Here is a 455,972-nt window from a genome sequence, read left to right as displayed (position 1 = left end):
CGTCGGTTATTTTGCCGCTCATGCCGCCATCGTCCTTTCAACCGCTGTCTCGCCATCCCGAAGAAGTTCGAGAAGACCCGACAGCGCCGCCTTGTGATCCGTCGCCGTCAACACGGACGCCTTTCGATGCCCGGGGGCATCGGGCGCGAACCGGTCGATATACCAGCCGAGATGTTTTCGCGCATGTCGAACACCCGTCTCCATGCCGTAGAAGGCGAGCATCATCTCGTAATGTTCTGAAATGACATCAAGACGCGCCTGCCCTTCCGGCGCGGCGCAGGCACCGGCGAGAACGCCCGCATGCCATGGCCGCCCCTGGCATGCCCGTCCGGTCATGACCGCGTCGGCGCCCGAGCGCTTCAGAATTTCGGTCGCATCGTCGAGCGTCGTAACGTCGCCATTGGCAACCAGCGGCAGGGACACCGCATCGCGCACGGCTCGGATCGCATCCCAGTCTGCCTGCCCTTTGTAGAATTGCATGCGCGTGCGCCCGTGGATCGTCACCATGCGGATGCCGGCCGCCTCGGCGCGACGGGCGATCTCGGGTGCGTTCATCGTCGTCTCGTCCCAGCCGAGTCGCATCTTCAACGTCACGGGAATATCGACGGCGCGGACCGTCGCCTCGATCAGCGACAGCGCATGGTCCGGATCGCGCATCAGCGCCGAACCGGAATAGCCGCCGGTGACCTTCTTTGCAGGGCATCCCATATTGATGTCGATAACATCGGCACCATTCCCGGCCGCGATCTTGGCAGCTTCCGCCATCCAGTGCGCCTCGCGTCCGGCCAGCTGCACCATATGCGGCGTGATGCCTGTATTTTTCAGCCGCGCCCAGCTCTCGCCCGCATTGCAAGCCAGCTCGCGGCTTGCTACCATTTCGGTCACGACGAGGCCTGCGCCATAGCGCCATGCCAGCTGACGGAACGGCAAATCGGTCACGCCCGACATGGGCGCAAGCACCACGCGGTTTCGAAACGACATCCCTTCGATCGCGAAGGGCGATGACAATGTCGGAAGATGCAAGTGATTATCTTTCAGGCACATGAATTTTCTGCACTATTTTTAGACATAGATATCGCCATTGCCAAGCGCTTTCACGCGACATCCGTAAATTTCCTCATTCGCCTGCCAGCTTCGCTGGCAAAGCCCATCGGCGCGGGTTAAACGCGCTCACACGGACCGCGCGGCACCCTCTCGCCGAACGGCAGTTCAGGGCAGGCAGGGAGGCGTCTTACAGCAGATGCAAAGAGAACGCGAACTTTCATGCGGTGTCGTCATCGTCGCAGCGGGACGCGGCGAGCGGGCCGGTGCCTCGACCGAAGGTCCGAAGCAGTATCGCCGGATCGGCGGACGCCCTGTTATCGCCTGGACCATCGATGCCGTCTCGGACTGGGGCAAGGCCGGCCCCGTCGTTGTCGTGATCCATCCCGATGACGTAACCCTCCTCGATTCCGCGCTCGCGGCCTGCCGCCTTCGACCCGACATCACCATCGTCCATGGTGGCTCGACGCGGCAGGCTTCGGTGCTTGCGGGTCTGAGAGCCCTCGCCGATCTCGGGGCTGCCTATGCCCTTATTCAGGATGGCGTGCGGCCTTTCATTGATCCCGACCTGCTCAACCGGTGCCTCGACAAACTTGCCGCCGGCTTCAATGCCGTGCTTCCGGCGATCCCGGTCACCGACACGCTCAAGCGCGCCTATGCCTCCGGCGACGTGTTGGAAACCGTATCGCGCGATCGGCTGTTCGCCGCACAGACCCCGCAATGCTTTGCCCTTCCCGATATTCTGAAAGCCCACGAAGCGGCGGCCATTTCCGGACGCTCAGACTTTACCGATGACGCCTCGATCGCCGAATGGGCCGGGTTGCCGGTTGCCCTCGTCGAGGGTTCGGCGGACAATGTGAAACTGACGACCCGACAGGACCTTGCAATGGCGGACAAGAAACTGAACGGACGCACGATCGATGTGCGAACCGGCAATGGCTACGATGTGCACCAGCTGGTGCCCGGCGATGGCGTCACGCTCTGCGGCATCTTCCTGCCCCACGACCAATCGCTGCTCGGCCATTCCGATGCCGACGTCGCGCTGCATGCGCTGACGGATGCTCTGCTCGCTACCTGCGGCGCCGGCGATATCGGCGATCACTTCCCGCCCTCCGACAACAGGTGGAAGGGCGCGGCGTCTCGGATCTTCCTCGAACACGCAGCAGGCATCGTGCGGCAGCATGGCGGCGTCGTCATGAATGCGGATATTTCGCTCATCGCCGAAGCGCCGAAGATCGGTCCGCATCGCGAAGCCATGCGACACGCGCTGTCCGACATGCTCGGAATTTCGCTCGACCGCTGTTCGGTCAAGGCGACCACCAATGAGAAAATCGGCTTCGTCGGTCGGCGCGAAGGGATCGCAGCGATCGCCACGGCGACGGTCAGCTTCCCTGGAGGTTTCCAATGAGCCTCTGGCCCGACGACATCCGGCAGTCTGCCGAAAACCTGCTCGAAAGCTTCGTTGCGAGAGGATGGCTGGTGGCGACCGCCGAGTCCTGTACCGGCGGAATGATCGCCGGCGCGCTCACGGAAATTCCGGGCTCGTCCCGTGTGGTCGATCGCGGTTTCGTCACCTATTCGAACGCGGCAAAGATAGACATGCTCGGCGTCAGCCCGGCCACGCTCAACCAGTTCGGCGCCGTCTCGCGGGAAACAGCGCTGGAGATGGTCCGAGGCGCCCTGATGCAATCGAAAGCGGAAGCAGCCGTAGCTGTGACCGGCGTTGCCGGACCGGGCGGCGGCTCGGCGGAAAAGCCCGTCGGCCTCGTGCACATCGTCGCCGCCACACGCCGTGGCGTCATCCTGCACCGCGCCATGCAATATGGAGAGATCGGCCGCGAAGAGGTGCGGCTTGCGACCGTCAGGACATCGCTCGACATGCTTCAGGCGCTTGCCGATCAGGCCGTAGCGCCGGCATAGACCGTGTCGGCGCGCTTCTCGAAGGCTTCGGCAAAAAGCCGGAAGGCCCGGTCAAACATCGAGCCCATCAGCGCGCCGAGAATGCGGTTCTTGAATTCGTAGTCGATGTAGAAATGGACCGAGCAGCCGCCGTCCGGCGCCGGCTCGAACGTCCATCGATTGTCGAGATAGCGGAAGGGGCCGTCGATATACTTGACCTCGATCTTATGCTCCGCCTGGTTCAGAAGCACCTGCGTCGTGAAGGTCTCGCGGATCGCCTTGTAGCCGACAGTCATGTCGGCCAGAAGCAGCTCCTTGCCATCACGCTCCTTGCGTGTCCGCACAGTCAGCGCTTCGCAGAGCGGCAGGAATTTTGGGTAGGACTCGACGTCGGCAACAAGGTCGAACATCTGGTCGGGGGAGTGCTTCACCAAGCGTCTGGTTTCGAACTTCGGCATGAGACGCAGTTAGTCGGCGGCGGAGACAAGATCAAGAAGGCGGGCAACGTCGCGGCGTGTTTTCAGCGTGAAAATCGCCACATGCGGCCCGTGTAACGCGATCTCGCGCTCGATCAGCGGAACGACGTTTCGCTCGAACCTCCAGATATAGGTGAGGAATTCGCTGTCCGGGAACTGCTCCGGGCAGCCCGGTGCCATATCCGGGCGAACGCGGCCGAAGCTCGTCATCACCCGGCGAAAGACGCTGAGCAGGCAGAGCCAACGCGGCAGGCGCAACCAGAGCACGACCTCGGTGCGAGGCATGCGTAGGTGAAAGGTCGACGGCCCCGTGCCGTCCATGATCCAGCGTTCGGCCGCCACGGCCTCCAAAATGAGGGCACGTTCCTCGGCCTTGTCGCGTTTCTTCCAGCCCGGAAGCCAGAAGAAGGCCTTGTCCATCGAGATATGGGGCAGATCGAGCCGCTGGCCGAGAGCCCTCGCGAGCGTCGTCTTGCCGCCGCCCGAGCAGCCGATGACGGAGATGCGGTTTGCGCGGGAGACGGCGGCGGCGGCCTCCGCAACGGTCTTGAGGGCATGCGGCATTTCCTGTCTCCCGGCCCTGTCTCCCGCAACGTGACGGGTGTCAGTTGCCGGGCGGCCTCTCCCGGGCCTTGACGGCACCGACAGGCCGCCAGATCAGCCGCTGAAGCTTCAGCTTAACCAGCCAGTCCTCGAAATACCAGGAGATGACCTCTTTGCGACCGCTGACATAGGGGAGCTTTGCGCTGTCGAGGCCGATGAAGGGCAGGAAGGGATTGGGTCGCTGCGAGGCATAGAGTTCGACGCGAATGGAACGGCGTGCGGAATGGCCGCGTGCGTGGAAGCCAAAGGTATCGCCCACCACCAGCGTATTGGCAGGCACCGCAAAACGCGTCGGCTGCGGCAGACGGAGCAGCTTCAGGGCAGCGAGGGGAATGCGGAACGCCCCACCTCCCCGCCGCTCCGCCGCCAGCACGCTCTGTCGCTTGTGCCACGCGAGACGACGCGGCGTCAGCTTGTGCGAGCCGGCGACATAGGTGAAAGGCCCCTCGTCTTCCGGCACGTCGTATAGAAAGTACCAGGCCTTGGCCGTCGAGTGGAACGTGTCCATGTGAAGGTCGGTCTGCGGATCCTTGCCGCTCTTGGAGACGGAGGGTTCGCCGAAGATCGTCTGGATGCTGAGAACGGGCTCGACGTCGAAACCGCCGACATAGCGAATGGGCCCGGTCCAGCGTTCGTCCTTGAGAAAGGCGGCAAGGGTGGGCGCGTGCTCGAGAACGTCGGGCGTCAGGGGAATGCGCCGCGTTATCGCGCCGCCTTCTCGCATCTCGCGCGCGGGTGCCTGCAAGGCCTCGACCTCCGCCACGAGGGTCCGGAACTGGCTGTCATCCAGCAGATTGCGGCGCTCTATGTAGCCGTTCTCCGCGAAGAAATCCCGCTCCACCGGCGTCACGAGGTGTGCCAGCCGCTTACGCCGCCATTCCGTTACCCGCGCCGCGGCCTTTACCCGCCAGACATGCAAGCCTTTGCGGTTCAGTCGTTCGCTGCCGAGGACGTCATTCTTGAAGTCCTTGCGACCGGTGACGATCTGAAGTGTGTGGAGCGGCGCCAGTGCCATACGGCCCAGGCGCTGGCCAAGACCTCGCATTCGGCCGGTTCCCGGCTTTCCCTTAACCGACATGTCCATCTGACCGACTCCGTGCCTCAAACGCTTATAGCGTAAGTCTACACGAACAGTGTCAGCAGGGAAATGGACGAATGAGAGCTCATGCCAAACGGCTTCGATGGCCTAACCGACAGCTTCCGCACACGGTCACGGCTTTCCAGCCCGTCACGGCATCGCTGCGGACGCGACCTTTACTCCGCGGCGAGCAGGACCTTCTTTTCGCGTGCGGCCCGCAGGCGGGCGAAATCGTCACCCGCGTGGTGCGAGGAGCGGGTCAGCGGGCTTGAGGCCACCATGAGGAAGCCCTTGGTATAGGCGACGGTCTCGTAGGACTTGAACTCCTCTGGCGTGACGAAGGCTTCGACCTTGTGATGCTTGCGGGTCGGTTGCAGGTACTGGCCGATGGTCAGGAAGTCGACATCCGCCGTGCGCAGGTCGTCCATCAACTGCAGCACTTCGTTCCGCTCTTCGCCGAGGCCGACCATGATGCCGGACTTGGTGAACATGGTGGGGTCCAGCTCCTTCACGCGCTGCAACAGACGGACGGAGTGGAAGTAACGGGCGCCCGGGCGGACGGTGAGGTAATTGCCCGGCACGGTTTCCATGTTGTGGTTGAAAACATCGGGCTTGGCCGCAACGACACGCTCCAGCGCGCCGGGCTTCTTCAGGAAGTCCGGCGTCAGGATCTCGATGGTCGTTTCCGGCGAAGCCGCACGGATCGCCCAGATGACCTTCTCGAAATGCTCGGCGCCGCCATCCGGCAGATCGTCGCGGTCGACCGAGGTGATGACCACATGCGACAGGCCCATCTGCCGGACCGCCTTGGCGACGTTTTCCGGCTCGGCCATGTCGAGCGCATTCGGCTTGCCTGTGGCGACGTTGCAGAAGGCACAGGCGCGGGTACAGATCTCGCCCATGATCATGAAGGTCGCGTGCTTCTTTTCCCAGCACTCGCCGATATTCGGGCAGCCCGCCTCTTCGCAGACCGTTACCAGCTTATGCGAGCGCACGAGATCGCGCGTCTCGTGATAGCCCTTCGAGGTCGGGGCTTTCACGCGAATCCATTCCGGCTTGCGCAGCATCTCCGTATCGGGCTTGTGGGCCTTTTCGGGATGGCGCACGCGCGGCGCTTCATTCGCGTTCTGGGTCCGGTCGAGAATGGTGACCATAGGTCCGATCTTTCTTCCCGCTTCCGCCCGTCCGTGGGGCCGGACAAGCCATCAGCTTCTCGTGCTCGTCTTCCCGTCCACAAGCTTTCCGCCTGCCCGCAAAGACGTTCGAGCCGGCGACACCGCCCGCTCCTGCTGTCTGCCGGTCCGCCAAAAGCGGACCGATCCACGCGTCTAACCTCAGATGCGACCGCGCGCATCCGACGTCAAGTCACGATCAGGCATTGAGGGCCCGACCATAGGCGTCGAGCACGCTTTCCTTCATCGTTTCCGAAATGGTCGGATGCGGGAAGATGGTGTGCATCAGGTCTTCCTCGGTCGTCTCGAGGTTCATGGCGACGACGAAGCCCTGGATGAGCTCCGTCACTTCCGCGCCGACCAAGTGGGCACCGATCAGCTCGCCGGTCTTCTTGTCGAAGATGGTCTTGACCATGCCCTGGTCTTCGCCGAGCGCGATCGCCTTGCCGTTGGCGACGAAGGGGAAGCGGCCGACGCGGATCTCGCGGCCTTCCGCCTTGGCCTTGGCTTCCGTCAGGCCGACGGAGGCGACCTGCGGGTTGCAATAGGTGCAGCCGGGGATCTTCAGCTTGTCCATCGGGTGGACATTCGGCAGGCCGGCGATCTTCTCGATGCAGATGACCGCTTCATGCTCGGCCTTGTGCGCAAGCATCGGCGGACCGGCAACGTCGCCGATCGCATAGAGCCCGGGTACGTTGGTCTTGCCGTAGCCGTCGATGACGATGCAGCCGCGGTCGGTCTTCACGCCCAGCGCTTCGAGGCCGAGGTTCTCGATGTTGCCGACGACGCCGACGGCCGAGATCATGCGGTCGGCCGTGATCTTCTCGATCGTGCCATCCTTCTTCTCGACATGCGCGGTGATGCTGTCGGCGCCCTTCTCGACCTTGGAAACCTTGGCTTCCAGAAGGATCTTCATGCCCTGCTTGTCGAACTGCTTCTTGGCAAAAGCCGAAATTTCGGCATCCTCGACCGGCATGACCTGGCCGAGAACTTCGACGACCGTCACATCGACGCCCATCGTGCGGTAGAAGGAGGCGAATTCGATACCGATGGCGCCAGAGCCCATGACCAGCAGCGACTTCGGCATCTGCTCGGGCTTCATCGCCTCGAAATAGGTCCAGATCAACTTGCCGTCCGGCTCGATGCCGGGCAGTGCGCGGGGACGGGCACCGGTGGCGACGATGATGTGCTTGGCGGTATAGGTGCCCTCGCCCAGCGTGTTCTTCGGGATGGGGCCCTGCGGCTGGACAATCGGCTTGGTGATCGGGCCGACGACGATCTCGCCGGGCTTCGTCAGCTTTGCCTCGCCCCAGATAATATCGACCTTGTTCTTCTTGAACAGGAAGCCGACACCGCCATTCATGCGCTCGGCGATGCCGCGCGAGCGGGCGACGATGGCCTTGAGGTCCGGCGAGATCGTGCCTTCGAGCTTCAAGCCGTAATTCGCCGCATGCTGGGCACTGTGGAGCACGTCGGCGGAACGCAGAAGCGCCTTAGTGGGGATGCAGCCCCAGTTGGAGCAGATGCCGGCCAGATGCTCGCGCTCGACGACGGCCACCTTCATGCCCAGCTGCGCCGCGCGGATCGCCGCGATATAGCCACCCGGGCCGGAGCCGATGATGATGACGTCGTAGTTCTGAGCCATGCCTTGCGTTTCCTGTTTTCGCGGCGCGCTTGAGCGCTGCCGTTCTGTATCTTTGTTACGACCGCATTGTCCCGCGGCGAAGCAAGGAAGCTTCGCCTGGACATGCTTTAGAGGCCGAGCATCACACGGACGATCGGCTCGAGGCCGCGTCCGATCGCTCTTGTATTCTCCGCATCGAGATGGATGCCGTCGATGGGTGTGGTCTTCGCCACAGATCCCGCATCGAAAAATCCGCAGCCCGTTTCGTCGGCAAGATCTGCATAAAGCGAGGCGAGCATGGCCGACTGTTCGCGCGCACCGGCAAACATTGCCGCAAACGCCGCATTTGCCGTTTCGCAAGCCGCGGGCGGTGCGACGATCAGGATTTCCGGCGCCTCGGCGTCGAAGGACCATGCGTGGTGCCGGACGAGTTCGATCAGCCGTTCCACGCCCTGTACCGCGCCGAAGGCCGTGCCGTGCACGACGGGCTTCATGTCATTGGTGCCGAGCAGGATGATCACGAGATCGATCGGATCATGGCTGTGCAGCACGGTCGGCAGGATGCGTGCACCATTGCGATCTGCATCCGCCAGATGATCGTCATAGGCCGTCGTCCGTCCGTTCAACCCTTCGGCAATGACATGAACGCCCTCGCGCAGCGCATTGCCGAGCACCGTCGGCCAGCGATCCGCAAGCGCATGCCGCCCGGGCGCGGCCGCATCGTAACCCCAGGTGAGGCTGTCGCCGTAGCAGAGGACTGTTCTGGTGTTACTCATCGTCCGTCATTCCTGCGCCGCCAGATGGCCTGTCGAGCCTGAGCGGCAGATATGCCCGCCGCGGCTCCCTATTGGCCGTTTGTCAGTTTCTCGACCTTGCGTTCCAGCTCGAAAATCCGTTCCTCGAAATCCCCCGTCACGAATTTCGACATCATCGTATCCGCGGTCAAAGCCTGCCGAATGGTTTTCTGGCCACTCTCCAGCTTGTCCAGACGCTGTCGCACCTCTAAAAATTCCACCCGCATCTCTGCGAATTGTTTCTGAATTTCGCCGTGCATCTCACGCAGCAGAGGTATGATCATGCCTTCCGGTTCATTCGCCATCGACGATCTCCTTCACACCCATCCATTGTACCAGCATGCTCTGATATGGCGAGGCCATAGCCAAATGTCACGGGGATGCACGACGAAACAGGTGAGAAGGTCCTCCCCGTGAAGGGAGGACCAGACGTGTGGGTTACACCAGCATGCCCATCGGGTTCTCGATGTAGCGCTTGAAGGCGCCCAGCAGTTCGGCACCCAGCGCTCCGTCCACCGCGCGGTGGTCGGTCGAGAGGGTGACCGTCATGACGGTGGCGATCTTCATTTCGCCCTTCTTCGCGACGACCCGCTCCTCGCCTGCACCGATCGCAAGGATCGTGGCATGCGGCGGGTTGACGACGGCGGCGAAGTTCTTGACGCCCATCATGCCCATATTGGAGACGGCGGTGGTGCCGCCCTGATATTCCTCGGGCTTCAGCTTGCGGCCCTTGGCGCGGGCACCCAGGTCTTTCATCTCGTTGGAGATGGCCGACAGGCTCTTCAACTCGGCAGAGCGGACGATGGGGGTAATGAGACCGCCCGGGATCGACACAGCAACGCCGACATCGGCATGCTTGTGCTTGACCATGTTGGTCTCGGTCCAGGAGACGTTCGCGTCCGGAACATCGCGCAGTGCCAGCGCGAGCGCCTTGATGACCATGTCGTTGACCGACAGCTTGTAGGCCGGCTTGCCATCCTTTTCGGGAGAAGCGGCGTTCAGCTGCGCGCGCAGCGAGAGGAGGGCATCCAGCTCGCAATCCACGGAGACGTAGAAATGCGGGATGGTCTGCTTGGATTCCTGCAGGCGCTTGGCAATCGTCTTGCGCATGCCGTCATGCGGCACGAGGTCGTAGGAACCCTCGGCGAAGTTCTTCAGAACCTGCTCGTCGGACAGGCCCTTCGGTGCCGCAGCCGGAGCAGCCGCCGTCGCTGGTGCTGCGGACGGCGCGGGAGCCGCCTTGCCGGTGCCGCCGGCAACAGCCTTTTCGACGTCGCTCTTGATGACGCGGCCCTTCGGCCCCGTGCCGGTGACGGCGGAGAGGTCCAGGCCGGCTTCCTTGGCAAGGCGACGGGCGAGCGGCGAGGAGAAGACGCGCTTGTCGCCGTCCGTCTTCGAAGCCGCCGGGGCCTGTGCCTGGGGTGCGGATGCCGTCTTCTCGGCGGCAGGCGCTTCCGCCTTTGCCGGCTCGGCATCGACCTTGGCAGGCTGAGCCTCGGCCTTCGGCGCGGACGCACCGCCACCCGAAGCAGCAGCGCCGACATCCTCGCCATCGACGGCGAGGATCGCGATCAGGGCGTTGACCTTGACGCCTTCGGTGCCGGCGGGAACGACGAGCTTGGCAACGACGCCTTCATCGACGGCCTCGACTTCCATCGTCGCCTTGTCGGTTTCGATCTCGGCAATGACGTCGCCGGACTTGACGGTGTCGCCTTCTTTTACGAGCCATTTGGCAAGGTTGCCTTCCTCCATGGTCGGAGAAAGCGCGGGCATGGTGATGTTGATCGGCATGATCCCGCTTCCCTTACTTGTAGCAGACGGTCTTCACCGCCTCGATGACTTCACCGACATTCGGCAGAGCCAGCTTTTCGAGGTTTGCCGCGTAGGGCATCGGAACGTCCTTGCCGGCAATCGTCAGGATCGGCGCGTCGAGATAATCGAAGGCCTGCTGCATGACGCGGGTGGCAATCTCGGTGCCGACGGAGGACTGCGGATAGCCTTCCTCGACGGTGACGAGACGGCCGGTCTTCTTGACCGATTCGATGATCGTCGGCAGGTCCATCGGGCGGATCGTGCGCAGGTCGATCAGTTCGACATCGATGCCATCCTTCTCGAGTTCGGCGATCGCCTTTAGCGAGTAGGTCATGCCGATGCCGAACGACACGATGGTGACATCCTTGCCGGTCTTGTGAATGCGGGCCTTGCCGATCGGCAGAACGAAATCATCCATCTTCGGCACGTCGAAGGACTGGCCGTAGAGAATTTCGTTTTCGAGGAAGATGATCGGGTTCGGATCGCGGATCGCGGCCTTCAGAAGACCCTTGGCATCGGCAGCGGAGTACGGCGCGATGACCTTGAGGCCCGGGATGTGGCTGTACCAGGCTGCGTAATCCTGGCTGTGCTGTGCGCCGACGCGGGCTGCTGCACCGTTCGGGCCGCGGAAGACGATCGGGGCACCCATCTGGCCGCCGGACATGTAGAGCGTCTTGGCAGCCGAGTTGATGATCTGGTCGATCGCCTGCATGGCGAAGTTGAAGGTCATGAACTCGACGATCGGCTTCAGGCCGGCCATGGCGGCACCGACGCCGACGCCGGCAAAGCCATGCTCGGTGATCGGCGTATCGACCACGCGACGCGCGCCGAATTCCTGCAACAACCCTTGCGTAATCTTGTAGGCGCCCTGATATTCGGCAACTTCCTCACCCATGATGAAGACGTCGCCATCGCGGCGCATTTCCTCGGCCATGGCATCACGCAGCGCTTCGCGCACCGTCGTGGAGACCATTTCCGTGCCGGCCGGGATGTCCGGATCGGCGGCGACATCGACCTTGGGTGCTGCCGGCACCTTGCTGTCGGCCTTCGACGTCGGCTCGTCGCTCGATTCGCGGGCCTTACCGCCGGCATCGTTCGACGTTGCGGTCGGCGTGTCGGCATCGGCCTTCGGTGCCGCCGGCTTGGCGTCGGCAGCCGAATCGGCGCTTTCGCCTTCCTGCAGCAGGATAGCGATGGCCGTGTTGACCTTGACGTTTTCGGTGCCGGCTTCGATCAGAATCTTGCCGATCGTACCTTCATCGACGGCTTCCACTTCCATGGTCGCCTTGTCGGTCTCGATTTCAGCGATCACGTCGCCGGAAGCGACGGTGTCGCCTTCCTTCTTCAACCATTTGGAGAGCGTGCCTTCTTCCATGGTCGGGGAAAGGGCGGGCATCAGAATTTCAATAGGCATGGATCAATCCCTCGTCCCGGATCACAGAAGAATGTCGGTGTAGAGCTCGGATACATCCGGCTCCGGATCGTTCTGGGCGAAATCGGCGCTGTCGGCGACGATGTCGCGGACGTCCTTGTCGATCGCCTTCAGCTCGTCCTCGGTGGCCCATCCCTTCTCCAGCAGGCGAACCTTCACCTGCTCGATCGGGTCGTGCTCGGACCGCATCTTCTGAACTTCGTCCTTGGAGCGATACTTCGCCGGGTCGGACATGGAGTGGCCGCGGTAGCGGTAGGTCTGCATTTCCAGGATCACCGGACCCTTGCCCTCGCGGCAATGGGCAACAGCTTCCTCACCGGCGGCCTTGACCGCACGAACGTCCATGCCGTCAACCTGATAGCCAGGGATGCCGATGGCGGCGCCGCGCTGGGAGAAATCGACGCCGGCGGATGCGCGGGCGACGGATGTGCCCATGGCGTAGCGGTTGTTCTCGATGATGTAGATGCAGGGCAGCTTCCAGAGGGCCGCCATGTTGAAGCTCTCATAGACCTGGCCCTGGTTGGCCGCGCCGTCGCCAAAATAGGCGAGAGAGACGTTGTCGTTGCCGCGATAGCTGTTGGCGAAGGCAAGGCCCGTGCCGAGCGAGACCTGTGCACCGACGATGCCGTGGCCGCCGTAGAAATTCTTCTCCTTGGAGAACATGTGCATGGAGCCGCCCTTGCCCCGGGAGTAGCCGCCCTGGCGCCCCGTGAGCTCGGCCATGACGCCGCGCGCGCTCATGCCCGTTGCGAGCATGTGGCCGTGGTCGCGGTAACCGGTGATGACCTGGTCACCCTGCTTCAGCGCCATCTGCATACCGACGACGACAGCTTCCTGACCGATGTAGAGATGACAGAAGCCGCCGATGAAGCCCATACCATAAAGCTGGCCGGCCTTTTCCTCGAAACGGCGAATGAGGAGCATTTCGCGATAGGCCTTCAGGTCCTGTTCGCGGTCGAATTCTACGATCGTGCCGTTGGCGAAATCCTTGCCTGCAGATTTACCGGCTGACTTGCCGCGGCTGGATACGGACGCGTTCTGACGCGGAGCCATGCGATCCTCCCTATGGTTTGCGTTTTGCGGCTACCATAGGGAAAGACTGTGACAACAGCAATGCTATATTTGCATGGCTTATATTCGGCACAAGCAACTGAAAAAACTGTATAAATTTTGATTAACGTCTTTTCGGTTAACTGATGGACTCAGTGGAAGATGACGATCTCGTCGGCGCGGGACATATTCAGTCCGAAACGCGCCTTTTCGTCCAGCATATCGCGCTCCATGGAGCCATCGCTGAGCAAAGCGACTTCCTTTTCAAGGATTTGACGCTTCTCCGTCAGCTCTTTCAACGTCGCCTGCCGCTCCACGCGCTGGCGGTCGAAGACCTCCGTTGCCCGCAGGCCGAAGTCACCGTGAATCGAGTGGTAGGAGAAATAGGAAAGGAAGGCGACAGTGATGAGCGGCATGGCAAACCGCCCGAGTTTCCGCTTCCGATGATGCTTGGTCCACATACGCTGACGCCCTGCTACGCTACTGGCCTTCAAGCTAGCAGGCATGTGTTAATCGAGCGTTGACCATAACGAACATTGGGAGGACGCCGCGCGGAAACGAAAAAAGCCCGTGCCTCCTTGCGGAAGCCCGGGCTTTGCGAATAGCCGCGCTTGAAAGATCAGCCGCGCAGGATGGAGCGCCCCATGTACTGCGCCTGGGGGCCGAGCTGCTCTTCGATGCGGATCAGCTGGTTGTACTTCGCGGTCCGGTCGGAGCGGGCCAGCGAGCCGGTCTTGATCTGGCCGCAGTTGGTGGCAACGGCGAGGTCCGAGATCGTGCTGTCTTCCGTTTCGCCCGAGCGGTGCGACATGACGGCGGCGTAGCCAGCCTTGTGGGCGGTTTCCACGGCGTCGAGCGTTTCCGACAGCGAGCCGATCTGGTTGACCTTGACGAGGATCGAGTTGGCGACACCCATCTTGATACCGTCGCGCAGGCGCTTGGAGTTGGTGACGAAGAGATCGTCGCCGACGAGCTGGACCTTCGAGCCGATCTTGTCGGTCAGGTACTTCCAGCCGTTCCAGTCGTCTTCGCCCATGCCGTCCTCGATCGAGAAGATCGGGTACTTGGCAGCGAGTTCCGCAAGGTAGTCTGCCATGGCTTCCGGCTCGAGCACGCGACCTTCGCCTTCTAGGTGGTACTTGCCGTCCTTGAAGAACTCGGTCGAGGCGCAATCGAGCGCGATGAACATGTCTTCGCCGGGCTTGTAGCCGGCCTTTTCGATCGAGCTCATGATGAAGTCGAGCGCTGCCGGTGCGGATGCGAGGCCCGGCGCGAAGCCGCCTTCATCGCCGACATTGGTGTTGTGGCCGTCGGCCGACAACTGCTTCTTCAGCGTGTGGAAGACTTCCGAGCCCATGCGCACGGCATCGCGGATCGAGTCGGCGCCGACGGGAACGATCATGAACTCCTGGAAGTCGATCGGGTTGTCGGCATGCGCGCCGCCGTTGATGATGTTCATCATCGGCACCGGCAGGTAATGGGCGTTCGGGCCGCCGATGTAGCGGTAAAGCGGCAGGCCGGCCGATTCGGCGGCAGCCTTGGCAACGGCGAGCGAGACGCCGAGTATGGCGTTGGCGCCGAGGCGCGACTTATTCTCGGTGCCGTCGAGTTCGATCATGACCTGGTCGATCTGGATCTGGTTCTCGGCATCGAGACCGCCGATGGCTTCGTAGATTTCGCCGTTGACGAATTCGACGGCGCGCTCGACGCCCTTGCCGAGGTAGCGCGAGCCACCATCGCGCAGTTCGACCGCCTCATGCGCACCCGTGGACGCGCCGGAGGGAACGGCCGCACGGCCGAAGCTTCCGTCTTCGAGATGCACGTCGACTTCGACCGTCGGATTGCCTCGGCTGTCCAGAATCTCGCGGCCGATGATGTCGATGATGGTTGTCATGGTCTCTTCCCTGTCCTTGGGTTTTGGGCGGATGGCCTGTCTTAATCGACGGCTATGAAATTACAATGGCAGTGGGCGCCGCCCGTCAGCGCTTCGCGATCGCGTCGAAGGCGAGCAGGGTTTCGAGCAGACGGGGCATGTCGTCGATAGCGACCATGTTCGGACCGTCCGACGGTGCATTGTCGGGATCCTCATGCGTCTCGATGAACACACCAGCGACACCGACCGCAACGGCGGCGCGTGCCAGCGTCTCGACGAATTCGCGCTGGCCTCCGGAAGACGTGCCCTGCCCGCCCGGCTGCTGGACCGAATGTGTCGCATCGAACACCACGGGCGCGCCGAGACCCGCCATGATTGGCAGCGAGCGCATGTCGGAGACAAGCGTGTTGTAGCCGAAGGAGGCACCGCGCTCGCAGAGCAGCACGTTCGGATTGCCACTCTCGGTAAACTTCGACAGCACGTTCTTCATGTCCCAGGGCGCAAGGAACTGGCCCTTCTTCACGTTGATCGTGCGGCCGGTCTTGGCAGCGGCGACGAGCAGGTCCGTCTGGCGGCAGAGGAAGGCTGGGATCTGCAGGATATCGACTGTGGGTGCGACGAGCGCGCAGTGCTCCTCAGTGTGGATGTCGGTGAGAACGGGAAAGCCGTATTCCGTCTTGAGATCGGCAAAGATCTCCATCGCCTTCTCGATACCGATGCCGCGCTTGCCGGACAGCGATGTGCGGTTGGCCTTGTCGAAGGACGACTTGTAGACGAGGCCGAGGCCGAGCTTGTCGCAGAGTTCCACCATGCGGCCGGCGATCATGAAGGCATGGTCGCGGCTCTCCATCTGGCAGGGGCCGGCGATGAGCGACAGCTTCGATCCTTGCGAGAAGGTCACAGCGCGCGCACCCTCGCCGACGACGACGGAATCATTGGTTTTCATGGTCATTCTCCAAATACGAAGATGGCGCCCTGTCCGGGTGCCGCAGTGACGATCAGGCGGCTGTCCCGTTTGACATGCTCGATGGCGTTGGCGGCCAGCATGGCTTCGGTGGCGGCGATGTTCCCGACCGTGAAGACGATCGCACGGGCCCGGAGGCCGCGCTCTGTCAGCGGCTCGTCGACACCGAGGAAACCCCGCATACCGGCCTCGTTCAGGACGGAGATGTGGGCATTGGCGGCGGGAATGTCCATGCCGAACGAATGCGCCTCCGTTTCACGCTCATCCACGACCTCCTGAAGGAAATACTGGAAGTCGGTCGGATTGGGCTCGGACAGGATCACCTGACGGATGCCGGTCACCCCGTTTGCATGTGTTTCGAGGGCGGTGCGATCGGCGGGGAGCGGCTGCACGCGCTGACAGGTGAAGCAGAGCAGATCCGGCGCGCGCAGGTCGCTGGCGAAGGCCAGTCGGAACTGCCCGATCGCTTCCTTTCCATCCGGACGTTTCATCGGCCTTGAGAATTCGAGGATGTCGCCGCCGGACAGGCCATGGTCTTGAAACCGGGCATGGTCGGCGACGGCGTCGTCCGTGGAAAAGACGAGTGCGGAGAAGCCATCCTGGCCGCGGCGAAAGCGATAGGCGAGATCTCGCGCAACGAAGGCATTGCCTTGCAAGGCGGCAGCTTCGCAGTCCTCGCGCTGGGCAACGGCAAGCGGCTCCAGATAGGTCTTGTCGGCGAGGAAGACGCAGGCATTTTCGGTGCCGAACGGATGCAGGGCATCGCCGGCGACGGTAAAGCCGAGGCGCGACAAGCGCTGGCGTGCCGTGGCAAGCGCCGCGACGGGCAGGACGAGATGATCGAGATGGCGGCGGACATGGCCCGCGATTGCCGGTCGGTCGTCTCTCATCGTCCGCTTCTCCTCGTCACGCCGGCAGGAACCGAGCGTTCACCGGTGCTTGGCATCTTCGGGCCGACAATTCAAGGCTGGAATTGGTGCGGCAGGACTGACCTGATGTTTCCGGCCTAGTCGCAGTTTCGCAACTGGCTGGCATAGGACGACGCGAGGGCGGCCGAACGCCGGGCTGTCGCCTGCAGGCCGGCATTGCCGCGCCAGGAGCCACGCGCATAGCCCGCATCGCCCGAGTAATAGGCGAGATAGAGATTGTAGGCATCGTTGAGGCCGATGCCGTTCTTGCGGTGGTTGCGGGCGTGATACCAGCCGACGAAGTGGATGGCGTCGGAGAAGTTCGACCGCTTGGCCATCCAGCGTCCCGTCGAGGCGCGGTACTCGTCCCACGTGCCGTCGAGCGCCTGGGAATAGCCGTAGGCGCTGGAGACGCGCTTCCACGGGATGAAGCCCAGAAGCTTCGTGCGCGGCGGCTTGGCATGCGGGCGAAAATTCGACTCGGTCTGGATCGTCGCCATCAGGATAGGCACGGGCACGCCATACTGCTTCTCGGCATGCCGCGCAGCACGCTGCCAATTGTTGAACAACCCATCGCGCTGCTCGAAGATCGCGCAGGCATTCCGGGTGTTCTTGGGCGCCGTTGCACAACCGGCAAGCGCCATCAGGGCGACGAAAATCAATACACGCATCGCTCTCGATCCAAGGTTCGAAAGAGATGAATGACAGGTAAATGTTAAAAGAAGGTTTTGATCGATTATCAGCCGGCAACGAGCGGGAACTTGCCCCTTACGAGGCGTTTCATCTCATCATAGGGATGCTCTCGCTACTGGCAGAGATTACGGGGATAAAACATGTCGACATCATCATTGAAGCAGTTTGAACAAGACCTACGCAACGTTATCGGCGGAGCGACAAAAGTGCGCCCTTTTGTCTGTTCCGGCTCTCCCTTCGAAGCATCCATTTTTCTTGTGGGCTACAACCCAGCTACAGAAATGGGCAAGGATTTCTGGTCATTCTGGAGTGAAACACGAGGTTTCGACAAGGAAGCATGGATTGAGGAATACATACGGGAACGTCAGACAAAACCCCTCAAGCCAGGCAAGTCATTTCGGCCGACAATTTCACCCACTCGCCGAAACATTGAGGGTTTCATCAAAGCAGCGTTTCCCGCCGCTGTTCTAGAGACGAACATATTTGCGGTCGCGTCTGAGACGAAGCCGGAACTGGCACTGACAAATCGCGATACGACACCCTTTCGGTATCTCGTCCGCACTATCCGTCCGAAAGTCATCGTGGCGCATGGGAAAGACGCTTGCGAGGTTGTCTCCCAGTTGGAGACCGGTGCGCATGTGATCGCGGTCAAGCATTTGTCCCGCGGCTGGTCGAAAGAAGCGATTGCCAGACTCGGGGTTGAAGCTTCCGCCGCATGGATGGCCTGAGCAATCTTGTCTCAAAGAAAGATCGCCATCCTGTTCAACAGGAGGCGATCTATACATGTGCAAAGCGGTTAAGCCGGATCTGAGACGATCTATGGATCGCTCTTATACTAGCCGCGTCTGCTCCACCGCAGCTTCGATGAAGCTGGCGAAGAGCGGATGGGGATCGAGCGGGCGGGACTTCAGTTCAGGATGGTACTGGACGCCGATGAACCACGGATGATCCGCATATTCGATCGTTTCCGGCAGCACGCCATCCGGCGACATGCCGGAGAAGACGAGGCCGCAATTTTCGAGGCGGTCCTTGTAGTCGATGTTCACCTCGTAGCGGTGACGATGGCGCTCGGAGATATCGGCGGAGCCGTAAATATCCGCGATCTTCGTGCCCTTCTTCAGCGACGCCTTGTAGGCGCCGAGGCGCATCGTTCCACCGAGGTCGCCGGAGGCCGTCCGCTTCTGAAGCTCGTTGCCCTTGATCCACTCGGTCATCAGGCCGACCACGGGCTCGGCCGTGGGGCCGAACTCGGTCGAAGACGCTTCCTCGATGCCGGCGAGGTTGCGCGCCGCTTCGACGACGGCCATCTGCATGCCGAAGCAGATGCCGAAATAGGGCACCTTGCGTTCGCGGGCGAAACGGGCCGCAAGAATCTTGCCTTCCGAACCACGCTCGCCGAAGCCGCCGGGCACGAGAATGCCGTTGACCTTTTCGAGGTAGGGCGCCGGATCTTCCTTTTCGAAGACTTCCGACTCGATCCATTCGAGCTTGACCTTCACCCGGTTGGCGATGCCACCATGGTAGAGGGCCTCGATCAAGGATTTGTAGGCGTCTTTGAGGCCGGTATATTTGCCGACGATGGCAATCGTGACCTCGCCTTCCGGCGTGCGGATCCGGTCGTAGACGTTTTCCCAGCTGTCGAGGCGCGGCTTCGGCGCGGGCTCGATGCCGAAGGCGGCGAGGACTTCCGAATCGAGGCCTTCCTTGTGGTAGGCGATCGGCACGTCGTAGATGCTCGCCACATCGAGCGCCTGGATGACGGCGGACGGACGGACGTTGCAGAACAACGAGAGCTTGCGGCGCTCGGCTTCCGGGATCTCGCGATCGGCGCGCACCAGCAGAATGTCCGGGTGGATGCCCAGCGCCTGCAGTTCCTTGACGGAATGCTGCGTCGGCTTGGTCTTCAGCTCGCCTGCGGCCGAAATATAGGGCATCAGCGTCAGGTGGACGTAGATGGCGGCCCCGCGCGGCAGGTCGTTCTTCAGCTGGCGGATCGCCTCCATGAACGGCATGGCCTCGATGTCGCCGACCGTGCCGCCGATCTCACAGATGACGAAATCATATTCCTCGTTGCCCTCGGTGACGAAATTCTTGATCTCGTTCGTCACGTGCGGGATCACCTGCACGGTCGCGCCGAGGTAGTCGCCGCGGCGTTCCTTGTCGATGATGTTCTTGTAGATGCGACCCGTGGTGATGTTGTCGGTCTTGGTGGCCGAGCGGCCAGTGAAGCGCTCGTAATGGCCAAGGTCGAGGTCGGTCTCCGCGCCGTCGTCGGTGACAAACACCTCGCCGTGCTGGGTCGGGCTCATGGTGCCCGGATCGACGTTCAGATAGGGGTCGAGTTTACGAAGCCGCACCCGATAACCACGGGCCTGCAGCAACGCGCCGAGAGCGGCTGCGGCAATCCCTTTTCCAAGGGACGAAACCACGCCGCCGGTGATGAATACATATCGCGCCATGGGCTTGACCGGATACCTTTTCGAGATCGATTCCGCCATCGAAAAATGCCGCACTCCCCAGATTTCGAGGCGCTGACATCGATGACGCACAAAAGAAAACCGGCGGAAAACAGGTTCCGCCGGTCGGATTTGGCTGCGCTCGGCTTACTGAGCGGTGGGTGCGCCCGTGCCAGTCGCTGCAGGCGGCGTGGCCGCAGGAGTTTCCGTCGCAGGTGCCGGTGCGGCAGGCGCCATCGTGTTGGCAGGCGCCATGGTATTGTTGGCGGGCGCCATCGTGTTCGACGGAGCCGGTGCTGCCGGCGTCGTTGCCGCAGGAGCGGGCGTCGCGGGTGCCGTGGCTGCCGGGGCCGTGCTGGCCGGAGCATCGCCACCGGTGGGAACGCCGTTGCCGGGAGCGGCTGGTGCCGGGGTCGCGGGTGTCGCAGGCGCCGTGGTGGTGCCACCGAGCGAATCGAGGACGCCGTTGCCGTTGTTGGTCGTTCCGGGGATACGGTCGAGGACGTCGGTCGCGTTCGGCTGGTAGCGAGCATAGATGCTCATGGCCAGAGCGAGGACGAAGAAGAGCGTGGCAAGGATCGCCGTCGTACGCGTCAGCGCGTTCGCCGTACCGCGAGCGGACATGAAGCCCGAGCCGCCGCCGACGCCGAGACCGCCGCCTTCCGAGCGCTGGATCAGCACGACGCCAATCAGCGCCAGCACGACCATGAGATAGATGACAAGCAATACTTCCTGCATTTCGTCCAGTCCTGGCTTGAAGCGCGCCGGACCCCGGCCGTGTCGCCGTTCGTCACCCGCACTTGACGTCTTTGTTGCCGCAAATCTTCACGAAAAGCCAGGCACGGCACGGCCGCGTGTTCCCGGCCGCGTCCTCGCAGCGAATTTCGGTTTCGCGGGCTCAATATACCAAGCAGCCCGCTATTCCAAGCCCCGATGATCAGCCGAGCAGTTGCTCGTATGCGCCGTAGATGGCGAGGAAGTCCTGCGCCTTCAAGCTTGCGCCGCCGATCAGTGCGCCGTCGACGTTCGCAATACCCATCAGTTCGACGGCATTGCCCGGCTTGACCGAGCCGCCATAGAGGATGCGCATGGCCGCGCCTTCGTCGCCGAACCGCGCCGTCAGTTCCTTGCGCATGAAAGCGTGAGCCTCCTCGATGTCGGTCACGGTCGGTGTCAGCCCTGTGCCGATCGCCCAGACGGGCTCATAAGCGATGACGGTGTTATCAGCCGTGATGCCATCCGGCAGCGAGCCATCGAGCTGGCACTTGAGAACATCCAGCGTCTGGCCTGCCTTGCGCTCGTCACCGGTTTCACCGATGCAGACGATGGCGGCGAGATCGGCGGCCAGAACAGCTTCCGTCTTCGCGCGCACGATCGCATCCGTCTCTGCGTGATCGGTGCGGCGCTCGGAATGGCCGACGATGACATAGGTGCCGAAGCAGTCGGCGATCATTTCGGCGGAGATATCGCCCGTATGCGCACCGGACACGGCGATGTGGCAATCCTGCGCGCCGATGGCGAGCGGGCTGTCGGTGCAGAGGGCCGTGGCAACGTAAAGAAGCGTTGCTGGCGGGCAGATGAGCGCCTCGACCTTTTCGGACAGCGGGCCCGTGACCCCCTCGGCCATCGCCTTGATCTGGTCGAGAGAGGCGCGCAGCCCGTTCATCTTCCAGTTCCCCGCAACAAGCGGACGCACATCAGGTGTCATTCGGCTTCTCTCCCGTTTTCCGACGATGGATCGGCCGTAGCAAATCCACCCGGTCGTGGAAAGCGTTGATCGCGCGTGGAACATCGGAATCAGAAACGCGGGCCGTTCCCCCGCCCGCGTCCCATGTTCGTCGTCTCGACTCAGCCCATCTGGCTGCCGACGAAATCCTTGACGATCCGAATGATGCCGCGGCCGAGGAGATCGTCGAGCGCATCGACGAACTGGTCTACATGGGCGCGTTCGCAGATCAGCGGCGGCTCCAGCCGGATGACGTTGCGGTTGTATTCGGTGAAGGCGACGAGTGTGTCGTAGTCCCGCAGCAGCAGCGCGCCGATGAAGCCGGAGAGCGAGCCCTTGAGCTTGTCGTCGAGCATGCCGATGACCGGGCGCAGCACCAGCGGCATCGTCTGGCTGAAGTCCTGGAACTCGAGCCCCACCATGAGCCCCTGCCCGCGAACCTCCTTGATGATCTTCGGGTACTTCTCGCGCAGCGCATCGAGGCGGGCGAGCAGGTAGGCGCCCTGCTCTGCCGCGTTATCGATCAAGCCGTCGTCATACATGATGTTCAGCGCCTCGATGGCGGTGACGCAGGCCTCGCCCATGCCGCCGAACGTCGCCATCGCGTGGATCATCGCCGTCTTCGGCGTGCCATAAGCCTTCATGTAGATCTCGCGCCGGGCGATCATGGCGCCCACGGCCGCCTTGCCGCCGCCGAGCGACTTGGCAAGCGCCGTGATGTCGGGCACCACATTCTCATGCTCGAAGGCGAAGAAGCGGCCCGAGCGGCCGTAACCGCACTGGACCTCGTCCGCGACCCAGACGACGCCGTAGCGGTCGCAAAGGGCGCGGAGCTCCTTCCAGAAGCCATCGGGTGCGCGGATGATACCGCCGCCGCCCTGGATGGTTTCCAGAACGATCGCCCCGATCTGCGGATCGGCCCGGAAGGCGTTCTCGATCGCCTGGATGTTGCCGAAGGGAACGCGGACGGTGTTTCCCGAGACCGCGAAATCAGCCCGGTAGAGAGCGCCGTCGGTGATGTTCAGCACGCCCTTCGTCTTGCCGTGGAAAGAATTCTCGGCATAGACGACCTTCGGCCGCTTCGGGCCCGCAGCGCGCTCGGCAAGCTTGACGGCGGCTTCCATGACCTCGGAGCCGGACGAGCCGAGGAACACCATGTCGAGGTCACCGGGCGAAATGGTCGCGAGATTCTTCGCGAAGGCTGCCGCATATTGCGACATGAAGGCGATGGCGATCTCGTGGCGGTTCTCGTCCTGAAAGCGCTTGCGGGCTTCGAGCAGACGCGGGTGGTTGTGGCCAAAGGCGAGCGAACCGAAACCGCCGAAGAAATCGAGGATCTTCCGGCCGTTCTGGTCGGTGTAGTACATCCCCTCGGCGCTCTCGATCTTCACCTTGTGGAAGCCGAGCAGCTTCATGAAGTGGAGCTGGCCGGGATTGACGTGATCCTTGAACAGGGTCGTCATTTCCGGAACGGTCAGGGCCTTGGCGTCCTCGACCGTGAGGAGGTCGGGCTTGGCAACCGCTTTGCGGACGGGCTGCGGGCCTTCGACGACTGTGGAGTCAACGAGGATACGGGCGGGCGTATCGAGCATCTTGTCGTTCCCTCTTATTCGGCCGGCAGGGCGGCGGGCGTGCCGACGGTGCCTTTGGATTTCTTCGCGCGGTATTCGTCGTAGGCGGCGATCAGCATGGCGCCGTCGTTGAACTGGGCCTTCCAGCCGAGCTCCTGCTTCAGCTTGCCGGTTTCGCGAACGCACATCTCGTCGGCGATCAGGTACTGTTCCGGGTCCATGATCGGCAGGTTGATCGCATCGAAGGCGGCCAGCGTCGCCTTGACGGCAAAACCCGGCGTGGGGATCAGGATGGATTTGGAACCGGCATGCTTGATCAGCCCGCCCAGAAGCTGGCGCACGGAGGGCGGATTGTCGGAACCGAGGTTATAGGCTTCGTTCGGCACACCGCCCTTCCAGGCGAGACGCGCGGCTTCGGCGCAATCGAACACGGAGATGAACTGGTAAGGCGCCTTGCCCGAGCCGATCATCGGCACCGGCAGGTTGGCGTCGATCAGCTTGAACAGCTTTTCTAGGATGCCGAGGCGGCCCGGGCCGATGATGAGGCGCGGACGGAAGATCGAGATCCGCATGCCCTTCTCGCGATAGGCATGGCAGAGCTGCTCCGTCGCCCATTTCGACTTGCCGTATTCGCCGAGCGGCTTGACCGGATGATCTTCCGCCTGCGGCGATTGCACCGTGTGGCCGTAGATCATGTCGGTCGTGAACTGGACGAGGCGATTGGCGCCCGAAGCCGCCGTCGCCTTCATGATGTTCTCGGCACCGTAATAGTTGACCGGCCAGAAGAATTTCCAGCGTTTGGCGCGGACCTGCAGCGGCGACAGCATCTTTGCCGCCATATTGTAGACCATGTCCTCGGGGCCGATATCGACCTTCATGACCTGGTCGAGATCCGTCACGTCGCAGTGTACGAAGCCGACGCGGCCATGGCCGTAATGCGGCAGGTCGGTCTTGACGATGTCGGCGATCAGAACCTGTTCGCCTTCGTTGACGAGGCGCTCGGCGAGGTGGCGACCGACGAAGCCGTCGCCTCCGAAAATGACGTGTTTCATGTCGGGCTCCCAATATGAATGGATTTTGCGGCCGGGGTTTCGATCGTCGCAGTTTCCGCAGGCGTCGAGCGGCCGGACTGGGCAATGAGGACGGTTCCCACGCAGATGAAGCCGATGCCAGCGATGCGCCAGGCGTTCAGGTCCTCGCGGAAGATGAAGTAGGCGAAGATGGCCACGGCGACATAGGCGAGGCTGAGGAAGGGATAGGCAAAGGAAAGCTCGACCTTCGACAGCACGTAGAGATGCGACACCATCGAGATGGCGAAGGTGGCAAGACCTGCAAAGACCCAGGGGTTGAACAGGATCTGAAAGAAGCGGGCGATCGCGGTATCGGACGAGAATGTCAGAGGACCGAGGCTCAGCATGCCCTGCTTCAGCATCAGCTGTGCCGCCGCATTGGTCAGCACGGTAAACAATATGAAAGCCAAATATTTCATGTCGTATTCCCTTTTCGGGCTCGTTCTCGCTTGGGACCCACCTTACGGCAGAGAGCCCACTATTCGGTGAAACTTGCTGATTTCTTTTATTAAAATTGATTCTATCTCGTCGTTCACAGTGCCATGGCGGTTCGCCGCCAGAAGTCCGACATCATTGCGGGATCCCGCATCGCCTCGAGCTTCCGCCATTCCGGGAAGGACGCGTCGAAAGTCTGGGGGCTCATCCGTGCATCCTTGTAGGGATTGACCGCACCGCCAGCAGACACGACGATCCGGTCGAGCGTATCGAGGAGCTTTAACGTGCCCTCGCCCTGGTTGGCGAAATCGAGGGTGAGCGTGAAGCCGGGGCGCGGGAAGGAAAACAGGCCGCGCGAACGGTGTTCGCCAAAGCGTTTCAGAACCGTCAGGAAGGAGCCATGTCCGGCGTCTCGGGCCGCTTCCATCAGCCGCGCGGTGATAGCAGGTGCGACGTCGACGGGATAAACGCTCTGGTGCTGATAGAGGCCCTTGCGCCCGTAGAGCCGGTTCCAGTTCCTGATCGCATCGAGGGGATAGAAATAGCCGGACCATTTCACCGTCTCGACCGTCTCGCCGGCTTTCGCCTTGCGGATATAGGCGGCGTTGAAGGCCTTCAGCGTCAGGCGGTTGAGAAGGCTGAACGGCGGCGTCGCGGGAATGCCAAGCGTGCGTCCGCGCGGCAGGTCGGGCAATTCGCAGGAGGCGTCGGCATGGTCGCCGGCCAGGAGTATGCCCCTGCCCGCCTTGCGGCCCGTGGCCAGCTGATCGATCCAGGCGACGGAATATTCATGTTCGGCATCGACGCGGTCGATCATGCCGAAATAGTCGTCCAGGCTGTCGAAGCGGATGGCGTGCTGCTGGATGTGCGCCGAGGGCACCTTCATCATCTGCAGATCGACATCGAGGATAAGGCCGGTCAGTCCCATGCCGCCGATCGTGGCGCTGAACATCTCCGGGTTCTCGGTTTCCGAGCATGTGAGAACTACGCCGTCGGAGCGCAGCAGTGTCAGGCGCCGGATATGGTTTCCGAAGGTTCCGCGGGCGTGGTGGTTCTTACCATGCACATCGTTGGCGATCGCGCCGCCGAGCGTGACATGGGCCGTGCCGGGGGTAACCGGCAGAAAGAAGCGATGCGGCACGGCGCGCGCGAGAATGGCCGACAGAGTGACGCCGGCTTCGGCGGAGAGAATGCCGGTACCCGTATCGAAGGCGTGGATGCGGCCGCGCTTGCGGTTGTCGATCAAGAGGCCCGGATCATTATGGCAGCTGTCGCCGTAGGAGCGGCCGTTGCCGAAGGGGAGATATCCGCCCGGTGCGGCCGTATGGATATCGTCCTCGAAGGCATCCGGGCTGATGGCATGGCGCGTGCGCGTGTCGAGACGGCCCCAGCTGTCGAAATTCGCGACCATCGGTGTTTTCGTCGCGCCCGTCATTGAATGCCGACCGCGCCGATCATCACCAGCACGCCGCCTGCGGCCATGGTAGCGATGCTGCGCCAGTCGCGCATGATGAAAACGACCGGATCCTCATGCAACGCGCCACGTCGGGCGAGCATCCAGATGCGCAGCAGCATGTAGAGGACCATGGGGCAGAGCGGCCAGAGCGCGGCCGGCATGCTGTACATCTGCTGCATCTCGACGCTGTGGATGTAGAGCGCGAGAACGAGCGCGGAGGCGAAAGCCGAGGAGACGCCGGCCTGGCCGACCATCTCGAAATCGACCTGCATATAGCCGCGCCCCGGAACCTGCGCACCGGCTTCGCCGCCATGCTCGTCCAGCTCGACATAGCGTTTCACCAGCGCAAGGCTGAGGAAGAAGAAGATCGAGAAGGCGAGAAGCCAGAAGGAAAGCTCCGTTCCGGTTGCCGTCGCGCCTGCGACGATGCGGATTGTGTAGAGGCCCGCCAGCGTGAAGACATCGACCAAAAGCTTCCGCTTGAGGAAAAATGTATAAGCCGTCGTGATTGCAAGGTAAATGCCAAGTGTCAGGATGAAATCGCGCGGCATTGTGAGCGTCAACGCGCCGGACGCGATGAGGAGGCTTGCGGCGAGTGCCAAGCCGGTCGGAACGGACATGCGCCCGCTCGCTAGCGGCCGGAACCGCTTCTTCGGATGGCGGCGGTCATTCGTCAGGTCCGAGATATCGTTGATGACGTAGACGGCAGAGGCGAGGAAGCTGAAGGCGAAGAAGGCAACGATCGTGTTGATCAGCGCCTCTTGCTGGAGGATGTCGTGGTCGAGCGCCATCGGCACGGCGATCAGGATGTTCTTCGCCCATTGGTGGACGCGGATGGATTTCAGCGTGTCCTTGATGCCGATCGTGCCGGTCTCGAGACGCTCGGCACCATGGCGACGGCGCCATGTTTCCGCTGCGCGATCCGGTGCGACGACGATGGCCGTGCGGGCGGCATCGAAAACGGCCACGTCATCCCGGCTGTTGCCCATGTAGTCGAACCCGGCCTCGCCATAGCGCGCGATCAGCTCCGCGCGCTTGCGATGGCTCGTGAGGTTGTGGGTGGGCGAGGAATGCAGTACGCCGGTGAAGATGCCGGCATGGGCTGCGACATCCAGCGCCACCCGTTCGGCGGCGCCGGTGACGAGGACGATATCGCGGCCGGTCGCCCGCTCCCGCTGCAGCCGCTCCATGACCTCGGGGCGATAGGGCCAGTCGCCACCCGTGCGTCCGGACCGGGCCGCCACCTCATGCTTCAGATGCGCTTTGCCCCGCAACGCCCAGAGGACGAGCGCGAACAGCATCAGCGGATTGCGGAACAGGACGACGGCGACGCCTTCCCACAGCGTATCGGCTGCGACAAGCGTACCATCCAAATCGACGCAAAGCGGAACAAGCCGTGTGTCGGTTCGCGCATCCATGATTGCACCCCGGTTTTTTCAATTGCCGGGAGACTGTCATGCCGTGCTTTCCGAAAGACAAACACGACCCGCAAAAGGGTTGGGACTTCAATCGGTGGTTAACGAACGGAAAATCGCTCAGGTTGCATCTAAATTAGCGCGAAAGGATCCAGTTGATGGCATCCCGCCAGTCGGTCATTCTCACCGGCGTTCCATGTGTGCCTGTCTGGAACAGGACGAAGCGGGTGGGATAGCCGCCCTTCCTCAGACGCCCGTAAAGTGCAGCCTGATCCTCCGCCTTGTAAGTGCCGTCCGCGCTCCCATGGCTGAAAAAGATGGGCAACTTGCTAGCGAAGGCCGCGCTCTTGCCGAAGTCCGGATCGGTTGCGCCGCCCATGATCATCATCCCCGAGAGCTGCTTGACCGCCGCCGCATTGCGCGTGACGCCCCAGCAGAGGAAGCTGCCCATCGACGCGCAGGACAGGATGATGGGGCGACCGGGAGAACGGCGCGCCAGCGCATCGATCAGCCCCGCAATATCCGCAGCGCCGTCCGTATCGAAGGAGCGGGCACTTGGCGCGTAATAGGCGCCGCCGTTGTCCACGGCGAGGTTCTTCAGGCGATTGAAGTTGCCGCCAAAGGAGTAGTCGTTTGCGCCCAGCCGCCGGTCGCCGCCGCGACCGTGGATGAAGATCACCGTGAAGGCGGCATTCTGCGGTGCGCCCACCCGGAACACATCGAGCCCGCGCCCGCCGATATCGACGGTCTCGTTCGCCTGCGCACGCTTGATTCCCAGCGAGACGTAGGGCCGCTTGACGCGTCGCTCCGGGATCTCGTCCCGGTCATTGATGTCACGCATCTCGTTGTAGTCTACCGTCAGCCAGTTTCCGTCGTCGCGTGATTCCAGAATGCGGCCGTAGCCGAAAAGATCGTCCTTGAACGGCTTCAACGTCGCAGCGCCGGCCCCGGTGAGGCCGATGGCAAGGCCGAAAACGAGGGCAAGAGCGCTCGAAGCGGCGATGCGTCTCAAAGAAAGTGTGGACCGGGCCATGTCTTGTTCCCTTTTTGATCTCTTTGGCACGCTTGGCTCTTTCGCCGGACGGCCGGCCCTTGTATGAAGAGGCGGGCAGACGACGGACAGGCGATGCCCGACCTACAGGATCAGCCGACACATCGAAAGACGTTTGACGCACCAGATGACGGACAGCAACGACCTTTTCGCGAACACACCGCCCGCTCCCCGGAAGCCCTCCGAGCCGAAGACGCTCGACCCGACGTCGTCTGCCGGCAAGGCAGCGGATGCCAAACCAGGCGCCCCGACGAAGGCAGAGGAACCGAAAGCGGCCACGCGTGCTCCGGGAACCCCCGCTTCTCAGCTGAAGGCCGACACGGGCGATTACAACGCGTCTGCGATCGAAGTTCTCGAAGGCCTCGAGCCGGTCCGCCGTCGCCCCGGCATGTATATCGGCGGCACGGACGAGAAGGCGCTGCACCATCTGTTTGCCGAAGTCATCGACAACTCGATGGACGAAGCCGTGGCCGGCCACGCCAATTTCATCGACGTCCATCTCGACGCAGAAGGGTGCCTCGCGGTGACCGATAACGGTCGCGGCATCCCGGTCGAGAACCATCCGAAATTTCCGGGCAAGTCGACGCTCGAAGTGATCATGACCGTGCTCCACGCCGGCGGCAAATTCGACAGCAAGGTCTACGAGACGTCTGGTGGTCTCCACGGCGTCGGTGTGTCCGTCGTCAACGCACTGTCCGACGTGCTGGAAGTGGAAGTCGCGCGCAACCGGCGCCTCTATCGCCAGCGTTTTTCCCGCGGCATCCCGCAGGGCGGCCTTGAGGAACTGGGCGATGTGCAGAACCGGCGCGGCACCCGCGTGCGTTTCCATCCGGACCCGGAGATCTTCGGCCCTCACGCCAAATTCGAGCCGGCACGCCTTTTCCGCATGGCCCGCTCCAAGGCCTATCTTTTCGGTGGCGTCGAAATCCGCTGGTCGTGCGATCCGGTGCTGGTCGAGGGTACGGACACGCCGGACAAGGCCGTGTTCCATTTCCCCGGCGGCTTGAAGGATTACCTCAAGGCGACGATGGGCTCCGAGTTCACGGTGACGCGTGAGATCTTTTCCGGCAAGACGGAGAAGACCGGCGGCCACGGCGCGCTCGAATGGGCCGTCACTTGGTACGGCGGCGATTCGATCGTTCATTCCTATTGCAACACCATTCCGACGCCCGAGGGCGGCACGCATGAAGCGGGCCTGCGCATTGCACTGACCAAGGGCCTGAAGGCCTATGCGGACCTGACGCAGAACAAGCGCGCGGCGATCGTCACCACGGACGACGTGATGATTTCCGCTGCCGGCATGCTGTCCGTGTTCATCCGCGAGCCGGAATTCGTCGGCCAGACCAAGGACAAGCTCGCCACCGTCGAAGCACAGCGCATCGTCGAAAACGCGATCCGCGATCCCTTCGATCATTTCCTCGCCGGCAATCCGCAGGAAGCGGCAAAGCTTCTGGAGTGGGTGATCGAGCGCGCAGACGAGCGCGTCCGTCGCCGCAAGGAGAAGGAAGTCACCCGCAAAAGCGCGGTGCGCAAGCTGCGCCTGCCGGGCAAGCTCGCCGACTGCTCACAGAACTCGGCGCTCGGTGCCGAACTCTTCATCGTCGAAGGCGATTCGGCCGGTGGCTCGGCCAAGCAGGCGCGCAACCGTTCCAACCAGGCGATCCTGCCGCTGCGGGGCAAGATCCTCAACGTCGCCAGCGCGGGCCGCGAAAAGCTGGGCGCAAACCAGCAGATCTCGGATCTCGTGCAGGCGCTCGGTTGCGGCACACGGTCGAAATATCGTCAGGAAGATCTCCGCTACGACCGCGTCATCGTCATGACAGATGCCGACGTGGACGGTGCGCATATCGCCTCGCTGCTGATCACCTTCTTCTACCAGGAAATGCCGGAACTGATTCGCGGCGGTCATCTCTATCTCGCGGTGCCCCCGCTCTACCGCATGACGCAGGGGACGAGGACGCTTTATGCGCGTGACGACATCCACCGAGTCGAGCTGATGGAGAAGGAATTCACCGGGCGCGGCAAGGTCGAGATCGGACGCTTCAAGGGCCTTGGCGAGATGATGCCGGCGCAGTTGAAGGAAACGACGATGGATCCGGCAAAGCGCACGCTCCTCAAGGTCTCCATCGATGATGTGGACTTCGAGGGCACACGCGACGCGGTGGACAATCTGATGGGCACCAAGCCGGAAGCCCGTTTCCGCTTCATTCAGGAACGGGCTGTCTTCGCCGAGAACCTCGACATCTGATCGGCAGCGCTGCGCCCGTCCCTATTGGTCAGGCGACGATCTTTTCCATGAAGAGGCTGAGCGGATCGGGCTTGTAGCTTCCGAACGGCTCGATGTCGCGGTAGCCCGCCTTGCGGTAGAGGCTGATGGCTTCTGGCTGATAGATCCCGGTTTCGAGCCGAACCGTCGTCAGTCCGGTGTCCCGCGCCGTCTGCTCGATGGCGTCGAGGAGAGACCGTCCTGCGCGCATGCCGCGCGCCTTCGGATCGACGAACATCCGCTTGATCTCGCCGCTGCCATCACCGGCCGCCACCAGCGCACAGCAGCCGATGATGGCGCCGTCATGCCGCGCAACGAAGAACGAGACTTCCGGCTTTTCCAGCGTCTCGAGATCGACCAGATGGTTGCTCTCCGCCGGATAGAGCGACTGGGCGTAGATGTCCGACTGGTTGAGGAGATCGATGACGTCAGGTTGGCGTGGGGTTTCTTTTCGAATGTCCAGAGTCACTTGGCTTAGGTTCCTGAGAAAGAGAAGCTGCAAGGTGAAGAGCCGCAAAAGCTGCTTTAGCCGGTTCTATACTGATTCTGGCAGTGATCCAGAGTGTGCGGTCACGGCTTGCAAATGCTGCGGCAAAGCCGAAGCGAAATCGATAACAGCTTGAATGTTCGCGCCATAATTCCGAGCTACGATTTGTTTACCATCGTCTTCGAAACAGGAGACAGGACAGATCATGGTGACTGCAGCACTCGTCGTAATGACGATTCTCGGATGTGACGACAGCGTCAGCCAGTGCCATTATGTCGATACGGTGAAGGGCTCATGGGAGACGGTGGCGGCCTGCGACGACCAATCCCAGCGAAAGCTCCCCGCCTATTCGAATGCCAGTTATCCCGTGATCGTCGCCATGTGCGAGAAGACGGTGGATGCATCAATCGCAACGGCAGCGGAGAGCAGCACTGTCACCCCTACCGCACCCCCGCTCGCCTCCACTCCCGCGCCGGCCTCCCCCACGACAGCGACGTCTACGAACGCACCACCCGCTTCACATCCGGCCGATGTCGCCTCTGGAGAGCGTCAGCCCCTCCCCCAGCGGGCTTATGCGATGATCCGCGGCGTGTTGCCGGACACGCAGAAGATCCGCCACGCAATATCCGTTCCCGTTCACTATCTGGGTGACGGCTATTCCTGGGTTGCAACGCGAATCGCCCGCTGACGTCCGACGAACGGCCCTCTCGACGTGCCTGCAGTCAAACGATCAAGCCGACCGCGATCAGGCTCGCGGCAGTTGCCGCGATGGTGTCGCGCTCCGGGCGGGTTGTCCAGCCGAGCAGGCGTCGTGCCTTCTCACTGTTCACGCGGTTGTCGCGTCCAAGCTCTTTCACGATCATGGCAAGGCCGGGATGCATGGAGGCTGCGGCCTTGGCCGTCCAGTTCGGAACGGTCATGCCGGGCAACTTGCCCGCTCTCTCCGGAACGACCTCGCGGAGAATGGCGACGATCTCCGCGATGCTCAGCGACTGCCCGGCGATGATGAACCGCTCGCCGATCGCGGCCTCCGTCTGGAGCGCCAAGACATGCGCCGTCGCGACATCTCGGACATCGACGACGGGCACGGAAAACTTGGGCATGGCGGGATAGCGGCCGTTCAGCAGATTGCGCACGATCCCGACCGAGGTCGCAGCAGTCTTTCCGATCATCGGACCGAGGATCATACCCGGGCAGAGCACCGTGAGGTCGAGACCCAGCGCTTCGGCCTCGGCCCAGGCGGCGCGCTCGGCAAGCGTCTTCGACGCGTAGTAGACGGTGGCGAACTTGCCGTCCGCGTCCGTCCAGTTCCCCTCGTCATAGGGGGCCACGCCATCGCCATACATGACGGCGGCAATCGATGAGGTCAGCACGACGCGTCGAATACCGGCGTCGGCCGCTGCCCGTAACACGCGCCGGGTGCCCTCGACAGCCGGCCGAATCACGTCCTGTGGATCGTCCGGCGTCTTTGCCGGAAAGGGCGAGGCCGTGTGGAACAGAGCATCGGCGCCCTTCAGCGCCGCCGACCAACCGTCATCGGATTCCAGATCCGCGAGGGCGATGGTGAGATTGTCGGTGGGCTGCCCGTGCATCTCTTCGAGAGCCATCTTCGCCTGTTTGCCACGAACGGCCGAGCGGAAGGTTCCGCAGACAGCATAGCCCCGCTGCAGAAGGGACAGCGTCAGATGGCGGCCGAGAAACCCACCCGCACCGGTGACGACGACGCTCCGATTCGTTTCGGACATGAGGTTCTCCTTGGCATGCGATGACCTTCGCCATTTCCGGCGTGCCTCATGCCTTACAGTATCCCGTCAGCAATCGGAATTCTTCGCCGGACAAAAGCCCTTCGACATGGGGTATGCTCAAGCCGATGGGATGAGCCCGCTTGTGTCAGGCCGCCTGTCGTGCAGCCAGTTGGGCGTAATCGCGGGCGAAGCGCCGCTGCTCGGCGATGGCGAGCTTTTCCACACATTCCGATAGGCCGGAGCTATCCGGCGTCTGGCGGAGGCGATGGACGAGGACCGCGGCGATGGACGCTGCGGGGAGATGGCTGCCCTGCCGTCGCTCTCTCCGCCAGATCAGGATGGCCTCCGCGAAGAGCGCGCCGATCTCGCGACCGAGACCGCCCGATTCGAACAGAGCCTGGAGCGCTTGCGTGCGCCCGTCGGAGAGAATGGAGCGCACCCGCTTTTCCCCAACATCGGTCAGGTCTACGATGGCGGCGGCGAAGAAGTCGATGCGGCCATGGCAGAGCGCGTTGACCAGCAAAGCGGGCGTCAGGCGTCCGGTAACGCGGAGTTCCGCGATCAAGGCCTTGATATCCACGTCCGCGACCTCGCCTGCCATGTCGATGGCGGCGGTTTCGCAGGCCTGTCGGGCCACGCGTTGCAGGCGTTCGGTGCCGACCACGGCTTGAAGGAAGGCCGTGCCGTTGAGCGCGGTACCGACATGCTCGACCAGAACCTGCCGCGCATCGGCCGGCAGATCCTCGCGCTCCAGAAGCATGTTGCGCACGGTGCAAACATCTCCATGACGGTCCGCGAGACGCTTCAGGGTTCGGCGCGACAGGTCGGCCGAGGAATTTTCGAGGAGGATCACGACCTCCGGCACGCCGCCGATCTCGCCGATGGCAGCCGCCACCGTGCGAGACACCGTTCTGCGGGAGGCGATGAAGGCGCGCAGCTCGGGCGTTCCGCGCGCCGCGAGATCGATCAGGTCGTCATCGGAGAGAACGGGGGAGCGGGTGGCGACGGCGAAGGCGATCTCCGGCTGGTCTTCGGCCAACGACAGAATGATCGGACGTGGGGCGTCCCTCGCCGACGCCAGCGCTTCGGCAAGGGCCAGACGCACCTTCGGCGAGGGATCGTCCAGAAGAAAGGTCATCGCCATATCGGCGGCATGCCGGTCGATCCGGTCGCCATCCTTCGCACAATAGGCGCGCGCCAGGGCGCTGGCGGCGCGAGCGCGGTCCGTTGCCTTGGCGGTTTCGACCCAGCGAAGAAATGCTTGTATGATCACCGACGCCCCACTACGCAAAACGAACAGATGCTGATGTCGTCACGTTAGATGCGAAACGTTTAAGATTGGTTCACCATGTCGATTAACGCCAGCGAAACCGGTCCGATCGTGCGACTGGCCCCGGGCGACACGCCACCGGAGGCAGCCTTCGCCGTCGTGATCGGGTTGGAGGACCCTGTTCCCACACCGCGCCCGCAGCGTCTGCTCCTTGAGGCCAGCCTCGATGCGCTCGAGCGAGACGATGCCACAGCCGTTTTCGAAACCCTCCGCCCGGATGGGATTTTGCTGCCAGACTGTCGGGGACGCGCCGATCTGCAGGCGGCAGACGTTGCGCTCGGGGTGATCGAGGCGGAAGCCGGACTTGCGGCCGGCAGTCTTTCGATCGTTGCCGTCTTCGGCACGTCGCCGGCGAGTTTCCTCGGTACAGAACACCTGTCCGGCGCGTCAGTTCGTCTGATCGCGCTGGTGCTGGACGAGGACGCACTTGCCGATGCCCTCGGCCTGCCGGCGAAGGCTGCTCGGTCCACATTCCCGGCTGTCATCATGGCGCGTGGCTACATGATCCTGCAGGCTGCGAGCGCCGGCGTACCCTGCTTTTGGTCTCTTCCCTCGGGCGAAATCGATGGGGATGCGCTGGAGCGCCTGCGCGATGCCGCGCTGGATTATGGGTTCCGGAACGTGCTCGTGCGGACGGCGGCGCAATGGATGGCGCTGGGGCAAGACGGCCGCCCGGACTGACGCTTCTAAGTAGGGCGTCCGACTATACAGCTCAGCGCTTCGGGCGAACCAGTTCGAAGACATCGCCGGCGTCGGCATAGTCCATGTAGCCGAGCCGGCCGACCGGACGCGCCTTCGCCATGTCGAAGCGACCGTCTCGCAGGGCTTCCTCGCGGATGTGGATACCGACCACCTGCCCGATGACCACATGGTTTTCGGCGGGCTCGCCCGACAAGGTCTTAGGCCGGAACATCTCCGTCATCCGGCATTCGAGCGCAGCATAGGCCTCGCCGACGAACGGTGCCTCGACGAGGTTTCCATCGACCGGCGTCAGACCGGCGGCGGCGAACTCGCTTTCCCCATGCGGCAACGGGGCCGACGAGCGGTTCATCGGGTCGATAAGGTCTCGGCTGACGAAGCTGGCGGTGAAGACACCGGTCTCCTCAATGTTGCGGACCGTGTCCTTCCACCCCGAAGACGAGAACATCACCATCTTCGGCACATCGCAGATGGCATTGAAGAAGGAATAGGGCGCGAGATTGAAGCTGCCGTCCTTTGCCCGCGTACCGATCCAGCCGATCGGTCGCGGCGAGACGATGGCCTTGAACGGATCGTGCGGCAGGCCGTGAGCGTTGGTGTCGGTCGGATAGAACATCACAGAGCCTTTACGAGTCGCTGCCGACCCAGGTGACGATATCGGAAAGCGCCGGACGCGGACGCTCCGTCGGCGGCACCTGCGGCGAGCCGATATGGATGAAGCCGGCGACCTTCTCATTGTCCCGAATGCCGAGAACCGGAAAGGCGCGCTGATCGAACGCGAACCACTCGCTCAGCCAGTTCGAGCAATAGCCGAGCGCATTGGCGGCCATCAGCAGGTTGAGGCAGACGGCACCGGCCGACATGATCTGCTCCCACTCCGGCACCTTGGCATGCGGCGCGGCCGTGCTGACGACGGCGACGACGACCGGCGCGCGGGTCAGCCGCGTGTTCTCGACCTTGATCATCTCCTCGGAGAGATCCGGCTTCGCTTCCAGCGCCAGGCGGGCAAGGTCCGCGCTGATACGGCCACGTTCTTCGCCGCGATAGACGATGAAGCGCCACGGCGCGAGCTTGCCGTGATCGGGAACGCGCGAGGCAAGCGTCAGCATCTCCTCGATCTCCGCCTGCCCGGGTCCGGGTTCGCACATCTGAAAGGCGGGGATGGAGCGGCGCGTTGCGAGGTAGTCCTTGAGGCCGGGAGCCGTCGTCATGTCGGTCACTTTCACGGAAGCGGTCCTGCGACGGAGGCCGTCGCATGCCGGAATGTCGTCTGCTGCCGACGTCATCCGCCGGCCGGAATGCCTTGGCACGAAGGCCCGAGCGTGGCGCCGCATACCGATATGCACAACGGAGATGCTTTAACCTTGCGCAACCCTGTACCGGTCCTGCACATTATGCAGTAGGTTGCCGCAGGTGAGGTCCATTGCCGGTAGCCACGAATTCGCCATACCGGCGTCTCAAGTGGAGCCACCTCGTCAGGAAGTCAACCGTATCATGCGTTACCCGGCTCTTCTTCGCTGCCTGCCCCCGGCCCCTCGCCCGGGCCTTGCCCTTGCTGCCCTGATTGCTTTCGGCGCAGCTGGCGGCACGGCTGGCAGCACATGGGCGCAGGACGTTCAGGACGATCCTTTCAAGAGCTTTCCGTCGATCTCCGCACCGACGAAGATGCCCAAGCTGAACAGTTTCAGCCCGGTCATCCCGAGCGAAGCCGCGCACGGACCGACCACCCGCGACGTGCGGCTGGAGGCACTTCTCAAGGACAAGGGCGGTGCCGTGGAGCAGGGCCTGACGTGGCGCGTGTTCAGCCCCATCCCCGGCTCCGACGGCAAACTGCCGCTGGTCGCGACGTCGCAGGGCGGTTCGGCCGCGTTTCAGCTGGTGCCGGGCGAATATTTCGTCAACGTCGCCTTCGGGCGTGCCGGCGCCACACGCAAGATCCGCGTTGCGGAAACCGGCAGCTTTGAACGGCAGGTACTGGTGCTCGACGCAGGCGGCGTCACGCTCAACGCCGTCTCGGGCGCGGATGTTCGTATCCCGCAGGGCGAGCTTTCCTTCTCGATCTTCTCTTCCGATGTGAAGGGAGACGGCGAGCGGGCGCTGGTGGTAGCGGATGTGAAGCCCAGCACCGTCGTGCGGCTGAACACCGGCACCTATCACGTCGTTTCGAATTACGGGTCCGTGAACGCGGTTATCCGTGCCGATATCCAGGTGGAAGCGGGCAAACTGACCGAAGCGACGATTCAGCACCGGGCCGCCAAACTGACCTTGAAACTGGTCGCGGAGCCCGGCGGCGAGGCGATCGCCGATACAGCCTGGTCGATCCTGACCGCATCCGGCGACGTGGTCAGCGAAAGCGTCGGCGCCTTTCCCACGCTTGTGCTGGCCGAAGGCGACTATAGCGCCGTCGCCCGCAACAACGAGAAGATCTACCAGCGCGACTTCACCGTGACGGCGGGCGTGAATGCCGATGTCGAGGTGCTGCTGTCGAACACGGCGGCACAACCGGGCGCCCAGTCCGCAGCCGTCGCGCCTGCCAGCGCTCAGGATTGAGCTGGCAACACGCACCTGGTGAAATGACAAAAAGCCGGACCCTGAGGCCCGGCTTTTTGCTTATTGTCCGTCGAGACGATCAGACCGCAGCGGCGGCAGCGCGTGCCTTCTTGGCCTCTGCCTTACGGCGAAGGTCTGGCGGTGTCGCCTCGTCCACCAGGCTTGTGATGGCGTCATCGAGCGTCATCGGCGTCTGGGCTTGGCTGCCGAGACGGCGGATGTTGACGGTGCGCTCTTCCGCTTCCCGCTTACCGCAGACGATGATGACCGGCACCTTGGTGACCGAGTGTTCGCGGACCTTGTAGTTGATCTTCTCATTGCGGAAGTCGGTCTCGACCGTAAGGCCAGCCTCGCGCAGGAGTTCGGCCACTTCCTCGCCATAGGCATCGGCCTCGGAGGTGATGGTGGCGACGACGATCTGCAGCGGCGAGACCCACAGCGGCATGTGACCGGCGAAGTTCTCGATGAGAATGCCGAGGAACCGCTCCATCGAACCACAGATGGCGCGGTGGATCATGACGGGCTTCGTCTTTTCCGAGTTGCTGTCGATGTAGAAGGCACCGAAGCGTTCCGGCAGGTTGAAGTCGACCTGCGTCGTGCCGCACTGCCACTCACGGCCGATGGCGTCCTTCAGCGTATATTCGAACTTCGGACCGTAGAAGGCGCCCTCGCCCGGCAGAATGCCGGTCTTGATGCGGCCTTCCGACTGCGCCTCGATGGTCTTCAGCACATCCGTCATCACGCTTTCGGCGCGATCCCAGAGTTCGTCGGAACCGACGCGCTTTTCCGGGCGCGTGGAGAGCTTGACCACAACCTCGTCGAAACCGAAATCCTCATAGACCGAGAGGATCAGGTCGTTGATGCGTAGGCATTCGGCGGCCATCTGCTCGTCAGTGCAGAAGACATGCGCATCGTCCTGCGTGAAGCCACGCACGCGCATCAGCCCGTGCAGCGCGCCCGAGGGTTCGTAGCGGTGGACGTTGCCGAATTCCGCAAGCCTGATGGGCAGTTCGCGGTAGGACTTCAGGCCATGCTTGAAGATCTGCACGTGGCCCGGGCAGTTCATCGGCTTGAGCGCGAAGACGCGATCGTCATCCGTATCGTCGCCAGCGACCGTCACCTTGAACATGTTGTCGCGGTACCAGCCCCAGTGGCCGGACGTTTCCCACAGCGACTTGTCCAGAACCTGCGGTGCGTTGACCTCCTGATAGGTGCCGGCGAGACGGCGACGCATATAGGCGACGAGGGTCTGGAAGATGCGCCAGCCCTTGCCGTGCCAGAAGACAACGCCCGGTCCCTCTTCCTGGAAATGGAACAGGTCCATTTCGCGGCCGAGCTTGCGGTGGTCGCGCTTCTCGGCTTCGGCGAGAACGTTCAGATAGTGGTCGAGGTCTTCCTGGCTGTGCCAGGCCGTGCCGTAGATGCGGGTCAGCATCGGATTGTTGCTGTCGCCGCGCCAGTAAGCGCCGGCCACCTTCATCAGCTTGAAGGCCGTACCGATCTGACCCGTGGATGCCATATGCGGCCCGCGGCAGAGGTCGAACCAGTCGCCCTGGTAGTAGATCTTCAGGTCCTGCCCTTCGGCGATCGCATCGACCAGTTCGACCTTGTAGGCCTCGCCCTTGTCGGCAAATACCTGACGGGCCTTGTCGCGTGGCCAGACTTCCTTGGTGAAAGGCTTGTTGCGCTGGATGATCTCCTTCATCCGTTTTTCGATCTTCGGCAGATCGTCGGGCGTGAAGGGCTCGGCCTTCGCGAAGTCATAATAGAAGCCGTTCTCGATGACCGGTCCGATCGTCACCTGCGTACCGGGCCAGAGCTCCTGCACGGCCTCCGCCATGACGTGGGCGGCATCGTGGCGGATCAGTTCCAGCGCGCGCGGGTCTTCGCGGGTGACGATTTCAAGGCGGCCGTTCTCGACCGGATCGGACAGGTCGCGCAGCTTGCCGTCGAGCGCGATGGCGACGGCCTTCTTGGCCAGCGACTTGGAAATCGACTCGGCGACCTCGCGGCCGGTCGTGCCGGGCGCGTATTCGCGAATGGAGCCATCGGGGAATGTGAGGGCAACGGACATGCTGTTTCTCCTATCCAGTCCCGCCAACGAATGCGGGTGGGGAATGCGATGAATGAGACCGGGGGCGGCCGGGGCGCGGGCGCAAACGGTCTTGTGTATGAACGCGCGCGGTATAAAGGCATTTTCGGCACGTGGAAAGAGGTGAGGATCGCGACCCGACCTTAGGAAGAGCGGCGCCAGGGCGCCAGCCAACGCAATCTACCGCCAAGGTGGGGCGGCACCGGATCGAGCCCACCCTTGCCGCCCGGGCCGCAACGGGCGATCCGGTAGAGCGTCATCCAGCCGCCGGGCCAGAGGCCATGGCGGGCGATCGCCTCATAGCCATATTCCGAGCATGTCGGGATATGACGGCAGCCATGACCGATGAAGCTCGATAGCGTGAGTTGATAAAGCCGGATCAGCGCCATGCCGGCAAGGCGTCCCGGCGTCCGTGGGAATGGCCCCCGCCAGTTGCGGCCGCGATACGGGCCGGGTTGCCTGGCCTCGTGTCGGCATTCGGCCTTGCCATCGCACATGGTCAGACGCTCGCCTTTTGCCGTTCCGACGTTGCCGACCGGGCCGCTTCGACCTGTCCGATCGCATCCACGACCGCATCGAAGGTCAGCATGGTCGAGGCGTGGCGGGCCTTGTAATCCTTGACCGGCCGCAGGATGCGCATGTCGGCGAACCGGCCGTCCGGTCCCTCGCCGTCAGCCTTCAGCATGGCGAGCATCGCCTCGCGTGCGGCCCGCACCTCTTCCACACTCGCGCCGACGATGTTGCGCGCCATGATCGAGGAGGAGGCCTGCCCCAGTGCACAGGCTTTGACGTCATGGGCGAAATCCGTGATGTGGCCGTCGGCCAAGCGGATGGTCACCTTGACCTTGGATCCGCAAAGCTTGGAATGCGCGGAGGCCTCGGCGTCCGCCGGATCGAGACGCCCGCTGCGGGGAATGTTTCCGGCGAATTCGAGAATGCGGCTGTTGTAGATGTCATCCATGATACGGCCATCCCGCTGGCAGGTCCGTCCGCAGGTCGAACGGGCAATCGATATGATTTCGCGTGGATATAAGAAGCAGGCGGAGGATTTTCTCCACCATAGCGGAAAAAAGAACCAGGGCGTCGCGTCGGGCTCTTTTACACACCTTGGCATATATTATATGGTAGCGACGGAAAAGGCGACAGGGCAGAGCCGCTGCTGTCGCCTGTTGTTTGGGGAACCGTGCCGAACGGGAGAGAGCCTTGACCTCTCTTTCCGCAAAGCCCCGGAGCCCGCCAACGGCAGCCGAAGCCTGACGACATGCACAGGCGACCGGTGAGTGGCGAGTTGTCCGTAAAGATCAACGTCAAGCTACGCGCCACGCAGCAGAGGCCATCATGGATGCCATCGTGAAGAATTTTCCGTCGCAAACGGACGTCGACGGTCGGCCGTCGCAGAAGGAAGCCGAGGACGCCGTTCGTGTTCTCCTGCGTTGGGCCGGCGACGATCCGCAGCGCGAAGGCCTGATCGATACGCCGAAGCGCGTGGTGAAAGCCTATAAGGAACTCTTCTCCGGCTACGATCTCGCTGCAGAGGACGTGCTGGGCCGCACCTTCGAGGAAGTCGCCGGTTTCGACGATATCGTGCTGGTAAAGGACATCCCCTTCCATTCGCATTGCGAGCATCACATGCTGCCGGTCGTCGGCCACGCGCATGTCGCGTACCTGCCGGAAGGCCGCGTTCTCGGCCTTTCCAAGATCGCCCGCGTCGTCGATATCTTCGGTCGCCGGCTGCAAACGCAGGAAACCATGACAGCGCAGATCGCCGGTGCGATCAACGAAACGCTGCGCCCGCGTGGCGTGGCCGTGATGATCGAGGCCGAGCATATGTGCATGGCCATGCGCGGCGTGCTGAAACAGGGTTCGACCACCCTGACCACGACGTTTACCGGGGCGTTCAAGACGGATGCGGCCGAGCAGGCACGCTTCCTGTCGATGGTGCGCGGGTTTCGCTGATACCTCATTGACGCGGAACGAAGACAGGGCTGGCCGCGCAACGCGGGCCGGCCCTCTTCATGTTTGGCCCCGTCTTCGTCGGGTGCCATTGTCGCGCTCGCTGGCAGGCTGTAAAATCTATGAATGACGCGTATCCACGGAGCGCGCGTGTTCGATTCAGCCGGAGTTCCTTTCATGTCTCTCGTTTTTGCCCAGCCATCGTCCGATCATACCAAGGTCGAAGAAGGGCTCGCTTTCACGCCCCGGTTCGATTCGCATGGGCTGGTGACGGCTGTCGTGACGGATGCGGAAGACGGGATGCTGCTGATGGTGGCGCACATGAACGCAGAGGCGCTGGCGCTCACCGTCGAAACCGGCATCGCGCATTACTATAGTCGCTCCCGCAAGGCGCTCTGGAAAAAGGGCGAAACGTCGGGCAATCTTCAAACGGTGGTCGAACTGCGGACGGACTGCGATCAGGATGCCGTGTGGCTGAGGGTCAAGGTCGCAGGCCACGATGCGACGTGCCACACGGGACGGCGCTCGTGCTTCTACCGCTCCGTGGACATAGCGGATGGTGCAGTGACGCTCACCGTCCGCGACGATATCAGGCACTTCGATCCCGATACGATCTACGACAAGAAATGAGCATCTGCTTTTATTTGAGACAGTTCTTGCGGCGTTAAACGAAGTTTCAACGCAGTTGGCGCTGTAATGAATCAGGATAGGCCAATGTCTTCGGTTAGGCTGGGCCGTTTTGGTGGACAGGTGCCCCATGCTGAACTGGACATTCTCTCGACATGGAACGGGTGCGGAAAATCCGGCACCGCATGACGGTATGGGCAGCGCGCCTGTCCGCCACAAGCAGGAAGGAACCGGCCAGACCTTGACCGTCGCTCCGGAAAAAACACGGATCGCGCTTGCGCTGGGCGGCGGCGCTGCCCGCGGGTGGGCGCATATCGGCGTGCTGCGCGCGCTGGACGAGGAAGGCATTCCCGTTGGGATGATCGCGGGCACCTCCATCGGTGCCCTCGTCGGCGGCTGCTATCTCGCGGGCAAGCTGGACGAACTGGAGGCCTTCGCCCGATCTCTGACGATGCGGCGCATTGCCGGACTGCTGGATCTCGCCATCGGCGGCGGCGGGCTCTTCGGCGGTCTGCGGCTGACCAAGCGCATGCAGGAACATCTCGACGATGTGCTGATCGAAAATCTCGGTCGCCCCTTCGTCGCCATCGCCACCGACATCAAGTCCGGGCATGAGGTCTGGCTTACGGAAGGGTCGCTGATCACGGCCTTGCGGGCATCCTACGCCCTGCCCGGCATCTTCGAGCCGATCCGCTGCAACGGCCGCATGCTGGTCGATGGCGCACTGGTCAACCCGGTTCCGGTGTCGGTGTGCCGCGCCTACGAGCAGCCGCTCGTGGTGGCCGTCAATCTGCAGTACGATCTCTATGGTCGTTCGGCCGTCATCAAGCTGCGGGCCGGCGATCCCGTCGCCCATCCCGAACCCCAGCAGACGGCGACGCCCGTCGCGCGCCTCGGGATGACCAGCGTCATGGTTCAGGCCTTCAACGTCATCCAGGACCGCATCTCCCGCGCAAAGCTCGCCGGCGATCCGCCGGATCTGTCGCTGCATCCAAAGCTCAGTGATATCGGCCTGTCGGAATTCCACCGTGCCGGCGAGGCGATCGATCGCGGCTATGTCGAAACCAAGAACCGCCTGACCGAACTCAAGCGCCTGCAGGAGACCGTGCTGCGCTGATCGCGTGCGACGGCCTCCCGTTCACGGAGTCAGCCGGCAATATAGGCCTTGATCTCGCGGGTCTCATGCTCGATCGCGCGGATATGGCTGCGTACCGCATCGCCGATCGAGACGATGCCGACGAGGCGGCCATTGCGGGCGACAGGCAGGTGACGGGCGCGGCGACTGTTCATAATTTCCATCACAGCCTCGATCTCCATCTCCTCTTCGCAGGTGTGGACATCCCGGCACATGACCTCTGCCACGGTTCGGTCGAGGCATTCGGCGCCATACCGCGCGACGGCGGCGACCACGTCGCGCTCTGCCAGCAGACCGGTAATCGCTTGCGCCTCATCGAGTACCACGATAGCCCCGATCCGGTTTTCGGCAAGAAGCGCGACGGCGTCCCGCACCGCCATGTCCGGTGCGATGGTCACGACCTTGCGGCCCTTCTCGTCCAGTATCCTCTTCACCGTCATTCGAAACCTCCCGTTTCCGATGCGCCTGAGACAGTTTGACGCAGGCGGAGAATACTCCATCCGTCGCGAAAACGGAAATGCAGGAGACCGAAATTTCAGGTCGGGCCTTCAGTCCTGCTGCACGCGCTCGTCATATCCGGTCGGTGGGTCGATCAGGCCGAAGAACAGGAAGCCGAAGAGGAAGCCACCGATATGCGCTTCCCAGGCGATGCCGGCACCACCATCCAGCGTGAACAGGCCGAGGCCGATGAGAAGGTTCGTGGCAAACCAGACGCCGGCAAAGAAGAGGACCGATCGATTGGACAGCGCCTCCCTTATGCTGAGGCGCGGGTTGCGATGGGCGAACTGGCGGCTGATGCGGCCGCTTGGCGAGAAGACGAACCGAGCGGCCGCCCCCATCAGGCCGGCGACGACGCCGGAAGCACCGATGACAACGGTCATGTCGCCCCAGTGAAGCGCGAGGTGCAGCCCGACAGCCGCGATGGCGGAAAGACACCAGAAGACTGCCAGTCTGCCGGCGCCAATCCGGCGAACGACCGGCGCGCCGAAAGCGAGCATCCAGAAGGCATTGAAGATGAGATGTTCCCAGGACCCGTGCAGGAAGGAATAGGTGACCGGCGTCCAGAGCCATGCGAGGCCCTGCTCCGAGAGCGCATGATCGTAGCGGGCGGGCAGGAAGGCGAAATTGAAGATCAGCTCGTCATCGATCTCGACCGAGAGGAGATACATGCGCACGGCATGGATGACGACAAGAACCGTCAGGATCCAGACGAGGCTCGATGGTAGGTTGAAGGCCGGCTCGCGAGCGGCTGTTTCAAGCGCGGGTGGCACCGGATCATATCCGGCTTCGCTCGGACGGTCCGTAGCCTGCCCGTCCGTATCGCTGGCACCTTGCAGGTTCGGCTGCGCCGTATCCCCTCCCGCGGTGGCGCGTCCGTCACTCGTGTGAACTCCGGAATGTCGCGGCGTGCCGGGCGGCGGCACGTTGTCTTGGTCGGTCATGGCAATATGCTTTCGATCGTCGGATGCGAGCGGCGGTTATCCCCTGCCCGACTGCAGCTGGCAAGCACTGCTCTCTCGCTTGGACAAGTCCGTACGGAAGGGGACGTATCGTTCACCATTGGCCCTTCTCTCCGTCCCCCAACCTCCCCATGATCGAAACGCTTCATTATCCTTAACATCCTCTGTGGCACGGGAATTGCGAGGCTATCCCTGCAAAGCGCCAATACGTCCCCCGTCGCTCCGATGCGGGACGCTTGTGCACCAAAGCGGGACGATCCACATGAAGACGCGCACATCCGCCGACATTTTCCGGTACTGGCAGAGCCTTCGCAGCAACGGCCGCATTCCGTGCCGCGATCAGCTGGATCCCGGCGCGATCCGTCACGCCCTGCCGGATGTCTTCATCCTCGAGGACGCCGAGGCAACGCATGGCCGCGTGGAGTCTCCCCGATTCCGCTTGGCGGGTACGCGCCTCTGCTCCCTGTTCGTGCGCGAACTGCGCGGCGCACGGCTCGACAGCCTCTGGTCTGCCTCCGACATGGAAGAGCTGTCCGCGGTCACGCGCCGGGTCATGCTCGCAGGTGAACCCGCCGTAATCACCGCATCCGGCACGACGGCGCAGGGCGAGCAACTGGATATGGAACTTGTCCTTCTGCCGCTCCGGTCACGCGATGGCCGGACCGACCGGATCTTCGGCTCGCTGACACCCCTCTCGCGACCAGTCTGGATCGGCGCTCGCCCTTTGCCCTTTCTCTCGCTCGATCACATCAACTATCCGGATCGGAACGCGCCCATGGCCGAGGTCGCGGCGCGTGCAACGGTCGCGCGCAGCTTCGCGTCACAGACGCGCGATTCGGCGCTTCGGCAGGTGATCGCCCGGGTCATGCACCTCTCGGTCATGGACGGCGGCAAGGGTCGATAAGGTTGCATTCGAAGACTCTATTAACCCGTGTCTAGTATTCGTGATGACGCAAGGTCCATGGGCGCGTCGCAATGTTCAATTTCAATCAATCTCAAGCCGCGACGTCGAAGCCGCATGATGAAGGCGCGTTTCAGCGCGTCACCGTGAACCTCAGTGGCCGCCTGATGCTGGCCAGTCATGACGAATATGATTGTGTTGCGACGGAAATGTCGCCCGGCGACGTTTTCCTCGCAACGACCGCGCGTCCGCGGATCGGCGAACGTGTGATTGCCTATGTCGATCACGTCGGCCGCATCGAAGGCCTGGTATCGCGGCTGGCCGACGGCTCCTTCACGGTCCGCATCAACGCGACCGAGCGCAAGCGCGACAAGCTTGCGGCCCAGCTGACCTGGATTGCCAACAAGCACGAGCTCGGCCTGCCGGAAGACCGACGCCACGACCGACTGGCGCCGCGCAAGACCCATACGGATATCACGCTGGAAGACGGTACGCGTTACGCCTGCCGCATCATCGACCTTTCGCTCTCCGGCGCCGCCGTCGATACGGAATTCCGTTTCGAACTCGGCACGCCCATGCTGCTCGGCAACATGCGCGGACGCATCGTGCGTCACTTCCAGGAAGGCGTCGCCATCGAGTTCCTGGGCGTCCAGTCCCGCGATACGCTGCGCGAATTTCTCTAAAACTCTCTCTCATCGACATCCGATGGATGTCGTCCGTCTTCGTATCGCGCGCGTTCGAACCACGCGCTCTGCGATCGTGCGCCGCCTGTCGACCGATAGGGATTCGACGCGCCGTTGCGGGTATCTCTCATCGCTGCGGATGATGTGCCCATGAAAAGACGGAAAATGGTCTTTCCAGTTTATCCTAACCAGATCATGAACAAAAATACGGCCTGTTTCCCGTTACTGGACGTGAGCTTTCTCTAGAAAGTACGCGCTTCCGCCGCATGGTCTCGAACGACCGGCGGACATAGGCCTATCGGCATTTACCATTTTCCCTCATCCGATCAGCAGCTTACTTAAATGCTGCCGGCTCCCGCTTACCTGGATGGCTCAAATTTTCAACAAAATTGCCTCAAACACCGCTCAAATACAAATCTAATTTTCTGCGTCTTTTATATTGAATTGATCCGTATTTGTACTTTGTTTTACTTCGCATTTTTGGCTGAGGTCAAAAGGTCCGTGTCATTCTGTGCCTGTAACGGGGACACGGACAATGACAAAAACAAAAAGCTTCAAGGCAGGCATCTTCGGCGCACTCGGCTTTCTCGCCCTGGCGACCTCCGCATTCGCATTCCCAGCCAACATGGAAACCGAGGGCCCGACCAACCCGCCTGTCGGCCACTATGAATTCTGCCGCACGGCACCGGACGAATGCCGCGCCAACCCGACCAAGGCCGCACCGCTGACGCTGACGCGCGAGACCTGGAAGACCATTCTCGAGGTCAATTACGACGTGAACGAACAGATCACGCCGATGACGGACAAGGAAATCTACGGTGTCGAAGAGCACTGGGCCTACCCGGATACGGTCGGCGACTGCGAGGATTACGTTCTCCTGAAGCGTCGCGAACTGATGCAGGCCGGCATCGCGCCGGGCAACCTCCTGATCACCGTCGTGCTCCAGCCGAATGGCGATGGCCATGCCGTGCTGACCGTGCGCACGGACCGTGGCGACTTCATTCTCGACAACATGCGCAGCAAGGTGCTGATCTGGTCGGATACGGAATACACCTACCTGAAGCGCCAGGCGGTGGACAATGCCGGCCGGTGGGTCAAGCTTCAGGACGGCCGCGCTGTGGCGGTCGGCAGCGTCCGGACCCAGTAGGCACAACGCAGCGACGACGCTTACTCTTTACGACCCTGAGTTTGGGTCTGCATGGTGATCCCCGTCACCGGCGGCCCTCTCGGCCGGCTCCGCTGTCCCCGGAGCCGGCCTTTTTCATGCCCGGTTCGCGGTACATGGGATTTACGTAAAATTAACCTTCTTGCCCCAGCCTGAGCCCGTATCGATTTGCGGTTCGTTCATCCGTGCCCATCGATCCTGTGTCGACACGACACAGGCGCGCGCCGCGCCGGGAGGGATGCTGGGACGATCGGATGACCACTTCATCAGAGCTCGCTGCACCATCCGGAGCATCCGGCCCTGCCCTCGGGCATCCGGGCTCGCGCCTTCTCCTGCGCGCCGGCCTGATGCTCGGACTGCTCGCCGGCCTGACGGTCGCGATCTGCGTCGGTGGTGAGCGCATAGGAACGACGCTTGCGCTTGGCGGCAACACCACCAGCACGGACGACAACAATATCGTGATCGGCACGGATCACCTGCGCCTGCCTTCCAACCACATCCGCTTTGCCGAGCAACGCCAGACGGGCGCTGCCGAGCGTGTCGACATCTATGCGACATGGCCGGAGATGCAGGGCTATAGCGACGAGACGCGGAACCGTTTCAACGATGTCACACGCACGGACGGCTTGCTCTTCCTGCAGATCTCCCAGAGCACCATGTCACGGGATATGTCGGGCCGGATCGGCCCGATCTACAGGCATCTGTTCGAAGGAAACCCGTCTGTAGGGCCTGCGGGGCTGACGGCGCACCGCATGAAGGCCGGATCCGGCTACGGCGCGGAAATCTTCTTTACCGGACCTTCCGGCACCGCAGGGACCGCTGGAGATTACGGCGTTCGCTGCATCCTGCCGGAACGTGCGGAGCTTGCGACCAGTGCGGACTGCCAGCGCGATGTTCACGCGGGCCAGGACCTTGTCGTGCTTTACCGGTTCTCCAGCCAATTGCTGCCACAATGGCGCGCCATCGACGAGGCTGTTCTCCGTTTCGTCGAGGCGAAGCTGGTTCGCTGACGATGATCAGCACGGCATCTGTGCCGATTTCGAAACCAATCCTTCATCATAAACCGATTGGTAACGCTGTGAGGATAAAGTCCGGAGAACGGTCGTCCGTAGGGGGGCGATGCCCGGACGACAATTTTTGATCTGAGAATGAAGAGAAGCGTAGTGTCCATGCCAACATTGAACGGTTCCACCGAGCGTCAGCCGACCCCATTCTTCAAAGCGGCTTCACGTATGATCGTTGCCTCCGTCGTGGCGGTCTGTGTTTTCGCAGCACCTGCCCTGGCAGCCAATTACGCCGGCATCGTCGTCGATGCGAAGACAGGCAAGGTGCTCTACAGCGAAGATGCCGATAGCCTGCGCTATCCCGCTTCGCTGACGAAGATGATGACCCTCTACCTCACCTTCGAAGCGCTGGAAGCCGGCAAGGTCCGCAAGGATACACCCGTTCCCTTCTCCAAGAAGGCCTCTGCCGAACCACCATCCAAGCTCGGCGTGCGCGCCGGCCAGACGATCACCGTCGAGCAGGCCATCCAGGCGCTCGTTACGCGCTCCGCCAACGACGCTGCAACGGCACTGGGCGAGCTTCTCGGCGGCTCGGAAGACCGCTTCGCCCGGATCATGACCAGCAAGGCCCGTGCACTCGGCATGACGCGCACCACCTATGGCAATGCCAACGGCCTGCCCAACGACCGGCAGATGACGACGGCCCGCGATCAGGCACGCCTCGGCATGGCACTCCGCCAGCATTTTCCGCAGTATTATAGCTATTTCTCGACCCGCAGCTTCCGCTTCGGCAAACAGGTCATCGGCAACCACAACCGGCTTCTCGGCAATGTCCGCGGCGTCGACGGCATCAAGACGGGCTATACCCGTGCAGCCGGCTTCAACCTCGTGACCTCGGCCCAGGCCGATGGCCGCAGCATCGTCGGTGTCGTGCTCGGCGGCAAGTCGGGCGGCGCCCGCGACGCCCAGATGCGGGCTCTCGTTGCCAAGTACATGCCGGCAGCCTCGCGCAGCGGCAGCGGCAATCTGGTTGCGGAAACGCAGGATGCGCCGACCCTTTCGGAAACCGAACAGCGCCCCGTCTCGACGGCAGCCGTCACCGGCGGCAGCTTCAACCTGCCCAATAGCGGTCCTCTGCCTGGCGCACGCTATAGCGAAGAAACGACCCGCAGCGTCGAAGTCGCCTACGCCGCCGAACCCAAGGTCAGCGCCAACCCGGTTCTCGCCGCCAAGCCCAACACGCTGGAAGCCCAGAGCCAGAAGCTCGCCTCCCTCGGCACCAACGCCACGATCGACCGTCAGGTTACCAATTCCGTTGCCAAGAAGGTCTCCGAGCCTGTTACCGAAGACGAGGTCGTTGCACCGTCTTCCGGCTGGATCATCCAGATCGGCGCAACGCCGGACAAGGGCCAGGCCATGACCCTTCTCGGCAATGCCAAGGAAAAGGGCGGCAAGGCACTGTCTGCCGCAAAGCCCTTCACCGTCGCCGTCTCCAGCGGCAGCAGCCAGCTTTACCGCGCCCGCTTCGGCGGCTTCTCCAGCCAGGACAAGGCCATCAATGCCTGCTCCGCCCTGAAGAAGAAGGGCTTCGCCTGCTGGGCTGCCGCTCAGTAAACGATCGCTTAAGGGCAGGCCGGCGTTGACGCCGACCTTCCCCGTCTTTCGAGCACCGGCACGTCCCAGTTTTGCCGGTCTCCTCCTCGGATTTGTTTTGCGTAAACGGGGTCAGTCATGTCGATGAATGAGAATGGCTCGGGAGCACCTCTGCTTCCCGACAACAAGGTCCGCCGCGCCCCGCGCCGGGGACTTCATCCGCTCCACGAGGCGGCCATGCGGATTGCAGAACTCGGGGCCAAGCCCCGATCGAAAACCAAGGATCTGGTGGGAATGCTTCTCACCCATGGCGCCCGGGCCTGGCGCTCGACGCAGCCGGATGTTTCGATCCACCTCCACGTCACGGCGCCCTCCTCGCGCCGCCCGGTACGACTTCGGATCAAGTAGCACAGGCTCAGAAGCCAACAAGAAACGCCCGCCGCGTGGTTTCCACCGGCGGGCGTTTCCGTTCAGGCGATGTTGTTCAGAGAAGGCCGAGTTCGGTCAGTTCGCGGCGCAGCTCGCTCGGCATGTCGGCCGTCTCGGAGGCGAGGTCGCGCGGTGCGTCGGCTTCGGTCAGGTACCGCCAGCCCTGGAAGGGGCGCCTTGGCTGGAAATCCGTATCGATGACCTCGGGCCCGAGGATGAGATTGCAGCGCCCGATGCCTTCGCCGTCCGTGAAGGTGGTGATGTCGAGCAGGCGCTGGCGGGCCTGCACCTGCCCCTTGATGACCCAGTAGAGAGAGCCGCCGTCCAGCAGTTCCTCCATCCGCTTCGGCACCATGCGGGTGGTGTGGAAGGAGTGGGGCGCGTGGCCGGCGGACATCGCGTTCAGCGCCCGTTGGGCGACCCAATCGCGCAGATCGTCGATCGAAGTTGCGCCGACGCAAAGCTTGAGAAGATGCAAGGCCATGATGGCGCGTTCAACACCGTTGCTGCAGCGCCGTCAAGAGGCGTGCTCTCTCAACACTCGACGACGTTGACCGCGAGACCGCCCGTCGAGGTCTCCTTGTACTTGTCATGCATATCGAAACCGGTCTGGCGCATGGTTTCGATGCAGGCATCCAGCGGCACGAAATGGCTGCCGTCACCCTTCAGGGCCAGCGACGCGGCCGTCACCGCCTTGACGGCACCGAGTGCGTTGCGCTCGATGCAGGGCACCTGCACCAGCCCTCCGACCGGATCGCAGGTCATTCCCAGATGATGCTCCAGCGCGATTTCGGCCGCGTTCTCGATCTGCTCCGGTGTCGCCCCCATGACGGCGGCGAGGCCGGCGGCAGCCATGGCCGAGGCGGAGCCTACCTCCCCCTGACAGCCCACTTCGGCACCCGAGATCGAGGCATTGAACTTGATGATGCCACCGATCGCGGCGGCGGTCAGGAGATAGTCGCGAATGCCATTGTCATCCGCATCCTCGTGAAAATGCAGGTAGTAGCGAATGGTCGCCGGTACGACGCCGGCCGCGCCGTTGGTGGGCGAGGTCACGACCCGGCCGCCGGCCGCATTCTCCTCGTTAACGGCCATGGCGTAGACGCTCAGCCAATCGTTCGCCAGCAGCGGATTGACCTTGTTGGAACGCCACTCCTGTTCCAGCTTGTCATGGATCATCCCGGCGCGACGGCGAACCTTCAGCCCGCCCGGCAAAATGCCTTCCTGTGCCAGACCACGGTCGATACAGCTTTTCATCGCGGCCCAGATCCTGTCGAGGCCGTCATCCAGATCCTCGCGCGACATGGAACATTCCTCGTTCGCGCGCTTCATCTGCGCGATCGAGAGACCCGACCGCGCCGCCATCTCCAGCATCTGCTTCGCATTGGCGAAGGGATAGAGCACCTTGACGCCGCCCGGCTTGGTCTTGGAAGCGCGCATGGCTTCGAGTTCCGTGTCCGTCACGACGAAGCCGCCGCCAATGGAATAATATATCCGCTTCAGCAGCAGGCGACCGTCCTTGTCGAAAGCGGAAAAGGACATGCCGTTGGCATGCCCGGGTAGCGGCACCTTCTTGTCGAAGACCAGATCGATCTTCGGCTGGAACCGGTATGTCGGATGACCCGGCGGCGTGATCTCTCCGGTCCGCTCGACGGCCTCGATGATCCCGTCCATGCGGTCGGGATCCACCCTGTCGGGGCGCTCGCCCATCAAACCCAGGACGACCGCCCTGCCCGAGCCGTGGCCGATACCGGTATAGGCGAGCGAGCCGTGAAGGCTTGCGGTGATGGAGGTCACAGCTGCACCAGCCGGACGTGGCCAATCCGGGGACGGGATCAGCTCGAGAAAGCGGTTGGCCGCCGACATCGGCCCCATGGTGTGGGAGCTCGACGGGCCGATGCCGATCTTGAAGACGTCGAAAACCGAAAGAAACATCGAAACCCCGATCTGCGCCGGATCTGCGCATTCCTCATGGCCGACCATAGGCCATTGCCGGCCTCGTCGGGCGGTGACCGACCGACATCCGGTGGGGTGCGCGCGACATGCAGATCCGCCCTGCTTTGCAGCATATTGCTTTTTCGGGCGAGCATGCCACAAGAGCCGCATGGTTCTGGTCGATTATATCGCACTTCTCGTGTTCGCGGCTCTATGGGGCGGCTATGTCTGGGTGACGGACCGACGCACCGTCTTCGGCCGGACGAGCCTGTCGCGGCTGATGATCGAGCGCCGGCGCCGCTGGATCCTCAATTCGCTCAATCGTGACCTGAAGATGATCGACACCCAGATCATCGCCGGCCTGCAGGCCGGCACCGCCTTCTTCGCATCCACCTGCATCTTCGCGCTCGGCGGCTGCTTTGCCCTGCTCGGCCGGGCGATGGAGGCGCAGGCGATCTTCAACGACCTTCCCTATGTCTTCCAGGGTGGCCGCACGGCCTTCGAGCTCAAGGTCGGTGGCCTCACCTGCATCTTCGGCTATGCCTTCTTCAAATTCGGTTGGTCCTACCGTCTGTTCAACTATTGCTCGATCCTGATCGGCGGCATTCCCATGCTGTCGGAAACAAGGGTGGACCGGGCCTCAGCGGAACGGGCAGCCGAGCGGGCGATCCGGATGAATGTCGTTGCCGCCAAGCACTTCAATGCGGGCCTGCGCAGCATCTTCCTGTCGATCGGTTATCTTGGCTGGTTTGTCAGCCCCTATATCCTTATGGGCGCCACCTGCGTCGTCATCGTCGTCCTCTTCCGCCGCCAGTTCTTCTCCGAAGCGCGGGATGCGCTGCTGGAGCCATGATTTCAGAGGCTGAAATCCATAAATCTTTCATCCTGCCGATCCTGCATGCTCCGGTTCGCTACCGGCTCCACCGTCCGCCGAGCATGTTTTAGGGGAATTTCCCATGTCGCGTACCGAACTGATGTCACAGTCGTTTTCCGAATCCTCGCCGTCGCCACCGACAGAGACGCGTCCCGCGCGCCGCCGCCTCGGCTGGCTGGACGTCGTTCGCGGAATCGCCATCCTCGCCATGGCGAGCTATCATTTCTCCTGGGATCTGGAATATTTCGGCTATCTCGCGCCGGGAACCGTCGGCACCGGGCTGTTCAAGTATTATGCGCGGGGTATCGCCAGCAGCTTCCTGCTGCTCGCCGGCTTCAGCCTCGTGCTCGGCCACTTCCCCCGCTTTCGGGGTGGCCCGTTCCTGATCCGCTTCGGAAAGATCGCCGCTGCCGCTGCCGTGATCAGCATCGCCACATGGTTCGCCTTTCCCTCGGGCTTCATCTTCTTCGGCATTCTCCATTCGATCGCGGCGGCAAGCCTGATCGGGCTCCTGTTCCTCCGCCTGCCGGTCGCGGTGACGCTCGTTGCGGCCGTCGCGGCCTTCGTCGCGCCGCTCTACCTCCGGTCGGCTTTCTTCGATACGCCGGCGCTTTGGTGGGTCGGGCTATCGGAAACGCTGCCACGGTCGAACGACTACGTCCCGCTCCTCCCCTGGCTTGCCCCGTTCCTGACCGGAATCGCACTCGGTCGCATCGCGCTCGGCTCGAAATGGCTCGACCGGGCCGCGCCGTCAGAAGGTCAGTCCACCAGACTCGCGCGCGGTCTTGCCTTCGCCGGCCGACACAGCCTGCCGATCTACCTCATCCATCAGCCCCTGCTGTTCTCGCTGGTCGCCCTCTTCGCCATGGTCTATCCGGCACCCCGGCCCGATCCGCGACCGGCCTTCCAGTCCAGCTGCATGGCAACCTGCACCGGCGACCAGACGCAGGCCTTCTGCACGCGCTTCTGCGGCTGCACGCTCGACAGGCTGGTGGAACAGAAGCTGCTCGACCCACTGGACCGGGGCCTAATCGATGGGCGCACGGATGCGCGGGTCGCCGACATTGCGGGGCAATGCACGATGAAGGCGCAGGAGTAACACCGCAAAAGAAAACGCCGCGACAGACGTCTGTCGCGGCGAAAATCATGTAACGATATTGGGCGGAATCAGGTGCCGACGCCGATTTCTGCCAGCCGTGTCAGGCAGGCTTCCTCGACATTGCTCATTTCTTCGAGCGTTTCCTCGATGTCGCGGCGCTTCTGGATGAGTTCCGTGCGCTTGTCCTCAAGCCGCTTCATCATCAGGCGGAGTTGCCCGGCCTCGCCCGGCGGCTCCTTGTAGATCTGTATGATTTCCCGGATCTCAGCAATACTGAAGCCGATCCGCCGTCCGCGCAGGATCTCCTTGATCAGATGCCGGTCCGTCGAGCGGAAGAAGCGCGTGCGACCGCGCCGCTCGGGATGGATCAGCCCTTCGTCCTCATAAAAACGAAGCGTGCGTGTCGAGACACCGAATTCCCGTGTCAGTTCTGTGATGGTATAATACTTGTCCAAACCGTGCCTCATCTGCAAGACGGAAATCCTGAGCGACATTTACGTAAAAGTCAATGCGCACGAACAGATCGACGGGTATCTGCGATGACGGCGCCGTTTTCCGCGCCTCGACGCCGTCACGCCTCAGTCTAGTGAATGCCGAACCACCATGAGGCGAGGCCGAGAAACGCGAAGAAGCCGGTGACGTCCGTCACGGTCGTCACGAAGACAGCCGAGGACACGGCAGGGTCCGCGCCGAACTTGTCGAGCAGCAGAGGAATGAAGATCCCGGCCAGTGCCGCGGCGATCATATTGATCAGCATGGCAGTTGCGATGATGCCGCCGATATCCGCGCTCTGGAACCACGTGCCGGCAGCAAGACCGATGAGCAGGCCGAACAGAGCGCCGTTGATGAGGCCCACGCCCGCCTCGCGCCGGATGACGCGGAAGGCGTTGTGGATGTCGAGATCGCGTGTTGCAAGCGCGCGCACCGTCACCGTCATCGTCTGCGAACCCGCATTGCCACCCATGCCGGCGACGATGGGCATGAGAACGGCGAGCGCGACGATGTGCTCGATCGCCTTGTCGAAGAGACCGATGACGGAGGCGGCCAGCATGGCCGTGAACAGGTTGACCATCAGCCAGACGACGCGGGAGCGCGACGTATCCAGGACCGTGTCGGACAGTTCTTCGTCGCCGACGCCGCCGAGGCGCATGATGTCCTCCTCGGCCTCCTCCTGGATGACGTCGACGACGTCGTCGATGGTCAGCACGCCGACGAGGCGCTGATTCTCGTCCACGACGGCGGCCGAAAGCAGGTTGTACTGCTCGAAAACCTGCGCGGCCTCTTCCTGGTCCATCTCGGCCGGCACCGGATGGTTGGTTTCGCGCATGATCGATTCGATCTTCACCGAGCGCTTGGTGCGCAGGATGCGGTCGAGATCGATGGTGCCGAGCAAGCGGAAGGTCGGGTCGATCACGAAGATCTGGGTGAAGCTTTCGGGAAGCTCCGTGTCCTCGCGCATGTAGTCGATCGTCTGGCCAACCGTCCAGAACGGCGGCACCGCGACGAACTCCGTCTGCATGCGCCGGCCGGCGGTCGATTCGGGATAATCGAGCGAGCGGCGCAGGCGCACGCGTTCCGTAAAGGGCAGCTTGGCGAGGATCGCTTCCTGATCCTCCTGGTCCATATCCTCGAGAATGTAGACGGCATCGTCCGAATCCATCTCGCCGAGCGCCGCGGCGATCTGTTCGTTCGGCAGGTGCTCGACGATGTCCATACGGATCGCCTCGTCCACCTCCGTCAGGGCCGAGAGATCGAAATCGTCGCCCAGCAGCGAGACCATCGCGCGGCGCTGCTCAGGGTTGATGGCTTCGAGAAGGTCGCCCATTTCGGACGCGTGCAGACGCGCCACGTGCTGGCGAAGATACAGCACATCCCGGTCGGCGATCGCGGCGCCGACATGCATCAGGTAATCGGAGCGAACCGATCCATCCTCGGCATAGATGTCGGCCCCATCATAGGCATCGTCCGCCTCAAGAACGCGCGTTTCCATGTCGTCGCCGGTGTTGCTCATCTGCCCGCCTCGCGATCGTTCAGCCGTTCCGGGCGCCGGAGCGATGCCCGGGGCTTGAGGGAAGGCTCTGCCAGTGTGTCGATGGTTACAGACCGGAAACCAGGGCCGGCCGCACTTCCTGCTAGACCATGGAAACGCGTGGGTCTACCGAAGATGACGCGCATGCGCGCCATATCGGGCAGATTTGTTCAACCTGTTGCAAGACCTCACAAATCACCTCCGAATTCGCCTTCGCGTCGTCACAGGGCGAGGATACCGATACGCACCGGGTACCCCGGTGATATAGGGGCGAGAGGAAGCCGGCACACGTGCCCTATCCTCACGACTCCGGAGCCTTCGCATGACAATCAGACCGATCATCCCCTACCCCGACACCCGACTGAAGACGCCGGCAGAGCCGGTCACCACATTCGACAGTGACCTCGCCGCGCTCGCCGCCGATCTGCTCGACACCATGCGCGCGGCGCCTGGTATCGGCATCACCGGCCCGCATATCGGCCTCCTCAAGGCGGTCACGGTCATCGAGACAGACGAGAAGACGGGTCCACGGATCTTCATCAATCCGGAGATCGCCAGCGCCTCCACGGAAACGACGCGCCACATGGAAGGCAGCGTCTCCATGCCGGGCTTCACCGATGAGGTGGAGCGGCCCGCAACCGTGACCGTCCGATACCAGATGCTCGACGGCATCTGGCGCGAGGAGGAAGCGCAAGGCCTGCTCTCCGTCTGCCTGCAGCACGAAATCGACCAGATCAACGGCATCTTCTGGCTGCAGCGCCTGTCGCGGCTGAAGCGGGAGCGGCTGGTGAAGCGCTATGAGAAGGCGCTGAAGACCGGATGATGAAGGTGCCAGCCAATGGCATCATTGGGTCTAACCCAATGGACAAGGCACAAAAAAACCGGCGTAAGCCGGTTTCTTTTGGTGCGCTCGAGAAGATCCTTGGATCGAATTTACAGCAATTAAAGCACATACTTATAGTCCCGCTGGGGATCAGATGTAGTGCATTTTGTCTCGCAAACACAGGCAGCTCTACAGAACTTCCTGATTCTAGAATAAAACGTTTGGTAGTTAATAGGCTACGCTTGGTTGAATCCAGCGAAGAGGCTATCAGTTAGTCTATCGGCGATCCGCATTCTCAGTTTCGCTAATGAACTCGGGATGGAACTGATGGCTAACGCTACACACATGAGGTGGGTGAAACAGGGGAGCGAAGCATGGAATGCTCGGCGGGAGGAACGGTACTTTGTGCCGAGCCTCAAGAACGCGGATCTTCGCGGTCTTGATTTAGCGTACATGAACCTTCGGGGAGCGCTTCTAACCGGCGCCAATCTCGAAGGAGCGGATTTAACACACTCAATCCTCATGGGCGCTCAAATGGTTGGTACCAAGCTTACTGACGCTGATATGAGTTTTGCAAAAGCTTCGACCGCAACCATGGCAAACTCAGATATGAAGGGAACAAATCTACACCACGCATCGCTTGACCAGTGCGACCTAAGAAAGTCTGACCTTCGAGGCGTAGATCTATCGAATGTATACTTAGTTGGTGCGAATTTATCAAAAGCACGATTAGCTGGTGCAAAGATCTCTTCCGAAAGGTACCATGACGTTACTGCTTTTGCTGACGGTCTGAATCAACGACAAATTAACGAGATGATTGGAGACACCGGGATTGTTTTACCAAACGGCCTTGAGTATCCGAGCCACTGGGCAATCGTAGAGGAACCATCCGAGAGCTTTGCAGAAGATGAGAAAAACCCTGCTATGGAGCAGGCTGCACCAAATATGCAGCATAGTGTCTTTATTTCTTACGCCCACCAAGATCTAGAAACTGCAAAACTCATTAAAGCAATTTTGCTGGATGAGGGCATTTCGGCGTGGTGGGATCAGGACATTGCGATTGGAGACAACTGGCGGGAGGCAATTGACAACAAAATCACTGAGACTAAAGTTGTTTTAACATTATGGACAGTTTTCAGTGTACAATCGGCTGCAGTCACTGAAGAAGCCTCTCGTGCGCAAGCAGAGAAAAAACTAATCCACGTTCGTCTAGACAATTCCAAGCTGCCTTATGGATTCATGGAGACTCAATACGCTGACTTGCGTAAATGGAACGGGCTTCGCAGTGACCCTGAACTTATAAAACTCCTTCAATCATTAAAAGACAAACTCTCTCCTCCCGATAATGACGAAGTTAAACGCCGAATCATTGCAGCCACTCCGATGGCTGCAGTTGTTGAAGACGGCATGATCACTGCGAAAGACAGCCCTCCTAGCGCGTCACCACCATTCCCTGATGAATTTGACTTGAATAGACGACTTGAAGCACAAGAGACACTCGCGAAGAAGTTGTTGGATGCTTTTCATTCGCTTCCGAACAACCTAGGTGCCGCGATCAGATTTGATCTATCACATTTCATCGACCAGGTTTCTGCAAGACCTGCTTCTTGGTATATCTTGTCAGATAGCATAGATGACATTCGCTCATACCTCGATATGGATGAAGACGTAAGCTGGCCTGGCAGTACCCGTAACGGATTGCACAAGCTGTGCACAAACCATGAGGCACTCAGGCCTCGACTTCAGCCGGCCCAACCAGCGCCTCTCGACGCACAAGCTCCCCTACCGGCACCGCTGCCTGACCCTGACAAGATGTCCGAAGCGGCAATTCAAGAAATTGCGGATGTAGCATCGAAAGCCTTTAGAAGTAGTGACGCCGAGAACGTGTTAACAGAACCTGCTGTCAGAACAGGCGAATACTTGGCAGTTGAACTAAACGAGGCGAGAGCAATCCAAGTCGTCTCAGCCAAATCAGGCGAGGTGAAGCGAAAGAAAACGACGAAAGGTCTCCTAGCATTGGCAGGCTTCGTCGGCAGCGCGATCACGTCAATAGGCTATGGCGTCAGCACTAATATTCTGACTTCTCCGGAGGCAGCCAGCCGTTTACGCCAGATACTTGAGAAACTATTTAACTTGATGTCTGAACTATTCTAGAAGGAGCATTGACTATTGTTTTTCTATATCCCGGTGATCGCCGAATCGATGTCGCACGCATTGCCGGGCGTGCTGCGTGTTCCTTGGAGTGATCTCCCCCTTGACTCCTCCGCCCAGTGAGAACATTTGCAGAACGAAAGCGCCCATCAACGCTTCCGGACACACAAACATCGGATCTCATTCGTCATGCTCCAGCACCCGACGCTGTCGCCGATTGCGCTCGATTACGTGCGCTCTGTCGTCAAGGTTTCCAGCCTCAGGGTGCCGGCCGGCTTTCCCTCGCCGCCCGCCGATGATCTGGAGGACGTGGTCGATCCGATTGCGTGGATCGTGCGGCACGAGCCCTCCACCTTCTGGTGGCGCGTCTCCGGCCACAGCCTCACGCGTGAGGGGATCTGCGACGGGGACATGATCGCGGTGGATCGCGCCGGCAAGATGCGGTTCGGCCGCGCATCACTAAATAGTATTTAACGCAATATTACCGCCACTTTTAGTAAGTCCGAACGATTTCCATACCTGCGAAGGGAGCGATGAATGCTGGCTCTCAATGCAGCGAATATAAAGAGAGAGTTTGTGTCGCCGTACAGGGTCTGGAAATCGGACTCCCAGCGACCGGCCGAATGACAAGGCACAAAAAAACCGGCATAAGCCGGTTTCTTTTGGTGCGGTCGAGAAGACTCGAACTTCCACGGGTTGCCCCACAGCGACCTCAACGCTGCGCGTCTACCAATTCCGCCACGACCGCATCGTGGTAGAGCCGAATTGCTCCGGCAGGGGTGCGTTTAGCAAAAGGATTTGGGGGGCACAAGGGCGTAATGCGGAAAAGTTGGCGGTGGTGAAAACTATTTCGGAGGTCTGTGGACAGAGCCCGGAAATCCGCCTTTAACCCTTGGTGAACACGCCCCATCTACAGGGCTGATCGGTTAGCCGGATCGCTTTTCGCAAGAGCCGTCGCTGATTTTTACTCCAATGAGCCTGCACGGCATGAGATCGCTTCGCGCCGACCGCAGCATATTCAGGACAGACCATGCAGCGCGACGCTCTCGACAGTCGTTTTTTTGCCGGGGACGACTGTCCTCCGGTTCGGTGGCGGATCGCGGAGGGCCTCGTGCCCTATGAGGCGGCCGTGGAGACCATGGAGCGCGAGGTGGCGGCCATTGCCGCCGGTGAAGCCGACGAACTCGTCTGGCTGGTCGAGCATCCGCCGCTCTATACCGCCGGCACGAGTGCCGATGCGGCCGATCTCGTGATGCCCGACCGCTTCCCGGTCTACGCGACAGGGCGCGGCGGCGAGTATACCTATCATGGGCCGGGGCAGCGCGTGGTCTATGTCATGCTCGACCTCAAGCGCCGGCGGCAGGACGTTCGTGCCTTCGTGGCAGCGCTCGAGGATCTCGTCATCCGCACGCTCTCCAGCATGAACGTCACCGGCGAGCGGCGCGAGGATCGCGTCGGCGTCTGGGTGCGCCGGCCGGAAAAGGCGCCGCTGCACGATGGCACGCCGGCGGAAGACAAGATCGCCGCGATCGGCATCCGGCTGCGCCGCTGGGTGAGCTTTCATGGGCTTTCACTGAATGTGGATCCCGACCTCGACCATTTCGGCGGCATCGTGCCTTGCGGCATTCGCGGGCATGGCGTCACCAGCCTCGTCGATCTCGGCCTGCCGGTGATGATGGAGGATGCCGATATGCGGCTTCGGGATGCGTTCGAGGCCGTCTTCGGGCCGACGGTGACAGACACGACCGTCAGTGCGCCGGCTGGCGACGCTCCCGCCAGATCATGAACAGGCCGGACCCGACGATGATGGCGACGCCGAGCCACTTGGAAGCCGTCGGGAACTCGCCGAAGACGAGATAGCCGAGCGCGGTTGCCGCGATGATCTCGAAATAATGCAGCGGCGCCAGCACCGAGGCGGGCGCGGCCCGGAACGCTTTCACCACCATGAGGTGCCCGTAGCCGGAGATCGTGCCGAGCGCGATGACGAGCACCCAGCCGAGCGGCGTATGCGGCAGCGATGGCACGAAATCGGCAGCGCCCATGCCATGGCCGATGCCAATCGTCGCTATCATGAACAATGTGCCGCCGACACCGGCGAAGGTCTGCATGGCGAGCGGGCTGTCGGCAGCGCCGGAGGCGCGGTTCATCAGGAGATAGCAGGCGAAGAGAAAGGCGCAGGCCACCGGCATCAGCGCGGTGAGGCCGAACACCTGAAAGCTCGGCTGGATGACGATCATCGCGCCGAAGAAGCCGATCCCGATCGCCACCCACCGCCGCCAGCCGACCTTCTCGCCGAGGATGAGGGCCGACAGGCAGGTGAGGATGAACGGCTCGACGAAATAGATCGCGAACACGTCGGCGAGCGGCATGTATTTGACCGACACGAAGAAGAACAGCGATGCCGCCGCGAGCAGAATGCCGCGCAGCATGTTGTACCACGGCCTCTGCGGCACGAGGGCCTTTTGGCCACCGAGCCGCAGCAGCATGGGCAGCGTCGCGACGAGCTGGAAGAAGAACCGGTAGAACGTCACCTGCGCCGGCGACATGCCGAGTTCGACGGCCATATATTTGGCGATGGCATCCATGCAGGGCAGGATCATCATGGCGGCGAGCAGCAGCAGGACTCCCTGCATGACCGTGGCCGGCAGGACCGTTGCGGGTGGAGCGGACGAAGATAGACGTGTCATGCGAATCAGGCTCCAGGTCCGGTGTCGGACGTGCTTATGGCAATGCCCTCGCACGGTTTTCCGCAAGGCGTGTCTCGACAGATAATTGACGCTGCAGGCTCTTTTCTTTCCCGGTCGCGACTGTAGGCTCAGGCATATGGAAGGCTCCGGGCATGTGCGTTCAGGAACGGGTTTCGACGTGGTGGTCAACGCGTCATTACAACGGATACGGAGCGGCACCGGAGCGCGATCAGGGAGAACGCCATGCGCGTATCGACGGAAGCCATGATGGCAATGCTGCGGCAGCCGCGCGACACGGATACGCCCGGTGGGCGGCTCTTCCGCGCTCGGGGCGCGCTCAACCTCAGCCTTGCGGATCTCGCGGAACGTCTTGCCATTTCGCCCGACATGGTTTCGGACTGGGAACGCGACCGGAGCGAGCCGGAGGGCGAAAAGCTGGCGCTGCTCGCCGACCTGCTGGGCGTGACGCCGAAATGGCTCAGTGCCGGCATCGCGGAACCCTCCGGCGTCATGCTTTCACCATCGGCCGTTCAGTCCCTGCTCGATGAGCTGGCCACCGCCAAGGCGTTGCATGCGCAGACCGGCAAGGCGATAGACGTGCTTGAGACCTCGCTTCGCCGCGTCCTAAAGGGTATCTGAAACGCAAGCCCCGAATCGGGGACTTTGGTCCGCGTGACGCCACGACCAACCAAGACCTTCAAATCCAGGAGACATTTCATGGACGTTCGCGCTGCTGTCGCCGTTCAGGCCGGCAAACCCCTCGAGATCATGACCGTACAACTGGAAGGCCCACGGGCCGGCGAGGTACTGGTCGAGGTCAAGGCCACCGGCATCTGCCATACGGACGAGTTCACCCTGTCGGGTGCCGATCCGGAAGGCCTGTTTCCCGCCATCCTCGGCCATGAGGGTGCCGGCATCGTGGTCGATGTCGGCCCGGGCGTGACATCGCTGAAGAAGGGCGACCACGTCATTCCGCTCTACACGCCGGAATGCCGCGAATGCTATTCGTGCCTGTCGCGCAAGACGAACCTCTGCACCTCCATCCGCGCAACGCAGGGCCAGGGCCTGATGCCGGACGGCACGTCGCGGTTCTCGATCGGCAAGGACAAAATCTTTCACTACATGGGCTGCTCCACCTTCGCGAACTTCACGGTCCTGCCGGAAATCGCGCTCGCCAAGGTCAACCCGGACGCGCCCTTCGACAAGATCTGCTACATCGGCTGCGGCGTGACGACCGGCATCGGCGCCGTGATCAACACGGCTAAGGTCGAGATCGGCTCGACCGCCATCGTCTTCGGCCTCGGCGGCATCGGCCTCAACGTGCTGCAGGGCCTGCGTCTTGCCGGCGCGGACATGATCATCGGCGTCGACATCAACAATGATCGCAAGGCCTGGGGCGAAAAGTTCGGCATGACGCATTTCGTCAATCCGAAGGAAGTCGGCGACGACATCGTGCCCTATCTGGTCAACCTGACGAAGCGCAACGGCGACACGATCGGCGGCGCAGACTACACCTTCGACTGCACCGGCAACACGAAGGTCATGCGCCAGGCGCTCGAATCGTCGCATCGCGGCTGGGGCAAGTCCATCATCATCGGCGTTGCCGGCGCGGGCCAGGAAATCTCCACCCGCCCCTTCCAGCTGGTCACCGGCCGCAACTGGATGGGCACCGCCTTCGGTGGCGCGCGCGGCCGCACGGACGTGCCGAAGATTGTCGAATGGTACATGGAGGGCAAGATCCAGATCGACCCGATGATCACCCACACGATGCCGCTCGAGGACATCAACAAGGGCTTCGACCTGATGCATTCGGGCGAAAGCATCCGCGGCGTCGTGGTCTACTGATGTCGTCAACCGCCTATAAGGTCGACCTGCGGACGATGGACGCCCTGTCCGCAGCCGACCTGTATGCGCTGTTGAAAATGCGGGTCGATGTGTTCGTGGTGGAGCAGACATGCCCCTACCCGGAACTCGACGGCAAGGATTCGGCCGCATTGCACCTGCGGCTGATCGAGGGCGATGCGCTCGTCGCGTCCGCCCGACTGATCGAACCGCAGCAGTCGGGCGACCCGGTCCGCATCGGCCGCGTCGTCGTTTCACCGGATCATCGTGGCAGACGGCTCGGAGACGCCCTGATGCGCGAGGCGGTCTCTGCCTGCGACACGACATTTCCGAGCGTACCGATCGCGCTTTCGGCGCAGAGCCATCTGCGCGCATTCTACACCGGTTTCGGCTTCGTCGTGACATCCGACGAGTATCTCGAAGACGGCATTCTGCATGTCGACATGCTGCGGCCCGCCTCACCCCGATCCACGGACATCTCATGATCTACGTCGATGCCGATGCCTGCCCCGTCAAGCCCGAGATTCTCAAGGTCGCCGAGCGGCACAATATGCCGGTGACGCTGGTTGCCAATTCCGGGCTTCGTCCGTCGCGCGATCCGATGGTCACCAATGTCATCGTGTCGGCCGGGTTCGACGCGGCGGACGACTGGATTGCGGAACGCGCGGGCCCGGGTGATGTCGTCATCACGGCCGACGTACCTCTGGCCGGGCGCTGCGTTGCCAAGGGCGCGCTGGTGACCGGGCCAACGGGCCGCGTCTTCGATGTCGCGAATATCGGCATGGCAACCGCCATGCGGGATCTCGGCGCGCATCTTCGCGAGACCGGCGAAAGCCGCGGCTTCAATGCTGCCTTCACGGCCCGCGACCGTTCGGCCTTTCTCGAAACGCTCGACCGGCTCTGCCGTCGGGCGAAGCAGGCCTGAGGCGATGGCCCGCGCGAGCAGCGGGCTGATCCCCCGGCGCCACCTGCCCTTTACGTTGGGTGCCGCCGTTGCTGCGCTGTCGCTGCCGATCGGCTTCATCGAAAGCGAGCGCTTCGCGATCGAACTTGCCGCCGTTCTCTTCTTCCTCGTCTACCTCGTGATGATCGCGATCCGTATTCCGAAGCTCAGCGGCGCCTATCTCAAGGAGAACGCTGCCGGTACGGACGAGCCGGAGATCGTCATCCTCGGCGTCACACTCGCCGCCGTCGTCATCTGCCTCGTCTCCCTGTTTCAGGCGTTGAACGAAAAAGACGGCGCACCGCCCGCCGACCAGATCCTCGCCTTCGCCTCCGTGGCGCTCGGCTGGCTGACGGTGCATACGATGGCGGCCATCCATTATGCGCACCGTTACTGGAGCCCGGAGCTTTCCGATATCAGTGCGGGAGAGAACGGCGATCGCCGCGGGCTGGACTTTCCGGGCACTGATATGCCGGGGATTTTCGATTTCCTCTATTTCTCCTTCGTCATCGGCATGACGGCGCAGACATCGGATGTCGCGATCAACACGACGGCGATGCGCAAGATCAACCTGCTGCACGCCATCATCTCCTACTTCTTCAACACCGTGCTCATCGCCGTGGCGGTCAATGCTGCGGTCGCCCTGCTTTAACGCATCGTCCGGTTTGCCCTAAGGGAGTCTCCCATGAAAGTCCTGTCCCAAAACGTCGCCTTCGGTGGCATGCAAGGCGTCTATTCGCATCGCTCGGAAGCCTGCGACTGCGATATGACCTTTGCCGTTTTCGTGCCGCCGCAGGCCGTCAGCCAGCCCTGCCCGGTCGTCTGGTACCTCTCAGGTCTGACCTGCAGCCACGCCAACGTGATGGATAAAGGCGAGTACCGCCGGCTTGCGGCCGAACTCGGCCTCATCATCGTTTGCCCGGATACCAGCCCGCGAGGCGACGACGTTGCCGACGAAGCGGCGAACTGGCAGATGGGCAAGGGTGCCGGCTTTTATCTCGATGCGACACAGGAACCCTGGGCGCGCCACTACCGCATGGAGACCTACATCACGCAGGAACTGCCGGCGCTGATCGCCTCGCAATTCCGCACGGACATGAACCGTCAGGGCATCTTCGGCCACTCCATGGGCGGACACGGCGCGATGACGATCGCCTTGAAGAACCCGGAGCGTTTCCGCAGCTGCTCGGCCTTCGCCCCCATCGTCCAGCCCTCGACGGCCGATTGGTCTATGGGCGCCTTCGAGAAATATCTCGGGGCGGACAAGGCCGCCTGGCGCGCTTATGATGCCTGCGCGCTGGTCGAAGACGGCGCGCGCTTCCCGGAATTCCTGATCGACCAGGGTACGGCCGACGGGTTCCTCGAAAGCGGCCTGCGCCCGTGGCTGTTCGAGGAGGCGATCAAAGGCACCGGCATCGCCCTGACGCTGCGCATGCAGGAGCGCTACGATCACTCCTATTATTTCATCTCGACCTTCATGGACGATCACCTGCGGTGGCATGCGGAGCGGCTGGCCTGATGCCGGACACGGCAGTCCTCTCTCCCGCGTCGGTCCATCAGCCCGGAAGATCCGGGCGATGCTGAACGTTCTCCTCGTCGCACTGGGCGGAGCGCTCGGCTCCGTCCTCCGTTATCTCTGCGGCATCGCCAGCGTCCGGCTGTTGGGTGCCGGCTTTCCCTGGGGCACGCTGTTCGTCAACGTCACCGGCTCGTTCCTCATCGGCGTGCTCTCCGAGGTCGTCGTTCGGCGGTTCGGGGCTTCGCCCGAGCTGCGCCTCTTCCTTGTCACCGGCATTCTCGGCGGCTACACCACCTTCTCGGCCTTCTCGCTCGATGCCGCGATGCTGGCCGAACAGGGGCAATTCGGCTCGGCGGCGCTCTATGTGGCCCTCAGTCTCGTGCTTTCCGGCCTCGGCGTCTTTGCAGGTCTGGCCCTGATGCGCGCAATCGTCTAAAGCGGGCGCTTGAAGACGATGATGGATGGCAGGCCTTTGGCCGCCGAGGACGAAAGACCACTGACATGGCGGGTATCGAGCACAAGACGGTGGAAGCCGACGAAAACGGCATGCGCCTCGATCGCTGGTTCAAGGTGCATTATCCCGGACTTGGATTCGGGCCGCTGCAGAAGCTGCTCCGATCCGGTCAGGTCCGCGTGAACGGTGGCCGCGTGAAATCCGACTTTCGGGTGGAAGCCGGCCAGATGATCCGTATTCCGCCGATGGATGTCGATGAAAACCGCAAGACGGGGCCGATCCCGAACCATGACCTGAAGCACTCGTCCGACCACGAGCTGCTGTCGCGCATGCTGCTGCACGAAGATGCCAAGGTGATCGTGCTGAACAAGCCGCCGGGCATCGCCGTGCAGGGCGGCTCCGGCCTCAACCGGCACATCGACCAGATGCTGGAGGCCTGGACCAGCCCGCGGGGCGAGAAGCCGCGGCTCGTTCACCGGCTCGATCGCGACACGTCCGGCGTGCTGGTCGTGGCGCGCACCCGCGGTGCTGCCCAGAAGCTGACGGCCGCGTTTCGCGAACGTGACACGAAGAAGACCTACTGGTCGCTGGTCAAGGGCGTTCCGCGCAAGCGCGAGGACAAGGTGTCCAGCTGGCTCGTCAAGGAACAGACGCCCGATGGCGACCGGATGCGCATCGCCCGTCATGGCGACGATGGCGCCGACCACGCGATTTCCTACTACCGGGTTCTGGAGCAGGCGGGCCAGAACTTTGCCTGGCTGGAGATGGAGCCTTACACCGGCAGAACCCACCAGTTGCGCGTCCACGCCCTCCATATCGGCAATCCCATTATTGGCGACCCCAAGTACTTCGACGACGCCCCCGGCTGGAATTTTCCCAGCGGCGTCCAGAACCGCCTTCACCTCCATGCGCGCAAGATCGACATTCCTCATCCGGATGGCGGACGTCTGACGATCACGGCGCCGATGCCCCAGCATATGGTCCAGACCTGGAACCTCTTCGGTTTCGACATGGCCAATGCCGGAGAGGAATGATGCGGCTTGTCCTGTTCGATTGCGACGGCACGCTGGTCGATAGCGCCGGCGTGATCCACGCGACGATGGCGCGTACATTCGAGGCCTTCGGCCTCACGCCGCCGGCGCTTGAGGACACGAAATCGATCATCGGCCTGACGCTCGACATCGCGATCGCCCGGCTGACCGGCGAACCGCATGTCAACGACCAGGCGCTGGCGATGACCGCGCATTACAAGGAAATCTATACTGACGTCCGCGCCGCCGGCATGTCCGAGCAGCCCTTTCCGGGCATCGCCGCCATGATGGAAACGCTCTCGCAACGCGACGATCTGGTGATCGGTGCCGTCACGGGAAAATCCCGGCGCGGATTGGACATGATCCGCACGTCGCACGGCTTCGACTTCGCGGTCTCGCGCACCGCGGACGACTGCCCGTCCAAACCGCATCCCGCCATGGTAGCCGAATGCTGTGCGGAAGCCGGTTTTGAGCCGAGCGATACGCTTGTCATCGGCGACGCGATTTACGATATGCAGATGGCAAAGAGTGCGGGCGCCAAGGCCATCGGCGTTTCCTGGGGCTATGCGCCCACAAGCGCCCTGCTTGCCGCCGGCGCCGACCATATCGTCCAGACGCCGGACGATATTCTTGCCTTGCTGGAGACTGCGCATGTCTGATATCCGCGACGAATTCACGAACACCTTCAGCGATCCGGATCCGGTTCGCCGTGCGCAAATCCAGATGCTGAAGCCATTGCCGAAGCGTTTCTACAAAGAGGTCTCGATCGGCCGCAGCGAGGGCGACAGCTTCGCGATTCTGCTCGACGGACGCCCGGTGAAGACGCCGGCCAAGCAGGTGCTGGCCGTGCCGACCGAGGAACTGGCCGAACTTCTGGCGGCGGAATGGGATGCACAGGTCGAAAACATCGATCCCGGTATCATGCCGGTCACGCGTCTGGTCAACAGCGCGCTGGACGGCGTGGCGAAGGACATTCGCGGCGTGTTCGAGGACATTTTAAACTTTGCCGGAACCGACATGCTCTGCTACCGCGCCGACCAGCCGGAAGGGCTCGTCGGCCGCCAGCAAGCGCAATGGGATCCCATCCTTGCCTGGATGTCGGAAACGTTCGGCGCTCGTTTCATCCTTGCAGAAGGCGTCATCCACCAGCGCCAGCCACAGGCGGCCATCTCGGCCTTTGCCGAGGCGTTGCGGGCCTACGCGACGCCGCTTGGGCTCTCCGCCATCCACGCCATGACCACCCTCACCGGCTCGGCCATCCTGCCGCTCGCCATTGCCGAGCGTCGCCTGAGCGTGGACGAGGCCTGGGCGTTCGCCCATCTCGACGAAGACTGGCAGATCGAGCATTGGGGTACGGACGACGAAGCCTTCCAGCGCCGCGAACTTCGCTGGCGCGACATGCAGGCAGCCAATGCCGTGCTTGATTCGCTGCGAACAGCCTGAGCCTCAGGCCGTCAGCTTCAGACCGGCGATACCCGCGACGATGAGGCCGATACAGCCGAGCCGAAGTGCCGTTGCGGGCTCTGCAAACAGCACGATACCGAGAATGACGGTTCCGACCGTGCCGATGCCGGTCCAGATCGCATAGGCCGTTCCGAGCGGCAGGGTGCGCAACGCCATACCGAGGAGCGCGATGCTCGCCACCATGGCGGCAATGGTCAGGATGGTGGGAAGCGGCTTCGAGAAGCCCTCGGTATATTTGAGGCCGATGGCCCAACCGATTTCGAACAGTCCGGCGAGAAAAAGCAGAAACCAAGACATGGAGATCACTCCCGTGAGGAGCGAGGCCGTCCCCGCATTGGTGTTAATTCGCGGTCGTCCGCTGCGCGCTTTATGCCATATCCGGCGACATTGCGCAATCTTCAGCGGTCGCCGCCCCGCTCCTTGCGCAGCTTGTCCCACCATTCCAACCGCTTGCGGATGTCGCGCTCGAAGCCGCGCTCGGGCGGATCGTAAAATTTCTGGCGACCCATCTTCTCCGGGAAATAATCCTGACCGGAGAACGCGTCGGGCTCGTCATGATCATAGCGGTAGCCATCCCCGTAGCCCTCGCCCTTCATGAGCTTGGTCGGAGCGTTGAGAATGTGCTTCGGTGGCAGCAGCGAGCCATTCTGCTTGGCCGCCCGCATCGCCGCCTTGTAGGCCATGTAGACGGCGTTCGATTTCGGCGCGGTCGCGAGATAGACGCAGGCCTGCGCCAGCGCCAGTTCCCCCTCGGGCGAGCCGAGATAGTCATAGGCATCCTTGGCGGCATTGCAGACCACGAGCGCCTGCGGATCGGCCAGCCCGATATCCTCGACAGCCATGCGCACCAGACGCCGACCGAGATAGAGCGGGTCCTCCCCGGCATCGAACATGCGGCAGAGATAGTAGAGCGCCGCATCCGGATCCGAGCCACGCACGGCCTTGTGGAGCGCCGAGATCAGATTGTAGTGCCCATCCTGCCCTTTGTCATAGACCGGCGCCCGGCGCTGGACCACGTCCTGCAGCCCGGCAACGTCGAAGGTTTCGCCCTTGCGCGCCGCCCGCCAGACTTCCTCAGCCAGCGTCAGTGCCGCACGCCCGTCGCCGTCCGCCATGCGCACGAGGCTCGCCCGCGCGTCCTCATCGAGCGGCAGCGGCTTGCCCTCGGTCGCCTCTGCGCGGCCCAGAAGTTCCCGCAGGCTCTCTTCGTCGTGGGAGCGGAAGGTGAGCACGCGCGCGCGGGACAGGAGAGCCGCGTTGAGCTCGAAGGACGGGTTTTCCGTGGTGGCACCGACGAGGATGATCGTCCCGTCTTCCATGACCGGCAGGAAGCTATCCTGCTGCGCACGATTGAACCGATGGATCTCGTCTACGAAGAGCAGGGTCTGGCGGCCGGACATGCGGCGTGTGCGTGCCGTCTCGAAGACCTTCTTCAGATCGGCCACGCCGGAGAAGATCGCCGAAATCTGCTCGAAAGCCAGTCCCGTTTCGCCGGAAAGAAGCCGCGCAACAGTCGTCTTCCCCGTGCCGGGCGGGCCCCAGAAGATCATCGAGCCGAGCGAACCCGAATCGATCATGCGCCGCAGCGCGCCGTCTTCCCCTGTCAGATGGGCTTGGCCCGTGACGTCGGCCAAAGTCTGTGGCCGTAGCCGGTCCGCCAGCGGCCGCTTCGCCTGCATTCCCTCCGGCTCGTGCGGCGCGAACAGATCGCTCATCGGAAGAACTGGCGGATCCGCTGCCCATCGCGCAGGATCTCGACACGCCAGAATGCCGGATCATCCGCCGTCGCCTTGACCAGCGTCTCGGTCTTGTCGATCGGAACGCCGTTGACGGCCAGGATGATGTCCTTCGGCGCAAAGCCGACGCGAGCGGCAGGCGAACCTCGGTTGATCGCCGTGATCACGACGCCTTCCGACGTCGCCGGCATGCGGAGCTCATCGGCAAGGCGCGGCGAGAGGTTTCCGACGACGGCGCCGGCAAACGGCGTACGACCCTCGATCAGCCTCTCATCGCGCGGTGCCGTCTCCGGCGCCCGCTCGAGCCGCAGCATGACATCGCGCACTTTGCCGTTATCGGCGACGCTCAGCCGCGCATCCTTGCCGATGCCAACGGTGGTCAGGCGATAGCCGAGCGCATCGGGATGTTCGACCGGAATGCCATTCACGGCAGTAACCACCTCGCCGGGGCGGATGCCGGCCTTCTCGGCAGGGCCGCCTTCAATGACGGAACTGACGAGAGCGCCGCGCGCGCGATCGAGACCAAGGGCGTCGGCGACTTCCGAGGTCACGGGCTCGAAGCTCGCGCCGATGAAGGGCCGTACGAAGCTCCCGGTTCCGCCCTTTGCCGATTCGATGAAAACCTTGACCAGATTGGCAGGAATGGCGAAGCCGACGCCATTCGATCCACCGCCGCGCGAGAAGATGGCGGTGTTGATGCCGATGAGTTCGCCCTTCATGTCGATCAGGCCACCTCCGGAGTTCCCCGGATTGATCGCTGCGTCCGTCTGGATGAAGAAGCCGAAGTCACTGCCCGGCGTCACTTGGTTGCGCGCAAGTGCCGACACGATGCCGCTCGTCACCGTCTGCCCGACGCCAAAGGGGTTACCGATCGCGAGCACGAGATCGCCCACCTCCACACTGTCCGAATCACCAAGCGGAATTGTCTCGAACGGTGCAGTTCCCTCGATCTTGAGGACGGCGAGATCCAGCCGGTCATCCTTCAGCACGACCTTCGATTCGAACTCGCGGCCATCGGCCAGCGCAACCTTGATGTCATCAGCGCCCTCGATGACGTGGTTGTTCGTCACCACGATGCCATCTGCCCCGACGATCACGCCGGACCCAAGCGAGGACTGCTTCTCGGAGCGGTTCGGCATGCGCTGGCCGAAGAACTGCTGCAGGAAGGGATCGTCGGCCAGTGGAGAGCGGCTCTCGACGAGCTTCTCGGCATAGACGTTCACCACAGCATTCGCCGTCTGCTTGACGAGAGGCGAGAACGACATCTGCATGTCCGCCCGGCTTTCGGGGACCGCCTTCGTCGTCCCGTCCGTTGCCGTGCTCGTGGCAGCTACCGGCGTCGTGACCGCACTGGTCTGCACCTGGTCCACCGTTGGATAGGAAACGCTGAGATCGGTCGGCGCCACGAAATGCGCAAGGAACATGATGATGACGAGGCCGGCGATACCGGACAGGACGAGCGACAATGGCGAGCGACGCATGGAGAACCCTTGGTGAAACGAGGACTGGCCGGAGCGATTCGGATGAACATGTGTCCACCCGAAAACTCCGGGTCGTTGTTCTATGGCATTGTCCGACGGCGAAACGAACGCGCTCCGCCCAGAAATGCTCTCGGGATGAGAAATAGGATGAAGCGCCCGGAAAGCAAAGACATCGTCCGCGGCAAAAACAAGACGCGCATCGTTGTGCCGGCCATCACCCGCAAGCAAATGCCCAAACGAAAACAGCCGGACTTTCGCCCGGCTGTTTTCAAACGCAAAGACCTGAATAAATCAGGCTGCTTCAGCAGCATCCGCTTCTGCAACAACGCGGGCCTTGTCGGCCGCGCCCTTGGCATCGACGTCGCGATCGACGAACTCGATGACGGCGATCGGTGCGTTGTCGCCCTGACGGTAGCCGGCCTTCATGATGCGAAGGTAGCCGCCATTGCGGGTGGCGTAGCGCGTTGCAATGGCATCGAACAGCTTGGCGACGACAGTGACGTCACGGATCTGCGAGATGGCCTGACGACGGGCGTGCAAGTCACCGCGCTTGCCGAGCGTGACGAGCTTTTCGACGATCGGACGGATTTCCTTGGCCTTCGGCAGGGTCGTGATGATCTGCTCGTGCAGGATCAGCGAAGCCGCCATGTTGGCGAACATCGCCTTCCGGTGGCTGGCGGTACGGTTCAGCTTGCGGCCGGCTTTCTTGTGGCGCATGGCTATTCTCCTTTATGCAGGTGTCGCTCTCTCTGGAGGACCTGCCGTTTCCTGGCACATACAGGCACCAAACCGTATCCGGCCGGGCCTGCTGTTTGACGGGGAAAGGCAGAGTTTGGACCTGCCTTGTCTATTGTTCAAATCGCGGAATGCGAGCGGAAAACCGCTTCACACGTTTCATCATCCCGCGATCAATACTGGTCTTCGTAGCGCTTCGCGAGATCTTCGATGTTCTCGGGCGGCCATGCGGGCACTTCCATGCCGAGGTGCAGGCCCATGGAAGCGAGAACTTCCTTGATTTCGTTCAGCGACTTGCGGCCGAAGTTCGGAGTCCGGAGCATTTCGGCTTCCGTCTTCTGAATGAGGTCGCCGATATAGACGATGTTGTCGTTCTTCAGGCAGTTTGCCGAACGGACCGACAGCTCGAGCTCGTCGACCTTCTTCAGCAGCGCCGGGTTGAACGCCAGTTCGGTAACGGCTTCTTCTTCGGCTTCCTTCTGCGGTTCGTCGAAGTTGACGAAGACGCCGAGCTGGTCCTGAAGGATACGCGCCGCGAAAGCGACGGCATCTTCGCCCGTTACCGAGCCATCGGTTTCGATCTGCATGGACAGCTTGTCGTAGTCGAGAACCTGGCCTTCACGGGTGTTTTCCACCTTGTAGGACACTTTCTTGACCGGCGAGTAGAGGCTGTCGACCGGGATGAGGCCGATCGGTGCATCTTCCGAACGGTTGCGATCCGCCGGAACATAGCCCTTGCCGTTGTTGACCGTGAACTCCATGCGGATCTCCGCGCCCTCGTCGAGCGTGCAGATGACATGGTTCGGGTTCAGGATCTCGATGTCGCCGACCGTCTGGATATCGCCAGCCGTGACCACACCCGGGCCCTGCTTGCGGACGACCATGCGCTTGGCATCGTCGCCGTCCATCTTGATGGCGATCTCCTTGATGTTCAGGACGATGTCGGTGACATCTTCGCGAACACCCGGGATCGATGAGAACTCATGCAGAACGCCGTCGATCTGCACGGCCGTGACGGCGGCGCCACGGAGCGACGAGAGAAGAACGCGGCGCAGCGCGTTGCCGAGGGTCAGACCGAAGCCACGTTCCAGCGGTTCCGCGACCAAGCTAACCTTGGTGCGACCGGAAGACGCGAACTCGACCTTGTTCGGCTTGATCAGTTCCTGCCAGTTTTTCTGAATCATATGTTTTGCCTTCCGTTCATTGCCACCATCCAGTCGTGGCAACGGAGCCCTGAAGCGCCGGCGAGAGCGATCTCCCGCCGGACCTGATGACGAGTGCGTATCAGACGCGGCGCTTCTTGCGCGGACGGCAACCATTGTGCGGGATCGGCGTCACGTCACGGATGGACGTGATCATGAAGCCGGCAGCCTGCAGAGCGCGCAGAGCCGACTCGCGGCCGGAACCCGGGCCGGTGACTTCGACTTCGAGCGTCTTCATGCCGTGTTCCTGCGCCTTCTTGGCAGCATCTTCAGCGGCGATCTGCGCTGCGAACGGGGTCGACTTGCGCGAGCCCTTGAAGCCCTTCGAGCCGGCCGACGACCATGCAATGGCATTGCCCTGCGCATCGGTGATGGTGATCATCGTGTTGTTGAACGACGAGTTCACGTGGGCGACGCCCGTCGAGATATTCTTGCGTTCGCGACGACGTACGCGTGTGGCTTCCTTGGCCATGTTTACCCTTTCACGGATCTCTGCACCGCCGTAATTCCAGCGGCTACACCGGGGAGCCGTGCTCCCCACTTTCATCAGCAATGCCGGAACCCTTCAGGGGCTCCCCGGCATCGCGGCGATATCAACGCTGCCGTATTTCCAGCAGCTCCACCGAACGATGGCCAAGCCATCCTCGACATACCAAAAAGAGGCCGGTGCTTCGCACCAGCCCCCTCACCCCCGTTTCCGGGAGATTATTTCTTCTTACCAGCAATCGCCTTTGCCGGGCCCTTGCGGGTGCGGGCATTGGTGTGCGTGCGCTGGCCGCGAACGGGCAGCGAGCGACGATGACGCAGGCCGCGGTAGCAGCCGAGGTCCATCAGACGCTTGATGTTCATCGACGTCTCGCGACGCAGGTCACCTTCGACCTGGTATTCGCGGTCGATGGCTTCGCGGATCTGAAGAACTTCAGCATCCGTGAGCTGATGCACGCGGCGTTCAGCCGGAATACCGACCTTTGCGACGATTTCCTGTGCGAATTTCGGTCCAATCCCGTGAATATAGGTCAGCGCGATAACAACGCGCTTTGCCGTCGGGATGTTGACGCCAGCGATACGAGCCACGTCTGTTCTCCTTGCTTCCAGTTGCCATCCGGCAATAGGTGCTTCTATGCAGCCTTGAATAGCCGTCAGTTTCAATTTTCGTTCGGAACACGGGACAAATGCCGAGCCCGGACTTCACTTGTGAAATCCGCGCCATTCCCCTGCATGTTGCGAGTTAGCGCGGTCTTTAGACGGAATCGGCCGGAAAAGTCAACTCCCGGCCAGTCCTTTTCTTGTCCAACAAGGCTTTGCGCCCGGTATCGTCAGGCTTCGGCCGCAGCCGAAGCAAGAATCTCGTTGATCTGTCGCGTGACCGTTTCCACAGGCGCCATACCATCAAGCGTTTTCAGCTCGCCGGTCTCTGCGTAATGCTGCGAAAGCGGTGCTGTCTTCTCGCGATATTCGACAAGACGCTTCTTAACCGATTCTGGATTGTCGTCCGAGCGAACTTTGCCGCCGGCTGCCAAAGTTTCCGCGACTCGATTCTCGATCCGGCGCAGAAGGGCTGCTTCATCGACCTTGAGCTCGATAACGGCATCCAACTTCAGCCCCTTGCCCTCAAGCATCTGCCCGAGGGCGACCGCCTGCGGAACCGTCCGCGGGTAGCCGTCAAGAATGAAGCCATTCGCACAGTCGGGGGCGTCGATGCGGTCCGAGACGATCTCGTTGACGATCTCGTCCGACACGAGCTGCCCCGCGTCCATGACCGCCTTCGCCCGCTTGCCGACGTCGCTCTCCTCCGCGACGGCGGCCCGCAGCATGTCACCGGTCGACAACTGGGGAATGCCGAAGCGTTCCGTCAGAAGCTTGGCCTGCGTCCCCTTGCCGGCCCCGGGCGGTCCTAAAAATATCAGTCTCATCGGCCCCTCTTCCCTCCACGCAACTTCGACTTCTTGATCAGCCCCTCATACTGCTGAGCGATCAGATGACCCTGGATCTGTGCTACAGTATCAAGCGTCACGCTGACAACAATCAAAAGCGATGTACCACCAAGGTAGAAGGGCACGCCCGTCTGCGCGATGACGAATTCCGGCAGGATGCAGACGAAGATCAGGTAGATCGCGCCAACGACGGTAATCCGCGTCAGGACGTAGTCGATGTATTCGGCCGTGCGTTCACCCGGACGGATACCGAGGATGAAGCCGCCGTGCTTTTTCAGGTTATCGGCCGTGTCCTTCGGATTGAACACGATCGCCGTGTAGAAGAAGGCGAAGAAGGCGATCATGGCGGCGTAGAGCACCATGTAGAGCGGCTGTCCGTGGGCAAGCGAGCCGACGATGGTGGTTGCCCAGCCCGGAAGCGTTGCGCTGTCTGCGAAGCCTGCAAGCGTTGCCGGAAGCAGAAGCAGCGACGAGGCGAAGATCGCAGGGATGACGCCGGCCGTGTTCAGCTTCAGCGGCAGGTGCGACGTGTCGCCCTGGAACATCCGGTTGCCGACCTGGCGCTTCGGATACTGGATCAGCAGGCGACGCTGCGCACGCTCGACGAAGACGATGAGCGCGATGACGCCGACGACCATGATGATGATGCCGAGAATCAGTGGCGTGGACAGAGCGCCCGTACGGCCCAGCTCGAGCGTACCGGCAAGGGCCGTCGGCAGGTGCGCGACGATGCCGGCGAAGATGATCAGCGAGATGCCATTGCCGATACCGCGCGAGGTGATCTGTTCGCCGAGCCACATCAGGAACATCGTGCCGCCGAGCAGCGAGATGACGGTGGAGATGCGGAAGAACCAGCCCGGATCGTTCACGAGACCGTTGCCGCTCTCAAGGCCGACGGCAATGCCGTATGCCTGCAGCAGGCCGAGCAGCACCGTGCCGTAGCGCGTGTACTGGTTGATGATCTTGCGGCCCTGCTCGCCTTCCTTCTTCAGCTGTTCCAGCGAGGGAACGACCGAGGTCATGAGCTGGACGATGATCGAAGCGGAGATATAGGGCATGATCCCGAGAGCGAAGATCGCCATGCGCGAGACCGCGCCGCCGGAAAACATGTTGAAAAGGCCGAGGATGCCGCCGCTCTGCCCCTGGAATGCCTGGGCGAACGCATCGGGATTGAGACCCGGAAGCGGGATATAGGTGCCGAGCCGGTAGACCAGCAGCGCGCCGAGCGTAAACCAGAGGCGCTTCTTGAGGTCCTCCGCCTTCGCGAACGTTCTGAAATTGAGATTGGAGGCGAGCTGTTCCGCTGCAGAAGCCATGCGATTCTCCGCGTAGCCAGTTCCGAACCCGCGGCGTCAGACCCGGCCGACTCCGGAAAAGCTTGAATTACGTTTCTGCACGACGTCTTAGAACCAAATCGATTGAAAGAGCAATCATGCGCTTGTCGATATCTCCAGGCATATCGTCACATCCGCCAAGGGAATGTCGTCCGGTCGCCTTTGGAGATCCGGCCCGGAGATGCTGGCCAACCGACCGACCTCCCCTGCCCTCTACGCCTCGCCCGCGCTTCTCGCGCGTCCTCCAGACGCAATAAACCGCCCGGTGTGTAACACCCCGGGCGGTCCGTCTTCAAGATTATTCGCTGGCAGCGACCGGCTTGGCAGACAGCAGCTTGATGGAGCCGCCGGCCTTTTCGATCTTCTCGACAGCGGACTGCGAGGCACCGGCCACTTCGATCGTGACCTTGCCCGTGAGTTCGCCGTCCGAGAGAACGCGAACGCCGTCGCGCGCGCGGCGAATGATGCCGGCAGCCTTCAGGGCAGCAGCATCGATCGTGGCGGTTGCGTCGAGCTTCTTGGCGTCGATTGCGGTCTGGATACGGCCGAGCGACACGACAACAAAGTCCGAACGGAAGATGTTGTTGAAGCCGCGCTTCGGCAGACGACGGTAGATGGGCATCTGACCGCCTTCAAAGCCGTTGATCGCGACGCCGGAACGGGCCTTCTGACCCTTGACACCGCGGCCGGCCGTCTTGCCGGAGCCGGAGCCGATACCACGACCCAGACGCTTGCGCGAATGGGTGGCACCTTCGTTGTCTCTGATTTCATTCAGCTTCATGATGGTATCTCCCTCACTTCTCGTCGATAACGCGGACGAGGTGCTGGACGGACCGGATCATGCCGCGAACGGAAGGCGTGTCTTCCAGCGTGCGCACCCGGTGCATCTTGTTGAGACCCAGGCCTATCAGCGTTGCACGCTGGCTGGCGGGGCGGCGGATGGGGCTGCCGATCTGCTCGACAGTAACCGTCTTACCGGTGGTTTCAGTGGCCATCGTACGGACTCCCTTATTCTTCCGACGTGACGCCAGCCGCTTCGCGACGGGCCTGCAGCGTGGCGAACTTGAGGCCGCGCTGAGCCGCGATATCCTTCGGGTGCATCTGGTTCTTCAGAGCATCGAAGGTGGCGCGGATCATGTTGTAGGGGTTGGACGAACCGGTCGACTTGGCAACGACGTCGTGCATGCCGAGCGTTTCGAAAACAGCGCGCATCGGGCCGCCGGCGATGATGCCGGTACCAGCCTTGGCCGAACGCAGCAGAACCTTGCCGGCGCCGTGGCGGCCGTGAACGTCATGATGCAGGGTACGGCCGGAGCGCAGCGGAACGAAGATCAGCTCGCGCTTGGCAGCTTCTGTCGCCTTGCGGATAGCTTCCGGCACTTCACGTGCCTTGCCATGACCGAAGCCGACGCGGCCCTTCTGGTCGCCGACGACGACGAGAGCAGCGAAGCCGAAACGACGGCCGCCCTTCACCACCTTGGCGACGCGGTTGATAGCAACGAGCTTGTCAACGAATTCGCTGTCGCGCTCTTCACGGTTCTGGCGGTCGTCGCGAGAACCTCTTCTTTCTTGTGCCATTGTCCTTTTCCTTTTTCTTTTCCGGGTGCAATCGGCAGATTGATCGGTGCCGCCCCTCGCGAGTTGCGAGAGTACGGCGAATTCCCAACATGGCTTCGGCCCGGATGTACCGGGCCGGCCCGTCGTGGAAATGGGAGCCTTACTTGTCTTCGTCAGATTCGGAAAGCCGGTTCTCGGCTTTCCTCATCAAACTTAGAAGTTGAGGCCACCTTCGCGGGCGGCTTCAGCCAGGGCCTTGATACGGCCATGATAGATGAAGGCGCCACGATCGAAGACGACGTCCTTGACGCCGGCTTCGGATGCACGCTCCGCAAGGAGCTTGCCGACGGCAGCTGCTGCTGCCGTGTCGGCGCCCGTCTTCAGAGACGTGCGCAGACCGGTGTCGAGCGTCGAAGCGGACGCCAGCGTCGTGCCAGCGACATCGTCGATGACCTGTGCGTAGATGTTCTTCGACGAGCGATGAACCGACAGGCGCGGACGGCCGTTGGCGACCGCCTTGATTTGACGACGAACGCGCGAAGCGCGACGTACAAGATTATCTTTCCTGCTAGCCATTTCGCGTGATCCTTACTTCTTCTTGCCTTCTTTGCGGATGATCCGCTCGCCCGCATACTTGACGCCCTTGCCCTTGTAGGGCTCGGGGCCGCGGTATTCGCGAATCTCTGCTGCCACCTGGCCGACCTGCTGCTTGTTGATACCCGTGACGACGATTTCCGTCGGCTTGGGAACAGCGATCGTGATGCCTTCCGGCGTCTGGTAGACGACGTCATGGCTGAAGCCGAGTGCCAGCTGCAGGTTCTTGCCCTGCAGAGCCGCGCGGTAACCAACGCCGTTGATTTCGAGCTTGCGCTCGAAGCCGTCCTTGACACCCTTCAGGATGTTCTCGACCATCGTGCGGGACATGCCCCACTTGGAACGAGCATCCTTGGACTGGCTGACCGGCTCAACGACAACGGCGTTGTCTTCCAGCTTTACAGTGACTTCGTCGTTCGCGACGAAGAACAGTTCGCCCTTCGGGCCCTTTGCCGTCACCTTCTGTCCATCGACAGTCGCGGTGACACCAGCGGGAACCTGAACGGGCTTCTTACCGATACGAGACATGTTTCAATCCTGTCTGTTCGTTCTGGAGATCCCTGGTCCGTATTAGAATACGGAGCAGAGAACCTCGCCGCCAACGTTCTGTTCACGAGCCTGGTGATCAGCCATCACACCCTTCGGAGTCGAAAGGATGGTGATGCCGAGACCGTTCGCGACCTGCGGAATGGACTTGACCGAGACATAGACCCGGCGGCCCGGCTTGGACACGCGGCCGATCTCACGGATCACCGACGCGCCTTCGTAGTACTTCAGCTCAATGTTGAGCTCGGACTTGCCGTTGTCGAAATCGACTTCGGAGTAGCCGCGGATGTAGCCTTCCGACTGCAGCACGTCGAGAACGCGGGCGCGCAGCTTGGAAGCCGGCGTCGTTACGTTCGTCTTGCGGCGTGCAGCGCCGTTACGGATACGGGTGAGCATATCGCCCAAGGGATCAGTCATTGTCATTTGCCCGTCTCCTTACCAGCTCGACTTCACGATACCCGGGATCTTGCCGAAATTGCCCAGTTCGCGCAGGGCGATACGGGACATTCCCAGCTTCCGGTAGTAGGCGCGCGGACGGCCGGTGACTTCGCAACGGTTGCGAACGCGGGTCTTCGACCCATCACGCGGCAGGCTTGCCAGTTTCAGAGTTGCCTTGAACCGCTCTTCGATCGGAAGAGACTGGTTCATGATGGTCGCCTTCAGCTCGGCCCGCTTGGAGGCCTGCTGGGTGACCAGCTTGCGGCGGCGCTTGTTCTTTTCAACTGCGCTCGTTTTCGCCATGAAACGTAATCCTTCTGCTTGTCGTTACGGCTTACTGGCGGAACGGGAAGTTGAACTCTGTGAGCAGAGCCCGCGCTTCGTCGTCCGTCGTGGCCGTCGTGCAAACGATGATGTCCATGCCCCACATCTGATCGACCTTGTCGTAGTTGATCTCAGGGAACACAATGTGTTCCTTCACGCCCATGGCGAAGTTGCCACGGCCGTCGAAGGATTTCGGGTTCAGTCCGCGGAAGTCGCGAACGCGCGGAAGCGCGATGTTGATCAGGCGGTCCAGAAATTCGTACATGCGTGCGCCGCGCAGGGTAACCTTTGCGCCGATCGGCATGTCTTCGCGCAGCTTGAAGCCGGCGATGGAGGTGCGAGCCTTGGTGACGACCGGCTTCTGGCCGGCGATCGCTGCAAGGTCGGCTGCCGCGATCGTAGGCTTCTTCGAGTCTGCCGTCGCTTCGCCCACGCCCATGTTGATGACGATCTTGTCGAGCTTCGGGATCATCATTTCGTTGGCGTAGGAGAACTTCTCCCGCAGTGCCGGACGAATGCGAGCGTTGTACTCGCTCTTGAGCCGCGGCTCATAGGTCTTGGTGTCAGCCATCAGATAACATCTCCCGAACGCTTGGCCACGCGAACCTTCTTGTCGCCATCGATGCGGAAACCGACGCGGGTGGCCTTGCCGTCCGTGTCAGCGATCGCGATGTTCGACAGGTGGATCGGGGCTTCCTTGTTGATGATGCCGGCTTCCTGGCTCTGGGTCTGGCGCTGGTGACGCTTCACCATGTTGACGCCACGCACGACAGCCTTGTCGTCCTTCGGCATGACCTGGATAACTTCGCCGGTCCGGCCCTTGTCCTTGCCGGCGAGTACGACGACCTTGTCGCCCTTACGAATCTTGTTCATCTCTAATCGCCCCTTACAGTACTTCTGGAGCCAGCGAGATGATCTTCATGTGGTTCTTGGCGCGAAGCTCGCGCGGAACCGGTCCGAAGATACGGGTGCCGATCGGCTCTTTCTTGTTGTCGATAAGAACGGCTGCGTTGTTATCGAAGCGGATGACGCTGCCGTCCGGACGACGAATGTCCTTGGCGGTGCGTACGACGACCGCCTTCATCACATCGCCCTTCTTGACGCGGCCGCGCGGGATGGCTTCCTTGATGGAAACGACGATGACGTCGCCCACGGAAGCATACTTGCGCTTGGAGCCGCCCAGCACCTTGATGCACATGACACGACGTGCGCCGGAATTATCCGCCACGTCGAGGTTTGTTTGCATCTGAATCATGTCAGGTCGCCTTCTTGTTGTGACCGAACCGGTTGGGATCTCCTCATCGTGAAAGAGAGCCCCCTGTTCCGGCTTATGAAAATTTGCATGCGGCGCGCTGCACCCTCTTGCGAAGGGCGGCACGCCACAATGCTTTCAATGGCATTCCCAGTCCCTCGCCTCTCGGGAGAAGCAGGCGGGACATGATGCGACAGCGCGGGATCGGTCTTGCCAGGGTGGTTTCCTGAAGACAGGACCTTCCGTGCGCTCAAAGCAAAAGAACGCTCGTAACCCCGAGCGTTCCGTGGCTGCTTCTTACAGAGATTCTCGCCGATTACAAGGGGCGACGTCCCAAACCCAAGCCGAATTGGCCAGAAGCAGGACGACCCTCGATCTTACGAAGACGCCGCGCTTCCGTGTCTTGCGACACTGCGCGGCGCCATCGGCGTGACGTCTGGTAGAATTAGGCCTGGGCGGAAATGACCGTCCAGGTCTTGTCCTTGGAGATCGGCGCGCATTCCTGAATGGAAACAAGGTCGCCGACCTTGAACTGGTTCTTCTCGTCGTGCGCCTTGTACTTCTTGGAGCGACGGACGGTCTTCTGAAGGATCGGATGCGCAAAGCGGCGCTCGACCCGTACGACGACGGTCTTCTCGTTCTTGTCGGAGACGACGGTGCCCTGCAGAATGCGTTTCGGCATTTTTCTTGGTCCTTAAGCCTTGGCTTCTGCCGCCTTCTGGCGGGCAATTGTTTTGATGCGCGCGATGTCCTTGCGGACCTCGTTGATGCGCGACGACTTTTCAAGCTGGCCGGTCGCCTTCTGGAAGCGCAGGTTGAACTGCTCCTTCTTCAGCTTGGCAAGCTCGTCGTTGAGCTGGTCGGCGCTGAGCGCCCGAACGTCATTGGTTTTCATGGGGCTTCTCCTTACTCCGCAATGCGCTGAACGAAGCGCGTCTTGACGGAGAGTTTCGCAGCACCAAGACGAAGGGCTTCGCGTGCGAGCTCCTCGTTGACGCCATCGATCTCGAACATCATACGACCAGGCTTGACCTTGCACGCCCAGTATTCGACGGAGCCCTTACCCTTACCCATGCGGACTTCGGTTGGCTTCGCGGTAACCGGAACGTCCGGGAATACACGGATCCAAACGCGGCCGGCACGCTTCATGTGACGCGTGATCGCGCGGCGGGCCGCTTCGATCTCGCGCGCATTGACGCGGTTCGGTTCCAAGGACTTCAAGCCGAATTCGCCGAAAGCAAGATCAGATCCGCCCTTGGCTACGCCCTTGATGCGGCCCTTGAATTGCTTGCGATACTTCGTACGCTTTGGCTGCAACATTTTTTTAATTCTCCGATATTGGCTGCCAAACGCGACTGTTACGCGTTTTCACGACGGCGATCACGATCGCGATCGCGATCACGTCCACCACTACCCTGACTGTCACTCTCGCTCGCGCGGCGCTCGGAGGCCATCGGATCGTGTTCAAGGATTTCGCCCTTGAAGATCCAGACCTTGATGCCGCAGATGCCGAATGCCGTCACAGCTTCGGCAACACCGTAGTCGATGTCGGCGCGCAGCGTGTGAAGCGGAACGCGACCTTCGCGATACCACTCGGTACGGGCGATTTCGGCGCCACCCAGGCGGCCGGCGCAGGTGATCTTGATGCCTTCGGCACCCAGACGCATGGCCGACTGAACCGAACGCTTCATCGCACGGCGGAAAGCCACGCGGCGCTCGAGCTGCTGAGCGATCGACTGAGCAACGAGCGTCGCGTCGACTTCCGGCTTGCGCACTTCAACGATGTTGAGGTGCGTTTCCGAGTTCGTCATTTCCGACAGCTTGCGACGCAGCTTTTCGATGTCTGCGCCCTTCTTGCCGATGATCAGACCCGGGCGAGCCGAGTGGATCGTGACGCGGCACTTCTTGTGCGGACGCTCGATGACGACCTTCGAGATGCCGGCCTGCTTCAGTTCGTCCATCAGATACTTGCGGATCTTCAGGTCTTCGTGCAGCAGCTTGCCGTATTCGGCATTGTCAGCGAACCAACGGCTATCCCAGGTCCGGTTGATGCCGAGACGGAAACCGATTGGATTAATTTTCTGGCCCATTATGCGGCCTCCCCTTTGGCTTCCACTTCACGAACAATGATCGTCAAGTGTGCAAACGGCTTTTCGATCCGCGATGCACGGCCGCGACCACGAGCGTGGAAGCGCTTCATCACCATCGACTTGCCAACAAAAGCTTCCGCAACGACGAGCGAGTCGACGTCGAGGTCGTGGTTGTTCTCGGCGTTTGCGATGGCCGATTCCAGGGTCTTCTTGACCGTGCCGGCGATACGCTTGCGGGAGAATTCAAGTTCGGCCAGAGCACGGTCGACCTTCTTGCCGCGGATCATCGCGGCAACGAGGTTGAGCTTCTGGGGGCTGACGCGGATCGTGCGCGCAACAGCCTGCGCTTCATTATCCGCCAGCCGACGTTCGGCTTTTGCCTTACCCATCGTTACTTCCTCTTTGCCTTCTTGTCCGCACCGTGACCGTAGTAGGTCCGGGTCGGAGAGAATTCACCGAACTTGTGACCGACCATGTCTTCATTGACATTGACGGGAACATGCTTGGAACCGTTGTAGACGCCAAAGGTCAGACCGACGAACTGCGGCAAGATGGTGGAGCGACGGCTCCACATCTTGATGACCTCATTGCGCCCGCCTTCGCGAACCTTCTCAGCCTTCTTGAGAAGATAGCCGTCGACGAACGGACCTTTCCATACTGAACGAGCCATTTGTGACTACCTCTTCTTACTTCTTGCGCTGATGGCGCGAACGCATGATGAACTTGTCGGTCGACTTGTTCGAACGCGTGCGCTTGCCCTTGGTCGGCTTGCCCCACGGTGAAACCGGGTGGCGGCCGCCCGAGGTGCGGCCTTCGCCGCCGCCGTGCGGGTGGTCGACCGGGTTCATGACGACACCGCGGTTATGCGGGGTCTTGCCGCGCCAGCGCGTACGACCGGCCTTGCCGTCGTTGATGTTGCCGTGATCCGGGTTGGACACGGCGCCGATCGATGCGAGGCAGCTCGCATGAACCAGGCGCTGTTCGCCGGAGTTGAGGCGCAGGATCGCCATGCCCTGGTCGCGACCGACAAGCTGCACGTAGGTGCCTGCCGAGCGCGCCATCTGGCCACCCTTGCCGGGCTTCATTTCCACGTTGTGGATGATGGAGCCGACCGGGATGAACTGCAGCGGCATGGTGTTGCCGGGCTTTACGTCGACAGCCTTCTCGGAGGCGATGACCTTGTCACCGACGGCGAGGCGCTGCGGCGCAATGATGTAGGCCTGCGTGCCGTCTTCGTACTTGATCAGCGCGATGAACGCCGTACGGTTCGGGTCGTACTCCAGACGCTCGACCGTGCCATCAACGTCGAACTTGCGACGCTTGAAGTCGATCAGACGGTAGGTCCGCTTGTGACCGCCGCCGATGAAGCGAGCCGTGATACGGCCGAGGTTGTTACGACCACCGCTCTTGGTGAGACCCTGTGTCAGCGACTTGACCGGCTTGCCCTTGTAGAGCGAAGAACGGTCGACGATGACCAGCTGACGCTGGCTTGGGGTCGTCGGATTGAAACTTTTCAATGCCATTTTCTTGTTCCCTTTTGGGTCTTTACCCGGGGGTTATGAAACCGCTCTGGGTTTAACCTTTAGAGTCCGGTGGAGACGTCGATGGACTGACCGTCAGCAAGTGTGACGATCGCCTTCTTGACATCCCGCTGCCGGCCAGCGAAGCCACGGAAGCGCTTGAGCTTGCCCTTGCGGAGAAGCGTGTTCACTGCCGTAACCTTGACGCCGAACAGAGCTTCGATCGCAGCCTTGATTTCCGGCTTCGATGCGTCCTTGGCGACGTTGAAGATGATCTGGTTCTGTTCAGAAACCAGCGTGGATTTTTCAGTGATCGACGGAGAGAGGATCACATCGTAATGGCGAAGATCCGTCACTTGAACCGCTCCTCCAGAGCCTCGATCGCATCCTTGGAAAGCACGAGCTTGCCGCGGCGCAGAATGTCGTAAACGTTGATGCCCTGGATCGGGAGAACGTCCACGTTCGGGATGTTCTTGGCAGCGAGCTTGAAGTTGTTATCGAGCTCGGCGCCGCCGATGAACAGTGCGTTGGTCAGGCCCAGCGATGCGAATGCACCGGTCAGGGACTTCGTCTTGGCTTCCGTCGCAACCAGGCTGTCGATGATGATCAGTTCATCGGCCTTCAGCTTGGCAGAAAGGGCGTGACGCAGGCCGAGCGCGCGAACCTTCTTGGGAAGGTCATGCTCGTGGCTGCGCGTGACCGGGCCGTGAGCCTTGCCACCGCCGCGGAACTGCGGAGCGCGTGCGGAATGGTGACGAGCGCGGCCCGTACCCTTCTGCTTGTACATCTTGGCGCCGGTGCGGGAAACTTCGCCGCGCGTCAGAGTCTTGTGCGTGCCCTGCTGCTTCTTGGCGAGCTGCCAGCGGATGACGCGGGCGATCAGGTCCTTGCGGACATCAAGGCCGAAGATGGCGTCGGACAGGGAAACCGTGCCTGCGTCCTTACCATCCAGTGTGGTGACGGTGAGATCCATTATTCGGCTCCCTCATGTGCTGCTGCGCGGACGCCGGCCGGACGCGGAGCGTTTTCCGGGATGCCGGCCTTGATGGCGTCGCGGACGACGATCCAGGAGCCCTTGGAGCCGGGTACGGCACCCTTGACGAGGATCAGACCGCGGTCTTCATCGGTGGATACGACTTCGAGGTTCTGGGTGGTGATACGCGTCTGGCCCATGTGACCAGCCATGCGCTTGCCCTTCCAGACGCGGCCCGGATCCTGGTTGGAACCGGTCGAACCATGCGAACGGTGCGAGACCGAAACGCCGTGCGTTGCACGCAGACCGCCGAAGTTGTGGCGCTTCATGGCGCCAGCAAAGCCCTTACCGATCGAGGTGCCCGTAACGTCAACCAGCTGGCCGGTTACGAAGTGGCTTGCCGTCAGCTCGGAGCCGACGTCGATCAGGTTTTCCGAGGTTACCCGGAACTCGACGAGCTTCGCCTTCGGCTCGACGTTTGCAGCGGCGAAGTGGCCGCGCATCGCCTTCGGCGTGTTCTTGACCTTGGCCTGGCCTGCGCCGAGCTGCACGGCGACGTAGCCGTTCTTTTCTTCCGTGCGCTGGCCTACCACCTGGCAGTTTTCCATCCGCAACACGGTCACTGGAATGTGCTCGCCGGCGTCGTTGTAGACCCGGGTCATTCCCACTTTCTGTGCAATCACACCTGAACGCATCGGTTCATTCCTCTTCAGAGTCCCTGTCGGGGAAAACCCCTTCAGCCTCTTTGTTCAAGGCTTCCATCCGGCATTCGCGCCATTGGTCACCCGTTTCTGGAAGTCGTTGGACGGAATGTCCACGTACCTTCCTTGTTATATCCACCCGGTCCGAAGCGTTCCGGGAGGGGCCTTTAGAGCTTGATCTCGACGTCGACGCCGGCGGCCAGATCGAGCTTCATCAGGGCGTCGACCGTCTGGGGGGTCGGATCGACGATATCGAGAAGACGCTTGTGCGTGCGCATCTCGAACTGTTCGCGGCTCTTCTTGTCGACGTGGGGCGACCGGTTGACCGTGAACTTTTCGATACGCGTGGGCAGCGGCACGGGACCACGGACACTTGCGCCCGTACGCTTGGCCGTCGACACGATTTCACGCGTGGAGGCATCGAGGATCCGGTGATCAAACGCCTTCAGGCGGATGCGGATATTCTGGCCGTTCATTCGACTAGTCCTTTTTTTCGTATGGGCAACTGGCCATACGCCAAATCTTCAATTGTTACGGTCGGCCGCGTCTTGTCAAAAAGCGCAGGAACCGGGTTGTTAGCGCCCGGTTCCTGCTAGGTCAACGGCCTAGCCGCTGATTACTCGACGATCGAAGCCACGATGCCGGCGCCGACGGTACGGCCGCCTTCGCGGATCGCGAAGCGCAGCTTTTCTTCCATCGCGATCGGAACGATCAGCTCGACGGCAACGGTGACGTTGTCGCCCGGCATGACCATTTCCGTGCCTTCCGGAAGCGTCACGATGCCCGTCACGTCCGTCGTGCGGAAGTAGAACTGCGGACGGTAGTTCGTGAAGAACGGCGTATGACGACCGCCTTCTTCCTTCGTCAGGATGTAGGCTTCAGCCATGAACTTCTTGTGCGGCTTGACAGAGCCCGGCTTGCACAGGATCTGGCCACGCTCGACGCCGTCACGGGTGACGCCGCGGACGAGAGCACCGATGTTGTCGCCGGCCTGGCCCTGATCGAGCAGCTTGCGGAACATTTCGACGCCGGTGACGGTGGTCTTCGACGTCGCACGGATGCCAACGATCTCGACTTCTTCACCGACCTTGACGATTCCGCGCTCGACGCGACCGGTCACGACCGTACCACGACCCGAGATCGAGAACACGTCTTCGATCGGCATCAGGAACGGCATGTTGATCGGACGCTCAGGCGTCGGGATGTACGCGTCGACAGCTGCCATCAGCTCGCGGATCGCGTCTTCGCCGATCTTCTTGTCCGAATCTTCCAGAGCGGCCAAAGCCGAGCCCTTGACGATCGGAATGTCGTCGCCGGGGAAGTCGTATGACGACAGGAGTTCGCGAACTTCCAGCTCGACGAGCTCGAGAAGTTCGGCGTCGTCAACCTGGTCGACCTTGTTGAGGAACACGACGATCGCGGGAACGCCGACCTGACGGGCGAGCAGGATGTGCTCGCGGGTCTGGGGCATCGGGCCGTCGGCTGCCGAGCAGACGAGGATCGCGCCGTCCATCTGGGCCGCACCGGTGATCATGTTCTTGACGTAGTCGGCGTGGCCGGGGCAGTCGACGTGCGCGTAGTGGCGAGCCGGCGTCTCATATTCGACGTGTGCCGTCGAAATGGTGATGCCGCGGGCCTTTTCTTCCGGAGCGGCGTCGATCTGGTCGTACGCCTTGTATTCACCGAAGTACTTCGTGATCGCTGCCGTCAGCGACGTCTTGCCATGGTCGACGTGACCGATCGTTCCGATGTTCACGTGCGGCTTGTTGCGTTCAAACTTGCTCTTTGCCATTTTCGGCTCTCCATCTGTGGCCCCTTGCGGGGTTCAATTCTGTTTTAACGGGCGTCGGTCAAGCTCCGGTCACTTCTGACCGGAGTACTTCGCCTGGATTTCGGTAGCGACGTTCGACGGAACCGGTGCGTAGTGATCGAAGACCATCGAGTACTGCGCGCGGCCCTGGCTCATGGAGCGCAGGTTGTCGACGTACTTGAACATGTTGGCCAGCGGTACGTTGGCAGCGATCACCACGGCGATACCGCGGCTTTCCTGGCCCTGGATCTGACCACGACGGGAGTTCAGGTCGCCGATGACGTCGCCGACGTAATCTTCCGGGGTAACGACTTCGACCTTCATCATCGGCTCGAGCAGCTGAGCGCCGGCCTTGCGCGATGCTTCACGGAAGCAGGCACGCGATGCGATTTCGAAGGCGAGGACCGAGGAGTCGACGTCGTGGAAGGCACCGTCGATGAGCGTCGCCTTGACGCCGAGCATCGGGAAGCCAGCCAGCGGGCCGGAAGACAGAACGCTTTCGATGCCCTTCTGAACGCCGGGGATGTATTCCTTCGGAATGGAACCACCAACGATCTTGGACTCGAACTTGAACTCGTCGCCATCCGGGTTGGGTTCGAAGACGATCTTGACGCGCGCGAACTGGCCGGTACCACCGGACTGCTTCTTGTGCGTGTAGTCTTCCTCGTGCTTCTTCGTGATGGTTTCACGATAAGCAACCTGCGGCGCACCGACGTTGGCTTCGACCTTGAACTCGCGACGCATGCGGTCAACGAGAATGTCGAGGTGAAGTTCGCCCATGCCTGCGATAATCGTCTGGCCGGACTCTTCATCCGTCTTGACGCGGAACGACGGGTCTTCGGCTGCCAGACGGTTGAGCGCGAGGCCCATCTTTTCCTGGTCGCCCTTGGACTTCGGCTCGATGGCGATCTGGATGACCGGCTCGGGGAATTCCATACGCTCAAGGATGACCTGCTTCAGGGGATCGCAGAGCGTGTCACCCGTCGTGGTTTCCTTGAGGCCTGCGAGAGCGACGATGTCGCCAGCAAAGGCTTCTTCGATGTCTTCACGCGAGTTGGAATGCATCTGAAGCATACGGCCGACGCGCTCGCGCTTTTCCTTGACCGTGTTCATGACCGACGTGCCCTTTTCGAGCTTGCCGGAATAGATGCGGGCGAAGGTGAGCGAACCGACGAAGGGGTCGTTCATGATCTTGAACGCGAGCATGGACAAAGGCTCTTCGTCCGTTGCATGACGCTCGATTTCGGCTTCCGTCTTGACGTCGATACCCTTGATGGCAGGGATGTCGGCCGGCGACGGCAGGTAGTCGCAGACGGCGTCGAGCAGGGGCTGAACGCCCTTGTTCTTGAAGGCCGTGCCACAGAACATCGGGTGGAACTTGACGTCGATGGTGCCGCGACGAACGAGCGCACGGATCTGATCGTTGTCGGGCATGACACCGTTCAGGTAGTTTTCCATGGCTTCTTCGTCGATATCGACAACCGTCTCGATCAGGAGCTCACGATATTCCTGAGCCTTGTCCTTCATATCGTCCGGGATTTCGACGACGTCCCACTGGGCGCCGAGCGATTCGTCGCGCCAGACGAGAGCGTTCATCTCGATCAGGTCGATGACGCCCTTGAATTCGGTTTCCGCACCGATCGGGAGCTGCATGACGACCGGGATCGCGCCGAGACGCGACTTGATCATGGACACCGAGCGATAGAAGTCGGCGCCCGTCTTGTCCATCTTGTTGCAGAAGATCATGCGCGGAACGTTGTACTTCTCAGCCTGGCGCCAGACGGTTTCTGTCTGCGGCTCTACGCCGGCGTTGGCGTCGAGAAGAGCAATCGCACCGTCGAGAACGCGCAGCGAACGCTCGACTTCAATGGTGAAGTCGACGTGGCCGGGGGTGTCGATGATGTTGAAGCGACGCATGATGCCGTCGCGACCCTTCCAGTAGGTCGTGGTCGCAGCGGACGTGATGGTGATGCCGCGTTCCTGCTCCTGCTCCATCCAGTCCATGGTGGCAGCGCCGTCGTGCACTTCGCCGATCTTGTGCGACTTGCCTGTGTAGTAAAGAATCCGCTCGGTGGTCGTGGTCTTGCCGGCGTCGATGTGCGCCATGATCCCAAAATTGCGGTAGTCTTCGATTTTATATTCGCGAGCCATGATGGACTGCCTTTCGAAAATGTACGTCGATTACCAGCGATAGTGCGAGAAAGCGCGGTTGGCGTCGGCCATCTTGTGCGTGTCTTCGCGCTTCTTCACTGCGCTACCGCGATTGTTCGCGGCGTCCATGAGTTCGCCGCAGAGGCGATCGATCATGGTCGTTTCATTGCGCTTGCGAGCTGCGGCGATGAGCCAGCGGATAGCGAGAGCCTGACGGCGCTCCGGACGAACATCGACCGGAACCTGGTACGTCGCACCACCAACGCGGCGCGAACGGACTTCTACGTGCGGAGCGATGTTGTCGAGAGCCGAATGGAACACGGCGACCGGCTCCTGCTTCAGCTTGCCCTGGACGGCATCGAAAGCACCGTAAACGATGTTTTCAGCAACCGACTTCTTCCCATGAAGCATGATGGCGTTCATGAACTTGGTGACAACGAGATCGCCGAACTTGGGGTCCGGATTGATCTCACGCTTTTCTGCACTATGGCGACGGGACATATGTTTCGTCTCTCAACTTTATCTTTGTTTACCCAGCGAAATGGCGCTGGTGATCGATTACTTCGGACGCTTTGCGCCGTACTTCGAACGACGCTGCTTACGGTTCTTGACACCCTGGGTATCGAGAACACCACGGATGATGTGGTAGCGAACGCCGGGCAAGTCCTTGACGCGGCCGCCGCGGATCATCACGACGGAGTGTTCCTGCAGGTTGTGGCCTTCACCCGGGATGTAGCCGATGACTTCGAAGCCATTGGTCAGACGGATCTTGGCAACCTTACGAAGTGCCGAGTTCGGCTTCTTCGGGGTCGTCGTGTAGACGCGTGTGCAGACGCCGCGCTTCTGCGGATTTTCCTGAAGCGCCGGTACCTTGTTGCGCTTGACCTGTGCCTGACGCGGCTTGCGGATCAGCTGGTTTACGGTAGGCATATAACCATCCCTTGCAAAATCTTCGTTACCCTTTCGGGCGGATCAACGCCGTCTCCGGCTTTTGCGTACGCGTGAAAATGCGCGAACAAGGGCCGATCCGCGTTTCAGCAGATGCCCCATGAAAAGCAGAGGACGCCGTTTCGGGCGTCTTGCGTGCAGCATTCTTGGTCTTCAGCGTGCGTTTGAACCTTGTTTGAGGCGAACTCCAGAACGTGTCGTTCCGAACCAGCCAGCCTCACATGGGCTCCGATGAGGCGGGGTGTACTGTTTTACCCCCCCTGCGTCAAGGGCAAATCCTAAAGATTCTCCCCTGCTTTGGTCCCGAAAGCCTGCAAATGCGGGGTTTCCGACGCTTCTCGATTGGCTGCCCGGCAGAGTCCCGAGCCGCAAACGGACGCCCATCATGAGAATCGGCAACAGCTTGCAGAAAGAATCGCTTCCGCTCAAAGATGCTGCGGGAACGAATTGTCGGGACTGCCGCTTTTGATATAGATCACTTCATCGGCGCTCAGTGCCGCATTTTCAAAGACCCGACAAGAGGAGTCTCCATGACGGTCCTGCCCGACAACGACAACAATTCCGACGATCCCATGGTCTTCATCATCATCGGCAAGGCCTTCGAAGAGGACGGCGGCGGCGAGGGTGTCGATATCCACGTCGTGCTCCGCGCCGCTGACGACGACTCCGCTGTCCGCGAAGCTCTGAACGCCCTGGCCGAGGAAGGCTTCCTTGAGGCGGACCTCGACCAGATCGGCATGCTCGAAGGCGTGCCGGAGGACGAGCCGCATGCGTCCGCTTACAAGGGTGCGCTGGAAGGCGAAGTGGCGATCATCCGGTTCAACTGACCGCGCCCAGAAGCTGAACCGCCCTCACCTTCTGAGACTTCTAAACGTCAAAAGCCGCCCGGATCGCTCCGGGCGGCTTTTTCATGTGGTCGCGTCTGCCGATTATTCGGCGGCCGCGTTCTCCGAAGCCATGTCGGCGAGCATCGGCGTTGCCGTGTCCGCGCCGGTCGACTTGCGGCGTTCCTCGAGGATCATCTCGTCGCGCGCCGTGGCGATGCGGCGGATCTGCGTCATGGTGCCACCGGTACCGGCCGGGATGAGACGGCCGACGATCACGTTTTCCTTCAGGCCCTGAAGACCGTCGGTCTTGCCGGCGATCGCAGCTTCCGTCAGCACCTTGGTCGTTTCCTGGAAGGACGCGGCCGAGATGAAGGACGGGGTCTGCAGCGACGCCTTGGTGATGCCGAGCAGGACAGGGTCGCCGTAAGCCGGCTTCTTGCCCTGTTCGATCAGCTGGTCGTTGACGTCTTCCAGTTCGATCCGGTCCACGCTGTCGCCGACGATGTAGGTGCTGTCCCCGGCGTCGGTGACTTCGACCTTCTGCAGCATCTGGCGAACGATCACCTCGATGTGCTTGTCGTTGATGACAACGCCCTGCAGGCGATAGACTTCCTGGATCTCGTTCACGAGGTAGGAAGCGAGTGCTTCCACGCCCTTGATCGCCAGAATGTCATGCGGCGCCGGGTTACCGTCGAGGATGTAGTCACCCTTTTCGATATAGTCGCCGTCCTGAAGATGGAAGGGCTTGCCCTTCGGGATCAGGTATTCGACCGGCTCGACACCGTCTTCCGCCGGCTCGATCAGCACGCGACGCTTGTTCTTGTAGTCGCGACCGAAACGGATCGTGCCGTCGATCTCAGCGATGATCGCGTGGTCCTTCGGACGACGCGCTTCGAAGAGTTCGGCAACACGCGGCAGACCACCGGTGATGTCCTTGGTCTTGGCGCTTTCCAGCGGCGAACGTGCGAGCACGTCACCCTGGGAAACCTTCGTACCAGGCTCTACCGACAGGATCGCATCGACCGAGAGAAGGAACCGGGCTTCGCCGCCACGCGACAGCTTGGCAACAACGCCGTTCTTGTCCTTGATGACGATCGCCGGCTTCAGGTCGATACCTCTTGGCGTCGAACGCCAGTCGATAACCTGACGCTTGGTGATGCCGGTCGCTTCGTCGGTCGCTTCGAGAACCGAGATACCGTCGACGATATCCTCGAAGTGAACCGTTCCTTCGACTTCCGTCATCATCGGACGCGTGTAGGGGTCCCACTCTGCGAAACGCTGACCGCGACGAACCTTATCGGCGTCGTCCACGAAGATCTTCGAACCGTAGGCGACACGCTGCGACGACCGTTCCACGCCGCGTTCGTCAAGGATCTGGATCGCCATGTTACGACCCATAGCAATGAGGATGCCATCGGAGTTGCGCAGCATGTTGCGGTTCTTGATCTGAATCGTACCTTCGTACGACGCTTCCAGGAACGACTGGTCGACCACGTTTGCCGTACCACCAAGGTGGAACGTACGCATGGTCAGCTGCGTGCCCGGCTCGCCGATCGACTGGGCCGCGATAACGCCGACCGCTTCACCCATGTTGACAGGGGTACCGCGGGCAAGGTCGCGACCGTAGCAGACGCCGCAGACGCCGGTCTGGATTTCGCAGGTCAGAGCCGAACGAATTCGGATCGACTGGATACCGGCCTTTTCGATTTCGACGACGTCGGCTTCCAGGATCATGCGGCCAGCATCGACGATGCGTTCACCCGTGACCGGATGATCGATGTTGTCGAGAGCCGTACGACCGAGAACGCGAACGCCGATGGAGGCAACGACCTGACCGGCATCGACGATGGCGGTCATGGTGAGGCCGTTTTCGGTACCGCAATCGACCGAGTTGACGATGCAATCCTGCGCAACGTCGACGAGACGACGCGTCAGGTAACCGGAGTTGGCCGTCTTCAGGGCCGTGTCTGCGAGACCCTTACGGGCACCGTGGGTCGAGTTGAAGTACTCGTTAACGGTCAGACCTTCCTTGAAGTTCGAGATGATCGGGGTCTCGATGATTTCGCCCGATGGCTTGGCCATCAGACCACGCATCCCGCCCAGCTGACGCATTTGGTTCGGAGAACCACGGGCGCCGGAGTGCGACATCATGTAAATCGCGTTCATCGGCTTCTGACGGCCGTTGTCGTCGAACTCGACAGCCTTAATGCGGGCCATCATGTCTTCGGCAACCTTTTCGGTGGCCTTGCCCCAGGCGTCTACGACCTTGTTGTACTTTTCGCCCTGAGTGATCAGGCCGTCATTGTACTGCTGTTCGTATTCCTTCACCAGCGACTCGGTGTCGCCGACGATCTTCGCCTTGGTTTCCGGAATGACCATGTCGTCCTTACCGAACGAAATGCCGGCGCGGCAGGCATGTGCGAAGCCGAGCTGCATGATCCGGTCGCAGAAGATGACCGTGTCCTTCTGTCCGCAGTGACGGTAGACCGTGTCGATCATCTTGGAGATGTTCTTCTTGGTCAGTTCCTGATTGCAGACATCGAACGGCACGTTGACGTTCTTCGGCAGGAGTTCGCCGATGAGCATGCGGCCGGGGGTCGTTTCGAAGATCTTGGAGACCGGCTTGCCGTTCTCATCGACCGACTTGAAGCGACCGCGGATCTTGGCATGCAGCGTGACCGACTTGTTGTCGAGCGCGTGATGCAGTTCCCCGATGTCGGAGAAGGCCATGCCTTCGCCCGGCTCGTTCTGGTTCATGATCGACAGGTAGTAGAGCCCGAGAACCATGTCCTGCGAGGGAACGATGATCGGTGCGCCGTTGGCCGGGTGCAGGATGTTGTTGGTCGACATCATCAGCACGCGGGCTTCAAGCTGGGCTTCCAGCGACAGCGGTACGTGAACAGCCATCTGGTCGCCGTCGAAGTCGGCGTTGAAGGCCGTGCAGACGAGCGGATGCAGCTGGATAGCCTTGCCTTCGACCAGCGTGGGTTCGAAGGCCTGGATGCCCAGGCGGTGCAGTGTCGGCGCGCGGTTCAGAAGAACCGGATGCTCGCGGATGACCTCGTCGAGGATATCCCAGACTTCCGGCTTTTCCTTCTCGACCAGCTTCTTGGCCTGCTTGACGGTGGACGAGAAGCCCTTGGCGTCGAGACGGGCGTAGATGAACGGCTTGAAGAGTTCGAGCGCCATCTTCTTCGGCAGGCCGCACTGATGCAGCTTCAATTCCGGACCGGTTACGATGACCGAACGGCCGGAATAGTCGACGCGCTTGCCGAGCAGGTTCTGACGGAAGCGGCCCTGCTTGCCCTTCAGCATGTCGGACAGCGACTTCAGCGGACGCTTGTTGGCACCCGTGATGACGCGACCGCGACGGCCGTTGTCAAACAGCGCATCGACGGATTCCTGCAGCATGCGCTTTTCGTTGCGGATGATGATGCCCGGCGCACGCAGTTCGATCAGCCGCTTCAGGCGGTTGTTACGGTTGATGACGCGGCGGTAGAGGTCGTTCAGGTCGGAGGTCGCGAAACGGCCACCATCCAGGGGAACGAGCGGACGCAGATCCGGCGGGATGACCGGAACGACCTTCATGATCATCCATTCCGGACGATTGCCGGATTCCATGAAGTTCTCGACGATCTTCAGGCGCTTCATCAGCTTCTTCTGCTTTAGCTCGGACGTGGTGTCAGCCATGTCCTGGCGCAGATCGCCGGCGATCTTCTCGAGGTTCATCGAGGCGAGCATCTCGTAGATGGCTTCAGCACCGATCATCGCCGTGAACTGATCTTCGCCGAACTCGTCGACGGCGATCATGTACTCTTCTTCCGAGAGAAGCTGGTTCTCTTTCAGAGAGGTCAGGCCCGGCTCGGTGACGATGTAGTTTTCGAAGTAGAGAACGCGTTCGATATCCTTCAGCGTCATGTCGAGCAGCGTCGAGATGCGGCTCGGCAGGGACTTCAGGAACCAGATGTGGGCGACAGGCGCAGCAAGCTCGATGTGGCCCATGCGCTCGCGGCGAACGCGCGAAAGCGTGACTTCCACGCCGCATTTTTCGCAGATGATGCCCTTGTACTTCATGCGCTTGTACTTGCCGCACAGGCACTCATAGTCCTTGATGGGCCCGAAGATGCGCGCGCAGAAAAGGCCGTCGCGTTCCGGCTTGAACGTACGGTAGTTGATGGTTTCCGGCTTCTTGATCTCGCCGAACGACCAGGAGAGAATCTTCTCCGGGGACGCGATCGAGATGCGGATCGAATCGAAGGTCTGTGCAGGCATCTGCGGATTGAAAAGGTTCATGACCTCTTGGTTCATGCCTATCTCCTTTGGGGCAAGGCCCCTTATCATGAGCGCGGTGGCCGGCATTTCCCGGGGCGCCGGCCCCTTTGCTCGTCAAACGGATAAAACCGCATCGGGTGCGGCTCAGCGCCCTGCCCGTCATCTTCTCTAGGAAAACGACCGGCAGGACCTGCGCGCGCCTGGTCGAGGCGCGCGCGTCAATCGCGTTTTATTCAGCGGCGTCCGGCAGCTGCGTCGGCTGGAGCTCTTCAAGCTTCGAGTTCTCGAGCTCGACGGACAGGCCGAGGGAGCGCATTTCCTTGACGAGAACGTTGAAGCTCTCCGGAATGCCCGCCTCGAACGTGTCGTCGCCGCGCACGATCGCCTCGTAGACCTTGGTACGCCCGGCCACGTCGTCCGACTTCACCGTCAGCATTTCCTGCAGGGTGTAGGCGGCGCCGTAGGCTTCCAGCGCCCAGACTTCCATTTCCCCGAAGCGCTGACCGCCGAACTGGGCCTTGCCGCCGAGCGGCTGCTGGGTGACCAGCGAGTAAGGACCGATCGAACGCGCGTGGATCTTGTCGTCCACAAGGTGGTTCAGCTTCAGCATGTAGATGTAGCCGACGGTCACCTGACGGTCGAACTGGTCGCCCGTGCGGCCATCGTACAGCGTGGACTGACCGGAAACGTTCAGGCCTGCCTGCTCCAGCATTTCGTTGACGTCGGCTTCCACCGCGCCGTCGAAGACCGGCGTTGCGATCGACACACCGCGGCGTGTCTGCTCGGCCAGACGAACGATGCTGTCGTCGTCGTAGTCCTTGATCGGCTCGCCCTTGGGACCGGAGCCGATGACGCTGTCGATGACATCGCGCAGCGGCTGGATTTCAGCCCCTGCCTTATAGGCATCGAGCATCGCGCCGATCTTGCGACCCATGCCGGCGCAAGCCCAGCCGAGGTGCGTCTCGAGGATCTGGCCGACGTTCATGCGCGACGGCACGCCCAGCGGGTTCAGAACCACGTCCACATGCGTACCGTCTTCCAGGAACGGCATGTCTTCGATCGGAACGATGCGCGACACGACACCCTTGTTGCCGTGACGGCCGGCCATCTTGTCGCCCGGCTGGATCTTGCGCTTCACAGCGACGAAGACCTTGACCATCTTCATGACGCCCGGAGGCATTTCGTCGCCGCGCTGGACCTTTTCGACCTTGTCCATGAAGCGATGCTCGAGCAGCGACTTCGACTCGTCGTACTGGCCCCGCAGAGCTTCGATCTCGCCCTGAGCCTTTTCGTCCTCGACGGCGAACATCCACCACTGCGAGCGGGGATATTCGGAGACGATCGCGTTGGTCAGCTCCGTGCCCTTCTTGAAGCTCTTCGGACCTGCAACGGCGGCGTGGCCGCGCAGCATGTCGATCAGGCGGGCATAGACGTTGCGGTCGAGAATCGCCTGCTCGTCGTCGCGGTCCTTTGCGAGACGTTCGATTTCCTCGCGCTCGATCGCCATCGCACGCTCGTCCTTCTCAACGCCGTGGCGGTTGAAAACGCGAACTTCAACGATGGTCCCGAACGTGCCCGGGGGCATGCGCATGGACGTGTCACGGACGTCGGAAGCCTTTTCGCCGAAGATGGCGCGCAGAAGCTTCTCTTCCGGCGTCATCGGGCTTTCACCCTTCGGCGTGATCTTGCCGACGAGGATATCGCCCGGCTGCACTTCCGCACCGATATAGACGATGCCGGCTTCGTCGAGGTTCTTCAGCGCTTCTTCCGAAACGTTCGGAATGTCGCGCGTGATTTCTTCCGGACCCAGCTTCGTGTCGCGCGCCATCACTTCGAATTCTTCGATGTGGATGGAGGTGAACACGTCGTCGCGCACGATGCGCTCGGACAGCAGGATCGAATCCTCGTAGTTGTAGCCGTTCCAGGGCATGAACGCGACGAGCGCGTTGCGGCCAAGTGCGAGATCGCCGAGGTCGGTCGAAGGACCGTCCGCGATAATGTCGCCCTTGTTCAGGATGTCACCGACGGTGACCAGCGGGCGCTGGTTGACGCAGGTGTTCTGGTTGGAGCGCTGGAACTTCTGCAGGCGATAGATATCGACGCCGGACTTGCCGGACTCGAGATCTTCCGTGGCGCGGATAACGATACGCGTCGCATCGACTTGGTCGACGACGCCGCTACGGCGAGCCGCGATGGCGGCGCCCGAGTCACGGGCCACGACGGGCTCCATGCCGGTGCCCACGAAAGGCGCTTCGGCGCGCAGCAGAGGCACGGCCTGACGCTGCATGTTCGAGCCCATGAGCGCGCGGTTCGCATCGTCGTTCTCAAGGAACGGGATGAGAGCGGCGGCAACGGACACGAGCTGCTTCGGCGAGACGTCCATCAGGTTGATCTGGTCGCGCGGCGTCAGCATGACTTCGCCCGAGTGACGGCAGACGACGAATTCTTCTTCGAATTCGTTCTCGGCGTTCAGCACGGAGTTCGCCTGTGCGACGTGGTACTTGGCCTCTTCCATGGCGGAGAGGTAGACCACTTCGCGTGTCACCTTGCCGTCCACGATCTTGCGGTACGGGCTTTCGATGAAGCCGTACTTGTTGACGCGGGCAAAGGTTGCAAGCGAGTTGATCAGACCGATGTTCGGGCCTTCCGGCGTCTCGATCGGGCAAATACGGCCATAGTGGGTCGGGTGAACGTCGCGGACTTCGAAGCCTGCGCGCTCACGGGTCAGACCGCCCGGTCCAAGAGCCGAAAGACGGCGCTTGTGGGTGATTTCCGAGAGCGGGTTCACCTGGTCCATGAACTGCGACAGCTGCGAGGAACCAAAGAACTCGCGCACGGCGGCAGCCGCCGGCTTGGCGTTGATCAGGTCCTGCGGCATGACGGTGTCGATCTCGATCGACGACATGCGCTCCTTGATGGCGCGCTCCATGCGGAGCAGGCCGAGACGATACTGATTTTCCATCAGTTCGCCAACGGACCGAACGCGGCGGTTGCCGAGGTTGTCGATGTCGTCGATTTCGCCCTTGCCGTCACGCAGATCGACCAGCATCCGGACCACGGCAAGGATGTCTTCCTTGCGCAGAACGCGGACCGTATCGGCAGCGTCGACGTCGAGACGCATGTTCATCTTCACGCGGCCGACGGCGGAGAGATCGTAACGCTCCGAATCGAAGAACAGCGTGTTGAACATGGCTTCGGCCGAATCCATGGTCGGCGGCTCGCCCGGGCGCATGACGCGGTAGATATCGAACAGAGCGTCCTGACGGTTCTCGTTCTTATCGACAGCGATCGTGTTGCGGATGTAGGCGCCGACATTGATGTGGTCGATGTCGAGAACGGGGATCTCATCGAAGCCTGCAGCGAGGATGACGCCGAGGGTCTTCTCGTCGATCTCGTCGCCGGCTTCCAGGAAGATTTCACCGGTTTCCGTATTGACGAGGTCTTCGGCAAGGTAGTTGCCGTAGAGATCGTCGTCGGACGCCTTAATGGCCTTCAGGCCCTTCTCGGTCAGCGAACGGAGCAGCCGCGGGGTCAGCTTCTTGCCGCTTTCCACGACGACTTCGCCGGTGTCGGCGTCGACCATCTCGGTGATAGCCTTCTGGCCCTTCAGGACCTCCGGCTGGAACGGAATCCGCCAGCCCTTGCCGTCACGCTTGTAGAAGGACTTGGTGTAGAATGTCTCGAGGATCTCCTCGCCGTCCATGCCGAGTGCCATCAGCAGGGAGGAGACGGGGATCTTGCGGCGACGGTCGATACGTGCGTGCACGATGTCCTTGGCGTCGAATTCGATATCGAGCCAGGAACCGCGATACGGAATGACGCGTGCAGCGAACAGCAGCTTGCCCGACGAGTGGCTCTTGCCCTTGTCGTGGTCGAAGAACACGCCCGGCGAACGGTGCATCTGCGAAACGATGACGCGCTCGGTGCCGTTGACGATGAACGTACCGTTGTTCGTCATGAGCGGCATGTCGCCCATGTAAACGTTCTGTTCCTTGATGTCCTTGACGGACTTCGCGCCCGTATCTTCATCGATATCGAACACGATGAGGCGCAGCGTCACCTTGAGCGGCGCTGCGTAGGTCAGGTCGCGCTGACGGCATTCGTCGACGTCGAACTTCGGGGGCTCGAACTCATAGGAGACGAACTCCAGCATGGAGGCGCCGGAAAAATCGCTGATCGGGAAGACGGACTTGAAAACCGACTGCAGCCCTTCGTCAGGACGGCCGCCGGCCGGCTCCTTGACCATCAGGAACTGGTCGTAGGACGCCTTCTGAACCTCGATGAGGTTCGGCATTTCTGCGACTTCGGGAATTTTGCCGAAAAACTTGCGTACGCGCCTGCGACCGTTAAACGTAAGGGTCTGAGCCATCGTCGCTCCTTCAATATGTGCATCCGGGCCTGCAACGGACGGGGACCGATGGCCAGTCGACCCCGTCTAAGATGGATTGCTCAATCTCGTCTCGCGGCCCAGGACACAAAGCGCGGAATGCCGTGTCGTCCAGGTACCGGGACCATCCTCTTGAAGAACCCATTACCAAAAAGCCGATTATGTGGGGGCTTTTGGGTAATACGTTCGAAAAACGGTCAAAGAGAGGCAGCCCTTTCGGGCCGCCTCTCTCTGTCATAAAGCCAGATTACTTGACGTCAACCTTGGCGCCAGCATCTTCGAGCTTCTTCTTGAGGTCAGCAGCTTCAGCCTTCGTGACGCCTTCCTTGACGGCCTTCGGAGCAGCTTCGACCAGGTCCTTGGCTTCCTTGAGGCCGAGGCCGGTGATCGCGCGGACTTCCTTGATGACGTTGATCTTGTTAGCGCCGGCTTCAGCCAGGATAACGTCGAACTCGGTCTTTTCTTCTTCGACGGGAGCAGCAGCGCCAGCGCCGCCGGCAGCAGCAACGGCTACCGGTGCAGCAGCGGAAACGCCCCACTTTTCTTCGAGAAGCTTCGACAGTTCTGCGGCTTCCAGAACGGTCAGCGAGGAGAGGTCTTCAACGATCTTAGAGAGATCAGCCATAGTCATAGTTCCTTTTGTTCAATTCGAACCGATGTTGATATAAACAGCGAAAAACCGCCTTATGCGGCTTCTTCGTCCTTCTTGGCGTAGGCCGCGAACACGCGGGCAAGCTGGCTTGCCGGTGCTGCAACAACGCTTGCGATCCGGGTAGCCGGCGTCTGGATCATGCCCAGCAGCCTTCCACGCAGTTCGTCCAGCGAAGGCAGGGTCGCAAGCGACTTGACGCCTTCCGCATTCAGCGTTGTGGTGCCCATGGAACCACCGAGAACAACGACCTTGTCGTTGGTCTTGGCGAAATCCACGACGACCTTGGGAGCCACGATCGGATCGACGCTGTATGCAATCAGCGTCTGACCCTTGAAGAGATCGATGATCCCTTCGGACTCCGTACCCTGAAGGGCAATCTTGGCCAGGCGGTTCTTCGCGACTTTGACGGTGCCGCCAGCTGCGCGCATCTTCGAACGAAAATCGTTCATTTGCGCAACGGTGACGCCGGCATAGTGGGCCACAACAACCGAACCGGAAGCCTTGAAGACTTCGTTCAGCTCCGTGACGAATTCGCGTTTTTCCGCTCTTTCCACTGCCTATCTCCAGTTGGCAGACCGCAATCCTGCAGGCCTGCCGGGTTTGCCTTTGCCGCGCGGGATACAAACGATCCCGTGCGACGCTCGAGGATCCTGTCCCCTGCGAAGCGCCGCGAAGCGCTCACAAGGCAAGCCGAGGTTCGAACCGATGTTTCCCTTGGCCGAGGCTTAAGGACAAATTCGGGTCTCACCCGTCTCATGCAGGCATCAGTGATTAAGGGATAACCACCTGCAATCTCGGACAGGAGTTCCGGGCGGAAGCCCGGAGATCCGGTCCCGAAGGACCGGAATTCGTGTTCGGCAGGGCTTTCACCCCGCCGACAAATCAGGCGACGCTGAGCGTCGACAGATCGATCTTGACGCCCGGACCCATGGTCGAGGAAATCGCGATGCGCTTGACGTAGTTGCCCTTGGCACCTGCCGGCTTCGCCTTGATGACCGCATCCGCGAAAGCACGGATGTTTTCTTCCAGAGCGCTAGGCTCGAACGAGGCCTTGCCGATGCCGGCGTGGATGATACCAGCCTTCTCGACGCGGAACTCGACAGCGCCACCCTTGGAAGCCTTGACGGCGCCGGTGACGTCCATGGTCACGGTGCCGACCTTCGGGTTCGGCATCATACCGCGGGGGCCGAGAACCTTGCCGAGGCGGCCGACGAGCGGCATCATGTCCGGGGTCGCGATGCAACGATCGAAGTCGATCTTGCCGCCCTGAACGATCTCGACGAGATCTTCGGCGCCAACGACGTCTGCGCCAGCAGCACGGGCTTCGTCAGCCTTGGCGCCACGCGCGAAAACGGCGACGCGAACGTCGCGGCCGGTGCCGTTCGGCAGGTTGACGACGCCGCGGACCATCTGGTCGGCGTGACGCGGGTCAACGCCGAGGTTCATGGCCACTTCGATGGTTTCGTCGAACTTGGCGATCGCCCGTTCCTTGACCATGCCGATAGCGTCCGACAGGCTGTAGATCTTGGTGGGATCGACGCCTTCGCGGGTCTTCTGTACGCGCTTTGCAAGCTTTGTCATCTTACGCCACCACTTCCAGACCCATGGCGCGGGCGGAGCCCTCGATCATGGTCATCGCGCCTTCGATATCGGCTGCATTGAGGTCCTTCATCTTGGCTTCAGCGATCGAACGGATCTGAGCCTTGGTGAGGGTTGCGGCAGCGCCGCCCTTGCCCGGGGTCTTGGAGCCCGAGGTGATCTTTGCTTCCTTCTTGAGGAAGTAGCTGACCGGCGGCTTCTTCATCATGAAGGTGAAGGACTTGTCCTGGAAGTAGGTGATGACGACCGGGATCGGCATGCCCTTTTCCATTTCCTGCGTGGCGGCATTGAACGCCTTGCAGAATTCCATGATGTTGATGCCGCGCTGACCAAGTGCAGGACCGATCGGCGGGGACGGATTGGCCGACCCTGCCTTCACCTGCAGCTTGAGGTGGCCCATAACTTTCTTAGCCATTACTCTCTGCCTTTTCTCTGTCCGACCCTCGGACACACCGTGAAGGCGCATCGTGGACCGGGCGTTCGACCGGTTTCCCGGTCACGGATGCCGTATCTCGATGAAATGCGGCGGCTGCGGTTGCGTGGTGCGGTTTCCGGGTCCGGCTAAGAGCCCTTCCCCTTCCACGCGGTAGCGGCGATATCGCCGCCTGAAGATCCACCCTTGGGCGGATCGTCATTACGTCGGCTCAGACCTTCTCGACCTGAGCGAATTCGAGATCGACCGGCGTTGCGCGACCAAAGATCGAAACTTCGACCTTGAGACGGGCCCGCTCTTCGTCGACATCCTGAACGATGCCGTTGAACGAGGCGAAGGGACCGTCCGAAACGCGGACCTGCTCGCCGACCTCGAACGAGATCGAAGGCTTCGGCCGGTCCACGCCGTCCTGAACCTGCCCGAGAATGCGCTCGGCTTCATGGTCCGGGATCGGAACGGGCTTATTGTCGGAGCCAAGGAACCCGGTGACCTTCGGTGTGTTCTTGATGAGATGATAGGCCTCATCCGTCAGGTTGGCGCGAACCATAACGTAACCCGGAAAGAACTTGCGCTCGGCATCGACCTTGCGGCCGCGACGGACTTCGACAACCTTTTCCGTCGGAACCAGGATCTTTTCAAACAGATGGCTCAAGCCCTTCTGCTTGGCCTTCTCTTCGATCGACTCGGCAACCTTCTTTTCGAAGTTCGAATAGGCGTGAACGATATACCAACGCGGAGCCATGTTCATTCCCACTCGATTAGATGCCGACATTGAGGACGAGGCCGATGAGCCAGCCCATCAATTGATCCGCAGCAAAGAAGAAAGCCGCAGAAATGATGACCATGATAAACACCATCAGCGTGGAGATCACGGTTTCCCGGCGGGAGGGCCATGTCACTTTTGCCGTCTCGGAGCGGACCTGCTTCAGAAACGTTACGGGATTAGTCTTCGCTGCCATTGAATGCTCACGCCTTGACGGCCCGTAAAGCTGAATGCTCAGCCCCACGCGCCGCGTGTCTGTTGAACCCTACATAAAGACCGATTCTGAAAATCACAAGGACTTTCCGATCTTTTAAGCGAATTATGCCGCCCACCACCGAAAGCGCCAAGCCGTCGTTCCAATATATAAAACGTCTTTGCTTCGACAGTTACGACGAGATGTGCCGCTATGGAATGACGCTATCACATATGAAAATGGCAGGGGCAGCCGGGCTTGAACCGACGACCTGCGGTTTTGGAGACCGCCGCTCTACCAACTGAGCTATACCCCTTCACGGCGCAGACGGAACAACTCCAGGGAGCGTATCGTCGTCGTGTCGACCGTGCGCTCCTTTAAGACGGGCGGGCCGGATTGGCAAGAGCCCTTTTCATCTTTTCGGCCGGGACCGTCCCCTCTTGCACGAATTGAACACGCAGCCCTACCAGTTGAAGGCGTAGGACAGGCTGAGGCTCGCCTGTCGATCATTCTTGAACGGCGCGGCAAGCGCCGCCGTCACATTCATCTTCCGCGTGACCTTCTGTTCGACGCGAACGACATTGGAGAAGTCGAGCGTTGCGGACGAGTAGTTCCCTTCCGCGACGAGCGCTGTTCCGGTTGCCACGGCCGACAAACGGGCCGACTGGCTGAGAACGACATTGTCACAGCGCTTGAGATGTGCGTTGCAGGAGACGTTGACGCTGCGGCCACGCTCCAGATCGAAACTTTCGGTCAGGATTCGCTTTCGATCCATGCCGACATCCAGATTGCCGTTCCCCGTCCGTGGGTCGAACACACCGTCAATGGTTCGGCTGGTGACCACGGCCGTGCTCGTGCCGCGGCGAACGGCGACGCGCGCCCAGACATCGACCGGCGTGTCCTCGACGCGGCCGGAGCGGCTGGCGGCCACCGCCACGTCGGCGCCTGCGCTCGCCTCTCCTTCCACCGGAAGCTTGATACCCATCCGCAGATGCATGCCATTTTCGCCCGACTTCGTCGGCTGCCAGATTAAGCGATCCTCTGCCTGTGCAGCATGAGGGAGACTGAAGGCTACGAGCGCATAGCAAGCGGCGGCAAGAGCCGTTCGGGACATCGTGATCATGTATGCGTTCCACCGTTCGGAGCTGCCTATCGATTTCCATCGACGGACACGCCCTGTCGAAAATCCATCACCTGGAACGCGGACCGCACAGGAGACGTTGATACCGCTCGCTTCGGATGTGCCGGCGGCAGACGCTTCGGGACGCAATCGTGCGTCAAAGCTTTCCTAGGATAGTCTCCGCATCTCCATTGCGAAACCCCAAAAACTTGGGGGTCATTCGCGGGATTGCGTGGCGCGACCGAACCGCGCCAAGCGATCGTTAAAGTGATGGCATCAGCCGGAGACCGGCACGTATTTCCGCCAGTCATGCTCCTGGCTGAAACCAAGGACATCCCGGATCTTCTGGTTCGACAAGAGGCTCTCATAGGTTCCGAGTTCACGCGATACCGGCACATTCGGGAAGAAATCTCGAAGAAGATCCGCCGTCGGCGTGTTGGCGGACGTTGTATCGTTGGCAGCGTTGAACACCTGGAAACCAAGCCCGTCTTTCTCGATGCCGAGCTTGCAGATCTGGCCGAGATCGCGGGCGTCGATATAGCTCCAGGCGATGCGTTTACGGATGGTCGGATCGGCAAACCACGTCGGGAACATCCCATATTCATGGGGCTCAATGACGTTGCCGATGCGGATCGCGTAGATATCGATGCCGAAGCGCTCGGCAAAGGCCCGTGCCGTCTTTTCGTTCAGCACCTTGGACAGGCCGTAGCTGTCCATGGGGCTGACATCATCGTCCTCCTCCAGCGGGAACTTGCTAACGTCGCGATGCCCCTCGGCAAAGCAGATGCCGTAGGTCGTTTCGCTGGAGGCGACGAGGATCTTGCGGACGCCGAATTTCGCGGCGGCTTCGATGACGTTGTAGCTGCCGATCGTGTTGATGCGAAAGGTTTCGTTGTCCGGCTTGATCAGGATGCGCGGAATGGCCGCGAAATGCACCACGGCATCGTAGGGCTGCATGCCCCTGCCCTTACCGATCGGCGCGCGATCGAGATCGGGAATGTCGGCGTGCATGGACAATGCGTTGAAGACCTGCCCGCTATCCGTGATGTCGACGATGAGATTGGTGACGCCGGGGTGGTCGAGCGGCACGAGGTCGAGATTGTGAACCTCGTAGCCGGCGTCCAGCAGATACGGCACGACATGCCGGCCGGCCTTGCCGGCGCCGCCGGTAAACAGAATGCGTTTCTTCACGATTTATCCTCCAGAATGGCAAGGCGGATCTAACGCATTGACGGCGAAGAGCAAGCAGGAGGAGACAGACGCGTTCGAACATCTGCGCTTCCCGCTCTGAAACGAGAAAAGCGCCACCCGAAGGCGGCGCTTTCCATAACATCATCCGTTGAACGACGGCGCGGCTTAGAAATGCCGCGCCGTCGTCGTTCAGGATTACTCGACGATCGAAGCCACGATTCCGGCGCCGACGGTACGGCCGCCTTCGCGGATCGCGAAGCGCAGCTTTTCTTCCATCGCGATCGGAACGATCAGCTCGACGGCAACGGTGACGTTGTCGCCCGGCATGACCATTTCCGTGCCTTCCGGAAGCGTCACGATGCCCGTCACGTCCGTCGTGCGGAAGTAGAACTGCGGACGGTAGTTCGTGAAGAACGGCGTATGACGGCCGCCTTCTTCCTTCGTCAGGATGTAGGCTTCGGCCATGAACTTCTTGTGCGGCTTGACAGAGCCCGGCTTGCACAGGATCTGACCACGCTCGACGCCGTCACGGGTGACGCCGCGGACGAGAGCACCGATATTGTCGCCGGCCTGGCCCTGATCGAGCAGCTTGCGGAACATTTCGACGCCGGTGACGGTGGTCTTCGACGTCGCACGGATGCCGACGATCTCGACTTCTTCACCGACCTTGACGATGCCGCGCTCGACGCGACCGGTCACGACCGTACCACGACCCGAGATCGAGAACACGTCTTCGATCGGCATCAGGAACGGCATGTTGATCGGACGCTCAGGCGTCGGGATGTACGCATCGACAGCGGCCATCAGTTCGCGGATCGCGTCTTCGCCGATCTTCTTGTCCGAATCTTCCAGAGCGGCCAGAGCCGAGCCCTTGACGATCGGAATGTCGTCGCCGGGGAAGTCGTAGGACGACAGCAGTTCGCGAACTTCCAGCTCGACGAGCTCGAGAAGTTCGGCGTCATCGACCTGGTCGACCTTGTTGAGGAACACGACGATCGCGGGAACGCCGACCTGACGGGCCAGCAGGATGTGCTCGCGGGTCTGGGGCATCGGGCCATCGGCTGCCGAGCAGACGAGGATCGCGCCGTCCATCTGGGCCGCACCGGTGATCATGTTCTTGACGTAGTCGGCGTGGCCGGGGCAGTCGACGTGCGCGTAGTGGCGAGCCGGCGTCTCATATTCGACGTGTGCCGTCGAGATGGTGATGCCGCGGGCCTTTTCTTCCGGAGCGGCGTCGATCTGGTCGTACGCCTTGTATTCACCGAAATACTTCGTGATCGCTGCCGTCAGCGACGTCTTGCCATGGTCGACGTGACCGATCGTTCCGATGTTCACGTGCGGCTTGTTGCGTTCAAACTTGCTCTTTGCCATGGGTATGTTTTCCTGTGATCAATGAGATACGGCCCGGCAGGCCAGTATGCCGCCGGCCGGTTTGGGGAGGCGTTTAAGGGTTTCGAAAGAATTGCGCAAGGCCTATTTGCGCCTATGGAAATGGCCGGAAGATCCCCCATCGGGAACCGCCAACCGTCAGTCCCGCATGTGGGATGTGCACCGGTCGAATACAATGGAGGGGAGCCGCGCGGGAGGGCGCGATATCGCGCGCGCGCGCAAGGAAAAATAATGGACTTATTGGAGCGGGTAGCGGGAATCGAACCCGCGTATTCAGCTTGGAAGGCTGCTGCTCTACCATTGAGCTATACCCGCGGGGGTCTTGATCCGTGCGACAGAATGGTGGAGGGAGTTGGATTTGAACCAACGTAGGCTGAGCCAACGGATTTACAGTCCGTCCCCTTTAACCACTCGGGCATCCCTCCAGTATTCCGTCGGGATCAAGCGACCAGTGCGATCTTCGGAAGCGGCTGTTTGTGCCGCCCCTTGATCTGCGCCGGGTATATGACCGCCTCGTTTCCTCCTGTCAACACGACGTCACCAGTTTTTTCAAAAGTTGGAAATCTTCCACAGCCGATACCCGAAGCGTGCTGCCGATAGGTCGGGTGAGCTGCGGGAAAATGGTTTCCCTGCCAGCCCTTGCCCGATATACATTCGGCATGAGCAAAGATCCTTCCGGCGACAAGAGCGCCAAAGACACCCATTATGCAACGCTGCGCCGGGCGCATCGCGATCAGAAGCGCGAGCGCGGAGAAATTCCGACGCCGCCCGAAGATCGCCGGGGAAAAGGCGGCAAGGGAGAGTGGCAGGCGCCACCGCTTGCGCCGGATCAGGTCCAGCTTTATGGTATCCATACCGTCAGGGCAGCGCTGGCCAATCCCGAACGCAAGATCGTCAGCCTCTCGGCGACCCTGAACGCGCTCGTGCGCCTGGAGATCAAGAATACCGAGTCCCTGCCCTTCCCGGTGGAAATCGTCTCGCCGCAGGATCTCGACAAGATCCTCGGCCCCGACGCCATCCACCAGGGCGTCATGCTAGAAACAAAGCCCCTGCCCGTGCGCCGGCTTTCCGCACTGAAGGACAGCCCGCTGATCCTCGTCCTCGATCAGATCACCGATCCGCACAATGTCGGCGCCGTGCTGCGGTCGGCCGTGGCGTTCGATGCAGGTGCCGTCATCACCACCATGCGCCACAGCCCGACCGAATCGGGCGTCATGGCAAAATCCGCCTCCGGCGCCATGGAGCTGATCCCCTACATCCAGATCACCAATCTTGCGGAGGCACTCGAAGAGCTACACGGTATCGGCTTCCACTCGATCGGTCTTGATTCGGAAGGTCCCGCGCCGCTGGAAAGCACCTTCGTCGGCGACCGCGTCGCGCTCGTTCTCGGCGCCGAAGGAAAAGGGTTGCGCCAGAAGACACGTGACACCGTCTCGGCCCTCGCCCGCCTCGACATGCCAGGCGCCATCAAATCCCTCAACGTCTCCAACGCCGCCGCCATCGCCCTCTACGCCGCGCGCGCCCACCTGAAACGGTAGGCAAGCACGGCACCAGCAAACATTTCCCACTTTACACGCCGGAGGAATCTGCTAATTCCTCCGCAGCTGCCCTTATAGCTCAGTTGGTAGAGCACCTGATTTGTAATCAGGGGGTCCCGGGTTCGAGTCCTGGTGGGGGCACCAAAATTTCAGCCATCAGTATATTTTCTTACCCTGGCAGCCATCTGAAAACACGAGCGCCAAATTGCGAACGACTTTCCTTGATGTCTAGGCGCTCCCTACCGCACTCGACAGGTCCGCGCGATACTAGCGCGGCTAGTGAGATACATTTTTCATGAATGTTTTTAGAGGTGACCTGCGCAAGGTACAGGATCTCGACGCACGGGTCATTGATGTTGTTCGGCGGCGCACTCCGGCGGCGCAGAATGTGACGGTCACACAAGTGCAGGAAAGTTTCTCGATGGCCTACTGTACACGGTCGATTTTCAAATAACGGCCGGGGACGATACACGTGGCTTCACCAACCGAGTTTACGTAACTAAAAACACGATTGAGGCCTATGGGCACGACGAATTTCTGTTCCAAATTGTAGGAGCGCGTCACTCCAACAAATTTTATGACGTATTTGCCAACAGCGATGTGGTGTCGGGAGTTATCGCAGTCATCGTAACGGTCTTCGTCGTAGGCACCCTAGCTATCTCCTACTTTAAGGAGTCTGTAGGAGTAGTGCCGGACTGGATTACCAGCGGTTGGCTTTTGATCCTCGGCTTTTACTTCGGCAAGGCGTCGGGCAAGTCAGACAACTGATCTAGATAGCTGATTCGTAATTCTTCATAGCCTCTGCTACTGGCGTGCTTCCATCGAACTTCGCTACTAGACGAAACCGAAAGACAAAATCTATCCGCCACACGAAATAGCACTTGGTCTATAGCGGAGCGGATGGGGCAAAGTATTTTCGACCGGCAGACGGCTCACGATCCCGAAATATCCGGTCGCTGATCCCGTTCATGATAGCGCATCTTCCAGTGGATGATGTCGCTGTTTTGATGCAGGACGACGAGAAACCATGAGATGGAGACCGCACCGACGGTGACGGAAATCACTGTGGCGGCGATGTCATTGAACTCCTTTACCAGGCACTTGGCGTCGGCCTCGTAGTCCACTCCGCCATCCACCTCATATGCGAAGAACGTATCGTCCGGCGTTGCAACACCGAGCAAGGCGCGGCTGAGCTGATCCGCCACGACGAGCCGGGTCGATCTTGTCTCGGACTGGCCGTAAGCCTGAACCTGCTGGAAGCTCCAGCCGTAGGTGTCGATCGCGCCGCCGGCCTTCGGGTCCTTTCGCGAATAGGTGCGAAGCGTGACGGATGCCGTTCCTTTCGCGATATCGCCGACCATGGCAACGGCTTTCGGCCAATCCACTGTGCGCAGGAACATGCCTTCTCCATCTTTCAGCGTGTGCCGCAGGAAACCTCGCGGCATGGATGTTCAAGGTAACGCACTCCCTGCAAAATCATAGATGCTCTCACTCGACCCGCCGTCATACCCACGTGCCTGCGCCTACACACAAGCTTCGCTTCAGCATGGACAGGTAAGGCTCTGCCGACAATGGGAGAGACCTGTGGCTTCAGACGATATCTGGCGGATGGCGTGGACCATCGTTGCCGAGCACATGACGCGGGGCGAGACGGACCCGACGAAGATGGTCGCCGATGGCATTCAGCGGGAACGCGACAGCTGGCATCGCGCCAGACAAAATACGGTCTCAATTTGCGGCGAGGAAGCACGGCATGAAGAATGCCTCGTTGATCGCCACCGCCTTAGTGGCAACCGCAGCAATTAGTTATGTCGTCTTTCGGTTCGCGTTGGCGCTGGCATAGTCTCGCTTTGAGGGACAGCAGCGTAGCGCTTGCCCGACGTGTCGTGCCTCACGTCGGCAGGTCACATTGCCTGGAACGTTGTGGGGATGTTCTCGTTAGCGTCGGAACGCTTAAAGGAGACACCCATGTCCGACGCCAGAAGACCGACGCCGCCTCATCCCGAACAGCAGCAGGCCCCTCCCGGGCTGACGCGACTGATGGATCCTTTGCCGGATCACGGGGAGAAGACCTACAAAGGCAATCATCTCCTCGAGGGCAAAGTGGCCCTGATCACCGGTGGTGATTCGGGCATCGGGCGGGCCGTGGCCATCGCCTATGCCCGGGAAGGTGCCGATATCGTCATTTCGTATCTGAACGAGGATGAGGATGCGGAGGAAACGGCAAAGTGGGTCCGTGAAGCCGGCCGCAAATGCGTCGTGGTGCGCGGCGACATCCAGTCGGAAGATCACTGCATCTCGCTGGTCGAGAAAACCGTTGGGGAACTGGGCCGCATCGATATCCTCGTGAACAACGCCGCCTTCCAGCGGACCTATGCGGATATCGCTGACATTACCGCGCAGGAATGGGACACCACCTTCCGGACCAATATCTACGCGTCGTTCTTCCTTTCGAAGGCCGCCGCACCGCACATGAAGCCGGGAAGCGCGATCGTCAATACGACGTCGATCCAGTCGAGGCAGCCTTCGCCGCAGCTTCTAGCCTATGCGTCCACCAAGGGCGCGATCTCCAATTTCACGGCGGGCCTCGCCGAGATGCTGGCAGAAAAGGGCATTCGTGTGAATGCCGTTGCGCCCGGGCCGATCTGGACGCCCCTCATTCCATCAACCATGCCGGCGGAGAAGGCGGCAGAGTTCGGCAAGCAGACGCTGCTCGGCCGCGCGGGACAGCCAGCCGAACTCGCGGGCGCTTATGTGTTGCTCGCATCGGATCTCGGCAGCTACATGACCGGTGCCGTGGTGCCGGTGACCGGCGGCGAGATCATGATATAAGCGGTCCCGTCACGCCCGGTTTCCCTGACGATGCGACCGGGTTCGTCGCATTGTCTTCGGACCCTCGCGTCAACACCGTACGCTCCGAAAGCGTGCGGTGTCTTTGTTTCTGCGCATGGGTGGAGACTGAAGCGGTCCGTAAGCTCCTTCCGAATCCCTTCCCATATGACGTCCTTTCTTTTCGCTATCCCTTTCATACTGTGGGATTTTATGCATGATGGCCCTCGGCCGGCGTCGGCCCCGGTCGCCCTTGGCGGCTTGTCCAGGCAATGGCAAGGCACATCATGCTCCGCACCTTCGAGACGATCGCCTTTGCTCCATCCCAGACGGAAGAAGCGCAGAAAGCGGCGGCTGAACTGACGGCCATCTACGGCAATGCCGATCCGGAAGCGGCCGACGTCATCGTCGCCCTTGGTGGTGACGGGTTCATGCTGCAGACGCTTCATAAGACGATGAACTCCGGCAAGCTGGTCTACGGTATGAACCGCGGCTCGGTGGGTTTCCTGATGAATCGCTACAGCACCGAGAACCTGCGCGAACGGCTGGAAAATGCCGTGGAGAACGCCTTCCGGCCACTGGAGATGCAGACGCGCGACAGCGAGGGGCAGACCTTCAGTGCGCTCGCGATCAACGAGGTCTACCTCTTCCGGCAGTCCTATCAGGCCGCCAAACTGAAGATCACGGTCGATGGGCGCGTGCGGCTGGAAGAGTTGATCTGCGACGGCATCCTCCTCTCCACACCCGCCGGATCGACCGCCTACAATCTGTCCGCCCACGGCCCGATCCTGCCGCTCGAAGCACCGCTTCTCGCCCTGACGCCGGTCAGTCCCTTTCGGCCTCGCCGATGGCGTGGCGCCCTGTTGCCTAACAAGGTCACGGTGGAAATCGAGATCCTTGAGACGGACAAGCGGCCGGTCAACGCGGTGGCCGATCATGTCGAAGTGAAATCCGTCGTCTCCGTGCGCATTGCCGAATCCGAGGAGATGACGGCGCGAATCCTGTCGGACCCGGATTATTCGTGGTCCGATCGCATCCTCGCGGAGCAATTTTCCAACTGATTCGATTTGAGATGAATTTTATGGCAGGCTTACGCAACCGAGTGGAATCGCCTGCGGGACGAGGTCGTCTGATGATGCGTATAGTTTGGATTGCCATGCTCGCCGGGACGGTGGCCTTCTGTCCGGTGGCCGTTCAGGCGGATGACGTGCTGCCCGCGAACGTCACCTTCGTGACAAGCTCCGGGTTCTGGGAGGACAGCGGCGATCCATCCGCCGTTCTCGATCCGCAGGGCAAGGCATCGACCACGCTCGCACCTGCAAGCACTGCGCAGAAGGGCTATTACAAGCTGATCGCCCTCCGCCAGCCCGACGGTACAGCCCATATCGTGCTGCAACAGATCGCGCTCGAACCGGCCGGACCGAAGATCGTGTCGTCGGCCGAACTGGACGAGTTTTCGAAAATGAAGGCGTTCGTGACCGACATCCGGCCGGAAACATCCGACGGCGTGACGCAGCAGCCGGGACTGTTTGCCACCGTCTATCTGCGCACGAACCCCGCGGCGAGCGATATCGAGACCTGGACGGTGCTGATCGATGAACTCGGCGACATCCGCATCGAGCGCGAATCGAACTAGTCCACAGCAAAGCAGACAGCGTGTCGCAGTCCGCCAAGAAAAGAGCGGCCGCGCTTTCACGCGGCCGCCGGTATCAGTTCAGATCGTCGACTGCCGCGTCGGCGCCGCCGTTCACGCGGTGTGCGAGCGCTGCTTCCATGAAGTCGTTCAGCTCGCCATCGAGCACGTCCGAGGGGGCCGTGCTTTCGACGCCGGTCCGAAGGTCCTTCACAAGCTGGTAGGGCTGAAGGACGTAGGAGCGGATCTGGTGGCCCCAGCCGATCTCCGTCTTGGACGCCGCTTCCGCATTAGCAGCCTCTTCACGCTTCTTCAGTTCCGACTCGTACAGACGGGCGCGCAGCATGTCCCAGGCCTTGGCCTTGTTCTTGTGCTGCGAGCGCTCCTGCTGGCACTGAACCACGATGCCCGAGGGCATGTGGGTGATGCGCACAGCCGAGTCGGTCGTGTTGACGTGCTGTCCACCGGCGCCGGACGACCGGTACGTGTCGATGCGGCAGTCGCTCTCGTTGATATCGATCTGGATCGAATCATCCACCACCGGGTAGACCCAGACGGAGGAGAACGAGGTGTGACGGCGGGCATTGCTGTCATAGGGCGAGATGCGCACGAGGCGGTGAACGCCCGATTCGGTCTTCATCCAGCCATAGGCGTTGTGACCCTTGACGAGAAGCGTTGCGGACTTGATGCCGGCTTCTTCCCCGTCATGGATTTCCATGAGTTCGACCTTGTAGCCCTGACGCTCCGCCCAGCGCGTGTACATGCGCAGAAGCATGTTCGCCCAGTCCTGGCTTTCGGTGCCACCGGCGCCGGAGTGGACTTCGAGATAGGTGTCGTTGCTGTCGGCCTCGCCGGACAGCATGGCCTCCACCTGACGGCGGGCCGCTTCGGTCCGCAGGCCTTTCAGCGTGTCCTCGGCATCGCGGATGATGTCGGCATCACCCTCTTCCTCGCCGAGTTCGATGAGTTCGATGCAGTCCTTCAGTTGCTGCTCGAAGGCGCGCACACTGTTGATGCCCTCGTCCAGGCCCTGGCGCTCGCGCATCAGCTTCTGTGCTTCCGCAGCATCGTTCCACAGGGTCGGATCTTCCGCCTTGTTGTTCAACCAGTCCAGTCGTCTTACCGCCTGATCCCAGTCAAAGATGCCTCCTCAGCAGGCTTACGGCCTGCTTGATCTCGTCGACGATATTCTCGATTTCGTTGCGCATTGTCTCTTTTTCTTGATCGTGCCGGATAACGTGCCCGTGAAATAGCGACGCCCGCCGCCGATGTAAAGGCAGCGGGCGCATCGCGATCCGGTGTTGGCTAGAACAGGCCGTTGGAGCCTGAGGTGACCGCCTGGTTGGCCTGCGGCGAGGTGCGCAGGATCTCTTCCGGCGGCACGTAGGCATCGGCGCCGCCGATGACCGAGAAGGTGGCCGCAGGGCCGGTGCCCGGCTTGAATGCCTCGATGATCGTATCCGGATCGCCTTCGGCTGCCGCCATGCCGGTCTTCCGGTTGACGGGCACCAGGCTCATGCCCTCGGGCGGGATGAACTTGGTGGGGCGGGTTCCGGCCAGGGCTGCCTGCATGAACTCGTTGAAGACCGGGGCCGCAAGGCTGCCGCCGGTGCCGCCGCGCCCGAGCGGGGCCGGATTGTCGAAGCCGAGATAGAGGCCGGCCACGAGATCCGGGGTATAGCCGACAAACCAGGCGTCCTTCTCGTCGTTGGTCGTGCCGGTCTTGCCGGCCACTGGACGATCGAGCGTGACCTTGCCGGCCGCGGTTCCCCGCTGAATGACGCCTTCCATCATGGATGTGATCTGATAGGCCGTCATCGGATCGAGTACCTGCTCGCGATTGTCGGTCAATGTCGGTTCGTCCTGCTCCTGCCAATCGGGGGCGTTGCAGGTTTCGCATGTCCGCTCTTCGTGGCGGAAAATGGTCTTGCCGTAGCGGTCCTGAATGCGGTCGATGAGAGACGGCTTGATCTGCTTGCCGCCATTGGCGAGGACCGAATAGGCCGAGACCATACGCATGACGGTGGTTTCACCGGAGCCGAGCGACATGGCGAGGACGGGGAGCATCTTGTCGTAGATGCCGAAGCGCTCGGCATATTCGGCAACGATCGGCATGCCGAGGTCGTTGGCAAGACGCACCGTCATCAGGTTGCGCGACTTTTCGATGCCGAGACGCAAGGTGGACGGGCCCGCCGAGCCGCCGCCATAGTTTTCGGGACGCCAGACCTGGCCGTTCTGGGCCAGTTCGAACGGAGCATCGAGAATGACGGATGCCGGCGTATAACCGGTGTCGAGCGCGGCCGCATAGACGAAGGGCTTGAAGGACGAACCCGGCTGGCGCATGGCCTGCGTCGCGCGGTTGAACTCGGATTGGCCATAGGAGAAGCCGCCGACCATGGCGAGCACGCGGCCGGTCTGCGGGTCCATGGCAACCAGGCCGCCCTGAACCTTCGGCGGCTGACGCAGGCGATATTCGCCATCCGTCTCCAGTGCCTCGACATAGACGACGTCGCCCGGGCCGACCACGCCTTCCGGCGAGCGCGCCGTGCGGCGATTGCCCTCGGACGAGCGATACGCCCACTGCATGTTCTTTGCCGAGATATGACCGGTGACGCGGTCGGGACCGACCTTGCCCGCGCCATCCTTGGAAGGCTGGATGCCGATCTCGGCACCCTTTTCATCGACCGCAAGCACGACGGCCAGCTTCCACTCGGGCACGTCGGAGAGCGCGTCGAGCTTGCCGAGGGCAACACCCCAATCGCCGCCGATCTCGATGCTCTTCAGCGGACCATGGAAACCCCGGCGCTCGTCATAGTTGACGAGACCGTCCTGCAGGGCCTTGCGGGCCTCCACCTGGATCTTCGGATCGAGCGAGGTGCGAACCGAGAGACCGCCTTCATACAGCGCATTGTCTCCATAGCGCTGGATGATCTGGCGACGGACTTCCTCGGCGAAATAGTCGGACGCAAAGAGGTGCGAGCCACCACGGCGCACGGAGACGCCAAGCGGCTGGGTCTTTGCCTCGTCGCCGTCCGCCCGCGTGACGTAACCGTTCTCGACCATCCGGTCGATGACCCAGTTGCGGCGCTCGAGCGCTGCGGCTTCATGACGGAAGGGATGGTAGTTCGACGGACCCTTCGGAAGGGCTGCGAGATAGGCCGTTTCGGCAATGGTCAGTTCGGTCACCGACTTGTCGAAATAGGTCAGAGCCGCGCCGGCGATGCCATAGGAGTTCAGGCCGAAAAAGATCTCGTTGAGGTACAGTTCGAGAATGCGGTCCTTCGAATAGGCCTGCTCGATGCGGAAAGAGAGGATCGCTTCCTTGATCTTGCGGTCAATCGTCTGGTCGGCGGAGAGAAGGAAGTTCTTGGCGACCTGTTGCGTGATGGTCGAGGCACCCACGGGGCGGCGGCCGGAGCCCATGTTCTGGACGTTGACGAGGATCGCACGGCCGAGACCCATGAGGTCGACGCCGGGATGTTGGTAGAAGTTCTTGTCTTCCGCCGAGATGAAGGCCGCTTTCACGCGGTCGGGGATGGCCTGGATCGGCAGGTAAAGGCGGCGCTCGCGGGCGTACTCGGCCATGAGCTCGCCATTGCCGGCGTGGACGCGTGTGGTGACAGGGGGCGCATAGCTGGCCAGCACCTCGTAGTCCGGCAGGTCCTTGTTGAGGTTGCCGAGATAGAGTGCCGCTGCCGCCGCTGCGATGAGGACGAGAAAGGCGCCGGCGCCGAAGAAGTATCCAATCAGTCTGATCATCGGTTGGCTACCGGTCCCTTCGTCGTCGCTATCAAATGAAAGGCAGCGATCCCGCCGCATCTTTCCGCATGTCGTCACCCGCAGCGTCGCGCCCTATGGGCTGCGATGTCGTCGCCGCAGAACTCAAGCTCGCCCCGCATCCCTGCGGACAAAAGGCAGCTGAACACCCAATCCGGATCGACATCGTGTCGATGCCGCCCGTTCCGGTCTATCGGCATCCGCCATTCGAGCAATTGATACCCGTCTGGCGATTCCCGGACCGTCGATTTCGGCTTGAGGGATAGCGACGGGAATGTGAGGAAAATAGGGCTCTTGATCCAGTTTAGCCCGTTCGGCGTGCGGATGCCACCGCGCCTGTGGCCCGGGCGACACGAAATAATGTAAGTCATCCTTAATTTTAAGGCCACTTCCGGTAGAGCATCCGCGTCCGGACGGCGGCGGCTGTCGTCAGCGATCAACCACCGTCGGCCATGGCACCGCCCCGGTAGCGTCGGACGGCGGCAGCGATGCGCTCGGAGACCTTCTTGCGCCAGGCCGGATCGACCAGCAGCTTCTCGTCGTCCGTGTTGGACATGAAGCCGAGTTCGAGCAGGATGGAAGGCACGTCCGCCGCCCGCAGCACCTGAAAGCCTGCGAAGCGATGCGGATTGTTGATCAGGTTGATCTGCCCTTCGAAGGACGTGATGATGGAGCGGGCCAGATTGACCGAGAAGGCCTGCGTCTCACGCCGCGTCAGGTCGATCAGGATGTCGGCAACCTCGGCCGGCTCATCGGCCAGCGGCACTCCGGCAAGCTGATCCGACAGGTTTTCGCGTTCCGCAAGGCTTGCCGCCAGATGGTCGGAGGCCTTGTCCGAGATCGTGTAGACGGTGGCACCCCGGATATCGTGCTGCTTCAGCGTGTCGGCATGCAGCGAGATGAACAGCTTCGCCTGCTTCTGCCGGGCGATGAGCACACGCTCGGAGAGTGACAGGAATTCGTCGTCGTCGCGCGTCAGCACGGCCTTGATTCCGGGCTCGCGGTTCAGCGTCTCCGCCAATTCCTTGGCGAAAGCCAGTGTGACGGCCTTTTCTTCCATCTTGGTATCAACGCCGATCGCGCCGGTATCGATGCCGCCATGGCCAGCATCGACCGCGATGACGAAGTCGCTGGAGGCGGGCGCCGGCTCATCGACCCGCGGCGCCTTGGTCAGCGCGACGCTGCCCGTCCAGGTCTGCTCGATCAGAAGTTCGGCAAAGCGTTTCTTCTCGACGCGCTCGGCATCCAGCACGAGGCGGAAGCTCTTGCCGCCATCGTCGGTCTTAACGTCGGCCACGGTGATTTCGACAGGCTTCGTCGCCGTGAGGACGATGCGAGCGCTGCTTGCGCCCATGGCGCCGAAGCGGATGTCCTTGAAGAGCCCCCTCGCCTGCGCGTCTTCCGGCTTCACGCCGAAGGAGGTCTCGGGCAGATCGACGATGACGCGAGGTGGATTATCGACATAGTGGACGAAGATGTCGGGCTTCCGGTCGAAATCGACGACGACGCGCGTGCGGGCATCGTCACCGGCGATGCGCATGCCGTAGGCCAGAAGCGGGCCCTGCCCGGTCACAGGTTCCGCCTGAAGAGCACCGGCCGTTCCCAACGCGATGACGACGCTTGCAAGAAGCGCCGCAAGCGAGGACGACAAGCGCGAACGAGGTTCGTGACCCGATGAGGCTCGCCCTGCCTTCGGCTGTCCGCTCGTTTCCCGCCCCGTCTTCCGCTGCAAAACGCTCTCCTCGCGAACACCTTGTCCAAGCCTGCCGGGTCCAACCCTTTTGGCCGGCACACGCCGTCCGACGCGCAGCCTTGCCACCCGTCCGATCCGCATCCTTGCCGCATCGAGGTTAATCAAGTCTTACCGAAGGGTTTCGGCCGGCTCGGCGTGCACCGACGAGCGCAACGCCACTGCGTCAAAACGAGACAAGCAATTCCATCAATATTAAGGCGCAAGGGCTTTTCTCTTGCCATTGTGACATGAAAACCATAAACGTAGCAGAGGTAAAAAGTGTTGACGGGATAGATTCCACGACCGGGCAGCCAAGGGGCAAAACCCTGGCGCCAGAGCATGATCGGGAAGCGGACTACGCGCTTCCGGCCGTCATGTCCTCGCAGCAAGCGTGTTTCATCCGCCGTCGCTTCACTTTTCATCGCATTCCGAATCGAGAACAATCCGGCGGTGGCCGGAAGATACGGTGTCTGACACCACGCCCTGCAAAGGGCACACTCATCGGGCCACAAGGCCTATGACTTTGGCATTCCTTGTTTGGTATCTCATGTTGACGCAGCAGGATCGGTCAGAAGCGGAAAGCACCGGAAACGGAACGCTTGCCTCTGCCGTCCGGCTGTTTGCCCATGACCGGTATCCTTCGGGAATTTATCTATCCGGCGAACGCCGTGACCTGCGTGGGGAACCGCCTCCGGGACGTCCTTTTCCTGCCCTGTCACGCTCACGCCGAGGAGCACAACCTACATGGCAGAGAAAATGCTTATCGACGCGTCTCACGCTGAGGAGACGCGCGTCGTTGTCGTACGTGGCAACCGCATAGAAGAATTCGACTTCGAGTCGGAACACAAGAAGCAGATCCGCGGCAACATCTACCTGGCGAAGGTAACGCGCGTCGAACCTTCGCTTCAGGCCGCGTTCGTCGATTACGGCGGCAACCGCCACGGCTTCCTGGCCTTCGCCGAAATCCACCCCGACTACTATCAGATCCCGCTGGCCGACCGTCAGGCACTGCTGCGCGCCGAAGCTGAAGACGCCCGTCGCGACGACGATATCGAGCATGTCGAGACCGGCACGGACCTCGACTCCGATGACGATGCTTCGGAAGACGAGGCAGCAGACGACGCCGAAGAGGTTTCGCCCGCTGCTGCCGTCGAGGCATCGCCTGCCGAAGCCGAAGCACAGGACGAAGTAGAAGCACCGGCTGAAACGGCCGCTTCCGACTTTGCCGTTTCCGATATTGCCGATGGCGCTGCTGCCGATGCCGTCGAAGGTGTCGTTGAGAGCGAAGCCCCGGCCGAAACGATCGCTGCCGAGCCGGCCGCCGTCGAAGAGGCGCCCAAGGCCAAGCCGAAGCGCGCTCGCCGCTCCAAGAAGGCCATCGCCGCTGAAGCCGCCGAGGCGGAAGCCGCTGCCGAAAGCGTTTCGACGGCCGACGGCCCAAATGCCGACAATGTGGATGCCGACGAGACCGACGAAGGCCGTGGCCCGAACGGCGAAATGGCCGCCATGGTCGATGCCGACACGATTTCCGAAGCGCCGAGCCGCCGTCGCGGCCACGACGATGATGATGACGATGGTCATCACGAGGAAAAGGAAGTCATCGAATCGGTTGGCGCCGAAGATGCGATGGAAGAAGTGCCGGACCGGAAGGAACGCCGCCCGCGCAAGCAGTACCGCATCCAGGAAGTCATCAAGCGTCGCCAGATCCTGCTCGTTCAGGTCGCCAAGGAAGAACGCGGCAACAAGGGCGCAGCGCTCACCACCTATCTGTCGCTTGCCGGCCGCTATTCGGTTCTGATGCCGAACACGGCGCGTGGCGGCGGGATCTCCCGCAAGATCACCAACCTGCCGGACCGCAAGCGCCTGAAGGAAATCGCCCGCGCGCTCGACGTTCCCCAGGGCATGGGCGTCATCCTGCGCACGGCCGGTGCCAACCGCACCAAGGTCGAGGTCAAGCGCGACTTCGAATATCTGATGCGTCTTTGGGAAAACGTTCGCACGCTGACGCTGGCGTCCACCGCTCCGTGCCTCGTCTATGAAGAGGGATCGCTGATCAAGCGCTCGATCCGCGACCTCTACAACAAGGATATCAGCGAGATCGTCGTGTCTGGCGAAGAGGGCTATCGCGAAGCGAAGGCCTTCATGAAGATGCTGATGCCGAGCCACGCCAAGGTGGTTCAGCCGTATCGCGACGTGCATCCGATCTTCTCGCGCTCCGGCATCGAGGCGCAGCTCGACCGCATGCTGCAGCCGCAGGTGACGCTGAAGTCCGGTGGCTACATCATCATCAACCAGACCGAAGCGCTGGTCGCCATCGACGTCAACTCGGGCCGCTCGACCCGCGAACACTCGATCGAAGACACAGCGCTTCAGACGAACCTGGAAGCCGCCGAAGAGGTCGCCCGCCAGCTTCGCCTGCGCGACCTTGCCGGTCTCGTCGTCGTCGACTTCATCGACATGGAAGAGAAGCGCAACAACCGTTCGGTGGAAAAGCGCCTCAAGGACCACCTGAAGAACGATCGCGCCCGCATTCAGGTCGGCCGCATCTCGCATTTCGGTCTTCTGGAAATGTCGCGCCAGCGCATCCGGGCCTCGGTTCTCGAATCGACGACGCAGGTCTGCGCACATTGCGCCGGTACCGGTGTCGTGCGGTCGCAGTCCTCCGTTGCCTTGCATGTCCTGCGCGGCGTCGAGGAATATCTCCTCAAGAACACGACGCATGACATCACCGTGCGTGCGACGCCGGAGATCGCGCTCTACCTGCTCAACTACAAGCGATCCACGATCACCGATTTCGAGGCCCGCTTTGGCGTTGCCATCGTCGTCGAGGCGGATGCGCATGTCGGCGCGCTGCACTTTGCGATCGATCGCGGCGAAGCCGTCGAGAACCCGGTCAAGATCGAGCAGATCCTCCAGTTCGAAGCCCCTGTCGAAGACGAGGACGACGATATCGTCATCGAAGACGAGATCGAGGACGATGAGGAACTGCTGGTCGAGGCAAAGCCCGAAAAGGCCGAGCGTGCGGACCGCACGGAGCGCGAGACTGGCGACGATCAGAACGGTCGCAAGCGCAAGCGCCGTCGTCGCCGTCGTGGTGGCCGTGATGGCGAAGCCGAGACGTCTGCCGACGCAGCGGGCTCAGACGTTGCTTCGGATGAAGACGCCGACGAGGGTGACGACGAGGACGAGGCAGATGATGCCGTGTCCGCGGATCAGGCCGATGGTGTCAGCAGCGAAGACCGCCAGAAGCGCAAGCGCCGTCGTCGCGGCAAGCGTGGTGGTCGCCGCAACAAGGATGGCGAGATCGAAGCCGGTTCGGACGAAGCAGCAACGGCGGATGCCGGTGACGCTGGCGCCAGCACCGACGCCCTGTCGCTTGCCGATGCCGTCGATGATGCGGGACACTCGGAAGAGGATGCCGTTGAGGATCAGGCGATTGCTGCGGAAGCAGACGGTCTGGCCGACGATGCGGTTGCCGAAACCGACGATCGCGGTGAAGCACCCGTTGCGCGCAAGCGGAGCCGCCGCCGTCGTTCGCCGCAGGATCTGGTAACGGATGTCGTTGCCCAGCCGGTGGCAGACACTGGCGAAGTTTCGACGGACGAAGCGGCTCAGGCTGCCGTCGAAGCCACACCGGACGCGGTTGCAAGCGAAACGGCACCGTCCTCCGAGGAGGCCCGCACCGAAGAGGCTTCGGCTTCTCTCGGCGAAAGCGACGAAGCCCATGTGGCGGTCGAGACGGCGGACGAAAGCCCTGCCGAAGCCTCGGACGACAAGCCGGCACGCAACAACCGCAACATCGAGACGATCGCCAGCGAACCGCTGGTCCGCTCCTCGGCAGCATCCACCGATGAAGCGACCGAAGAGACGAAGCCCAAGAAGGGCGGCTGGTGGCAGAAGCGCGGTTTCCTATAGGCGCTGATGTTTGCTGAATGAACACAAAGGCCAGCCGGAGCGATCCGGCTGGCCTTTTTCGTTCTGCACTCTATCGAGCAGGGCGGTCCCGGACGCCTGCCGCAAACCTCAGGTTCTGAATCAAGTGGCTCCCGATCTGATTCCGCCGGTCCGCCGAAACCTTTGACCTCATTAGGCTTTCAACCAACCCGCCATGCGCTCGATCGCGGTTTCGATATCCGCCGGCGCGCCCGCGTAGGAGAACCGCATGGCGCGATGGCCTTCGACCGGATCGAAGTCGCGGCCGGGTGTGGCCGCCACGTTGATTTCGGCGAGCATGCGATGGGCGAAGGCCATGCTGTCATTGGTGAAGCGGCTGGCATCGACATAGGCGTAGAATGCGCCGTCCATCGGTGAGGCGATGGTGAAGCCGAGCTCCGGCAGGCGCTTGAGAAGAAGCGCGCGGTTGACGGCGTAGCTTTCCTTGTAGACCTCAAGCTCGGCCGATGCGCCCAGCGCAGCCTCGGCGGCGATCTGCGACAGTTCGGGCGGCGAGATATAGAGGCTCTGCGCGATCCGCTCGAAGCCCCGCACCTTGTCTTCAGGCAGCACCATCCAGCCGATCCGCCATCCGGTCATGCAGTAGTATTTGGAGAAGGAATTGATGACCACGGCGGCATCCGTCACGGCCAGCGCCGTCGTCTCCTCGCCGACGAAGGTCAGGCCGTGATAGATCTCGTCGGAGATGAAGGTGATATCCTTGGCGGCACAGTATTCGGCGAGCGCCTGCAGTTGCGCCCGTCCTGTCACGGTTCCGGTCGGGTTCGCGGGACTTGCCAGCAGCACACCGCGGATCGGCCCACCCTCGCGCAGCTCGGCGTCCGCCAATCCTTCCGGCGTCAGCGTAAAACCGTTCGAGGCATCGGCATCGACCTCCACGACCTTCAGCCCCAGAGCGGCGAGGATGTTGCGATAGGCGGGATAGCCCGGCCGCGCGATCGCGACCCGGTCGCCCGGATCGAACAGCGCGAGAAAGGCGAGATTGAAACCCGCCGACGAGCCGGTCGTCACGGCGATGCGTCTGGGATCGACCGCGATGCCGTAATGCCGATGGTAATGATCCGATATCGCCGTGCGCAGCGAAAGCGTGCCGAGCGCATCGGTGTATCCGAGCCGCCCGTGTTCCAGCGCCGCGCGGGCCGCCTCAAGCGCTGCCTTCGGCGCGGGATGGCTCGGCTGCCCCACCGCCATGGAGATGACCGGGAAGCCGGCATCGCGCCGCCGTGTCGCCTCCGCCAGCACGTCCATGGCATGGAAGGGTTCCACGGCGCTGCGGTGGGAAAGCGTGGTCATGGCGGCATCCTCGTTTCGCTCAGTGGATCAGGATGTCGATGACATCCAGATCCCGGCAGATCGCCATGGATTGCCCCAAGCGCACGGGCTTCACAAGAGCAGCTTGTGACAAGGCGCCTGCTCTCGACGTTTTGTTGTCCCCGTGCGTTTGCATGTGCTATCGGACGGAGACCGTACGCTGGCGTTCTCTCCGCGTCGGCAGCGCCATCTCAGCGAGGACCGCATGACCTTCCCCGTACGCCGACTGATCGCCGCATCGCTCCTGCTCGTCTCCACCACCTGCGCATTCATCACCCCCGCACTGGCGCTGGATGACAAACAGAAAGCCGAGTTCGGCGCCTTCATCCGCGAATATCTGATCGCCAACCCGGAGGTCATGCTTGAGGTGCAGGAGGCGCTGAAGGCAAAGCAGGCGCTAGCGCAGCAGCAAGTCGCCGAATCGGCGATCAGCGCGAACAAGGACACGATCTTCAACTCGAAATACGACGTGTCGCTCGGAAATCCCAAAGGCGACGTGACCGTCGTGGAGTTCTACGACTACAATTGCGGCTATTGCAAACGTGCGCTTCCCGACATGGAAGCCATTCTCGAAGCCGACAAGAACGTTCGCTTCGTGCTGAAGGAGCTGCCGATTCTCGGACAGGAATCGCTCGACGCCCATCGCGTCAGTTCAGCCTTCCGGAAGCTCGCTCCCGAAAAATATGGCGATTTCCACCGGGCGCTTCTGGGTGGCGAAGACCGCGCGACGGAGGAAACGGCGATTGCCGTTGCGACACGTCTCGGCGTGAAGGAAGCGGATATCCGTGCCAAGATGGTCGATCCGAGCCATGACGACGAGGTTCGCGAATCCTACACGCTCGCCAATGCGCTTGGCGTTACCGGCACGCCGTCCTACATCATCGGCAACGAGGCTGTCTTCGGCGCCGTCGGTGCCGACGATCTGGCGGCAAAGATCGCCAACATGCGCACCTGCGGCAAGACAGCCTGCTGACCTCGAGGCGACATGCCTTGTGGACAAGGCCTTAGCGAGGCGCTCGCAGCCATACGGCGGGTCCAAAAGGCTTTTTTTCAACGGACCAACCGTCTATAGCTGACGGCACGACGATAGGATGCTCACGAAATGCCAACGATTTTCGTCCTGAACGGCCCCAACCTCAACATGCTGGGCAAGCGCGAGCCCGGCATCTATGGCGGCCAGACCCTTGCCGACATCGAGGCGATGTGCGTTGCGGAGGGCGAGAAGCTCGGCCTGACGATCGACTTCCGCCAGACCAACCACGAAGGTGTGCTGGTCGACTGGTTTCACGAAGCCAGCGACACCGCTGTCGGCATTGCCGTCAACGCCGGTGCCTATACCCACACATCGGTCGCCCTGCACGACGCGACGCGCGCCATCGGTATCCCGGTGGTCGAGCTTCATCTGTCGAACGTTCACGCGCGCGAGGAATTTCGCCACAAATCCATGCTTGCCCCAGCGGCGAAAGGCGTCATCTGCGGCTTCGGCGCGCAGAGTTACATTCTGGCGCTCAATGCGCTAAACACTCTCCTTCAAACACCGAAATAAAAAAAACAAGAGGCTCTCATGGCTGACAAGAAGACCGGCATCGATCAGGCACTGATCCGCGATCTCGCCAATATCCTGAACGAGACCGACCTGACCGAGATCGAGATCGAACAGGAAGACCTGCGTATCCGCGTCTCGCGCGCCGGCACGCCGCAATATGTCTCCGCACCGGTTCCGGTCGCAGCACCTGCAGCTGTCGCGGCTGCTGCCGCACCTGATGCCGCTGCCCGTATTTCCAAGAACGCGCTGACGGCGCCGATGGTCGGCACGGCGTATCTCTCACCCGCCCCGGGCTCGCGTCCCTTCATCGAAGTCGGCGCCACGGTGAAGGAAGGCCAGACCGTCCTCATCATCGAAGCCATGAAGACGATGAACCAGATCCCGGCGCCGCGCTCCGGCAAGGTCGTCGAGATCCTCGTGGAAGACGGCGCACCGGTCGAGTACGGCGAAGCGCTCGTGGTCATCGAGTAAGCCCATGCCCATCATCTCCAAGGTTCTCATCGCCAATCGCGGCGAAATCGCGCTCCGTGTCCTTCGCGCCTGTAAGGAACTCGGCATCGCAACCGTTGCCGTGCACTCCACGGCCGACGCCGACGCCATGCATGTGCGCCTGGCGGATGAAAGCGTCTGCATCGGCCCGCCGCCCTCCCGCGACAGCTACCTGAACATCCACCAGATCGTCGCAGCCTGCGAGATCACCGGCGCGGACGCGGTGCATCCCGGCTATGGCTTCCTGTCGGAGAATGCGAAGTTCGCGGATATTCTCGACGCGCATGGCATCACCTTCATCGGACCGACCGCCGACCATATCCGCATCATGGGCGACAAGATCACCGCCAAGGAAACGGCCAAGGCGCTCGGAATTCCCGTCGTGCCCGGTTCGGCCGGTGAAGTGCTACCCGAAAACGCCTTACAGATCGCCCGCGAGATCGGCTTCCCCGTGCTGATCAAGGCCACGGCCGGCGGCGGTGGTCGCGGCATGAAGGTTGCGCGCAACGAGGAGGAGGTCGAGGAAGCCGTTTCCACAGCCCGCTCCGAAGCTGCCGCCGCTTTCGGCAACGATGCCGTCTACATGGAAAAATACCTCGGCAAGCCACGCCATATCGAGATTCAGGTCGTCGGCGATGGCGAGGGCAATGCCATCCATCTCGGCGAGCGCGACTGCTCGCTACAGCGGCGCCACCAGAAGGTCTGGGAAGAGGCCAACTCTCCGGCTCTCAACGTCGAGCAGCGGATGAAGATCGGCGAAATCTGCGCCGATGCCATGCGCAAGCTGAAATATCGCGGCGCCGGCACGGTCGAGTTTCTCTACGAGAACGGTGAGTTCTACTTCATCGAGATGAACACGCGCCTGCAGGTGGAGCATCCGATCACCGAGGCGATCACCGGTATCGACCTCGTGCACGAGCAGATCCGCGTCGCTTCCGGCGCCGGCCTCTCCGTCACGCAGGATGAGATCGTCTTCCAGGGCCACGCCATCGAGTGCCGCATCAACGCCGAGGATCCGCGGACCTTCGTGCCCTCGCCCGGCACGATCACGCATTTCCACGCTCCGGGCGGTCTCGGCGTTCGCGTCGATTCGGGTGCCTATCAGGGCTACAAGATCCCCCCTTATTACGACAGCCTGATCGGCAAGCTGATCGTGCATGGGCGCACCCGGGTCGAATGCATGATGCGTCTGCGCCGGGTTCTCGACGAATTCGTCATCGACGGGATCAAGACGACGCTGCCGCTGTTCCAGGACCTGATCAACAATCAGGACATCGCGAATGGCGACTACGACATTCACTGGCTGGAAAACTATCTCGCCCAGCCCGCGGAATAAAACGTCGCCGGAGCGCTCCCTCACCCGTCTCGGGTGGTGGCGCTCCGGCTTCCCAAACGCGCTTGCCCGATCCCCCAGCCTTTGACAGGCACTGGCCTTGGGTGAGCAAACAGAGGCCCAGCATGAGAGGCAGCCGCCGCAAGCAACCGGACATCACTCCCGACCTGCTGGTGCGTGCCTATTCGATCGGTCTCTTCCCCATGGCCGATTCGGCCGATGACCCCGAGATCTTCTGGGTCGAGCCCGAGATGCGCGGCGTCATCCCCCTCCACGATTTCCACATCCCCCGCAGCCTTGCCAAGACGATCCGGCACTCGCCCTTCGTCATTCGGCGCAACACCGCCTTCGAAGCCGTCATGGATGGCTGTGCCGCGCCAGCGCCAGATCGGCCCACCACCTGGATCAACAGCACGATCCGAGGGCTCTACACGGCCCTGCACATGATGGGCCATGCGCACTCGGTCGAGGCTTGGGACGGCGACGAACTCGTCGGTGGGCTCTACGGCGTCTCGCTCGGTGCTGCCTTCTTCGGCGAGAGCATGTTTTCCCGCCGCACCGATGCCTCCAAGATGTGTCTCGTCCACCTTGTCGAACACCTCCGCGACCGCGGCTTCATTCTGCTGGATACGCAGTTCACCACGGATCACCTGAAGACGTTCGGCGCGATCGACGTGCCAAAGGCCGAATATGCCGGCATGCTCGCCGAAGCCATTGCCCAGCCGAACGCGCGGTTCTGACGCACGCCCGACGATGTCCAGTGATGTGAATGGGGTTCAGCGACAAACGCTGGTGAGATGTCAGGCGTTCGATGAACGAATCGGGATTGCATTGACACACCGCGACCAAGCGATGCGCTGTCCGCAGTCGAGGGTCGAGTGCGGCGTTACCCGTTACTGGCTGTTCGCGGCACTATCCGGGGGCGGAAGGTCGGACTTGCCTTTGCAGCTCTGGAGCCAGACGTCGTAGACGGGGTGCTCGACCGCGTTGAGCCCAGGGCTGTCGGCGAACATCCAGCCGGTGAAGATGCGGCGGATCTTGCGGTCGAGGGTGATTTCCTCGACTTCCACGAACGAGGTGGTCTTCTGGGCTTCCGTGTCGTCGCGGCTATAGCACACGCGGGGCGTGACCTGAAGCGCACCGAACTGGACGGTTTCGCCGATATAGACGTCGAAGGTCGTGATGCGGCCGGTGATCTTGTCGATGCCCGAGAAGACGGCGACGGGATTGGCCAGACGCGCGGCCTGCGTCGGAAGGGTGGTCATCGCAAAAGCGGCGGCTGCGGTGGAGAGCGACAGGACAATGCGGCCGACGGACCTGCGGCAGATCGCGACTTTGCGGTTTATCGACACGTTCCGGGTTTTCCTGTTCACTGCCATTTCAGTCCCTCGCCAACGTCGGCGTCCGGATATGGTCGCTACATCCCGACAAACCAGTGCAAGCCCGGTCAACATGCCCGGTCGTTCCGGCCTGCTTTGGAGATCGAATCCACAGCTACCGTACACCGCGCTCGGAGACGGTCCGGTCACATGGAAAAGACTCGGTGAGCCCGCGTATGAAGCCGTCTCACGACCGGATTTAGATGCCAATCATGGCCGCGAGATGATGGCTCCGGCACATCGGCCGGAAACCGACAATGCTTACGAGCGCGGTGTCCAGGCGTCGTAGTCGCCGGTGACGCGCGGGCGTTCGCCCGGCTTGGCGAGCGAGCCCGGCGGGCGGTAGGCTTGTGCCGTGCCGGTCATGTTGAGGCGGTGCGGTTTCTGCCATTCGCGGGCGGCATAGGTCTCGTCGGCCGGCGAAACATCCGTGCGGTGATGCATCCAGCCGTGCCAGCCCGGCGGGATCGCCGATGCCTCGGCATAGCCGTTATACATAACCCAGCGGCGCGTCCGGCCTTCGGAGTCCTTGCCACCTTCGTAATAGGTGTTGCCGAGCTCGTCCTGCCCGACCTTCTTGCCGAAGCGCCAGGTGTGGAACCGCGTCCCGATCGTCGAGCCGTTCCACCAGGTGAAAATCTGCAGAAAAGTCTTCATCGAACCGTCCTTGGACCGGCGCACGAAAGCCGCGCGCGGATGCCTTATGATTGCTTCTGCTTATGGCCTGCCGGACCGGTCTTGTCCAGCCTGCCGCGTTTCTCGCAGCGTGTTTGCACCGGCTTGGAGAGCGCTCTCAGCGGGCGTCGTCCAGAACCTTCTCCATCTCCACCGTCGGCATGCCCCAGGCTTCCGAGCCCGGACCGACCTCAGTGAAACCATGTGCCGCGTAGAACGCAATGGCGGGCGCGTTGTCGGTGACGACCTCTACCCGCATGTGTCCGGCATAAGGAAAGCAGGTTTCGAGTTCCGCGAAGAGATCGCGGGCAATCCCCTGCCGCTGGAACGCCGGAAGCACGTAGAGCTGGTGGAGGACGGCCGTCTCGTGCAGGGTCGGCGACATCGACGCATAAGCCATGCCGCCGATGCGCTTGCCGTCGTCGGCCACCACGAACTCGCTGCCCTTGCGCTGCAGGTTCGCTTTGAGCGCCGCCACAGAGTGCCACTTGGCCGTCATCTCCGCGACCTTGTCGGCACCATAAGTGGCGTCATAGGTCGCGTGCGCGGTCTCGCCCAGAAGGGCACTGATCGCGCCCAGATCACGTTCCGTCGCCGTGCGGACGAAGAACATCGGCCTAATCCTCGAGCCCGAGCTTCGCCTTGACAAGCGCCTGCACCGCCTGCGGGTTTGCCTTGCCGCCGGTGGACTTCATCACCTGCCCGACGAACCAACCGGCGAGCGAGGGCTTCGCCTTGACCTTCTCGACCTGATCCGGGTTGGCGGCGATGATCTCGTCCACGGCCTTTTCGATGGCGCCGGTGTCCGTCACCTGCTTCATGCCGCGGGCCTCGACGATCTCGGCCGGGTCGCCGCCCTCGTTGAAAACGATCTCGAACAGCTCCTTGGCCAGCTTGCCGGAGATGACCTCCGACTTGATGAGGTCAAGGATGCCGCCGAGCTGGGCCGGGGAAACCGGAGTCTCTTCAATGCCTTTGCCGGCTTTGTTCAAGGCGCCCAGTAGGTCGTTGATAACCCAGTTGGCGGCCGCCTTGCCGTCGCGGCCGGCAGAGACGACCTCGAAATAATCGGCGATCGCCTTTTCCGACACCAGCACGGAGGCGTCATAGATGGACAGGCCGAGGTCGCGCACGAAGCGCTCCTTCTTGTCATCAGGCAGTTCCGGCAGATCGACCCTCAGCGCCTCGACGAAGGCCTCGTCGAATTCGAGCGGCAGGAGGTCCGGATCCGGGAAGTAGCGATAGTCATGCGCATCTTCCTTGGAGCGCATGGAGCGCGTCTCGCCCTTATGCGGATCGAACAGGCGCGTTTCCTGATCGATTTTGCCACCGTCTTCCAGAATCGCGATCTGGCGACGGGCCTCGTATTCGATGGCCTGGCCGATGAAGCGGATCGAGTTGACGTTCTTGATCTCGCAACGTGTGCCGAACTCTGCGCCGGGGCGGCGCACGGAGACGTTGACGTCCGCGCGCATGGAGCCTTCGTCCATGTTGCCGTCGCAGGTGCCGAGGTAGCGCACGATGGAGCGCAGCTTCGTCATATAGGCCTTGGCCTCGTCGGAGGAGCGCATGTCGGGCTTCGACACGATCTCCATCAGGGCGACGCCCGAGCGGTTGAGATCGACATAGGACATGGTGGGATGCTGGTCATGCATCGACTTACCGGCGTCCTGCTCCAGATGCAGGCGCTCGATGCCGATTTCGATATCCTCGAAATGGCCCTGACGATCGGGTCCGAGCGAGATGACGATCGTGCCCTCGCCGACGATCGGATCCTTGAACTGCGAGATCTGGTAGCCCTGCGGCAGGTCGGGATAGAAATAGTTCTTCCGGTCGAAGATCGAACGATGGTTGATCTGCGCCTTGAGCCCGAGGCCGGTGCGCACGGCTTGGCGAACGCACTCCTCGTTGATGACGGGCAGCATGCCCGGCATGGCCGCATCGACCAGCGAGACGTTGGCGTTGGCGGCATTGCCGAAGGTCGTGGAGGCCCCGGAGAAGAGTTTCGAATGGCTCGTGACCTGCGCGTGCACCTCCAGGCCGACGATCACTTCCCAGTCGCCGGTGGCGCCGGGGATGAAGCGTTTCGGATCGGGCGTGCGAACGTCGACAAGGGTCATGGAAGGCTTTTCCTGCAGGCTTCTTTTGGGTAGGTCCGGGTTAGAACAAATGCTTGAGGGGTGCAAGACGCGCGAGAATGTCCGGCACCGGTTTCCGGCGGGTCAGGCGGTCGGCAGCGTCATATGTCCCCCACACTTTTGTCCACGACGCTTTCGACCTCGCGGAGCGTCCGGGCGAGACCAACCTGCTCGACATCCCGATCCAGACGGGCGAGGTAGGCGGTGGAAAACCAGGCGATCCGAAAGCCGTGATGGCGAAAGAAGGCAATGGCCGGCGCGTTGCCCGCATGTGTCCGGGCCGTCATTTCCGGCAGCCCGGTTCCCTCCATATCGCCGCGCAGTGCCTCGATCAACGCACTGCCCAGCCCCTGGCGCTGGTGCTCCGGCATGATCCAGAGGTCGCTGACTTCGACATCGTCGTTCTCCCGCGCCGCCCAGCCAACGCTCGCGCCGCCCGTCTCCACCACGAGGGTGCGCGGCCAGCTTTCGCGCAGGAACGAGCCGAAGGAGTATTCGGCCGTGGTGCGCATCTTGGTCACATCGGCAAAGCCGACCACCGCCTGCTCCCAGGCGGCAAGGCCGATCTTCACCAGCCGAGGCACTTCATCCTCGCGTGCACCGCGTACCAGAACCATACCGTGTCCAAGCCCCCACCGGTGCGACGATCGCGCAGCCTACCACCACTTGGGCGGCGTGAAGCGTCCAGCGGCCTGCTCGATGACATGGGCGGTCTTGAACAGGGTTTCCTCCTCGAACGGCTTGCCGATCAGCTGAAGGCCGAGCGGAAGACCCTTGGCGTCGAGGCCGGCGGGAACGGCGATGCCCGGCAGGCCGGCCATGTTCACCGTCACCGTGAAGATGTCGTTGAGGTACATCTTCACCGGATCGGCCGCGAGCTCCTGATCGGCGATGCCGAAGGCGGACGACGGTGTGGCAGGCGTCAGGATCGCATCGACGCCGGCATGGAAGGCCGTCTCGAAGTCGCGCTTGATGAGTGTGCGGACCTTCTGGGCGCGCAGATAATAAGCGTCGTAGTAGCCGGCGGACAGCACATAGGTGCCGATCATGATGCGGCGCTTGACCTCCTGGCCGAAGCCGGCGGCGCGCGTCTGCTCGTACATGTCGGCAATGTCCTTGCCATCCACACGCAGGCCATAGCGCACGCCGTCATAGCGCGCGAGGTTCGAGGACGCCTCGGCCGGCGCAACGATGTAGTAGGCCGGCAGGGCGTATTTCGTGTGCGGCAGGGAGATATCGACGATCTCGGCACCGGCGTCCTTCAGCCAGGCGATGCCCTGGCGCCAGAGCGCCTCGATCTCTTCCGGCATACCTTCGACGCGATATTCCGCGGGAATACCGATTTTCATGCCTTTCAGCGACTGCCCGATGGCCTTCTCGTAATCCGGCACCGGAAGATTGACGGAGGTCGTGTCCTTCGCATCGACGCTTGCCATCGACTTCAGCAGGATCGCAGCATCGCGAACGTCGCGGGCGATTGGTCCGGCCTGATCGAGCGAGGAGGCAAAGGCGACGATGCCCCAGCGCGAGCAGCGGCCATAGGTCGGCTTGATGCCGACCGTGCCCGTGAAGGCCGCGGGCTGGCGGATGGAGCCGCCCGTGTCGGTGGCTGTGGCGCCGGCGCACAGAAAGGCTGCGACGGCCGCCGCCGATCCGCCCGAGGAGCCGCCGGGCACGCGGTCGGCATCGGAGCCGGTGGCGCGCCAGGGGTTCTTCACGGGGCCATAGTACGAGCTCTCGTTGGAGGAGCCCATGGCGAACTCGTCCATGTTCAGCTTGCCGAGCATCACGGCACCGTCGTTCCACAGGTTCTGCGTCACGGTCGATTCGTAACGCGGCGCGAACCCATCGAGAATGTGGCTGCAGGCCTGCGTGTGCACGCCTTCGGTGCCGAACAGGTCCTTGATCCCGAGCGGAATGCCCTCCAGCGCGCCGGCCTTGCCGGCTGCGAGGCGCTCGTCGGAAGCCTTGGCCATCGCACGCGCCTTCTCCGGCGTCACGGTGACATAGGCGTTCAAGGCGCCGTTCGCCGCGTCGATGGCGGAGAGATAGGCGTCAGTCAGTTCAACGGCCGTAATGTCGCGGGCGGTCAGCCGGTCGCGGGCTTCGGCGATGGTGAGGTGGGTGAGTTCGGTCATGGCGAACGGGACTTTCGTAAACGGCAGGCGGGCGAAACGGTCTTCGGTACGGGTCGGCCGGTCTATTCGACGACCTTCGGCACGAGAAAGAAGTTCCGGTCAGAATTCGGCGCATTGGCAACGATATCGTCGGCCTTGCTACCATCCGTCACGATGTCCTCACGCTTCTTCATCGCCATCGGCGTGACCGATGTCATCGGCTCGACGCCGGTGACATCGACTTCGCCGAGTTGTTCGACGAAGCCAAGGATCGCATTCAGCTCGCCGGTCATGCGGTTGGCGTCGTCTTCGCTGACGGCTATGCGGGCGAGATGCGCGACGCGCTTGACGGTGGCGAGATCGACGGACATGGCGGACTCCGGGCCTGACGGGAAATGATCCCCCGCTATACTGACCACGACGGGAGCGCGCAACGGGGGATTAAGGCGAAGACCGCGTTCGCTAGGTGATCAGACCGTCACGACAGCGCCCACGGCGGGGACTTCGACCTTGGTGCTCGCCGGTTCCATGGCGGCGAGGAAGAGGTCGGGTGTCTGGTCCACGATCGGGAAGGAGCCGTAGTGGCAGGGCAGCACGGTGCCGAACTTGAAGTAGCGCTGGCAGGCGAGCGCGGCCACGGCACCGCCCATCGTGAAGCGATCGCCGATCGGAACGAGGCCGATATCGGGCTGGTGAAGTTCCTGGATCAGCGCCATGTCCGAGAAGATGTCGGTGTCGCCCATGTGGTAGAGCGTCGGCGCATCGTCGAAATGGAGGACGAGGCCGTTGGCACTGCCGAGCGAGTGCGAAACGCCATCCTCGGTGATCTGCGCGGAGGAATGCAGCGCGTTGACGAAGGTCGTGGAAAAGCCCTTGAGGTGGATCGTGCCGCCCGTATTGCCCATTTCGAGCGCGGAGACGCCCCGTGAACCGAGCCATGCCGCGAGATCGGCATTGGCGACGACGGTCGCGCCGGTTTCCTTGGCCAGCGCGATGGTGTCGCCGACATGGTCGCCATGACCGTGTGTGAGCAGGATATAGTCGAGGCCGGCGGCCGCGTCCTTGCGGGTCGATTCGTCGAAGGACGGATTGCCCGAGAAGAACGGATCGATCAGGATCTTCGCTTTGGTTGTCTCGATGTGGAAGGCGGAATGGCCGAGCCATTGGATCTTCATGACATATCTCCTGTCATCTGTAGCGGGCGCGCCCTAAACCCCAGCGGAAAAAGCACGCTGGTGAAATCGGTGCCCGCGGAGCATATGGAACATCGACAGGCAAAGACAAAGGCCGACGGAAAGGTTTAGCATGAGCGTGATGACTATCGAGGAGCTTGCGAGCGCACTGCTGCCGCGTCAGGCGGTTGCCGGGCTTGACTTGGGCACCAAGACGATCGGCCTCTCGGTATCCGATCTCGGCCGCGGGCTGGCGACGCCGCGAACGGTGATCAAGCGGACGAAGTTCACGGCCGATGCGCAGGCGCTGCTGGCCTTTGCGGAGAAGGAAAAGATCGCTGCCTTCCTGATCGGGCTGCCGGTGAACATGGATGGGTCGCATGGGCCGCGGGCGCAGGCGACACGGGCCTTCGTGCGCAACATGGAACAGAAAACCACCCTGCCCTTCGTCTACTGGGACGAGCGGCTATCGACGGTGGCGGCTGAGCGGACGCTGATCGAGATGGACGTGTCCCGCGCCAAGCGGGCGGAGCGCATCGATTCGGCCGCCGCGTCCTTCATTCTTCAGGGCGCGCTGGACAGGCTGACATCGCTTGCACGCGCTGTGGCATCCACCGACGACTGATCGTTCCGGCGACGGTACCAGGCAAGAATCGCCTTGCGCTTGCGTAGCGCGATGAGGCCGAAGACGATGAAGCTGTCGAAGATCATCGCGCGCGCGACGAGCAGCGGGATCGTCTTGGGGTCGATGCCAAGCACGTTGCCGTACATCTGGAACACGAGGTCGTTCGCCTCCCGCGACAGCATGAAGATGCCGAAGCTGATGTCGTTGTAGGAGAGCGTGTACCAGCTCGTCAGGAACAGGACCGGCCCGCCCCAGAGGATCAGAAGCCACTTCATGTCCGGTCTCCTCTCATGTTCGCCACGCCGCGGGCTCCCCAGACACCGACCGATGCCACCGCGCTGGTGGCAATGACGCAGACGAGAAGAACGAGCGCCGGCACCGCCACGTCCAGCGCGACGGCTGCGAAGATCGACATGGGAATGAATGTCAGGACTGCGCGCATCATGCGGGCTCCGTGCGGTTGCGATCCACCACACATGGAACGTTAACCTTGACGAGGCAACGTCAACCTTTTGTTAAGGTTAACAGGCGCGAGGCCGGCGCGAGCTTTGCGGGGGCGTCCTGACCATCTGGCAAGAGCCCCTGCCCAACGCGTTCATGACAGCGCTCAGCTGGAAGCGGGATAAAGGAGATCGACGATCATCGCGCTGTCGAAGCGCGAGTCGAGCATGCCGTAGGTCGAGCGCCAGCCGGCGGCGAGCCGCGATTCCATGAAGGCGTCGGCGATGCGTCCGGCACCGAGCCGGTAGAGTTCGGCAGCAGCAGCAGCGAGCGCAAGCTGCTCGACCAGCAGGCGGGCCGCCCCCTCGTCGCGCTCGCAGAGCGAAATGGCGGCACGCAGCACGTCGATGGTCTTCCGCGCGGCCGGGCCAAGGTCGCGGCCAATGATTTCGAACAGGGCCTCGAACAGTTCGCGGCCGCGCTTCAGCACGCGCAGCACGTCGAGCGCCATCACATTGCCGGAGCCTTCCCAGATCGCATTCACCGGCGCCTCGCGGTAGTGCCGGGCGATCGGTCGCTCCTCGACATAACCGTTCCCACCCAGGCACTCCATCGCCTCGGCGATGAGCGTGGGCGCCGTCTTGCAGACCCAGTATTTGACGACCGGCGTCATGATGCGGGCATAGGCCGCCTCCTCCGCGCTGTCGCGGGCGCGGTCGAAAGCATCGGCGAGTCGCAAGGAAAGTGCGCTCGCGGCGGCCACGTCCAGCGCCATATCGGCAAGCACACGCGTCATCATCGGCTGCGCGACCAGCGGGCGGCCGAGGACGGCGCGTCCGCGGGTGTAGTGCACGGCTTCGGCAAGGCTCGCACGCATCATGCCGGCCGACGACAGGGCGCAGTCGAGCCGCGTCAGCGTGACCATGTCGAGAATCGTGGTGATGCCGGCATCCGGCGCGCCGAGGATGAAGCCGAAGGTTTCGGAAAACTCGACTTCGGACGACGCGTTCGAGCGGTTGCCGAGCTTGTCCTTCAGCCGCTGGAACCGCAGGCCGTTTGCAGATCCGTCCTCCAGCAGACGGGGAACGAGGAAGCAGCCGAGCCCCTCGCGCGTCTGCGCCAGCATGACGAAGGCGTCGCTCATCGGCGCGGACATGAACCATTTGTGGCCGGAGAGGCGGTAGATGCCCTCGCCCACCCGCTCGGCGGTAGAGACGTTCGCGCGAACATCCGTGCCGCCCTGCTTCTCCGTCATACCCATGCCGATGGTGACGGCGGATTTCTGCATGAAGGGGCGGTTCGAGGCGTCGTATTTCCGCGACAGGACCTTCGGTGCCCATTCCTTCTGCACCATCGGCGTCGCAGCCATGGCGGCCAGCGAGGCGCTGGTCATCGTCAGCGGGCAGAGATGGCCGCTTTCGAGCTGCGCGGTGAGATAGAACCGTATGGCGCGGCTCTTATGGGCATGGCCGCGCTCGTCGGGCACGTTTTCCCAGACCGAAGAATGCAGGCCCGCCGTCATGGAGCGGCGCATCAGCGCATGCCAGGCGGGATGGAAATCGATCACATCGAGCCGCTCGCCGCGCGGCCCGTGCGTGCGTAGCTGCGGCACGCCCTGATTGGCCATGCGCGCGAGATCCTGCGCTTCCGGGGAGGTCACATAGCGACCGAGCCCGTCGAAATCGTCGCGCAACACCTTGGGCAGCCCGCTTGCGACGTCGGTCAGCAGGGGATCGGAACGATAGGCGTTGATGCCCGACCAGGGTTTCGGCTGGTTGAGGTCGTCAAGGGTCTGGTCGGGTCGAGTCACGGTCATGATCCGGTTCTAGCCGAAGTCCCGAACGTTAGGAACAGCACTGGCTGCGCCCTCCCGCAAAATCGATACGGCCATCGGCCAAGCCTCTGCGGCCCCGATGCGTCAGCGCCTGCGGGCTTTGTCCTCACCTGTTCTCACGCACTGCCTTGCCGCTCACCCACACAGGCTCTATAGAGCGCGCAACGCGACCATTTGAGGCGGGCTTCCCATGGATTTCTTTCCGCATCGCCATCTTCTCGGCATCAAGGGCCTGAACGAGCGCGATATCACCGGACTTCTCGATCTTGCCGACGAGGCGGTCAAAATTTCCCGTCAGCGCGAGAAGAAAACCTCGACGCTCCGGGGCCTCACCCAGATCAACCTCTTCTTCGAAGCCTCCACCCGGACGCAGTCGTCCTTCGAGCTTGCCGGAAAACGGCTCGGGGCCGACGTCATGAACATGTCGGTCGGCAATTCCTCGGTGAAGAAGGGCGAAACGCTCATCGACACCGCGATGACGCTGAACGCCATGCATCCCGACGTGCTGGTCGTGCGCCACTCATCGGCCGGTGCCGCCGCCCTCCTGGCGCAGAAGGTCTCCTGCTCGGTTATCAATGCCGGCGACGGGCAGCACGAGCACCCGACACAGGCACTTCTCGACGCGCTGACCATAAGGCGGGCCAAGGGCAAGCTGTCGCGCATCATCGTGGCGATCTGCGGCGATGTGCTGCACTCACGCGTGGCTCGCTCCAACATCCTGCTTCTCAACCAGATGGGCGCCCGTGTGCGCGTCGTCGCCCCTGCAACGCTACTGCCGTCCGGCATCGCCGAGATGGGCGCGGAGGTCTACCACTCGATGGAAGAGGGCCTGAAGGATGCGGATGTCGTGATGATGCTGCGGCTGCAGCGCGAGCGCATGGCCGGTGCCTTCGTACCATCGGTGCGCGAATACTTCCGCTATTACGGCCTCGACGCGGAGAAGCTGAAAGCCGCCAAGGAGGATGCGCTCGTGATGCATCCAGGCCCGATGAACCGTGGCGTCGAAATCGCCTCCGAGATTGCCGACGGACCACAGAGCGTCATCGAGCAGCAGGTCGAAATGGGCGTTGCCGTTCGTATGGCCGTGATGGAAGCGCTGCTCGTCTCACAACATCAGGGCGGCCTCAACAACCAGGGTTACGGCGCATGACCGATCTTGTTCTCACCAACCTGCGCATCATCGACCCGTCGCGCAACCTTGACGAAACGGGCACGATCCTCATTCGCGACGGCGTGATCCTCGCTGCCGGCAGCGATGCGGCGAACCAGGGCATTCCCGAAGGCGCGACCACAGAGGATTGCCGCGGCTTGATCGCCGTTCCCGGCCTCGTCGATGCCCGTGTGTTCGTCGGCGAACCCGGTGCCGAGCACCGCGAGACGATCGCGTCTGCGGCTCAGGCTGCCGCCGTCGGCGGTATCACGTCGTTCATCGCCATGCCGGATACCGATCCCGTCATCGACGACATCGCGCTCGTCGAGTTCGTCATGAAGACGGCGCGCGACAAGGCGGTCGTCAACGTCTATCCGGCCGCCGCGCTGACCAAGCGGCTGCATGGCACCGAGATGACCGAGTTCGGCCTTCTCAGCGAAGCCGGCGCCGTCTGCTTCACCAATGGGCGCGAGGCCCTGCATGATACGCTCGTGCTCCGCCGCGCAATGACCTATGCCCGTGAGTTCGGCATGGTGATCGCGCTGGAATCACGCGACAAGTATCTGGGCGCCGGTGGCGTCATGAACGAGGGGCTGCTCGCGAGCTGGCTGGGCTTGTCCGGCGTGCCGCGCGAGGCGGAGATCATTCCGCTGGAGCGCGACCTGCGCGTCGCCGGCCTCACCCACGCCGCCTACCACGCCGCCAAGATCTCGCTGCCGGAATCGGTCGATGCCATCGCTTTGGCGAAGTCGCGCGGCGTCAATGTGACCTCGGGCATCTCGATCAATCATCTGTCGCTGAACGAGAACGACATTGGCGAATACCGGACTTTCTTCAAGCTGACGCCGCCGCTGCGCGGCGAGGACGACCGCAGGGCCATGGTGCAGGCGCTGGCCGAGGGCCGGATCGACATCATCGTTTCCTCGCACGACCCGCAGGACGTCGACACCAAACGCCTGCCGTTCGCCGACGCCGCCGATGGCGCGATCGGTCTGGAGACGATGCTGGCCGCAGCGCTCCGGCTGCATCACAGCGGCGAAGTCTCGCTGATGCGCCTGATCGACGCGCTTTCCACCCGGCCGGCGCAGATCTTCGGGCTCAATGCCGGAACGCTGAAGCCCGGTGCGAAGGCGGATATCACGCTGATCGATCTCGACGAGCCATGGATCGTCTCCAAGGACGCCATCGTCTCGCGCTCGAAAAACACGCCGTTCGAAAATGCCCGCTTTACGGGCCGCGCCGTTCGCACCTATGTTGCGGGAAAGTGCGTGCACAGCCTGTAGGAGGCTGACGCGAGGGGGCATTCATGGACGTGTTCACGTGGCCGCTGCCGGCTCTGCCGACGCTCGGCTTCCTTCTATTGGGCTATCTGCTCGGCTCGATCCCGTTCGGCCTGATCCTGACGCGGGCGGCAGGGCTCGGCGATGTGCGCAATATCGGCTCCGGCAATATCGGCGCCACCAACGTGCTGCGCACCGGCAACAAGAAGCTGGCGGCCGCGACCCTGCTGCTGGACGCGCTGAAGGGCACGCTGGCCGCCGCCGTCGGTTATCATTTTCTCGGCCCGGAGGCCGGTATTGCCGCAGGTTTCGGCGCCTTTCTCGGGCATCTCTTTCCGGTCTGGCTCGGCTTCAAGGGCGGCAAGGGCATCGCGACCTATATCGGCGTGCTGCTCGGCCTCGCGCCGCTCGTCGTCCTCGTCTTCGCCGCCTGCTGGCTGATCGTCGCCAAGGTCACGCGCTATTCCTCGCTGGCAGCGCTCGTCGCTACCGTCGTGGTGCCGGTCGTGCTGCTGGTCGCCGGCTATGGGCGCATCGGCCTTCTCTTTGTGGTCTTGAGCGTCATCACCTGGATCAAACACCGCGCCAATATCGAGCGCTTGATCGCCGGGACCGAAAGCCGCATCGGCCAGAAGGGATAAGCTTAGATGAGCGACAGCGCGAAGAGCCAGGAAAGCAAGGGCATCGCGCTGACGGATCGTCAAAGAATAGCCTGGCTGCGCCTTATCCGCTCCGACAATGTCGGCCCCGTCACCTTCCGCGACCTCATCAACCATGTCGGATCGGCCGAGACGGCGCTGGAGATGCTGCCGGAACTCTCCCGCCGAGGCGGTTCCACGCGCGCGATCCGCATCGCCACGGTCGCGGAAGCCGAACGGGAATTGGCGATCGCCGCCCGTTGCGGCGCGCGATTCGTCGGTATCGGCGAACCGGACTATCCGGCAGCCCTTCGCCAGATCGACGGCGCGCCGCCGCTTCTCGCCGTCAAGGGACGTGCGTCCACCGGCACCGCGCCTGCGCTCGGCATCGTCGGCGCCCGCAACGCCTCCATCAGCGGCGCCAAGTTCGCCGCCATGATCGCCCGCGATGTCGGCAGGGCAGGTTATACGATCATCTCCGGGCTTGCCCGCGGCATCGACACGGCCGCCCATCGCGCGAGCCTCGACACCGGCACGATCGCCGTCCTCGCCGGCGGCATCGACAAGCCTTACCCGCCCGAGAACGTGCCGCTGCTCGACGAGATCACCGGGGGACAAGGCCTTGCCATCACCGAGATGCCCTTCGGATGGGAGCCGCGGGCGCGCGACTTCCCGCGCCGCAACCGGTTGATTGCCGGCGTGGCGCTGGGGCTTGCCGTCGTGGAGGCTGCAAGTCGCTCCGGATCGCTGATCACGGCGCGCTACGCCGCCGATTTCGGGCGTCTCGTCTTTGCCGTGCCGGGGTCGCCGCTCGATCCCCGGTGCCACGGCACCAATGGTCTCCTGAAGGACGGCGCCGTGGTGACGACGGAAGCGCGCGACATTCTGGAGGCGCTGGCGCCGCTCAGCCGCATCGACCTGTTCGACCAGCCTCAGGCGCGCGAAGCGGAGAACGACGTGGACATCGGCACCGAAAGGCGGCCCGCAGCTGCGCTACCCGGCGACCGGGAGCGCGAGGCGATCATCGATGCGCTCGGGCCGACGCCGGTCGAGACCGACGACATCATCCGCCATACGGGCTTTGCCGCCTCGGCGGTCTATCTCGTGCTGCTAGAGCTTGATCTTGCCGGCCGGCTTCACCGCCACCCCGGCGGCCTCGTTTCTCTTGAGCCCCTTGGCTGACAGGGCGCGGCGGCCGGAAATGAGGTCGCCCGCCTCGACATAGGCCATCTCCAGGAGGTAGCAGAGCATGTCGGCACCCTTTTCGTCCGCGACACCACGCAGCTCTGCGAGCATCTGACGAATATAGGCGAGGCTCTCGTCGTCAGGTGTCGCGGGAACAGCAGCGTCTTTGTGTACGGGCACCATGAATACGTCCTGTTGGGCTTGGCCTCGATCCCGAGCGGGCAGCCGACAGCACACGCGGCAACAACCTGTGCGGCCATCACCACTGCCTGTCCGTCGGTGCACTCTCTTCTCTTCCGCCGACGATAACGCAAATATTCCTAATTGCAATAATAACATTATCCCTCAAAGGTTGTGGCGCGTTGTATTCCGGGCTGGCGAGCCTTCGGGCGCGACACCTTGTCGAAAGATCGTCAAACGCCTGAAAATGAACAGGTTGCGGGTCTGTCGATCGTCTATGCAAACTGGCTAATTTCATGGTCGCCACTTGACCGCGACGAAATCCCCCTCCATGTCGGGGCTTCAAAAGTTCCCGGCGTGACGGCTGAGGGAAGTCCGTCACCCCTCTCTATGGTTGCTGAATCCTATGACCATGAATGTCGTCGTCGTTGAATCGCCGGCTAAAGCAAAGACCATCAACAAATATCTCGGCCCCGGCTACACGGTTCTGGCCTCGTTCGGTCACGTTCGCGACCTTCCGGCCAAGGACGGCTCGGTCAAGCCCGACGAAGACTTCGCCATGATCTGGGAGGTGGACAGCGCGTCCGCCAAGCGAATGAACGACATCGGCGCTGCCTTGAAGAACGCCGATGGCCTCATTCTCGCAACCGACCCGGATCGCGAAGGCGAAGCGATTTCCTGGCATGTGCTCGATCTGCTGCGCAAGAAGAAGCTGATCGGCGACAAGCCCGTCAGCCGAGTCGTCTTCAACGCCATCACCAAGAAGGCCGTGCTCGACGCGATGGCCAATCCGCGCGACATCGACGTTCCCTTGGTGGATGCCTATCTCGCACGCCGCGCGCTCGACTATCTCGTCGGCTTCAACCTGTCGCCGGTCCTGTGGCGCAAGCTGCCCGGTGCCCGTTCGGCCGGCCGCGTGCAGTCCGTCGCGCTGCGCCTCGTCTGCGACCGAGAGTCGGAGATCGAGCGGTTCGTCTCGGAAGAATACTGGAACCTCTCCGCCATCCTGAAGACGCCGCGCGGCGACGATTTCGAAGCCCGCCTCGTGGCCGCAGACGGCAAGCGCCTGCAGGCGCGCTCGGTCGGCAATGGCGAACAGGCAACCGACCTGAAGGCCCTGCTCGAAGGCGCCTCCTACGTCGTGGATACCGTCGAGGCGAAGCCCGTCAAGCGCAACCCCTCGCCGCCCTTCACCACCTCGACGCTGCAGCAGGCGGCATCCTCGAAGCTCGGCTTCTCCGCATCGCGCACCATGCAGGTCGCCCAGCGGCTTTATGAAGGTCTCGACCTCGGCGGCGAGACCGTCGGTCTCATCACCTATATGCGAACCGACGGCGTGCAGATGGCCGGCGAAGCGATCGATGCTGCCCGCAGCGCCATCGGCGACCAATTCGGCGCGCGCTACGTGCCTGAAAAGGCCCGAATCTATTCGACCAAGGCGAAGAATGCGCAGGAAGCCCACGAGGCGATCCGCCCGACAGACTTCACCCGCACGCCGGACCAGCTGCGCCGCTTTCTCGATACCGACCAGCTGCGCCTCTACGACCTGATCTGGAAGCGCGGTATCGCCAGCCAGATGGCGTCGGCCGAGATCGAGCGGACAACCGTCGAGATCCTCGCAGAAAACGGCGACCGCAAGGCCGGCCTGCGCGCCGTCGGCTCCGTCATCCGCTTCGACGGCTTCATCGCCGCCTATACAGACCAGAAGGAAGACGGCGAGCAGAGCGATGATGGCGAGGACGAAGGCCGTCTGCCGGAGATCCGCGCAAGCGAGACCGTCGCCAAGCAGAAGATCAATGCGAGCCAACATTTCACCGAGCCGCCGCCGCGCTACTCGGAAGCAAGCCTCATCAAGCGCATGGAAGAGCTCGGCATCGGCCGTCCCTCGACCTATGCTTCGACGCTCGCCACCCTGCGGGACCGCGAATACGTCGTCATCGACAAGCGCAAGCTGATCCCGGAAGCCAAGGGCCGCCTCGTCACGGCGTTCCTCGAAAGCTTCTTCCACCGCTATGTCGAGTACGACTTCACGGCATCGCTCGAAGAGAAGCTCGACCGGATTTCCGCTGGCGAGCTAAATTGGAAGGATGTGCTTCGCGACTTCTGGAAAGACTTTTTCGCGCAGATCGAAGACACCAAGGAGCTGCGGGTCACCAACGTCCTTGATGCGCTCAACGAGGAACTCGCACCGCTCGTCTTCCCCAAGCGCGAGGATGGCAGCGATCCCCGGATCTGTCAGGTCTGCGGCACCGGCAAGCTGTCGCTGAAGCTCGGCAAGTATGGCGCGTTCGTCGGCTGCTCGAACTATCCCGATTGCAATTTCACCCGCCAGCTGTCCTCGGATGGCGATGCGGAAGCGCAGGCGTCGAACGAGCCGCAGGCACTGGGCAAGGACCCGCACACGGACGAGGAGATCACGCTGCGCAACGGCCGGTTCGGCCCTTACGTCCAGCGCGGCGAAGGCAAGGAGGCCAAGCGCTCCAGCCTGCCCAAGGGCTGGACGCCGGCGAGCATCGACCATGAGAAGGCCCTGGCCCTCCTGTCGCTGCCGCGCGACATCGGCCAGCATCCGGAATCCGGCAAGATGATCTCGTCCGGCCTCGGCCGCTACGGGCCGTTTATCCTGCATGACGGGAAATATGCGAATGTCGAGACCATCGAGGACGTGTTCTCGATCGGCCTCAACCGCGCCGTCTCGGTGCTGGCGGACAAGGCATCCAAGGGCCCAGCCGGTCGCGGTGCGGCCGTGGCCGCTCTGAAGGATCTCGGTGAACATCCCGATGGCGGTGCGATTACCGTTCGCGATGGGCGTTATGGACCCTATGTCAACTGGGGCAAGGTGAACGCGACCCTGCCCAAGGGCAAGGATCCGACATCGGTGACGCTCGAAGAAGCACTGCCGCTTCTTGCAGAGCGTGCAGGCAAGGCGAAACCCGTGAAGGCCAAGGCCGTCAAGGCGAAGGCTGCAAAGCCTGCCAAGGCCAAAGCTGCAGCGGACGGCGACGAAAAGGTTGCCAAGCCGCGCGCCGCCGCCAAGGCCAAGCCTGCGGCGAAGACGACGACAAAGACGAAGGCTGCTGCAAAACCCAAGACTGCGGCCGCCGCCAAGGCACAGAAGGGATAGACCGTGAGCAAATCGCCCCGCATCGGCATGAGACGGACCGCAAAACCTTCGGTCCGGCTGGCCCGTGCGGGCACGGCCCTGCCGCCTGCCGATGACACACCGATCATCCATGGCGCCGTGCCACCGCGCGACGTGCTCATGCGTTTCATCGCGGAAAATCCGGACAAGGCCTCCAAGCGTGAAATCTCCCGAGCTTTCGGCCTCAAGGGCGAAGCGCGCATCGAGCTGAAGGCAGCATTGCGGGATCTCGAAGACGACGGTCTCGTGGAGAAGAAGCGCAACGCGCTCGTCCGTCCAGGCGCCCTGCCCCCGGTCACCGTTCTCGACATCACCACGCGCGACAAGGACGGCGAGCTCGTCGCCCGTCCGGCCGAATGGCCCGACGATGCTGGTGTCGCACCGGCTGTTCTCATCCGCCAGTCGAGCGTTGCCAAGGCCAAGGGCAAGATGCCCGTCGGCGGCATCGGCGACCGGGTGCTGGCCAAGATCTTCCCCTCCAAGGAGCCGACGGGCCCGGCCTATACGGCGCGCATCATCAAGGTGCTCGACCGTCGCCGCAGCGCCAATGCGGCCCTCGGCGTCTTCCGCGAAATGCCGGCGGGCACCGGCCGCATCATGCCCATCGACAAGCGCGGCGAGGAAATGGACGTCGAGGCGAGCGGCGTCGGCGAGGCCAAGGACGGGGATCTGGTCGAGGTCGAAATCGTCCGCTCCGGCCGGTTCGGGCTTGCCAGGGCCGAAGTGAAGTCGATCATCGGTTCGGTCTCCTCAGAAAAGGCGATCTCCATGATCGCCATTCACGCGCACGGCATTCCCTATATCTTCCCCGACAGCGTCACGCGCGAGGCGGAGGCTGCCGGCCCCGCCACCATGTCGCATCGGGAGGACTGGCGCTCCCTGCCGCTGATCACCATCGACCCCGCAGACGCCAAGGACCATGACGACGCGGTTCATGCGGAACCCGACACATCGCCGGAGAACGAGGGCGGCGTCATCGTCACCGTCGCAATCGCTGACGTCTCCTGGTATGTGCGGCCGAAATCCGCGCTCGACAATGAAGCGCTGAAGCGCGGCAACTCGGTCTACTTCCCGGACCGGGTCGTGCCCATGCTGCCGGAGCGCATTTCCAACGAACTGTGCTCGCTGAAGGAAACCGTGGACCGGCCGGCGCTTGCCGTGCGCATGCGCTTCACGAGCGAAGGCCGGAAGATCGGACACACCTTTCATCGCATCATGATGAAGAGCGCGGCCAAGCTCTCCTACAACCAAGCCCAGGCAGCGATCGACGGTGCGCCTGATGATAAGACCGGCCCTCTGCTGGAGCCCATCCTCAAGCCGCTCTGGGACGCCTATCGCATCCTCACCGTGGGGCGGAACCGGCGGCAGCCGCTCGAACTTAACATGCCCGAGCGCAAGATCCTCCTGAAGCCGGATGGCACGGTCGATCGCGTCTTCGTGCCGGACAGGCTCGATGCGCACAAGCTGATCGAGGAGATGATGATCCAGGCGAACGTGGCGGCAGCCGAGACGCTGGAGATCAAGCGCCAGCCGCTCGTTTACCGCGTCCACGATGCACCCTCGCTCGCCAAGCAGGAGACGCTACGCGAGTTTCTGGCGACGCTCGACCTGACGCTGGTCAAGGGCGACAACATGCGCGCCAACCATTTCAACGGCATTCTCGCGAAAGCCGAAGAGCAGCCCTACGAGACCATCGTCAACCAGATGGTGCTTCGCTCGCAGAGCCAGGCGGTCTACAGCCCAGAGAATATCGGCCATTTCGGCCTGAACTTGATGAAGTACGCTCACTTCACCTCGCCGATCCGGCGCTACGCCGATCTGATCGTGCATCGCGCGCTGGTCGGCTCGCTCGGGCTCGGCGAAGGCGCCATCACGCCGGCAGAAGAAGGTGCGCTGGAGGATATCGCCGCGGAGATCTCGACCTTCGAGCGGCGCGCGATGGCGGCCGAGCGCGACACGATCGACCGGCTGATCGCCCACCATCTGAGCGGTCGCGTCAACGAGGAGTTCGACGGTCGCGTGTCCGGCGTCACCAAGTCGGGCCTGTTCATTTCGCTTCCGCAGTACGGCGCCGACGGCTTCGTGCCAATCTCGACGCTTGGACGTGACTATTTCATCTTCGACGAAGCGCACATGGCGCTGGTCGGCGACAAGACCGGTCTCGGCTATCGCCTCGGCGACGAGGTGCGGGTGAAGCTGGTCGATGCCGTGCCGCTGGCCGGCGCCTTGCGCTTCGAGATGCTGGACGAGGGCCGCAAGATGCCGACGGCGACGCGCTCCTTCCACAAGGCGGGACGCCGGGACAAGGCCGGTGCTCGCAAAGCGCCCGGCACCCGTCCACCGCGTGGGCGGCGCTGACTCCGATGAATGGTGACGGCATGAGAAAGAGCGACGTAGGGCCGGGGGCAGAAACGCTGCACCTAGGTGATGCGCAGATCAACGACCGCCCAGTCGGGCGCTCGATCCGGCGCGGGCTTGTCAACCGGTGCCCCAACTGCGGCCAGGGGCGTATGTTCGGCCGGTTCCTCAAGGTCAACGATACCTGCTCCGTCTGTGGAGAAGCGCTGCATCATCATCGTGCCGACGATTTTCCGCCGTATATCGTCGTCACGATTGTCGGCCATCTGGTGCTCGGAGGCTTCATGATGACGGAAATGCTGGTGGCGCTGTCGAACTGGCAGCACCTTGCCATCTGGGTGCCAATCACGATTGCCGGCTCGATCGCGCTCATGCAGCCGGTCAAGGGCGGCGTCGTCGGCCTGCAATGGGCGTTGCGCATGCACGGCTTCGGTGGGCACGAGGATCGGCCGGAAGACGAATTGCCATCGCAGGACCGCACCTGATGCGCATCGATGATGCCGCGACCGGCGGCACATCCGATACGGCGACCACACCGGCAGGGGCTCTGCGCCCACGCCTCGCGGCCTCCATTCTCCTTCTCGACCGCAGCGACGGCGTCGTGCGCGTTCTGGTCGGCCGACGCAGCAAGCAACATGTGTTCATGCCGGACGTTCACGTCTTCCCCGGCGGACGACGGGATCCAGGCGATCACAGAATCGCCTTTGCGAGCGATCTCCCGGCACCGCTCATCGACCGCCTTGTCGGCATCTATCGCGGACGCCTCTCCGTTTCCGCCGTGCGCGCGCTCGCGCTTGCCGCCCTGCGGGAGCTGCATGAGGAGACGAGCCTTGCCGTGGGGCCGTCCTGTAGGCCGTCCTGTTCTGGCAGCCTTCCCTTCCGCCCCGAACTCGAGCGCCTGCGCTACGTCGCCCGCGCACTGACGCCGCCCGGCCATGTGCGGCGATTCGACACCCATTTCTTCGCCCTCTTCACCGACGAGGTCGAACTCGATCTCGACGGACTGCAGGACAGCCGGGAGCTGGAAGACCTGCGCTGGGTTCCCGTCGGCAATCCTTCCGCGGTTTCCATCCCGGATATCACCGCGCGTATTCTCGAAGCCTTGCACACGAGGCTTGACGCCGACCCTCTGCTCGGCTTTGACGGCACCGTGCCGTATTTCCACGTCCGGAATGGACGACCCATCCGCGATCTTCTGTGAGGACACCGAATGTCTCAGACGACCCCTGGCTCGTCTCGGCCGGTTGAGGATATCCATTGGCTGTCGCTGATCGCGGCCCTTGCTGCCGTCACCACGGTCGGCATCGCCATTGGCCTCGGCGTGCCTCTCCTCAGCTTCATCATGGAACGGCGCGGCGTCTCCTCGACGTTGATCGGCCTCAACTCCACCGTGGCGGGCCTTGCCTCCATGGTCGCCGCCTCCTTCACGACACGGCTGGCACACAAGTTCGGCGTGGCGCAGGTCATGGTGGCTGCCGTGGTGCTGGCCGCCGCGCCCGCGCTCGGCTTCTATTTCGTCGAGAATTTCTGGCTGTGGTTCCCGCTGCGAATCGTCTTCCAGAGCGGCATCACCATTCTCTTCGTCCTCTCGGAGTTCTGGATCAACGCCACGGCGCCCTCGCACCGTCGTGGGCTCGTGTTCGGCATCTACGGCACCGTTCTTTCGCTCGGGTTCGCCGCGGGGCCCCTGCTCTTCTCCCTGCTCGGCAGCGAGGGCATCCTGCCCTTCGCGGTCGGTGCCGGCATCATCCTGCTCGGCGCGATCCCGATCATCATCGCCCGGAATGAAAGTCCCGATATCGACGAGATGCCGGAGATGCATTTCCTGCGCTACGTTTACATGGTGCCAATGGCCACGGCCGCCGTCTTCGTGTTCGGCGCCGTAGAGTATGGGGGCCTCTCGCTCTTTCCGGTCTACGGCACGCGCGTCGGCTTCTCCGAATCGCAGGCGGCTCTCTTGCTCACCATCATGGGTGTGGGAAACCTCATCTTCCAGATCCCGCTCGGCCTCTTGTCGGACCGCATGAAGGACCGCCGCAAGCTGCTCGTGGCGCTGACCGTGATCGGCTTTGCCGGCGCACTCTGCCTGCCAGCCCTGTCGACCAACTGGTACGCCTTGGCGGCCATCCTGCTGCTCTGGGGTGGCATCATCTCTGGGCTCTATACGATCGGGCTCAGCCATCTCGGTTCGCGGCTGCATGGGCCGGAGCTGGCCGCCGCCAATGCCGCATTCGTGTTCTGCTATGCGCTGGGCACCGTGGCCGGGCCGCAGGTCATCGGCGCCTCGATGGATGTCTTCGGCAATCATGGCTTTGCGTGGTCGATCGCCGGATTCTTCGGCCTTTACATCGTGCTTTCCCTGGTTCGCCTGGTTTATAAACCGAAACAGGGTTGACTTTTTGGGCGCGATTTGTAGTTTCGCGCCAAGCTCGCCGGGACCTTTTTTACGAAGTCCGGCTTTGTTATTTCAGAAGGCAGGACGACCATGGCGAAAGCTGCAAAAATCAAGATCAAGCTGCTGTCGACGGCCGACACGGGTTTCTTCTACGTGACCTCGAAGAACAGCCGCACCAAGACAGACAAGTTCAGCATGACGAAGTACGACCCGGTCGTACGCAAGCATGTCGAATTCAAGGAAACCAAGATCAAGTAAGATCTGGTTTCTCCATTTGAAAAAGGGCGCCGACGGCTTCGTCAGGCGCCTTTTTTGCGTCTGCAGACTTTGCGGCAGGAAGACGCTCGTCCTGTGCAGCAGCCGACATCGACATACGCAAACGAAAAACGCCGCTTCTGAAACAGAAGCGGCGTTGAATGGATGCCGGCCGGCACGCAGAGCGGCACGAGGAACCGCTGATACGTACCGGCCGACGACCCCACGACCCAGGAGATGCGGCGGACCTGACATCATGGGGTAACTGATCGGCTTGGGAGCGTAAGACCTCCCCTGCATAAGAACATCGGCGAGATGCAGAAGAAAATCAATGAAATCTTAAAGCTTGGTTCGCTTTGATACAGTCATGGTTAACAAGATCCATGAAGTGCAGCCCGATTCGGGAGAAATTGCGGCGCTTTTCTGCCGTAAGTTGCCAGATATCGCTGCAGGATCGCACAAGCGCGTGATGACGTGCCGTAGCACTGTGACACGCCTTGATGTCAATTCCGCGACGGCCCACGTCCCCTATCTGCGATTCGCCGGCAAATGGACTCAGGCCGCGGCACCCACCACCTGGTTTCGCCCGTTGCGCTTGGCCTGGTAGAGCGCCGTATCCGCACGTTTGAGGAAGCTGTCGGCTGTTTCGCCGGCCGGGTCGAGCATCGCAATCCCCATGGACGCGGTAATCGTCAGCTCCTTGCTGCGATCCTGCAACAGGAAGGGCGTCGTCTCGATGCTCGCGCGAAGGCGCTCGGCAATGGTGCTTGCGGTGGCTGCATCCGTGTCCGGCATGACCAGCACGAACTCCTCGCCGCCGAATCGGCATGCGAGATCGGCGCCGCGGACGGTGCTGCGAAGACGTCGGGCAAATTCGCGCAGCACCTCGTCTCCCGCATCATGGCCATGCGTGTCGTTGACGATCTTGAAGCGGTCGATATCGGTGACGCAGATCGACAGGCTGCGGCCGCGCTTCATGGCGCGTTCGATCAGAAGCTTGAGGTGATTGTCGAGGTAGCGGCGGTTGTGAAGCCCCGTGAGGCCATCGGTGATGGCCAGTTCGATGGTCTGGTGGACGCTGAGGCGCAGGCGATCATTGCACTGCTTGCGGCGGATCTGCGTGAGCGAGCGCGCGATCAATTCGTTCGGATCGATCGGCCGCATGATGTAGTCGGTCACGCCGAGATCGAGCGCGCGCACCACGAGATCTTCGGCCCCCTGCTCGGCCACCAGAAGAATCGGGATATAGCGCGTCCGTTCCAGCGAGCGCAGCTGCGAGCAGAGCCGCAGCGGGTCGTAGTCGTCGAAATTCGCATTGACGATGACGAGGTCGAAGGGCTGCTCCGCCGCTTCGAACAGGGCTGCCTGCGGGTCGCTCATGATCGTCAGGCCGGCCACGGGCTTAAGGGCGCGGGCGATACGGTCCTGCGAGCTGGCACGCGCATCTACGAGCAGGATGTTGCCCGGCTCGTCGGGGCGTTCGGCGTTCGAAAGATCCTCGAAGCCGACGCTCTTTGCCGTTTCGGCGCGCAGGCGCAGTTCGTCGCTGACGTTCTTCAGGCGGACGAGGCTTTTGACCCGCGACATCAGCTGCAGATCGTTGACGGGCTTGGTCAGGAAATCGTCTGCGCCGGCCTTCAGGCCGCGCACCCGGTCGGAAGGCTGGTCGAGCGCGGTGACCATGACGACCGGAATATGCGCCGTCTTCGGGTTTGCCTTTAACCGCTCGCAGACCTCGAAGCCATCGATGCCGGGCATCATGATGTCGAGGAGGATGATATCGACCGGGCGGCTGTCGCAGATGGCAAGCGCCTGATAGCCATCGGAGGCCGTGAGGACGTCGAAATATTCCGCCACGAGCCTCGCCTCCAGCAGTTTGACGTTTGCCGGTATGTCGTCGACGACGAGAATGCGTGCGGTCATGCGGTCCGTCCTGTCCTATCGCCCTTCGCCCTGCTGGGCCCGAATCGCCCGGTGCGAGGGGTTACATGATCACTCGAGCGCACCATCATGGCGGCTGCGTCGCGGCAATCGCAAATGTCGGTCAACCATCGCCAAGATAGGTCTTGATGGTCTCGATGAATTTCGGCACGGAAATCGGCTTGGAGACATAGGCCTCGCAGCCACCCTGCCGGATCCGCTCTTCGTCGCCCTTCATGGCGAAGGCCGTGACGGCGATGACGGGGATGACGTGGAGTTCGTCGTCTTCCTTCAGCCATTTGGTCACCTCGAGGCCGGAGACCTCCGGCAGCTGGATGTCCATGAGGATCAGGTCGGGCCGGTGCTTGCGCGCAAGATCCAGTGCCTCCAGTCCGTTTCGGGTCTGGATGGTCGTGTAGCCCGATGCCTCGATCAGGTCGCGGAAGAGCTTCATGTTCAGCTCGTTGTCCTCGACGATCATTACCTGTTTCGGCATATCAGAACCTTCCCGCGTGTACGGCCGTGGCCGGGGGTCATTCCGCCAGCTGCAAGACGAGCATTCGCGCATGACTGGTGAAGAGTTAGGCCTATTTGGTTGAAAAAAAGGTAATCATAGGCCAGAAAAGCCGACGTGTTGCGGAATAGGGTGAAAACAGTGACGACAGCGGATGAGACCGCCATTGCCGTGCTCGGCTGGCTTGCGAGCGAGCCCGAGCTTCTCGGCCGCTTTCTGGCGCTGACGGGCACCGATCCGACCGGTCTGCGCGGCGCCGTCGGCGATCCGGGCTTCATGGCCGGGCTGCTCGATTTCGTCATGGATCACGAGCCGACGCTGATGCAGTTCTGCGAAGCCACGGGAACCAAGCCGGAAACGGTGGCGCGCGCGCATGCGGCCCTCTCCGGCTTTCGCGGCGATACGGGCAGCGCATGACCAGTAAGACCATCGATCCGCAGACCCCTCTCTGCTTCGACCACATAGAGCTGACCGACCGGCCGCTGATCGTCTGCGATATCGACGAGGTGGTCCTCGAATTCGTGACACCGTTTCAGAATTTTCTGAAATCCGGCGGACGGGAGCTTTTGCCCCGGTCGTTCCGCCTGCACGGCAACATCGTGCAGCTGGAGACCGGCGAACCCGTGCCGGACGCGATGGTGCCGACGTTGCTGGAGGACTTCTTCCTGACGCAGGATGTGTGGCAAACGCCCGCTTCGCAGGTGGCGGAGACGCTCGCCGATCTCTCGAGCGACGCCGACATCGTCTTCCTCACGGCCATGCCGCCCCGCCACACGGAGGTGCGCCGGCGGCTGCTCGACCGGCATGGGCTCTCGGCCTATCCGCTGCTGGCGACCGAGGCGCCCAAGGGTCCCGTCGTCAAGCAGCTTCATGACGCGCGCGATGTCCCCGTGGCCTTCATCGACGACATTCTGCGCAATCTGGAATCCGTGCGCGAGCACGCGCCGGATTGCCTGTTGATCCGGCTGATGGCCAATGCGGAATTTCTGGCGATGGCACCCGCACCGACCCAAGGTATCGAGAGCGCCGAGAACTGGGACGACGCCGCGCGGATCATCCGACAACATTTCCTACGCTGAGGGCATCGCGCGGCTGAAACAGCACTCCCTTTGCCTTCGGACGTTTTCCACAGGGTTCACGTTTTGGTGATCGGAATACCGGTTTCGATGTTTCATTCCGCACCAGCCGGCAAAGCTTCCTTAAATCTCTTTTCGTAGCCTTCACCCTGTTCGAATGATCCGGATGGTGTCGATGGTTTTGCGTTCTACTCTCGGACTCGGGCTTCTGTTGCTCGCTCTCGCCAGCACGACGGCGGTCGCCGCCGATGGAACCTCGCCGCTACAGATCGTGGTGTCCAAGGACAAACAGTCTCTGGTCGTCTATGATGGCGACACGGTGGTCGCCACCTCGAAGGTCTCCTCCGGCAAGCGCGGCCATGAGACGCCGACGGGTATCTTCTCCATTCTCGAAAAGCGCCGCTATCACGAATCGAATATCTATTCGAACGCACCCATGCCGTTCATGCAGCGGCTGACATGGTCCGGCATCGCGCTTCATGCCTCCAACAGCGTGCCCTCCTACCCCGCGTCCCATGGCTGCGTGCGGCTGCCGAATGCCTTTGCAAAGTCGCTCTACAAGATGACGGAGCGCGGATTGCACGTCGTGATTTCCGATCGCCAGATCGCGCCACAGCCGGTGTCGCACAGCTTTCTCTTCCAGCCTTCCGAGCCGGAACCGCAACTGCTCTCGGATGCGACGCTGCGTCCCGCCATGTCGCAGATCCCGAGCGGCAACGTGGAAGTGGCGATGAGCGAACCCGCCGTCACAACCCCAACGGCATCCGTCGCCCGCGCCGAAGACGATCGTGAGCCGATTCGCATCCTGATCACCCGCCGCGGTGCGCGCGAGCTCAACCTCGATGTGCAGGCGGCACTCAACGGTCTCGGCTACGATGCCGGCGTGCCGGATGGCGCGCTGGGCAGCCGATCCATCGCCGCCATCCGCGCATTCGAACTGGCAGAAGGCCGCGAGCCCAAGGGGCGGGTAACGCCGGAGCTGGTGGACGCGCTCTTCAAGAAAGCCAATCTGCCCCCACCTGCCAACGGGCAACTTCTGGTTCGCCGCGAATTTACGCCGCTCTTCGAAGCGCCGGTGACGATCACGGAGCCGGAGATCGCGCTCGGCGCCCATTTCTACCAGTTCCAGGATGTCGATGCGACGACGGGAAAGGGCAACTGGTTCTCGCTGTCTCTCGACAACGTCATCCCCAAATCCATGAAGACCCGGCTCGGGATTACCTTGGACGATGACGCGCTCGCCTATAACGCGGCGACGCGCGTGCTCGATCGCATCCAGATGACGGTGGAACTGCGCGAGCAGGTCGAGGACGTCCTTGCGCCCGGCTCATCCCTCACCGTCTCCGACATGGGCCTCGGCCCGGAAACCGGCCGCGGCACGGACTTCGTGACGATCACGCATCCCGCGAAGGGGTGAAGCGAACGTCCCTTCCCGATACCCGACACGGTGTAGAGGCAGGCCTGCTTCCCCGAGCGAACTCGTCGTCAGGTCGATAAGACCCTACGAGATCAGCTCGACATCGATCACCCCGGGGGCCGTCTTCAAGGCCGCCGCGATCTCGGCTGAGATGCGGTACTTATCGCCCAGTTCCACTTCGATCTCGCGCTGGCCATTGTCCTTGACGATGATGAAGGACACCTGCCCGTCACCCTTCGTGTTCAGATGCGTGGCGACGGAGCGCAAGGGGCCGCTGTCGCGGACATAGACGCGCAACGCCTTCTGCATCTGGAACGAGCGCTCCTCCAACGATTGCAGCGTCTGGATCCGCAAGCCGATCCCTTCCGGGCGCTCCTCCGCCTGCACGGTCAGCACCAGAGACTTTCCGGGCTCCAGCAGATCGCGATATTGCTGCAGCATTTCCGAGAACAGCACGGCTTCGAACTGGCCGGACGAATCGGAGAAGGTGACGATGCCCATCTTGTTGCCGGTGCGCGTCTTGCGCTCCTGCTTGGACGTGACGGTGCCGGCGAGACGTCCGGCGGTATTGCCCTTCTTCACCGACAGAGCGAAGTCGGCGAAGGTCTGGCACCGGATCTTCGCCAGCAGGTCGTTATAGGTGTCGAGCGGATGGGCCGAGAGGTAGAAGCCGAGCACCTGGAACTCGCGCTGCAGCTTCTCCGACGCCAGCCATGGCGTGAAATCCGGCAGGCCGATCTTTTCCGGACCCGTCGCGGCACCCGCGCCGAACATGTCGTGCTGCCCCTTGAGCCTGTTCTCGTTGGCGAACTGGGCAAACCCCAGGATCCGGTCCAGACCCGCGACCAGCGCGGCCCGGTCATAGCCGAAACCATCGAAGGCGCCGGCGCAGATCAGGCTCTCGAACACGCGGCGGTTCAATAGCTTCGGATCGATGCGCAGGCAGAAATCCTCGAGGCTCGCAAAGGGCGTGTCGCCCCGCACCGCCACGATATGCTCGACGGCCGCCTCGCCGACACCTTTCAGCGCCGAGAGCGAATAAAAGATACGATTGTCGCCCGTCTCGAAGCGGCGGAACGAGGTCTGCACCGAGGGGGGAACCACGGTGATGCCGAGCCGGCCGGCATCCTGGCGGAAATCGACCAGCTTCTCGGTATTCGCCATGTCGAGCGTCATGGAAGCTGCCAGGAACTCGACCGGATAATGCGCCTTCAGATAGGCCGTCTGGTAGGAGACGATGGCATAGGCCGCCGCATGGCTCTTGTTGAAGCCGTAATTGGCGAACTTGGCCAGCAGGTCGAAGATCATGTCGGCCTGCGGCTTCGACACGCCGTTCTTGACGGCGCCGTCCACGAAGCGCGCGCGCTGCATGTCCATCTCCGCCTTGATCTTCTTGCCCATGGCGCGGCGCAGAAGATCGGCCTCGCCGAGCGAGTAGCCGGAGAGGACCTGGGCGATCTGCATCACCTGTTCCTGGTAGACGATGACGCCCTGCGTTTCCTTCAGCAGGTAGTCGATGGTCGGATGGATCGATTCGATCTCCTCCTCGCCATGCTTTCGCGCATTGTAGACGGGGATGTTCTCCATCGGGCCCGGGCGATAGAGCGCGACGAGCGCGATGATGTCCTCGATGCAGTCGGGCCGCATGCCGATCAGCGCCTTGCGCATGCCGGCACTTTCCACCTGGAATACGCCGACCGTGTCGCCCTTGGAGAGCATCTCATAGGTCTTGGCGTCGTCGAGCGGCAGCGCTTCCAGCGCCACATGGATGTCGCGCTTGGCGATGAAGTCCACGGCCGTCTTCAGGACGGTGAGCGTCTTCAGGCCGAGAAAGTCGAACTTGACGAGGCCGGCCTGCTCGACCCATTTCATGTTGAACTGCGTCACCGGCATGTCGGAGCGTGGATCGCGATACATCGGCACCAGCTTCGACAGCGGTCGGTCCCCGATGACGATGCCGGCGGCATGGGTCGATGCGTGGCGGTAAAGCCCCTCGATCTTCTGGGCGATGTCGAGCAGGCGGCCGATCACCGGTTCCTTGTCGACCTCTTCCTGAAAGCGTGGCTCGTCCTCGATCGCCTTGGCGAGCGTCACCGGGTTGGCCGGGTTGTTCGGCACCATCTTGCAGATCTTGTCGACCTGACCGTAGGGCATTTCCAGCACGCGGCCGACGTCGCGAAGCGCGGCGCGTGCCTGCAGCGATCCGAAAGTGATGATCTGCGCCACCTGCTCGCGGCCGTACTTGGCCTGCACGTAGCGGATGACCTCTTCGCGACGGTCCTGGCAGAAGTCGATATCGAAGTCGGGCATCGACACGCGTTCCGGGTTGAGGAAGCGTTCGAACAGCAACGAGAAGCGCAGGGGATCGACGTCGGTGATCGTCAGCGCATAGGCGACGAGCGAGCCCGCGCCCGAACCGCGGCCGGGACCGACCGGGATGTCCTGCAGCTTCGCCCATTTAATGAAGTCGGCAACGATGAGGAAGTAGCCTGGGAACTTCATGCGCTCGATGACGCCGAGTTCGAAATCCAGCCGCTCGCGATAGTCCGTCTCGCTATAGCCGGGGGACAGGCCGAGCTTATGCATCCGCTCGTCCAGACCTTCGATGGCCTGACGGCGCAGTTCGAGCGATTCCGCCCGTTCTGCCTCCGCCGGATCGTCGGAGGCGCCGGTGAAACGCGGCAGGATCGGAGCACGCGTCTTCAGCACGAAGGTGCAGCGCCGCGCGACTTCGATCGTGTTGTCGAGCGCCTCCGGCAGATCGGCGAAAAGCTTCGCCATTTCCTGCCGGCTCTTGAGGTAATGGTCCGGAGTCAGGCGGAAGCGGGTATCGTCCGACACCATGGCATTGTGCGCCACCGCCATCAGGGCGTCATGCGCATCATAGTCGCCCGGCGTCGGGAAGAAGGGTTCGTTGGTCGCGACCAGCGGCAGTTCCAGCCGGTAGGCGAGATCGATCATCCGGTTCTCGTGCCGCTTGTCGTAGCGCCCGTGGCGCTGCAGTTCGACATAGAGCCGATCACCGAAAAGCTCCATCAGGCAACGCGCCCGGGCCTCGCCAAGCGCCATTTGACCCGAGCGGATCGCGATGTCGATCGGCCCACCGGATGCCCCCGTCAGAGCGATTAGGCCGTCGGTCCCGATTTCCTTCAGCCAGGACAGGCAGATGCGAACGCTCTGGTTAGCCTCCCCGCCGAGATAGGCGCGACTGACGAGATCGACGAGATTGACATAGCCCGCATCCGTCGCGGCGATTAGCACGATGGCGGGAAGCTTGGCGAGGTGCTGGGCATGCCCCCGCTTCTCGCCCTCGACCTCATCCTCCATGTCGAGCGACAGCTGGCAGCCGATCAGCGGCTGGATGCCGTCGTCCATGCATTTTAGAGAGAATTCCAGCGCCGCGAACAGATTGTTCGTGTCGGCGATGCCAATGGCAGGTTGGGCGTCGGACACGGCCTTGCCGATGATCTTCTTGATCGGCAGGGCGCCTTCGAGAAGCGAGAATGCCGAATGGGTTCTCAGATGGACGAACTGCGGCGCCGGCTTGTCGCCATTGCCTGTCCCGCCCGCAAAGCTTGCGCCCGCATCCGCCATAGCTCACTCCGACTCTCGCATGAGATGAAAGCATACGCTCTTCACGCTGGCGAAGCGACAACGGCGTCGCGTTTCTCCCCCGGAACTTGCCGAGAGAGACCCGAGCCGTCTCAGAGACCGAGAAGAAGAATAGAGAAGCTGGCAATGAACATGGCAATGGAGGTCAGTGCGGCGAGATCACGAAGGAAGTCGGACATGGCATGCTCCTTTTGGTTCTGTTCATTTTATGTTCTATTTTCGTTCCTGTTTCAAGCTCTGAATCTGATGGATGGTTAACAATTTTCGATGGGAGAGTTGGAACATCCGGGCACTGCCGCTGCGCGACACCTGCCCTGGATGATTGCATGGTGATGCGACGAAGGTTCCCGCGACGCGCCCAAGCAAGTCGCGCCGGGGCCGTACGCGCCAGTCGTTGAGGACGAGGATCAGAGGCGATGACCCCAGGCGTCAGGCGAGTTCGACGACCTTGCCGTCCTGGAGCGTGATGCGGCGGTCCATCTTGGACGCCAGATCGTAATTGTGCGTGGCGATCATCGCGGCAAGGCCGGATTGCTTGACCAGGGCCTTCAGCGCTTCGAAGACATAGCCGGCCGTCTCGGGGTCGAGATTGCCGGTGGGCTCGTCCGCCAGTAGCACGAAGGGCGCGTTCGCCACGGCGCGGGCAATGGCCACACGCTGCTGCTCGCCGCCCGACAGTTCGGATGGCCGGTGTTCGGCACGGTGGCCGATGCGCATGTAGTCGAGCAAAGCGGAGGCGCGTTCGCGCGCTTCCTTCTTGGAGAGGCCGGCGATCAGCTGCGGCATCATGATGTTCTCGACGGCCGTGAATTCCGGCAGTAGGTGATGGAACTGGTAGACGAAGCCGATCTCGTTGCGGCGGATAGCCGTGCGCTCCGGATCGCTCAGCGAGCCGCAGGCCCGGCCATTGATCGAGACCTCGCCGGCATCGGGCCGCTCCAGAAGGCCGGCCAGATGCAGCAGCGTCGATTTACCAGTGCCAGACGGCGCGACCAGCGCCACCGTCTGCCCACCGAGCAGCCGGAAGTCCGCACCCTTCAGGATCGAGAGCGCCTGTTCGCCCTGGCTGTAATGGCGCTCGACGCCGGAAAGCTCTAGTGCCACGCGAGGGGCCATCATATCGTTCCTGTCACTCGTAACGCAGCGCCTGGACGGGATCCAGTCGCGAGGCCCGCCAGGCGGGGAAGATGGTTGCCAGGAACGACAGTCCGATGGCCATGCCGACAACCGCGACGGTTTCGCCGAGGTTCATGTCGGCCGGTAGCTGGCTGAGGAAGTAGAGTTCCGGATTGAAGATCGTCGTGCCCGAGATCCAGGAGAAGAACTGGCGGATCGATTCGATATTGAGACACACGACGACGCCGAGCGCGACGCCGGCCAGCGTGCCGACGATGCCGATGGCCGCGCCCGTCATGAAGAAGATGCGCATGACGGCGCCGGACGAGGCCCCCATGGTGCGCAGGATGGCGATGTCGCTGCCCTTGTCCTTCACCAGCATGATCAGGCCGGACACGATATTGAGCGCCGCCACCAGCACGATCAGGGTGAGGATCATGAACATGACATTGCGCTCGACCTGAAGCGCGGAGAAGAAGGTCTTGTTGCGGTCGCGCCAGTCGCTGATCAGCACCTGCCTCTGGGCCGCGTCTTCCACCGGCTGGCGCAGGCTGTCGACGAGATCGGGATTCTCCACGAACAGTTCGATGGACTGGGCGATGCCTTCGGCGTTGAAGTAGAGCTGGGCTTCCTCGAGCGGCATAAAGATGATCGACGCGTCATATTCCGACATGCCGATCTCAAAGATGGCCGAAACGGTATAGGACTTCACGCGTGGATTGACGCCCATCGGCGTTACATCGCCTTCGGGTGCGACGAGCGTGATCGTGCTGCCGGCCTGCAGGCCGAGCTGGTCGGCCATGCGCGAGCCGATCGCCACGCCGCCGCCGGCCGCATAGCCGGTGAGGTCGCCGGATTTCAGATGATCGGAGACCGACTTCATCTTCAGGAGATCGTCGGCCCGCACGCCGCGCACCAGCGCGCCCGTGCCCGCCCCGCCGGGACCGGAAGCCAGCGTCTGACCCTCGATCATCGGGATTGCCATGGTGACGCCCTTGATACCGGAGAAGCGCGTGGCGAGATCGGCGTAGTTGTCGAGCGGGCCATCCAGCGGCTGCACGATCATGTGACCGTTGATGCCGAGAATGCGGGAGATGAGCTCCGTACGAAACCCGTTCATCACCGCCATGACGATGATGAGCGTGGCAACGCCGAGCATGATGCCGATGAAGGAGAAGCCGGCGATGACGGAGATGAAGGCTTCCTTGCGGCGCGAGCGCAGATAGCGCCAGGCGACCAGCCGCTCGAAGGTCGAGAACGGGCGGCTGGATGCGGATTTCGCCGACTTGTCGCCCGACGGCGTTTCCTTCGGCGGCGCGCCCTTCGAGGCTGTCTTCAGTCCGGCCTTGGGCGGCGTTGCCGATGCCTTTGCCGGTTTCGGGTCCGTGGAAGCGGCGCTCATGCCTGGTCCTTATTTCGCAGCGGTCAGCTTGTTGATCGCAGCTTCGATGGTCATGGTCTCGCGCGCACCGGTCTTGCGGTCCTTCAGCTCGACCTCGCCCGCCGCAACCGCCCGGGGTCCGGCGATGATCTGCGTGGGCACGCCGATGAGATCGGCGGTTGCGAACTTGGTGCCCGCGCGGTCGTCGGTGTCGTCGTACAGTGTGTCGATGCCGGCCTTGGAAAGGGCCGCGTAGATCCTCTCGCAGGCCGCGTCGCAGGCGGCATCGCCAGCCTTCATGTTGATGATGACGGCATCGAACGGCGCGACGGAAGCCGGCCAGATGATGCCGTTCTCGTCATGCGACGCCTCGATAATCGCCGGCACGAGGCGCGTCGGCCCGATGCCGTAAGAGCCCATATGGACCAGGTGTTCCTTGCCATCGGGACCCTGAACCTTGGCGCCCATGGGCTCGGAATATTTGGTGCCGAAATAGAAGATGTGGCCAACCTCGATGCCGCGGGCCGAAAGGCGCTCGCCTTCGGGAAGGGCATCGAAGGCTGCTTCGTCGTGCATCTCGGACGTTGCGGCATAGACCGACGTCCACTGGTCGAACACGGCCTGCAGGGCCGCGACATCATCGAAATCCGTCGTTTCCGCGGGGATATCGAAGTTCACGAAATCGCGGTGGCTGAACACTTCGGACTCGCCGGTGTCGGCCAGAATGATGAACTCATGGCTGAGGTCGCCGCCGATCGGGCCGGTATCGGCCCGCATCGGAATGGCGCGCAGGCCGAGCCGCGAGAAGGTCCGGAGGTAGGCGGTGAACATCTTGCGATAGGAATGCTCGGCGTCTTCCTTCGTCAGGTCGAAGGAGTAGGCGTCCTTCATAACGAATTCGCGCGAGCGCATGGTGCCGAAGCGCGGGCGGATCTCGTCGCGAAACTTCAGCTGGATGTGGTAGAGGTTCAGCGGCAGGTTCTTGTAGGACTTGACCGACGAGCGGAAGATGTCGGTGATCATCTCCTCGTTGGTCGGGCCGTAGAGCATCGGACGCTCCTGGCGGTCCTTGATGCGCAGCATCTCCTTGCCGTAATCGTCGTAGCGCCCGCTTTCCTGCCAGAGCTCCGCCGACTGAAGGGTCGGCATGGAGAGCTCGATGGCGCCAGCGCGGTTCTGTTCCTGGCGGATGATGCCGTTGACCTTGTCGAGCACGCGCTTGCCGAGCGGCAGCCAGGAATAGATGCCCTGGCTCTGCTGGCGGATCATGCCGGCGCGCAGCATCAGGCGATGCGAGACGATCTCCGCTTCCTTGGGGTTTTCCTTCAGGATCGGCATGAAATAGCGGGACAGACGCATGAACGGGTTCCGGAGTGGCGCCTTCCGTTTAAGCACGGATTCGGGCGAAATGAGGTTTGCTTACGGCCTGTGCCTTGTGCGGGGCCGTATGGACGAACGGCGGACGATGCGATCCGATCTTTCGAATCCCGCAACATCCACGCTGGAGGTCTTAAACGCTTCGCGGCGGGATGAAAACCCGTGTGGGGCCGAGTGGCGCGCAGAGCCTGTGGCATAGGCAACCTGCCCGCTTTCTGCGACAGATCGAAGCAGGAAAAGGGAGCGCGAGTAACGGCAAATGACCTCTTCGTGTCAATGAATATTTTTTGCTGGACTGTAGCATAAATGCAAAAAAACCTGATGACACCTGCGCTGTTTTGGGTTAGTTTCAGCACACAAAACAGGCAGGAAGATTAAATTCTTGTCGACGTCGCGGAAAAAGTCTTGGGAGGATCAGATCTTAGGCGCGGTCATACGCAGCCACCGGTAACGGTTACGGGTCACGCGATTGCTTAGAAAACAAGGCTTTTAGCCTTGTTTTTTTTTGGCTTTTGGACATGGGTTCCGGATAAGGATGGGCAACGAGCATCATCTTCCTGCCGATACAGGGGCCCTACCCTTGTGTTCGCCCGAGCATCTGCCAAACTATTGAGCAAATGCTTATCGACTAAAACTATAGTTTAACCTGCATAAGGTTACTCCGCCCTCATCCGTCGTCCGCGTCCTCAATAGAACTTCGGTGCGAATTGCGGGATGGCGTCGATCCCGTATCCGTAGCGAACGGAGAGGACATACCAGACGACATGGATCACGGCCGCGAGGATCGTCGTCAGTCCGAAGATGCGCAATGCCCGAAACCGGGCTGGGGCGCTTTCCACGCTTCCCGGCACCACATCGCTCTCCTCCGCCTGGGTGCGCAGACCGATCGGCAGAACGATGAAGAGCGTCATCCACCAGATGATGAAGTAGATGGCGAAGACGGAAAAGATCGGCATGGCAACATCCCGGTTGAGGAGCTGACCGCTCTTATACGCCGGGCCGGGCCGGGCCGGAAGCCGGACGCACATGAAAAGGCCTCCGGCGCGACAGCGACGGAGGCCTTTTCTCTTTGCTGAAAAAAGCGTGACGTCAGGACATGCGGTTGATGAAGACGGTGACGACCGGCTTCTTGCCCCAGACATCGTTGGCCGTGCCGCGAATGGCGCGACGCACGGCTTCCTGAACCATGGCGAGATCCTTGCGACGTGCGCGCGGAATGCTCTCGACCGCGCCGAGAACCGCGTCGTAGAGCGTGTCGTTCATGTCCTCGCCCTCGTCGTCAAACTCGGGCAGCCCGATCGGCACGACGATCGGGTCGGAGGCGAAATCGTAGCGCGCATCGAGCACGACATTCACAGAGACGTGGCCGGCAAAAGACAGCTTGCGGCGATCGCCGATACCCATCTCCTGGAAGTCGCCGATCAGCCCACCATCCTTGAAGATGCGGCCGTGCGGGGCTTCGCCGATGACCTGCGCCATGCCGGGCGCGAGCCGCAGGATATCGCCGTTACGGACACGCGGCACATTCGGGATGCCGGACTGGAGTGCCAGCTCCATCTGCCCGACGAGGTGTGCAGCTTCGCCATGGACCGGCACCAGCAGCTTCGGGCGGATCCACTGGTACATCTGCTTCAGCTCGTTGCGGCGGGGGTGGCCCGACACGTGCACGAGTGCATCGCTATCCGTGACGATCAGGATGCCCTGTTCGATCAGGCCGTTCTTGATCTCGTTGATGGCCTTCTCGTTGCCGGGAATGGCGCGCGAGGAGAACACGACGGTGTCGCCGGCGGTGAAGGCCACATTGCGCATCTCGTCGCGGGCGATCTTGGCCAGCGCGGCGCGGGGCTCGCCCTGGCTGCCGGTGAGGATGACCACGACCCGGTCGCGCGGGATGAAGCCGAATTCGTCTTCGCTGATGAACGGCGGAATGCCTTCCATCAGCCCGACGTCGCGGGCGACCTGCACCACGCGCTTCATGGACGAGCCCATAAGCAGAACTTCGCGCCCGGCGCCTGCTGCGGCCTTGGCAATCGAACGGATGCGACCGACATTCGACGAGAAGGTCGTGATGGCAACGCGGCCCTCCGCAGCGCGGATGACCTTTTCAAGGCTTACGGACACTTCCTCCTCGGAGGGCGAGACGCCATCGCGCAGCGCATTGGTCGAATCGCACATCAGGGCCAGCACGCCCTCGTCGCCGACGGCGGTGAACCGGTCGCCATCCGTCAAAGGTCCGAGCGAAGGCGCGTGGTCGATCTTCCAGTCACCCGTGTGGACCAGATTGCCGAGCGGGGTGCGGATGACGAGCGCCATCGGCTCGGGGATCGAGTGATTGACGCCGACGGCCTCGACCTCGAACGGGCCGATCTGCACGCGGTCGCCCTGCTTGAAGATGGTGATCGGCACCTCGTTGCGGCTGCGCTCGTACTGGCGCTTGGCCTCCAGCATGCCTGCCGTGAAGGGCGAGGCATAGACGGGAACGTTCAGGCCCGGCCAGAGGTCGGACAGCGCGCCGTAGTGATCCTCATGCGCATGCGTGATCACGATGCCCTTGAGGCTCTTGAGCTTGTCGGCAAGGAAGCGGATGTCGGGGAGGACGAGGTCCACACCCGGAAGGTCCGGCCCCGGGAAGGTCACGCCGCAATCGACCATGATCCACTCGCGGTTGGCCGCAGGGCCGTAACCATAGAGTGCGAGGTTCATGCCGATTTCGCCTACGCCGCCGAGCGGCAGGAAAACCAGTTCGTTTTTCTCAGTCATCAGAGAATTATGCCTTGTTTCATCCGAAAAAGACATCGCCGGCGGCTATGTGCCGGCGCATGCCATTTTCATCCGTGAGAATTAATTGGCCGGAGCCGTCGATGTCGTCAAAACGTCCATGGATGGACCGATCCGGAAGGTTGACCGTGATGGGGCGACCGATGCCCACGGCATGCTGCCGCCAGCGCGCGATGATGTCGCCGATCCCGAGACCGCCATTCCAGATGCCGAGCGTTTCGGCCATGGTCATGAAAAGATGTGCGAAGAGTTCCTCCGGTGACGCGGAAGACCCTTCGCTGCGCAGATGGGTCAGCGGATAAAGACCGTGGTCCGGCGCGCTGACGACGTTGATGCCGCAGCCGATTACCAGAGCATATCGCCCATCCGTGAGACGCTCGCCTTCGAGCAGAATGCCGCAGGTCTTCTGCCCGCCGATCAGGATGTCGTTCGGCCACTTGATCTCCGCAGCCCGTGCGCCCGCGGGCAGGACGGCCTGCATGGCGTCGCGAACCGCAAGGGCGACCGCAAGCGGCAGCGACTGGATCATCTCCAGCGGCGCGGGGTCGATCAGGAGCAGCGAGGAATAGAGATTGCCGGGTTCCGAACTCCAGGCACGACCACGCCGGCCGCGACCATCGGTCTGCCGGCCGGCTGTGATCCAGAGGTTCCCCGGATCGCCCGCACGCGCACGCGCAAGGCACTCGGTGTTGGTGGAGCCCACCTCGTCCAGGGCGACGTGGCGGAAGTCGTCAACGGACATGCGGGTGAGCCGGCTCTGGCCGCTCAAAAGAATGTCCGGGCAGCGGCCTCGGCCGCCGCACCGATGGGGCCGCCGACGATGACGTAGCCGACGATGAAGAGCCCGGAGAGGCCGTAGACCAGCTTCAGCGAACCGGACGGGCGGGCGAACTCGCCAGCCGGCTCATCGAACCACATCAGCTTGATGACGCGCAGGTAGTAGTAGGCACCGACGACGGAGGCGAGAACGCCGATGACAGCAAGCGCATAGAGCTTGGCCTCGATCGCCGCCATGAACACGAAATATTTGGCAAAGAAACCGGCCAGCGGTGGGATGCCGGCGAGCGAGAACATCAGGATCGTGAGAACGACCGCCATGAAGGGGTTCGTCTGCGACAGGCCAGCGAGATCGTCCACCTGCTCGACGTGATGGCCTTCCTTGCGGCGCATCGCGAGGATGCAGGCGAAGGTGCCAAGCGTCATGACCATGTAGATCAGCATATAAAGAACGACGCCGCGCACGCCGGCCATGGAACCGGCGGAAAGGCCGACCAGCGCATAGCCCATGTGACCAATGGAGGAATAAGCCATCAGGCGCTTCAGGTTCTTCTGGCCGATGGCGGCAAACGAGCCGAGCACCATGGAGGCGATCGAGATGAAGACGATGATCTGCTGCCAGTCGAGCTGGATCGGCTCGAAGGCGGTGATGACAACGCGGACCAGCATGGCGATGGCGGCGATCTTCGGGGCGCCGGCAAAGAAGGCGGTAACCGGGGTCGGCGCACCTTCATAAACGTCCGGCGTCCACATGTGGAACGGCACGGCCGAGATCTTGAAGGCGACACCGGCGAGGACGAAGACCAGACCGAAGACCAGCCCGAGCGAGCGACCGTCGGCGGTGAGTGCCGCTGCGATTTCCACGAAGCCGGTATGGCCAGTGAAGCCGTAGACCAGCGACATGCCGTAGAGCAGCATGCCGGAGGAGAGCGCGCCGAGGACGAAGTATTTCAGGCCGGCTTCGGTCGAACGCAGATCGTCCCGGTTCATGGCGGCGACGACATAGGCTGCGAGCGACTGCAGTTCCAGCGCCATGTAGAGAGACATCATGTCGTTGGCCGAGATCATCAACAGCATGCCGAGGGTCGCGAGAACCACGAGGACAGGATATTCGAACCGGTCAAGACCGAAGATCTTCGCCTGCCCTGCCGACAGGAAGAGCGCGACGATGGATGCAAACAGCGTCAGCATCTTCATGAAGCGGGCGAAGGGGTCGGCGACGAAGGCCCCGTTATACGCGACGCCGTCGCCGGTGTTCGCCAGCAGAACGCCCGCAACCACCAAGAGCGCAATCGCCAGCCAGGTGACGAGACCGGAGGACCGTTCGCCCGTGAAGACACCGATCATCAGGAGCGCGAGCGCACCGATGGCGAGCGTCACTTCGGGAAGCGACAGATGGAGACTAGCGACCAGAATATCAGCGTTCATGTTTCTCTCGCCCCGTCGTCAGTTTGCCGAGAGCGCAAGGGACTGCGCTGCCTGAACGGCGGTCGTGTAATTATTGATCAGCACATCGACGGAAGCCGCCGTGGCATCGAAGACCGGCGCCGGATAGACGCCGAAGAAGATGGTGAGCACCGCGAGCGGGTAGAGGATCACCTTTTCGCGCGGCGACAGGTCGAGCAGAGCCTTCAGCTTCTCCTTCTCCAGCGCACCGAACATCACGCGGCGATAGAGCCACAGCGCGTAGCAGGCCGAGAGGATGACGCCCGTCGTGGCGAAGAAGGCGACCCAGGTGTTCGCCTGGAAGGCGCCGAGCAGGGTCGTTATTTCCCCGACGAAGCCGGAGGTGCCGGGAAGTCCGACATTCGCCATGGTGAAAATCATGAAGATCACGGCGTATTTCGGCATGTTGTTGACAAGGCCACCATAGGCCGAGATCTCGCGGGTGTGCAGCCGATCATAGACCACGCCGACGCAGAGGAAGAGCGCCGAGGACACGATGCCGTGCGACAACATCTGGAAGATGGCCCCCTGCACGCCCTGCACGTTGGCGGCGAAGATGCCCATGGTCACGTAGCCCATATGGGCGACGGAGGAGTAGGCGATCAGCTTCTTGATGTCCTGCTGCATCATCGCGACCAGCGAGGTGTAGATGATGGCGACGACGGACAGCGTGAAGACAAGCGGCGCGAACTGCTCGGATGCAAGCGGGAACATGCCGAGCGAGATGCGGACCATGCCATAGCCGCCGAGCTTCAGCATGACGCCGGCAAGGATGACAGAACCGGCCGTCGGTGCCTGAACGTGCGCATCCGGCAGCCAGGTGTGGACGGGCCACATTGGCATCTTCACGGCGAAGGCCGCAAAGCAGGCGAGCCAGAGCCAGGTCTGCATGCTTGCGGGGAAGCCGGCCTTCAGGAGTTCAACCATATCGGTCGTGCCTGTCTGCCAGTACATCGCCATGATGGCGAGCATCATCAGGACCGAGCCGAACAGCGTGTAGAGGAAGAACTTGTAGCTGGCGTAGACGCGCTCCTTGCCACCCCAGACGCCGATGATGACGAACATCGGGATCAGGGTCGCTTCGAAGAACACGTAGAAGAGCACGATATCGAGCGAGACGAACACGCCCGTCATGACGACCTGCAGCAGCAGGAAGGCGATCATGTAGGACTTGATGCGCTTTTCGATCGAGTGCCAGCTCGCCAGCACGCAGAAAGGCATCAGGAACGTCGTGAGGATGACGAACAGCATCGAAATGCCATCGACGCCCAGATGATAGGAGATACCGGTGCCAAGCCAAGCATGACGCTCGACCATCTGGAAACCCGGGTTCGCATTGTCGAACCCGGCCCAGATGAACAGTGACAGCAGGAAGGTGACGACCGTCGTTGCGAGCGAGATGTTGAGCACGTTGCGGCGACCGGCGGCGCTGTCGTCGCGCATCAGAAGCAGGAGCACAACGCCGACCAGCGGCAGGAAGGTGACCGCCGAGAGAATGGGCCAATCGGTCATCAGAAGGAGCTCCCGAGCATCATCCAGGTAACGAGTGCGGCGACGCCGATCAGCATCACGAACGCATAGTGATAGAGGTAACCGGTCTGCAGGCGCACGACGCCGCGCGTGACGTCCATGACCCGGGCGGCGACGCCGTTCGGACCGAAGCCGTCGATGACGCGACCGTCACCCTCCTTCCACAGGAAGGTGCCAAGGCGTTTGGCGGGACGCACGAACAGGAAGTCGTAAAGCTCGTCGAAGTACCATTTGTTCAAAAGGAACTGGTAGAGGCCGCGATGCTGGCGGGCCAGCGCCTTCGGCGTTTCCGGCGACTTGATGTAGAAGTACCAGGCCGTGACAAAGCCGAGCACCATGGCGATGAACGGGCTGAGCGCAACCAGAGCCGGAACATGGTGGAATTCTTCCAGCAGTTCGTTTTCGGCCGAGGTGAACAGCGCACCCTGCCAGAACTCCGCATATTCGTGGCCGTAGAAGTAGCCTTCACCGAGGAAGCCGGCGACGATGGCGCCGAAACCGAGGATGAAGAGCGGAACGAGCATGACCATCGGGGATTCGTGCACGTGATGCATGACCTCATGGCTCGCGCGCGGCTTGCCGAAGAAGGTCAGGAACATCAGGCGCCACGAGTAGAAGCTCGTGAACAGAGCGGCGATGACCAGAAGCGTGAAGGCGAAGCCCGAGAGCGGCGAGTGCGAAGCGTACGTTGCCTCGATGATCACGTCCTTGGAGAAGAAGCCGGCAAAGCCGACCGGCGTGAAGGGAATGCCGACGCCGGTGATGGCGAGCGTTCCGATCAGCATCATTGCGAAGGTGATCTTGATGTGCGGACGCAGACCGCCCATGTGGCGCATGTCCTGCTCACCATCGACGGCATGGATGACCGAGCCGGCGCAGAGGAACAGAAGCGCCTTGAAGAAGGCGTGCGTGAAGAGGTGGAACACGGCGGCACCATAGGCGCCGACGCCCAGCGCCACGAACATATAGCCGAGCTGAGAACAGGTCGAATAGGCGATGACGCGCTTGATGTCGTTCTGCACGAGACCGACGGTGGCTGCGAAGAAGGCGGTGATAGCGCCGATCAGAGTCACAACGGTCAGGGCCGTCGGCGACAGCTCGAACACCGGCGACATGCGGGCGACGAGGAAGACGCCCGCGGTGACCATGGTCGCGGCATGAATGAGCGCCGAGACCGGAGTCGGGCCTTCCATCGCGTCCGGCAGCCAGGTGTGCAGGAGGAACTGCGCCGATTTACCCATGGCGCCCATGAAGAGCAGCAATGCGACGCCGGTGACGGCGTCGGCGCGATCGAGATGCATGCCGAACAGCGTGATGACCGTGTCCGTGGCGTTGGCCGCACCTTCGGCCGGCAGGTAGGTCGCAGCCGTCGCGAAGATCGTTTCGAACGAGATCGAGCCGAAGAGGACGAAGACACCGAAGATGCCGAGCGCGAAGCCGAAGTCGCCGACGCGGTTGACGATGAATGCCTTCATGGCCGCAGCACTCGCCGAAGGCTTCTTGTACCAGAAGCCGATGAGCAGGTAGGACGCGAGACCCACGCCTTCCCAGCCGAAGAACATCTGCAGCAGGTTGTCGGAGGTCACCAGCATCAGCATGGCGAAGGTGAAGAGCGAGAGATAGGCGAAGAACCGCGGGCGATGCGGATCGTGGTGCATGTAGCCGATGGAGTACAGGTGCACCAGGAACGACACGGTGTTGACGACCACGAACATGACGGCCGTCAGCGTATCGACGCGGAAGGCCCATTCGGTGTCGAAACTGCCGGTCTGGATCCAGCGCATGACGAAGACCTTGATCATCTCCGTCTCGCCGAGACCGACGTGGAAGAAGACGACCCAGGACAGGACGGCAACGACGGCCATGAGACCGGTGGTCACGTATTCCGAAGCCTTCGCGCCGATCTTCGAGCCGAACAGGCCCGCGATCAGGAAGCCGATGAGCGGCAGGAAGACGACCGCTTTGATGATGGTATCCATGGCCGATCAGCCCTTCATCATGTTGACGTCTTCGACCGCGATAGAGCCGCGGTTACGATAGAAGACGACGAGAATTGCAAGACCGATGGCGGCTTCCGCCGCGGCAACTGTCAGAATGAACAGCGCGAACACCTGGCCGGTGATGTCGTTGAGGAACGACGAGAAGGCGACCATGTTGATGTTCACCGCGAGCAGGATGAGCTCCACCGACATCAGGATGACGATGATGTTCTTGCGGTTGAGGAAGATGCCGAAGACGCCCAGCGTGAACAGGATGGCGCTGACGGTCAGATAGTGGGAAATACCGATTTCCATGATGTCTTGTCCTTGACCTTCAGTACCGGCTCAGAGCCCCTGCCCCGGCTTGACCTTCACCACCTCGACGGCGGTGGCGGGAACGCGGGCGACCTGCTGGGAAATGTTCTGGCGCTTGATGTTGGGGCGATGGCGCAGCGTGAGCACGATCGCGCCGATCATGGCGACGAACAGCACGAGGCCGGCAATCTGGAAGTAGTAGATGTAGTGGGTGTAGATGACGTCGCCGAGGGCGGCGGTGTTGGTGCGGTCGGTCACGGCCGGGATCGGCATCGACACGGTCTTGGCGATCTCCGGTGAGAAGGTGCTGCCAGCAACGACGATGATCAGCTCGGCCGCGAGGATCAAGCCGACAAGTGCACCCACCGGTGCGTAGTCGAGCACGCCCGAGCGCAGTTGGTTAAAGTCGATATCGAGCATCATCACGACGAAGAGGAAGAGAACCGCGACGGCGCCGATATAGACGACCAGCAGGATCATCGCGAGGAACTCGGCCCCCGTCAGCAGGAACAGGCCCGCCGAGTTGAAGAAGCACAGGATGAGGAACAGGACCGAATAGACCGGGTTCCTGGCCGAAATCACCATGAACGCCGATGCGACGGCGATGAAGGCGAAGAGATAGAAGAATAGAGTCTGCAGACCCATGACCGGTGCCTTTTTCGTCTTCCCCGGAGCGATCTGCCTTCGCGCAAACCGTTCCTGGCCGACCGGAGAGGTCCGGTCGACACCCAAATTTCCAGTGTATCGCCGCCCGGGCGGGCGGCGCTGCGCCGAGATGGCGCCGTCGTCTTAACGGTACGGCGAGTCGATGCCGATGTTGCGGGCGATTTCGCGCTCCCAACGGTCGCCGTTCGAAAGAAGGCGATCCTTGTCGTAGTACAGCTCTTCGCGCGTCTCGGTGGCGAATTCGAAATTCGGCCCTTCAACGATCGCGTCGACCGGGCAGGCTTCCTGGCAGAAGCCGCAATAGATGCACTTCACCATGTCGATGTCGTAGCGCACCGTGCGGCGGGTGCCGTCATTGCGGCGCGGGCCGGCTTCGATGGTGATAGCCTGGGCGGGACAGATCGCCTCGCACAGCTTGCAGGCGATGCAGCGCTCTTCGCCGTTCGGATAGCGACGCAACGCATGCTCCCCGCGGAAACGCGGGCTGATCGGACCTTTTTCGAACGGATAGTTCAGCGTCGCCTTCGGCGCGAAGAAATACCGCATTGACAGGAAGAACGCGCCGACGAACTCCTTGAGGAACAGCGATCTGACGGCTTGCGAAATAGCGGCCATCATTTACCTCCGAATGAGCTGGCCTGGGAGACGCCAGCGACTGTCGCGAAGCTGCGGACGGGCATCAGGCCCATCCACCGAGCTTCAGCGTGATTGCAACGATAAAGACCATGACGAGCGACAGGGGAAGGAACACCTTCCAGCCGAGACGCATCAACTGGTCGTAGCGGTAGCGCGGCACGAACGCCTTGACCATCGCGAACATGAAGAACACTAGCGAGGCCTTCAGCACGAACCAGATGATGCCGGGAACCCAGTTGAGGAACCAGACGTCCACCGGAGGCAGCCAGCCACCGAGGAAGAGGATCGTGGTGAGCGCGCACATCAGGCAGATGGCAGCGTACTCGCCGAGCATGAACATCATGTAGGGGGTGGAGCCGTATTCGACCATGAAGCCGGCGACGAGTTCGGACTCCGCTTCCACCAGATCGAAGGGCGGCCGGTTCGTCTCGGCCAGCGCCGAAATGAAGAACACGATGAACATCGGGAACAGCGGCAGCCAGTACCAGTCGAGGAAGGAGCCCGGCAGGCCCATCATCGTGCCCAGACCGTCGCGCTGCGAATTGACGATGTCCGTCAGGTTCAGCGAGCCGACGCAAAGCAGCACGGTGACGATGACGAAACCGATCGAGACTTCGTAGGACACCATCTGCGCTGCAGACCGAAGAGCCGACAGGAAAGGGTACTTGGAGTTCGACGCCCAGCCGCCCATGATGACGCCGTAGACTTCGAGCGACGAGATGGCGAGAACGTAGAGGATGCCGACATTGATGTTCGCCATCACCCAGTTGTCGTTCAAGGGAACGACGGCCCAAGCGGCGAGCGCCAGCGTCACCGATACCAGCGGCGCCAGCAGGAAGAGGACCTTGTTGGCACCAGCGGGAATCACCGGCTCCTTGACGACGAACTTCAAAAGATCGGCGAAGGACTGGAAAAGACCGAAGGGACCCACCACGTTGGGTCCACGGCGCAGCTGCACCGCTGCCCAGATCTTGCGGTCGGCCAACAGGATATAGGCGATGAAGATCAGGAGAGCGACCAGCAGCAGAAGCGACTGGCCGATCATGATGGCCGCCGGCCAGACGTAGGTCGAAAGAAAACCGTCCATGGTGCCTTATTCTCCCGCGCTCATTCCGCTGCCGCTTTGAAATTATTGCGAGCCAGCGCCGAACATTCGGCCATGACCGCGGAAGCGCGCGCTATCGGGTTCGTCAAATAGAAGTCTTTCACCGGAGACGCAAACGCGGATTTGGTCATCTCACCGGCTTTTTGTGCAAGTGCGGCAATTTCGCCGTCAACGGGCTCGGCGATCGTATCGACCTCGCCGAAATGCGGGAATTCCGCGACCAGTTTTCGACGCAGCTCGGTGAGCGAATCGAAGGGTAGCTTCTTGCCCAGCACGTCGGACAGAGCCCGCAGGATCGCCCAGTCTTCACGTGCCTCGCCCGGTGCGAAGCCGGCGCGATTGCCCATCTGGACGCGGCCTTCGGTGTTGACCCAGATGCCGGATTTCTCGGTATAGGTCGCACCGGGAAGGATGACGTCCGCGCCATGGGCACCGTTGTCGCCATGCGAGCCGATATAGACCGTGAAGCCGCTCTTGCGGGCGTCGAGATCGATCTCGTCGGCGCCGAGAAGGAAGAGCACGTCCGTGCCCGTCACCATCTCCTGCGCCTTCTTGCCGTTCGCGCCCGGTACGAAGCCGAGATCGAGACCGCCGACGCGGGCTGCCGCCGTGTGAAGCACAGCAAAGCCGTTCCAGCCTTCGGAGATCGCGCCGATCGCACCGGCAAACTTTGCAGCAGATGCCAGAACCGACGCGCCGCTGTCACCGATCAGTGCGCCCTGCCCGATGATGATCATCGGACGCTCGGCCTTCGTCAGCACCTCATAGAAGCTACCGCGGCCGGCGAGCAATTCGCTCAGCGTATCCGTACCGGCGCCAAGGTAATCATAGGTGTAGCGCAGTTCGGCGGCTTCACCGATGACGCCGATCGGGAACTTGCTCATCCGGAAGCGCTTGCGGATCCGAGCGTTCAACACCGATGCTTCGAAGCGAGGGTTGGCGCCGATGATCAGGAGGGCGTCAGCGTTTTCAATGCCCTGGATGGTGGGATTGAAGAGATAGCTTGAACGGCCGAGGGACGGATCGAGCGCTGCACCGTCCTGGCGGCAGTCGATACTCGTGGAGCCGAGCGCCGTCATCAGTCCCTTCAGGGCGTACATTTCCTCGACGGATGCAAGGTCGCCGGCAATCGCGCCGATGCGGTCGCCGCTGGTCTTGGCCACGGCGCCCTTGATGGCGGCGAAGGCTTCGCCCCAGCTTGCGGGCTGCAGACGACCGTCCTTCTTCACATAGGGACGATCCAGACGCTGCGTCTTCAGGCCATCCCAGATGAAGCGGGTCTTGTCGGAGATCCACTCTTCGTTGATCTCTTCATTGATGCGGGGCATGACACGCATGACTTCGCGGCCGCGCGTATCGACGCGGATGGCAGAGCCCACCGCGTCCATGACGTCGATCGATTCGGTCTTGCCGAGTTCCCACGGACGCGCGTTGAACGCATAGGGCTTCGAGGTCAGTGCGCCGACCGGGCAGAGATCGACCACGTTGCCCTGAAGCTCCGATGTCATCGCCTGCTCGAGATAGGTCGTGATCTCAGCATCTTCGCCACGGCCGATAAGGCCGAGTTCGGCGATACCGGCGACTTCGGTGGTGAAGCGGACGCAGCGCGTGCAGTGAATGCAGCGGTTCATGACCGTCTTCACCAGCGGGCCGATATACTTGTCTTCGACGGCGCGCTTGTTCTCGTTGTACCGCGTCGAGTCGACGCCGAAGGCCATCGCCTGGTCCTGCAGGTCGCACTCGCCGCCCTGGTCGCAGATCGGGCAGTCCAGTGGATGGTTGATCAGCAGGAATTCCATCACGCCTTCGCGGGCCTTCTTGACCATCGGCGTGGTCGTGAAGACTTCCGGCGTCTCGCCGTTTGGCCCCGGGCGCAGGTCGCGCACGCCCATGGCGCAGGAGGCCGCCGGCTTCGGCGGGCCACCCTTCACTTCGATCAGACACATGCGACAATTGCCGGCAACCGACAGCCGCTCGTGGAAACAGAAGCGCGGAACCTCGGCGCCGGCTTCCTCGCATGCCTGAAGCAGCGTGAAATGATCCGGGACTTCGATCTCTTTTCCGTCGACTTTCAGCTTTGCCATCTTCGCACTCAATCCTGTCCTCTTCCGCCGGTCTTCAAGCGACGGATCGATCGTCAAAGGGCCTTAGCGGCCCAATCTGTCCCGAGGCCATTGGCCTCGATCATCCCTGCGGGCCACGGCCCCGTAAGCTTTGGCAGCCTTAGCCGAAGCATATCGGTTCGGCGTCGGCTCTCAGCTCTTTGCGAGCACCTTGGCCTGTTCGACCCAGCGATCCTTCACGATGCGACCGCTGGCGCTGAGCTCCCGGTCGAACCGGGCAATATCGTTCTCGTCCCAAGCCGCAATTTCGCTGAACTGCGTGACCTCGAGGCTTTTCAGGACCTGCTCCAGCTTCGGGCCGATGCCGGAAATCTTCTTCAGGTCGTCTGCAGCCTTGCCGCGGCGGGCGCGCGCAGGCTTTGCAGCCGGGCTTGCCCCCTTCGCGGCCCGCGGCGAAGTCTTGGCAACGGCGGCAGAGGCTCGTGCGACCGCGGCAGCCGTTGCTTCCGCAGCGACGGCCACGAGATCGGCGATCGGCTTTTCTGCAGCTTCGGCATCCGCCTTCGGCGCACCGACCTTGGCCGCTTCATCGGCGCTGGCAGGTTCCGTCGCCTCGGTTGCAGCAGATGCTGCCCCCTGCCCTGCCTGACGCTCTGCTTCGGCCGTAGCGGCCGCCTTCTGTGCCGCCTCCATGAACCCCTGCATCGCACCGAGCATGAAACCGGCGAAGTGGCTTGCCATTCCGAAGCCGATCGCCGCTGCCGCCGCGACCGAAGCCGTGGGATGCTGCATCAGCGGCGGCAAGGGCGGCCCGCCCTCTTTCGTCCAGCCGGTAAAACCCGCGGGATCGCCCTTTGACGACGACGAAGAGCCCTGCGCGTCTGCGGGACCGGCCTGCTCATCGTCATACGGCGACGTTGTCATTCTGTTACTCCGCGGCTTGCAGAACAGCGCCATGCGAGGAGGCGTTGCGGGTGTATTCATCGATCCGCGCTTCCATCTCGGGACGGAAGTTGCGGATCAGGCCCTGGATCGGCCAGGCGGCGGCGTCGCCGAGCGCGCAGATCGTATGACCTTCGACCTGTTTCGTCACGTCGAACAGCATGTCGATCTCGCGCTTCTGCGCGCGGCCCTGAACCATGCGCTCCATGACGCGCATCATCCAGCCCGTGCCTTCACGGCATGGCGTGCACTGGCCGCAGCTTTCATGCTTGTAGAAGGCTGCCAGACGCCAGATGGCCTTGATGATGTCGGTGGAGCGATCCATCACGATGATGGCCGCGGTACCGAATGACGACTTGACGTCACGCATGCCGTCGAAATCCATCGGTGCATCGATGATATGTTCGGCTTTCACCACCGGACAGGACGAACCACCGGGAATAACCGCCAGAAGATTGTCCCAGCCGCCGCGAACGCCGCCGCAATGGCGCTCGATCATCTCGCGGAACGGCGTTCCCATCGCGTCTTCGAAGGTGCACGGCTTGTTGACATGGCCGGAGACCATGAACAGCTTCGTGCCGACATTGTTCGGACGGCCAATAGACGAGAACCAGCCGGCGCCGCGACGAAGGATCGTCGGTGCGACCGCGATCGACTCGACGTTGTTGACCGTCGTGGGGCAACCGTAGAGGCCCATGTTGGCCGGGAATGGCGGCTTCAGGCGCGGCTGGCCCTTCTTGCCTTCCAGGCTTTCGAGCAACGCGGTTTCCTCGCCGCAGATATAGGCGCCGGCGCCATGGTGGACGAAGATCTCCATGTCCCAGCCGAGCTTGTTGTTGGCGCCGAGAAGACCCGCATCGTAGCACTCGTCGATCGCGGCCTGCAGCGCTTCGCGTTCGCGCATATATTCGCCGCGCACATAGATGTAGGCGGCATGCGCGCCCATGGCGAAGCTGGCGATGACGCAGCCTTCGATCAGCGTGTGCGGATCGTGACGCATGATGTCACGGTCCTTGCAGGTGCCGGGCTCCGATTCGTCGGCGTTGACGACGAGGTAGTGCGGGCGTCCGTCGCTTTCCTTCGGCATGAAGGACCATTTGAGGCCTGTCGGGAAGCCAGCGCCGCCGCGGCCGCGCAGACCGGAGGCCTTCATCTCGTTGATGATCCAGTCGCGACCTTTTTCCAGGATCTGCTTGGTGCCGTCCCAGTGGCCGCGCGACATCGCGCCCTTCAGCGACTTGTCGTGAAGGCCGTAGAGATTGGTGAAGATGCGATCTTTATCGTCAAGCATGGCTCAGTCCGCCGATTCTTCGAGAATGTGGATCCGCCGTCAAAGCGGGTCAGTCCTTGCGTCCATTCGTCGGGCTGCCGTCGTCCGCCTCTTGGCACCGGTCGTCGGCGGCTGCCGATCCTTCCGGTGTACAAGGCTTCGCAGCCCGTGGCCAGAGCCACCGTGCGCCGAACCCGGCGCGACGGTGCCCCGCCGTTATATCATTTTGCCTCAGGCGCTGGTTTGCCGGCACCTGCCGTGAGGTCGGTCTTTTCGCCGCCCTCGGGCGTGTCCACGGATGCAGCATCCTTGGTCTCGCCGCCTTCCTTCTTGGCATTGGCGGCCGACTCGCTCTTCGCGGTGGCCGGCGTCTTCATCGTCGGGTTTGTTTCGGCATCCGTGCTCTTCGGGCGGCCGGCTTCCGACGGGGGAACCGAGGCTCCCTCCTGCGGCGCCGCCGGTGCCGGGGGCTCCGTGACCTGATTGCGCTGCGGCGTCGGCTCTTCGGTCAGCGTCGTCAGGCCGTCGATCGGTGCGGAGAAGATGCGGTCGATCTGCGGGCCCGGAACGATCTCTGCACCGCGTCCGGCCTCGAAAGTATCGATGATCTCTTCCAGGCGCTCGACCGTCAGGTCTTCATAGCTGTCCTTGAAAATCATCACCATCGGCGCATTGACGCAGGCGCCCTGACACTCGACCTCTTCCCACGACAGCGTGCCGCTCTCGTTCTGGGTCAGCGGCTGGCCATGAATCTTACGCTTGCAAAGCGCGATCAGCTCTTCCGAGCCGCGCAGCATGCAGGGCGTCGTGCCGCACACCTGGATATGCGCCCGGGTGCCGATCGGCTTCAGCTGGAACTGGGTGTAGAAGGTCGCGACTTCGAGAACGCGGATGTAGGGCATGTCGAGCATGTCGGCGATGCTCTCGATTGCGGCCTTGGTCACCCAGCCGTCCTGCTCCTGCGCCCGCATCAGAAGCGGGATGACAGCGGACTGCTGGCGGCCTTCCGGATACTTCCGGATGGTGGTCTGCGCCCACGCAGCATTCGAATCGCTGAATGCGAACTGCTGCGGCTGGACGGCTACATCGGCTAGTCGACGAACGGACATTGTTACCGCACCCTATTTCAGTTTCTCGATCCGGCGAACATGCTGTTGAACAGCGGCTCGGGTCCGGAGGAATTTTGTTCGCGGCGATCGGCCGCAGCGGAAGATTGCCCGTTCGTGGCCGACTGGGCCAGAAGACGGTCGAGCGTCTGGATGACGAAGCGGCGGGCGGCGACGGAGCGGTCCAGCATCAGCGATCGACCTCCCCGAACACGATATCCAGCGAGCCGAGAATGGCCGAAACGTCGGCAAGCTGGTGGCCACGACAGATATAGTCCATCGCCTGCAGGTGCGCGTAACCGGGAGCCCGGATCTTGCAGCGATACGGCTTGTTGGTGCCGTCCGACACGAGATAGACGCCGAACTCGCCCTTCGGCGCTTCGACCGAAGCGTAAACTTCGCCGGCCGGCACGTGATAGCCTTCGGTATAGAGCTTGAAGTGGTGGATCAGCGCTTCCATCGACCGCTTCATCTCGCCGCGCTTCGGCGGAACGACCTTGCCGTCGAGTGAGGAGACCGGGCCGACCTTCGCGTCGCCGAGCAGGCGATCCACGCACTGGCGCATGATCTTGGCCGACTCGCGCATCTCGATCATGCGGATGAGGTAGCGATCGTAACAGTCGCCGTTCTTGCCGATCGGAATGTCGAAATCCATGTCGGCATAGCACTCGTAGGGCTGCGACTTGCGCAGGTCCCAGGCAGCGCCCGAACCACGGACCATGACGCCCGAGAAACCCCAGGCCCAGCAGTCCTCAAGGCTGACGACGCCGATATCGACGTTGCGCTGCTTGAAGATGCGGTTTCCGGTCAGAAGCTCATCGATATCGTCGACGGTCTTCAGGAACGGATCGATCCACTTGCCGATATCCTCGACCAGCTCGTGCGGCAGGTCCTGATGCACGCCGCCCGGACGGATGTAGGCTGCATGCATGCGCGAGCCGGAGGCGCGCTCGTAGAACACCATCAGCTTTTCGCGCTCTTCGAAGCCCCAGAGCGGCGGCGTCAACGCGCCGACGTCCATGGCCTGCGTGGTCACGTTGAGGAGATGCGACAGGATGCGGCCGATTTCCGAATAGAGCACGCGGATCAGCTGCCCGCGGATTGGCACCTCTGTGCCGGTCAGCTTCTCCACGGCGAGCGAGAACCCGTGCTCCTGGTTCATCGGAGCAACGTAGTCGAGACGGTCGAAATACGGCAGAGCCTGAAGATAGGTCTTCGCCTCGATCAGCTTCTCGGTGCCACGGTGCAGCAGACCGATATGCGGATCGACCCGCTCAACGATTTCCCCGTCAAGCTCCAGCACTAAGCGCAAAACGCCATGCGCCGCCGGGTGCTGCGGCCCGAAGTTGATGTTGAAGTTGCGGATGTTGTGTTCGTTCATGTGCGTGCTCCGAAGCGGAAGCGAATAGCGAATAGCGAATAGTTTTCGAGGCGCGCGGGCTTATCCGTCTTCATCGTGAGGATCCTTGCAGACTCCTGATCAGAGCCCGTACCATTTTTCCAATGTCATTGCATCGTCCATCCAGAAGTTCGGCCTCACCAACCGGCAAGAGCCCAACGCGTCGAGCAATCAACAAATGCGTTTCCAGTTCCTTCAGAGAGCCTTGGGAAATCCGCAGGAACTGAATGAAGCTTCCTGCACTCTCTCGACCATGACCTTCCGCGATGTTCGCCGCAATCGATGTCGCCGAACGTCTTATCTGACCCGTGAGACCAAACAACTCCTGTTTGGGAAAACCTGATGTGCATTCATAGCAGTTTACGGCCAACTCGACCGCCTGCTGCCAGACTTTCAGGTCTTTGTAGGAGTCTATCGATCCCCTCCCCGTCTCTCGTTATTCGAAAAGCTATTCGCTACTCACTATTCGCTGATCACTTCGCCTTCTCATCCCCCGGCAACACATAATCCGTCCCCTCCCAGGGAGACAGAAAATCGAAATTGCGGAATTCCTGCTTGAGTTCGACCGGCTCGTAGACCACGCGCTTGGCTTCGTCGTTGTAGCGCACTTCGACATAGCCCGTCAGCGGGAAATCCTTGCGCAGCGGATAGCCCTCGAAACCGTAGTCGGTGAGGATGCGGCGGAGGTCCGGGTGGCCGGTGAAGAGGATGCCGTACATGTCGTAGGCTTCGCGCTCGAACCAGTCGGCGCCGGGGAAGACGCTGCAGATCGAGGGAACGGGCTCTTCTTCCGACGTTGCGACCTTGACGCGGATGCGCAGGTTCTGCTTCGGCGACAGGAAGTGGTAGACCACGTCGAAACGCTGCGCGCGCGCGGGGTAATCCACGCCGCAGACGTCGATGATGTTGATGAAGCCGCAACGGGCATCGTCGCGCAGGAAGGTCAGGAGTTCGACGATGTTCTCGCCGGTCGTCGTCAGCGTCAGGTCGCCGAAAGCGATCGTCGCTTCGGCGAACAGGGCGCCCTTGGTTTCCCGAAGGTAGGTCGCGAGGCTGTTCAGAGCTTCACTCATTGCGTGTCCTTATCCGGATGACCATCGGGCCCAGGCCGCATGCGGCAACGAACCCTTTGATCGAAGACCTCGAGGGCCTAGCGTTCGATCGTGCCCGTGCGGCGGATCTTCTTCTGCAGCAGGAGCACGCCGTAAAGCAGTGCTTCTGCCGTGGGAGGACAGCCCGGCACGTAGATATCGACAGGCACGACGCGATCGCATCCGCGCACCACCGAGTAGGAATAATGATAGTAGCCGCCGCCATTGGCGCAGGAGCCCATCGAGATGACGTAACGCGGCTCCGGCATCTGGTCATAGACCTTGCGAAGTGCCGGCGCCATCTTGTTGGTCAGCGTGCCCGCGACGATCATCACGTCGGACTGGCGCGGCGAGGCGCGCGGCGCAAAGCCGAAGCGCTCGGCGTCGTAGCGCGGCATCGACATCTGCATCATTTCGACGGCGCAACAGGCCAGGCCGAACGTCATCCACATCAGCGAACCGGTACGGGCCCAGTTGATCAACTCGTCGGTCGAGGTGACGAGAAAACCCTTGTCGGCGAGCTCATTGTTGATTTCGCCGAAAAATGGATCGTTCGCGCCGACCGGCTTGCCGGTCGAGGGATCGATAATGCCCTTGGGGGCCTCAGCCACCATGGTGTTCGTGGTTGCTACTCCCATTCGAGTGCTCCCTTCTTCCATTCATAGATGAAGCCGATGGTTAGCACGCCGAGGAAGGCCATCATGGACCAGAAACCGAACCAGCCCATACCCTTGAACGCGACGGCCCAGGGGAACAGGAAGGCGACTTCCAGGTCGAAGATGATGAACAGGATCGACACGAGATAGAAGCGAATGTCGAACTTCATGCGCGCATCGTCGAACGCATTGAAGCCGCACTCGTAGGCCGAAAGCTTTTCGTCGTCCGGCGCCTTGAAGGCGACCGCGAACGGCGCAGCAAGAAGCGCCAGGCCAATGACCAGCGAGATGCCGATGAAGATGGCGATCGGGATATAAGAGCCGAGAAGGTCTGTCATTGTTTTGTCCCTGCCCGCGGCCGCGCCGGTGAGGCGCGATTGGCGTCTGCCTGCAGGCCGAAAAATGTTGCAACGCCAAAGTCGTTAGCGCAGCCCGCGCCATGGCGCAAGCCTCGCATCTTGTTTTCATCCGCTCGTTCAAGCGAATGAAGAGTCTGCATATTCTGCGGTTCCAACCCAGCCGTACGGATCACATCCGAAGCAATACCAAGTTGGAACGTACATAGCCGTTTCAGCGGAAATTACCAGTCTTGGAGAACCCTCGAAGGGTGGAAGGGCAAAATGTCGCGGTCCTCTTTCGAGGACCGCTGATCGACATTTTCATTTTACTGTGAAAGTAAAATGGCGCGAGTGACGGGGCTCGAACCCGCGACCTCCGGCGTGACAGGCCGGCACTCTAACCAACTGAGCTACACCCGCGCATTGTTTGGAAAACCGTTCTTTTCAGTCCGTCTTCCGTGACCGTTCAGCGTTGCGCCGTTCGATGAGCGGCTGTTTACGGGGGGTTTCGGGGAGTGTCAAGCGCGTTCAAATACAAAATCATGACAAACTTGAATTTATTGTCGGCAGCCGTCCGGTGTCCGCTCGTCTTCCCCTTCCCAACCCCCTGCAAATCAGGGCTTGGCGGCGAAAAACCTCTCGTTTTCCGAGTCTTAGAAAAAGATGCGGCTTTTCCACAAGGTGGGTCTGTCTCCGTAAAGACCGGTAGAGAGACGCGAAAACCGGCGCTTCAACATGATGAAAACCCTCAGAATCCCTGAAAATAAAGGCATCGTGACCAAGCCGGCAAAAAAGTTCGAAAAACCGCACCTGCGGCCTTGCGGTTTCCAGCAGTTCCGAATACATCACGCCCACCAACACGGCGGGCGATTAGCTCAGTTGGTAGAGCGCCTCGTTTACACCGAGGATGTCGGCGGTTCGAGTCCGTCATCGCCCACCATTCTCTCTCCGCCTGGATTTTACCGCACCTAGTAGTATCGTCGTGTGCGCCGCATCGGTGCACGGCTCGCGAACGCGAGCATACGGCATATCCCCTCTTCTATGTGGTTCCCGTCAAGGGAAAGACCGACGCGCGTGTGCGCGCCGGTCTTCTCGCGTCACACCGCCGTATAGGCAGCGCTGAGCAGGGTTTGCGTATAGGCCTGTCGAGGCGCCGCGAACAACGTTTCCGTCTCCCCCTCCTCCACGATCTCTCCGTCCTTCATCACGATGACGTAGTCGGCCATGGCCTTGATGACGGCGAGGTCGTGGCTGATGAAGACGTAGGAAAGCCCATGGGCATCCTGAAGGCTCCGCAGGAGGTCGATGACCTGTCCCTGCACCGAGCGGTCGAGCGCCGAGGTCGGCTCGTCGAGGATGACGAGGCGAGGTTTGAGAATCATCGCCCGCGCGATGGCGATCCGCTGTCGCTGGCCGCCGGAGAACTCGTGCGGATAGCGGTTGCGCGCCTGGGGATCGAGACCGACCTCCTTCAGCGCTTCGATGGCGCGCTTGTCGCGATCGGCACGACTTAATTCCGGCTCGTGGACGTAGAGACCTTCTGTGATGATCTCTCCGACCGTCTGGCGCGGCGAGAGCGAGCCGAACGGGTCCTGGAACACCAGCTGCATCTCGCGCCGGAGCGGGCGCATCGCTCTCCGGTCGAAGCCGGAAATATCCTGCCCATCGAAGTGGATGACGCCGGAGGCGGGAACGAGCTGCAGCAGCGCCCGCCCGAGCGTCGACTTCCCCGAACCCGACTCGCCGACGACGCCGATGGTCTGCCCCTCCTGCAGGCGAATGCTGACCTTGTCCACCGCGCGGAACGTGCCGGAGCGTTTGGAGAAGAGGCCACCGCCGGTCGCGTAATCGACGGAGACGCGCTGTCCGTCGAGAAGGATGGGTGCAGAGGTCGGAACCGGCGGCTTCTCGCCACGCGGCTCGGCGTCCAGCAGCATCTTCGTGTAGTCGGCCTGCGGGCGTTCGAAGATATCCGTCGTCAGCCCCTGCTCCACCACCTCGCCCCGCCGCATCACGACGACCCGATCGGCGACATGGCGCACCACGCCGAGATCATGGGTGATGAGAACCACCGCCATACCGAATCGCGTCTGCAGCGACCGGAGGAGATCGAGAATCTGCGCCTGGATCGTCACATCGAGGGCGGTCGTCGGCTCGTCGGCAATCAGGATGTCGGGATCGTTGGCGAGCGCCATGGCGATCATGGCGCGCTGGCGCTGGCCGCCGGAGAGTTCGTGCGGGTAGCTGTCGATGCGCCGCCGCGGGTCGGGAATGCCGACGAGTTCGAGCAGTTCGAGAACGCGGGTCCGCGCCTGCCGGAAGCTGCCGCCGCGATGGTGGACGATCGGTTCGGAAATCTGGCGGCCGATGGTGTAGAGCGGATCGAGCGAACTCATCGGCTCCTGAAAGATCATGGTGATCTTCGCGCCGCGCACCGCGTTCAGCGCCTTTACCGGCAGGCCGATCAGGTCCTGCCCGCGATAGGCCGCCCTGCCCGTCACGCGGCCGTTTGCTGCCAGCAGCCCCATGATGCCCATCATCGTCTGGCTCTTGCCGGAGCCGCTCTCGCCGACGACGGCGAGCGTTTCGCCGGCGCGCACGTGGAGATCGATGCCCTTGACCGCCTCGACCGACCCGTCCGGCGTATCGAACGTCACCTTGAGATCGCGAACGTCGAGAATGATGTCTTTTGGTTCCGGCATGTCAGCGGTCCCTCGGATCGAGTGCGTCGCGCAGCCCATCGCCCACGAAGTTCAGCGAGAACAGCGTGAGGACGAAGAAGATGGCGGGGAAGATGAGCAGCCAGGGCGCCGACTGGATGTTGTTCGCCCCTTCCGAGATTAGCGCACCCCAGCTCGTCAGCGGTGCCTGCACACCAAGGCCGAGGAAGGAGAGGAAGCTTTCGAGCAGGATCACCTTGGGCACGACGACGGTAACGAAGACGACGACCGGGCCGATGGTGTTGGGCACCACGTGTCGGCGGATGATCTGCCAGTCGGTGAGCCCCAATGCCTGAGCGGCCGCCACGAACTCACGGCGCTTCAGCGCCAGCGTCTGGCCGCGCACGATTCGCGCCATATCCAGCCACTCCACCGCCCCGATGACGAGGAAGATGAGAATGAAGGAGCGACCGAAGAAAACCACGAGCACGACGACGAGAAACACGAAGGGCAACGAATAGAGAATCTCGACGAACCGCATCATGATGTTGTCGACCCGGCCGCCGAGATAACCCGAGGTCGCGCCGTATAGGACGCCGATGCCGAGCGAGACGAGGCTGGCGAGCAGGCCGACGGCAAGCGAGATCTGGCCGCCCAGCATGACGCGCGCGACAAGGTCGCGGCCGTTCGAATCGGTGCCGAACAGGAAATATTCGCGTGACACGCGGCCCTCGACCACGATCGTCCGGCCGTCATCGCGCGTTTCCGTCACCTTGGTGTCGTCGAACTCGTTGGCGCGGTCGATATAGCGGGTTGTGCGGGGATCGATGGTCGCGTCGGAGGTGAAGGTAGCCGTGAACGTCTGCCCCTCGACCTTGAAGGCCTGAAGCGTGACGCGCGCCCGCGTCGCTGCTGATGAGATCGCGCCCTGCAGGCTGTCGGCACCGGGCCGCGGTTCGAGGCTCGGCGGCACGGAGACGTAGGAGGGAAACACCTGATCGTAGCTGTGGCTGATGAACAGCGGCCCTAGGAACGAGAACAGCGCGACCAGTACCAGCACGACGCTGCCGGCCATGGCCGCACGGTTGCGCCGGAAGCGCATTGCGGCAAGCTGGAACAGGCTGCGGCTGGCCGCTTCCGGCAGAACCGCCGGCATTTGGGCAAGATCACTCATGACGAACCCTCGGATCGAGCAGGCCGTAGAGAATATCGACCACAAGGTTGAAGACGATGACGAAGACCGCGATCAGCACGACCGTGCCCATGACCAGCGTGTAATCGCGGTTGATGGCGCCAAGCACGAAGAAGCGGCCGACACCGGGAATGGTGAACAGCGTTTCGATGACGGCCGATCCGGTGAGAAGGGCTGCGGCGCAGGGCGCGAGGTAGGAGACGACCGGCAGCATGGCGGCCCGCATTGCATGCGTCACCACCACCGTTCGCGCCGGCAGGCCGTAGGCGCGTGCGGTGCGGATATGATCGGTGTGGAGCGCCTCGATCATCGCGCCGCGCGTCAGACGTGCGAACACGGCCAACTGCGGCAGAGCGAGCGCGATCATCGGCAGGATGAGAAACCGCAGCGAGCCATCGCCCCAGCCGCCGGCCGGCAGCCAGGACAGGGTGACGGCGAAGACCAGTGTCAGCACGGGGCCGACGACGAAGTTCGGCACCGTGACACCCACCGTTGACAGCGTCATGATGGCGACGTCAATAAAGCTATTCTGCCGCAGGGCCGCGAATGTGCCAGCGGCAATACCGCCCACCAGCGCCACGCCCAGCGCCCAGAGGCCGAGCTCGATCGAATAGGGCAGCCCCATGCCGATCAGCTGATCGACCGTGTTGTCGCGGTAGATATAGCTCGGGCCGAAATCGCCGCGCACGACGTTACCGAGATAGCGCAGATATTGCTGCCACAGCGGCAGATCCAGCCCATAGGCCTTGTTGAGATTGGCCATGGTCTGCGGCGAGAGCGGGCGTTCGAGATTGAACGGGCCGCCTGGGGCAAACCGCATAAGGAAGAACGAGATCGTGACGACGATGAAAAGGGTCGGCACGGCGCTCGCAAGGCGGCGAAAAACGAAGGATAACATGGCCTTCTCCGATGGGAGGCGGTGTTGTGATGGGTGGCGAACACGCGACGGGCCACCTCTAGTGAAGCTCTCCGCTGAGCCACACCCTCTCTGCCCTGCCGGGCATCTCCCCCACAAGGGGGGAGAAGATCCTGGGCTGAACTCCCTTTCCCTCAAGAGAAGTTCCATCGTGAAGAGGTGGGCGTACCACGAGTCTTCTCCCCCCTTGTGGGGGAGATGGCCGGCAGGCCAGAGAGGGTCTTTTCTTCCGGCCTGCCGCGCAATTACTCAGCAATGCTGAGGAAGCGGCTCGGGTGCTCGTTATTGGCGTTGTCGACCCAGCCCTTGACCTTCTTGGAGACGAGCCACAGCTCGTTCTGGTAGAGGAGCGGCGCCACGGGCTGCTCCTTCATGAGGATCGTCTCGGCTTCGTGCAGCAGCTTGGCGCGGGCTGCCGGATCCTTCTCGTCGTTGGACTTCGCCATCAGCGCGTCGTAGTCGGCATTGCTCCACTTGGCATAGTTGAAGGTGACGTTGCTCGTCGTGTTCATGGCAAGGAAGTTTTCCGGATCGCCGTAATCTGCCGTCCAGCCGGCACGGGCGACGGAGAACTTACCGCCTTCCTGCAGGTAGGCGTAGTGCGAGGAGACGTCGAGATTGACCATCGTCACCTTGGCATTGAAGGCCGTCTTCCACATGTCGGCGACGGCGGTCGCCACGCGCTCGTGGTTGGGGTTGGTGTTGTAGCGGATCTCGATGTCGAGCGGCTTGCCGCCCTCGCCGTAACCGGCCTCCTTCAGGAGCGCCAAGGCGTCATCCTCGCGGTCGAGCTGGCTTTTCGTGGCGAAGTCGGCAACCGACGGCGCACCATAATCCGGCAGACCCGGGGGAACGAAACCATAGGCCGGCTGCTGCGAGCCGCTGTAGATTTCCTTGGCGAGGAAGTCGCGATCGATGGCCATGGAGAGCGCGCGGCGCACGCGGACGTCGTCCATCGGCGCGGTGCGTGTGTCGAACACATAGTAATAGGTGGCGAGCGCCGGCGAGATATGCACCTCGTCGCCGACCAGGGTCTTCAGCCGCTCGATCTGATCGGCGGAGAAATTGTAGTTCACATGCAGTTCACCGGCCTCGTAGCGACGCACGGCAGCGGCCTGGTCCTCGAGCGGGTAGAAAACGACTTTGTCGAGTTTGATGTTGGCGGCGTCCCAGTGTTGCTCGTTCTTGGTCAGTGTCAGGTGGTCGTTGGCGACGTGCTCTGTCAGCTTGAAGCCGCCGTTCGACACCATGATCCCCGGCTTGACGAAGTCCGTGCCGTTCTTCTCGAAGCTTGCCTTGGAGACCGGCAGCGCCGTCTGGTGGGCGAGGAGCTCCAGGAAATAAGGCGTCGCGCGTTCGAGCGTGATCTCCAGCGTTTTCGCGTCGATGGCTTTCACGCCCAACTGGTCGAGCGCCAGGCCGCTCTTGTTGATCTTCTCGGCATTCTTGATCGGGTAGAGGATATTGGCATAGCCGGCCGCTGTCTTCGGATCCTCGATGCGCGACAGCGAGAAGACGAAGTCTTCCGCCGTCACCGGCGATCCGTCCGACCATTTGCCGTTCTCACGCAGCTTGAAGGTATAAACCGTCCCGTCGTCCGAAACCGTCCAGCTTTCGGCCGCACCCGGCACGATCTCGCCCTTGGCATCATGTGTCGTCAGGCCCTCGTAGAGGTCCTTGAGAATGAACGCCTCGATGTTGATCGACGTATGGGCCTGGTCGAGCGTCTGCGGTTCGCCGGCATTGCCACGGTTCAGCACAGCCTCGGCAAGCGCAGGGCTTGCGCCGAGCAGCAGCGAGCCGATCAGGGCAGCGCGTCGGAGGTGTCGTGTCACGGCAGTCAGGGGTGCGGTCATCGGTGATCTCCTTGCCCGTTTGCGCCATCAGGCTGGCGCCAAAGCGACAACAAAGGCGAAAAAATGCATAAAGGCAACCCTCTTCCGGCGCGCGATCCCCATGGACGAGGGAAGCGAAATCTGCGGGTTACAGTCCGAGCGGTTGCAGGATCGTCTTCATGAAAGATACCCTCATCGTCTCCATGCCCTGCGCGTAGAGCCGCACGAAGGCACGCTGCACCTTACGTCAAAGGCAATCTCTGACCTAGCACGTGATAAGACGAACGGATCTCGCTTCGTGCAAAGACAGAAATGCGACAGCTGGTGGTTACTGCCGCATTTCTTCTGGTCTTCCATCATCCTTGAAAGGTCGTGCTGAAGACGTTGTGGGCAAACGCCGTCCGACGATGCTCACACCGATAGCGGCGGTGCGTCGTTTTCATCGGGATTGGGATTCGGCGTTTCGTCGGGCAGCCGGTCCGGTTCCGGTTCGGTAATCGGCGGCGTAGGTGTAGGGATAGGCGGATTACCGGGGTTTGGCGTCGAGATGGGGTCGGGCACGTTGGACATGATGTCTCCTGTCAAAAACGGGTTTCACAGCCGGTTGGACTGGCTATCGGTGGATTTCGGCCTGCCGCATCGGCATGCTGTCGATTTCGGCGAAAAGTACATCGGGATCGACCACATCATCGAAGTGGCTTTTCACATGGCCGTCTTTACCGACCAGCACGACGGCAAAGGTGCCGGGCGCGCAGCCCAGTTCCTTGCGCAATGTGTGAGCCTGCGGCACGACGTCCGAGCCGAACTCGGGACGAACGTCGTTGCCATCCACCGTGAAGACCGCCAGATCGCGCTGGCGAAGCGCATCCTTGTCCCCCATTAGGCCATGAAGCTGACTGTCCGACTTCGTGCCGGCAGGGTCGGAGAAGATCACGAGCACGCGCTTTTCCCACTGCAGATCATGCAGATTGCCGGACGTCTCCTCTGGATGGGGGCCGACGCCGAAGATCTCGGTCATCAGGGATTTCAGCATGGTCGTCTCCTTTGCGTTCGCGTTTCAGTCGAAAGAAGCCCCGCGAGCGCCGAGCAGTTCGCGCGCCAGCTGACGGATCGCTTCCTCCGCAACGTCGCGGTGCCAGCCTGATGCCTCAGCTTGTTTAATCAGTTCCTGAAGTTCGCTCGGGATTTCAGCACCAGCGGCCGAACCCATGCTTACTTCGCCGCTCGTCGTCACCGCTTGGAAGGCATCGCCAAGTGTTGCCTTGCAAGCCTCGACGTCCCTGTTGCCCTCCATCGTTCCGTGCCCGAATGTCCTCGGTTCCACATTGCTGCTCATGACGTTCGTCCTCCCGCGCGCATGGGCGCACCTCGCGCGCCTGCGTTACGTAAGCAACACGCGGATCGACACGATTGTTCCGGATGGCACCCGGATGGCGCCAAGAGTTGTCACGACAGCATCTTGCCAGATGACGCCGGATTGCTATTTCGTCATACCAATGAGACGAGCGCCGGTGCCGCCGCCGTCTCACCGAAAGACGGACGGACAAACGGTGGTGGGAATGGCCGAGAACAATCGGGCCGAAGGGGCTGGGGCCATAAGCGCTGCAGACGCGTCACAAGACGCATTCGCCTTCCTGGGAAAAGGCGGTGAAATCCGGCAGTTGATCCGCAACTTCGACTGGAGTGCCACGCCGCTCGGACGCGTTGAAACGTGGCCCGGCAGTCTTCGCACCGCGACCGCCCTCCTTCTCCAGTCCCCGGTGCCGATCGTCATGCTCTGGGGCGAGCATGGCATCATGATCTATAACGATGCCTATTCCGGCTTTGCCGGCAAGCGCCACCCGCAGCTTCTGGGCTCCCGGGTTCGGGAAGGCTGGGCTGAGATCGCCGACTTCAACGACAATGTGATGAAGGTCGGGCTTTCAGGGGGGACGCTTGCCTATCGCGATCAGGAACTGACGCTGCATCGCCGGGGCGTGCCGGAACAGGTCTGGATGAACCTCGATTATTCCCCCGTACTCGACGAGACGGGCACGCCTGCGGGCGTCGTCGCCATCGTGGTGGAAACGACGCGGGAGGTTCTGGCGCGCCAGCGGATCGCCCGCGAGCACGAGCGGCTGCTCCAGCTCTTCGCCCAGGCGCCGACCTTCATGGCCATGCTGCGGGGCGAGAACCACGTGTTCGAGTTGGTCAACCCGAACTACCAGGCGCTGATCGGCAACCGGGACGTGATCGGCAAGCCGGTCAGCGAAGCGCTGCCGGAGCTTGCCGATCAGGGTTTTGGCGATCTCCTCGATGAGGCCTATCGCTCAGGCGAGCCTGTCAGTCGCTGGTCCGAGCGTCTCATTCTCGTCCGCTCACTGGCAACGGGACCGGAGGAGCGCTTCGTGGATTTCGTCTATCAACCCATCACGGCCGATAGCGGCGAGGTTACGCATATCTTCGTGCAGGGATCCGACGTGACCGAGCGGGTGATTGCCGAGCATCGGCAGCGTCTGCTGGTCAACGAACTCAACCACCGTGTGAAGAACACGCTCGCCTCGGTGCAGGCGATAACGTCGCAGACGCTTCGCGGCGCCATGTCGCTGAAGGAGGCGTCCGATTCGATCAATGGCCGCATTCTCGCGCTCTCGCGCGCCCACAACATGCTGACCGCGCAGAACTGGACCGGTGCCGATCTCAACGAGGTGCTGGAGACAGCGCTTTCGACCCATGACGATCCGGACCGTCCCCAGCTCGACGTAACCTCCCCACCCTTGCGGCTAGAGCCGCATGCAGCGCTTTCCCTGGCGCTGGCGCTCCACGAGCTCGCCATCAACGCGGCGAAGTTCGGCGCCCTATCCCGCACGGAGGGTCGCGTAGAGATCATTTGCGAGACGGTCGTGGTGGACGACCGGGACGTCTTTCGGATGACCTGGCGCGAGATCGGCGGACCGCCGGTGCACGCGCCGCAGCGGCGAGGTTTCGGATCCCATCTCCTCGAGCGCGCCCTGCCTGCAGAGCTTTCCGGACAGGTGCGCATCCACCATAGGCCGGATGGCCTCGTCTTCGAACTGGCCGCTCCGCTCTCCGCCATCCGCGAAGGCGTCGGCCTTGGATAAGCTTGCCGGAAAACGCGTGCTGATCGTGGAGGACGAGATGCTGGTCGCGCTCCTCATCGAGGACTTCATTCTCCAGCTTGGCTGCGAGATCGTGGGAATGGCCATGCGGCTGGAACCGGCCCTCGACCTTGCCCGCACGATCGATATCGATGTGGCCATCCTCGACATCAACCTTGCGGGAAAACCGTCCTTCCCCGTCGCCGAAATATTGCAAGCGCGCGGCATACCGTTCGTCTTTGCGAGCGGCTATGGCGCGGCAGGCCTTGATGGCTCCGGCATTTCGGCGCCGGTCCTGCAAAAACCGTTCGATGTCGGCGATGTCAGGCGTCTGCTGACGGCGGCACTCTGACGCCCTTCCTGCGGTACGCTCCCGGCGCACTTGCAATGTCACGAAACGGTCATTTCCGCGTCATCGCCGTCACGTAGTATCTTTCAGAACGCTTCGGAAAATTCATCGGCTCTATGATGATTGATAGGCCAGTTCTGGGAATCGCCAAGGACGATCTGTCCTGTACAATCGCATGCCAGTCAAACCCGTGGAGATCATCATGCCCACAAGGGATTTCGGTCTTGGTGCCGACAGACACCCGGACGCTCGGCATGCCCTTCGCGGCGGGCATGCGCTGGAGCGCGTCTTCGAGGACCATTGCACGGCCGGCGCCGAAACGGGTGACGTCGCGGCGGCGCGCAGAATTCACGTCTTCCAGTGCGGCATGATCAGCGAAGCCGCGCTGCAGGATCTCCTGCAGGATAGCGACCGCCGCAAACAGCAGCGATGAAATGACATGCGGCCCGACGATAGGCGCGGGCCGCGTGCTCCTCAGGTATCGACCTTTTCCTTTTCCCGCTTCGGCGCAGCGCGCTTCGGCTCTTCGGGAGCCGGCGGCGAATACGGCGTTTCGCCCTTCGGAGTCGGAGCCAGCAGGTTCTTCAGCGACGACAGGCGATCCTTCAGCAGCGGGCGGAACCGTGTTGCGCGATAGGGCATGTCGGCAGCGCCGTAGCCTTCCGGGCCGTCGTCATTGCCACGGTTGATTTCTTCCAGCTTCACGCCAATGAACTCGCCGTCGATGTAATGGCTATACGGGCCGACCCAGCGGATCGTGTAGATCTCGCCCTTGCGGATCAGCTGGTCGATCGAGACGTTCTTGAACTTGTCGTCGATACAGACGACCTTCTGGCCGACATGGAAATTGTTCATCGCTGCCTCCGGCCCGAATGGCCACTCGAATGAGAAAAGCCCGCCACGCAAGCGTGCTCCGGTTTCCCCTTTGCCGTCTCCGCCTCGTCGCCAATGCCGTGAGCGATAGCGTCGAAGCGGGACTATCGTCCACGGCAGCCATGGAGATGAATGCCGGCACGGTGCATCCCTATAGTGCCTGATGCCATCCGCCCGCAAGTCCGGCGCGGGACGTGACCGGCCGCCGGCGTCTGCATGTTCTCAAAGCCGGTGCAACACCACATCCGGGCAGGCCTTGCGGGCGATCTCGCAGAGGTGTTCGTGATGGGTCAGGTAGATGACCTGGCCGACACCCGCCATATCCGCCATCAGACGGAAGGCGTGGAAGGCGCGGGCGTCGTCGAAGGTCTCCATGATATCGTCGGCGATGAAGGGCAAGGCCTCGCGCTGGGCGCTGATCTCGTGGAAGCCGGCCATGCGCAGTGCAAGATAGAGCTGAAAGCGCGTGCCTTTCGACAGGTCCTTCGCAAGCTTCGTCGCGCCGGTGGCAGAGCGAACCAGGAGGAACTCCGCCCCCTTCTCCATCTCGGTCGAAAGGCCCTCATATTCCCCGCCGCTGATGGTGGCGAAGGCCGTGGAGGCCCGCTGCATCATCGCGCTGCGATGCCGCTCCCGGTAGAGGCGCAGCGCCATGTCGGCGGCGAGCAGGCCAGAGCGCAGCCGGAGATAGGCGAGCGCCTGTTCCTCGATATCGGCAAGCACCGTGCGCCGGCGCTCCTCGATATGGGCGGCCGCGTCGTCGCCTGCGGCCTTCTCAAGCCCGCGTTCGGCGTCGCGCAGTTCGGCGTGGCGATCCTGCACCATCCGGTCGGCCTCATCGTGGCGCGCGGCGAGTTCGGCAGCCTCTTGGCGAAGTCCATCCTCGTCCAGCGCGACGAGAACCATCTCGGCCTCCTCCGCTGTGCCGACGCGCAGGCGTGCGGCAAGGTCGGCCTCGGTTTCCGCGATGCGTTCGCGCAGCCGCGTCCGGGTCTTTGCCGTTTCCAGGTGGGCTGCGACATCGCCGAGTTCCGTGCAGCCGAAGAAGGCGAGCATATCGCGCTTGCCGGCCTCGTGCCGCTCTCCGGCCTCGGCCAGTACCTGCGCCTCGCGTTCGCGCTCCTCCAGCTCCTGCGACAGACGGTCGAACAACGTCTCCACATGTTCGGCGCTCGCGACCCGCTGTTGCAGGGCTGTGAAGATCGCCAGCGGATCGTCGCCCATTGTCAGATCCAGCTGCGCGCAGCAGCTGGCGATGACGGTTGCGAACGCGGTCTGATCGCGGCCCATAGCTTGGATACGGTGGTCGAAATCGCTGCGGCGCTGCACGAGACGATCGATCTCGGCAAGCACCGCCAGCGTCGGCATCACTTCGGCCGGGCCCGGCACTGCGCCGTCAGGCGCAAGCCAGAGGCCAGCGAGGCACTCCCTCCAACTGTCCGCCCATGCCGCCATCGCGGCATCGGCCGCATCCGCATCGACACGCCGCGATGCGAGCGCCGCTTCCATCCGCTTCAGGTTTTCCAGAAGCGTGCGCCCCTCGGCCGCCTCGGCCTGTGCTGCCGTCAACACGCGCTCGCCAAAGGCCAGCGCTGTCTCGAAATCGTGCGGCAGCGAGGTCCCATCCCCGAACGCTGTGGCCAGCCGGCTCATGGCACGCACCTCGTCGGCATCCGCCTGGGCGAGTTTCTGGCGCATAGCACGCAAGGCGGCGCGCGTTTCCAGCACCTTCAGCCGGCGTTGCAGCCAGTCCTCCAGCCGCGCCAGCGACAGGTCTGCCGGGAGATTGCAGGCCGCCGCCGCTGCGGCAATGGCGGCATCGAGCGTGCTGCGCTCCGCGAGCAGTTCCGCGCGTTGCTGGTCGTACGCCGTTTGTCGCGCGTTCAGGTCGGCGATCGTCACCGCCAGAGCGCGGCTGCGGGCGATGTGTTCGGTCTGGGTCAGCCGCAGGGCGCTCGCCTGGTCGTCCTTGTCGAGCGCGCTTGCGAAGTGGTCGGCCGTGTCCGGCGTCAGCGTATCCCGATGCGCTCGCCAGGCTGCATCGCGCGCAAGGCGCAGCGCCCCAACCCGCGCATCATCGGCAAACTCCGCCTGCACCAGCAGCGTATCGCGCTCGGCTTGCGCGGTGGCCATTTGCAGCGCGATCTCCCCGCGGCGCTCGTCGAGCCGGCGCAGGCGCTCGCTCGACGTCTCGGTCTTGAACGACCAGTCGGCCAGATCGCCCTCCACCGGGACAGGCGCGAGCGCGAGGCTCTCGGCATCGTGTCGACCCGGCAGAGCTGCAAGCTGGTCGGCCAGAAGGTCCTCCAGCCGCGCCAGCTCCTCGCGCGCCGCCTTCTGCCGCAGCGGAAAGTCCTCGCGCCGCAGAGCGCGCAGCAGGTCGGACAGCGCCTGCGGATCGCTCGTCGTCGGCATCGTGGGCGCCTGCCCTGCCGTCTTGTCGCCAAGCGTCTCGGCACGCTCCAGCGCCTCGCGATGGGCGACCTCGGTCGATGCGCGCTCCCGACGGGCCGCCTCCTGCCGCTCGGTCAGGCGTGCATGCGTCTCGGCGAGCGCTCGCAGCTTGCCGATGGTCGCTGCCGGAATGAGCAGCGCCGCGGGGTCCTCGTCTGTCGTCCGGCCGAGTTGCAGCAGCCGCGCGGCGAGATCGGCGGAAACCGCCGCCCTCTCCTGCGTGCGGGAGGGCATGTCCTGCGCTGCCGTGCGGTAGCGGGCTTCCAGCCCCGAGCTTTCCAGATGGTGCAGGTCGGCGCGCAGCGCAAGCACGGCCTCGTCGCGCGCGAGCAGGTCGCGCTCCTGCGTGCGGCGGGCGATGTCCGCCGCGATCTGCGTCAGACGCGTGCCGATCTCGGTTTCCGCCCGCATCAACTCGGGCAACATCTGGTGCCAGACAGAAGGCGGGTCCGGCAGGTCGCTCAGCGTCGCCAGCTCGCTGCGCAGCGCCCGCAGCCGCAGAAGGAGCGGCAGGCCGTCTAGCTTTGCCTTCGCCCCGTCCCACTGGACGCGCAGCCCGGCGCGGGCGGCAAGCGCCGCTGCGTGCCGCTCCGTCGCCAGATCCCGCGTCTTGCGCAGCGCCGTGTATTCGCGCTGGCTGACATCGATGGCAGCGCGCTCGTCCTTCAGCGCGTCCAGCTCGGCCTTCAACTCCGCCAGCCGGTGCTTGCGCGCCTGCGGACGATAGAAGGCATCCGTGCGGCCCTTGAGGTCGGCCATGACGCCGGTCAGGTCCGGCAGCCCCGAACTGGCGGAGAACAGCAGAGACCCAAGCTCGCCTTCGCTCCGGAGGATGCTCTCGCCGCCCTTTTCGATGCTAATGTCGTCGAGCGAAAACATCACTTGGTATGTAGCCCGATCAACGGTCCCGAAAGCCTGTGCGAAAAGCGTTTCGGATAGCGGCTGATCATGACTGTCGATAAGCGAGTTCTTTAGCCGCTTAACCCTGTTCAACGCGTATTCGCGCCCTCCAAGCTCAACCGTAGCTCCAATACGCATTGCCGGATAGGGATGCAAAAATCCGTATGGGCTCGTTGCTGGGATACCGAAGAACAGGTCGAGCACGGCAGAAAACAGCGTCGATTTTCCCGCTTCGTTCGGGCCGTAGACCAGATGCAGATCCGGCTTGCCCGGTCGGGCCTTGCCGAAATCGAGCTGCTTTCCGGTGAATTTGCCGTAGCGGACGAGATCGAGTGCGGAAAGACGCATCAGTGACCTCCCTCGCCGGCCCGCACATGCGCCAGCACCTCGTCGCTGCCGTCGCGGGCGATATCGGCCAGAAGCGCTGCAACGGTCGCCTCGTCCGTTCCGAAGGTTTCCCGCAACTCGCGCGGCAGCTGGCCCAGAAGCTCAGCCATGAGATCGGCCGCCTGCTGGCGGAACCCGTGCGAGGCGAGCACATCGCTATGGATCAGCGCCGAGAGTTCGGCTGCAGGGTCGAGACCGGGATCCGCCTCACCAACCATCTCCGGCGCATGGCAGTCGATCTCGATCTTCTCCACCCAGCAGCCCGGCAAGGCGTTGGCAAGGCCCGTCACCTCATCCATCAGAAAGGCCGGATCGCGCTTCAGGCGGAAGGCAAGCGGCGTGGCGCCTGTCAGGTGCAGCCGCAGGATCAGCTGTTCGGCACCGGCCGCTGCCACGCGGCGCGCGAGATCGTCGCTGATGCGGGCCAGAAGCTCGCGCCATTCCGTGATGCCTGTGAGGTCGATCGTCGCCCGCTCGAACACGGCGCCGCCGATCCGGCGCTCGGCATGGTGGATCTCCCCGGCGGCCTCGATGGTCACCAGCGTTACGCTCTTCGCGCCCGCTTCGTTGATATCCCTGCCCTGCGGCATGCCGGGCATGACGATCAGCGGCGCTTCGCTGTGCACGAGGCGATGATGGACATGGCCAAGCGCCCAGTAATCGAAGCCATGTGCGGCAAGCTCCGCGACGCTACAGGGCGCGTAGAGATCGTGCCCCGGCGCGCCGGCAAGGCTCGTATGCAGCATGCCGATATTGATGCTGTCTGCCTGCGGACCCGGGAAGGACGGCAGGAGACTGTCCGGCGCGTGCGGCTGGTCGAAGCCGATCCCGTGAATGTAGACGGCGCGGCCATCCGGTAGCGTCGCCGCCTTTACCGATTTCGTGCGGTTGGAGAACACATGCACGTTGTCCGGAAAGGTCAGCTCGCGGCGGATGGCGGACTGGTTGTCGTGATTGCCGCGAATGACGAAGACGCGCACCCCGGCGACCTCCAGCCGGCGCATCTCGCTCATCAGGAACAGCGCTGTGTTCATCGAGGTCTGCGACCCGTCATAGAGATCGCCCGCGATCAGAAGCGCATCGACCGCCTCCGCGATACAAAGATCGACGATGGCCGTCAGCGCCGCACGGGTCGCGCCGCGGACATGCTCGGCAAGTTCGCCGTTGCGAAGCGCCAGACTGCGGAGGGGAGAATCAAGGTGAAGGTCTGCGGTGTGAACGAAGCGGAAAGCCATGCCCGACCATGGGCCCGCCGATGCATCAACGTCAATCGTTTCGGCCTGAGCGGCCCCGTCTTTCCACGGCGTCGTGCAGCTGTGGCAAGATCAACGCGGAACTGACCAAGCGAGCCCCGTCCCAATGTCTGTGGCGCTTCCGACACCGCCGCCGGGTTTCGCGCGACCTGCCTTGACATCCCCGTGATGGGATTTGACATGGGCCCTCAGAACGTCCATCTCCAATCTATGAAAACGACCTTCGACGTCTCCGACAAGCTGTTCGAGCTCTATCACCGCGTTCATCGGCTCATCAACCAGTCGATGACGGAAGAAGGCGTGTCGCTGGCCCGCAGCAAATTCCTATTCTTCCTGAACAAGCTCGGCCCCTGCCGCTCGACGGATATCGCCTGTGCACTCAATTTCGCACCGCGCACCGTCACCGAGGCGATCGACGGGCTGGAGCGCGACAAGCTGGTGGCGCGTCAGCCGGACCCCGAGGATCGCCGTGCGAAGATAGTTTCGATCACCGATGTCGGGCGCATCGCGCTGGAGGCTGCCGAGCACCCGCGCAAGCAGCTGATCGAGGAAATCTTCTCGGCGCTCGATGACGAACAGCTCGACCAGTTGCATGAGATCGTCAGCAAGCTCGTCCGCCGCACCGACGAGATCCGCGAGCGGCGCGAGCAGGAAGAGGCCGTCAGGCCGGCAGCGGCCGCAGAAGCCTGAGGGCCGCACACTGACACCCTATAACATCGACCTTCGGATGTCGGACCTGCTGCACGCAGGCCCGACGTCGTAGACCCCGGCGTTACCGGGACGCTTCTCGTTACATCGCGTCGATCTTGCCGATGCTCCAGAACATCGTCTCGCCCGAGCTGTCGTCCACGCCGTCATTGTCGGTGACGACGAAGCCCGTGCCGGTTTCATCAACCGCGAAGCCCTCGACCTTGTCGAGAACATAGCCGTTCAGCGTCTTCAGGTCCGGAAGCAGATCGCGGAACTCTTCCTTGGCGACGACCGGCAGCGCGCCGCCGAGCTTGGCGGGCTTCAGCTCGGTCAGCGCCACGCGATAGATCTTCTTCAGCTTTGCCGCCTGGCCGACGAGGTTGTCGCGCTCGATGACATAGGCATAGTCGCCGTGAACGGTGATCTCGGAGAGGCCGACCCAGCCCTCACCCTTCTTTTCCAGCGGATAGCGCACGGCGCCCCATTCCTCGGACTTGGGCTTGTAGGAGACGAGCTTGACGAAGCCCTTCTCGTCGTCCTTCCATTCGCGCTGCACGGCCATCCACAGCGTCGTGTCGTCGCCCTTACCCGTCACCGTGATGCCTTCGAAGCCGAATCGGGTCTCGCCCGCGCGCAGAACTTCCGGCAGGGCGATCTCCTTCTTGATTTGGCCCTTGGCATTCACCTGATAAAGCGCGTGCGGCACCAGCTTGTCGGAATTGCCTTCGGAGGCGAGCCAGAAGCCATCGCCTGTCGCGACGATGCCCTCGATATCGAGCTTCTGCGCCGGGGCGCCATCGCGGGTGACTGTCAGGGCGTCGGTGATCTCGGCCGGGCTCTTGGTGGTGTCGATGGTGAAGATGCGCGGTTCGGCGCCATAGACCGAGTCGCTGACCGCATAGAGCTTGCCGGGCTGGCCTGGAACAACCGATAGGCCCGACAGGGCGCCGAAGCCGATCGGTACGCCGTCCTTCTCCACGGAGCGGATCTGCGGATAGGCCGGCTTGCCCTCTTTGCGCTCGTAGATCATCACATGCGAGCGCGCCGCACCGTCCTCGACCAGATCGGCCTCGTTAGCGGTCACCAGCAGATTGCGGCCGGGAATGGCGACGCCGCCTTCCGGCGAGATGCCCGAGGGCAGAAGCTGCAGCAGTTGCGGCTCGGCACCCGTATCCTTGTAGACGCCGACGAGCGAGGCGCGCTCGGCCAGCACGAAGAACAGCCGGTCTTGCCCGAACGTCGCAGCTTCCAGACCCTCCGGCTCGATGCCCTTGGCAGCAGAGCGCTTCTCGGGATAGTGCCCGATGGCGGCGGCGGCATGTTCGAAGCTTGCACCGGCCTCGTAGAGCACCTTGCCGCTGGTGTCGAAGATGGTGAAGCTGCGCGAACCGCCCTTCCAGTCGCCCTCGTTCGCCACGACCAGTCGCTCGTCATCCAGCCACTTCACGGCGTCCGGTTCCCGGGGCACGCCCTTCAGCGATCCGGTGAAGGAGAGCTTGCCGTCGCGCTTGGTGTCGACCTTGTCGAGATCCACCGTTCCGGCCGAGAAATGCGAGACGATTGCGCCCGAGCGGCCGTCGAGAATGACGATATGGTTGTTCTCCTGCAGGGTCAGCGCGATCTGATCCTTGCCGTTGAATGAGACGAATTCCGGCTCCGGATCGTCTCCCCCGACAGCAGCGAGACCCGTCAGCGAGACGTGGCGGATCGTGGCGCAGTCCGGCACGCCGTCGTTGAGCTTGACGATGACGAGGTCGCCGGCCGGCATCTGCGGCAGCGCTCCATCGTTCACCTTCTCGTCGCGCTCGTTCTCGATGGCGATGACTGCGAGCGTCCGGTCCTTGTTGACCGCGACCGAATCGGGCTGGCCGCCGAGTTCGCAGCTCGACGTGACCGTACGGCCCGCAATATCGACGGCGGCGAGCATGCCCGACGGGTTGGCGCGGTCGGGGCTCGTGTTGACGGCGACGAGCGCCTTGGTGCCGGCCACCGTGACCGATGTCGGCTCACCGTCGAAGGAAACGATGCCGCCGGCCTTGGGCGCCGCGGCATCCGTGATGTCGATGAAGCCGATCGCCTTCAGCGGGCTGTCGGAATAGATCAGCGTGTTGCCGTCCTCCGTCGCGGTGACGATCTCCGCCGAGGTTACGGTCTTGCGGTCGATGGCTGCCGGCAGATTGTCCGCGACGGCGAAGGACGAGATGCGGTTGAAGACGGGCTCGGCATAAGCACTGCCGGCGACAGAAGTCGCAAGCAGGGCCGCGAGTGCGGCGGTGACGGATACGGTTTTCATGAGACATCCCCTCGGCGTTCACACGGCGGTTCGAGCCGCGTGGCCGCTTGCATCGACGCGCGCGGCACAATCCCGGAGTTTGTGAAGCGCCCGCATGACAGAGGAATGACAGAGACGAAAAAGGCCCGGGAAAACCCGGGCCTGAAGGTGAGGAGCGCGGCGTGAGCCGTCCCCTCTTGCGCCGCAGCGCTTTATGGTGATCGAGCAGCCAGACGGCATCCCCAAAAGGGATGCGCGGCGCTCGGCTGTGACCATGGCAAGGCGAAGCGAGCCGCTTCGTCCAGATATGCCTTAGGAGTTCACAGCGTCCTTGAGGCCCTTGCCGGCCGCAAACTTCGGAACGTTGCGAGCAGGGATATCGACTTCCGCGCCGGTGGAGGGGTTGCGGCCCTTGGAGGCTTCGCGGCGGCTCACGGTGAAGTTGCCGAAGCCGACGAGGCGAACGTCGCCGCCGTTCTTCAGTTCACCTTGGATCACGTCGAACAATGCTTCGACAGACGTAGCTGCCTCTTTGTTCGTGATGCCGGCCTTTTCGGCAACAGCCGATACGAGCTCATTCTTGTTCATGTTTCCACCCTTTCAACTTGGTCCGAAACGACTTGTTTTCGGGCGGCCGCGCCATCGTCGCAGCGGTCGCCTTGGCAACCCAATCGCGCCGAATGCCCGGAAATGCAAGGCTTTGCGGTGCATTTTACGAAAAAAGACCGGCTCAAGGGCCGGTCTTCCACTGTTTAAGCGATGAACAACGGTGCGAAGACACCCTCATCAGGCCTGAGAATCAGTCCCGCCGCCTGTTGACGCGTCTCCGGGAAAGCGGTGTTACCGCCCTCCCGGAAGGCGTTATCAATGGGCGAAGCCCGTCGTCGTTTCATCCGTATCGGCCGCGACTTTCACCGGCGTAACGTTCTTTGACGGATCCCATTCGATGGCTTCCGGCATGCGGACCAGAGCGTGCTTCAGGACGTCACCGACCATCGACACCGGGATGATCTCCATGTTGTTCTTCACATTGTCCGGAATCTCCGCCAGATCCTTGGCGTTTTCTTCCGGAATAAGCACCTTCTTGATCCCGCCGCGAAGCGCCGCGAGCAGTTTTTCCTTCAGACCGCCGATGGGCAGAACCCGGCCGCGCAGGGTGATTTCACCCGTCATGGCCACATTCTTGTCGACCGGAATGCCCGTCATGATCGAGACGATGGCCGTTGCCATCGCCACGCCGGCCGACGGACCGTCCTTCGGGGTCGCCCCTTCGGGAACATGGACGTGGATGTCGCTCGTGTCGAAACGCGGCGGCTCGATGCCGAAGTCGATGGCGCGCGAGCGGACATAAGAGGCCGCCGCCGAAATCGATTCCTTCATCACGTCCTTCAGGTTGCCCGTCACCGTCATGCGGCCCTTGCCGGGCATCATCACGCCTTCGATCGTCAGCAGTTCACCGCCGACCTCGGTCCAGGCCAGACCCGTGACCACGCCCACCTGGTCGGTGCGCTCGGCTTCGCCATGGCGGAAGCGCGGAACGCCCAGATAGTCGTTGATGTTCTCGGCCGTCACCTGGATGCTGGTGGCCTTGCCCTTGAGGATTTCGGTGACCGCCTTTCGGGCGAGCTTCATCAGTTCGCGCTCAAAGGAGCGGACGCCTGCCTCACGGGTGTAGGTCTGGATCACCGCCATCAGCGCACCGTCCGTCACCGAGAATTCGGCGGGCTTCAGGGCGTGGTCGGCGATGGCCTTCGGCAGGAGGTGCCGCTTGGCAATTTCCAGCTTCTCCTCTTCCGTGTAGCCGGCAATACGAATGACTTCCATGCGGTCCATCAGGGGTGCCGGAATGTTCAGCGTGTTCGCCGTCGTGATGAACATCACGTTCGAGAGGTCGTATTCGACCTCCAGATAGTGGTCCATGAACGTTGCGTTCTGTTCCGGATCGAGCACCTCGAGCAGGGCCGACGACGGATCGCCACGGAAGTCCTGGCCCATCTTGTCGATTTCATCGAGCAGGAAGAGCGGGTTGGACTTCTTCGCCTTCTTCATCGACTGGATGACCTTGCCGGGCATCGAACCGATATAGGTGCGGCGGTGGCCGCGGATCTCGGCCTCGTCACGAACGCCGCCCAGTGCCATGCGGATGTATTCGCGGCCGGTTGCCTTGGCGATCGAGCGGGCGAGCGAGGTCTTGCCGACGCCCGGAGGACCGACGAGGCAAAGGATCGGACCCTTGATCTTCTGCGAACGCGCCTGCACGGCCAGATACTCGACGATGCGCTCCTTGACCTTGTCGAGACCGAAGTGATCGAGCTCAAGCACCTTCTCGGCGGCATTGAGATCGGTCTTGACCTTCGACTTCTTGTTCCACGGAATGCCCGTCAGCCAGTCCAGATAGTTGCGCACGACGGTGGCTTCCGCCGACATCGGGCTCATCTGGCGCAGCTTCTTCATCTCGGCGTCGGCTTTTTCCCGCGCTTCCTTGGAGAGCTTGGCCTTGTTGATCTTGTCTTCCAGTTCGGCCATCTCGTCGCGGCCTTCCTCGCCGTCGCCGAGCTCCTTCTGGATCGCCTTCATCTGTTCGTTCAGATAGTATTCGCGCTGGGTCTTCTCCATCTGGCGCTTGACGCGCGAGCGGATGCGCTTCTCGACCTGGAGAACCGAGATCTCGCCTTCCATGAAGCCGAGCGCCTTTTCCAGACGCCCCTTCACGCTCGTCGTTTCCAGCATTTCCTGCTTTTCGACGATCTTGATGGAGAGGTGCGACGCAACCGTATCGGCCAGCTTCGAGTAGTCCTCGATCTGGCTGGCGGCACCGACGACCTCGGGCGAAATCTTCTTGTTGAGCTTCACATAGCTCTCGAACTCGGAAACGACCGAACGCGACAGCGCCTCGATCTCGACCGGGTCCTCGGCAGGCTCCGCCAGCGGATGCGCCATCGCCTCGTAGAATTCCTCACGGCGCGTATAGCCGTCGATTTCCGCGCGCGAGCGGCCTTCGACCAGCACCTTTACAGTGCCGTCGGGCAGCTTCAGCAATTGCAGGACGTTGGCGATGGTGCCGATCTGGTAGATCGCAGAGGGCTCCGGATCGTCGTCGCCGGCGTTGATCTGGGTCGCAAGCATGATCTGCTTATCGGTACCCATGACCTCTTCCAGGGCACGGATCGACTTTTCGCGACCCACGAAGAGGGGCACGATCATATGGGGGAACACCACGATGTCACGCAGGGGAAGGACTGGGAAGGTCCCGCTCTCGGCTGCCGGAGACGTTTTGTTCGTCATGTCATTTCCTTTCCGTCCCGTTTCCGGGAGCGTTACCCGAAGCACGTCAAGGGTGCTTCCGGTCATCACTTTTTCCACTGTCAGAAGTGGAGGTTGCGAGACCCGTTTTCAACCCTTCGACGGCCTGACCCAACGGCAATCGAAGCGTATCGCACAGTAGAGGCTACGTGACTGTCGCGGACCTTGCCGCGCGACCTCAAGCCTCATGATTCGAACCACCGGCCCAAGACACGAAACCGTCATATCATCGCGCTGCCGGGGTGATTTAGCAATGGCGGAATGAGGGAGTGGACATGCTCAACGATTTCGACAGGTTGCCGGCCTGTTGCCAATGCCAGCAGTTGAGATGGGGCTTGAACGTCATCTTGCCCGCCGTAGCCGCAAGTCCCAGCCCATATCTCTCCACCCAACGAAAAAGGGCCCGCATCGCTGCGGGCCCCCTTCCTTCATTCTTCAAATCACATCAGGCCGAAACGTTGGCCTTCTCGTCCGTGCGCTCCGAGTAGATGTAGAGCGGGCGGGCTGAGCCTTTGACGACTTCGTCGGAGATGACGACTTCGCGGACGCCTTCGAGCGTCGGCAGTTCGAACATCGTGTCGAGCAGGATTTTCTCCATGATCGAGCGAAGCCCGCGGGCGCCGGTCTTGCGGATGATGGCGCGCTTGGCGATTTCGCGCAGCGCGTCCTCGTGGAAGGTCAGTTCCACGTCTTCCATTTCGAACAGGCGCTGATACTGCTTGATCAGGGCGTTCTTCGGCTCCGACAGGATCTGGATCAGCGCGTATTCGTCGAGATCCTCGAGCGTCGCCAGCACAGGCAGACGGCCGATGAATTCGGGGATGAGGCCGAACTTCACCAAGTCTTCCGGCTCCAACTCGCGCAGGACTTCGCCGACACGGCGGTCTTCGGGAGACTTGACCGACGCACCAAAGCCGATCGACGTCTTCTCGCCACGGGCGGAGATGATCTTGTCGAGGCCGGCGAAGGCGCCGCCGCAGATGAACAGGATGTTGGTCGTGTCCACCTGCAGGAATTCCTGCTGCGGATGCTTGCGTCCACCCTGCGGAGGAACGGAGGCGACCGTGCCTTCCATGATCTTCAGAAGCGCCTGCTGCACGCCTTCGCCCGAGACGTCCCTGGTGATCGAGGGGTTGTCGGACTTGCGCGAGATCTTGTCGACTTCGTCGATATAGACGATGCCGCGCTGGGCGCGCTCGACATTGTAGTCGGCCGACTGAAGCAGCTTCAGGATGATGTTTTCGACATCCTCGCCGACATAACCGGCTTCGGTCAACGTCGTCGCATCGGCCATGGTGAAGGGCACGTCGATGATGCGGGCCAGCGTCTGGGCGAGATAGGTCTTGCCGCAGCCGGTGGGGCCGACGAGCATGATGTTCGACTTGGCCAGCTCGATGTCGCTGCCCTTGGCCGAATGCGCCAGGCGCTTGTAATGGTTGTGGACGGCGACCGACAGAATGCGCTTGGCCTGCTGCTGGCCGATCACGTATTCGTCGAGAACCTTGATGATTTCCTGCGGCGTGGGAACGCCATCGCGGGATTTCACCATCGAGGTCTTGTTCTCCTCGCGGATGATATCCATGCACAGTTCGACGCATTCATCGCAGATGAAAACGGTCGGTCCGGCAATCAGCTTCCGGACTTCGTGCTGGCTCTTGCCGCAGAAGGAACAATAAAGGGTATTCTTGGAGTCACCGCCGCTGCTGCCGCTGACTTTGCTCATTTCACTTTCCTTCCAGCACGCCGCGCGTCCCCTGCGGGACGCAACGAACCACTCAAACCGCTCCGCAGACTGTCGCGCCGTTCGGCGTCAATGTGCTTTGCTTCCGGGAGTACGAACCGGCGGCGCTTTCGCGCGCACCGGCGGCAACTTATCTCCCACCGAAAAACCGGATGCTAGATTGCGAGAACTCAACATAGCATTAACGGTCGATAGTAACGGCTTTGGTCTCGGGATAAAGACCCTTGAAAGTTACAATTGTGTCACAAATGCATCATTTGCGACACAAAAGCCATGATCAACTTTCGACGGCTGCTTCCATCGCCTCGCGAGAGGTGATGACCTTGTCGATCACGCCCCAAGCGAGGGCCTCATCAGAGGTCATAAAGTGGTCACGATCAAGCGTCTGTTCAACCTCCTCATAGGTCCGTCCGCAATGCTTGACGTACACCTCGTTCAGGCGGCGCTTCATCTTCAGGATGTCGCGGGCATGACGCTCGATGTCGGAGGCCTGACCCTGGAACCCGCCGGAGGGCTGGTGCACCATGATACGGGCGTTCGGCGTGGAGAAGCGCATGTCCTTGTGGCCAGCGGCCAGAAGCAGCGAGCCCATGGACGCCGCCTGACCGACGCAGAGCGTCGATACGGCCGGCTTGATGAACTGCATCGTATCGTAGATGGCCATGCCGGCCGTCACCACGCCGCCCGGCGAGTTGATGTAGATCGCGATTTCCTTCTTCGGGTTTTCAGCCTCGAGGAAGAGAAGCTGGGCGCAGACCAGCGTTGCCATATGATCTTCCACAGGGCCGGTGAGGAAGATGATGCGCTCCTTCAGGAGGCGCGAAAAAATGTCGTAGGAGCGTTCGCCACGGTTGGTCTGCTCGACGACCATCGGCACGAGCGCCATAGCGGTATCAACGGGATTTGTCATGTCAGCCCTTCGTCTCATGAATGCGCGAACACTTCGCGTATCGGAATCATTCGAATATCTCTGCCCCTTTACATAGAGTGTCAGAGGTAGGCACTTCAAGTCGGCTGCCATCTATAACGTTAACGAGAGCCGCTTGCCCGAAAGTGGCGTCAGAGCTGGGATTCGATGGGAAGGTAGCCGATGATCGCGGCCGTCACCCGGCGCCAGAAACCGGCATCCGGCTCACGTTCCAGCATACGCGAGCAGTGTTGCGCCTCGTCGTTCCAGCAGAGCTTGCCCTTCTCGAGCGAAAGCCGGAAACTCGTGCCCGGATGGGTTTCGAGCGCGAAGATCGCATCGACGTCGGCCACCAGAGACGGGCACGTGAAGAGCACGCCCATCTCGGTGTTGAGTGAGGCCGAGCGCGGATCGAAATTCATGGAGCCGACGAAGGCACCCTTGCCGTCGATGGTGAAGGCCTTGGTATGGAGGCTCGCGCCGCGCGATCCGAAAAGCGAGATGCGCTGCGTTTCCGTCGCCTCCTGCACCGCCTTCAGCTCATAGAGCGTCACGCCGGCCGCCACGAGCTTGCGACGGTAGTTGGCGTAGGCACCGTGCACGGCGGCAACGTCGGTCGCGGCGAGTGAGTTGGTAAGGATCGCCACATCGACGCCCTTCGCCACCAGTCCGCACAGCTCCTTCACGCCATCGGCGCCGGGGATGAAATAGGGCGAGATGATCTTGACGCTTTGCCCGGCCGCCGTGATATGCGGCAGCAGTTCCTGCATGAGCCAGTTCTGGCGGCGCTCCAGATGCGCCTTTTCCGGCGGATCGGCCTTGATGGTGATATCGCCGGTGAACCTGAGCTCGCCGCTGCCGTGAAAGAGCCCGGACTCGGCTTCTGCCTGCTCCACATGGCCGAGATAGTGCCGGCCACCCTTGCCGCGCGCGAGCTTGGCGAGCTTGCGGCGCAAACGCGGCAGGTAGTGGCGATGCGGAGTGCGCAGCGAACCGATCGGCAGCACCATGGAGCTGTTCCAGTAGTCGTCGAAGACGCTGGCCGCCTCGTGAGCGATCGGTCCAAGCATCCACATGTCCAGATCGCGGAAATTCGCCTGCTCGGCCGCATCGAAATACGCGTCGCCGATATTGCGTCCGCCGGCGATGACGACGCGGCCGTCGGCAATCCAGGTCTTGTTGTGCATGCGCCGCGTCGCGCGCAGTGGCCGCAGCATCATTTCCAGCCCCCGGCGGAAGCGGTCGTTGCGCGCGCGGCTGGGGTTGAACAGCCGCACCTGAATGTTCTCATGCGCGTCCAGCGCCAGGCAGAAGCGGTCGTGCAGCCCGGCATTGATGTCGTCCAGCAGCAGGCGCACCTTCACGCCGCGATCGGCCGCGGCCAGCACCTCTCCGGCCAGGAGCCGCCCGGTGAGGTCGCGCCGCCAGTAGTAATATTGCAGATCGAGGCTGCGCCCTGCCCTGCGGGCCGAGATGGCGCGAACGGAAAATGCATCCAGGTTGTCGGATACGAGCGTGACAGCGCTCTGCCCGTCTTTCCCTGCGAGCAGTGGCACGCTCTCCCGGTCGATTTCCGTCTGCCCCTCCACGGGCTCGATCGCCTTTGCCGGCTGGCCATAGAGATGCCGGCCGAAGCGGCCATAGACGTAGATGGTGCCGAGCGCTGCCAGCACCGCCAGGATCGCAAGGGAGATGATCAGCCATTTCATGGAGCGGACGCGGGCCTCTGGGTGGGTCTGGCAGTCGGGATCGTCACGGGTGCCTATCGGGCCTGCAACGTCGTGTCCGTCGAAATCGTCTCGGTCTGGGGTGCGGCCCCCTCAGCGAGGTCCTTCCGGGTCGAAAGCGCCGCCTGCAGATCGATATGCGCCTTCAGCGGCAGATGGTCGGATGCGACGCGCGAGAGAGTCGAGTTGTGCACCTCCACATGCGTCACCAGCGTATGCGGGCTGCCCATCACCCGGTCAAGCGCCAGCAGCGGGTAGCGCGAGGGGAAGCTGGGGACGGCCGAAATCGAATGGTCGAAGATGGGGCTGAGCAGCGATAGCGCCGAGCGCTTGCCGATCCGCCATTCGTTGAGGTCACCGATCAGCAGCGTCGGACGCTCCTCGGCCTCCTCGATGGCCGCGAGAATGGCGCGCGCCTGCTGGCCACGGGAATGCCGCAACAGACCGAAATGGGCGGCGATGATGCGCAGCGGACCATGCTTCAGGTCGAGATCCACCACCAGCGCACCGCGCGGTTCGACGCCCGGCAGCTTCAGCTGGCTGACCTTGGCGACGGCCCCTTCGCGCACCAGCAGCAGGTTTCCGTGCCAGCCATGGCCCTTCGGCGAGAAAGCCGCAATCGGCACCGACAGGAGGTGGCAATCGCGATGCAGCCGCTCGAGATCGAGAAGCCCTGCCCGCTCGCCGAAGCGCTGGTCGGCCTCCTGCAGCGCGATGATATCAGCGTCGATTTCGCAGATCACATCCATGATCCGGCCGGGGTCGAAGCGCTTGTCGGTGCCGACGCATTTGTGAATGTTGTAGGAGGCGACCACCGTATCGCCCCGCGCTCCATCATCGCGCGCATTGGCTGAAGCCTCCCGGCCAAGCAGCGGCACACGCCGGGCCCGCAGGGCTGCAAGCAACCCACCGGCCGTCTTACCGGCTTTCAGGAATCGGGTGGGCTTGGCTGGCTTTTGCGACATGGCGGGGCTCACCTTGGCTCTTGGATGCTTCGGGTCGGGGTGGTCGTGTCCGTGCCTCTGGAGATAGCGAGGACGTGGCGCAAGACAAGGCGGCGGCCGTGCGCGGAGAGCAGCATTCCGAACGTCACCGACCGCCGACAGATGCACCCGCACGACAAAACCAGTGACGCAGCGGGCCGCCCAAAGTTGGGCAGGACCGTGCGGGCGGAAAGGCTGATCTTGACAAGCAAGCAATACGGACCGTCTTCTGTCGCACGACCAACATTCCGGGAGGTTTGGCGCGCGCAGGCTCGACGACGCATCCTTATCTCCCGATCGAGGTCTCCTCTACCGCATCCGACCGCAAACATTCCCGCGGTCCTCGCCCATACTGGACATGCCATGCCGACTGCCACGCTCTCCGCCCCGTCCCCCGCCATCATCGATGCCGCCACGCGGCGCGTGCGGCTCGATATCCGCGATCCCGCCTTCTACCGCGATCCGCTGCCGACCTATGCCGCACTGCACGCCGCCTGCCCCGCCTTCTACTGGGAAGAGCCCGGACAATGGTTCTTCACGGGCTACGACCAGGTGAATGCACTGTTGCGCGACCGCCGCTTCGGCCGCCAGATCCTGCATGTGGCGACGCGCGAGGAGCTGGGCCTCCCCGATCCGAAGCCGCATCTCGCCGATTTCGACCGGCTGGAGCATCATTCGCTGCTGGAGCTGGAGCCGCCGGCGCACACCCGTCTGCGCACGCTCGTCAACCGTGCCTTCATTTCACGGCATGTCGAAGCCCTGCGGCCGGAGATCGCTGCGCTCTGTCACCGCCTGATCGACGGTTTCGAGAGAGATGGGCGTGTCGAACTCCTGAAAACCTATGCCGAGATCGTGCCCGTCACGGTGATCGCGCGCATGCTCGGCGTGCCGCTCGACATGACGCCGAGCCTGCTCGACTGGTCGCACCGCATGGTGAAGATGTACGTGTTCAACCCCTCGGAGGAAACGGAACACGACGCCAACCGTGCGTCGGCCGAGTTCGACGCCTATCTCCGCGGCATCATCGCCTGGAAGCGCGACAATCCCGCCGACGACCTCCTGACCCACATGATCACATCCGAAAAGGACGGCGAGCGGCTGACGGACGACGAGCTGGTCTCGACCGCCGTTCTCCTGCTGAATGCCGGCCATGAGGCGACCGTGCACCAGCTTGGCAATGCCGTCGCGACCATCCTGCAGACAGGTGCCGACCCGGCCGCACTGTTCGCCGACGACACCGCCACGGAGCGGACGGTGGAGGAGTGCATGCGATACGCCGCCCCTCTCCACATCTTCCAGCGCCATGCTCTGTCCGATATCGAGCTCGAAGATGGCATCACCCTGAAGAAGGGCGACCGGATCGGCCTCATGCTGGCTGGCGCCAATGTCGATCCGCGCCGGTTCAGCGATCCCTCGACCTTTCGCCCGGACCGCAACGAAGGCCCCCACCTCTCCTTCGGCGCCGGCATCCATTTCTGCATCGGCGCGCCGCTCGCCCGGCTGGAACTCAAGCTGTCCCTGCCGATCCTCTTCGAACGCTTGCCAGCGCTGCGGCTTGCCGAGACGCCTGTTTTCAAGGACAGCTATCACTTCCACGGGCTGGAGCGACTGGATCTGGCGTGGGGGTGAAGCTCCGCCGCGCCGACGCCCATTAAACCCGGATCACGTAATCCTTGCGAGTCGTTTCAAGCACTTCCCAGGTTCCCTTGAAGCCGGGCCTGAGGATGAGGCTGTCGCCGGTCTTCAGGTCGAAGGTCTGGCCGTCGTCGCCGGTGACGATGGAGTGACCGGAGAGGATGTGGAAGTATTCCCACTCCTCATAGACGATCCGCCACTTGCCGGGCGTCGCTTCCCAGATGCCGGCGTAGAGACCGCCCGGGGCTTCCTCGATGTTCCATGTGCGGAATTCCGGGTCGCCGGAGATCAGGCGATCCTCCGCCGGAGCGCCGATATCCGGCTGGATGCCGGTGATGTCGAACGTGAGTGAAACAGCCATCGGCGTCAGACCTTTGCCAGCGATTGTTCGAGATCGGCGACGATATCCGCGGCATCCTCGATGCCGATCGACAGTCGGACGACCTCGGGCCCCGCACCGGCCGACACCAGCTGCTCGTCGTTGAGCTGGCTGTGCGTGGTGGAGGCGGGGTGGATGACGAGCGAGCGGGTGTCGCCGATATTGGCGAGATGCGAGAGCATCGAGACGCCTTCCACAAAGGCCTTGCCCGCGGCATAGCCGCCCTTCAGACCGAAAGTGAAAACAGCTCCTGCCCCGCGCGGTGCATAGCGCTGCTGTAGCGCATGGTTCGGGTCGCTCTCGAGGCCGGCATAATTAACCCAGGCCACCTTGTCGTGCCCGGCGAGATAGCGCGCGACGACGAGCGCATTGTCGCAGTGGCGCTGCATGCGCAGCGGCAGCGTCTCGATGCCGGTCAGCAGCATGAAGGCGTTGAAGGGGGAGATCGCGGGGCCGAGATCGCGCAGGCCGAGCACGCGGGCTGCGATCGCGAAGGCGATGTTGCCGAAGGTGGTGTGCAGCACCATGCCGTTATAGTCCGGCCGCGGATCCGACAGTGCCGGATATTTGCCAGACGCCGACCAGTCGAAGGTGCCGCCATCCACCAGAATGCCGCCCATGGAATTGCCATGGCCGCCCATGAATTTCGTCAGCGAATGCACGACGATATCGGCGCCGTGCTCGATCGGCCGCACGAGATACGGCGTCGCCATCGTGTTGTCGACGATCAGCGGCAGGCCATTGCGATGGGCGATCTCGGCAATGGCTTCGATATCGACGAAGGTGCCGCCGGGATTGGCCAGGCTCTCGATGAAGATCGCCTTCGTCCGCCCGTCGATTTCCGCCTCGAAGCTTTCGGGCGCCGCCGTATCGGCCCACCGCACCTGCCAGTCGAAGGATTTGAAGGCCTGTCCGAACTGGTTGATGGAACCGCCGTAAAGCCTGCGCGCAGCAATGAAATTGTCGCCCGGCGACATCAGCGTATGAAACGCGATCAGCTGCGCGGCGTGGCCCGACGCCACCGCAAGCGCCGCCATCCCACCCTCCAGCGCCGCGACGCGTTCCTCCAGTACGGCCTGTGTCGGGTTCGTGATGCGCGTATAGATGTTGCCGAAGGACTGGAGCCCGAACAGCGACGCGGCATGGTCGGCATCGTCGAAGACGAAGCTGGTCGTCTGGTAGATCGGCGTGGCGCGCGCGCCCGTCGTCGGATCGGGCTGCGCACCGGCGTGTACGGCCAGCGTGTTGAACCCCGGTGCGTTCGTCATCTCTCGTCCTCCCTGTGGCGAGCGCGCCGTGGCAGCGCCCGATGGTGCGTCGTGGCAGCGGGGTCGCGACCTATGTCTTGTTCCCCGGCCTCGACGTTTCTCGTTCGGCACACTATCCCAGACCGGACGTCGGACCGGAAGAGGCGAACGGCGTGTTCTTTCATCGGCGCGGCTGCGGCGGGCGACGTTTCATGTCACGGTCGGCGGGGTCAGGATGCGGTCCTACGCGGAGATTGGCGCCGCATTATCCAACCTTTGCAGCGAATGGTTGCGCCGACCGGCGGCTACAGAGCCGAGACCCGGTTGCGACCCGCTCGTTTCGATAGATACAACCCCTCGTCAGCGCGTCTGAGGATGTCGCTGGAAAAGCGATCCGGCCCATTGAACTCGCTGACGCCGCCGCTGATCGTCGCATCGCAGCGCAAATTCTCCCTGAGAACAATCGGAACATGCACGCGCAATCGCTCGGAAATTTCCAGCGCATCGCAACGATGCGTACCGGGCATGACAATCACGAATTCGTCGCCACCAAAACGGGCAATCACATCGCTCTGACGCAGATGCTGTCGGCATAGGCGGGCAATCTCGACCAAGGCGGCATCGCCTGCCTGATGTCCCATCTCGTCATTCAGCCGTTTGAAATTGTCGAGATCGAAAACGAGTACCGACGTTTGCGATTTTTCCCGTTTGAAGATCGCAAGGCGTTGATCCAGGGTCTCGATAAGCTTTCGCCGATTGTAGAGCCCTGTAAGGGCGTCCGTCTCGCTGAGTTGGCGCAGCTCTTGTTGAACCTCGTTCTTGTCCGTGATGTTGCTTGCCACCCAGACGACAGCAGCCTCGCCTTCCACCTGAAAATCGAGCGCCTGAACACGTCCTTCAAACCAGATGGAATGGCTAGGGCCGTCGCCGGCTCCGTTGACGTCGTTGCCGCTGAGTTCATATTCGACGATATGGAGTACGCCACTCTCCAATGCCTTTTCGATTTCGCCAGCAAACCACTGTGCCTTATCCTCTTTCAGCACATCAAAAATGCTGCGTCCGACAAGACCGCTGCCGTCATGATAATGCCGGAGATCCTTTCCCCCGAATATAGCTGCATACCTGCCGCTACGCGTCAGGATGAAGGCGGGGTCCGGAAGGGAGGAAAGAATGGACATCAGTTGCTGCTGCATAAACACGGAGTCACTTTCCACATTGGCCGACGAAACGACTCTGCTGAAAAAATACCCGTATGTACAAACGGCATGTATTTTATCTGCAGACCGGCCTTCCACTTCCTCCAGATTGCCACAACGGCATTTCATTTTTCTAAATGCAGCAACACGAGTTAACCTGGTGAAGGCCTTTCCGGCGGACAGATTGACGTCCCCTCATCGTTGACCGTCCGGTGTTCGAATCGATACCGATCGGGCCGTTCACCGCCCATGAAAGGCAGCCTGATCAGCCAACGAGCCGCGGATACTCCATCGCCGGGCAGCGGTCCATCACCACCTTGATACCGCGCGCCTCGGCCTTCGCAGCCGCCGCGTCGTCGCGAACGGAGAGTTGGCCCCACATGACCTTCGGCAGGGGATCGAGCGCAAGGATCTCGTCCACCAGTGCCGGCAGGGCGTCGGCGGCGCGGAAGATGTCGATCATGTCGATCGGCTCTTCGATCTCGGCCAGACGACCATAGACGGTGCGGCCCTGAAGCTGGCTGCCGGCGAGGCCCGGATTGACCGGGTGAACGATGTAGCCCTTGCGCAGCAGGAAGCCCATCACCCGGTAGCTCGGGCGCTCCGGATTGACCGAGGCGCCCACGAGCGCGATCGTCCGCGTCGAGCGCAGAATGTCCTTGATGTAGATGTCCGGGTACTGATCGTGATTCATGGTGCCTCCTGCCTCTCTTTCTGGCGCGCATTTTCCATCTTTCCAACGGAAAAGATGGGAGCGATCTGCGCTGTTCCCGGGAAAATATCTCTTTCCGTCGAAAAGACCCTTCCGGATCTGCCTAAAACGGCATCTCTGTCATAAAACTGTCGTGCTGGCACCTGGCGGTGCTTGCGGTCTCGCCCCGGCCTTGCCACAACGGAGGCGCGCTTCCGCCACCCTCCCCCTCCGGTGTCCCGTGCCGCTCGACGTCCTCCTCTTCGTTCTTTTCGGCGCCCTGCTGCATGCAGGGTGGAATGCGATGGTGAAGGCCGGGACGGACAAGTCGCTGGATGCGGCGATGATTGCGCTGGGTGCTGCCGTCATCGCCCTGCCGTTCCTGCCCTTCATACCGTTGCCGGATGCGCGGGCGGTGCCGTTTCTGCTCGCCTCCGCCGTGCTGCAGTTCGGCTATTTCCATCTCGTGGCCGCCGCCTACACCGCCGGCGATATCGGGCTCGTCTATCCGCTGATGCGCGGCGGCGCACCGCTGCTCATTGCCGCGACCAGCAGCATGATCGTCGGGGAAAAGCTGACCCAGGGCGCCTCCCTCGGCATCCTCGCCATTTCCGCCGGCATCTTCACGCTCGCCTTCGAGGCGCGCCGCAGCGGCACACGGGCCATCGTGCTCGCGCTCGTCAACGCGCTCTTCATTGCCGCCTATACCTATGTCGATGGCATCGGCGCGCGCATTTCCGGCAATGCCATTTCCTACACGCTGTGGATGGCGCTGCTGCCGCCCGTGCTGCTGTTCGGCTGGGCGATCTCGCGACGGGGTGCCGCACCCGTGCTGCGTCACATCCGGCACAACGGGTGGCGCGGCCTTGTTGGCGGCGCAGGCTCCATCGGCTCCTACGGCATCGCGCTCTGGGCGATGACCAAGGCGCCGGTCGCAACCGTTGCCGCCCTGCGCGAAACCTCGATCCTCTTTGCGATCGTGATCTCCGTCACCGTGCTGAAGGAGCGCATCAGCCCCTTCCGCATCGCAGCCGCCTGCCTTATCGCACTCGGCGCCCTACTCCTGAAGCTCGCCTGACGGGTGCTAGGAGCCGGGCCAGACAGGCGTACGGTTCGCCAGAAACGCCCCCGCTCCCTCGACAGCATCCGGCGTCAGCGCGCTTTCGGCTTCCGCGCTTGCGGCCTCGGCATAGGCCGCCTCGCGCGACATCGACGCCTGCCGGTCGAAGGCGGCCTTCACCCCACGCTGCGCATCCTGCGACTTCGAGGCGATGACGGCGGCGTATTTGTCCACCACCTGCCGCAGATATTGCTTCGGCACGATGCGGTTCACGAGGCCGAAATCCTTGGCCGTGGAGGCATCGATCGTCTCGCCCGTCAGCAGCATTTCCATCGCCTGCTTGCGGCTGGCCGCACGGGCCAGCGCCACGACCGCGCCCATCGGCGCGACGCCGATATTGACGCCCGGCGTGCAGAACGTCGCCGTATCCGTGCAGATGGCGAGATCGCACGCCGCCACCAATTCGCAGCCCGCCGCCGTTGCCAGCCCGTCGATCTCGGCGATGACAGGCTGCGGAAGCGCCGAGATCGTCGTCATCAGCCGCGCCGAAAGCGCAAAGGCCGCCGCGAACGCATCATGGCCGGCATCCTCGTCTGCCCGCCGCCGGGTCATCTCATCCAGATCGAGGCCCGCCGAGAACACCGCTCCGGTCGCCGCGAGAATGATGACGCGCAGCGAGGTGTCCGCAGCCGCTGCGTCGAGTTCCGCCAGTAGCGCTTCGATGACTGCCGTCGAAAGCACATTGAGCGGCGGATGGTTCAGCGTCAGGCGCAGCACGCTACCCTCGCGTTCCCGCAGCACGAGGTCGCGGGGCTCCTGCCGGTGCAGGGAAACGATATCGGCCATGTCGGCTCCTTCTAAAGGGGGCGGAATTCGATCTTCAGCTACGCCGCCGGGCTCATGCTTTCAAGTCGAACGGCACCGGATGCGCTTTGAAGACGGCTCCACGTAACCAGAATCGATGAAATTTCTTGTGGTATTATAAAACCACATATATAACCCATTGATTTTGCTCACCGCATCTTGCAGGCCTATCATCCCCACCTCTTGACGGGCAAAGCGGCCTGACCTTATAAGCCACCCTGTTCGGGGACGGTCACGTCCGCGTTCTCTTTGCGGGTCTTCCCTTCGGGTTTGCTACCGCAAATCAAGCAACAAAAAACGCCCGGCGGCAACGTATCGGGTCCCAAACGAAAGAGTTTCATCATGTCAACCTTCGTTCAGAAGCCTGCAGAGGTGGAGAAGAAGTGGATCCTCATCGACGCCGAAGGCCTCGTTGTGGGTCGCGTCGCGACCATCATCGCCAACATCCTGCGCGGCAAGCATAAGGTCACCTACACTCCGCATGTCGACGACGGCGACAACGTCATCGTCATCAATGCCGAGAAGGCCGTGCTTACTGGCAAGAAGTACACCGACAAGAAGTACTACTGGCACACCGGCTATCCCGGCGGCATCAAGGAGCGCACCGCGCGCCAGATCATCGAAGGCCGCTTCCCGGAGCGCGTTCTCGAGAAGGCTGTCGAGCGCATGGTTCCCCGCGGCCCCCTCGGCCGTCGCCAGATGAAGAACCTTCGCGTCTACGCAGGCACGAACCATCCGCATGAAGCGCAGCAGCCGACCGTCCTCGACGTCGCCAAGCTGAACACGAAGAACGTAAGGAGCGCCTGATCGTGGCCGACCTCTCCTCTCTGAAAGAACTTGGCACGGTCGTGGAAGCCAGCAACGCTGCTCCCGTTCATGTCAAGAAGATCGACGCCCAGGGCCGCTCCTACGCGACCGGCAAGCGCAAGAACGCCGTCGCCCGCGTCTGGATCAAGCCGGGCTCCGGCAAGATCACCATCAACGGCAAGGCTTATCCCGAGTATTTCGCGCGTCCGGTTCTGCAGATGATTCTGCGCCAGCCGATCTTCGCAGCTGCTCGTGACGGCCAGTTCGACATCGACGCCACGGTTGCCGGCGGCGGTCTGTCCGGCCAGGCCGGTGCTGTTCGTCATGGCATCTCCAAGGCCCTCACCTACTACGAGCCGGGCCTGCGTCCGGTCCTCAAGAAGGGTGGCTTCCTGACCCGCGACAGCCGCGTCGTCGAGCGTAAGAAGTACGGCAAGGCGAAGGCCCGTCGTTCGTTCCAGTTCTCCAAGCGTTAATCGCTTCGATTTCAGGACTGCGTCAAAGGCGGGGCTTCGGCTCCGCCTTTTTCGTTTGTTCATCCGGCGTTTGCAGCGGCTAGCGAGACGACCCTACCGGCCGCGAGCCCCGACATTTCAGGGAGGTCGAGCCTGCGCCCCCAACCTCAGAACGCCTGGTTGCCGGCGGCAACGAGCGTTAACTTTTCTGTCGGTCTGATAGCTGGTCGATGATCGCCCCGACCACGCGCTTGGCGCCCGTCGTGGTAAAGTGTCGGATATCGGCCAGGTAAGGCAATCCATCCGACACGAGCGCACAACCGCCACCCGATGAAACGTTGCAGAAGATGTCTTCCGGGAACACCTTCAGTGTTTTACGGCTGGCTGCCGCATCGAGCACTGAACGGCTGAGGGCGCTGCGACGTATAAAGTTGGCGTAGGGAATGATCACTTCCGGCTGAATCACCCCTCTCAGCATCTGCTGTACGACCATATCCATGAGGCTCGTGTCAGGTTGCGGATGGGGATAGACCAGTACGACGAGACGCCCGGAAGCTTCGATTGTCGCGATCGTGTCCTTGAGCCGCTGGGTGACCGCACGTTTATCCTCGTCCCGGAGAGGATCGATTGTTCCGTCGATCTCGTAACCGGGGTAGCCGAAAAACTTCATCCAGGAGGCTGCAAGCACCACCGTCTTGATATCGGGCGAAGCAAGGATCTGTTCGAGCACGCTCGAATTAAATGCGCTGCAATGTGCGCTCGGTTCGACGGACGGAACGGAGACACCGGGAAGCGGAGCGCAAAAACCGTGTGTAAATTGCTGAAGGGTAACGCCGCGTGAATCGAGTTCGCTCGCCAGCACGCCTGACAGCGACGACGAAATCGAATCTCCCCAGATCGCATAGGCCTCAGAATGCCCCGGATTATGAAGGCATTCGATCAGAGGAAATACGGGAAGGTCGGACTTCTCATCGAAAAGACAGGCCGTATTCCATTCGCTTTCGCGTAACATCGCGATAACCTGGGACGGCATTCGCCAAGGCAGACCCTTGGTTATCTGACCCGCAGCGCTCACGGTTACGATCAGAATGCCGGCAGCGGCGATAAACATCCGAAAAGGCTTCCAGCCTATCCGAAAAGGCCCGCTGTGCTTGCGGAACGGTTGCTCGATAAAACGCCAAGTGACAACGGAGACCACGAGCGCTGCAAGAGCAAGGCCGAGCATAACCGCAAGAGGTGGCTCAGCCGCACTGCGGATCCGGGCAAAGGCAAAGAACGGCTGGTGCCAGAGGTAGAAGCTGTAGCTGACGAGACCAAGGCCCACGAGCGGCCGCAGAGACAAGACACGCGCCGTGAATGTTCCCTGCACTCCGAACACGAGAAGGAGGCCTGCCCCGAGAACGGGGGCAAGCGTCAGAGCCGAGGGCCAAGCCTGTTGAACCGTTGGCAGCAGGAAGGAAACGAGGATCAGCGCAAGGCCGACAAGCGATGCCACCTCATTGACACGACGTGACCGGGAAGACGCCACGAAAGAAAAAAGGGCCCCGCCCAGAAGCTCCCATGCCCGGCTGGTGAGGAAGTAGAAATTTATCGTCGGGAATGAACGAACCCCAACAAGACAAAAGAGAAAACTGAGAGTGAAAATCCCGACCATCGCGGGCACAAGGACATTCCTCCTCGTTCTCGTTAGAAATACGACGAGGATCGGAAAGAGTAGATAGAACTGCTCCTCAACAGCCAGACTCCAGGTATGCAACAGGGGTGCCCGATCCATGTCAGGCGCGAAATAGCCGTCCTTCGTTGCAAAATGAATGTTCGAATAGGAGAACAGGCTCGACAGCAGAGACTGCGCGTACGCCTTGAAGTCTACTGGAATCATCCACATCCATGCGAACGGTATGGTGGCTGTCAGCATCACCAGAAGCGCAGGGAGAATACGTCTGACACGCCTGTCGTAAAATGCCGTCAGCGAGAACGTCCCGGACTGAAGCTCTCGGACGATGATGGCCGTGATCAGATATCCACTGATAACGAAAAAGATATCGACCCCCAGGAACCCTCCGGGGAGAAACGGCACGCCGGCGTGATGAAGGACGACAGCGGTCACGGCAGTGGCACGAAGACCATCAATTTCGCGTCTATAAAGCATTCCGTTCCATCGGGAGCATGTCACACATGAAGAGAATTCATTATATTAGGAATATACATATTGCAAGTTCGCCTGCTGGCGTCTGCCACCTCTAGATGTAGTGCCAACAGCCGTTAGACCGACCAACACCGGAAAAACGTCTCTTGCCAGAGATGCAGAATTCCCCCACTTTTGGCTCAACGTCCTTCGGAGTTTCCATGGCCGGCAAATCGATCGATCACGCCATCACAGCCGACTCGCTGCTGAGCGCTGCCAGCGACCCGACCCATGCCGGTATTCTGTCCTTCATGCGCCGCCGCTACAGCAAGACATTCACCGGCGTCGATGCCGTCGTGTGGGGCATTCCGTTCGATGCGGCGACGTCCAACAGGCCGGGTGCCCGCTTCGGGCCGCAGGCCATCCGGCGGGCGTCGGCTATCTTCGACAACGATCCGCAATATCCGTTCCAGCGCGACCTCTTTGCCGAGATGGCGGTGGTCGACGCCGGCGATTGCCTGCTCGACTACGGGTATCACGAGAAAACGCCGGCCACGATCGCGCAGGAGGCGGAGCGGATCATTGCGTCCGTGCCCTATCTGCTGACGCTCGGCGGCGACCACTTCATCACGCTGCCGCTTCTCAGGGCACACGCCGCCAAGCACGGGCCGCTCGCCCTTGTCCAGTTCGATGCGCATCAGGATACATGGCCTGACGCCGAAGGCCGGATCGATCACGGCTCCTTCGTCGGTCGCGCCGTTCGCGAGGGTCTCATCGATCCCGCGCGCTCGATCCAGGTCGGCATCCGGACGCATGCGCCGGAAGATTTCGGCATTCGCATTCTCTACGGCGATGCGGTGGAGGAAATGAGCGCGTCCGCTATCGCCGCCGAGATCCTCGCACAGACCAAAGGTGCTGCGGCCTATCTCACGGTCGATATCGATTGCCTCGATCCGGCCTTTGCGCCGGGCACGGGTACGCCGGTCTCGGGCGGGTTTTCAAGCGCGAAGCTCCTGTCGGTCATGCGGAAGCTCGCGCCTCTCGACATTCGCGGGTCCGACGTGGTCGAGGTGGCGCCGGCCTACGACCATGCCGATATCACCGCCATTGCCGCATCCACCGTCGCAATGTATATGCTCGGCCTGCGCGCGGAGCGGCTTGCGGCCAGCCGGTAACGTTTGCTGGCTACTGTTATCAAACTGAATCAAGAGCATGACAGACTGAGTCCGGCGCGACGCGCAACCTCTTGAACCGACGGGACAAAGACATGACGGCGAAGATCTTCATCGATGGCGAACATGGCACCACGGGGCTGCAGATCCGCGCCCGCATGGCCGACCGCAAGGATGTCGAGCTCCTGTCGATCCCCGCGGCAGAGCGGCGCAATGCGGCCTTGCGCGAAGACCTTCTGAACAGCGCCGACATCGCCATTCTCTGCCTTCCGGACGACGCCTCCAAAGAGGCCGTCGGCATGCTCGCCGGCAACAACAGCGTCCGCATCATCGATACATCGACTGCCTATCGCGTGGCGTCCGACTGGGCCTATGGCTTTGCGGAAATGGATGCCGCCCAGGCCGACAAGATCCGCGCCTCGCGCCTCGTCGCCAATCCCGGCTGCTATCCGACCGGCGCCATCGGCCTCGTGCGGCCGCTGCGGCAGGCGGGCATTCTGCCGGAAAGCTATCCGGTCAGCGTCAACGCGATCTCCGGCTATACCGGCGGCGGCAAGCAGATGATCGCCCAGATCGAAGACCCTGAAAACCCCGATCCCATCACCTCCCCCGGCTTCCTCTACGGCCTGCCGCTGAAGCACAAGCATGTGGCCGAGATGAAGACACATGGCATGCTGGCACGCACACCCTTGTTCTCGCCCTCCGTCGGCAAGTTCCCGCAGGGCATGATCGTGCAGGTTCCGCTGTTCCTCGAAGAGGTCGGCAACGGTGCGACGCTGGAGAGCATTCACGGCGCGCTCTTTGCGCATTATGCGGGCCAGTCGATCGTCGAGGTCGTGCCGCTGGAAACCAGCGCCACCCTGCCGCGCGTGGACGCCGTGGAACTCGCGGGCACCGACCGCATGAAGCTGTTCGTCTTCGGCACGCCGGGTGGCGAGCATGTCAACCTCGTGGCGCTGCTCGACAATCTCGGCAAGGGCGCCTCGGGTGCCGCCGTTCAGAACATGGACCTGATGCTGTCAGCCTGAGCGGCGGCCTCCGCTATTATCCGATCCTCGCCGCCTCGGTGCCTCTTGTACCGGGGCTATTTTTCTTGCGCGCAGATATTGCGAAGAGAGACTAGCCCCGCACCACCCGCGTCTCCGCCGGATATTCCCCGACGAAGCCTCGCCAGTGGGCGATGGCAAAGCCGAGGACGACGAGTGCACCCGCCTGGTGGGCGACGCCCCAGACGATCGGTACCTGCAGGATCAGCGTCATGATGCCGATCGACGCCTGCACCACGACCAGACAGGCGAGCACGACAGCACGGCGGGCGTGGGTGGAGCGCGGCGCGAGGCGCAGATTGGCAATCATGTGGATCATCACCAGCGCCAGAAGGACATAGGCGCCGCAGCGGTGCACGAACTGCACGGTCTTCGGGTTTTCGAAGAGATTGCGCCAGCCGGGGCTCTGGATGAAAAGGTCGCCGGGGATGAGCGCGCCATCCATCAGCGGCCATGTATTGTAGGTCAGGCCCGCGTCCAGACCGGCGACGAGAGCGCCGAGATAGATCTGGAACAGGGCCATCAACGCGATGCCGGCGGCGACCAGAATGGAATAACGGGTCGGCGGCGCGTCGCTGCGATGCGGCGAGAGGCCCCGCAGGATCCACAGACAGGCCGAAAAGATCAGACAGGCAATGATCAGGTGGGTCGCCAGCCGGTACTGGCTGACATCCGTGCGGTTGACGAGACCGGACGAGACCATCCACCAGCCGATGAAGCCCTGGAAGCCACCGAGCGCGAGGATGCCGAGAAGCGGCAGCTTCAGCCGCCGCTCGATGCGGCCGGTGAGCCAGAAGACGGCGAGCGGAAGGGCGAAGATCACGCCGATGGAGCGGGCCAGCGCCCGGTGCGCCCATTCCCACCAGAAGATGGTCTTGAACCCTTCGACCGTCATGTCGCTGTTCATCTGCGAATATTGCGGGATCTGCTTGTAGAGCGTGAACTCCTCCTCCCACTCCGCATCCGACAGCGGCGGGATGACGCCGTGGATAGGTTTCCATTCGGTGATGGAGAGACCCGATTCGGTGAGCCGCGTCGCGCCGCCGACGAGGACCAGCGCAAACAGCGCGAAGACGACGACGCCGAGCCAGATGCGGATCTGGCGACGGTTGCGCCGGGCGGTGTCGATCTCCCGCGTCAGCCGTTCTTCTCTCATGATGGGGTTGGCACTGGTCATCGCGCTGCTCCGTTCGCCTTGCTGGCGGTCGCCGGGGACGGAAAGAGGGTGTCGTCCGGTACAGCGTTGATTTGCATCAGTCCGGCAGGCATGACAAGGAGTGGCTTTGCGGCATGCCGTCGCGGCCCATACCCGTGCTCGTCATCGTGATCGTGTACAGGGCAGAACGAACGCTTCTGGAGGAGATTGAGACAATGCCGGTGCGCCTTCGCAAGCTGATCGGGACGATTCTCATCATCGTGCTCGTCATTTCCTACGCGCTCATCGCCACCACCTTCGCCGAACTGCTGCTTGGCGCATCGCCGTGGTGGGTGCATCTTCTCTACTTCTTCTTCACCGGCCTTCTCTGGGTGCTGCCGGCCATGCTCATCATCAAGTGGATGGAAAAGCCCGCCAAGCCACGTTCGTGAGGTTGCACACATGAAGATCGCCGTCATCGCAGATATCCACGGCAATGCCCCGGCGCTCGAAGCCGTGCTTGCCGACATCGACAGCCAGGGCATCCGCGAGATCGTCAATCTTGGCGATCATCTCAGCGGCCCCATCGACCCGGCCCGCACAGCCGATCTCCTGATGGCGCGCGATATCGTCTCGATCCGCGGCAATCACGACCGCGCGCTGCTGACGCTAGAACCCGAAGCCATGATCTCGATCGACCGCTTCGCGCGTCAAGCGCTGGACGAAGGCCACCTCTCCTGGCTGCGAGCCCTGCCCCCGACGCGTCACATGGACGAGCACGGGCTCTTCCTCTGCCACGGCACGCCGCAGGACGATCTCGTCTACTGGCTCGAGGACCTGACGCCGGAGGGCATCGTGCACCGTTCGGATGCGGCGCGCATCGAGCGCCTTGCGGCCGGCGTCGAAGCGCCTGTACTCCTCTGCGCACACACGCATATTCCCCGCCTCGTCACGCTGTCCGACGGACGGCTCGTGCTCAATCCCGGCAGCGTCGGCTGCCCGGCCTATGAGGACGATGAGCCCGTCGTCCACAAGGTGGAGACCGGAACCCCGCGCGCATCCTATGCCGTCATCGACAGGCGCGCTGACGGCAGCACCGAGGTCGCCTTCCGGCTGATCGCCTACGATCATGCCTCAGCTGCTCGTCTTGCGACGGAAAACGGGCACCCGGACTGGGCCCGCGTGCTGTCCACCGGCTGGGTGTAACGAAGCGGCACGCCTTAACTCTGCGATAACCCCGTCTTCGGATATCGCCGCGAAGCCGCGCGAATGCGCGCAGGCTTAAGCAAACGTCAGAGGCTTTCCGGGCTAGATGCCGCCAACGCGTTTCAGACGGAGGGCTCTTTCGTGATGAATGCCCATATCAGTGCTTTTTCGATCGACACTCCGCTCGCGGGCCTACGCAGCGAAGCCAATAACAACGTGTCCACCGGCATGCCTTCGGATCTCACCGTGTCGGTGCATGTTCTGATGTCCGCGCTGGAAGCGGATTGGCGTGCGCTAGAGGCCTCCAATACCGTTTCGCTGCACCAGAGCTTCGACTGGTGCGCAAGCTGGGTGGCGACGCATGTCGATCGGCCGCTTCTCTTGCGCGGCCGGCTTGGCGATCGCACCATCTTCATCCTGCCGCTCGAGCTAGTGCGCAACGGGCTGTTCCGCACGGCCCGCTTCATCGGCGCGCCGCACAGTAATATCAACACCGGAATCTTCGCCGAGGATCTGGGCGGCCTGTCACGCGAGACACTGGCTGAATGTATCCTTCAGGAACTCGTCAACAAGCTTGCCCATGTCGCCGACATCGTCACGCTGGAGAAGATTCCGCTCGAATGGCGGGGCCAGCCCCATACGCTCGCTTCCCTGCCCTCCATCCGCAACCAGAATGCCTCCTACCAGCTGCCGCTGCTGCCGGATTTCGCAGCCACGCTCGCGCAGCTCAACGCCAAGCGCCGGCGCAAGAAGTTCCGTGTGTCCGAGCGGCGCATGGAGACCTATGGCGGCTATGACTACATCATTGCCGAAAGCCTCGACGAGCGCCGTGCGATTCTCGACGTCTTCCTCGCCCAGAAGGCGGCACGGTTCGAAGCGCTGGAATTGCCGAACGTCTTCCGGGACGCGCCGACGCAGGCTTTCCTGCGCGCGGCGATTGCCCATGACGGAACGTCCGAAAGCCGCCCGCTGGCGCTGCACGCGCTGCGCCTTCGCAGCGAAGCCGATAGCCGCATCGTGGCCATTGCCGGCGTCTCGCGCAAGGGCGACCACATGATCTGCCAATTCGGGTCGATCGACGAGACGCTGGCCGCGGATGCGAGCCCAGGCGAGCTCCTGTTCCACAGGATCATAGAGCGGGCCTGCGGCGAAGGCGTCAGCCTGTTCGATTTCGGGATCGGCGACCAGCCCTACAAGCGCTCCTGGTGCACGGTCGAAACGATGCAATACGACATCGTCCTTCCCCTCACCCTTCGCGGCCGCGTCGCGGCCGGCGTCCACCGGCTGATCGTGCGCACTAAGCGTGCCATCAAGGCGAACCGCCAGATCTATTGCGCCGTCCAGCGGTTCCGTCAGAGGCAGCAGGGCAAGACGGCGCCGGTATCGGCGGACACCGACGGAGACTGAAAGCGCCTTACGCGGCGCGGCGGTCCGGCTCCGGTTGGTCGGCAAGCCGCGCATCCATGATGTGGATGTGGTCGTAGCCGGCTTCCGCAAATTCCGTGATGATCTCAACGATGTCCTCGGCCGAAACCTCGGGCACCGAGAAGATGATCTCGACATCATGGGCGCGCGCGAGGCGCGACACCGCTTCTGCATCCGCATCCGCACATTCGACCAGCACGAGGTCGTAGGCATCCGTCAGCGCTTCGATGATGATCTGGAGACGATCGATCGCCTGCATGGCGACCGCCGGGTCGGCATTGCCGCGCGGAACGACATGCGCGTCCGAGCCGCGATCCGCATGGAGCGCATCCGCAAAGGCAATCTCGTCGGCGAGCAGATTGGTGATCCCGGGCAGGTTTGCGGACATCACCATCAGCGCCGTCGGGCAGCCGGACGCGGTGAGATCGACCAGCACGACGCGCCGCCCCTCCTGCGAGACCATCCGCGCCAGCGCCACCGTTTGCGTGGAACCGGCGTCGCCTGTTGGGGATACGATGAAGGCGAGCGGTACGCGATCGACGATCAATGCGGCCGCCACGTTCTCCACGAAGAAGCCGTCGAGCGGCACATCGGCCGCCAGTTCCTGCTCCCTGACATCTGAGAAAGATGCGTTGGAGGAGGAGGCGACAGTGGCAACGTCGCGGCCGACAGTCGGCTGTACCGTCCCGCGCGGACTCTCGGCGGTCGCGGCATCCCGCCGAAAGCTCCAGCCGCGTTTCGTCCGCGGATCCGGCGTGTTCGGCGGCACCGGCGGCATGGGTTGCGCGGAGACCGCGGCCGGCACCGGAACAGGCCCGCCGACCGGGCGCAGGGCGCGGCCGCTGAAAAGCTCCTGCAGCATGATGACGACGCAGCTCAGGAGAAACGCCGCCATTGCCGCGACGATGGTGATCGGCAGGATCTTCGGGAAGCTTGCTTCCGTCGGTTCGACGGCGTTGGAGATCACGCGCGCATCGGCCGGTGCGGCGCTGGCGCCGGTGCGGGAGCTCGCCTCGCGGTAGCGCGACAGGTATGTTTCCAGAAGCTGGCGCTGGGCCGCGGCCTCGCGCTCCAGCGCGCGCAGGCCGACCTCGTCTTCGCCGGCCTTGGCGGAAGAGGCCTTCAGCGTGTTCATCTGCTGGGTTAGCTGGCGCTCGCGCAGTTCGCCGACCTTCGCCTCGTTTTCAAGGCTTGCCAGGATCTTCTGCGTCTCCTCGCGGATCTGCGCGCGGATGCCCGTCAGCTGCGATCGCAGGGCCTTGATACGGGGATGGCCGTCGAGCAGCGTGGTCGACAGGTCGGCCGTCTGGTTCTGGATCTGCGATTCGGACTCCTTCAGCCGCTGGATCATCGCGGAGCCCACGACCTCGTTCAGCGTCTCGGCGCCGCGACCGCTGGACAATGCAGCGCGCACGTTCTCCGCCCGCGCCTCGGCCGTCGCCCGGTCACCGCGCACGCGGGCGAGTTCCGTCGAGATATCGGTCAGCTCGCGCGTAGCAAATGTGCCACTGTCACTGGCAGGCAGCAGGTCGGAACTGGAGCGGTATTCGGCGATCTTCACTTCCGCCGCACGTACCTTTTCCCGCAAGTTCGCGATCTCCGGCTCCAGCCAGCGGCTGGCCTCCGTGTTGGAATCGAGCTTCGCACCGGCCTTCAGCGACAGGTAGATCTTCGCCATCTCGTTGGGAATGGCGGCGGCAAGCGCACGATCCTTCGAGGTGAACTGGATGCCGATGACGCGCGATTTCTCGACCTGGTAGACCTGCAGCTTTTCCTGAAACTCCTTCAGCACCCGTTCCTCAGGCGGCATGTCGAGCGGATTCCGCTTCAGGCCGAGCATGACGAGAATATCGGAGATGGCGGACGGGTCGGCCGTCGGGTCGAACTCCTTCAACTCGTGCAGCCGCATGTTGCGCGCAACCTGCTTGATCAGATCGACCGAGCGCAGCAACTGCACCTCGCTCGAGATACCCGGCTCGTCGAAGGAGGTGGCGCTGGCGGCGGAGGGTTGCAGGGTCATCGAGCTGAATTCCGGCTCGCGCGGCTCGATCAGCAGTCGCGCCTCGCTGTCGTAGCGGGGCGAGATCATGTGCGCTGCGGTGAAGGCGAGTGCGGCCACGGCCACGGTGGTCAGGAGTACCCGCGCCCGGCGACGCCAGATCGCACGGAACAGACCTCCGAGGTCGATATCCACGTCCTGTTGACTGCCGCTAAAGCCTGACATCCACGCACCTGCACACGAGCATTGTTGGCGCACAGGGTAAAGAAAGATGGTAACCCGAGCGTTAACGCGTGGGTGGCATAGCGTTCCCAGATACTATTTTAGCGATCTCCGATTCGCACCGACTCACAGGTTCCTTTACCGGCTGTTAACCCTAACAGATCGATAACAGCATCACATTCGTCCTTGAAACGCGAGAATCGCATGACCTTCGCACGATTGAAGTCAGGTCTGGCCTTGGGTATCGCCCTGCTGTCGATCACGATGGCGGGGTGCAGCAGCTACGAGCCCGCACCCCGAGCCTTCAGCGAAGCCACCATTCAGCCCTACCGGCTGGATAGCGGCGATCGTCTGCGCATCAGCGTCTTCGAACAGGCAGGCCTTACCGGTTCCTACACCGTCGATCAGGCCGGCTACGTCGCCTTCCCACTCATCGGCTCGGTCCCATCGCGCGGCCACACGCTGAGCGAGATGGAGACCATGATCGCGCAGAAGCTGCGCGCCGGCTATCTGCGCGATCCCGACGTGACGATCGAGGTCGATCGCTATCGCTCTGTCTTCATCATGGGCGAAGTCGGCCAGTCGGGCCAGTATTCCTACGTGCCCGGCATGACGGTTCAGAACGCCATCGCGGTGGCCGGCGGCTTCTCGCCGCGCGCCAACCAGCGGACGGTGGATGTGACCCGCAAGATCAATGGCCGCATCATCACCGGCCGCGTCTCGATTTCCGATCCGATCATGGCGGGCGACACCGTCTACGTTCGTGAGCGGCTGTTCTGAGCCCATGCCGTCAGTGACAAAGCCCATCGAGCCCCTATTGCAAGGAAGACCCCTTCGGATCATCCACTGCTTCCGCTCGCCGGTCGGCGGCATCTTCCGGCATGTGCGCGATCTCGCGGCGGCTCACGCAGCCGAGGGCCATCATGTCGGCATTCTCTGCGACAGTTCCACGGGTGGCGCGCACGAGGAACGCCTTTTCGAGGAGATCCGGCCCCACTTGGCTCTCGGACTCGTGCGTCTGCCGATTCGGCGCTCCATCGGCCCTTCGGATGCCATGGCGCTCTGGACGAGCTACAAGGAACTGCGCCAGCTCCGGCCCGACATCCTTCACGGCCATGGTGCCAAGGGCGGTGCCCTCGCCCGCATGATCGGCACCGTGTTGCGCATCAACGGGTCCTGCGTCGCGCGTCTCTACTCGCCCCATGGCGGCAGCCTGCACTACGATTGCAAGACCCTGAGGGGAAAGGGCATTCTCGCGCTCGAGCGCTTTCAGGAGCACGCGACGGACGCGCTCGTCTTCGTCTGCGACTTCGAGCGGCGCACCTACGAGGCAAAAGTCGGCCAGCCTCGCCCGCCGGCCGTGACGATCTACAACGGCGTCGAGGATGCCGAGTTCGTTCCGGTCGAACCGGGACCGGATGCCGTCGATTTCCTCTATATCGGCATGCTGCGCGACATGAAGGGTCCCGACATCTTCATCGACGCGCTGGGACGCACGGAGCGGCTCGCGGGCCGGCCCTTGAGCGCCATGATGATCGGCGACGGGCCGCAGCAGGAAGACTACCTGCGCATGAAACTCCATCGCGGGCTCGGACAGCGGATCGGCATGGCGCCTGCGATGCCGGCACGGGATGCCTTCGCCCGTGCGCGGTTCGTGGTGGTGCCCTCGCGAGCGGAGTCGATGCCCTATATCGTGCTCGAGGCCGTTGCGGCCGGCCGGCCCGTCATCGCCGCGCGTGTCGGGGGAATGCCGGAGATCCTCGGGGCCGACAGCGCAGCCCTGGCCGAACCCAACGACGCGCAGTCGCTGGCCGACATCATGCACCGCGCCCTGACGGAAGACGGCTGGGCCGAGCGCACCATGCCGGATCCGGAAGCCTTCAGGGCGACCTTCTCCTCGGCGACGATGGCTGCATCGATGATGCAGCTCTACCGGCGACTTGTGAACGACGCCGACGGCTGAGCCCGCACGTATGCCCGACCGTTCTCGAATTGCTGTTGACCGCGTCTCGCAAGTCCCGTCCCGGCACCTCCTTGAACAGACACGGTTATTTCCCTTAACCCATTTCAGAACGGGTTGTATTGCACGCCCTGCCGTAAACGTTTCTTAGGTCCTCCCTGCTAAGTCTGTCCGAGCCAACGGCAGGATGGGCAGCATCATGAACCATATCGAAAAGCCGGAAACCTTCGACCCGGAGGCTTTGCGACGGCAGATCTCCGAAATCCGGACGATCTCGCGCGACGAGGTGCGCCCGGTCGAGCCGCGCAAGGACCTGAACCCGCTGGCACGCCGGATCGCGGCGCAGTTCCGCACCGACACCTATTCGCCCACCATGGTGCTCGGCTGTCTGCGCCTCTTCGAATTCGCAGCTCTGTTCATCATCGGCTACATCATCAACAGCCTCTATGTGGCGCCGGAGTTCGGTCGCTGGGTCGAATATTGCGTCATGCTCGCCGCCAGTTCGGCGCTGACGGTCGTTTTCCTGCAGTTTTCGGACGGCTACCAGATCCCCATCCTGCGCTCCGTGGCGCGTGCCCTGCCGCGCCTGCTGGGCGCATGGACGCTCGGCTTCGGCGTCATCACCATCGTCATGTTCTTCCTGAAGACCGGCGACGCCTATTCCCGGCTGTCCTTCGGCATCTGGTTCCTCACCGGCACGACCTTCCTCCTGATAGAGCGGGCCATCATCGCCTTCTCCATCCGGCGCTGGGCGCGCAACGGCATGATGGAGCGCCGCGTCGTCATCGTCGGCGGCGGCCAGCCGGCCAAGGACCTTATCCGCGTCCTCGAGCAGCAGACCGACAACGACATCCGCATCTGCGGCATCTTCGACGACCGCGACGAGCGCCGCTCGCCCAACATCATCGCCGGATATCCCAAGCTCGGCACCTTTGCCGAACTCATCGATTTTGCCCGCCTCGCCCGCATCGACATGCTGATCATCGCGCTGCCGCTGTCGGCCGAACGCCGTATTCTCGATCTTTTGAAGAAGCTCTGGATCCTGCCCGTGGACATCCGGCTGGCCGCCCATGCCGCCAACCTCCGCTTCCGCCCGCGCAGCTACTCCCATGTCGGCCAGGTGCCGATGCTCGACATCTTCGACAAGCCGATCGCCGACTGGGACTCGGTTGCCAAGCGCATTTTCGACGTCGTCTTCAGCATCGTCGCGCTCGTGCTCCTCTGGCCGGTCTTCATCGGCGCAGCACTGGCCGTCAAGCTGAGCTCCCCCGGCCCGATCATCTTCAAGCAGATGCGCCACGGCTTCAACAACGAGCAGATCGAGGTCTACAAGTTCCGCTCCATGTACACCGATATGAGCGACCCCAGCGCCCGCAACGCCGTGACCAAGGGCGATCCGCGTGTCACACCCGTCGGCCGCTTCCTGCGCAAGTCCTCCATCGACGAGCTTCCGCAGATCTTCAATGTGCTGCGCGGACAGCTGTCGCTCGTCGGCCCCCGCCCCCATGCCGTCGCCGCGCAGACGGCCGACCGGAACTACAGCGATGTCGTCGAGGGCTACTTCGCCCGCCACCGCGTGAAGCCCGGCGTCACCGGCTGGGCTCAGATCAACGGCTGGCGCGGTGAGATCGACAATGACGAGAAGATCCGCTTCCGCACCGCCTTCGACCTGCACTACATCGAGAACTGGTCGCTCTGGTTCGATCTGAAAATCCTGGTCCTCACGCCCATCCGCCTTCTCAACACGGAAAACGCATATTGAGCACGATCGTCGCCCCTGCCGGCGTGTTCCGGCCGCAGCTGGCCGCGTTCGGGCTCATCGGCTCGGCGGCGGTCGCCTTCGGCGTGTTTCTCCAGGGCTTCGTCATTGTGGAGCCCGCGCCGCACGAACTCTTCGTCGCCGGCCTCATCGGGGTCTGGGCGTTCTGCGGCCTACGCATTTCGCGCTCCACGGCGCCGCTCTTCACGCTTCTGGTGCTCTTCATGACGGGCGGCCTGATGTCGCTGACGGTCATGGACGACCTCGACGTCGCACCGATGTACATGGCGATCTCGGGCTTCCTCGCGATCACCTCGATCTTCTACGCCGCCATCATCGAGGCTCGCCACGAGAGGCTGAAGCTGATGTTCCGGGCCTGGGTCGGCGCGGGCGTCGGCACGGCGACGCTCGGCATCCTCGGTTATTTCGGCGCTATCCCCGGCGGCGAGGCCTTCACCCGCTACGACCGCGCCATGGGCGCCTTTCAGGACCCGAACGTCTTCGGTCCCTTCCTCGTCGCCCCGTCGCTCTTCCTCATCCACGGGGTGCTGAAGGGTCGGCTGATCGACCTGCCGCTGCGTGCGGTCGGCATTCTCATTATGGCGTTCGGCCTGTTTCTGTCCTTCTCGCGCGCCGCCTGGGCGCTTTATCTCTTCTCCGCCTGCATGCTCGTCTTTATCATGCTGCTGAAGGAGCGGACCGGTGCCTTCCGCCTGAAGATCTTCGTCATCGCGCTCGGCGGCGTGATCCTCATGGTGACGTCGCTGGTGGTGGCGCTGCAGATCCCCCAGGTCGCCGACCTGTTTTCCAACCGCACGCAGCTCGTCCAGGATTATGATGGCGGCCATCTCGGTCGCTTCGAGCGCCACCGCATCGGCTTCCTGATGTCCATGGAAAAGCCGCTCGGCATCGGACCCATGATGTTCTCCAAAATCTTTCCGGAGGACGAGCACAATATCTGGCTGAAGACCCTGACCTCCTACGGCTGGCTCGGCTTCGTCTCCTATGTGACACTGATCGTCTGGACGCTCTCCATCGGTTTCCGCTTCATGCTGCTGGAACGGCCGTGGCAACCCTATATGATGATTGCCTGGATCGTGCTGCTCGGGCATGTCGGTATTGGAAATGTGATCGATACGGATCACTGGCGCCATTTCTTCCTGCTTCTCGGCATCATCTGGGGTTGCGGCGCGCTCGAATACCGCTACAGCAGACGGTCGCAGGCACAGGGCCTGCACAAGACGACTTCAGAAGGCGCAGCGGCCTGACACGCCACCGCGATCGAACCTCATGACCACCCCGACCTCGACGACGGAAACGAAGGCGACCGACATGCAGGCGACCGACAGGCCAGAGGGATCGGCGACGCCGGCAACCGGTCCTGCCGGACATCCGGAGACCGACGCGGATCGCGCCTCGCTGTCGATCCTGCAGGTGCTGGAGCCGTCCGGCGGCGGCTCTGGTCGCCACTTCCTCGATCTCTGCCACGGGCTGTCGCGGCGCGGGCACCGCGTCGAAGCCGTATTCTCCCCGCTTCGCGCCGAGGAAAGCTTCGTGCGCGAGCTGAAGTCTCTCGGCCTTCCCGCCATTCACAAGGTCGAGATGACGCGCTCGCCGGGTCGCGCCGATATCGCCTCGTGGAAAAAGCTCAATCGCATCATCTCCCGCGGCAGCTTCGATATCATCCATGGCCACAGCTCCAAGGCCGGGGCGCTCGCGCGCCTGCGCCTGCCCGGCCGGCACGTGCCGCGCATCTACACGCCGCATGCCTTCCGCACGATGGATCCGACGCTCGGCTCCAGCGGCCGCAAGCTGTTCGGCTCGGTCGAGACCTTTCTCGGCCGGTTCCTCACCGATCATCTCATCTGCGTCTCGGAGGACGAGTACCGCCATGCCGTCACGCTCGGCATTCCGGAGAACCGGATGTCGGTGATCGTCAACGGCGTTTCGCAGCCGGTAAAAGACATGGCGATGACGGTGCGGGCGAGCTTCGGCATTACGCCGGAAACCTTCGTCTTCGGTTTCGTCGGCCGGCTTTCACACCAGAAGGCGCCCGAGCGCCTGATCGAGGCCTTCCGTCACGCGGCGGCAAAGCTGCCGGAAGCCCATCTCATCATGATCGGCTTCGGCGAACAGGACGCGCCTGTGCGCGCCGCCATCGCCGCAAGCGGCCTGCAAAGCCGCATCCACCTCACCTCCGCCTTCTCAGGCCCGCAGGCCATCCCCGCCTTCGATTGCCTCGTCATGCCGAGCCGCTACGAGGCCATGTCCTATGTCATGCTCGAGGCCGCCGCTGCCGGCCGACCGATCATCTCCACCGCCGTGGGCGGTGCGACGACGGCGGTGGAGGAAGGTGCGACCGGCATCATCGTTCCCAATGACGGCGACTCCACAAAGCTCGCCAGCGCCATGATCACGCTCGCCGAGCCCGCCAAGTACCAGGCCTTCCGCGCTGCCGCCGACCACGCCCGCGCCCGCTTCGCGCTCGATGTCATGATCGACAAGACCGAAGCCGTCTACAAGATGCTCGGCACCCGCCGCTGACGGCTGCAGGAGGCCGAATGGGCCGCCCCTCCGGCTACACGCCGCCGACTTCTTGCCTCATAGAAACGCAAAACGCCTGCCGCACATGCGGCAGGCGTTTGCTTTTTTGTCGAATGGCTCGCTCTGGCTGCCTATCAGCCTTAATAGGGCGAGTTGCACAGACGGCGCGGGCCGTTATAGGGCTGGTAGCTATTGTCATAGGCGCGATACGACCGATAGCGTGCCTGGCACCATGCAACGTGCGAGTTGCCGCCATAGGCTCGCGTATAGCCGGGACGGACGTAGCGCGGCTGGGAATTGAGCGCACCGCCGATGATAGCGCCGGCAGCAAGGCCGCCCAGTGCGAGACCGACGCCACGATCCCGATAGTAACCGTCGCGATAGTAGCGGTCGCGGTACCGGCGATCATAGCGATAGCCGCGGTTGCCGCGCCAATCGCGGTGGCCGTTTAGCGTGCGAAACGCACGATCGCCCCGCCAATCGCCCCGGTTGCCCCGCCAATGGCCACGGTCACGGTTCCAGTTACCACGCCCGTTGTGGCGGCGGATAATGACCCTGTCGCGGACCTGCTGAACGTCCGTTCTCGTCTGGACGGGCTCGATTTTCGCCAAAGGCATGGCGCTGACGGGCCCGATGCCGGAAAACGCGGTGACGAGCGACACGAATGCAATGATGAGTTTCTTCATGGATGTCTCCTTCCGTAGGAAGGAAGTTAGAACGCGAAGGAAGCGATACAATATGTCGGTCGCCACCAAGACCATCACAATAGCGCGACTGGCCCCCTCTTACCCCTCCCCACCTCGTTAGCGGAGCCGGCATCCCCGCACTGCTGAGCCCCAATCCACCATTTTCTCAAGCCCAGCCCATTTTCCCCTTGCACCTGCCAGCCTGAGAATATAGGCCTTCCCTCGGAACGGAATGTAGCGCAGCCCGGTAGCGCACTTGACTGGGGGTCAAGGGGTCGTCGGTTCGAATCCGGCCATTCCGACCATCAAAACAAAGACTTAGCCCCCAGCTAAGCAGTTGGCTAAAAATTTTGTAGCCACATTGTAGCCAACTCCTTTAAAAGAGCTCGTTTAGTGGAGCCGGGATCATGGACCAGCTCCACTCACTTCTGGCCTCTCTGGTGTCCGGCACGCTGTTAGTAGCGATTGCTCGCCCCGTTCTCGCCTCGTTTATAAGGCACCTTGGATATGCGTTTGCTCCTACGGTGTTTCGTATACGGGTTTGCTCATTCTTTCTGGGTTTGACCTGGCTACCCCAGACACTCCGCGGGAGTTGCGAGCTTTCGTGGAGCGCTTCAAGCAGTTCCTTTCAGAGTGAGAACAAGACTAGCGCACATATTTGGCGAGGGTTTAGTTCAGTTGCAATTATCGCAGCTGGATATCGCGACGGCATTAAGGTGTCTGACTATATCTTCGCTGGCAAGCTCGTAGGCAGCACCGTCACCGGCATTTGGTACGATAAGAACGATCGGAAGCTAGGCTACCACGGAGCGTTCCAGTTTGTGCTGCACCCTACTCGGACATCCGGCGCGGGAAAATGGATAGGATACTCTTCAACTCAACATGGCGTGAAGCACGGCGAGCTAATTGTTGAGATGAATCCTCAGTCGCAATAGCCGCTGTCGTCACAGGTGAGGATACACACTTTGTGGCCTGGAGCCCCTGGCCAGATTCGAACTGGCGTCATCCTCTACGGCTGTCGGGTTAGAAGTCCCGCGCCGATACAGGGGCGAACTTCTATTCGCTCGGAGTCCCGGACTCTGCCAGCCGGCGATATCCGGAACGCTCTTCGCTGTTGCAACGAAACTCCGCAAGATCCCGGATCGCAGAAGTCAAAAGTGGAAGCTCAATAAACAGCATGCCCTCCTCGCGCCCGATCAGACGGGCCAAAAAGGCGAACTTTGCGGCGATGTCTTGGTGTGTCGTTGCGCTGGTGGTGACGACTTTGTCCTCGATGTCGCCCTGCGCGCGGGTGATTGAATCCATCACTTTGTCCATCACGCTATCTTCCGTGAAGGCAGGAGCGCTCGCTGCGACCTCAAGCTTTTCATGCAGCCCGATTGCGCCTTGGATCTCGGAGACACCTGTCGTGGTCATAGCCCCGCCTCCTTGAGCATCGTAAGAAGCTGAAAGACGCCTTCGGTCATCGCGGCCCGCTCGTGGTCGTCCTGCAGAGCCTTCGCGCCGAGGTAGAGGAGTTCGGCAAGTCCGGCGGCGGCGTTGAGGGCGTCTGGTGCGGCCGGCGTGACGACGCTGGCGTCGGACGCAGGTTCCACCTTGCCGAAAGCTGCGGCGTCGTTCTGCGCGAAAGCCGCGTAATACACGTCACGCGCTTCCAGAGCCGCTGTCTCTGCGGTCTCAAGCACGGAGCAAGCCGCCGTAATGCGGTGTTCTGAGAGCGAGCCAAGCCCCTTATTCTCCCGCAGGAGATTCCAGACGAACTCATTTGCGAGCACCGCATGATTCGCCGCGGCGCACAGCGGATCCTCAACGTCTGCGAATATTACCTTGTTGTTTACCATGTCATCAACTCCTCGTTGCAGGCTACCTATTTTCGATATAGATATCGATAAACGATAGCTTTACATGTGGCAAGCGAAAATCGCTAGCCCTATCTATTTTCTCTTAACCATGGTACCTGTTGCTCATGCTCACACCCTCACAATGCCGCGCAGCCAGAGCGCTATTAGACTGGTCACAACAACAGCTTGCCGATCAAGCCAGAATTGGCAACGCGACTATCCGGAACTTCGAAAGCGGGAAGTCTGCGCCCCAGCATGCAACGCTAGACGTTCTTCGCAGATGCTTTGAAACAGCCGGAATCATATTTATCGACGAGAATGGAGAAGGACCTGGATTGAGGTTGCGGAAGCACGTTTGACAAATTTGTAAAACAATACAACATCTTACGGTATATATTTCTTCGAACACTCGTTGCCCAGGTCGCCAATGTTGGCTATGCTAGCCTTATCGACCAGGAGAGGCATATGTTCAGACGGCGCGACGACAACGACCTAGCGGTTCTAGTTTCATTGAACCAAGCGGCTATCATGACGAGCATGTCCAGAACGATGGTCAATGCCTACCGCACATCGGGGCGCTTTCCTGCGGCCGTCGATCTTGGCGATCGACGGGTTGCCTTCGTGAAGAGCGAGGTGATGGACTGGATCCAGAAGAAGATTGAGGCGAGAATTGCGGAGCAGGTCCGCAAGCAGCGGTGAGCCTCGACTACGACATCCGGCTTTATGAGTTGCTCCCCGACGGCAAGCTGGAAGCCCTTGGTGGCGGCTCCCTTCAACACTTTGCAGGATCGTGCCCGAACGTCGGTGATGCGATCGCTCGCTACAATGTCTTGGAGGGGACTTTTAAGTTCTACAATGTGCAGCGGCGAATGTTCATCGACAGCGCTGATGGTGATGAAGGGTGGGCCATCGTCATCCGCCGGACAGATGCATCACCGCTGACGGCAGATGTCGCAGATGAGTGGCTCGACGAGACGAAGTTCTGGCGCGACGTTGACGAGCAAGAGCGGCGCGAAGAACAGGAACTCGCGGAGCGTACACCTGGCACCGCAGAGTGGTTAAAAAAACAGAGGGAAGAGCGCAATAAGTTTCGCCCTCGCCTCGGGCTTAACGGATCCGAGCGAGGCGTCTTGTATTACATGCTGCGCAACAGAACCCGGAAGACAATCGACCGTATTGTCGGCGCGGGTGAGAAGCGGATGAAAAAGCTCGCCGGTCTAGGACTTGTCGAACCCGGCGCCACCAACGCTCGTGGCGAGCTCGAATGGCGCGTTACGAAAGCGGGCAAGGCCGAGCTGAAGAGGCACGAAACCTTCAGGGACTGGAAGCAAGAGTAAGTAAACACTTGTTATCTAATTTTCTAAATTGAGACTTTAGAGAGGCCGATGCATTGTGACGCCGTGCGGCCCGGACAGCCTGCTGTAAAACTCGATTGCATACCGATCGGTCATGCCTGAGATAAAATCACATATTGTCCGTTTTTTTCCGAGGTGATCGCTGCTACTGTAGATTGCTCTAAAATCTTCTGGCATCAGACGCTCACCTTTGCTCTCGCTGAGGGCTTTAAAGATATTTTTTATGATATCTTTCCCTCTATATTCAACTACCTGTAGCATCGATGACCGGATAACGGCTTCGAATGTAATGTTTTTAAGCGTCTCGACAACAACAAATGTCTTAAAGTTAAGTCTGGCCTGATGTAATTGAGGATGATCGCTGTGTGGTAGAACCTCAACGCCGTTAAGAAAGAGCTGAACTAAATGAGATGTAAATCTTGTCCGATCGTAGCCATTCTGAGCATATAACGATGAAGACTTTTTGGCAGTCATTGAAGAATACATCTTGCGTCGCCCAAGATCTATTTTTTTGTTGAGCAGAAACTCTTTCTCCTCCGTTCCGACTGCAAATATATCTTTGAATTGCGTATACAATATATCTTTTACGTCAGCCACCGTTACGCGACTGCTAATATCCTTGTACTGCTTTTTTAACCTTTTGTTTATCGTAGCTACGACTGCCTCGTAAATTGACTCATCAAATGTAAATATGTCTAGAGGGCTATACATTCCGCTCTTGAAGACATCTTCCAAGTCATATGTGGAGTAGGCAATGTCGTCGGCGATGTCCATTATTGAACATTCGATGGTCTTAAACTCGGGGAGTTCGGCGTTACCGATTACGTGCCTTTTAATGTCCCTCACCAACCCCTCTTCGGATTTGTAGAAACCTTTCTGAGGCTCGCCTTTCTTGTCTTCAGGTCGCTCTTCCACTCCGATTGGTATGACCGTGTCATACTTCAAAATAGAAGCCAAACTTCGGTAGGTCAGGTTAAGGCCTAGCCTTAGATCTTTTGCACTACGCTCAGGAGGGAGAGACTCCGGAAGTATTGCCTTCTTCTCAAGCGTGGATAAAATACGCAGTGTTTGCGCGTTACCTTCAAATCCGCCATGGTCGCGCATACACTCATCGAGAGCTTCTTCTCCGTTATGTCCGAAGGGAGGGTGCCCGAGATCATGCGCGAGGCCCGCGAATTCGACGATGTCTAAGTTGAGCGGGCTTGATTGGAATAAAGTATTGGTGTCATTCAGTCGGATGGCGATCGATTTCGCTATCTGAGCAACTTCTAACGAGTGTGTAAGCCTATTCCGATAGAAGTCACCTTCATGGCCTGGAAATACCTGCGTTTTTCCTTGCAGCCGACGGAAACTGGCACTGTGAATAAGGCGCGCGTAGTCGCGCCTAGGTTCTTTGCGAAATGCTTCTGAGTTTCCTTGCTCTAAAGGCCGTTTGAAGTCATCATCACCGTACAACTCAGACATTTCATTCCTGCATTACTTCGCCTTTTCGGAGAGCGTATGCGTGCCTTTTTCCTCAGTCAAGCTCCACTTACCGGAAGACTGCTCAATGCTCATGCGTAACGTCTTCAGATCATGCACCGCGGCCCGATAAACCGGGTCGCGGTCTGTTTCAGACGTCTTTACAGATCTAGATGCTGCTGCCGCTGCGGAATGTGACATTGGAACCTTCCCTCCTTGGAACGGGTAATCGCGCGGGTACTAGCCCGCGTTAAACTATCGTCAGTCGACTTTGCCGTGGTTGCCGTCTCGTAGTAAACGAACGCTGTTGAAGCCGGTGAGTTCCCTAGCAGCCGAGCTTTCGAAACTGTCGTCTACGGGACTAGGGTATGTCACGAATGATTCTCGTGCAAGTCACGAGTTAGTAGCCGATGGTTAGCGGTTTCGACACTATTTTGTTGCATCGTAATTTGGTCGTTTCGGCGTAGCCGTCGTGCCATGATATCGAGGTAAGTACGGCTCCTTGCGGGTCCATCACCCTGCCGAACCCGCCACCCGCTCTGCACGCTCAGCATTTGCCGCACCAATCGCCGCAATCGCGTCCTTCTCCTCCACTGCCTGCATCCTCGACCCCACCGCCGACAGTTCGCAAAGCCCGCCGATCGGATAAGATTGGATGGTATCGGCATAGACCTCCGTCACAATCCCCCACCCGCCCACGAAGACGTGCTGCGCTGCCTGGGCTGCCATGAGGCCAGGGATGCCGGCCTTGAACTCTCCGGACGCCAACTGCCGCTGAGCATCGCGATCGACCATCGGCGAAATATGCGCCTGAGAGATTCCCTGCACCTTGCGATCAAGTTGGTACGACGAGACCCAGAACCCTGCAGGGCCGTTATCCGACCAGCCGACGACGTAGAGGTCGAGGTCATTCCGCATGGCGTGCGCTTCGGCCGGATCATCGTATTCGGCGGACAGGATCTTGTCGAAATTCTGGGCGATGAAGCTGATGGCGCCGGCATAGTTGACAGCATTCATCGAAATCATACGTTCGAATACACCAAGGGCCGCATGGTAGCCGCGGACGGAGATGGCGAGCTTCGCCCAGGGGAGCGTTCGCACTTTCGGGGCGTTCCATTGGATACCGCCCTGGGTGGTCGCTTTGGTGTCCGTGAGGAGGACTGCTGCGTGCGGCCAAATGATGATGTTAGCTGCGGACATGATCGAACTCCAGGTAGCCGCCGCCGGCCGATACTGCCGAGGCGATTGAGACAGCGGAAATGGACGTGCCAAGAATGCCGGCGGTGGAAAACCCGAGCGACACAAAAAGCGGCGTGAAGATCGGGTCATTCTCGAACGTGGCGTAGGCGTTCCCGCAATGCTCCAGCATGCTGGGAAGGGAGAACTGGCTGTTCATTCGCTTCCTCCCGCGGGCACGGCTTCGCCGTCCGGCGTGGTATCGGTTTGGGTCATTGTGGATCCTGAAGATTTCGGTGGAACGGAGCGCGTAAAGCCTATTCAATCGAAGGCTGGCTACTCGCTGAAAGTCAGCAGCGATTAGAGGAGAGCATGATATTGGACACACTTATGGCGATTTTCGCTCAAAGGGGGCCCGCACCATTCCTCGCCATCGCATATGGAATCTGGATGTACGGCGTGCCGTTGTACGAGCGCCGACCCATCACGGTAGAGTCGACTTGGGGTGTCCAGTTCCTGTCGGTAGCGATCACAACGACAGCTGTTCAACAGCAATACACTCAGGCTAGGATGCTGGCGGCGATCAACATTGCAGTATTTCTGACGATCTCGTTATGTCTACTGCTTGCTTGGATACAACGCATTCGAAGCGGCGACGAGGACAGACGCCTATTCAGATGGCGAACACATCTCAGTTCAGATGCAGCAATTTTGGTAGGGGTGTTGGCAATCCTTGCCTGTCAGCTAATCCCGCTCTTCATGCACGCCGACGGTACAATGATTGACGGCAGAGGAACCGGCACAGTCAAGCTGGCTTTCGGAAACGTTTACTTCGGGCTGGTTTTTGCAAGCACGCTTTTTATCAGCGGATGGCTTATGGTGTTGCCGGCCGCCTTTCGCGATCGTCTCGATTGAACCGCTAACGTCTCCGCCGCACCCGCGGATCGCCAAACCGTTCCAGCGCCCACGGTACACCTTGCTCGACATGCCGAGACGAGCGCCAGCGATCGAGCAATTCGTCCGCGTAGGCCAGCCATGCGGCGCGAGCGATATCGTCAGATGGTCGCTCGCCTTTCGGCGCAATGCCTGCGTCAGCAAGATCGTCGAAATAGTCCGTGCCGCACTCGAGGTACAATTCCCAGGTTTCCAAGCTGGCCGTCGCCATGCGCTTGGACTTTCGGCGTTTGACGGGCATCGCTACCTCCTGTTCGATCGCAAGGCGGGCGGACGAACGGTCTCCGGACCTGCAATATCAAGGTCCAATTCACGCAAAAGGCGCGCAAAACCGGTGCGAGAATCGCGCTCGATGGCGACTTCTGGCCTCGCGCGGGGCGTTCCGAAGCGGTCGTTGAACGTCAGGCCGTATGCTGCGATCGCCTCGCGGGCCTCGTCTCCGCGGTCCCAGGCCTCAGCAGCGCGCGTCAGAAGGCGGACGTGATGATCTTCAAGCGCGAAGTCGCGCAGAACGGCTGCGAACCACCGCCTGGTGGCCGGCCGGAGGTGGTCGGGTGGTTTCACTGGCTCTCCAGAAATCTTGATTCATCGGGGGCATGCGCGTTGCGTACGAATCAGGGCCGCCGGTAGTCGGTCGAGGCCGATCGGCGACTTTTTCGGAGCCCGTCTCGAAGGGGTGCCGCCTGCCGGGGCTCGGCAGACGGCGTGCTCTTGGCATGTGAAGGGATAGGGAGTGGCGGGCCTTCACACGCCTACGACCGAGCTGGCCGTCTCATCACCCCGCCGGATTCAGCTAGAACTGACCGGCGACCAGAGCCTCCGGACGATACACCGCAAGTGCCAGTCGTTCCTCAATACGGGCAGTCGCCATATTGAGCTCGAAGTCGTTCGAATTTTCCGTGGAAATTTCGAAGGTGACCTGCTGCCTGTCGAAGAGCTGAGCGGCAGTGGAGAATGCACCAATCAAGAAGGTGCCGGTCGGCATCGCGGTCGTTTCGGCGATAGGCAGACGCCATACCCGCGCGGTCTGTTCTCCGGCGGGGTTGCCGAGAATGTAGCGGCCCTCGTTGTCTTTGGTCAGCTCCAGCGCGGCTAGGTCATCTGGATGCATCATGATGCCATCCGCACGATACTCAGCCTTACGCACCTGTAGCGCTGCGAGCCTAAGCCGGTCGATCGCCGTGGCATCCTGGGGTACGAAGGCTGGCGAGAAGATGGATGCCTGGCCCATGAGGCCCAGCAGGTTCTGGCCTGTGCCGTCACCAAAGAGGATCTGGTTCTCTTCCTTGAGCTTGAGACCGGTCGTGCCGCGGAGGTCCAGATAGCTGATAAGGCCCTCGGCGTCCTGTAGCATCTGGATTGAGATCTTGAACAGATGAGCCAGCGTCCGAACCGGCGCGGTTTTCATATTGAAGGTGATGTCGGAGTAAGGCTTCTGGGTCGTTTCTGCGACCATGGCGGCATTGTTCGTGAAGCCTGTCTCCTGCACAAACTCAATAGAGCCTGCCGTGGTCTTGCCTGGGGCAATCAGATCTCGAACCGTTAGCGCCCGATCCGGCTGAGTGACGATACCCGCAATCCGCTGCGCCGGGACAAGCGAGGTAGAAGCAGAACGACCAGTACCAACGGTCGGATTGGCGCTTGTGATGGCAGCCATCTCGACCTGGGCACGACCACGATTCACGCCGCCGTTGAGCTGCTTAAAAGTGTCGGAGGCGACCAGCGAGGCGGCAAGTGAGTTGCCGGCGTCGAAGTTGTCGTTATCGTACTCGCGCTCACGGGCGGCCCGCTTCTCGAGTTCGCCGAGGCGGGTGCCGAGGTCTTCAGCTTTCGCGTTGAAGTTATTGCCAAGGTCGCGGATCATTGTTGCAAGTTCAGACATTTAGTTTTCCTTAAAATATTGGGGGTTCTCGGCACGAATGCGGGCGCGTCGAGCGCTGCTGTCGGTCAGCTCTTCGGAAAGGGCGCGTTCTGTTGCCGCTACAGCGGCCTGGAACTCAGGCGCCGACGCCGCGAGCCGTTCGTCGAGGAGCGCGCGCTCTGCGGATGACGCATAATGCTGATCCCACACGAACTGCCGCGCTGACGCTGCGTGTTTGACGACGGCGAGAAGATCACCGTTTGGTTGCGTTTTGCTGGCGACTGATTCGGCCCGCTCCAATAGTGTTTTGATGTCCGTCACGCGGATTTCCTTATATTCTGGATTGCTGCCAAGGCGTCCGCCGTGGCGGGGCTCTCACCGCGAAGCTCGGCCGCGATGGCGCTAAGCGCCTCGCCGGGGACCGTGCGTGCCGGTGAGGCGGTGGTGGCCGATGCGGGCTGCCCAAAGAGAATGTGCTGGCCTGCGGCGACAACGGAAACGCCAGGAGGCGATTGCCTTGCGAAAAGATGCCGGATTGCGAAGGGCGGGCCGAACAGGATTTCGGAGAGGAACGCGTCAAAACGTGTGCCGTCGGTGGCGGTGAGCGCGCCGAACGTTCGGACGGCATCAGGCCCGCTTGCGATCCCGCTCTCGGCGAGTAGCGCGACGAGCAGTGAGACGATTTCTGGCTCGGCCAGATCGTCAGGCGCCTTCTTGGCAAGACCAGAACCGGAGATGACGCCGGCCTCTTGCAACTTGCTGAGGATAGCTTGGGCGCGTCCGACCTTGAGGTTTAAGCGACGCGCCAGAATATGCACAATCTCGTACCGGCGCATTCGACGCCTCCATAATTTTGGGAATTAATAAAATTGGGCGAAAACCGAAGGCGGCGCCGATGGACTAGGACCATCAGACGCCGCCTGGATCGACCAGGGCCGCCCCTGGGATTTCGCTGCGCCGGTACATCCGCGGTCACAGGGAGAAAAGGCCTGCTACTGGGACTGCGATGTAGCAGGCAAAACGAAAGAGAGCGCCTGAAGCGCTCCCTATGCCGTATACTTTTCGAGATGCAAAAAGGGGACCGAACTAGGCCGCGAGAGCAGCGTCTAGCTCTTCGCACGCCGCAATAAGGGCGGCCTTGCCTTGTCGCTCAGCGGTCTTGCCCCCGTGACCAAGGGCCTCGCCAACCTCGCGGAAGTTAGCAGCCGTCAATGCGAAGTCGAGGATCCGAGCGGTTTCCGGACGGACAGATTCGCGGACCCTGACGGCTTCCTGTGCGTCCTCGACGGGATCACTGAATTCGAACCTGCCGGCGTTGCTGTTGGTGCTCAAGCCCACCGTCAACTCGGCGGCATTGTCGTTGTCCGCCCCCTTCGGACTGGTGAAGCGATCGCGCGGGCGGTACTTACCGACAAAGGTGACGCCGCCCAGCGGGATCCGAACACTGCCCCGCACGATATTGCCAACCGCGTCTCGCACGAGAGCTGCTTCTTCCTTCGCCCCGTTTGAAAACTTTACGGCGCCGAGGCGAGATATGCATTCCGGCTCCCGGCCGCGGCGCTTGGATCCTGTCCAGACCTTGGCACGCTCCATGTCGCCACCGACAGGAACGAGAGTCAGCTCACCACCGCTCCCAAGCTTGGCATGCCGACGCTCTTCAAATTCGACGTCCTTGATCGCCAGCATAGTTTCGGCCTCTGACGGGCGGATCTCGCTGTGACTGTCGAGCAGTTGCGGCTCCCCGGCTGGCCTATTGTCGTTCGCGGCTACGGCTGTCCAGTCGCAAGGGCTGGCAGCAGCGCGCCACTTGAGCAGGCCCTTGAGTTTGTCTGAGAGGGCAGAATGGCGGGGTGTAGCTGTCGTGGCTGCCTTACGCGGCAGGATGTCAGAGTCCTTGGCCTCCGCATTGTGCTGCCAGGCGGACAGGGCAACGCGATATCGAGAGGGAGTCCAAGTTGGATCAGTTATGAATGGCATGAGCAGTCCCCAAGGTTGAAGCTGGACTGGTCGCTTGCCGCGACTCTTGAATGAAGCCGCAATATTCCTGCGGCTATCATTGATAGGTTCATTTTACTTTTTTGTCAATAGTGTATTGACTTATTTTCGAAAGTATGAACCACGCGTCGCTTCGTGCCAAATTATCCAATGTTTTCTCGCGCGCGCGCTGCGCGTACGCGCGAGGCGAAAATCTGTGTTAGCGCTGATGCGAATGGGGGCCGGCGGTAGAGGCTTTGGGGAAGTCGAGACTTTGAATGGGTGCCGCCTTTGCACCCGACTTGAAAACTTGCGGCTTCACGCGTTCTTGCCCGACGCCGGTTCCCGGCGCCGACCGATCGTCGACTTTTTTATGACCCGTCTCTATCCAAAAACTTTTTTTATACAGGTTTAGCGACAGAAACCCCCGACGCCGATACCCGGCGGGCTGATGTCTGGACTTCCAGGGCAGCCGTCGGCTTCCTGGGTCTCGCCACGGGCCATTCTCCGGATTTCGAATTTTGCGGATGTAAGAAATTGCTTGGGCCGACGGTAGAAAGGGCGTCGATCGGGGACTTTTGAGGCGCCCGCCGTCTGGAACCATCCAGCTCCAGCCCTGTTGGCCCTGACACCAACAGGAGAGCACGACATGGTCGACAAACCCAAAGGCAAGCCACCCACGGCAAGTGACGACGCTCGCGCCAGTGATGGTAATGAAGCAGATAAGCGCCGCGACGAGGCCGTAAAAGCGGCAGACGAGCGGGTGGAAGTGCAGAAGGAGACGGCGAAGTAGCATTTGCCGGCATGATCGGCGTCATGGGAACCCGACGTATCGAATGCAAGACCCCGGATAGTATCGTCCACTGTCATTTTTCTAGAAATTAACCATTTTACTCGTCGGTACGTTGACTCGCGTGCGGTGGGACGTATAACACGGGATAAACCTGCGCCCTGATAAATTGGGCTTGCTTCCAAACATACATTCAGCAATAAAAAAGGCACGTTGATCGCTCAACGTGCCTTGTGTTTTTGCCGCGGCTGCCCGGCTTGCCGTGAGGCGAAACGTGCGTTGCTGCGGTAGTCCTAGCAGATCCAAAGTAGCGCCCAAGGCCCCTTTATTCAAGCTGGATTAAGGAGGCCGATATGGCCAAAAGTAGCAAGACGTTCCCGATCGGCAGAAATGCCACAACCGGTCGCCTGGAGTCCGTGAAGAAAGCTGAGTCTCATCCGACGAAAGCTGTAGTCGAGCGGATGCCGAAAAAAGGCCACGGCGATTCAAAGTAAGCGAGACAGCGGCGGGGGAAACCCCGCCGTTTCATATTCGAGGGAACATGATGAGCAATAATGACAGACCTAGAGTGTTCGTGGGCGACTCATTATCGACGCCGCACCTGACGAAAATGATAGGCGTCCCAGTCGATAAAGGGCTGACGACGCAACACCTCACTCAGCAACTTAAAGTACCAGTTGCGCCGGCGGAGGCACCGACGCAGCAACAGCAGTCTGCAAGTGAAGCAAAAAAGCCTTGAACTGGCTCGAAGTCGTTGGAACGCTAGCCAACGCCGCAACAATTAGCGGCGTTGGATTCGTTGTTTGGCAAATGAGGCGCGACAGATCGTATGCCTCTGCGTCAATCGTTCTTACGATTTGCTCGAATATCAGAAGTAGCATTGAAGAGGTCGGCCGATCGGCAAGTGCTGATATGCCGTCTCACAAAACGTGGGAACACAGCTTTCGCAACCTCCTCAATGAACTTGAACTGGCTTCCGCTATCGTTCTAGACAAAGCTGCATCGGGAAGGAGCGGCAAGATTGCGGAGCGCTTCCTCATCGACATTCTAAAACACATCAATGGTGATCTTGGAATGAAGTCGAAGGTTTCGGCTGCCATTCATCAGGAAACGACGTTCGTGAATTTGCGTGATTTTCTCCGGAAGCACCGAGCGGACTTGCAATGATCTTAGAGATTATCGCCGCCAGATCGTTGCGTTTGAACCTTCACCCGCTCTCCCCGCTCTTCCGCCGGTAAACACTCCGGCAGGCTAGCGGGAAGATTTCGCCGCCTTCCTCCTCTACGATGACGATGAACTTCAGGAATTCCGGGTCATCGACAATACCGATCACCCGAACAGGCTCATCGTCCTCGTCGAACGCATCAAACGGTGAGATTGCCACCATCTGCGGCGCGGGCTTGCGGTCCTCGAGAGCGTCGGTGAAGCCTTCGCGAACGGCTCGGTAAAGTTCTGCGGTATCCATTAGGCCGCCTTCCGATAAGAGATTGCGAGCTTGTTGTTGACGATGCACTGCACAGCTTTTCCAACCAGCTGGTTGGTGTCTGTGATTTCCTCGCCAATACATTCGCCAAGGATAGCAATGAAGTCCCTCCCCCGCTGCTGGATTTTTGGATCAGGGTGGACGTAGTAGAGCGTATGCTGAGCGTCCCAACCGGGCGCCCCCCATGACAGGTCGAGCACGACTTTCTGAGTTTGCGGACCTACTTCCTCAACGCGTGCATCCTCTATTGTCGCGTGGAACGTACCGAATGGGGTGAACGGGCCAACGTCCATCACCAACGGGCCTGGGGTGTTATCGTTCTCAAACACAGGCTCCGGCTTTGCTTTCGGCTTCGCATTAGCCTTTGACTTCGCGATCGCTGCACCTTTCGCGTCGTCATGGATGAGAGGTAGGTCTTCTAGCCATCGCTCTCCGGCAAGCCAGTTGGCAGGCTCAGGAATCCACTTCTTGTCTGTGCCGTGTTTCTCATAATGTCGAGCCCAGTCTCCAGCCACCTCAATTACAATGTCGACGTCGCTGAGTATCTTCTTCCATTCTGCCCGGGCTTTTTTGATGCCGTGTTTCCGCGGCCAAGCTTTCCAGAATTCATCAAATCCATCTCCCGAAGCCGGTCCCGCTACGGCGGCCGACAGGCCAGCCGTGGGCGGCGCCACCGGCGCGGCTTCGAATATATCTTCCACTACATGTCCCCGGGTCTTGTGACCGGGTCCAGTAGGTGGGTCTTCGTTCGGTGTTTTCTGAACGCTATCGGCCGTAGCGTTCGGAGTTTCCCGAACGCTTGTGTTCTGGTTTTCCCGAACGCTAGGCTCATCCTCTGCAGCGTTCGGAATTTTGCGAACACTACAGGCTTTTTCCCAGATCGGCACGTATCGGCTGGCCCGGCGGCCTTTGCCTAGCTCTTGGCTAAGATATCCCCAAGCAACCAAATCTGTGAGGGCGGCATGCACGTCACCGAGGTAAAGACCGACGCCCGCCGGATCTCGCTCTTTCAACGTGTCAGCAACGTGCCGGACGCTGGCCAGGGCGTCGCCATACTTGCTGTGAAACCAGTCAAGGATGAAGCCGTAGACGGCCAGATGCTTGCGCTTCATACGCTTATCGAGCGGCGCGAGCGTGAGCAGACGGAACTTGGCCTCGAGGCTCTCTGGCTTTGGGATCTTAGGCTCGCTCATGGGCAGCCACCTGATAGGCCTCAAGCGCCATCGCGGTAAGCCGCTCGGCCATCCGGTTGGCTAAAGGTGGAGGTGCGCCTGTGACCCGCCTGCGGGGCGCAGATGACGTGGTTGCCGTCGGGCTGGCGAATGAGGCGTAATCCGTAAAGGCGGATATGCTCGTTGAGCTCGACATCGACGAAGGCGACACAGGTGCGATCGCCTTTCTCCTTCGTAGGATGAGCGTAGAGAATCTTCATGTTATCTCCATGTTGGCGCACGACGGCGCGCCCGCCGGCATGGGCCGGCAGGGTGGTTGAGGGTTGAATGGGGGTAATTGTTGCCTGCTAAGCGGGCGGTGCGTCGAACCGCTTAGCAAGCGCGGCCGTTAGTACTTCACCGGTCAGATCAGGCCCGGCTGTAAATCCCTCGAGACGAAACCGCTGGCCGTCGTGACTTAGCTTCACGTGGCGAAATGCATTGCCGTCATTAAGCTCTACGTCGAAATCGGCATGCACAAAGTCGGGAGCCACAGCCAGCAAGATTGTGAAATGTCGGATCGCCCAAGGCTTCTTGCTCATGCGCTCACCTTCACGGTCGGACGGTTATCGTTCGCGGCGATTACGCGACGCTCTGCAACCCATGAGTCGAGATCAGCCGTGGAGTAGATCACGCTCGACCCAAGCTTTGCGAAAACGGGACCGCCGCCGTAGCACCTGGCTTTGTCCAGAAATGATTTCGACAGGCCCAGATATTCCGCCGCCTGCTGTACCCTTAGATTCTTTGTCATTCGCGCCCTCCGTGTTGGATGATGGTATATGCGCTTGGACGCCCGAAGAATCAGCCGCACGATGTTTGAACTTCGTTCGGTTACTCCTCTTCCTCGCGGTAAGCCGACGCCCTTCTCCATTCGGCGACACACCTTTGCACATGGCGATTGCTACATCCGAAGTGGGCGGCGGTCTTTGCCTCGGCCTCTGCATATGTGCGTCCCGCACCCTGCAGTTCACCGAACATTTGCGAGATATCCAGCCAGTCTTCCGGCAGTTCCGGATTGCCATTGCGCAGGCGTTTCTGCGCACCTGGCGGCAATCCGATGCGCTCGATCCAGTTGGCCGCGGCATGCCTCACGGCTCGGTCGTCCGGCTTTTGCCTGAGAGCGTGAATAAGCTTCTGCAGGGCCTCCTCTGCCCTACCCTCCCATATCGCGTTCTCGATCGCGTTTGCCGCTTGGCTGTACGGAAACGGAAGCGCCGCCATCACTTCACCCCCATGGCCGTTGAAATCTGAGAGGCGATAGCGTCTGCAGCGCGTCGGGACGAATCTGCGTCCAGATGCGCGTATCTCTGAGTCGTCTTCGCATCAGAATGGCCGAGCAACTTGCCGATGACGGGAAGCCCGAGACCGGACCAGGCACCTACCGAAGCGAACGAATGTCTCAAGTCATGTATCCGCAGCCCATCAAGACCGGCTCGCTTGGTAATGGCCGTCCACGGGCGCTTTAGATCCGCACGCGGCTTTTCGTCAGGCAGTCCAGCACTGTCTCCCGCGACGACATAGATACCGATCTTTGGCAGGCCGGCTAGAACCTCGACCGCTGCCGCCGAGAGAACGATCGTGCGGCGGCCAGTCTTGCTGTCGGGCAGAAAGAGCAGGCCGCGTTGAACATCAACTTCATCCCAGCGCAAATGCAGGACTTCGCGCAGGCGCATGCCTGTCAACATTAGCAACCGAATTGCGCCAGTCACTGATGGATGCATGACGCTGCGCTGGCCTTTCGGCGCGTGTTTTGCCTTTGACACAACGGCCTCGAACCCTACCGTCTCTGCCTCGCGCATCGCTTCACCCAAACGTGCCATTTCTGTTTCTGACAAGAACCGCTCGCGGCCCTGTTCCTTGTTCAAATCGACGCCTGAGGCTGGATTGAACCCCTCTTGCACATATCCGTGTTTCGCGCCCCATCCGTACGCAGCGGACAGCAGTTTCATCGCGCGGTTCGCCGATACCCTTGCCTCCTTCGACATCGCACTATGCGCGCGCTGGACGTCAACGCGGGTAACACCAACAGCCTTCATCGATCCGAGCCGCGGCTCGACATGCTTCTTGGCAATCGTGCGATAGAACTCGACCGATGACGCCTTGCGGTTGGTCGCGACAAACTCATCGATGTAGGTGTCAACGAGTGCCTTCACGCTTACGCTCGCACGATGGTCAGTCCGCTCCTTGGCCAAGTCCTTGCCAAGGCCAGCGTGCGCGACAGCCTTGCGAGCAGCCTCCCTGGCCTCGGCCGGCTTCAACGTCCCTACCCTACCCAACTTCACCCGCCGCTTCGTGCCACCTGCGACAGGCCTGTATTCCACGAAATACGTGCCAGTGCCGGCGGCCGTTCTATAGAAGCCAAACCCTGCTAGATCCTCGTCGAAGAAGAATGTCGTCGTCGCTGGTAGCGCGCTCCCCATGACCTCTGAAACGCTCGCTGCCGTGATCTTCAGTTTTCCCATGCCCAACCTTTTATAGCCACATTGTAGCCAGCATATTGGCAGGTAGCCCGTATCAGTCAAGGGGACATCGGTTGGATTACGTTGCAATTACAACAGATAAAGCTATGCGATCCAATGCTAGGAATGGCTATAAAAGAGGTTCTTTTAGACTGGGGGTCAAGGGGTCGTCGGTTCGAATCCGGCCATTCCGACCATTTAGATCAACCATTTGAGTGGTTGAATAGAGCTCCCCCAGGGCTCCTCGGGACAGCAAGGCTGTTGCTGATAGCGATTGCACCTCACCCCACGAAATTTTTGAGCTGATGTCTATCGAGCCGATTCGGCGTGTGCTCAGGAACGAGTGGAGCACGTTAAGCACGCGCGCCCAAACCTCCCGGTAAAGGTGTATTCCGCTTGCAATACGTAAGCGTGCAGTTATTCTTTTCCCCGTAAAGTATGGGGGAATTTTGTGAAAAACATCGTAATTGCAGCACTTTGCGCTGCCACGCTATCGGCTTGCCAAACGAATTATATGTACGTTCCGATTGTGCCCAACCCGCCGAATATGGAAATGGTGGAGGCTCAATGCCAAATGATGTCCTCAAGTACGCAGACGGGTTACATTGCGTACGGAAGCCAATCCTATGTTACGGGTGCCGCTATTGGCAACGCGCTTGGAAACGCTATTGCCGCAGATCAATTCGTCCGCCAATGCATGACGATGAATGGATGGCGACGGGTGCCGCGTCCAGCGCCGACCCAAGTCAAAGCCCAGAGACCACCAAAGTACGCAAACGCGACAGTGCGCGCTCATGAGGCAAAAGGAGCTTTCCCGTCCCGGCCGAAGCCGTTGCCGAGATAGGATGACGCCACTTGCCAGCCGGCACCGTTGTTTGCTGGCCTCGCGATAGGCAAGCTCTGCACCGTACTCACTTGTCATCGTTGGACGCAGGCGAATCCTCAACCCCGTCATTTCAGATCAAGTCCGGGATGACGGACGAGAGGTTCGCAACCGACGAAATATATGCAAACAGCAAAACGGGACGACGTGTGGAATGTTGATGCTCACTGTCGTGTGCTATGCAAGCACCTATTCACGCGCTGGCTTCAACGAACCTGATCCAACAGCCGCTTGCACTCCAACAAATCATACAGTGCCTCCTGCAGCAGAGCCCGGTCTTCCTTGTTAACGGAGGTCTTCCCGACGGAGACTTCGGGCATGTCGTCGGTGCCGTTGCCGAAGGAGAAGAAGCGACGGCTGGTGGGGAGTTTGGCGCGGCCGACGATCTGGTCGTCGTCGGGCATGCCGACCTTAGGCTGCTGCTGCGACGGCGCTTCGTCGTTGCTGGCTGCGGCCAGCGCCTCGACGGTGGCAAGGTCGCCGCTGGCGATCGCCGCCACGAACTTGTTGCCGTTCATCTTCAAAAGCTTCTGCACGCCCTTGATGGTGTAGCCATGGTCGTAAAGCAGGTGGCGGATGCCCTTCAGCAGGTCCACATCCTCGGGCCGGTAATAGCGTCTGCCCCCGCCCCGCTTCATCGGCTTGATCTGGATGAACCGCGTCTCCCAAAAGCGCAGCACGTGCTGCGGCAGGTCGAGATCGTCGGCGACTTCGCTGATCGTGCGAAACGCATCCGGGCTCTTGTCCATATCGTCCTCAATCACGCCAGGTGCGCCACGAGCCTTGAAAGCCGTGGCCGGGTGCCGCCATGTCCCGATTCGGGACGACGATCCGCTCTGTGGGGCATGATCGCACAATCGGGCCGTCTTTCAACGGCTTAGGCGAAGGTTTTCAACCGGAAAAAACAGATGCGTCCGTTCGGTGCCGCGAAACTCGCCGGCACGGTGCGCCCTCAAGGTGCCGGTGCGACCGGCTTCTGCTTGGCCTTGCGGGCCAGATGCGCCTTGAGCACGCGCTGCTTGAGCACATTGGAGGCCTTGAAGGTCATCACGCGGCGCGGCGAGATCGGCACTTCCTCGCCCGTCTTCGGGTTGCGGCCGATGCGCTCGTTCTTGTCGCGCACCTGGAATGTCGCGAACGAGGAGAGCTTGACGCTTTCCCCGCGAACGATGGCGTTGCAGATCTCGTCAATGACCGTCTCGACCAGTTCGGCGGATTCGGTGCGCGACAGGCCGACCTTGCGAAAAACAGCCTCTGCGAGGTCTGCTCTCGTTACCGTTTTACCGCTCATGATCCCCCACCGATGTTCTGGAATATCGATTGCAGAGAAGAGTATTGCCGTTGACCACGTGGGTCAAGGCCTTCATTCCCAACGCTTTTCATCTACCAGCGCCCGCTCGCTTTTCCTCTACCAGCGAATGAGGACGGAGCCCCAGGTGAAACCGCCGCCCATGGCTTCGAGCAGAACAAGGTCGCCCTGCTTGATGCGCCCGTCCGACGCGGCCTGGTTCAACGCCAGGGGAATGGAGGCGGCCGAGGTGTTACCATGGAGATCGACGGTGATGACGACCTTTTCCGGGGGAATGCCGAGCTTCTTTGCCGATCCGTCGATGATGCGGCGGTTGGCCTGGTGGGGCACCAGCCAGTCGATGTCGTCGGCCGTGGTGCCCGTGGCCTCGAAGGCCTGCTCGATCACGTCGGTGATCATGCCGACGGCATGCTTGAAGACCTCGCGGCCTTCCATGCGCAGGTGGCCGACCGTTCCGGTGGAGGACGGGCCGCCATCGACATAGAGCTTTTCGCGGTGGGCACCGTCGGAGCGCAAGTGAGCGGTCAGGATGCCGCGATCCGCGATCGTGCCGTCGCCCTCCCCGGCCTCCAGAACCACGGCGCCGGCACCGTCGCCGAAGAGCACGCAGGTGGTGCGATCGTTCCAGTCGATGATTCGGGAGAAGGTCTCCGCGCCGATGACGAGGATGCGGCGCGCAAGTCCGCCGCGGATATAGGCGTCGGCCGTGGCCATGGCATAGACGAAGCCGGAACACACCGCCTGTATGTCGAAGGCGGCACCGTGATGCATGCCGAGTCGCGCCTGGATATTGACGGCGCTGGCCGGGAACGTGTTGTCCGGCGTCGAGGTCGCGAGAATGATGACGTCGATGTCGGCCGGCGTCAGGCCCGCGCGGTCGAGGGCTGCGCGTGCGGCGGCTTCGCCGAGCGATGCCGTCGTCTCGCCTTCGCCGGCGATGTAGCGCTGACGGATGCCGGTTCGCTGCACGATCCACTCGTCGGTCGTGTCGACTCTCGCCTCCAGGTCACGATTGGTCACCACTTGTTTCGGAAGCGCTGCCCCGAACCCGCGAACCACAGAACGGATCATGTCTTTGTCAAACCTCACCACCGGCACCCGTCGGCGTCCCTTCGGGGGCCCGGGTCGCGCGGTATTTGTCCAAGTCGGTCTCGATCTTGGCTTTCAAACCATTTCGGACCATGTCGTAACCGACATCGATCGCTGCTGCAAAACCTTCGGCATCCGCGCCGCCATGGCTCTTGATCACCACGCCGTTGAGGCCGAGAAACACGCCGCCATTGACCTTGCGCGGATCCATCTTCTCGCGCAGGCGGTCGAAGGCGCCTTTCGCCAGTATATAGCCGATCTTGGCCAAAAGAGTACGGGACATGGCCGCGCGCAGATATTCCGCGATCTGGCGGGCGGTGCCCTCGGCGGCCTTCAGAGCGATATTGCCGGAGAAGCCCTCGGTGACCACGACATCTACCGTGCCGCGACCAATATCGTCGCCTTCCACGAAGCCGAAATAGTCGATTCCATCGAGATTGGCCTCGCGGATCAGCCGGCCGGCTTCCTTCACGTCCTCCTGGCCCTTCATCTCCTCGACGCCGACATTCAGGAGGCCAATGGTGGGACGCTCCATCTCGAACAGCGCCCGCGCCATCGCGCCGCCCATCAGGGCGAAATCCATCAGCTGCTGGGCGTCGGCGCCGATCGTCGCGCCGACATCGAGAACGATGCTCTCGCCCTTGAGCGTTGGCCAGATCGCCGCGATCGCCGGACGCTGGATGCCGGCCATGGTGCGCAGGCAGAAGACGGACATGGCCATCAGCGCGCCGGTATTGCCGGCGGAGACGACGACGTCGGCCTCATTGCGGTTGATCGCATCGATCGCCTGCCACATGGAAGCCTTGCCGCGGCCGCGGCGCAGCGCCTGGCTCGGCTTCTCGTCCATGGCGATGGCGATCTCGCAGGCATGGAACGTGCTTGCCGCCTTGACCTTCGGGTACTTCTCCAGGATCGGCAGGCACTCCGCCTCCAGACCATAGAGCACGAATCGGATGTCCGGATGCCGCTCGAGCGCCTTGGCGGCGCCGGGGATGATGACCTGCGGACCATGATCGCCGCCCATCAGATCGAGGGAAATTCTGACCACGTGTTTCCTATCCTGCTGTCCGTTTCGTGCCCGCCTGCCCGCCCGCGCCGGATCGCGCTGGCGATCGCGCATGGCGACACGAAGTGGTCCTTAACCGTTCACGCCGGGGAATGCGAGCCGATCCCGCGGTTCGGGCGGCCGGTTTTCCGCCAAAATGCCTGTTTTTCCATAAGTCATACCTGAAAAACCTATGAACAGGCGCAATTCGCTCTCGCTTTTAGTCTTTCTTCCAGTCCTTGAGGGCGGCAAACGGGTTCGGGCGCTTGTCGTCCTTCTCGGTGCTTTCGATGTGTCCCGGAAAGGCGGCACCCGCCTTTTTCGGATAGGGGTCGATCGCCATGGCCGCATGCTCGGCCACCGTCTGGCCGATATCGATCGTATCTCCGACGAAGATGTCGGGCGCATCCGGACCGTCGGGGTCCACCACCATCTCGGCAGTCTCGACGGTCAGCGCGCGGGCGAGCTTCGATCCGTCCGGCACGTAGGTCGCTTCCACCGGTTCGTCTATGTGGCTTTCCACCGGCTCCAGCGTCACCACGCATTCCTGCACCAGATCAGCCATCACCCGGCCCTTCACCCGCACTCCGTCCTTCTTCCAGCGGGCGATCTGTAGGTCGGCCTTGAGGCTGCGGACCTCCGTCACGTTCCACTGGCGCGCCAGCGCTTCCAGCGCCTGCGCGTCGGCCTCAAGACGCAGGTTCGTCAGGCTGGCAGAAAGGGTGCTGACCTTGACCGGATGGGAATAGGCGGAGATTTCATCGGGCTTCACAGGTCATTCCTTTGTCTAGCGTCGTCTGCAGTCAAGGTTTCCGGCATCGGCAGAGCCTCAGGCGCAGGGATCGCCAGCGCTCCCGTCTCGACCTGATCCTCGCCGGTTGCGGTCAGCGCGGCCTCAGCCGACATCATATAGGCGGCAAGGGCTGCCATCGAGGGTGCAGGCCCCTCGGCCTTGGGGTGAAAATTGCGCCGGAGCGCCGCCTCCAGCGCCGGCCGGTCGCCCTGGTCGAGCGCTGCGGAATAGCTCTCCAGCCGACCATAGAACATGGAGGCCAGCTTCTTCATGCGCTTGGGCACGCTGACATCGCCGACGCCGAGTTCGCGGATCGAGTGATCGACATCCTCGAAGAAGGCATCCACGATCTCCTGCGCGATCTCCTGCCCTGCCCGGGCGGAGGCCCGTGTGCGGCGAAAGTAGAGAATCAGCACGGCCGAGACCATTTCGAACCGTCCCATAACGGTATCGGGCACATCCATGCTTTCATAGAGCACAGGCTGGCGCGCTGCGGCCGTCAGGAGGTCGTACTGACGGGCGACGATGGCGGCATTGCCGTTTTTTTTGCCGAACAGCCCGAAAAACATCATTAAGCCCAACTTTCCCCGCTTCAAACACTCTGAAACACCGGGGGTACGCGCATCGTCTTGTTGCATGATCGCGGAAGCTGGTTTACCGAAGCAGGCACGAAAAGCAATGGCGCATCTGCCGGCGTATCTTCAAGGGAGATGTCGTTGACGAGACGTTTTTTCAAGTCCGACATGCAGTTTCTGAACCGGACGGGCCTCGCCGTCACGCTCTGCGCGGGCCTCCTGGCCGGCTGCCAGAGCTCGGGCGACCTGTTCACCGTGTCGCAGACCTATAACCAGGGATACGTGGTAGATCAGGAGACGCTGGCGCTCGTGCCCGTCGGCTCCAGCCGCGAGCAGGTGCTGCTGTCGCTCGGCACGCCCTCGACCACCGCGACCTTCGACAACGAGGTGTTCTACTACATCTCGCAGAAGCGCCGCCGCCCGGTCGCCTTCATGAAGCCGAAGCTGATCGACCAGAGCATTCTCGCCGTCTACTTCGACAAGGACGGCACCGTGTCCCAGCTCGCGCACTACACGCAGCAGGACGGCAAGGTTTTCGACATGATCTCCCGCACCACGCCGACAGGCGGCAAGGAACTCACCTTCCTCAGCCAGCTTCTGACCGGCAACGGCATCGGCAAGGGCATGGCGCGTTCTGTTCTCTCGGGAAGCGGCAACAGCGGCGGCCTCTGACGCTCATCTCGTTTCCCGTCGACAGACCGAGGGGACAACACGACAAAACCCGCAGCGCCGAGGGCGCTGCGGGTTTCTTTTGCCTTTACGCCGCTCATAGGGTTTCCGGTCTGATCGACCGGAAACCGTCTCAGGCGAGAACGGCCAACAGCAGCAGCGCCACGATGTTGGTGATCTTGATCGCCGGGTTCACGGCCGGGCCAGCAGTGTCCTTGTAGGGATCGCCCACCGTATCGCCGGTGACGGAGGCTTTGTGGGCGTCCGAGCCCTTCAGGTGGCGTTGCCCGTCCTTGTCGACGAAGCCGTCCTCGAAGCTCTTCTTGGCATTGTCCCAGGCGCCGCCGCCCGATGTCATGGAGATCGCGACGAAGAGCCCGTTGACGATGACGCCCAGCAGCGACGCGCCGAGGGCGGCAAAGGCCGAGGCCTTGGAGCCCGAGATGGCGAGCACGCCGAAATAGACGACGACGGGCGCGAGGACCGGCAGCAGAGACGGCACGATCATCTCGCGAATCGCCGCTTTGGTCAGCATATCCACCGCCCGGCCGTAGTCGGGCTTGTCCGTGCCGGCCATGATGCCCGGCTTTTCGCGAAACTGCCGGCGCACCTCCTCCACCACCGAGCCTGCCGCCCGGCCGACCGCCGTCATGGCAATGCCGCCGAAGAGATAGGGGATCATGCCGCCGAAGATCAGCCCGGCAACGACGTAGGGGTTGGAGAGATCGAAGGAGATCACGCCGACATCAGCGTAATAGGGATATTTGTCGCCGTTGGCGGCGAAGTATTTCAGGTCGTTGGCATAGGCTGCAAACAGCACCAGCGCGCCGAGCCCGGCCGAGCCGATGGCATAGCCCTTGGTCACCGCCTTGGTCGTATTGCCCACGGCATCCAGTGCATCGGTGGACTTGCGGACTTCCGGCGGCAGATGCGCCATCTCGGCGATGCCGCCGGCATTGTCAGTGACGGGACCGAAGGCATCGAGCGCCACGATCATGCCGGCGATGCCGAGCATGGCGGTCACGGCGATGCCGGTGCCGAAAAGACCCGCGAGCTGGTAGGTGGTGATGATGCCGCCGACGATGACGATGGCGGGCAGCGCCGTCGATTCGAGCGAGACGGCCAGCCCCTGGATGACATTCGTCCCATGGCCGCTGACGGAGGCCTGGGCGATGGAATTGACCGGGCGCTTGTTGGTGCCGGTGTAGTATTCGGTGATGACGACGATCAGCGCGGTCACCACGAGACCGAGGATGCCGCAGCCAAACAGGCTCGCCCCGGTGATCTCCTTGCCATCGACGGTGCCGATGACGCCCCAGCCGACGGTGACCGTCGTCGCCAGAGCGAGCCCGAAGATCGACAGGAGGCCGGTCACGATCAGGCCGCGATAGAGCGCGCCCATGATCGAGCCGTTGGAGCCGAGTTTGACGAAGAAGGTGCCGATGATCGAGGTGATGATGCAGGTGCCGCAGATGGCGAGCGGATAGACCATGGTGGTGGCCAGCGCCGCACTGCCGGCAAAGAAGATCGCCGCCAGCACCATGGTCGCGACGATCGAGACGGCATAGGTCTCGAACAGGTCGGCCGCCATGCCGGCGCAGTCGCCGACGTTATCGCCGACATTGTCGGCAATGGTGGCGGGATTGCGCGGATCGTCCTCGGGAATACCGGCCTCGACCTTGCCGACGAGATCGCCGCCGACATCCGCGCCCTTGGTGAAGATGCCGCCGCCGAGCCGGGCGAAGATCGAGATCAGCGACGCGCCGAAGCCGAGCGAAACGAGCGCATCGATCACCTCGCGGTCGCCGGGGGCATGGCCGAGCCCGGCGGTGAGGATGAGGTAGTAAAGGGAGACGCCGAGCAGCGCGAGACCCGCGACCAGCATGCCGGTGATGGCCCCGGACTTGAAGGCGATATCGAGGCCGGCCGAAAGGCTGACGGACGCCGCTTGCGCCGTGCGCACGTTTGCCCGCACGGAGACATGCATGCCGATGAAGCCGGCCGCGCCCGAGAGAACGGCACCGATCAGGAAGCCGATGGCGGCCGTGCCCGAGAGAAGCAGCCAGGCCGCGACGAAGACGATGGCGCCGACGATGGCGATGGTGAGATATTGCCGTGCGAGATAGGCCTGCGCGCCCTCGCGAATATAGCCTGCAATTTCCTGCATGCGGGCATTGCCCTGATCGGCAGCCAGCACGGACCGCGTTGCCCAGATGGCATAGGCCACCGAAACCAGTCCGCAAAGAATTACGCCCAGTAGAACAATCATGTCGTCTGTTTCCTCCTTTGGAGACCGCGCCGCACACTGCTCCGCCGATCCCGTCCCCTCCCTGCACCGCCTCCTCGCGCCGCCGGGCAGAGCTGAAGAGTGCGGCGGAGAATCGGCAAGGTCAAGCGGGGATCGCGGGCCAATGCTGGCTATGAAATCGGAACCGGTCGCGGAAAACCCGGAACATCTCCGGATGACGCAAGACTCTGTCTTTCGGCTCCCGGGACAACCCCGCCTTTGACAACCGAAGATCTCATGATAGGTAGTTGTACGGTACAACTAACTTGGAGATCATCATGCTATCGACAGGCTCCGACGAGATGATCCGCTCCATCCGCAATGCATCGCGTGGTCTCGTGCGGGAACTCGGCTTCCTCGAGCCGACGCTTGCCGGCACGGATCTGGCACCATCCGCTGTTCACGCCCTTATTGAGATCGAGGCACATCCGGCGATAACGGCCGGCATGCTCTGCACGTTGCTCAGCCTGGAAAAATCAAGCGTCAGCCGCCTTGTCCGCAAACTTGTCGATGCGGGCGAGGTCAAGGAGGAAAGCAGCAACGGCGACGGCCGCACGAAGTGCCTGAGCCTGACGGCGAAGGGACAGGGCACTGTTGCCGCCATTCATGCCTTTGCCACATCGCAGGTTGCCGCCGCCCTCTCCCGGCTGCAGGTTACGGACCGCGAAGCGGTGCTGGCTGGCCTTCGCACCTACACCAACGCGCTTCATGCCGGCAGGACCGATACTGGGCGGATCGATCGCCCGGCCGTCACGATCGAAAGCGGATATCGATCCGGCATGATCGGCAGATCGACCGAGATGCATGCAGCCTTCTATCGTCGCGTCGGCTTCGGCGCCTACTTCGAAGCCCAGGTTGCGGCGGGATTGGCCGCGTTCGTCCAAAGGCTGGACAAGCCGGTCAACGGGCTCTGGTCGGCTGTGGAAAGCGGGAGAATCGTCGGCAGCGTGGCGATCGATGGCGAGGATCTGGGCGCAGGCCTTGCCCATTTGCGCTGGTTCATCGTCGATGAAGGGCAACGCGGAGGCGGCACCGGCCGCCGCCTGCTCAGCGAAGCCCTGTCCTTCTGCGACCGCACGGGCTTTACCGAAACGCACCTCTGGACGTTCAAAGGGCTGGACGCGGCACGGCACCTCTACGAGGCCAATGGCTTTGCGTTGGTGGACGAACAGCCCGGCCGGCAATGGGGCGAAGAGGTCACCGAACAGCGCTTCGTCCGCAAGGCGGCCTAGCCCGTGTCCTAGTGAGGCCGCGCGACCTGTCAAACAGTCTGTCTTAAACCCTGGACGGGTGAGTCTTCAGTGTTCCGGCAGACTGTTGAAAAAACGATCTACTTCCGCACATCCGTCCTGAATTGCCGCGCGATGCGGTCGAGGACGGCGTTGACGAGCTTCGGCTCGTCTTCTTCGAAGAAGGCGCGGGCGATCTCGACATATTCGGTGACGATGACGGCCACGGGCACGTCCTTGCGCTCGGTCAGCTCGAAGGTGCCGGCGCGCAGGATGGCGCGCACGGTCGAATCGAGACGGGACAGCGCCCAGTCGTCCTGCAGCGCCGCGCCGATCAGCGGATCGAGCTTGCGCTGGTCGCGCACGACGCCGGAGACGATCGAGCGGAACCAGGAGGCATCGGCCTTCAGGTAGGTATCGCCGTCGATCTCCTGGCCGAGGCGATGCGTCTCGTATTCCGCGACGATCTCCAGCACGCCGGTGCCGCCGATATCCATCTGGTAGAGCGCCTGCACGGCGGCGAGACGCGCGGCACCGCGCTGGTTCGCCTGCTTGACGGGCGGCGTCTGTTCGTTCGGAGTGCTCACTGTTCGCCTCCGAGCTTGGCTTTCAGCGCAATCATCGTCAAGGCTGCACGCGCGGCAAAGCCGCCCTTGTCGCCTTCCGACTTGCGAGCGCGAACCCAGGCCTGCTCGTCGTTCTCGACCGTTAGGATGCCGTTGCCGATGGCAAGGCTTTCGCTCACGGTCAGGTCCATGAGCGCGCGGCAAGACTCGTTAGCGACGATATCGAAGTGGTAGGTCTCGCCACGGATGACCATGCCGAGCGCGACGAAGCCGTCATATTCAGTGGCGCCATTGTCGATGCCGTCGAGGGCCATGGCGATCGCGCCGGGGATTTCGAGTGCGCCGGGCACGGTCACGACGTCATAGGTCGCGCCGGCGTCCTTTAGCGCGGATGTAGCGCCGTCGAGCAGCGCATCTGCCATGTCGTCGTAGAAACGGGCCTCGACGATGAGGATATGGGGCTTGACGCTCTCGGCCATCGGTTCACCTGTCTGGAAATGGAGGCAGAATGGAATGTGGAAATAGCCGGTCGCTTTGCCGGCAGAGGCACGGGTAAAACCACGGCGAAGCCGGAATGGCAAGCCTTTTCCCGTTCCCGGCGCGCAGGGCAGCTTTGCGGTACGCGCGATTCGCGTTTAAGAAGGCGTTCATGCACACCGTTCCGACCCTTGAGACACAACGTCTCATCCTCCGCCCCTATCGCCGCGACGACTTCCCAGCCTATGCCAGCCTCTTTGCCGATGCGCAGGTCGTGCGCTTCATCGGCGGCGTGCCGTTCTCGCGGGAGCAGGCCTGGACGCGGTTTCTGCGGCAGGTCGGTATGTGGCATTATTTCGGCTTCGTGTTCTTCGCCTTGCAGGACAAGGAGAGCGGCGCCTTCATCGGCGAGGCCGGCTTCCACGATCTGCACCGCGTCATCCAGCCCTCGCTCGAAGGCACGATGGAGACCGGATGGGCGCTTTCGCCCGCGGCCCATGGCCGGGGCTATGCCACCGAGGCGGTGTCCGCCGCCCTGAAGTGGGGCGAGCGAACCTATCCCAAGGCCCGCCGCACCTGCCTTATCGATCTCGGCAACATCGCGTCGCTGCGCGTTGCCTCAAAGCTCGGCTTCCGCGAGACGGCCCGCACCGTCTATCACGGTGCGCAGGTCGTTCTCTGCGAGAGATAGTCATGTTGTACGAAGGCGTCAGACGCCCTCTGCCGGGAAGTCGGCCAGCCGCGCGGCGTAACGCGCCATCGTGTCCACCTCGAAGTTGACGCGGTCGCCGGCCTTCCGGTCGCCCCAGGTGGTAACCTCCAGCGAATGGCGGATCAGGAGCACGTCGAATTCCGTACCGTTGACGGCGTTGACCGTGAGCGACGTCCCGTCGAGCGCGACGGAGCCCTTGGGCGCGACGAAGCGGGCAAGATGCTCGGGCGCATTGAGACGGAACCGCGTCGCCTCGCCTTCCGCCTCCACCGACAGGATCTCGGCCGTGCCGTCGATATGGCCGGACACGATATGACCGCCCAGTTCGTCGCCGATCTTCAGCGCCCGCTCCAGGTTTATGCGCGCGCCGGACGTCCAGTCGGCGATCGTCGTCAGCCTTAGCGCCTCTTCCCAGGCTTCCACCTCGAACCAGCGGTCGTTGGCGCCTGCCTCCGGCAGTGCCGTCACGGTGAGGCAGACGCCGGAGTGGGAGATGGAGGCGCCGATGTCGATGGTGGCGGGGTCATAGGCCGTTGCGATTCGCAGCCGAACGCCCTCATCGAGTGGCGTCACGCTCTCGACCTTGCCGATATCCGTCACGATGCCAGTGAACATCACGGTGTCCTCTCGTAAATATCCAGGTGGTCGGGCCCAAAGGCCTCGCCAGACGTATGCATGAATGGCGCGGGTACAAGACCGGAGCGAACGGGCGATGCAATCCCTTGTGCGCCGATGGTTGGCGATCCGGTGAAAAGCAGCAGGCGATCGACCATGCCCGCATCGAGGAAGGAGGTCGCCGTGCGCGCGCCCCCTTCCACCAGCAGCGAGGACAGGCCGCGGCTGGCCAGCGCCGGCAGCAGCAGGTCGAGCCGGCGCGGATCCCATTCGAGCACTTCGACGCCGAGCGCCGACAGGGCATCCGCCCGGGCCTGCCGCCCGTGCGGATCCACATCTCCATCATCCGGCGACAGCACGCCAGCCACCGCTATAACAGGAACTCGGGCGGCCGTGCGGGCGAGCTTGCTGTCGGGTGAAAGCCGCAGGTTTCCATCGAGCACGATGCGCACCGGCGAGCGATCCTCGAGCCCCGGCAACCGCACGGTCAGTTCCGGATCGTCGGCGACAACAGTGCCGATGCCGACGAGGATGGCATCCGATCGGACGCGCAGATGCTGCACATGATCCCAGCTTTCCGGCCCGGTGATCGCGACCTGTCCCTGACCGACGGCAAGTGCGCGGGAGCCGATCATGCCATCGCGCGACAGAGCGAGCTTCAGCGTCACATGCGGACGGCCGAGGCGCTTGCGTGTGAGATACGCTTCGAGCGCACGCTCGCCTCTCGCTTCCAGCACGCCTGTTTCCACGGAAATGCCGGCCTCGCGCAGCATGGCGATGCCGCGGCCGGAGACGCGCGTGTCGGGATCCACCACCGAGATGACGACGCGGGCGATGCCGGCGCGGATCAGCGCCTCTGCGCAGGGCGCTGTGTGGCCGTGGTGGGAACAGGGTTCGAGCGTGACATAGGCGGTCGCGCCGCGGGCCGCCTCGCCGGCTTGCGCCAGCGCCTGCGTTTCCGCATGCGGCCGCCCGCCGGGGGCAGTGACGGCTGCGGCGATGATGCGCGGCCCCGCCCCGTCGTCACGCACGATCAGGCAGCCGACCGAGGGATTGCTGGCGGTGAGACCGAGATGGCCGGCCCCGACCGCGATCGCTTCCGCCATCAGCCGGGCATCCGCCTCCGCACCGCTAGCCAAGCCGGTTTCCACACCGCTTGAGCCTCTCGCATGGGCGGCGGCGGGGTCGGCATGTGTGTCGTCGGAAGGGGTCATGTCTGAGGCTCCGCTCAGGCGCCGGGGTCGCGGGCGATCTTGGCCGAAAGTTCCGCCATCACCTTCTCGAAATCCTCCGCATGGGAGAAATCGCGATAGACGGAGGCGTAGCGCACGAAGGCGACGTCATCGAGACCCTTCAGCGCTTCCAGCACCTGCAGGCCGATTTCCTCCGAGGCGATCTCGCTCTCGCCCGAGCTTTCCAGCCGCCGGACGATGCCGGAGACGGCACGCTCGATCCGCTCGCGTTCCACCGGCCGCTTGCGCAGCGCGATCTCGAACGAGCGCATCAGCTTTTCCCGGTCGAAAGGCGCCTTCCGACCGGTCTTCTTCAGCACCATGAGCTCGCGCAGTTGCACGCGCTCGAACGTCGTGAAACGCCCACCGCAATCCGGACAGATGCGGCGGCGGCGAATGGCCGCGCCGTCTTCCGCAGGTCTCGAGTCCTTGACCTGGCTGTCTTCCGATCCGCAAAAAGGGCAGCGCATGCCGTGCCAGCCTTACAAGTAGCCGTACATCGGGAAGCGGCCCGTCAGCGCGACGACCTTTTCGCGTACGCCGGCTTCCACGACCGCATTACCCTCGTCGGAATTGGCGACCTTCAGGCCATCGAGCGTCTCAACGATCAGGTTGCCGATCTCGCGGAACTCGGCTTCCTTGAAGCCGCGCGTCGTGCCGGCCGGTGTGCCGAGGCGCACGCCGGAGGTGACGAAGGGCTTTTCCGGATCGAAGGGAATGCCGTTCTTGTTGCAGGTGATGTAGGCGCGGCCGAGCGCGGCTTCCGCCCGCTTGCCCGTCGCGTTCTTCTTGCGAAGATCGACCAGCATCAGGTGGTTGTCGGTGCCGCCGGAGACGATGTCGAGACCGCCATCGACCAGCGTCTGCGAGAGCGCCTTGGCGTTCTTGACGATCTGCGCTGCGTAATCTTTGAACTCAGGCTTCAGCGCTTCGCCGAAGGCGACCGCCTTCGCCGCGATGACGTGCATCAGCGGACCGCCCTGAAGACCGGGGAAGACGGCCGAATTGAACTTCTTCGCCAGATCCTCGTCGTTCGTCAGGATCATCCCGCCGCGGGGCCCGCGCAGCGACTTGTGCGTCGTCGTGGTGGCGACGTGGCAATGCGGGAACGGCGACGGGTGCTGGCCACCGGCGACCAGACCGGCGATATGCGCCATATCGACCATCAGCCACGCGCCGACCTCGTCGGCGATCTCGCGGAAGCGCTTCCAGTCCCAGATGCGGGAATAGGCCGTGCCGCCAGCGATGATCAGCTTCGGCTTGTGCTTGCGCGCGCTTTCGGCGACCGCATCCATGTCGAGCAGGTGGTCTTCCTCGCGCACGCCGTAGGAAACGACGTTGAACCACTTGCCGGACATGTTGACCGGCGAACCGTGCGTCAGGTGTCCCCCGGAGTTCAGATCGAGACCCATGAAGGTGTCGCCCGGCTGCAACAGCGCCAGGAACACGGCCTGATTCATCTGCGAACCGGAATTGGGCTGAACGTTGGCAAAGTTGACGCCGAACAGCTGCTTGGCGCGGTCGATCGCGAGTTCCTCGGCGATATCGACGAACTGGCAGCCGCCGTAATAGCGCTTGCCCGGATAGCCCTCGGCATATTTGTTGGTCATGATCGAGCCCTGCGCTTCGAGCACGGCGCGCGAGACGATGTTTTCGGAGGCGATCAGCTCGATCTCGTGGCGCTGGCGACCCAGCTCCTTCTCGATCGCACCGAAAATATCCGGATCGCTATCGGCGAGAGACCGGTTGAAGAAGACGTCGTTGGCGGCTGCATCGCTCATGATCAGGCTCCTGTAGGGCGGTGGCACGGTGTTTATCTCCCTCGCATGCCAAGGGCAACCCGCGCCCCGCGTTTTGCGCCATTTGCCGCGGCGTCTGCGCTGTGGTGGGGAGGTCGTGCGATATCCGTGTCAGAACGCCTTTGGCAGGCCCGCCTGTTTCAACGTCTCGTTGGCCGTGTGACGGGATTTGACGCCGTGATCGACGGTGAAATAGCGCTTTGTGATTGGGCTGAACCAGATTTCATGATCGCCCTTTCCGGCACGGTGAAAGTGACAACCGGCGGCCGCCAGCATTGCCTTGAGATCCCGGAGATAGCCGCCCATCAGTAGAACGGGTTCGGTATCTTCGCGACATGCTCCGCCATGATATGCACCGGTATCTCCGGCAGCTCGGAGGGCGAGCCGTTGAGTTCGACCAAGTCGGCAACAGCACTCAGGACTTTAACTTCAAGCTCTTCGACCGAACCCGCCTCGACGACAAGGCCATCGATATCGCTGCTCGTGGCAACCCAGACAGATGCCTCATCGTCCCACAATGCCCGAACCAGGATCGACATCGCCTTCATCCGCGTTCTCCTTGATGTGCTTTCGCAAGTATGCATGAAGCGGCGACGGTTCAACAGCGCCGCCCAAAAACAAAAACGGCCGCGCTCCCAGGAAGCGCGGCCGTCGAAATTCATTCCACCATCAAACCCTACTGCGCGATGCCGCCGTCCAGGCCACCGGTGACCGGCTCGATGCCGGCGGTCGTCTGGAGCGCGAGTTCCTGTTCGCCATCCATCTGGTAGATGTCGTCGCGGAACTGGACGACACCGTCTTTAGCGGCCCAGGCGGTGATGTACTTGAAGTAGACGGGCACTTCGACCGCGAGCTTGATCGGGTTGTTCTGACCCGAACGGATGGTCGCCTCGATCTGCTGGCGGGTCCAGCCGGAAGTGTCACGCAGGAGCCAGGTCGTGAGGTCGCGCACGTTCTGCACGCGCACGCAGCCGGAGCTTTCGAAGCGGGCGAGCTTGTTGAACAGACCCTGCGACGGCGTGTCGTGCATGTATTCGTTGTTCGGGTTGTGGAAGTTGATCTTGGTCGACGCCATCGCGTTGATCTTGCCCGGGTCCTGGCGGAACGTCAGGTTCGGCGCCTTCTCGGCGTTCCAGTCGATCGTTTCCGGCGAGACCTCGTTGCCCTGCCCGTCGATGAGGCGAATGGCGTTCTTCTTGAGATATTCCGGGTCCTTGCGCATCAAGGGCACGATGTCCTTCTCGACGATCGAGCGCGGCGCGGTCCAGTACGGGTTGAGGATGACCTCGTAGATCTTCGAATTGATAATGTGCGTCGGGCGCGACAGGCGGCCGACGATGGCCGTGTGGCGCTGCACGACGCGGCCGTTCTCCACCGCCTCGATATAGGCCGCAGGAATATTGACCACGACGTGGCGCATGCCGAGATCGCCCGACATGGACTGCAGGCGCACAAGATTGGTGTTCAGCTGCTGCAGGCGCACATTGGCCGAGATGTTCAGAGCCTTCAGCGAGTATTCGCCGAGAACGCCATCCGGCGGCAGGCCGTGGCGGGCTTGGAAGCGCTTGACCGCGCCATCGACATAGCTGTCGAAGCTGTCGGACATGCCGGACGACTGATCGAGATCGCCGGCGGCGATCAGGTGCTGGCGCAGTGCCCGCACCGACGGGTCGGAAACGCCGAGTTCCAGACGCTGCGACGGATTGACCTCGGGCCAGCCGCCGGCCGATACGATCCGCTGATACTGGCCGATCGCCGTCTGCGTGTTGTAGATGGTCTCCATGCTGAAGATCGGATTGTTCGACGAGACAGCCAGCGCGGTGCGCGAAGCCTGTGCGTCGAACTGATCGTCCCACACGCCGCGGCGCGGCGCGTTGATGATGTCCACAAGCGCGTCCTGCGCGAACGCACCACCGGCCCAGGCTGCCGCGCCAAGCGTGGCGGCAGAGCGCAGGAAAGCGCGGCGGCTATGAGCATCGATTCCGTTTTTCTTCGACATGATCCCTACCATCAGATGCTGCGAGGCAAATTTCGCCTTCAGCGCTATCACGATTACGGTTAACAAAGGCAGACCTGCCCGGAACGGGAGTGGCGCCTCGGCGGACGAAGGGGCCTCGAAGACCCCGCGACTGCGGGCGCGCCAGCGCCGAAAACCGCTTGACCGAACCCCTATTCCGGGCCGGTTTTTCAGCATTTTACGTCCCATACCAATATGGCCAAACGGTGTCACACAACCAGTAGGAAAGCGCGCAGACGTACCGGGAGACAAGGCACTGCGTCCTTCCTGCAACAGCCTTGCCGGCCTTGATTTCCGGGGCGGATCAGCCCTTGTCGAGGCTTTGACAGGCGACATCCTCAAGTCCGGATCACGACCGTTGACAACATCGTGACGGTGCACGTTGCAGCTGCGATCTCCAGCTGTCGTTCCCGGAGGACATGCGAAAGGCCGGACGCCATCCCGCGCCCGGCCTTTTCAAAGAGGATCGTACCCCGCCAATCTTACATGCGGTAGGCGATCGAGTCGTTCCAGAAGCGGTCGAGGCGCTGGAGCAGCTTGTTCATCTGGCCGAATTCGTCCGTGCCGATCCCGCCGACCTTGTGGATCGAGCCGATGTGGCGCTCATAGAGCTTGGCGACCGTCTCGGCGATGCCCTGGCCGTCTTCCGTCAGGCTGATGCGGACCGAGCGACGGTCGATGCGCGAGCGCTGGTGGTTGATGAAGCCGAGGTCGACGAGCTTCTTGACGTTGTAGGAGACGTTGGAGCCGAGGTAGTAGCCCCGCGAGCGCAGTTCGCCAGCCGTCAGTTCCGAGTTGCCGATGTTGAAGAGGAGAAGCGCCTGAACGGCGTTGACGTCGCTGCGGCCCTGCCGGTCGAATTCGTCCTTGATCACGTCGAGCAGGCGACGGTGCAGGCGCTCGACGAGGTGGAGCGATTCCATGTACAGCGAGCGGATCGCATCTTCCTGCGGGTCTTTGTGAGCAACGGTGTTGGCGGGAGCCTGTGCCTTGAGCTTGGTGTTCATGATGACGGTCTCTCTCTGTTTTGGTGGCGGTGGTTATGTTTTCCCGCCTTGAGGGAGACACTATCGAATACGTATAAAATTCTACTTAAACCGCAGCCTTAACATGAGCTTACGATTCACGTGACCTGTGTCAGGGTGAATCAAATCTTGCGACACGCCCCTGGCGCATGCGCTGGTAGAGGATGACACCGCGGAAAGCGACGAAGATCAGAGCCGCCCCGCCATGCAGCACAAGGATCAGCGGCTTGGTGCCGAAGAGGTCGGGATAGAAGCCGAACATGACGATTTCGGTCGCCGCCGCCACGACCCAGATGACCGGTCCCCAGGACACCAGAAGCCACAAGCCCAGCGCCGCGACGGGATAGGCAACCGCCAGCGTCGCCGCCGCCACGCGCCATGGCACGGTCAAAAGATCGAACCGGCCGGACCCGTTGAAGGAATAGCCGATCAGCAGCGCCCAGTAGTTTAGGCCGAACCAGAAGCACGAAATCGCCACCAGCCGCAGGAAGACGCCGAACAGCGTCTCCGTCAGCGAGACCTTGGGGACATGGACAGAATCATGGGACATGGCGGCGACCATAAGGGTGGATGGTGACAACCGCTAGGCTGGGATGGGAGCCCGTGGCAACATGATCGATCATCAGGTCTGGCCAGGCATGGCGGCAGGATCGCGGGAACCATGCCGCACGGCATGAATGACGATCTCGGCCTCGGTGATCTCGTAGAAAATCAGGTAGGGATAAGGCAACGCGATCAAACGACGAATCGTGGGATCTTGCGTACGGGCGCCGGCGAAAGGCTGATCCTGAAGCTGCTCGATCAAGGTCTTGATACGCTGCATAACCCGACGCGCACCTTGCGGTGAATGCGCACCGATATACGCGGCAACGTTCTCAAGGTCGATCATCGCCGGTCTGGTGTAGCGAAGCCTCACAGACCGTGGGCAGCCCAGATAAGGCGCATGTCCTCGTCGGTTGCAAACTCGCCGCGGGCGGCTGCGCTCTTGGAAACGGCAATCGCTGCAAGCTCCCCCGCGCTCAATGGAACCGGCTCCGACTCCTCGCGGGCGAGGATCAGCATCGTGCGAGCGATCTCGTCCTGGACGACGGCAGGAAGAGCGCGGGTGGCCTCAACGGCTTTTTCTAGGAGCTCGGTCATGCCCCATTATGCAGGAAACACCGGCGCGGAAAAGCCGACTCTCTCGAAATTGCTGCACCGTGCCCCCTCGGTCGGACGCGCCAACACGCGCTCTATACGCAGAACCGGGACGAGACGCCGCACCTGGGATGTTTTGCCTCCCTGCCCCATCGTGATAAATGTTCCCCAACTGCTTCATGGCGCGCGCTCGCGCAATTTCCGAAAGACGCCCTTCATGACCGACAAGACCGACATCGTGGACCTCATCACCGGACATCGCCGGATGCGCCGCAATCGAAAGGCGGACTGGACACGGCGGATGGTGCGCGAGAACCAGCTGACGGTGGACGACCTGATCTGGCCGATCTTCCTCGTTCCCGGCACGAACGTGGTCGAGCCGATCGCCGCCATGCCCGGCGTGATGCGCCTCAGCGTCGACAAGGCGGTGGAAGCCGCGCGCGAGGCGGCCGATCTCGGCATTCCCGCGCTGGCCACCTTCCCGAACGTCGATCTGTCGCTGCGCGACGACACCGGCTCACACAGTCTCGATGCCGACAACCTGATCAACCAGGCGACGCGCGCCATCAAGAAGGCGGTGCCCGGCATCGGCGTCATCACCGACGTCGCGCTCGACCCCTTCACCAGCCACGGGCATGACGGCATCCTGCGCGATGGCGAAATCGTCAATGACGAGACCGTTTCCCAGATCGCCCGCGCCGCCATCGCGCAGGCCGATGCCGGCGCCGATATCATCGCACCCTCCGATATGATGGACGGCCGCATCGGCGTCATCCGTCAGGCGCTGGATGCGGCCGGCCACCAGAATGTCGGTATCATGGCCTATGCCACCAAGTTCGCCTCGGCCTTCTACGGCCCCTATCGCGAAGCCATCGGCACCAGCGGGCTGCTGAAGGGCGACAAGAAGACCTATTATATCGACCCCGCCAATGGCACCGAAGCCCTGCGGGACGCCGCCCTCGACGTGGAGGAAGGCGCCGACATGATGATGGTGAAGCCCGGCCTGCCCTATCTCGACATTTGCTGGCGCATGAAGGACGCCTTCGGCCTGCCCGTCTTCGCCTATCAGGTCTCCGGCGAATATTCGATGATCAAGGCCGCCGGCGCGCAAGGCTGGATCGACGAGGAACGCGTCATGATGGAAACTCTGCTGGCCTTCAAACGCGCCGGCTGCGACGGCATCCTCAGCTATTTCGCACTGGATGTGGCGCGGCTTCTGGCCCGGAAAGGATGATGACGAGGAGAAGCGGCCGCTTGAATCCGTCCCGCTTCATTCCAATATAAGTGATGACGATTGGAGACCCAGATGACTATCAGCCAGGATGACGTTCGCTTTCCCAGTACCGATTGGCGCGCCTATCGCGGCGTTCTCAGCCGTCGGGTCATTGCGTTCTGCGTCGATTATCTCTTCGTCGCGCTTCTATGGATTCCCGCGGCCGTTGTCGTGTTCTTCCTCGGCATCCTGACGCTCGGTTTCGGTTTCCTGCTCTATCCCGCACTCTTTGCCATCGTCGCGATGCTCTACTTCGGCGTCACGGTCGGCGGTCGTTCGCAGGCGTCGCCCGGCATGGCCATGATGGGGCTGGCGATCGCGCGGACCGACGGGCGGCCGATGGATTTTATGACGGCGGTCGTGCATCTCGTGATCTTCTGGATTGCGAATGCTTTCCTCACGCCGTTCATCGTGCTCATCGGCCTGTTCACGGATCGCGGCCGTCTGCTGCACGATTTTCTCATCGGCACGGTGACGGTGCGACGCGATAGCTACCCGCTGAGCGCGTAGCGCCTGCACGGACACACTGCCTCATCAATCCGACGTGTTTTCGACCGGTCGTGTTAACGGCCGGTTGACCTTTTTCATTCTTGAGCCATGCTACTGCATAACCCCTCAAATCGGAGTCGATTTCAGGATGATATTATGCACCAGGTATAAAAGTGCTACAGCGAACCTGAGTGCGTCATACATGATGCACAGCGCTGCAGTGTGATCGTATGGTCATGAAGTGTGATCGCCGCCCCAGATGAACATGAACACCCACACCGCCCCGTCTCCGCAGTTCTACCTCACGGCACCGGCGGCTTGCCCCTACCTGCCGCATGAGATGGAGCGGAAGGTGTTCACCCATATGGTGGGTGAGCGGGCGCCTGAGCTCAACGACCTCCTGACCCAGGGCGGCTTCCGCCGGTCGCAGAACATCGCCTACCGCCCTGCCTGCGAAAGCTGCCGGGCCTGCGTTTCCGTGCGGATCGTCGCCGGCGAATTCAAGCCGACGCGCTCGATGAAGCGGGTGCTCGCCGAAAACAGCGATGTGGTGTCCACCGAATACCCGGCCGAACCGTCGAGCGAGCAATATGCCCTCTTCCGCCGCTACCTCGACAACCGCCACCAGAAGGGCGGCATGTCCGATATGTCGGTGCTCGATTATGCGATGATGGTCGAGGATACGCATGTGAACACCAAGATCATCGAATACCGCCTGCGCATCGAAGGCGACGGCATTGCCGGCCGGGCCAACGGCCCGCTGATCGGCGCCGCGCTGACCGACAAAATGGGCGACGGCCTCTCGATGGTCTATTCCTATTTCGACCCCGCCTTTTCCGACCGCTCCCTCGGCACCTTCATGATCCTCGATCACATCCGCAAGGCGCAGGACCGCGGCCTGCCGCACGTCTATCTCGGCTATTGGGTCAAGGGCTCGCGCAAGATGGACTACAAGACGAAGTTCCTGCCGCAGGAGCACCTAATGGCTCGTGGCTGGGAGCGGTATGCCGGGCCTGCAGGCGAGGATGCGGCGGGCTGATCCCGTCTGTCGAACGGCTGACAAACCATCGCCTCGGGGTTCTTGTATGAGAACGCCCTTTTTGTTATAACGTCGGTTATAACAAGGAGAGCCACTATGAACGTCACCGTCCGTAAGATTGGAAATTCCGAAGGCGTCATCCTGCCGAAAGATGTTCTGGATCGCATGGGTGTGAAGGCGGGGGACACGCTGACAGTGCGCATGACGGATAACAAACTGGAACTCATTCCAGAAACGGCATCCTTTTCGGAGCAGTTGAAGGCTGCCCGGATCGGCATGGAGAAGTACAAGAATGCGCTGAGAGAACTGGCAAAGTGACAGGGTATACTTGGCTCTCGCGCGAGGGTATCGTGGCCATTCACGACGAGCAACTCGCGGAACACGGCGGGCTGCCCGGTTTGAAGGACGAGAACGCACTGGAAGCTGCGCTGGCGCGTCCGTTGCACAAGCATGCCTACGGCGAGGATGACGTTTTCGTCCTCGCTGCAGCCTACCTCTACGGGATCACGCGAAACCATCCCTTTTCGGACGGCAACAAGAGAACCGGCTTCCTGGCCGCCTTTACATTCCTGCTCATCAACGGATGGTTGCTGGACACCGAAGAAGCGATGGCCGTCGAGTTCGTCCTTGGCGTTGCTTCAGGCGACATCGCGGAAGGCGGGATCGCAAATTTCCTACAGGATTATTGCGAGCGCCTAACCGTCTGACACATCACCGGACGGAACTCCCGGACCCCTCACCCCCCGAACTTCCCGCTCCGCGGAAAGCCCTTGGGCACGACGCGGCCGGCAGTACCGCGGTCGGCGATCCATTCGGTGAGTTCGGCGGCGGTCTTGGTAAAGCTGCGGCCGGCGCTGTCGCTCCAGGTCAGGCCGTCGGCCAGCGTGAAGCAGCGGATGTCGGAGACGCCGCCGTCCTTGTAGCGCTGGAGGCGCACGCCCTTGCCGCGGGTCATTTCCGGGATCTGCGCCAGCGGGAAGACGAGGAGCTTGCGGTTTTCGCCGATGATGGCGACCTGATCGCCCTTGACGGTCACGACCATCTTGGCCTCGTCCGGCATGGCGACGTTCATGATCTGCTTGCCCTTGCGGGTGTTGGCCACCATCTCGCTTTCGGAAATCACGAAGCCGTTGCCGGCGGCGGACGCGATCAGCACCTTGCGGGCGGGATTATGCACGAAGGCGGTCAGCACGTCCTGGTCGTTCTCCATATCGACCATGATGCGCAGCGGCTCGCCGTGGCCGCGCCCGCCGGGCAGCTTGTCGCCGCCAAGCGTATAGACCTTGCCGCCGGTGGTGACGATCAGGATGCGATCGGTAGTGGACGCCGGGAAGGCAAACTTCAGCGCATCGCCTTCCTTGAACTGGAGCGTCGCCGTATCGGAGATGTGCCCCTTCAGCGCGCGGATCCAGCCCTTTTGAGAGAGGACGACGGTAATCGGCTCCTTCTCGATCATCGCCTGGTGGATCGCCGCGTCGTCCGTGTCCGGCGCGTCGGCAAACACCGTGCGGCGGCGGCCGAGTTCGGTCGCCTTGGCGAATTTTTTCTTCACCTCTCCGATTTCGGAGGCAACCGTGTCCCATTGCTTTTCGTCGGAGGCGAGCAGCGCGTCGATCTCGGCCTTCTCAGCTGTCAGACCGTTGAACTCGGTGCGGATCTCGAACTCCTCCAGCTTGCGCAGCGAGCGCAGGCGCATGTTGAGGATCGATTCGGCCTGAAGGTCGGTCAGCGTGAACCGCTTGATCAGAGACGGCTTCGGCTCGTCCTCCTCGCGGATGATGCGGATGACCTCGTCGAGGTTGAGATAGGCGATCAGATAGCCGCCAAGGATCTCCAGCCGGCGCTCGATGGCAGCCAGACGAAAGCGCGACCGGCGCTGCAGAACCTCGCGGCGATGCTGCAGCCACTCCGTCAGGATATCAAAGATCGACATGACGCGGGGCACGCGGCCCATCGACAGCACGTTCATGTTCAGCGGAAAGCGGTTTTCGAGGTCCGTCAGCCGAAACAGCGATTCCATCATGATGGTGGGATCGACGCTGCGGCTCTTGGGCACCAGCACGACACGCACGTCTTCGGCCGACTCGTCGCGCACATCCTCGAGAAGCGGCAGCTTGCGGGCGATCAGCAGTTCGGCGATCTTTTCGATCAGCCGCGATTTCTGCACCTGATAGGGAATTTCCGTGATGATGATCTGCCAGACACCGCGGCCAAGGTCTTCCACGACCCATTTCGCCCGCACGCGGAAACCGCCGCGCCCCGTCCGGTAGGCCTCGGTGATGCTGGCCTTGTTGTCGATGATGATGCCGCCGGTCGGAAAATCCGGACCGGGCACGAGTTCGACCAGTTCCTCGATCGTCGCATCCGGCTTGCGGATCAAGAGCAGCGCCGCGTCGCAAAGCTCGTGTGCATTGTGCGGCGGGATCGACGTCGCCATGCCCACCGCGATGCCGGATGAGCCATTGGCCAGCAGATTGGGGAACGCGCCCGGCATAACGACAGGCTCTTCGTCCTCCTCGTTATAGGTGGCGCGGAAATCGACGGCATCCTGGTCGATGCCTTCCAGAAGCAGCGCTGCGACCTCGGTCATGCGCGCTTCGGTGTACCGGTAGGCCGCGGCATTATCGCCGTCGATATTGCCGAAATTGCCCTGTCCATCGACCAGCGGATAGCGCTGGGAGAAATCCTGGGCGAGCCGCACCAAAGCGTCGTAGACCGACTGGTCGCCATGCGGGTGGAACTTACCGATGACGTCGCCGACGATGCGGGCGCATTTCTTGAAGGCCGTGTTGGGACGGATGCCCATCTCGCTCATCGCGTGGATGATGCGGCGATGCACCGGTTTCAGGCCGTCACGAACGTCCGGCAGCGCACGATGCATGATCGTGGAAAGCGCATAGGCAAGATAGCGCTCTTCCAGTGCCGCCTTGAGATCGACGGGCTCAATATGATCGTCTCCGCCCGACGGCGGCAAAAGGCTCTGTCCCATGGGTCGTAGCTACCTCAACAAACCGTGAACATCAAGTTGTCTCGCCGGCGCTATCCCCAGCAAACCGCCGCCCATGAAAGCCCTCGTCAAATAAAGCACGACGCTTACCTGACATTTCTCCACCAGCCGCATATATTTCCGCCCAAATCGCCTTGGAGACATCGACCCCGATATCACAGGCTTTGCAAGGACCAAATGATGATGCAGTTTCCAAGACTTCGCTTCCTGCTGGCAGGCGTCGCCTTCGCCGGCCTCGCCTCGCCCGCCTTCGCGCTCGATGGCGCCGACTTCGTTACCAAGCTGAACGCGGCCTATGCCACCAACGGTGCGACGCTCGCCTACGAGGCGGTCGATGTCAACGATGACAGCGTGGTCCTCAAGGGCGCCAGCGTGCGGAGCACGGTGAAGACGGCGGACGAGCTCAAGATCGGCGACCTCACCTTCGACGGCGTCGAGGAGCTTACGGACGGAGGCTACACCGTGGAGACGGTGGACTTCCCGGATATCGACCGGACGGCAGACGGCGCCCGCCTGACCGCCAAGGACATTGCGATCTCGGGCCTGCGCATTCCCGCCAAGACCGGGACCGGCAGCATCGACGACCTGCTCTACTACCAGTCGGCCGGAACCGGGCCGATCACCGTGGAGATTGGCGGCAAGACCGTGTTCGCCATCGACAAGTCGGAAAGCAACCTGACCCGCCAGGACGGCGACAAGGGCATCGATTTCGACGGCATCGTCAGTGGTGTGAAAGCCGACCTTTCTGACGTCAAGGACGCCAAGACCAAGATGGCGATCGACAAGCTCGGCCTTCAGAATCCGACCGGCGAGTTCACCGTGGAAGGCAGCTGGGACCTCGCCTCGGGCGTTTTCGCCGTTCGCGACAACTCTGTGAACGTCGACAATGTCGGCCGCCTGTCGGTCGGCTTCAACGTTTCGGGCTACACGCTCCAGCTCCTGAATTCGCTGCAGGAAGCCTTCAAGGCGGCCGAAGCCAACCCCAACAAGGAGGCCGCCAACCAGGCGCTCGGCCTGTCGGCGATGGGCCTCATCCAGCAGCTGAACTTCAACTCCGCCTCGATCCGCTTCGAGGATGCCTCGATCACCAAGCGCCTGCTCGATTACTTCGGTGCGGAACAGGGCGTGACGGGCGAACAGATGGCGCAGTCGATCAAGGGTCTCGCGCCGATCATGATCGCGCAGCTCAACCTTCCCGACCTACAAAACCAGCTGACCGCGGCCATCACCGCCTATCTGGATGCGCCGAAGAACCTGACGATCACGGCGGAGCCGGCCAAGCCCGTCCCCTTCCCGATGATCGTGGGCGCCGGCATGGGCGCGCCGAACACGCTGCCGAGCGTGCTGGGCGTCAAGGTGACCGCGAACGACTGACGCGGCCTTGACTATGTGAAACGACGAAGCCCGCCGGTCTCCTCAAACAGGAGGCCGGCGGGCTTTTTCGTATCTCAGTGCGAGGCCTGCGGCAGGGCCGGCGCATCCGGCTTGTCGTGCACGGCAAAGCGGTCGAGCATCGTCGCACTGGCCTCGTTGAGGCCGATGACCTCGATGGGAACACCGGACCGGCGGAACTTCAGCACCACCTTGTCGAGTGCGCCGACGGCCGTAATATCCCAAAAATGCGCGGCGGAGACGTCGATCGTCACGCTGGCGGCACTCTCGGTGAAGTCGAAGGCCGCGATGAAGGCGTCGGCCGAGGCGAAGAACACCTGGCCTTCCACGCGGTAGGTCCGGGCAACGGCATCGCCGAGCGATACCACGCGGAAGAGCTTCGCCACCTTGCCCGCGAAGAACACGCCCGAGAGCAGCACGCCGACGATGACGCCCTTGGCAAGGTCGTGCGTCGCGACGACGGTGACGACGGTTGCGAGCATGACGACGGAGGATGGCAACGGGTTGGTGCGCAGGTCGAGGATCGACCGCCAGGAGAAAGTGCCGATCGACACCATGATCATGACCGCGACGAGAGCGGCCATCGGGATGATGCGCACGATATCGTCGAGAACAAGGATCAGGAACAGCAGGAAGGCACCGGCAACGAAGGTGGAAAGCCGCCCGCGGCCGCCGGAGGAGACGTTGATGACCGACTGGCCGATCATGGCGCAACCGCCCATGCCGCCGATCAGCGCCGAGGCGATGTTGCCTGCCCCCTGACCCACACATTCTTGGCTCTTGTTGCTCGGCGTATCCGTCATGTCATCGACGATCTGCGCCGTCAGCAGCGATTCGAGCAGGCCGACGGCTGCAAGCGTCACGGAATAGGGGAAGATGATCCGCAGCGTTTCCCAGGTCAGCGGCACGTCCGGCAGGCCGAAGACCGGCAGGCTTGAGGGCAACTCGCCGAGGTCGCCGACGGTGCGCAGATCGAAGCCCCCGAAGACCGCAACGGCCGTCAACACCGCGATGGCCACCAGCGGCGACGGGATGGCCTTCGTCACATAGGGGAAGAGGTAGATGATGCCGAGGCCGATGGCGATCATCACATAGGTCAGCGCGGGAACGCCGATCAGCTCCGGCAGCTGCGCCATGAAGATCAGGATCGCCAGTGCGTTGACGAAGCCGGTGATGACCGAGCGCGAGACGAAGCGCATGAGCCGCCCGAGCTTCAGGAAGCCGCCCGCGATCTGCAAAAGCCCCATGAGGATGGTGGCGGCGAAGAGATATTGCAGGCCATGGTCGCGCACGAGGCTGACCATGACGACGGCCGTGGCTGCCGTAGCAGCCGAAATCATACCGGGCCGGCCGCCGGTAAAGGCGGCGACGCAGGCGATGGCGAAGGAGGCAAACAGCCCCACCTTCGGATCGACCCCCGCAATGACCGAAAACCCGATCGCCTCGGGAATGAGCGCCAGCGCCACGACGACGCCGGAGAGGATGTCGCCGCGAATGTTGGAAAACCATTCGTGGCGGTAGGTGGACAGTGAGATCATGGATTGAACGTTTCGCAAACAGGAACGCACCAGCCGGGACGAGGTCCGAAGCGGTTATAAGGGCTGATGCTGTGCGTTGTCCGGCGGATCGGCGGCCGGAAGAGCCACCCGGGGATCGCACCCGGGTCCGTTGTGATGGCTTTCCATAAACCGGACACGCCCGTGACGCAACGCTAAAGTCCGCAGCGCCTTGGGAAGGCGCCGATGGAGAAACGGAAAAGGGCGACCCATGGCCGCCCTCCTATCCGTCGTGTGTCGATCCGCCCGTTGCGGATCAATCCTTCTTCGGCTGCGGCACGACCCTCAAGGCCAGTTCGCGCAATTGCGTCGGGGCGGCTTCGCTGGGGGCGTTCATCAGCAGGTCCTGGGCCTGCTGGTTCATCGGGAACAGCGAGATTTCACGCAGGTTCTTGGCGCCGACCAGCAGCATGACCACGCGGTCGATGCCGAAGGCGCAGCCGCCGTGCGGGGGGGCGCCGTACTGGAAGGCGCGGTACATGCCGCCGAAGCGGTCTTCCACGTCCTGCTTGGACAGGCCGACCAGTTCAAACGCCTTGACCATCAGTTCCGGCGACTGGTTCCGGATGGAGCCGGACGCGATCTCGAAGCCGTTGCAGACGGCATCGTACTGGTAGGCCTTGATCGTCAGTGGATCCTGCGTTTCCAGCGCCTCAAGCCCGCCCTGCGGCATGGAGAAGGGGTTGTGTGCGAAATCGACCTTCTTCTCTTCCTCGCTCCATTCGTAGAAGGGGAAGTCCACGATCCAGCACAGCTCGAACCGGTCGCGGTCGACGAGGTTCAGCTCTTCGCCGGCGCGCGTGCGGGCTTCGCCTGCGAACTTGTAGAACTTGGCGGGATCACCGGCGACGAAGAAGCATGCGTCGCCGGCTTCCAGGCCGAGCTGGACGCGCAGCGCCTCGGTGCGCTCAGGGCCGATGTTCTTGGCGAGTGGGCCGGAACCTTCGACGGTCTCGCCCTCGGCGCGCCAAAAGATGTAACCGAGCCCCGGCTGGCCGGTGGACTGCGCCCAGGCGTTCATCCGGTCGCAGAAGGCGCGGGAGCCGCCGGTCTTGGCCGGAATCGCCCAGACTTCGACCTTCGGGTTGGAGGCGATCATGTTGGCGAAGACCTTGAAGCCGGAGCCGGCGAAGTGCTCGGTCACGGCCTGCATCTCGATCGGGTTGCGCAGGTCCGGCTTGTCGGAGCCGTACTTGCGGATCGCGACGTCGTAGGGAATGCGCGGCCAGTCCTTGGTGACGGGCTTGCCGTCCGCGAATTTTTCGAACACGCCTGTGATGACGGGCGCCATCGTGTTCCAGACGTCTTCCTGCTCAACGAAGCTCATTTCCATGTCGAGCTGGTAAAATTCGCCCGGCAGGCGGTCGGCGCGCGGGTCTTCATCGCGGAAGCAGGGTGCGATCTGGAAGTAACGGTCGAAGCCCGCGACCATCAGCAGCTGCTTGTACTGCTGCGGCGCCTGCGGCAGCGCGAAGAACGTGCCGGGATGGATGCGCGACGGGACGAGGAAGTCGCGCGCGCCTTCCGGCGAAGATGCGGTGAGAATCGGCGTCGTATATTCGGCAAAGCCTTCCGCGTTCATGCGGTTGCGCATGTCGGCGACGATCTGGGTGCGCTTGACGATGTTGCGGTGAAGCGTCTCGCGGCGCAGGTCGAGGAAGCGGTACTTGAGGCGCACGTCCTCCGGATAATCCGGCTCGCCGAAGATCGGCAGCGGCAGTTCCTTGGCGGCGGAGAGGACTTCGATTTCCTGAGCGTAGAGCTCGATCTCGCCCGTCGGCATCGTCTTGTTGACCGTCTCGGCCGTGCGCGCCTTCACGCGTCCGTCGATGCGGATCACCCATTCGCCGCGCACGGCTTCGGCCGCCTTGAAGGCCGGGCTGTCGGGATCGACCACGACCTGGGTGAGGCCGTAGTGATCGCGCAGGTCGATGAACAGGACGCCGCCATGGTCGCGAACACGATGCACCCAGCCGGAGAGACGGACGTTCGCGCCGACATCGGTCTGGCGAAGGGCGGCGCAAGTGTGACTGCGGTAACGGTGCATGTGCGTTTCCTGGAACTGGCAAAATGCCGCACACGGGAAAACCATCGCTGTCCCGGCGGCGTCGAAATCGCGCGGAAAAGCGCATGGCAGGTCCGATTTGTCAAGGCGGAGCTCGGCCTGATGGACCGATCTTACGCCTCTACGCGCCCTGCGACAACGCGGCAGGCGGGAAAGATCGCTGTCACAATTGCTGAACAGGGCGATCAAGTTTAAGGAGAAGCCACGTCGATACACCCGGACCGGATCATGCCCGCCCTCACCCGCCGAACGCTTCTCAAAGCCAGTGCCGCAACGGCTGCATCTTTCGCGCTGGGCGCAGGCCTTGCCGCGCGTCCGGGCACGGCCGCGCCTCTAACGCTGAAGGCGCAGTTCGGTGCTGCGAAGATTGCCGAAGGCGGCGCGGAAACGCAGGTGATGACCTGGGGACTTGGCGACGAGCCTGCGATATCGGGCGTGCCACCGGTGTTGCGGATGCGGCAGGGCCAGCCCTTCGCAGCCCGGCTGGTCAACGGGCTCGACGAGCCGACCACCGTGCACTGGCACGGGCTGCGCATTCCCAACGCCATGGACGGCGTGCCGGAGATGACGCAACCTTACGTCTACCCGGGCGATGGCTTCGACTATGCCTTTACCCCGCCCGATGCCGGCACGTTCTGGTATCACCCCCATTGCAATACGCTGACCCAGATGGGCCACGGCATGACCGGCGTAATCGTCGTGGAGAACCCTGCCGACCCCGTCTTCGACGCCGAAATCGTCCTGAACCTGCGCGATTGGCGGCTGGGGGCAGACGGTGCCTTCATCGCCCCGTTCAAGCCCCGGGATGCGGCGCGCGGCGGCACCTATGGCACGGTGCGCACCGCCAACTGGCAGCGCGCGCCGCAGTTCGAGGCACCCGCCGGCGGGCTGGTGCGGCTGCGCATTGCGGCAACCGACGTCACGCGCATCTATACACTCGGCATCGATGCGCCAGCCTCGATCCTGGCGCTCGATTCGAATGCGCTTGCTCTGCCCTTGGCAATCGATACGCTCGATCTCGGGCCGGGACAGCGCGCCGACCTCGTGGTGCGGATGCCGGATGGCGAGGGGCAGACCGTGACGCTCGGCAACCTGCGCGGCTCCTCGCCCTGGACCATCGCGACGCTGGTCGCGCGCGGCTCCTCGCTCAGGCGCGACTTGGGGGACACCAGCGCGCTGGCACCCAACCCGATCGCCCGTCCCGACATCGCCGGTGCCGAGCGCATTCCCCTCGATTTCACGGCGACGGCCGAGCACAAGGCGGTGGAGAGTATCTGCGGCTCGCTCGGCTATACGTTCTGGGCGATCAACAAGGTGCCGTGGCCGGGCGATACGCCGGACCCGGTCGCGCCGCTGGCGGAGCTGAAGCTCGGCCGGAGCTACGTCTTTGAAATCGCCAACCGCACGCCGCATGCCCACCCGATCCACCTGCACGGGCTGACCTTTCACGTCCTCTCCTCCAACAAGCGCACCGTGCTGCCGCCGCCGACGGATACGATCCTGCTGCAGCCGGACGAACAGGCCGAGCTGGCGCTGGTCGCCGACAATCCGGGCGACTGGATGCTTCACTGCCACATCATCGAGCACCAGAAGACGGGTATGTCGTCCTATCTCAGGATCGTCTGATAGACCGCCTGCGGCGTGCCGAATCGCGGCTTTTTCATGTCGGTTGGTTGACATCCCCGCATCAAAAGAGAAGAGAGAGAAAACCCGCCTCCACATCCCGGAGATCCGATGGATATTATCGATACGACTGCGGCGCTGCAGGCAGCCTGCGACACGCTGGCCACTGCGCCTTATCTGACGATCGACACAGAGTTTCTGCGTGAGACGACGTTCTGGCCGCAGCTCTGCCTGGTCCAGATGGCCGGTCCCGACATCGCCGTGATCGTCGATCCGCTTGCCAAGGGCCTCGACCTCGCTCCCTTCTTCGCGTTGATGGCCAATCCCGACATCATCAAGGTCTTCCATGCCGCGCGGCAGGACATCGAAATCATCTTCCATCTCGGCGGGCTCATCCCGCACCCGATCTTCGATACGCAGGTCGCGGCCATGGTCTGCGGCTTCGGCGACAGCGTCTCCTACGACCAGCTCGTCAGCCGTATCAAGGGCGAGCATATCGACAAGTCCTCGCGCTTCACCGACTGGAGCCGCCGGCCGCTGACCGACAAGCAGCTCGATTACGCGCTCGCCGACGTCACCCATCTGCGCGACGTCTACCACCACCTGAAGGCCGAGCTGGAGCGCGAAGGCCGCTCGCTGTGGCTGACGGAGGAGATGGCGGTTCTCGAATCGCGCGAGACCTACGACATGCATCCGGACGATGCCTGGCAGCGGCTGAAGATGCGCCTGAAGAAGCCGATCGAGCTGGCCGTCCTGCAGCGCATCGCCGCCTGGCGCGAGCGCGAGGCCCGGTCCCGCAACGTACCGCGCGGCCGCGTGCTGAAGGACGATGCGCTCTACGAGATCGCCCAGCAGCAGCCGAAAGACGCCGAGGCCATGTCGCGGCTGCGCACGGTGCCGAAGGGCTGGGAGCGCTCCAGCGCTGGCACGGCCATCATCGAAGCCGTCAACGAGGCGCTCGCTTTGCCCAAAGCCGACATGCCCCGCCTGCCCCGCCAGAACCAGACGAGCGAAGGGGCGGCCGCTGCCATCGAGCTGCTCAAGGTTCTCCTGAAGCTCGTCGCCGAAAAGCAGGGCGTCGCGGCCAAGATCATCGCCAACAGCGAAGACATCGAGCGCATCGCATCGGAAGGCGAGAAGGCCGATGTCGGCGCGCTGAAAGGCTGGCGCCGCGATCTGTTCGGCGAGATCGCGCTGAAGCTGATCAATGGCGACGTGGCGCTGCGCTTCGTGGACCGGAAGATCGAGACGGTGGAATTGCCCGGTGCTCCGGCCTGAGGCCGGGTCACCGCTCCGGTTGGAAGCCGTACTTGCCTCTCGGCCCCAGACCCTTGTCGAAGGTCCCGAGCTTCGTGACGCAGACGGGTTCCACCTCAGGCGTCGTGAAGGGTTTCGTCGTACCGTCGGGATCTATGAGATAGTTGAAGATCCTGTCTGAGAGCAGGATTCGTCCCTCCCCCGTCTTGCACACCGCGATGCGTTGCATGCCGCCGGTGTCCTGATCCATTTCGAACACGACCGGCGCGCGTCCTTTTGCCGTGACGGTGAGCGTCCGCCGGAATTCCGCGAGGAAAAGATGGTCTAGGTATCGTTCGAGCCGGAGATGAAGGCCATCGATGTCTGCCTCGGTGACATCGAGCGGGCCGCTCTCACCGCGGATCATCTTCCGCCGTTCGTTGATCTCCAAACCGACGGATATGACGATAAGTGCCACACCAACGACAAAAGCGAGAAGCAGCAGAAACAGGACGCGGCGCCAGCGAGAGCTTTTTTCTGTCACGCGAACCGCCCCCTCCTCGTAACGGCCCTTACGCGAACCGGAACGCGATTCGCTTACCCGTCAGTTTCGCCAGTTGCTGCAAGCGTCCATCCAGTCGCTCCCCCGCGAACTCGCTGTAATCGGCGGGCACCACGAAATCGAGGTCGGTGTTTGCAGCGGAAGACGGGCGGAGGGCGAGGTTGCGGACGATGCCCGGCATGGAGGCTGAAAAGAGGTAGGCGACGCGCAGGAGAGCACCGAGGATCTTCGCCTGTTCCAGCATGCGTGCCGGCGTGATGGTGGAGAGCGGGCTGGTGGCGCCGTTGTCGTTCAGGCCATCGTGCCGGTAGTAATTGGCGAGCGCGATATAGGCACGGCCGGCATGGGTGATGCCGGAAAAGGTGGAGTGGGCGATGATGTTGAGCGCCTGCAGGCCCCGGTAATCGGGATGGGCGCGCCAGGAGATGTCGGCAAGCAGGCAGGCGGCCCGCCGGTAGCGGGCTTCCTCATCGGTTTCGGTGATGCCGAGGGCCGGCAATACCCTGCCCGTCCAGTCCGCCAGTTCGCGGGCGTGCTCGGGAGACCGGGCCCGCAGGATCGCCAGTTCGGAGGCGGCGGTCAGCAACGGATCGGCATTGCGCGCCTGCTCCGACAGCAGCGAGAACAGGTAACCCTCGCGCACGCCCAACGCGGAAAATGAGATCCGCGCCGGCTTCAGGAGCGAGATCGTCTCCTGCAGGGCGATGGCGCCGTAGGGCAGAAGATTGCGGCGGCTGCGGGAGATCGCGGCGAAGGCGGGGATCTTCAGGTCCTTGGGCTCGATCACCTCCGGCAGGAAGCTCATCGCCTCCTCGAAGCTCATCTCGTAGCCCTGCATCATATGCAGCGGATAATCGCGCAGTTCCATGTGCAGCTTGGCGATGGAACGCCATGTGCCGCCGACAGCGTAGAAGGTGCGTCCGGCACCGCGTTTCAGCACATCGACGTTTTTCACCGTCTTGCGGACATAGGCACGCGCCCGCTCCAGCGAGCCGCCGGCATGTTCCGACAGGCGAATGCCGCCGAGCGGCAGCGTTATGCCGGTGCCGATCGTGCGGCCGACGACGTCCACCAGTTCCAGCGAGCCGCCACCGAGATCGCCGACGACGCCATCGGGATCGTGATAGCCGCTGACGATGCCAAGCGCGGAGAAGTAGGCCTCCTCCTCGCCGGAGAGGACACGGATCTTCTGGCCGAGAATATGCTCGGCGCGGCGGATGAAATCGGGGCCGTTGGAGGCGTCGCGGGCTGCCGCCGTCGCCAGCACGAAGCCGGTCGAGGCGCGCGCCTGGGTCGCGAGGGCCTTGAAGCGGTGCAGCGCCTTCAGTGCACGCTCGACGCTCTCGGCATCCATCTGCCCGGTGGCATCGATGCCCTTGCCGAGCCCGCACATGACCTTTTCGTTGAACAGCACCGCAGGCGAGCGATTCAGTCCCTCATAGATCACGAGCCGGATCGAGTTGGAGCCGATATCGACGACGGAAACAGGAGCGATGCCAGGCAAGCGCCCCTGAGCTTCGGATTCTACCATACGGGTCCAGCTTTACTTTCTGCGGTCGCTGTCCCAGCCGGCGATAACCTTGGGCGCACTCGATTTCAGGGCCTCGCCCCGGCCGGACAGGCTGGGGTTGGTCATGAAATAGACTTGTGCGTTGAACGGTTCGCTGTCCTTGGACACCGAGATCCGCCGTGAGGTGCCGTCCTCGAGAATTTCGTAGCTCTGCTGGTTATCGATGAGATTTGCCAGCATGATCTGCGACAGGACCTGTTCGTGCACGGTCCGGTTGACGAGAGGTACGAGAGTCTCCACGCGCCGGTCCAGGTTGCGCGGCATCATATCCGCCGAGCCGATATACACAAGCGCATGCTCGGAGGGAAGAGCATGGCCGTTGCCGAAACAGAAGATCCGGCTGTGCTCGAGGAAGCGGCCGACGATCGACTTGACGCGGATGTTCTCCGACAGGCCCGGAACCTGCGGACGCAGGCAGCAGATGCCGCGAACGATGAGCTCGACCTCGACGCCGGCGCGGCTGGCGCGGTAGAGCGCGTCGATGATCTCGGGATCGACCAGCGAGTTCATCTTCATCCAGATCGACGCCGGGCGACCGGCACCGGCATGCACGATCTCCTCCTCGATATGCTTGAGGATGCGCGGGCGCAGCGTGTGGGGCGAGATCGCCAACTTCATGCCGGCTTCCGGCTCGCCATAGCCGGTGATGAAGTTGAAGATGTTCGCCATGTCGTGGCCGACGACCGGCGAGCAGGTGAAGAAGGACAGGTCGGTATAGATCTTGGCGGTGACGGGGTGATAATTGCCGGTGCCGAGGTGGCAGTAAGTGCGCAGCTTACCCTCCTCGCGCCGCACGACCATGGACATCTTGGCATGGGTCTTCAGCTCGATGAAGCCGAAGACGACCTGCACGCCGGCGCGCTCCAGGTCACGCGCCCAGCGGATGTTGGCTTCCTCGTCGAAGCGGGCCTTGAGCTCGACCAGCGCCGTCACCGACTTGCCGGCGTCGGCGGCATCGATCAGCGCGCGCACGATGGGGCTGTCGTTGGAGGTGCGGTAGAGCGTCTGCTTTATCGCAAGGACGTCAGGATCGCGCGCAGCCTGATGGAGGAACTGGACAACGACGTCGAAGCTCTCATAGGGGTGGTGAACCACCATGTCTTTTTCGCGGATGGCGGCGAAGCAGTCTCCCATGTGCTCTCGGACTCGCTCGGGAAATCGCGCATTATACGGCGCGAAACGCAGATCCTCCCGCGGTGCCTTGGTGATTTCCGACAGCGTGTTCAGCGCCAGCAGGCCCGGCAGCACGGCCACGCGGTTTTCCGGCACGGCAAGCTCCGAGATGACGAAGCGACGCAGTTCCAGCGGCATTTCAGAGTCGATCTCGATGCGGATGACCGAGCCGCGGCGGCGGCGCTTCAGCGCGGTCTCGAAGAAACGGACGAGATCTTCCGCCTCTTCCTCGACCTCGATATCGCTGTCGCGGATGATGCGGAAGGTACCGGCGCCCTTGACGTCGTAGCCCGGGAACAGGCGGCTGATGAACATGCCCACCACATCTTCCAGCGTGATGTAGCGGATGGTGGAGCGCACGTCCGGCAGGCGCACGAAGCGATCGAGCGCGACCGGCAGGCGCAGGAGCGCCGTCATCGGATCGCGGCCGGAGCGGCTGACGAGCTGCAGCCCCATGGTGAAGCCGAGATTGGGGATGAAGGGGAACGGATGCGCCGGATCGATCGACAGCGGGGTCAGAACCGGGAACATCGACTGGTCGAACGTCGTCTCCAGCCAGGTCCGATCGTCGGCCGACAGCGAGACCGGGCGGACGATCAGGATGTCTTCCTTGGCGAGATACTGCTGAAGCACGGCGAGCGACGCCTGCTGCTCCATCTGCAGCGTGTTGATCTCTTTCAGGATGTCGCCCAACTGCTCGGCCGGCGTCTTGCCATCGGGGCTGCGCACGACGACGCTCTGGCGCACCTGCGCCTCAAGGCCGGCGACGCGGACCATGAAGAACTCATCGAGGTTGGCCGCAGAAATGGACAGGAAGCGGACACGCTCCAGGAGCGGATGGGCAGTGTTGAGCGTTTCCTCTAGGACCCGGCGATTGAACTGCAGCCAAGAGAACTCGCGGTTGATGAACCGTTCCGGGCTGTTCAGCAGGTCAATGCCCTTATCGACCGCACCCTTGTCGACCGGGTTGGCCGGGGAGGTCGTCTTTGCCGCAGCTGTCGTCGTGTCCATGTCCCGTTCCCTCATACGCTTTGCGAAAAGCTGCTAGACGAGTTTGACGACGGAACTGTGACAGTCAATCGTCTTGATCAGGGATTTCTTGAATGTCCCCTGCATTACCAATTTTTTCAAGCACTTCGGCCGCAAGCGACCGGCTGATCCGCGTGTGGCGGGCGAGCGCCAGACGGTCCATCTCCTCCACGACCCGATGGGCGGTTTCGAGCGATCGCTCCATGCGGGCGACGAGGTAGGCGATCAGTCGTTCATCGGGAAAAAGCTGGCGATCGGCAAATAGCTTCATCAGCACCTGGCCGAGAAGATCGTCGTCCGGCTCGCTCGTCTCCACGACGGTGACCGCCTTCAGGCGCGAGGCAAGATCCGGCAGTGCCACGCCCCAGGCGGCAGGCCGGCTGCGGGCGGTGACGAGAAGGTAGGTTCCGTTTTCGCGCACGCTGTTGATGACGTGAAACAGCGTAGTCTCGTCGAAGCCGCGACGGTCTGCGTCCTCGAACAGGACAGGGCCCCGAGCCGCGATGTCAGGCGCCTCGCTGCCCGCGTGAAGATCGATGGCGGTCGCGCCGCTCGTTCCCGCCCAGATGGCGGCCAGATGCGACTTGCCCGAGCCCGCCGGGCCGACGAGCACCACCACCGGCGACGGCCATTGCGGCCAGCCATCGACGATCGCCACCGCGCCCTCCAGAGAAGGCGAGACGAGAAGGTCGTCCCGGCTGATCTGCGGCGCGTGCCCCAGAGGCAGCGGCAACTGGTCGTCGCGGCGGGTCATGTGAGGCTATGCGGTACGTTCGGCTGGGCTTCGATGGTCGTGTGGGTCGGGGGGCTGTGGTAGACATCGCTTTCGAGGTAGCGCGCCAGCACGAAGCGCACGAGAACGCCGAGGGCTGCGGCGGCCGGGACCGCAACCAGAAGCCCGACGAAGCCGAACAGCGAGCCGAAGGCCAGAAGCGCGAACATCAGCCAAACCGGATGCAGGCCGACGCTGCTGCCCACCAGCTTGGGCTGAAGGATGTTGCCTTCGAGGAACTGGCCGGAGAAGAAGATGCAGGCGACCACGATGACCCAGAAGTAATCCGGCCAGAACTGCACCAGCGCAACGCCGACCGCCAGCACCAGACCGACCATGGAGCCGACATAGGGAATGAAGCTGATGATGCCGGCGAAGAAGCCGATGAGCAGGCCGAAATTCAGCCCGGCGACGGTGAGGAAAATGCCGTAGTAAAGGCCGAGGATGATGCAGAGCGAGCCCTGCCCGCGCACGAACCCGGCAATGGAGCTGTCCATGTCGGTCGCGATCTGGCGGACGGTGGAGAGCTGGCCACGCGGGATCCAGCTATCGACCTTGGCGACCATGCGGTCCCAGTCGAGCAGCAGATAGAAGGCGACGACCGGCGTGACGACGAAGAGCGAGATGATATCGAGCAGCGCGACGCCGGAGTTCCACAACTGCTGCACCAGCGTGCCGAGAAAGCTTGCGCCCTGCGCCATGAGGCGGGACGAATTCTCGCGGATCGCGGGCAGCTGGCTCTGCAGCCAGTCCGGCAGGATATCGGCCTGGGGGCTTGCGAGGAAATTCTGGAAGCTGGCTACGTAGTCCGGGATCTTGGTGATGAAATCCGACGCCTGCGTGAAGATGATCGGGATGATCAGCACCAGCGACAGGGCGAAGACGACGATGAAGCCGACGAGAATGACGATCGTCGCCATCATCCGGCTCAAGCCCCATTTTTCCAGCCGGTCGGCGATGGGATCGAGGAAGTAGGCGAGCGCCATGCCGGCAAGGAACGGCAGGAGGATGGAGGAGAAGACCATCAGGAAGGCGATGAAGAGGACGAAGAAGACAAGCCAGAAGATCGCCTGGCGGCGAAGTCCCTTCCCGCTGAACATGGTGGCCATCTGAGGCTCCGATCGTGTTGACATCGCGGCGGCCCGTGGCGCGCTTCCAATGAGATAGGCGCGAGATAGGACGGTGCAAGGCGGCGGGTCAAGCGCCCGTGATTCGCTATCCCCGAGGGATGACTCTCGGATGACTGTGGGATCACGCCAAGATCCATGCGGGAAAAAGCCCCGCGAGAGCGCCTGCACGCTTGCACTTGCCCGCACCACATGCCAATCGCAGGGCTTGAACGGGTGCGTGGAGAGCCAAACATGAGCCAGTCGGGTAAGAACGGTCTGACCTACAGCGATGCGGGCGTCGATATCGATGCCGGAAACCTGATGGTCGAGAAGATCAAGCCGCATGTCCGCTCCACCCGCCGGCCCGGTGCCGATGGCGAGATCGGCGGCTTCGGCGGCCTGTTCGACCTGAAGGCCGCAGGCTTCACCGATCCGGTGCTGGTCGCGGCGAACGACGGCGTCGGCACCAAGCTGAAGATCGCCATCGACGCAGACAAGCACGACACCGTGGGCATCGATCTCGTGGCCATGTGCGTCAACGACCTCGTGGTGCAGGGCGCCGAGCCGCTGTTCTTCCTCGACTATTTCGCGACCGGCAAGCTCGACCCCGACCAGGGCGCGGCCATCGTCGCCGGCATTGCGGCCGGCTGCCGGGATGCGGGATGCGCGCTGATCGGCGGCGAGACAGCGGAAATGCCGGGCATGTATTCGGGCGGCGACTATGATCTCGCAGGCTTTGCCGTCGGTGCGGCCGAACGCGGCCGCCTGCTGCCGGCCGGCGATATCGCCGAGGGCGACGTGATCCTCGGCCTCGCATCTTCCGGCGTCCACTCCAACGGCTACTCGCTGGTGCGCAAGATCGTCGGGCTCTCGGGCCTTGCCTGGGATGCACCGGCCCCCTTCGATGCCGGCACCGAAGGCGCGACGCTAGCCGACGTGCTGATGACGCCGACGCGCATCTATGTGAAGCCGCTTCTGAAGGTCATCCGCGAGACCGGCGGCATCAAGGCGCTTGCCCACATCACCGGCGGTGGCTTTCCCGAGAACATTCCGCGCGTGCTCCCCAAGCACCTCGCAGCCGAAATCGACCTTGCCGCCGTCAAGGCGCCACCTGTGTTTTCCTGGCTTGCCCGCACCGGCGGCGTGGCAGCGACCGAGATGCTGCGCACCTTCAACTGCGGCGTCGGCATGATCGCCGTCGTACCGGCAGAGCTTGCCGACAGCGTGACAGCAGCGCTTGCCACCGAGGGCGAGACGGTCTTCCGCCTCGGCCGGATGATCGCCCGCGATGAGGGCGCGCCGGGCGTGGTCTATGAGGGAACGCTGGCGCTGTGAACGAGACGATCTTGAGTGAGATGGGCATGAGCGAAACGGCGTCGCGCAAGCGCGTCGTCGTCTTCATCTCCGGCGGCGGCTCCAACATGCTGGCGCTCGCGGATGCCTGTGCGGCTGAAGACTATCCGGCCGAGATCGTCGGCGTGATCTCTGACCGCGCGACCGCCGGCGGGCTGGAAAAAGCCGCCGCGCGCGGCATCCCGACCGCCGCCTTCGAGCGGCGCGACTATGCCGACAAGGCGGCGCACGAGGCTGCCATCCTCGACCATGTCGAGACGCTGCGCCCCGATCTCCTCTGCCTTGCCGGTTATATGCGGCTCCTCACGGGTGCCTTCATCAGTCGTTACGAAGGCCGTATCCTCAACATCCACCCGTCCCTCCTGCCCGAATTTCCCGGCCTGCATACGCACCAGCGCGCGCTGGATGCGGGCCGCACAGAGGCCGGATGCACGGTCCATTTCGTCACCGAAGGCATGGACGAAGGCCCGGTTATCCTGCAAACGCGGGTGCCGGTGCTTGAAGGCGATACGGCGGAAACCCTAGCGGCGCGCGTGCTGACGGTGGAGCACAAGACCTACGCGGAGGCCCTGCGGATGGTGGCGAGCGGCGACGTGCGGATGGGCGGCTGAGGTCAGCGGCAGCGCAGGGCGTTCAAGGCGCCACGGACGCCCCGGCCTTCAGGCTGTCCCGATTCATCACCGCCCATTGCAGCAGCATGATCGTCTTGCCGTCGCAGATCTCACCGGACGCGATCATAGCCATAGCGTCATCGAGACCGAGTTCCACGACTTCGATGTCCTCGTCTTCCGATGCGAGGCCACCGCCTTCCTCCACGCGGTCCTCGATATCGATGACGGCGGCGAAGCAGTGGACGATTTCGGTGACGGCGCCGGGGGACATATAGGCCTTGAAGAGCGAGCGGACGGGGCCGACGCGGTAGCCGGTTTCTTCCATCGCCTCGCGGCGGATCGCATCCTCGGGCGCATCGCCATCGAGCAGGCCGGCCGGCGTTTCGAGCATCCAGCCGGTGCCGCCATTGACGTAGGTCGGCACGCGGAACTGGCGCACGAGCACCACGACATCGCGGCGGGGATCGTAGAGCAGGATCGTTGCGCCGTTGCCGCGATCATAGGTCTCGCGCTTCAGCACTTTCGTGCGACCTTCTGCATCCGTGTAGCGGAAGGTGATGTTGCGCAGGTGGTACCAATTTTTCGAGAGCGTCTCGTCCTTGAGGATCTCGATGGTCACGGTCTCGGACTTGCTCATGCGGGTTCTGCCATTCGAAGGGCCTCGTCGCGTTTCAGCCAGATGTGGTTGTCGTGGAAAGCGGCGCCGCCATAGGGCGCGACGCTGTCGGCACCGGTCAGGACGTTGATGCCTTCGCCGTCGAGATGGGCGCCGTTCGGCCACAGGCCCTCGGCAATCACCACCCCCGGCCGCGTGCCGCCGCCGAGGCGGGCGTGGAGGCGGATCTCGCCCCTGACATTGCCGAGCCTGACGATGTCGCCATCCGCGATACCGAGGTTTGCCGCATCCGCCGCATGGATCATCACCTCCGGGCGGCCTTCCTTCTGCACCGAGCCCGGCGTTTCCGCAAAGCTCGAATTGAGGAAGGAGCGCGCCGGCGATGTCGCCAGACGGAACGGATGATCGGCGTCAGCCGACTCGATCAGATCCGCATGGTCGGGATAGACCGGAAGGCCTTCGACCGGGCCGAGCATGCCTAAGGCCGCCGGCGGTCGGTTGGGCGCGGGCGTGCCGGTCCAGTCGGCGCGGAAACGGAAGCGGCCGTCGGCATGGGCAAAGCCCTCAATGAAATGGGCCGTGGCGAAGTCCGGCTGGACATCCAGCCATTTCGCCGCCTTCAGGTGCTCGTAGCCGCTGTCGTAGTTGACGAGGATGCGGTCGATATGCTCGCGCTCGCTACGGCCGAAGCCGGGACGGTCGGCGATACCAAGGCGATTTGCGAGTTCCTCGATGACGAAGAGATTGGTGCGCACCGTTGACGGCGGCTCCACGAGCTTCGGCCCGAGCAGGATGTGCTGGTGGCCGCCGCCGCGGTAGAGGTCGTCATGCTCCAGAAACATGGTGGCCGGCAGCACGATATCGGCAAGCTTTGCCGTGTCGGTCAGGAACTGCTCGTGCACCGCGACGAAGAGGTCGTCGCGCAGGAAGCCACGCTTCACCAGACGTTGTTCGGGGGCGACGTTGACGGGATTGGTGTTCTGGATGAGGAGCGCCGTCACGGGCCCGCGATGGCGCAGCGCCTCGGCATCGCCGGTCAGCACGCGGCCGATCTGCGACTGGTCGAGCATGCGGATGTCGGGGTCCACCATGGCGGTGCCCATCAGCTCGCGCTTGTCGAAGCGGAAGATATCGTTGTTGGAATGGAACGCGCCGCCGCCCTCGTGCTTCCACGAACCGAGCACCGTCGCGATACTGGAGGCCGCGTGGATCGCCACCGCGCCGTTGCGCTGCCGGGTGAAGCCGTAGCCAAGCCGGAAATAGGTCTTCGGCGTCGTGCCGACGAGTTTCGCGAAGGCTTCGATCTCCTCGACCGACAGACCCGTGATATCAGACGCCCAGGCGGGGTCGCGGCTTTGCAGATGCGCTTCCAGTCCCTCGGGATCATCCGAATGGGTGGCGAGGTAGGCGCGGTCGGCGTACCCATCGCGAAAGGCAATGTGCATGACGGCGCAGGCGAGGGCCGCGTCCGTACCGGGGCGCACAGTCAGCGCCATATCGGCCTGCTTCATGGTGGGATTGTCGTAGATGTCGATGACGACGATCTTAGCCTTGCGCTCCTTGCGGGCGCGGATGGCGTGGGTCATCACGTTGACCTGGGTGGAGACCGCATTGGTGCCCCAGATGACGACGCAGTCCGACAGGGCCATTTCGCGCGGATCGGGACCGCGCAGCGCGCCCGTGCCCATTGTGAAGCCGGTCCAGGCGGGATTGGTGCAGATCGAATCGAAGAAGCCGGAATAGCGCTTCGCATGGCGCAGCCGCTCGATGCTGTCGCGCTGTACCTGCCCCATCGTGCCAGCATAGAAATAGGGCCAGACGGCTTCCGAGCCGTGCCGCGCTTCCGCCTTCAGGAAGGCCTCGGCGATCTCATCGAGGGCTGCGTCCCAGGAGATTTCCCGGAAATCGCCCTCGCCCTTGGCGCCGATACGGCGCTGCGGCACGAGCAGACGGCCGGGATGGTAGATGCGCTCGGAATAGCGCGCCACCTTGGCGCAGATGACGCCGGCGGTGTAGCTGTTGGCCGAGGCGCCGCGCAGCCGGCCGATCCGGCCGTCCGGGGTCAGGTCCACCTCCAGCGCGCAGGCCGAGGGACAGTCGTGCGGACAGACGGAGTGTCCGACAGCGTTTCCCGTTTTGATGGGGTTTTCCGCTTTGATAGGGGTCGCAAGGTTCATGTCTTTTCTATAGGACATCGCAAAAGCGGCTTAAAGCGCTTTGCCCTTTGCATCTCAACATTTCATCAAGGCGATCACCAGAGATCATGAATTATCGGCACATCTACCATGCGGGCAATTTCGCCGACGTGCTGAAGCATGCGGTGCTCGCCCGTCTCGTCACCTATTTGAAGCAGAAGGACAAGGCCTTTCGCGTGCTGGACACCCATGCCGGCATCGGGCTCTACGACCTTTCCAGCGAGGAAGCGCAGAAGACCGGGGAATGGCGCGACGGCATCGGCCGGCTGCTGGCAGACCCATTGCCGTCCGCGGTCGCGCCGATTCTTGCGCCCTATCTGGAGGCCATCGCGGCGCTGAACCCCGAAGGCGGGATGACGCACTATCCGGGCTCGCCGAAGCTGACGCGCCTGCTGATGCGGCCGCAGGACCGGCTGTCGGCCATGGAGCTGCACCCCGACGACTACGAGACCCTGCACCGGCTGTTCGACGGCGACTACCAGAGCCGCATCACCGAACTCGACGGCTGGCTGGCGCTCGGCGCGCATCTGCCGCCGAAGGAGAAGCGCGGGCTGGTGCTGGTCGATCCGCCTTTCGAAGAGCCCGGCGAATACGAGCGGCTGGAAAAGGGTCTCGCCAAGGCCTATCGCCGCTTTCCCGGCGGCACGTTCTGCCTCTGGTATCCGCTGAAGCAGGGGGCGCCGATCGCCGAATTCCACGAGAGTCTGACGGCGCTGAACATTCCCAAGATGCTCTGCTGCGAGCTGACGGTGAAAAGCGATCGCGGCACCACCGGCCTGACCGGCACGGGCCTTGTCATCGTCAACCCGCCCTTCACGCTGAAGGGTGAGCTGGACGTGCTGCTGCCCTTCCTCAAGGATCGCCTGAAGCAGGACCGCTTCGCCTCCGCCCGCGCGATCTGGCTGCGGGGCGAGGCGCGCGATCTTCCAGACGACGAGGACGAGGCCTGATCGGGCAACGACTTCGCCTCGCCCGGCTTGACGCGATGCACCCGGCCGACGCAATCTCGCGCAGCGCAACGAAGCGCTAAGGGACAGAACGGGAGACGACGATGACGAAGGATCTCCCCATCCCGGCCAGTGCCCCCTTGTGCCGGCCCACGCATAGGGTCTCGGCGTGATCCACCTGCCTCTTTTCTCCCCAGCGCGGGTCACGGCAGCGCTCTTCGCAAGCCTTCTCTTGTCGGCCTGTGGCGACGAGCCACCGCAGAAGCAAGCCACGGCCACGCCACCTATCCTTCAGCAGGTGCCAAAACCACCAGCAGAGTCATCGTCGCCGTCGCCCAAAAAGACACCGCCGGCCGCGTCTCGAAACGTACCGATGGGCAGCGGGTTCGATTTCTACGTTCTTTCCCTCTCCTGGTCGCCGACCTGGTGTGCGGAGAACGACCGCGCGGGCAAGACCGCGCAGTGCAATGGCGACCGGACATACGGCTTCATCGTCCACGGCCTGTGGCCACAGAACGAGCGGGGCTTTCCGTCCTTCTGCCCGTCGCGCGACAGCGACCGGGTGCCCGACGCGCTCGGCCGCGGTCTGTTCGACATCATCCCCTCCATGGGCCTGATCGGGCATCAGTGGCGCAAGCACGGCACGTGTTCGGGGCTGGACCAGCGCGCCTATTTCTCCGTGCTGCGGGCGGCGCGTGACCGTGTTCGCATTCCCGCAAGCATCGAGAATGCCGATGCGCGGCGCCGGATGAGCCCGGCCACCATCGAGACGGCGCTTGCCGAGGCCAATCCCGGACTGACGCCACAGGGCGTCGCCGTGACCTGCGGCGACGACAAGCTCGACGAGATCCGCATCTGCTTCACTCGCGACCTTGCCTTCCGTGCCTGCAGCGAGGTCGATCGTGGCGGCTGCCGGGCGCGGGACCTGACCATCCCCGCTGCGACCAGACCATGACGGGCGCGACAGCCATCACATCCCGAACCCTATACCGAAGACGAATGGTGCTCCCATGAAGATCCTCTATTCCCCCGCTTCCCCCTACTCCACCAAGGTGCGCATGGCGGCGCATTATGCCGGCCTGCCGGCCGAGAGCGTACTGACGGACACGAATTCCAACCCGCCGGACCTGATCGCCAGCAACCCGCTCGGCAAGATCCCGACGCTGGTGCTCGACAGCGGTCAGGCCATCTTCGACAGCAGCGTCATCATGCATTTCATCGATCGCGAGACGAAGGGCGTGCTCTATCCGCGCAACCCGGAAAAACGGGTGCAGGCCGAGGTGCTGGAGGCACTATGCGACGGCATCTGCGACAGCCTGCTCGCCATCGTCTATGAGAAGCGCTTCCATCCGCCGGAAAAGGTGCATGAGCCGTGGATCGAACGCCAATGGCAGAAGGTCGAGCGGGCGCTCGACTATCTCGACGCCAACATGCCGAAGACCGGGACGAAGCTCCACGCCGGCCATTTCGCGCTCGCCGCCACACTGCGCTACATCGAACTGCGCTTTGCCGGCGAATGGCAGAAAGGTCGTTCTAAGCTGAAGAACTGGCCGGAAAAGTTCGAAAAGCATTTTCCGGATTACAAGCTGTTCAAGGCTTGATGCGGGTGTCGAGAAAGGCGTCGCCGCTGCCGGCGACACCTTTCTCATTCAGGTCAAGAGACCTGATCAGCTTTCTTCCTGGAACACTGCTTCGCGCTTGGCCTTGATGCTCGGCAGGAAGACCACGACGAGGACGGCGGCGGCCAGCAGGAGGAGGCCGGCGCTGATGGGGCGGGTGACGAAGGTGGACGGGTCGCCGCGCGAGAGGATCATGGCGCGGCGCAGGTTTTCCTCCAGCAGCGGGCCGAGCACGAAGCCGAGCAGCAGAGGTGCCGGCTCGCAGCGCAGCTTGACGAGGAGATAGCCGGCGATGCCGAAGAAGGCGACGGCATAGAGGTCGTAGACGTTGGCGTTGACGCTGTAGACCCCGATGGCACAGAAGGCCATGATGATGGGGAACAGCACGTAGTAGGGCACTGTCAGGAGCTTTACCCAGAGGCCGATGAGCGGCAGGTTGAGTACGACCAGCATCAGGTTGCCGATCCACATGGAGGCAATGATGCCCCAGAACAGAGCCGGCTGTTCGACGGCGACGTTCGGGCCGGGAACGATGCCCTGGATGATCATCGCGCCGACCATGAGCGCCATGACCGGGTTTGCCGGAATGCCGAGCGTGAGCAGCGGGATGAATGAGGTCTGGGCACCGGCATTGTTGGCCGATTCCGGACCGGCGACGCCGGCGATGGCACCCTTGCCGAACTCTTCCGGGTGCTTGGAAATGCGCTTTTCGACCGTGTAGGAGGCGAAGGCCGCAAGGATGGCGCCGCCGCCGGGCAGGATGCCGAGTGCGGAGCCGATGCCGGTGCCGCGCAGGACCGGGCCGACCATCTGGCGGAAATCGTCTCGCGTCGGCATGAGCCCGGTGACCTTGCTGATCAGCACGGTGCGCGTCATCTCGTTTTCGAGATTGCGCAGGATTTCGGCGACACCGAAGACGCCGACGGCCACGGCGACGAAGTTCAGCCCGTCGGCATATTCGCGGATGCCGAGCGTGAAGCGCGGCGTGCCGGTGTAGATATCCGTGCCGACGAGGCCAAGCAGCAGACCGAGCGAGACCATGGCCAGCGCCTTGACGATGGAGCCATGGGCCAGCGCGATCGAGGACACGAGGCCGACGACCATCAGCGAGAAATATTCCGCGGCACCGAACTTCAGGGCGACGGCGGTCAGCGGCGGGGCGAAGATGGCGACGAGGAAGGTGGAGACGGTGCCGGCAAAGAAGGAGCCGAGGGCCGCGATGGCGAGCGCCGCGCCCGCCCTGCCCTTGCGCGCCATCTGGTAGCCATCGATGGCCGTGACGGCCGAGGAGGATTCACCCGGCATGTTGATGAGGATGGCGGTGGTGGAGCCGCCATATTGCGCGCCGTAATAGATGCCGGCGAGCATGATCAGCGAGGAGACCGGCTCCAGCTGGAAGGTGATCGGCAGGAGCATGGCGATGGTGGCCGTCGCACCGATGCCGGGGAGGACGCCGATGAGCGTACCGAGGAGCACGCCGATGAGGCAGAAGAGAAGGTTTTCCGGCGTGCCGGCCGTCGCGAAACCCAGCGCGAGATTGCTGAAGAGATCCATGGTCGAAGATCCTTAAAACCGCAGCCAGGGGCCGAAGCGTTCGAACGGAAGGCCCAGCGCATAGCTGAAGACGGCGACGGAGAAGAGCGTGATGGCGATCGACAGAATGATCGCGCCCACCAGCTTCATGCGCTGCGAGGCGAAGGACGCGATGAAGGCGGCGATGAACAGCGACGGCACGAAACCGAGGCCCCGGACCGTGAGGCCAAAGACGATGGGTGCGGCAAGGATGAAGAGCATGCCGCGCCAGGCTAAAGGCTCGATCGGCTCGCTCTGCGTGCGGGTCGCCTGAAAGAGGATAACGAGGCCGAGGCCGGTCAGGAACAGCGCGAGGACCAGCGGGAAATAGCCCGGGCCCATGCGAAACGTCGTGCCCAGTTCGAGCGACAGCGACTGCGCCACGAAGAAGAGGCCGAGGGCGATGAACAGGATGCCGCAGAGGGCATTCGTCCGGTCGAGACTAAGTGGTTTCATGGTCGTTCCCCAATGAGTCGAAGCGCAATCGGCCTTTCGGCTTCATGCGGTCGTTGATGCTTGTGTCGGCCGGTCGGCGCGCGCGATCAGGCGTTTCCCCCGTTATCTCCCCGGTTGCGGCAGCCCCTCACCCTAGCCCTCTCCCCGCCTGCAGGGAGAGGGGACCTGCCTCGCTCGACGCTTGACCAAGAGGCTGCCGCGCATGCCCTTCGCCCCGCTTGCGGGGAGAAGGTGCCGGCAGGCGGATGAGGGGCAGCCTGCAAACCGCAGCCTGCATCCCGGTCCGTCGATCTGGCCTCAATCAGTCGGCGTACTGGCCGGCCTTTTCGATGATCGGCTTCCAGCGGGCGATCTCGCCTTCGAGCTTGGCCTTGAGGGCAGCGGGCGTCGCATCGGCGTCCGACGAGGGCTTGGTGCCGAGTTCGGCGAAGCGGGCGGCGACGTTCTCGTCTTTCAGGGCCTTCTGAAGCGCGCCTTCCAGCTTGGCGATGGCTTCCGGCGGCGTGCCCTTGGGCGTGTAGACGCCGTGCCAGATGCCGACCTCGAAGCCCGGCAGACCACCTTCGACGGCCGTCGGCAGGTCGGGGAAGATGTCGAGGCGGGCCGGCGACGTCACGGCGAAGGCCTTGATCGTGCCGCCCTGGATCTGCTTCGTCGTGTTGGTGGTCTGGTCGCACATGATATCGACCTGGCCGCCGAGAAGATCGGTCATTGCCGGGCCGGTGCCCTTGTAGGGCACGGTGACGAGCGATGTTTCGATGGCGCTCATGAACAGCATGCCGCAGAGGTGGGAGGCCGCCCCAATGCCGGCATTGGCAACCGTCACGGTATCCTTGTTGCCCTTGGCGTATTCGACGAGGCTCTTGAGGTCGGTCGGCTCCAGATCCTTGCGCGCGACGATGGTCATCGGCACTTCGGTGACGAGGCCGACATAATCGAAGGCGTTCAGCGTGTCATAGGCGAGCTTGCGGTAGAGCGTGGCGCTGGTGGCCATGCCGATGTGGTGCAGGAGCACGGTGTAGCCATCGGCCTCGGCGCTCGCGACACGGCCGGCACCGAGCGTGCCGCCGGCACCGCCGACATTTTCCACGATGACCTGCTGGCCGAGATCCTTCGACATGGATTCGGCAACGAGGCGCGCGACCGTATCCGTCGGCCCGCCAGCGGCGAAGGGCACGACCATGGTGATGGTCCGCTCCGGATAGTCCGCCTGCGCGGCGCCTGCGAAAACGGTTGCGGCAAGCGCTGTGGCTGCCAGAAGCGACGAGAAACGCGTCATGATGTCCTCCCGAGACGTGATCAGCATGCCGGCAGGGCTCCTCCTCTGCCGGTCATGGAATGGACGCGAGTGTCCCGTTCAGGCGGAGGTGTGCAACCGGTTATTGGAGGCGTCGCGCTGCGGGACGACGCTTTTGCGGCGCACCATGGGTGGAAACGGCCCCCTTACCATTTGCGATGGGTGGAAACCGACACATGAGCCCCTCATTCCGGTCCTTCATCGAAGGTGGCGCGCTTGTCGAGGCCGTACTTCTGCATCTTTTCGTAAAGCGTCTTGCGGGAGATTCCGAGCTCCTCATAGACCGGGCGGAGGGCGCCACTGTGCACGGCAAGTGTCCGGGCGATCAGCCCCCGCTCGAAGGCGGCGACGCGGGGTGCGAGCTTGCTCTCTTCCTCCCGATCGTCCGTCGCAGGCTCGAGGCCGCGGGCGTCGAGGCCGAGCACGAGGCGATCGGCGGCGTTGCGCAGCTCGCGGACATTGCCCGGCCAGCGCCGGTGGGCGACCTCAGAGACGATGGCGGGCGGCACATCCATATCCTCGCGGCCGTAGCGGGCGGAGGCCTCGCGCACGAGCTGGAGGAAGAGCAGCGGAATATCGGCGGCGCGCTGGGCGAGCGACGGCACATGCAGCGTGACGACGTTGAGGCGATAGAACAGATCGGCGCGGAAGCGGCCGGCCGCCACTTCCGCCTCCAGATCGACCTTGCTGGTGGCGACGAAGCGGACATCGAGCGGCACGGTCTCGTTGGAGCCGAGACGCGTGATCGTACGCTCCTGCAGGACCCGCAGAAACTTCGCCTGAAGCTCGATCGGCATGGAGCCGATCTCGTCCAGCAGGATGGTGCCGCCGCGGGCATGCTCGAACTTGCCGTAGCGGGCGCGAATCGCACCCGGAAAGGCGCCGGCCTCGTGGCCGAAGAGTTCGCTTTCGATCAGCGTTTCCGGCAAGGCGGCGCAGTTTATGGCGATGAAGGGGCGGTTGGCGCGGGCGCTGATATCGTGCAGCGCGCGGGCGGCGACCTCCTTGCCAGCACCGGTCTCCCCGATGATCAGCGTATCCGCATCGGTGGCACCGATGGCGCGCAGGCGGTAGCGCAAATCGACCATGACGGGCGTCCGTCCGGGCATGCGCGCCTCAATGTCGTCGCGCTTGCCGGCGACCGCGCGGAGGCGGCGGTTTTCGAGCACGAGGCCGCGCCGGTCGCGGGCGCGGCGGATGATGCCGGCGAGCGCCTGTACGCCGAAGGGCTTCTCCATGAAATCATAGGCCCCTTCCCGCATCGCCTTGACGGCCAGTTGCACGTCGCCATGGCCGGTGACGAGGATGACGGGGATTTCGTGGTCTATCTCGCGGATGCGCTGCAGCAGCGTCATGCCGTCCATGCCGCGCATGCGGATATCGCTGACGACGACGCCGGCAAAGCCGTAGCCGACGCGGGCGAGCACGTCTTCGGCGGCGGCGAAGGTCTCGACGGTCAGGTCCTGAAGCTCGAGCGCCTGCGCCGTCGAGCGACGCAGCTCCTCTTCGTCATCGACCAGAAGAACGGTTGCCGCTTCGCTCGTCATTCGGCTGCCTCGCGTCTGCTGTCCATGCGGTCGAGTTCGATGCGGAACATCGCGCCGCCCTCGGGGTGATTTTCCACGGAAAGGCGGCCGCCGAAATCCTTGACGATATTGTAGGAAATGGAGAGGCCGAGGCCGAGCCCCTTGCCGACGCCCTTGGTGGTGAAGAACGGATCGAAGATGCGCTCGGCGATCGCCTTGGGAATGCCCGCCCCGGCGTCGCGGATGGTGATCGCCACGCGGTCGCCTGTCGTCGTCGCGGTGACGGTGATGCGCCTGTCCTCAAGGCCCTCCACCGCATCCGCCGCATTGGAGATGATGTTGACCAGCACCTGCTGCAGGCGCACGGAACCGGCGCGCACAAGCGGCGCGGGCTCGCCGAGCGCCACGACCAGCTCGGCATCGGCCGAGGCAAGGCGGGCCGAGACGATCTCCAGCGTGTCGCGCAGCACGTCGTCCAGTGCCACCGGCCCCAGCTTCTCGTTGGGCTTGCGGGCGAAATTGCGCAGGTGGCGGCTGATGGAGGCCATGCGGTCGATGAGGTTGGAAATGCGCCGCAGATTGTCCTTGGCCTCGTCGATCCGGTTGCGCTCGATCAGCAGCGAGGCGCTGTCGGCATAGGTCTTGGCGGCGGCGAGCGGCTGGTTGAACTCGTGCGAGAGGGCCGCCGACATCTGTCCGAGGCCGGCGAGCTTGCCGGCCTGCACCAGATCGGCCTGGGTGCTGCGCAGTTGGGCGTTGAGGTCGGCAAGGTCGGCCGTGCGTTCCTCGACGCGCCGTTCGAGTTCAGCCTTCGCCTCGACCTGCATCTGCATGCGCTCGTTGCGGCGCGCGTGCCGCTGGAGGAGGACGGCGAGGCTGAGGCCGGCAAGGCAGAGGAACAGAAACACGGCGGCAACCGCGACATGGGTCTGCGAGCGCACCCAGCTCATGTCCATCAGCACCCGAACGGTCCAGTCGGCATCGCTGACATATTCGGAGAGCACGAGATAATCTCGCGTGGCGCCGCGTGTGGGAATCGACATCAACGTGTGGTCGCCGATGCGCGATCTGACGACGCCGAGGTCCTTGAGGTCGGCCTCGGCATAGCGCCGCGAGGCTTCGGTGCGGCGGAGGCGTTCGGGCGTCAGGGCCAAGATGCTGGCGTAGAGCCATTCCGGATTGCTGGTCATGAAGATCACGCCTTCCGGATCGGACACGAAGATCTCATATTCGCCGCCCCGCCAGGACGCCTCGATCATGTCGATATCGACCTTGAAGACGATGACGCCGGCGACCCTGCCGTCGATGTCGATGGGTGCCGCGAAGAAATAGCCGCGCTTGAACGACGTCGTGCCGCGGGCATAGAAGCGCGAGCGCTTGCCCTCCGCCGCCTGGCGGAAATAGGGGCGATAGCTGAAGTTCTCCCCGACGAAGCTCGTCGCCCGGTCGTAATTGCTGGCGGCGATGGTCTCGCCGTCCCGGGTCATGACGTAGATGTCGGAGGAGCGCAGGAGACCGTTGATTTCCTTTAGATAGTGATTGGCGCTGTCGCGCAGGGTCTGATCCCCGGGGTTGGAGATGAGCCGGCGGATATCGTCGTGATCGGCAATCAGCGCCGGCAAGGCTTCATAACGGCGGAGATGGCCCGACAAGGCAGCGACCGCGAGGCGCAGAGCCGTTCCCGCCTGCAGCGAGGCCTCAGCCATGAAGCGGCGACTGGCATAGGCGTTGCCCCAGACGGCAAGGCCTGTGGCGGCGATGACGACCAGCACCACCGGCACGACCAGACTGTGGCGCAGGCTCCTCAGCATCTCCTCGCATTCCTCCCCAACGCATCCCCCTCGCCCGTGCTTGCAGTCCGGTCCCGGCGCTCTCCCCGCCGAGCCATAGACGTGCAGAGACAGCCTATAGAGAAGGGACTTGCTTTCCAAGGTCTTGCGGATCGGCCGGTGCCACGCGCACCGCGCGAAAGCCGTCGGCTGCGATTCCGTCGCAGAGGCCCGACCATTCGCAGCCGGTACAGGCCGCCCGGATGCCGCCGGCGGCAAAGTGGGTCCGCAGGAGGGCAATCTCGGCCGCATCGAGGACGAGACGCACGCCGGCATGGATGTCGCAGCCAAGAAGTGCAGATACGTCCGCTGCGGCTCGACGGTCGCGGGCGATCACGCTGTCGTTGAAACAATGCGGGTTCGGCGTCTCCAGCAGCGGGCGACAGATATCGTCGGGTCCATCCACCACGTCGAGCGCTTCGCCGGCACTGATCCGCGCCGCGATGGCATCGTAGTTGTGAACGAAGGCGGGGCTATAGCCCTTGCCGATATAGGTCAGCATGCAGAGGAGATGATGCGGGCGCAGGCGAATGGTCATCGGACAGTTTTCCATAAGCAAGGTCTGGCATCGCATCGCCTGGAAACGAGCGAATGAACGCATACGAAAAAACCGCCTGCAGCGGAAGCTGCAAGCGGTTTCTTGCGTTCGAATTCGACCTCTCGGTCTTATCCGTCGATCAGAACTTCACGCCCATACCAACCTTGACGCTGTGTTCGTCATAGCCGGAGGAGAAGTTGCGGCCGGGAACGCTGAAGCTTTCCTTGCCGTAGTCGGTGTAACGGTATTCGACGCGGGCCGTGACGTTGTCGGTGACGAAGGCTTCGGCACCGGCACCAGCCGTCCAGCCGATCGCCGTGTTCTTGTCAGAACCGCCGAGCTGGCGGGCCTTCAGGCTCGAAGCAGCCACACCGGCCGTGCCGTAGAGCAGAACCGGGTTGACGTCGTAACCGACGCGACCGCGGAGCGAGCCGTTGACGCCCTGTTCCATGCTGCGGCCCGGACGGCTTGCATCGTTGTCGCCGTAGTTGATGTCGGCTTCAGCACCGTAAACGATCTGGCCTTCCTGCATGTTGTAGCCGCCGTACAGGCCGCCGCCGAAGCCGGCTGCGCTGTTGTCGCCGGTGCCCTTGAACTTGCCATGGCCCCAGTTGGCGGTACCACCGACGTAAGCGCCGGCCCAGTTCTTGACGGCCGGAGCCGTATAGTCGGCAGCCGGTGCTGCGGGAACTTCGTCGATGGCGTCCGCTGCGTTGACAGCCGAGAAAGCGACGAGAGAGAAGGCCGAAGCCATGAGAGTGGTGACGAGAGTACGCATACTAGATCTCCTTATCAGACCGGCGCTGGACCGATTTCCTTATCATCCGATGCGGCGCCGGTAATTTCGTTCAACCCCGCTCGGTTGAGATGAAATTGATGTCCAAATGCGGATTTCCAAGAGCCGAATTGTGAAATGATTGAGGCAGAGACGTGGCTGAAAAACGATGTTGTTTCAATGCAACAGGCATTTGGTTAACCATGCTCGCACTATACTGTCATCTCACCTTTGTTCCTTGAATTTTCATCAATTCCGCGCCGTTTCGTTCACTTTGCATTAACGAATGATCCGGTGGTTTTGCCGTGCGTACGCTGTTCTTTTATGATCTGGCTTCGGCTGCGATCAGAATCGTGAAGGACGAACGCGCGTGAGACATCTTCTGAAAACGGCATTGGTGACGGGCGGGGCAAAGCGGATCGGCCGCGCGATCGTCGAGGATCTGGCACGTCACGGTTTTGCCGTTGCCATCCATGCCAATGGTTCGCTGGACGAGGCACAGGCGCTTTGTGCTAGCCTTCAGGCGGAAGGCGCCACGGCTGCCGTCGTGCAGGCGGACCTCTCCCATGCCGCGGATCTCGGCCGGCTGGTGCGGGACGCGTCGGACGCCATCGGGCCGCTCGGCCTGCTCGTCAACAATGCCTCCGTCTTTGCCAAGGACAGCCTCGACGCGTTCGACGAAACCGTGTGGGACCGGCACTTCGCCCTGCACGTCAAGGCGCCCTCCGTTCTCGCCGGCCATTTCGCCGCACAGATGCCGGCGGATGCGACAGGGCTGATCGTCAACATGATCGACCAGCGCGTCTGGTCTCCAAACCCGCGATTTTATTCCTATATGTTATCGAAGTCGGCGCTGCTGACGGCAACGGTGACGATGGCACAATCTCTGGCGCCGGCGATCCGGGTGAACGGCATCGGACCGGGCCCGACCCTGCCGAACGATCGGCAGAACCAGGCCGACTTCGAGGCTCAGGTAGAATCGCTGATCCTGAAGGTCGGCCCGGGACTTGGGGATTTCGGGCGCACCATTCGCTATATGTTCGACACGCCGTCGATGACCGGGCAAATGATTGCGCTGGACGGCGGCCAGCATCTGGCGTGGCAGACGCCGGATCAAATGGAGATCGTGGAATGAACGGACGGGCGCCGCAGGATGGCGGCATCTTGTACGACGAGACGTTGAGCGACGACGACGAGGATGCGATCGAGACGGTCGAGGCCCCGTCGCCGGTGGCCGATATCGACTGGGCGGAAACCTCTGCCGTTCCCGACGGCTTACGCGGTGCGGAGCTGATCCAGGCCTTCGTCAAGCTTTTGCCCAACAGCCCCGGCGTCTACCGCATGTTCAACGAGGCGGGCGACGTTCTCTATGTCGGCAAGGCGCGCAGCCTGAAGAAGCGCGTCAGCAATTATGCGCAGGGGCGCGGCCATTCCAACCGCATCTCCCAGATGATCCGCCAGACGGCGAACATGGAGTTCGTGACGACGCGCACCGAGATCGAGGCGCTGCTGCTCGAGGCGAACCTGATCAAGCGGCTGCGGCCGCGCTACAACGTGCTTCTGCGCGACGACAAGTCGTTTCCCTATATTCTCGTCACCGGCGACTCGAGAGCGCCCGCGCTCTACAAGCATCGCGGCGCGCGCAGCCGCAAGGGCCAGTTTTTCGGCCCCTTCGCCTCGGCCGGCGCGGTGGGACGCACCATCAATTCTCTGCAGCGCGCCTTTTTGCTGCGCACCTGCACGGACAGCGTCTTCGAAAGCCGGACGCGTCCCTGCCTGCTGCACCAGATCAAGCGCTGTTCCGGGCCCTGCACGCGCGAGATCAGCGACGACGACTATGCGGAGCTGGTCACGGAGGCCAAGGATTTCCTGTCGGGCAAGAGCCAGGCCGTCAAGGCGACAATCGCGTCTGCCATGAGCGAGGCGTCCGACAATCTCGACTTCGAGCGCGCCGCCCTCTACCGCGACCGGCTGGCGGCGCTGTCGCATGTACAGAGCCATCAGGGCATCAACCCATCGGGCGTCGAGGAAGCGGACGTTTTCGCAATCCACCATGAAGGCGGCGTGTCCTGCATCCAGGTGTTCTTCTTCCGCACCGGGCAGAACTGGGGCAACCGCGCCTACTTCCCCAAAGCGGACCCTTCGCTCGCGCCGGCCGAAGTGCTGGCGGCGTTCCTCGCGCAGTTCTATGACGACAAGCCCTGCCCGAAGCAGATCCTGCTGTGCGAGACGGTGCTGGAGCAGGATCTTCTCGGCCAGGCGCTTTCGGAGAAATCCGGGTTCAAGGTGGCGATTCTCGCGCCGCAGCGCGGCGAGAAGAAGGATCTCGTCGATCACGCCATGACCAATGCGCGCGAGGCCCATGGCCGGAAGCTGGCGGAAACCGCTTCACAGGGCCGCCTGCTGGAGGGCTTCATGCAGACCTTCAAGCTGGACCGCGTGCCGCGGCGCATCGAAATTTACGACAACTCCCACATCATGGGCACCAATGCCGTCGGCGGCATGGTGGTGGCGGGGCCGGAAGGTTTCGTGAAGGGGCAGTATCGCAAGTTCAACATCAAATCGACCGACATCACGCCGGGCGACGACTTCGGCATGATGCGCGAGGTGATGACGCGGCGTTTCTCGCGCCTCCTGAAGGAGGAAGGCAAGCCCGACCGGAGCGTCGAGCCCGGCGAGGACGCCGGCTTCCCTGCATGGCCGGACGTGATCCTGATCGACGGCGGACAGGGGCAGATGACCGCGGTTCGGACCATCCTGAAAGAGCTCGACATCGAGGACTGCGTGATCGCGATCGGCGTCGCCAAGGGCGTGGACCGGGAAGCAGGCCGCGAGCGGTTCTTCCCGCCGGTCGCCACGGCTGGCGGTCTGACGGTCGGGCGGGATGGCTTTACCCTGGCCCCGCGCGATCCGGTGCTCTATTTCATCCAACGGCTGCGGGACGAGGCACACCGGTTTGCGATCGGCAGCCACCGGGCGCGGCGCAAGCGCGAGATGGTGAAAAATCCGCTCGACGAGATCGCCGGCATCGGCCCGACGCGCAAGCGCGCTTTGCTCCACCATTTCGGCACCGCGAAAGCCGTGTCGCGCGCTGGCATGAACGACCTCGTCGCCGTCGACGGCATATCGGAGGCCGTGGCAAAGCTGGTCTACGACCACTTCCACGAGGACGGCACGGCGGTGTCGCGGAACTGACGTTTAGCCCGCGCCATTTTCGCTGCCGGTGGGACAGTTATCGTCGCTGGCGGCGTGGCCGCGATCTTCGCTCGCGGCGTGAAAACGGGCCTCGAACTCGCGGCGCAGGGTGCGGCGAATGTCGGCTGCCTTTTGCCGGCGGCGGGCCATGTCCGTCTTCGGCACCACGGCGGGAATGACGGTCGGGCGGCCCTCGTCATCCACTGCAACCATAGTGAAATAACAGGAATTGGTATGACGGCGGACGCCGGAGCGGATGTCTTCGGCCTCGACGCGAATGCCGACTTCCATCGACGTACGGCCGGTCTGGTTGACGGAGGCGCGGAACGTCACGAGTTCGCCGACGAGAATCGGCTGACGAAACACGACCTGATCGACCGACAAGGTCACCGCATAGCGCTTGGAATAGCGCGAGGCGCAGGAAAAGGCGACGCGGTCGAGAAGGTTGAGCAGCGCGCCGCCGTGGACCTTGCCGGAAAAATTGGCCATGTCGGGCGTCATCAGCACGACCATTTCCAACTCTCCCGCTTCATGCGTCGCGTTCGCCTCGTCCATCCCGTTTCCTTCCACGGTTGCGTTGATTGACAGACACTACAGCGCCCGCCGGCTTTCGCAACGCGTCGTGCGCGTATAAGGTCGGCGTCATCCGCGCATCGCCTTTTCCGGGGAAGGTCGCAGATCAGGGCGGGCGTGTCGCGGTGGTTCACGGCCTGTTCAGATGAATTCCGCCACAATTGCCGCTCATTCATCAAAAACCGGTTGACCTCCGGGTCACGACGTCTTTCATCCCGCCTGTACGAAATGCGTACCAAGTCCAGAGACCGAGTTGACATGCGAACCGTGCCCGTCGCCTACAATATTCCCAATCTCCTCACCTACGCGCGCATTCTCGCGGTTCCGCTGATCGTTCTGTGCTTCTTTATCGAGGGCAAGCTGCAAAGCTCCGACTTTGCCCGCTGGACCGCGCTCGGCCTGTTCGCGGTGGCCTCGATCACGGACTTCTTCGACGGCTACCTCGCGCGGATCTGGAAGCAGACCTCCAATATCGGCCGCATGCTCGACCCGATCGCCGACAAGCTGCTGGTCGCCTCCGTGCTGTTGCTGGTGGCCGCCGACGGCACCATTGCCGGCTGGTCGATCTGGGCCGCGATCATCATTCTCTGCCGCGAAATCCTCGTTTCGGGCCTGCGCGAATATCTGGCGGCGCTGAAGGTCAGCGTACCCGTGACGCGGATCGCCAAGTGGAAGACGACGATCCAGATGGTGGCCATCGCCCTCCTGCTGGCGGGCCCTGCCGGCGACAAGGTTCTGCCCTACACGACCGAGACCGGCATCATCATGCTGTGGCTCGCCGCCGCCATTACGCTCTACACCGGCTATGATTATTTCCGCGCCGGCCTGAAGCATCTGGTGGCCGAATGAGAGAGGTCCGGCTCGTCTATTTCGCCTGGGTGCGCGAGCGCATCGGCGTGGGTGACGAGATCGTCTCGCTGCCCGACACCGTCGTCACCGCCAGGGATCTCATCGCGTTCCTGAAAACCCGCGGCGAGGACTACGAAGCGGCGCTGGAGCACGAGAACGTCATTCGCGTGGCCATCGACCAGGAGCATGTGGAGCATGACGAACCGCTCGGCTCGGCCCGCGAGATCGCGCTCTTCCCGCCGATGACGGGCGGCTGAGGAGATGACATTGGCTGCTCCGTCCCTGTCCCCGCCTGCGTCCGTCACCGTTCGGGTGCAGGCCGAGGATTTCGACACGGCGGCCGAGATCGAGGCACTGTCGACCGGCCGCACCGACATCGGCGCGGTCGTTACCTTCTCCGGCCTCTGCCGGGAGGAAAAAGGCCAGCTGGCCGCGCTTGAGCTGGAGCATTATCCCGGCATGGCGGAAGCCGAGATCCGGCGGATTTGTGAAGAGGCCGTTACGCGCTTCGACCTTCAGGGCGCAACCGCCATCCACCGCTTCGGCCGCATCGACCCCGGCGCGCGCATCGTCCTCGTCATTGCGGCCTCCACCCATCGCCAGGCAGCCTTCGACGGCGCGTCCTTCATCATGGACTACCTGAAGACCGCGGCGCCCTTCTGGAAGAAGGAGCACCTGAAGGACGGAACAGCTCGCGGCTGGGTCTCTGCGAAGGATGCTGACGATACGGCGCGGGACCGGTGGACGCGAGGCTGATATCGCCGCCAAGACGGCCGTAAATCGGGCCGATGCATTTTCCATGCGATACGTGACCGGACACCACCCCTCACCCTTTCCGCGTGTATTTCAGGTTGGTAGGCAACCAGAAATGTCTGTGCTTATATCAGCGCATGGCCAAGATCGAAGCTCTCCTCGCCGTTCTTCTATTCCTGCCAAGCGCTGAGCTTTACGCCCAGGATGCGCCTCCAGATATGGGCGCAATCATTCTGGAGCGACGCTACAGCGCGCCTGTCTTCCAACCGCCTCCGAACCTCGGCTTCGGCGGCAACACCTTCGATCAGATCACTGTCCCGCGAACGGACGGCCCCACGAGATCGCTGGATACAACGCTTCCCGTGCCACGCTTACCCGCATGCCACGCCGTCCCGGACTGGTGTTCTGCCGTGTCCGACCCGCTGAAATATGCCTCCTGCCTCTGCGGACAATGATCATGCGCTGTCTCGCCCTGCTCATCGTCGTGATCGCCGGTCTCCTGCTCAACACCCTGCCCGGTCGCGCCCAGTCGCCACAACCGCAAGGGGACCTTGCCGCGCTGCAGACGCTGTCGGAGGAAAAAGATCAGGTCATTGCCGATCTCTCCCAGCAACTCCGCACGCTGCGCAGCCTCTCGGATACCGACAGGTCCACGATCAACGACGCAAGCACACGGGCGCTGGCGAGCTACTACGAGGGCCTGATCTCGGTCAACGACAACGGCAACAAGCTGCGGCTGCACCAGCAGGCCGTTTTCGCCTGGCAGCTCCTCGCTGCCAACGTTTTGCTGGGTGTGGTCGTTCTCGTCTCGGTATCCGGCGTCTTGTTTGCAGGTTATGAAATGATCGTCTCGCGCCGGCTGATTGCAGGGAATGCTGCCGCTGCTACCGGCACGGTCACGCAGGGTGTCGTTGCCCCAGAGGCTGCCGATCCCCCTGCACAGGCTCCCGACCCAGGCGCGGCCTCGCCATTGGGTGTGACGACGATCGTCCTTGAGCCGACCAAGATCCACATCACCTCCGCCGTCATCGGCATTGTCATTCTCACGCTTTCGCTTGCCTTCCTCTACCTGTTCCTCAGGGAAGTCTACGCGATCAATGTCATCGACATTACCGACCGTGGCGTCCCCCACGTGATCTCGACGAAGAACCCCGGAACGGCACCCGAGGCAACGCCGCCGCCCACCCCCTGATTAATCGGCACCGTCGCGCGCCGCCGATAGCCACAACGCGAAAGGCCGGAGCATTGCTGCCCCGGCCTTTCGTCATTCCAGATCTTTCGACCGATATCAGCCGACGATTTCGGTGGCCGAGAACCAGTATGCGATTTCTTCGGCAGCGGTTTCCGGGGCGTCGGAGCCGTGGACGGAGTTTTCGCCGATCGACAGAGCATGCGTCTTGCGGATCGTGCCTTCGTCGGCGTTGGCAGGGTTGGTCGCACCCATGATTTCGCGGTTCTTCAGGATGGCGTTCTCGCCTTCCAGAACCTGAACGATCGTCGGGCCGGACGTCATGCCTTCGACCAGTTCGCCGAAGAAGGGGCGTTCCTTGTGAACGGCGTAGAAGCCTTCGGCTTCGCGCTGGCTCATCCAGACGCGCTTGGAGGCGATGACGCGCAGGCCGGCGTCTTCGATCATCTTGGTGATCGCGCCGGTCAGGTTGCGCTTCGTTGCGTCCGGCTTGATCATCGAAAAGGTGCGTTCAATCGCCATGGTGTCAAATCCCTAGGAGTTGCGTTCGTTTGGACGGTTCCTTAGCGAGCCGCCGCGTGCAAGACAAGGGGAATGGCGCTGCGCGGCCTTATTTCGAAAACGGCGCGGCGAAGATCGAGCCCTGTTTTCAGGCGGCTTCTGCGATACTGGCCGGCGATATGCCGCGGCCAAGACCGTCGTGGAGATCGAGGCAACGCTCGAACCATTCGGAGACGGCATCGCCTGGCTCGAGCAGCGTTTGCGGCGACATGATGCGGGCCCATTGCAGCGCGCCGAAGACGATGTAGTCCGCAAACAGCGGCGTCTCGCCGCCGATGAACGGCTGCTTCTTCAGCATGTAGCGCAGCGGCAAGAGCTTCTCCGCAAAGGCCGCCCGCTCCGCGGGTGCTGCGGAGACGACCTCTTCCAGCGTCTTTCCGAACGCGGCCTCGCGGCTCTTGCGGAAATAGGCGCGATCCTCGGGCGCGAGGCGATCGTGGATATCGACGAGAATGATGCGGACGATGGCCGGATGCAGCACCGTTTGCGAGAAAGCCTCCACGAACCGTGCTGTCGCCTGGCCCCCTTCCCCGGCAAAGAGCGTTGGCCGGTTCGGATAGGTCGCGTCCAGATGCCGGGCGATGGCGAAGCTGTCGACGACGGCCTGTTCGCCATCGATGAGATACGGCACCATCTTCGTCGCGCCGGCTTCGACCTTTGGAATTTCGGTAAAGCCCAGCGGCACGAAGCGGCAGTCGAGCCCTTTGTGGGCAAGCGCCATCACGACCTTCCAGACATGCGGTGAAAAGGGCCTCTCCCGATCTTCGCCACACAGGCCGTAAAGCGTTCTCGTCATCGCAGGTCTCCGCAAGGTTTCATCTCCGAGCCATGTGAGCGCGGACGGCGGACGAAAGCAAATCAGCAAATTTCATGAATGGCATCATGCCTGTTGAACCCTTGGCAAGGTAGGGTTGGGTTTTCCGACGCGCCGGAGCCGCCATGATCGACCATTTCCGTATGTTCGCCGCCTATAACAGCTGGGCCAACGACCGCATCTATGCCGCAGCCGAGGTGCTCGGTGAGGAGGGACGCCGCAGGCAGACCGGCGCCGCCTTCGGCTCCCTGCACGGAACGCTCAACCACCTGCTCGCCACCGACCGGATCTGGATGAAGCGGTTTATGGGCAAGGGCGACGCGCCGACCACGCTCGATGCGGTCCTCTTCGAAGACTTTGAGCCGCTGAGGGCCGCGCGGGTGGTGGAGGACCGGCGGCTTGCGACGTGGATCGACAGCCTCGGCACGGACGACCTTGCCGGCGTCTTCACCTACACGCCGATCAGCATTCCCGAGCCGATCACCCAGGCGCTCAGCCCCTGCCTCGCCCATCTCTTCAACCACCAGACCCATCATCGCGGACAGTGCCATATGATCCTAACCACTCTTGGACAGCCAAGCGTGGTGCTGGATCTGGTGTATTTCCTGCGAAGTCGCGCCGCCTGAGGCGTCAGAGCGTGTAGATGTGCAACTGGGTGCGGCGGCCGTCGTCGACATCGAGGATGCGGTCGGCGGCGCGGCCGGGGACGGTGAAACTGTTGCTGACGAAGAGCGTGCCCGGGCGCATTTCATGCCGCGCCTTTTCGAAGAGACGGGCCATGGGCACCGGCGAGAGGAAGCAGTAGACCACGTCGTAATTGCCGAGTTCCGCCTCCCACAGGCTGCGATAGACAATGCGGGCATTGGGAAGGCGGCTGAGGGCGATGCGGAGCTTGGACGCGGCCACGACCAAAGGCGCCGTTTCCAACCCACTGACCTCGACGCCGGGCTGGGCGCGGGCGAGGAAGGTGACGACGCCCCCCATGCCGCTGCCGAGATCGACAACGCTCTTTGCCCCGGAAGCGGCCACGAGATCGGCGAGCGCCTGCCAGGTTCGTCGGTTGGTGAGGTAGAGCGGCACCTGCTCGGAGGCGCTGTTCCAGTAGACCAGCGCGCAGAGCACGAAGGCCACGAGATAGGCCCAGGCGGGCACGGCATCGCCATAGACCACCGCGACCGGCAGCAGGAACTGCACGACGAGCCAGATGCGCGGCATGCGCAGGAGGAACCCAAGGCCCGCGGCCGCTGCGCCCTGCCCGAGCAGGACGGGAAGCGTGCCCGGCGTGATCCAGCGCGACAGAAAGAGGACAGCGACGAGGACGAGCGCCTGGCAGGCAAGGACCTTGATCCAGGGAAGAAGCTGGTTGCGCAGGACGCTCATGACTGACGTTCCGTTTCCTGTGGTTCGACGCTCGTCTCATCCGAGCGCCAACGTTGCCGCAACCGATTCGCATCCAGGCGGCGGGTTGCGAAGCTATCGCAGGTTTTCCGGTTTTCACGAGATAGAAAAGGCGGGTTTATTTTTGCCGGCAGGCCCCCAAAAGGTCATGTCGGGAAAACCTCCTCTGCTCACTTCGACGTCAGGAGGGCGAGAAGAGTGCTGACAGAGGAGGCCTTGAAGTTTACGTAAGCTTATCGGGATATAGTGCCGGAAACGACCGGCGAATGCGGTGCGCAGGAATGGGTAGACACGTGGCAACGAGAGAACAGATCAGCCGAAGCGGCACGGCCGTCAGAATCGACAGGCATGTCGCGGAGCAGACCAACGGCGTGGTGCAGCGTGTGGCGCAGGCCATGGCGCATCTCGGCGTGCAGCCATTGCCGCGCAATTACGAGCTGTTCTACGAGGCGTTCTCCAGCGGACCCTCGGGCCTTAGCCGCGATCTCGCAGCGCTCGGGGCCGCCCCTTCGCAAAAGGCGCTCGACGCGATCGGCCTCCGGCGCAAGCTGCCGGGGCATATGGGACAGGCGCTTGGGCAGGCCCAGCAGGCGGCCATGGAAGCGATCCAGACCATGACGACGGCGATCTCGGAGGAAAGCCGGCCCAAGGCCGAGGCCTTCGACACGCTCGATGCCTTCCTGCAGAGGCTCGATGCGGACCCCGTCATGTCGATGTCGGACTTTGCCGAGGAGGCTCGCGCCCTGCGCCAGACGCTGACCCAACTGCGCAAGCGTGAGAAGCGGCTGGCGGAGACGCTGGAAACCACGGTTGCAGCGCTCGGTGATGCGCAAGGGCGGATCGCGGCGGACCAGCGGGCGGTGCTGCGCGACGCCCTGACGGGGCTTCCGAACGGCACGGCCCTTTCGCTGAAGATCGCGGGCCTGTTCGACGAGGCCGACGTGACGACGAAGCCGGCTGCGCTGGTTCTGGTGATCGTGGAACGGCTGAAGATGCTCACCGAGCAGCATGGGCCGGAGACCGGCGAGAAGGCCGTGAAGAAATGTGCCGCGATCTTCCGCAAGTCGGTGAAGAAGAGCGATGTCGTGGCACGCATCGGCTACGACGCCTTCGCCTTCCTGCTGAACGATGTCAGCGAGCAGAATGCCCAAGCCATCGCGACCCGCATCCGCGATGCCGTGCAGTCTCTCCAGATCCGCCTCGCCAGCCGCGAATTCACCACCGAGGCTCTGTCGCTCTCCGCCGGCATCGCGACGACGGCCACCGTCAACGGGCCGCAGGACCTGATGCATCATGCGGAAATGGCGCTGACCGTGGTGCGGGCAGACGGGCGGCAGGGCATCCTACGCTGCACGCCGATGATGTGCGCGCAGATCGCCGGGCTGCAACGGGCGTAAAGGCCTCACGGGAGTCCTGCGGCTTCTCTTGCCTTCCGGCCCTACATCGGCCAAAACGCCGGCATGATTACGATATCCAATCTCTCGGCCCGCATCGCCGGACGCCTCCTGATCGACCACGCCAACATTTCGCTTCCCGAGGGCACGAAGGCCGGCCTCGTTGGGCGCAACGGCGCAGGCAAATCGACGCTCTTTCGCATCCTGACGGGACAGATGGAGAGCGAGAGCGGTTTCGTCTCCATCCCCAAGAATTCGCGAATGGGCCAGGTGGCGCAGGAAGCGCCGGGCACGGAAGAGCCGCTGATCGAAATCGTGCTGAAGGCCGACAAGGAGCGCGAGGCGCTTCTGTCGGAAGCCGAGACCGCCACTGACCCGAACCGGATCGCCGATATCCAGATGCGGCTTGCCGACATCCAGGCCCATTCGGCCGAAGCGCGCGCGGCCTCGATCCTCGCCGGCCTCGGCTTCGACCACGACGCGCAGCTGCGCCCGGCCTCGTCCTTTTCCGGCGGGTGGCGGATGCGCGTGGCGCTGGCCGCCGTGCTCTTCTCGGAGCCGGACCTGCTGCTGCTTGACGAGCCGACCAACTATCTCGACCTTGAGGGCACGCTGTGGCTGGAGGATTACATCCGCCGCTACCCGCACACCGTCATCATCATCAGCCACGACCGCGACCTGCTGAACACCGCCGTCAACGCCATCATCCACCTCGACCAGCAGAAGCTGACCTTCTACCGCGGTTCATACGACCAGTTCGAGCGCCAGCGCGCCGAGGCGATGGAATTGCAGACGAAGGCCAAGGTAAAGAACGACGCGGCGCGCAAGCACCTGCAAACCTTCATCGACCGCTTCAAGGCCAAGGCCTCGAAGGCCCGGCAGGCACAGAGCCGCGTCAAGGCGCTGGAGCGCATGGGCACCGTCGCCTCGGTCATCGAGGACCATGTGCAGCCGATCACCTTCCCGGTTCCCGAGAAGCAGCCGGCCTCGCCGATCATCCAGCTGCAGAATGCCTCCGTCGGCTACACCCCGGGCCAGCCGATCCTGAAGAACATCACGCTGCGGATCGACAATGACGACCGCATCGCGCTGCTCGGCTCGAACGGCAACGGCAAGTCCACCTTCGCGAAGTTCGTCTCCGGGCGGCTGGATGCAGATGGCGGCGAGATCAAGCTGGCGCCGAACCTGAAGATCGGCTTCTTCGCGCAGCACCAGATGGACGACCTCGTGCCGGCCGATTCGCCGGTGGAGCATGTCCGCCGCCTGATGCCGGGCGTTCCCGAAGCCAAGGTGCGCGCCCGCGTGGCGCAGATGGGGCTTGCGACCGAGAAGATGTCGACGGCGGCCAAGGATCTCTCCGGCGGCGAGAAGGCGCGCCTGCTGATGGGTCTTGCGGCCTTTCACCACCCCAACCTCCTGATCCTCGATGAACCCACCAACCATCTCGACATCGACAGCCGACGCGCGCTGATCGAGGCGCTCAACGACTACGACGGCGCCGTGATCCTGATCTCGCATGATCGTCACCTGATCGAGGCGACGGTGGATCGCCTGTGGCTGGTCAACAACGGCACGGTTTCGAACTTCGACGGCGATATGGAAGAGTATCGCAGCCTGATCGTCTCCTCGGGTAAAAAAAAAGACGAAAAGCCTGAGATAATCGAGGACGCGACGTCGAAGGCGGAGCAACGCAAGGCGAACGCGGAAAAGCGCGCCGTCCTTGCGCCGTTGCGCAAGAAGATCAACGATATCGAATCCTTGACGGCAAAGCTTGAGAAGCAGATTCAGGCGCTTGATGCAGAACTTGCAGATCCCGTGCTCTACGAGAAATTCCCCGCGAAGGCCGCCGAGAAGGTGAAGCAGCGCGGCGAGACGGCGGCAAAGCTGAGCACCGCCGAAGAGCAGTGGCTGGACCTGTCCGCGCAATACGAGGAGGCGATGGCCGGCTGACGGTCCGCCTTTTCTCTCTTTACGGTTTCCGGCTGATCGCGTTCCGCGAACCGGAGACAAGAATCATCGAAAATCTCTGGCCGGACGGCCAGATTTTCAATGGACGGAATACAGCTTCCGGTCTGATCAACCGGAAACCGTATTATCCCTCGACCGGCTTCAACGGAAAGGCAGACACCCCATGCACCTTTACCTCGAGACCGACGACGATGCCCGCACGGTCGACTTCGTGGCACGTGAGAATGTGCTTTCGGACACCGCGCTCAAGACGGACGCCTTTGATGCGGACGCAGCGGCCTTCAAGGCGATGATGGAGCGCGACGACCGGCTGATCCATTTTTCCCGGCGCGGCGACTGGCTGAACACCTTCCGCAAGACCGCTGGAAACCCGATGGGCGTGTGGCAGAGGCTGCCGGCAACCCAGGCACCGGTGCCGGAGGCGGCGTGGGAGACGGTGTTCGATCTCGACGCCTATAACGCCGCCGAGGGACGGACGTGGATCTGGCGCGGTGCCGTCACCTGTCCATGGGATCCGTCGCGTGTTCTGTTGTCGCTGTCGGACGGCGGATCGGACCTACGCATCTTCCGGGAGTTCGACTGCGAGAGCCTCGCCTTCGTGGAAGGCGGCTTCTCGACACCGCTCGCGCGTTCGCACGCCACGTGGGAAAGCCTCGACCACATCCTGTATTTCGGCTCGATCGACCGGGAATCGGCCACGCAATCCAGCTGGCCCCGGGTCGGACGACGCGTAGCGCGCGGGCAGGACGTTGCAGAGGCAGCAACCGTCTTTGCCGCCGAAGACAGCGACGTGACCGGCTACGGGACGGTTTACGGCCCCGAAATGGCCCGTCTTTCCCAAGGCGATCACCTTTCCGGCAACGAAAGGCTGTCGATCTTCACGGCGGTCCACACGATCGGGACGGCCAGCCATGTCGTATCGAAGAACGGCGGGACGCCCGTGCCGCTCGATATCCCCAGGGAGAGTGACGCGGGCACCAATCATCGCTTCTGCCTGTGGCGGGCCAAGACGGACGAGCGTGTGCCAAGCGGTTCGCTCGTGCTGCAGGAGCTTCCCGTCCGGCTCGGCAGCGACCAGCCGCCGGCCCCGGCCCGCGTGCTGTTCACGCCCACCGGTCGCCGGTTCTGCACGGACTTCATGCTGCTGCGGGACTGGTGCGTCTTCACCATAGCCGACACCATGACGCCGCGTCTGTTTCTCCTCGATCTCCGCGTCGAGGACGCCGAGCCGTTCGAGCTAACCCTGCCCGACGGGGTGGAGACCCTGTCCTACCACCCACTCTATTCCGACCTGCATCTCGGCGATGACACACTGATCGTTTCCGGACAGGGCTTCCTTCAGCCGCCGACCCTCTACCGGCTGGATCTCTCCGACCGCGCCAAGCCGCTGGCGCTACAGCCCGTCGCCGCCTCGCCCGCCTATTTCGACGCAAGCGGCATGTCGAGCCTGCTGCTCGAAGCGACGTCGGAGGACGGGACGGCGGTGCCCTATCGGCTGGTGCTGCCTGCGACCTTCGACATGGGTACCCTGCCCGTGCTCCTCTACGGCTATGGCGGCTTCGAAGTGCCGTTGCAGCCCTATTATTCCGGCGTCACCGGGCGCTGGCTGGAACAGGGCGGCGCCTATGTGCAGGCCTATATCCGCGGCGGCGGCGAGTTCGGTGCCGCGTGGCACAAAGCGGCGAAGCGCGAGGGGCGGCACCGGGCCTTTGCCGATTTCGCCGCGATCGCCCGCGATCTCGTCGCTCGTGGCTACACGAAGCCGCAGCACATTGCCTGCAATGGCGGCAGCAATGGCGGGCTTCTGACCGGGGTAATGCTGACGCGCTATCCAGACCTTTTCGGCGCCGTCTGGTGCCAGGTGCCGGTGCTCGACATGCTGCGCTTCCACACTTTCCCCGCCGGGCGGGCGTGGATGGACGAGTACGGCGATCCCGACAATGCGCAGGACCGGGAGACGATGCTGGCCTATTCGCCGCTGCAGGCTGTGCGTCCCGCAACGGAGGTCACCTACCCGCCGATCTACATCGAAAGCTCCAGCAATGACGACCGGGTGCATCCCTCGCATGCCCGCCGCTTTGCCGCGCAACTGCGGGAGTTGGGGCACGATCCGCTGTTCCACGAATTCACATCCGGTGGCCATGGCGGCGAAGGCGACACGGCGGCCTCCGCTGCCCGAATCGCCACGGGCTACAGCTTCCTGCGGCAGACGATCATGAAGCCTGCCGCAACGGAATGATGCGGGCCTATCCCGGCTCGCCTAACCCAATTCGAAAGTGGTGATCCCGAAGATGCGGGAAAGCGGCAGGTCGGGAACATCGCCGCGATACATGCGGGCGGTCTCGAACACCGGTTTCAGATTGTAGCGGTCGCAGAGCGCCTTGGCGGCGCCGTTCGGTTCGGGGATATCGAGGAAAATCTGTCCGTCGCCGCCCATCTCAAGGCCGGTCGCGACCAGCTTGCGGAAGAGAAGGTCGGCACCGGTTTCCGTATCGGCGAACAGCGGCCCGATCTTCTGGCCCTCGCGGCAGGTGCGAATCGTGCCGTAGCCCTGCACCTCTGTGCCGCGCAGGAGCGCGATGCTCTGCCGGGTCGGTTGGGTCTTCAGCCATTGCCCGAGGAAGGCATCGCGTCGCGCTGGCGAAAAGCGAGCGTCGTAGTCGATGAGCAGCGGCAGATGAACGGGGGCGACCTCGACGAGATCGGTGCCGGGCGGCGGCGTCACCTGCGGCATGCCACCGTAACGCATGTTCGCGTGCGCATAGGCGAAGCCGGAACGCTGGTAGCTCGCCTGCTGGGCGACGACGCCGTCGAGACCAATGATGCGCGTGCCTTGCGCGGCCAGCGCCGCCTGCCACAGGGCATAGCCGAGGCCTTGGCCGCGAAAATCCGGATGCGCCATGTAGAAGCCGAGAAAGGCGTAATCCGGCCCGAAGCGGACGACGGAAATCGCCGCCGCAAGCGCGCCGCCCTCCTCCGCCACCCAGAAGCCTTGGCTGTCGGCAGCGTAGAAGGCGCTCGCATCGTCGAGACCGGGATTCCAGCCCTCGCGTGCGGCCCATTCGATGATCTCTTCGATTTCCGCGCGGGTGGCGTTGCGTATCGTCGGGGACATGCAATTTCCTTGGTTCGTTCTTTCGGGCCGTCATCATTGCAAGGCCGGACCGCCTTGCCCGCTCCGGCCTTTCTGGTACAAAGCCGGACATAAGTCATACAATCTGGCGGAACACCATGAACCCCATCTCTATTGCTGTCGTCGGCGTTGGCAAGATCGCGCGCGATCAGCATCTGCCATCCATTCACAACAATCCCGGATACCGGCTGGTCGCGGCCGCAAGCCGGCACGGCAGCGTCGATGGCGTCGAGAACTTCACCGCCATCGAGGACATGCTGGCCGCCATGCCGGAGATCGAGGCGGTCTCGCTCTGCATGCCGCCACGCGTTCGGTTCGATGCTGCCTACAAGGCGCTGGAAGCCGGCAAGCACGTCTTCCTCGAAAAGCCGCCGGGCGCGACGCTGAGTGAGGTCGCCATCCTCGAGGCGCTGGCTCAGCAGAAGAACGTCACGCTGTTCACCAGCTGGCATTCGCGATTCGGACCCGCGGTCGAGCCCGCACGGGCGTTTCTTGCCGACAAAACCATTCGCCGCGTCGATATCATCTGGAACGAGGACGTGCGGCGCTGGCATCCGAACCAGGACTGGATCTGGGAAGCAGGCGGCCTCGGCGTGTTCGATCCCGGCATCAACGCCCTGTCGATCATGACGCATATCCTGCCCATGCCGGTCTTCGTCACCCGCTCGACGCTCGAAATTCCCGAGAATCGCGATGCGCCGATTGCCGCCCAGATCGACTTCCAGAGCGCGTCCGGCATTCCGGTAACCGCCGACATGGACTGGCGCCGCCAGTCGAGCGACGACCGCTGGGACATCATCGTGGAAACCGATGCCGGCACGATGATTCTCGGCAATGGCGGCGCCCGGCTCTCCGTCGATGGCGTGATGCGCGCCGACGAGCAGGAGACGGAATATCCTACGCTCTATGCCCGCTTCCACGATCTCGTTCGCGCCGGTCGCTCCGAGGTTGACGTCGCCCCGCTGCGCCATATCGCCGACATCTTCATGCTCGGCAGCCGGAAGACAGTCGAGGCGTTTTACGACTGAGGGTGTGAGGTGCCGGAAGTCGGACGTTCGGCCGGCCGGACCGACGGCTTCCCGTTCGTTAGTCCGCATATGATACCGAAGAGTGAGACCTGAGGTCCGCTAGGTCAGAGACCAGCCATCTCAATGTTCTGGGATGGCTTGCACATATACGCCTGCTCGCAGACAGCAAGAAGCTGATCCCGCAGGGTATCGGGACAGTTTGGACGCAAGCGACAATGTGAATTGTTCGGGTTGCGATGCCGAACATCGCGCAGAGGCTGACATCAGTCGCGATCGGTCTTTAAAGGCTAAAACTCCAAAGCACCTCTACCGGCACGGCAAATCCCTCGAATGACCCTGTCAGAAGAGGACGGACGCCGAAGCGTCCGTCGGTTGTTTCGCGAGCGATCAGCCGGCGAGCGGTGCGCCCCAGCCGCCCCAAATGTAGATGGAGAAGAAAAGGAACAGCCAGACGACGTCGACGAAATGCCAGTACCAGGCGGCGGCTTCGAAGCCGAAGTGCTGCTGGGGGGTGAAATCGCCCTTCAGCGCCCGGATGAGGCAGATGGCGAGGAAGATGGTACCGACGAGAACATGGAAGCCGTGGAAGCCGGTCGCCATGAAGAAAGTGGCGCCGTAGATCGAATCCTTGAAGGCGAAGGGGGCGTGGGCATACTCGAACCCCTGCACGAAGGAGAAGAGGACGCCGAGGACGACGGTGAGCGCGAGGCCGTTGATGAGGCCCTTGCGGTCGCCGTGGAGCAGCGCGTGGTGCGCCCAGGTGACGGTGGTGCCCGAGAGCAGCAGGATGACGGTGTTGTAGAGCGGCAGGTGCCAGGGGTCGAGAACCTCGATGCCCTTCGGCGGCCACTGGCCGCCTGTAAAGGCTGTGCGGGTGGCCTGGATGGCCTCGCCGGGGAACAGGCTGGCATCGAAGTAAGCCCAGAACCAGGCGACGAAGAACATCACTTCCGACGCGATGAACATGATCATGCCGTAGCGCAGGTGCAGCGAGACGACGCGGGTGTGGTGGCCCTCATGGGCCTCCTTCACCGTATCCGCCCACCAAGCGTACATGGTGTAGAGCACGATCGCGAGGCCGATGAAGAGGATCCACGGATTGGCCCATTCCAGCCCGAACATCTTGAACGAACCGCCCGAGAGATAGCGCATATAGGCGACGCCGCCGAAGGCCATGACGAAGGCGCCGATAGAGGCGAGCAGCGGCCAGGGGCTGGGATCGATGATGTGATAGTCGTGGTTCTTCTGATGCGTGTCGGCCATGTCGTTCTCCCCGTCGTCCCCTCGCCTGAAGCGGTCCGGTCTTGCCGTCCCACTCTTCCCGAACACCCGCGAGATTACAAGCGTGCGATCGGTCTCCTGATGTCGTTCACGCCTAGCCGGCCCTGCCGGTGCGGCGCGTTAAAGTTTTTTGTCCGGCACGGTGCCATCCCTGGGCTTCAGTGCGGCGACCGGCTTCGATGGCTGGCGCGCATAGAAGGTATAGGACAGAGTAAGCGTGCCGATGTCTTTCGTTTCCGCCGCCTTGACGATCTCCGGATCGACGAAGAAGACGACCGGCATCTCCAATTCCTCACCCGGCTGCAGCGTCGTCTCCGTAAAGCAGAAGCACTGGACCTTGTTGAAATAGGCGCCACCCTGCATGGGCGTGACGTTGAAGACGGCCTGTCCGGTGGTCGGAACATCCGCCATGTTCTTCGCCTTGAATTCGACCTGCACCGTCTCGCCGATCTTTGGCGAGATCTCGCGCACGACCGGCGTGAAGTGCCAGGGCAGATCGCCAGAGGTGTTGGCATCGAAGGTGACGCGAATGGTCTTGTCGAGGATCGTGTCGGAAGCCTGCTCGACGCGCTTCGTCGTGCCGTTGTATCCGGTGACCTTGCAGAACATGTCGTAGAGCGGCACGGCGGCATAGGCCATGCCGACCATGCCCACGACGAAGGCGACGCAGGCGCCGACGATCACGCCGTTGCGGCGTTCAGCCTGTGAGGTTGGTCGTGCCGGATGCGATGCCATGGCCGTCCGTCTCCTAGTGCGTGAGGCCGTTGGAAAATTTGACGAGCGTGACGACGTAGAACAGGGCCACCAGGCCGAAGAGCACGAGGCCGAGCGCGATATTGCGGCCGCGGCGGGCGCGCTTCTGGGCCGGCGTGAGCGTGATGAGATCCATCAGAAGCCCTTTCCGAAGGCGGAGAGCAGCGCCAGCACCGCGCGATCGGCCAGCAGCGCCGAAAAGATCGCGAAGAGGTAGACCAGCGAGAAAGCGAAGAGCTTCTTGGCGGGCAGCATCTTCTCGTCCGTCTCGGACATGGACTGCACCTTGATGGAATACCAGACGAAGCCGAGGCCGAGCGCCAGCGCGACGATGCCGTAGCCGACACTCGCAAAGCCGAGCAGCGTCGGACAGATGCCGGCAACCGCCGTCAGTACGGCGTAGACGAGGATCTGCACCTTGGTCGTTGGGATGCCCTTGACGTTCGGCAGCATGGGCACGCCGACCGCGCCGTATTCGCCCATCTTGAACAGCGCCAGCGCCCAGAAGTGGGCCGGGGTCCAGAGGAAGATGATGAGGAAGAGAACGACGCTTTCGATGGAGACGCCGCCGGTGACGCAGGCCCAGCCGATCATGGGCGGAAAGGCGCCGGCCGCACCGCCGATGACGATGTTCTGCGGCGTCGCCCGCTTCAGCCACATCGTATAGACGACGGCGTAGAAGAAGATCGTGAAGGCGAGGAAGCCGGCGGCGAACCAGCCGACCACGAGGCCGAGGATGCAAACCGAGAAGGCCGAGAGCGTGAGACCGAAGCCGAGAGCTTCCTGGCCGGTGATGCGGCCGGCAGGGATAGGCCGCGTCGCCGTGCGCTTCATCACCGCATCGATATCAGCATCGTACCACATGTTCAGCGCGCCGGACGCGCCGGCACCCACTGCAATGCAGAGGATGGCGACAAAGCCGATGAAAGGGTTGATCTCGCCGGGCGCCAGCACCATGCCGGCAAAGGCCGTGAACACCACGAGCGACATGACGCGGGGCTTCAGGAGCGCCCAGTAATCGCGCGCCGAGGCCTCCGACAGGCGGATATCGCCGTCGTTGAGGTTTCCGGTGGTGTCGATGACGGTCATTCCGGTTGTCTTTCTTCAAGCGGTTTCGGGTGGGGCTGTTGGCCCTGCCCCAAGCAAGGCTGCGGGTTGTGGCTGCCCCTCACCCTAGCCCTCTCCCCGCCTGCGGGGAGAGGGGACGTGCCCCAAGATTTGGGATGCGTCCCGATTGGTCGATATAGCACGAGCGGTGCCACATGTCCCTTCTCCCCGCATGCGGGGAGAAGGTGCCGGCAGGCGGATGAGAGGCTGGCCGGAAACTCGACCCGTCCCCCAACACCTTACCGAATGCGGGGCAGCTGCTCCCACTGGTGGAACGGCGGCGGCGACGAGAGCTGCCATTCGAGGGTGTTGGCGCCCTCGCCCCACGGATTGTCGCCGGCAACGCGCTTCTTGGAGAAAGCTTCCCAGACGCCGAAGAGGAAGATCAGCACGCCGACAGCCGAGATGTAAGAGCCGATCGAGGAAACGAAGTTCCAGCCGGCGAAGGCATCGGGATAGTCGATATAGCGGCGCGGCATGCCGGCGAGGCCGAGGAAATGCTGCGGGAAGAACACCAGATTGACGCCGATAAACATGACCCAGAAGTGAAGCTTGCCGATGAACTCGTTGTACATGTAGCCGCTCATCTTCGGGAACCAGTAGTACCAGCCGGCGAAGATCGCGAAAACGGCGCCCAGCGACAGGACGTAATGGAAGTGGGCGACGACGTAGTAGGTGTCGTGCAGGGCACGGTCGAGACCGGCATTGGCAAGCTGGACGCCTGTGACGCCGCCGACCGTGAACAGGAAGATGAAGCCGATCGCCCAGACCATGGGCGTCGCGAAGCGGATGGAACCGCCCCACATCGTCGCGATCCAGGAGAAGATCTTCACGCCTGTGGGAATGGCGATGACCATAGTGGCGAACACGAAGTAGCGCTGCGTGTCGAGCGACATGCCGACCGTGTACATGTGGTGCGCCCAGACGATGAAGCCGACGGCGCCGATCGCCACCATCGCATAGGCCATGCCGAGATAGCCGAAGATCGGCTTGCGCGAGAAGGTCGAGACGATGTGGCTGATGATGCCGAAGCCGGGCAGGATCAGGATGTACACTTCCGGGTGGCCGAAGAACCAGAACAGGTGCTGGAACAGGATCGGGTCGCCGCCGCCTTCCGGCGCGAAGAAGGACGTGCCGAAGTTGCGGTCCGTCAGCAGCATGGTGATGCCGCCGGCGAGAACCGGCAGAGACAGGAGCAGAAGGAAGGCGGTGATCAGCACCGACCAGGCAAACAGCGGCATCTTGTGCAGCGTCATGCCGGGTGCGCGCATGTTGAGAATAGTGGTGATGAAGTTGATCGCGCCGAGGATCGAGGACGCACCGGCGATGTGCAGGCCGAGAATCACGAGATCCATCGCCGGCCCCGGTTGTCCGGATGTCGAGAACGGCGGATAAATCGTCCAGCCCCCGCCCGCGCCATAGCCGCCGGCCGGACCTTCCACGAACATGGAGAGGAGCACGAGCAGGAAGGCCGGGATGATCAGCCAGAAGGAGATGTTGTTCATGCGCGGGAAGGCCATGTCCGGTGCACCGATCATGATCGGCACCATCCAGTTGGCGAACCCGCCGATCATCGCCGGCATGACCATGAAGAAGATCATGATCAGCGCATGCGCGGTCGTGAACACGTTGTACATATGCTTGCCGCCGTCGATGGCGGCATCGCCCTCGAAGCCGTAGACCATGGACGCCAGGCCGTGGAAGATCTGGATGCCCGGCTCCTGCAGCTCGGCGCGCATGAAGACCGATAGCGTGCCGCCGATGATGCCCGCGAAGATCGCGAAGATCAGGTAGAGCGTGCCGATATCCTTGTGGTTGGTGGACAGGAACCAGCGCTGGAAGAAGGTCAGCGGCTTGTGGGCGTGATCGTCATGCGCGTGGTCGCGCGAATGATCGTGCCCGTTGGAATGATCGTGAAGGTGATCGGTGTGCGCGGTTGTTCCGGCCATTGTTCTCAAGCTCCCCGAATTACTGTGCTGCGGCGGTGGCGACGTCGGTCGTCTTCACCGCATCGACGGAGGCCATGAGGGCCTTGTTGGCATCGCCGACATTGGCGGCAGCGGCGGTCAGCCAGGTGTCGTACTGCTGCTGGCTGACGACGCGGATGGCGATCGGCATATAGGCATGATCCTTGCCGCAGAGCTCGGAACACTGGCCGTAATAGAGACCTTCGCGGTCGGCCTTGAACCAGGTCTCGTTGAGACGGCCGGGCACGGCATCGATCTTGACGCCGAAGGCCGGCATGGCGAAGGCGTGGATGACGTCGGCAGCGGTCACGAGCACGCGCACCGTCTTGCCGACGGGCACGACGACTTCGTTGTCGACGGCCAGCAGGCGCGGATAGGCATTCTTGTCTTCCTTGCCGAGCGATGCCCGGTCTTCTTCCTTCATCAGCAGGCTGTCGAAGGAGAGCGGGCTTTCGCCGACTTCATATTCGTAGGACCAGTACCACTGGTTGCCCGTAGCCTTGAGGGTAAGGTCCGGATTGGCGGGCGGGGTCAGCTGCGCGGTCAGAAGCTGGAACGAGGGAATGGCCAGGAACAGAAGGATCACGACGGGACCGACGGTCCAGGCGATCTCGATGGCCGTGTTGTGGCTGGTGCGCGAGGGAACCGGGTTCACCTTTTCGCGGAACTTGACGACCACGACGACCAGCAGCGCCAGCACGAACAGCGTGATCGGAATGATGAACCACAGCGTGTAATGCTCGAACCAGGTGACCTCTTCCATGATGCCGGTTGCGGCCGCCTGGAAATTGGTCTGCCAGTTGACGGGCTTGTCCGCGAGCGCAGTGCCCGCGGAAAGCAGACAGCTTGCCGCCGTCACACATGCCGCGAGACCCGCAAAAGCCTTGTTTCTCACCATTCGTAATTCCCCTCTCCATCCCGCTTTCGCCGGATCGAACAATCTCCGCCCTCTACAGCGCTTCAAACCACAGTTTGACCAGTGCCGCAACATCTGTCCATGCGTCCCGGCAAACGGCCTGCTCCTCGCTTACAGAATGCCACAGAACGACGGTTGCCGCCACCATGGCGCACACCGTCTCCATGCGGCATTTCGCGCCAGCGTCGGGCAGCATTTCGCGCGGAGGTGGACAGGGTGCATGTCCGCGGGATAGATGATGCCGCAGACGTGATGTGAGCGGAGAAAGGCCGGAAATCCGGGTCGTATTTCCGCCACACCACCCTTCGATAGAACGTCGCCTGCCTTTGACATGTGTCTTTGGTCTTCGATGGAACGGGTTCGGCCTTCGACGGGATACCGGAGAAGACGGACGGCACGAGACGTCACGCGCCCCTCCAGGGGTTTTCATTTCCGGGCCGGCTCTTCAAGAATAGCCGGACTGATTCGGTATTTTGAGGTTTTCATGGGCCTGTCCCTGTTTCTACGCCCGTCGATCATCGGAGCCGCTCTCGCTCTGGCGCTTTTGCCCGTCGCGGCTGTCGCACAGCAGCAGACGCCTGCGGCCCCCGGCACTGTGAAGTCCAATCATGGCGCATGGTCCATCGTCTGCGACCAGCCGGCCGGCGCTTCGGCCGAACAATGCGCACTGATGCAGAACGTGATCGCCGAGGACCGGCCGGAAGTCGGCCTGTCGGTGGTGGTGCTGAAGACCGCGGACCGCAAGGCAAAGATCCTGCGCGTTCTCGCGCCGCTCGGCGTGCTGCTGCCGAACGGCCTCGGGCTGAACGTCGACGGCAAGGATATCGGCCGGGCTTACTTCGTGCGCTGCTTCTCCGACGGCTGCTATGCCGAAGTGGTGCTAGAGGAGGAGCTTCTGAAGACCTTCCGCTCGGGCGCGACGGCAACCTTCATCGTGTTTCAGTCGCCGGAAGAGGGCATTGGCATTCCCGTCGATCTCAAGGGATTTGGCGAGGGGTATGACGCGCTGCCGTGAGGATTTCGTAGGTTTGTGAAGACGTAAGAGAGAAAGGCCCTCTCTGCCCTGCCGGGCATCTCCCCCACAAAGGGGGAGAGGACTCGCGGATCGCGCGCAGCGTCTCCCTCAAACGTCTCTTAAAGAGGCGAGCGGCCAGCCCCTAGTCTTCTCCCCCCTTGTGGGGGAGATGGCCGGCAGGCCAGAGAGGGTTTTCCTCTTTGACCAAATGCGCGCACCCCAAAGATGCCTTGCCCCTCCCCCGGCGCGTGCCTACATAGCGGCTTCACCTTTCTGACGGAGTGCCAGACATGAACACCGACCTCATCACCCTGTTCGACGGCGACGAGGCGGCGGTGCGGCGCATTCTTGCCGAGACGCTGCAGGGCGCCGACGACGGCGAGTTGTTCATGGAACACATTCAGTCGGAATCGCTGTCCTTCGACAATGGCCGCCTGAAGGGCGGCAGCTTCAATACGGACCAGGGTTTTGGCCTGCGGGCCGTGGCGGGTGAAGCGGTCGGTTACGCCCATTCCGGCGATCTGTCGCTCGCGGCGCTGAAGCGCGCGTCGGATGCGGTTTCCGCCGTGACGCGCGGCTATGCCGGCACCTATGCGGCGGCCCCCCAGAAGACCAACCGCAAGCTTTATGGCGACGAAAATCCGATCGGCGAGCCGAGCTTCGAGGCGAAGGTGGCATTGCTGTCGGAGATCGACGCCTATGTCAGGGCGAAGGATCCGAAGGTCCGGCAGGTCACGGCGTCCATTGCCGCCAGCTGGCAGGTGGTCGATATCCTGCGCGCCGATGGCGAGCATGTGCAGGACATCCGGCCAATGACGCGGGTCAATGTTTCCGTCGTCGTCGGCGACGGCGACAAACAGGAGAGCGGCTCCTACGGCTTTGGCGGGCGGCGCGGCTTCGGGGATCTGATCACGGGCGAGACCTGGCGCCACGGGGCCGACGAGGCGCTGCGGCAGGCGCTCGTCAATCTCGAGGCGATCGACACGCCGGCCGGCACCATGGATGTGGTGCTGTCGTCGGGATGGCCGGGCGTGATGCTGCACGAGGCCGTCGGCCATGGGCTCGAGGGCGACTTCAATCGCAAGAAGACCTCCGCCTTCGCCGGCCTGATCGGCGAGCAGGTGGCGGCCAAGGGTGTGACGGTGGTGGATGATGGGACGATCGAATCCCGCCGGGGATCGCTGACCGTGGACGACGAAGGCACGCCGTCGGCCTACAACGTGCTGATCGACGACGGAAAGCTGGTCGGCTACATGCAGGACCGGCAGAATGCCCGCCTGATGGGCATGAAGGCCACCGGCAACGGGCGGCGCGAATCCTACTCCCACGTGCCGATGCCGCGCATGACCAACACCTATATGCTGGCCGGCGACAAGACGCCGGAAGAAATCATCGCATCGGTCAAACGAGGCATCTATGCCGTGTCGTTCGGCGGCGGCCAGGTGGACATCACCTCCGGCAAGTTCGTGTTCGGCTGCACCGAGGCCTATCTCATCGAGAACGGCAAGGTCGGCGCACCGGTGAAGGGCGCCATGCTGATCGGCAACGGCCCGGACGCCATGAAGCGCATCACCATGATCGGCAATGATATGCAGCTCGACACCGGCATGGGCAATTGCGGCAAGGGCGGACAGTGGGTGCCCGTGGGCGTCGGCCAGCCGCACCTGCGCATGAACGACATGACCGTCGGCGGCACGCAGGCCTGATTCGGCCGCACCTTTCTCATCCGGCTAAAAAAGCGTTTCATTTCAGGCGGAAGGCTCAGCCTTCTCGCCTAATCTCGCGGAACTTTTCTCTCTTCGCCTCGTTGACGGTGGTCAAAGCCGGACACTGCGTCCGGACATAGAAGGAGAGACATCATGGGACGCGGAATTCTACTCTGGCTGCTGGGGATTCCGATCCCGATCATCATCCTCATCATGCTGTTCGTGCGCTAGGAGACCCGGATGGCAAAGCCCCTCTCCGCCGCCATTCCCGCGGCGGCGGCCTCCGTATCCTCGGCCGAATCCGCAAAATCCGCCGTCAGCTGGGGCGCCATCTTCGCGGGCGCCGTGGCTGCATCGGCGCTCACCCTGCTTCTCACCCTTCTCGGCTCCGGTCTCGGCCTTAGCCTTGCATCACCCTTCGGCAGCGATGGCCCGTCGGTCACGACGTTTGCAGTCTCGGCTGCCGTTTGGCTCGTCATCGTGCAGTGGCTGTCCTCGGCCTTCGGTGGCTACATGACCGGTCGCCTGCGGACGAAGTGGAGCGGCGTTCACAATGACGAAGCGTTCTTCCGCGACACCGCGCACGGCATTCTTGCCTGGGCAATCGCAACGCTGGTCGCTGCAGGCCTGCTCGGCTCCGTCGTATCCTCGACCATCGGCACCGGCGTGCAGGCTGCGGCTTCGCTGACCGGGACGGCTGTGGCCACCACGGCAGGCGCTGCGGCCACCTCCGACAGCGCCGGCAATGCGACGTCCTACTTCGTCGATACGCTGCTGCGCCCGGCCGATCCGCGCACCGCGCAGTCAGGCCCGAACGGCACGGATGCGACCTCCGAGGTCTCGCGCATCCTGATGAACGGCGCGACGACCGGCACCATCCCGGAAGGTGATCGGACGTATCTGTCGCAGCTGATCGCAGCCCGCACCGGCCTGTCGGAAGCGGACGCCAACAGCCGTGTCGATAGCGTGCTGAAGAGCATCGAAGACGCGAAGACCGCAGCGACCGACGCCGCAGAGACGGCCCGCAAGGCCAGCGCCACCACCGCCCTCATCGGCGCCATGTCGCTCCTCATCGGCGCCATCTGCGCCGGCATCGGAGCAGCGCTCGGCGGTCGCCAGCGCGACGACGACAACCTTTATATCCGTAGCTGAGTTTCGCGCGGAGATGACGATGGAGCGGGCCGCGAAAGCGGCCCGTTTTCGTGTGGGTGATGGGGAGATGCGGATAAGTCCACGCGGAAGACGCCGGAAGTCCGGATTAAGCCTTGCCGCTCAGTCCGCGACCCGAATGTCGAACAGAGCATCACCTTTCAGGGTATTGCTGACGGTGCAGATCTCTTCCGCCGCCTCCGCCAGATGCCGGCGCGTGTCTACATCCAGATCGCCCGTGAACGTGAACACGATGTCGAATCGGATGATTCTGCTCGGTTCGTCCTTGGTTTTCTCGCCCGTGACATCTGCCTGAATGTCGGTAATCCCGGCGAGGATGCCCATGCGGCTGGCGGCGATGCGGGCGCTGAGCACGAGGCAGGCGGAGAGCGAGGCGTAGAGGAGATCGATGGGGTTGAAGCCGGGTTGCGAAGCGCCGGTGACGATGTCGAGCGTGCCGCCCGTGACGCTGGTCAGATGTGGGAAACCTGTGCGCCCGACGGTTGCGGTCACGCCCGTCGGGCGGGTGCGGACCTTCAGTGGCGGCGCACCACCGCCCGTCATGCCTTCTTCTCCCATCGCCCCTCGCTGCTCTGCTGCCAGTAGGTCAGCGCGTGGCCCTCCCCCTTCAGCCGCTTCCACTGGGCGCGTGCACCTTCGAGCTGTGGCTGGTCGTAGCCATCGAACATGAAGACGACGCGGTCGTAAGATGCGAGATCGGGGGGAACGGCACCGTCCACGAGAAAACGGACGGTCGCGTTGTTGGCGTTGCCGGCGCCCGTGGTCAGCAGTACCGGCTGATTTTCCGGCAAGACGGCCGCATGTGGGCCGTCATCGGTCGCGTGCGGGAGAAAACTGTCCTCCCGCCAGGTCCAGAGGTGATCGTCCAGCCTGTCGCGCCGTTCCTCGTCGGCCGTCTGGACGACGACCCGCCAGCCGCGCTCGACACTCTTGTCGACCAGCGGCGGCAGGGCATCCTCCAGCTTCGATTCGGTCAGGTGATAGAACAGGATGTCCGTCACGTCGGGCTCATGCCTTTCAAAAATCGCCTCAGCTCTCGTAGCGGGCGCGCACGAGCTCGTTCAGCAGGCGGACGCCGTAGCCGGACGCCCAGGACTGGTTGATCTCGTCGTTCGGCGAGCCCATGGCCGTGCCGGCGATGTCGAGATGTGCCCAGGGCGTATCCTTGACGAAGCGCTTGAGGAACTGCGCCGCGGTGATCGAGCCGGCGTGCCGGCCGCCGGTGTTCTTCATATCGGCGAACTTGCTGTCTATCATCTTGTCGTATTCCGGACCGAGCGGCATGCGCCAGACGCGCTCCTGCGTCACGAGACCCGCCTGCGTGATCTCGCCGGCGAGCGTGTCGTCGTTGCAGAACAGGCCGGCCTGGTGGCCGCCGAGCGCCACGAGGATCGCGCCGGTCAGCGTGGCGAGGTTGATCATGAAGCGCGGCTGGAAACGCTCGTTGCAGTACCAGAGCGCATCGCAGAGCACGAGGCGGCCTTCGGCATCGGTGTTGATGATCTCGATCGTCTGCCCCGACATGGAGGTGACGATATCGCCCGGACGATAGGCATTGCCATCCGGCATGTTTTCCACGAGGCCGATGATGCCGACGACGTTGGCCTTGGCCTTGCGCGCCGCGAGCACGTGCATGAGACCGGTCACGGCAGCGGCTCCGCCCATGTCGCCCTTCATGTCCTCCATGCCGGCACCGGGCTTGATCGAGATGCCACCCGAATCGAACACGACGCCCTTGCCGATAAAGGCGACGGGCTTGTCCTTTTTCGCGCCGCCGTTCCAGCGCATCACCACAAGGCGTGGCGGACGGGCGGAGCCTTGCGCGACGCTCAAAAGCGCGCCCATGCCCAGGTCCTTCATTTCGCTCTCGCCGAGGATCTCGACCTCGACGCCGAGGTCCTCGAGCGCCTTGGCCTTGGCGGCGAACTCGATCGGACCGAGCACGTTCGGCGGCTCGTTGACGAGGTCGCGGGCGATGAACACGCCTTCGGAGACGGCTTCCGACAGCGCCAGTCCCTTCTTGGCCTCGTCGGCGATCGCGGTGATGATCGTCACCTTCGTGCGCTGCGGCGTCGGCTCCTCATCCGGCTTCTTCTTGGTCTTGTAGCTGTCGAAGCGGTAGGCGTTCAGCTCCATGCCGAGCGCGAAATCGGCGGCCGCGCGCGGCGTGATCTCGACGCCGGGCGCGTCCAGGAACACGGTGGCGTCGCCTGCGCCGCGCAGCTTCGCCGCGGCCGTGCCGCCGGCCTTCAGCCAGTCATGCGCCGTCTGCGCCTTGGGATCGCCGAGGCCGAGGAGGAAGATGCGGTCAGCAGGCGAGCCTTCCGGCGCGAGAATGTCGAGCGTCGAGAGGGCGCGCGCCTTGAATTTTCCGGCCTTGGCCGCGCGGGCGATGACGCCTGAGGGATCGACCGTCGCCGCCCCTGCCGCCTCGTGCTCGGCAGCCACCAGGCACAGGACCGTGCCTTCCGTCTTCTTGCGCTGCGCCTTGAAGACAATCTCGAACATTCCGGCCATTTTCGCTCCGATCCTTCCGCCGCCCGGACGCTTGGCCGGGCACCGTCTTTAAAGCATGTTTTTCCACAGGCACGACGTCGTCAACCGTTCATCGCGTCTTCGTTACCGACGTAGCGTGACGGGACGCAAACGCCAAGCAAAACCCGCGGGCCATTCGCTCCTCTCCTCGTCCCGGGCCGGAAAATGACCATTCGACCTCGGTCGTGCCATCGGATCGATGCGTCACCAAAAAGACACCAAATGGGAAAATCTAGGCGTCGATGACAGCCTGAGCGTTGCGGGCCCTCAGTAACTTGGCTACTGCGATACCGATGATGATCAAAGCCCAACAGCGCTCGTGCGCCAGAGCAGCCCGCCGGACGGTTCCGTCCGCGCCCGCATGCGCCCGGAACAGGCTGAGATGACCATTCTCCAAAGCTATATTCTCCGACGTGTCGTCCAGATGTTCCTGTCGGCACTGCTGCCGGTTCTCGGCATCATCTGGACGACGCAGGCGTTGCAGCGCATCAATCTGGTGACCGATACCGGTCAGTCGATCGGTGCCTTCGTGCAGCTTGCGACGCTCATTCTGCCGACCGTCATCCCGCTCGTCCTGCCCTTCGCGCTCGCCATCGGCATCACGCAGGCCTTGGCGACGATGAACAACGATTCGGAACTGACGGTGATCGAATCGGCGGGTGGCAGCCGCGGGATCATCCTGCGGCCGATTCTCGGCCTGGCCCTTGCCGTCAGTGCGGTGTCCTTCACCGTGGACAATTTTCTGGAGCCGGTGGTGCGCCAGGAAGTGCGCCAGATGATCGCGAGCGCCAATGCCGACCTTCTCTCTTCGGTCGTGCAGGAGAACACCTTCCGCAAAATCGCCGACGGCCTCTACATCCAGATCGGCGGCCGGCGCGGCGGCGGCGTTCTCACCGGCATCTTCGTCGGCGATTCGCGCGATCCGAACGTCGAGTTCGTCTATTATGCCCGCGAGGGTGCTGTGGATGAGAAGAGCTCGGCCCTGGTGATGAAGGATGGCGAAGTCCACCGGAAGCTGCCGGACGGCGGTGTCTCCATCATCAAGTTCGACAGCTACGCCTTCGACCTGACCGAGATGACCCGCAAGGTGGGTGCTGCAACCCTGCGCGCCCAGGACCAGGATCTCTTCACCCTCCTCCACCCGGACCCCGAAGACAGCAACTACCAGCGCCGTCCCCAGACCTACGTCGCCGAGCTGCATCGCCGGCTGACGGAGTGGACGTTCCCGATCATCTTCGCGCTCATCGGCCTCGTCGTCAGCAGCGACGCACGCTCGCACCGCGAAGCCCGCCTGCACCCGACGGCAACCGCCCTGCTTTTGATGCTGCTCTTCCGCTGGATGACCTTCTATGCGGCGAACGGGGCGGAGGAAGAACAGTTCTTCGTGCCGCTGATGTACGTCATTCCCGCCATCACGACGTTCCTGTGCATTCGCCAGCTCGCGAGCAACAAGCGGCTTGTCATTCCCCGGACCCTCCAGGAGAAGTTCGCCGACCTGACCGGCCGGATTCGCCTGCTGCGTTTCGGCAATTCCGACCGGGAGGCGCGCTGATCCGATGAGCACGCTCAAGATCTACTTCTTTCGCCGGTTCATGGTGACGATCGGCTGGTTCCTTATCGGTGTGTTCTCGCTCGTCTTCATCATCGATTTCAGCGAACTCTCCAACCGCATGTCGAACCTGCCGGGCTACTCTCTCGGCGGTGCGCTGCTGATGACCGCCATGCGCATTCCCATGATCATGCAGCAGACCGTGCCCTTCATCGCGCTGTTTGCCGGCATGGTGACGCTGATCGCGCTCAATCGCCGCTACGAGCTGGTGGTGACGCGGGCGGCGGGCATTTCGGCCTGGCAGTTTCTGCAGCCCTTCGTGCTCGGCGCCCTGCTGTTCGGCGCGCTTGCGGTCGCCATTCTCAACCCGATCGCCGCCTGGGGTTCGCGCAGTGCCGAGCTTCTGGAGACCAACTGGGGCAGCTCGTCGTCGCGCGGCTCCAAGACCATTCCGTGGCTGCGCCAGATCTATGGTGACGACGACAGCATCATCGGCGCGCGCGCCGTGCAGGACGATGGCCGGACGCTCGTCACCGTCACCGTGATCCACCTCGACAAGCAGGGCCGCATCGTCTTCCGGCAGGATGCGCAGAACGCAAAACTCGAAGATGGTTACTGGTTGCTGAACGGGGTGACCGAGACCCGCAACGGCGTGCTGCCGAAGCGTTTCGAAACGGCACGGTTGCCGACCAATCTCCGTGCGGAATTCGTTCAGGAATCGCTCGACAAAGCTGAATCCATTCCGTTTTTCGAGCTTCCCCATAAAATTTCGATCGCGAAATCCTTCGGGTTTCCGACCTACGGCATGCAGACCCAGCTTCATTCGCTGTTGTCCCTGCCGCTTCTTCTCGTCGCCATGACGCTGATTGCCGCAAGCGTGTCGCTGAAATTCAGCCGCTTCCACCAATCGCGCTCGGTAATTCTCGGTGGAATCCTGGCAGGCTTCGTGCTTTATGTCGTGACCGTGCTGGTCAGAGCATTCGGGAGCAGCGGCATCTTGCCTCCGTTCGTTGCAGCCTGGTTGCCGGTTGTTGTCGCGATGGCGCTGGGGTCCACGATTTTGTTGCATCAGGAGGATGGCTAGTGGCGGGCTGTGACCGCAATCATACAAGGCTACTGGCGGCCATACTGCTTTCCAGCGTTGCATGCCTTTCCGTATCCCCCGGCACGTCCGGTTCGGCCTTCGCTCAGTCGGCGCCGACGACGCTTGCGCCGAAACTGCCCGACGACGCCAAGATGGTGCTTTCGGCCAACGAGCTCGTGTACAATCGCGACGCCGAACGCGTCATCGTGCGCGGCGCCGTGCAGATCAATTATGGCGGCTACCAGATGGTCGCCCAGCAGGTTGAATACAGCCAGAAGACCGGCCGAATCGTTGCGACCGGCCAGATCGAACTGATCGAGCCGACCGGCAACAAGATCTATGCCGAGAAGATGGACGTCACCGACAATTTCGCCGATGGCTTCATCGAGACGATGCGTGTCGAGACGACCGACCTGACCAAGCTTGCCGCCGTCAACGGCGAGCGGCGCAATGGCGACGAGATCATTCTGAACCAGGCGGTCTACACGGCCTGCACGCCGTGCGCGACCAATCCGGACTACCGCTCGCTCTGGCACATCAAGGCGCAGCGCATCATCCAGAACGGCAAGACGCACACCGTGCGGCTGGAGAACGCCCGCTTCGAATTGTTCGGCAAGCCGATCCTGTACCTGCCGGTGCTGGAGGTTCCCGACGGCACGGTGAAGCGCAAGAGCGGCTTCCTGTTCCCGCGGTTCCGCTACACGCAGAAGCTGGGTGCGGGCGTCAGCGTTCCCTATTACTGGGCGATCTCGCCCACCATGGACGCGACCGTGACGGCGACCGGGCTGACGCGCCAGGGCTTCCTGCTGGAAGGCGAATTCCGCCAGCGCTTCGAGACCGGGCAGCACGTCCTGCGCATGGCGGGCATCAGCCAGATGGACCGCAGCTCGTTTACGGACGGCACCGTGGACGCGAAGGAAACGGAACGCGGCCTCATCGGTTCACGCGCCGACTTCAAGATCAATCCGCGCTGGTCGTTCGGCTGGGATGTCCTCGTCCAGAGCGACAACAACTTCGCCAAGACGTATGAGCTCTCGACGTTCGACGGCACGACGCATACGAACCAGGCCTATCTGACGGGTCTCGGCAAGCGCAATTATTTCGACCTGCGCGCCTTCTACTTCGATATTCAGGATGCCGATCCGGACAGCGTGGCCGAAAACAAGCAGGCCTATGCGCAGGTCCTCGACTATGACTATACGGCGCCGCAGGCGGTTGCCGGTGGCGAGCTTTCTGCGACCGTCAACCTGACCAACGTCAACCGCAACCGCGAGGACTCCGTCGACGTGTTCGGCGTCGACCGGTTCCGTGGTCTCGAAGGCACGGCGCATCGCCTGACGGCGGAAGCCGAGTGGAAGAAGACCTTCATCGTGCCCGGCGGCCTGTCGCTGACACCGCTTCTGGCAGCACGCGGCGATATTCTCGGGCTGACGATGGACAATCCCGGTCCGACCTATACCGGTGACTATAACGGCGACGACACCTCGACGCGCGGCATGGCGACGGCCGGGCTCGAGGCGCGCTATCCGATCCTGATGGCGACCGCCAACAGCAGTCACATCTTCGAGCCGATCGCGCAGGTCTATGTTCGTCCGGACGAGAGCAATCCGGGTAGCCTGCCGAACGAGGACGCACAGAGCTTCGTGTTCGATGCGACCAACCTGTTCGAGCGTGACAAGTTTTCGGGCTTCGACCGCATCGAGGGCGGCTCGCGCGCCAATCTCGGCATGCGCTACACGGGCACGCTCGGCAATGGCTACGGTGTTCGCAGCATCGTCGGCCAGTCCTTCCATCTCGGCGGCGTCAATTCCTTCGCAACCGACGATCTCGTGAAGGTGGGCGCCGATTCGGGCCTTGAAAGCGACCGGTCGGACTATGTCGGCATGTTCGGCATCGATGCGCCCTCCGGGCTGACGGCCAGCCTCAGCGGCCGGCTGGACGAAGAGGATTTCGACCTGCGCCGGACGGACTTCTCGGTCGGCTACGAAGGCATCGCCTGGCAGACGGCCATCACCTATACCAGCATCAAGGCGCAGCCGACCTACGGTTCGCCCTACGATCAGGACGAAATCCAGACGGCGGCCGCCTGGCGGTTCCGCGAGTACTGGTCGGTGTTCGGCTCTGTCACCTACGACATCAACAACAGTCTCGTCACCCGCAACGGCCTCGGCGTCACCTATGACGATCAGGACACGCTGTTCTCGCTCGTCTACAAGAACGAGCGCGACCCGGACCAGTCTCTGGCCAATGACTGGTCGATCGGTGCGCGGATCTCCTTCCGCACATTGGGTGACATCAATGTCGGCGACAGCTCGTTCAACGCGCTGGACTGACCGCGGTCGTCGTGACGGAAAACAGGCTTGTGTGCGCGGTCTCGCGCCCACGCTCAGTGATATCGAGGGCTTGTCATCATTCGGCCGCATGGTTTATGCATCCAGCGGGAAACAGGCGCAGCCGCAGGCTTGGCGCTTCATGGAGCGTTGCGAGCCCGTTGAAATGTGCGGCTTGCTCTGAAGGGGATGTCTGATGGGCAACGGAACCGTGCAAAAGCGATCTTCACTGCGAGTGGCGGCAGGTATTCTGCGTGCGGGCCTCTTGGCCGGCGCGCTCTGCTTGCCGACCACGCTGCCCGCTGCCGCAGCGGGTGCGGGCACCGCAGTCGCCGTCGTCGTCAACGGCACGCCGATCACGACCGGTGACATCGCCAAGCGTGCGGCCTTCCTCAAGCTGCAGCGGCAGAGCTCGGCCGGCGCACGCGAGCAGATGATCGATGAAGTGCTGAAGCGCGCCGAAGTGCTGCGCCTCCAGCAGTCCGTCAGCACCGAAGATGTGGATGCGGCCGTTGCGCGATTTGCCGCCGGAAACAAGCTGTCCGTGGCGCAGCTCACCCAGGTTCTGGCCCAGGCCGGCGTCGGCATCGACCATTTCAAATCCTATGTCGCGATTTCCATGAGCTGGCCGCGGGCCGTGCGCCTGCGCTTCGGCAGCGGCGGCGGGCGTCTCTCCAACGAAGAGTTGGTGCGCCGCATGCAGGAGAATGGCGGCAACAAGCCGGTCACGACCGAGTACTTCCTTCAGCAGGTTATCTTCGTCGTTCCCGGCGCCAAGCGTAACGCCATCATGGGCAAGCGCCAGGCCGAAGCCAATGCCTCGCGCTCGGCCTATCCGGGCTGCGACGACGCCAAGACCTTTGCCGCAACCATGCGCGACGTTTCCATCCGCAATCTCGGCCGCATGATGGTACAGGAAATCCCCGAGGACTGGCGTCCGCTGGTTGAAAAGGCCGGCGACGGCAACACGACCGCGACCCGCGTAACCGAAAGGGGCGTCGAATATCTCGGCATCTGCAAGAAGCGGCAGGTTTCCGACGATCTGGCGGCCGAAGTCGTCTTCCGCGCCGAGGATCTCGGCAAGCAGAAGGGCGGCGAGGACCCGAACAGCGTGAAGTACATGGAAGAACTGCGCAAGCGCGCGCAGATCCTGGGGAAGTAACCGGACCATCATGACAGACGAGACCCGGGCGCCGCTTGCCCTGACCATGGGCGACCCGGCCGGTATCGGGCTCGACGTCACGCTGGACGCTTGGACGCACCGAGACGCGCTGGGGCTTGCTCCCTTTCTCTTCATCGGGGATCCCACGGTTCTTGCCGAACGGGCACGCCTGCTCGGCCTTGACGTGTCCATTGCCGAGGCAGACCACCGCTCGGCCGCAGGTATCTTTGCCACGAGCCTTCCCGTGCTCCCCATCGCCTGCCCGGCGCCCGTGATCGCGGGCCGTGCCGACAGCGCCAATGCGCCGGCGGTCATCGGGGCAATCCAGACGGCCGTACAGATGACGCTGGCCTCCCAGACGGCCGCTGTCGTCACCAACCCCATCGCCAAATCCGTGCTCTATGCAGCGGGCTTTCGTTTTCCCGGACATACCGAGTTCCTGGCAGAACTTGGCAGCGTCGCGCGCAACAAGCCGCTGCTGCCGATCATGATGCTCGCAGGCCCGAAACTTCGGGCCGTACCGGTAACGATCCATATTCCCCTCAAGGACGTGCCGGGTCTGCTGACAGCGGACCTCATCTACCGGACGGCCGTCATCACCGCAGCCGATCTCAAGGCCCGCTTCGGCATCGCCGCACCACGCCTTGCGATCGCCGGGCTCAACCCGCATGCCGGCGAGAGCGGCGCGCTGGGGCTTGAGGACGACGCCATCATCCGCCCCGTGGTCGAACGCCTTCAGGCCGAGGGGATCGACGCCGTCGGCCCCCTGCCCGCCGACACGATGTTCCACGACCGGGCGCGCGCCACCTACGACGTCGCGCTCTGCATGTATCACGATCAGGCGCTGATCCCCGCCAAGGCGCTGGGCTTCGACGACAGCGTCAACGTCACGCTCGGCCTGCCCTTCATCCGCACCTCGCCCGACCATGGCACTGCATTCGGCATCGCCGGGCAGCGGCTGGACGGACGCACGATCGCGCGTGTGGACAGCCTCGTTGCGGCGCTGCGCATGGCGCGCGAGCTTGCCGATACCGAGCGCGCCGACATCGAAAACGCCGGCATCGAGAGCGCCTCCTGATGGCCGCCATCGACGGACTGCCGCCGCTGCGCGACGTGATCCAGCGCCACGGGCTGGACGCCAAGAAGGCGCTCGGCCAGAACTTCCTCCTCGACCTCAACCTCACCCAGAAGATCGCGCGAACGGCGGGTCCGCTCGAAGATGCGACCGTCATCGAAGTGGGTCCCGGTCCCGGCGGGCTGACGCGCGCGATTCTGTCGCTCGGCGTCCGCAAGCTGATCGCCATCGAGCGCGACAGCCGCTGCCTGCCGGCGCTTGCCGAGATTTCCGATCATTATCCCGGTCGGCTGGAGGTCATCGAGGGGGATGCGCTGAAGGTCGATTTCGCGGAACTGGCGCGTGAGGCCAGCGCTAGAGGCCCGATCCGCATCATCGCCAACCTGCCTTACAACATCGGCACGCAGCTGCTCGTGAACTGGCTGACATCCGACGTCTGGCCGCCCTTCTACGCCTCGATGACGCTGATGTTCCAGCGCGAGGTGGGCCTGCGGATCGTGGCGGACGAGACGAACGACCACTACGGTCGGCTGGGCGTGCTCGCCGGCTGGCGCACCGAGGCACGCATGGCCTTCGACGTCCCCCCGCAAGCCTTCACGCCGCCACCCAAGGTCACCTCGACCGTCGTGCACCTGGAGCCGCGCGAAAACCCGATCCCTTGCCGGATCGAAGCACTGGAACGCGTGACGCAGGCCGCCTTCGGCCAGAGGCGCAAGATGCTGCGCCAGAGCGTCAAATCGCTTGGCGGGGAAACGCTGCTCGCCAAGGCGGAAATCGACCCGCAGCGGCGGGCCGAGACATTGTCGGTCGAGGAATTCTGCCGGTTGGCGAACTGTCTTTAAGCGCATTCGAGAAGCGCAATTCCCACGCCTCCGGTAGAGCGTTTAGACGAGCTTCGGCGTTTCCGTCAGCAAGCCCTGCACATACTCGAACAGGCCGGGGCGGCGGTCGCGGCGGAGGCGTTCGGCTTCGACGATGGCGCGGACGGCGGCGAAGGCTGTGTCAAGATCCTCGTTGACGACGATGTAGTCGTATTCCAGCCAGTGCTCGATTTCGGCGCGGGAATTGGCGAGGCGCGTGGCGATGACCTCGTCCGTATCCTCGGCGCGGCGGTGCAGGCGAGACTGAAGCTCTGCCATGGTTGGCGGCAGAATGAAGATCGAGACGACGTCGCCGGACATCTTGTCCTGAAGCTGCTGGGCGCCCTGCCAATCGATGTCGAACAGCATGTCGCGGCCTTCCGACATCGCCTCCTCCACCGCATCGCGCGGCGTGCCGTAGAAGTTGCCGTGAACCTCGGCCCATTCCAGCAGGGCTTCCGTCTGGCGCAGGCCCTCGAACTCGCGGATCGACTTGAAGTGATAGTGACGACCGTCGATCTCGCTCGGGCGGCGCTTGCGCGTGGTGACGCTGACGGAGATGCTCATCTCCGGATCGGCCTCCAGCAGGTTGCGGGCGATGGTGGACTTACCGGCGCCGGACGGCGAGGAGATGACAAGCATCAGGCCTCGGCGCGCAATCGTTGAAGCCTTCGTGGGTGTTTCGGCGGGTCTCATCATTACTCCAGATTCTGGACCTGTTCGCGGAACTGGTCGATGACGACCTTGAGGTCGACGCCTGCGGCCGTGACGGCGGCGGAGGTGGACTTCGAACAGATCGTATTGGTTTCCCGGTTAAATTCCTGGCAAAGAAAGTCGAGTTTGCGTCCGATGGGGCCGCCTTTCGACAGAAGCGCGCGAGCGGCCATAATATGCGCCCGCAGCCGATCGAGCTCCTCGCGGACATCGGCCTTGGCCGCCAGCAGCGCCGTTTCCGCATACAGGCGGTCGCGGTCGAGCGTGGCGGCATGGCTCGTCAGCCAGTCGATCTGCTGGACGAGCCTTGCGGTGATGGCCGAGGGGGTCCGCGACGGATCGGCCTCGATCGCGCTCAGCAGCGTCTCCATCTCGCCGATCTCCAGCAGGAGCACCTGTTCGAGCGCCGTGCCTTCGCTTTCGCGCATTGCGGCGAGATCGGCGAGTGCGAGGTCGAGCCCCGCGAGGACGGCCGTTTCCCGCGCCGTCTTGTCGGCCTCGCTCTCTTCCGGCTCCTTGAAGTCGATGACGCCGCGGATGGCAAGCAGCGTGTCGAGCTTCAGCGGCGCGGGGTCGATCACATCGCGCAATTGCTCGCGCAGCGACAGGACGGAGGCGAGCGCCGTCTGGTTGATGGTCGTCTGGATTTGCGTTTCCCCGGCATTGAGGCTGAGGCCGACCTGCATGTTGCCGCGCGAGAAGCGAGCGGCGATCCGTCGCCGGATATCGGCATCGAGCGCTTCGAGCCCACCGGGTAGGCGCAGCTTCAGGTCGAGACCCTTGCCGTTGACCGAGCGCAATTCCCAGGCCCAGCGGCTGCGGCCGGACGTACCCTCGCGGCGGGCAAATCCCGTCATGGACTGCAAGGGCATGGGGGGGGGGACTCCTTGGGGATAAGCGAGCGTTCTGTTTAAGGCTGCAACGACTGCGCCCGCAAGGCCTATTGCGAAAGCGGGCCCGGCCCCGACGCGTCATCCACAAGGTGACGTTCCGGGGCCGGGTTAAAGGTAAGGCTTGGAAGGCCTGGGGGAGACTCAGTTCTGGACAGGCGCCTCTGCGGCGTCTGCCGGTGGAGCTGCCGCGCCGGCCGCCTTGGCGGCGCTGGCCTTCTCCGCTTCCAGCTTGCGCCAGCGGCGGACATTGGCGTTGTGATCGTCGAGCGTGGTCGCAAAGACGTGGCCGCCCGTGCCATCCGCTACGAAGTAGAGATCGGCGGTGCGCGAGGGATTGGCGACAGCCTCCAGCGCGGCCCTGCCGGGATTGGCGATCGGCGTCGGGGGCAGACCCTTGATGACATAGGTGTTGTAAGGCGTCTTCTTTTCGAGATCGGAGCGCAGGATCGGGCGATCCGCCGGTTTCCCCTCGCCGCCAAAGATGCCGTAGATGATCGTCGGGTCGGACTGCAGCCGCATGCCCTTGTCGAGGCGGTTGAGGAAGACCGAGGCGACGCGCGAGCGCTCGTCGGCGATGCCGGTTTCCTTCTCCACGATCGAGGCGAGCGTGACGAACTCCTCCCGCGTCTTGATCGGCAGCTTCTCGTCGCGCTTCGCCCAGATCTGGTCAACGATGGTCTTCTGTGCGGCCGTCGCCTGGGCGACGATCTCGGCGCGCTTGGTGCCGCGCGAAAACTTGTAGGTATCCGGCCTCAACGTGCCCTCGGCCGGAAGGTTTGCCGGCAGGTCGCCTTCGAGGATCGGATCGTCCTGCAGCTTGCGGAACATCTGCTTAACGGTGAGCCCTTCGGGAAGGGACGCCGAATAGAGGATCGACTTGCCCGACTTCAGAAGCTCCATGATCTCCTGCATCGAGGCGCCCGCCTTGATCTCGTACTCGCCCGCCTTCAGGGTCTCGTCATCCAGATAGGCTTCCGACATGAAGCGGAAGACACGGCCGTCGGAGACGATCTGGTTGCGCTCCAGGCTCGAGGCAATCTCGGCAATACCGGCGCCGTTGCGCACGATGAAATTGCTGTTGGCGACAAGCGGTCCCCGTGCCTCGTAGGAGGTCATGGCGTAATAGGCCGTGCCTGCTGCCACCAGCGTCAGCACGACGATGACCGTCATCAGGAAGTTGAGGAAGATGACCACCTGGCTGCGCGCCTTGCGCGAGCGCTTGGGGGGCTGCGGAACCTTTTCCGGTCGCAGAGCCTCGATCGGCGATTTCGGAATGATCGGCCCCTTGGTGCCGCCCTCGTTCCGGCCGCTCGGAGCCGTGCTGTTTTCTTGTCCGTCGTTCACGCCTGTCCTGCATCCGGAGTTCGCAATCCTGCACGCCCCGCTTCCCGATGCGAACTCCGGAAGAGGTTCGGGACAGCGAAAAAACGATCGAGACAGGCCGCCAGCCTGACGGGGCCGCCGTGCGCGAGCGTGGCCACCCCTAGCATGTCTCTCGCCAAAAGACGACACCGACCTGCGGTGCTCTATTCTGGTGACCTGCCGCATTCGACCGAGCCCTTGAAGACGGCCGGTCGCGGTGGATCAGGGAGCTGTTTTGAGACGAGCAATGCGGCGAAAAACAGGACCGGATCGTTGGCACCGGACAATATCGTCCGGTGCCAACGATCGGTTTGCGATCACGTCTGCGCGAGGAGCCTCAGGCGTAACGCTGGATGACCAGCGTGGCATTGGTGCCGCCGAAGCCGAAGGAGTTCGACAGCGCGACATCGATTGTCTTCTTGCGCGCCGTATGCGGCACGAGATCGATGGCCGTCTCGACAGAAGGGTTGTCGAGATTGAGCGTCGGCGGCGCGATATTGTCGCGAATGGCGAGCGCGCAGAAGATCGCCTCGACAGAGCCGGCAGCCCCCAGCAGGTGCCCGATCGCCGACTTGGTCGAGGACATGGCGATGCCGGATGCACTGTCGCCAACGACCCGTTCGACGGCGCCAAGCTCGATCGTGTCGGCCATGGTCGAGGTGCCGTGGGCGTTGATGTAGTCGATATCGGAGGGCTGCAGGCCCGCGCGCTTCAGCGCCATCTTCATGCAGCGATAGGCCCCGTCGCCGTCCTCGGACGGCGCGGTGATGTGGAAGGCGTCGCCCGAGAGACCGTAGCCGACGATCTCGGCATAGATCTTCGCGCCGCGCGCTTTGGCGTGCTCGAGTTCTTCCAGAACGACGATGCCGGCCCCCTCGCCCATGACGAAGCCGTCACGGTCCTTGTCATAGGGGCGCGAGGCCTTGGTCGGATCGTCGTTGTGCTGGGTCGAGAGCGCCTTGCAGGCGGCGAAGCCGGCAAGCGCGATGCGGGAGATGGGAGATTCCGTGCCGCCAGCCACCATGACGTCGGCATCGCCGAGCGCAATCAGCCGGGAGGCATCGCCGATGGCGTGCGCGCCGGTCGAACAGGCGGTGACGACGGAGTGATTGGGGCCGCGCAGCTTGTGGCGGATCGAGACCTGGCCCGAGGCGAGGTTGATCAGGCGGCCGGGAATGAAGAAGGGGGAAACGCGGCGGGGGCCCTTGTCGCGCAGCGTGTAGCCGCCCTCGACGATGCCCTCGAGACCGCCGATGCCGGACCCGATCATCACGCCCGTGGCGATCTGGTCGTCGTCGGTCTTGGGGTGCCAGCCCGCGTCGTCCAGAGCCATATCGGCCGCAGCCATGGCATAGATGATGAAGGGATCGACCTTGCGCTGTTCCTTCGGTTCCATCCAGTCATCGGCATTGAACGTGCCGTTGGAACCATCGCCGAAGGGAATGCGGCAGGCGATCTTGGCGGGGAGATCCGAAACGTCGAACTCGGTGACGGTACGGGCGGCGTTGTCGCCGGCGATCAGTCTCGCCCAGCTGGCTTCCGTTCCGCAACCCAGCGGCGATACCATGCCGGTACCGGTGATAACGACACGTCTCATGAACCGCGATCCATCCTCGTAAGGTCTCGATATGCTCCGGCGCGAATGATCGCTGCCGGCCGACGGAGCCGGTCCCGCGGCGGGACCTCGTCGCGTCTGCCCCGATGGCTGCAGCCACATCCGGGCTGCCCGAGGGCTCTTCCAGGTCCGGATGAACAGACCGGCCTCCTGGCAGGACCAGAACCGGCGTCACCGGGATGAGCGGGCGGGCTGCTTTCGCGCCCGCCGCACCCGTTCGTTCAGACTAGGCGATTAAGCCTGGGCCTTCTCGATGAACTTGACGGCGTCGCCGACGGTCAGGATCGAATCGGCAGCGTCGTCCGGAATTTCAACGCCGAATTCTTCTTCGAAGGCCATGACCAGTTCGACCGTGTCGAGCGAGTCCGCGCCGAGATCGTCGATGAAGCTTGCGCCTTCAGTTACCTTTTCGGCATCGACGCCAAGATGATCAATGACAATTTTCTTTACGCGTTCTGCGATGTCGCTCATGTCGGATTCCTCGACCTTCGTTTTCTCTTTATCAGGGGCGCCCGAAAGCGTTCCCTTGCCAAAGCCTGTTAAACCACTGCGGTTCAACCGGCAATCTTTCAAACCGGGAGAGCCCGGACGGGCTCCAGCGAGCCGGCATCCGCGTCTTCTCCGTGATCCGTTCGGACCGTGCGGCAAAGGGCGAAAGCCCCGCGCCGTCCAGACCACTACGGCCCGATTAACACGGTTTAACGGCCGCGCAAAGTCCGAATTTGGGACGCCAATCCTTGCTCAACAAGCATTTACGGGCAATTTCGCTACCCGCGATCGGTCCTTCCCGCACCCGACTCAGATCATCGCCATGCCACCATTGACGTGGATCGTCTGGCCGGTGACGTAAGCGGCCTCGTTGGACGCGAGATAGGCGACGGCGCTTGCCACCTCGGCACCGGTGCCCATGCGCTTCATCGGGATGGCCCCCATGATGGCGTCCTTCTGCTTGTCGTTCAGCTTGCCGGTCATCGCGCTTTCGATGAAGCCCGGGGCGACACAGTTGACCGTCACGTTGCGGGTCGCGATTTCCTGGGCCAGCGACTTGGAAAAGCCGATCATGCCGGCCTTGGCGGCGCAATAGTTCGCCTGCCCCGGATTTCCGGTGACGCCGACGATGGAAGTGATGTTGATGATGCGGCCATGGCGGCGGCGCATCATCGGGTGGGTCAGCTCGCGGGTCAGACGGAACACGGCGGTCAGGTTGACCTCCAGTACGGCATCCCAGTCGGCATCGCTCATGCGGACGAACAGGCCGTCCTTGGTGATGCCTGCATTGTTGACGAGAATGTCGACGCCGCCGAGTTCGCTCTCGGCCTTTTCGCCCAGCGCCTTCACGGCGTCCCGATCCGACAGGTTGGCCGGGAACAGGTGCACGCGCTCGCCGAGCGCATTGCCGAGTTCTTCCAGCTTTTCGACGCGGGTACCGTGCAGACCGACGGTCGCGCCCTGCGCATGCAGGATACGGGCAATTTCTTCGCCGATGCCGCCGGAGGCGCCGGTCACCAAGGCTTTACGGCCTGTCAGGTCGAGCATGATCATCTTCCTTTATCTTCGATTCCCTAAGGCGGCGTCTCAGCCGACGTCGGGATCACCTGCCCGCAACCGCGAGCGTTCAGAGCACAGCCGCGAGAACGGCCTCGATATCGGCCGGCGAATTGACCGCAAGCCCCGTGACGGATTTGTCGATGCGGCGTGCGAGCCCGGTCAGGACCTTGCCGGAACCGACCTCGTAGAGGGTCGTCACACGATTTGCGCCGAACCATTCCACGGTTTCGCGCCAGCGCACCTGTCCCGTCACCTGCTCGACCAGGAGATCGACGATCTCGTCGGCCGAGGTGACCGGAGCGGCACGCACGTTGGCGATGAGCGGCACCACGGGATCGCGGCGCTCGACCTTGGCCAGCGCCTCGCGCATGGCATCGGCTGCCGGCGCCATCAGAGCCGAATGGAACGGAGCGGACACAGGCAGGATGATGGCGCGCTTCGCACCGTTCTCGCTTGCCTGCTTGGCGGCCTTTTCCACGGCTTGCCTGTCGCCGGAAATCACGATCTGCCCGCCGCCATTGTCGTTGGCGATCTGGCAGGGGCCGATCTCCGACATTTCGGCACAGAGCGCCTGGACGGCGTCATGATCGAGCCCGATGATCGCCGCCATCGCGCCCTTGCCCACGGGCACGGCCGCCTGCATGGCATTGCCGCGAATCCGCAGGAGGCGGGCGGTATCGCCCAGCGAGAAGGTGCCGGCGGCGCAGAGGGCCGAATATTCGCCGAGCGAGTGGCCGGCGACGAAATCGACATGCTTTGCGAGATCGAGCCCGCGCGCTTCCAGAACCCGGATCGCCGCGACCGAGACGGCCATCAGTGCCGGCTGTGCATTCGCCGTCAGCGTCAGCTGATCCTCCGGCCCGTTCCACATCACATCGGACAGCTTCTCGCCCAGCGCATCGTCAACCTCGGCAAAAACCGCGGACGCTTCGGGAAAAGCCTCCGCCAGATCCCGCCCCATGCCAACCGCCTGACTGCCCTGCCCCGGAAACGTAAACGCGATCGCCATGAGGAACCTCCTGAATTTTTGGCTTCTCCATTCACATTAAGGCTCTGGAAGTCAAGCAGCGAGGGGAAACGGCATTGCGGAAGCACGACCTCGTGAAGGAATCGCGAGACTTCGACGGGGTCTTCCGAAGCGCTTGACCTTGCCTCCATGCCGATTATGTTGCGTCGCAGCAGGGGCGCCAGCCTCTTTCGTGGATCACAAGGGGCCGGGTCTCCGGTCGCGTTCGACAAGGTCATTCCTTCATGCAGTACAAACAACTCGGCCGCACCGGCATCGAGGTCTCCACCATTTGCCTGGGGACCATGACGTGGGGATCGCAGAACACGCAGGACGAGGCTTTCGCCCAGCTCGACGCCTCGGTCGAGGCCGGGGTGAACTTCATTGACACGGCGGAGCTTTATCCGACGACGCCACTGTCGGAAGAGACCTATGGCGGGACCGAGCGGATCATCGGAAACTGGATGGCGGAGCGCGGCAACCGCGACCGGATCGTGCTCGCGACGAAGATCGCCGGGTCGGGTCGCAACTACATTCGCGGCGGCGGGCCGATGACGGCGGACAGCATCGCGACGGCGCTCGACGCCAGCCTGCAGCGGCTGCAGACGGATCATGTCGATCTCTACCAGCTGCACTGGCCGAACCGCGGACATTATCACTTCCGCAATTCTTGGAGCTACGATCCGAGCAAGCAGGACACCGACAAGGTGGTCGAGGATCTCGGCGCGCTGCTGCATGCGCTGGATGCACAGGTGAAGGCGGGCAAGATCCGGGCGATCGGCGTCTCCAACGATACGGTCTGGGGCACGCAGAAGCTGCTCGATCTCGCCGAGCGCCACGGGCTGACACGCGTCGCCTCCGCGCAGAACGAGTACAATCTTCTGTATCGCCCGCATGATCTCGACTTTGCCGAGCTGTCGCATCACGAATCGGTCGGGCTTCTTGCCTACTCTCCGCTTGCTGCCGGCCTTCTGTCGGGCAAATATATCGGTGGATCGCGGCCGGATGGCAGCCGCCTGTCGATCAATGGCGATCTCGGCGGTCGCTTCACACCGCATCAGGAGCCGGCCGTCGAGGCCTATGTGGCGCTCGCCCGCGACCACGGCATCGACCCATCGCAGCTGGCGCTCGCCTTCGTGCTCGCGCGCCCCTTCACGACCTCCGCCATCATCGGCGCGACGTCGATGGAGCAGTTGGAGATCAATCTCGGCGCCGCCGATCTCGTGCTGACACCGGAACTGGTCAACGGCATTCGCCGGATCCACCGCCTCTACCCGATGCCGATCTGATCGGCATCCTGCGCCCACGTTAACAGCGCGCTCTCGATACGTGGATCTCCGGTCTTGCAATTCCGGAGAATCCGCGTATAAGCCGCCGTGTTCGAAACACCCGGTTATCTGGCTGGTGGCTGAACGGAGGGCCGGCGCTCTTGTAGTGCCTGTCGGGATCCTGAAGGGATCCAGCCTCCCGTGTCTCCGCTCTCGACCGTCTCGAAACAACACTTTCTTGCCGGCGCTCGCGCGTCTTTAAGAACAGTCGTTGAGGCTTAGCGCCGTTGCCGGGTGACGTTAAACGCAAGAAAGGTAAGCCAATCATGGCTCTCTATGAACATGTGTTCCTGGCCCGCCAGGACGTGTCCGCACAGCAGGTCGAAGCCCTCGTCGAACAGTACAAGGGTGTGATCGAAGCCAATGGCGGCAAGGTCGGCCGGGTGGAAAACTGGGGCCTCAAGTCCCTCACCTACCGTATCGCCAAGAACCGCAAGGCTCACTACGTCCTCATGGACATCGATGCTCCGGCACCGGCCGTCCACGAAGTCGAGCGCCAGATGCGCATTAACGAAGACGTTCTTCGCTACATGACCATCGCTGTCGAAAAGCATGAAGACGGCCCGTCCGCCATGATGCAGAAGCGCGACCGCGACGACCGTCCGCGCCGTGACGGCGACCGTCCGGACCGTGGCTTCGGCGACCGTCCGCGCCGCGATGGCGACCGTGAAGACCGTCCGCGCCGTCCGCGCGAAGACCGCGTTTAAGATCGAAGGGATTATAGACAATGGCTGACATCTCCTCCGCTCCGGCACGCCGCCCCTTCCATCGCCGCCGCAAGACCTGCCCCTTCTCGGGCGCAAACGCTCCGCGGATCGACTACAAGGACGTACGCCTCCTGCAGCGCTACATTTCCGAGCGCGGCAAGATCGTACCTTCGCGCATCACCGCCGTTTCCCAGAAGAAGCAGCGCGAACTGGCCCAGGCCATCAAGCGCGCCCGTTTCCTCGGCCTCCTGCCCTACGTTCTTTCGTAAGTCAGGCTTTTATTGACGAAAGCGGCCGATCCCGGATCGGCCGCTTTCTCCCTTCCGCGATGGGCGCGGATCGGACCTGAGCGCTTCGAGCGCCAAAACCCATGTTGGGGACGTCAAGTCCTCTAACTGCCGAAGAGCAGGACAGCGACACGTGACAGCCATCAACAGGACATCGTTGCTCACCGGCATTCTGGCCGGCGTTACCGCCGCGTTCCTGTCGTTCGGCGCAACCACGCCCTCCTCGCTCGCCATCGTTCTCTATGCCGCCTCTGCGCTGCCGATCCTGATCGCCGGGCTCGGCTGGGGCAATGCGGCTGCCATCGTCGCCGTCGTCGTTGCGGGTTTTCTTGCGGCCATTGCCGTCTCTCCTTATTTCGCGCTGCTTATTCTCGTCGTCACGCTCATCCCCGCCGCTTGGCTGTCGCATCTGGCAAACCTTGCGCGGCCGGCAAGCGAGATCGGCGGCCCCGACGACGCCATGGCGTGGTATCCGCTCTCCGATATCCTCACCCATCTTTCCGGGCTCGTTGCCGGGGGCATGCTGATCATCGGCGTCGTGCTTGGCTACAGCACGGAAACCGCGGCCGGCATGGTCGATATGGTTATCGAAGCGCTGAAGAGCCAGGAACCGACCTACAATCCGGATCCCGCCGCTCTCGCGCAGATCAAGGCCGTCTTCAGCGTCGCGCTGCCGATGGTTCAGGGTGCGCTCTGGGTATTGATGTTGTTTGCGGCCTATTACACGGCAACGCGCATCGTACAGATGTCCGGTCGCAGCCTGCGTCCCCGCGAGGATATTCCCTCGACGTTGCGGATGCATCGCTTCGCCATCTTCGCCTTTCTCGGCGGGCTTGTGCTGACCTTTGCCGGTGGTGCGGCGGGTGCCGTGGGTGCTCTCGTCTGCGGCACGTTCGGCGCCGGCTTCCTGCTCTCCGGCTTCGCCGTCTTCCACTTCCGCACCCGCGGCAAGTCCTGGCGGCTACCGGTGCTGTGGCTCGGCTACCTCTCCGTGCTGCTCTTCACCATTCCCGCCTTCTTCTTCCTCCTGTCGGGCCTCATGGACACACGCCGAGCGATCGCGCTGTCTCCGGGAAAGCCGACGGGAAAGACGCCTGAATAAACTCAAGAAACCTGATACCTGAAAGGACAAAACCATGGATGTCATTCTTCTCGAACGCGTAGCAAAGCTCGGCCAGATGGGCGAAACGGTCAAGGTCAAGGACGGCTTTGCCCGTAACTACCTGCTGCCGCTCGGCAAGGCGCTGCGCGCCAATGCCGGCAACAAGGCCCGTTTCGAAAGCGAGCGCGCAACGCTCGAAGCCCGCAACCTCGAGCGCAAGTCGGAAGCCCAGGCGGTTGCCGAACAGCTCGACGGCAAGAGCTTTAACGTCGTTCGCTCCGCCGGCGAAACCGGCCAGCTCTACGGTTCGGTCGCGGCTCGCGACGTTGCCGAAGTGGTTGCTGCCGAAGGCTTCAACGTCGGCCGTAACCAGGTCGACCTGAACAACCCGATCAAGTCGATCGGCCTGCACCCGGTCAAGATCCACCTGCATGCCGAAGTCGAGATCACGGTCACGATGAACGTTGCCCGTTCGGCCGACGAAGCCGAGCGCCAGGCCAAGGGTGAAAACCTCAACTCCGCCGATGCCATCTACGGCGTCGACGAAGATGCCCTGCGTCCGGAAGACTTCTTCAACCCGGAAGCCGAATTCGACAACGACGAAGAATAAGCCTTCGCGAATCGATCATGACAAAGGCCCCGGAGCGTTCGCCGCTCCGGGGCCTTTGTCGTTTCAGCCATGCCTTATTATGACGCCGTCACTCGGCGTCTGCGATCTTCGCATCGGGATCGAGCGACTTGTCGATGCGCACGACGACCGACAGGCCGGGGGCGAGCCGTTCGGCCGCCGCCTGGCCCGGGTCGATGGAGATGCGGACACCGACGCGCTGGGCGATCTTGGTGAAGTTGCCCGTAGCGTTGTCGGGACGGATGACGCTGAACTCGGAGCCGGCGGCCGGCGAGAAGCGCTGCACATGACCGGTCAGCCTCTGGTGCTCCAGCGCATCGACCGAGAAGGTGACAGGCTGGCCGACCTTCATGCCGTCAAGCTGGGTTTCCTTGTAGTTGGCAACCACCCAAAGCTCGCTCGGCACCACCGACATCAGCTGGGTTCCGGCCGTCACATATTGTCCGAGACGAACGCCGACTTCGCCGAGATGCCCGTCGCGGGGCGCACGGATAGCGGTATTTGCAAGGTCGATCTCCGCAAGCTCGACGGACGCTTCAGCGCCCGCCACGGCGGCCTGCAGGGAACCGCGGTTGACGATGATGGTGGCGAGCGCCTGGCGGTTGACCTCGACCGCGGCCTCGGCCTGCGCTTCCGCCGCTTTTGCCTGCTCGAATGTCGCCTGCGCCGACTCGACCTCGCTGGTGGAGGCAACGCTGCGCGCCGCCAGCTGGTTCACGCGTTCGGAGGCCAGCTCCGCCCTGCGCAAGGCGGCTTTCGCCCCGAGAACCTGCGCATCGCTGGAGGCGATGCTGGCCTTGGCGGAGGCTTCCTGCTGGCGCGAATTGTCGAGCGCCGCCTTCTGTCCGGCAAGCGTCGCGCGAGCTTGCGCCACCTTCTGCTGGTAGATGCGATCGTCGATGCGGGCGAGCACGTCGCCTTCCTTCACCGCCTGATAATCGCGAACGGGAACCTCCACCACATAGCCCGCGACCTGCGGGCTCATGATGGTGACGTAGCCTTTGACATAGGCGTTGTCCGTGGTTTCCACCGAGGTCACGAAGGGCGGCAACCGCCAGGCATAGAGCACCAGCAGGACGCCGATGACGCCGGCGAGGAGGACGAGGATGGTAACGGGAGAGCGGGTGAACTTGGACATGGTGGACTCTGTTTGAAGGCGGCTTCAATGAAAGGATGTTGAAATCAGGCCAGGACGGCTGCCGGGTCGGAAGAGGCGACCAGACGGCGCCAGATCAGGTGACTGACGAGAATGGCGAGCGAAATCGCACAGCCGATAAAGATGACGAAGAACGCATCGTTATAGGCGAGCACATAGGCCTCGCGACTGACCTGTTGTGTCAGAAGCTGCAGTCCCTCGGCATTCAGAAGCGTCTTGTCGGTGATGACTTTGCCGTAAGAGCCGGCCAGCTGCGTCACGCGGTTGGCGACCAGCGGGTCCGACAGCATGATCTGCTCGGCCAGAAGGTTGGAGTGGAATTTCTCGCGAATGGTGACGAAGGTGCCGAGCGCGGCCGAGGCCATCAAGCTGCCGAGGCTCTGGGTGAACAGGAAGATAACGATGAAATTGACGACGTAGATGGGTCCCTTGGCGAGTGCTGCGCCGAAACCCGTCGTCATCACCGGTGGCAGGAACATCGCGGCGCCCGCCGCCACCAGAGCTTGACTCAGATACATCTGCTCCGGCCGGGTCAGGTTGGTCGACTGGCTGTCGAGCCAGGCACCGGCGCCGATGAGAAGCAGCGCGATGACATGGGCGAGATCGAGCTGTTTCTTCACCATGAGGAAGGTGCAGAACAGCCCCGCTGCGACCGAGGCCGCGAGCACGATCGCATAGAGCAGCATCGTCTGGTCGTTTAGCAGGCCGATCTGCTGATAGAAGCCCGAGACCGTCGTCGTCTGCTCGGAGGAGACGGTGCGAAACAGGATCAGGACACCGGCCATGTGGATGTTCGGCCAGGAGAAGATCCAGCGCAGGTCGAGCATCGGCTGTGACCGGTTGATCTCGATGGCGACGAAGACCGAGAGCAGGCCGATGGCGCAGGCCAGAAGCACGCCGAGCCAAGGCGCCTCGAACCACCAGTAGAAGCGCCCGAGCGACAGGAGGATGGCGAGACAGCCGAAGCCGCCCGCGAGGATGAGATAGCTGAAGATATCGAGCGTTTGGATGACTTTCGCACGGGGCGGGGCTGTGACCGGCAACAGGTAGATGAAGGGCAGCGCGATCAGCGCCAGCGCCACCTCGAACGTATAGAGCGCACGCCAGCCGCCATATTCCATCAGCGCCGGCGAGATGATGCGCGCGAGGGGCGCCGACAGCAGCGTGTTCATGACCGCGAGGCTGAGGCCCATGGAAAGTTTCTTCGCCGGCGGAAACGCCTCCAGCATGTAGAGAATGCCGATGGTGGAGAGCGGCGCGGCCGCGACGCCGTTGACGAAGCGGATGATCAACGCGGAATGCAGGTCGGACACGAAGAGATTGGCGAAAGCCGCAAAGACGAAGCAGAGGATGCCGAGTTCGGCAAAACGGCGCAGGCCGTATTGCGTGCGGATCTTGAAGAGCGCGACCGATAGGCTGGCATAGGGCGCCATATAGGCCGCCGACAGCCAGGCGAGTTCGTTGACGGTCGCCGAGAAGGCGCCCTGAAGCTGGTAGAGATTGGCGTTCAAAAGGTTCATGCCGAGGCCCTGCGTCAGGAACATCAGCACGGATGTGAACATGTAGAGCGAGGCGCGCCCGCGCGAGATGTGCACGGCTGGCTGCGGTATGGTTGCCGGCTGTGTGGGGGCTGGCATCTCGGGCTCGGAAGCCGGCCGGTTCTCTATCGAGGACGTGATGGTGCTGGTCACGAGACGCTCTCCCGCCCGATCAGGATCATGTTGTCCGCCATCGCCGTCATAACCGCGAGCGCGGTCTCCTTGTCCTGAAGACTGACGCCGGAGAGGAGGTCTGCGCGGATGCCGCAGGCGATGACCTCGATCTCCTCAGCCAGCGCCCGCCCCATCGGCGTCATGTGGATCTGCTTGGCGCGCCGGTCGGACTTTTCCACCCGGCGCTCGATGAAGCCCTGCGCCTCCATGCCGTCCAGAAGCCGCACGATCGTGGGCGTCTCGATCGCCAGCTCTTCGGCAAGCTCGCGCTGGTTCAGTCCGTCACGACGCGACAGCGCGAACAGCGCGCGGGCCCGCGACAGGGTCAGCCCGCGCTCCTTGACCTTGGCATCGAAGACGGCGCGCAGCTTCCGGTTCACGGATTGCAGGGCATCGAACAAAGCGCGATTTGCGAGATCGGTCAACTGCTACTCTTTCCATAATAGTAGTGTACTAACTATGTGTGGTCGAAGTAATACAGAGCGTCGGCCATTTCAAGCCGTCATCGGGCTGTCCACCGCATTTCATGCGGCGGTCGTTTGGCGTATCCTGCCGAAACGATTCGCTGCCGTGGCATATCCGGTGGCCGGTCAAGCAGAGATGGCGCAGACGGGACCGATTTCCACCGTACCCTCCCTGCGGCTGTGGAGAGCGGTAACAGGCGGCCCCATCGCTTGACACCGTGTCCCGATCAGCCAATCACAGGCCCTCAAGCGGTACAGACGAGAGATGACGATGAATGAAGCAGCGCGCAGAGTGGCGGCGATGAGCCAACAGCCCATGGAACCCCAGTACCGGGAAGCTCCGAGCAATATCGAGGCGGAACAGGCCCTGCTCGGCGCGATCCTCGTTAACAACGACGCCTTCTACCGCGTCTCGGACTTCCTGAAGCCGGTGCACCTGCACGAGCCGCTGCACCGCAAGATCTACGAGGTCGCAGGCGACATCATTCGCATGGGCAAAACCGCCCATCCCGTGACCGTGAAGACGTTCCTTGCCCCCGACCAGAAGGTCGGCGACATGACGATTTCGCAGTATCTGGCACAGCTCGCCGCAAATGCCGTGACGATCATCAATGCCGAGGATTACGGCCGGGCGATCTACGATCTGGCGCTGCGCCGCTCGCTGATCACCATCGGCGAGGACATGGTCAACATCGCCTTCGACGCGCCCTTGGACATGCCGCCGCAGGGGCAGATCGAGGATGCCGAACGACGCCTGTTCGAGCTGGCCGAAACCGGCCGCTACGACGGCGGCTTCCAGGCGTTCAACGACGCCGTGGCGCTGGCGATCGACATGGCCGGCCAGGCCTTCGAGCGCGACGGCCACCTGTCGGGCATCTCCACCGGCATCCACTCGCTCGACGGCAAGATGGGCGGCCTGCAGCGCTCCGACTTGATCGTGCTCGCCGGACGTCCCGGCATGGGCAAGACCTCGCTCGCCACCAACATCGCCTACAATATCGCGGCCTCCTACGAGCCCGAGATCCAGGCGGACGGCTCGTACAAGGCGAAGAATGGCGGCGTCGTCGGGTTCTATTCGCTCGAAATGTCGTCCGAACAGCTGGCGACGCGTATCATCTCCGAGCAGACGGAAGTCTCCTCCTCCAAGATCCGCCGCGGCGAAATCACCGAGCACGACTTCGAAAAGCTGGTCGCCTGCGCCCAGATGATGCAGAAGGTGCCGCTCTATATCGACCAGACCGGTGGTATCTCGATCGCCCAGCTTTCCGCGCGTGCACGCCGCCTCAAGCGCCAGCGGGGGCTCGATTGCCTCGTGGTGGACTATATCCAGCTGATGACGGGTGCCGGCAAATCCGGAGAGAACCGCGTGCAGGAAATCACCCAGATCACGACGGGCCTGAAAGCGCTCGGCAAGGAGCTGAACGTTCCGATCATCGCGCTGTCCCAGCTGTCGCGTGCGGTGGAAAGCCGCGAAGACAAGCGCCCGCAACTCTCCGACCTTCGCGAATCGGGCTCGATCGAGCAGGACGCCGACGTCGTGCTCTTCGTGTTCCGCGAGGAATACTATGTGAAGAACATGGAGCCGCGCGACGAGTTCGACCCGAAATACGAGGAATGGAAGCAGACCTTCGAGAAGGTGAAGGGCACCGCCGACGTCATCATCGCCAAGCAGCGCCACGGACCGACCGGCACGGTAAAACTCGCCTTCCAGTCCGAATTCACCCGCTTCACCGACCTCGCCGACCCCTCGTTCACGCAGTACGAGGAGCATTGATCGGGATGGGGGATGGCGCTATCTCGCTGAGGTGAGCGAGGCCTGAGAGTGTGTCCGCATTCAATGGGCTCGCTCCCCGCAAACTTCCGAGGGTATCATGGACGACGTCTTTTCCGCTGCGGCGAACCGCCTGACCATCGACCTGCAGGCGCTGGCCGATAACTGGCGCCAGATGAAGGCGCGGTCGGGACGTGCGCGGGCGGCGGCCGTGCTGAAGGCCGATGCCTATGGGATCGGGATCGAGGCGGCGGCGGAGACGCTTTACAGGGCCGGGGCGCGGGATTTCTTCGTAGCGAATGCCGAAGAGGGTGTCGACCTCCGCCCGCTGGTGCCCGAGGGCCGCATCTATGTGCTCGCCGGCCTCTGGCCCGGCATCGAGCCGCTGTTCTTCGAAAACGGGCTGGTGCCCGTCATCAATTCCGAGGAGCAGCTCGCCTTCTTCATGGCCGCCCTTTCCGAGCATGGCGATCACCCTTGCGTGCTGCATGTGGACACCGGCATGAACCGGCTCGGCCTTTCCATGGAAGAAGCGATGGCGCTCGCCTCCGACCCGGCGCGCCCGGCAAGCTTCTCGCCGATGCTGGTCATGAGCCACCTCGCCTGCGCCGACGACCCCGCGCACCCGCTTAACGCGCGGCAGCTCGCGGCCTTCCGCGAGGTCAGCACGGCCTTCGAGGGCGTCGAGGCGAGCCTTGCCAATTCCGCGGGCGTTCATCTCGGGCCGGACTATCATTTCGACCTCACCCGCCCGGGCATCGCCACCTATGGCGGCGAGGCAGTCAACGGAATGGCCAACCCGATGACGCCGGTCGTGACCGCGGAGGCGCGGATCATCCAGGTGCGGTCGGTTGCGGAGGGCGGTTCGGCGAGCTACGGCGCCACCGCCGCCTTTGCCCGCGACAGCCGCATCGCCATCGCTTCGGTCGGCTATGCCGATGGCTACCACCGCTCGGTTTCCGGCAGCGGCGTCGCCCTGCGGCAGGCGGCACCCTCCGGCGCTTATGGCTTCCTGCATGGCCGCAGGATTCCCCATGTCGGCCGCGTCACCATGGATCTCAGCCTGTTCGACGTGACGGACCTGCCGGAAAATGCCGTGCGTGCAGGCGATTACATCGAACTCTTCGGACGCAACATCGCGCTCGACGACGTCGCGCGGGCTGGTGGAACCATCGGCTACGAACTGCTGACAAGCCTCGGCCACCGCTACGATCGCGCCTATCGCGAGGCCGACGAGGAAGTTTGACGCGGCATCTTGGAATGCCGTTTGAGATACGCTAGAAGAGAACAAAGGGAGATCAGAATGACTGACATCCATTTGAGCGACGAAGATTGCGCCTTCATCGAAGGGCAGCTGCAGATGGGTGCCTATCGCACCGCCGACGATGTGATCCGTGCCGGACTTCAGGTTCTGCGGGAAGAGGACGAGGAACTGCGGCGCCTCATCAAGATCGGCGAGGACGGTATCGAGGCAGGGCGGTACGTCACGTTCGAGAAGGTTGGCGACCTGAAGAAACATATCCTCGCACTCGCACGGAAACGACAAGATGCTCGCTCGGCGCCTGAACATGAGCCGTCGCGCACTGAAAGACCTGGCGGACGCCTTTGAGTACATTGCAGAAGAGAACCCGGTCGCAGCCGACGCTTTCATAACCGACCTGACGGATCACATCGAAAGGATGGCAGGCCTCGGCCTCATCGGCACCAGCCGCGACATCGTTCTCGGTCTGCGGTATTTCGTCTATCGCGAGCGCCGCATCTATTTTTTCGTCACTGAAACAGACCTCAACGTCCTGCGCGTCCTTCACGGACGCCGGACCATCTTCGCCTCAACTTTTACCGAAAGCGATACCGACTGAATGGCCAAGGCCAGAACGAATTTCATCTGCCAGAATTGCGGCACCGTCACCTCCCGCTGGGTGGGAAAGTGCGAGGGCTGCGGACAGTGGAACACCATCGTCGAGGAGGACCCGCTGGGCGGCATCGGCGGCGGGCCGGGCAAGACGCCGAAGAAGGGGCGTCCCGTGGCGCTCACCACCCTTTCCGGCGAGACGGAGGATGCGCCGCGCATCACGACCGGTATCTCGGAGTTCGACCGGGCGCTCGGCGGCGGCTTCGTGCGCGGGTCGGCGGTGCTGATCGGCGGCGATCCGGGCATCGGCAAATCCACGGTTCTCATGCAGGCGGCGGCAGCTCTTTCGCGCAACGGCCATCGTATCATCTATGTCTCGGGCGAAGAAGCCGTGGCGCAGGTGCGGCTGCGGGCCCAGCGGCTCGGCGCTGCGGATACCGACGTGCTGCTGGCCGCCGAGACCAATGTCGAGGACATCCTCGCGACGGTGTCGGAGGGCAAGCGACCGGATCTCTTCATCGTCGATTCCATTCAGACGCTGTGGAGCGACGTCGTCGATTCGGCGCCGGGCACGGTGACGCAGGTTCGCACCGGCGTGCAGGCGATGATCCGCTTCGCCAAGCAGACCGGCGCCACCGTCGTGCTCGTCGGCCACGTCACCAAGGAAGGCCAGATCGCCGGTCCGCGTGTGGTTGAGCACATGGTCGATGCCGTCCTCTATTTCGAGGGCGACCGTGGGCATCATTACCGCATTCTGCGCACGGTAAAGAACCGCTTCGGGCCGACGGACGAGATCGGCGTGTTCGAGATGTCGGACAAGGGCCTGCGCGAGGTCACCAATCCCTCAGAGCTTTTCCTCGGCGAGCGCAATGCGAAATCGCCGGGTGCTGCCGTGTTCGCCGGCATGGAAGGCACGCGGCCGGTGCTGGTGGAAGTGCAGGCACTGGTGGCGCCGACCTCGCTCGGAACGCCACGCCGCGCTGTGGTGGGTTGGGATTCAGCGCGGCTGTCGATGATTCTCGCGGTGCTGGAAGCCCATTGTGGCGTGCGGCTCGGGCAGCACGACGTCTACCTCAACGTGGCCGGCGGATACCGTATCGCGGAGCCCGCGGCGGACCTTGCCGTGGCTTCCGCACTGGTTTCCTCGCTTGCCGGTCTTGCCCTTCCCACCGATTGCGTTTATTTCGGCGAAATCAGCCTGTCCGGGGCCATCCGGCCGGTTGCGCATACGGCCCAGCGCCTGAAGGAATCCGAGAAACTCGGCTTCTCGCAAGCTGTCCTGCCTTCCGCCTCCCCCGATCTGCCCAAGGGCTCGGGGATGGTGTGGAGCGAGATGGAGAGCCTGCCGGATCTGGTCGCGCGCATCGCCGGTGCCAAGGGTGCTCTGCGCCAGACGGATGAGGACGACTGACCGGACGGCGGGACACCGCAAGACGGTCGCTCGGCCACGGCCCGATAATCTCGGGCCAAAGCATATCGGGACACGGCCGCCGTTTCGGTATAGATGCTGCGTCCGGTTCCGCGAGAGATCGGAGCCGGGTTCACGTGCGATGACTGCAGATGCCCCGGTGCGGACCCCGCCTGGCGCTTGTTCGGAGTAGGACGACCATGCCCATAACCATTCTCGACGGGATCGTGATCGGTGTCGCGCTGTTCTCGGCCGTCCTTGCGATGGTCCGCGGCTTCTCGCGCGAGGTGCTTTCGGTCGCCAGCTGGCTCGGCGCCGCAGCGTCCGCCTATTTCCTTTATCCCTACCTGAAGCCCTATGCCGCGCAGTACACGACGAGCGATGCCATCGCCACGGCCGGTTCGGCCGGCGTCATCTTCCTCGTCGCCCTGATCATCATCTCCTTCATCACCATGCGGATCGCGGACTTCATCATCGACAGCCGCATCGGCGCGCTCGATCGCACGCTCGGCTTCCTGTTCGGCGCGGCGCGCGGCGTTCTTCTGATCGTCGTCGCCATGCTGTTCTTCAACTGGATCGTGAAGCCCGAGCAGCAGCCAACCTGGGTCATCCAGGCGAAATCGAAGCCGCTGCTCGACAATCTCGGCACGAAGCTCGTAGCGCTGCTTCCGGAAGATGTCGGCACGACCGTGGTGAACCGCCTGACCGGCAAGCCGACGCCCGAAGGCGAGCTGGACGGGACGACGCCGCCGAACGAGCCGGTGCCATCCGACGATGCGCCGGCCCTTGCGCCCGCTGCGCCGACGACCAACAACTGACGCGCCTGCGCCAGAGATGCCAGCCCGCTTTGCGGGCTGTTGTCGTTTCATCGCTCTTTTCGCCGGTATTACTGGTTGAAGGCGCGATGACGCGCTACGATATGCCAACCGCACCCGCCGAGAAAAAGGTGATACCGCGATGACCCTGCCCCAGTCCCCCACTGCCGCCGCCAAAAACCTGCGTGCGACCGAGATCCATGACGAGATGGACGGCGATACGCTGCACGAAGAGTGCGGCGTTTTCGGTATCCTCGGGCATGAGGACGCCGCCACGCTGACGGCGCTCGGCCTGCACGCGCTGCAGCATCGCGGACAGGAAGCGGCCGGCATCGTCACCTTCGACGGGCGGCAGTTCTACACAGAAAAGCGGATGGGCCTCGTCGGCGACCACTACACGGATCCCGCCACGCTCGCCAAACTGCCGGGCTTCATCGGCATTGGCCATACGCGCTACTCGACGACCGGCGAAGTGGCGCTGCGCAACGTGCAGCCGCTGTTTGCCGAGCTCGAGGTCGGCGGTATCGCGATCGCGCATAACGGCAACCTGACCAACGGCCTGACGCTGCGCCGCCAGCTGATCGCCGATGGCGCCATCTGTCAATCGACCTCGGATACCGAAGTCGTGCTGCACCTCATCGCCCGCTCCAAGCATGCCGGCTCCGGCGAGCGTTTCGTCGATGCGATTCGCCAGGTCGAGGGCGGCTACTCGATGCTCGCCGTGACCCGCACCAAGCTGATGGCGGCGCGCGATCCCTACGGCATCCGCCCGCTCGTGATGGGCGAACTCGACGGCAAGCCGATCTTTGCTTCCGAGACCTGCGCGCTCGACATCATCGGCGCGAAGTTCGTGCGTGATGTCGAGAATGGCGAGGTCGTGATCTGCGAGATCCAGCCGGATGGTTCGATCAGCATCGAATCGCGCAAGGCGGAAGCGCCGATGCCGGAGCGGCTCTGCCTGTTCGAATATGTCTATTTCGCCCGGCCCGATTCGGTCGTCGGCGGCCGTAACGTCTATGTCGCCCGCAAGAACATGGGCATCAACCTCGCCAAGGAAGCCCCGGTCGAGGCGGATGTCGTCGTACCCGTTCCCGATGGCGGCACCCCGGCGGCGATCGGCTTTGCACAGGCGAGCGGCATTCCGTTCGAACTCGGCATCATCCGCAACCATTATGTCGGGCGTACCTTCATCGAACCGACCCAGTCGATCCGCGCCTTCGGCGTGAAGCTGAAGCACTCCGCCAACCGCGCGATGATCGAGGGCAAGCGGGTCGTTCTGATCGACGATTCGATCGTGCGCGGCACGACCTCGCTGAAGATCGTCCAGATGATCCGCGAGGCGGGTGCGCTGGAAGTGCATATCCGCGTCGCAAGCCCGATGATCTACCATCCGGATTTCTACGGGATCGATACGCCGGACGCCGAGAAGCTGCTGGCCAACCAGCATGCGGACCTAGCCTCCATGTGCGCCTTCATCGGCGCGGATTCGCTGGAGTTCCTGTCGATCGACGGTCTCTACCGGGCTGTCGGCGGCGAGCCGCGCAACCCGAAGGCGCCGCAGTTCACCGACCATTACTTCACGGGCGATTATCCGACGCGCCTTCTCGATCGCGAGGGGACCAGCAACGTCCGCAAGCTGTCCGTCATGGCGAGCAACGGCTGACGCATGAACCCGATCGACCTGAAGGGGCGCATTGCCCTCGTTACCGGCGCCTCGCGCGGCATCGGCTATTTCACGGCGCTTGAGTTGGCACGTGCCGGCGCACAGGTGATCGCCTGCGCGCGGACCGTCGGCGGCCTCGAAGAGCTGGACGATGCGGTCAAGGCCGAGGGCGGCCTTCCGCTCACGCTGGTGCCGTTCGATCTTGCCGATATGGAGGCGATCGACCGGCTGGGTGCGGCGATCCACGAGCGCTGGGGCCGGCTCGACATTCTCGTCGCCAATGCCGGCGTGCTCGGCACGATCTCGCCGATCGGCCATGTCGAGGCGAAGGTGTTCGAAAAGGTGATGACGATCAATGTCACCGCGACGTGGCGACTGATCCGCACGGTGGAGCCGCTGATGATCCAGTCGGATGCCGGGCGTGCGCTCATCCTCTCCTCGTCGGCCGCGCACAAGTGCAAACCGTTCTGGGGCCCCTACTCCGCCTCCAAAGCGGCCGTCGAGGCGCTGGCGCGGACATGGGCCGGGGAAACCCAACGCCTGCCGTTGCGCATCCTCTCGGTCGATCCGGGTGGTACGCGCACGGCCATGCGGGCGCAGGCCATGCCGGGCGAGGATCCGGAAACCGTCCCGCACCCGTCCGAGATCGCCCGCGCACTGCTGCCGCTCGTCGGGCCGGACCAGACCGAGACCGGCAAGCTGTTCGTGGTTCGCGAGAAGCGGATCGTGGATTATCGCCTGCCGGAATAGCCGCTACAATCCCATCACAAGCCTCAGCGCGATCGCGAACATCACGATGCCGATAATCGCCTCCAGGATGCGCCATGCCGCCGGCTTCTCGAAGAGCGGCCGCAGGCGGCGAGCACCGTAGCCGAGCGAGAAGAAGAACAGGAACGATGCGGACATCGCGCCGGCTGCAAACGCGCCCTGCGCACCGGGAAACCGCGTCGAAATGGTGCCGAGCAGGACGACGGTGTCCAGATAGACGTGCGGGTTGAGCCAGGTAAGGGCTAGACAGGTGGCCAGCGTGACGCCAAGGCCGCGGCCCGTCTGCCCTGAAATATCGAGAGCACCCGAAGCGCGAATGGCCGACAGGAGGCTGCGTGCACCGTAGACGAACAGGAACGCGGCGCCACCATAGCGCATGAACGGGTCGATCCCCGGCAGGATCTGCGCGATCTGGCGGAAGCTCGTGACACCCAGGGCGATCAGGGCAGCATCGGACACGGCACAGGCGAGGCAGACCGCGAAGATGTGCTCGTTGCGCAAACCCTGCCGCAGCACGAAAGCGTTCTGTGCGCCGATGGCGACGATGAGGGTGAGGCCCATGACGAGACCGGTCGTGAAAGCGCTCAGGGTCATGTCGTCGAGCAGTGAGGCAGGCGGCATTGATCTCTCCCGAGTGGTGTGAGCTTCGATAGCGCTGAGTCTCAAATTAGGATAGTTAAAGATCCTAATCTTGATGAAGGACACCTAATGGCGCTCGACTATATCTCCCTTCGTGCGGTGTCTGCCGTCGTACAGACGGGAAGCTTTGAAAAGGCGGCGCGGTTGTTGAACGTCACGCCGTCCGCCATCTCGCAGCGCGTGAAAGCATTGGAAGAGCGCCTGGGGACGGCGCTCATCATCCGCGGTTCGCCCTGCGCCGCGACCGAGAAGGGGGCGTGGCTCTGCCGGCACATGGAGACGGTGGGCATGCTGGAAAGCGAGCTCTTCAGCCACTTGCCAGCACTTGCCGATCCGCTTTCGCCCAGCGCCCGCGTCACCCTTCACATCGCCACCAATGCCGACAGCCTTGCCACATGGTTCCTGACGGCGGCCTCGGTCTTTTCACGCGAGGCGCCGCATCTCCTCAACATTGCGGTTGATGATCAGGACCATACGGCCGAGTGGCTGCAACAGGGGCGCGTGCTGGCGGCCGTCACGTCGCTGGAAGCACCGATTTCCGGCTGTCGCCGCACGCCGCTCGGCGCGTTGCGGTATCGGGCGACGGCGAGCGCGGATTTCGTGGAACGGTATTTCGACGGCGGCATGACGCCATCCGCCTTCGCCCAGGCGCCGGCGCTGACCTTCAACCACAAGGACCGGCTTCAGAGCCGATGGCTCCGGCAGGCGCTCGGCGAGGACCCGGTGTGCCCCACCCACTGGCTGCCTTCGACGCAGAGTTTCGTGGAGGCAAGCCTGTCCGGAATGGGGTGGGGCATGAATCCCGAGATCCTCGTCGCAGAACACCTCGCCAGCGGCCGTCTGGTCGAGCTTATCCCAGACACGCCGCTGGATGTTCCGTTGTTCTGGCAGATCAATCGGCTTGCGGCAGACCAGTTGACCACGCTGACGCGGGCGGTGGTCGATACGGCGCGTGGGGTGCTTCACGCACCATCTTGAGCGTCATCGCCGACTGATTATCCGGAGACTGGGGTGCACAGCTCCACCAGCAAACCATCGGGACACCTGACATAGGAAACGAACTGACCCCAGGGCTGCTTCGTCGGCGAACTGATCTCCTGCGCACCGCATGTCAATGCTCGGGCATGGGCCACGGCCACATCGTCGGTGACGAGAGCGATCTCCATCCCGAGAGGATGCTTCGAGGCGTGCGCGAGGACATAGCCCTCGGGAAAATGGGCAGAGGCGAGATGGGTCGAGGCGAAGGCCAGCGTCGTCTCACCCGTCTCCAGTTCGCCGTAGTCCCCGCCCTCATGCAGGAACTTGACGGGGAAGCCGAACGCCTTCTCAAAAAAGTCGAGAGAGGCTGCGACGTCGGGGACGTAGGTAATCGTGTAGCCGAACTTCATGGGCCAAATTCCCTCTTGCTGCCTCACCTCGGCCTGCTCATTTATTGCCCCGGCAGGCCGTCGTCCCTGACGCCTTCCGGGTGCTCCGGCCACTTGCTGCCGTACTTCTTTTTCCAGGCGCGGGCACCGAAGGGGAGTGTGGCGAGATAGGCGATGGCGGTGATCACCATGGTTTCCCAGGTGAAGCTCATCAGGGTCGCGACGTAGATCACCACGGCCAGGATGACCGGGAGAACGAGATCGCGGCGGACGCGGTTTTCCGATTTGCCGGACCAGACGGGTAAGCGGCTGACAAGCAGGAAGGCGATGAGCAGCGTATAGGCCGAAAAGATGAGGCCCATGGTGCGGTTGGGCTCGACGCCGATGAGGCCGAGATAGACCGGCAGAAGCACGAGCATGGCGCCGGCCGGTGCGGGAACGCCGACGAAATATTCGGACTGCCACTTCGCCTTGATATCGCGTTCGGCCATCACGTTGAAACGGGCTAGCCGCAGGCCGGCGGCGATGACGTAGATCAGGGCGGCGATCCAGCCGATCGACTTGGCTTCGTCCAGCACATAGGCAAACAGCACCAGTGCCGGGGCGACGCCGAAATTGACGATATCGGCGAGCGAATCCATCTGTACGCCGAATTTCGACGTGGCCTTCAGGAGGCGGGCGATGCGGCCATCGACGCCGTCGAGAAAGGCCGCCACCAGCACCATGGCCACCGCCAGCTCGAACCGGCCTTCGAAGGCAAGCCGCACGCCGGTAAGGCCGGCGCAGATGGCCAGCACCGTGATCAGGTTGGGAATGAGCAGACGCAGCGGGATCTCCCGCAGGCGCGGGCCGCGGGCCTCGTCGTCTTTCGGCCCGTTCGGCTCGAAGGGGGGAAACGGCGTCGTATCCATGGCGCTTGGGTCCTCGGGAGCACGGCGGGACGGATGGTCCCTGCGGAAGAATTGCAGTTCAACATAGCGCGGCGGCGGAAGCGTTCCAGCGCGGTCTCACGTCATACCCGATCAAAGCGGCTTGATCGGGCATCACCTTGATGTCAGTCGCGGCGACCGAGCGTCGGGCCCTTTTCGGAGCCGAACTCGGCCAGCACGGTCTCGCCGGCGATGGCGAGCTGTCCGAGGCTGACGCGCGGCTCGGCGCCGGCCGGCAGGAAGACGTCGAGGCGCGAACCGAAGCGGATGAGGCCGAATCGCTGGCCTGCCTGCAGCTGCTCGCCCTGCGACGACCAGCAGATGATGCGCCGGGCAACGAGGCCGGCGATCTGCACCGTGCCGATGGCGCCATGGGCGGTCTCGATGACGAGGCCGTTGCGCTCGTTGTCGCTGCTGGCCTTGTCGAGTTCGGCATTGACGAACTGTCCGGCGCGGTAGGCGATGCGCGTGATGGTGCCGCGCATGGGGGCGCGGTTCACGTGACAATTGAAGACGTTCATGAAGACGGAGATGCGCAGCATCGGCTCGAAACCGAGGCCCAGCTCTTCAGGCGGAACGATATGGGCGATGGACGAGACGCGGCCATCGGCGGGGCTGATGACGAGATCGTCATCGACGGGGGTCACGCGCTCGGGGTCGCGGAAGAAGTAAGCGCACCAGGCGGTGAGGATGAAGCCGATCCACAGCAGCGGTTCCCACAGGAAACCGAGAAGAAGGGAGACGACGAAGAACCCGGCAATGAACGGGTAGCCGGCCTTGTTGATCGGCACCAGCGTGTTGCGAACGGACGTAATCAGGCTCATGAGGGCAGCGTCTCCATTAAACTCCGTTCCTGCACCTATAGGGAAACGTGCCCTGCGGCAACAATCGCGGTGATCAAGGGGATATGGGGCATGACTGCGAAAACGGTAGCGTTTCCTCGTGCGAAAGGCCCTACGCCTCAACAGTCTATGCGAACCGTTGACCTCATATTAAGGCTCATTATAACAGACCTATCTTATCTAAAGAGAAGACGGACATGCTGGCATGTTGCATCGACCGGGATTATGCCGAGCTTGCCGCCGTGATGCTGCGTTCGGCGCACCTCAACGGTAACATTCCCGACGTGGAATTCTGCGTTCTCGGCGACGGGCTGCGGCCGTCCGACAAGGAAAAAATCCAGCGCTCCGTCGGGCGGCCTGTCACGTTCATCGATATCGATGACGAAATGCTGGGCAGGATCAAAAACCTGAGAACGACGAGCGGATGGAGCCGCGCGACCTATGCGCGATTGCTTCTGCCGGACCAGATGGGCGCTGCCTATCCTCGCATTGTCTATCTGGACGCCGATACGCTGATCCTCGGCGACATCTCGTATCTCTTCACCCTGCCGCTCGGCGATCATCTCGTTGCAGGCGTCGCAGCCCGTGGCAGCACGAGTCCGGCCGAACTGAACATGGCGCTGGGGCGAAGCGACGATGCGTTCTATTTCAATGCCGGCGTTCTCGTCATCGACGCGACCAAATGGCGAAGCGAGAAGGCGAGCGAGACATGCTTCGCGCTCCTCCATTCGAGGCAATTCCCGTTTCTCGATCAGGATGTCCTCAACCTGCTCGCCAGCGGCCGGGCGCTGCAGCTCGGCTGGCAGTGGAACGCGCAGATGGCGGACGACTATACCGATGCGGTCGTCGTGCACTTCACCCATGCGAAGCCGAACTCCTTAGAATGCCGGCATCCACAGCAGGGCGCATACCTCGCGGTTCGCGCAACGACGGCCTGGGCGGACGCACCTCTGCGAACGAAGCGGCAGAGGCAATGGAAGCGTTATCGCCACTCCATCCGTAAAAGATGGCTGGCCGTGCTCCGCCGCCTTTCACCCCGGCGCGCGATGCCCTGAGCGACGCAGAACTGCCGACCGATAGGCGTCTCAAACCGCCGGCGGGCGGCGGGTGACGATACCGAGGTCGTCTTCGTCCTGCACCTTCTTCAGCTGCTCGGCCGCCTGGGTCGCCTCGCGCTGGCGGCTCCACATGGAGGCGTAGAGGCCGTCCCGGTCGATCAGTTCGCCATGGGTGCCGCGTTCAGCAATCACGCCGTCCTTCAGCACGATGATCTCGTCGGCTTGGATGACGGTCGAAAGGCGGTGGGCGATGACGAGCGTCGTGCGGTTGCGCGAGACGATGTCGAGGGCTGCCTGGATCTCCTGCTCGGTGCGCGTGTCGAGCGCTGAGGTCGCCTCGTCGAGGATGAGGATCGGCGGGCTTTTCAGCACGGTGCGGGCGATGGCCACGCGCTGCTTCTCGCCGCCGGACAGTTTCAGACCGCGCTCGCCGACCATGGCGTCGTAGCCCTCCGGCAGCGTCTCGATGAAGGTGCCGATCTGCGCGATGTCGGCGGCAGCCTCGACCTCGGCCTGCGAGGCCGACGTGCGGCCGTAACGGATATTGTAGGCGATGGTGTCGTTGAAGAGCACCGTATCCTGCGGGACCATGCCGATCGCCGCACGCAGGCTCTTCTGCGTCAGGCTGCGGACGTCCTGCCCGTCGATGGTGATCGACCCTTGCTGCACGTCGTAGAACCTGTAGAGCAGGCGCGACAGCGTGGACTTGCCGGCGCCCGAGGGACCGACCACGGCAACGGTCTTGCCGGCGGGAACTTCGAAGCTGATTCCCTTCAGGATCGGGCGTGCCGGATCATAGGCGAAATGCACGTCCTTGAAGACGATGGCACCCTTGTCGATCGCGAGTTCCCTCGCGCCGGGACAGTCGACCACCTCGGCCTGCACCTCGAGCAGATCGAACATCTGCTCGATATCCGTCAGGCCCTGGCGGATTTCGCGATAGACGAAGCCGATGAAATTGAGCGGGATCGACAGCTGCATCAGCATGGCATTGATGAAGACGAAATCGCCGATGGTCTGCTCGCCGCGCTGCACGGCCAGCGCCGACATGATCATCATGATGGCGGTGCCGAGGCCAAAGATTACCGCCTGACCGAAGTTCAGCCAGCCGAGCGAGGTCCAGACCTGCGTTGCTGCCTTCTCGTAGCGCGCCATCGACTGGTCGAAGCGCGTCGCTTCCATCTGCTCGTTGCCGAAATATTTGACGGTCTCGAAATTGAGCAGCGAATCGATCGCCTTGGTGTTGGCATCCGTGTCGCTGTCGTTCATCGAGCGGCGGATGGAGATGCGCCAGTCGCTCGCCTTGACCGTGAACCAGATATAGACCGCGACCGTGACGGCGGTGACCAGCAGGTAGGAGAAGCCGTAGCCCCACCAGAAGATCGCCGCGGTCAGCAGGAACTCGATCAGCGTCGGCACGGTGTTGAGAATGGTGAACCGGACGATCGTCTCGATGCCCTTGGTACCGCGCTCGATGATGCGCGACAGGCCGCCGGTGCGGCGCTCCAGATGGAAGCGCAGCGACAGCTGGTGCATGTGCACAAAGGTGCGATAGGCGAGCTGGCGCACCGCATGTTGGCCGACGCTGGCAAAGAGCGCATCGCGCAGCTGGTTGAGACCGGCTTGCAGGAGACGCGCCAGATTGTAGGCGACGACCAGCATCAGGGCGCCGGTCATCACCGTGGGGAGGACGCCGCTCATATCGGCGCGGCCGTTCAGCGCGTCGGTCGCCCATTTGAAGAAATAGGGCACGAGCAGCAGCACGACCTTGGCGATCAGAAGGATCACCGTCGCCCAGACCACGCGCATCTTCAGGTCGGCCCGGTCGCTCGGCCACATATAGGGCCACAGGTGGAGGATGGTCCGGAGCGGATTGCCGGCATCGGCCGACACGGTCTTCTTCTGGTCCGTCATATCTCTTCGATTTCACGCCGGCAGGGCTATGCGGCCGACAACGGAGTGCCGGTCAAACGTGCGAACGGCGCCCCCTTGAGGAAGGCGCCGTTCGCGTCGAGCATCACATAGGCTTACCCGGCTGCCGCGGCAATGGCCTTGCGGCCGTGCCTTTGCGCGTTACCGTCTCACGCGCTGCCGTCAGGGTGCGTGCTGCATATGCCGGCGGTGGATTTCCTGCGATTGCGCATCGGGCAGCGCCGTCTCGGGAACGCCGAAGACCTGACCCGGCAGGATGCGGTCGGGATCGAGGATCTGGTCCTCGTTGGCCACGTAGATCGTGGTGTAGCGCACCCCTGCCCCGTAGACCCGGCGCGAGATCTGCCAAAGCGTATCGCCACGGCGGATGATCACCGAGCTCTTGCTCTGCTGCAACGGTGCCTGCTGCACCGTCTCCGGCTCGCCGCTGGCCGTCTGCGAAGACGGGGCGACGGTGGGTTGCGATGGGACTGCGCCCGGCGCGGTCGAAGGCGTAGCGGCGTCCGTGTTGGCAGCTGGCTGGCCCGCTGTGGACTGGCTGGTGGTGGGCTGGCCCACAGGTGCAGGCGATGTTGCAACGGCCGGAGCCGTCTCCAGCACGCGGGCCATCGCGGTGTCGAGGCGGCCGATGACCGCACCGACGGCTGCAGCATCGCGCGGCAGCGGCTTCAGGATCGCAAGTGCCTCGCCAGCTGCCTTCGTGGTGGCATTGACGCGGTCGGTCACACCCGCCTGCATGCCGGTGACCGGCTTGACACCGGCCAGCGACGTCAGGGCGATTTCCGTGGCGGACCGTGCGGCTGCGAGCTGGTCGAGACCGGGCAGCTTGCCGCCGGCATAGAGACCCTTCAGCAGCGCGAAAGCCTTGGCCGCTTCCATGCGCGAGGCATCGAAGATGGCGCCGTCGAAGGCCGGATCGGAGCCGCTGGCCGGTGTCTGGGCGACGGCGGAGATCTGGTCGCCTTCCGGACGTTCGAAGGGAACGGCGGCGCGCATCTGCACCTTGCCGTCGGCGCCGACCATGTCGACCCGGATGACATGCTGGCCGACGGACAGGCTGAGTTCGCCATCGATGACGAAGCGGCCCTGCGCGTCCGCCTTGCCTTCGCCGACCAGCTGGTCGTCGGCATAGATGCGCACGGTCGAGCCCGGACGAGCCGTGCCGGCGACGAACAGCTTGCGGCCCTCGATTTCGACGGCGGATACGGCAACCGGCGAGGCCGGTATGCCCGGAGCCGAGGTACCCGGAGATGGCGTGCCATTGGCAGGAACGGGAACGGATGTCGTCGGTGCGGGTGTCTGAAGGGCGGCCTGGTCGCCGGCAGCAGGTGCTGCGCCCGACAGTGCAGCCGGGGCTGTCTCTGCTGGTGCAGAAAGCTCGCTCGGCGCGGTCAGGATCCGGCTTGCCTGTCCCGGCTTCGTCACCATGGCGAGAAGCTGGCCGTTGTCGACCTTGGGAATGGAAACGGTTGCCACTTCATCGGACGCGGTGACGGCACCGGATGGCGTCGTGCTGCGCAGCGTCAGCTGATAGTCGCCGGGCGGAAGCGGCTTGTCGAAGACGGCCGCGAAATCGCCGGTACCGCCGACATCGGCCGTGCCGACGACGGCATTGCCGTTGACGATCTCCAGTTTGCTGTTGGGCTCGGCACGCCCGGCAATGACGGTCGAGCCATCGGGCTCGACGCGCAGCACGTCGAAGCTCGGCGTATCGGTACCATCAGCCATCTCAGTTGGCGCAGCGGGTGTCGCGGTCGAAGACGGCGCGGCAGCCTCGCCGGACGGAGCCGGCTGGGCGGTGTTTGCCTGATCGGTATCGGCCTGGCTCGTGGGGTTTGCAGCATCGCCGGCACTGGGGCGGTTGCCCTTGGCATCGGCCGTGGTGGTATCGCCGCTGCCCGGGAGCGCGCCGGGCGCATCGTCCGCAGGTGTCGAGGGGCTTTTCGCACCCGTGCCTTCGGCAACCGTCGGCACTGCCTCGTCACCGACATTGGGCAACACGACGAAGATCATCAAAAGCGTGGCGATTGCCAGCACGACGAGCGCGACCAGACCTGCCGTATTCTTCCTCATGCACCTCTCCACCACGGACGTTTCGGCTGACCGTGTTCGCCAAAAACGTTTGCCGTGTTCTGCAGCCCCAACCGGGAGCCAAATCGTCTTGCGCGCAGGCGGCTTTGCTCAACGCACATCTCTTGAAATTGCTAGCGATATCCGGCCTTCTCCACAAGCAGCGATGCATGTTCTGAAGGCTTCGTGCGTGCCTTTTTACACGTTTTGCCTCTTCCGTACCTTGACGCGGTGCAGGACCGGATGTCTGCTTCCCCTATGAGTGATCAAACTGTTCCGATTCGATCCATCTGCGTCTATTGCGGTTCCCAGCCCGGACGTGAGCCCGAATTCATGGATGCGGGCCGCAGGCTCGGCAAATCCATCGCAGAGCATCATATGCATCTCGTCTATGGCGGCGGCACCAAGGGCATCATGGGCGCCGTCGCGAGCGGCGTCCTGTCCAATGGCGGCCGCGTGACCGGCATTATACCACAGTTCCTGATCGATATGGAGGCCACCCGGCACTCGCTCGGTCAGTTGAGCGAACTGGTCGTGACGGCCGACATGCATGAGCGCAAGCACAAGATGTTCGAGCGGGCCGACGCCTTCGTGACGCTGCCGGGCGGCATCGGCACGCTGGAGGAGATCGTCGAGATCATGACATGGGCGCAGCTCGGGCGGCACCGCAAGCCGATCGTTCTCGTCAACATCAACGGCTTCTGGAACCCGCTGATGAAGCTGATCCACCACATGGCCGATAGCGGCTTCATCCACACCGCGCATCTCGTGCAGCCGCTGGTCATCGACGATCCGGATGAAGTGGTGCCCGCGCTGAAAGCCCACTGGGCCGGTACGGTCGATCGCGGCGGCGAGAGCGATATCATCGACAAGCTGTAACGTGCAGCCGCTTTAAACAGGCGGCTCACATTGCGGCCAACCGTTGCCGGATCAGGCCTTCAGAGCAGCTGCCGCCTGTCGGGCGTTCCGGCTTTCCACGAGCATCGAGCCCGTATAGATCACCAGCGCCATCCAGATCAGCCCGAACGCCATCAGCTTCACCATGCCGAACGGCTCGTGGAAGACGAAGACCGCGATGAGGAACACCATGCTGGGCGCGATATACTGCATGATGCCGATGGTGGAGAGGCGCAGCAGCTTGGCGCCGTTGGCATAAAACAGCAACGGCACGGCAGTGACGACGCCGGACGAGATGAGCCACACCACATCCGCGATGCCCGTATCTGTGAAATGCCCCTGCCCCGAGCTTTCCAGATAGAAGATATAGGCGAGCGACGGCACGGAGAGCAGCATGACCTCCAGGAAGAAGCCCTGGTTCGGCCCGACCGGCAAGGTCTTGCGGAAAAAGGCGTAGAACCCCCAGGACACGCAGAGCCCGAGCGACACCCAGGGCAGCCCGCCGGCATCCACGGCGATGATCGCGACGGCGGCGACCGCAAAGCCGATGGCGACCAGTTGCGCCCGGTTCAACTTTTCCTTCAGCAGCACGGCGCCGAGGAAGATCGAGAAGAGCGGATTGATATAGTAGCCGAGCGCCGCCTCCAGCGTTCGCCCGACGCTGATGGCCCAGACATAGATGCCCCAATTGAAGGTAACGAGCGTCGCCGTCAGCGCCGCCATGGCCAGCATGCGCGGCGAGCGCAGCGCGACTTTCAGATCCGCGGTCCGGCCGAGCCACAGGATGAACGCGCCGACGAGCGGCACGGACCAGACGATGCGATGCGCGACCACCTCGGCGGCCGGAATATGGCCGATGCCCTTCATGAACAGCGGCAGGAAGCCCCAGCAGGCATAGGCGATGGCGGCGAGCAGGAAACCGCGCGGGCTGTCGCCGTTGCCGGGAACAACGGCCGTCGGCACGGCGCCGGTCGTCGCCAGCGGCTCGCTTGTCCTATCAGCCATGTCGCGGCCCTCCTCCGGCCTCTGCGCCCCTGCCTGCACGCTTCCCGTCGCGCGGAAGGTAAAGCCCGCGTGACGCATGTCGCTTCAAGGCGCGGCTTACGCGAAAAGGCGATGCCGCTCCAATTCATTTCCCTGAACCATCGACGAATTCTGGTGACACACGACCGTCGCTTTTGCCTGCGAGATTTCCGATGGCGGTTCGCTTGTCCACGATGAGCCGATGCCGTCCGTCCGAAGGTCGCCAAGCCCGTCTTTTGGTATATGGTCGCTGCGAAGTGATCCGGCACGAAAGGAACGTCATGTCCTCCCCCTCAGCGCCTTTCCTCCCCACCTCCCGTCCCGCAGCCATGGCGGTAACACGCCGCGCCTTCCTCGGCGGTCTTGCGTCGGCCTCCGGGCTCGTCATGCTGCATCCGTTCGCCGCGCATGGCAGCGCCAACCATGCGCATCTGCGCCTCATGGAAACGACCGACATCCACGTCCACGTCTATCCTTACGACTATTACGGCGACAAGCCGAACGAGACGCTGGGTCTCTCGCGCACCGCCTCGATCATCGACGCCATCCGCGCCGAGGCGGGCAACACCCTGCTGGTCGACAATGGCGACTTCCTGCAGGGCAACCCGATGGGCGACTTCATGGCCTACCAGAAGGGCCTGAAAGAGGGCGACGTCCACCCCGTCATCAAGGCCATGAACCTGCTCGGCTACGAGGCGGGCACGCTCGGCAATCACGAGTTCAACTACGGGCTCGACTTCATGGCGAAGGCGCTTTCCGGCGCGAACTTCCCCTATGTCTGCGCCAACCTGACGAAGGGGACGCTGGCCGATGACCCGACCAAGGACGTGCTGTTCTTCAAGCCCTATACGATCGTTGAGAAGACCGTGACGGACGGCAGTGGCGCAACGAGCCTGCTGAAGATCGGGCTGATCGGCTTTGTGCCGCCGCAGATCATGCTCTGGGACGTGAAGAACCTCGAAGGCAAGGCGCAGACGCGTGACATCGTGGAAGCCGCGCGCGCCTGGGTGCCGGTGATGAAGGAGGACGGCGCCGACATCATCGTGGCACTGTCGCATTCCGGCATCGACGGAAGCGGGCAGACCGAGCGCATGGAAAACGCGTCCCTCTATCTCGCCGGCGTGGAAGGCATCGATGCCGTGCTGACCGGGCACCAGCATCTGGTGTTCCCCGGACCGAAGAGCTTCGATGGCATTGCGGGCGTGGACCCGGTGAAAGGCACGCTGCAGGGCAAGCCGGCCGTCATGGCGGGCTTCTGGGGCTCGCATCTCGGGCTGATCGATCTGCTGCTAGAGAAGGACGGAAAGAGCTGGAAGGTCGTCGATTTCACTACCGAGGCCCGGCCGATCTACCACCGCGAGGACAAGAAGGTCGTGGCCGACGTCAACGACCGCGCCGATGTGCTGACCGCCGCCAAGGCCGAACATGAGGCGACGCTCGCCTATGTCCGCACCCCCGTCGGCAAGACCTCGGCGCCGCTTTACTCCTACTTCGCGCTGGTGGCCGACGACCCGTCGGTGCAGATCGTTTCCCAAGCGCAGACCTGGTACATCAAGGACATGCTGAAGGAGACGGCGTGGAAGGACCTGCCCGTGCTCTCGGCCGCAGCCCCCTTCAAGGCCGGCGGACGCGGCGGTGCCGACTACTATACCGACGTTCCCGCGGGCGACATCGCCATCAAGAACGTCGCCGATCTCTATCTCTATCCCAACACCGTGCAGGCCGTCGTCATCACCGGCGCGCAGGTGAAGAACTGGCTCGAAATGTCGGCCGGCATGTTCAATCGCCTGACGCCCGGCCAAAAGGACCAGCCGCTGCTGAGCGTCGGCTTCCCGTCCTATAATTTCGATGTCATCGACGGCGTGACTTACGAGATCGACCTGTCGCAGCCGGCGCGTTTCGATACGGACGGCAAGCTTGCCGATGAGGCTGCACACCGGATCACGGACCTCAAATTCGACGGCCAACCCATCGATCCCGCACAGACATTCGTGGTCGCCACCAACAATTACCGCGCCGGTGGCGGCGGCAAGTTCCCGGACATCGCCAGCGACAAGGTCGTCTTCGCCGCCCCCGACACCAACCGCGACGTCATCGTCCGCTACATTCACGACCAGGGCACGATCAACCCGACGGCCGACGCCAACTGGCGCTTCAAGCCCCTGCCCGGCACGACGGCCCTGTTCGAGACAGGCCCGAAAGCGCGGCTGCTGCTGGGCCAAGTCAAGGCGGCAAAGATCGAGGATGCTGGGGATGGTGCGGACGGGTTTGCGCGGTTCCGGCTGGTGTTGTGAGACTTGATCCACAAGACCTACGATCTGCCGTACCCCGTTTTTTCGCCGCTACGCGACCGTCTGCAAAACCAATTTCCGTTTCAGACGTCATGCGATAGAATATTTGCAGAACCTCAAAGGAGCCGAGGACATGCAGGCATTTCGCATCACTCTTCCGGACGACATGGCAATGCTTGTGAAGGAGAAGGTCGCCTCTGGCGAATATGCGACAGAGAGCGATGTGTTCCGCGAAGGCCTCATGACGATCGCCATACAGGACGCGGCATTCGAAACCTGGCTGCATGACGAGGTTCTGCCGACCGTTGATGCGCTTGCACGGGAGCCGGGTCGCGTGATGAGTGCGGATGCCTCCTGGGCGGCGATCAAAGACCATATCGACAGGTCCAATTTCAACGACAAGCCGTGAGCGATCTGCCTGTCCAGTTCACGCCGGAAGCCAACGCCGATCTGACGGAACTCTTCGACTACCTTGCACCCCGAGCCGGATATGCCGTTGCCTTCAAGTATGTGAGTGACATTCATCGCCATTGCCTAGGCTTTGCACTGTTTCCACAGCGTGGTTTCTCAAGAGAAGACCTTAGACCTGGACTCCGTGTCGTCGGTTTTCGCCGCCGGGCAAGCATCGTCTTTCAGGTGAAGGACGAGCAAGTGACCATCATTCGCATATTTCATCGCGGCCGCGATCTTCGCGTTTCCGCAGACTGATCTACTCCGCCGCAGCCGCCACCGCGCCGTCGCGGTTCTTCAGCAGCTTGAACACGATGCTGTCCATCAAAGCCTGAAACGAAGCGTCTATGATGTTGTCGGAGACGCCGACGGTCCACCAGCGGGCGCCGGTGGCGTCGGTGGATTCGATGAGGACGCGGGTGATGGCCTCCGTGCCGCCGTTGAGGATGCGGACCTTGTAGTCCGCGAGTTCGAGATCGGCGATTTCGTGCTGATACTTGCCGAGATCCTTGCGTAGGGCGAGATCGAGCGCGTTGACCGGGCCGTGACCTTCAGCGACGGAGAGGGTTTCCTCGCCGTCGATCAGAACGCGGACGACGGCTTCCGACACGGTCTTCAGCTGGCCGTTGGCGTCGAAGCGGCGCTCGACCATGACCCGGAAACTTTCGACATGAAAGAAATCGGGGACGTAGGCAAGGATGCGGCGGGCGAGGATGGCGAAGCTCGCATCGGCGCCTTCATAGGCATAGCCCGTCGCCTCGCGTTCCTTGACGATGGTGATCAGTCTGTCGAGGCGCGGATCGTCCTTGCCGACCACGATGCCGCGACGCTTCAAGGCATTGATGAAATTGGCCTTGCCGCCCTGGTCCGACACCATGACCTTGCGCAGATTGCCGACGCTCTCCGGCGTTACATGCTCATAGGTGCGCGGGTCCTTGAGCAGTGCGGAGGCATGGATACCCGCTTTGGTGGCGAAGGCGGAGGCGCCGACATAGGGCATCTGGTGGTCGGGCGAGCGGTTCAGCAGCTCGTCGAAGGCGTGGGAGAGCTTCGTCAGTTCCTGCAGCCTGTCGGTGTCGATGGCCGTTTCGAAGCGGCTGGCATAGACATCCTTCAGCGCAAGCGTCGGGATGAGGGTGACGAGGTTGGCATTGCCGCAGCGTTCGCCGATGCCGTTCAGCGTGCCCTGGATCTGGCGAACGCCGGCCTCGACCGCGGCCAGCGAATTGGCCACCGCTTGGCCCGTGTCGTTGTGCGCGTGGATGCCGAGACGGTCGCCGGGGATGCCGGCGGCGATGACGGAGGCGACGATCGTGCGAATTTCCTCCGGCTGCGTGCCGCCATTGGTGTCGCAGAGCACGACCCAGCGTGCGCCGGCATCAGAAGCGGCCTTGGCGCAGGCGAGCGCGTAGTCGGGGTTGGCCTTGTAGCCGTCGAAGAAGTGCTCGCAATCGACCATGGCCTCGCGGCCGCTCATCACGACGGCTTCCACGGAAGCCGCGATGTTTTCGAGGTTTTCCTCGTTGGTGCAGCCGAGCGCGACCGCGACGTGATAATCCCAACTCTTCGCCACGAGACAGATCGTGTCGCTGGCCGACTGCAGCAGACCCGCAAGGCCCGGATCGTTGGCGGCGGACACGCCGGTGCGCTTGGTCATGCCGAAGGCAACGAAGCGGGCGTTGCGGGTGCGGCGTTTGGCGAAGAAGGCGGTATCGGTCGGGTTTGCCCCGGGATAGCCGCCCTCGACATAGTCGATGCCGAAATCGTCGAGCATAGAGGCGATCGCGATCTTGTCCTCGACGGAAAAATCGACGCCGGGCGTCTGCTGGCCGTCGCGCAGCGTGGTGTCGAAGAGAAAGATGCGCTCGCGTCTCATGGGTCAGGCTTCCTTGCCGGCGAAGGTGTCGGTGGCGCGGATCAGCCGGTCGAGGATGCCGGGCTCGCCCATCGCGTGGCCGGCGCCTTCGACCAGATGGAATTCCGCCTGCGGCCAGGCCTTGTGCAGCGCCCAGGCGTATTTCGCCGGGCACGGCATGTCGTAGCGGCCCTGGATGATGACGCCAGGGATGCCGTGGAGACGGTGGGCATCGCGCACGAGCTGGCCCTCGTCCATCCAGCCGGCATGCACGAAGTAGTGCGTTTCCAGCCGGGCGAAGGCATCGGCGAAGTCGTCTTCGGCGAACTTGCTGCTGGTGTCGGGCTGCGGCAGGAGCGTGATCGTCTCGCCCTCCCAGGTGCTCCAGACCTTCGCCACGTCGCGACGCAGCGCCATGTCGTCGCCCGTCAGGCGGCGGTAATAGGCCTGCATCATCTCGTGGCGCTCTTCCGGCGGGATCGGCGCGACGAAGCGTTCGTACTTGTCGGGGAACATCTCGGACACGCCGAACTGGTAGTACCAGTCGAGTTCGGCCTTGGTCAGTGTATAGATGCCGCGCAGCACGAGTTCGGAGACGTGCTCCGGGTGGGTTTCGGCATAGGCGAGCGCCAGCGTCGAGCCCCAGGAGCCGCCGTTGACGAGCCATGTGTCGACACCGACCATCTTGCGCAGGCGCTCGATGTCGGCCACCAGATGCCAGGTCGTGTTCGCCTCGAGGCCCGCATGCGGCGTGGACTTGCCGCAGCCGCGCTGGTCGAAGAGGAGCACGTCGTAGAGCGTGGGATCGAACAGGCGGCGGTGGTTGGGGCCGCTGGTGCCGCCGGGGCCGCCATGCAGGAACACGGCGGGCTTGGCGCCCGGCGTGCCGGAGCGTTCCCAGTAGATCGAATGCCCGTCGCCGACATCGAGATGGCCGGAGGCATAGGCTTCGATGGGCGGATAGAGGCCGCGCAGGCTGTCGGTGTCGTGTTCGGAGGTCATAGGCTCAATCCGTGAGTCGGCCAGTCGGCCGTATCGTGATCGGGATGCTGGAAGGAAATGACGGCTTCCTGCTGCGCGTAATAGTCGGGATCGCCATGCACCGGCTGGTCGAAGATGGTGGTGACCCAAGGGATGCGAGCCTCGACATTGACCTGAATCTGCGGCGCGAGATCGGTGCGGTCGTCGAAGGCGCCGATGGCGATTTCGAGCCCACCGGGATGGCGATAGGCCAGCGGCGTGCCGCAGGATGCGCAGAAGCCGCGGGAAATGTTGATGGACGACTGGAACCAGGCGGGCTCGCCGCGGCTCCAGCTCAGGCCGTTTTCGGGGGTGGTGACTAGTGGCCCGAAGAAGCCGCCGAAGGCTTTCTGGCACATGCGGCAATGGCAGATCGACGGGCGGCCGAGCGTGCCCTTGATACGGAAGCGCACGGCGCCGCACTGGCAGCCGCCTGTTCTTTCGCCGACTGTTCTGGCATCGTCGTTCATTGCGGTCTCTCCTCTAGCGGCCATTGGTCCGTCTCGTGGTCGGGGTGCTGGTAGGAAACGAGACCATCTAGGAACGGCGCATCGTCGAGGTCCTCTTCCGTAGGGTGACCCGGCAGCTCATGTAAATGATCAACAAATGCGATCTTCGCCTCGGTGCCGAACTGTGTGCTGGGGACAAAGGCGGAGGGATCATCGAAGGCTCCAGCCGCGATTGCCATACCGTCTGGCGCCTCGTACGTCAGAGGTGTACCGCAATCGCCGCAGAAGCCACGCGACACGACATTGCTGGAGCGGAAAGATTTCCGCTCGCCGCGCGTCCATCGAAAATCCAGTCCGCGCACGGAGACGAGTGGCGCGTAATACGCACCAAATGCCTTCTGACACATGCGGCAATGGCAGACGGAGGCGTCGTCGAGCGTGCCTTCCACCCGGAAGCGCACGGCACCGCACTGGCAGCCGCCGAAGTGTACATCCATCGTCATGATGCGGTCCTCTTCTGGTATGGAATGCTGGAAAGACCTGATGCGTCAAAGGTGTAACGCCGGTCGCTCACACTCTGAGTCTTCGTGCGCATGTATCGCATGAACGGACAGATCATCGCATTCTCCTCCCGCAACTCAACGTCCATTGTCGCGTCTCGCCGGCCGATCCGGCGATTCCACCCATTCCGCATTCCATGCCGATCGAGCGCTCAACGCAAGGCTGCTCCCGCAGCCTCTAGCGCTTGACCTCCCAAGTCGTCACCCGCTCGCCGGTCTGCGGGTCCTTGCCGTCCTTCAGCTGGATGCCTTCAGTAAGAAGTTCATCCCGGATGCGGTCGGCGTCAGTGAAGTTCCGGGCCTTCAGGAGCGCCAGCCGTTCCTCGATCCGTTGCGTCACGCCGGCCCATTTGTCCTCGTCGGCAAGGCTGAGGTCCAGATCCGTCGCCTGCTGGCTGAGATGCTCGATCGCCTCGAAACCCATCAGATCCAGTAGCCCGAGGAAAGCGGCAGCAGCAGCCGGATCGCCCTTCACCGCGTCGGTCGCGAGCTGGTTCATGCCGGTGATGACGGGATAGAGGTTGAGATCGTCGAGGATCGGGCTGTCCTGCGGCAGGATCCAAGCGGGCACTTCCGAGCTTTCAGCCAGAAGAGCGGCGACCCGAACCTTGGCGTCGGCCCAGCGGCGCACGATGCCTTGTGCCTCCTCCAGCCGTTTGAGACTGAAATCGATCGGTTGGCGATACTGCGTCATCAGCATGGCGAGGCGCAGGACCTCGCCCGGCCACTTCCGGCCACCGAAGTTTTCTGTGTGCAGCAGGTCGTGGATGGTGACGAAGTTGCCGTCCGACTTCGACATCTTGCGGCCTTCGATCTGCACGAAGCCATTGTGCATCCAGACGTTGGCCATATTTTTCGTGCCGTGAGCGCAGCGCGACTGGGCGATCTCGTTCTCGTGGTGCGGGAAGATGAGGTCGAGGCCGCCGCCGTGGATGTCGAAGGTTTCGCCGAGATAGCGGTGGCTCATGGCGGAGCATTCGATGTGCCAGCCCGGACGGCCGCGGCCCCAGGGGCTGTCCCAACCGGGTTCGTTGTCGGAGGACAGCTTCCACAACACGAAATCGCCAGGGCTCTTCTTGTGCGCATCGACGGCGATGCGGGCGCCGGCCTGCTGCTCGTCGAGATTGCGATGCGAGAGCGCGCCGTAATCGGCCATCGAGGTCGTGTCGAACAGCACCTCGCCAGCCGCGACATAGGCGTGCCCGCGCGCGATCAGGGCCTCGATGATCGTGATCATCTCGGCGATGTTCTCCGTGGCGCGGGGCTGGACGGTCGGCTCCAGCGAACCGAGCGCGCGCGCATCGTCCCGGAACTGCGTCTCGGTCTTCTCCGTGACGGCGCGGATCGCCTCGTTCAACGGCAGATCCGGGAAGTCGCGCAGCGCGCGCGCGTTGATCTTGTCGTCCACGTCGGTAATGTTGCGGACATAGGTGACGTTCGGCGCGCCATAGAGATGGCGCAGCAGGCGGAAGAGGACGTCGAACACGATGACCGGGCGCGCATTGCCGATATGCGCGAAGTCGTAGACGGTCGGGCCGCAGACATAGAGGCGGACATTGGCAGCATCGATCGGCGCGAAATCGGCCTTTTCGCGCGTCAGCGTATTGTAGAGCCTCAGTGCCGGCACGTCCGTCATGCGTATCGTCTCCCTTGTCGTTTGTCCCGAACGGTCGATCCAGCGAATGGCCGCCGCAAATCACGCGCGCCGGCCTGCCGGCCTTCGCGTTGTCATCTTGGTCTTGGGTAAGGAGACGAAACGGAAAGGGCCAGCGGCAAGCGCTAGCGAATAATCGAGCCGCAGAAAATGCAGGTGTCCGTTTTCATGGCGGCTTTATCGCTGTTCCCACCCCTTGGGTCAAGGGGGGTCGCGCCTGGGGTCAAGGGGCCCACCCCTTGGGTCAAGGGGGTCCGCCCGTTGGGCCGAGGGGTCATATCAAACCGACAAACTCGCCGCATCGCAGCATCCATCCGGTTGCATTGCAGCATGTTTTTGCTCGCAAAAAGCTCGCAGGATGGACATGAATTTGTCATGATTGAAACGTTTGAAAGCCGCAGAATTTCGGGAGATTCGAGCTTGCGGGGACAACGCGAAAAGCTCGGTTCTCCGGGAACGAACGAGGTACTGCAGGTTGTGATCGTTAAGCGACGGTTTCATCCAAGCAGGACCCGACCCGGGACGGAATCATTATCAGGAGAGAGTGACATGACGGAACGCAAGACGGACACGACTGAAGCCGCTGCCAAGAACGAAACGCTGATCGACCGCTACCGCCCGCTGGGCCTGAAGGCCGTAGCTGCCGCAGCGCTGCACCAGAAGCCCAAGGCAGCGGCGCAGCCGGCAAAGGTTGCCGATCGCATTCGCGACTGGCGCGAGCACTGATCGCTCGGCACGGCAGGGCTCGCCCGCGACCGCGTGATCAGAACAGCGAGAGCTGAGGGCCGTCGCCATCGTCTGGCGGCCCTGCGGGTGCAGGCTTGTTCCTGCCTGGTTTGGTCGACGCATGCGCTGACTCGGTAACACTGACAGGCGTCTGGATATCCGGCGTCGTATTGGCGACCTTGTTGACCGCGTCGGAGACCGGCACGAAATCGAACAGGTCGTCATCGGCCGGCACCATCAGATCGGCGACGTCTCGCGGCTCCTGCGTCTTGCAATCGAGCCAACGGGAGAAGTCTTCGGGCCGGATGATCACCGGCATGCGATCGTGGATGAAGGCCATCGCCGCATTGGCGCGGGTCGTGAGAATCGCGCCCGTGTCCATCTCGGAGCCATCGGCAGAGGCCCAGGTTTCCATCAGGCCGCCGAAGGCGACGATGCCGCCGGATTTCGGCCTTATCCAGTAGGCTTGCGATGGAAGGCCGCTTTCCTTGGGATGGCGCCGCCACTCGTAGAAACCCGATGCGGGCACGAGCACGCGACGGTGACGCATGGCTGCGCGGAACGAGGCCTTCTCGATGGCCGTCTCGGCGCGCGCGTTCAGGAGCAGCGGGAAATCGTTCGGGTCCTTGACCCAGCCCGGCAGGAAGCCCCAGCGCACGAGCGCGGTCCGGCGCGGCGGGGTGTTGCTGCGCGGATCGGTGCGGTCGGCGGCGGTGACGACGATGATCGGCTGCGTCGGCGCGATATTGTAGCGCGGCGGGAAATCACCGGCGTCGATGACGGCCAGCGCCTCCTCCAGTCCCTCGGGCTTGACCGTCAGAGCATAGCGTCCGCACATGATGTCGATCCCCTGTCCTCGCCGAACTCTCGGGGCGTCACGGCCTGCATTCGATCGCGCTCGCCCCTCGGCCTGATGTAGGATCGATTCGTCCGCAACGCCATAACGGAACCGCCATGACTGCCTCTCCGCCGCCTGCCCTCGCCTCTTCCGCCATCGTGGTGCGCAACGGTCGCTACCTGCTCGTGCGCCGTTCCAAGCCGCCGTCTGCCGACATGTTCGCCTTTCCCGGCGGGCGGGCGGAGCCGGGCGAGACGCCGGCGGAAACGGCGGTGCGGGAATTGTTCGAGGAGACCGGCATCACGGGCTCAGTGCCGGTGCTCTTCGCAAACTACGACCTGCCGGTGGACACAGCGGATGGCGCAGGCGGGCGGCATTTCTTCCTCTCGGTGTTCCGCGTCGAGGCGGATATCGAGGCCGAAGCGGTCGCCGGAGACGATGCCGCAAGCCTTGGCTGGTACACCGCCGCCGAAATCGCCGACCTGCCAGCCCCGCCGAGCGTGCGCGATTGCATCGCCCGGCTGGAAACCACGAGGGCATGATGGGGAAGCCGGGACTTGCGAAATCGACGGAAACGGGCATTTTCGCCGGCATGACCTTCAAGATTCCCCTGCGCCCTGCCCTTGCCGGCCTTCTCCTTGTGCTCGGCCTGCCGCTGTCCTCAGCCCAAGCGCAGCCGGTTACGGAACGCCCGCCTGCAGCCAGTGCCGATGCGCATGCGGCAAAGCCCGCACCTTATGACGCAAGGCTTCTGCGGATGGCGGAGATCGTGGGGTCCGTCACCTATCTGCGGACGCTCTGCGCGGACGCGAAGGCCGGGGAATGGCGCGCCGACATGCAGGCGCTGATCGACCGGGAGGCCGGCGCGGAGCCGGATCGCAAGGCGCGGCTGACCGCCGCCTTCAACAGGGGCTATCGCAGTTTCGCCTCGGTCTATACAAGCTGTACGCCGAGCGCCGTGCTGGCCGACCAGCGTTACCGTGACGAAGGGGCAACACTGGCCGCCGAAATCGTCTCGCGGTTCGGAAATTAGGGCTCCGTTAACCTTTTTTCGAACGGGCCGTGTCGTTTCGGTAAAAGACTGCTAGTCTTGTTAAGACCATGGTAACAAGTGCCGCCGCGATTCCGATGCGGCGTGATGTGAAAGCGTATAATTGCATGGAACGGTCGATGGAACAGAGCCTCAACGAGATAGACGACATGATCGTCCACGAGAAGATGCAGGCGGCGCTGGAACATCAGAACGAAGCTTGGGCAGATGGCATGGCCGATGGAATCGAGCCGGAGATCATCGCCGATGCCGCCATCGCGCTCGCCATGCGCGAGACGATCCGCCTGCATGGCGAGGACAGTGCCGAGGCCATGCTGAATTCGCTTCGCGAGCGCATGCTTGCCGGCGAGTTTTCCCCGCAGCGTTCGCTTCAATAGCGGCTGCCCGATCCGGACCCCGTCCCCTTGCGGACGCTCCACCAGTAACGAGAGTGCCATGACACGTTCGTCGAATAGCCGGACTCCATCCGCTCTTCTTGGTGCGCTTGCGTTCACCGCCCTTCTTGCCTCGACATGCCTCGTGCCCGCAGCACCGGCCTTCGCTCTGAGCCAGCTACGCACGATTCCGAGTGATGCGGCAGCGGAAGAGCCGGATGCACCCGTCGAGCCAAGCAAGGACGACTCTGTTTCTCCGAGCGCGCCCGGTGCCATCCCCATGCCCGACCCGCTGGTGAACAAGCCGACGGCGCAGCCGCGGCAGGGCAAGACCGACGATCAGACGCCAGGGCAGCATCCAGGCAAGACGCCGGCCGCAGAGGCGGACGACGGGCCCGTCGAAGTGCTGACCGATATTTCGAAGATCCCGAAGCCCGTCGCCCGGATGCGCGAGCTGATCGTCGAGGCTGCCGCCTCCGGCGATATCGAGCGCCTGCGCCCGCTGCTCGGCAAGGGCGAGACGGCAACCGCCATCGGCGACAGCGAGGAGGAAACCGATCCCGTCGCCGCCGTGAAGGGTCTTTCGGGCGATGCAGACGGGCTCGAAATTCTCGCCATCATGCTCGACGTGCTCTCCACCGGCTTTACCGTGATCGACAAGGGGACGCCGGACGAAATGTATGTCTGGCCCTATTTCGCCGCCAAGTCTCTCGACAGCCTGACGCCGCCGGAAAAGGTGGACCTGATGCGCCTCGTCACGGCCGGCGACGTCGCGTCCATGCAGGAATTCGGCAGCTACAACTTCTATCGCATCGGCATCACGCCCGATGGGCAATGGAAGTTCTTCATCGGCGGCGACTGACGCCGGATGGCGTGTGAGGACCGGCAAACGCTTGCAGGGCGCCGGGCGAGAGCCTACCTTTTAGCGATCCGTCGTGTATCTCCTGCCATTCCAATTTCTAGGATTGTGTGAGAGTGCGCAGATCAGCGTTCGCAGCGGGGACGCGTCTCATTTTGCATTTGCCGGGCGTGTCAGCCCTTTCAGGATCGATCATGTCTCTCTTCGCTGTCCCCGATCGCGCCCTCGTCACCGTTTCCGGAGAGACGGCGGTCGAATTTCTGCAGGCGCTGATCACCACCGATGTCATCCAGCTGACCGCGGACGAGGTGCGCCCCGGCGCGCTGCTGACGCCACAAGGCAAGATCCTGTTCGATTTTCTGGTGAGCCGGACGGAAACAGGCCTGCGGCTGGAGACCGGCGCCGAGCAAGCGCCTGCCCTCCTGAAGCGGCTGACGCTCTACAAGCTCCGCGCGCCCATCACGCTCGCTCTGGACACCGAGATCAATGTCGCCGTGTCGTTCGATGCGGTCGAGGGCGCGCTGCTCGACGTGCGCTTTGCAACGTCGGGCGCTCCAGCCTACCGGGTCTATGGCACCAAGGGTATCGCGGACACCGAGGGACGTGTGGATGACGCGCGGATCGCGGGCGGCATTGCGGTGTCCGGCGCCGACTATGCGTTGCAGGATGCCTTTCCCCACGACATCCTTCTCGACAGGAATGGCGGGCTGTCGTTCCGCAAGGGCTGCTATGTCGGGCAGGAAGTCGTCTCCCGCATGCAGCACCGCGGCACGGCGCGGCGGCGGGTCGTGACGGTCGAGGGCATGTCCGACCTGCCGGCGTCCGGTACGGCGATCACGGCTGGCGGCAAGCCGATCGGCACGCTCGGCAGCGTGGCCGGGCGCTCGGGACTTGCGATCGTGCGGATCGACAAGGCGGGCGACGCGCTGGCAAGCCAGACGGACATCCTGGCGGGCGACGTCAAGGTGGCGCTGGCGTTGCCCGCCTGGACCGGGCTCGCCTTTCCCGTGCCCTCCCCCAACACCGAAACGTCCGAGGCTGGCGCCTGATGTCGCCACGGGCTTGGCAGCGCATGCTTTCCGGCCGGCGGCTGGATTTGCTCGACCCCTCGCCGCTCGATGTCGAGCTTTCCGACATCGCGCACGGGCTTGCGCGCGTGGCGCGGTGGAACGGGCAGACCGACGGGCCGCATGCTTTTTCCGTCGCCCAGCACTCTCTCGTTGTCGAGGAGATCTTTCGCCGCAATGGCAAGGCAACTGCATCGGAGTGCCAGATGGCGCTGCTGCACGATGCGCCGGAATATGTGATCGGCGACATGATCTCCCCGTTCAAAGCCGTCGTCGGCGGTGGTTACAAGGCGGTCGAGAAGCGGCTGGAAGGCGCGATCCACCTGCGGTTCGGCCTGCCGCCGATAACGCCCGAGGCGGTGAAGGAGCGGATCAAGAAGGCCGACCAGATCGCCGCTTTTTTCGAAGCGACCGTGCTGGCCGGCTTCACGCTGGAGGAAGCGCGCCGTATCTTCGGTCAACCGCGCGGCATCACCTGCGAGATGTTGACGATGGAGCCCCTGCCCGCGCTGGAGGCGCAGCGGTTGTTCATCGCGCGGTTCGAGGCGATCGAAGCGGAGCGCGCGGGCATTCGCGTTTCGGAAAGAGCGGAATCATGAGCGTCATCATCGTCTCGCCGCTGGCTCGGATCGGCGAAATGGCCGTCCGGCACGGCTGTCTCGACATGCTGAGCCTGATGGCGGTCGGGCACACGTTTCACCGGCCGGGCGTGATCGCCGCCGGACGGCACCTGACGCTGGGGCTGAACGACATCACCTTTACCGGCAATGAAAAGCTGATCGCGCCCGCCGAAGAGCATGTCGACGGCATCGTCGCCTTTGCGCGCGGTTGGCAGCGCGAGACGCCGCTGCTCGTCCATTGCTGGATGGGCGTTTCCCGCTCGCCCGCCGCCGCCGCCATCGCCGCGCTTGCCATCGCACCCGACCAGGACGACGACGCGCTGGCCGACCGGCTGCGCGCCGCATCGCCCTTCGCCACGCCCAATGCCCGGCTGATCGCCATCGGCGATGCCATGCTCGGTCGCAATGGCCGGTTGATCACCGCCATGAAACGCATCGGTCGCGGCAGGGACGCCGATGGCAACACGCCGTTCGTGTTCGATCCCTTTCCGGAACCTGTAGTGCCGTCTGCTATCGTGGTGCCTGCCGATGCCGGGTGAGCCGATGCCGGGCGGCATGACCGTCGAGATCGGGCTCAACGCGGCCATCGTCGCGATGGTCGAGCGGACACCACGCATTCTCGTCGTCAGCGAGGGCGGCGATGGCGGGCGGGATGCCCTTCCCTTCGGCCCTTTCGACCCCGCCATGCACCGAACCTTCGAGACCAGCCTGCGCGCACGCGTCGAGGAACAGACGGCGCTCGATCTCGGCTATATCGAGCAGCTCTACACTTTCGGCGACCGCGGCCGGCAGCGGCTGGCGAACGAAGATCGCCTGCACATGGTCTCCGTCGGCTATCTCGCGCTGACCCGCAGCGATGCGGAGACGACACTGCGCCTGTCGCAGGCCGGAGCCGACTGGCGGGAATGGTATGTCTACCTGCCCTGGGAGGACTGGCGGCACGGGCGCCCCCCGGTGCTCGATCGCGTCATCCTGCCGGCGCTCGCCACCTGGGAGCGTGCGGACCCTGCCAACCGGCGCAGCCGCATCCGGCTCGCCTTCGGGCTAGACGATTTTCCTTTCGACGAGGAGCGCGTGCTGGAGCGCTACGAGCTGCTCTACGAGGCGGGGCTGGTGGCGGAGGCGGCCAGCGACGCGCAGGGGCACGACGCCACCGAGGCAGGTCAGCATTCCGAACCCGTCGGTCAGGCCATGCGCCACGACCATCGCCGGATCGTCGCCACCGCCGTGGCACGGCTGCGGGGGAAGATCAAATACCGGCCGGTCATCTTCGAACTCATGCCGCCGGACTTTACGCTGACGGACTTGCAGAGCGCGGTGGAGGCGATCTCCGGGCGGCATCTGCACAAGCAGAACTTTCGGCGGCTGGTGGAGGGCGCATCGCTCGTGGAGCCGACCGGCATGACGACCAGCGCGACGGGCGGACGCCCGGCCGCGCTCTTCCGGTTTCGCCGGCAGATCCTCGACGAGCGACCGGCACCGGGCCTGAAGCTCGGCAATCGCTGAGGCGTATGAAGGTCGATCCAACCGGTTGACCCTCAAGGCTTCCGCCCCATGTCCCCTCCTTCAAACGAAGAGGGCCTTTCATGGAACCACAACAGCCAGACGTCATCCTTGCCACCCGTACGGCGCTCAGCCAGGCGTCCGCCTTGGCCGTGCAATATTCCTTCTCGATCGTGGGCGCACTGGTGCTGCTCTGTGCCGGCTGGCTCATCGCTCGGCTGCTGCACAACTGGGCCTATGCCGGCCTGAAGCGCGTGCATGGCATCGACGAGACGCTGGCCCGGTTCTTCTCCAACATCATCCGCTATGCCCTGCTGGTGCTGGTCTTCGTGACGGTGCTGGGGCAGTTCGGGGTGCAGACGGCCTCGATCATCGCCGCACTCGGCGCCGCCGGTCTCGCCATCGGTCTCGCGCTGCAGGGTACGCTGCAGAACATCGCGGCCGGCATCATGCTGCTCGTTCTCCGGCCGTTCCGGGTGGGCGAATCCATCGAGACCTCCAGCGTCACCGGCACGATCCGTGAGATCGGGATCTTCGCGACGGAGCTGGTGGATTCCGACGGCGTCTACAGGCTGGCGCCCAATTCGACGCTGTGGAACACGCCGGTGCGCAATTTCAGCCGCTTGCCGACGCGCAAGCACGACCTGGCGATCTCCGTCGGGGCGGATCAGGACATCGACGATGCGATGCAGCGGCTGCTGGACATCGCCCGTGGCAACGACAACGTGCTGAAGAACCCTGCACCGGCAGTGTTTATCTCCGAGCTTGCAGGCGACGGCGCAACGGTGACCTTGCGCTACTGGGTTTCCACGCCGAACTGGTGGGCGACGACGCGCAGCATGCTGAAGCGGGTGAAGGACGAGTTTGCCGTGAAGCCGGAGGCCGAACTCCAGACAAACGAAGACCGGGGCGATGACCCCAGTCCTCTCGATCCCTAATCCGAAGCTCGGCCGATTTACTTGATAACGGCGCAGGCGAGACGATCGCCCGCGTCGCCTGAGGGCTGGCTGCGGTTGTCGTCGGGCTTGGCGTGGATCATCAGTGCACGCCCACGGATGCCGTTGGTCTTGTCGTCGAGCGTGACCATGCTGTTGAAGACCTGGGCGCGGAGCGTGCCGTCGGCGCTGACATACTGGTTCGGCATATCCCCGGCATGTGGGCCGTTGGCGGCGAGGAAGCCGTGTTCCGTCTTGTCGGGATTGAAGTGCGCGCCGGCCGAGGCGTGAGCATGCGCCGGATCGCATTTTCCCGTCTCATGGACGTGGAAGGCGACCCACGTGCCGGCGGGCAGGCCCGTCACTTCGACTTCCATGAGCACACCGTGTTTTCCGGCAGTCAGGAGTGCGCGTCCGGTCTCCTTATCGTCCTTGCCGACGAAGCTCGCGCTGGCGGTCTGGGACTGCATTTGCGCGGCAGCGGGCACGGCTGCGGCGACAGTGGCTGTAAGGGTGGCTGCAGCGAGCGTGATAAGCGTGGAGGTCATGGTGGTCCTTCCCTGGTGTTCCCGGCCTTGGGCTTCCAAGACTCCGGGTTGCATTCATGACGTATTTGGAGAATGGCACGAACCCAACGTTTCGGGCTGCGCGAGGTTCCCGCACAAGCGCGTGACGGCAGACGGAACGTGCTGGAGGTCAAAAGAAGCGGACGACGGACGTGGCGATGATGATGAGGGAGACCGCAACCATCAGCGGACGGACCGGCAGATGCTTGACGATGTAGGCGCCGATGGGCGCCGCGAGGACGCCGCCGATGATGAGGCCGACCGCCGCGTCGAGCTGCGACCAGCCGAGCGTGATGATGAAGGTGGCGGAGATCGTCAGCGTTACGGCGAATTCGGTGAGGCTGGTGGAGCCGATGACCTTCTTCGGGTCGTGCCCACGGCCGATGAGCGAGGTCGTGACGATCGGCCCCCAGCCGCCACCGCCGGCCGCATCGAGACCACCGCCTGCAAAACCGACCAGCGGGACCGTCCAGTCGTGCACGTCACGCTGGAACATCGGCCGGAACGCCTTGATGAGGATATAGATGCCGATGAGGATGAGATAGACGGAGATGAAGGGCTCGATGACCTTGCCGTCGATGTTGGACAGGACATAGGCGCCGAGAACACCGCCGATCATGCCGGCCGGTGCAAGCCGCATCACGAGCTTCCAGTCGACATTGCGCTGCCAGACATGGGACGCGCCGGAGGCTGCCGTGGTGAAGACCTCCGTGATGTGCGTCATGGCGCTTGCCACCGCCGGCGGCATGCCGAAGGCGAGCAGAGCGGTGGTACAGAGGACACCGAAGGCCATGCCGAGCGCGCCATCGACCAGTTGCGCGAAAAAGCCGATGAGGATGAACATCCAGATATCGCTCAAATGCCGTCTCCGTTGTCATTTATCCTGCGCAAACCTGTGTCGTATCCGACAGGGTTTGCACCGTCAGGGGTTGCCGATCCCGATGTCGAGACCGATGTCGAGCGTCGGCGCCGCCATGGTGATCTTCGACGTGGAGATATAGTCCACGCCCGTCTCGGCAATGGCGGCGATGGTGGTGAGATCGACGTTTCCAGACGCTTCGAGGCGCGTGCGCCGACGGTCGGTCGCGTAGACATCGGCAGAGAGTTGCCAATGCGTCGCATTCAGCGCCACGGCCTCGCGCAGGAGATCGGGTCCCATATTGTCGAGGAGGATGGCATCGGGCGTGGCCGACAGCGCTTGCCCCATCTGCTCCAGCCCGTCGACCTCGACCTCCACCCTGACCAGATGGCCGGCATAGGCCTGGGCGGCGCGGATGGCGGGGGCGACGCCGCCGGACACCGCGATATGATTGTCCTTGATCAGGATCGCATCATCGAGACCATAGCGGTGATTGGACCCGCCGCCGAGCCGGACGGCGTATTTCTCAACCGTGCGAAGGCCCGGCAGCGTCTTGCGCGTGCAGCAGACCTTGGCCGTCGTGTGGGCGATGGCGTCGGCATAGCGGGCGGTGGTGGTGGCGACGCCGCTCAGATGCATGAGGAAGTTCAGCGCCACCCGCTCCGCCGAGAGGAGACCGCGCGCCGGGCCTGAGATGCGGGCGATGGCGGTGCCGGCGGCGACACGATCGCCATCGTTCGCCAGAGCCTCGAAGGCGAGCGACGGATCCACGAGGCGGAAGGCGGCGCGGGCGAGATCGAGCCCGACGACGACGCCGGCTTCACGGACGTTCATCGTCGCCGTCGCCGTGAGATGCGGGGCGATGGTGGCGGCCGTGGTGATATCGCCGGCGCGGCCGAGATCTTCGAGGAGGGCGGCACGAACGATATCCTCGACCATGAGCGTGGGGAGGTAGGGTGGAAGAGCGGTCATCGGGGGTCTCTCGAAAGGGTTCGGCGTGGTCACGACGTCGCGGTTTCCGTGGCGTCGGCGACGATGCGATCGGCCTCGGCAAGCGTCATGAAGGTGCGGTGCTGCCATTGCGCGCTGGGCTCGGGGAAGTCGGAGCGGAAATGACCGCCGCGGCTTTCCTCGCGGATCAGGGCACCGGCGACGATCAGCTTGGCGGTCGTGACGATATTGGCAAAGCGCAGGCGCGGCGTGTCGCGCTCCAGCGCGGCGATGGTGCGGGCGGCGGTCAACAGGCCCGCCCGGTCGCGAATGACGCCGGCATGGGCAGACATGGTGCGGCGGAGTTCGCGCAATTGCGGGCTGTCCTCGACCGTCACGAGGTCGTCGCTCTCCCCGGCATTGCCGGCCCAGTTGCCCTGGCGCGGTGCCGGCAGCATGCCCTGGATGTTCTCGGCGATACGGGCGGCGAAGACGACGGCTTCGAGCAGCGAGTTGGACGCGAGGCGGTTCGCGCCATGGACGCCGGTCGAGGTGACCTCGCCGGCCGCCCAGAGGCCGTCGATCGAGGTGCGGCCCTCGGCGTCGGTGAGGATGCCGCCCATGTGGTAGTGGACGGCGGGCACCACCGGGATCGGCTGCGTCACCGGATCGATGCCCGCTGCCATGCAGGAAGCATAGACGGTGGGGAAGGCCTGCGGGAAATGGTCGCCCACCGCCTTGCGGCAATCGAGGAAGGCGCCGCGGCCGGCAGTCACCTCGGCGAAGACGCCGCGCGAGACGATGTCGCGGGGAGCAAGCTCGCCGTCCGGGTGGATGTCGAGCATGAAGCGGTGGCCATCCCCGTTGATGAGCTGGGCGCCGTCGCCGCGAAGGGCCTCGGTTGCAAGCGGCGCGGGGTCGCGGCCGATATCGATGGCGGTCGGGTGGAACTGGACGAATTCGGGATCGGCGATGATGGCGCCGGCGCGCGCTGCCATACCGACGCCCTGCCCGCTCGCCTCGCGCGGATTGGTGGTGACCGAAAAGAGGTGGCCGACGCCGCCCGAGCAAAGCACGACGGCGCGCGCCGGAAACGAGATGCGCTTTCGCGACTGTCCGGCATCCGGCCGGGCGACGACGCCCGCGATGAAGCGGCCTTCGCGGATCAGCTCTTCGACGACATAGCCTTCCATCACCCGGATGGACGGCGTGGCGCGAACCGTGGCGATCAGCGCCTCCATGATGGCGCGCCCGGCCATGTCGCCCTTCACGCGCACGATGCGGCGCTCGGAATGGGCGGCCTCGCGCGAGAGCAGCAGGTGCCCTTCCAGATCGCGATCGAACGGCACGCCGTAGGCGAGCAGATCGTGGATACGGGCCGGGCCTTCCGACACCATCCGGCGCGCCATCTTCTCATCCACGATGCCGGCGCCGGCCGCCAGCGTGTCAGCGACGTGGGAATCGATCGAATCGCCGGGGCTCATCGCCGCCGCGATGCCGCCCTGCGCCCAGGCGGAGGATGCGCCTTGGCCGATGGGCGCGGCCGCCAGTACCGTGACCGGGCGGGGGCTGAGCTTCAACGCGCAGAACAGGCCGGCGAGCCCGCCGCCGACGATGACGATGTCGTCGATGCCGTTGAAGGATTGGGGACGAAAATGATCGGTCAGCATGGCAGTCTCCTCCGCCGGCTTTTCAAGCTGCTACTGCTTGAGGTTGATCATCCGCTCGACGGCCAGCCGCGCGCGGTCGGCAATCTCGGGGTCGATCAGCACCTCGTCCGTCATGGTCAGCAGGCTGTCGAGGATCTTCGGCAACGTGATGCGCTTCATGTGCGGACAGAGGTTGCACGGCTTGATGAACTCGACGCCCTCGACCTCCGCCTGGATGTTGGAGGCCATGGAGCATTCGGTGACCAGCAGCACTTTGGGCGGGCGCTTGTCCTTGACGTAGTTGATCATGCCAGCGGTCGAACCCGCGAAATCGCAGACCGCGATCACATCCGGATGGCATTCGGGATGGCCGATGATCTCGATGCCGGGATGGGCGGCCTTGTAGGCGAGCAGTTCACCGGCCGTGAAGCGCTCGTGCACCTCGCAGTGGCCCTTCCAGGTGAGGATCTTCTTATTGGTCTGCTTGGCGACGTTCATCGCCAGATATTCGTCGGGAATGCAGAGCACCGTGTCGCTCTCCAGGCTCTCGACGATGGCGAGCACGTTGGACGAGGTGCAGCAGATGTCGGTCTCGGCCTTCACATCGGCGGAAGTGTTGACGTAGGTGACGACCGGCACGCCGGGATAGCGCTGCTTCAGCAGGCGGACATCGGCGCCGGTGATCGATTCCGATAGCGAGCAGCCGGCCCGTGAATCCGGGATGAGCACCGTCTTCTGCGGGTTCAAGAGCTTCGACGTTTCGGCCATGAAGTGCACGCCGCACTGCACGATGATCTCCGCATCCACCCGCGTCGCATCGCGGGCAAGCTGCAGGGAATCCCCGACGATATCGGCCACGCAGTGGAAGATCTCCGGGGTCTGGTAGTTGTGGGCGAGGATGACGGCGTTGCGCTCGCGCTTCAGCCGGTTGATGGCCGCGACGTAAGGTGCGTAGACCGGCCACTCGAAAGCGGGGATGAAATCGCGAACCTTCTGGTAGAGGTGTTCGGTCTCGCGCGCGATCTCGGGCGTGAAGGTGAGGTCCGGCATGGGCAAGACGCCGAAGCGCTCGGCGGCGGTCTGCGGACGCGCCAGCGTTGCGTCATCCGTCGACAGGCCTTCCATCGCTAGAAATGCATCGGTCATGCCATCCTCGCTTTCCGCCGCTCCACCACGACAGCAAATATGCTCATTACGAGCATAAAGGGATTAAAACAAAACCGGCTTTGCCGGTCTTGCTGAATTAGAAAGTTTTGTGACAGATATCAAGCCGTCCGCGATCCCTTTTTATCATATCGAGCATAAGCCCTGGCTGCGACGGCGACGGCCCGGTCTCACCGACCATGTGCATTGCAACATAGACCCTCGGGTTCTATGACAGTTCGATGACACTCCGCTCCCTGTTCCGCGCTGCCGCCTGGGCCGCCCTCCTCGTGCTCGCTCTTGTGACGATCTCGCCCCTCGGCTGGCGGCCGCATACGGTGACGATGGTCGGTCTCGACCGGGCTGCGGCCTTTGCGCTGGCAGGCGCGATCTTCGCCATCGCCTATCCGCGACGGTGGATTTCGCTCGCGCTGTTTCTCATCGCCGCCGCCTTCTTCATCGAGATGCTGCAATGGATCTCGCCGACCCGGCACGCGCGGTTTTCCGATGCGCTGGTGAAGTCGCTCGGCAGCGTCATCGGCCTTGCCCTCGGCAAGCTGGCACTGGTCGCCCGCAGGCGGTGGTTCGCCTACAGGCAAAGTCCGGACATCCGGTCAGGCGCGATGCTTCATCGGCCAGCGCTCGGTGCGGGTCGAGACGATGCGGACGGGATCGCCGAGCGCGATGCGCCCGGTGCCGCGCGGTACCGCATTCCAGCCGAATAGGACACCGGGAACCCTGCGGTCGGCCGACATGCGCTCCACCCGCAGCGCCTCGATCGGGTTTCCACCGATGCGTTCGCCGGTCATCTGGTCCTGCGTAGTCATGATGCAGCGGGCACAGGGTTTGACGAGGTCGAACCGGATGCCGCCGATCTCGACCGCTTCCCACAGATCCTCCTCCCAGGCCGTGTCGTGATCGAGGAGAATATTGGTGCGGAAACGGTCCATGCCGACGATGGGCTGGCCCTTCGACGCGAGCGTCCGGTTGAGCGCGTCTAGCGAACCGATGGTCGTGATGAGGATCGGGAAGCCATCCGCAAACCCGACGGGTGCCGGCTCGCCTGCCCACTCCGCGCCAACCGTGCGTTCGGCCTTGTCATCCATGTGCACCAACCGGACCGGGCGGCCGAGCCAGCCGGACAGGGTTTCGTTTGCGGCGTCGTCCGCGCAGGCGGCATCGACGCTGCTCGACCAGACACGCACCGTCATGCGCCGGTCGCCCGTAAACCGAACGGACAGATGGGCGCCGCCCATTTCCAGATCGAGCCCGCCGTCTCGCGGCACGGCAGAGATCTGCGCCAGAGGTTGACACTCGCGCTGGGTGATGAACGTACCTTCGGGATCCACAAGCATGAAGCGGCGGTCGCCGGCAAAGCCATCCAGCCGAACCTCGGCGTGATCGACGGGGATCGCCCGGCCGCTCTTCAGCGGGTGGATATTGAGTGCGACGACCTTGGGGTTCACGGGCATTCGGGTAGTCCTTCAGCGGCAACGGGAAAGCTCCGTTGTAGCCGCCAACGGGTCACGCCGTCGATGCGATTCTTCCGCGCGGTTCGCTCTGCGCGACGACGGCGCTCCGCGCCCGATGCCGCTTCCAACGCTCCACCAGCCTGCGGCGTACCGGGTCCTCGATGAGGTGGTACGAGTAAGTCGCGAAGACGACGGCGAGACAGACCGAGAGGACGACCGCAGCGGGACCGGGGAGAAAGAGGCCGAGCGTCTTCATCGACAGGAACATGACCGGCACATGAAAGAGGTACAGCGAAAAGCTGATCTTGCCAAGGAACCGCAAGGGCGGACTTGCGAGAAGCGCCCGCGACAGGGACTGCTCCTGCGCCGTCAGGAAGACGATCACCCCCGCCGTCACCGCCATGACAAGCCCCCAGCCATCCTGCTGGTCGCGCCACAACAGGATCTTCGACAGGAAGACGAAACCCAAAAGCCCCAGCGTCGCGACGCCGACCACCCAACCTTTGGGGCGGAGACGTCCGGACGCGTAGAGAAGACCGGCGGCGACGCCTGCCATGAAGAAATGGATCTTCGACGGCAGCATAATGCCCGGGCCGGGGAAGTCGAAAACGGCATCGACAGCCACGCAGGCTGCCAGGAACAGCGCTAGAAAACGGTACCTGCGGGGATTGGATAGGCACAGCCAGACCAGCAGGAAGAAGAAATAGAACTGGATTTCCGGCGGCACCGACCAGAAGACGCCGGACGAGCCGAGAAGGATGACATGCCTGACGATCTCGACCGGACCGTGGATCGGGTGAATGTAATCGAGGCCCGGCACCAGCGACAGAATCACGACGAACAGCACGGCCACGAGATAGACGGGGTAGATGCGGGCGAAGCGGTGCACCAGATAATCGGTTGCCGCCACCCGGTCGAGCGGCCGCGCTGCGTAGAGGCTGGCCATGAGGAAACCGCTGAGCGCGAAGAAGATCTCGACCGCCTCGGCACCGATGTTCAGCGAGAACCAGCCCGGCAGGTGCGGATAAAGAAGGGCGACATGCGACATCACCACGAGGAAGGCGGCGATCCCCCTCAGGCCATCGAGGCTGGCAATGTGTCTGGTGGCGCGCATGGACATCCCGCTGGCGGCCGTTTCCGGTCACGTCTCGAAGGTGAAAGACGCGAGCAGAACACCATTGCAACCGGGCAGAGTCAAATTTCCATGGTGAATTTTCGGTTACGAGGTTAATGCCGGGACCACTCGCCGACGCGGCCGAGCGGATCGGCCGCTCTTCTTATTCAGGCGACCTCCTGCATCAGCATGTCAACGACGGTGCGCAGCCGATCCTGCCGTTCGCCCGCCATACGTCGTCCGCTCTCCGTCTGGAAGTTTGCGGCGAGCTTGAAGAGCTTCACTTCGAAGTGGTCGAGCGCGAAGGCCTTGTCATCCAGCGGCCGGCGCTGCGCCAGGGGGTCGAGCGGATCGTAGAGACCGCTGCCGAGGCGGCCGGCGATATAGAAGCAGCGTGCGGCGCCGATCATGCCGATCGCGTCGAGCCTGTCGGCATCCTGCAGGATCTTGGCCTCGATCGTCTCCGGCGGAATGCCGGCCGAGAAGCTGTGGGTGAGGATGGCGTGGGCGACGGCATCGATATCCGCCGCGTTCCAGCCGAGACGTGCGAGAAGTCCCCGAGCCTTGTCCGCCGCAAGCCGGGAAGCGCTCGCCCGGTTCGGCGCGTTCTTTTCGACCGCTACCCCGTCATGCAGCAGCACGGCGGCGCAGAGGCGGCGCAGGTCGCCGCCCTCCTCCGCCTGAAGGCGGCAAACATTGCGCCAGACCCGGACGAGGTGGGCCGCATCGTGCGACCCGTCGTCTCCCGTCGTGCCCTCGGCAAGGAGCGCTTCCGCGAGATCCGCGAACGGAGCGAAGGCGGCCGCCAAGGCCGATGCCGCCTGCGTCACGCGCCTGATCCGGGCAGGACATCGGCGGCGGGTTTCGGCCGCGCGGTCAGAACCTTCTGGTAGAACAGGCCGATGCCGATCAACACGATGCCGAGGCCCATGAAGGACAGCGCGCGCAGCAGGCCTTCCAGATTGGCCATGTCGAACAGAAAGACCTTGAGCACCGTGACGAAGACGAGCACGCCGGAGACGATGCGCATGCTGCGGCTATGGAAGCGAAGGCTGGCGACGAGCAGGAGCACCCCGAGAGCGAGCCAGACGACCGAATAGGTGTAAGTCTCGCCGGCGAGGAAGCCCTTCCAGTCGGCAATGCTCGGACCTTGCCAGGCGCGGCGCACCGACAAGGTAGCCCAGGTGAAGACCAGCACGGCCGCAGCCGTTGCAAGCGCCGCGACGAAAGCGGGCGGACGCCGGCCGATGGCCATGCGTGCCAGCGCGGCGTAGGCGAGGCCCGGCAGCAGGTAGCCGATCAGCAGCAGGTCGAACAGCGGATAGGGCCCGAGAAGTTCGCCGGTGAAATAGGGATTGAGGCCGACGAGGTGGGCGGAAAGCATCATCAGCAGAGAGATCGCGCCGAGACCGATGCTGCCATAGCGGAAGAACGAGCCGGGGCGGCTGAGATCGAGGCGCATGAGGATGGCAGAGGCGCCGATGACCAGCAGCGTATAGATCGACTGTTCCGACAGTGACGGCGCGCCGCCCTGCAGCTGCCCACCGTTCATGGCGTGCCGCACCAGAATGGCAAGCGTCAGCAGGCCGAACAGGCTGGCGATGGCCTGCAGCGTGTTCCGCAGACGGTCTGACGGCCAGTCCCGCAGCGTATAGGCCGACCAGAGGGCGAAGAGCGCGGGAATGCCATAGCCCGGCAGCAGCGCGTTCAGCACCGGTGTCCGGCCGAGCGCGAGCGGCCCGACGATGGTCGGTTCCCAGCCGATGCGCGCGAGGACGAACACGAAGCCGAGCGCTCCGACCCAGGGCAGCGCCGCCCAGTTCCGCACCCGCGTGGCTGCGATAAAGGCGACCGCGAAGACGGCCATGGCGAGCACCGTCCACAGTCCATCCGACAGCGCATGTGCGGCAACGACCAGCTGACCGAGCGCGCCAGCCAGCAGCAGGCCCTGGGCGACACTCGGGAAGGACGCATCCCGGCGGGCGAAGATCTCCGCAAGCGTAACGAAGGCGATGGCGGCAGCCGTCGCGGCGAGGCCGTGCAGAGGATCGAACGAATAGGTGCCGAGGATAAGGAAGGAGAGCCCAATGCAGGCGACCGAGGTAACGGCGGCAAGGCCCGACCAGAGGATGGCGAACCGGTGCCTGTCGCGATGACGATGCAGGGCGAAGGCGCAGAGCACGATGAAGATGGCCGCGAGGCTCAAGGCCGCGACCGGCGATGTCGCGAACGACCTTTCGGCCACGACGCCGATGCTGGAGAGCTCCAGCAGCAGCGGAAGTGTCGCCAGCGTCGAGACGCCGAGGATGGCCATGAGACCGGCCGTCAGGGCTGCGGTGACAGCGCGTGCGCGCAATGCGCCAAGGAAGCAGAGAGCCGCGGTGACCGCCAGGAATTCGAAGGTCGGATTGCCGTCGGTCTCCGTCAGCGGGCCGATGAGCGAAAGCCCCGTCATCAGCACGGCAAAGGCGCCGGTGAGGATGATGGGGGCATGACGCGGCAGCAGCAGGCGGCGCCAGTGCGCAGCGCGGCGCTGTGCCGGTACCGGTGTTGCCGAGGCGTCCCCTGCCCCCGTCGTCGTGTCTTCGGCAACCGGAAGCGTCTCCGCTGCATCCTCGATTGCCTCCGGTTCCGCGTCGTCGGCACCGGCCGGCCAGACATAGGCGTGGCCGGCGATCAGGACGAGCAGCGAGAGGGAGACCGGCAGGGTGACGGCCGGGTCTTCCGCAATCAGGTAGACGGTGCCCCAGAGGGCAAGGCCGATATTGGCGAAGGCCGGCACGATCCGCCAGCGGCCGATCCGCGCCGTCGCCATCGCGGCCAGCCAGACGAGCGACAGGAAGGCGAACAGGCTCCATGGCGAGGGATCTTCGGCATCGATCAGAAGCGGCGTGACGAGCGACGCGGCAAGGCCGAGGCCGGCCAGCGCCTGTCCGTGACGCAGAGACAGGCCGAGAACGAGGAACGACACCAGCCCCATGAGGACGAAAGCCGTGGTCGGGCCAATGAAATCGTAGACCGCATGGGCCGCGAAGATCGCACCGAGCAGCGTCACCGCACCGGCCGCGGTCAGGATGCCGGGAATCATGGCATTGGCGAAGCGCTGTCCGCCATCTGCGGGACCGCGCCGGCGGATCATCTCGCCACCGACCATGAGTGCCGCGCCGAACAGCGCCGCCAGCACCAGCCGTACGGCGGGGCTGAGCAGCCCCGCATCGATCGACACCTTGACCAGAAAGATACCGCCAAGCGCCAGCGCGATGCCGCCGACCCAGACGGCCCAACGGGCACCGAGCCAGCTTTCGAGGGATTCGCGCGGCTTTTGCGGCTCTGTTTCCTCCGGTGGTACGGAGGCAGGCTCAGCCTCGATCGTTTCCGGCTCGATGGTGGCCGCTGATCGCTCACCCTCCTCCACCTCGGGAGCTTGCGTTTCCACCACCGCGACATCCGTCGCCGGACCTGCCACAAGCGTCCCGGGAAGGTGGGCCGCGGAAAGGCGGGCGATCTCCGACTGGAGGAAGGCGATGTCGCGCGTGAACCGCTCGTTTGCCTGCCGGGTGCGGGCAAAGGCCAGAAACGAGAAGATGAAGGCAGCGAGGACAAGAAGGTCGGTCATGGGCACCCGTCATGCAGACCCCTGCGGCCACGGCCGACAGAGGCGATAAGGAAAGACGGCAACTTATCGTCATTGCAGCGGAAACCAAGACAGAAACCGTGTGATTCTCCTCACGGGAGCAGGATGTCGATCGGCTTTTCCCCGGTCGAGGACGCCTCGGGCATGGTTCGGGCAGCGCCGAGCGCCTTCATCGCCGCCTGGACGAAGCCGTTTCGTGCAGCGGAGATTTCGATGCCGCGTGGCTCATAGACGTGGCGATGCAGGAAATAGCCTGTCATGCGCAGCGCGTCTTCAAGGCTTTGCCTGTCGGCAGCCCTGCCCTCAAGCGCGAGGAAAGGCGGCAGCGCGAACATGCGATCAGCATAGGGCAGACCCGCCGTCCGGCTGACGGCGCGGCCGGATTTCGGAGAGATGAAAGCCAGATCCTCCCTTGCGCCCGTGGCGGCGCAGCGCGCGAGATCGAGGCCGAAGCCAAGATCCTCAAGCACCGCGATCTCGAACCGCACGAAGAGTTCGCCGGCATCCTTCGGGTCGTGCAGATGGTCGAGGATAACGGACAGCGACGTATAGAGATGCGGATGCGGATCGCGCTCGGGCAGCAGCCGCAGGAGCGCCGCCATGGCCTGGACGCCGTAGACCGCCGTCGCCGTCTCCATCAGGCGTGCGGCGCGCAGTTCCACCGGCTCCATGCGGAATTCGCCGAGATGCTCGTCCAGCCGCGCCCGCCATGTGACCTCGACCGCATTGCCCGGCTGCAGCACGGGCTGGAGCGCCCGCGACCGGCCGCCACGCACGAGGCCGAGATGGCGCCCCCGCGCGCGCGTCATCACTTCGGCAACGACGGAGGTTTCCCCATGTCGCCGAATGCCGAGAATGATCGCCTCATCGGTCCATTGCATGGGAAAACGGTCCAGAAAGCAGGAGGGGTGGCTCGTGTAAGCTGACGCGGCAGACGCAAGGCCACGCGTCGTTGACACGAGTGGTGATGTAAGACGCGACCGGCGCTTTGGGAAGAGGTTCCGCCATATCGAGTCCACCGAGGGCGCTCCGGCGGGCGAGGTTAACGATGTCTGAAGATATGACCGAAACGTCTAATGTAAACTCTTCAAAATAAGGATAGCCTGATGGGAATTCGATCCTGCTTTCCCGGAGTTTCCATGCATCCGACCATCAAACGCGTCGCCAAGCCGATCTTTCGCGCCGTCCGGCCGATCATCCCTGCGCCTCTCCTTCTGTGGTTCAAGGGATATTCGGAAATGCGTTTCTGGAAGGGCCTCTACGGTGAAGAGCGCAAGCTCGACAATGATCACTACGAATATTTTTATACCGAGTTCTTCTCGCTCGATAAGGGCTGGTACAAGGGCAAGACACTGCTCGATGTCGGCTGCGGCCCTGCAGGCAGCCTCGAATGGGCCGACATGGCGGGCACGCGCACGGGTCTCGATCCACTCGTCGATCAGTACCGCACGCTCGGCATCGACAAGCACAAGATGGACTATGTCTGCGCACCGGTCGAAAAAATCCCGTTCGCCAGCGGATCGCGGGATGTCGTCTGCTCCTTCAATTCGCTCGACCATGTCGATCACCTCGACACCGCGATCGACGAGATCTTCCGCGTGCTCAAGGTCGGCGGTTCGTTCCTCATCATCGTCGAGGTGAACCACAAGGCGCGGCCGACGGAGCCGATCGAGATCTGGGAAGGTGCTCTGCGCCAGACGCTGGCGCGGCATGGCACGATCGCCTCCTGGCGCGCCTTCCCCATCCGCTACGACCACGATATCTATCGCAGCCTGCGTGAGGGATCGCCGATCGAGCGGATGCCGGACGGCAAGGAGGGCCTGATCGCCGCCCGGGTGATCAAGGGCGTCTGATCGACGTCCGGGATGGGGTCGGGCTTGGCTGCCATCTATCGCCCGGCCTGGGTATCCTGAAGACCTCGCCAGTGGAGATATCGTCATGTCCAAGATCGGTTCCTACCAGTCCATCCAGTGCCTGCGTGCCGTCGCAGTGCTGATGGTGGCGCTCGTGCACCTCTCTCCGCAGCAGGTGGCGATCGGGGCTGCGGGGGTCGATATCTTCTTCGTCATCTCCGGTTTCATCATGGCAACCATCGGCGCGCGGGAAACGCCTTCGACCTTCGCCATGCGCCGCGTGGCGCGGATCGTGCCGCTCTACTGGGCGGTGACGCTTTTCATGTGCGCGCTGGCGCTGAAGCCCGGCTTCTTCTCCAACTTCACCTTCGACATGCCTCGCCTCGTGATGTCGCTGTTCTTCATTCCGTACCGCGATGTCGACGGCATCATCTGGCCGCTGGTGCAGGTCGGATGGACGCTCAACCTCGAAATCTTCTTCTATGCGGTCTTCATGCTCTGCCTGCTGACGGCACGGCCGGTTCCGGCCGCCATCGGCGCCATTCTTCTGCTCATCGTCGTCGGTCTATTGCTCGACCCGCAGCAGGCCGCGCCGATCATCTGGACCTCCCCGCTGCTGGCGGAGTTTCTCTTCGGCATGCTGATCGCGATCCTGCCGCGACCGCGGAACCGGGCTCTCGCATTTGCAGTCGCCGCCGGGGGCGTATTATGGTTTGCCATCGCCGCCGCATCGCAGGTGACGCCCGATAACGAGGGCTGGCGGTTCGTCGTCTGGGGCGGGGGCGCCGCCCTCCTCGTGCTCGGCTGCCTCGGCCTGGAGGAAGCCGGCGCCTGGCCCCGAGCCGCCCGTCCGCTCGCCCTTCTCGGCGACGCGTCCTATTCCTTCTACCTCCTGCACGGGCTGGTCATCGCGCTCGTCGTCAAACTGCTCGGTCACGGCCTTGCGGCCGGCATCGTCGTCCTCACCGTCTCGACGGTCGCGTCCTTCCTGTCTCTCCATCTCTTCGAGCGCCCCGCCGCCCGCCTCGTCCGCAGCGCGCTGTCCCGCGGTCGCCGCTGACGGCGTCTATCCGGGTTCAGCTTTCCATAACCAAGATCGCCAGCGACTTCACACCCGCGCCGCCAAATCCGCGGATGCGTAAAACTTGAATGATCGGAAACGGCTTATCTTCATTTGGGACAATTAGGTTTTGCTGCATCACCTGCTGGCAATCGACTGCCGCGCAGGCCTTCTTCCTCGGATTTTGGAGATGACAATGGCAAAATCGATCAAGAATGCTGCTGGCAAGACTTTGTATTACAGCAATGACTCCAATGCGTGGTCCTCCGTCACGGATAGCAACACGTTTCTCACCAAGAACGGTACGATGTTCTCCGGTACCGTGAAGGACGACTCGATCTGGGGAAAAGCGGGCCTGAAGGTGACCCTGATGGGCGGCGCCGGCGATGACATCTACTATCTCGGCTCAGCGGACAATCTGGTCTACGAAGCGGCGGGACAGGGGACGGATACGGTCTCCACATGGTTCAGCTACCAGCTGTTCAATCCGAACGTCGAAAACCTGATCGTCAATGGGGACGATACCTTCGCGTTCGGTAGCAGCCTCGACAACATCATCACGGGCGGCAACGGCAAGCAAACCCTTTGGGGCGCGCTGGGCAATGACATTCTGACAGGCGGTGCGGGCGACGATACGTTCATCATCACCGGTGGCAACGGCGGCCATGACACGATCACCGATTTCGGCGCCGGCGACACCATCCGCATTACCCAGTATACGTTCACCAGCTTCGCAGACGTCCTGAAGAACGCCAGGCAGGTCGGCAGCGACACCGTCATCAAGATCACCGACAGCGCGTCGGTGACGCTCTCCAATACCAAGGTGGGCAGCCTGAAGGCCGACCAGTTCGACCTGAACATCTCCAAGGCCGGGATGAAGCTGACCTTCAGCGATGAGTTCAACAAGCTTAGCCTCAACACCGGCAAGGACGGCGGCACCTGGGACACGAAGTTCTGGTATGCCAGCGACAAGGGCTCATCTCTCGGTGACGGCGAACAGCAGTGGTATATCAACCCCTCCTACGCCCCGACCTCGAGCGTCAACCCGTTCTCGATCAAGGACGGCGTGCTGACGATCACGGCTGCGGAAACGCCGCCGGATCTGCTGAAGACCATCGGCTACGACTATACCTCCGGCGTGCTGACCACGCATTCGAGCTTCGCTCAGACATACGGCTACTTCGAGATCCGCGCCGACCTACCGGACGACGTGGGCGCATGGCCTGCCTTCTGGCTGCTGCCGAAGGATGGCACCTGGCCGCCTGAACTCGACGTCTTCGAGGCAATCGGTGGTACGAAAAGCTATTTCGCCAGCGCGCATACCCAGGAAACGGGCAGCCATACGAAGGTGGCAACCCAGGTCCAAACGACAGGCACCGAAGGCTTTCATAATTACGGCCTCCTATGGACGAAGGACACGCTGACCTGGACTTTCGACGGTACCGTCGTCGCCACGGCGAAGACACCGGATGACATGCATTCCGACATGTACCTGCTGGTCAACCAGTCGGTCGGTGGCTGGGCTGGCACACCGTCGGACAAGGACTTCGCGGATGGCTCGCAGTTCAACATCGACTATATCAAGGTCTACTCGCTGCCGGCCGACGGCTCGATCATGTAAAGAGACGCCAAGCGTCGTGACGGCACACACAAAGGCCGCGCATGCGAAATGCGCGGCCTGTGGCGTCTTTATTTCCTGCGGGGCTCCCGGCGTTAACGACGGGTCACGGCCGTATCATCATCACTCTCGCAGGCGATGCCTCCCTCCGTCTTCAGCCGCTCCACCTCGCTGCGCAGCCGGAGAACCTCGCGCTTCAGCGCATCCAGTTCGATTCCGAGCACGTCGATCACGATCATCAACCCCTGTCCCTGCATCATCGTCTCCTTCACGCCAGCGCAACTTCGCCGGAAACCAGAACGCCGGCGGCGTTCTTGGCGGTAATCTTGAACTTCGCATTGGCCTTGTCGTACCAGAAGGTCAGCTCCGCGTTGACCACATCGACCGCGGCGGGTGCCGAGGTCTTTCTTGTCATGACGTAACCGCCATAGTTGACGCGGCTAACGACCTGGTCCGCGAAATTCAGCATCTGGATGAAATCGCCGGTACCGGATGAGGTCTCCTGGCTGAACTGCGCCACAGGCAGCGTCGCAGCATAGCCTGCAAGCTGCATGACCGGCTGATCGGTTTTGCCGGCATTGGAGAAGAAGCTGGAATAGGCCGCCGTGATACGACCGCTCGACTGGACGCGGAAGAGTTGTGCATCGGCGCTGTTGAGGATGTTGAGCACATCCGCCGTCTGACCCGCAGCGCCCTTTGCTGTCAACGCCACGATACTGGTCGCGTTGTTCGTGACCTTCACCGGCGTGCGCCAGTCGAAGAGCCCGTACAGGATCGCGCCGCGCAAGGTCGTGCCGTCGGCATCGAAGAGGCTCAGCACCGGCTGGCTCGCCGGCACGGCGCGGCCGCCGACGCGGAAGCGGATACCGGTGCCGGATGCGGTGGCGGCCTGCGAGAGCGTGACCGTCTGGCCGTCCACGACGGCGCTGATGGTGGTGCTGGCGGGAATGCTGCCGATGGGGCTCGATGCCCCGACAGATGTCAGCTGCGCGATCGTTTGCCCGACATCGCCCGCTGTGAACGTGGCACTAGCCGAGGTGAAGGTGGTGGAACCGGCGTTCGTCACACCGTCCTTGAAGCCGGCACCGATCTTCGGTTGCAGCTTGATGCCGCCGGCACCGGCATAGAGGTCCATCTGCAGAGCGGGATTGGCTGTATATCCGGTGATGTAGGCGCCGAGGCCGGCACCGGGATTGTTGACGATGTTCAGGCCCCAGCTCGCATTCTTGTGGCTGATGAGCAGGCCGCCACCCAAGCCCTCATCCGTGCCGATGCCGATCGCCCCTGCCAGACCGCCGGATTTGGGACCGGCGCGCAGATGGAAAATGTAACCTGTGGTGTCGTCGTACTTGGTGTCCATGATGCCGCCGCGGCCATTGCCGAGGGGCTTGAGCGTGAAAGGCGCATCGCCGAAGACGCTAAGGCGGAGCGCAACCTCCACCTCCGTCTTCTCGGTCGAGGAGGCCGTGCCGAGATAGGTTGCGAAGTAGGTCATCAGGCCTCCGTGCCGGTAAGGCCGATTTGGGCCGTCGTGGTAAGGACGATGCCTGCGGCGGATGCCCAGGCGGCTCGGCCCGTCAGCGTGTCGCCGGCTGAATCCGTAAGGACGGATCCGTTCTTCGCCGTCAGGGCCATCATCCCTGCGAAAGCGGATGCACCGCCCCGGTCGAGGCTTAGGCCAAGGGAAATCTGATGCATGATCTGTCTCCTTTATGTGTCCAGATGCGCCGCCCTGACGGGATGGCGATCGGACGGTGTGAAGAAGTGTCAAGAGTATCTGCCGGGGAAGCGGGTTCGCTTCTCCGTCGTAAAAATCTGCAATGACGTGAGGTGGACCTGTACGCCGAAACTGGATTTGGCGGCCTGACTCTAGCCCGGTCGCGCCGAGAGGCGGGCGATCCGCCGCTTCCCGGCATCGGGCGGCAGCATGTACGACCCGCGAATGCCGAAGACCTCCTGCGTGCTCGCATCCTCGTAGGTCAGCGCAATGCTGTGGAGGCTTGGGGGAAGCGTGATGACGACCTCATCCGCCTCCCGCACGGCCGCCTGTCCGGCTGTAGGTATGATGGAAGACGGCGCAGACCCTTTTTCAAGCTGCGGCAAGCCGATCCGGAAGGCGAAGCGGTTCGCTTGGCCGACTAAGCAGGGAATGAAGAGATACGGGCGCAGATTTGTCGTGCCCGGTGCGGACACGACGGCCGTGCAGGACTGTCGCAAGAGACTGCGTCCCGCCGCAACCTCGGTCGAATGACGCGCAAGCGGTTCGCCGGACGACGCCAGCTCGGTCAGTCCCAGCATCGGCCGCGGTGCATTTCCGCCGCCGATTCGCGCAAGGAAACAGGAGAGTGTCCAGCCATCGTCCGCGGCATCCTGCGTCACCGCGATCTCGCTTTCCTCCTCGAAAAACAGCATCACGGCATCCGTCTCGGGCACGCCGTCCCATGCAAGGTCGAGGAAGGAAATGCCGGCTTCCGTGCCGGTGCGCAAGACGGACAGCGTCAGCCCATCGCCGCCAAGGGTGCTCCAATGCCGGGGCAGACCTCCGCTGGCCTCCGAGATATCGGTTATGCCGCTATTGCGGATCAGGTTACGTGCAGCAGGCTCGACCAGCAGCCCACCACCGTCGGCACGCCTCGGGTGATGGGCGGCAACGGCCTGCCAGCCGGTACTGCCCTCTGCAAAGCCCGGCGTTTTCCGTTGGCAGGAAAGAAGGCTCGCGAGTGCTACGCGCGCGCCGTCGATGCGCGCGATATCGTTGACGAAATCGATCTCGATGCCGCGCCGGCCGGACGATACCATCGCATCTGCCGCCATGCGCTGGAAAGCCGGCGATGCGGCCGCGGCCATCGCAACGTGCCCTGCCGCCTGCGGGTGGATGCCATCTGCCGAAAGCGTTGCGCGAACCGGCGTGCCGGCGTCATGGGCAGCGCCGGGTCCGCCGTTCAGGACCGCGGTGACGGGATGTGTTGCCGAGACCGTCGTCACATGCGGCCAGTTGAGCTCCGCGCCCTCGCTTGCACCGTCAGGCGCGACCGGCAGGAAAACGAGATGATCGCCCGGCAGAGGCGCATCGCGCAGCACGAGCGCACCTCCCCAGGCCGGAACCGGGGCAGAAAGCACGGTTTCGAAAAGGGGCACATGCCATCTGTGGTTCGTCTGCACGGCTCCGACGATATCGATGATGTCATCCGGGCCTTCGTGCCCTGCATCTTCGCCGGGGGCACGCGCCCCGGCAGCGGTCCCGATGGCGTCGTTGACCGCCGAGACGACGCTGGCTGCACCGAAGCCAAGCTGGCTTTCCTGGCCTTCGATGGTCGTGTTGGCGTCCGGAGAGATCGTTTCAGAGAGGATGGTCGCCTGTGCGATGTGGCGAACGCCCGCTTGACGCAGGACACTCCAGATCGTCTTCAGGTCGCTCAACAGCTGATCGGCCGTGCGACCGTCACGAATGTCGTTGGTACCAAGCGCCACGATGGCGGCCGTGGCGCCCGCCCGCCGGACGAGGGCCAGCGATTTTCGAGACCTGCCGCTTACGAACTGCGCCTTGTCGCCGGTGCGCGTCACCGAGAGATAGGGCAGCCCGGCAGCGAAAGCGGCCCGCCGCCCCCAGCCGCCGCCCGTCTCGCCATCGCCGGCCATGTCCACCGCCCCATCGAGGATGCTGTCCCCGATGCCGGCGACGGAGGTGACGGCCTGCGCCGGTGTTCCGGCCAACATGACCGGGCACGGCGCCGGTACCCAGAGATCGGCGCCTTCCGGAATCTGCCAGCCGGTTCCATCGATATCGTCGCCGCCCTGCCGTGGATCGAACAGCAGCTGGCTTTCGCCGGGGAGATACGTAGCATTGCCCTGCACGGCGATGAGACCTTCGGTCTCGAGATCGACCAGCATGCGGATATGCACAACCGTTCCGGGCACAAACATTTTAAGACCGAACGCGTCGGCCGGCACCGCTTCCGGCAGCACCTCGACAGCGCCCGGCTCGACCAGCCTGGACCGTTGCCCGTCGAAGAAGAACGGCACCGTTCGCCCTGCCGCGGATGCCGAGACCTTGACGAGCGTATAGGCCGCTTCGCCGTCGATCTCGCGCTCCGCTGCGTTGACGATACTGAAATTGGAAAAGACGGGTGCGATCGACAGGGCGCCGCCAGCGCCTACGATGAACCGGGTCGCGATCTTCATGCGGGTCTTCGCGCCTTTGGCGCCGCCCATAGCGTTCGGCACCTGTCCCCGGTTGGCGATGTTCGAAAGGGGGATGGCGGGCGAACCCCACCCCGCACGGGGTCCGACCGCGCTGGCTGTTGCCACAAGGCCGGCAGCTGCGAGAAACTGTCGTCTGCCGATGGTCCGCATGCTGCCGTTTCCTTTTCAAGCGTCAACGTCGCGTTGATCATCCCTGCGGCTGGCTCTCGTCCGTCACCTTCGACGGCCGGTGCGCGGGCCCGGTCTTCGGACACTATCGATGCGTTCGGTCGGACGGGGAGAGGATAAGGCCAGCACCTACGCCAGAACCTTTGTTTTCGCTTGAAAAATTTGCACCTATTTTCGAGAAGGGTCCCCGTCCGGAGAGGATTTTCCCCGGACGAAACTCATCTTGCTTGCCACGCCTGGGCACCCGGAATCGCGCCTGTACCGATAATGCTCTCGGCAAGGAACTTCGATCCTTCCGCCGTCAGATGCCCGTAGTCCCACTGAAGGGGAACGCCATCGACGGTCGTCGTGCAGGCTGCACCTGAATCGGGGCAGAGCAGCCGATAGGGCGAGACGTAGATGGCCCCCGCGGCCTCGACCAGCGCCTGCAGGTCGCGGTCCCTCCGCGCCACGGCGGTCACCCGGCTTTCGGTCAGCAGATTATCGCTACGCCCAGCCGCAACCTGCGCAAGAACGCGGGACAGCGGCCGCTGGTACTCGACGATCGGACCGGAGACGACGACAATCCTCGCCTTGTCCTTCACTTGCCGGATCGTCTCGGCGATCAACGGGAGGTCGTAGTCGGCCCAACGGGCAGAGAGGATTACGACGTCGGGCTTGGTCTCCGGAAGAAACTGCTCGAACATGCGCCGCATGAGGCTGAGGCATTCCCGCTCGCCCGGCGTGCCGACAAGCGGCTTGCATCCGCTCGATGTCGCCTGCATAACATGGGCCTGCGGAAGCGAAGTATTGAAACCGCTCCAGAGATGGGCTGCATGGCTGTCCCCCATAACAAGGACGTTCGGCTTCACCGACGAAGGAGAGAGGCAGGTGTCGGACGCGTAATCCGCCGCCGTTTGCTTGTAGCTGATGAGGAAGCAGGTTTCACGCCGGTAGGTCACCCGATCATCATAGGTGATATAACTGGCAAGGCGATCGCTTTCCGTCTGCGGCGCGGCGGTTGTAAAAAGCCAGATCCCGAGACCGAGAACGCAGACCACGCACCACGCCGCTCCGGCCTGCATCCACAATGACCGTGCCGTCCGCCCGAGCCGGCGCTGACGAAAGGGCTGTTCAACGAAGCGCCACGATAGGTAGGCGGCGACGAAGCTGGCGAGAACGAGACCGGCAGCTTCCATCATTGTCGGCGCCCTCGCGGTCGTCAGCGCGACGGTGACAAAGATCGGCCAATGCCAGAGGTAGAGCGAGTACGAGATTTTCCCGATGCCGACAAAAGGCGGCAAGGAGAGGAACCGATTGACATAGGAGCCGCCTGCGCCACCCATCGCGATCAGGGCAACGGCACCGGCAACTGGCGCGATCGCGACGAAACCTGGAAATGCCATCGGGTACGACATGCCGCCATGAAACCGGTACGCGCTGCCGGCGATCAGCAGAATCGCAAGAGTCGCAAGGACATCGCGCAGGCGCGCCGGCAGCCGCGGCAGCGGCGTGAAGACAAGAAGGGCTCCTGCTATCAGTTCCCAGGCGCGCACGAGGGGAATGTAATAGGCGAGATCTCGATTGGCGATCGTCAGCCAGACTCCAAATAGGAAGCTTGCCAATGCGATCGCGGCGACAACGAGCCCAGCATGGTGGCGCTTGAAGCCTGCCACCGCGAAAAGGATAAGCGGAAAAACGAGGTAGAACTGCTCCTCCACGCCGAGCGACCAAGTGTGAACCAGAGGCTGACTATAGACATCGGCGGCAAAATAGCCGGTTTTTCCGAGCGTCTCTACCGCGAGATAGAGGTTGGATACCGAGGTCAGGGCAGAGAGCCCCGTCCAGACTGCTGTCGTGCGCTCGCTTGGAAACAGCAATAGCGGTGCGCAGAGAAGGGTCAGCGCAACGGTCACGACCAGTGCCGGGAAAATACGGCGGGTGCGGCGCTCGTAGAAGGTCAGCAGCGAGAATGTCCCCTGCTGCAGTTCCTGCCAGACGACCTTGGTGATCAAGTAGCCCGATATCACAAAGAAGACGTCGACCCCGACGAAGCCGCCTCTCAGCGGACTGATTCCGGTGTGAAACAGAAGAACGATCAGAACGGCGACGGCGCGAAGTCCGTCGATGTCCGCGCGGTAGGCTACTGGCTCGTGGGGTATTTTGCCATGTTCCTGGCGTCGTAAAGTTCCCGTCGAAACGGTGTGTTCCAAGAGCATAGGCAGTCTCCAGAGCAAAGGAAGTCGCAGCAGCGTTTGTTTGCCGCTTGCCTCCCTCAGTGTATCGTGTCACTCAATTAGTTACAGATGAAATTTGCTTTGTCGACGGAATTTGCGCTCGGACATGGAAGACGTTTGCGTGACATTTGGTAGAAACGCATGAGCACAGCGGTTCTCGTTGCCATACCGACCTACAGGCGTCCCGTCGAACTCGAGCGCCTGCTGTCGAGGATCGACCAGCTGGACATCGCCGTGCCCGTCACGGTGCTGGTGGCCGATAACGATCCCGAGAGACGGCAGGGCGAAGAGGTCGTTGCGGCGCTGGCAGCCCACTCCTATCGCTTCCCCCTGGAAGCAATCACGGTTTCAGCCAAGGGATTGGCGAACGTCCGCAATACGCTGTTTACGCATGCACTTTCGCATCACACCTTCACGCATATCGCGATGATCGATGACGACGAGTGGCCGGACGCACCCTGGCTCGGCGAACTCCTGCGCGTCCAGAAGACGACCGGAGCGGATATCGTCGGCGCGCCCGTCGCCTCCATCTTCGAAGGCACCGGCGGGAGTTGGGTGCGTCGAGCGCGCCTGTTTCAACCGGAAGCCCGGCCCGAGGGGCCATGCCAGATCATCTGGGCGAGCAACAACGTGCTTCTCACGCGCGACTGCATCGAGACAGCCGGACCGCCCTGGTTCGATCTCGCCTTCAACATCACCGGTGGCGAGGATGTCGAGCTCTTCACGCGGCTGAAGGCGCAGGGCAAGCGTTTCGCCTGGGCGCCGGGCGCCCTGATCTTCGAGAGCGTGCCCCGGGAGCGCACGCAGGCGCGATGGCTTCTTCGGCGCGGGTTGCGCATCGGTTCGACGGACGCCCGCATCCAGTTGCGCCACGGCACCGGCCGTCTTCATCGCGTGCGCACGGTAAGCAAGGCCGTTCTCGGTCTCATCGCCAGCCTGTCGCTTCTGCCGTTGCGAGCGCTAAGCGGCAAGCGCCGCGCCGACGGATTGTTCTCGGCCGCGCGTGCGGCCGGAAAATTCTATGGTTTCTACGGAGGCAGGGTCCATGAGTATCAGTAACGTCCCGGCCTACACGACGCCGGCATTTGCGGGCGCAGTTCCGTCCAGAGAACCTGTCTGGCTGCGCCGCTTCCTCGAACTCATGCTGTGCGCCTTTCTGGCCTACGTCTTCACGGACGGCACCCTGATTGTGGTTCGGACGGGCGTCAGCGACATGACGAGCATCGTGCTGGACAGCGGCGAAGGCGATACCGGTCGACAGCTCTTCTATATCGGCATCGCGATCCTGCTTTTTCTCATCGCCGCGCGACATGGGCTGATCAATGTCGTCTCCCCCTTTCCAACCTCGGTCTTCTTCGTCGTCTTTTGGTGCTTTTGCAGTGTCTCCTGGGCCATCGTTCCGGATATTTCGCTGCGGCGTATTATTCTCGCGACTATCATCATCTTTGCAACCATCACCATCGTATCCACTCTCGGGCCACTCCGGGTCACGCAGTTGCTTTACCGGATCATCGCCTTTTTCGTCGTTGCGAACATGTTGTCCGTCATTCTCGTACCCAGCTATGCCATTCATTCCGATCAGGAACTGGATTCGGCCCTGATCGGCGCATGGCACGGGCTGATGCCGCACAAGAATGTCGCCTCGGCGGTCACCGCCCTGTCGGCTATCATGTTCGGCTATCACGCTTTCCTCACCCGCAGCTGGAAGTCGGCGATCCTGCTCATCCTGTCCATCATCTTTCTCCTGGGAACCCGAGGCAAAACCTCCCTCGGCATCGTCGTGCCCTGCCTGTTTGCCGGCATCATGTACAACCACGCTTTCCGAACAGAGCGGCAGAAGTTCCTTTTGTTCGCAAGCACCTTCCTATTCGTGGCAGGGATTGCCGTATTTGCCATGGTCTTTACGCCTCTGCTCTCGCAGGTTTTCGATGACCCGACCTCGTTCACTGGCCGGGTGGGCATCTGGAACATCGTGCTGCGCTATGTCGAGGAGTATCCGATGACCGGCGCCGGCTTCGGCTCGTTCTGGCTGATCGGGCAGGACTCGCCGGTTCTGCGCATCGGCGGCGACATGCCCTGGCTTTTCGGCATTGCGCATTCGCACAACGGCTACCTCGAAATGCTGGTGACCACCGGTGTCCCTGGGCTCGTGCTGACGGTCCTCATGTTCGTCATCGTGCCGTTCTATTCCTTCGTCATGGCCGACCCCGTCTGGCGGAAGATCAATGGACTCTACTTCGGCATCTGGCTCTTCGCGGTCATCTACAATCTCCTGGAAACGCACATCATGAACCGCGACCGACAGGTCTGGGTCATCATGCTCATCGCCATCCAGGTCGCGTTCCTCCACCGCAAGCGAGAGCCCGGCACCGGCCCGCGCATCGTTCTGGGCACCTAGGCCAATGCGCGCGAGCACGGATCCGCAGGTCAGCGTTGTGATCCCGCTCTTTAACAGGGCGCACCTTATCGTCGCGACACTGCAATCGGTGCTGACACAGTCGTTTCAGGACTTCGAAGTGATCGTGGTCGATGACGGGTCCGGGGACGATCCTCGTGCTGCCATCGCTACCGTGGATGATGCCCGCATCCGGCTCGTCCGACAGGAAAACCAGGGTGCATCGGTCGCACGCAATCGAGGCGTACAGGAGGCCCGTGGGGCATTCGTCGCCTTCCTCGATTCTGACGATCGTTTCCTTCCGCACCACCTCGCCACCATGGTCGAGCTGCTCACCGGACGACCGGACGCGGCAGCTTATGCGCAGGTTATCGCCGATCGCGGGGAGAACCGGACTTTCGTGAAGCCGTCTCGTGGCATCCGGGACGACGAGACGATGGCCGACTATCTCGTCTGCCGGGGCGGCTTCGTGCAGACCAGCACGCTGGTCGTTCCCCGATCCTGGGCCCTGACAGTGCCTTATCGCCCGGATGTCGGCTTCGGCGACGACACCGACATCGCCATCCGGCTTTCGCTGGCAGGATGCAGGTTCATCATGGCCCCGACGCCGGGCGCCATCTGGTCGGACGAGCGGGGGACCGATCGCTTGTCCTCATCATCCGCGGCGAGCCAAGCGCGCTTTACCTGGCTCGACGATCTGCGCGGACAGATCCCACACAGGGCCTATGCCGGCTATCGCGGGTGGCACGTGGCCAAGACGCTCGTCCGGGCGGAACCGCGCAAGGCCTGGGGGCTCTACGGAAAGGCGCTTCTCAGCGGCGCCTATCCTCCAAAGCTTGCCCTGCGTGTCGCCCTACAACTGCTTTTGAATGGCGATGGCTACCGGCGGCTGGCCGACCGACTGGTGGCGCGCAGACGAAGGATACCCTCGTGACCGGATTTCTCAGACGGCAGTTTCTCGCTGGCGCGGGCCTCAGCATCGGGGCGGGCGTTTCCGGGAGGTTCGCAGGCGTTTCGCCTGTGGGCGCCGCACGGGCGAACAGTATCGCGCCCTCCTCCGCGACCGGAGGCAAAGACAGTCTCCGCGACCTCGCCGCTCACCGCGGGCTCTTCTACGGCTGTGCCATGAAGAGCGGTCAGATCACCGAAGACCCTGCCTTCACCGCAGCGGTCGTCGCGGATTGCAGCGCCATCGTTCCGGAATACGAGCTGAAACGCGTTATCACCGAGCCGTCGCCCGGCCGCTTCGACTTCAGCGGTGCCGACCGGCTGTCACGCTTTGCGCAGGAGCACAACATGCTGATGCGCGGACATACGCTGGTCTGGCATCTGGCCAACCCTGCATGGCTTGAGGCGGCTCTCACGGAAGCGCCCTCCATGAAGACGCATATGTTCGACTATATCGACACGGCGATGCGACGCTATGGAAACCGCGTTCCCGTCTGGGACGTCGTGAACGAGGCCGTCGCGCCCGAGGAGGGCGATTTTCTCGGCCGCAGAATCGGCTCGCCCTGGTTCAAGGCTTTCGGCGACAGCTACATCGACGACGCCTTCCACCAAGCCCGCGCCGCCGCACCCGATGCCGTTCTCGCCTATAATGATTATGGCGTTGAGATGTCGGGAAGCTGGTACGGTGCCCGCCGCAGGGCCATGCTGCTTCTGCTCGAAGGTCTCCTGGCCCGCAACGTTCCCATCGACATGGTCGGCATCCAGGGACATCTCATCGCCTTCGACAAGGCGTTCGATGAAGATGTCTTTGCCGGCTTCCTTGCCGACATCGCCGGGATGGGGTTGAAGATCACGATCACCGAATTCGACATTACCGACCGGAAGGGACCGGCCGATCCCGCCACACGCGATGCCGAAGTGGCGGCGCTCGGGCGCCGGTTTCTGGATGTCGCTCTGGACTGCAAGGCACTTGTCGGTGTTCTCAGCTGGGGTCTCAGCGACCGGTACTTCTGGGTTCCGGAAGATCCCGAGCAACAGCCGCCCAAGGGCCAGACGCTTCGCCCGCTGCCGCTCGATGAGAACCTTGCGAAGAAGCCGCTCTGGGACGCGATCGCCGGTGCGCTTCGAGAGTCCTGATGGAGACGCGGCGCGATCGATGTCAGGTCGAGGGCGTCTCGTTCAGCGGTACTTCGTTCAGGCGGCTCTTCAACAGCTTTGCCGGCACGCCGCCGATGACCGAATAGGGCGGAAAGGTGCCGCGCACCACGGCGCCGGCAGCAACCACGCTGTGCGCGCCAACATGGGCGCCATCCAGAAACGTCACTTTCGAGCCGACCCAGACATCGTCATCGATGCGAATGCCGAGATCGGTCGAGGCCTGCATGCGGATCGGGACATCCGTGCGGTCGAAAACATGGCTTGCGGCATGGAACGAGACATACTGTCCCATGATGACGTTGCTGCCGATCTCGATGCCGCCGAGCGCGCCGAAATAAGAATACTGCCCGACGCCGCTGTCAGAGCCGATGCGCAGCCCCTTGCCGAGCCGGCTTGGATGATTCGTGATGCCGATGATCGTGTAGTCACCGATATTGACCCGCTCCCCGAGCACGAGCCCATCCCGACCGTAGCCGTCAAGCTGGCAATGTGCGCCGACAGTTGAGAATCGCCCGATACGGATGCGGCCGGCGCCACGCATCTTCACGCCCGGCCCGATGAAAATCTTGTATCGCCCCCGGAGAAGTGCTCGCAGAAACCAGACCAGACGGCGCATGAGCATGTGGACCAGAAAGCCTGCGGGCAGTTCGGGCGACATGACATAGGTCTTCCCGACCAACCGCAGAAGCGCTGCGAAAATGCGGTGCAAGAATGCATCCACTGTGTTTTTCCTTTTTAGCGGGCGTGGAGCAGTCGGCTCACGATCCGTGGATCGTCTTGTACTCATTGTATCGGCGGCCGGCGAACGCGTACAGCATGCCGAGGCCGCGCGCCGCGCGTAAGAAGGCTCTGACCCGGCGCACTTTGCCGAAGGGCAGCGCGAGTAGGGAAAGGACAACGCCCCCGCCGACACGCGCGAGGCCCGACAGGAACAGGGACGCCTGTCGCTTGGAGGAACTCCCCGCCAGTTTCTCGGAAAGCACGTAGGTGTTGCCCTCTCGAAACTTGCGCGAGATCAGCCATTTGGATGACACGCGGGAAGACGGTACGATCTCATACACCCGTGCCTTGCTGGCCCAGATCATCCGGCCACCCTTTTTATGGATCTGCATGCCGAGAAGCGTGTCCTCTCCCCCGGTGTACCGCAGACGCGGATCGAACTGCAGGCCGAACGTGTTGAACACCTTGAGGTCGATCAAAATATTGGCGGTGTTGGCAAAGGGCACCTCGGCACCATCCGTGAAGTGCCGTTTGGCGAAGAAGCCACCCTGCGAGACCCAGTCGGGCGGTGTTGTTTCGAACTCCGAGATGACGGGGCCAAGGATGGCTTCGGCACCGGTGGCACGGTATCTCTCCAGCAACTGGTCCGCCCAGTCCGGCTCTGGATACTCGTCGTCATCGATATAGAGGACCACGCCATCCGCACCCTTCGTCTCTGCAATGACACGGTTGCGGGCAAAGGGGATGCCAGGCTCCGGATGAACGGCGTAGATGATGGGAAAGGGAAACGACGGGCGCATCTCCTCGATCAGCCCGACCATCGGGCCATCACGATCATTGTCGACGACGATCACCGTCACCGGCGGCGGTGCGGTCTTAAAGGTCTGCGCGGCAATGCCCTCCAGCGCCCGGCGAAGCCCTTTTGGACGACGGAAGGTAATCACGCCGATAAAGAGATTGTCGATGGTCATCGGGGCGCCCCGCTTGCTGGTCTGTCGAGCCCGAATGCCGCGACCATTTTCCGGCCATAAGCGTCCTCGGAAAAGAGCGCTTCATAGCGCGCAAAACTACGGTCGCCCATCGCCTTGCAGAGCTTACGGTCAAGGACGAACGTGGTCAGCGCCTCGGCCAGCGACGTCTCGCTTCCCGGCGCCACCAGAAACCCTGTTTCGCCGTTTTCCACGATCTCCGGGAGGCCGCCGTGGCCTGCGGCGATGACGGGGCGACGATAGCTCATACCCTCGATCGCGACCCGGCCGAAGGGCTCGGGAAGCGTCGAGGGAACCGCTACGACATCGCTCCAGAGAAAATGCTCGGACGGATCGTCCGCGAACGGGTGGATCGTGACCGTGCGCTCCAAGCCGGATGACACGATCAGCGCCCTGACATCGTCAACGAAATGGTCTTGTCCGCCATAGACCCCGCCGACCAAGCGGACCTCTATGCGGTCCCGGATCTCCGACGGCAGAGACGCGATGGCCTTGACCAGAACCTGCTGGCCCTTCCAGGCGTTGAAGCGGCCGATCAGCAGAACCTTGAGCGGTCCTGATGCCGATGTCTCGGACTGGACGGAGGGCGGTGCGACCCCATTGTAGATCACCGACCGCCCCGTCCCGGCCGCAACGGTGAAGGCGTCGCTTGTGGCTTTGGAATTGAAGATGACCCGGCTGCGGCTGAAGGCGAGGACGCGTGAGAAGATGGCCATAGCCTTGCCCGTTGGAATCTCCCGTACATGGCAGATCGTCGGCCCTTTGAAAAACCGGGCAGCGACCAGATAGTCGAACGGCACGAGCGTGCTGATATAGAGAAGATCGCATCCCGATTCGCGGATCACTTTGCGGGCTCGCAGCACGGCAAGGGGGAAACTGATGGGTGCCGTCAGGACGATCCGTTTCAGGTCCGCCTTTCGCAGGACCCACATGGGTCCGTAGAGAATGCGGGTCGAGGCGCGCTCGACATGCGGTGTGATCGGCCCCTCGCCCACGAGACGTACATCGACAGATCCGTCGGGATCGGCGGCCCTCACGGCCTCGAGGACCTGGAGGAAGCTCCTGTCCGAACCATAAAGTTCGATGTTTGGATGTACGCAGAGAATTTTCAAGCGTGGCTCCCCGGCCTGTCTTCGGTCATGATCGACGCCGTCACGGTCACAGGCACGTCAGAAGCAGCGCCTCGTAGGCAGCATTCACCTTCAGCCAGGTGAATTCCGCCTGATGACGTGCGGCGGCCGCAACCCCTGCCTGTTTGAGGTCGAGGCCGGAGCCGATCTGGTCGATGAGCGCTTCGAGCGCCGTCTGGCTGTCGAAATAGAATTGCTGATCGCCGGCAACCCAGCGATTGAAGCGGTTGTCGTGAGCGATGATCGGGTTGCCGGCACCGAGCGCTTCGACGAGCGAGGGGTTCGTGCCGCCGACCTGATGGCCGTGGAGGTAGGCCAGAGCATGGTAACGCAGGGCCGAGACGACCTCCGGTTCGTAGATGCCGCCGGGGAAGACGACGTCGTCCGACGCTGCGGCCTGAACCTTGCGGTGATAGGCATTATCCGGCGAAAAGTTGCCGAGCACCATGAGCTTGATGTCGCGCTTCTTGCTGGAAAAGGCGCTGACGATTTCCAGAATCGAGTTTTCCGGCTCGGCACGGGCGATGGAGATGAGATACTGGCCGCTCTTGAGGCCGTAGCGCTCGATCAGATCCTCCGGTGCGGCCTCGATTCGGTCGGCGCCGTAAGGGATCATCACGGCATTGCTGCAACCGTGGCGGCGCAGATGGCGCGCGATCTCGGGGTGATCGGCGATCGCGACATTGCTGATATTGGCCCCGATGAACTCATTGGCATAGAGCCAGATCTTCACGGGAAACGACCACTTGTCCCGGCGCCACTCCACGCCGTCCATGTTCATGAGAACCTTACGCCCTCTGAGCCTCTGGAGCGTGTTGAAGACGGCGGTGTTGTAGCCGAGAACGAGATCGATCCCCGGCCGCTTGCAAACATCGGCGACGCACTTCCTGTCGAAAACCACACTCCCCTTCGAGCCAGTGGCATCGCTGGAAATGTGGATGCGATGAATGCCGTTCCAATCGTCCTCGTAATCGGCTTTGCCGCTTTCCTGACAGTAGACGTTCACCGTCCAGCCATGCTCGACCAGATAGGGAGCGAGGCGACCCGCAAAGGTCTCGAATCCACCATGGGCCGCAGGAATACCGCGAATACCAAGAATGTTCACCACCTTGCGGCTCGTATCGACAGTCTTCGACTGTTCGATCATGCGATTGCTCCCTGTCACACTTCGGACCCAGACAGATATGTTCGTCATGACGTCGGGAGCGGCGCGATGAGCACTTGCCACGACCTCAGGACGGGCCTGTAAAGACCATCATCGACCGGACAGGCTCAATCCGTATGCCTGTATCCGAATATTCTAATCTCATTTAGTAGGAAGCTATCGCATAGTTTCGCTGCAATGCAAAAAAAATTTGCCTGCAAAGCGCATTTTCCAGCGATTTCAATAGGTAATACCTGGCTTACGCTCTGCGCTTCGGCGCATTCACATTCCGCGTCTGCCGCAATGCAATATAAAGAGCGACCGGATTCGTCGTGAGGTAACGCCAGAAAAGCTGTCGGGGGCGCAGCACCATGCGGTGCAGCCATTCGAGGCCGATCTTCTGCAGGAACAGCGGCGCACGCTGGTAATGGCCCGCAGCAAAATCGAAACAGCCACCGCATGTAATGATCCAGCGACCTTCGAAATGGTCACGGATCTCCAGCGAGGTGAGCTGCTCTTTCGGCTTGCCGAGACCGACCCACAGGACGTCGGCTTTCGTGGCATTGATGTCCGCGACGACGCCCGGCAAGGCGGCCTCATCGAAATAGCCGTTGCGATAACCGGCGATGATCAGCTGGGGATAGAGGAACGTCATGCGGGCGACGCATTCCTCGATGACAGCGTCGGTCGCGCCGAGAAAATAGCAGGAAATGCCGTTTGCCTGGAAACCTTCGGCAAAATCATAGAAGAGGTCGGTGGTCGCGCTGCGTCCTCGCACCGGCGTCGTCGTGAGCACGCGCGACACCATGACCAGCGGCTCACTGTCGACGTGCACGACGTCCGCCTTCACCAAGCTCTCCGCATAGCGCGGATCGGATCGGCAGAGGCCGACCGCATGGCCGTTGAGATCGAACAGAAGGCGCGGTGCATGGGCTGTTGCGTCGAGCGTCGTCTGCACGACATGGTCGGTCAGTTCGGCACGGCTCTTCCGCGTAACCTTGACCCCGGCAACGATCACCGAATCTTCGTTTTCTGCTTGTTTCGGCACGATGCGTTCTTTGGTCGGAGCTAGAAGGGTACTCACGCTTTCCGGCATCCCGCAACATTCGTTTCGTCGGCGCGCGAATAGAGAGAGAGAACCGTCAGCGGGGCAAATCGGGCGATGTTAACCCTTTGACGGATCGACCCTGACAAGCATGCGTTCAGACAGTGCATTCTAAGGCCCCCTTCCTCTCATGCGCCACGATACCTAGTCTAAGTTAAGCATCACTAAAAGATATTTTATGAATGGAAATTTCAATATCCGTCGTGGTGAACGCAATGGGCGTACACACCGATGTTTATGACTGAAAACACATCCGGCGAGCGCGTTTTCGTAGCACCACTCAACCATCGATGCGCGACGGCAATCATCAGACGGGGTGGTCGAACAGTTGCTTCTGGCGCGTCAGGCGAAAGACGAGCGCCGTCATCACCACTTCACCTGCAATGATGCCGACGATCGAGGCGATCGGGCTTACCGTGTAGATGATGACGGCCGCGATCATCATGGTGACGGGTGCGGCAATGAGGCTGGTCTGTGCGAGAGGTTTGAACTGCCGCGCCGCCTGGATGAGGCTGCTTGCGGGAATGCGCATCGACTGGATGAGGACCACGATGAACCAGAGGCCGCAAGCGACATAGAGCGTGCTCGCCTCGTAGGGCAGGCTCGCGACCTTGTCATGAAAGATGAGGGCGATGGCGACCGCCAGGACGACATTGCCGGCAAGAATCGTCAGGACGATGCGGAGGAACGATCTGGCTGTGCCGCGAGCCCCCTCGACATCGCCCTTGGCGAGTTGCCGCGCCATGATCGGCCGCTCGATGAGCATCAGCGAGGGCAGAACGACCGTCAGCGGGCGCCAGAACAGTGCGGCAACGGCGATCGGTGCAAAGGCCTGCGGCCCTGCCATGAGCGTGACGAGATAGGCATGGCCGTTGGAGGTCATTTCCGTGGTGACGACGCCGAGAAGCGCCCATCGGGACTGGCCTTTCCAGACGCCGGCATAGTGCGAAAGCCGGCTCCTGCCATCGACGTTCTCCAGCGACAGCCAGAGATAGATCGCCGAGAGGCTGGCGGCCGTCGCCACCGTGATGCTGGCCACCAGAAGCGTCTCGCCCAAGTGTCCAAAAAACATGACGACGCAACCGATGACGACGACGGAAGCATAGATCAAGTCGGAAATACCGGTCGATTTCACCCTGTGACGCGCAAACTCCGCACAGCGAAAACCCCAGCGGAGCGCCGCGGCAAAGGTGAACAAACCCATGAAGAGCGTCACTGGCGGCGGCATGTCGAACAGGAAGCCGGACCCGATGGCAACCAGGCCGGCGAGCACGGAGAGAATCGCATCCACCTTCATGATGGCCAGATACTCCGGTTGCCAGTCCGGGGTGCCCCTGTTGAGGGTGATAGAGAGCGGCGTTCCGCCCATGGCATTCACGATGCTATAGCTGAAGGCCGTGAGCACCTGCCCGAAGATGAAGAAGCCGTAGTCGGCCGGCACGAGCAGCGGGATCAGCACCAGCGACAGAAGAAAGTTCGACCCGGCGATCGCCAGCGTTCCCGCCATCGACAGGCTGACACGGCTGGCTTTGGCCGCGACCGACCGCAACAGTAAGACGGGCTTCGTCATGAAATCCTCAAGATCCGGAGATGGTTTGGAGCGGCAAGGTCGCCGGCTTCAGCTTCAGGGGTTGTTCAAACCGAGCGAGACGAGCATGTCCGCGTCCTGTTCGCCGCTGGCCTCGTCGAACAGGCCGAAATAACTGCCGTAACACCAATAGGACCAGGGAATACCGTTCGCCTCGGCCTCTCTGCGCACCGCAGACAGCCAGGCAAGCCGATCGGCATTGTAATCGGACAGAAGACCCGATTTGGGCCTCGGCGCGCCGAACTCGCCGAGATACAGGCGCTCCCTCGGTATGTCGTAGCGCTCCGCCCAGGCAAGCGCGCGCTCGAAGTCCTGCCTGATATCACCGGCATCGTAGCCGCGGGCATAGTAGACGACGAGCTTCCAGAACCGAGAGCCGATATACCCCCAGGACGACGGCGTACTCCAGAGATCGGCGACGCTATAACCGAATGCGAGGACCGATTCGCTTGCCCCCTCCGCAGTGGCCGGCCATCGAAACAAAGGCGGATACCGGGCGGCGAGATCTTGCGTCACCGGCGCATAGCCCTGGAAGATGAACTCGGGCGGCGAGTAGTAATGCACGGAATAGAGAAGATTCGGATCGTCAAAGCTCGAGGGGTCGAGCCGAAGCAGACCGAAGAGGCCTCCGCCACAGGCACCGGTGACCACGAGCGTATGATCCGGCGCAATGCGACGCGCGACGGACACCAGCGTTTTCAGGTACCCTTCCCAAAGCCCGACCGTCTGGCATTCGACCTGCGGTTCGTTGAAGAGCTCCAACGCCACCCAATCCGTGGGACGGCTGGCCGTCCTCTCGGCAAACGCGGCAACAACGCGCGTCAGAGCATCGAACATCCCCGGCCCCTCGACCAAGGACTGGGCGTCGTAGGGGGAGTTGCGGCCCTTGTCCGGCGTGTGAATATCGACGAGAACCTTGAGGCCGAGCGCGGAAATGGCATCCACCTGGGCAAAGACGTAGTCGGCGCGCGCCTCCAGTTCATCCGCACTGGCAAGCACCAAGGGGCCGACATTGACCGGGAGACGGACATGGTCGAAGCCCATGGCCTTGATGCCCGAAAAGTTCGAGAGCGGGAAATAGGACCCGACGGGAACGTAGCCTGCGCCAGGGAACCGGCCATTCTTCAGTGCCGTCGGCTTCCAGAGAAAGGGAAAGACATTCACGCCCTTCTTCACGCGAAAGGCGGGTTGCACGTCATCGGCTTTAGCAATGGGCGTCGTGAGCGGGGAGACGGCAACGACGAGGGCAAGAACGGCTGCAAGAAGACTGCGCCAGAAATCGCGACGTGCGGTGAGAAACTGGGGAACGTGCGGTCTGCCGATCACGGAGTCTGCACCAAAAGACCGCAACCATCCGCGTGGCGGGAATGCCCAAAGACGATTCGGATGGCTGGATCGTCCAAACTGCACTCCTTCGGAACCTTTTTTGGAGAGGTCATCGCCGTCGCATCCGCACCAATTGGCAGGCTGGTTGCATGAACCGGCCGGACATCAACTTTGCGAAATCTACATTAGATATTTTTCATCTTCAAGCTGTGTCCTGCCTTGTCCCATGTCGACAGGTCGCCTTGTGCGGGTTAAAGGCCCATGGCGTGGCATATGATCGGATCTTTCCGATCGGGCGACGGTCTCTTCGCAAGCCTTGATTGGATGAGCATGCGCTATTTTATTACCGGAACCGCCGGCTTCATCGGCTTCCACCTCGCTCACCGCCTCGTCGGTGAGGGCCATACGGTCGTCGGATTCGACGCTATGACGCCCTACTACGATGTGGAACTGAAGCGGAAGCGGCACGCCCTGCTCGAGCGGTTCGAAGGCTTTACCGGCGTGATCGGCCGGCTGGAGGATCGCGTTGCGCTGGCGGCGGCCGTAGAGACGGCAAAGCCCGATGTCATCCTTCATCTCGCAGCTCAGGCGGGCGTTCGCTACAGCCTGAAGGAGCCGCGCTCCTACATCGATTCCAACCTTGTCGGCTCGTTCAACGTCATCGACATCGCGCGGGACATCCAGCCGCAGCACCTGCTCATCGCCTCGACGTCTTCGGTCTACGGTTCCAATGAAAAGGTACCGTTTGAGGAGGATGACCGCGCAGACGAGCCGATGTCCCTCTACGCGGCCACCAAGAAATCCATGGAGCTGATGGCGCACAGCTATGCCCATCTCTTTGCCGTGCCGACGACGGCCTTCCGCTTTTTCACGGTCTATGGCCCGTGGGGACGGCCCGACATGGCCTTGTTCAAGTTCGTGGAAGCCATTCGTCAGGGACGCCCCATCGACGTCTATGGCGAAGGGCGCATGAGCCGCGACTTCACCTACATCGATGATCTCGTGGACGGCATTCTTCGGCTGTCGCAGGCCGTTCCCTCGGAAGCCTCCCGTCTGCGCGAAGGCGCGGTGGCCGACAGCCTGTCGCACCATGCACCGTTCCGCACCGTCAACATCGGCGGCGGTCAACCGATCGAACTCCTGACCTTCATCGAAACGATCGAGCAGCGGCTCGGCCTCAAGGCCATCAAGAACATGCTACCGATGCAGCCCGGCGATATGCAGCGCACCTACGCGTCGCCCGATCTGCTCAAGGCGCTCACCAGCTTTCAGCCGAAGGTGACGCTCGCCGACGGCGTCGGCCGGTTCGTCGATTGGTATGACGAACATTATCCCCAGGCCTAAGGCAGCATCATTCCTCAAACAGGACGCGATGTGGATCGCCGACCATAAAGGTCGAGACGGCCAGGCCAGCGAGTTGTGAGACTTTCATGTCCACTGTCGTGTCGGTGGCTTCAGAGATGAAGCCGGCGCTCTACCCGCGCTTGAAACCTTTAGCACCTGAACCGGCGCTCCTTGAGAAGCGCCGGCCCGACATTGGCTATTTGGTTTCCAGATAATAATCGCCATAGCGACTGTTGTGGTAGAAGTTCTCGTCCTGGTGAAGGTAGAGCTTGACCTTGCTCAGATCGACCTTGTTCAGGATGACGCCTGCGCATTTGCGCATGATGGAGGGGTGCGTCTGGACGGCCGTGCGAACGATCCGGCGTGCGGTCGCACCCCATTCGATGATCATCAGGAAGCTGTCGATCTTACTGGAGATGGCGCGCGCATCGACCACGGGGCCGAGCGGCGGGAGATCGAGCACGATGTAATCGAAGGTCTTGGAAAACGAGGCCAGGAGGTCGTTCATCGCGCCTGACGAAAGCAGCTCGGCGGAGAACAGGATGCGCTGCTTGATGATGGTCGGCAGGAAGACGAGGCCGGTTTCCACATCGGTCAACAGAACGTCTTCCACCGACTGGCTTTCACTGAGCACCTCGTAGAGGCCGCTGCGGGCATTGGCACCGATGGCGCGCGTGGCGCCGGGATTGCGCAAGTCGGCGTCGATCAGCAGTGTCCGGGAACCTTGCTTGGCCAGATGCTGGGCGAAGTTCACGGCGACCGTGGACTTGCCCTCCCGTGGCAGGACCGAGACCATTCCGATGACCCGGCCGGACTTATGCCCCGCCTTGAAGTCTGCCGCGATCTTGGCGCTGCGGATCGTTTCCGCAAAGGACGAGAGCGGATGATCGATGATGTAGCGATCGAGATTCGATTTGCTCAGCACGCCGCGAGGGCCGACGCGAGACGCATCCAGCTTTGAGCCGCCTGCCTCGTGCTTTTCCAGCGGGATCTGGCCGATGAACTCCATGGAGAGTTCCTTCTGGACCTGCTCACCCGTGCGGAAAAACCGTTCCCCGAACTCGCGATAGGCACCGATCGCCGCACCGACGCCGCAGCCCATGACGAGAGCGAGGGCGAGGATCAGCGGCTTCTTCGGGTAGCTGGCATCCTGCGGAGGCTCTGCCCGTGTAACCACGCGCGCAGCGGTCACGGGGAAGCTTTCCCGCTGGCTCGCTTCCTGGAAGCGCTGGAGATAGGTCTCGTACAGCGTCTTGTAGGTTTCCGCCGCGCGCTCGTGTTCGCGCAGCTGGACGAGATCGTCGTTTGCGACGGCGGAGGTGCTCGTTGCCGCAGCGACCTGGCCTTCCAAGGCCTTCTGGCTCGCCGACGCAACCTCGTATTCCTGCCGGTAGGTACCGGCGATACGGCGAAGCTCCTTGAACATGACCTCGTCATATTCCTGAAGCTTGGAGCGTAGGAGAACTGCCTGATAATGATCCCGGCCGAAGCGCTTGGAGATCTCGGCCTCGCGCCGGGACACGTCGAGTGCCTCCTGCTGAAGCTTGTTGATTACGGGGCTTTCGAGCGAACCGACGACGGCCGAACGGATATCGCCGCTCGCGACGACGGCCTGAACGCTGTCGTACTTGGACTTGGCATCGGCTGCCGCGCTCTGTGCCTTGACGAGATTGGTGTTGATCTGCGTCAGCTGCTGCTCGCTGACGAGTTCGCCGCCGGTCGCGATCAGGCCTTTTTCCGCCCGGAACTTCTGCACGAGCAGGTCACTGTCGAGCGACTTCTGACGAAGCGCCTCGATCCGCGTCTGCAGCCAATCGCTGGCGCGCCGCGTCGCATCGAACTTCGAATTGTACTGGTCTTCCAGATAGGCATCGACAATGGCATTGGCGATTTTCGCCGCGGTTTCGGGCGATCGGGAGACGTAATCGACCTCCAGAATATAGGTCCGGCCGACGCGCGATGCGGAGGTGTTCCGCATCAGGGCTTCCTTGACGTCCTGCTTGAGAGCCTCGACATCCTCCGTTTTCGGCGGCGTGTCCGAAGCGACCAGCGATTTCAGTGTCGTGACCACCGTGGACACGAGCGATGGCGCCCGCTTCTGGAATTCGGGGTCGTTCACAAGGTCGAGCCGTTCGACCACCAGGGTCGCAACGCGCTCGGAACGCAAAATCTCGACCTCGCTCAGCACCGTCGCGTCATCGTCCCGCGTCGGGTAGCCGGAGTTCCGGTTACCGTCGGAGAGAAGCTGATCGGCGATCTGCTTATTGTCGCCATCGATGAAGAGCGTTGAGGACGCCGTGTATTTCGGCGTCGCCGTGAAGGCAAACGCGGCACCGAGAAACAGCATCAGGATGCCGCACAGCGCCACGATCCTCCACTGCCGTTTGATGGTGGAGACGATCTCGTTGAGATCGATCCCACTCTCGTTCTGAGAAGGAAGGAACTCGCTTGTCTGGGCCTTATCCAATGTCTGTACGCCTTAATGATGCAACGCCGGAACGACTGTTTCGCATCATCATGGCAGAGATCGACAATGTAAAACCAGATGTTTTTTTGCAACGCAGCAAGTTAATACTTAGTAGGTAAAGACTTACACTGAATCAAACGACAGGATACCGCCGCCGCGCGCACTGACGTCTTGCGACTTGGTCTTGCATTCTGCCGTTCACCCTCGCCCCGCCATAGATCAGAGCTTGAAATCGTCTCTCCGTCGTGGACAGGCGTCCGGTCTCTTCCGGACGCCCTTCGACATGCTGCTGCTACAGATCCTTCACGGCATCGCGCGTTTTCACGACGTCCGTCGAAACGCCGGATGCCGTCGAGGACACCGAGTTCACCACGTCGAGGAACTTGATCAGCTCCGTCGCCTTCGAATTGGTGATGTAGACGATGTCCTTGTCCTGCATCGGGAACTTCTGGATCATGAACATCGCGGAGGGGTCGCGCAGGTTGGCGCGGAACACCACGGGGATCTGATCGCTCGGGTAGCGGCTGACATCGACGTGCAGCTGCTTCAGGAAGTTGCGATCGACGACGCGGTAGAGAAGCACCTGCTCGGGATCGGCACGATTGTCGAGAAGGCCGCCGGCCTTGCCGAGCGCCTCTCCGAGCGTCAGGTCCGCATCCTCGAAGTCGATGCGCCCGTTCTGGCCGGATGCGCCGAAGGCGAGGAAGGTGCGACGCTCACGGTTGACGATCACGGTATCGCCGGGGACCATGAAGATGTTCTCGGCCGGCGTGTTGATCAGATAGTCGTAGAGGACCGTGGCCGTACGCGGGCCGCGCTGCAGCGTGACATAGGTCTCGAGGCGGGGAGTGCTGAGACCGCCTGCCTGGGAAATGACGTCGAGAATACGGTCGCCGGCTTCCGTCAGCTCGACCTTTGCCGGACTGTTGACGTCACCGAGAACCGCGACCTGGGCCGAGCGGCTGGCAACCTTGGAGATGACCACCTGCGGCTCGATGGCGCGATTGGCCAGAAGCTGCTGGAGCTCGTCCTGCACGGAACTCGTCGTCCGCCCGGCAACGCGGATGCGACCGGCATAGGGAATGGAGATTCGCCCACTCTGGTCGATCGTCTGGTTGGGCATGGTGACGAAATTGCCGGAGCGCGAGCCGGCATCGGCCGGAATGAACAGACCGCCCGACTGGGACTCGAACACCGTGACGCTGATGATGTCGCCGATCCCCAAGGGAAGGTTCGGCACGCCGCCGCGACGGTTGCCGAAACTGCCCTGCAAGGTCGGTGTCGTCGCCTGCGCGACATTGGCAAGGACCGCCGCACTGATATCGACGAGCGCGTAATCGACACCAGGACGCTTCCGCGACGCGGACCGTGTGTTCACCACTTTGAGGGCGGCCTGTTGTTCGACCTGTTCCGAGGCGGGACCCGAGCTCGGCAGGGAGGTGCAGCCGGCAACGAAGGTCGTCGCGGATAGGGCGATAGCGCTGATGCACAGACGGTATGACAAGAAACTCTCCTGCAATAGGTCGTGCAGACCAGCGACCTTCAATAGATTACGATGAGCGACTGCCGGGTGCGGCGACTTGAGACCACCCAGCCATGCCCAAGGGCATTTCGAGAATCACACACTCCACAAGCGTCTTCTAACGCAAGAATGAAGAGACGCGGTTAAGCAATCATTAAATTAACGTCAACGACTTTAGATCTTGAGATTTTAGTCATTTAACGCCCTGGCTACACGACTATCTTGACAGGCGCACGATGTACAGTGATGCCTTAAATAATGTGGACGCCTTGGAAACAGAATTCACAGCGTAGAGAGAGGCCAGCCGCCTCTCGACAGCGACTGGACCTTCGACAGTGGGATATGGGTGGCAGCATCTATGTCGTCCCCGACATTCACGGCTGCCTGCATGCCCTTCACGAAGCCGAACGGCGAATTGCGGCGGATCGTGATGACACGGAGGGAACGGCGATCATCGTCTACCTCGGAGACTACGTCGACCGCGGACCGGACTCGGCGGGCGTGATCGAGCACCTGATCGAGGGCTCCATCGAGAAGGCGCACCGGATCATGCTGTGCGGCAATCACGACCAGATCTTCCACGCCGTCCTCAGCACGCAGGCGGACCCGCGCGGCTGGCTGTCGCTGGGCGGACGCGAGACGTTGCGCTCCTACGGCATGTATGATGCGGACATCAATCGGCTCTGCGCCTCCCCCCGTAAGCTGGCTGAGGCCGTGCGGTCGCATGTTCCCGACTCGCACAAGCTGTTTCTGAAACTGCTGCCGGTCGCAGCCAGCATCGGCCCCCGGCATATCTTCGTTCATGCCGGGCTCTACCCCGGACGGCCGCTCGACCTCCAGACCGACAAACACCTGATGTGGATCCGTGAGCCCTTCCTCACCGACGGCCCGCAGATGCCGGTCGTCGTCGTCCACGGGCACACGATCGTTCGGGAGCCCGAGTTTCGTGAGGATCGTATTGCTCTCGACACGGGGGCTTTTCGGAGCGGTCGATTGACCGTCCTCAAGATCGCCAACGGCGTTACCAGCCTCATCTGATCGGCTTTGTGGCGTCGTCGCCCCGGACGACGCCAAACGGGCACACCTGCAGCAGAGCCATTGTAGCGGGCCTTCGCCTGCAACGGCAAAAACGAAAAAGGGCGCCCGACCGGCGCCCGTTACAAACATCATCTTATGGAAATATGGGAGCGTGTCACCAGGCGGCGCATCTCTGCGGCCGCGTGGAAAGGGCCCCGCCAGCGCATCTGCATCTTAGAACCCGCTACCGCCGCGCAGCTCGGACATGACCGTCCGGCCGATGATGCTCATGTCCATCCAGAACGAATAGTTGTGCATGTAGTAGATGTCGCAGGCGATACGGGCGCGGGCCTTGGCAGCGTCCGTCGTCGGGCCGCGCAGGCCCCGGACCTGGGCGAGGCCCGTGAGGCCCGGCTTGATGCGGTGACGATCGTGATAATGCGGCACGAGGTCTTCGTAGAGACGGTCAGCCGCCAGCATGCCGACGGCGTGGCAGCGCGGGCCGACCAGCGACATATGTCCGAGAAGCACGTTCACAAGCTGCGGAAGCTCATCGATGCTGGTCTTACGAAGGATCGCCCCGAGACGCGTGATCCGCGGATCGTTCTTCGTCGTCTGCGCGATGCCGCTCGCGTCGCAGAGATCCGTCCGCATGCTCCGGAATTTGTAGATGCGGATGCGCGTGCAGTTCACGCCCCAGCGGACCTGGCTGAAGATCGGCGAGCCCTTGCTTTCCAGCCGGATCGCGATGCAGACGAGAACGAAGAACGGCAGCAGGATCGCCAGAGCCGTGAAGGAAACGGCAATATCCAGCGCGCGCTTCGCCGCCAGATGCGCCGTGCGGCTTCCGGAATGCCCGACGGTCGTCAGCGGACCGCGATAGGCGGCTGGCGAGGTCGGAACCGCGGTCACATATGTCATCGCACCAAACTCCTTCATGCCAACCTCCGAGCGAACGCATCTTCATGCTGCATCGCAATATGCCTCACTCTAAATCAGGAGTCACTAAGCAATATACACTTGATTAACTATGGACGGCTGCTATGCACCACACGCATGGCTGGCACATCGCATTTCCCTACGCGGCCAGGGAAAGCATGTGGATACCGCACGCCTCCAGTTGGAACGCACGAAAATGAACCGTTTTTTAGCTGTGTCTTCTGGAAGTCTCGGGTTTGGAGGCCATTTGGGCCGGATTTAACGGCGTCATAAGATGCGTGCGCCTAGGGTTCCAGAAACGACCTGGAGAGCCCGATGTCCCTTCGCCTCAAGAGCCTATCCGCTGCCTTCGGCTTGTCGATCGCAACCTGGAGCCTCATCCTGCATGGCGTCAGTTCGCTGTGATGGACGACCCTCATGCGGTAAACGCAAAGAGCGCACGCCGTTTCCGACATGCGCCCTTTTATCCCACGTTTACCCTGCAGCGGACCTGATCCGGTTCAGTCGGAGCCGAACAGATCCCGCGTGTAGACCTTTGCCGCCACGTCCTTCAATTCCGGCGTGTAACGATTGGCGACGATGACGTCGCAGGTTTCCTTAAAGACCTCGAGATCGCGGATCAGGGGGGATTTGAAGAAATCCTCGCCTTGCAGCGCCGGCTCGAAGACCACGACCTCGATACCCTTCGCCTTCAGCCGCTTCATAATGCCCTGAATGGACGAATCCCGGAAGTTGTCCGAACCCGCCTTCATGACCAGGCGATAAATGCCCACCCGCTTCGGGTTGCGGCGCAGAATGCTCTCCGCGACGAAGTCCTTGCGCGTCGTGTTGGCGGTGACGATGGCGCTGATCAGCGCCTGGGGCACTTCGCTGTAGTTTGCCAGCAACTGCTTGGTGTCCTTGGGTAGGCAATAGCCGCCATAGCCGAAGGACGGGTTGTTGTAGTGCGTGCCGATCCGTGGATCGAGGCCGACGCCGTTGATGATCTGGCGTGCGTTGAGGCCGTGAAGCTCCGCATAGGTATCGAGCTCGTTGAAATAGGCGACGCGCATGGCGAGATAGGTGTTGGAGAAGAGCTTGATGGCCTCGGCCTCGCTCGAATCCGTCAGGAGGATCTGCACGTCCTTCTTGATGGCGCCGCCGAGCAGCATGTCCGCGAAGGTCTGCGCCCGCTCCGATTGCTCGCCGACCACGATGCGCGACGGGTGAAGGTTGTCGTAGAGCGCCTTACCCTCGCGCAGGAACTCCGGCGAAAAGATGATATTGTCACGTCCGAGGCTCGCGCGGAGGCGCTGCGTGTAGCCGACCGGGATCGTGGACTTGATGACGATGACAGCCGTCGGATTGACCGCGAACACGTCTGCGATCGCCGCTTCGACGGATCGCGTATCGAAGTGGTTGGTCACCGTGTCATAGTTCGTCGGCGTCGCCACGATGACGTAGTCGGCCCCGGCATAGGCATCGGCCGTGTCGCCGGTTGCACGGAAGTTCAGGGAGCGGCCGAGATAATCCGAGACCTCGGGATCGACGATCGGCGACTGTCCCGCATTCAGCATGTTCACCTTGTCGATGTTGGTATCGTAGGCGACCACCTCGTTGTGCTGTGCCAGCAGCATCGCATTCGAAATGCCGACATAGCCCAGACCTGCAACTGCAACTTTCATCATCACTCACTTCCTAAAAAAGACGGACCTCCAACGACATATCCTAATATTCCGGGTGATGGACACCTTAAATATCTTCAGCGGCAGCTTACCGTTTTACGTCCTGCATGTTGCAGACACGACGAGACCTCTCGCAGCACGGAAAAATGCTGCGGACACCAATGCGGAGGCAGGAGAATGTCGAGACGCGAGCAGCTTTACTAGTCGGTCGCGTTCCGGCGCGAGAGGCGGTCTTCCCAATCCAAAGCGTGGCGAACGATCACGTCGAGATCGTCATATTCCGGCACCCAGCCGAGTTCCTTCATGGCAAGCGCCGGGTTCGCGACGATCATCGCCGGGTCGCCTGCGCGGCGGGGAGCAAAATCGACAGTGAGATCCGCGCCGTTGACGCGCTTGACCGTGTCGAGAACCTCGAGCACCGAGAAGCCGTGGCCATAGCCGCAATTGGCAACGAGGGAGCCTCCCCCGGCGCGCATGCGCTGCAAGGCCTTGAGATGCGCCTGCACCAGATCCCAGACATGGATGTAGTCACGTACGCAGGTGCCGTCCGGCGTCGGGTAATCCGTGCCGAAGACGCTCATGGAGGGGCGCTTGCCGAGCGCCACGGCGCAGGCGATCTTGATGAGGTGGGTCGATGTCTTCGACGACTGGCCGGAGCGGCCCTTCGGGTCGGCACCCGCCACATTGAAGTAGCGCAGCACCGTATAGGTCAGGTCGTGCGCGGCGGCGGCGTCGCGCAACATGATTTCGGTCATCAGCTTCGAGGAGCCGTAGGGCGATTCCGGGCGAAGCTGGACGGTTTCAGAAACGGGCTCCAGCACCTCCGGCGTGCCGTAGACGGCAGCGGTGGAGGAGAACACGAAATGCGGGATGCCGGCCTCGACGACGCTGGCGATGAGCGCGCGCGACTTGACCGTGTTGTTCTCGTAATAGCCGAGCGGATCGCTGACGCTGTCGGGCACGACGATCGATCCGGCAAAGTGAATGACGGCGTCGATGGCGTTCTCGGCGAAGATCCGCGACAGCAGTGCCGCATCCGCGATATCGCCCTCGTACATCCGCGCTTCCGGCGCGATCGCCCAGCGGAAACCGGTGGAGAGCCGATCGATGACCACGACCTCCTCCCCCGCTTCCAGAAGCGCCCATACCATATGGCTGCCGATATAGCCGCCACCGCCCGTCACGAGTACTGCCATGCGTCCCTCACGTCTGTTCCTGCATCAGGTATGAAACGCCTGCCGGGAAATGACAAGCGTCACGCGTTACTTCCGCTTGGTCGCCCGCAACAGCGCCTCGCCCAGCGCCCCGGTGGCGGCCGGTGCCGGCTTCTCCTGCTTGATCGGTCGATGGTCGCGCCGGGGCTCGGGCGGAGATGCAGGCCGCCCACCCGCCTCGCCGCCATCCTTGCGCATGGTCAGGCCGATGCGCTTGCGCGGCACGTCCACCTCGGTCACGCGCACCTTCACCACGTCGCCGGCCTTTACCACCTCGTGCGGATCTTTCACGAACCGGTCGGCGAGTTGCGACACATGCACGAGTCCGTCCTGATGAACGCCGATATCGACAAAGGCGCCGAAGGCGGCGACATTGGTGACGGTGCCCTCCAGCAGCATGCCCGGTTTCAGGTCCTTGATGTCGTCGATGCCGTCGGCAAAGGTCGCTGTCTTGAAGCTCGGGCGCGGGTCGCGGCCGGGTTTTTCGAGTTCCGACAGGATGTCGCGAATGGTCGGCAGGCCGAAGCGGTCGTCCACGAAGACCTTTGGGTCGAGAGACTTCAGGAGCTGGGAATCGCCCATCACGGTGCGGACATCGCGGCCGCAGGCGGAAATGATCTTCTTGGCGACGCCATAGGCTTCCGGGTGGACCGAGGAGGCATCGAGCGGCTCCTTGCCGCCGGGAATGCGCAGGAAGCCTGCGCACTGTTCGAAGGTGCGTGCGCCGAGGCGCGGCACCGTCTTCAGTTCCGTGCGGGTCTTGAACGGGCCGATCGCATCGCGGTGCGCGACGATCGCCTCTGCCGTCGAGCGGCTGAGGCCGGACACGCGCGCGAGAAGCGGCGCGGATGCAGTGTTCAGATCGACGCCGACGGCGTTCACCGCATCTTCCACCACGGCATCGAGCGAGCGGCTCAAGCGGCCCTGATCGACATCGTGCTGGTACTGCCCGACGCCGATCGACTTCGGCTCGATCTTCACGAGTTCAGCCAAGGGATCCTGCAGCCTGCGGGCGATGGAGACGGCGCCGCGCAGGGAGACGTCGAGTGTGGGGAACTCATCGGCGGCCGCCTGCGAGGCCGAGTAGATCGACGCGCCCGCTTCTGAGACGATGACCTTGGTGGGCTTCGTGCCCGGCAATGTGGCCAGCATGTCGGCAACCAGTCGCTCGGTCTCGCGGCTGCCGGTGCCGTTGCCGATGGAGATCAGTTCCACCTTGTGGCGGGCGACGAGCTTGGCGATCTCGGCCTGCGCGCCGCGCACGTCGTTCTTCGGCGGAAAGGGATAGACCGTCGTGGTTTCCAAGAGCTTGCCGGTTCCATCGATGATGGCTACCTTCACGCCGGTACGAATACCCGGGTCGAGACCCATCGTGGCGCGGGAGCCGGCGGGGGCTGCAAGCAACAGATCCTTGAGGTTTCGCGCGAAGACGTGGATCGCCTCCTCCTCGGCCCGCTCACGCAGTTCGCGCATCAGGTCGAGCGACAGCGACATGGAGAGCTTGACGCGCCATGTCCAGCGGATGACCTCCATCAGCCATTGATCGCCGGGCAGACTGCCAAGCTGATAGGCGGCAGCGATGATGCTTTCGACCGGTTTGACGGGCGACGGATCGGCTTCGTCCACGATGATATCGACCGAGAGGATTTCCTCGTTCCAGCCGCGCAGCATGGCCAGCGCCCGGTGGCCGGGGGCTGTCGCCCAGCGTTCGGAATGGTCGAAATAATCGGAGAATTTCGCGCCGGCCGCTTCCTTACCGGCCACGACCTTCGCACGGAGAAAGGCGCCGCCGCGCATATGGCCGCGCAACCGGCCGAGTAGGTCGGCATTCTCCACGATGCCTTCGGCAACGATGTCGCGCGCGCCTTCGAGCGCCGCCTTCACGTCCGGCACTTCGGCGGAAAGGAACGAAGCGGCGCGGTCCGCGGGCGGAATGCGGCGATCGAGAAGAATGGCTTCGGCCAGCGGTCCGAGGCCCCTCTCGCGCGCGATCTCGGCTTTCGTGCGCCGCTTCGGCTTGTAGGGGAGATAGATGTCCTCAAGCTCCGCCTTTGTCGCAACGGCGGCGATCTTGCGCTCAAGATCGTCGGTCAGCTTGCCCTGACCGCGGATCGAGTCGACGATGGAGTTCCGCCGGGCTTCCAGCTCTCGCAGGTAGACCAGTCGTTCGGCGAGCGTGCGCAGCTGCGTGTCATCGAGGCCGCCGGTGACTTCCTTGCGGTAGCGGGCGATGAACGGCACCGTGGCACCGCCATCCAGCAGTTCGACGGCGGAGACGACCTGCGCCTGCGTCGCCTTGATCTCCTGCGCGATCAGAAGTGCAATCGGCGGAACCGTCCGCGGGGACGTCTGTGCTGGCTGCGACATGAGGCGCGATCTCCTGTTTCCGAATCGGGCGGACCATAGAGAGATCGGGCGGGAACGCCAAGCGCGCGCGGATGCTCAGACGCGCTGGACGATCCCCTCGCCCGCAAGTCCATCCCGGCCATGCGGGCTGGTGACATCAAGATCGGGGCCGAGCGGCACGATGCCCGTCGGGTTGATGTGGGCGATGGAGTAATAGCCGCGCTTGATATGGTCGATCCGAACCGTCTCCGCGATGCCGGGCCACTGATAGATATCGCGGAGATAGGCCTGAAGATGCGGATAGTCGGCAATGCGGCGCAGATTGCACTTGAAGGCGCCGTGATAGGCCGCATCGAAGCGCACCAATGTCACGAACAGGCGGATATCGGCTTCCGTCAGGTGACGACCGGCAACATAGCGGTTCCGTGACAGATGCTCCTCGAGCGTATCGAGAGTCGCGAAAACACCCGTAACGGCGTCTTCATAGGCGGCCTGCGTGCGGGCGAAGCCCGAGCGATAGACGCCGTTGTTGAGCGTGTCGTAGATCAGCGCGTTCCAGCGGTCGATGTCGGGGCGAAGGGGTTCGGGATAGAGATCGCCACGGTTCCCGGTCAACTCATCGAAGCCGCCGTTGAGGATGCGCAGGATGTCGGCCGACTCGTTGTTGACGATCCGGCCTTCCCGAATGTCCCAGAGCACGGGCACGGAGACCTTGCCGGTATAATGCGGGTCGGACGCCGTGTAGAGTTCGTGCTGGTAGCGGATCCGGCCGACGCGCGGCCCGGCATCGGCGGGTGGATCGTAGGTCCAGCCGTTTTCGCCGAGTTCGGGCTCGGAAATGGCGACGGGTATGATGTCGGTCAGGCCCTTGATGCTGCGCATCATCAGCGTGCGGGAGGCCCACGGGCAGATATAGGCGACGAACAGCTGGAAACGCCCGGCCTCTGCCTTGAGCGCGGGCTGGCCCTCCGGTCCCGGGCTGCCGTCCGGGGTGATCCAGCTGCGAAAACTGGTCGGCTCGCGGTGGAAGGCGCCGGCCTTCATTTCGCCGGCGGCGACATCGCCCTTTTCCCAAACCCCATTCACGAGCTGTGGCATCGGCCGTCTCCTTGCACCTGATATGGATCATCAGGTGGCATGGCGGATCGGGGCGCACAAGACGGGCGGGACTGGACGGAGCGTTCACCGAATCATGGCGTCGCTCCGCCCTTTTACATCAGCGCGGGAATTCCAGCCCCATCTCGCGGAAGCGCTCGGGGTCGTCGCCCCAGTTTTCCCGCACTTTCACGAAGAGGAAGAGGTGGACGGGCTGCTCCAGAATTTCGGCGATTTCCTTGCGTGCGGCCATGGAGATCGCCTTGATGGCGTCGCCATTCTTGCCGAGTGCGATCTTCTTCTGGCTGTCGCGCTCGACATAGATCACCTGCTCGATCCGCACCGAGCCGTCCTTCTTTTCCTCCCAGCCCTCGGTTTCCACATGCGAGGAATAGGGAAGCTCCTGATGGAGACGCAGGAACAGCTTTTCGCGGGTGATCTCGGCGGCCAGCTGGCGCATGGGCAGGTCGGAGATCTGGTCTTCCGGGTAGTACCAGGGACCTTCCGGCAGGGCTGCCGCCAGATAGTCCATGACGTCCTCGCAGCCGGAGCCGGTCAGCGCCGAGATCATGAAGGTGCGCTCGAAGGGAACGACCTCATTGGCGGCGGAGGCCAGTTGCAGCAGGACGTCGCGGGAGACCTGATCGATCTTGTTGAGCACGAGGATCTTCGGCTGGTGGACCTCCTTCAGGCCTTCCAGAATCATCTGCGCATCGCCCTTCAGCCCGCGCTCGCTGTCGACCAGCAGCATGATGAAATCGGCATCCTTGGCGCCGCCCCAGGCGGTGGTGACCATGGCGCGGTCGAGCCTGCGACGCGGCTTGAAGATGCCGGGCGTGTCCATGAACACGATCTGCGCGCGATCGTGAATGGCGATACCGCGCACGATAGCGCGCGTCGTCTGCACCTTGTGGCTGACGATCGACACCTTGGCGCCAACCAGCCGGTTGACGAGCGTCGACTTGCCGGCATTCGTCGCACCGATCATGGCGACGAAGCCGGAATGTGTCGGCCCGACATTCTCGGCGATATCCGTTGCGCCTTCGGTTTCGACTGCTGCGTCCTGTCCGGTCTCGGCAGGATCCGTGTGATCTTCGGTCATCATATCCGTCAATTCGTTGAGGGCCGGCGTGTCTGCCGGCGTGAGTATGAACCGCAATCGCTTCCGCGACCAGAGGTTTGAAACAGGTTCGTTGCGCGCCGGATCAGGCGCCCATGATCAGGGTCCGGAAGCGGCCCAGACCCCTTCCCGCTCCAGAATGCGGGTTGCGGCGGTCTGCTCGGCGGCCCGCTTGGAACGGTCCACGCCCGTCTCGGGCGCAACGCCGGGAATGATCACCGTCACCGTGAAGCGCGGATCATGGTCGGGACCGGAGCGGTCGTCCACGCGATAGTGCGGGGCGACGCCGAACTTCGCATGCGACCATTCCTGCAATTCCGTCTTGGCATCCCGGCGGGCGCCGTCGGCGCGCGTCGCGCGGGCCTTCCAGTGCTTGAGCACGAAGCCACGCGCAGCCTCCAGACCGCCATCGAGATAGATCGCGGCGATCAGCGCTTCCACCACGTCGGCACGGATGTTCAACACATGCTTGCCGGAGAGCTTCTTGACGTCGGCACCGGCGCGGATGAAGCGGTGAAGCTCGATCTCGTCGGAAATCGCAGCGCAGCTTTCGGCGCTGACCAGCTGGTTCAGCCGCACCGACAACTCGCCCTCGTTCGCCGTTTTGAACGTCTGGAACAGAAGCTCGGCGACACAGAGACCGAGCACACGGTCGCCGAGGAATTCCAGCCGCTCATAGTCAGAGCCGCCGGAATTGCGGGCGCTCGAATGCGTCAGCGCACGGTCGAGCCTGACCTTGTCGGTGAAGACGTAGCCGAGCGTTTCTTCCAGGCGCTCGCGCTCCTGCGGCCCCAGATCGCGCGGCTTCATTACTTCAGAACCTTGAACAGGCGGTCGTAGCGCAGGTTTGCCGGCCACTTCCAGATTTCCAGGAAGGAGGTGTCGTGCCCGAGCGAGAAGAAGATGAGGCTGGCGCGACCGACGAGATTTTCGGCCGGGACGTAACCGACATCGAAACGGCTGTCGGCAGAATTGTCGCGGTTGTCGCCCATCATGAAGTAGTGACCTTCGGGCACCACGAACTCGCGGGTGTTATCGCCGCGCGAATCCGGAAACTGGTCCAGCGTGTCGAAGCTGACGCCGTTGTCGAGCGTTTCGCGGAAGACCGGCACGTCGGCGCCGGTGTCGTACTGGTCGTCGGCCCGGAAGACGCCGTCGGGCGCGCGGGCGACTTCCTTGTCGTTGACGTAGAGAATGGAATTGCGCACCTGTACCCGGTCGCCCGGCAGGCCGATGACGCGCTTGATATAGTCGATTTCGGGATTGGGCGGGAAGCGGAAGACGGCGATGTCGCCGCGCTTCGGCTCACTGCCGAAAATGCGGCCGCTGAAGAGGTCGGGCGAACGCGGCAGCGAGTATTTCGAATAGCCGTAGGCGAACTTGTTGACGAAGATGTAATCGCCCACGAGCAGCGTCGGCATCATCGAGCCGGACGGAATCGTGAACGGCTGGAAGAGTACGGTGCGGATCACCAGGGCCAGAAGCAAGGCCTGGATGATGACCTTCACATTCTCCCAAAGGCCGCTGTCCTTCTTTGCGATTTTTTCTGCCACGCCCGTCTATCCTTGTTTGCCGCTGACCGGCGCTTGTTATCGTCTGAATGCCGTTGGTCTGCAGGGGTCCATGGCGCTCGCACGCGCTTGGGTCCATCGGGCTCAAGCGCCCTTGCGAACACGCGCACCGTCAGGCGCAGCGGACCTCGACTTGGCCATCCTCTAGCCGCTAACGTCTTCCGGAGCAACGGGCAGCGCCTCTATTATGACGAAGGCCTGCGCCAAAGGATCGTCGTCGGTGATCGTCAGGTGCACGACGGCGCGGTGGCCGTGCGGCAGCATGCTCGCCAGGCGCACGGCGGCACCGCCGGTCAGCACCATGGTCGGCTTGCCGCCGGGCAGGTTGACGACACCCATGTCCTTCCAGAGGACCCCCTGCCCGATCCCGGTTCCCAGAGCCTTGGAACAGGCCTCCTTCGCCGCGAAACGCTTGGCATAGGATGCCGACCGGTTCTTGCGGCCCTCCGATTTCGCGATCTCCACCTCGGTGAAGCAGCGCTGGATGAAACGCTCGCCGAAACGGTTCAGCGAGTTGTCGATGCGGCGGATGTCGATAAGGTCGCTGCCAAGGCCGATGATCATGAAAACCTGAGGGATCCGAAAGGTTAAGGGTTTAGGCCGCTTGCGAGGCCTTGAGCTTCTCCGCAAGACGCGACACGCGCCGCGACTGAAACAGCCGGGCCGCATAATAGGAGCCGATATAGAAGACAACCGCGCTACCCGCCGCCAGCGGCAGGCTGCCGAGCAGCAATGGCTTCAGCACAGGGCCCCAAAGCTCGGTCAGTTGCAGGTGCGTCAGCTTCTGCAGCATATCTTCGCCATCCAGCGGCGCGTGGGCGCCCGAGCCGAGGATCGCCGTGCCGATCTCGTAGCTGCTCGCGAGAATGACCGGAATCGTCAACGGGTTGGCGAGCGTCGTCGCAATGCCGGCGGCGATCAGGTTGCCGGAGAAGAGATAAGCGGCCGCAAGTGCCAGGAGAATATGGAAGCCCACGAAGGGCGTGGCGGAGGACGCGGCCCCGGCTGCAACGCCCATGGCGATGGAATGGGGCGACGACGACAGGCGCAGTATGCGCAGGGCCAGATAACGCAGGCCGCGGGTAAACCCCTTGCGCGGCCAGACCAGCTCGCGGAGCCGGACTGAGAACGATGCGGGCTGACGACGTTTGAATACCATAGTGCCGTGATAGACGATGCCCGTGTGGCCGTACAATGGCTAATTGGGGCAATGCGAGGCAATCTCGACGCAGGTGCAGCATTTCAGCAGCACATTTTCTCGACCGTGGCGTGGGGAGGCAGGCCGCGACGGACGGGATCATTTGCGATGCGGACCGCTATCGATCCATGACGTGCATCGCGTTCATAGGACGCGTCGATGATACGAAGATCGCCGCGGACGCGGGCCCCGTAAAGGGCACACCGCACGACGATCCCCGACCGCTCATCGATATCGGCCCATCATGAACCGCCATCTCTCGAGCCTTTCCCGGTCGAGCCGCCATCATGGCCGCATCCTGCCGGGAAAATTTTGGGACTGCTGGTATGACCAAGCCCCAGATGAGCTTGCGCATGTCAGCCTTGCACGAGGTGCAAGGCTCATATCTCAATTTGGTTCGAATGACCCTGGCTCAGAAGCCGCTGCGGAACAGACCGCGGTCGATCTGGCGCTGGCGGTATTCGAGGTCGATGCGATCGGACGAGCCGTTGAGGTAGCTCAGTTCGCGTTCGGCTGCCGACAAGGGGCGCAGGGCGCCGGTGAGCTTCTTGATCTGCTTGAACATTGGTAAACCTTTCTTCGTTTACCTCCCGAGCCAGAACATAAGCGTATCGTTGCCTTTGCACCAGCGCCGGGTTTGGCGGGCAGCCATGCTGTCGGCGCATACCGCCTTCAGCGGCAGCCTATCTTGCAGGCAGACATCTCAAAGGAAGACCCGCTTGACCGTGGAGATGACGGGCAAGTCCTTCAGCTGCGTCAGCATATGGTTCAGCTGGCGCAGGTCCCAGACCTCGAGATCGAGCATCAGCTCGCTGAAATCGGCGGCGATCGGCCCCATGGTGATGGCGCGGATGTTGATGTCGCCGGTGGCCAGCGACTGCGCGATATCGGCCAGCGTCCCCGGCTCGTTCAGCGCGTTGACCTGCACGCGCACCATGAAGCGGGTGTTGTTGGCCTGGTCGAGATCCCAGCGCACATCGATCCACCGCTCCGACTCGTCATCGAACTGCTGCAGGCTCGGTGACTGGATCGGGTAGATGGTGATCCCCTTGTCCTTCTCCATGATGCCGACGATGCGGTCGCCGGGCACGGCGCCGGATGCGCTGAAGTGGACGAAGGCATTGCCCGAGAGGCCACGGATCGGCAGGTCTTCCGGCCCACCCGCATCGATGGCGGTAGCGCTTTCCTTGGAATGGCCCGGGATCTTGAACGCCATGCCGGCGGCCGAGCGCATCGCGAACCAGCCATCGTCCGTCGAGGGTTTTGGCGTGACGCGCTCGTCCTGGTGATCGGGGTGCATGGCGCGCAGCACGTCGAGGGAGGAAAGCTCCCCACGGCCAACGGCGGCGATGGCGTCCTCGACCTCTTTCTGGCCCAGCCGGTGCAGGATCGGTTTCATCGCCTCGCGCGTGAACGGCTTGCCGGCGCGCTCGAACGTGCGTTCGAGGATGCGGAAGCCGAGGCCCGAATACTGCTTGCGGATGGCCGCCTTGGTCGCGCGGCGGATGGCGGCGCGGGCCTTGCCGGTGACGACGATCTCTTCCCAGGCCGCCGGTGGCACCTGTATGCCCGAACGGACGATCTCGACCTCGTCGCCATTGGCGAGCCGGGTCACGAGCGGCATGATCCGGCCGTTGATCTTCGCGCCGACGCAGGTATCGCCGATATTGGTGTGCACCGCATAGGCGAAATCGATCGGCGTCGCGCCACGCGGCAAGGCGATCAGCTGGCCCTTGGGCGTGAAACAGAAGACCTGATCCTGGAACAGTTCGAGCTTGGTATGCTCCAGAAACTCTTCCGGATTGTCGCCTTCCGCCAGCGCCTCGATGGTGCGACGCAGCCAGGAATAAGCGTTGGAGGTCGGCGACAGCTTGACGTCGCCCTGCGCCTCGGCGCCGTCCTTGTAGAGCGTATGCGCGGCAATGCCGTATTCGGCGATTTCGTGCATGCGGCGCGTGCGGATCTGCAGTTCGATACGCTGGCGCGACGGGCCGACGATGGTCGTGTGGATCGACTGATAGTCGTTCTGCTTGGGCGTCGAGATGTAATCCTTGAACTTGCCCGGCACGACGCGCCAGCGGGTGTGGACGATGCCGAGCGCGCGATAGCACGCCGGGATATCCTCGACGATCACCCGGAAGCCCCAGACATCGGACAGCTGCTCGAAGGACAGGGACTTGGACTGCATCTTGCGAAAGACGGAATAGGGCTTCTTCTGCCGCCCCTTGACGGCGATGCCGGTGAGGCCCTTGGCGGCGAGCAACTCGCCCAGCTCATCCTCGATCTTCTTGATGAGCCCCTCGTTGCGGGCGGAAAGCTCGTCCAGCCGCTGCGTCACGGTTTCGAAGGCATCGGGATTGATGTGACGGAAGGAGAGGTTTTCCAGCTCCTCGCGCATGTCGTGCATGCCCATGCGGCCGGCCAGCGGCGCATAGATCTCCATCGTCTCCTCGGAGATCCGGGCGCGCTTCTCCGCCGACATATGATCGAGCGTGCGCATGTTGTGCAGGCGGTCGGCAAGTTTGACGAGGAGGACACGCACGTCGTCGGAGATGGCCAGCAGCAGCTTGCGCAGGTTTTCCGCCTGCTTGGCCTTGCGGCTGACGAGATCGAGCTTCTTGATCTTGGTCAGGCCCTCGACGAGCGCCCCGATGTCCTCGCCGAAGAGATCGTCGATCTCCGCCCGCGTTGCCGTCGTGTCCTCGATGGTGTCGTGCAGCAGCGCCACCGCGATCGTCGCCTCGTCGAGGTGCATTTCCGTCAGGATAGCCGCGACTTCCAGCGGATGCGAAATATAGGGGTCGCCGCTGGCGCGCTTCTGCTGGCCATGCTTCTGCATGGCATAGACATAGGCCTTGTTGAGCAATGCCTCGTTGACGTCGGGCTTGTATTTCTGAACCCGTTCGACGAGTTCATATTGGCGCATCATGCGTGTGCGGCTCCGCGGGGGCTGTGTATCTGCAACATCACTCCTTTAATGGAAATCCATTTAAATCATGACGCAGCAGCAACGGAAAGCGCGTCCGTTGCAATCGGGCGCGATTCTTCCGGTATATCATGGCGCTACCGGCGATTTCCCACCATCGGAATCATAGATGCGCAAATTTTCCGCGCTTTATCGCCGCAGCGAAGCTCCGGCTTTACGATGCAAGGGATGCAGGAGTGAAGGGCGGCCAAAACGACAAAGCGCCGGACGATGCCGGCGCTTCGAAGATTGAATGCTGATAGGGACGATCAGTAGTCGTCGCTCTTTTCCGGGGGAACGAGGCCCTCGATGCCGGCCAGCAGTTCTTCTTCCGTCATGCGGTCGAAGGTCACGGCTTCGGGCTGATCGTCGTCCTCGGAAGCATCAGAGAAGTTTGCCGAGCTGCCCGTGATGGAGGCGGGATCTGCTTCCGGCTCGTCGACCTCGACGTGCTTCTGCAGCGAATGGATCAGATCTTCCTTGAGGTCGCCGGGAGACAAAGTCTCGTCGGCGATCTCGCGCAGGGCCACGACGGGGTTCTTGTCGTTGTCGCGATCGATGGTGATCGCCGCGCCCTGGGAGATCAGGCGCGCACGGTGGCTGGCGAGGAGCACGAGCTCAAAGCGGTTGTCGACCTTGTCGATGCAATCTTCGACCGTAACGCGGGCCATTGCGTATCCTTCGATGGTTTCAAGCGCCGGACGCGGCCAGAGGCTGCCTGCCTGCGCAGATATTGATGACGAGAGCGACCGAGGCTGGCGCGGCATTCCGGCTCTCAGGAACGGATTGGTTGCCGGATACAGCCATTGGCCTGAAAATTCAAGTTTTTCATGAGAGGGCGGGCGATAAAGGGTAAGCGTTGCCGATAGTATTGTTTTTGGACCCTATCGTGGAAATTGCAAAAGTCAGGTTTCAACATTAGATTTGTATGAAAAGCGGACAGCTTACCACATATTTAGGGGTTCGTTTGTCATGTTGATGTGTGCGTTGCCGATCGAGACTAGTGAGCCGGGAAAATTTGTGCTCGAACGACGTTTGTCTTCTATCGAACTTTTCTCTCGATCACTGGTGCGATAAGGACAGTCATCATGATACCCCCGGTCTGCACTTGTTTCGCGTCCGATAATGGACAGGAAAAATTGCGCTCCTCGCCGGACTGAAGGAATGCCGATGTTCGATCCCCGCGAAAAAATAGCTCTCTTTATCGATGGTGCGAACCTGTACGCCGCGTCGAAAAGCCTCGGCTTCGACATCGATTATCGTAAGCTTTTGAAAGCTTTTCAGAAGCGGGGCTATCTGCTGCGCGCCTATTATTACACGGCGCTGATCGAGGATCAGGAGTATTCCTCGATCCGCCCTCTGATCGACTGGCTGGACTACAACGGCTACAAGGTCGTGACGAAGCCTGCCAAGGAATTCACTGATTCGCTCGGCCGGCGGAAGATCAAGGGCAATATGGACATCGAGCTTGCCATCGATGCCATGGAGCAATCGGAAACCGTCGATCATCTCGTGATCTTTTCGGGCGACGGTGATTTCACCACGCTGGTGGAGGCACTGCAGCGCAAGGGCCGGAAGGTGTCCGTGGTCTCCACCATGTCGACCCAGCCACCGATGATCGCCGACGACCTGCGGCGCCAAGCGGATCACTTCATCGATCTTATCGGTCTGAAGGCTGAAATCGGGCGCGACCCGTCCGAGCGGCAGTCCCGCACAGTCGAGCCGGCGCATCAGGACGATCTGAACTGACGTCATAACCTCGGATCGGCGCCCTGGCGCCGACCGCGATATCGTCTGCGCGCTTCAGCCGTCCTTCAAAAGACGGCTTTTCTGGCGGTTCCAGTCGCGCTCTTTTTCGCTTTCCCGCTTGTCGTGCAGCTTCTTACCCTTGCCGAGTGCCAGCTCGAGCTTGGCGCGTCCCTGATCGTTGAAATAGATCTTCAACGGGATCAGCGACATGCCCTCGCGGTTCACTGCACCCTGCAGCCGGTTCACCTCACGCTTGGACAGCAGAAGCTTGCGGCGGCGGCGCGGCTCGTGATTGAAGCGGTTGGCCTGCAGATATTCCGGCAGATAGGAATTGATCAGCCATATCTCACCGGCCTCGTCGGTTGCGTAGGACTCGGCGATATTGGCCTTGCCCTCGCGCAGCGACTTCACCTCGGTGCCGGTCAGCACAAGACCTGCCTCGTAGGTGTCGAGGATCTCGTAATTGTAGCGCGCCTTGCGGTTTTCAGCGACGATCTTGCGAACGGTGCGCTCGCTGCCCTTCGGGGCCATCAGTTCAGCAGCCCTGCATGAATGAGCGCCGCCTCGATCGCGCTTTCGGTTGCGGGCTCGAGCGAGGGCATCAGCGGCGAGCGGACGTGTCGGCTCATGCCGCGCAGCCGGTTCAGCGCGAACTTCGAGCCGCAGACGCCGGGTTCCATGAAGATGGCCTTGTGCAGCGGCATCAACTGGTCCTGATAGACGAGTGCCTTGGCGAAATCGCCGGCCAGCGTCGCTTCCTGGAACTCGGCGCACAAACGCGGCGCGACATTGGCCGTGACGGAAATACAGCCGACGCCGCCATGGGCGTTGAAACCGAGCGCCGTCGCGTCTTCGCCCGAAAGCTGGACGAAATCCGCACCACAGGTAATGCGCTGTTCGGATACGCGCTCGATCTTGCCGGTCGCGTCCTTCACACCCAGGATCGATGGATAGGCCTTGCGCAGGGTACCCATGGTTTCCGGCGACATGTCGATGACCGAGCGGCCGGGAATATTGTAGATGACGATCGGAAGCTTGACGGCCTCGGCGATCGCCGAAAAGTGGGCATAAAGCCCCTTCTGCGTCGGCTTGTTATAATAAGGTGTCACGACGAGGATACCGTCGGCGCCAGCCTTCTCCGCGTGCTGGGCAAGCTCGATGGCCTCGCGGGTGTTGTTGGACCCGGCACCGGCGATGACGGGAACGCGACCGCCGGCGGCCTCGATGCAGAGTTCGACGACGCGCTTGTGCTCGGCATGCGACAAGGTGGGGGATTCGCCCGTCGTTCCCACCGGAACGACACCGTGACTACCCTCGGAGATCACCCACTGGACGTGATCGACGAATGCGTCCTCATCCACGGCGCCGGCCGGTGTGAACGGGGTGATGAGAGCGGGAATGGATCCCTTGAACATGCACGACTCCTGACGGCGCGCGGGCACTGGAGACCCATGCTTCGGCCGTATTTCACGGTTAGAAAATTGCCGGCACCTTAATCGTCCCGATCTCCGGCGGCAAGCATTGACTGGCAGCGTCGACGCAGAGCGGAACGGACGAGGCAGCCTGAGGGTTCAGGCGGTTCACGCTTATTTTTGAACACGAGACGATCACGGTTCAAGGCAATCTCAGGATCCGGGACCGGCTTAACCTTTCATTAGCGTCTCGCTTGCCAAATGCGGTAGGCCAAATGCGGTAGGATTGCAAAACGGCGGGTTGATCATGGGCGGGAAAGTTTTCATGCGTGGTGCCATCCATCGAACACTGATCGCCGCCTTGGGTGTTTCCACGCTCGGGCTCGGCGCGCTCTTCGTCCCGAGTATCGCCGCACAGGCCGAACCGGCCGGCGTCCCCCTCCCC

At 62.6% G+C, this 455,972-nt stretch carries 446 protein-coding genes, 9 tRNA genes and 1 other annotated feature (1 of these 456 running past the window's edge); of the genes, 163 read left to right on the top strand and 292 right to left on the bottom strand.

Annotated features, from left to right (window positions below; translation table 11 throughout):
- Positions 1-22: the 5' portion of a two-component system sensor histidine kinase NtrB gene (locus tag G8E10_RS06120; RefSeq protein ID WP_132710834.1), read on the bottom strand. Its footprint begins 1,124 nt before the window's first position; only the first 22 of its 1,146 coding nucleotides appear in the window; it begins with the start codon at positions 20-22; the stop codon falls past the left edge of the window.
- Positions 19-1,044 carry a tRNA dihydrouridine synthase DusB gene (gene dusB / locus G8E10_RS06115; protein WP_167127808.1) on the bottom strand — a complete coding sequence of 342 codons (1,026 nt, stop codon included), beginning with the start codon at positions 1,042-1,044 and terminating at the stop codon, positions 19-21. Before dusB ends, G8E10_RS06120 begins: the two co-directional genes overlap by 4 nt.
- Before the next feature lie 196 nt (positions 1,045-1,240).
- Between dusB and G8E10_RS06110 the strand changes: the two genes are divergently transcribed.
- Together G8E10_RS06110 and G8E10_RS06105 are read left to right on the top strand one after the other, a co-directional pair.
- Entirely contained in the window at positions 1,241-2,449 is a 1,209-nt protein-coding gene (locus tag G8E10_RS06110; protein ID WP_167127805.1) for a bifunctional 2-C-methyl-D-erythritol 4-phosphate cytidylyltransferase/2-C-methyl-D-erythritol 2,4-cyclodiphosphate synthase, read from the top strand.
- Positions 2,446-2,961 carry a CinA family protein gene (locus G8E10_RS06105; protein ID WP_167127802.1) on the top strand — a complete coding sequence of 172 codons (516 nt, stop codon included), beginning with the start codon at positions 2,446-2,448 and terminating at the stop codon, positions 2,959-2,961. Before G8E10_RS06110 ends, G8E10_RS06105 begins: the two co-directional genes overlap by 4 nt.
- On the opposite strand, the gene G8E10_RS06100 is transcribed toward G8E10_RS06105, so the two are convergent.
- The 15 genes from G8E10_RS06100 to G8E10_RS06030 all read right to left on the bottom strand — a co-directional run bounded on the left by G8E10_RS06100 (position 2,940) and on the right by G8E10_RS06030 (position 17,397).
- Positions 2,940-3,398, bottom strand: coding sequence for a type II toxin-antitoxin system RatA family toxin (locus tag G8E10_RS06100; protein ID WP_132663368.1), 459 nt, complete (start codon positions 3,396-3,398; stop codon positions 2,940-2,942). The genes G8E10_RS06105 and G8E10_RS06100 overlap by 22 nt on opposite strands.
- Before the next feature lie 9 nt (positions 3,399-3,407).
- Complete coding sequence (locus G8E10_RS06095; RefSeq protein WP_167127799.1) at positions 3,408-3,980, bottom strand: P-loop NTPase family protein; 573 nt, start codon at positions 3,978-3,980, stop codon at positions 3,408-3,410.
- 40 nt (positions 3,981-4,020) lie between these two features.
- Positions 4,021-5,103 (bottom strand): phytanoyl-CoA dioxygenase family protein, encoded by a 1,083-nt coding sequence (locus tag G8E10_RS06090; RefSeq protein ID WP_281517421.1) that lies wholly within the window; start codon positions 5,101-5,103, stop codon positions 4,021-4,023.
- A gap of 170 nt (positions 5,104-5,273) precedes the next feature.
- Complete coding sequence (gene lipA, locus G8E10_RS06085) at positions 5,274-6,251, bottom strand: lipoyl synthase (protein ID WP_110798805.1); 978 nt, start codon at positions 6,249-6,251, stop codon at positions 5,274-5,276.
- 217 nt (positions 6,252-6,468) lie between these two features.
- Complete coding sequence (lpdA, locus tag G8E10_RS06080; RefSeq protein WP_110798804.1) at positions 6,469-7,914, bottom strand: dihydrolipoyl dehydrogenase; 1,446 nt, start codon at positions 7,912-7,914, stop codon at positions 6,469-6,471.
- A 107-nt stretch (positions 7,915-8,021) separates the two neighbouring features.
- Positions 8,022-8,669, bottom strand: a complete 648-nt coding sequence (locus G8E10_RS06075; protein ID WP_167127796.1) for an SGNH/GDSL hydrolase family protein — start codon at positions 8,667-8,669, stop codon at positions 8,022-8,024.
- A gap of 68 nt (positions 8,670-8,737) precedes the next feature.
- Positions 8,738-8,992, bottom strand: a complete 255-nt coding sequence (locus G8E10_RS06070) for a hypothetical protein (RefSeq protein WP_167127793.1) — start codon at positions 8,990-8,992, stop codon at positions 8,738-8,740.
- Between the two features lie 133 nt (positions 8,993-9,125).
- A complete protein-coding gene (locus G8E10_RS06065; RefSeq protein ID WP_167127790.1) occupies positions 9,126-10,478 on the bottom strand; it encodes a pyruvate dehydrogenase complex dihydrolipoamide acetyltransferase in 1,353 nt (450 codons plus the stop codon).
- Positions 10,479-10,491: 13 nt separating this feature from the next.
- The gene (locus tag G8E10_RS06060; protein WP_167127786.1) at positions 10,492-11,913 is read right to left on the bottom strand and encodes a pyruvate dehydrogenase complex E1 component subunit beta; all 1,422 of its coding nucleotides are present in this window, start codon (positions 11,911-11,913) and stop codon (positions 10,492-10,494) included.
- A gap of 21 nt (positions 11,914-11,934) precedes the next feature.
- Positions 11,935-12,984, bottom strand: a complete 1,050-nt coding sequence (pdhA, locus tag G8E10_RS06055; protein ID WP_110798799.1) for a pyruvate dehydrogenase (acetyl-transferring) E1 component subunit alpha — start codon at positions 12,982-12,984, stop codon at positions 11,935-11,937.
- Between the two features lie 149 nt (positions 12,985-13,133).
- A complete protein-coding gene (locus tag G8E10_RS06050) occupies positions 13,134-13,442 on the bottom strand; it encodes an FtsB family cell division protein (RefSeq protein WP_092933518.1) in 309 nt (102 codons plus the stop codon).
- 158 nt (positions 13,443-13,600) lie between these two features.
- Positions 13,601-14,875: a phosphopyruvate hydratase gene (gene eno, locus G8E10_RS06045; RefSeq protein WP_110798798.1), complete on the bottom strand. Its 1,275-nt coding sequence runs from the start codon at positions 14,873-14,875 to the stop codon at positions 13,601-13,603.
- A gap of 85 nt (positions 14,876-14,960) precedes the next feature.
- Entirely contained in the window at positions 14,961-15,800 is an 840-nt protein-coding gene (gene kdsA / locus G8E10_RS06040) for a 3-deoxy-8-phosphooctulonate synthase (protein ID WP_167127783.1), read from the bottom strand.
- Between the two features lie 2 nt (positions 15,801-15,802).
- On the bottom strand, positions 15,803-16,708 hold the full coding sequence (locus G8E10_RS06035) for a VOC family protein (protein ID WP_167127780.1): 906 nt from the start codon (positions 16,706-16,708) through the stop codon (positions 15,803-15,805).
- Between the two features lie 116 nt (positions 16,709-16,824).
- Positions 16,825-17,397 carry a transglycosylase SLT domain-containing protein gene (locus tag G8E10_RS06030; RefSeq protein ID WP_110732461.1) on the bottom strand — a complete coding sequence of 191 codons (573 nt, stop codon included), beginning with the start codon at positions 17,395-17,397 and terminating at the stop codon, positions 16,825-16,827.
- Between the two features lie 41 nt (positions 17,398-17,438).
- On the opposite strand from G8E10_RS06030, the gene G8E10_RS06025 reads away from it, so the two are divergent.
- A complete protein-coding gene (locus G8E10_RS06025) occupies positions 17,439-17,588 on the top strand; it encodes a hypothetical protein (protein ID WP_165929734.1) in 150 nt (49 codons plus the stop codon).
- Positions 17,560-18,147 (top strand): hypothetical protein, encoded by a 588-nt coding sequence (locus G8E10_RS06020; protein WP_167127776.1) that lies wholly within the window; start codon positions 17,560-17,562, stop codon positions 18,145-18,147. Before G8E10_RS06025 ends, G8E10_RS06020 begins: the two co-directional genes overlap by 29 nt.
- A gap of 102 nt (positions 18,148-18,249) precedes the next feature.
- On the opposite strand, the gene pyrG is transcribed toward G8E10_RS06020, so the two are convergent.
- The 9 genes from pyrG to G8E10_RS05975 form a co-directional block, all read right to left on the bottom strand.
- Positions 18,250-19,917 (bottom strand): CTP synthase, encoded by a 1,668-nt coding sequence (pyrG, locus tag G8E10_RS06015; RefSeq protein ID WP_110729662.1) that lies wholly within the window; start codon positions 19,915-19,917, stop codon positions 18,250-18,252.
- A gap of 105 nt (positions 19,918-20,022) precedes the next feature.
- Complete coding sequence (gene secG, locus G8E10_RS06010) at positions 20,023-20,613, bottom strand: preprotein translocase subunit SecG (RefSeq protein WP_167127773.1); 591 nt, start codon at positions 20,611-20,613, stop codon at positions 20,023-20,025.
- 199 nt (positions 20,614-20,812) lie between these two features.
- Positions 20,813-21,583 (bottom strand): triose-phosphate isomerase, encoded by a 771-nt coding sequence (tpiA, locus tag G8E10_RS06005; protein WP_167127770.1) that lies wholly within the window; start codon positions 21,581-21,583, stop codon positions 20,813-20,815.
- Positions 21,584-21,723: 140 nt separating this feature from the next.
- A complete protein-coding gene (locus G8E10_RS06000) occupies positions 21,724-23,193 on the bottom strand; it encodes an aspartate aminotransferase family protein (protein WP_167127767.1) in 1,470 nt (489 codons plus the stop codon).
- A gap of 14 nt (positions 23,194-23,207) precedes the next feature.
- Positions 23,208-24,224 (bottom strand): NAD-dependent epimerase/dehydratase family protein, encoded by a 1,017-nt coding sequence (locus tag G8E10_RS05995; protein WP_167127764.1) that lies wholly within the window; start codon positions 24,222-24,224, stop codon positions 23,208-23,210.
- Positions 24,221-24,661 (bottom strand): EamA family transporter, encoded by a 441-nt coding sequence (locus tag G8E10_RS05990; RefSeq protein WP_167127761.1) that lies wholly within the window; start codon positions 24,659-24,661, stop codon positions 24,221-24,223. The genes G8E10_RS05995 and G8E10_RS05990 overlap by 4 nt, the downstream gene beginning before the upstream one ends.
- A 113-nt stretch (positions 24,662-24,774) precedes the next feature.
- Complete coding sequence (locus G8E10_RS05985; protein ID WP_167127758.1) at positions 24,775-26,088, bottom strand: FAD-binding oxidoreductase; 1,314 nt, start codon at positions 26,086-26,088, stop codon at positions 24,775-24,777.
- A gap of 20 nt (positions 26,089-26,108) precedes the next feature.
- Entirely contained in the window at positions 26,109-27,551 is a 1,443-nt protein-coding gene (locus tag G8E10_RS05980; protein ID WP_132663384.1) for a UbiA family prenyltransferase, read from the bottom strand.
- 133 nt (positions 27,552-27,684) lie between these two features.
- A complete protein-coding gene (locus G8E10_RS05975) occupies positions 27,685-28,581 on the bottom strand; it encodes an alpha/beta hydrolase (protein ID WP_167127755.1) in 897 nt (298 codons plus the stop codon).
- A 145-nt stretch (positions 28,582-28,726) separates the two neighbouring features.
- Between G8E10_RS05975 and parE the strand changes: the two genes are divergently transcribed.
- A complete protein-coding gene (gene parE / locus G8E10_RS05970) occupies positions 28,727-30,847 on the top strand; it encodes a DNA topoisomerase IV subunit B (RefSeq protein ID WP_110729774.1) in 2,121 nt (706 codons plus the stop codon).
- A 28-nt stretch (positions 30,848-30,875) separates the two neighbouring features.
- On the opposite strand, the gene G8E10_RS05965 is transcribed toward parE, so the two are convergent.
- Positions 30,876-31,334, bottom strand: coding sequence for a GNAT family N-acetyltransferase (locus tag G8E10_RS05965; protein WP_167127752.1), 459 nt, complete (start codon positions 31,332-31,334; stop codon positions 30,876-30,878).
- A gap of 223 nt (positions 31,335-31,557) precedes the next feature.
- Between G8E10_RS05965 and G8E10_RS05960 the strand changes: the two genes are divergently transcribed.
- Positions 31,558-32,040 (top strand): hypothetical protein, encoded by a 483-nt coding sequence (locus G8E10_RS05960; protein WP_281517420.1) that lies wholly within the window; start codon positions 31,558-31,560, stop codon positions 32,038-32,040.
- Between the two features lie 34 nt (positions 32,041-32,074).
- On the opposite strand, the gene G8E10_RS05955 is transcribed toward G8E10_RS05960, so the two are convergent.
- Complete coding sequence (locus G8E10_RS05955) at positions 32,075-33,097, bottom strand: NAD-dependent epimerase/dehydratase family protein (protein ID WP_167127749.1); 1,023 nt, start codon at positions 33,095-33,097, stop codon at positions 32,075-32,077.
- Positions 33,098-33,242: 145 nt separating this feature from the next.
- A complete protein-coding gene (locus tag G8E10_RS05950; RefSeq protein WP_167127746.1) occupies positions 33,243-34,370 on the bottom strand; it encodes a DUF2336 domain-containing protein in 1,128 nt (375 codons plus the stop codon).
- Positions 34,371-34,445: 75 nt separating this feature from the next.
- Here G8E10_RS05950 and G8E10_RS05945 point away from each other — a divergent pair, with 75 nt between their 5' ends.
- On the top strand, positions 34,446-35,108 hold the full coding sequence (locus tag G8E10_RS05945) for a hypothetical protein (protein WP_167127743.1): 663 nt from the start codon (positions 34,446-34,448) through the stop codon (positions 35,106-35,108).
- A gap of 31 nt (positions 35,109-35,139) precedes the next feature.
- Here G8E10_RS05945 and G8E10_RS05940 read toward each other — a convergent pair whose 3' ends face one another.
- Both G8E10_RS05940 and G8E10_RS05935 read right to left on the bottom strand, forming a co-directional pair.
- Positions 35,140-35,742 (bottom strand): flavin reductase family protein, encoded by a 603-nt coding sequence (locus G8E10_RS05940; protein WP_167127740.1) that lies wholly within the window; start codon positions 35,740-35,742, stop codon positions 35,140-35,142.
- A 10-nt stretch (positions 35,743-35,752) separates the two neighbouring features.
- Positions 35,753-36,337, bottom strand: a complete 585-nt coding sequence (locus G8E10_RS05935; RefSeq protein ID WP_167128056.1) for a nitroreductase family protein — start codon at positions 36,335-36,337, stop codon at positions 35,753-35,755.
- A gap of 283 nt (positions 36,338-36,620) precedes the next feature.
- Here G8E10_RS05935 and G8E10_RS05930 point away from each other — a divergent pair, with 283 nt between their 5' ends.
- Positions 36,621-37,676, top strand: coding sequence for a hypothetical protein (locus G8E10_RS05930; protein WP_281517418.1), 1,056 nt, complete (start codon positions 36,621-36,623; stop codon positions 37,674-37,676).
- A 79-nt stretch (positions 37,677-37,755) separates the two neighbouring features.
- Here the strand turns inward: G8E10_RS05930 and thrS are convergent, their stop codons facing one another.
- The 3 genes from thrS to G8E10_RS05915 all read right to left on the bottom strand — a co-directional run bounded on the left by thrS (position 37,756) and on the right by G8E10_RS05915 (position 40,732).
- Positions 37,756-39,750: a threonine--tRNA ligase gene (gene thrS / locus G8E10_RS05925; protein WP_167127736.1), complete on the bottom strand. Its 1,995-nt coding sequence runs from the start codon at positions 39,748-39,750 to the stop codon at positions 37,756-37,758.
- Between the two features lie 161 nt (positions 39,751-39,911).
- Positions 39,912-40,265 (bottom strand): membrane protein insertion efficiency factor YidD, encoded by a 354-nt coding sequence (gene yidD, locus G8E10_RS05920; RefSeq protein ID WP_132449286.1) that lies wholly within the window; start codon positions 40,263-40,265, stop codon positions 39,912-39,914.
- A gap of 2 nt (positions 40,266-40,267) precedes the next feature.
- The gene (locus G8E10_RS05915) at positions 40,268-40,732 is read right to left on the bottom strand and encodes an iron-sulfur cluster assembly scaffold protein (protein WP_132449321.1); all 465 of its coding nucleotides are present in this window, start codon (positions 40,730-40,732) and stop codon (positions 40,268-40,270) included.
- Between the two features lie 374 nt (positions 40,733-41,106).
- Between G8E10_RS05915 and folE the strand changes: the two genes are divergently transcribed.
- From folE to G8E10_RS05900, 3 genes are all read left to right on the top strand, one after another.
- Positions 41,107-41,724 carry a GTP cyclohydrolase I FolE gene (folE, locus tag G8E10_RS05910; RefSeq protein WP_132449287.1) on the top strand — a complete coding sequence of 206 codons (618 nt, stop codon included), beginning with the start codon at positions 41,107-41,109 and terminating at the stop codon, positions 41,722-41,724.
- A gap of 174 nt (positions 41,725-41,898) precedes the next feature.
- Positions 41,899-42,351, top strand: a complete 453-nt coding sequence (gene hisI / locus G8E10_RS05905; RefSeq protein WP_167127733.1) for a phosphoribosyl-AMP cyclohydrolase — start codon at positions 41,899-41,901, stop codon at positions 42,349-42,351.
- A gap of 127 nt (positions 42,352-42,478) precedes the next feature.
- Positions 42,479-43,465 (top strand): patatin-like phospholipase family protein, encoded by a 987-nt coding sequence (locus tag G8E10_RS05900; protein ID WP_167127730.1) that lies wholly within the window; start codon positions 42,479-42,481, stop codon positions 43,463-43,465.
- 29 nt (positions 43,466-43,494) lie between these two features.
- On the opposite strand, the gene G8E10_RS05895 is transcribed toward G8E10_RS05900, so the two are convergent.
- The gene (locus G8E10_RS05895; RefSeq protein WP_132710888.1) at positions 43,495-43,923 is read right to left on the bottom strand and encodes a CBS domain-containing protein; all 429 of its coding nucleotides are present in this window, start codon (positions 43,921-43,923) and stop codon (positions 43,495-43,497) included.
- Positions 43,924-44,031: 108 nt separating this feature from the next.
- Entirely contained in the window at positions 44,032-44,925 is an 894-nt protein-coding gene (locus G8E10_RS05890) for a rhomboid family intramembrane serine protease (protein ID WP_167127724.1), read from the bottom strand.
- A 280-nt stretch (positions 44,926-45,205) separates the two neighbouring features.
- Here G8E10_RS05890 and G8E10_RS05885 point away from each other — a divergent pair, with 280 nt between their 5' ends.
- From G8E10_RS05885 to G8E10_RS05860, 6 genes are all read left to right on the top strand, one after another.
- Positions 45,206-45,847 (top strand): PAS domain-containing protein, encoded by a 642-nt coding sequence (locus G8E10_RS05885; protein WP_167127721.1) that lies wholly within the window; start codon positions 45,206-45,208, stop codon positions 45,845-45,847.
- Between the two features lie 71 nt (positions 45,848-45,918).
- Positions 45,919-46,527 carry a PilZ domain-containing protein gene (locus tag G8E10_RS05880; RefSeq protein ID WP_110798771.1) on the top strand — a complete coding sequence of 203 codons (609 nt, stop codon included), beginning with the start codon at positions 45,919-45,921 and terminating at the stop codon, positions 46,525-46,527.
- Between the two features lie 535 nt (positions 46,528-47,062).
- A complete protein-coding gene (locus G8E10_RS05875; protein ID WP_110798770.1) occupies positions 47,063-47,674 on the top strand; it encodes a transglutaminase-like cysteine peptidase in 612 nt (203 codons plus the stop codon).
- A 272-nt stretch (positions 47,675-47,946) separates the two neighbouring features.
- Complete coding sequence (locus G8E10_RS05870; RefSeq protein ID WP_281517417.1) at positions 47,947-48,702, top strand: hypothetical protein; 756 nt, start codon at positions 47,947-47,949, stop codon at positions 48,700-48,702.
- 132 nt (positions 48,703-48,834) lie between these two features.
- Entirely contained in the window at positions 48,835-50,310 is a 1,476-nt protein-coding gene (locus G8E10_RS05865) for an SPOR domain-containing protein (RefSeq protein WP_422038058.1), read from the top strand.
- Between the two features lie 117 nt (positions 50,311-50,427).
- A complete protein-coding gene (locus G8E10_RS05860; RefSeq protein WP_062596550.1) occupies positions 50,428-50,697 on the top strand; it encodes a hypothetical protein in 270 nt (89 codons plus the stop codon).
- 76 nt (positions 50,698-50,773) lie between these two features.
- Here the strand turns inward: G8E10_RS05860 and G8E10_RS05855 are convergent, their stop codons facing one another.
- Together G8E10_RS05855 and G8E10_RS05850 are read right to left on the bottom strand one after the other, a co-directional pair.
- Entirely contained in the window at positions 50,774-51,202 is a 429-nt protein-coding gene (locus G8E10_RS05855; protein WP_110729634.1) for a DUF1489 family protein, read from the bottom strand.
- Positions 51,203-51,252: 50 nt separating this feature from the next.
- Complete coding sequence (locus G8E10_RS05850; protein WP_167127718.1) at positions 51,253-52,653, bottom strand: L-serine ammonia-lyase; 1,401 nt, start codon at positions 52,651-52,653, stop codon at positions 51,253-51,255.
- A gap of 169 nt (positions 52,654-52,822) precedes the next feature.
- Between G8E10_RS05850 and G8E10_RS05845 the strand changes: the two genes are divergently transcribed.
- Positions 52,823-53,506 (top strand): DUF599 domain-containing protein, encoded by a 684-nt coding sequence (locus G8E10_RS05845; protein ID WP_110798767.1) that lies wholly within the window; start codon positions 52,823-52,825, stop codon positions 53,504-53,506.
- 103 nt (positions 53,507-53,609) lie between these two features.
- Positions 53,610-54,626, top strand: a complete 1,017-nt coding sequence (locus G8E10_RS05840) for a heparan-alpha-glucosaminide N-acetyltransferase (protein WP_281517416.1) — start codon at positions 53,610-53,612, stop codon at positions 54,624-54,626.
- A gap of 68 nt (positions 54,627-54,694) precedes the next feature.
- Here G8E10_RS05840 and G8E10_RS05835 read toward each other — a convergent pair whose 3' ends face one another.
- Together G8E10_RS05835 and mgtE are read right to left on the bottom strand one after the other, a co-directional pair.
- Entirely contained in the window at positions 54,695-55,081 is a 387-nt protein-coding gene (locus tag G8E10_RS05835; protein ID WP_092936147.1) for a MerR family transcriptional regulator, read from the bottom strand.
- Between the two features lie 128 nt (positions 55,082-55,209).
- A complete protein-coding gene (gene mgtE / locus G8E10_RS05830; RefSeq protein WP_110798766.1) occupies positions 55,210-56,637 on the bottom strand; it encodes a magnesium transporter in 1,428 nt (475 codons plus the stop codon).
- Between the two features lie 340 nt (positions 56,638-56,977).
- Between mgtE and G8E10_RS05825 the strand changes: the two genes are divergently transcribed.
- The 3 genes from G8E10_RS05825 to G8E10_RS25840 all read left to right on the top strand — a co-directional run bounded on the left by G8E10_RS05825 (position 56,978) and on the right by G8E10_RS25840 (position 60,103).
- Positions 56,978-57,478 carry a peptide deformylase gene (locus G8E10_RS05825; RefSeq protein ID WP_132663403.1) on the top strand — a complete coding sequence of 167 codons (501 nt, stop codon included), beginning with the start codon at positions 56,978-56,980 and terminating at the stop codon, positions 57,476-57,478.
- A gap of 327 nt (positions 57,479-57,805) precedes the next feature.
- Positions 57,806-59,632, top strand: a complete 1,827-nt coding sequence (locus tag G8E10_RS05820) for a toll/interleukin-1 receptor domain-containing protein (protein WP_167127715.1) — start codon at positions 57,806-57,808, stop codon at positions 59,630-59,632.
- A 186-nt stretch (positions 59,633-59,818) separates the two neighbouring features.
- Entirely contained in the window at positions 59,819-60,103 is a 285-nt protein-coding gene (locus G8E10_RS25840) for a LexA family protein (protein ID WP_281517415.1), read from the top strand.
- 189 nt (positions 60,104-60,292) lie between these two features.
- Here the strand turns inward: G8E10_RS25840 and G8E10_RS05810 are convergent.
- Positions 60,293-60,377 (bottom strand) — tRNA-Leu (locus G8E10_RS05810).
- Between the two features lie 282 nt (positions 60,378-60,659).
- On the opposite strand from G8E10_RS05810, the gene lipB reads away from it, so the two are divergent.
- Complete coding sequence (lipB, locus tag G8E10_RS05805; RefSeq protein WP_167127712.1) at positions 60,660-61,415, top strand: lipoyl(octanoyl) transferase LipB; 756 nt, start codon at positions 60,660-60,662, stop codon at positions 61,413-61,415.
- Here the strand turns inward: lipB and G8E10_RS05800 are convergent.
- Positions 61,378-62,262, bottom strand: a complete 885-nt coding sequence (locus tag G8E10_RS05800; protein ID WP_167128047.1) for a DMT family transporter — start codon at positions 62,260-62,262, stop codon at positions 61,378-61,380. The genes lipB and G8E10_RS05800 overlap by 38 nt on opposite strands.
- A 297-nt stretch (positions 62,263-62,559) precedes the next feature.
- On the opposite strand from G8E10_RS05800, the gene G8E10_RS05795 reads away from it, so the two are divergent.
- The 10 genes from G8E10_RS05795 (at position 62,560) to G8E10_RS05750 (ending at position 69,548) form a co-directional block, all read left to right on the top strand.
- Positions 62,560-62,955: a helix-turn-helix domain-containing protein gene (locus tag G8E10_RS05795; RefSeq protein ID WP_167127709.1), complete on the top strand. Its 396-nt coding sequence runs from the start codon at positions 62,560-62,562 to the stop codon at positions 62,953-62,955.
- A 78-nt stretch (positions 62,956-63,033) separates the two neighbouring features.
- Positions 63,034-64,161: an S-(hydroxymethyl)glutathione dehydrogenase/class III alcohol dehydrogenase gene (locus G8E10_RS05790; protein WP_110798762.1), complete on the top strand. Its 1,128-nt coding sequence runs from the start codon at positions 63,034-63,036 to the stop codon at positions 64,159-64,161.
- Entirely contained in the window at positions 64,161-64,643 is a 483-nt protein-coding gene (locus G8E10_RS05785; protein WP_167127706.1) for a GNAT family N-acetyltransferase, read from the top strand. Before G8E10_RS05790 ends, G8E10_RS05785 begins: the two co-directional genes overlap by 1 nt.
- Positions 64,640-65,083: a YaiI/YqxD family protein gene (locus G8E10_RS05780; protein WP_167127702.1), complete on the top strand. Its 444-nt coding sequence runs from the start codon at positions 64,640-64,642 to the stop codon at positions 65,081-65,083. The genes G8E10_RS05785 and G8E10_RS05780 overlap by 4 nt, the downstream gene beginning before the upstream one ends.
- 4 nt (positions 65,084-65,087) lie before the next feature.
- Positions 65,088-65,753 carry a DUF1345 domain-containing protein gene (locus G8E10_RS05775; RefSeq protein WP_167127699.1) on the top strand — a complete coding sequence of 222 codons (666 nt, stop codon included), beginning with the start codon at positions 65,088-65,090 and terminating at the stop codon, positions 65,751-65,753.
- A 33-nt stretch (positions 65,754-65,786) separates the two neighbouring features.
- The gene (gene fghA / locus G8E10_RS05770) at positions 65,787-66,620 is read left to right on the top strand and encodes an S-formylglutathione hydrolase (protein ID WP_167127696.1); all 834 of its coding nucleotides are present in this window, start codon (positions 65,787-65,789) and stop codon (positions 66,618-66,620) included.
- A gap of 58 nt (positions 66,621-66,678) precedes the next feature.
- Entirely contained in the window at positions 66,679-67,056 is a 378-nt protein-coding gene (gene crcB, locus G8E10_RS05765) for a fluoride efflux transporter CrcB (protein WP_167127693.1), read from the top strand.
- A gap of 65 nt (positions 67,057-67,121) precedes the next feature.
- On the top strand, positions 67,122-68,108 hold the full coding sequence (locus G8E10_RS05760; RefSeq protein ID WP_167127689.1) for an RluA family pseudouridine synthase: 987 nt from the start codon (positions 67,122-67,124) through the stop codon (positions 68,106-68,108).
- Positions 68,108-68,764, top strand: a complete 657-nt coding sequence (locus G8E10_RS05755; RefSeq protein ID WP_167128043.1) for an HAD-IA family hydrolase — start codon at positions 68,108-68,110, stop codon at positions 68,762-68,764. The genes G8E10_RS05760 and G8E10_RS05755 overlap by 1 nt, the downstream gene beginning before the upstream one ends.
- Positions 68,757-69,548 (top strand): ATP12 family chaperone protein, encoded by a 792-nt coding sequence (locus G8E10_RS05750; RefSeq protein WP_167127686.1) that lies wholly within the window; start codon positions 68,757-68,759, stop codon positions 69,546-69,548. Before G8E10_RS05755 ends, G8E10_RS05750 begins: the two co-directional genes overlap by 8 nt.
- 3 nt (positions 69,549-69,551) lie before the next feature.
- Here the strand turns inward: G8E10_RS05750 and sugE are convergent, their stop codons facing one another.
- The 34 genes from sugE to rpsL all read right to left on the bottom strand — a co-directional run bounded on the left by sugE (position 69,552) and on the right by rpsL (position 92,877).
- Positions 69,552-69,866 carry a quaternary ammonium compound efflux SMR transporter SugE gene (gene sugE, locus G8E10_RS05745; protein WP_092933425.1) on the bottom strand — a complete coding sequence of 105 codons (315 nt, stop codon included), beginning with the start codon at positions 69,864-69,866 and terminating at the stop codon, positions 69,552-69,554.
- A 101-nt stretch (positions 69,867-69,967) separates the two neighbouring features.
- Positions 69,968-71,284 (bottom strand): replication-associated recombination protein A, encoded by a 1,317-nt coding sequence (locus G8E10_RS05740; protein WP_132663416.1) that lies wholly within the window; start codon positions 71,282-71,284, stop codon positions 69,968-69,970.
- Positions 71,281-72,576, bottom strand: a complete 1,296-nt coding sequence (locus G8E10_RS05735) for a DegQ family serine endoprotease (RefSeq protein WP_425530824.1) — start codon at positions 72,574-72,576, stop codon at positions 71,281-71,283. The genes G8E10_RS05740 and G8E10_RS05735 overlap by 4 nt, the downstream gene beginning before the upstream one ends.
- A 501-nt stretch (positions 72,577-73,077) precedes the next feature.
- Entirely contained in the window at positions 73,078-73,503 is a 426-nt protein-coding gene (gene rplQ, locus G8E10_RS05730) for a 50S ribosomal protein L17 (protein WP_110798751.1), read from the bottom strand.
- Between the two features lie 191 nt (positions 73,504-73,694).
- The gene (locus G8E10_RS05725) at positions 73,695-74,705 is read right to left on the bottom strand and encodes a DNA-directed RNA polymerase subunit alpha (protein WP_110729614.1); all 1,011 of its coding nucleotides are present in this window, start codon (positions 74,703-74,705) and stop codon (positions 73,695-73,697) included.
- A gap of 100 nt (positions 74,706-74,805) precedes the next feature.
- Positions 74,806-75,195, bottom strand: coding sequence for a 30S ribosomal protein S11 (rpsK, locus tag G8E10_RS05720; protein ID WP_062468256.1), 390 nt, complete (start codon positions 75,193-75,195; stop codon positions 74,806-74,808).
- Positions 75,196-75,428: 233 nt separating this feature from the next.
- Positions 75,429-75,797 (bottom strand): 30S ribosomal protein S13, encoded by a 369-nt coding sequence (rpsM, locus tag G8E10_RS05715; protein ID WP_062596570.1) that lies wholly within the window; start codon positions 75,795-75,797, stop codon positions 75,429-75,431.
- A 242-nt stretch (positions 75,798-76,039) separates the two neighbouring features.
- Entirely contained in the window at positions 76,040-76,636 is a 597-nt protein-coding gene (locus G8E10_RS05710; protein ID WP_110729613.1) for an adenylate kinase, read from the bottom strand.
- The gene (secY, locus tag G8E10_RS05705; protein ID WP_132449306.1) at positions 76,633-77,973 is read right to left on the bottom strand and encodes a preprotein translocase subunit SecY; all 1,341 of its coding nucleotides are present in this window, start codon (positions 77,971-77,973) and stop codon (positions 76,633-76,635) included. Before secY ends, G8E10_RS05710 begins: the two co-directional genes overlap by 4 nt.
- 316 nt (positions 77,974-78,289) lie before the next feature.
- Complete coding sequence (gene rplO / locus G8E10_RS05700; protein WP_110729611.1) at positions 78,290-78,772, bottom strand: 50S ribosomal protein L15; 483 nt, start codon at positions 78,770-78,772, stop codon at positions 78,290-78,292.
- A gap of 13 nt (positions 78,773-78,785) precedes the next feature.
- Positions 78,786-78,986 carry a 50S ribosomal protein L30 gene (rpmD, locus tag G8E10_RS05695; protein WP_062596574.1) on the bottom strand — a complete coding sequence of 67 codons (201 nt, stop codon included), beginning with the start codon at positions 78,984-78,986 and terminating at the stop codon, positions 78,786-78,788.
- 13 nt (positions 78,987-78,999) lie between these two features.
- A complete protein-coding gene (gene rpsE / locus G8E10_RS05690) occupies positions 79,000-79,569 on the bottom strand; it encodes a 30S ribosomal protein S5 (RefSeq protein WP_062468268.1) in 570 nt (189 codons plus the stop codon).
- A 192-nt stretch (positions 79,570-79,761) separates the two neighbouring features.
- On the bottom strand, positions 79,762-80,124 hold the full coding sequence (gene rplR, locus G8E10_RS05685; RefSeq protein WP_062468270.1) for a 50S ribosomal protein L18: 363 nt from the start codon (positions 80,122-80,124) through the stop codon (positions 79,762-79,764).
- A gap of 12 nt (positions 80,125-80,136) precedes the next feature.
- Positions 80,137-80,670 (bottom strand): 50S ribosomal protein L6, encoded by a 534-nt coding sequence (rplF, locus tag G8E10_RS05680; RefSeq protein WP_110798748.1) that lies wholly within the window; start codon positions 80,668-80,670, stop codon positions 80,137-80,139.
- A 42-nt stretch (positions 80,671-80,712) separates the two neighbouring features.
- Complete coding sequence (rpsH, locus tag G8E10_RS05675; protein ID WP_062468274.1) at positions 80,713-81,111, bottom strand: 30S ribosomal protein S8; 399 nt, start codon at positions 81,109-81,111, stop codon at positions 80,713-80,715.
- A 12-nt stretch (positions 81,112-81,123) separates the two neighbouring features.
- Positions 81,124-81,429, bottom strand: coding sequence for a 30S ribosomal protein S14 (rpsN, locus tag G8E10_RS05670; protein ID WP_062596576.1), 306 nt, complete (start codon positions 81,427-81,429; stop codon positions 81,124-81,126).
- Between the two features lie 31 nt (positions 81,430-81,460).
- Positions 81,461-82,021, bottom strand: a complete 561-nt coding sequence (gene rplE / locus G8E10_RS05665) for a 50S ribosomal protein L5 (RefSeq protein ID WP_110798747.1) — start codon at positions 82,019-82,021, stop codon at positions 81,461-81,463.
- Positions 82,021-82,323: a 50S ribosomal protein L24 gene (gene rplX / locus G8E10_RS05660; protein ID WP_062596578.1), complete on the bottom strand. Its 303-nt coding sequence runs from the start codon at positions 82,321-82,323 to the stop codon at positions 82,021-82,023. The genes rplE and rplX overlap by 1 nt, the downstream gene beginning before the upstream one ends.
- A 13-nt stretch (positions 82,324-82,336) precedes the next feature.
- A complete protein-coding gene (rplN, locus tag G8E10_RS05655) occupies positions 82,337-82,705 on the bottom strand; it encodes a 50S ribosomal protein L14 (protein ID WP_062468282.1) in 369 nt (122 codons plus the stop codon).
- Between the two features lie 442 nt (positions 82,706-83,147).
- Entirely contained in the window at positions 83,148-83,384 is a 237-nt protein-coding gene (rpsQ, locus tag G8E10_RS05650; RefSeq protein WP_062596579.1) for a 30S ribosomal protein S17, read from the bottom strand.
- Positions 83,385-83,396: 12 nt separating this feature from the next.
- Complete coding sequence (gene rpmC / locus G8E10_RS05645; protein ID WP_092933405.1) at positions 83,397-83,597, bottom strand: 50S ribosomal protein L29; 201 nt, start codon at positions 83,595-83,597, stop codon at positions 83,397-83,399.
- A gap of 11 nt (positions 83,598-83,608) precedes the next feature.
- Complete coding sequence (rplP, locus tag G8E10_RS05640; protein WP_062601052.1) at positions 83,609-84,022, bottom strand: 50S ribosomal protein L16; 414 nt, start codon at positions 84,020-84,022, stop codon at positions 83,609-83,611.
- Between the two features lie 38 nt (positions 84,023-84,060).
- On the bottom strand, positions 84,061-84,792 hold the full coding sequence (gene rpsC, locus G8E10_RS05635) for a 30S ribosomal protein S3 (RefSeq protein WP_062468290.1): 732 nt from the start codon (positions 84,790-84,792) through the stop codon (positions 84,061-84,063).
- The gene (gene rplV / locus G8E10_RS05630) at positions 84,792-85,181 is read right to left on the bottom strand and encodes a 50S ribosomal protein L22 (protein WP_092933403.1); all 390 of its coding nucleotides are present in this window, start codon (positions 85,179-85,181) and stop codon (positions 84,792-84,794) included. The genes rpsC and rplV overlap by 1 nt, the downstream gene beginning before the upstream one ends.
- Positions 85,182-85,183: 2 nt before the next feature.
- Positions 85,184-85,462, bottom strand: a complete 279-nt coding sequence (rpsS, locus tag G8E10_RS05625; protein WP_092933401.1) for a 30S ribosomal protein S19 — start codon at positions 85,460-85,462, stop codon at positions 85,184-85,186.
- A 16-nt stretch (positions 85,463-85,478) separates the two neighbouring features.
- Positions 85,479-86,315 (bottom strand): 50S ribosomal protein L2, encoded by an 837-nt coding sequence (gene rplB / locus G8E10_RS05620; RefSeq protein WP_110798746.1) that lies wholly within the window; start codon positions 86,313-86,315, stop codon positions 85,479-85,481.
- Between the two features lie 59 nt (positions 86,316-86,374).
- The gene (locus tag G8E10_RS05615) at positions 86,375-86,668 is read right to left on the bottom strand and encodes a 50S ribosomal protein L23 (RefSeq protein WP_062468296.1); all 294 of its coding nucleotides are present in this window, start codon (positions 86,666-86,668) and stop codon (positions 86,375-86,377) included.
- Positions 86,665-87,285, bottom strand: coding sequence for a 50S ribosomal protein L4 (gene rplD, locus G8E10_RS05610; protein ID WP_092933399.1), 621 nt, complete (start codon positions 87,283-87,285; stop codon positions 86,665-86,667). Before rplD ends, G8E10_RS05615 begins: the two co-directional genes overlap by 4 nt.
- Positions 87,285-87,980, bottom strand: coding sequence for a 50S ribosomal protein L3 (gene rplC, locus G8E10_RS05605; RefSeq protein ID WP_062468299.1), 696 nt, complete (start codon positions 87,978-87,980; stop codon positions 87,285-87,287). The genes rplD and rplC overlap by 1 nt, the downstream gene beginning before the upstream one ends.
- Positions 87,981-88,153: 173 nt before the next feature.
- Positions 88,154-88,462, bottom strand: coding sequence for a 30S ribosomal protein S10 (gene rpsJ / locus G8E10_RS05600; protein WP_003507767.1), 309 nt, complete (start codon positions 88,460-88,462; stop codon positions 88,154-88,156).
- Positions 88,463-88,602: 140 nt separating this feature from the next.
- Entirely contained in the window at positions 88,603-89,778 is a 1,176-nt protein-coding gene (gene tuf, locus G8E10_RS05595; RefSeq protein WP_092933380.1) for an elongation factor Tu, read from the bottom strand.
- Between the two features lie 69 nt (positions 89,779-89,847).
- Positions 89,848-91,947 carry an elongation factor G gene (gene fusA / locus G8E10_RS05590; RefSeq protein ID WP_110731258.1) on the bottom strand — a complete coding sequence of 700 codons (2,100 nt, stop codon included), beginning with the start codon at positions 91,945-91,947 and terminating at the stop codon, positions 89,848-89,850.
- A 30-nt stretch (positions 91,948-91,977) separates the two neighbouring features.
- The gene (gene rpsG / locus G8E10_RS05585; protein ID WP_018325882.1) at positions 91,978-92,448 is read right to left on the bottom strand and encodes a 30S ribosomal protein S7; all 471 of its coding nucleotides are present in this window, start codon (positions 92,446-92,448) and stop codon (positions 91,978-91,980) included.
- Between the two features lie 57 nt (positions 92,449-92,505).
- Positions 92,506-92,877 carry a 30S ribosomal protein S12 gene (gene rpsL, locus G8E10_RS05580; protein ID WP_003507760.1) on the bottom strand — a complete coding sequence of 124 codons (372 nt, stop codon included), beginning with the start codon at positions 92,875-92,877 and terminating at the stop codon, positions 92,506-92,508.
- A 548-nt stretch (positions 92,878-93,425) separates the two neighbouring features.
- Between rpsL and G8E10_RS05575 the strand changes: the two genes are divergently transcribed.
- A complete protein-coding gene (locus tag G8E10_RS05575; protein ID WP_092933395.1) occupies positions 93,426-93,722 on the top strand; it encodes a transcriptional regulator in 297 nt (98 codons plus the stop codon).
- A 102-nt stretch (positions 93,723-93,824) separates the two neighbouring features.
- Here the strand turns inward: G8E10_RS05575 and rpoC are convergent, their stop codons facing one another.
- The 14 genes from rpoC to G8E10_RS05505 form a co-directional block, all read right to left on the bottom strand.
- Positions 93,825-98,030 (bottom strand): DNA-directed RNA polymerase subunit beta', encoded by a 4,206-nt coding sequence (gene rpoC, locus G8E10_RS05570; RefSeq protein WP_110803129.1) that lies wholly within the window; start codon positions 98,028-98,030, stop codon positions 93,825-93,827.
- A gap of 193 nt (positions 98,031-98,223) precedes the next feature.
- Complete coding sequence (gene rpoB / locus G8E10_RS05565) at positions 98,224-102,363, bottom strand: DNA-directed RNA polymerase subunit beta (RefSeq protein WP_110803130.1); 4,140 nt, start codon at positions 102,361-102,363, stop codon at positions 98,224-98,226.
- A 265-nt stretch (positions 102,364-102,628) separates the two neighbouring features.
- On the bottom strand, positions 102,629-103,006 hold the full coding sequence (gene rplL / locus G8E10_RS05560; protein ID WP_092933389.1) for a 50S ribosomal protein L7/L12: 378 nt from the start codon (positions 103,004-103,006) through the stop codon (positions 102,629-102,631).
- Positions 103,007-103,065: 59 nt separating this feature from the next.
- Positions 103,066-103,587 (bottom strand): 50S ribosomal protein L10, encoded by a 522-nt coding sequence (gene rplJ, locus G8E10_RS05555; protein ID WP_110731253.1) that lies wholly within the window; start codon positions 103,585-103,587, stop codon positions 103,066-103,068.
- 328 nt (positions 103,588-103,915) lie between these two features.
- The gene (rplA, locus tag G8E10_RS05550) at positions 103,916-104,614 is read right to left on the bottom strand and encodes a 50S ribosomal protein L1 (RefSeq protein WP_167127682.1); all 699 of its coding nucleotides are present in this window, start codon (positions 104,612-104,614) and stop codon (positions 103,916-103,918) included.
- A gap of 1 nt (position 104,615) precedes the next feature.
- Positions 104,616-105,047 (bottom strand): 50S ribosomal protein L11, encoded by a 432-nt coding sequence (gene rplK, locus G8E10_RS05545; protein WP_092933386.1) that lies wholly within the window; start codon positions 105,045-105,047, stop codon positions 104,616-104,618.
- Between the two features lie 229 nt (positions 105,048-105,276).
- A complete protein-coding gene (nusG, locus tag G8E10_RS05540; protein WP_062594498.1) occupies positions 105,277-105,807 on the bottom strand; it encodes a transcription termination/antitermination protein NusG in 531 nt (176 codons plus the stop codon).
- A gap of 16 nt (positions 105,808-105,823) precedes the next feature.
- A complete protein-coding gene (gene secE, locus G8E10_RS05535) occupies positions 105,824-106,024 on the bottom strand; it encodes a preprotein translocase subunit SecE (RefSeq protein WP_062594489.1) in 201 nt (66 codons plus the stop codon).
- Positions 106,025-106,261: 237 nt separating this feature from the next.
- A tRNA-Trp gene (locus tag G8E10_RS05530) sits at positions 106,262-106,337 on the bottom strand.
- Between the two features lie 147 nt (positions 106,338-106,484).
- Positions 106,485-107,144, bottom strand: coding sequence for a hypothetical protein (locus G8E10_RS05525; protein WP_167127679.1), 660 nt, complete (start codon positions 107,142-107,144; stop codon positions 106,485-106,487).
- Between the two features lie 273 nt (positions 107,145-107,417).
- Entirely contained in the window at positions 107,418-108,332 is a 915-nt protein-coding gene (locus G8E10_RS05520) for an NAD-dependent epimerase/dehydratase family protein (RefSeq protein WP_167127676.1), read from the bottom strand.
- Positions 108,333-108,527: 195 nt separating this feature from the next.
- On the bottom strand, positions 108,528-109,703 hold the full coding sequence (gene tuf / locus G8E10_RS05515; RefSeq protein WP_092933380.1) for an elongation factor Tu: 1,176 nt from the start codon (positions 109,701-109,703) through the stop codon (positions 108,528-108,530).
- A 259-nt stretch (positions 109,704-109,962) separates the two neighbouring features.
- Positions 109,963-110,036: transfer RNA gene (locus G8E10_RS05510), tRNA-Gly, on the bottom strand.
- A 25-nt stretch (positions 110,037-110,061) separates the two neighbouring features.
- Positions 110,062-110,146, bottom strand: a tRNA-Tyr gene (locus G8E10_RS05505).
- Positions 110,147-110,380: 234 nt separating this feature from the next.
- On the opposite strand from G8E10_RS05505, the gene G8E10_RS05500 reads away from it, so the two are divergent.
- On the top strand, positions 110,381-111,259 hold the full coding sequence (locus G8E10_RS05500) for a TrmH family RNA methyltransferase (protein ID WP_167127673.1): 879 nt from the start codon (positions 110,381-110,383) through the stop codon (positions 111,257-111,259).
- A 68-nt stretch (positions 111,260-111,327) separates the two neighbouring features.
- Positions 111,328-111,403, top strand: a tRNA-Thr gene (locus tag G8E10_RS05495).
- A 788-nt stretch (positions 111,404-112,191) separates the two neighbouring features.
- On the opposite strand, the gene G8E10_RS05490 is transcribed toward G8E10_RS05495, so the two are convergent.
- A complete protein-coding gene (locus tag G8E10_RS05490; RefSeq protein WP_167127670.1) occupies positions 112,192-112,659 on the bottom strand; it encodes a hypothetical protein in 468 nt (155 codons plus the stop codon).
- A 184-nt stretch (positions 112,660-112,843) separates the two neighbouring features.
- Between G8E10_RS05490 and G8E10_RS05485 the strand changes: the two genes are divergently transcribed.
- The 4 genes from G8E10_RS05485 (at position 112,844) to G8E10_RS05470 (ending at position 115,724) form a co-directional block, all read left to right on the top strand.
- On the top strand, positions 112,844-113,065 hold the full coding sequence (locus G8E10_RS05485) for a hypothetical protein (protein WP_132447106.1): 222 nt from the start codon (positions 112,844-112,846) through the stop codon (positions 113,063-113,065).
- Positions 113,066-113,227: 162 nt separating this feature from the next.
- The gene (locus G8E10_RS05480) at positions 113,228-114,091 is read left to right on the top strand and encodes an SDR family oxidoreductase (RefSeq protein ID WP_167127667.1); all 864 of its coding nucleotides are present in this window, start codon (positions 113,228-113,230) and stop codon (positions 114,089-114,091) included.
- 284 nt (positions 114,092-114,375) lie between these two features.
- Positions 114,376-115,149 (top strand): NAD kinase, encoded by a 774-nt coding sequence (locus G8E10_RS05475; protein ID WP_132663423.1) that lies wholly within the window; start codon positions 114,376-114,378, stop codon positions 115,147-115,149.
- Between the two features lie 71 nt (positions 115,150-115,220).
- Entirely contained in the window at positions 115,221-115,724 is a 504-nt protein-coding gene (locus tag G8E10_RS05470) for a hypothetical protein (RefSeq protein WP_167127664.1), read from the top strand.
- A gap of 73 nt (positions 115,725-115,797) precedes the next feature.
- On the opposite strand, the gene prfB is transcribed toward G8E10_RS05470, so the two are convergent.
- From prfB to G8E10_RS05455, 3 genes are all read right to left on the bottom strand, one after another.
- A protein-coding gene (gene prfB / locus G8E10_RS05465; protein ID WP_165910660.1) for a peptide chain release factor 2 occupies positions 115,798-116,929 on the bottom strand; the annotation gives its coding sequence in 2 pieces (ribosomal slippage) (positions 115,798-116,859 and positions 116,861-116,929; 1,131 coding nt in all).
- Between the two features lie 97 nt (positions 116,930-117,026).
- Positions 117,027-119,480, bottom strand: coding sequence for a penicillin-binding protein 1A (locus G8E10_RS05460; RefSeq protein ID WP_110726293.1), 2,454 nt, complete (start codon positions 119,478-119,480; stop codon positions 117,027-117,029).
- Between the two features lie 454 nt (positions 119,481-119,934).
- Entirely contained in the window at positions 119,935-121,110 is a 1,176-nt protein-coding gene (locus G8E10_RS05455; protein WP_343289708.1) for an N-acetylmuramoyl-L-alanine amidase, read from the bottom strand.
- A gap of 864 nt (positions 121,111-121,974) precedes the next feature.
- On the opposite strand from G8E10_RS05455, the gene G8E10_RS05450 reads away from it, so the two are divergent.
- Positions 121,975-125,145 (top strand): Rne/Rng family ribonuclease, encoded by a 3,171-nt coding sequence (locus G8E10_RS05450; RefSeq protein WP_167127658.1) that lies wholly within the window; start codon positions 121,975-121,977, stop codon positions 125,143-125,145.
- 171 nt (positions 125,146-125,316) lie between these two features.
- Here G8E10_RS05450 and G8E10_RS05445 read toward each other — a convergent pair whose 3' ends face one another.
- On the bottom strand, positions 125,317-126,477 hold the full coding sequence (locus G8E10_RS05445; RefSeq protein WP_167127654.1) for a pyridoxal phosphate-dependent aminotransferase: 1,161 nt from the start codon (positions 126,475-126,477) through the stop codon (positions 125,317-125,319).
- Between the two features lie 223 nt (positions 126,478-126,700).
- Between G8E10_RS05445 and G8E10_RS05440 the strand changes: the two genes are divergently transcribed.
- From G8E10_RS05440 to aat, 5 genes are all read left to right on the top strand, one after another.
- On the top strand, positions 126,701-127,468 hold the full coding sequence (locus tag G8E10_RS05440; protein WP_167127651.1) for a DsbA family protein: 768 nt from the start codon (positions 126,701-126,703) through the stop codon (positions 127,466-127,468).
- A 129-nt stretch (positions 127,469-127,597) separates the two neighbouring features.
- Positions 127,598-128,041 carry a type II 3-dehydroquinate dehydratase gene (gene aroQ / locus G8E10_RS05435; RefSeq protein WP_132663428.1) on the top strand — a complete coding sequence of 148 codons (444 nt, stop codon included), beginning with the start codon at positions 127,598-127,600 and terminating at the stop codon, positions 128,039-128,041.
- Between the two features lie 18 nt (positions 128,042-128,059).
- Positions 128,060-128,512, top strand: coding sequence for an acetyl-CoA carboxylase biotin carboxyl carrier protein (gene accB, locus G8E10_RS05430; RefSeq protein ID WP_132447095.1), 453 nt, complete (start codon positions 128,060-128,062; stop codon positions 128,510-128,512).
- A gap of 10 nt (positions 128,513-128,522) precedes the next feature.
- A complete protein-coding gene (accC, locus tag G8E10_RS05425; protein ID WP_165910685.1) occupies positions 128,523-129,866 on the top strand; it encodes an acetyl-CoA carboxylase biotin carboxylase subunit in 1,344 nt (447 codons plus the stop codon).
- Positions 129,867-129,988: 122 nt separating this feature from the next.
- A complete protein-coding gene (gene aat / locus G8E10_RS05420; RefSeq protein WP_167127648.1) occupies positions 129,989-130,603 on the top strand; it encodes a leucyl/phenylalanyl-tRNA--protein transferase in 615 nt (204 codons plus the stop codon).
- A 153-nt stretch (positions 130,604-130,756) separates the two neighbouring features.
- On the opposite strand, the gene G8E10_RS05415 is transcribed toward aat, so the two are convergent.
- From G8E10_RS05415 to G8E10_RS05380, 8 genes are all read right to left on the bottom strand, one after another.
- Positions 130,757-131,161: a DUF2155 domain-containing protein gene (locus tag G8E10_RS05415; RefSeq protein WP_281517452.1), complete on the bottom strand. Its 405-nt coding sequence runs from the start codon at positions 131,159-131,161 to the stop codon at positions 130,757-130,759.
- Positions 131,162-131,503: 342 nt separating this feature from the next.
- On the bottom strand, positions 131,504-131,899 hold the full coding sequence (locus G8E10_RS05410; RefSeq protein WP_110799521.1) for an NADH:ubiquinone oxidoreductase subunit NDUFA12: 396 nt from the start codon (positions 131,897-131,899) through the stop codon (positions 131,504-131,506).
- A 136-nt stretch (positions 131,900-132,035) separates the two neighbouring features.
- Entirely contained in the window at positions 132,036-132,530 is a 495-nt protein-coding gene (locus tag G8E10_RS05405) for a GNAT family N-acetyltransferase (protein ID WP_132447091.1), read from the bottom strand.
- 4 nt (positions 132,531-132,534) lie between these two features.
- Entirely contained in the window at positions 132,535-134,037 is a 1,503-nt protein-coding gene (gene gatB / locus G8E10_RS05400; RefSeq protein ID WP_167127645.1) for an Asp-tRNA(Asn)/Glu-tRNA(Gln) amidotransferase subunit GatB, read from the bottom strand.
- Positions 134,038-134,156: 119 nt separating this feature from the next.
- The gene (locus G8E10_RS05395) at positions 134,157-134,672 is read right to left on the bottom strand and encodes a GNAT family N-acetyltransferase (RefSeq protein ID WP_110799524.1); all 516 of its coding nucleotides are present in this window, start codon (positions 134,670-134,672) and stop codon (positions 134,157-134,159) included.
- Positions 134,673-134,711: 39 nt separating this feature from the next.
- Positions 134,712-136,193: an Asp-tRNA(Asn)/Glu-tRNA(Gln) amidotransferase subunit GatA gene (gatA, locus tag G8E10_RS05390; RefSeq protein WP_110799525.1), complete on the bottom strand. Its 1,482-nt coding sequence runs from the start codon at positions 136,191-136,193 to the stop codon at positions 134,712-134,714.
- A gap of 62 nt (positions 136,194-136,255) precedes the next feature.
- A complete protein-coding gene (gene gatC, locus G8E10_RS05385) occupies positions 136,256-136,543 on the bottom strand; it encodes an Asp-tRNA(Asn)/Glu-tRNA(Gln) amidotransferase subunit GatC (RefSeq protein WP_110799526.1) in 288 nt (95 codons plus the stop codon).
- Positions 136,544-136,642: 99 nt separating this feature from the next.
- Positions 136,643-137,347, bottom strand: coding sequence for a metal-dependent hydrolase (locus G8E10_RS05380; RefSeq protein ID WP_132663436.1), 705 nt, complete (start codon positions 137,345-137,347; stop codon positions 136,643-136,645).
- Positions 137,348-137,477: 130 nt separating this feature from the next.
- On the opposite strand from G8E10_RS05380, the gene ruvX reads away from it, so the two are divergent.
- Complete coding sequence (gene ruvX, locus G8E10_RS05375; protein WP_110799528.1) at positions 137,478-137,969, top strand: Holliday junction resolvase RuvX; 492 nt, start codon at positions 137,478-137,480, stop codon at positions 137,967-137,969.
- On the opposite strand, the gene G8E10_RS05370 is transcribed toward ruvX, so the two are convergent.
- From G8E10_RS05370 to G8E10_RS05360, 3 genes are all read right to left on the bottom strand, one after another.
- A complete protein-coding gene (locus G8E10_RS05370) occupies positions 137,909-138,244 on the bottom strand; it encodes a DUF6105 family protein (RefSeq protein WP_110799529.1) in 336 nt (111 codons plus the stop codon). The genes ruvX and G8E10_RS05370 overlap by 61 nt on opposite strands.
- Positions 138,241-138,414, bottom strand: a complete 174-nt coding sequence (locus tag G8E10_RS05365; protein WP_167127642.1) for a hypothetical protein — start codon at positions 138,412-138,414, stop codon at positions 138,241-138,243. Before G8E10_RS05365 ends, G8E10_RS05370 begins: the two co-directional genes overlap by 4 nt.
- Positions 138,415-138,576: 162 nt before the next feature.
- A complete protein-coding gene (locus tag G8E10_RS05360) occupies positions 138,577-140,226 on the bottom strand; it encodes an acyl-CoA dehydrogenase family protein (RefSeq protein ID WP_167127639.1) in 1,650 nt (549 codons plus the stop codon).
- Positions 140,227-140,434: 208 nt separating this feature from the next.
- On the opposite strand from G8E10_RS05360, the gene G8E10_RS05355 reads away from it, so the two are divergent.
- Genes G8E10_RS05355 through dprA form a run of 4 tightly spaced genes read left to right on the top strand, consistent with a single transcriptional unit; the run spans position 140,435 to position 144,494 of the window.
- Positions 140,435-141,394: an aspartate carbamoyltransferase catalytic subunit gene (locus G8E10_RS05355; protein ID WP_110799531.1), complete on the top strand. Its 960-nt coding sequence runs from the start codon at positions 140,435-140,437 to the stop codon at positions 141,392-141,394.
- Positions 141,391-142,677: a dihydroorotase gene (locus G8E10_RS05350; RefSeq protein WP_167127636.1), complete on the top strand. Its 1,287-nt coding sequence runs from the start codon at positions 141,391-141,393 to the stop codon at positions 142,675-142,677. Before G8E10_RS05355 ends, G8E10_RS05350 begins: the two co-directional genes overlap by 4 nt.
- Before the next feature lie 23 nt (positions 142,678-142,700).
- Positions 142,701-143,315: a glycerol-3-phosphate 1-O-acyltransferase PlsY gene (plsY, locus tag G8E10_RS05345; RefSeq protein ID WP_167127633.1), complete on the top strand. Its 615-nt coding sequence runs from the start codon at positions 142,701-142,703 to the stop codon at positions 143,313-143,315.
- Positions 143,316-143,321: 6 nt separating this feature from the next.
- Positions 143,322-144,494: a DNA-processing protein DprA gene (gene dprA, locus G8E10_RS05340; RefSeq protein WP_167127630.1), complete on the top strand. Its 1,173-nt coding sequence runs from the start codon at positions 143,322-143,324 to the stop codon at positions 144,492-144,494.
- Here dprA and G8E10_RS05335 read toward each other — a convergent pair.
- Complete coding sequence (locus G8E10_RS05335) at positions 144,423-144,680, bottom strand: hypothetical protein (protein ID WP_110726315.1); 258 nt, start codon at positions 144,678-144,680, stop codon at positions 144,423-144,425. The two genes, dprA and G8E10_RS05335, sit on opposite strands and share 72 nt — an antisense overlap.
- A 409-nt stretch (positions 144,681-145,089) precedes the next feature.
- Between G8E10_RS05335 and topA the strand changes: the two genes are divergently transcribed.
- From topA to rpmG, 6 genes are all read left to right on the top strand, one after another.
- Positions 145,090-147,801: a type I DNA topoisomerase gene (gene topA / locus G8E10_RS05330; protein ID WP_167128034.1), complete on the top strand. Its 2,712-nt coding sequence runs from the start codon at positions 145,090-145,092 to the stop codon at positions 147,799-147,801.
- A 27-nt stretch (positions 147,802-147,828) separates the two neighbouring features.
- The gene (gene rnr / locus G8E10_RS05325; RefSeq protein ID WP_167128031.1) at positions 147,829-150,177 is read left to right on the top strand and encodes a ribonuclease R; all 2,349 of its coding nucleotides are present in this window, start codon (positions 147,829-147,831) and stop codon (positions 150,175-150,177) included.
- A 20-nt stretch (positions 150,178-150,197) separates the two neighbouring features.
- Positions 150,198-150,662: a DUF983 domain-containing protein gene (locus G8E10_RS05320; RefSeq protein ID WP_167127627.1), complete on the top strand. Its 465-nt coding sequence runs from the start codon at positions 150,198-150,200 to the stop codon at positions 150,660-150,662.
- Positions 150,662-151,378: an NUDIX hydrolase gene (locus tag G8E10_RS05315; protein ID WP_167127624.1), complete on the top strand. Its 717-nt coding sequence runs from the start codon at positions 150,662-150,664 to the stop codon at positions 151,376-151,378. The genes G8E10_RS05320 and G8E10_RS05315 overlap by 1 nt, the downstream gene beginning before the upstream one ends.
- 9 nt (positions 151,379-151,387) lie before the next feature.
- A complete protein-coding gene (locus G8E10_RS05310; protein WP_110799537.1) occupies positions 151,388-152,572 on the top strand; it encodes an MFS transporter in 1,185 nt (394 codons plus the stop codon).
- A 90-nt stretch (positions 152,573-152,662) separates the two neighbouring features.
- A complete protein-coding gene (rpmG, locus tag G8E10_RS05305; protein ID WP_062468365.1) occupies positions 152,663-152,830 on the top strand; it encodes a 50S ribosomal protein L33 in 168 nt (55 codons plus the stop codon).
- Positions 152,831-153,382: 552 nt separating this feature from the next.
- Here rpmG and G8E10_RS05300 read toward each other — a convergent pair.
- Together G8E10_RS05300 and G8E10_RS05295 are read right to left on the bottom strand one after the other, a co-directional pair.
- Positions 153,383-154,750, bottom strand: a complete 1,368-nt coding sequence (locus G8E10_RS05300) for a PleD family two-component system response regulator (RefSeq protein WP_110799538.1) — start codon at positions 154,748-154,750, stop codon at positions 153,383-153,385.
- A gap of 121 nt (positions 154,751-154,871) precedes the next feature.
- On the bottom strand, positions 154,872-155,243 hold the full coding sequence (locus tag G8E10_RS05295; RefSeq protein ID WP_062468369.1) for a response regulator: 372 nt from the start codon (positions 155,241-155,243) through the stop codon (positions 154,872-154,874).
- A gap of 159 nt (positions 155,244-155,402) precedes the next feature.
- Between G8E10_RS05295 and G8E10_RS05290 the strand changes: the two genes are divergently transcribed.
- From G8E10_RS05290 to G8E10_RS05280, 3 genes are all read left to right on the top strand, one after another.
- The gene (locus tag G8E10_RS05290) at positions 155,403-155,678 is read left to right on the top strand and encodes a DUF3572 family protein (protein ID WP_110732527.1); all 276 of its coding nucleotides are present in this window, start codon (positions 155,403-155,405) and stop codon (positions 155,676-155,678) included.
- The gene (locus G8E10_RS05285; protein ID WP_167127621.1) at positions 155,675-156,340 is read left to right on the top strand and encodes a hypothetical protein; all 666 of its coding nucleotides are present in this window, start codon (positions 155,675-155,677) and stop codon (positions 156,338-156,340) included. The genes G8E10_RS05290 and G8E10_RS05285 overlap by 4 nt, the downstream gene beginning before the upstream one ends.
- A gap of 178 nt (positions 156,341-156,518) precedes the next feature.
- Positions 156,519-157,754: a L,D-transpeptidase family protein gene (locus G8E10_RS05280; protein WP_425530823.1), complete on the top strand. Its 1,236-nt coding sequence runs from the start codon at positions 156,519-156,521 to the stop codon at positions 157,752-157,754.
- An 84-nt stretch (positions 157,755-157,838) separates the two neighbouring features.
- On the opposite strand, the gene dnaE is transcribed toward G8E10_RS05280, so the two are convergent.
- From dnaE to G8E10_RS05155, 25 genes are all read right to left on the bottom strand, one after another.
- The gene (gene dnaE, locus G8E10_RS05275; RefSeq protein ID WP_167127615.1) at positions 157,839-161,348 is read right to left on the bottom strand and encodes a DNA polymerase III subunit alpha; all 3,510 of its coding nucleotides are present in this window, start codon (positions 161,346-161,348) and stop codon (positions 157,839-157,841) included.
- Between the two features lie 447 nt (positions 161,349-161,795).
- Entirely contained in the window at positions 161,796-162,482 is a 687-nt protein-coding gene (locus tag G8E10_RS05270; RefSeq protein WP_110799542.1) for an ABC transporter ATP-binding protein, read from the bottom strand.
- Positions 162,483-162,495: 13 nt separating this feature from the next.
- The gene (locus G8E10_RS05265) at positions 162,496-163,884 is read right to left on the bottom strand and encodes a lipoprotein-releasing ABC transporter permease subunit (protein WP_165910664.1); all 1,389 of its coding nucleotides are present in this window, start codon (positions 163,882-163,884) and stop codon (positions 162,496-162,498) included.
- A 9-nt stretch (positions 163,885-163,893) separates the two neighbouring features.
- A complete protein-coding gene (proS, locus tag G8E10_RS05260) occupies positions 163,894-165,222 on the bottom strand; it encodes a proline--tRNA ligase (protein WP_167127612.1) in 1,329 nt (442 codons plus the stop codon).
- Between the two features lie 704 nt (positions 165,223-165,926).
- Entirely contained in the window at positions 165,927-166,196 is a 270-nt protein-coding gene (locus tag G8E10_RS05255) for a DUF1467 family protein (protein WP_110726325.1), read from the bottom strand.
- A gap of 133 nt (positions 166,197-166,329) precedes the next feature.
- Positions 166,330-168,000 (bottom strand): ribonuclease J, encoded by a 1,671-nt coding sequence (locus tag G8E10_RS05250; protein WP_110732532.1) that lies wholly within the window; start codon positions 167,998-168,000, stop codon positions 166,330-166,332.
- 19 nt (positions 168,001-168,019) lie between these two features.
- A complete protein-coding gene (locus tag G8E10_RS05245) occupies positions 168,020-168,787 on the bottom strand; it encodes a biotin--[acetyl-CoA-carboxylase] ligase (RefSeq protein WP_425530817.1) in 768 nt (255 codons plus the stop codon).
- On the bottom strand, positions 168,784-170,223 hold the full coding sequence (nuoN, locus tag G8E10_RS05240) for an NADH-quinone oxidoreductase subunit NuoN (protein ID WP_110732534.1): 1,440 nt from the start codon (positions 170,221-170,223) through the stop codon (positions 168,784-168,786). Before nuoN ends, G8E10_RS05245 begins: the two co-directional genes overlap by 4 nt.
- 18 nt (positions 170,224-170,241) lie before the next feature.
- The gene (locus tag G8E10_RS05235; protein ID WP_110732535.1) at positions 170,242-171,753 is read right to left on the bottom strand and encodes an NADH-quinone oxidoreductase subunit M; all 1,512 of its coding nucleotides are present in this window, start codon (positions 171,751-171,753) and stop codon (positions 170,242-170,244) included.
- The gene (gene nuoL, locus G8E10_RS05230; protein WP_167127609.1) at positions 171,753-173,750 is read right to left on the bottom strand and encodes an NADH-quinone oxidoreductase subunit L; all 1,998 of its coding nucleotides are present in this window, start codon (positions 173,748-173,750) and stop codon (positions 171,753-171,755) included. The genes G8E10_RS05235 and nuoL overlap by 1 nt, the downstream gene beginning before the upstream one ends.
- A gap of 6 nt (positions 173,751-173,756) precedes the next feature.
- On the bottom strand, positions 173,757-174,065 hold the full coding sequence (gene nuoK, locus G8E10_RS05225) for an NADH-quinone oxidoreductase subunit NuoK (protein WP_062468393.1): 309 nt from the start codon (positions 174,063-174,065) through the stop codon (positions 173,757-173,759).
- Positions 174,066-174,095: 30 nt separating this feature from the next.
- The gene (locus G8E10_RS05220; protein WP_110726330.1) at positions 174,096-174,710 is read right to left on the bottom strand and encodes an NADH-quinone oxidoreductase subunit J; all 615 of its coding nucleotides are present in this window, start codon (positions 174,708-174,710) and stop codon (positions 174,096-174,098) included.
- A 144-nt stretch (positions 174,711-174,854) separates the two neighbouring features.
- Positions 174,855-175,346: an NADH-quinone oxidoreductase subunit NuoI gene (gene nuoI / locus G8E10_RS05215; protein ID WP_110726331.1), complete on the bottom strand. Its 492-nt coding sequence runs from the start codon at positions 175,344-175,346 to the stop codon at positions 174,855-174,857.
- Between the two features lie 64 nt (positions 175,347-175,410).
- Positions 175,411-176,454: an NADH-quinone oxidoreductase subunit NuoH gene (gene nuoH, locus G8E10_RS05210; protein ID WP_062596636.1), complete on the bottom strand. Its 1,044-nt coding sequence runs from the start codon at positions 176,452-176,454 to the stop codon at positions 175,411-175,413.
- A 20-nt stretch (positions 176,455-176,474) separates the two neighbouring features.
- Positions 176,475-178,556 carry an NADH-quinone oxidoreductase subunit NuoG gene (gene nuoG, locus G8E10_RS05205; RefSeq protein ID WP_167127606.1) on the bottom strand — a complete coding sequence of 694 codons (2,082 nt, stop codon included), beginning with the start codon at positions 178,554-178,556 and terminating at the stop codon, positions 176,475-176,477.
- Between the two features lie 171 nt (positions 178,557-178,727).
- Entirely contained in the window at positions 178,728-179,459 is a 732-nt protein-coding gene (locus G8E10_RS05200) for a hypothetical protein (RefSeq protein WP_167127603.1), read from the bottom strand.
- A 4-nt stretch (positions 179,460-179,463) separates the two neighbouring features.
- A complete protein-coding gene (nuoF, locus tag G8E10_RS05195) occupies positions 179,464-180,768 on the bottom strand; it encodes an NADH-quinone oxidoreductase subunit NuoF (protein WP_092987890.1) in 1,305 nt (434 codons plus the stop codon).
- Positions 180,769-180,968: 200 nt separating this feature from the next.
- Positions 180,969-181,856 (bottom strand): NADH-quinone oxidoreductase subunit NuoE, encoded by an 888-nt coding sequence (gene nuoE, locus G8E10_RS05190; RefSeq protein WP_110732539.1) that lies wholly within the window; start codon positions 181,854-181,856, stop codon positions 180,969-180,971.
- A gap of 17 nt (positions 181,857-181,873) precedes the next feature.
- Positions 181,874-182,044, bottom strand: a complete 171-nt coding sequence (locus G8E10_RS05185) for a hypothetical protein (protein WP_165906706.1) — start codon at positions 182,042-182,044, stop codon at positions 181,874-181,876.
- Positions 182,044-183,234, bottom strand: coding sequence for an NADH-quinone oxidoreductase subunit D (locus G8E10_RS05180; protein ID WP_110799550.1), 1,191 nt, complete (start codon positions 183,232-183,234; stop codon positions 182,044-182,046). The genes G8E10_RS05185 and G8E10_RS05180 overlap by 1 nt, the downstream gene beginning before the upstream one ends.
- 70 nt (positions 183,235-183,304) lie before the next feature.
- Complete coding sequence (locus tag G8E10_RS05175) at positions 183,305-183,667, bottom strand: four helix bundle protein (RefSeq protein ID WP_167128025.1); 363 nt, start codon at positions 183,665-183,667, stop codon at positions 183,305-183,307.
- A 58-nt stretch (positions 183,668-183,725) separates the two neighbouring features.
- A complete protein-coding gene (locus G8E10_RS05170) occupies positions 183,726-184,325 on the bottom strand; it encodes an NADH-quinone oxidoreductase subunit C (protein WP_110799552.1) in 600 nt (199 codons plus the stop codon).
- Between the two features lie 77 nt (positions 184,326-184,402).
- Complete coding sequence (locus G8E10_RS05165; RefSeq protein WP_110726339.1) at positions 184,403-184,981, bottom strand: NuoB/complex I 20 kDa subunit family protein; 579 nt, start codon at positions 184,979-184,981, stop codon at positions 184,403-184,405.
- Entirely contained in the window at positions 184,972-185,337 is a 366-nt protein-coding gene (locus tag G8E10_RS05160; RefSeq protein ID WP_062468417.1) for an NADH-quinone oxidoreductase subunit A, read from the bottom strand. Before G8E10_RS05160 ends, G8E10_RS05165 begins: the two co-directional genes overlap by 10 nt.
- Before the next feature lie 343 nt (positions 185,338-185,680).
- A tRNA-Asp gene (locus tag G8E10_RS05155) sits at positions 185,681-185,757 on the bottom strand.
- Between the two features lie 444 nt (positions 185,758-186,201).
- Between G8E10_RS05155 and G8E10_RS05150 the strand changes: the two genes are divergently transcribed.
- Positions 186,202-186,277 (top strand) — tRNA-Val (locus G8E10_RS05150).
- 157 nt (positions 186,278-186,434) lie between these two features.
- Here G8E10_RS05150 and G8E10_RS05145 read toward each other — a convergent pair.
- The 7 genes from G8E10_RS05145 to G8E10_RS05115 all read right to left on the bottom strand — a co-directional run bounded on the left by G8E10_RS05145 (position 186,435) and on the right by G8E10_RS05115 (position 193,276).
- Positions 186,435-188,039 (bottom strand): ABC transporter ATP-binding protein, encoded by a 1,605-nt coding sequence (locus G8E10_RS05145; protein WP_167127600.1) that lies wholly within the window; start codon positions 188,037-188,039, stop codon positions 186,435-186,437.
- Position 188,040: 1 nt separating this feature from the next.
- A complete protein-coding gene (locus G8E10_RS05140; protein ID WP_132663453.1) occupies positions 188,041-189,171 on the bottom strand; it encodes an ABC transporter permease in 1,131 nt (376 codons plus the stop codon).
- A complete protein-coding gene (oppB, locus tag G8E10_RS05135; protein WP_167127596.1) occupies positions 189,164-190,087 on the bottom strand; it encodes an oligopeptide ABC transporter permease OppB in 924 nt (307 codons plus the stop codon). The genes G8E10_RS05140 and oppB overlap by 8 nt, the downstream gene beginning before the upstream one ends.
- Before the next feature lie 263 nt (positions 190,088-190,350).
- Positions 190,351-191,961: a peptide ABC transporter substrate-binding protein gene (locus tag G8E10_RS05130; protein ID WP_167127593.1), complete on the bottom strand. Its 1,611-nt coding sequence runs from the start codon at positions 191,959-191,961 to the stop codon at positions 190,351-190,353.
- Positions 191,962-192,351: 390 nt separating this feature from the next.
- Positions 192,352-192,510, bottom strand: a complete 159-nt coding sequence (locus G8E10_RS05125) for a hypothetical protein (RefSeq protein ID WP_165916896.1) — start codon at positions 192,508-192,510, stop codon at positions 192,352-192,354.
- A gap of 43 nt (positions 192,511-192,553) precedes the next feature.
- Entirely contained in the window at positions 192,554-192,973 is a 420-nt protein-coding gene (locus G8E10_RS05120; protein ID WP_167127589.1) for a DUF4174 domain-containing protein, read from the bottom strand.
- Between the two features lie 24 nt (positions 192,974-192,997).
- Entirely contained in the window at positions 192,998-193,276 is a 279-nt protein-coding gene (locus G8E10_RS05115) for a hypothetical protein (RefSeq protein WP_110799559.1), read from the bottom strand.
- A 223-nt stretch (positions 193,277-193,499) separates the two neighbouring features.
- On the opposite strand from G8E10_RS05115, the gene G8E10_RS05110 reads away from it, so the two are divergent.
- From G8E10_RS05110 to G8E10_RS05100, 3 genes are all read left to right on the top strand, one after another.
- Complete coding sequence (locus tag G8E10_RS05110) at positions 193,500-195,041, top strand: sensor histidine kinase (RefSeq protein ID WP_167127586.1); 1,542 nt, start codon at positions 193,500-193,502, stop codon at positions 195,039-195,041.
- Entirely contained in the window at positions 195,034-195,390 is a 357-nt protein-coding gene (locus tag G8E10_RS05105) for a response regulator (protein ID WP_281517413.1), read from the top strand. Before G8E10_RS05110 ends, G8E10_RS05105 begins: the two co-directional genes overlap by 8 nt.
- A gap of 199 nt (positions 195,391-195,589) precedes the next feature.
- Positions 195,590-195,820: a hypothetical protein gene (locus tag G8E10_RS05100; RefSeq protein ID WP_167127580.1), complete on the top strand. Its 231-nt coding sequence runs from the start codon at positions 195,590-195,592 to the stop codon at positions 195,818-195,820.
- 41 nt (positions 195,821-195,861) lie between these two features.
- On the opposite strand, the gene G8E10_RS05095 is transcribed toward G8E10_RS05100, so the two are convergent.
- Positions 195,862-196,242 (bottom strand): CAP-Gly domain protein, encoded by a 381-nt coding sequence (locus G8E10_RS05095; protein WP_092933249.1) that lies wholly within the window; start codon positions 196,240-196,242, stop codon positions 195,862-195,864.
- Between the two features lie 29 nt (positions 196,243-196,271).
- Between G8E10_RS05095 and G8E10_RS05090 the strand changes: the two genes are divergently transcribed.
- Positions 196,272-196,424 (top strand): hypothetical protein, encoded by a 153-nt coding sequence (locus G8E10_RS05090; RefSeq protein WP_167127577.1) that lies wholly within the window; start codon positions 196,272-196,274, stop codon positions 196,422-196,424.
- Between the two features lie 58 nt (positions 196,425-196,482).
- On the opposite strand, the gene G8E10_RS05085 is transcribed toward G8E10_RS05090, so the two are convergent.
- A complete protein-coding gene (locus tag G8E10_RS05085; protein ID WP_167127574.1) occupies positions 196,483-199,962 on the bottom strand; it encodes an AAA family ATPase in 3,480 nt (1,159 codons plus the stop codon).
- Positions 199,962-201,236 (bottom strand): metallophosphoesterase family protein, encoded by a 1,275-nt coding sequence (locus tag G8E10_RS05080; RefSeq protein ID WP_167127572.1) that lies wholly within the window; start codon positions 201,234-201,236, stop codon positions 199,962-199,964. The genes G8E10_RS05085 and G8E10_RS05080 overlap by 1 nt, the downstream gene beginning before the upstream one ends.
- A 228-nt stretch (positions 201,237-201,464) precedes the next feature.
- Here G8E10_RS05080 and G8E10_RS05075 point away from each other — a divergent pair, with 228 nt between their 5' ends.
- Positions 201,465-201,944: a MarR family winged helix-turn-helix transcriptional regulator gene (locus G8E10_RS05075; protein WP_110726351.1), complete on the top strand. Its 480-nt coding sequence runs from the start codon at positions 201,465-201,467 to the stop codon at positions 201,942-201,944.
- 100 nt (positions 201,945-202,044) lie between these two features.
- Here G8E10_RS05075 and G8E10_RS05070 read toward each other — a convergent pair whose 3' ends face one another.
- The 7 genes from G8E10_RS05070 to G8E10_RS05040 form a co-directional block, all read right to left on the bottom strand.
- Positions 202,045-204,237 (bottom strand): esterase-like activity of phytase family protein, encoded by a 2,193-nt coding sequence (locus G8E10_RS05070; protein WP_167127569.1) that lies wholly within the window; start codon positions 204,235-204,237, stop codon positions 202,045-202,047.
- Between the two features lie 291 nt (positions 204,238-204,528).
- The gene (gene hupB / locus G8E10_RS05065; RefSeq protein WP_110726353.1) at positions 204,529-204,804 is read right to left on the bottom strand and encodes a DNA-binding protein HupB; all 276 of its coding nucleotides are present in this window, start codon (positions 204,802-204,804) and stop codon (positions 204,529-204,531) included.
- A 276-nt stretch (positions 204,805-205,080) separates the two neighbouring features.
- Positions 205,081-207,501 carry an endopeptidase La gene (gene lon / locus G8E10_RS05060; protein ID WP_245507071.1) on the bottom strand — a complete coding sequence of 807 codons (2,421 nt, stop codon included), beginning with the start codon at positions 207,499-207,501 and terminating at the stop codon, positions 205,081-205,083.
- 463 nt (positions 207,502-207,964) lie between these two features.
- Positions 207,965-209,242 carry an ATP-dependent Clp protease ATP-binding subunit ClpX gene (gene clpX / locus G8E10_RS05055; RefSeq protein ID WP_110726354.1) on the bottom strand — a complete coding sequence of 426 codons (1,278 nt, stop codon included), beginning with the start codon at positions 209,240-209,242 and terminating at the stop codon, positions 207,965-207,967.
- Positions 209,243-209,537: 295 nt separating this feature from the next.
- On the bottom strand, positions 209,538-210,170 hold the full coding sequence (locus tag G8E10_RS05050) for an ATP-dependent Clp protease proteolytic subunit (protein ID WP_092933239.1): 633 nt from the start codon (positions 210,168-210,170) through the stop codon (positions 209,538-209,540).
- Positions 210,171-210,319: 149 nt separating this feature from the next.
- The gene (locus tag G8E10_RS05045) at positions 210,320-211,876 is read right to left on the bottom strand and encodes a phospholipase D family protein (protein ID WP_167127566.1); all 1,557 of its coding nucleotides are present in this window, start codon (positions 211,874-211,876) and stop codon (positions 210,320-210,322) included.
- A 53-nt stretch (positions 211,877-211,929) separates the two neighbouring features.
- Positions 211,930-212,859, bottom strand: coding sequence for an endonuclease/exonuclease/phosphatase family protein (locus G8E10_RS05040; protein WP_167127563.1), 930 nt, complete (start codon positions 212,857-212,859; stop codon positions 211,930-211,932).
- 381 nt (positions 212,860-213,240) lie between these two features.
- Between G8E10_RS05040 and G8E10_RS05035 the strand changes: the two genes are divergently transcribed.
- Positions 213,241-214,506, top strand: coding sequence for a cytochrome P450 (locus tag G8E10_RS05035; RefSeq protein WP_167127560.1), 1,266 nt, complete (start codon positions 213,241-213,243; stop codon positions 214,504-214,506).
- 22 nt (positions 214,507-214,528) lie between these two features.
- Here the strand turns inward: G8E10_RS05035 and G8E10_RS05030 are convergent, their stop codons facing one another.
- From G8E10_RS05030 to G8E10_RS05015, 4 genes are all read right to left on the bottom strand, one after another.
- Positions 214,529-214,873: a cupin domain-containing protein gene (locus G8E10_RS05030; RefSeq protein ID WP_132447019.1), complete on the bottom strand. Its 345-nt coding sequence runs from the start codon at positions 214,871-214,873 to the stop codon at positions 214,529-214,531.
- A gap of 5 nt (positions 214,874-214,878) precedes the next feature.
- Positions 214,879-216,159, bottom strand: coding sequence for an O-acetylhomoserine aminocarboxypropyltransferase (locus tag G8E10_RS05025; RefSeq protein WP_167127556.1), 1,281 nt, complete (start codon positions 216,157-216,159; stop codon positions 214,879-214,881).
- Between the two features lie 284 nt (positions 216,160-216,443).
- Positions 216,444-217,331, bottom strand: a complete 888-nt coding sequence (locus tag G8E10_RS05020; RefSeq protein ID WP_281517448.1) for a sensor domain-containing diguanylate cyclase — start codon at positions 217,329-217,331, stop codon at positions 216,444-216,446.
- 268 nt (positions 217,332-217,599) lie between these two features.
- On the bottom strand, positions 217,600-218,028 hold the full coding sequence (locus G8E10_RS05015) for a CoA-binding protein (protein ID WP_110799572.1): 429 nt from the start codon (positions 218,026-218,028) through the stop codon (positions 217,600-217,602).
- A 238-nt stretch (positions 218,029-218,266) separates the two neighbouring features.
- On the opposite strand from G8E10_RS05015, the gene G8E10_RS05010 reads away from it, so the two are divergent.
- Positions 218,267-219,103 (top strand): EamA family transporter, encoded by an 837-nt coding sequence (locus G8E10_RS05010; protein ID WP_167127550.1) that lies wholly within the window; start codon positions 218,267-218,269, stop codon positions 219,101-219,103.
- A gap of 6 nt (positions 219,104-219,109) precedes the next feature.
- On the opposite strand, the gene G8E10_RS05005 is transcribed toward G8E10_RS05010, so the two are convergent.
- On the bottom strand, positions 219,110-219,931 hold the full coding sequence (locus G8E10_RS05005; RefSeq protein ID WP_167127547.1) for an enoyl-CoA hydratase-related protein: 822 nt from the start codon (positions 219,929-219,931) through the stop codon (positions 219,110-219,112).
- 360 nt (positions 219,932-220,291) lie between these two features.
- On the opposite strand from G8E10_RS05005, the gene rplM reads away from it, so the two are divergent.
- Complete coding sequence (rplM, locus tag G8E10_RS05000; protein WP_062596672.1) at positions 220,292-220,756, top strand: 50S ribosomal protein L13; 465 nt, start codon at positions 220,292-220,294, stop codon at positions 220,754-220,756.
- Between the two features lie 2 nt (positions 220,757-220,758).
- Positions 220,759-221,232 (top strand): 30S ribosomal protein S9, encoded by a 474-nt coding sequence (gene rpsI, locus G8E10_RS04995; protein WP_092933221.1) that lies wholly within the window; start codon positions 220,759-220,761, stop codon positions 221,230-221,232.
- Between the two features lie 178 nt (positions 221,233-221,410).
- Here the strand turns inward: rpsI and G8E10_RS04990 are convergent, their stop codons facing one another.
- A complete protein-coding gene (locus tag G8E10_RS04990) occupies positions 221,411-223,360 on the bottom strand; it encodes an acyltransferase family protein (RefSeq protein WP_167127544.1) in 1,950 nt (649 codons plus the stop codon).
- A 197-nt stretch (positions 223,361-223,557) separates the two neighbouring features.
- On the opposite strand from G8E10_RS04990, the gene speB reads away from it, so the two are divergent.
- Both speB and argC read left to right on the top strand, forming a co-directional pair.
- On the top strand, positions 223,558-224,511 hold the full coding sequence (speB, locus tag G8E10_RS04985) for an agmatinase (protein ID WP_167127541.1): 954 nt from the start codon (positions 223,558-223,560) through the stop codon (positions 224,509-224,511).
- Positions 224,512-224,603: 92 nt separating this feature from the next.
- Positions 224,604-225,536 carry an N-acetyl-gamma-glutamyl-phosphate reductase gene (gene argC, locus G8E10_RS04980; RefSeq protein ID WP_167127538.1) on the top strand — a complete coding sequence of 311 codons (933 nt, stop codon included), beginning with the start codon at positions 224,604-224,606 and terminating at the stop codon, positions 225,534-225,536.
- Positions 225,537-225,627: 91 nt separating this feature from the next.
- On the opposite strand, the gene G8E10_RS04975 is transcribed toward argC, so the two are convergent.
- Positions 225,628-226,731: a COX15/CtaA family protein gene (locus G8E10_RS04975; RefSeq protein WP_167127535.1), complete on the bottom strand. Its 1,104-nt coding sequence runs from the start codon at positions 226,729-226,731 to the stop codon at positions 225,628-225,630.
- Between the two features lie 194 nt (positions 226,732-226,925).
- Between G8E10_RS04975 and G8E10_RS04970 the strand changes: the two genes are divergently transcribed.
- The 3 genes from G8E10_RS04970 to G8E10_RS04960 all read left to right on the top strand — a co-directional run bounded on the left by G8E10_RS04970 (position 226,926) and on the right by G8E10_RS04960 (position 229,302).
- Complete coding sequence (locus G8E10_RS04970; RefSeq protein WP_110726368.1) at positions 226,926-227,141, top strand: DUF2842 domain-containing protein; 216 nt, start codon at positions 226,926-226,928, stop codon at positions 227,139-227,141.
- 10 nt (positions 227,142-227,151) lie between these two features.
- Positions 227,152-227,895 carry a metallophosphoesterase family protein gene (locus tag G8E10_RS04965; RefSeq protein WP_167127532.1) on the top strand — a complete coding sequence of 248 codons (744 nt, stop codon included), beginning with the start codon at positions 227,152-227,154 and terminating at the stop codon, positions 227,893-227,895.
- Positions 227,896-228,039: 144 nt separating this feature from the next.
- Positions 228,040-229,302, top strand: coding sequence for a GNAT family N-acetyltransferase (locus tag G8E10_RS04960; protein ID WP_167128022.1), 1,263 nt, complete (start codon positions 228,040-228,042; stop codon positions 229,300-229,302).
- 7 nt (positions 229,303-229,309) lie between these two features.
- On the opposite strand, the gene G8E10_RS04955 is transcribed toward G8E10_RS04960, so the two are convergent.
- Positions 229,310-231,544 carry a GumC family protein gene (locus G8E10_RS04955; protein ID WP_167127529.1) on the bottom strand — a complete coding sequence of 745 codons (2,235 nt, stop codon included), beginning with the start codon at positions 231,542-231,544 and terminating at the stop codon, positions 229,310-229,312.
- Between the two features lie 261 nt (positions 231,545-231,805).
- Between G8E10_RS04955 and G8E10_RS04950 the strand changes: the two genes are divergently transcribed.
- The 5 genes from G8E10_RS04950 (at position 231,806) to G8E10_RS04930 (ending at position 237,804) form a co-directional block, all read left to right on the top strand.
- Positions 231,806-232,321, top strand: coding sequence for a polysaccharide biosynthesis/export family protein (locus G8E10_RS04950; protein ID WP_420851172.1), 516 nt, complete (start codon positions 231,806-231,808; stop codon positions 232,319-232,321).
- Between the two features lie 37 nt (positions 232,322-232,358).
- On the top strand, positions 232,359-233,504 hold the full coding sequence (locus tag G8E10_RS04945) for a glycosyltransferase family 4 protein (protein WP_167127526.1): 1,146 nt from the start codon (positions 232,359-232,361) through the stop codon (positions 233,502-233,504).
- Between the two features lie 196 nt (positions 233,505-233,700).
- Entirely contained in the window at positions 233,701-235,263 is a 1,563-nt protein-coding gene (locus G8E10_RS04940; protein WP_167127523.1) for an undecaprenyl-phosphate glucose phosphotransferase, read from the top strand.
- On the top strand, positions 235,257-236,528 hold the full coding sequence (locus G8E10_RS04935; RefSeq protein WP_425530822.1) for an O-antigen ligase family protein: 1,272 nt from the start codon (positions 235,257-235,259) through the stop codon (positions 236,526-236,528). Before G8E10_RS04940 ends, G8E10_RS04935 begins: the two co-directional genes overlap by 7 nt.
- A 22-nt stretch (positions 236,529-236,550) precedes the next feature.
- Positions 236,551-237,804, top strand: coding sequence for a glycosyltransferase (locus G8E10_RS04930; RefSeq protein WP_281517412.1), 1,254 nt, complete (start codon positions 236,551-236,553; stop codon positions 237,802-237,804).
- 140 nt (positions 237,805-237,944) lie between these two features.
- Here the strand turns inward: G8E10_RS04930 and G8E10_RS04925 are convergent, their stop codons facing one another.
- The gene (locus G8E10_RS04925) at positions 237,945-238,490 is read right to left on the bottom strand and encodes a BA14K family protein (RefSeq protein ID WP_110799585.1); all 546 of its coding nucleotides are present in this window, start codon (positions 238,488-238,490) and stop codon (positions 237,945-237,947) included.
- A gap of 228 nt (positions 238,491-238,718) precedes the next feature.
- Between G8E10_RS04925 and G8E10_RS04920 the strand changes: the two genes are divergently transcribed.
- Positions 238,719-238,795, top strand: a tRNA-Pro gene (locus tag G8E10_RS04920).
- A gap of 668 nt (positions 238,796-239,463) precedes the next feature.
- Here the strand turns inward: G8E10_RS04920 and G8E10_RS04915 are convergent.
- The 3 genes from G8E10_RS04915 to G8E10_RS04905 all read right to left on the bottom strand — a co-directional run bounded on the left by G8E10_RS04915 (position 239,464) and on the right by G8E10_RS04905 (position 240,331).
- Positions 239,464-239,540: transfer RNA gene (locus G8E10_RS04915), tRNA-OTHER, on the bottom strand.
- A 6-nt stretch (positions 239,541-239,546) separates the two neighbouring features.
- On the bottom strand, positions 239,547-239,906 hold the full coding sequence (locus G8E10_RS04910) for a hypothetical protein (RefSeq protein ID WP_167127517.1): 360 nt from the start codon (positions 239,904-239,906) through the stop codon (positions 239,547-239,549).
- On the bottom strand, positions 239,903-240,331 hold the full coding sequence (locus G8E10_RS04905; RefSeq protein WP_167127514.1) for a hypothetical protein: 429 nt from the start codon (positions 240,329-240,331) through the stop codon (positions 239,903-239,905). Before G8E10_RS04905 ends, G8E10_RS04910 begins: the two co-directional genes overlap by 4 nt.
- A gap of 125 nt (positions 240,332-240,456) precedes the next feature.
- Here G8E10_RS04905 and G8E10_RS04900 point away from each other — a divergent pair, with 125 nt between their 5' ends.
- From G8E10_RS04900 to G8E10_RS04890, 3 genes are all read left to right on the top strand, one after another.
- A complete protein-coding gene (locus G8E10_RS04900) occupies positions 240,457-240,690 on the top strand; it encodes a helix-turn-helix domain-containing protein (protein ID WP_167128016.1) in 234 nt (77 codons plus the stop codon).
- A 106-nt stretch (positions 240,691-240,796) separates the two neighbouring features.
- Positions 240,797-241,030, top strand: a complete 234-nt coding sequence (locus G8E10_RS04895; RefSeq protein WP_167127511.1) for a helix-turn-helix transcriptional regulator — start codon at positions 240,797-240,799, stop codon at positions 241,028-241,030.
- Positions 241,027-241,668 carry a hypothetical protein gene (locus G8E10_RS04890; protein WP_167127508.1) on the top strand — a complete coding sequence of 214 codons (642 nt, stop codon included), beginning with the start codon at positions 241,027-241,029 and terminating at the stop codon, positions 241,666-241,668. The genes G8E10_RS04895 and G8E10_RS04890 overlap by 4 nt, the downstream gene beginning before the upstream one ends.
- Positions 241,669-241,704: 36 nt before the next feature.
- Here G8E10_RS04890 and dgt read toward each other — a convergent pair whose 3' ends face one another.
- From dgt to G8E10_RS04875, 3 genes are all read right to left on the bottom strand, one after another.
- Positions 241,705-243,150: a dGTP triphosphohydrolase gene (dgt, locus tag G8E10_RS04885; RefSeq protein ID WP_167127505.1), complete on the bottom strand. Its 1,446-nt coding sequence runs from the start codon at positions 243,148-243,150 to the stop codon at positions 241,705-241,707.
- A 510-nt stretch (positions 243,151-243,660) separates the two neighbouring features.
- Positions 243,661-244,347 (bottom strand): hypothetical protein, encoded by a 687-nt coding sequence (locus G8E10_RS04880; protein ID WP_167127502.1) that lies wholly within the window; start codon positions 244,345-244,347, stop codon positions 243,661-243,663.
- The gene (locus tag G8E10_RS04875) at positions 244,334-244,543 is read right to left on the bottom strand and encodes a hypothetical protein (protein WP_167127499.1); all 210 of its coding nucleotides are present in this window, start codon (positions 244,541-244,543) and stop codon (positions 244,334-244,336) included. The genes G8E10_RS04880 and G8E10_RS04875 overlap by 14 nt, the downstream gene beginning before the upstream one ends.
- A gap of 170 nt (positions 244,544-244,713) precedes the next feature.
- Here G8E10_RS04875 and G8E10_RS04870 point away from each other — a divergent pair, with 170 nt between their 5' ends.
- Positions 244,714-245,238 (top strand): hypothetical protein, encoded by a 525-nt coding sequence (locus tag G8E10_RS04870; protein WP_167127496.1) that lies wholly within the window; start codon positions 244,714-244,716, stop codon positions 245,236-245,238.
- 4 nt (positions 245,239-245,242) lie between these two features.
- On the opposite strand, the gene G8E10_RS04865 is transcribed toward G8E10_RS04870, so the two are convergent.
- The 6 genes from G8E10_RS04865 to G8E10_RS04840 form a co-directional block, all read right to left on the bottom strand.
- Positions 245,243-245,518 carry a hypothetical protein gene (locus tag G8E10_RS04865; protein WP_167127493.1) on the bottom strand — a complete coding sequence of 92 codons (276 nt, stop codon included), beginning with the start codon at positions 245,516-245,518 and terminating at the stop codon, positions 245,243-245,245.
- Between the two features lie 2 nt (positions 245,519-245,520).
- Positions 245,521-245,841: a P27 family phage terminase small subunit gene (locus tag G8E10_RS04860; RefSeq protein WP_343289696.1), complete on the bottom strand. Its 321-nt coding sequence runs from the start codon at positions 245,839-245,841 to the stop codon at positions 245,521-245,523.
- A gap of 229 nt (positions 245,842-246,070) precedes the next feature.
- Positions 246,071-247,159, bottom strand: coding sequence for a phage major capsid protein (locus tag G8E10_RS04855; protein WP_167127490.1), 1,089 nt, complete (start codon positions 247,157-247,159; stop codon positions 246,071-246,073).
- The gene (locus G8E10_RS04850; RefSeq protein ID WP_167127487.1) at positions 247,160-247,459 is read right to left on the bottom strand and encodes a hypothetical protein; all 300 of its coding nucleotides are present in this window, start codon (positions 247,457-247,459) and stop codon (positions 247,160-247,162) included. It lies immediately after the preceding gene.
- Positions 247,456-247,974, bottom strand: a complete 519-nt coding sequence (locus G8E10_RS04845) for a hypothetical protein (protein ID WP_167127484.1) — start codon at positions 247,972-247,974, stop codon at positions 247,456-247,458. Before G8E10_RS04845 ends, G8E10_RS04850 begins: the two co-directional genes overlap by 4 nt.
- Before the next feature lie 250 nt (positions 247,975-248,224).
- Positions 248,225-248,824, bottom strand: a complete 600-nt coding sequence (locus tag G8E10_RS04840) for a hypothetical protein (protein ID WP_167127481.1) — start codon at positions 248,822-248,824, stop codon at positions 248,225-248,227.
- Between the two features lie 937 nt (positions 248,825-249,761).
- Between G8E10_RS04840 and G8E10_RS04835 the strand changes: the two genes are divergently transcribed.
- Together G8E10_RS04835 and G8E10_RS04830 are read left to right on the top strand one after the other, a co-directional pair.
- Positions 249,762-249,905, top strand: a complete 144-nt coding sequence (locus G8E10_RS04835; protein ID WP_167127478.1) for a hypothetical protein — start codon at positions 249,762-249,764, stop codon at positions 249,903-249,905.
- Between the two features lie 732 nt (positions 249,906-250,637).
- Complete coding sequence (locus tag G8E10_RS04830) at positions 250,638-251,069, top strand: hypothetical protein (protein ID WP_167127475.1); 432 nt, start codon at positions 250,638-250,640, stop codon at positions 251,067-251,069.
- Between the two features lie 40 nt (positions 251,070-251,109).
- Here G8E10_RS04830 and G8E10_RS04825 read toward each other — a convergent pair whose 3' ends face one another.
- The 13 genes from G8E10_RS04825 to G8E10_RS04765 all read right to left on the bottom strand — a co-directional run bounded on the left by G8E10_RS04825 (position 251,110) and on the right by G8E10_RS04765 (position 260,743).
- Positions 251,110-251,367: a hypothetical protein gene (locus G8E10_RS04825; RefSeq protein ID WP_167127472.1), complete on the bottom strand. Its 258-nt coding sequence runs from the start codon at positions 251,365-251,367 to the stop codon at positions 251,110-251,112.
- Complete coding sequence (locus G8E10_RS04820; RefSeq protein ID WP_167127468.1) at positions 251,367-252,578, bottom strand: hypothetical protein; 1,212 nt, start codon at positions 252,576-252,578, stop codon at positions 251,367-251,369. The genes G8E10_RS04825 and G8E10_RS04820 overlap by 1 nt, the downstream gene beginning before the upstream one ends.
- A gap of 20 nt (positions 252,579-252,598) precedes the next feature.
- A complete protein-coding gene (locus tag G8E10_RS04815) occupies positions 252,599-252,817 on the bottom strand; it encodes a hypothetical protein (protein ID WP_167127466.1) in 219 nt (72 codons plus the stop codon).
- An 87-nt stretch (positions 252,818-252,904) separates the two neighbouring features.
- Positions 252,905-253,138 carry a hypothetical protein gene (locus G8E10_RS04810; protein WP_167127463.1) on the bottom strand — a complete coding sequence of 78 codons (234 nt, stop codon included), beginning with the start codon at positions 253,136-253,138 and terminating at the stop codon, positions 252,905-252,907.
- Positions 253,135-253,347: a helix-turn-helix transcriptional regulator gene (locus tag G8E10_RS04805; RefSeq protein ID WP_167127460.1), complete on the bottom strand. Its 213-nt coding sequence runs from the start codon at positions 253,345-253,347 to the stop codon at positions 253,135-253,137. Before G8E10_RS04805 ends, G8E10_RS04810 begins: the two co-directional genes overlap by 4 nt.
- 80 nt (positions 253,348-253,427) lie before the next feature.
- On the bottom strand, positions 253,428-253,817 hold the full coding sequence (locus G8E10_RS04800) for a hypothetical protein (RefSeq protein WP_167127457.1): 390 nt from the start codon (positions 253,815-253,817) through the stop codon (positions 253,428-253,430).
- Positions 253,817-255,058: a tyrosine-type recombinase/integrase gene (locus G8E10_RS04795; protein ID WP_167127454.1), complete on the bottom strand. Its 1,242-nt coding sequence runs from the start codon at positions 255,056-255,058 to the stop codon at positions 253,817-253,819. Before G8E10_RS04795 ends, G8E10_RS04800 begins: the two co-directional genes overlap by 1 nt.
- 1,086 nt (positions 255,059-256,144) lie before the next feature.
- A complete protein-coding gene (locus tag G8E10_RS04790; protein WP_092933195.1) occupies positions 256,145-256,687 on the bottom strand; it encodes a MerR family transcriptional regulator in 543 nt (180 codons plus the stop codon).
- Positions 256,688-256,890: 203 nt separating this feature from the next.
- Positions 256,891-257,229, bottom strand: coding sequence for an integration host factor subunit alpha (locus G8E10_RS04785; RefSeq protein ID WP_110799586.1), 339 nt, complete (start codon positions 257,227-257,229; stop codon positions 256,891-256,893).
- Between the two features lie 117 nt (positions 257,230-257,346).
- On the bottom strand, positions 257,347-258,318 hold the full coding sequence (locus G8E10_RS04780; protein WP_167127451.1) for a beta-ketoacyl-ACP synthase III: 972 nt from the start codon (positions 258,316-258,318) through the stop codon (positions 257,347-257,349).
- A 7-nt stretch (positions 258,319-258,325) separates the two neighbouring features.
- Positions 258,326-259,384, bottom strand: a complete 1,059-nt coding sequence (plsX, locus tag G8E10_RS04775; RefSeq protein WP_167127448.1) for a phosphate acyltransferase PlsX — start codon at positions 259,382-259,384, stop codon at positions 258,326-258,328.
- Positions 259,385-259,601: 217 nt separating this feature from the next.
- Positions 259,602-260,153 (bottom strand): YceD family protein, encoded by a 552-nt coding sequence (locus G8E10_RS04770; protein ID WP_110799588.1) that lies wholly within the window; start codon positions 260,151-260,153, stop codon positions 259,602-259,604.
- Positions 260,150-260,743, bottom strand: coding sequence for a ubiquinol-cytochrome C chaperone family protein (locus tag G8E10_RS04765; RefSeq protein ID WP_167128010.1), 594 nt, complete (start codon positions 260,741-260,743; stop codon positions 260,150-260,152). The genes G8E10_RS04770 and G8E10_RS04765 overlap by 4 nt, the downstream gene beginning before the upstream one ends.
- Before the next feature lie 141 nt (positions 260,744-260,884).
- On the opposite strand from G8E10_RS04765, the gene G8E10_RS04760 reads away from it, so the two are divergent.
- The gene (locus G8E10_RS04760; protein ID WP_165916893.1) at positions 260,885-261,421 is read left to right on the top strand and encodes an outer membrane protein assembly factor BamE; all 537 of its coding nucleotides are present in this window, start codon (positions 260,885-260,887) and stop codon (positions 261,419-261,421) included.
- A 130-nt stretch (positions 261,422-261,551) separates the two neighbouring features.
- Here G8E10_RS04760 and G8E10_RS04755 read toward each other — a convergent pair whose 3' ends face one another.
- The gene (locus tag G8E10_RS04755; RefSeq protein WP_167127445.1) at positions 261,552-263,687 is read right to left on the bottom strand and encodes a sodium-translocating pyrophosphatase; all 2,136 of its coding nucleotides are present in this window, start codon (positions 263,685-263,687) and stop codon (positions 261,552-261,554) included.
- Positions 263,688-263,983: 296 nt separating this feature from the next.
- On the opposite strand from G8E10_RS04755, the gene G8E10_RS04750 reads away from it, so the two are divergent.
- Complete coding sequence (locus G8E10_RS04750; protein ID WP_281517410.1) at positions 263,984-264,937, top strand: bifunctional helix-turn-helix transcriptional regulator/GNAT family N-acetyltransferase; 954 nt, start codon at positions 263,984-263,986, stop codon at positions 264,935-264,937.
- A gap of 98 nt (positions 264,938-265,035) precedes the next feature.
- On the opposite strand, the gene nusB is transcribed toward G8E10_RS04750, so the two are convergent.
- Together nusB and ribH are read right to left on the bottom strand one after the other, a co-directional pair.
- Positions 265,036-265,521 carry a transcription antitermination factor NusB gene (gene nusB, locus G8E10_RS04745; protein ID WP_110726387.1) on the bottom strand — a complete coding sequence of 162 codons (486 nt, stop codon included), beginning with the start codon at positions 265,519-265,521 and terminating at the stop codon, positions 265,036-265,038.
- Complete coding sequence (gene ribH, locus G8E10_RS04740; RefSeq protein WP_110800064.1) at positions 265,518-265,979, bottom strand: 6,7-dimethyl-8-ribityllumazine synthase; 462 nt, start codon at positions 265,977-265,979, stop codon at positions 265,518-265,520. Before ribH ends, nusB begins: the two co-directional genes overlap by 4 nt.
- 170 nt (positions 265,980-266,149) lie before the next feature.
- Here ribH and G8E10_RS04735 point away from each other — a divergent pair, with 170 nt between their 5' ends.
- A complete protein-coding gene (locus G8E10_RS04735) occupies positions 266,150-266,668 on the top strand; it encodes a GNAT family N-acetyltransferase (protein ID WP_167127442.1) in 519 nt (172 codons plus the stop codon).
- 18 nt (positions 266,669-266,686) lie between these two features.
- Here G8E10_RS04735 and G8E10_RS04730 read toward each other — a convergent pair whose 3' ends face one another.
- The 11 genes from G8E10_RS04730 to G8E10_RS04680 form a co-directional block, all read right to left on the bottom strand.
- Positions 266,687-267,304, bottom strand: a complete 618-nt coding sequence (locus G8E10_RS04730) for a riboflavin synthase (RefSeq protein WP_167127439.1) — start codon at positions 267,302-267,304, stop codon at positions 266,687-266,689.
- The gene (gene ribD / locus G8E10_RS04725; RefSeq protein ID WP_425530821.1) at positions 267,304-268,443 is read right to left on the bottom strand and encodes a bifunctional diaminohydroxyphosphoribosylaminopyrimidine deaminase/5-amino-6-(5-phosphoribosylamino)uracil reductase RibD; all 1,140 of its coding nucleotides are present in this window, start codon (positions 268,441-268,443) and stop codon (positions 267,304-267,306) included. Before ribD ends, G8E10_RS04730 begins: the two co-directional genes overlap by 1 nt.
- Positions 268,444-268,532: 89 nt before the next feature.
- Positions 268,533-269,006: a transcriptional regulator NrdR gene (gene nrdR / locus G8E10_RS04720; protein WP_110726391.1), complete on the bottom strand. Its 474-nt coding sequence runs from the start codon at positions 269,004-269,006 to the stop codon at positions 268,533-268,535.
- 12 nt (positions 269,007-269,018) lie between these two features.
- Positions 269,019-270,317, bottom strand: coding sequence for a serine hydroxymethyltransferase (gene glyA / locus G8E10_RS04715; protein ID WP_110799596.1), 1,299 nt, complete (start codon positions 270,315-270,317; stop codon positions 269,019-269,021).
- Positions 270,318-270,446: 129 nt separating this feature from the next.
- Positions 270,447-270,641: a type II toxin-antitoxin system HicA family toxin gene (locus tag G8E10_RS04710; RefSeq protein ID WP_110732578.1), complete on the bottom strand. Its 195-nt coding sequence runs from the start codon at positions 270,639-270,641 to the stop codon at positions 270,447-270,449.
- Positions 270,641-270,997 carry a DUF1902 domain-containing protein gene (locus G8E10_RS04705; RefSeq protein WP_281517409.1) on the bottom strand — a complete coding sequence of 119 codons (357 nt, stop codon included), beginning with the start codon at positions 270,995-270,997 and terminating at the stop codon, positions 270,641-270,643. The genes G8E10_RS04710 and G8E10_RS04705 overlap by 1 nt, the downstream gene beginning before the upstream one ends.
- Before the next feature lie 14 nt (positions 270,998-271,011).
- Positions 271,012-272,334, bottom strand: coding sequence for a L,D-transpeptidase family protein (locus G8E10_RS04700; RefSeq protein WP_167127433.1), 1,323 nt, complete (start codon positions 272,332-272,334; stop codon positions 271,012-271,014).
- 500 nt (positions 272,335-272,834) lie between these two features.
- A complete protein-coding gene (ldtR, locus tag G8E10_RS04695) occupies positions 272,835-273,359 on the bottom strand; it encodes a transcriptional regulator LdtR (protein WP_110726396.1) in 525 nt (174 codons plus the stop codon).
- 130 nt (positions 273,360-273,489) lie between these two features.
- A complete protein-coding gene (locus G8E10_RS04690; protein WP_110733326.1) occupies positions 273,490-273,927 on the bottom strand; it encodes a DUF6163 family protein in 438 nt (145 codons plus the stop codon).
- A 72-nt stretch (positions 273,928-273,999) separates the two neighbouring features.
- A complete protein-coding gene (locus G8E10_RS04685; protein WP_132446952.1) occupies positions 274,000-274,293 on the bottom strand; it encodes a type II toxin-antitoxin system mRNA interferase toxin, RelE/StbE family in 294 nt (97 codons plus the stop codon).
- Positions 274,290-274,517: a hypothetical protein gene (locus G8E10_RS04680; RefSeq protein WP_167127430.1), complete on the bottom strand. Its 228-nt coding sequence runs from the start codon at positions 274,515-274,517 to the stop codon at positions 274,290-274,292. The genes G8E10_RS04685 and G8E10_RS04680 overlap by 4 nt, the downstream gene beginning before the upstream one ends.
- Before the next feature lie 214 nt (positions 274,518-274,731).
- Between G8E10_RS04680 and hemB the strand changes: the two genes are divergently transcribed.
- From hemB to G8E10_RS04655, 5 genes are all read left to right on the top strand, one after another.
- A complete protein-coding gene (hemB, locus tag G8E10_RS04675) occupies positions 274,732-275,748 on the top strand; it encodes a porphobilinogen synthase (protein WP_167127427.1) in 1,017 nt (338 codons plus the stop codon).
- 72 nt (positions 275,749-275,820) lie between these two features.
- Complete coding sequence (locus G8E10_RS04670) at positions 275,821-276,297, top strand: RDD family protein (RefSeq protein WP_110799600.1); 477 nt, start codon at positions 275,821-275,823, stop codon at positions 276,295-276,297.
- 244 nt (positions 276,298-276,541) lie between these two features.
- Positions 276,542-277,315 (top strand): arginyltransferase, encoded by a 774-nt coding sequence (locus G8E10_RS04665; protein WP_167127424.1) that lies wholly within the window; start codon positions 276,542-276,544, stop codon positions 277,313-277,315.
- Between the two features lie 96 nt (positions 277,316-277,411).
- On the top strand, positions 277,412-277,633 hold the full coding sequence (locus G8E10_RS04660) for an AbrB/MazE/SpoVT family DNA-binding domain-containing protein (protein WP_110726401.1): 222 nt from the start codon (positions 277,412-277,414) through the stop codon (positions 277,631-277,633).
- Positions 277,630-278,022, top strand: coding sequence for a type II toxin-antitoxin system death-on-curing family toxin (locus G8E10_RS04655; RefSeq protein WP_167127421.1), 393 nt, complete (start codon positions 277,630-277,632; stop codon positions 278,020-278,022). The genes G8E10_RS04660 and G8E10_RS04655 overlap by 4 nt, the downstream gene beginning before the upstream one ends.
- Before the next feature lie 29 nt (positions 278,023-278,051).
- Here the strand turns inward: G8E10_RS04655 and parC are convergent, their stop codons facing one another.
- Positions 278,052-280,304: a DNA topoisomerase IV subunit A gene (gene parC, locus G8E10_RS04650; RefSeq protein ID WP_167127418.1), complete on the bottom strand. Its 2,253-nt coding sequence runs from the start codon at positions 280,302-280,304 to the stop codon at positions 278,052-278,054.
- Positions 280,305-280,502: 198 nt separating this feature from the next.
- Between parC and G8E10_RS04645 the strand changes: the two genes are divergently transcribed.
- Positions 280,503-281,696 carry a hypothetical protein gene (locus G8E10_RS04645; RefSeq protein ID WP_132712944.1) on the top strand — a complete coding sequence of 398 codons (1,194 nt, stop codon included), beginning with the start codon at positions 280,503-280,505 and terminating at the stop codon, positions 281,694-281,696.
- Positions 281,697-281,770: 74 nt separating this feature from the next.
- Here G8E10_RS04645 and G8E10_RS04640 read toward each other — a convergent pair whose 3' ends face one another.
- Both G8E10_RS04640 and aspS read right to left on the bottom strand, forming a co-directional pair.
- On the bottom strand, positions 281,771-283,252 hold the full coding sequence (locus G8E10_RS04640; RefSeq protein ID WP_167127415.1) for a SulP family inorganic anion transporter: 1,482 nt from the start codon (positions 283,250-283,252) through the stop codon (positions 281,771-281,773).
- 74 nt (positions 283,253-283,326) lie between these two features.
- Positions 283,327-283,384 (bottom strand) — a sequence feature (sul1 is cis-regulatory element that is thought to sense ions involved in sulfur or methionine metabolism; They are found in Alphaproteobacteria).
- Between the two features lie 142 nt (positions 283,385-283,526).
- Positions 283,527-285,317 carry an aspartate--tRNA ligase gene (gene aspS / locus G8E10_RS04635; RefSeq protein ID WP_110799604.1) on the bottom strand — a complete coding sequence of 597 codons (1,791 nt, stop codon included), beginning with the start codon at positions 285,315-285,317 and terminating at the stop codon, positions 283,527-283,529.
- Positions 285,318-285,563: 246 nt separating this feature from the next.
- Here aspS and G8E10_RS04630 point away from each other — a divergent pair, with 246 nt between their 5' ends.
- Positions 285,564-286,961, top strand: coding sequence for a multicopper oxidase family protein (locus G8E10_RS04630; protein ID WP_167127412.1), 1,398 nt, complete (start codon positions 285,564-285,566; stop codon positions 286,959-286,961).
- 114 nt (positions 286,962-287,075) lie between these two features.
- Complete coding sequence (rnd, locus tag G8E10_RS04625) at positions 287,076-288,236, top strand: ribonuclease D (RefSeq protein ID WP_110800067.1); 1,161 nt, start codon at positions 287,076-287,078, stop codon at positions 288,234-288,236.
- Between the two features lie 7 nt (positions 288,237-288,243).
- Here the strand turns inward: rnd and G8E10_RS04620 are convergent, their stop codons facing one another.
- The 5 genes from G8E10_RS04620 to G8E10_RS04600 all read right to left on the bottom strand — a co-directional run bounded on the left by G8E10_RS04620 (position 288,244) and on the right by G8E10_RS04600 (position 294,409).
- Positions 288,244-288,738 carry a hypothetical protein gene (locus G8E10_RS04620; protein WP_167127409.1) on the bottom strand — a complete coding sequence of 165 codons (495 nt, stop codon included), beginning with the start codon at positions 288,736-288,738 and terminating at the stop codon, positions 288,244-288,246.
- A gap of 28 nt (positions 288,739-288,766) precedes the next feature.
- The gene (ppx, locus tag G8E10_RS04615; protein ID WP_110732589.1) at positions 288,767-290,287 is read right to left on the bottom strand and encodes an exopolyphosphatase; all 1,521 of its coding nucleotides are present in this window, start codon (positions 290,285-290,287) and stop codon (positions 288,767-288,769) included.
- 12 nt (positions 290,288-290,299) lie between these two features.
- Positions 290,300-292,510: an RNA degradosome polyphosphate kinase gene (locus tag G8E10_RS04610; RefSeq protein ID WP_132446928.1), complete on the bottom strand. Its 2,211-nt coding sequence runs from the start codon at positions 292,508-292,510 to the stop codon at positions 290,300-290,302.
- A 64-nt stretch (positions 292,511-292,574) separates the two neighbouring features.
- Positions 292,575-293,282, bottom strand: coding sequence for a DnaA regulatory inactivator HdaA (hdaA, locus tag G8E10_RS04605; protein ID WP_167127406.1), 708 nt, complete (start codon positions 293,280-293,282; stop codon positions 292,575-292,577).
- Positions 293,279-294,409, bottom strand: a complete 1,131-nt coding sequence (locus tag G8E10_RS04600; RefSeq protein ID WP_110799610.1) for an AI-2E family transporter — start codon at positions 294,407-294,409, stop codon at positions 293,279-293,281. The genes hdaA and G8E10_RS04600 overlap by 4 nt, the downstream gene beginning before the upstream one ends.
- Positions 294,410-294,661: 252 nt before the next feature.
- Here G8E10_RS04600 and purM point away from each other — a divergent pair, with 252 nt between their 5' ends.
- Complete coding sequence (gene purM / locus G8E10_RS04595; protein WP_132446922.1) at positions 294,662-295,744, top strand: phosphoribosylformylglycinamidine cyclo-ligase; 1,083 nt, start codon at positions 294,662-294,664, stop codon at positions 295,742-295,744.
- Positions 295,745-295,770: 26 nt separating this feature from the next.
- The gene (purN, locus tag G8E10_RS04590; protein WP_167127403.1) at positions 295,771-296,373 is read left to right on the top strand and encodes a phosphoribosylglycinamide formyltransferase; all 603 of its coding nucleotides are present in this window, start codon (positions 295,771-295,773) and stop codon (positions 296,371-296,373) included.
- Between the two features lie 22 nt (positions 296,374-296,395).
- Here purN and G8E10_RS04585 read toward each other — a convergent pair whose 3' ends face one another.
- Positions 296,396-297,010 carry an NUDIX domain-containing protein gene (locus G8E10_RS04585; RefSeq protein ID WP_167127400.1) on the bottom strand — a complete coding sequence of 205 codons (615 nt, stop codon included), beginning with the start codon at positions 297,008-297,010 and terminating at the stop codon, positions 296,396-296,398.
- Positions 297,007-299,184: a molybdopterin-containing oxidoreductase family protein gene (locus tag G8E10_RS04580; protein ID WP_167127397.1), complete on the bottom strand. Its 2,178-nt coding sequence runs from the start codon at positions 299,182-299,184 to the stop codon at positions 297,007-297,009. The genes G8E10_RS04585 and G8E10_RS04580 overlap by 4 nt, the downstream gene beginning before the upstream one ends.
- Positions 299,185-299,252: 68 nt before the next feature.
- On the opposite strand from G8E10_RS04580, the gene G8E10_RS04575 reads away from it, so the two are divergent.
- From G8E10_RS04575 to G8E10_RS04565, 3 genes are all read left to right on the top strand, one after another.
- A complete protein-coding gene (locus tag G8E10_RS04575; RefSeq protein ID WP_110726415.1) occupies positions 299,253-300,134 on the top strand; it encodes a 23S rRNA (adenine(2030)-N(6))-methyltransferase RlmJ in 882 nt (293 codons plus the stop codon).
- A gap of 370 nt (positions 300,135-300,504) precedes the next feature.
- On the top strand, positions 300,505-301,086 hold the full coding sequence (locus G8E10_RS04570) for a ribonuclease T2 family protein (protein WP_167127394.1): 582 nt from the start codon (positions 300,505-300,507) through the stop codon (positions 301,084-301,086).
- Positions 301,087-301,141: 55 nt separating this feature from the next.
- Positions 301,142-301,732 carry a glutathione S-transferase gene (locus G8E10_RS04565; protein ID WP_110799617.1) on the top strand — a complete coding sequence of 197 codons (591 nt, stop codon included), beginning with the start codon at positions 301,142-301,144 and terminating at the stop codon, positions 301,730-301,732.
- A 66-nt stretch (positions 301,733-301,798) separates the two neighbouring features.
- Here G8E10_RS04565 and G8E10_RS04560 read toward each other — a convergent pair whose 3' ends face one another.
- The 7 genes from G8E10_RS04560 to G8E10_RS04530 all read right to left on the bottom strand — a co-directional run bounded on the left by G8E10_RS04560 (position 301,799) and on the right by G8E10_RS04530 (position 309,746).
- On the bottom strand, positions 301,799-303,304 hold the full coding sequence (locus G8E10_RS04560; RefSeq protein ID WP_110726418.1) for a tripartite tricarboxylate transporter permease: 1,506 nt from the start codon (positions 303,302-303,304) through the stop codon (positions 301,799-301,801).
- A gap of 12 nt (positions 303,305-303,316) precedes the next feature.
- On the bottom strand, positions 303,317-303,778 hold the full coding sequence (locus G8E10_RS04555; protein ID WP_132712963.1) for a tripartite tricarboxylate transporter TctB family protein: 462 nt from the start codon (positions 303,776-303,778) through the stop codon (positions 303,317-303,319).
- 301 nt (positions 303,779-304,079) lie between these two features.
- Positions 304,080-305,057 carry a tripartite tricarboxylate transporter substrate-binding protein gene (locus tag G8E10_RS04550; protein WP_167128001.1) on the bottom strand — a complete coding sequence of 326 codons (978 nt, stop codon included), beginning with the start codon at positions 305,055-305,057 and terminating at the stop codon, positions 304,080-304,082.
- A 203-nt stretch (positions 305,058-305,260) separates the two neighbouring features.
- Positions 305,261-306,622, bottom strand: coding sequence for a sigma-54-dependent transcriptional regulator (locus G8E10_RS04545; protein ID WP_167127391.1), 1,362 nt, complete (start codon positions 306,620-306,622; stop codon positions 305,261-305,263).
- Positions 306,619-308,412: a sensor histidine kinase gene (locus G8E10_RS04540; protein WP_167127387.1), complete on the bottom strand. Its 1,794-nt coding sequence runs from the start codon at positions 308,410-308,412 to the stop codon at positions 306,619-306,621. The genes G8E10_RS04545 and G8E10_RS04540 overlap by 4 nt, the downstream gene beginning before the upstream one ends.
- Before the next feature lie 94 nt (positions 308,413-308,506).
- Positions 308,507-308,968 (bottom strand): DUF1284 domain-containing protein, encoded by a 462-nt coding sequence (locus tag G8E10_RS04535; protein WP_110799621.1) that lies wholly within the window; start codon positions 308,966-308,968, stop codon positions 308,507-308,509.
- 139 nt (positions 308,969-309,107) lie between these two features.
- Positions 309,108-309,746, bottom strand: coding sequence for an outer membrane protein (locus G8E10_RS04530; RefSeq protein WP_110799622.1), 639 nt, complete (start codon positions 309,744-309,746; stop codon positions 309,108-309,110).
- Positions 309,747-310,113: 367 nt separating this feature from the next.
- Between G8E10_RS04530 and G8E10_RS04525 the strand changes: the two genes are divergently transcribed.
- Together G8E10_RS04525 and uvrC are read left to right on the top strand one after the other, a co-directional pair.
- Positions 310,114-310,878 carry an SDR family oxidoreductase gene (locus tag G8E10_RS04525; protein WP_167127384.1) on the top strand — a complete coding sequence of 255 codons (765 nt, stop codon included), beginning with the start codon at positions 310,114-310,116 and terminating at the stop codon, positions 310,876-310,878.
- Positions 310,875-312,938, top strand: a complete 2,064-nt coding sequence (gene uvrC, locus G8E10_RS04520) for an excinuclease ABC subunit UvrC (RefSeq protein WP_167127381.1) — start codon at positions 310,875-310,877, stop codon at positions 312,936-312,938. Before G8E10_RS04525 ends, uvrC begins: the two co-directional genes overlap by 4 nt.
- A gap of 3 nt (positions 312,939-312,941) precedes the next feature.
- Here uvrC and G8E10_RS04515 read toward each other — a convergent pair whose 3' ends face one another.
- On the bottom strand, positions 312,942-313,493 hold the full coding sequence (locus G8E10_RS04515; protein WP_167127378.1) for an acyl-CoA thioesterase: 552 nt from the start codon (positions 313,491-313,493) through the stop codon (positions 312,942-312,944).
- Positions 313,494-313,769: 276 nt separating this feature from the next.
- Between G8E10_RS04515 and pgsA the strand changes: the two genes are divergently transcribed.
- The 4 genes from pgsA to G8E10_RS04495 all read left to right on the top strand — a co-directional run bounded on the left by pgsA (position 313,770) and on the right by G8E10_RS04495 (position 316,305).
- A complete protein-coding gene (pgsA, locus tag G8E10_RS04510) occupies positions 313,770-314,360 on the top strand; it encodes a CDP-diacylglycerol--glycerol-3-phosphate 3-phosphatidyltransferase (protein WP_132446896.1) in 591 nt (196 codons plus the stop codon).
- Complete coding sequence (moaD, locus tag G8E10_RS04505) at positions 314,357-314,617, top strand: molybdopterin converting factor subunit 1 (RefSeq protein ID WP_167127375.1); 261 nt, start codon at positions 314,357-314,359, stop codon at positions 314,615-314,617. The genes pgsA and moaD overlap by 4 nt, the downstream gene beginning before the upstream one ends.
- Before the next feature lie 10 nt (positions 314,618-314,627).
- A complete protein-coding gene (locus tag G8E10_RS04500; protein WP_281517407.1) occupies positions 314,628-315,116 on the top strand; it encodes a molybdenum cofactor biosynthesis protein MoaE in 489 nt (162 codons plus the stop codon).
- A gap of 454 nt (positions 315,117-315,570) precedes the next feature.
- A complete protein-coding gene (locus G8E10_RS04495) occupies positions 315,571-316,305 on the top strand; it encodes a hypothetical protein (protein ID WP_167127369.1) in 735 nt (244 codons plus the stop codon).
- A 96-nt stretch (positions 316,306-316,401) separates the two neighbouring features.
- On the opposite strand, the gene ndk is transcribed toward G8E10_RS04495, so the two are convergent.
- Together ndk and G8E10_RS04485 are read right to left on the bottom strand one after the other, a co-directional pair.
- The gene (gene ndk, locus G8E10_RS04490) at positions 316,402-316,824 is read right to left on the bottom strand and encodes a nucleoside-diphosphate kinase (RefSeq protein WP_110799630.1); all 423 of its coding nucleotides are present in this window, start codon (positions 316,822-316,824) and stop codon (positions 316,402-316,404) included.
- 127 nt (positions 316,825-316,951) lie between these two features.
- Positions 316,952-317,659 (bottom strand): glutathione S-transferase family protein, encoded by a 708-nt coding sequence (locus G8E10_RS04485; RefSeq protein WP_167127366.1) that lies wholly within the window; start codon positions 317,657-317,659, stop codon positions 316,952-316,954.
- A 143-nt stretch (positions 317,660-317,802) separates the two neighbouring features.
- Between G8E10_RS04485 and G8E10_RS04480 the strand changes: the two genes are divergently transcribed.
- A complete protein-coding gene (locus G8E10_RS04480; protein WP_167127362.1) occupies positions 317,803-318,303 on the top strand; it encodes a DinB family protein in 501 nt (166 codons plus the stop codon).
- 4 nt (positions 318,304-318,307) lie between these two features.
- Here the strand turns inward: G8E10_RS04480 and G8E10_RS04475 are convergent, their stop codons facing one another.
- Positions 318,308-319,057, bottom strand: coding sequence for a class I SAM-dependent methyltransferase (locus tag G8E10_RS04475; protein ID WP_167127359.1), 750 nt, complete (start codon positions 319,055-319,057; stop codon positions 318,308-318,310).
- A gap of 311 nt (positions 319,058-319,368) precedes the next feature.
- Here G8E10_RS04475 and G8E10_RS26220 point away from each other — a divergent pair, with 311 nt between their 5' ends.
- The 3 genes from G8E10_RS26220 (at position 319,369) to G8E10_RS04460 (ending at position 324,676) form a co-directional block, all read left to right on the top strand.
- Positions 319,369-320,472: a diguanylate cyclase domain-containing protein gene (locus tag G8E10_RS26220; RefSeq protein WP_167127356.1), complete on the top strand. Its 1,104-nt coding sequence runs from the start codon at positions 319,369-319,371 to the stop codon at positions 320,470-320,472.
- A gap of 63 nt (positions 320,473-320,535) precedes the next feature.
- A complete protein-coding gene (locus tag G8E10_RS04465; protein ID WP_167127353.1) occupies positions 320,536-322,419 on the top strand; it encodes an ABC-F family ATP-binding cassette domain-containing protein in 1,884 nt (627 codons plus the stop codon).
- 181 nt (positions 322,420-322,600) lie between these two features.
- Positions 322,601-324,676, top strand: a complete 2,076-nt coding sequence (locus G8E10_RS04460) for a prolyl oligopeptidase family serine peptidase (protein WP_167127350.1) — start codon at positions 322,601-322,603, stop codon at positions 324,674-324,676.
- Between the two features lie 21 nt (positions 324,677-324,697).
- Here G8E10_RS04460 and G8E10_RS04455 read toward each other — a convergent pair whose 3' ends face one another.
- Positions 324,698-325,552 (bottom strand): GNAT family N-acetyltransferase, encoded by an 855-nt coding sequence (locus G8E10_RS04455; RefSeq protein WP_132712988.1) that lies wholly within the window; start codon positions 325,550-325,552, stop codon positions 324,698-324,700.
- A gap of 116 nt (positions 325,553-325,668) precedes the next feature.
- On the opposite strand from G8E10_RS04455, the gene G8E10_RS04450 reads away from it, so the two are divergent.
- Entirely contained in the window at positions 325,669-326,598 is a 930-nt protein-coding gene (locus G8E10_RS04450; RefSeq protein ID WP_132712989.1) for a Gfo/Idh/MocA family protein, read from the top strand.
- Positions 326,599-326,985: 387 nt separating this feature from the next.
- Here the strand turns inward: G8E10_RS04450 and G8E10_RS04445 are convergent, their stop codons facing one another.
- The 6 genes from G8E10_RS04445 to coxB all read right to left on the bottom strand — a co-directional run bounded on the left by G8E10_RS04445 (position 326,986) and on the right by coxB (position 332,601).
- Positions 326,986-327,861 carry a cytochrome c oxidase subunit 3 gene (locus G8E10_RS04445; RefSeq protein ID WP_110732613.1) on the bottom strand — a complete coding sequence of 292 codons (876 nt, stop codon included), beginning with the start codon at positions 327,859-327,861 and terminating at the stop codon, positions 326,986-326,988.
- Between the two features lie 138 nt (positions 327,862-327,999).
- A complete protein-coding gene (locus G8E10_RS04440; RefSeq protein WP_132712991.1) occupies positions 328,000-328,614 on the bottom strand; it encodes a cytochrome c oxidase assembly protein in 615 nt (204 codons plus the stop codon).
- A 13-nt stretch (positions 328,615-328,627) separates the two neighbouring features.
- Positions 328,628-328,768 (bottom strand): hypothetical protein, encoded by a 141-nt coding sequence (locus G8E10_RS04435; RefSeq protein WP_165906698.1) that lies wholly within the window; start codon positions 328,766-328,768, stop codon positions 328,628-328,630.
- Complete coding sequence (locus G8E10_RS04430; protein ID WP_110799640.1) at positions 328,768-329,721, bottom strand: heme o synthase; 954 nt, start codon at positions 329,719-329,721, stop codon at positions 328,768-328,770. The genes G8E10_RS04435 and G8E10_RS04430 overlap by 1 nt, the downstream gene beginning before the upstream one ends.
- 257 nt (positions 329,722-329,978) lie before the next feature.
- Entirely contained in the window at positions 329,979-331,688 is a 1,710-nt protein-coding gene (gene ctaD, locus G8E10_RS04425) for a cytochrome c oxidase subunit I (protein ID WP_110799641.1), read from the bottom strand.
- A 19-nt stretch (positions 331,689-331,707) separates the two neighbouring features.
- Complete coding sequence (coxB, locus tag G8E10_RS04420) at positions 331,708-332,601, bottom strand: cytochrome c oxidase subunit II (protein WP_132447225.1); 894 nt, start codon at positions 332,599-332,601, stop codon at positions 331,708-331,710.
- A gap of 505 nt (positions 332,602-333,106) precedes the next feature.
- On the opposite strand from coxB, the gene G8E10_RS04415 reads away from it, so the two are divergent.
- The 3 genes from G8E10_RS04415 to G8E10_RS04405 all read left to right on the top strand — a co-directional run bounded on the left by G8E10_RS04415 (position 333,107) and on the right by G8E10_RS04405 (position 336,495).
- Positions 333,107-333,637 carry an invasion associated locus B family protein gene (locus G8E10_RS04415; RefSeq protein WP_110799642.1) on the top strand — a complete coding sequence of 177 codons (531 nt, stop codon included), beginning with the start codon at positions 333,107-333,109 and terminating at the stop codon, positions 333,635-333,637.
- A gap of 290 nt (positions 333,638-333,927) precedes the next feature.
- The gene (gene tldD, locus G8E10_RS04410) at positions 333,928-335,343 is read left to right on the top strand and encodes a metalloprotease TldD (RefSeq protein ID WP_167127347.1); all 1,416 of its coding nucleotides are present in this window, start codon (positions 333,928-333,930) and stop codon (positions 335,341-335,343) included.
- Positions 335,344-335,583: 240 nt separating this feature from the next.
- Positions 335,584-336,495, top strand: coding sequence for a hypothetical protein (locus G8E10_RS04405; RefSeq protein ID WP_167127344.1), 912 nt, complete (start codon positions 335,584-335,586; stop codon positions 336,493-336,495).
- A 120-nt stretch (positions 336,496-336,615) separates the two neighbouring features.
- On the opposite strand, the gene G8E10_RS04400 is transcribed toward G8E10_RS04405, so the two are convergent.
- From G8E10_RS04400 to G8E10_RS04390, 3 genes are read right to left on the bottom strand one after another with little or no spacing between them, the layout of a single operon-like run.
- On the bottom strand, positions 336,616-337,056 hold the full coding sequence (locus G8E10_RS04400; RefSeq protein ID WP_167127341.1) for an OsmC family protein: 441 nt from the start codon (positions 337,054-337,056) through the stop codon (positions 336,616-336,618).
- Complete coding sequence (locus G8E10_RS04395) at positions 337,053-337,514, bottom strand: DNA polymerase III subunit chi (protein WP_167127338.1); 462 nt, start codon at positions 337,512-337,514, stop codon at positions 337,053-337,055. The genes G8E10_RS04400 and G8E10_RS04395 overlap by 4 nt, the downstream gene beginning before the upstream one ends.
- Positions 337,515-337,542: 28 nt before the next feature.
- A complete protein-coding gene (locus G8E10_RS04390; protein ID WP_132441051.1) occupies positions 337,543-339,030 on the bottom strand; it encodes a leucyl aminopeptidase in 1,488 nt (495 codons plus the stop codon).
- A 400-nt stretch (positions 339,031-339,430) separates the two neighbouring features.
- On the opposite strand from G8E10_RS04390, the gene lptF reads away from it, so the two are divergent.
- The 6 genes from lptF to rsmA all read left to right on the top strand — a co-directional run bounded on the left by lptF (position 339,431) and on the right by rsmA (position 347,090).
- Complete coding sequence (gene lptF / locus G8E10_RS04385; protein WP_132712999.1) at positions 339,431-340,600, top strand: LPS export ABC transporter permease LptF; 1,170 nt, start codon at positions 339,431-339,433, stop codon at positions 340,598-340,600.
- A 4-nt stretch (positions 340,601-340,604) separates the two neighbouring features.
- Entirely contained in the window at positions 340,605-341,681 is a 1,077-nt protein-coding gene (gene lptG / locus G8E10_RS04380) for an LPS export ABC transporter permease LptG (RefSeq protein WP_110732622.1), read from the top strand.
- Positions 341,681-344,014 (top strand): LPS assembly protein LptD, encoded by a 2,334-nt coding sequence (locus tag G8E10_RS04375; protein WP_167127335.1) that lies wholly within the window; start codon positions 341,681-341,683, stop codon positions 344,012-344,014. Before lptG ends, G8E10_RS04375 begins: the two co-directional genes overlap by 1 nt.
- A gap of 193 nt (positions 344,015-344,207) precedes the next feature.
- Positions 344,208-345,173, top strand: coding sequence for a peptidylprolyl isomerase (locus tag G8E10_RS04370; RefSeq protein WP_167127332.1), 966 nt, complete (start codon positions 344,208-344,210; stop codon positions 345,171-345,173).
- A 10-nt stretch (positions 345,174-345,183) separates the two neighbouring features.
- Entirely contained in the window at positions 345,184-346,251 is a 1,068-nt protein-coding gene (gene pdxA / locus G8E10_RS04365; protein WP_167127329.1) for a 4-hydroxythreonine-4-phosphate dehydrogenase PdxA, read from the top strand.
- A complete protein-coding gene (rsmA, locus tag G8E10_RS04360) occupies positions 346,251-347,090 on the top strand; it encodes a 16S rRNA (adenine(1518)-N(6)/adenine(1519)-N(6))-dimethyltransferase RsmA (protein WP_167127325.1) in 840 nt (279 codons plus the stop codon). Before pdxA ends, rsmA begins: the two co-directional genes overlap by 1 nt.
- A 42-nt stretch (positions 347,091-347,132) precedes the next feature.
- On the opposite strand, the gene gmk is transcribed toward rsmA, so the two are convergent.
- The 7 genes from gmk to fabD all read right to left on the bottom strand — a co-directional run bounded on the left by gmk (position 347,133) and on the right by fabD (position 354,249).
- The gene (gene gmk / locus G8E10_RS04355; protein ID WP_092933051.1) at positions 347,133-347,804 is read right to left on the bottom strand and encodes a guanylate kinase; all 672 of its coding nucleotides are present in this window, start codon (positions 347,802-347,804) and stop codon (positions 347,133-347,135) included.
- A gap of 2 nt (positions 347,805-347,806) precedes the next feature.
- A complete protein-coding gene (locus G8E10_RS04350; RefSeq protein WP_167127322.1) occupies positions 347,807-348,694 on the bottom strand; it encodes a YicC/YloC family endoribonuclease in 888 nt (295 codons plus the stop codon).
- A 162-nt stretch (positions 348,695-348,856) separates the two neighbouring features.
- Positions 348,857-350,059, bottom strand: coding sequence for an endolytic transglycosylase MltG (gene mltG / locus G8E10_RS04345; protein WP_167127319.1), 1,203 nt, complete (start codon positions 350,057-350,059; stop codon positions 348,857-348,859).
- A 355-nt stretch (positions 350,060-350,414) separates the two neighbouring features.
- Entirely contained in the window at positions 350,415-351,674 is a 1,260-nt protein-coding gene (fabF, locus tag G8E10_RS04340) for a beta-ketoacyl-ACP synthase II (protein ID WP_110799654.1), read from the bottom strand.
- A gap of 252 nt (positions 351,675-351,926) precedes the next feature.
- Positions 351,927-352,163 (bottom strand): acyl carrier protein, encoded by a 237-nt coding sequence (locus tag G8E10_RS04335; RefSeq protein WP_062468856.1) that lies wholly within the window; start codon positions 352,161-352,163, stop codon positions 351,927-351,929.
- Positions 352,164-352,490: 327 nt separating this feature from the next.
- A complete protein-coding gene (fabG, locus tag G8E10_RS04330) occupies positions 352,491-353,228 on the bottom strand; it encodes a 3-oxoacyl-[acyl-carrier-protein] reductase (RefSeq protein ID WP_062594962.1) in 738 nt (245 codons plus the stop codon).
- A 79-nt stretch (positions 353,229-353,307) separates the two neighbouring features.
- Positions 353,308-354,249, bottom strand: a complete 942-nt coding sequence (gene fabD, locus G8E10_RS04325; protein WP_167127316.1) for an ACP S-malonyltransferase — start codon at positions 354,247-354,249, stop codon at positions 353,308-353,310.
- Positions 354,250-354,491: 242 nt separating this feature from the next.
- Between fabD and G8E10_RS04320 the strand changes: the two genes are divergently transcribed.
- The 5 genes from G8E10_RS04320 to rplI all read left to right on the top strand — a co-directional run bounded on the left by G8E10_RS04320 (position 354,492) and on the right by rplI (position 358,280).
- The gene (locus G8E10_RS04320) at positions 354,492-355,535 is read left to right on the top strand and encodes an aldo/keto reductase (RefSeq protein WP_167127313.1); all 1,044 of its coding nucleotides are present in this window, start codon (positions 354,492-354,494) and stop codon (positions 355,533-355,535) included.
- Positions 355,536-355,840: 305 nt separating this feature from the next.
- Positions 355,841-356,281, top strand: coding sequence for a 30S ribosomal protein S6 (gene rpsF / locus G8E10_RS04315; RefSeq protein ID WP_092933040.1), 441 nt, complete (start codon positions 355,841-355,843; stop codon positions 356,279-356,281).
- A gap of 20 nt (positions 356,282-356,301) precedes the next feature.
- Positions 356,302-356,550 (top strand): 30S ribosomal protein S18, encoded by a 249-nt coding sequence (rpsR, locus tag G8E10_RS04310; RefSeq protein WP_062468866.1) that lies wholly within the window; start codon positions 356,302-356,304, stop codon positions 356,548-356,550.
- Positions 356,551-356,701: 151 nt separating this feature from the next.
- The gene (locus tag G8E10_RS04305) at positions 356,702-357,670 is read left to right on the top strand and encodes a DUF2232 domain-containing protein (protein ID WP_132446844.1); all 969 of its coding nucleotides are present in this window, start codon (positions 356,702-356,704) and stop codon (positions 357,668-357,670) included.
- 34 nt (positions 357,671-357,704) lie between these two features.
- Positions 357,705-358,280: a 50S ribosomal protein L9 gene (gene rplI / locus G8E10_RS04300; protein ID WP_110726460.1), complete on the top strand. Its 576-nt coding sequence runs from the start codon at positions 357,705-357,707 to the stop codon at positions 358,278-358,280.
- An 88-nt stretch (positions 358,281-358,368) separates the two neighbouring features.
- Here the strand turns inward: rplI and G8E10_RS04295 are convergent, their stop codons facing one another.
- From G8E10_RS04295 to G8E10_RS04285, 3 genes are read right to left on the bottom strand one after another with little or no spacing between them, the layout of a single operon-like run.
- Complete coding sequence (locus tag G8E10_RS04295; RefSeq protein WP_167127310.1) at positions 358,369-359,436, bottom strand: HlyD family secretion protein; 1,068 nt, start codon at positions 359,434-359,436, stop codon at positions 358,369-358,371.
- A gap of 44 nt (positions 359,437-359,480) precedes the next feature.
- Positions 359,481-361,091: an MFS transporter gene (locus G8E10_RS04290; RefSeq protein WP_167127998.1), complete on the bottom strand. Its 1,611-nt coding sequence runs from the start codon at positions 361,089-361,091 to the stop codon at positions 359,481-359,483.
- Positions 361,092-361,141: 50 nt separating this feature from the next.
- Positions 361,142-361,591 (bottom strand): MarR family winged helix-turn-helix transcriptional regulator, encoded by a 450-nt coding sequence (locus G8E10_RS04285; protein WP_110726462.1) that lies wholly within the window; start codon positions 361,589-361,591, stop codon positions 361,142-361,144.
- Positions 361,592-361,901: 310 nt separating this feature from the next.
- Here G8E10_RS04285 and G8E10_RS04280 point away from each other — a divergent pair, with 310 nt between their 5' ends.
- From G8E10_RS04280 to G8E10_RS04245, 8 genes are all read left to right on the top strand, one after another.
- Positions 361,902-363,404 carry a replicative DNA helicase gene (locus G8E10_RS04280; protein ID WP_110727725.1) on the top strand — a complete coding sequence of 501 codons (1,503 nt, stop codon included), beginning with the start codon at positions 361,902-361,904 and terminating at the stop codon, positions 363,402-363,404.
- A 97-nt stretch (positions 363,405-363,501) separates the two neighbouring features.
- Positions 363,502-364,647, top strand: coding sequence for an alanine racemase (gene alr / locus G8E10_RS04275; RefSeq protein ID WP_167127307.1), 1,146 nt, complete (start codon positions 363,502-363,504; stop codon positions 364,645-364,647).
- Positions 364,648-364,704: 57 nt separating this feature from the next.
- Positions 364,705-365,010: a type II toxin-antitoxin system ParD family antitoxin gene (locus tag G8E10_RS04270; RefSeq protein WP_132663537.1), complete on the top strand. Its 306-nt coding sequence runs from the start codon at positions 364,705-364,707 to the stop codon at positions 365,008-365,010.
- Positions 364,970-365,260 carry a type II toxin-antitoxin system RelE/ParE family toxin gene (locus tag G8E10_RS04265; RefSeq protein ID WP_165929748.1) on the top strand — a complete coding sequence of 97 codons (291 nt, stop codon included), beginning with the start codon at positions 364,970-364,972 and terminating at the stop codon, positions 365,258-365,260. The genes G8E10_RS04270 and G8E10_RS04265 overlap by 41 nt, the downstream gene beginning before the upstream one ends.
- On the top strand, positions 365,261-366,664 hold the full coding sequence (gene radA / locus G8E10_RS04260; RefSeq protein ID WP_110799661.1) for a DNA repair protein RadA: 1,404 nt from the start codon (positions 365,261-365,263) through the stop codon (positions 366,662-366,664).
- Between the two features lie 197 nt (positions 366,665-366,861).
- Positions 366,862-367,479, top strand: a complete 618-nt coding sequence (locus G8E10_RS04255; RefSeq protein WP_110726467.1) for a CvpA family protein — start codon at positions 366,862-366,864, stop codon at positions 367,477-367,479.
- A 139-nt stretch (positions 367,480-367,618) separates the two neighbouring features.
- Entirely contained in the window at positions 367,619-369,139 is a 1,521-nt protein-coding gene (gene purF, locus G8E10_RS04250; protein ID WP_167127304.1) for an amidophosphoribosyltransferase, read from the top strand.
- A gap of 3 nt (positions 369,140-369,142) precedes the next feature.
- On the top strand, positions 369,143-369,889 hold the full coding sequence (locus G8E10_RS04245; RefSeq protein WP_167127300.1) for an SDR family NAD(P)-dependent oxidoreductase: 747 nt from the start codon (positions 369,143-369,145) through the stop codon (positions 369,887-369,889).
- Positions 369,890-369,892: 3 nt separating this feature from the next.
- Here the strand turns inward: G8E10_RS04245 and G8E10_RS04240 are convergent, their stop codons facing one another.
- On the bottom strand, positions 369,893-370,501 hold the full coding sequence (locus G8E10_RS04240; protein ID WP_167127995.1) for a LysE/ArgO family amino acid transporter: 609 nt from the start codon (positions 370,499-370,501) through the stop codon (positions 369,893-369,895).
- 114 nt (positions 370,502-370,615) lie between these two features.
- Between G8E10_RS04240 and G8E10_RS04235 the strand changes: the two genes are divergently transcribed.
- Positions 370,616-371,524 carry a LysR family transcriptional regulator ArgP gene (locus G8E10_RS04235; RefSeq protein ID WP_167127297.1) on the top strand — a complete coding sequence of 303 codons (909 nt, stop codon included), beginning with the start codon at positions 370,616-370,618 and terminating at the stop codon, positions 371,522-371,524.
- 17 nt (positions 371,525-371,541) lie between these two features.
- Here G8E10_RS04235 and G8E10_RS04230 read toward each other — a convergent pair whose 3' ends face one another.
- The 3 genes from G8E10_RS04230 to G8E10_RS04220 all read right to left on the bottom strand — a co-directional run bounded on the left by G8E10_RS04230 (position 371,542) and on the right by G8E10_RS04220 (position 373,666).
- On the bottom strand, positions 371,542-371,934 hold the full coding sequence (locus G8E10_RS04230) for a VOC family protein (RefSeq protein ID WP_167127294.1): 393 nt from the start codon (positions 371,932-371,934) through the stop codon (positions 371,542-371,544).
- 41 nt (positions 371,935-371,975) lie between these two features.
- Entirely contained in the window at positions 371,976-372,824 is an 849-nt protein-coding gene (gene pssA, locus G8E10_RS04225; RefSeq protein ID WP_110726472.1) for a CDP-diacylglycerol--serine O-phosphatidyltransferase, read from the bottom strand.
- A gap of 143 nt (positions 372,825-372,967) precedes the next feature.
- Positions 372,968-373,666 (bottom strand): phosphatidylserine decarboxylase, encoded by a 699-nt coding sequence (locus tag G8E10_RS04220; protein ID WP_110726473.1) that lies wholly within the window; start codon positions 373,664-373,666, stop codon positions 372,968-372,970.
- A gap of 215 nt (positions 373,667-373,881) precedes the next feature.
- Between G8E10_RS04220 and G8E10_RS04215 the strand changes: the two genes are divergently transcribed.
- Entirely contained in the window at positions 373,882-374,739 is an 858-nt protein-coding gene (locus tag G8E10_RS04215) for a glycosyltransferase family 8 protein (protein WP_167127291.1), read from the top strand.
- Between the two features lie 30 nt (positions 374,740-374,769).
- Here G8E10_RS04215 and G8E10_RS04210 read toward each other — a convergent pair whose 3' ends face one another.
- Both G8E10_RS04210 and G8E10_RS04205 read right to left on the bottom strand, forming a co-directional pair.
- Positions 374,770-376,656 carry an ABCB family ABC transporter ATP-binding protein/permease gene (locus tag G8E10_RS04210; RefSeq protein WP_167127288.1) on the bottom strand — a complete coding sequence of 629 codons (1,887 nt, stop codon included), beginning with the start codon at positions 376,654-376,656 and terminating at the stop codon, positions 374,770-374,772.
- A 180-nt stretch (positions 376,657-376,836) separates the two neighbouring features.
- Positions 376,837-378,747, bottom strand: coding sequence for an Ig-like domain-containing protein (locus tag G8E10_RS04205; RefSeq protein WP_167127284.1), 1,911 nt, complete (start codon positions 378,745-378,747; stop codon positions 376,837-376,839).
- A 255-nt stretch (positions 378,748-379,002) separates the two neighbouring features.
- Between G8E10_RS04205 and G8E10_RS04200 the strand changes: the two genes are divergently transcribed.
- On the top strand, positions 379,003-379,623 hold the full coding sequence (locus G8E10_RS04200; RefSeq protein ID WP_110732643.1) for an LOG family protein: 621 nt from the start codon (positions 379,003-379,005) through the stop codon (positions 379,621-379,623).
- A 51-nt stretch (positions 379,624-379,674) separates the two neighbouring features.
- On the opposite strand, the gene rarD is transcribed toward G8E10_RS04200, so the two are convergent.
- Positions 379,675-380,646, bottom strand: a complete 972-nt coding sequence (gene rarD / locus G8E10_RS04195) for an EamA family transporter RarD (RefSeq protein ID WP_167127281.1) — start codon at positions 380,644-380,646, stop codon at positions 379,675-379,677.
- A 347-nt stretch (positions 380,647-380,993) separates the two neighbouring features.
- Between rarD and G8E10_RS04190 the strand changes: the two genes are divergently transcribed.
- The 3 genes from G8E10_RS04190 (at position 380,994) to G8E10_RS04180 (ending at position 383,663) form a co-directional block, all read left to right on the top strand.
- Positions 380,994-382,958 (top strand): bifunctional 2',3'-cyclic-nucleotide 2'-phosphodiesterase/3'-nucleotidase, encoded by a 1,965-nt coding sequence (locus tag G8E10_RS04190; RefSeq protein ID WP_167127992.1) that lies wholly within the window; start codon positions 380,994-380,996, stop codon positions 382,956-382,958.
- 130 nt (positions 382,959-383,088) lie between these two features.
- Positions 383,089-383,364, top strand: a complete 276-nt coding sequence (locus G8E10_RS04185) for a ribbon-helix-helix domain-containing protein (RefSeq protein ID WP_167127278.1) — start codon at positions 383,089-383,091, stop codon at positions 383,362-383,364.
- Positions 383,361-383,663: a type II toxin-antitoxin system RelE/ParE family toxin gene (locus G8E10_RS04180; protein WP_343289695.1), complete on the top strand. Its 303-nt coding sequence runs from the start codon at positions 383,361-383,363 to the stop codon at positions 383,661-383,663. The genes G8E10_RS04185 and G8E10_RS04180 overlap by 4 nt, the downstream gene beginning before the upstream one ends.
- 1 nt (position 383,664) lies before the next feature.
- On the opposite strand, the gene cimA is transcribed toward G8E10_RS04180, so the two are convergent.
- The 5 genes from cimA to cysS all read right to left on the bottom strand — a co-directional run bounded on the left by cimA (position 383,665) and on the right by cysS (position 388,925).
- Positions 383,665-385,281, bottom strand: coding sequence for a citramalate synthase (gene cimA, locus G8E10_RS04175; RefSeq protein WP_167127275.1), 1,617 nt, complete (start codon positions 385,279-385,281; stop codon positions 383,665-383,667).
- A 3-nt stretch (positions 385,282-385,284) separates the two neighbouring features.
- Positions 385,285-386,262: a prolyl aminopeptidase gene (gene pip, locus G8E10_RS04170; protein ID WP_167127272.1), complete on the bottom strand. Its 978-nt coding sequence runs from the start codon at positions 386,260-386,262 to the stop codon at positions 385,285-385,287.
- Positions 386,259-386,774: a GFA family protein gene (locus G8E10_RS04165; protein ID WP_425530816.1), complete on the bottom strand. Its 516-nt coding sequence runs from the start codon at positions 386,772-386,774 to the stop codon at positions 386,259-386,261. Before G8E10_RS04165 ends, pip begins: the two co-directional genes overlap by 4 nt.
- Positions 386,747-387,226 carry a GFA family protein gene (locus G8E10_RS04160; RefSeq protein ID WP_110800078.1) on the bottom strand — a complete coding sequence of 160 codons (480 nt, stop codon included), beginning with the start codon at positions 387,224-387,226 and terminating at the stop codon, positions 386,747-386,749. The genes G8E10_RS04165 and G8E10_RS04160 overlap by 28 nt, the downstream gene beginning before the upstream one ends.
- 241 nt (positions 387,227-387,467) lie before the next feature.
- On the bottom strand, positions 387,468-388,925 hold the full coding sequence (gene cysS / locus G8E10_RS04155) for a cysteine--tRNA ligase (RefSeq protein WP_167127266.1): 1,458 nt from the start codon (positions 388,923-388,925) through the stop codon (positions 387,468-387,470).
- A 567-nt stretch (positions 388,926-389,492) separates the two neighbouring features.
- Between cysS and G8E10_RS04150 the strand changes: the two genes are divergently transcribed.
- A complete protein-coding gene (locus G8E10_RS04150; RefSeq protein WP_165929750.1) occupies positions 389,493-389,669 on the top strand; it encodes a hypothetical protein in 177 nt (58 codons plus the stop codon).
- 37 nt (positions 389,670-389,706) lie between these two features.
- Here the strand turns inward: G8E10_RS04150 and G8E10_RS04145 are convergent, their stop codons facing one another.
- Positions 389,707-390,507: an SOS response-associated peptidase gene (locus G8E10_RS04145; RefSeq protein ID WP_167127263.1), complete on the bottom strand. Its 801-nt coding sequence runs from the start codon at positions 390,505-390,507 to the stop codon at positions 389,707-389,709.
- Between the two features lie 116 nt (positions 390,508-390,623).
- Here G8E10_RS04145 and G8E10_RS04140 point away from each other — a divergent pair, with 116 nt between their 5' ends.
- The 9 genes from G8E10_RS04140 to G8E10_RS04100 all read left to right on the top strand — a co-directional run bounded on the left by G8E10_RS04140 (position 390,624) and on the right by G8E10_RS04100 (position 396,919).
- Entirely contained in the window at positions 390,624-391,049 is a 426-nt protein-coding gene (locus tag G8E10_RS04140) for an NUDIX hydrolase (RefSeq protein WP_167127260.1), read from the top strand.
- A gap of 50 nt (positions 391,050-391,099) precedes the next feature.
- Positions 391,100-391,540 carry a TIGR02301 family protein gene (locus G8E10_RS04135; protein WP_132447220.1) on the top strand — a complete coding sequence of 147 codons (441 nt, stop codon included), beginning with the start codon at positions 391,100-391,102 and terminating at the stop codon, positions 391,538-391,540.
- A 125-nt stretch (positions 391,541-391,665) separates the two neighbouring features.
- A complete protein-coding gene (locus tag G8E10_RS04130) occupies positions 391,666-391,935 on the top strand; it encodes a hypothetical protein (protein ID WP_092932990.1) in 270 nt (89 codons plus the stop codon).
- A gap of 58 nt (positions 391,936-391,993) precedes the next feature.
- Complete coding sequence (locus tag G8E10_RS04125; protein ID WP_167127257.1) at positions 391,994-392,794, top strand: hypothetical protein; 801 nt, start codon at positions 391,994-391,996, stop codon at positions 392,792-392,794.
- A 191-nt stretch (positions 392,795-392,985) separates the two neighbouring features.
- Positions 392,986-393,840 (top strand): CAF17-like 4Fe-4S cluster assembly/insertion protein YgfZ, encoded by an 855-nt coding sequence (gene ygfZ / locus G8E10_RS04120; RefSeq protein ID WP_167127254.1) that lies wholly within the window; start codon positions 392,986-392,988, stop codon positions 393,838-393,840.
- Complete coding sequence (locus G8E10_RS04115; RefSeq protein WP_281517434.1) at positions 393,837-394,457, top strand: HD domain-containing protein; 621 nt, start codon at positions 393,837-393,839, stop codon at positions 394,455-394,457. Before ygfZ ends, G8E10_RS04115 begins: the two co-directional genes overlap by 4 nt.
- The gene (locus G8E10_RS04110) at positions 394,454-395,017 is read left to right on the top strand and encodes a tyrosine phosphatase family protein (protein ID WP_167127248.1); all 564 of its coding nucleotides are present in this window, start codon (positions 394,454-394,456) and stop codon (positions 395,015-395,017) included. Before G8E10_RS04115 ends, G8E10_RS04110 begins: the two co-directional genes overlap by 4 nt.
- A complete protein-coding gene (locus G8E10_RS04105; protein WP_167127245.1) occupies positions 395,007-395,984 on the top strand; it encodes an NUDIX hydrolase in 978 nt (325 codons plus the stop codon). The genes G8E10_RS04110 and G8E10_RS04105 overlap by 11 nt, the downstream gene beginning before the upstream one ends.
- A gap of 80 nt (positions 395,985-396,064) precedes the next feature.
- Entirely contained in the window at positions 396,065-396,919 is an 855-nt protein-coding gene (locus G8E10_RS04100) for a mechanosensitive ion channel family protein (RefSeq protein ID WP_167127242.1), read from the top strand.
- A gap of 17 nt (positions 396,920-396,936) precedes the next feature.
- Here G8E10_RS04100 and G8E10_RS04095 read toward each other — a convergent pair whose 3' ends face one another.
- From G8E10_RS04095 to nadA, 5 genes are all read right to left on the bottom strand, one after another.
- Positions 396,937-397,464 carry a superoxide dismutase family protein gene (locus tag G8E10_RS04095; RefSeq protein ID WP_167127239.1) on the bottom strand — a complete coding sequence of 176 codons (528 nt, stop codon included), beginning with the start codon at positions 397,462-397,464 and terminating at the stop codon, positions 396,937-396,939.
- A gap of 148 nt (positions 397,465-397,612) precedes the next feature.
- Entirely contained in the window at positions 397,613-398,326 is a 714-nt protein-coding gene (locus G8E10_RS04090; protein WP_110800080.1) for a sulfite exporter TauE/SafE family protein, read from the bottom strand.
- Positions 398,327-398,404: 78 nt separating this feature from the next.
- Positions 398,405-399,313, bottom strand: coding sequence for a carboxylating nicotinate-nucleotide diphosphorylase (gene nadC, locus G8E10_RS04085; protein WP_167127236.1), 909 nt, complete (start codon positions 399,311-399,313; stop codon positions 398,405-398,407).
- 29 nt (positions 399,314-399,342) lie between these two features.
- Positions 399,343-400,941, bottom strand: coding sequence for an L-aspartate oxidase (locus tag G8E10_RS04080; RefSeq protein ID WP_167127232.1), 1,599 nt, complete (start codon positions 400,939-400,941; stop codon positions 399,343-399,345).
- Positions 400,942-400,971: 30 nt separating this feature from the next.
- Positions 400,972-402,045, bottom strand: coding sequence for a quinolinate synthase NadA (gene nadA / locus G8E10_RS04075; protein ID WP_167127986.1), 1,074 nt, complete (start codon positions 402,043-402,045; stop codon positions 400,972-400,974).
- 260 nt (positions 402,046-402,305) lie between these two features.
- Here nadA and G8E10_RS04070 point away from each other — a divergent pair, with 260 nt between their 5' ends.
- Positions 402,306-402,788 carry a VanZ family protein gene (locus tag G8E10_RS04070; protein WP_167127229.1) on the top strand — a complete coding sequence of 161 codons (483 nt, stop codon included), beginning with the start codon at positions 402,306-402,308 and terminating at the stop codon, positions 402,786-402,788.
- Here G8E10_RS04070 and G8E10_RS04065 read toward each other — a convergent pair.
- The 5 genes from G8E10_RS04065 to recO all read right to left on the bottom strand — a co-directional run bounded on the left by G8E10_RS04065 (position 402,678) and on the right by recO (position 409,164).
- Positions 402,678-403,535, bottom strand: coding sequence for an MOSC domain-containing protein (locus G8E10_RS04065; protein WP_132663557.1), 858 nt, complete (start codon positions 403,533-403,535; stop codon positions 402,678-402,680). The genes G8E10_RS04070 and G8E10_RS04065 overlap by 111 nt on opposite strands.
- Positions 403,536-403,587: 52 nt before the next feature.
- Complete coding sequence (locus G8E10_RS04060) at positions 403,588-404,649, bottom strand: acyltransferase family protein (protein ID WP_165929752.1); 1,062 nt, start codon at positions 404,647-404,649, stop codon at positions 403,588-403,590.
- Positions 404,650-404,816: 167 nt separating this feature from the next.
- Complete coding sequence (locus G8E10_RS04055; RefSeq protein ID WP_132663559.1) at positions 404,817-405,479, bottom strand: HD domain-containing protein; 663 nt, start codon at positions 405,477-405,479, stop codon at positions 404,817-404,819.
- The gene (locus G8E10_RS04050) at positions 405,476-408,265 is read right to left on the bottom strand and encodes a DUF2339 domain-containing protein (RefSeq protein ID WP_167127226.1); all 2,790 of its coding nucleotides are present in this window, start codon (positions 408,263-408,265) and stop codon (positions 405,476-405,478) included. Before G8E10_RS04050 ends, G8E10_RS04055 begins: the two co-directional genes overlap by 4 nt.
- Positions 408,266-408,375: 110 nt before the next feature.
- Entirely contained in the window at positions 408,376-409,164 is a 789-nt protein-coding gene (gene recO / locus G8E10_RS04045; protein ID WP_167127222.1) for a DNA repair protein RecO, read from the bottom strand.
- Positions 409,165-409,422: 258 nt separating this feature from the next.
- On the opposite strand from recO, the gene G8E10_RS04040 reads away from it, so the two are divergent.
- The 3 genes from G8E10_RS04040 (at position 409,423) to G8E10_RS04030 (ending at position 412,817) form a co-directional block, all read left to right on the top strand.
- On the top strand, positions 409,423-410,136 hold the full coding sequence (locus G8E10_RS04040; RefSeq protein WP_167127219.1) for a class I SAM-dependent methyltransferase: 714 nt from the start codon (positions 409,423-409,425) through the stop codon (positions 410,134-410,136).
- A gap of 85 nt (positions 410,137-410,221) precedes the next feature.
- Positions 410,222-411,196 (top strand): acyltransferase family protein, encoded by a 975-nt coding sequence (locus G8E10_RS04035; RefSeq protein WP_167127216.1) that lies wholly within the window; start codon positions 410,222-410,224, stop codon positions 411,194-411,196.
- A gap of 196 nt (positions 411,197-411,392) precedes the next feature.
- Entirely contained in the window at positions 411,393-412,817 is a 1,425-nt protein-coding gene (locus tag G8E10_RS04030; protein WP_167127213.1) for a family 16 glycosylhydrolase, read from the top strand.
- Between the two features lie 92 nt (positions 412,818-412,909).
- Here G8E10_RS04030 and G8E10_RS04025 read toward each other — a convergent pair whose 3' ends face one another.
- The 5 genes from G8E10_RS04025 to G8E10_RS04005 all read right to left on the bottom strand — a co-directional run bounded on the left by G8E10_RS04025 (position 412,910) and on the right by G8E10_RS04005 (position 419,383).
- Complete coding sequence (locus tag G8E10_RS04025; RefSeq protein ID WP_165910680.1) at positions 412,910-413,074, bottom strand: hypothetical protein; 165 nt, start codon at positions 413,072-413,074, stop codon at positions 412,910-412,912.
- 8 nt (positions 413,075-413,082) lie between these two features.
- On the bottom strand, positions 413,083-414,309 hold the full coding sequence (locus tag G8E10_RS04020) for a hypothetical protein (protein ID WP_167127210.1): 1,227 nt from the start codon (positions 414,307-414,309) through the stop codon (positions 413,083-413,085).
- Entirely contained in the window at positions 414,309-414,512 is a 204-nt protein-coding gene (locus tag G8E10_RS04015) for a hypothetical protein (RefSeq protein WP_167127207.1), read from the bottom strand. The genes G8E10_RS04020 and G8E10_RS04015 overlap by 1 nt, the downstream gene beginning before the upstream one ends.
- 171 nt (positions 414,513-414,683) lie before the next feature.
- Entirely contained in the window at positions 414,684-417,167 is a 2,484-nt protein-coding gene (locus G8E10_RS04010) for an SGNH/GDSL hydrolase family protein (protein ID WP_167127204.1), read from the bottom strand.
- Positions 417,168-417,403: 236 nt separating this feature from the next.
- Entirely contained in the window at positions 417,404-419,383 is a 1,980-nt protein-coding gene (locus G8E10_RS04005; protein ID WP_167127201.1) for an acyltransferase family protein, read from the bottom strand.
- Between the two features lie 159 nt (positions 419,384-419,542).
- Between G8E10_RS04005 and G8E10_RS04000 the strand changes: the two genes are divergently transcribed.
- The 4 genes from G8E10_RS04000 to G8E10_RS03990 are packed head-to-tail and all read left to right on the top strand — an operon-like array spanning position 419,543 to position 423,881.
- Positions 419,543-420,460 carry a glycosyltransferase family 2 protein gene (locus tag G8E10_RS04000; protein ID WP_167127198.1) on the top strand — a complete coding sequence of 306 codons (918 nt, stop codon included), beginning with the start codon at positions 419,543-419,545 and terminating at the stop codon, positions 420,458-420,460.
- A complete protein-coding gene (locus G8E10_RS03995) occupies positions 420,447-421,799 on the top strand; it encodes an O-antigen ligase family protein (protein ID WP_165910681.1) in 1,353 nt (450 codons plus the stop codon). The genes G8E10_RS04000 and G8E10_RS03995 overlap by 14 nt, the downstream gene beginning before the upstream one ends.
- Before the next feature lie 4 nt (positions 421,800-421,803).
- The gene (locus G8E10_RS25830; protein WP_281517405.1) at positions 421,804-422,730 is read left to right on the top strand and encodes a glycosyltransferase family 2 protein; all 927 of its coding nucleotides are present in this window, start codon (positions 421,804-421,806) and stop codon (positions 422,728-422,730) included.
- Entirely contained in the window at positions 422,727-423,881 is a 1,155-nt protein-coding gene (locus G8E10_RS03990; RefSeq protein WP_343289693.1) for an endo-1,4-beta-xylanase, read from the top strand. Before G8E10_RS25830 ends, G8E10_RS03990 begins: the two co-directional genes overlap by 4 nt.
- 22 nt (positions 423,882-423,903) lie before the next feature.
- Here the strand turns inward: G8E10_RS03990 and G8E10_RS26215 are convergent, their stop codons facing one another.
- The 7 genes from G8E10_RS26215 to G8E10_RS03955 form a co-directional block, all read right to left on the bottom strand.
- Positions 423,904-424,623 (bottom strand): LbetaH domain-containing protein, encoded by a 720-nt coding sequence (locus tag G8E10_RS26215; RefSeq protein ID WP_167127192.1) that lies wholly within the window; start codon positions 424,621-424,623, stop codon positions 423,904-423,906.
- A gap of 37 nt (positions 424,624-424,660) precedes the next feature.
- Positions 424,661-425,593: a glycosyltransferase family 2 protein gene (locus tag G8E10_RS03980; RefSeq protein WP_167127189.1), complete on the bottom strand. Its 933-nt coding sequence runs from the start codon at positions 425,591-425,593 to the stop codon at positions 424,661-424,663.
- Positions 425,590-426,723, bottom strand: a complete 1,134-nt coding sequence (locus G8E10_RS03975; protein WP_167127186.1) for a glycosyltransferase — start codon at positions 426,721-426,723, stop codon at positions 425,590-425,592. Before G8E10_RS03975 ends, G8E10_RS03980 begins: the two co-directional genes overlap by 4 nt.
- Positions 426,724-426,769: 46 nt before the next feature.
- Positions 426,770-427,888: a DUF1972 domain-containing protein gene (locus G8E10_RS03970; protein ID WP_167127183.1), complete on the bottom strand. Its 1,119-nt coding sequence runs from the start codon at positions 427,886-427,888 to the stop codon at positions 426,770-426,772.
- Positions 427,889-428,144: 256 nt separating this feature from the next.
- Positions 428,145-428,933 (bottom strand): WecB/TagA/CpsF family glycosyltransferase, encoded by a 789-nt coding sequence (locus G8E10_RS03965; protein ID WP_167127180.1) that lies wholly within the window; start codon positions 428,931-428,933, stop codon positions 428,145-428,147.
- Positions 428,934-429,297: 364 nt separating this feature from the next.
- Positions 429,298-430,560, bottom strand: coding sequence for a polysaccharide biosynthesis protein (locus G8E10_RS03960; protein WP_167127176.1), 1,263 nt, complete (start codon positions 430,558-430,560; stop codon positions 429,298-429,300).
- A gap of 54 nt (positions 430,561-430,614) precedes the next feature.
- Positions 430,615-431,904, bottom strand: a complete 1,290-nt coding sequence (locus G8E10_RS03955) for a cellulase family glycosylhydrolase (protein WP_167127173.1) — start codon at positions 431,902-431,904, stop codon at positions 430,615-430,617.
- A 330-nt stretch (positions 431,905-432,234) separates the two neighbouring features.
- Here G8E10_RS03955 and G8E10_RS03950 point away from each other — a divergent pair, with 330 nt between their 5' ends.
- Entirely contained in the window at positions 432,235-433,248 is a 1,014-nt protein-coding gene (locus tag G8E10_RS03950; RefSeq protein WP_110800084.1) for an NAD-dependent epimerase/dehydratase family protein, read from the top strand.
- A 196-nt stretch (positions 433,249-433,444) separates the two neighbouring features.
- On the opposite strand, the gene G8E10_RS03945 is transcribed toward G8E10_RS03950, so the two are convergent.
- Together G8E10_RS03945 and G8E10_RS03940 are read right to left on the bottom strand one after the other, a co-directional pair.
- Positions 433,445-435,715 (bottom strand): polysaccharide biosynthesis tyrosine autokinase, encoded by a 2,271-nt coding sequence (locus G8E10_RS03945; RefSeq protein ID WP_132713098.1) that lies wholly within the window; start codon positions 435,713-435,715, stop codon positions 433,445-433,447.
- Between the two features lie 292 nt (positions 435,716-436,007).
- The gene (locus tag G8E10_RS03940) at positions 436,008-437,219 is read right to left on the bottom strand and encodes a polysaccharide biosynthesis/export family protein (protein WP_132446736.1); all 1,212 of its coding nucleotides are present in this window, start codon (positions 437,217-437,219) and stop codon (positions 436,008-436,010) included.
- Positions 437,220-437,579: 360 nt separating this feature from the next.
- On the opposite strand from G8E10_RS03940, the gene G8E10_RS03935 reads away from it, so the two are divergent.
- The gene (locus G8E10_RS03935) at positions 437,580-438,275 is read left to right on the top strand and encodes a metallophosphoesterase family protein (RefSeq protein WP_165916886.1); all 696 of its coding nucleotides are present in this window, start codon (positions 437,580-437,582) and stop codon (positions 438,273-438,275) included.
- 213 nt (positions 438,276-438,488) lie between these two features.
- On the opposite strand, the gene G8E10_RS03930 is transcribed toward G8E10_RS03935, so the two are convergent.
- The 13 genes from G8E10_RS03930 to rpoZ all read right to left on the bottom strand — a co-directional run bounded on the left by G8E10_RS03930 (position 438,489) and on the right by rpoZ (position 453,037).
- The gene (locus tag G8E10_RS03930) at positions 438,489-439,175 is read right to left on the bottom strand and encodes a sugar transferase (RefSeq protein WP_245508050.1); all 687 of its coding nucleotides are present in this window, start codon (positions 439,173-439,175) and stop codon (positions 438,489-438,491) included.
- A 518-nt stretch (positions 439,176-439,693) separates the two neighbouring features.
- Complete coding sequence (locus G8E10_RS03925) at positions 439,694-440,860, bottom strand: nucleotide sugar dehydrogenase (RefSeq protein ID WP_280953113.1); 1,167 nt, start codon at positions 440,858-440,860, stop codon at positions 439,694-439,696.
- 197 nt (positions 440,861-441,057) lie between these two features.
- Positions 441,058-442,053: a UDP-glucose 4-epimerase GalE gene (gene galE, locus G8E10_RS03920; RefSeq protein WP_167127170.1), complete on the bottom strand. Its 996-nt coding sequence runs from the start codon at positions 442,051-442,053 to the stop codon at positions 441,058-441,060.
- A gap of 66 nt (positions 442,054-442,119) precedes the next feature.
- A complete protein-coding gene (locus tag G8E10_RS03915; protein ID WP_132663581.1) occupies positions 442,120-444,438 on the bottom strand; it encodes a Tex family protein in 2,319 nt (772 codons plus the stop codon).
- A 75-nt stretch (positions 444,439-444,513) separates the two neighbouring features.
- Complete coding sequence (locus tag G8E10_RS03910; protein WP_167127167.1) at positions 444,514-445,515, bottom strand: glutathione S-transferase family protein; 1,002 nt, start codon at positions 445,513-445,515, stop codon at positions 444,514-444,516.
- 118 nt (positions 445,516-445,633) lie between these two features.
- On the bottom strand, positions 445,634-446,617 hold the full coding sequence (era, locus tag G8E10_RS03905) for a GTPase Era (RefSeq protein WP_425530815.1): 984 nt from the start codon (positions 446,615-446,617) through the stop codon (positions 445,634-445,636).
- A 114-nt stretch (positions 446,618-446,731) separates the two neighbouring features.
- Positions 446,732-447,442: a ribonuclease III gene (gene rnc / locus G8E10_RS03900; RefSeq protein ID WP_167127164.1), complete on the bottom strand. Its 711-nt coding sequence runs from the start codon at positions 447,440-447,442 to the stop codon at positions 446,732-446,734.
- Positions 447,442-448,185 carry a signal peptidase I gene (gene lepB, locus G8E10_RS03895; RefSeq protein WP_110799717.1) on the bottom strand — a complete coding sequence of 248 codons (744 nt, stop codon included), beginning with the start codon at positions 448,183-448,185 and terminating at the stop codon, positions 447,442-447,444. Before lepB ends, rnc begins: the two co-directional genes overlap by 1 nt.
- 162 nt (positions 448,186-448,347) lie before the next feature.
- Positions 448,348-448,767, bottom strand: a complete 420-nt coding sequence (gene acpS, locus G8E10_RS03890; RefSeq protein WP_110732686.1) for a holo-ACP synthase — start codon at positions 448,765-448,767, stop codon at positions 448,348-448,350.
- Between the two features lie 31 nt (positions 448,768-448,798).
- Positions 448,799-449,362: a DUF2062 domain-containing protein gene (locus G8E10_RS03885; protein WP_132446726.1), complete on the bottom strand. Its 564-nt coding sequence runs from the start codon at positions 449,360-449,362 to the stop codon at positions 448,799-448,801.
- Between the two features lie 451 nt (positions 449,363-449,813).
- Positions 449,814-449,966 carry a DUF3563 domain-containing protein gene (locus G8E10_RS03880; protein WP_110726527.1) on the bottom strand — a complete coding sequence of 51 codons (153 nt, stop codon included), beginning with the start codon at positions 449,964-449,966 and terminating at the stop codon, positions 449,814-449,816.
- Positions 449,967-450,104: 138 nt separating this feature from the next.
- The gene (locus G8E10_RS03875; RefSeq protein ID WP_110799719.1) at positions 450,105-452,330 is read right to left on the bottom strand and encodes a RelA/SpoT family protein; all 2,226 of its coding nucleotides are present in this window, start codon (positions 452,328-452,330) and stop codon (positions 450,105-450,107) included.
- Between the two features lie 305 nt (positions 452,331-452,635).
- Complete coding sequence (gene rpoZ / locus G8E10_RS03870) at positions 452,636-453,037, bottom strand: DNA-directed RNA polymerase subunit omega (RefSeq protein WP_132446722.1); 402 nt, start codon at positions 453,035-453,037, stop codon at positions 452,636-452,638.
- A 499-nt stretch (positions 453,038-453,536) separates the two neighbouring features.
- Between rpoZ and G8E10_RS03865 the strand changes: the two genes are divergently transcribed.
- Complete coding sequence (locus tag G8E10_RS03865) at positions 453,537-454,115, top strand: LabA-like NYN domain-containing protein (protein WP_110800089.1); 579 nt, start codon at positions 453,537-453,539, stop codon at positions 454,113-454,115.
- 54 nt (positions 454,116-454,169) lie between these two features.
- On the opposite strand, the gene smpB is transcribed toward G8E10_RS03865, so the two are convergent.
- Together smpB and dapA are read right to left on the bottom strand one after the other, a co-directional pair.
- Entirely contained in the window at positions 454,170-454,646 is a 477-nt protein-coding gene (gene smpB / locus G8E10_RS03860) for an SsrA-binding protein SmpB (RefSeq protein WP_092932893.1), read from the bottom strand.
- The gene (gene dapA, locus G8E10_RS03855) at positions 454,646-455,530 is read right to left on the bottom strand and encodes a 4-hydroxy-tetrahydrodipicolinate synthase (RefSeq protein WP_167127161.1); all 885 of its coding nucleotides are present in this window, start codon (positions 455,528-455,530) and stop codon (positions 454,646-454,648) included. Before dapA ends, smpB begins: the two co-directional genes overlap by 1 nt.
- Positions 455,531-455,972 lie beyond the last annotated feature (442 nt).

This window comes from Ferranicluibacter rubi (assembly GCF_011603255.1).
Taxonomy (GTDB): Bacteria; Pseudomonadota; Alphaproteobacteria; order Rhizobiales; family Rhizobiaceae; genus Ferranicluibacter; species Ferranicluibacter rubi.
This window is presented reverse-complemented; position numbering and strand designations above follow the sequence as displayed.

Coding starts and splice junctions, on each gene's coding strand:
- dgt (WP_167127505.1), bottom strand. CDS start 243,150: ATGTCTGAGTTGTACGGTGATGATGACTTCAAACGGCCTTTAGAGCAA.
- G8E10_RS04825 (WP_167127472.1), bottom strand. CDS start 251,367: ATGGATACCGCAGAACTTTACCGAGCCGTTCGCGAAGGCTTCACCGAC.
- rpsG (WP_018325882.1), bottom strand. CDS start 92,448: ATGTCCCGTCGCCATAGTGCAGAAAAGCGTGAGATCAATCCGGACCCC.
- G8E10_RS05975 (WP_167127755.1), bottom strand. CDS start 28,581: ATGGCCCGGTCCACACTTTCTTTGAGACGCATCGCCGCTTCGAGCGCT.
- G8E10_RS04390 (WP_132441051.1), bottom strand. CDS start 339,030: ATGGCCGGAATGTTCGAGATTGTCTTCAAGGCGCAGCGCAAGAAGACG.
- G8E10_RS05270 (WP_110799542.1), bottom strand. CDS start 162,482: ATGGCCCCTCGCGTGGCACTAGAGCTTTCCGGCGTCGAGCGCCATTAC.
- G8E10_RS06100 (WP_132663368.1), bottom strand. CDS start 3,398: ATGCCGAAGTTCGAAACCAGACGCTTGGTGAAGCACTCCCCCGACCAG.
- rpsC (WP_062468290.1), bottom strand. CDS start 84,792: ATGGGCCAGAAAATTAATCCAATCGGTTTCCGTCTCGGCATCAACCGG.
- G8E10_RS05300 (WP_110799538.1), bottom strand. CDS start 154,750: ATGACCGCACGCATTCTCGTCGTCGACGACATACCGGCAAACGTCAAA.
- acpS (WP_110732686.1), bottom strand. CDS start 448,767: ATGATCATCGGCCTTGGCAGCGACCTTATCGACATCCGCCGCATCGAC.
- G8E10_RS04460 (WP_167127350.1), top strand. CDS start 322,601: ATGCACCTTTACCTCGAGACCGACGACGATGCCCGCACGGTCGACTTC.
- G8E10_RS04145 (WP_167127263.1), bottom strand. CDS start 390,507: ATGTGCGGACGCTATGCTCTGACGGTCAAGCCCGAGGGACTGGAGGAG.
- lptG (WP_110732622.1), top strand. CDS start 340,605: ATGAGCACGCTCAAGATCTACTTCTTTCGCCGGTTCATGGTGACGATC.
- G8E10_RS05795 (WP_167127709.1), top strand. CDS start 62,560: ATGCGCGTATCGACGGAAGCCATGATGGCAATGCTGCGGCAGCCGCGC.
- G8E10_RS05755 (WP_167128043.1), top strand. CDS start 68,108: ATGCGGCTTGTCCTGTTCGATTGCGACGGCACGCTGGTCGATAGCGCC.
- topA (WP_167128034.1), top strand. CDS start 145,090: ATGAATGTCGTCGTCGTTGAATCGCCGGCTAAAGCAAAGACCATCAAC.
- G8E10_RS05035 (WP_167127560.1), top strand. CDS start 213,241: ATGCCGACTGCCACGCTCTCCGCCCCGTCCCCCGCCATCATCGATGCC.
- G8E10_RS04245 (WP_167127300.1), top strand. CDS start 369,143: ATGAACCCGATCGACCTGAAGGGGCGCATTGCCCTCGTTACCGGCGCC.
- G8E10_RS05450 (WP_167127658.1), top strand. CDS start 121,975: ATGGCAGAGAAAATGCTTATCGACGCGTCTCACGCTGAGGAGACGCGC.
- G8E10_RS04415 (WP_110799642.1), top strand. CDS start 333,107: ATGGGCCTGTCCCTGTTTCTACGCCCGTCGATCATCGGAGCCGCTCTC.
- G8E10_RS05120 (WP_167127589.1), bottom strand. CDS start 192,973: ATGCTGAAATCCCTGATGACCGAGATCTTCGGCGTCGGCCCCCATCCA.
- rplV (WP_092933403.1), bottom strand. CDS start 85,181: ATGGGTAAGGCAAAAGCCGAACGTCGGCTGGCGGATAATGAAGCGCAG.
- G8E10_RS05410 (WP_110799521.1), bottom strand. CDS start 131,899: ATGAAGACTTTTCTGCAGATTTTCACCTGGTGGAACGGCTCGACGATC.
- thrS (WP_167127736.1), bottom strand. CDS start 39,750: ATGTCCGTTGCCCTCACATTCCCCGATGGCTCCATTCGCGAATACGCG.
- G8E10_RS04940 (WP_167127523.1), top strand. CDS start 233,701: ATGAACCATATCGAAAAGCCGGAAACCTTCGACCCGGAGGCTTTGCGA.
- G8E10_RS04110 (WP_167127248.1), top strand. CDS start 394,454: ATGAGCGTCATCATCGTCTCGCCGCTGGCTCGGATCGGCGAAATGGCC.
- G8E10_RS05250 (WP_110732532.1), bottom strand. CDS start 168,000: ATGACTGAGAAAAACGAACTGGTTTTCCTGCCGCTCGGCGGCGTAGGC.
- G8E10_RS05780 (WP_167127702.1), top strand. CDS start 64,640: ATGATCTACGTCGATGCCGATGCCTGCCCCGTCAAGCCCGAGATTCTC.
- G8E10_RS04805 (WP_167127460.1), bottom strand. CDS start 253,347: ATGACAAAGAATCTAAGGGTACAGCAGGCGGCGGAATATCTGGGCCTG.
- G8E10_RS04535 (WP_110799621.1), bottom strand. CDS start 308,968: ATGACCATTCGCCTGCGCCCGCATCATCTCCTCTGCATGCTGACCTAT.
- G8E10_RS04660 (WP_110726401.1), top strand. CDS start 277,412: ATGAACGTCACCGTCCGTAAGATTGGAAATTCCGAAGGCGTCATCCTG.
- G8E10_RS05075 (WP_110726351.1), top strand. CDS start 201,465: ATGAAAACGACCTTCGACGTCTCCGACAAGCTGTTCGAGCTCTATCAC.
- nuoK (WP_062468393.1), bottom strand. CDS start 174,065: ATGGAAATCGGTATTTCCCACTATCTGACCGTCAGCGCCATCCTGTTC.
- rplN (WP_062468282.1), bottom strand. CDS start 82,705: ATGATTCAGATGCAAACAAACCTCGACGTGGCGGATAATTCCGGCGCA.
- G8E10_RS06095 (WP_167127799.1), bottom strand. CDS start 3,980: ATGCCGCATGCCCTCAAGACCGTTGCGGAGGCCGCCGCCGCCGTCTCC.
- tpiA (WP_167127770.1), bottom strand. CDS start 21,583: ATGACACCTGATGTGCGTCCGCTTGTTGCGGGGAACTGGAAGATGAAC.
- ruvX (WP_110799528.1), top strand. CDS start 137,478: ATGAGCGTGATGACTATCGAGGAGCTTGCGAGCGCACTGCTGCCGCGT.
- G8E10_RS04610 (WP_132446928.1), bottom strand. CDS start 292,510: ATGGACACGACGACAGCTGCGGCAAAGACGACCTCCCCGGCCAACCCG.
- G8E10_RS03865 (WP_110800089.1), top strand. CDS start 453,537: ATGTTCGATCCCCGCGAAAAAATAGCTCTCTTTATCGATGGTGCGAAC.
- G8E10_RS05015 (WP_110799572.1), bottom strand. CDS start 218,028: ATGAATCACGATCAGTACCCGGACATCTACATCAAGGACATTCTGCGC.
- G8E10_RS04035 (WP_167127216.1), top strand. CDS start 410,222: ATGTCCAAGATCGGTTCCTACCAGTCCATCCAGTGCCTGCGTGCCGTC.
- G8E10_RS04975 (WP_167127535.1), bottom strand. CDS start 226,731: ATGACCAGTGCCAACCCCATCATGAGAGAAGAACGGCTGACGCGGGAG.
- G8E10_RS04150 (WP_165929750.1), top strand. CDS start 389,493: ATGACGGAACGCAAGACGGACACGACTGAAGCCGCTGCCAAGAACGAA.
- G8E10_RS04205 (WP_167127284.1), bottom strand. CDS start 378,747: ATGAGGAAGAATACGGCAGGTCTGGTCGCGCTCGTCGTGCTGGCAATC.
- G8E10_RS04870 (WP_167127496.1), top strand. CDS start 244,714: ATGGCGATTTTCGCTCAAAGGGGGCCCGCACCATTCCTCGCCATCGCA.
- G8E10_RS04640 (WP_167127415.1), bottom strand. CDS start 283,252: ATGATCTCACTGTCCACCTACCGCCACGAATGGTTTTCCAACATTCGC.
- rpsJ (WP_003507767.1), bottom strand. CDS start 88,462: ATGAACGGCCAGAATATCCGCATCCGCCTGAAGGCGTTTGATCACCGG.
- G8E10_RS05775 (WP_167127699.1), top strand. CDS start 65,088: ATGGCCCGCGCGAGCAGCGGGCTGATCCCCCGGCGCCACCTGCCCTTT.
- G8E10_RS04575 (WP_110726415.1), top strand. CDS start 299,253: ATGAATTATCGGCACATCTACCATGCGGGCAATTTCGCCGACGTGCTG.
- G8E10_RS05840 (WP_281517416.1), top strand. CDS start 53,610: ATGTCGCGTACCGAACTGATGTCACAGTCGTTTTCCGAATCCTCGCCG.
- G8E10_RS05090 (WP_167127577.1), top strand. CDS start 196,272: ATGAGAAAAGCCCGCCACGCAAGCGTGCTCCGGTTTCCCCTTTGCCGT.
- G8E10_RS04235 (WP_167127297.1), top strand. CDS start 370,616: ATGGCGCTCGACTATATCTCCCTTCGTGCGGTGTCTGCCGTCGTACAG.
- rplA (WP_167127682.1), bottom strand. CDS start 104,614: ATGACAAAGCTTGCAAAGCGCGTACAGAAGACCCGCGAAGGCGTCGAT.
- G8E10_RS04530 (WP_110799622.1), bottom strand. CDS start 309,746: ATGCGTACTCTCGTCACCACTCTCATGGCTTCGGCCTTCTCTCTCGTC.
- G8E10_RS04010 (WP_167127204.1), bottom strand. CDS start 417,167: ATGCGGACCATCGGCAGACGACAGTTTCTCGCAGCTGCCGGCCTTGTG.
- G8E10_RS05725 (WP_110729614.1), bottom strand. CDS start 74,705: ATGATTCAGAAAAACTGGCAGGAACTGATCAAGCCGAACAAGGTCGAG.
- G8E10_RS05785 (WP_167127706.1), top strand. CDS start 64,161: ATGTCGTCAACCGCCTATAAGGTCGACCTGCGGACGATGGACGCCCTG.
- ndk (WP_110799630.1), bottom strand. CDS start 316,824: ATGGCGATTGAACGCACCTTTTCGATGATCAAGCCGGACGCAACGAAG.
- G8E10_RS05945 (WP_167127743.1), top strand. CDS start 34,446: ATGTCGATTAACGCCAGCGAAACCGGTCCGATCGTGCGACTGGCCCCG.
- G8E10_RS04800 (WP_167127457.1), bottom strand. CDS start 253,817: ATGGCGGCGCTTCCGTTTCCGTACAGCCAAGCGGCAAACGCGATCGAG.
- G8E10_RS05310 (WP_110799537.1), top strand. CDS start 151,388: ATGTCTCAGACGACCCCTGGCTCGTCTCGGCCGGTTGAGGATATCCAT.
- G8E10_RS05110 (WP_167127586.1), top strand. CDS start 193,500: ATGGCCGAGAACAATCGGGCCGAAGGGGCTGGGGCCATAAGCGCTGCA.
- fusA (WP_110731258.1), bottom strand. CDS start 91,947: ATGGCTCGCGAATATAAAATCGAAGACTACCGCAATTTTGGGATCATG.
- G8E10_RS04840 (WP_167127481.1), bottom strand. CDS start 248,824: ATGCTGGCGATCAAGGACGTCGAATTTGAAGAGCGTCGGCATGCCAAG.
- G8E10_RS04835 (WP_167127478.1), top strand. CDS start 249,762: ATGGTCGACAAACCCAAAGGCAAGCCACCCACGGCAAGTGACGACGCT.
- rpsE (WP_062468268.1), bottom strand. CDS start 79,569: ATGGCACAAGAAAGAAGAGGTTCTCGCGACGACCGCCAGAACCGTGAA.
- G8E10_RS05960 (WP_281517420.1), top strand. CDS start 31,558: ATGGTGACTGCAGCACTCGTCGTAATGACGATTCTCGGATGTGACGAC.
- uvrC (WP_167127381.1), top strand. CDS start 310,875: ATGAACGGACGGGCGCCGCAGGATGGCGGCATCTTGTACGACGAGACG.
- G8E10_RS04735 (WP_167127442.1), top strand. CDS start 266,150: ATGCACACCGTTCCGACCCTTGAGACACAACGTCTCATCCTCCGCCCC.
- G8E10_RS05940 (WP_167127740.1), bottom strand. CDS start 35,742: ATGTTCTATCCGACCGACACCAACGCTCACGGCCTGCCGCACGATCCG.
- G8E10_RS04555 (WP_132712963.1), bottom strand. CDS start 303,778: ATGAAACCACTTAGTCTCGACCGGACGAATGCCCTCTGCGGCATCCTG.
- G8E10_RS04495 (WP_167127369.1), top strand. CDS start 315,571: ATGCGCTGTCTCGCCCTGCTCATCGTCGTGATCGCCGGTCTCCTGCTC.
- G8E10_RS04125 (WP_167127257.1), top strand. CDS start 391,994: ATGACACGTTCGTCGAATAGCCGGACTCCATCCGCTCTTCTTGGTGCG.
- nuoI (WP_110726331.1), bottom strand. CDS start 175,346: ATGGCCGCTATTTCGCAAGCCGTCAGATCGCTGTTCCTCAAGGAGTTC.
- pyrG (WP_110729662.1), bottom strand. CDS start 19,917: ATGGCGGAATCGATCTCGAAAAGGTATCCGGTCAAGCCCATGGCGCGA.
- radA (WP_110799661.1), top strand. CDS start 365,261: ATGGCCAAGGCCAGAACGAATTTCATCTGCCAGAATTGCGGCACCGTC.
- G8E10_RS05085 (WP_167127574.1), bottom strand. CDS start 199,962: ATGCGTCTTTCCGCACTCGATCTCGTCCGCTACGGCAAATTCACCGGA.
- rpoZ (WP_132446722.1), bottom strand. CDS start 453,037: ATGGCCCGCGTTACGGTCGAAGATTGCATCGACAAGGTCGACAACCGC.
- rplK (WP_092933386.1), bottom strand. CDS start 105,047: ATGGCTAAGAAAGTTATGGGCCACCTCAAGCTGCAGGTGAAGGCAGGG.
- rplQ (WP_110798751.1), bottom strand. CDS start 73,503: ATGCGCCACAAGAAAGCCGGCCGCAAGCTGAACCGTACCGCCAGCCAC.
- G8E10_RS05935 (WP_167128056.1), bottom strand. CDS start 36,337: ATGACGACGGCTCCCGGCCTCAAGGACTACCTCGCAACGCGCCGCTCC.
- rpsL (WP_003507760.1), bottom strand. CDS start 92,877: ATGCCTACCGTAAACCAGCTGATCCGCAAGCCGCGTCAGGCACAGGTC.
- hemB (WP_167127427.1), top strand. CDS start 274,732: ATGACCGACAAGACCGACATCGTGGACCTCATCACCGGACATCGCCGG.
- secE (WP_062594489.1), bottom strand. CDS start 106,024: ATGGCAGCGAAGACTAATCCCGTAACGTTTCTGAAGCAGGTCCGCTCC.
- G8E10_RS04810 (WP_167127463.1), bottom strand. CDS start 253,138: ATGAGCAAGAAGCCTTGGGCGATCCGACATTTCACAATCTTGCTGGCT.
- dprA (WP_167127630.1), top strand. CDS start 143,322: ATGAGCGACAGCGCGAAGAGCCAGGAAAGCAAGGGCATCGCGCTGACG.
- G8E10_RS05885 (WP_167127721.1), top strand. CDS start 45,206: ATGAAGACGCGCACATCCGCCGACATTTTCCGGTACTGGCAGAGCCTT.
- G8E10_RS04960 (WP_167128022.1), top strand. CDS start 228,040: ATGAATGCCCATATCAGTGCTTTTTCGATCGACACTCCGCTCGCGGGC.
- G8E10_RS04585 (WP_167127400.1), bottom strand. CDS start 297,010: ATGAGCAAGTCCGAGACCGTGACCATCGAGATCCTCAAGGACGAGACG.
- G8E10_RS04780 (WP_167127451.1), bottom strand. CDS start 258,318: ATGATCCGTTCTGTGGTTCGCGGGTTCGGGGCAGCGCTTCCGAAACAA.
- G8E10_RS06065 (WP_167127790.1), bottom strand. CDS start 10,478: ATGCCGATCAACATCACCATGCCCGCGCTTTCTCCGACCATGGAGGAA.
- G8E10_RS04140 (WP_167127260.1), top strand. CDS start 390,624: ATGACTGCCTCTCCGCCGCCTGCCCTCGCCTCTTCCGCCATCGTGGTG.
- G8E10_RS03970 (WP_167127183.1), bottom strand. CDS start 427,888: ATGATCGAACAGTCGAAGACTGTCGATACGAGCCGCAAGGTGGTGAAC.
- lpdA (WP_110798804.1), bottom strand. CDS start 7,914: ATGGCTCAGAACTACGACGTCATCATCATCGGCTCCGGCCCGGGTGGC.
- G8E10_RS06000 (WP_167127767.1), bottom strand. CDS start 23,193: ATGCTCGATACGCCCGCCCGTATCCTCGTTGACTCCACAGTCGTCGAA.
- lon (WP_245507071.1), bottom strand. CDS start 207,501: ATGACGAACAAAACGTCTCCGGCAGCCGAGAGCGGGACCTTCCCAGTC.
- G8E10_RS05130 (WP_167127593.1), bottom strand. CDS start 191,961: ATGACCGCACCCCTGACTGCCGTGACACGACACCTCCGACGCGCTGCC.
- pdhA (WP_110798799.1), bottom strand. CDS start 12,984: ATGGCTCCGCGTCAGAACGCGTCCGTATCCAGCCGCGGCAAGTCAGCC.
- crcB (WP_167127693.1), top strand. CDS start 66,679: ATGCTGAACGTTCTCCTCGTCGCACTGGGCGGAGCGCTCGGCTCCGTC.
- G8E10_RS05990 (WP_167127761.1), bottom strand. CDS start 24,661: ATGAAATATTTGGCTTTCATATTGTTTACCGTGCTGACCAATGCGGCG.
- G8E10_RS05820 (WP_167127715.1), top strand. CDS start 57,806: ATGGCTAACGCTACACACATGAGGTGGGTGAAACAGGGGAGCGAAGCA.
- smpB (WP_092932893.1), bottom strand. CDS start 454,646: ATGGCCCCGAAGGGCAGCGAGCGCACCGTTCGCAAGATCGTCGCTGAA.
- G8E10_RS04560 (WP_110726418.1), bottom strand. CDS start 303,304: ATGGATCTCTTCAGCAATCTCGCGCTGGGTTTCGCGACGGCCGGCACG.
- rpsR (WP_062468866.1), top strand. CDS start 356,302: ATGGCTGACATCTCCTCCGCTCCGGCACGCCGCCCCTTCCATCGCCGC.
- pgsA (WP_132446896.1), top strand. CDS start 313,770: ATGCGAACCGTGCCCGTCGCCTACAATATTCCCAATCTCCTCACCTAC.
- rplF (WP_110798748.1), bottom strand. CDS start 80,670: ATGTCTCGTATCGGTAAGAAGCCCGTTCAGGTTCCCGCTGGTGTCACC.
- G8E10_RS05790 (WP_110798762.1), top strand. CDS start 63,034: ATGGACGTTCGCGCTGCTGTCGCCGTTCAGGCCGGCAAACCCCTCGAG.
- G8E10_RS05870 (WP_281517417.1), top strand. CDS start 47,947: ATGACCACTTCATCAGAGCTCGCTGCACCATCCGGAGCATCCGGCCCT.
- pssA (WP_110726472.1), bottom strand. CDS start 372,824: ATGGATACGACGCCGTTTCCCCCCTTCGAGCCGAACGGGCCGAAAGAC.
- G8E10_RS05890 (WP_167127724.1), bottom strand. CDS start 44,925: ATGACCGACCAAGACAACGTGCCGCCGCCCGGCACGCCGCGACATTCC.
- galE (WP_167127170.1), bottom strand. CDS start 442,053: ATGGCAGTACTCGTGACGGGCGGTGGCGGCTATATCGGCAGCCATATG.
- G8E10_RS04820 (WP_167127468.1), bottom strand. CDS start 252,578: ATGAGCGAGCCTAAGATCCCAAAGCCAGAGAGCCTCGAGGCCAAGTTC.
- G8E10_RS05750 (WP_167127686.1), top strand. CDS start 68,757: ATGTCTGATATCCGCGACGAATTCACGAACACCTTCAGCGATCCGGAT.
- G8E10_RS05220 (WP_110726330.1), bottom strand. CDS start 174,710: ATGGGTCTGCAGACTCTATTCTTCTATCTCTTCGCCTTCATCGCCGTC.
- G8E10_RS05170 (WP_110799552.1), bottom strand. CDS start 184,325: ATGAGTGAAGCTCTGAACAGCCTCGCGACCTACCTTCGGGAAACCAAG.
- G8E10_RS05845 (WP_110798767.1), top strand. CDS start 52,823: ATGGTTCTGGTCGATTATATCGCACTTCTCGTGTTCGCGGCTCTATGG.
- aat (WP_167127648.1), top strand. CDS start 129,989: ATGAGAGGCAGCCGCCGCAAGCAACCGGACATCACTCCCGACCTGCTG.
- G8E10_RS04105 (WP_167127245.1), top strand. CDS start 395,007: ATGCCGGGTGAGCCGATGCCGGGCGGCATGACCGTCGAGATCGGGCTC.
- dapA (WP_167127161.1), bottom strand. CDS start 455,530: ATGTTCAAGGGATCCATTCCCGCTCTCATCACCCCGTTCACACCGGCC.
- mgtE (WP_110798766.1), bottom strand. CDS start 56,637: ATGAGCAACACCGGCGACGACATGGAAACGCGCGTTCTTGAGGCGGAC.
- G8E10_RS06105 (WP_167127802.1), top strand. CDS start 2,446: ATGAGCCTCTGGCCCGACGACATCCGGCAGTCTGCCGAAAACCTGCTC.
- G8E10_RS04350 (WP_167127322.1), bottom strand. CDS start 348,694: ATGCCCTTGCAGTCCATGACGGGATTTGCCCGCCGCGAGGGTACGTCC.
- G8E10_RS05380 (WP_132663436.1), bottom strand. CDS start 137,347: ATGAAGATCCAATGGCTCGGCCATTCCGCCTTCCACATCGAGACAACC.
- G8E10_RS04190 (WP_167127992.1), top strand. CDS start 380,994: ATGGCGGTAACACGCCGCGCCTTCCTCGGCGGTCTTGCGTCGGCCTCC.
- rpmC (WP_092933405.1), bottom strand. CDS start 83,597: ATGAAAACCAATGACGTTCGGGCGCTCAGCGCCGACCAGCTCAACGAC.
- G8E10_RS05255 (WP_110726325.1), bottom strand. CDS start 166,196: ATGCCGATCTTTTCCGTCTTCGCCATCTACTTCATCATCTGGTGGATG.
- G8E10_RS05360 (WP_167127639.1), bottom strand. CDS start 140,226: ATGACCGTGACTCGACCCGACCAGACCCTTGACGACCTCAACCAGCCG.
- fabD (WP_167127316.1), bottom strand. CDS start 354,249: ATGGCGATCGCGTTTACGTTTCCGGGGCAGGGCAGTCAGGCGGTTGGC.
- G8E10_RS04405 (WP_167127344.1), top strand. CDS start 335,584: ATGGCAAAGCCCCTCTCCGCCGCCATTCCCGCGGCGGCGGCCTCCGTA.
- rplI (WP_110726460.1), top strand. CDS start 357,705: ATGGATGTCATTCTTCTCGAACGCGTAGCAAAGCTCGGCCAGATGGGC.
- rplX (WP_062596578.1), bottom strand. CDS start 82,323: ATGAACAAGATTCGTAAGGGCGACAAGGTCGTCGTACTCGCCGGCAAG.
- G8E10_RS05825 (WP_132663403.1), top strand. CDS start 56,978: ATGACAATCAGACCGATCATCCCCTACCCCGACACCCGACTGAAGACG.
- G8E10_RS04990 (WP_167127544.1), bottom strand. CDS start 223,360: ATGCTTTATAGACGCGAAATTGATGGTCTTCGTGCCACTGCCGTGACC.
- G8E10_RS05160 (WP_062468417.1), bottom strand. CDS start 185,337: ATGACAGACCTTCTCGGCTCTTATATCCCGATCGCCATCTTCATCGGC.
- aroQ (WP_132663428.1), top strand. CDS start 127,598: ATGCCAACGATTTTCGTCCTGAACGGCCCCAACCTCAACATGCTGGGC.
- G8E10_RS04750 (WP_281517410.1), top strand. CDS start 263,984: ATGCTATCGACAGGCTCCGACGAGATGATCCGCTCCATCCGCAATGCA.
- G8E10_RS05525 (WP_167127679.1), bottom strand. CDS start 107,144: ATGATCACGATGTCCCGAACGGCTCTTGCCGCCGCTTGCTATGCGCTC.
- G8E10_RS04025 (WP_165910680.1), bottom strand. CDS start 413,074: ATGATGCAGGGACAGGGGTTGATGATCGTGATCGACGTGCTCGGAATC.
- ctaD (WP_110799641.1), bottom strand. CDS start 331,688: ATGGCCGGAACAACCGCGCACACCGATCACCTTCACGATCATTCCAAC.
- G8E10_RS06030 (WP_110732461.1), bottom strand. CDS start 17,397: ATGCGTGTATTGATTTTCGTCGCCCTGATGGCGCTTGCCGGTTGTGCA.
- nuoH (WP_062596636.1), bottom strand. CDS start 176,454: ATGGACGGTTTTCTTTCGACCTACGTCTGGCCGGCGGCCATCATGATC.
- G8E10_RS03885 (WP_132446726.1), bottom strand. CDS start 449,362: ATGGTATTCAAACGTCGTCAGCCCGCATCGTTCTCAGTCCGGCTCCGC.
- G8E10_RS05180 (WP_110799550.1), bottom strand. CDS start 183,234: ATGAACGAACACAACATCCGCAACTTCAACATCAACTTCGGGCCGCAG.
- G8E10_RS05315 (WP_167127624.1), top strand. CDS start 150,662: ATGCGCATCGATGATGCCGCGACCGGCGGCACATCCGATACGGCGACC.
- nuoE (WP_110732539.1), bottom strand. CDS start 181,856: ATGTCCGTTCGTCGACTAGCCGATGTAGCCGTCCAGCCGCAGCAGTTC.
- nrdR (WP_110726391.1), bottom strand. CDS start 269,006: ATGCGCTGCCCTTTTTGCGGATCGGAAGACAGCCAGGTCAAGGACTCG.
- hisI (WP_167127733.1), top strand. CDS start 41,899: ATGTCTCTCGTTTTTGCCCAGCCATCGTCCGATCATACCAAGGTCGAA.
- rplO (WP_110729611.1), bottom strand. CDS start 78,772: ATGAAGCTGAATGAAATCAGAGACAACGAAGGTGCCACCCATTCGCGC.
- G8E10_RS04270 (WP_132663537.1), top strand. CDS start 364,705: ATGACTGACATCCATTTGAGCGACGAAGATTGCGCCTTCATCGAAGGG.
- sugE (WP_092933425.1), bottom strand. CDS start 69,866: ATGTCTTGGTTTCTGCTTTTTCTCGCCGGACTGTTCGAAATCGGTTGG.
- purM (WP_132446922.1), top strand. CDS start 294,662: ATGAGCCAGTCGGGTAAGAACGGTCTGACCTACAGCGATGCGGGCGTC.
- secY (WP_132449306.1), bottom strand. CDS start 77,973: ATGGCTTCTGCAGCGGAACAGCTCGCCTCCAATCTCAATTTCAGAACG.
- tuf (WP_092933380.1), bottom strand. CDS start 89,778: ATGGCAAAGAGCAAGTTTGAACGCAACAAGCCGCACGTGAACATCGGA.
- G8E10_RS04020 (WP_167127210.1), bottom strand. CDS start 414,309: ATGACCTACTTCGCAACCTATCTCGGCACGGCCTCCTCGACCGAGAAG.
- G8E10_RS05995 (WP_167127764.1), bottom strand. CDS start 24,224: ATGAAACACGTCATTTTCGGAGGCGACGGCTTCGTCGGTCGCCACCTC.
- G8E10_RS03950 (WP_110800084.1), top strand. CDS start 432,235: ATGCGCTATTTTATTACCGGAACCGCCGGCTTCATCGGCTTCCACCTC.
- cimA (WP_167127275.1), bottom strand. CDS start 385,281: ATGAGACGCGAGCGCATCTTTCTCTTCGACACCACGCTGCGCGACGGC.
- G8E10_RS04760 (WP_165916893.1), top strand. CDS start 260,885: ATGTCGTTGACGAGACGTTTTTTCAAGTCCGACATGCAGTTTCTGAAC.
- G8E10_RS04060 (WP_165929752.1), bottom strand. CDS start 404,649: ATGCGCGCCACCAGACACATTGCCAGCCTCGATGGCCTGAGGGGGATC.
- G8E10_RS04100 (WP_167127242.1), top strand. CDS start 396,065: ATGGAACCACAACAGCCAGACGTCATCCTTGCCACCCGTACGGCGCTC.
- G8E10_RS04090 (WP_110800080.1), bottom strand. CDS start 398,326: ATGTTCATCCTCATCGGCTTTTTCGCGCAACTGGTCGATGGCGCGCTC.
- G8E10_RS05080 (WP_167127572.1), bottom strand. CDS start 201,236: ATGGCTTTCCGCTTCGTTCACACCGCAGACCTTCACCTTGATTCTCCC.
- G8E10_RS04550 (WP_167128001.1), bottom strand. CDS start 305,057: ATGACGCGTTTCTCGTCGCTTCTGGCAGCCACAGCGCTTGCCGCAACC.
- G8E10_RS03910 (WP_167127167.1), bottom strand. CDS start 445,515: ATGCCACAGCTCGTGAATGGGGTTTGGGAAAAGGGCGATGTCGCCGCC.
- rpsN (WP_062596576.1), bottom strand. CDS start 81,429: ATGGCGAAAACGAGCGCAGTTGAAAAGAACAAGCGCCGCCGCAAGCTG.
- G8E10_RS05480 (WP_167127667.1), top strand. CDS start 113,228: ATGTCCGACGCCAGAAGACCGACGCCGCCTCATCCCGAACAGCAGCAG.
- G8E10_RS04435 (WP_165906698.1), bottom strand. CDS start 328,768: ATGGATCTCATCACGCTCACGCCGGCCCAGAAGCGCGCCCGCCGCGGC.
- argC (WP_167127538.1), top strand. CDS start 224,604: ATGACGGCGAAGATCTTCATCGATGGCGAACATGGCACCACGGGGCTG.
- hupB (WP_110726353.1), bottom strand. CDS start 204,804: ATGAACAAGAATGAGCTCGTATCGGCTGTTGCCGAAAAGGCCGGCATC.
- G8E10_RS04705 (WP_281517409.1), bottom strand. CDS start 270,997: ATGAATTTCGACGGCCGCGCTTCCTGGGAGCGCGGCCGTTTTTGTTTT.
- G8E10_RS05165 (WP_110726339.1), bottom strand. CDS start 184,981: ATGGGAGTAGCAACCACGAACACCATGGTGGCTGAGGCCCCCAAGGGC.
- G8E10_RS05875 (WP_110798770.1), top strand. CDS start 47,063: ATGACAAAAACAAAAAGCTTCAAGGCAGGCATCTTCGGCGCACTCGGC.
- ygfZ (WP_167127254.1), top strand. CDS start 392,986: ATGTCTCTCTTCGCTGTCCCCGATCGCGCCCTCGTCACCGTTTCCGGA.
- G8E10_RS04925 (WP_110799585.1), bottom strand. CDS start 238,490: ATGAAGAAACTCATCATTGCATTCGTGTCGCTCGTCACCGCGTTTTCC.
- lipA (WP_110798805.1), bottom strand. CDS start 6,251: ATGGTCACCATTCTCGACCGGACCCAGAACGCGAATGAAGCGCCGCGC.
- rarD (WP_167127281.1), bottom strand. CDS start 380,646: ATGGCTGATAGGACAAGCGAGCCGCTGGCGACGACCGGCGCCGTGCCG.
- G8E10_RS04290 (WP_167127998.1), bottom strand. CDS start 361,091: ATGCCAGCCCCCACACAGCCGGCAACCATACCGCAGCCAGCCGTGCAC.
- rpoC (WP_110803129.1), bottom strand. CDS start 98,030: ATGAACCAAGAGGTCATGAACCTTTTCAATCCGCAGATGCCTGCACAG.
- G8E10_RS04295 (WP_167127310.1), bottom strand. CDS start 359,436: ATGTCCAAGTTCACCCGCTCTCCCGTTACCATCCTCGTCCTCCTCGCC.
- G8E10_RS04165 (WP_425530816.1), bottom strand. CDS start 386,774: ATGGCCGCTAGAGGAGAGACCGCAATGAACGACGATGCCAGAACAGTC.
- G8E10_RS04255 (WP_110726467.1), top strand. CDS start 366,862: ATGCCCATAACCATTCTCGACGGGATCGTGATCGGTGTCGCGCTGTTC.
- G8E10_RS04515 (WP_167127378.1), bottom strand. CDS start 313,493: ATGGACGAGGCGAACGCGACGCATGAAGCGGGAGAGTTGGAAATGGTC.
- G8E10_RS04765 (WP_167128010.1), bottom strand. CDS start 260,743: ATGTTTTTCGGGCTGTTCGGCAAAAAAAACGGCAATGCCGCCATCGTC.
- G8E10_RS06050 (WP_092933518.1), bottom strand. CDS start 13,442: ATGTGGACCAAGCATCATCGGAAGCGGAAACTCGGGCGGTTTGCCATG.
- G8E10_RS05955 (WP_167127749.1), bottom strand. CDS start 33,097: ATGTCCGAAACGAATCGGAGCGTCGTCGTCACCGGTGCGGGTGGGTTT.
- G8E10_RS05405 (WP_132447091.1), bottom strand. CDS start 132,530: ATGTTCTTCGTCCGCACGGCGACGGAACGTGATCTGGGCGCGATCAGT.
- G8E10_RS04400 (WP_167127341.1), bottom strand. CDS start 337,056: ATGACGGGCGGTGGTGCGCCGCCACTGAAGGTCCGCACCCGCCCGACG.
- G8E10_RS04570 (WP_167127394.1), top strand. CDS start 300,505: ATGGGCAGCGGGTTCGATTTCTACGTTCTTTCCCTCTCCTGGTCGCCG.
- rpsF (WP_092933040.1), top strand. CDS start 355,841: ATGGCTCTCTATGAACATGTGTTCCTGGCCCGCCAGGACGTGTCCGCA.
- G8E10_RS03995 (WP_165910681.1), top strand. CDS start 420,447: ATGAGTATCAGTAACGTCCCGGCCTACACGACGCCGGCATTTGCGGGC.
- fabG (WP_062594962.1), bottom strand. CDS start 353,228: ATGCTCGACCTGACAGGCCGTAAAGCCTTGGTGACCGGCGCCTCCGGC.
- G8E10_RS04970 (WP_110726368.1), top strand. CDS start 226,926: ATGCCGGTGCGCCTTCGCAAGCTGATCGGGACGATTCTCATCATCGTG.
- parC (WP_167127418.1), bottom strand. CDS start 280,304: ATGGGACAGAGCCTTTTGCCGCCGTCGGGCGGAGACGATCATATTGAG.
- nadA (WP_167127986.1), bottom strand. CDS start 402,045: ATGGAAGGCCTGTCGACGGATGACGCAACGCTGGCGCGTCCGCAGACC.
- G8E10_RS05040 (WP_167127563.1), bottom strand. CDS start 212,859: ATGTCGCAAAAGCCAGCCAAGCCCACCCGATTCCTGAAAGCCGGTAAG.
- parE (WP_110729774.1), top strand. CDS start 28,727: ATGACGGACAGCAACGACCTTTTCGCGAACACACCGCCCGCTCCCCGG.
- G8E10_RS04905 (WP_167127514.1), bottom strand. CDS start 240,331: ATGGTAAACAACAAGGTAATATTCGCAGACGTTGAGGATCCGCTGTGC.
- G8E10_RS04630 (WP_167127412.1), top strand. CDS start 285,564: ATGCCCGCCCTCACCCGCCGAACGCTTCTCAAAGCCAGTGCCGCAACG.
- pip (WP_167127272.1), bottom strand. CDS start 386,262: ATGACCTCCGAACACGACACCGACAGCCTGCGCGGCCTCTATCCGCCC.
- rplC (WP_062468299.1), bottom strand. CDS start 87,980: ATGCGTTCAGGTGTGATTGCACAGAAAGTGGGAATGACCCGGGTCTAC.
- secG (WP_167127773.1), bottom strand. CDS start 20,613: ATGCAGGAAGTATTGCTTGTCATCTATCTCATGGTCGTGCTGGCGCTG.
- purN (WP_167127403.1), top strand. CDS start 295,771: ATGAGCGAAACGGCGTCGCGCAAGCGCGTCGTCGTCTTCATCTCCGGC.
- G8E10_RS05125 (WP_165916896.1), bottom strand. CDS start 192,510: ATGTCCAACGTGCCCGACCCCATCTCGACGCCAAACCCCGGTAATCCG.
- G8E10_RS04220 (WP_110726473.1), bottom strand. CDS start 373,666: ATGAGCCTGATTACGTCCGTTCGCAACACGCTGGTGCCGATCAACAAG.
- G8E10_RS04335 (WP_062468856.1), bottom strand. CDS start 352,163: ATGAGCGACATCGCAGAACGCGTAAAGAAAATTGTCATTGATCATCTT.
- G8E10_RS05575 (WP_092933395.1), top strand. CDS start 93,426: ATGACGGTCCTGCCCGACAACGACAACAATTCCGACGATCCCATGGTC.
- G8E10_RS04320 (WP_167127313.1), top strand. CDS start 354,492: ATGCAGTACAAACAACTCGGCCGCACCGGCATCGAGGTCTCCACCATT.
- G8E10_RS05895 (WP_132710888.1), bottom strand. CDS start 43,923: ATGACGGTGAAGAGGATACTGGACGAGAAGGGCCGCAAGGTCGTGACC.
- gatA (WP_110799525.1), bottom strand. CDS start 136,193: ATGACCGAACTCACCCACCTCACCATCGCCGAAGCCCGCGACCGGCTG.
- G8E10_RS04950 (WP_420851172.1), top strand. CDS start 231,806: ATGGCGGGGTGCAGCAGCTACGAGCCCGCACCCCGAGCCTTCAGCGAA.
- G8E10_RS06025 (WP_165929734.1), top strand. CDS start 17,439: ATGTTAAAAGAAGGTTTTGATCGATTATCAGCCGGCAACGAGCGGGAA.
- G8E10_RS05020 (WP_281517448.1), bottom strand. CDS start 217,331: ATGCAGCAGCAACTGATGTCCATTCTTTCCTCCCTTCCGGACCCCGCC.
- G8E10_RS04485 (WP_167127366.1), bottom strand. CDS start 317,659: ATGACGAGAACGCTTTACGGCCTGTGTGGCGAAGATCGGGAGAGGCCC.
- G8E10_RS04665 (WP_167127424.1), top strand. CDS start 276,542: ATGAACACCCACACCGCCCCGTCTCCGCAGTTCTACCTCACGGCACCG.
- moaD (WP_167127375.1), top strand. CDS start 314,357: ATGAGAGAGGTCCGGCTCGTCTATTTCGCCTGGGTGCGCGAGCGCATC.
- G8E10_RS04210 (WP_167127288.1), bottom strand. CDS start 376,656: ATGACGGACCAGAAGAAGACCGTGTCGGCCGATGCCGGCAATCCGCTC.
- G8E10_RS05070 (WP_167127569.1), bottom strand. CDS start 204,237: ATGAAAACCGTATCCGTCACCGCCGCACTCGCGGCCCTGCTTGCGACT.
- G8E10_RS06060 (WP_167127786.1), bottom strand. CDS start 11,913: ATGCCTATTGAAATTCTGATGCCCGCCCTTTCCCCGACCATGGAAGAA.
- nuoF (WP_092987890.1), bottom strand. CDS start 180,768: ATGCTTGACGATAAAGATCGCATCTTCACCAATCTCTACGGCCTTCAC.
- G8E10_RS05760 (WP_167127689.1), top strand. CDS start 67,122: ATGGCGGGTATCGAGCACAAGACGGTGGAAGCCGACGAAAACGGCATG.
- G8E10_RS04930 (WP_281517412.1), top strand. CDS start 236,551: ATGACCACCCCGACCTCGACGACGGAAACGAAGGCGACCGACATGCAG.
- G8E10_RS04710 (WP_110732578.1), bottom strand. CDS start 270,641: ATGGGCGGCTATCTCCGGGATCTCAAGGCAATGCTGGCGGCCGCCGGT.
- nadC (WP_167127236.1), bottom strand. CDS start 399,313: ATGACCGCTCTTCCACCCTACCTCCCCACGCTCATGGTCGAGGATATC.
- G8E10_RS05395 (WP_110799524.1), bottom strand. CDS start 134,672: ATGGTTCTGGTACGCGGTGCACGCGAGGATGAAGTGCCTCGGCTGGTG.
- rplM (WP_062596672.1), top strand. CDS start 220,292: ATGTCAACCTTCGTTCAGAAGCCTGCAGAGGTGGAGAAGAAGTGGATC.
- fabF (WP_110799654.1), bottom strand. CDS start 351,674: ATGAGACGTGTCGTTATCACCGGTACCGGCATGGTATCGCCGCTGGGT.
- yidD (WP_132449286.1), bottom strand. CDS start 40,265: ATGTGCGATGGCAAGGCCGAATGCCGACACGAGGCCAGGCAACCCGGC.
- G8E10_RS04700 (WP_167127433.1), bottom strand. CDS start 272,334: ATGTCGAAGAAAAACGGAATCGATGCTCATAGCCGCCGCGCTTTCCTG.
- G8E10_RS04475 (WP_167127359.1), bottom strand. CDS start 319,057: ATGAGCGTCCTGCGCAACCAGCTTCTTCCCTGGATCAAGGTCCTTGCC.
- G8E10_RS04895 (WP_167127511.1), top strand. CDS start 240,797: ATGTTCAGACGGCGCGACGACAACGACCTAGCGGTTCTAGTTTCATTG.
- rplP (WP_062601052.1), bottom strand. CDS start 84,022: ATGTTGCAGCCAAAGCGTACGAAGTATCGCAAGCAATTCAAGGGCCGC.
- G8E10_RS05045 (WP_167127566.1), bottom strand. CDS start 211,876: ATGAAATGGCTGATCATCTCCCTTGCGATCCTGGCGGTGCTGGCAGCG.
- G8E10_RS03915 (WP_132663581.1), bottom strand. CDS start 444,438: ATGTCGCAGCCAGCACAGACGTCCCCGCGGACGGTTCCGCCGATTGCA.
- G8E10_RS04160 (WP_110800078.1), bottom strand. CDS start 387,226: ATGGATGTACACTTCGGCGGCTGCCAGTGCGGTGCCGTGCGCTTCCGG.
- G8E10_RS05470 (WP_167127664.1), top strand. CDS start 115,221: ATGATGCGTATAGTTTGGATTGCCATGCTCGCCGGGACGGTGGCCTTC.
- G8E10_RS04645 (WP_132712944.1), top strand. CDS start 280,503: ATGATGCAGTTTCCAAGACTTCGCTTCCTGCTGGCAGGCGTCGCCTTC.
- G8E10_RS04785 (WP_110799586.1), bottom strand. CDS start 257,229: ATGAGCGGTAAAACGGTAACGAGAGCAGACCTCGCAGAGGCTGTTTTT.
- G8E10_RS05740 (WP_132663416.1), bottom strand. CDS start 71,284: ATGAGCGATCTGTTCGCGCCGCACGAGCCGGAGGGAATGCAGGCGAAG.
- lptF (WP_132712999.1), top strand. CDS start 339,431: ATGACCATTCTCCAAAGCTATATTCTCCGACGTGTCGTCCAGATGTTC.
- G8E10_RS05930 (WP_281517418.1), top strand. CDS start 36,621: ATGCGTTACCCGGCTCTTCTTCGCTGCCTGCCCCCGGCCCCTCGCCCG.
- G8E10_RS04855 (WP_167127490.1), bottom strand. CDS start 247,159: ATGTCTGAACTTGCAACAATGATCCGCGACCTTGGCAATAACTTCAAC.
- folE (WP_132449287.1), top strand. CDS start 41,107: ATGGATGCCATCGTGAAGAATTTTCCGTCGCAAACGGACGTCGACGGT.
- G8E10_RS04450 (WP_132712989.1), top strand. CDS start 325,669: ATGAACCCCATCTCTATTGCTGTCGTCGGCGTTGGCAAGATCGCGCGC.
- rpsS (WP_092933401.1), bottom strand. CDS start 85,462: ATGGCTCGTTCAGTATGGAAAGGTCCGTTCGTCGACGGCTATCTTCTC.
- G8E10_RS05500 (WP_167127673.1), top strand. CDS start 110,381: ATGAGCAAAGATCCTTCCGGCGACAAGAGCGCCAAAGACACCCATTAT.
- G8E10_RS06110 (WP_167127805.1), top strand. CDS start 1,241: ATGCAAAGAGAACGCGAACTTTCATGCGGTGTCGTCATCGTCGCAGCG.
- G8E10_RS04440 (WP_132712991.1), bottom strand. CDS start 328,614: ATGGCATCGCATCCGGCACGACCAACCTCACAGGCTGAACGCCGCAAC.
- cysS (WP_167127266.1), bottom strand. CDS start 388,925: ATGACGGACGTGCCGGCACTGAGGCTCTACAATACGCTGACGCGCGAA.
- rpsQ (WP_062596579.1), bottom strand. CDS start 83,384: ATGCCGAAACGCATTCTGCAGGGCACCGTCGTCTCCGACAAGAACGAG.
- G8E10_RS04545 (WP_167127391.1), bottom strand. CDS start 306,622: ATGACGAGCGAAGCGGCAACCGTTCTTCTGGTCGATGACGAAGAGGAG.
- G8E10_RS04795 (WP_167127454.1), bottom strand. CDS start 255,058: ATGGGAAAACTGAAGATCACGGCAGCGAGCGTTTCAGAGGTCATGGGG.
- rpmD (WP_062596574.1), bottom strand. CDS start 78,986: ATGGCCACTGAAACCACCGGTAAGACGGTTACTGTCGAGCAGATCGGC.
- G8E10_RS04015 (WP_167127207.1), bottom strand. CDS start 414,512: ATGCATCAGATTTCCCTTGGCCTAAGCCTCGACCGGGGCGGTGCATCC.
- G8E10_RS05980 (WP_132663384.1), bottom strand. CDS start 27,551: ATGGATGCGCGAACCGACACACGGCTTGTTCCGCTTTGCGTCGATTTG.
- aspS (WP_110799604.1), bottom strand. CDS start 285,317: ATGCACCGTTACCGCAGTCACACTTGCGCCGCCCTTCGCCAGACCGAT.
- rplE (WP_110798747.1), bottom strand. CDS start 82,021: ATGGCTGACACCAAGACCTATGAGCCGCGGCTCAAGAGCGAGTACAAC.
- G8E10_RS05860 (WP_062596550.1), top strand. CDS start 50,428: ATGTCGATGAATGAGAATGGCTCGGGAGCACCTCTGCTTCCCGACAAC.
- G8E10_RS05295 (WP_062468369.1), bottom strand. CDS start 155,243: ATGCCGAAACAGGTAATGATCGTCGAGGACAACGAGCTGAACATGAAG.
- G8E10_RS04135 (WP_132447220.1), top strand. CDS start 391,100: ATGACCTTCAAGATTCCCCTGCGCCCTGCCCTTGCCGGCCTTCTCCTT.
- rpoB (WP_110803130.1), bottom strand. CDS start 102,363: ATGGCTCAGACCCTTACGTTTAACGGTCGCAGGCGCGTACGCAAGTTT.
- rnr (WP_167128031.1), top strand. CDS start 147,829: ATGAGACGGACCGCAAAACCTTCGGTCCGGCTGGCCCGTGCGGGCACG.
- G8E10_RS05115 (WP_110799559.1), bottom strand. CDS start 193,276: ATGAGCAGCAATGTGGAACCGAGGACATTCGGGCACGGAACGATGGAG.
- G8E10_RS05005 (WP_167127547.1), bottom strand. CDS start 219,931: ATGGCCGATATCGTTTCCCTGCACCGGCAGGAGCCCCGCGACCTCGTG.
- G8E10_RS04230 (WP_167127294.1), bottom strand. CDS start 371,934: ATGAAGTTCGGCTACACGATTACCTACGTCCCCGACGTCGCAGCCTCT.
- G8E10_RS03880 (WP_110726527.1), bottom strand. CDS start 449,966: ATGTTCAAGCAGATCAAGAAGCTCACCGGCGCCCTGCGCCCCTTGTCG.
- nuoL (WP_167127609.1), bottom strand. CDS start 173,750: ATGGATACCATCATCAAAGCGGTCGTCTTCCTGCCGCTCATCGGCTTC.
- proS (WP_167127612.1), bottom strand. CDS start 165,222: ATGCGTCTGTCCCGCTATTTCATGCCGATCCTGAAGGAAAACCCCAAG.
- G8E10_RS04790 (WP_092933195.1), bottom strand. CDS start 256,687: ATGGACAAGAGCCCGGATGCGTTTCGCACGATCAGCGAAGTCGCCGAC.
- rpmG (WP_062468365.1), top strand. CDS start 152,663: ATGGCGAAAGCTGCAAAAATCAAGATCAAGCTGCTGTCGACGGCCGAC.
- G8E10_RS05025 (WP_167127556.1), bottom strand. CDS start 216,159: ATGACGAACGCACCGGGGTTCAACACGCTGGCCGTACACGCCGGTGCG.
- G8E10_RS05100 (WP_167127580.1), top strand. CDS start 195,590: ATGCCCACAAGGGATTTCGGTCTTGGTGCCGACAGACACCCGGACGCT.
- G8E10_RS04065 (WP_132663557.1), bottom strand. CDS start 403,535: ATGCCCGTGAACCCCAAGGTCGTCGCACTCAATATCCACCCGCTGAAG.
- G8E10_RS03930 (WP_245508050.1), bottom strand. CDS start 439,175: ATGACATATGTGACCGCGGTTCCGACCTCGCCAGCCGCCTATCGCGGT.
- G8E10_RS04540 (WP_167127387.1), bottom strand. CDS start 308,412: ATGCTGAGGAGCCTGCGCCACAGTCTGGTCGTGCCGGTGGTGCTGGTC.
- G8E10_RS04680 (WP_167127430.1), bottom strand. CDS start 274,517: ATGACCGAGCTCCTAGAAAAAGCCGTTGAGGCCACCCGCGCTCTTCCT.
- G8E10_RS04070 (WP_167127229.1), top strand. CDS start 402,306: ATGACACTCCGCTCCCTGTTCCGCGCTGCCGCCTGGGCCGCCCTCCTC.
- ribH (WP_110800064.1), bottom strand. CDS start 265,979: ATGGCCGAGAGCGTCAAGCCCCATATCCTCATCGTCGAGGCCCGTTTC.
- G8E10_RS06020 (WP_167127776.1), top strand. CDS start 17,560: ATGTCGACATCATCATTGAAGCAGTTTGAACAAGACCTACGCAACGTT.
- G8E10_RS05850 (WP_167127718.1), bottom strand. CDS start 52,653: ATGTTTCTTTCGGTTTTCGACGTCTTCAAGATCGGCATCGGCCCGTCG.
- oppB (WP_167127596.1), bottom strand. CDS start 190,087: ATGTTATCCTTCGTTTTTCGCCGCCTTGCGAGCGCCGTGCCGACCCTT.
- rnc (WP_167127164.1), bottom strand. CDS start 447,442: ATGAAGCCGCGCGATCTGGGGCCGCAGGAGCGCGAGCGCCTGGAAGAA.
- tldD (WP_167127347.1), top strand. CDS start 333,928: ATGAACACCGACCTCATCACCCTGTTCGACGGCGACGAGGCGGCGGTG.
- G8E10_RS25830 (WP_281517405.1), top strand. CDS start 421,804: ATGCGCGCGAGCACGGATCCGCAGGTCAGCGTTGTGATCCCGCTCTTT.
- ldtR (WP_110726396.1), bottom strand. CDS start 273,359: ATGAACACCAAGCTCAAGGCACAGGCTCCCGCCAACACCGTTGCTCAC.
- rplD (WP_092933399.1), bottom strand. CDS start 87,285: ATGGATCTCACCGTCACCACACTGGATGGTAAGGACGCAGGCACGGTT.
- G8E10_RS04455 (WP_132712988.1), bottom strand. CDS start 325,552: ATGTCCCCGACGATACGCAACGCCACCCGCGCGGAAATCGAAGAGATC.
- G8E10_RS05185 (WP_165906706.1), bottom strand. CDS start 182,044: ATGCTGGACCGCTCCGTCGCCGCCCGCCGCTTCGTCATCCAGACGCTC.
- G8E10_RS04480 (WP_167127362.1), top strand. CDS start 317,803: ATGATCGACCATTTCCGTATGTTCGCCGCCTATAACAGCTGGGCCAAC.
- G8E10_RS04900 (WP_167128016.1), top strand. CDS start 240,457: ATGCTCACACCCTCACAATGCCGCGCAGCCAGAGCGCTATTAGACTGG.
- purF (WP_167127304.1), top strand. CDS start 367,619: ATGACCCTGCCCCAGTCCCCCACTGCCGCCGCCAAAAACCTGCGTGCG.
- rplL (WP_092933389.1), bottom strand. CDS start 103,006: ATGGCTGATCTCTCTAAGATCGTTGAAGACCTCTCCTCGCTGACCGTT.
- G8E10_RS04370 (WP_167127332.1), top strand. CDS start 344,208: ATGGGCAACGGAACCGTGCAAAAGCGATCTTCACTGCGAGTGGCGGCA.
- gatC (WP_110799526.1), bottom strand. CDS start 136,543: ATGTCCGTCGATCTCGCCACCGTCAAGCGCGTCGCGCATCTCGCCCGC.
- rpsK (WP_062468256.1), bottom strand. CDS start 75,195: ATGGCCAAGGAAGCCACACGCGTACGTCGTCGCGAACGCAAGAATATC.
- G8E10_RS04875 (WP_167127499.1), bottom strand. CDS start 244,543: ATGAACAGCCAGTTCTCCCTTCCCAGCATGCTGGAGCATTGCGGGAAC.
- G8E10_RS04600 (WP_110799610.1), bottom strand. CDS start 294,409: ATGGCCACCATGTTCAGCGGGAAGGGACTTCGCCGCCAGGCGATCTTC.
- G8E10_RS03935 (WP_165916886.1), top strand. CDS start 437,580: ATGGGTGGCAGCATCTATGTCGTCCCCGACATTCACGGCTGCCTGCAT.
- G8E10_RS04005 (WP_167127201.1), bottom strand. CDS start 419,383: ATGCTCTTGGAACACACCGTTTCGACGGGAACTTTACGACGCCAGGAA.
- ppx (WP_110732589.1), bottom strand. CDS start 290,287: ATGGTAGAATCCGAAGCTCAGGGGCGCTTGCCTGGCATCGCTCCTGTT.
- dusB (WP_167127808.1), bottom strand. CDS start 1,044: ATGTGCCTGAAAGATAATCACTTGCATCTTCCGACATTGTCATCGCCC.
- G8E10_RS05460 (WP_110726293.1), bottom strand. CDS start 119,480: ATGATCAGACTGATTGGATACTTCTTCGGCGCCGGCGCCTTTCTCGTC.
- G8E10_RS03875 (WP_110799719.1), bottom strand. CDS start 452,330: ATGATGCGCCAATATGAACTCGTCGAACGGGTTCAGAAATACAAGCCC.
- nusG (WP_062594498.1), bottom strand. CDS start 105,807: ATGGCTCCGCGTTGGTATATCGTTCACGCCTATTCGAACTTCGAAAAG.
- rpsH (WP_062468274.1), bottom strand. CDS start 81,111: ATGACAATGACTGATCCCTTGGGCGATATGCTCACCCGTATCCGTAAC.
- G8E10_RS04185 (WP_167127278.1), top strand. CDS start 383,089: ATGCAGGCATTTCGCATCACTCTTCCGGACGACATGGCAATGCTTGTG.
- G8E10_RS04430 (WP_110799640.1), bottom strand. CDS start 329,721: ATGACCGTCATCGACACCACCGGAAACCTCAACGACGGCGATATCCGC.
- G8E10_RS04580 (WP_167127397.1), bottom strand. CDS start 299,184: ATGTCCTATAGAAAAGACATGAACCTTGCGACCCCTATCAAAGCGGAA.
- G8E10_RS04200 (WP_110732643.1), top strand. CDS start 379,003: ATGAGTGATCAAACTGTTCCGATTCGATCCATCTGCGTCTATTGCGGT.
- G8E10_RS05140 (WP_132663453.1), bottom strand. CDS start 189,171: ATGAGTGATCTTGCCCAAATGCCGGCGGTTCTGCCGGAAGCGGCCAGC.
- G8E10_RS04215 (WP_167127291.1), top strand. CDS start 373,882: ATGCTGGCATGTTGCATCGACCGGGATTATGCCGAGCTTGCCGCCGTG.
- pdxA (WP_167127329.1), top strand. CDS start 345,184: ATGACAGACGAGACCCGGGCGCCGCTTGCCCTGACCATGGGCGACCCG.
- G8E10_RS04465 (WP_167127353.1), top strand. CDS start 320,536: ATGATTACGATATCCAATCTCTCGGCCCGCATCGCCGGACGCCTCCTG.
- G8E10_RS05800 (WP_167128047.1), bottom strand. CDS start 62,262: ATGCAGGGAGTCCTGCTGCTGCTCGCCGCCATGATGATCCTGCCCTGC.
- gmk (WP_092933051.1), bottom strand. CDS start 347,804: ATGAGACCCGCCGAAACACCCACGAAGGCTTCAACGATTGCGCGCCGA.
- speB (WP_167127541.1), top strand. CDS start 223,558: ATGGCCGGCAAATCGATCGATCACGCCATCACAGCCGACTCGCTGCTG.
- G8E10_RS04955 (WP_167127529.1), bottom strand. CDS start 231,544: ATGTCAGGCTTTAGCGGCAGTCAACAGGACGTGGATATCGACCTCGGA.
- nuoN (WP_110732534.1), bottom strand. CDS start 170,223: ATGAACGCTGATATTCTGGTCGCTAGTCTCCATCTGTCGCTTCCCGAA.
- G8E10_RS04240 (WP_167127995.1), bottom strand. CDS start 370,501: ATGACCCTGAGCGCTTTCACGACCGGTCTCGTCATGGGCCTCACCCTC.
- lipB (WP_167127712.1), top strand. CDS start 60,660: ATGCAGCGCGACGCTCTCGACAGTCGTTTTTTTGCCGGGGACGACTGT.
- eno (WP_110798798.1), bottom strand. CDS start 14,875: ATGACAACCATCATCGACATCATCGGCCGCGAGATTCTGGACAGCCGA.
- G8E10_RS04755 (WP_167127445.1), bottom strand. CDS start 263,687: ATGATTGTTCTACTGGGCGTAATTCTTTGCGGACTGGTTTCGGTGGCC.
- G8E10_RS04730 (WP_167127439.1), bottom strand. CDS start 267,304: ATGTTCACTGGCATCGTGACGGATATCGGCAAGGTCGAGAGCGTGACG.
- G8E10_RS05710 (WP_110729613.1), bottom strand. CDS start 76,636: ATGAGACTGATATTTTTAGGACCGCCCGGGGCCGGCAAGGGGACGCAG.
- G8E10_RS05735 (WP_425530824.1), bottom strand. CDS start 72,576: ATGCAGATGTCGTTCTCGCCTCTCGTCAAGCAGACGGCGAATGCTGTG.
- G8E10_RS04050 (WP_167127226.1), bottom strand. CDS start 408,265: ATGACCGACCTTCTTGTCCTCGCTGCCTTCATCTTCTCGTTTCTGGCC.
- G8E10_RS05900 (WP_167127730.1), top strand. CDS start 42,479: ATGCTGAACTGGACATTCTCTCGACATGGAACGGGTGCGGAAAATCCG.
- G8E10_RS04080 (WP_167127232.1), bottom strand. CDS start 400,941: ATGCTGACCGATCATTTTCGTCCCCAATCCTTCAACGGCATCGACGAC.
- gatB (WP_167127645.1), bottom strand. CDS start 134,037: ATGACCCTTGTCGACGTTCGCACGCCCGATCCGAAACGCTTCATCCCC.
- G8E10_RS04030 (WP_167127213.1), top strand. CDS start 411,393: ATGGCAAAATCGATCAAGAATGCTGCTGGCAAGACTTTGTATTACAGC.
- G8E10_RS05235 (WP_110732535.1), bottom strand. CDS start 171,753: ATGACCGATTGGCCCATTCTCTCGGCGGTCACCTTCCTGCCGCTGGTC.
- G8E10_RS05440 (WP_167127651.1), top strand. CDS start 126,701: ATGACCTTCCCCGTACGCCGACTGATCGCCGCATCGCTCCTGCTCGTC.
- G8E10_RS06090 (WP_281517421.1), bottom strand. CDS start 5,103: ATGGACATGTCGGTTAAGGGAAAGCCGGGAACCGGCCGAATGCGAGGT.
- G8E10_RS04565 (WP_110799617.1), top strand. CDS start 301,142: ATGAAGATCCTCTATTCCCCCGCTTCCCCCTACTCCACCAAGGTGCGC.
- accB (WP_132447095.1), top strand. CDS start 128,060: ATGGCTGACAAGAAGACCGGCATCGATCAGGCACTGATCCGCGATCTC.
- G8E10_RS04040 (WP_167127219.1), top strand. CDS start 409,423: ATGCATCCGACCATCAAACGCGTCGCCAAGCCGATCTTTCGCGCCGTC.
- G8E10_RS05320 (WP_167127627.1), top strand. CDS start 150,198: ATGAGAAAGAGCGACGTAGGGCCGGGGGCAGAAACGCTGCACCTAGGT.
- plsY (WP_167127633.1), top strand. CDS start 142,701: ATGGACGTGTTCACGTGGCCGCTGCCGGCTCTGCCGACGCTCGGCTTC.
- G8E10_RS05445 (WP_167127654.1), bottom strand. CDS start 126,477: ATGACCACGCTTTCCCACCGCAGCGCCGTGGAACCCTTCCATGCCATG.
- G8E10_RS04690 (WP_110733326.1), bottom strand. CDS start 273,927: ATGTCCCATGATTCTGTCCATGTCCCCAAGGTCTCGCTGACGGAGACG.
- tuf (WP_092933380.1), bottom strand. CDS start 109,703: ATGGCAAAGAGCAAGTTTGAACGCAACAAGCCGCACGTGAACATCGGA.
- G8E10_RS25840 (WP_281517415.1), top strand. CDS start 59,819: ATGCTCCAGCACCCGACGCTGTCGCCGATTGCGCTCGATTACGTGCGC.
- G8E10_RS03960 (WP_167127176.1), bottom strand. CDS start 430,560: ATGACGAAGCCCGTCTTACTGTTGCGGTCGGTCGCGGCCAAAGCCAGC.
- G8E10_RS05030 (WP_132447019.1), bottom strand. CDS start 214,873: ATGGCTGTTTCACTCACGTTCGACATCACCGGCATCCAGCCGGATATC.
- kdsA (WP_167127783.1), bottom strand. CDS start 15,800: ATGAAAACCAATGATTCCGTCGTCGTCGGCGAGGGTGCGCGCGCTGTG.
- glyA (WP_110799596.1), bottom strand. CDS start 270,317: ATGAGCGATGCAGCCGCCAACGACGTCTTCTTCAACCGGTCTCTCGCC.
- G8E10_RS04445 (WP_110732613.1), bottom strand. CDS start 327,861: ATGGCCGACACGCATCAGAAGAACCACGACTATCACATCATCGATCCC.
- rsmA (WP_167127325.1), top strand. CDS start 346,251: ATGGCCGCCATCGACGGACTGCCGCCGCTGCGCGACGTGATCCAGCGC.
- fghA (WP_167127696.1), top strand. CDS start 65,787: ATGAAAGTCCTGTCCCAAAACGTCGCCTTCGGTGGCATGCAAGGCGTC.
- G8E10_RS06035 (WP_167127780.1), bottom strand. CDS start 16,708: ATGAGAGACGACCGACCGGCAATCGCGGGCCATGTCCGCCGCCATCTC.
- G8E10_RS05285 (WP_167127621.1), top strand. CDS start 155,675: ATGACCAGTAAGACCATCGATCCGCAGACCCCTCTCTGCTTCGACCAC.
- G8E10_RS05095 (WP_092933249.1), bottom strand. CDS start 196,242: ATGAACAATTTCCATGTCGGCCAGAAGGTCGTCTGTATCGACGACAAG.
- G8E10_RS05335 (WP_110726315.1), bottom strand. CDS start 144,680: ATGGTGCCCGTACACAAAGACGCTGCTGTTCCCGCGACACCTGACGAC.
- G8E10_RS05490 (WP_167127670.1), bottom strand. CDS start 112,659: ATGTTCCTGCGCACAGTGGATTGGCCGAAAGCCGTTGCCATGGTCGGC.
- rplB (WP_110798746.1), bottom strand. CDS start 86,315: ATGGCATTGAAAAGTTTCAATCCGACGACCCCAAGCCAGCGTCAGCTG.
- G8E10_RS04865 (WP_167127493.1), bottom strand. CDS start 245,518: ATGCCCGTCAAACGCCGAAAGTCCAAGCGCATGGCGACGGCCAGCTTG.
- G8E10_RS05265 (WP_165910664.1), bottom strand. CDS start 163,884: ATGAGCGCCGCTTCCACGGACCCGAAACCGGCAAAGGCATCGGCAACG.
- hdaA (WP_167127406.1), bottom strand. CDS start 293,282: ATGACCCGCCGCGACGACCAGTTGCCGCTGCCTCTGGGGCACGCGCCG.
- G8E10_RS05350 (WP_167127636.1), top strand. CDS start 141,391: ATGACCGATCTTGTTCTCACCAACCTGCGCATCATCGACCCGTCGCGC.
- G8E10_RS04910 (WP_167127517.1), bottom strand. CDS start 239,906: ATGACCACGACAGGTGTCTCCGAGATCCAAGGCGCAATCGGGCTGCAT.
- G8E10_RS05200 (WP_167127603.1), bottom strand. CDS start 179,459: ATGACAACGTCGCCGTATGACGATGAGCAGGCCGGTCCCGCAGACGCG.
- G8E10_RS05880 (WP_110798771.1), top strand. CDS start 45,919: ATGTTCAATTTCAATCAATCTCAAGCCGCGACGTCGAAGCCGCATGAT.
- G8E10_RS05370 (WP_110799529.1), bottom strand. CDS start 138,244: ATGAAGTGGCTTCTGATCCTCTGGGGCGGGCCGGTCCTGTTCCTGACG.
- rplR (WP_062468270.1), bottom strand. CDS start 80,124: ATGGCTAGCAGGAAAGATAATCTTGTACGTCGCGCTTCGCGCGTTCGT.
- G8E10_RS04815 (WP_167127466.1), bottom strand. CDS start 252,817: ATGAAGATTCTCTACGCTCATCCTACGAAGGAGAAAGGCGATCGCACC.
- G8E10_RS06070 (WP_167127793.1), bottom strand. CDS start 8,992: ATGGCGAATGAACCGGAAGGCATGATCATACCTCTGCTGCGTGAGATG.
- G8E10_RS04280 (WP_110727725.1), top strand. CDS start 361,902: ATGAATGAAGCAGCGCGCAGAGTGGCGGCGATGAGCCAACAGCCCATG.
- G8E10_RS04265 (WP_165929748.1), top strand. CDS start 364,970: ATGAGCCGTCGCGCACTGAAAGACCTGGCGGACGCCTTTGAGTACATT.
- G8E10_RS04000 (WP_167127198.1), top strand. CDS start 419,543: ATGAGCACAGCGGTTCTCGTTGCCATACCGACCTACAGGCGTCCCGTC.
- G8E10_RS03925 (WP_280953113.1), bottom strand. CDS start 440,860: ATGATGAAAGTTGCAGTTGCAGGTCTGGGCTATGTCGGCATTTCGAAT.
- G8E10_RS05855 (WP_110729634.1), bottom strand. CDS start 51,202: ATGGCCTTGCATCTTCTCAAGCTTTGCGTCGGCGCAACTTCGATCGAC.
- G8E10_RS05985 (WP_167127758.1), bottom strand. CDS start 26,088: ATGGTCGCGAATTTCGACAGCTGGGGCCGTCTCGACACGCGCACGCGC.
- G8E10_RS04670 (WP_110799600.1), top strand. CDS start 275,821: ATGACTATCAGCCAGGATGACGTTCGCTTTCCCAGTACCGATTGGCGC.
- alr (WP_167127307.1), top strand. CDS start 363,502: ATGGACGACGTCTTTTCCGCTGCGGCGAACCGCCTGACCATCGACCTG.
- G8E10_RS04095 (WP_167127239.1), bottom strand. CDS start 397,464: ATGACCTCCACGCTTATCACGCTCGCTGCAGCCACCCTTACAGCCACT.
- G8E10_RS05355 (WP_110799531.1), top strand. CDS start 140,435: ATGGATTTCTTTCCGCATCGCCATCTTCTCGGCATCAAGGGCCTGAAC.
- G8E10_RS04965 (WP_167127532.1), top strand. CDS start 227,152: ATGAAGATCGCCGTCATCGCAGATATCCACGGCAATGCCCCGGCGCTC.
- G8E10_RS05145 (WP_167127600.1), bottom strand. CDS start 188,039: ATGCCGGAACCAAAAGACATCATTCTCGACGTTCGCGATCTCAAGGTG.
- nuoG (WP_167127606.1), bottom strand. CDS start 178,556: ATGGCAAAGCTGAAAGTCGACGGAAAAGAGATCGAAGTCCCGGATCAT.
- G8E10_RS04130 (WP_092932990.1), top strand. CDS start 391,666: ATGGAACGGTCGATGGAACAGAGCCTCAACGAGATAGACGACATGATC.
- G8E10_RS06075 (WP_167127796.1), bottom strand. CDS start 8,669: ATGAGTAACACCAGAACAGTCCTCTGCTACGGCGACAGCCTCACCTGG.
- dnaE (WP_167127615.1), bottom strand. CDS start 161,348: ATGGCGGATGCGGGCGCAAGCTTTGCGGGCGGGACAGGCAATGGCGAC.
- G8E10_RS05475 (WP_132663423.1), top strand. CDS start 114,376: ATGCTCCGCACCTTCGAGACGATCGCCTTTGCTCCATCCCAGACGGAA.
- recO (WP_167127222.1), bottom strand. CDS start 409,164: ATGCAATGGACCGATGAGGCGATCATTCTCGGCATTCGGCGACATGGG.
- G8E10_RS04845 (WP_167127484.1), bottom strand. CDS start 247,974: ATGCGCCGGTACGAGATTGTGCATATTCTGGCGCGTCGCTTAAACCTC.
- G8E10_RS05365 (WP_167127642.1), bottom strand. CDS start 138,414: ATGATGCGCGCAGTCCTGACATTCATTCCCATGTCGATCTTCGCAGCC.
- era (WP_425530815.1), bottom strand. CDS start 446,617: ATGATGACCGAAGATCACACGGATCCTGCCGAGACCGGACAGGACGCA.
- clpX (WP_110726354.1), bottom strand. CDS start 209,242: ATGAGCAAAGTCAGCGGCAGCAGCGGCGGTGACTCCAAGAATACCCTT.
- G8E10_RS03980 (WP_167127189.1), bottom strand. CDS start 425,593: ATGACCATCGACAATCTCTTTATCGGCGTGATTACCTTCCGTCGTCCA.
- G8E10_RS04880 (WP_167127502.1), bottom strand. CDS start 244,347: ATGTCCGCAGCTAACATCATCATTTGGCCGCACGCAGCAGTCCTCCTC.
- G8E10_RS05050 (WP_092933239.1), bottom strand. CDS start 210,170: ATGACAAATCCCGTTGATACCGCTATGGCGCTCGTGCCGATGGTCGTC.